Origin of the sequence: Candidatus Merdisoma sp. JLR.KK011 (assembly GCF_036941125.1) — a bacterium.
In the GTDB taxonomy this organism is placed as follows: domain Bacteria; phylum Bacillota; class Clostridia; order Lachnospirales; family Lachnospiraceae; genus Laedolimicola.
Genome location: NZ_JAYWSZ010000003.1, coordinates 1 through 461,373, shown reverse-complemented (window position 1 = coordinate 461,373; position 461,373 = coordinate 1). Strand labels below are relative to the sequence as shown.

450 protein-coding genes, 2 tRNA genes, 1 other RNA gene, 14 pseudogenes and 1 riboswitch (1 of these 468 only partly in view) are annotated in these 461,373 nt (G+C 45.9%); of the genes and pseudogenes, 76 read left to right on the top strand and 391 right to left on the bottom strand.

Annotated features, from left to right (window positions below; genetic code table 11):
• The 11 genes from leuB to VV089_RS03130 form a co-directional block, all read right to left on the bottom strand.
• Positions 1–439, bottom strand: the 5' portion of a protein-coding gene (gene leuB, locus VV089_RS03180; protein WP_172543436.1) for a 3-isopropylmalate dehydrogenase. It extends 644 nt beyond the left edge of the window; the window shows 439 of its 1,083 coding nt (coding positions 1–439); the start codon lies at positions 437–439; its stop codon lies off the left edge, out of view.
• A 74-nt stretch (positions 440–513) separates the two neighbouring features.
• Positions 514–1,689 carry a hypothetical protein gene (locus VV089_RS03175; RefSeq protein WP_334334912.1) on the bottom strand — a complete coding sequence of 392 codons (1,176 nt, stop codon included), beginning with the start codon at positions 1,687–1,689 and terminating at the stop codon, positions 514–516.
• A gap of 49 nt (positions 1,690–1,738) precedes the next feature.
• Complete coding sequence (locus tag VV089_RS03170; RefSeq protein WP_172543981.1) at positions 1,739–2,467, bottom strand: GntR family transcriptional regulator; 729 nt, start codon at positions 2,465–2,467, stop codon at positions 1,739–1,741.
• A gap of 214 nt (positions 2,468–2,681) precedes the next feature.
• Positions 2,682–3,494 (bottom strand): PTS system mannose/fructose/sorbose family transporter subunit IID, encoded by an 813-nt coding sequence (locus VV089_RS03165; RefSeq protein ID WP_334334911.1) that lies wholly within the window; start codon positions 3,492–3,494, stop codon positions 2,682–2,684.
• A 14-nt stretch (positions 3,495–3,508) separates the two neighbouring features.
• Positions 3,509–4,267, bottom strand: coding sequence for a PTS mannose/fructose/sorbose/N-acetylgalactosamine transporter subunit IIC (locus tag VV089_RS03160; protein ID WP_172541557.1), 759 nt, complete (start codon positions 4,265–4,267; stop codon positions 3,509–3,511).
• 12 nt (positions 4,268–4,279) lie between these two features.
• Positions 4,280–4,756 carry a PTS system mannose/fructose/N-acetylgalactosamine-transporter subunit IIB gene (locus VV089_RS03155; protein ID WP_172541556.1) on the bottom strand — a complete coding sequence of 159 codons (477 nt, stop codon included), beginning with the start codon at positions 4,754–4,756 and terminating at the stop codon, positions 4,280–4,282.
• A 13-nt stretch (positions 4,757–4,769) separates the two neighbouring features.
• The gene (locus tag VV089_RS03150) at positions 4,770–5,165 is read right to left on the bottom strand and encodes a PTS sugar transporter subunit IIA (RefSeq protein WP_172541555.1); all 396 of its coding nucleotides are present in this window, start codon (positions 5,163–5,165) and stop codon (positions 4,770–4,772) included.
• Between the two features lie 159 nt (positions 5,166–5,324).
• Complete coding sequence (locus VV089_RS03145; RefSeq protein WP_334334910.1) at positions 5,325–6,554, bottom strand: MalY/PatB family protein; 1,230 nt, start codon at positions 6,552–6,554, stop codon at positions 5,325–5,327.
• Complete coding sequence (locus tag VV089_RS03140; RefSeq protein ID WP_334334909.1) at positions 6,538–7,269, bottom strand: N-acetylmannosamine-6-phosphate 2-epimerase; 732 nt, start codon at positions 7,267–7,269, stop codon at positions 6,538–6,540. The genes VV089_RS03145 and VV089_RS03140 overlap by 17 nt, the downstream gene beginning before the upstream one ends.
• A 27-nt stretch (positions 7,270–7,296) precedes the next feature.
• Positions 7,297–8,028: an SIS domain-containing protein gene (locus VV089_RS03135; protein WP_334334908.1), complete on the bottom strand. Its 732-nt coding sequence runs from the start codon at positions 8,026–8,028 to the stop codon at positions 7,297–7,299.
• 174 nt (positions 8,029–8,202) lie between these two features.
• Positions 8,203–9,138 (bottom strand): ROK family glucokinase, encoded by a 936-nt coding sequence (locus tag VV089_RS03130; RefSeq protein WP_334334907.1) that lies wholly within the window; start codon positions 9,136–9,138, stop codon positions 8,203–8,205.
• Positions 9,139–9,435: 297 nt separating this feature from the next.
• On the opposite strand from VV089_RS03130, the gene VV089_RS03125 reads away from it, so the two are divergent.
• From VV089_RS03125 to VV089_RS03115, 3 genes are all read left to right on the top strand, one after another.
• Complete coding sequence (locus VV089_RS03125) at positions 9,436–10,302, top strand: tyrosine-type recombinase/integrase (RefSeq protein WP_334334502.1); 867 nt, start codon at positions 9,436–9,438, stop codon at positions 10,300–10,302.
• On the top strand, positions 10,295–11,452 hold the full coding sequence (locus tag VV089_RS03120; protein ID WP_334334503.1) for an IS91 family transposase: 1,158 nt from the start codon (positions 10,295–10,297) through the stop codon (positions 11,450–11,452). The genes VV089_RS03125 and VV089_RS03120 overlap by 8 nt, the downstream gene beginning before the upstream one ends.
• Before the next feature lie 476 nt (positions 11,453–11,928).
• Complete coding sequence (locus tag VV089_RS03115; RefSeq protein WP_334334906.1) at positions 11,929–12,804, top strand: delta-lactam-biosynthetic de-N-acetylase; 876 nt, start codon at positions 11,929–11,931, stop codon at positions 12,802–12,804.
• 141 nt (positions 12,805–12,945) lie between these two features.
• Here VV089_RS03115 and VV089_RS03110 read toward each other — a convergent pair whose 3' ends face one another.
• The 13 genes from VV089_RS03110 to VV089_RS03050 form a co-directional block, all read right to left on the bottom strand.
• Positions 12,946–13,314 (bottom strand): PIN domain-containing protein, encoded by a 369-nt coding sequence (locus tag VV089_RS03110; RefSeq protein WP_334334905.1) that lies wholly within the window; start codon positions 13,312–13,314, stop codon positions 12,946–12,948.
• Complete coding sequence (locus VV089_RS03105; RefSeq protein ID WP_172541549.1) at positions 13,301–13,540, bottom strand: hypothetical protein; 240 nt, start codon at positions 13,538–13,540, stop codon at positions 13,301–13,303. The genes VV089_RS03110 and VV089_RS03105 overlap by 14 nt, the downstream gene beginning before the upstream one ends.
• Before the next feature lie 130 nt (positions 13,541–13,670).
• On the bottom strand, positions 13,671–14,156 hold the full coding sequence (locus tag VV089_RS03100; protein ID WP_172541548.1) for a peptidylprolyl isomerase: 486 nt from the start codon (positions 14,154–14,156) through the stop codon (positions 13,671–13,673).
• A gap of 3 nt (positions 14,157–14,159) precedes the next feature.
• Entirely contained in the window at positions 14,160–15,872 is a 1,713-nt protein-coding gene (locus tag VV089_RS03095) for a peptide ABC transporter substrate-binding protein (protein WP_334334904.1), read from the bottom strand.
• Positions 15,873–16,012: 140 nt separating this feature from the next.
• Complete coding sequence (locus VV089_RS03090) at positions 16,013–16,978, bottom strand: ABC transporter ATP-binding protein (protein ID WP_172541546.1); 966 nt, start codon at positions 16,976–16,978, stop codon at positions 16,013–16,015.
• A 3-nt stretch (positions 16,979–16,981) separates the two neighbouring features.
• Positions 16,982–17,998, bottom strand: coding sequence for an ABC transporter ATP-binding protein (locus tag VV089_RS03085; RefSeq protein WP_334334903.1), 1,017 nt, complete (start codon positions 17,996–17,998; stop codon positions 16,982–16,984).
• A 181-nt stretch (positions 17,999–18,179) separates the two neighbouring features.
• A complete protein-coding gene (locus tag VV089_RS03080; RefSeq protein ID WP_334334902.1) occupies positions 18,180–19,331 on the bottom strand; it encodes an ABC transporter permease in 1,152 nt (383 codons plus the stop codon).
• A 14-nt stretch (positions 19,332–19,345) separates the two neighbouring features.
• Positions 19,346–20,263 (bottom strand): ABC transporter permease, encoded by a 918-nt coding sequence (locus VV089_RS03075; protein ID WP_334334901.1) that lies wholly within the window; start codon positions 20,261–20,263, stop codon positions 19,346–19,348.
• 228 nt (positions 20,264–20,491) lie between these two features.
• A complete protein-coding gene (locus VV089_RS03070; RefSeq protein ID WP_334334900.1) occupies positions 20,492–21,562 on the bottom strand; it encodes a M24 family metallopeptidase in 1,071 nt (356 codons plus the stop codon).
• 113 nt (positions 21,563–21,675) lie between these two features.
• On the bottom strand, positions 21,676–22,425 hold the full coding sequence (gene tpiA / locus VV089_RS03065; protein WP_334334899.1) for a triose-phosphate isomerase: 750 nt from the start codon (positions 22,423–22,425) through the stop codon (positions 21,676–21,678).
• A gap of 104 nt (positions 22,426–22,529) precedes the next feature.
• Positions 22,530–23,756: a phosphoglycerate kinase gene (locus VV089_RS03060; RefSeq protein ID WP_334334898.1), complete on the bottom strand. Its 1,227-nt coding sequence runs from the start codon at positions 23,754–23,756 to the stop codon at positions 22,530–22,532.
• 187 nt (positions 23,757–23,943) lie between these two features.
• Entirely contained in the window at positions 23,944–24,957 is a 1,014-nt protein-coding gene (gene gap / locus VV089_RS03055; RefSeq protein WP_172543228.1) for a type I glyceraldehyde-3-phosphate dehydrogenase, read from the bottom strand.
• A 268-nt stretch (positions 24,958–25,225) separates the two neighbouring features.
• Positions 25,226–26,335 carry a PDDEXK nuclease domain-containing protein gene (locus VV089_RS03050; protein ID WP_172543227.1) on the bottom strand — a complete coding sequence of 370 codons (1,110 nt, stop codon included), beginning with the start codon at positions 26,333–26,335 and terminating at the stop codon, positions 25,226–25,228.
• A gap of 464 nt (positions 26,336–26,799) precedes the next feature.
• Between VV089_RS03050 and VV089_RS03045 the strand changes: the two genes are divergently transcribed.
• Positions 26,800–27,603: a histidinol-phosphatase HisJ family protein gene (locus tag VV089_RS03045; protein WP_334334897.1), complete on the top strand. Its 804-nt coding sequence runs from the start codon at positions 26,800–26,802 to the stop codon at positions 27,601–27,603.
• Positions 27,604–27,844: 241 nt separating this feature from the next.
• Here VV089_RS03045 and VV089_RS03040 read toward each other — a convergent pair whose 3' ends face one another.
• From VV089_RS03040 to VV089_RS03020, 5 genes are all read right to left on the bottom strand, one after another.
• Positions 27,845–29,401, bottom strand: a complete 1,557-nt coding sequence (locus VV089_RS03040) for an AAA family ATPase (protein WP_334334896.1) — start codon at positions 29,399–29,401, stop codon at positions 27,845–27,847.
• 119 nt (positions 29,402–29,520) lie between these two features.
• On the bottom strand, positions 29,521–30,600 hold the full coding sequence (mnmA, locus tag VV089_RS03035) for a tRNA 2-thiouridine(34) synthase MnmA (protein ID WP_334334895.1): 1,080 nt from the start codon (positions 30,598–30,600) through the stop codon (positions 29,521–29,523).
• A 78-nt stretch (positions 30,601–30,678) separates the two neighbouring features.
• A complete protein-coding gene (nifU, locus tag VV089_RS03030) occupies positions 30,679–31,122 on the bottom strand; it encodes a Fe-S cluster assembly scaffold protein NifU (protein ID WP_334334894.1) in 444 nt (147 codons plus the stop codon).
• A 153-nt stretch (positions 31,123–31,275) separates the two neighbouring features.
• Positions 31,276–32,457, bottom strand: coding sequence for a cysteine desulfurase NifS (nifS, locus tag VV089_RS03025; RefSeq protein WP_334334893.1), 1,182 nt, complete (start codon positions 32,455–32,457; stop codon positions 31,276–31,278).
• 19 nt (positions 32,458–32,476) lie between these two features.
• Positions 32,477–32,938 (bottom strand): RrF2 family transcriptional regulator, encoded by a 462-nt coding sequence (locus tag VV089_RS03020; RefSeq protein ID WP_172544331.1) that lies wholly within the window; start codon positions 32,936–32,938, stop codon positions 32,477–32,479.
• Between the two features lie 471 nt (positions 32,939–33,409).
• Between VV089_RS03020 and VV089_RS03015 the strand changes: the two genes are divergently transcribed.
• Positions 33,410–34,735 carry a putative polysaccharide biosynthesis protein gene (locus VV089_RS03015; RefSeq protein ID WP_334334892.1) on the top strand — a complete coding sequence of 442 codons (1,326 nt, stop codon included), beginning with the start codon at positions 33,410–33,412 and terminating at the stop codon, positions 34,733–34,735.
• Positions 34,736–34,912: 177 nt separating this feature from the next.
• On the opposite strand, the gene VV089_RS03010 is transcribed toward VV089_RS03015, so the two are convergent.
• From VV089_RS03010 to rny, 5 genes are all read right to left on the bottom strand, one after another.
• The gene (locus VV089_RS03010; protein ID WP_334334891.1) at positions 34,913–35,941 is read right to left on the bottom strand and encodes a 3-deoxy-7-phosphoheptulonate synthase; all 1,029 of its coding nucleotides are present in this window, start codon (positions 35,939–35,941) and stop codon (positions 34,913–34,915) included.
• Positions 35,942–36,083: 142 nt separating this feature from the next.
• Complete coding sequence (xerD, locus tag VV089_RS03005; protein ID WP_172544334.1) at positions 36,084–36,956, bottom strand: site-specific tyrosine recombinase XerD; 873 nt, start codon at positions 36,954–36,956, stop codon at positions 36,084–36,086.
• Between the two features lie 193 nt (positions 36,957–37,149).
• Positions 37,150–37,908, bottom strand: coding sequence for a stage II sporulation protein M (locus VV089_RS03000; RefSeq protein WP_172544335.1), 759 nt, complete (start codon positions 37,906–37,908; stop codon positions 37,150–37,152).
• A gap of 145 nt (positions 37,909–38,053) precedes the next feature.
• The gene (gene proC, locus VV089_RS02995) at positions 38,054–38,851 is read right to left on the bottom strand and encodes a pyrroline-5-carboxylate reductase (protein WP_172544336.1); all 798 of its coding nucleotides are present in this window, start codon (positions 38,849–38,851) and stop codon (positions 38,054–38,056) included.
• Between the two features lie 124 nt (positions 38,852–38,975).
• Positions 38,976–40,478, bottom strand: a complete 1,503-nt coding sequence (rny, locus tag VV089_RS02990) for a ribonuclease Y (protein WP_442891535.1) — start codon at positions 40,476–40,478, stop codon at positions 38,976–38,978.
• 286 nt (positions 40,479–40,764) lie between these two features.
• Here rny and VV089_RS02985 point away from each other — a divergent pair, with 286 nt between their 5' ends.
• A complete protein-coding gene (locus tag VV089_RS02985; RefSeq protein WP_334334890.1) occupies positions 40,765–41,499 on the top strand; it encodes a hypothetical protein in 735 nt (244 codons plus the stop codon).
• Here VV089_RS02985 and VV089_RS02980 read toward each other — a convergent pair.
• The 6 genes from VV089_RS02980 to VV089_RS02955 all read right to left on the bottom strand — a co-directional run bounded on the left by VV089_RS02980 (position 41,423) and on the right by VV089_RS02955 (position 49,576).
• A complete protein-coding gene (locus VV089_RS02980; protein WP_334334889.1) occupies positions 41,423–42,643 on the bottom strand; it encodes a CapA family protein in 1,221 nt (406 codons plus the stop codon). The genes VV089_RS02985 and VV089_RS02980 overlap by 77 nt on opposite strands.
• Before the next feature lie 183 nt (positions 42,644–42,826).
• Positions 42,827–44,626, bottom strand: coding sequence for an AAA family ATPase (locus VV089_RS02975; protein ID WP_334334888.1), 1,800 nt, complete (start codon positions 44,624–44,626; stop codon positions 42,827–42,829).
• Positions 44,627–44,883: 257 nt separating this feature from the next.
• Positions 44,884–45,246, bottom strand: coding sequence for a PqqD family protein (locus tag VV089_RS02970; RefSeq protein WP_172540739.1), 363 nt, complete (start codon positions 45,244–45,246; stop codon positions 44,884–44,886).
• Positions 45,247–47,160 (bottom strand): OPT family oligopeptide transporter, encoded by a 1,914-nt coding sequence (locus tag VV089_RS02965; protein WP_334334887.1) that lies wholly within the window; start codon positions 47,158–47,160, stop codon positions 45,247–45,249. It abuts the gene before it with no gap.
• Positions 47,161–47,457: 297 nt separating this feature from the next.
• Positions 47,458–48,825 carry an NCS2 family permease gene (locus tag VV089_RS02960; RefSeq protein WP_334334886.1) on the bottom strand — a complete coding sequence of 456 codons (1,368 nt, stop codon included), beginning with the start codon at positions 48,823–48,825 and terminating at the stop codon, positions 47,458–47,460.
• Positions 48,826–49,042: 217 nt separating this feature from the next.
• Positions 49,043–49,576 carry a DUF4358 domain-containing protein gene (locus VV089_RS02955; protein WP_334334885.1) on the bottom strand — a complete coding sequence of 178 codons (534 nt, stop codon included), beginning with the start codon at positions 49,574–49,576 and terminating at the stop codon, positions 49,043–49,045.
• Between the two features lie 288 nt (positions 49,577–49,864).
• Here VV089_RS02955 and VV089_RS02950 point away from each other — a divergent pair, with 288 nt between their 5' ends.
• The gene (locus VV089_RS02950; RefSeq protein ID WP_172540735.1) at positions 49,865–51,505 is read left to right on the top strand and encodes an ABC-F family ATP-binding cassette domain-containing protein; all 1,641 of its coding nucleotides are present in this window, start codon (positions 49,865–49,867) and stop codon (positions 51,503–51,505) included.
• A 128-nt stretch (positions 51,506–51,633) separates the two neighbouring features.
• The gene (locus VV089_RS02945; protein WP_172540734.1) at positions 51,634–52,269 is read left to right on the top strand and encodes a PilZ domain-containing protein; all 636 of its coding nucleotides are present in this window, start codon (positions 51,634–51,636) and stop codon (positions 52,267–52,269) included.
• A 76-nt stretch (positions 52,270–52,345) separates the two neighbouring features.
• On the opposite strand, the gene VV089_RS02940 is transcribed toward VV089_RS02945, so the two are convergent.
• The 44 genes from VV089_RS02940 to VV089_RS02725 form a co-directional block, all read right to left on the bottom strand.
• Entirely contained in the window at positions 52,346–54,445 is a 2,100-nt protein-coding gene (locus VV089_RS02940) for a diguanylate cyclase (protein WP_172540733.1), read from the bottom strand.
• Positions 54,446–54,477: 32 nt separating this feature from the next.
• A complete protein-coding gene (locus VV089_RS02935) occupies positions 54,478–55,746 on the bottom strand; it encodes an EAL and HDOD domain-containing protein (protein WP_334334884.1) in 1,269 nt (422 codons plus the stop codon).
• A complete protein-coding gene (locus VV089_RS02930; RefSeq protein ID WP_172540731.1) occupies positions 55,739–56,659 on the bottom strand; it encodes a chemotaxis protein in 921 nt (306 codons plus the stop codon). The genes VV089_RS02935 and VV089_RS02930 overlap by 8 nt, the downstream gene beginning before the upstream one ends.
• Before the next feature lie 78 nt (positions 56,660–56,737).
• Positions 56,738–57,220 carry a chemotaxis protein CheD gene (locus VV089_RS02925; RefSeq protein WP_172540730.1) on the bottom strand — a complete coding sequence of 161 codons (483 nt, stop codon included), beginning with the start codon at positions 57,218–57,220 and terminating at the stop codon, positions 56,738–56,740.
• A complete protein-coding gene (locus tag VV089_RS02920) occupies positions 57,220–57,846 on the bottom strand; it encodes a chemotaxis protein CheC (RefSeq protein ID WP_172540729.1) in 627 nt (208 codons plus the stop codon). The genes VV089_RS02925 and VV089_RS02920 overlap by 1 nt, the downstream gene beginning before the upstream one ends.
• Before the next feature lie 84 nt (positions 57,847–57,930).
• Positions 57,931–58,653, bottom strand: a complete 723-nt coding sequence (locus tag VV089_RS02915) for a flagellar hook-basal body protein (protein WP_172540728.1) — start codon at positions 58,651–58,653, stop codon at positions 57,931–57,933.
• Between the two features lie 43 nt (positions 58,654–58,696).
• Positions 58,697–59,473, bottom strand: a complete 777-nt coding sequence (locus tag VV089_RS02910) for a flagellar hook-basal body protein (RefSeq protein WP_334334883.1) — start codon at positions 59,471–59,473, stop codon at positions 58,697–58,699.
• Positions 59,474–60,277, bottom strand: a complete 804-nt coding sequence (locus VV089_RS02905) for a sigma-70 family RNA polymerase sigma factor (protein ID WP_172540726.1) — start codon at positions 60,275–60,277, stop codon at positions 59,474–59,476.
• Between the two features lie 13 nt (positions 60,278–60,290).
• On the bottom strand, positions 60,291–62,357 hold the full coding sequence (flhA, locus tag VV089_RS02900; RefSeq protein WP_172540725.1) for a flagellar biosynthesis protein FlhA: 2,067 nt from the start codon (positions 62,355–62,357) through the stop codon (positions 60,291–60,293).
• Positions 62,358–62,365: 8 nt separating this feature from the next.
• Positions 62,366–63,427 carry a flagellar biosynthesis protein FlhB gene (gene flhB / locus VV089_RS02895; protein WP_172540724.1) on the bottom strand — a complete coding sequence of 354 codons (1,062 nt, stop codon included), beginning with the start codon at positions 63,425–63,427 and terminating at the stop codon, positions 62,366–62,368.
• Positions 63,428–63,524: 97 nt separating this feature from the next.
• Entirely contained in the window at positions 63,525–64,280 is a 756-nt protein-coding gene (gene fliR, locus VV089_RS02890; RefSeq protein WP_172540723.1) for a flagellar biosynthetic protein FliR, read from the bottom strand.
• A 3-nt stretch (positions 64,281–64,283) separates the two neighbouring features.
• Complete coding sequence (locus tag VV089_RS02885) at positions 64,284–64,550, bottom strand: flagellar biosynthetic protein FliQ (RefSeq protein ID WP_442891461.1); 267 nt, start codon at positions 64,548–64,550, stop codon at positions 64,284–64,286.
• Between the two features lie 21 nt (positions 64,551–64,571).
• On the bottom strand, positions 64,572–65,246 hold the full coding sequence (gene fliP / locus VV089_RS02880; protein WP_172540722.1) for a flagellar type III secretion system pore protein FliP: 675 nt from the start codon (positions 65,244–65,246) through the stop codon (positions 64,572–64,574).
• Between the two features lie 10 nt (positions 65,247–65,256).
• Entirely contained in the window at positions 65,257–65,598 is a 342-nt protein-coding gene (locus tag VV089_RS02875) for a flagellar biosynthetic protein FliO (protein ID WP_172540721.1), read from the bottom strand.
• Between the two features lie 17 nt (positions 65,599–65,615).
• Entirely contained in the window at positions 65,616–66,992 is a 1,377-nt protein-coding gene (fliN, locus tag VV089_RS02870; RefSeq protein ID WP_172540720.1) for a flagellar motor switch protein FliN, read from the bottom strand.
• A gap of 41 nt (positions 66,993–67,033) precedes the next feature.
• Complete coding sequence (gene flgC / locus VV089_RS02865) at positions 67,034–67,480, bottom strand: flagellar basal body rod protein FlgC (protein WP_160564384.1); 447 nt, start codon at positions 67,478–67,480, stop codon at positions 67,034–67,036.
• 9 nt (positions 67,481–67,489) lie between these two features.
• On the bottom strand, positions 67,490–67,849 hold the full coding sequence (locus VV089_RS02860) for a response regulator (protein ID WP_160564382.1): 360 nt from the start codon (positions 67,847–67,849) through the stop codon (positions 67,490–67,492).
• 44 nt (positions 67,850–67,893) lie between these two features.
• A complete protein-coding gene (locus VV089_RS02855; RefSeq protein ID WP_172540719.1) occupies positions 67,894–68,889 on the bottom strand; it encodes a flagellar motor switch protein FliM in 996 nt (331 codons plus the stop codon).
• 17 nt (positions 68,890–68,906) lie between these two features.
• Positions 68,907–69,683, bottom strand: coding sequence for an OmpA/MotB family protein (locus VV089_RS02850; protein WP_334334882.1), 777 nt, complete (start codon positions 69,681–69,683; stop codon positions 68,907–68,909).
• A 51-nt stretch (positions 69,684–69,734) separates the two neighbouring features.
• The gene (locus tag VV089_RS02845) at positions 69,735–70,574 is read right to left on the bottom strand and encodes a motility protein A (protein WP_172540717.1); all 840 of its coding nucleotides are present in this window, start codon (positions 70,572–70,574) and stop codon (positions 69,735–69,737) included.
• A gap of 15 nt (positions 70,575–70,589) precedes the next feature.
• Positions 70,590–70,802: a flagellar FlbD family protein gene (locus VV089_RS02840; protein ID WP_172540716.1), complete on the bottom strand. Its 213-nt coding sequence runs from the start codon at positions 70,800–70,802 to the stop codon at positions 70,590–70,592.
• Positions 70,803–70,995: 193 nt separating this feature from the next.
• Positions 70,996–72,336 carry a flagellar hook-basal body complex protein gene (locus tag VV089_RS02835; protein WP_334334881.1) on the bottom strand — a complete coding sequence of 447 codons (1,341 nt, stop codon included), beginning with the start codon at positions 72,334–72,336 and terminating at the stop codon, positions 70,996–70,998.
• A 91-nt stretch (positions 72,337–72,427) separates the two neighbouring features.
• Positions 72,428–72,811, bottom strand: coding sequence for a TIGR02530 family flagellar biosynthesis protein (locus VV089_RS02830; RefSeq protein WP_172540714.1), 384 nt, complete (start codon positions 72,809–72,811; stop codon positions 72,428–72,430).
• A gap of 47 nt (positions 72,812–72,858) precedes the next feature.
• The gene (locus tag VV089_RS02825; protein ID WP_172540713.1) at positions 72,859–73,410 is read right to left on the bottom strand and encodes a flagellar hook capping FlgD N-terminal domain-containing protein; all 552 of its coding nucleotides are present in this window, start codon (positions 73,408–73,410) and stop codon (positions 72,859–72,861) included.
• Positions 73,411–73,443: 33 nt separating this feature from the next.
• Positions 73,444–74,577 (bottom strand): hypothetical protein, encoded by a 1,134-nt coding sequence (locus VV089_RS02820; protein ID WP_334334880.1) that lies wholly within the window; start codon positions 74,575–74,577, stop codon positions 73,444–73,446.
• Positions 74,578–74,737: 160 nt separating this feature from the next.
• Entirely contained in the window at positions 74,738–75,184 is a 447-nt protein-coding gene (gene fliJ, locus VV089_RS02815) for a flagellar export protein FliJ (protein WP_334334879.1), read from the bottom strand.
• Positions 75,185–75,268: 84 nt separating this feature from the next.
• Complete coding sequence (gene fliI, locus VV089_RS02810; protein WP_334334878.1) at positions 75,269–76,570, bottom strand: flagellar protein export ATPase FliI; 1,302 nt, start codon at positions 76,568–76,570, stop codon at positions 75,269–75,271.
• 70 nt (positions 76,571–76,640) lie between these two features.
• Positions 76,641–77,459 (bottom strand): hypothetical protein, encoded by an 819-nt coding sequence (locus VV089_RS02805; protein ID WP_172540709.1) that lies wholly within the window; start codon positions 77,457–77,459, stop codon positions 76,641–76,643.
• Complete coding sequence (gene fliG, locus VV089_RS02800; protein ID WP_334334877.1) at positions 77,443–78,459, bottom strand: flagellar motor switch protein FliG; 1,017 nt, start codon at positions 78,457–78,459, stop codon at positions 77,443–77,445. The genes VV089_RS02805 and fliG overlap by 17 nt, the downstream gene beginning before the upstream one ends.
• Positions 78,460–78,461: 2 nt before the next feature.
• Positions 78,462–80,078, bottom strand: coding sequence for a flagellar basal-body MS-ring/collar protein FliF (gene fliF / locus VV089_RS02795; RefSeq protein ID WP_334334876.1), 1,617 nt, complete (start codon positions 80,076–80,078; stop codon positions 78,462–78,464).
• 189 nt (positions 80,079–80,267) lie between these two features.
• Positions 80,268–80,630: a flagellar hook-basal body complex protein FliE gene (locus tag VV089_RS02790; RefSeq protein WP_334334875.1), complete on the bottom strand. Its 363-nt coding sequence runs from the start codon at positions 80,628–80,630 to the stop codon at positions 80,268–80,270.
• Positions 80,631–80,694: 64 nt separating this feature from the next.
• The gene (gene flgB, locus VV089_RS02785) at positions 80,695–81,078 is read right to left on the bottom strand and encodes a flagellar basal body rod protein FlgB (protein WP_172540707.1); all 384 of its coding nucleotides are present in this window, start codon (positions 81,076–81,078) and stop codon (positions 80,695–80,697) included.
• A gap of 211 nt (positions 81,079–81,289) precedes the next feature.
• Positions 81,290–82,045, bottom strand: a complete 756-nt coding sequence (locus VV089_RS02780; RefSeq protein WP_334334874.1) for a lytic transglycosylase domain-containing protein — start codon at positions 82,043–82,045, stop codon at positions 81,290–81,292.
• Between the two features lie 452 nt (positions 82,046–82,497).
• On the bottom strand, positions 82,498–82,731 hold the full coding sequence (locus VV089_RS02775) for a carbon storage regulator (RefSeq protein ID WP_172540706.1): 234 nt from the start codon (positions 82,729–82,731) through the stop codon (positions 82,498–82,500).
• Between the two features lies 1 nt (position 82,732).
• Positions 82,733–83,176, bottom strand: a complete 444-nt coding sequence (gene fliW, locus VV089_RS02770) for a flagellar assembly protein FliW (protein ID WP_172540705.1) — start codon at positions 83,174–83,176, stop codon at positions 82,733–82,735.
• A gap of 92 nt (positions 83,177–83,268) precedes the next feature.
• Entirely contained in the window at positions 83,269–83,874 is a 606-nt protein-coding gene (locus tag VV089_RS02765) for a DUF6470 family protein (RefSeq protein ID WP_334334873.1), read from the bottom strand.
• 70 nt (positions 83,875–83,944) lie between these two features.
• Positions 83,945–84,961 carry a flagellin N-terminal helical domain-containing protein gene (locus VV089_RS02760; RefSeq protein ID WP_172540703.1) on the bottom strand — a complete coding sequence of 339 codons (1,017 nt, stop codon included), beginning with the start codon at positions 84,959–84,961 and terminating at the stop codon, positions 83,945–83,947.
• Positions 84,962–84,977: 16 nt separating this feature from the next.
• A complete protein-coding gene (gene flgK, locus VV089_RS02755; protein ID WP_334334872.1) occupies positions 84,978–86,597 on the bottom strand; it encodes a flagellar hook-associated protein FlgK in 1,620 nt (539 codons plus the stop codon).
• Positions 86,598–86,612: 15 nt separating this feature from the next.
• On the bottom strand, positions 86,613–87,077 hold the full coding sequence (flgN, locus tag VV089_RS02750; protein WP_172540701.1) for a flagellar export chaperone FlgN: 465 nt from the start codon (positions 87,075–87,077) through the stop codon (positions 86,613–86,615).
• Positions 87,070–87,384 carry a flagellar biosynthesis anti-sigma factor FlgM gene (locus VV089_RS02745; protein ID WP_172540700.1) on the bottom strand — a complete coding sequence of 105 codons (315 nt, stop codon included), beginning with the start codon at positions 87,382–87,384 and terminating at the stop codon, positions 87,070–87,072. Before VV089_RS02745 ends, flgN begins: the two co-directional genes overlap by 8 nt.
• A 188-nt stretch (positions 87,385–87,572) precedes the next feature.
• Positions 87,573–88,646 (bottom strand): protein-glutamate methylesterase/protein-glutamine glutaminase, encoded by a 1,074-nt coding sequence (locus VV089_RS02740; protein WP_334334871.1) that lies wholly within the window; start codon positions 88,644–88,646, stop codon positions 87,573–87,575.
• 67 nt (positions 88,647–88,713) lie between these two features.
• Positions 88,714–89,523 (bottom strand): CheR family methyltransferase, encoded by an 810-nt coding sequence (locus VV089_RS02735; RefSeq protein WP_172540698.1) that lies wholly within the window; start codon positions 89,521–89,523, stop codon positions 88,714–88,716.
• Between the two features lie 123 nt (positions 89,524–89,646).
• Positions 89,647–90,129, bottom strand: a complete 483-nt coding sequence (locus VV089_RS02730; protein ID WP_172540697.1) for a chemotaxis protein CheW — start codon at positions 90,127–90,129, stop codon at positions 89,647–89,649.
• Positions 90,130–90,154: 25 nt separating this feature from the next.
• A complete protein-coding gene (locus VV089_RS02725; RefSeq protein WP_172540696.1) occupies positions 90,155–92,251 on the bottom strand; it encodes a chemotaxis protein CheA in 2,097 nt (698 codons plus the stop codon).
• A gap of 92 nt (positions 92,252–92,343) precedes the next feature.
• Here VV089_RS02725 and VV089_RS02720 point away from each other — a divergent pair, with 92 nt between their 5' ends.
• Complete coding sequence (locus VV089_RS02720) at positions 92,344–93,762, top strand: hypothetical protein (RefSeq protein ID WP_172540695.1); 1,419 nt, start codon at positions 92,344–92,346, stop codon at positions 93,760–93,762.
• Complete coding sequence (locus VV089_RS02715; protein WP_334334870.1) at positions 93,749–94,114, top strand: EscU/YscU/HrcU family type III secretion system export apparatus switch protein; 366 nt, start codon at positions 93,749–93,751, stop codon at positions 94,112–94,114. The genes VV089_RS02720 and VV089_RS02715 overlap by 14 nt, the downstream gene beginning before the upstream one ends.
• A gap of 43 nt (positions 94,115–94,157) precedes the next feature.
• On the opposite strand, the gene VV089_RS02710 is transcribed toward VV089_RS02715, so the two are convergent.
• The 22 genes from VV089_RS02710 to VV089_RS02605 all read right to left on the bottom strand — a co-directional run bounded on the left by VV089_RS02710 (position 94,158) and on the right by VV089_RS02605 (position 127,986).
• Positions 94,158–95,210, bottom strand: a complete 1,053-nt coding sequence (locus VV089_RS02710) for an NAD-dependent epimerase/dehydratase family protein (RefSeq protein WP_334334869.1) — start codon at positions 95,208–95,210, stop codon at positions 94,158–94,160.
• A complete protein-coding gene (locus VV089_RS02705) occupies positions 95,207–96,886 on the bottom strand; it encodes an AAA family ATPase (protein ID WP_334334868.1) in 1,680 nt (559 codons plus the stop codon). The genes VV089_RS02710 and VV089_RS02705 overlap by 4 nt, the downstream gene beginning before the upstream one ends.
• 36 nt (positions 96,887–96,922) lie before the next feature.
• Complete coding sequence (locus VV089_RS02700; protein ID WP_334334867.1) at positions 96,923–98,023, bottom strand: DUF4422 domain-containing protein; 1,101 nt, start codon at positions 98,021–98,023, stop codon at positions 96,923–96,925.
• Between the two features lie 157 nt (positions 98,024–98,180).
• A complete protein-coding gene (locus tag VV089_RS02695; protein WP_172540690.1) occupies positions 98,181–100,265 on the bottom strand; it encodes a polyribonucleotide nucleotidyltransferase in 2,085 nt (694 codons plus the stop codon).
• 290 nt (positions 100,266–100,555) lie between these two features.
• Positions 100,556–100,822, bottom strand: a complete 267-nt coding sequence (gene rpsO / locus VV089_RS02690) for a 30S ribosomal protein S15 (protein ID WP_172540689.1) — start codon at positions 100,820–100,822, stop codon at positions 100,556–100,558.
• A gap of 238 nt (positions 100,823–101,060) precedes the next feature.
• Positions 101,061–102,368 (bottom strand): phosphopyruvate hydratase, encoded by a 1,308-nt coding sequence (gene eno / locus VV089_RS02685; RefSeq protein ID WP_172540688.1) that lies wholly within the window; start codon positions 102,366–102,368, stop codon positions 101,061–101,063.
• Between the two features lie 140 nt (positions 102,369–102,508).
• Positions 102,509–104,047 carry a 2,3-bisphosphoglycerate-independent phosphoglycerate mutase gene (gene gpmI / locus VV089_RS02680; RefSeq protein ID WP_334334866.1) on the bottom strand — a complete coding sequence of 513 codons (1,539 nt, stop codon included), beginning with the start codon at positions 104,045–104,047 and terminating at the stop codon, positions 102,509–102,511.
• Positions 104,040–104,342 (bottom strand): preprotein translocase subunit YajC, encoded by a 303-nt coding sequence (yajC, locus tag VV089_RS02675; RefSeq protein ID WP_172540686.1) that lies wholly within the window; start codon positions 104,340–104,342, stop codon positions 104,040–104,042. The genes gpmI and yajC overlap by 8 nt, the downstream gene beginning before the upstream one ends.
• A 202-nt stretch (positions 104,343–104,544) precedes the next feature.
• Positions 104,545–104,994 (bottom strand): regulatory protein RecX, encoded by a 450-nt coding sequence (locus tag VV089_RS02670; protein WP_334334865.1) that lies wholly within the window; start codon positions 104,992–104,994, stop codon positions 104,545–104,547.
• Complete coding sequence (gene recA / locus VV089_RS02665) at positions 104,994–106,061, bottom strand: recombinase RecA (protein ID WP_172540685.1); 1,068 nt, start codon at positions 106,059–106,061, stop codon at positions 104,994–104,996. The genes VV089_RS02670 and recA overlap by 1 nt, the downstream gene beginning before the upstream one ends.
• 336 nt (positions 106,062–106,397) lie before the next feature.
• A complete protein-coding gene (locus VV089_RS02660; RefSeq protein WP_334334864.1) occupies positions 106,398–107,396 on the bottom strand; it encodes a hypothetical protein in 999 nt (332 codons plus the stop codon).
• A 553-nt stretch (positions 107,397–107,949) separates the two neighbouring features.
• A complete protein-coding gene (locus tag VV089_RS02655) occupies positions 107,950–108,858 on the bottom strand; it encodes an SHOCT domain-containing protein (protein ID WP_334334863.1) in 909 nt (302 codons plus the stop codon).
• A gap of 93 nt (positions 108,859–108,951) precedes the next feature.
• The gene (locus VV089_RS02650; protein ID WP_334334862.1) at positions 108,952–109,974 is read right to left on the bottom strand and encodes a hypothetical protein; all 1,023 of its coding nucleotides are present in this window, start codon (positions 109,972–109,974) and stop codon (positions 108,952–108,954) included.
• 277 nt (positions 109,975–110,251) lie between these two features.
• A complete protein-coding gene (locus tag VV089_RS02645; RefSeq protein WP_334334861.1) occupies positions 110,252–111,214 on the bottom strand; it encodes a hypothetical protein in 963 nt (320 codons plus the stop codon).
• 277 nt (positions 111,215–111,491) lie between these two features.
• A complete protein-coding gene (locus VV089_RS02640; protein WP_334334860.1) occupies positions 111,492–112,430 on the bottom strand; it encodes a hypothetical protein in 939 nt (312 codons plus the stop codon).
• A 277-nt stretch (positions 112,431–112,707) separates the two neighbouring features.
• A complete protein-coding gene (locus VV089_RS02635) occupies positions 112,708–113,670 on the bottom strand; it encodes a hypothetical protein (RefSeq protein WP_334334859.1) in 963 nt (320 codons plus the stop codon).
• A 399-nt stretch (positions 113,671–114,069) separates the two neighbouring features.
• Entirely contained in the window at positions 114,070–118,575 is a 4,506-nt protein-coding gene (locus tag VV089_RS02630; RefSeq protein WP_334334858.1) for a hypothetical protein, read from the bottom strand.
• A gap of 419 nt (positions 118,576–118,994) precedes the next feature.
• Positions 118,995–119,582 carry a hypothetical protein gene (locus VV089_RS02625; protein ID WP_334334857.1) on the bottom strand — a complete coding sequence of 196 codons (588 nt, stop codon included), beginning with the start codon at positions 119,580–119,582 and terminating at the stop codon, positions 118,995–118,997.
• The gene (locus VV089_RS02620; protein WP_172542942.1) at positions 119,572–119,832 is read right to left on the bottom strand and encodes a hypothetical protein; all 261 of its coding nucleotides are present in this window, start codon (positions 119,830–119,832) and stop codon (positions 119,572–119,574) included. The genes VV089_RS02625 and VV089_RS02620 overlap by 11 nt, the downstream gene beginning before the upstream one ends.
• A 24-nt stretch (positions 119,833–119,856) precedes the next feature.
• Complete coding sequence (locus VV089_RS02615) at positions 119,857–120,174, bottom strand: hypothetical protein (protein ID WP_172542941.1); 318 nt, start codon at positions 120,172–120,174, stop codon at positions 119,857–119,859.
• 198 nt (positions 120,175–120,372) lie between these two features.
• A complete protein-coding gene (locus tag VV089_RS02610; RefSeq protein ID WP_334334856.1) occupies positions 120,373–126,783 on the bottom strand; it encodes a SpaA isopeptide-forming pilin-related protein in 6,411 nt (2,136 codons plus the stop codon).
• 51 nt (positions 126,784–126,834) lie between these two features.
• Positions 126,835–127,986, bottom strand: coding sequence for a hypothetical protein (locus tag VV089_RS02605; protein ID WP_334334855.1), 1,152 nt, complete (start codon positions 127,984–127,986; stop codon positions 126,835–126,837).
• A 627-nt stretch (positions 127,987–128,613) separates the two neighbouring features.
• Between VV089_RS02605 and VV089_RS02600 the strand changes: the two genes are divergently transcribed.
• A complete protein-coding gene (locus VV089_RS02600; protein WP_334334854.1) occupies positions 128,614–129,687 on the top strand; it encodes a PucR family transcriptional regulator in 1,074 nt (357 codons plus the stop codon).
• 145 nt (positions 129,688–129,832) lie between these two features.
• On the opposite strand, the gene VV089_RS02595 is transcribed toward VV089_RS02600, so the two are convergent.
• From VV089_RS02595 to VV089_RS02375, 45 genes are all read right to left on the bottom strand, one after another.
• On the bottom strand, positions 129,833–130,459 hold the full coding sequence (locus VV089_RS02595; RefSeq protein WP_172542936.1) for a DUF1836 domain-containing protein: 627 nt from the start codon (positions 130,457–130,459) through the stop codon (positions 129,833–129,835).
• 132 nt (positions 130,460–130,591) lie between these two features.
• Positions 130,592–131,722: a tRNA guanosine(34) transglycosylase Tgt gene (gene tgt / locus VV089_RS02590; protein WP_334334853.1), complete on the bottom strand. Its 1,131-nt coding sequence runs from the start codon at positions 131,720–131,722 to the stop codon at positions 130,592–130,594.
• A 36-nt stretch (positions 131,723–131,758) separates the two neighbouring features.
• A complete protein-coding gene (aroC, locus tag VV089_RS02585; RefSeq protein WP_334334852.1) occupies positions 131,759–132,880 on the bottom strand; it encodes a chorismate synthase in 1,122 nt (373 codons plus the stop codon).
• A gap of 213 nt (positions 132,881–133,093) precedes the next feature.
• Positions 133,094–133,777: a SpoIIIAH-like family protein gene (locus VV089_RS02580; RefSeq protein WP_172542933.1), complete on the bottom strand. Its 684-nt coding sequence runs from the start codon at positions 133,775–133,777 to the stop codon at positions 133,094–133,096.
• Positions 133,774–134,391, bottom strand: coding sequence for a stage III sporulation protein AG (spoIIIAG, locus tag VV089_RS02575; protein WP_172542932.1), 618 nt, complete (start codon positions 134,389–134,391; stop codon positions 133,774–133,776). The genes VV089_RS02580 and spoIIIAG overlap by 4 nt, the downstream gene beginning before the upstream one ends.
• Entirely contained in the window at positions 134,342–134,740 is a 399-nt protein-coding gene (locus tag VV089_RS02570) for a stage III sporulation protein AF (RefSeq protein ID WP_172542931.1), read from the bottom strand. Before VV089_RS02570 ends, spoIIIAG begins: the two co-directional genes overlap by 50 nt.
• A gap of 26 nt (positions 134,741–134,766) precedes the next feature.
• Entirely contained in the window at positions 134,767–135,882 is a 1,116-nt protein-coding gene (locus VV089_RS02565; protein WP_334334851.1) for a stage III sporulation protein AE, read from the bottom strand.
• A 2-nt stretch (positions 135,883–135,884) separates the two neighbouring features.
• Positions 135,885–136,268, bottom strand: coding sequence for a SpoIIIAC/SpoIIIAD family protein (locus VV089_RS02560; protein ID WP_172542929.1), 384 nt, complete (start codon positions 136,266–136,268; stop codon positions 135,885–135,887).
• A 143-nt stretch (positions 136,269–136,411) separates the two neighbouring features.
• Positions 136,412–136,606, bottom strand: a complete 195-nt coding sequence (spoIIIAC, locus tag VV089_RS02555) for a stage III sporulation protein AC (protein WP_160564500.1) — start codon at positions 136,604–136,606, stop codon at positions 136,412–136,414.
• 13 nt (positions 136,607–136,619) lie between these two features.
• A complete protein-coding gene (locus VV089_RS02550; RefSeq protein ID WP_172542928.1) occupies positions 136,620–137,138 on the bottom strand; it encodes a stage III sporulation protein AB in 519 nt (172 codons plus the stop codon).
• Positions 137,135–138,076 (bottom strand): stage III sporulation protein AA, encoded by a 942-nt coding sequence (gene spoIIIAA, locus VV089_RS02545; protein ID WP_334334850.1) that lies wholly within the window; start codon positions 138,074–138,076, stop codon positions 137,135–137,137. The genes VV089_RS02550 and spoIIIAA overlap by 4 nt, the downstream gene beginning before the upstream one ends.
• Positions 138,077–138,387: 311 nt before the next feature.
• Positions 138,388–139,221 (bottom strand): metallophosphoesterase, encoded by an 834-nt coding sequence (locus VV089_RS02540; protein ID WP_334334849.1) that lies wholly within the window; start codon positions 139,219–139,221, stop codon positions 138,388–138,390.
• Positions 139,222–139,330: 109 nt separating this feature from the next.
• Positions 139,331–140,170, bottom strand: a complete 840-nt coding sequence (locus VV089_RS02535; RefSeq protein ID WP_334334848.1) for a M15 family metallopeptidase — start codon at positions 140,168–140,170, stop codon at positions 139,331–139,333.
• Between the two features lie 5 nt (positions 140,171–140,175).
• Positions 140,176–141,264 carry an aspartate-semialdehyde dehydrogenase gene (gene asd / locus VV089_RS02530; RefSeq protein ID WP_334334847.1) on the bottom strand — a complete coding sequence of 363 codons (1,089 nt, stop codon included), beginning with the start codon at positions 141,262–141,264 and terminating at the stop codon, positions 140,176–140,178.
• Positions 141,265–141,429: 165 nt separating this feature from the next.
• Positions 141,430–141,726 carry a Txe/YoeB family addiction module toxin gene (locus tag VV089_RS02525; protein ID WP_172542924.1) on the bottom strand — a complete coding sequence of 99 codons (297 nt, stop codon included), beginning with the start codon at positions 141,724–141,726 and terminating at the stop codon, positions 141,430–141,432.
• Positions 141,727–141,981, bottom strand: coding sequence for a type II toxin-antitoxin system Phd/YefM family antitoxin (locus VV089_RS02520; RefSeq protein ID WP_172542923.1), 255 nt, complete (start codon positions 141,979–141,981; stop codon positions 141,727–141,729).
• Positions 141,982–142,040: 59 nt separating this feature from the next.
• The gene (locus tag VV089_RS02515) at positions 142,041–142,853 is read right to left on the bottom strand and encodes an RnfABCDGE type electron transport complex subunit B (protein WP_334334846.1); all 813 of its coding nucleotides are present in this window, start codon (positions 142,851–142,853) and stop codon (positions 142,041–142,043) included.
• A gap of 6 nt (positions 142,854–142,859) precedes the next feature.
• Positions 142,860–143,435 carry an electron transport complex protein RnfA gene (locus VV089_RS02510; protein ID WP_172542921.1) on the bottom strand — a complete coding sequence of 192 codons (576 nt, stop codon included), beginning with the start codon at positions 143,433–143,435 and terminating at the stop codon, positions 142,860–142,862.
• Positions 143,432–144,112, bottom strand: a complete 681-nt coding sequence (gene rsxE / locus VV089_RS02505; RefSeq protein WP_172542920.1) for an electron transport complex subunit RsxE — start codon at positions 144,110–144,112, stop codon at positions 143,432–143,434. Before rsxE ends, VV089_RS02510 begins: the two co-directional genes overlap by 4 nt.
• 12 nt (positions 144,113–144,124) lie before the next feature.
• Positions 144,125–145,663: an RnfABCDGE type electron transport complex subunit D gene (locus tag VV089_RS02500; protein WP_334334845.1), complete on the bottom strand. Its 1,539-nt coding sequence runs from the start codon at positions 145,661–145,663 to the stop codon at positions 144,125–144,127.
• 13 nt (positions 145,664–145,676) lie between these two features.
• Positions 145,677–147,011 carry an electron transport complex subunit RsxC gene (gene rsxC / locus VV089_RS02495; RefSeq protein WP_334334844.1) on the bottom strand — a complete coding sequence of 445 codons (1,335 nt, stop codon included), beginning with the start codon at positions 147,009–147,011 and terminating at the stop codon, positions 145,677–145,679.
• 165 nt (positions 147,012–147,176) lie between these two features.
• A complete protein-coding gene (gene radA / locus VV089_RS02490; protein ID WP_172542917.1) occupies positions 147,177–148,538 on the bottom strand; it encodes a DNA repair protein RadA in 1,362 nt (453 codons plus the stop codon).
• Between the two features lie 10 nt (positions 148,539–148,548).
• A complete protein-coding gene (locus VV089_RS02485) occupies positions 148,549–148,962 on the bottom strand; it encodes an endosialidase (RefSeq protein WP_334334843.1) in 414 nt (137 codons plus the stop codon).
• Between the two features lie 87 nt (positions 148,963–149,049).
• Positions 149,050–151,485: an ATP-dependent Clp protease ATP-binding subunit gene (locus tag VV089_RS02480; protein WP_334334842.1), complete on the bottom strand. Its 2,436-nt coding sequence runs from the start codon at positions 151,483–151,485 to the stop codon at positions 149,050–149,052.
• Between the two features lie 544 nt (positions 151,486–152,029).
• Entirely contained in the window at positions 152,030–153,325 is a 1,296-nt protein-coding gene (locus VV089_RS02475) for an SH3 domain-containing protein (protein WP_334334841.1), read from the bottom strand.
• 150 nt (positions 153,326–153,475) lie between these two features.
• The gene (locus VV089_RS02470) at positions 153,476–155,197 is read right to left on the bottom strand and encodes an AAA family ATPase (RefSeq protein WP_334334840.1); all 1,722 of its coding nucleotides are present in this window, start codon (positions 155,195–155,197) and stop codon (positions 153,476–153,478) included.
• A 317-nt stretch (positions 155,198–155,514) separates the two neighbouring features.
• Positions 155,515–156,267: a class I SAM-dependent methyltransferase gene (locus tag VV089_RS02465; RefSeq protein WP_334334839.1), complete on the bottom strand. Its 753-nt coding sequence runs from the start codon at positions 156,265–156,267 to the stop codon at positions 155,515–155,517.
• Between the two features lie 75 nt (positions 156,268–156,342).
• Positions 156,343–157,080 (bottom strand): class I SAM-dependent methyltransferase, encoded by a 738-nt coding sequence (locus VV089_RS02460; protein WP_334334838.1) that lies wholly within the window; start codon positions 157,078–157,080, stop codon positions 156,343–156,345.
• Positions 157,080–158,837 carry a DUF6044 family protein gene (locus VV089_RS02455; RefSeq protein WP_334334837.1) on the bottom strand — a complete coding sequence of 586 codons (1,758 nt, stop codon included), beginning with the start codon at positions 158,835–158,837 and terminating at the stop codon, positions 157,080–157,082. Before VV089_RS02455 ends, VV089_RS02460 begins: the two co-directional genes overlap by 1 nt.
• Positions 158,834–159,871: a UDP-2,4-diacetamido-2,4,6-trideoxy-beta-L-altropyranose hydrolase gene (gene pseG, locus VV089_RS02450; RefSeq protein ID WP_334334836.1), complete on the bottom strand. Its 1,038-nt coding sequence runs from the start codon at positions 159,869–159,871 to the stop codon at positions 158,834–158,836. Before pseG ends, VV089_RS02455 begins: the two co-directional genes overlap by 4 nt.
• Before the next feature lies 1 nt (position 159,872).
• Positions 159,873–160,457: a formyltransferase family protein gene (locus VV089_RS02445; RefSeq protein ID WP_334334835.1), complete on the bottom strand. Its 585-nt coding sequence runs from the start codon at positions 160,455–160,457 to the stop codon at positions 159,873–159,875.
• A 45-nt stretch (positions 160,458–160,502) separates the two neighbouring features.
• On the bottom strand, positions 160,503–161,000 hold the full coding sequence (locus VV089_RS02440) for a GNAT family N-acetyltransferase (RefSeq protein WP_334334834.1): 498 nt from the start codon (positions 160,998–161,000) through the stop codon (positions 160,503–160,505).
• Entirely contained in the window at positions 160,997–162,043 is a 1,047-nt protein-coding gene (gene pseI / locus VV089_RS02435) for a pseudaminic acid synthase (protein ID WP_334334833.1), read from the bottom strand. Before pseI ends, VV089_RS02440 begins: the two co-directional genes overlap by 4 nt.
• Before the next feature lies 1 nt (position 162,044).
• A complete protein-coding gene (gene pseF / locus VV089_RS02430; RefSeq protein ID WP_334334832.1) occupies positions 162,045–162,743 on the bottom strand; it encodes a pseudaminic acid cytidylyltransferase in 699 nt (232 codons plus the stop codon).
• A 9-nt stretch (positions 162,744–162,752) separates the two neighbouring features.
• Positions 162,753–163,949 carry a UDP-4-amino-4,6-dideoxy-N-acetyl-beta-L-altrosamine transaminase gene (gene pseC / locus VV089_RS02425; protein ID WP_334334831.1) on the bottom strand — a complete coding sequence of 399 codons (1,197 nt, stop codon included), beginning with the start codon at positions 163,947–163,949 and terminating at the stop codon, positions 162,753–162,755.
• Positions 163,950–163,998: 49 nt separating this feature from the next.
• Positions 163,999–164,994 (bottom strand): UDP-N-acetylglucosamine 4,6-dehydratase (inverting), encoded by a 996-nt coding sequence (gene pseB, locus VV089_RS02420; RefSeq protein WP_334334830.1) that lies wholly within the window; start codon positions 164,992–164,994, stop codon positions 163,999–164,001.
• Positions 164,995–165,071: 77 nt separating this feature from the next.
• Positions 165,072–166,619 carry a murein biosynthesis integral membrane protein MurJ gene (murJ, locus tag VV089_RS02415; protein ID WP_334334829.1) on the bottom strand — a complete coding sequence of 516 codons (1,548 nt, stop codon included), beginning with the start codon at positions 166,617–166,619 and terminating at the stop codon, positions 165,072–165,074.
• Complete coding sequence (locus VV089_RS02410; protein WP_334334828.1) at positions 166,609–167,775, bottom strand: O-antigen ligase family protein; 1,167 nt, start codon at positions 167,773–167,775, stop codon at positions 166,609–166,611. The genes murJ (VV089_RS02415) and VV089_RS02410 overlap by 11 nt, the downstream gene beginning before the upstream one ends.
• A 73-nt stretch (positions 167,776–167,848) precedes the next feature.
• The gene (locus VV089_RS02405; protein ID WP_334334827.1) at positions 167,849–169,033 is read right to left on the bottom strand and encodes a hypothetical protein; all 1,185 of its coding nucleotides are present in this window, start codon (positions 169,031–169,033) and stop codon (positions 167,849–167,851) included.
• Positions 169,034–169,276 carry an acyltransferase gene (locus VV089_RS02400; RefSeq protein WP_334334826.1) on the bottom strand — a complete coding sequence of 81 codons (243 nt, stop codon included), beginning with the start codon at positions 169,274–169,276 and terminating at the stop codon, positions 169,034–169,036.
• A 233-nt stretch (positions 169,277–169,509) separates the two neighbouring features.
• Positions 169,510–170,568, bottom strand: a complete 1,059-nt coding sequence (locus tag VV089_RS02395) for a glycosyltransferase (protein WP_334334825.1) — start codon at positions 170,566–170,568, stop codon at positions 169,510–169,512.
• A 15-nt stretch (positions 170,569–170,583) separates the two neighbouring features.
• Positions 170,584–172,029 carry a B12-binding domain-containing radical SAM protein gene (locus VV089_RS02390; protein ID WP_334334824.1) on the bottom strand — a complete coding sequence of 482 codons (1,446 nt, stop codon included), beginning with the start codon at positions 172,027–172,029 and terminating at the stop codon, positions 170,584–170,586.
• A gap of 33 nt (positions 172,030–172,062) precedes the next feature.
• Positions 172,063–173,451 (bottom strand): sugar transferase, encoded by a 1,389-nt coding sequence (locus VV089_RS02385; RefSeq protein ID WP_334334823.1) that lies wholly within the window; start codon positions 173,449–173,451, stop codon positions 172,063–172,065.
• A gap of 48 nt (positions 173,452–173,499) precedes the next feature.
• Positions 173,500–174,015: a transcription termination/antitermination NusG family protein gene (locus tag VV089_RS02380; protein ID WP_334334822.1), complete on the bottom strand. Its 516-nt coding sequence runs from the start codon at positions 174,013–174,015 to the stop codon at positions 173,500–173,502.
• 161 nt (positions 174,016–174,176) lie between these two features.
• Entirely contained in the window at positions 174,177–174,713 is a 537-nt protein-coding gene (locus VV089_RS02375; RefSeq protein WP_334334821.1) for a transcription termination/antitermination NusG family protein, read from the bottom strand.
• Between the two features lie 646 nt (positions 174,714–175,359).
• Between VV089_RS02375 and feoB the strand changes: the two genes are divergently transcribed.
• Entirely contained in the window at positions 175,360–177,678 is a 2,319-nt protein-coding gene (gene feoB, locus VV089_RS02370) for a ferrous iron transport protein B (protein WP_334334820.1), read from the top strand.
• A gap of 264 nt (positions 177,679–177,942) precedes the next feature.
• On the opposite strand, the gene purD is transcribed toward feoB, so the two are convergent.
• The 9 genes from purD to pyrE all read right to left on the bottom strand — a co-directional run bounded on the left by purD (position 177,943) and on the right by pyrE (position 185,663).
• Positions 177,943–179,214, bottom strand: coding sequence for a phosphoribosylamine--glycine ligase (gene purD / locus VV089_RS02365; protein WP_334334819.1), 1,272 nt, complete (start codon positions 179,212–179,214; stop codon positions 177,943–177,945).
• A gap of 78 nt (positions 179,215–179,292) precedes the next feature.
• Positions 179,293–179,886 (bottom strand): phosphoribosylglycinamide formyltransferase, encoded by a 594-nt coding sequence (gene purN, locus VV089_RS02360; protein WP_334334818.1) that lies wholly within the window; start codon positions 179,884–179,886, stop codon positions 179,293–179,295.
• Entirely contained in the window at positions 179,880–180,905 is a 1,026-nt protein-coding gene (gene purM / locus VV089_RS02355; protein WP_172544683.1) for a phosphoribosylformylglycinamidine cyclo-ligase, read from the bottom strand. The genes purN and purM overlap by 7 nt, the downstream gene beginning before the upstream one ends.
• Before the next feature lie 50 nt (positions 180,906–180,955).
• Complete coding sequence (purE, locus tag VV089_RS02350) at positions 180,956–181,456, bottom strand: 5-(carboxyamino)imidazole ribonucleotide mutase (RefSeq protein ID WP_172544682.1); 501 nt, start codon at positions 181,454–181,456, stop codon at positions 180,956–180,958.
• A gap of 185 nt (positions 181,457–181,641) precedes the next feature.
• On the bottom strand, positions 181,642–183,717 hold the full coding sequence (locus VV089_RS02345) for an aminopeptidase (RefSeq protein ID WP_334334817.1): 2,076 nt from the start codon (positions 183,715–183,717) through the stop codon (positions 181,642–181,644).
• Between the two features lie 185 nt (positions 183,718–183,902).
• On the bottom strand, positions 183,903–184,214 hold the full coding sequence (locus VV089_RS02340; protein WP_172542173.1) for a DUF6142 family protein: 312 nt from the start codon (positions 184,212–184,214) through the stop codon (positions 183,903–183,905).
• The gene (locus tag VV089_RS02335) at positions 184,195–184,674 is read right to left on the bottom strand and encodes a VanZ family protein (RefSeq protein WP_334334816.1); all 480 of its coding nucleotides are present in this window, start codon (positions 184,672–184,674) and stop codon (positions 184,195–184,197) included. Before VV089_RS02335 ends, VV089_RS02340 begins: the two co-directional genes overlap by 20 nt.
• Before the next feature lie 15 nt (positions 184,675–184,689).
• Positions 184,690–184,842: a hypothetical protein gene (locus tag VV089_RS02330; RefSeq protein WP_172542170.1), complete on the bottom strand. Its 153-nt coding sequence runs from the start codon at positions 184,840–184,842 to the stop codon at positions 184,690–184,692.
• Between the two features lie 143 nt (positions 184,843–184,985).
• Positions 184,986–185,663, bottom strand: coding sequence for an orotate phosphoribosyltransferase (pyrE, locus tag VV089_RS02325; RefSeq protein ID WP_172541534.1), 678 nt, complete (start codon positions 185,661–185,663; stop codon positions 184,986–184,988).
• Positions 185,664–185,935: 272 nt separating this feature from the next.
• Between pyrE and VV089_RS02320 the strand changes: the two genes are divergently transcribed.
• The 7 genes and pseudogenes from VV089_RS02320 to VV089_RS02290 all read left to right on the top strand — a co-directional run.
• Positions 185,936–186,008 (top strand) — tRNA-Val (locus tag VV089_RS02320).
• A 4-nt stretch (positions 186,009–186,012) separates the two neighbouring features.
• Positions 186,013–186,086 (top strand) — tRNA-Met (locus VV089_RS02315).
• Positions 186,087–186,211: 125 nt separating this feature from the next.
• A pseudogene (locus tag VV089_RS02310) lies at positions 186,212–186,538 on the top strand (transposase); the annotation flags it as partial.
• Between the two features lie 275 nt (positions 186,539–186,813).
• Positions 186,814–187,188: a BlaI/MecI/CopY family transcriptional regulator gene (locus tag VV089_RS02305; protein WP_172544398.1), complete on the top strand. Its 375-nt coding sequence runs from the start codon at positions 186,814–186,816 to the stop codon at positions 187,186–187,188.
• Complete coding sequence (locus VV089_RS02300; RefSeq protein ID WP_172544397.1) at positions 187,181–189,298, top strand: M56 family metallopeptidase; 2,118 nt, start codon at positions 187,181–187,183, stop codon at positions 189,296–189,298. The genes VV089_RS02305 and VV089_RS02300 overlap by 8 nt, the downstream gene beginning before the upstream one ends.
• Positions 189,299–189,531: 233 nt before the next feature.
• Positions 189,532–190,212, top strand: a complete 681-nt coding sequence (locus VV089_RS02295; protein ID WP_334334814.1) for a hypothetical protein — start codon at positions 189,532–189,534, stop codon at positions 190,210–190,212.
• Positions 190,213–190,253: 41 nt separating this feature from the next.
• Positions 190,254–190,502: pseudogene (locus tag VV089_RS02290) on the top strand (transposase); the annotation flags it as partial.
• Between the two features lie 240 nt (positions 190,503–190,742).
• Here VV089_RS02290 and VV089_RS02285 read toward each other — a convergent pair.
• Both VV089_RS02285 and VV089_RS02280 read right to left on the bottom strand, forming a co-directional pair.
• Positions 190,743–191,762: a DUF4062 domain-containing protein gene (locus VV089_RS02285; protein ID WP_334334813.1), complete on the bottom strand. Its 1,020-nt coding sequence runs from the start codon at positions 191,760–191,762 to the stop codon at positions 190,743–190,745.
• A gap of 145 nt (positions 191,763–191,907) precedes the next feature.
• Entirely contained in the window at positions 191,908–192,054 is a 147-nt protein-coding gene (locus VV089_RS02280; protein ID WP_172541714.1) for a hypothetical protein, read from the bottom strand.
• A gap of 148 nt (positions 192,055–192,202) precedes the next feature.
• On the opposite strand from VV089_RS02280, the gene VV089_RS02275 reads away from it, so the two are divergent.
• Positions 192,203–192,505, top strand: a complete 303-nt coding sequence (locus tag VV089_RS02275) for a type II toxin-antitoxin system RelB/DinJ family antitoxin (protein WP_172541715.1) — start codon at positions 192,203–192,205, stop codon at positions 192,503–192,505.
• Positions 192,505–192,684, top strand: coding sequence for a type II toxin-antitoxin system RelE/ParE family toxin (locus VV089_RS25175; RefSeq protein WP_442891454.1), 180 nt, complete (start codon positions 192,505–192,507; stop codon positions 192,682–192,684). Before VV089_RS02275 ends, VV089_RS25175 begins: the two co-directional genes overlap by 1 nt.
• Positions 192,685–192,888: 204 nt before the next feature.
• On the opposite strand, the pseudogene VV089_RS02270 reads toward VV089_RS25175, so the two are convergent.
• The 7 genes and pseudogenes from VV089_RS02270 to tnpA (VV089_RS02240) form a co-directional block, all read right to left on the bottom strand.
• Positions 192,889–194,265 (bottom strand): annotated as a pseudogene (locus tag VV089_RS02270) (IS1182 family transposase); the annotation flags it as partial.
• 69 nt (positions 194,266–194,334) lie between these two features.
• Positions 194,335–194,646 (bottom strand): type II toxin-antitoxin system RelE/ParE family toxin, encoded by a 312-nt coding sequence (locus VV089_RS02265; RefSeq protein ID WP_172541717.1) that lies wholly within the window; start codon positions 194,644–194,646, stop codon positions 194,335–194,337.
• Complete coding sequence (locus tag VV089_RS02260) at positions 194,636–194,917, bottom strand: type II toxin-antitoxin system Phd/YefM family antitoxin (protein ID WP_172541718.1); 282 nt, start codon at positions 194,915–194,917, stop codon at positions 194,636–194,638. The genes VV089_RS02265 and VV089_RS02260 overlap by 11 nt, the downstream gene beginning before the upstream one ends.
• A gap of 170 nt (positions 194,918–195,087) precedes the next feature.
• Positions 195,088–195,288: a hypothetical protein gene (locus VV089_RS02255; RefSeq protein WP_334334811.1), complete on the bottom strand. Its 201-nt coding sequence runs from the start codon at positions 195,286–195,288 to the stop codon at positions 195,088–195,090.
• Between the two features lie 813 nt (positions 195,289–196,101).
• Positions 196,102–197,313, bottom strand: coding sequence for an AbiH family protein (locus tag VV089_RS02250; protein WP_334334810.1), 1,212 nt, complete (start codon positions 197,311–197,313; stop codon positions 196,102–196,104).
• Positions 197,314–197,941: 628 nt separating this feature from the next.
• Positions 197,942–199,411 (bottom strand): hypothetical protein, encoded by a 1,470-nt coding sequence (locus VV089_RS02245; RefSeq protein ID WP_334334809.1) that lies wholly within the window; start codon positions 199,409–199,411, stop codon positions 197,942–197,944.
• Positions 199,412–199,887: 476 nt separating this feature from the next.
• Positions 199,888–200,310, bottom strand: a complete 423-nt coding sequence (gene tnpA / locus VV089_RS02240; protein WP_334334808.1) for an IS200/IS605 family transposase — start codon at positions 200,308–200,310, stop codon at positions 199,888–199,890.
• Positions 200,311–200,615: 305 nt separating this feature from the next.
• Here tnpA (VV089_RS02240) and VV089_RS02235 point away from each other — a divergent pair, with 305 nt between their 5' ends.
• Both VV089_RS02235 and VV089_RS02230 read left to right on the top strand, forming a co-directional pair.
• The gene (locus VV089_RS02235) at positions 200,616–201,482 is read left to right on the top strand and encodes a tyrosine-type recombinase/integrase (protein WP_334334807.1); all 867 of its coding nucleotides are present in this window, start codon (positions 200,616–200,618) and stop codon (positions 201,480–201,482) included.
• Positions 201,475–202,632 (top strand): IS91 family transposase, encoded by a 1,158-nt coding sequence (locus VV089_RS02230; RefSeq protein ID WP_334334806.1) that lies wholly within the window; start codon positions 201,475–201,477, stop codon positions 202,630–202,632. The genes VV089_RS02235 and VV089_RS02230 overlap by 8 nt, the downstream gene beginning before the upstream one ends.
• A gap of 313 nt (positions 202,633–202,945) precedes the next feature.
• Here VV089_RS02230 and VV089_RS02225 read toward each other — a convergent pair.
• A pseudogene (locus VV089_RS02225) lies at positions 202,946–203,344 on the bottom strand (recombinase family protein).
• Positions 203,345–203,593: 249 nt separating this feature from the next.
• Between VV089_RS02225 and VV089_RS02220 the strand changes: the two are divergent.
• A complete protein-coding gene (locus VV089_RS02220) occupies positions 203,594–203,875 on the top strand; it encodes a hypothetical protein (RefSeq protein ID WP_334334805.1) in 282 nt (93 codons plus the stop codon).
• A gap of 239 nt (positions 203,876–204,114) precedes the next feature.
• Here the strand turns inward: VV089_RS02220 and VV089_RS02215 are convergent, their stop codons facing one another.
• From VV089_RS02215 to VV089_RS02190, 6 genes are all read right to left on the bottom strand, one after another.
• Entirely contained in the window at positions 204,115–204,591 is a 477-nt protein-coding gene (locus VV089_RS02215) for a type II toxin-antitoxin system VapC family toxin (RefSeq protein ID WP_334334804.1), read from the bottom strand.
• Positions 204,592–204,636: 45 nt separating this feature from the next.
• Complete coding sequence (locus tag VV089_RS02210) at positions 204,637–204,879, bottom strand: hypothetical protein (RefSeq protein ID WP_334334803.1); 243 nt, start codon at positions 204,877–204,879, stop codon at positions 204,637–204,639.
• 306 nt (positions 204,880–205,185) lie between these two features.
• Positions 205,186–205,407: a hypothetical protein gene (locus VV089_RS02205; protein WP_334334802.1), complete on the bottom strand. Its 222-nt coding sequence runs from the start codon at positions 205,405–205,407 to the stop codon at positions 205,186–205,188.
• Positions 205,408–205,861: 454 nt separating this feature from the next.
• Positions 205,862–206,950, bottom strand: a complete 1,089-nt coding sequence (locus VV089_RS02200) for a DUF262 domain-containing protein (protein ID WP_334334801.1) — start codon at positions 206,948–206,950, stop codon at positions 205,862–205,864.
• A gap of 13 nt (positions 206,951–206,963) precedes the next feature.
• Positions 206,964–207,545: a sigma factor gene (locus tag VV089_RS02195; protein ID WP_334334800.1), complete on the bottom strand. Its 582-nt coding sequence runs from the start codon at positions 207,543–207,545 to the stop codon at positions 206,964–206,966.
• Positions 207,546–208,057: 512 nt separating this feature from the next.
• Positions 208,058–208,966, bottom strand: coding sequence for an IS110 family transposase (locus tag VV089_RS02190; RefSeq protein WP_334334799.1), 909 nt, complete (start codon positions 208,964–208,966; stop codon positions 208,058–208,060).
• A gap of 351 nt (positions 208,967–209,317) precedes the next feature.
• On the opposite strand from VV089_RS02190, the gene VV089_RS02185 reads away from it, so the two are divergent.
• Positions 209,318–209,611, top strand: a complete 294-nt coding sequence (locus VV089_RS02185; RefSeq protein ID WP_334334798.1) for a hypothetical protein — start codon at positions 209,318–209,320, stop codon at positions 209,609–209,611.
• 130 nt (positions 209,612–209,741) lie between these two features.
• On the opposite strand, the pseudogene VV089_RS25170 reads toward VV089_RS02185, so the two are convergent.
• The 10 genes and pseudogenes from VV089_RS25170 to VV089_RS02135 all read right to left on the bottom strand — a co-directional run.
• Positions 209,742–210,035, bottom strand: a pseudogene (locus tag VV089_RS25170) (transposase); the annotation flags it as partial.
• Positions 210,036–210,111: 76 nt separating this feature from the next.
• A pseudogene (locus VV089_RS25165) lies at positions 210,112–210,192 on the bottom strand (hypothetical protein); the annotation flags it as partial.
• 351 nt (positions 210,193–210,543) lie between these two features.
• Positions 210,544–211,938 (bottom strand): sensor histidine kinase, encoded by a 1,395-nt coding sequence (locus VV089_RS02170; protein ID WP_334334797.1) that lies wholly within the window; start codon positions 211,936–211,938, stop codon positions 210,544–210,546.
• 1 nt (position 211,939) lies between these two features.
• Positions 211,940–212,638, bottom strand: a complete 699-nt coding sequence (locus VV089_RS02165) for a response regulator transcription factor (RefSeq protein WP_172541721.1) — start codon at positions 212,636–212,638, stop codon at positions 211,940–211,942.
• A gap of 496 nt (positions 212,639–213,134) precedes the next feature.
• Complete coding sequence (locus tag VV089_RS02160; RefSeq protein WP_334334796.1) at positions 213,135–213,557, bottom strand: winged helix-turn-helix domain-containing protein; 423 nt, start codon at positions 213,555–213,557, stop codon at positions 213,135–213,137.
• A gap of 79 nt (positions 213,558–213,636) precedes the next feature.
• Complete coding sequence (locus VV089_RS02155; RefSeq protein WP_334334795.1) at positions 213,637–214,812, bottom strand: aspartate aminotransferase family protein; 1,176 nt, start codon at positions 214,810–214,812, stop codon at positions 213,637–213,639.
• Between the two features lies 1 nt (position 214,813).
• On the bottom strand, positions 214,814–215,083 hold the full coding sequence (locus VV089_RS02150) for a TIGR04076 family protein (protein ID WP_022068465.1): 270 nt from the start codon (positions 215,081–215,083) through the stop codon (positions 214,814–214,816).
• Positions 215,070–215,909 (bottom strand): pyridoxamine kinase, encoded by an 840-nt coding sequence (locus VV089_RS02145; RefSeq protein WP_172540515.1) that lies wholly within the window; start codon positions 215,907–215,909, stop codon positions 215,070–215,072. Before VV089_RS02145 ends, VV089_RS02150 begins: the two co-directional genes overlap by 14 nt.
• Positions 215,910–215,921: 12 nt before the next feature.
• Entirely contained in the window at positions 215,922–216,422 is a 501-nt protein-coding gene (locus VV089_RS02140; RefSeq protein ID WP_334334794.1) for an HD domain-containing protein, read from the bottom strand.
• A 9-nt stretch (positions 216,423–216,431) separates the two neighbouring features.
• Positions 216,432–216,935, bottom strand: coding sequence for an HD domain-containing protein (locus tag VV089_RS02135; RefSeq protein ID WP_168354857.1), 504 nt, complete (start codon positions 216,933–216,935; stop codon positions 216,432–216,434).
• Between the two features lie 134 nt (positions 216,936–217,069).
• On the opposite strand from VV089_RS02135, the gene VV089_RS02130 reads away from it, so the two are divergent.
• The 4 genes from VV089_RS02130 to asrC all read left to right on the top strand — a co-directional run bounded on the left by VV089_RS02130 (position 217,070) and on the right by asrC (position 220,656).
• Positions 217,070–217,729: a Crp/Fnr family transcriptional regulator gene (locus VV089_RS02130; RefSeq protein WP_334334793.1), complete on the top strand. Its 660-nt coding sequence runs from the start codon at positions 217,070–217,072 to the stop codon at positions 217,727–217,729.
• A gap of 145 nt (positions 217,730–217,874) precedes the next feature.
• Positions 217,875–218,891 carry an anaerobic sulfite reductase subunit AsrA gene (gene asrA / locus VV089_RS02125; protein ID WP_287623949.1) on the top strand — a complete coding sequence of 339 codons (1,017 nt, stop codon included), beginning with the start codon at positions 217,875–217,877 and terminating at the stop codon, positions 218,889–218,891.
• Positions 218,888–219,682, top strand: coding sequence for an anaerobic sulfite reductase subunit AsrB (asrB, locus tag VV089_RS02120; RefSeq protein WP_172540511.1), 795 nt, complete (start codon positions 218,888–218,890; stop codon positions 219,680–219,682). The genes asrA and asrB overlap by 4 nt, the downstream gene beginning before the upstream one ends.
• An 11-nt stretch (positions 219,683–219,693) precedes the next feature.
• A complete protein-coding gene (gene asrC / locus VV089_RS02115; RefSeq protein ID WP_172540510.1) occupies positions 219,694–220,656 on the top strand; it encodes a sulfite reductase subunit C in 963 nt (320 codons plus the stop codon).
• A 95-nt stretch (positions 220,657–220,751) separates the two neighbouring features.
• Here the strand turns inward: asrC and VV089_RS02110 are convergent, their stop codons facing one another.
• On the bottom strand, positions 220,752–221,414 hold the full coding sequence (locus VV089_RS02110; protein ID WP_334334792.1) for a Crp/Fnr family transcriptional regulator: 663 nt from the start codon (positions 221,412–221,414) through the stop codon (positions 220,752–220,754).
• A gap of 91 nt (positions 221,415–221,505) precedes the next feature.
• On the opposite strand from VV089_RS02110, the gene VV089_RS02105 reads away from it, so the two are divergent.
• From VV089_RS02105 to VV089_RS02085, 5 genes are all read left to right on the top strand, one after another.
• Positions 221,506–222,219, top strand: a complete 714-nt coding sequence (locus VV089_RS02105) for an ATP-binding protein (protein WP_135976953.1) — start codon at positions 221,506–221,508, stop codon at positions 222,217–222,219.
• A gap of 75 nt (positions 222,220–222,294) precedes the next feature.
• The gene (locus VV089_RS02100) at positions 222,295–222,627 is read left to right on the top strand and encodes a cupin domain-containing protein (RefSeq protein ID WP_156354597.1); all 333 of its coding nucleotides are present in this window, start codon (positions 222,295–222,297) and stop codon (positions 222,625–222,627) included.
• A 33-nt stretch (positions 222,628–222,660) separates the two neighbouring features.
• The gene (locus VV089_RS02095; RefSeq protein ID WP_135977052.1) at positions 222,661–222,849 is read left to right on the top strand and encodes a ferredoxin; all 189 of its coding nucleotides are present in this window, start codon (positions 222,661–222,663) and stop codon (positions 222,847–222,849) included.
• Between the two features lie 79 nt (positions 222,850–222,928).
• The gene (hcp, locus tag VV089_RS02090) at positions 222,929–224,557 is read left to right on the top strand and encodes a hydroxylamine reductase (RefSeq protein WP_334334791.1); all 1,629 of its coding nucleotides are present in this window, start codon (positions 222,929–222,931) and stop codon (positions 224,555–224,557) included.
• Positions 224,558–224,755: 198 nt separating this feature from the next.
• On the top strand, positions 224,756–225,091 hold the full coding sequence (locus VV089_RS02085) for a helix-turn-helix domain-containing protein (protein ID WP_334334790.1): 336 nt from the start codon (positions 224,756–224,758) through the stop codon (positions 225,089–225,091).
• A gap of 140 nt (positions 225,092–225,231) precedes the next feature.
• Here the strand turns inward: VV089_RS02085 and VV089_RS02080 are convergent.
• Together VV089_RS02080 and VV089_RS02075 are read right to left on the bottom strand one after the other, a co-directional pair.
• Positions 225,232–225,534, bottom strand: a pseudogene (locus VV089_RS02080) (helix-turn-helix domain-containing protein); the annotation flags it as partial.
• Positions 225,510–226,331, bottom strand: a pseudogene (locus VV089_RS02075) (type IV secretory system conjugative DNA transfer family protein); the annotation flags it as partial. The pseudogenes VV089_RS02080 and VV089_RS02075, both read right to left, overlap by 25 nt.
• Positions 226,332–226,559: 228 nt before the next feature.
• Here VV089_RS02075 and VV089_RS02070 point away from each other — a divergent pair.
• From VV089_RS02070 to VV089_RS02060, 3 genes are all read left to right on the top strand, one after another.
• A complete protein-coding gene (locus VV089_RS02070; RefSeq protein WP_334334789.1) occupies positions 226,560–226,805 on the top strand; it encodes a DUF6431 domain-containing protein in 246 nt (81 codons plus the stop codon).
• A gap of 86 nt (positions 226,806–226,891) precedes the next feature.
• Positions 226,892–227,629, top strand: coding sequence for an ExeA family protein (locus VV089_RS02065; RefSeq protein ID WP_334334788.1), 738 nt, complete (start codon positions 226,892–226,894; stop codon positions 227,627–227,629).
• Between the two features lie 10 nt (positions 227,630–227,639).
• On the top strand, positions 227,640–228,047 hold the full coding sequence (locus VV089_RS02060) for a hypothetical protein (RefSeq protein WP_334334787.1): 408 nt from the start codon (positions 227,640–227,642) through the stop codon (positions 228,045–228,047).
• Between the two features lie 153 nt (positions 228,048–228,200).
• Here VV089_RS02060 and VV089_RS02055 read toward each other — a convergent pair whose 3' ends face one another.
• From VV089_RS02055 to VV089_RS02020, 8 genes are all read right to left on the bottom strand, one after another.
• Positions 228,201–228,386: a hypothetical protein gene (locus tag VV089_RS02055; protein ID WP_334334786.1), complete on the bottom strand. Its 186-nt coding sequence runs from the start codon at positions 228,384–228,386 to the stop codon at positions 228,201–228,203.
• Positions 228,387–228,689 carry a plasmid mobilization protein gene (locus tag VV089_RS02050; protein WP_172540299.1) on the bottom strand — a complete coding sequence of 101 codons (303 nt, stop codon included), beginning with the start codon at positions 228,687–228,689 and terminating at the stop codon, positions 228,387–228,389.
• A 1,046-nt stretch (positions 228,690–229,735) separates the two neighbouring features.
• On the bottom strand, positions 229,736–230,911 hold the full coding sequence (locus VV089_RS02045) for an IS91 family transposase (RefSeq protein ID WP_334334785.1): 1,176 nt from the start codon (positions 230,909–230,911) through the stop codon (positions 229,736–229,738).
• Entirely contained in the window at positions 230,908–231,756 is an 849-nt protein-coding gene (locus tag VV089_RS02040) for a tyrosine-type recombinase/integrase (RefSeq protein WP_172544120.1), read from the bottom strand. Before VV089_RS02040 ends, VV089_RS02045 begins: the two co-directional genes overlap by 4 nt.
• Before the next feature lie 270 nt (positions 231,757–232,026).
• On the bottom strand, positions 232,027–232,698 hold the full coding sequence (locus tag VV089_RS02035; RefSeq protein ID WP_334334784.1) for a hypothetical protein: 672 nt from the start codon (positions 232,696–232,698) through the stop codon (positions 232,027–232,029).
• A gap of 81 nt (positions 232,699–232,779) precedes the next feature.
• Positions 232,780–233,856, bottom strand: coding sequence for an acyltransferase family protein (locus tag VV089_RS02030; RefSeq protein ID WP_172540297.1), 1,077 nt, complete (start codon positions 233,854–233,856; stop codon positions 232,780–232,782).
• A 99-nt stretch (positions 233,857–233,955) separates the two neighbouring features.
• Positions 233,956–234,234: a hypothetical protein gene (locus VV089_RS02025; RefSeq protein ID WP_016227339.1), complete on the bottom strand. Its 279-nt coding sequence runs from the start codon at positions 234,232–234,234 to the stop codon at positions 233,956–233,958.
• Between the two features lie 150 nt (positions 234,235–234,384).
• Complete coding sequence (locus VV089_RS02020; RefSeq protein ID WP_172540296.1) at positions 234,385–234,735, bottom strand: TnpV protein; 351 nt, start codon at positions 234,733–234,735, stop codon at positions 234,385–234,387.
• Between the two features lie 417 nt (positions 234,736–235,152).
• Here VV089_RS02020 and VV089_RS02015 point away from each other — a divergent pair, with 417 nt between their 5' ends.
• Complete coding sequence (locus tag VV089_RS02015; protein ID WP_334334783.1) at positions 235,153–235,341, top strand: hypothetical protein; 189 nt, start codon at positions 235,153–235,155, stop codon at positions 235,339–235,341.
• Between the two features lie 368 nt (positions 235,342–235,709).
• On the opposite strand, the gene VV089_RS02010 is transcribed toward VV089_RS02015, so the two are convergent.
• The 18 genes from VV089_RS02010 to VV089_RS01925 form a co-directional block, all read right to left on the bottom strand.
• The gene (locus VV089_RS02010) at positions 235,710–236,132 is read right to left on the bottom strand and encodes an HU family DNA-binding protein (protein WP_334334782.1); all 423 of its coding nucleotides are present in this window, start codon (positions 236,130–236,132) and stop codon (positions 235,710–235,712) included.
• Positions 236,125–236,466, bottom strand: coding sequence for an HU family DNA-binding protein (locus tag VV089_RS02005; RefSeq protein WP_334334781.1), 342 nt, complete (start codon positions 236,464–236,466; stop codon positions 236,125–236,127). Before VV089_RS02005 ends, VV089_RS02010 begins: the two co-directional genes overlap by 8 nt.
• 472 nt (positions 236,467–236,938) lie before the next feature.
• The gene (locus tag VV089_RS02000) at positions 236,939–237,544 is read right to left on the bottom strand and encodes a hypothetical protein (protein WP_172540293.1); all 606 of its coding nucleotides are present in this window, start codon (positions 237,542–237,544) and stop codon (positions 236,939–236,941) included.
• On the bottom strand, positions 237,541–238,602 hold the full coding sequence (gene hydE / locus VV089_RS01995; RefSeq protein ID WP_334334780.1) for a [FeFe] hydrogenase H-cluster radical SAM maturase HydE: 1,062 nt from the start codon (positions 238,600–238,602) through the stop codon (positions 237,541–237,543). Before hydE ends, VV089_RS02000 begins: the two co-directional genes overlap by 4 nt.
• 44 nt (positions 238,603–238,646) lie before the next feature.
• Entirely contained in the window at positions 238,647–240,587 is a 1,941-nt protein-coding gene (gene thrS, locus VV089_RS01990; RefSeq protein ID WP_172540291.1) for a threonine--tRNA ligase, read from the bottom strand.
• Between the two features lie 460 nt (positions 240,588–241,047).
• A complete protein-coding gene (locus tag VV089_RS01985) occupies positions 241,048–241,896 on the bottom strand; it encodes a DegV family protein (RefSeq protein ID WP_334334779.1) in 849 nt (282 codons plus the stop codon).
• 23 nt (positions 241,897–241,919) lie between these two features.
• Positions 241,920–242,471 (bottom strand): TetR/AcrR family transcriptional regulator, encoded by a 552-nt coding sequence (locus VV089_RS01980; RefSeq protein WP_172540289.1) that lies wholly within the window; start codon positions 242,469–242,471, stop codon positions 241,920–241,922.
• Positions 242,472–242,562: 91 nt separating this feature from the next.
• Positions 242,563–243,633: an NAD(P)H-dependent flavin oxidoreductase gene (locus VV089_RS01975; RefSeq protein ID WP_334334778.1), complete on the bottom strand. Its 1,071-nt coding sequence runs from the start codon at positions 243,631–243,633 to the stop codon at positions 242,563–242,565.
• 21 nt (positions 243,634–243,654) lie between these two features.
• Positions 243,655–245,346 carry an acetyl-CoA carboxylase carboxyltransferase subunit alpha gene (locus tag VV089_RS01970; RefSeq protein ID WP_334334777.1) on the bottom strand — a complete coding sequence of 564 codons (1,692 nt, stop codon included), beginning with the start codon at positions 245,344–245,346 and terminating at the stop codon, positions 243,655–243,657.
• Between the two features lie 44 nt (positions 245,347–245,390).
• On the bottom strand, positions 245,391–246,725 hold the full coding sequence (locus VV089_RS01965) for an acetyl-CoA carboxylase biotin carboxylase subunit (protein WP_172540286.1): 1,335 nt from the start codon (positions 246,723–246,725) through the stop codon (positions 245,391–245,393).
• A 75-nt stretch (positions 246,726–246,800) separates the two neighbouring features.
• The gene (gene fabZ, locus VV089_RS01960; RefSeq protein WP_334334776.1) at positions 246,801–247,229 is read right to left on the bottom strand and encodes a 3-hydroxyacyl-ACP dehydratase FabZ; all 429 of its coding nucleotides are present in this window, start codon (positions 247,227–247,229) and stop codon (positions 246,801–246,803) included.
• A gap of 9 nt (positions 247,230–247,238) precedes the next feature.
• Complete coding sequence (gene accB / locus VV089_RS01955) at positions 247,239–247,676, bottom strand: acetyl-CoA carboxylase biotin carboxyl carrier protein (RefSeq protein ID WP_172540284.1); 438 nt, start codon at positions 247,674–247,676, stop codon at positions 247,239–247,241.
• Positions 247,677–247,697: 21 nt separating this feature from the next.
• Positions 247,698–248,939: a beta-ketoacyl-ACP synthase II gene (gene fabF, locus VV089_RS01950; RefSeq protein ID WP_172540283.1), complete on the bottom strand. Its 1,242-nt coding sequence runs from the start codon at positions 248,937–248,939 to the stop codon at positions 247,698–247,700.
• A 35-nt stretch (positions 248,940–248,974) separates the two neighbouring features.
• Positions 248,975–249,715: a 3-oxoacyl-[acyl-carrier-protein] reductase gene (fabG, locus tag VV089_RS01945; RefSeq protein WP_334334775.1), complete on the bottom strand. Its 741-nt coding sequence runs from the start codon at positions 249,713–249,715 to the stop codon at positions 248,975–248,977.
• A complete protein-coding gene (gene fabD / locus VV089_RS01940; RefSeq protein WP_334334774.1) occupies positions 249,709–250,629 on the bottom strand; it encodes an ACP S-malonyltransferase in 921 nt (306 codons plus the stop codon). Before fabD ends, fabG (VV089_RS01945) begins: the two co-directional genes overlap by 7 nt.
• A complete protein-coding gene (gene fabK / locus VV089_RS01935; RefSeq protein WP_334334773.1) occupies positions 250,622–251,560 on the bottom strand; it encodes an enoyl-[acyl-carrier-protein] reductase FabK in 939 nt (312 codons plus the stop codon). The genes fabD and fabK overlap by 8 nt, the downstream gene beginning before the upstream one ends.
• Before the next feature lie 74 nt (positions 251,561–251,634).
• Positions 251,635–251,859, bottom strand: a complete 225-nt coding sequence (acpP, locus tag VV089_RS01930; protein ID WP_334334772.1) for an acyl carrier protein — start codon at positions 251,857–251,859, stop codon at positions 251,635–251,637.
• A gap of 148 nt (positions 251,860–252,007) precedes the next feature.
• Positions 252,008–252,988, bottom strand: coding sequence for a beta-ketoacyl-ACP synthase III (locus VV089_RS01925; RefSeq protein WP_334334771.1), 981 nt, complete (start codon positions 252,986–252,988; stop codon positions 252,008–252,010).
• Between the two features lie 155 nt (positions 252,989–253,143).
• On the opposite strand from VV089_RS01925, the gene ssrA reads away from it, so the two are divergent.
• Positions 253,144–253,483, top strand: a transfer-messenger RNA (tmRNA) gene (gene ssrA / locus VV089_RS01920).
• Positions 253,484–253,634: 151 nt separating this feature from the next.
• The gene (locus tag VV089_RS01915; RefSeq protein ID WP_334334770.1) at positions 253,635–254,324 is read left to right on the top strand and encodes a YjjG family noncanonical pyrimidine nucleotidase; all 690 of its coding nucleotides are present in this window, start codon (positions 253,635–253,637) and stop codon (positions 254,322–254,324) included.
• A 186-nt stretch (positions 254,325–254,510) separates the two neighbouring features.
• Here the strand turns inward: VV089_RS01915 and VV089_RS01910 are convergent, their stop codons facing one another.
• From VV089_RS01910 to VV089_RS01895, 4 genes are all read right to left on the bottom strand, one after another.
• Complete coding sequence (locus VV089_RS01910) at positions 254,511–255,227, bottom strand: hypothetical protein (RefSeq protein WP_334334769.1); 717 nt, start codon at positions 255,225–255,227, stop codon at positions 254,511–254,513.
• Positions 255,228–255,269: 42 nt separating this feature from the next.
• Positions 255,270–255,830 carry a Uma2 family endonuclease gene (locus VV089_RS01905; RefSeq protein WP_334334768.1) on the bottom strand — a complete coding sequence of 187 codons (561 nt, stop codon included), beginning with the start codon at positions 255,828–255,830 and terminating at the stop codon, positions 255,270–255,272.
• 313 nt (positions 255,831–256,143) lie between these two features.
• Positions 256,144–257,571, bottom strand: a complete 1,428-nt coding sequence (locus tag VV089_RS01900; RefSeq protein ID WP_334334767.1) for a glycoside hydrolase family 32 protein — start codon at positions 257,569–257,571, stop codon at positions 256,144–256,146.
• Between the two features lie 218 nt (positions 257,572–257,789).
• Positions 257,790–259,718, bottom strand: a complete 1,929-nt coding sequence (locus VV089_RS01895; protein WP_334334766.1) for a PTS beta-glucoside transporter subunit IIBCA — start codon at positions 259,716–259,718, stop codon at positions 257,790–257,792.
• 185 nt (positions 259,719–259,903) lie between these two features.
• Between VV089_RS01895 and VV089_RS01890 the strand changes: the two genes are divergently transcribed.
• Positions 259,904–260,731, top strand: a complete 828-nt coding sequence (locus tag VV089_RS01890; RefSeq protein WP_172540272.1) for an AraC family transcriptional regulator — start codon at positions 259,904–259,906, stop codon at positions 260,729–260,731.
• Between the two features lie 23 nt (positions 260,732–260,754).
• Here VV089_RS01890 and VV089_RS01885 read toward each other — a convergent pair whose 3' ends face one another.
• On the bottom strand, positions 260,755–261,477 hold the full coding sequence (locus VV089_RS01885) for a glycoside hydrolase family 1 protein (RefSeq protein WP_334334765.1): 723 nt from the start codon (positions 261,475–261,477) through the stop codon (positions 260,755–260,757).
• A gap of 52 nt (positions 261,478–261,529) precedes the next feature.
• Positions 261,530–262,747, bottom strand: coding sequence for a PTS transporter subunit EIIB (locus tag VV089_RS01880; protein WP_334334764.1), 1,218 nt, complete (start codon positions 262,745–262,747; stop codon positions 261,530–261,532).
• Positions 262,748–263,004: 257 nt separating this feature from the next.
• Between VV089_RS01880 and VV089_RS01875 the strand changes: the two genes are divergently transcribed.
• Positions 263,005–263,988 (top strand): AraC family transcriptional regulator, encoded by a 984-nt coding sequence (locus VV089_RS01875; RefSeq protein ID WP_172540270.1) that lies wholly within the window; start codon positions 263,005–263,007, stop codon positions 263,986–263,988.
• Between the two features lie 13 nt (positions 263,989–264,001).
• Here the strand turns inward: VV089_RS01875 and VV089_RS01870 are convergent, their stop codons facing one another.
• The 3 genes from VV089_RS01870 to VV089_RS01860 all read right to left on the bottom strand — a co-directional run bounded on the left by VV089_RS01870 (position 264,002) and on the right by VV089_RS01860 (position 265,163).
• Positions 264,002–264,355 (bottom strand): Smr/MutS family protein, encoded by a 354-nt coding sequence (locus VV089_RS01870; RefSeq protein ID WP_334334763.1) that lies wholly within the window; start codon positions 264,353–264,355, stop codon positions 264,002–264,004.
• Between the two features lies 1 nt (position 264,356).
• Positions 264,357–264,773, bottom strand: coding sequence for an SseB family protein (locus VV089_RS01865; RefSeq protein ID WP_172540269.1), 417 nt, complete (start codon positions 264,771–264,773; stop codon positions 264,357–264,359).
• A 177-nt stretch (positions 264,774–264,950) separates the two neighbouring features.
• Complete coding sequence (locus VV089_RS01860; RefSeq protein WP_172540268.1) at positions 264,951–265,163, bottom strand: hypothetical protein; 213 nt, start codon at positions 265,161–265,163, stop codon at positions 264,951–264,953.
• Positions 265,164–265,495: 332 nt separating this feature from the next.
• Between VV089_RS01860 and VV089_RS01855 the strand changes: the two genes are divergently transcribed.
• On the top strand, positions 265,496–266,011 hold the full coding sequence (locus VV089_RS01855; protein WP_334334762.1) for a helix-turn-helix domain-containing protein: 516 nt from the start codon (positions 265,496–265,498) through the stop codon (positions 266,009–266,011).
• A gap of 7 nt (positions 266,012–266,018) precedes the next feature.
• Here VV089_RS01855 and VV089_RS01850 read toward each other — a convergent pair whose 3' ends face one another.
• The 10 genes from VV089_RS01850 to pfkB form a co-directional block, all read right to left on the bottom strand.
• Positions 266,019–266,435 (bottom strand): hypothetical protein, encoded by a 417-nt coding sequence (locus VV089_RS01850; protein WP_172540266.1) that lies wholly within the window; start codon positions 266,433–266,435, stop codon positions 266,019–266,021.
• Between the two features lie 201 nt (positions 266,436–266,636).
• Positions 266,637–266,825 carry a hypothetical protein gene (locus VV089_RS01845; RefSeq protein WP_334334761.1) on the bottom strand — a complete coding sequence of 63 codons (189 nt, stop codon included), beginning with the start codon at positions 266,823–266,825 and terminating at the stop codon, positions 266,637–266,639.
• A 333-nt stretch (positions 266,826–267,158) separates the two neighbouring features.
• Positions 267,159–267,581, bottom strand: a complete 423-nt coding sequence (tnpA, locus tag VV089_RS01840; protein WP_334334760.1) for an IS200/IS605 family transposase — start codon at positions 267,579–267,581, stop codon at positions 267,159–267,161.
• Between the two features lie 135 nt (positions 267,582–267,716).
• Positions 267,717–267,899 carry a hypothetical protein gene (locus VV089_RS01835; protein WP_334334759.1) on the bottom strand — a complete coding sequence of 61 codons (183 nt, stop codon included), beginning with the start codon at positions 267,897–267,899 and terminating at the stop codon, positions 267,717–267,719.
• On the bottom strand, positions 267,892–269,565 hold the full coding sequence (locus VV089_RS01830) for an HsdM family class I SAM-dependent methyltransferase (protein WP_334334758.1): 1,674 nt from the start codon (positions 269,563–269,565) through the stop codon (positions 267,892–267,894). Before VV089_RS01830 ends, VV089_RS01835 begins: the two co-directional genes overlap by 8 nt.
• Positions 269,566–269,681: 116 nt before the next feature.
• Positions 269,682–270,092, bottom strand: a complete 411-nt coding sequence (locus VV089_RS01825; RefSeq protein WP_334334757.1) for a hypothetical protein — start codon at positions 270,090–270,092, stop codon at positions 269,682–269,684.
• A complete protein-coding gene (locus VV089_RS01820) occupies positions 270,058–271,920 on the bottom strand; it encodes a PTS mannitol transporter subunit IICBA (RefSeq protein WP_334334756.1) in 1,863 nt (620 codons plus the stop codon). Before VV089_RS01820 ends, VV089_RS01825 begins: the two co-directional genes overlap by 35 nt.
• A gap of 220 nt (positions 271,921–272,140) precedes the next feature.
• A complete protein-coding gene (locus VV089_RS01815) occupies positions 272,141–272,902 on the bottom strand; it encodes a DeoR/GlpR family DNA-binding transcription regulator (RefSeq protein WP_334334755.1) in 762 nt (253 codons plus the stop codon).
• 54 nt (positions 272,903–272,956) lie between these two features.
• Positions 272,957–274,225, bottom strand: a complete 1,269-nt coding sequence (locus VV089_RS01810; RefSeq protein ID WP_172541082.1) for a zinc-binding dehydrogenase — start codon at positions 274,223–274,225, stop codon at positions 272,957–272,959.
• A 132-nt stretch (positions 274,226–274,357) separates the two neighbouring features.
• Positions 274,358–275,290 carry a 1-phosphofructokinase gene (gene pfkB, locus VV089_RS01805; protein WP_334334754.1) on the bottom strand — a complete coding sequence of 311 codons (933 nt, stop codon included), beginning with the start codon at positions 275,288–275,290 and terminating at the stop codon, positions 274,358–274,360.
• A gap of 281 nt (positions 275,291–275,571) precedes the next feature.
• Between pfkB and VV089_RS01800 the strand changes: the two genes are divergently transcribed.
• Genes VV089_RS01800 through VV089_RS01790 form a run of 3 tightly spaced genes read left to right on the top strand, consistent with a single transcriptional unit; the run spans position 275,572 to position 278,441 of the window.
• Positions 275,572–276,699, top strand: coding sequence for an AAA family ATPase (locus VV089_RS01800; protein WP_334334753.1), 1,128 nt, complete (start codon positions 275,572–275,574; stop codon positions 276,697–276,699).
• Complete coding sequence (locus VV089_RS01795) at positions 276,663–277,415, top strand: DUF4276 family protein (RefSeq protein ID WP_334334752.1); 753 nt, start codon at positions 276,663–276,665, stop codon at positions 277,413–277,415. The genes VV089_RS01800 and VV089_RS01795 overlap by 37 nt, the downstream gene beginning before the upstream one ends.
• 45 nt (positions 277,416–277,460) lie before the next feature.
• Entirely contained in the window at positions 277,461–278,441 is a 981-nt protein-coding gene (locus VV089_RS01790) for a fructosamine kinase family protein (RefSeq protein ID WP_334334751.1), read from the top strand.
• Positions 278,442–278,499: 58 nt separating this feature from the next.
• Here the strand turns inward: VV089_RS01790 and VV089_RS01785 are convergent, their stop codons facing one another.
• From VV089_RS01785 to VV089_RS01670, 24 genes and pseudogenes are all read right to left on the bottom strand, one after another.
• On the bottom strand, positions 278,500–278,724 hold the full coding sequence (locus VV089_RS01785) for a permease of phosphate ABC transporter (RefSeq protein ID WP_172541077.1): 225 nt from the start codon (positions 278,722–278,724) through the stop codon (positions 278,500–278,502).
• Positions 278,725–279,026: 302 nt separating this feature from the next.
• Positions 279,027–280,019, bottom strand: coding sequence for a hypothetical protein (locus VV089_RS01780; protein WP_334334750.1), 993 nt, complete (start codon positions 280,017–280,019; stop codon positions 279,027–279,029).
• A gap of 239 nt (positions 280,020–280,258) precedes the next feature.
• A complete protein-coding gene (locus VV089_RS01775; protein ID WP_334334749.1) occupies positions 280,259–280,819 on the bottom strand; it encodes a hypothetical protein in 561 nt (186 codons plus the stop codon).
• Between the two features lie 279 nt (positions 280,820–281,098).
• Positions 281,099–281,740: an anti-sigma-I factor RsgI family protein gene (locus VV089_RS01770; RefSeq protein ID WP_442891534.1), complete on the bottom strand. Its 642-nt coding sequence runs from the start codon at positions 281,738–281,740 to the stop codon at positions 281,099–281,101.
• Between the two features lie 170 nt (positions 281,741–281,910).
• Positions 281,911–282,390, bottom strand: a complete 480-nt coding sequence (locus VV089_RS01765; RefSeq protein ID WP_172541074.1) for an RNA polymerase sigma factor — start codon at positions 282,388–282,390, stop codon at positions 281,911–281,913.
• A gap of 76 nt (positions 282,391–282,466) precedes the next feature.
• Positions 282,467–282,994, bottom strand: coding sequence for a hypothetical protein (locus VV089_RS01760; RefSeq protein ID WP_172541073.1), 528 nt, complete (start codon positions 282,992–282,994; stop codon positions 282,467–282,469).
• A gap of 325 nt (positions 282,995–283,319) precedes the next feature.
• Complete coding sequence (gene tnpA / locus VV089_RS01755; RefSeq protein WP_334334746.1) at positions 283,320–283,742, bottom strand: IS200/IS605 family transposase; 423 nt, start codon at positions 283,740–283,742, stop codon at positions 283,320–283,322.
• Positions 283,743–284,028: 286 nt separating this feature from the next.
• Positions 284,029–284,148: pseudogene (locus VV089_RS01750) on the bottom strand (ABC transporter ATP-binding protein); the annotation flags it as partial.
• A 141-nt stretch (positions 284,149–284,289) separates the two neighbouring features.
• Entirely contained in the window at positions 284,290–285,435 is a 1,146-nt protein-coding gene (locus VV089_RS01745; protein ID WP_334334745.1) for a D-alanyl-D-alanine carboxypeptidase family protein, read from the bottom strand.
• 259 nt (positions 285,436–285,694) lie between these two features.
• The gene (locus tag VV089_RS01740) at positions 285,695–285,871 is read right to left on the bottom strand and encodes a YjfB family protein (RefSeq protein ID WP_172541924.1); all 177 of its coding nucleotides are present in this window, start codon (positions 285,869–285,871) and stop codon (positions 285,695–285,697) included.
• 113 nt (positions 285,872–285,984) lie between these two features.
• Positions 285,985–286,911 carry a methylenetetrahydrofolate reductase gene (locus VV089_RS01735; RefSeq protein ID WP_172541925.1) on the bottom strand — a complete coding sequence of 309 codons (927 nt, stop codon included), beginning with the start codon at positions 286,909–286,911 and terminating at the stop codon, positions 285,985–285,987.
• Entirely contained in the window at positions 286,911–287,558 is a 648-nt protein-coding gene (locus VV089_RS01730; protein WP_172541926.1) for a methylenetetrahydrofolate reductase C-terminal domain-containing protein, read from the bottom strand. The genes VV089_RS01735 and VV089_RS01730 overlap by 1 nt, the downstream gene beginning before the upstream one ends.
• 508 nt (positions 287,559–288,066) lie before the next feature.
• Entirely contained in the window at positions 288,067–288,534 is a 468-nt protein-coding gene (smpB, locus tag VV089_RS01725) for an SsrA-binding protein SmpB (protein WP_172541927.1), read from the bottom strand.
• The gene (gene rnr / locus VV089_RS01720; RefSeq protein WP_334334744.1) at positions 288,527–290,698 is read right to left on the bottom strand and encodes a ribonuclease R; all 2,172 of its coding nucleotides are present in this window, start codon (positions 290,696–290,698) and stop codon (positions 288,527–288,529) included. Before rnr ends, smpB begins: the two co-directional genes overlap by 8 nt.
• Positions 290,699–290,807: 109 nt before the next feature.
• Positions 290,808–291,044: a preprotein translocase subunit SecG gene (gene secG / locus VV089_RS01715; protein ID WP_172541929.1), complete on the bottom strand. Its 237-nt coding sequence runs from the start codon at positions 291,042–291,044 to the stop codon at positions 290,808–290,810.
• A gap of 88 nt (positions 291,045–291,132) precedes the next feature.
• The gene (locus VV089_RS01710) at positions 291,133–294,699 is read right to left on the bottom strand and encodes a DUF4132 domain-containing protein (protein WP_334334743.1); all 3,567 of its coding nucleotides are present in this window, start codon (positions 294,697–294,699) and stop codon (positions 291,133–291,135) included.
• The gene (locus VV089_RS01705; protein ID WP_334334742.1) at positions 294,696–296,753 is read right to left on the bottom strand and encodes an SWIM zinc finger family protein; all 2,058 of its coding nucleotides are present in this window, start codon (positions 296,751–296,753) and stop codon (positions 294,696–294,698) included. The genes VV089_RS01710 and VV089_RS01705 overlap by 4 nt, the downstream gene beginning before the upstream one ends.
• Before the next feature lie 46 nt (positions 296,754–296,799).
• Positions 296,800–297,933, bottom strand: coding sequence for a VWA domain-containing protein (locus tag VV089_RS01700; protein WP_334334741.1), 1,134 nt, complete (start codon positions 297,931–297,933; stop codon positions 296,800–296,802).
• On the bottom strand, positions 297,930–300,419 hold the full coding sequence (locus VV089_RS01695; RefSeq protein ID WP_334334740.1) for a DUF5682 family protein: 2,490 nt from the start codon (positions 300,417–300,419) through the stop codon (positions 297,930–297,932). The genes VV089_RS01700 and VV089_RS01695 overlap by 4 nt, the downstream gene beginning before the upstream one ends.
• The gene (locus VV089_RS01690; protein WP_334334739.1) at positions 300,380–301,495 is read right to left on the bottom strand and encodes an ATP-binding protein; all 1,116 of its coding nucleotides are present in this window, start codon (positions 301,493–301,495) and stop codon (positions 300,380–300,382) included. Before VV089_RS01690 ends, VV089_RS01695 begins: the two co-directional genes overlap by 40 nt.
• Positions 301,496–301,665: 170 nt before the next feature.
• On the bottom strand, positions 301,666–302,415 hold the full coding sequence (locus VV089_RS01685) for an AAA family ATPase (RefSeq protein WP_334334738.1): 750 nt from the start codon (positions 302,413–302,415) through the stop codon (positions 301,666–301,668).
• A gap of 69 nt (positions 302,416–302,484) precedes the next feature.
• Positions 302,485–302,733 carry a kinase gene (locus tag VV089_RS01680; RefSeq protein WP_334334737.1) on the bottom strand — a complete coding sequence of 83 codons (249 nt, stop codon included), beginning with the start codon at positions 302,731–302,733 and terminating at the stop codon, positions 302,485–302,487.
• 300 nt (positions 302,734–303,033) lie between these two features.
• Positions 303,034–303,144 (bottom strand): annotated as a pseudogene (locus VV089_RS01675) (RNA polymerase sigma factor); the annotation flags it as partial.
• Between the two features lie 881 nt (positions 303,145–304,025).
• Complete coding sequence (locus VV089_RS01670; protein ID WP_334334736.1) at positions 304,026–305,261, bottom strand: IS110 family transposase; 1,236 nt, start codon at positions 305,259–305,261, stop codon at positions 304,026–304,028.
• 890 nt (positions 305,262–306,151) lie between these two features.
• Positions 306,152–306,258: riboswitch (TPP riboswitch) on the top strand.
• 55 nt (positions 306,259–306,313) lie between these two features.
• On the opposite strand from VV089_RS01670, the gene thiS reads away from it, so the two are divergent.
• The 9 genes from thiS (at position 306,314) to VV089_RS01625 (ending at position 313,364) form a co-directional block, all read left to right on the top strand.
• Positions 306,314–306,508 (top strand): sulfur carrier protein ThiS, encoded by a 195-nt coding sequence (gene thiS / locus VV089_RS01665; protein WP_016221019.1) that lies wholly within the window; start codon positions 306,314–306,316, stop codon positions 306,506–306,508.
• 3 nt (positions 306,509–306,511) lie between these two features.
• Entirely contained in the window at positions 306,512–307,153 is a 642-nt protein-coding gene (thiF, locus tag VV089_RS01660) for a thiamine biosynthesis protein ThiF (RefSeq protein ID WP_172543183.1), read from the top strand.
• A gap of 16 nt (positions 307,154–307,169) precedes the next feature.
• A complete protein-coding gene (locus tag VV089_RS01655) occupies positions 307,170–307,940 on the top strand; it encodes a thiazole synthase (protein ID WP_172543182.1) in 771 nt (256 codons plus the stop codon).
• Between the two features lie 13 nt (positions 307,941–307,953).
• Positions 307,954–309,207, top strand: coding sequence for a 2-iminoacetate synthase ThiH (gene thiH, locus VV089_RS01650; RefSeq protein ID WP_334334735.1), 1,254 nt, complete (start codon positions 307,954–307,956; stop codon positions 309,205–309,207).
• A gap of 14 nt (positions 309,208–309,221) precedes the next feature.
• On the top strand, positions 309,222–309,860 hold the full coding sequence (gene thiE / locus VV089_RS01645) for a thiamine phosphate synthase (RefSeq protein ID WP_016221023.1): 639 nt from the start codon (positions 309,222–309,224) through the stop codon (positions 309,858–309,860).
• Positions 309,853–310,350, top strand: a complete 498-nt coding sequence (locus VV089_RS01640; RefSeq protein WP_334334734.1) for an HAD family hydrolase — start codon at positions 309,853–309,855, stop codon at positions 310,348–310,350. The genes thiE and VV089_RS01640 overlap by 8 nt, the downstream gene beginning before the upstream one ends.
• A 93-nt stretch (positions 310,351–310,443) precedes the next feature.
• Positions 310,444–311,241, top strand: a complete 798-nt coding sequence (thiD, locus tag VV089_RS01635) for a bifunctional hydroxymethylpyrimidine kinase/phosphomethylpyrimidine kinase (RefSeq protein WP_172543179.1) — start codon at positions 310,444–310,446, stop codon at positions 311,239–311,241.
• A gap of 33 nt (positions 311,242–311,274) precedes the next feature.
• A complete protein-coding gene (gene thiC / locus VV089_RS01630; RefSeq protein WP_334334733.1) occupies positions 311,275–312,579 on the top strand; it encodes a phosphomethylpyrimidine synthase ThiC in 1,305 nt (434 codons plus the stop codon).
• Between the two features lie 116 nt (positions 312,580–312,695).
• Complete coding sequence (locus tag VV089_RS01625) at positions 312,696–313,364, top strand: manganese catalase family protein (RefSeq protein WP_172543177.1); 669 nt, start codon at positions 312,696–312,698, stop codon at positions 313,362–313,364.
• Between the two features lie 72 nt (positions 313,365–313,436).
• Here the strand turns inward: VV089_RS01625 and VV089_RS01620 are convergent, their stop codons facing one another.
• From VV089_RS01620 to VV089_RS01580, 9 genes and pseudogenes are all read right to left on the bottom strand, one after another.
• Positions 313,437–313,832, bottom strand: a complete 396-nt coding sequence (locus tag VV089_RS01620) for a TnpV protein (RefSeq protein ID WP_172543176.1) — start codon at positions 313,830–313,832, stop codon at positions 313,437–313,439.
• A 172-nt stretch (positions 313,833–314,004) separates the two neighbouring features.
• Positions 314,005–314,175: a cysteine-rich KTR domain-containing protein gene (locus VV089_RS01615; RefSeq protein ID WP_172543175.1), complete on the bottom strand. Its 171-nt coding sequence runs from the start codon at positions 314,173–314,175 to the stop codon at positions 314,005–314,007.
• Positions 314,172–314,801, bottom strand: a complete 630-nt coding sequence (locus tag VV089_RS01610) for an ATP-binding cassette domain-containing protein (RefSeq protein ID WP_334334732.1) — start codon at positions 314,799–314,801, stop codon at positions 314,172–314,174. The genes VV089_RS01615 and VV089_RS01610 overlap by 4 nt, the downstream gene beginning before the upstream one ends.
• An 18-nt stretch (positions 314,802–314,819) precedes the next feature.
• Entirely contained in the window at positions 314,820–316,280 is a 1,461-nt protein-coding gene (locus tag VV089_RS01605) for an ABC transporter permease (protein ID WP_334334731.1), read from the bottom strand.
• Between the two features lie 150 nt (positions 316,281–316,430).
• Positions 316,431–317,549, bottom strand: coding sequence for a sensor histidine kinase (locus VV089_RS01600; protein ID WP_172543172.1), 1,119 nt, complete (start codon positions 317,547–317,549; stop codon positions 316,431–316,433).
• On the bottom strand, positions 317,546–318,211 hold the full coding sequence (locus tag VV089_RS01595) for a response regulator transcription factor (protein ID WP_172543171.1): 666 nt from the start codon (positions 318,209–318,211) through the stop codon (positions 317,546–317,548). The genes VV089_RS01600 and VV089_RS01595 overlap by 4 nt, the downstream gene beginning before the upstream one ends.
• 412 nt (positions 318,212–318,623) lie before the next feature.
• A pseudogene (locus VV089_RS01590) lies at positions 318,624–318,782 on the bottom strand (ParB/RepB/Spo0J family partition protein); the annotation flags it as partial.
• A gap of 168 nt (positions 318,783–318,950) precedes the next feature.
• A complete protein-coding gene (gene tyrS, locus VV089_RS01585) occupies positions 318,951–320,186 on the bottom strand; it encodes a tyrosine--tRNA ligase (RefSeq protein ID WP_334334730.1) in 1,236 nt (411 codons plus the stop codon).
• Positions 320,187–320,255: 69 nt separating this feature from the next.
• Positions 320,256–321,176: a diguanylate cyclase gene (locus tag VV089_RS01580; protein WP_172543622.1), complete on the bottom strand. Its 921-nt coding sequence runs from the start codon at positions 321,174–321,176 to the stop codon at positions 320,256–320,258.
• Between the two features lie 316 nt (positions 321,177–321,492).
• Here VV089_RS01580 and VV089_RS01575 point away from each other — a divergent pair, with 316 nt between their 5' ends.
• The 3 genes and pseudogenes from VV089_RS01575 to VV089_RS01565 all read left to right on the top strand — a co-directional run.
• Complete coding sequence (locus VV089_RS01575; RefSeq protein ID WP_172543621.1) at positions 321,493–322,605, top strand: AAA family ATPase; 1,113 nt, start codon at positions 321,493–321,495, stop codon at positions 322,603–322,605.
• Between the two features lie 18 nt (positions 322,606–322,623).
• The gene (locus VV089_RS01570; RefSeq protein ID WP_334334729.1) at positions 322,624–323,136 is read left to right on the top strand and encodes a hypothetical protein; all 513 of its coding nucleotides are present in this window, start codon (positions 322,624–322,626) and stop codon (positions 323,134–323,136) included.
• A 348-nt stretch (positions 323,137–323,484) separates the two neighbouring features.
• Positions 323,485–323,940: pseudogene (locus VV089_RS01565) on the top strand (AAA family ATPase); the annotation flags it as partial.
• Between the two features lie 141 nt (positions 323,941–324,081).
• Here VV089_RS01565 and VV089_RS01560 read toward each other — a convergent pair.
• Entirely contained in the window at positions 324,082–324,306 is a 225-nt protein-coding gene (locus tag VV089_RS01560) for a Txe/YoeB family addiction module toxin (protein ID WP_442891449.1), read from the bottom strand.
• A 40-nt stretch (positions 324,307–324,346) separates the two neighbouring features.
• Positions 324,347–324,721 (bottom strand): annotated as a pseudogene (locus VV089_RS25160) (IS1634 family transposase); the annotation flags it as partial.
• Positions 324,722–324,763: 42 nt separating this feature from the next.
• Here VV089_RS25160 and VV089_RS01550 point away from each other — a divergent pair.
• Together VV089_RS01550 and VV089_RS01545 are read left to right on the top strand one after the other, a co-directional pair.
• The gene (locus VV089_RS01550; RefSeq protein WP_334334727.1) at positions 324,764–325,114 is read left to right on the top strand and encodes a hypothetical protein; all 351 of its coding nucleotides are present in this window, start codon (positions 324,764–324,766) and stop codon (positions 325,112–325,114) included.
• Positions 325,111–325,416: a hypothetical protein gene (locus VV089_RS01545; RefSeq protein WP_334334726.1), complete on the top strand. Its 306-nt coding sequence runs from the start codon at positions 325,111–325,113 to the stop codon at positions 325,414–325,416. Before VV089_RS01550 ends, VV089_RS01545 begins: the two co-directional genes overlap by 4 nt.
• A gap of 93 nt (positions 325,417–325,509) precedes the next feature.
• On the opposite strand, the gene VV089_RS01540 is transcribed toward VV089_RS01545, so the two are convergent.
• From VV089_RS01540 to VV089_RS01280, 53 genes are all read right to left on the bottom strand, one after another.
• Positions 325,510–326,478, bottom strand: coding sequence for a hypothetical protein (locus tag VV089_RS01540; RefSeq protein WP_334334725.1), 969 nt, complete (start codon positions 326,476–326,478; stop codon positions 325,510–325,512).
• Between the two features lie 47 nt (positions 326,479–326,525).
• The gene (locus VV089_RS01535; protein WP_334334724.1) at positions 326,526–326,948 is read right to left on the bottom strand and encodes a sugar 3,4-ketoisomerase; all 423 of its coding nucleotides are present in this window, start codon (positions 326,946–326,948) and stop codon (positions 326,526–326,528) included.
• Positions 326,941–327,903: a glycosyltransferase family 2 protein gene (locus tag VV089_RS01530; RefSeq protein ID WP_172541387.1), complete on the bottom strand. Its 963-nt coding sequence runs from the start codon at positions 327,901–327,903 to the stop codon at positions 326,941–326,943. Before VV089_RS01530 ends, VV089_RS01535 begins: the two co-directional genes overlap by 8 nt.
• 7 nt (positions 327,904–327,910) lie before the next feature.
• Positions 327,911–328,822, bottom strand: coding sequence for a hypothetical protein (locus tag VV089_RS01525; RefSeq protein WP_172541388.1), 912 nt, complete (start codon positions 328,820–328,822; stop codon positions 327,911–327,913).
• Entirely contained in the window at positions 328,819–329,526 is a 708-nt protein-coding gene (locus VV089_RS01520) for an acetyltransferase (RefSeq protein ID WP_334334723.1), read from the bottom strand. The genes VV089_RS01525 and VV089_RS01520 overlap by 4 nt, the downstream gene beginning before the upstream one ends.
• 4 nt (positions 329,527–329,530) lie before the next feature.
• Positions 329,531–330,463: a hypothetical protein gene (locus VV089_RS01515; protein ID WP_334334722.1), complete on the bottom strand. Its 933-nt coding sequence runs from the start codon at positions 330,461–330,463 to the stop codon at positions 329,531–329,533.
• Between the two features lie 3 nt (positions 330,464–330,466).
• Positions 330,467–332,581, bottom strand: coding sequence for a hypothetical protein (locus tag VV089_RS01510; protein WP_172541391.1), 2,115 nt, complete (start codon positions 332,579–332,581; stop codon positions 330,467–330,469).
• Positions 332,582–332,878: 297 nt separating this feature from the next.
• A complete protein-coding gene (locus tag VV089_RS01505) occupies positions 332,879–333,571 on the bottom strand; it encodes an acylneuraminate cytidylyltransferase family protein (protein WP_172541392.1) in 693 nt (230 codons plus the stop codon).
• Between the two features lie 96 nt (positions 333,572–333,667).
• Complete coding sequence (locus VV089_RS01500; protein WP_172541393.1) at positions 333,668–334,327, bottom strand: PIG-L deacetylase family protein; 660 nt, start codon at positions 334,325–334,327, stop codon at positions 333,668–333,670.
• Positions 334,324–335,211, bottom strand: coding sequence for a formyltransferase family protein (locus VV089_RS01495; protein WP_172541394.1), 888 nt, complete (start codon positions 335,209–335,211; stop codon positions 334,324–334,326). Before VV089_RS01495 ends, VV089_RS01500 begins: the two co-directional genes overlap by 4 nt.
• 21 nt (positions 335,212–335,232) lie before the next feature.
• A complete protein-coding gene (gene neuC / locus VV089_RS01490; protein ID WP_334334719.1) occupies positions 335,233–336,399 on the bottom strand; it encodes a UDP-N-acetylglucosamine 2-epimerase in 1,167 nt (388 codons plus the stop codon).
• Positions 336,400–336,460: 61 nt separating this feature from the next.
• Complete coding sequence (neuB, locus tag VV089_RS01485; protein WP_172541396.1) at positions 336,461–337,465, bottom strand: N-acetylneuraminate synthase; 1,005 nt, start codon at positions 337,463–337,465, stop codon at positions 336,461–336,463.
• Positions 337,458–338,363, bottom strand: coding sequence for a methionyl-tRNA formyltransferase (locus tag VV089_RS01480; protein WP_172541397.1), 906 nt, complete (start codon positions 338,361–338,363; stop codon positions 337,458–337,460). The genes neuB and VV089_RS01480 overlap by 8 nt, the downstream gene beginning before the upstream one ends.
• Positions 338,364–338,443: 80 nt before the next feature.
• Complete coding sequence (locus VV089_RS01475) at positions 338,444–339,106, bottom strand: acetyltransferase (RefSeq protein WP_334334716.1); 663 nt, start codon at positions 339,104–339,106, stop codon at positions 338,444–338,446.
• Positions 339,103–340,149: a sugar phosphate nucleotidyltransferase gene (locus tag VV089_RS01470; protein WP_172541399.1), complete on the bottom strand. Its 1,047-nt coding sequence runs from the start codon at positions 340,147–340,149 to the stop codon at positions 339,103–339,105. The genes VV089_RS01475 and VV089_RS01470 overlap by 4 nt, the downstream gene beginning before the upstream one ends.
• 2 nt (positions 340,150–340,151) lie before the next feature.
• A complete protein-coding gene (locus tag VV089_RS01465; RefSeq protein WP_334334714.1) occupies positions 340,152–341,300 on the bottom strand; it encodes a LegC family aminotransferase in 1,149 nt (382 codons plus the stop codon).
• A gap of 27 nt (positions 341,301–341,327) precedes the next feature.
• A complete protein-coding gene (locus tag VV089_RS01460) occupies positions 341,328–342,308 on the bottom strand; it encodes an NAD-dependent 4,6-dehydratase LegB (RefSeq protein ID WP_334334712.1) in 981 nt (326 codons plus the stop codon).
• Between the two features lie 30 nt (positions 342,309–342,338).
• Positions 342,339–343,886, bottom strand: a complete 1,548-nt coding sequence (gene murJ / locus VV089_RS01455; RefSeq protein ID WP_172541402.1) for a murein biosynthesis integral membrane protein MurJ — start codon at positions 343,884–343,886, stop codon at positions 342,339–342,341.
• Positions 343,861–345,129, bottom strand: coding sequence for an O-antigen ligase family protein (locus VV089_RS01450; RefSeq protein WP_172541403.1), 1,269 nt, complete (start codon positions 345,127–345,129; stop codon positions 343,861–343,863). The genes murJ (VV089_RS01455) and VV089_RS01450 overlap by 26 nt, the downstream gene beginning before the upstream one ends.
• Positions 345,130–345,176: 47 nt before the next feature.
• A complete protein-coding gene (locus tag VV089_RS01445; RefSeq protein ID WP_172541404.1) occupies positions 345,177–346,331 on the bottom strand; it encodes a hypothetical protein in 1,155 nt (384 codons plus the stop codon).
• A gap of 52 nt (positions 346,332–346,383) precedes the next feature.
• A complete protein-coding gene (locus VV089_RS01440) occupies positions 346,384–347,511 on the bottom strand; it encodes a DegT/DnrJ/EryC1/StrS family aminotransferase (protein ID WP_172541405.1) in 1,128 nt (375 codons plus the stop codon).
• 18 nt (positions 347,512–347,529) lie between these two features.
• On the bottom strand, positions 347,530–348,084 hold the full coding sequence (locus VV089_RS01435; RefSeq protein ID WP_172541488.1) for an N-acetyltransferase: 555 nt from the start codon (positions 348,082–348,084) through the stop codon (positions 347,530–347,532).
• A 37-nt stretch (positions 348,085–348,121) separates the two neighbouring features.
• Positions 348,122–348,838, bottom strand: coding sequence for a 3-oxoacyl-ACP reductase FabG (gene fabG, locus VV089_RS01430; protein ID WP_172541406.1), 717 nt, complete (start codon positions 348,836–348,838; stop codon positions 348,122–348,124).
• On the bottom strand, positions 348,831–350,048 hold the full coding sequence (locus VV089_RS01425) for a thiolase family protein (protein ID WP_172541407.1): 1,218 nt from the start codon (positions 350,046–350,048) through the stop codon (positions 348,831–348,833). The genes fabG (VV089_RS01430) and VV089_RS01425 overlap by 8 nt, the downstream gene beginning before the upstream one ends.
• Positions 350,049–350,086: 38 nt before the next feature.
• On the bottom strand, positions 350,087–351,163 hold the full coding sequence (locus VV089_RS01420; RefSeq protein WP_172541408.1) for a Gfo/Idh/MocA family protein: 1,077 nt from the start codon (positions 351,161–351,163) through the stop codon (positions 350,087–350,089).
• Between the two features lie 33 nt (positions 351,164–351,196).
• Positions 351,197–352,102: a UDP-3-O-(3-hydroxymyristoyl)glucosamine N-acyltransferase gene (locus VV089_RS01415; protein WP_172541409.1), complete on the bottom strand. Its 906-nt coding sequence runs from the start codon at positions 352,100–352,102 to the stop codon at positions 351,197–351,199.
• Positions 352,103–352,119: 17 nt separating this feature from the next.
• The gene (locus VV089_RS01410; RefSeq protein WP_172541410.1) at positions 352,120–352,833 is read right to left on the bottom strand and encodes a hypothetical protein; all 714 of its coding nucleotides are present in this window, start codon (positions 352,831–352,833) and stop codon (positions 352,120–352,122) included.
• 93 nt (positions 352,834–352,926) lie between these two features.
• Positions 352,927–354,243 carry a nucleotide sugar dehydrogenase gene (locus tag VV089_RS01405; protein WP_334334706.1) on the bottom strand — a complete coding sequence of 439 codons (1,317 nt, stop codon included), beginning with the start codon at positions 354,241–354,243 and terminating at the stop codon, positions 352,927–352,929.
• Between the two features lie 13 nt (positions 354,244–354,256).
• Entirely contained in the window at positions 354,257–355,483 is a 1,227-nt protein-coding gene (locus tag VV089_RS01400) for a glycosyltransferase family 4 protein (RefSeq protein WP_334334704.1), read from the bottom strand.
• A 127-nt stretch (positions 355,484–355,610) separates the two neighbouring features.
• Positions 355,611–356,300: a sugar transferase gene (locus tag VV089_RS01395; RefSeq protein ID WP_172541412.1), complete on the bottom strand. Its 690-nt coding sequence runs from the start codon at positions 356,298–356,300 to the stop codon at positions 355,611–355,613.
• Positions 356,301–356,344: 44 nt separating this feature from the next.
• Positions 356,345–357,631 (bottom strand): DegT/DnrJ/EryC1/StrS family aminotransferase, encoded by a 1,287-nt coding sequence (locus VV089_RS01390; RefSeq protein WP_442891448.1) that lies wholly within the window; start codon positions 357,629–357,631, stop codon positions 356,345–356,347.
• Between the two features lie 63 nt (positions 357,632–357,694).
• A complete protein-coding gene (locus VV089_RS01385; protein WP_334334700.1) occupies positions 357,695–358,210 on the bottom strand; it encodes a transcription termination/antitermination NusG family protein in 516 nt (171 codons plus the stop codon).
• Between the two features lie 16 nt (positions 358,211–358,226).
• Positions 358,227–358,358: a hypothetical protein gene (locus VV089_RS01380; protein ID WP_334334698.1), complete on the bottom strand. Its 132-nt coding sequence runs from the start codon at positions 358,356–358,358 to the stop codon at positions 358,227–358,229.
• Between the two features lie 83 nt (positions 358,359–358,441).
• Positions 358,442–358,948, bottom strand: coding sequence for an antiterminator LoaP (gene loaP, locus VV089_RS01375; protein ID WP_334336196.1), 507 nt, complete (start codon positions 358,946–358,948; stop codon positions 358,442–358,444).
• A gap of 397 nt (positions 358,949–359,345) precedes the next feature.
• On the bottom strand, positions 359,346–360,104 hold the full coding sequence (locus VV089_RS01370) for a tRNA threonylcarbamoyladenosine dehydratase (RefSeq protein ID WP_172541414.1): 759 nt from the start codon (positions 360,102–360,104) through the stop codon (positions 359,346–359,348).
• Positions 360,105–360,428: 324 nt separating this feature from the next.
• Entirely contained in the window at positions 360,429–361,667 is a 1,239-nt protein-coding gene (locus tag VV089_RS01365; protein WP_334334696.1) for a glycerate kinase type-2 family protein, read from the bottom strand.
• Positions 361,668–361,750: 83 nt separating this feature from the next.
• Positions 361,751–362,698: a 3-hydroxyacyl-CoA dehydrogenase family protein gene (locus VV089_RS01360; protein WP_334334694.1), complete on the bottom strand. Its 948-nt coding sequence runs from the start codon at positions 362,696–362,698 to the stop codon at positions 361,751–361,753.
• A gap of 38 nt (positions 362,699–362,736) precedes the next feature.
• The gene (locus VV089_RS01355) at positions 362,737–363,444 is read right to left on the bottom strand and encodes an ABC transporter ATP-binding protein (protein WP_172541417.1); all 708 of its coding nucleotides are present in this window, start codon (positions 363,442–363,444) and stop codon (positions 362,737–362,739) included.
• Positions 363,428–364,162, bottom strand: coding sequence for an ABC transporter ATP-binding protein (locus VV089_RS01350; RefSeq protein WP_172541418.1), 735 nt, complete (start codon positions 364,160–364,162; stop codon positions 363,428–363,430). The genes VV089_RS01355 and VV089_RS01350 overlap by 17 nt, the downstream gene beginning before the upstream one ends.
• Entirely contained in the window at positions 364,162–365,160 is a 999-nt protein-coding gene (locus VV089_RS01345) for a branched-chain amino acid ABC transporter permease (RefSeq protein WP_172541419.1), read from the bottom strand. Before VV089_RS01345 ends, VV089_RS01350 begins: the two co-directional genes overlap by 1 nt.
• On the bottom strand, positions 365,157–366,032 hold the full coding sequence (locus tag VV089_RS01340; RefSeq protein ID WP_172541420.1) for a branched-chain amino acid ABC transporter permease: 876 nt from the start codon (positions 366,030–366,032) through the stop codon (positions 365,157–365,159). The genes VV089_RS01345 and VV089_RS01340 overlap by 4 nt, the downstream gene beginning before the upstream one ends.
• A 224-nt stretch (positions 366,033–366,256) precedes the next feature.
• On the bottom strand, positions 366,257–367,597 hold the full coding sequence (locus VV089_RS01335; RefSeq protein ID WP_172541421.1) for an ABC transporter substrate-binding protein: 1,341 nt from the start codon (positions 367,595–367,597) through the stop codon (positions 366,257–366,259).
• 22 nt (positions 367,598–367,619) lie between these two features.
• Complete coding sequence (locus VV089_RS01330; RefSeq protein ID WP_172541422.1) at positions 367,620–368,468, bottom strand: 3-hydroxyacyl-CoA dehydrogenase family protein; 849 nt, start codon at positions 368,466–368,468, stop codon at positions 367,620–367,622.
• A 13-nt stretch (positions 368,469–368,481) separates the two neighbouring features.
• Positions 368,482–368,883 carry a VOC family protein gene (locus VV089_RS01325; RefSeq protein ID WP_172541423.1) on the bottom strand — a complete coding sequence of 134 codons (402 nt, stop codon included), beginning with the start codon at positions 368,881–368,883 and terminating at the stop codon, positions 368,482–368,484.
• The gene (locus tag VV089_RS01320; RefSeq protein ID WP_172541424.1) at positions 368,880–370,493 is read right to left on the bottom strand and encodes an acyl CoA:acetate/3-ketoacid CoA transferase; all 1,614 of its coding nucleotides are present in this window, start codon (positions 370,491–370,493) and stop codon (positions 368,880–368,882) included. Before VV089_RS01320 ends, VV089_RS01325 begins: the two co-directional genes overlap by 4 nt.
• Positions 370,490–372,004, bottom strand: coding sequence for a class I adenylate-forming enzyme family protein (locus VV089_RS01315; protein WP_334334688.1), 1,515 nt, complete (start codon positions 372,002–372,004; stop codon positions 370,490–370,492). The genes VV089_RS01320 and VV089_RS01315 overlap by 4 nt, the downstream gene beginning before the upstream one ends.
• 15 nt (positions 372,005–372,019) lie before the next feature.
• Positions 372,020–373,207: a thiolase family protein gene (locus tag VV089_RS01310; protein WP_172541426.1), complete on the bottom strand. Its 1,188-nt coding sequence runs from the start codon at positions 373,205–373,207 to the stop codon at positions 372,020–372,022.
• A 407-nt stretch (positions 373,208–373,614) separates the two neighbouring features.
• Positions 373,615–374,613, bottom strand: coding sequence for a LacI family DNA-binding transcriptional regulator (locus VV089_RS01305; RefSeq protein ID WP_334334686.1), 999 nt, complete (start codon positions 374,611–374,613; stop codon positions 373,615–373,617).
• Between the two features lie 146 nt (positions 374,614–374,759).
• Positions 374,760–375,983 (bottom strand): bifunctional glutamate N-acetyltransferase/amino-acid acetyltransferase ArgJ, encoded by a 1,224-nt coding sequence (argJ, locus tag VV089_RS01300; protein WP_334336195.1) that lies wholly within the window; start codon positions 375,981–375,983, stop codon positions 374,760–374,762.
• 110 nt (positions 375,984–376,093) lie between these two features.
• Positions 376,094–377,140, bottom strand: coding sequence for an asparaginase (locus VV089_RS01295; protein WP_334334684.1), 1,047 nt, complete (start codon positions 377,138–377,140; stop codon positions 376,094–376,096).
• Between the two features lie 11 nt (positions 377,141–377,151).
• Positions 377,152–377,598: a GNAT family N-acetyltransferase gene (locus VV089_RS01290; protein WP_172541429.1), complete on the bottom strand. Its 447-nt coding sequence runs from the start codon at positions 377,596–377,598 to the stop codon at positions 377,152–377,154.
• Between the two features lie 81 nt (positions 377,599–377,679).
• On the bottom strand, positions 377,680–378,720 hold the full coding sequence (gene argC, locus VV089_RS01285) for an N-acetyl-gamma-glutamyl-phosphate reductase (RefSeq protein ID WP_172541430.1): 1,041 nt from the start codon (positions 378,718–378,720) through the stop codon (positions 377,680–377,682).
• A gap of 168 nt (positions 378,721–378,888) precedes the next feature.
• A complete protein-coding gene (locus VV089_RS01280) occupies positions 378,889–380,211 on the bottom strand; it encodes a replication-associated recombination protein A (RefSeq protein WP_172541493.1) in 1,323 nt (440 codons plus the stop codon).
• A 177-nt stretch (positions 380,212–380,388) separates the two neighbouring features.
• On the opposite strand from VV089_RS01280, the gene VV089_RS01275 reads away from it, so the two are divergent.
• The 4 genes from VV089_RS01275 (at position 380,389) to VV089_RS01260 (ending at position 385,053) form a co-directional block, all read left to right on the top strand.
• A complete protein-coding gene (locus VV089_RS01275) occupies positions 380,389–380,940 on the top strand; it encodes an ECF-type riboflavin transporter substrate-binding protein (RefSeq protein ID WP_334334680.1) in 552 nt (183 codons plus the stop codon).
• Between the two features lie 129 nt (positions 380,941–381,069).
• Complete coding sequence (locus VV089_RS01270) at positions 381,070–382,779, top strand: ABC transporter ATP-binding protein (protein WP_334334679.1); 1,710 nt, start codon at positions 381,070–381,072, stop codon at positions 382,777–382,779.
• Positions 382,776–383,600, top strand: a complete 825-nt coding sequence (locus VV089_RS01265) for an energy-coupling factor transporter transmembrane component T family protein (RefSeq protein ID WP_334334677.1) — start codon at positions 382,776–382,778, stop codon at positions 383,598–383,600. Before VV089_RS01270 ends, VV089_RS01265 begins: the two co-directional genes overlap by 4 nt.
• A gap of 226 nt (positions 383,601–383,826) precedes the next feature.
• Entirely contained in the window at positions 383,827–385,053 is a 1,227-nt protein-coding gene (locus VV089_RS01260; protein WP_334334675.1) for an argininosuccinate synthase, read from the top strand.
• Positions 385,054–385,371: 318 nt separating this feature from the next.
• Here the strand turns inward: VV089_RS01260 and dagF are convergent, their stop codons facing one another.
• The 14 genes from dagF to ispF all read right to left on the bottom strand — a co-directional run bounded on the left by dagF (position 385,372) and on the right by ispF (position 396,893).
• Positions 385,372–386,103 carry a 2-dehydro-3-deoxy-phosphogluconate aldolase gene (gene dagF, locus VV089_RS01255; protein WP_334334673.1) on the bottom strand — a complete coding sequence of 244 codons (732 nt, stop codon included), beginning with the start codon at positions 386,101–386,103 and terminating at the stop codon, positions 385,372–385,374.
• Positions 386,104–386,105: 2 nt separating this feature from the next.
• Positions 386,106–387,212 carry a DgaE family pyridoxal phosphate-dependent ammonia lyase gene (locus tag VV089_RS01250; RefSeq protein ID WP_334334671.1) on the bottom strand — a complete coding sequence of 369 codons (1,107 nt, stop codon included), beginning with the start codon at positions 387,210–387,212 and terminating at the stop codon, positions 386,106–386,108.
• A 28-nt stretch (positions 387,213–387,240) separates the two neighbouring features.
• Positions 387,241–387,891: a DUF4310 family protein gene (locus tag VV089_RS01245; RefSeq protein ID WP_334334669.1), complete on the bottom strand. Its 651-nt coding sequence runs from the start codon at positions 387,889–387,891 to the stop codon at positions 387,241–387,243.
• A gap of 30 nt (positions 387,892–387,921) precedes the next feature.
• Positions 387,922–388,638 (bottom strand): DUF4311 domain-containing protein, encoded by a 717-nt coding sequence (locus VV089_RS01240; RefSeq protein ID WP_172541440.1) that lies wholly within the window; start codon positions 388,636–388,638, stop codon positions 387,922–387,924.
• A gap of 1 nt (position 388,639) precedes the next feature.
• On the bottom strand, positions 388,640–388,975 hold the full coding sequence (locus tag VV089_RS01235) for a DUF4312 family protein (protein ID WP_334334667.1): 336 nt from the start codon (positions 388,973–388,975) through the stop codon (positions 388,640–388,642).
• Position 388,976: 1 nt separating this feature from the next.
• A complete protein-coding gene (locus VV089_RS01230; RefSeq protein WP_172541442.1) occupies positions 388,977–389,342 on the bottom strand; it encodes an SFCGS family glycine-rich protein in 366 nt (121 codons plus the stop codon).
• Between the two features lie 27 nt (positions 389,343–389,369).
• On the bottom strand, positions 389,370–389,732 hold the full coding sequence (locus VV089_RS01225) for a hypothetical protein (protein WP_334334665.1): 363 nt from the start codon (positions 389,730–389,732) through the stop codon (positions 389,370–389,372).
• On the bottom strand, positions 389,707–390,834 hold the full coding sequence (locus VV089_RS01220; RefSeq protein WP_334334663.1) for an amidohydrolase/deacetylase family metallohydrolase: 1,128 nt from the start codon (positions 390,832–390,834) through the stop codon (positions 389,707–389,709). The genes VV089_RS01225 and VV089_RS01220 overlap by 26 nt, the downstream gene beginning before the upstream one ends.
• 2 nt (positions 390,835–390,836) lie before the next feature.
• Positions 390,837–392,744: a BglG family transcription antiterminator gene (locus tag VV089_RS01215; RefSeq protein WP_334334661.1), complete on the bottom strand. Its 1,908-nt coding sequence runs from the start codon at positions 392,742–392,744 to the stop codon at positions 390,837–390,839.
• 29 nt (positions 392,745–392,773) lie between these two features.
• A complete protein-coding gene (locus VV089_RS01210; protein ID WP_334334659.1) occupies positions 392,774–393,658 on the bottom strand; it encodes an HAD family hydrolase in 885 nt (294 codons plus the stop codon).
• A gap of 232 nt (positions 393,659–393,890) precedes the next feature.
• Positions 393,891–394,142, bottom strand: a complete 252-nt coding sequence (locus VV089_RS01205) for a hypothetical protein (protein ID WP_172541447.1) — start codon at positions 394,140–394,142, stop codon at positions 393,891–393,893.
• A 109-nt stretch (positions 394,143–394,251) separates the two neighbouring features.
• Positions 394,252–395,091: a DegV family protein gene (locus VV089_RS01200; RefSeq protein WP_172541448.1), complete on the bottom strand. Its 840-nt coding sequence runs from the start codon at positions 395,089–395,091 to the stop codon at positions 394,252–394,254.
• Positions 395,092–395,243: 152 nt separating this feature from the next.
• Positions 395,244–396,089: a GNAT family N-acetyltransferase gene (locus VV089_RS01195; protein WP_334334656.1), complete on the bottom strand. Its 846-nt coding sequence runs from the start codon at positions 396,087–396,089 to the stop codon at positions 395,244–395,246.
• Between the two features lie 267 nt (positions 396,090–396,356).
• Positions 396,357–396,893: a 2-C-methyl-D-erythritol 2,4-cyclodiphosphate synthase gene (ispF, locus tag VV089_RS01190; protein ID WP_334334654.1), complete on the bottom strand. Its 537-nt coding sequence runs from the start codon at positions 396,891–396,893 to the stop codon at positions 396,357–396,359.
• Positions 396,894–397,039: 146 nt separating this feature from the next.
• Here ispF and nudC point away from each other — a divergent pair, with 146 nt between their 5' ends.
• The 4 genes from nudC (at position 397,040) to VV089_RS01170 (ending at position 399,794) form a co-directional block, all read left to right on the top strand.
• Positions 397,040–397,885 carry an NAD(+) diphosphatase gene (nudC, locus tag VV089_RS01185; protein WP_334334653.1) on the top strand — a complete coding sequence of 282 codons (846 nt, stop codon included), beginning with the start codon at positions 397,040–397,042 and terminating at the stop codon, positions 397,883–397,885.
• Between the two features lie 51 nt (positions 397,886–397,936).
• Positions 397,937–398,671, top strand: a complete 735-nt coding sequence (ymfI, locus tag VV089_RS01180) for an elongation factor P 5-aminopentanone reductase (protein ID WP_334334651.1) — start codon at positions 397,937–397,939, stop codon at positions 398,669–398,671.
• Between the two features lie 72 nt (positions 398,672–398,743).
• Positions 398,744–399,118, top strand: coding sequence for a CidA/LrgA family protein (locus tag VV089_RS01175; RefSeq protein WP_172541453.1), 375 nt, complete (start codon positions 398,744–398,746; stop codon positions 399,116–399,118).
• Positions 399,111–399,794, top strand: a complete 684-nt coding sequence (locus VV089_RS01170; protein WP_172541454.1) for an LrgB family protein — start codon at positions 399,111–399,113, stop codon at positions 399,792–399,794. Before VV089_RS01175 ends, VV089_RS01170 begins: the two co-directional genes overlap by 8 nt.
• Positions 399,795–399,819: 25 nt before the next feature.
• Here the strand turns inward: VV089_RS01170 and VV089_RS01165 are convergent, their stop codons facing one another.
• Positions 399,820–400,668, bottom strand: coding sequence for a DNA adenine methylase (locus VV089_RS01165; RefSeq protein WP_334334648.1), 849 nt, complete (start codon positions 400,666–400,668; stop codon positions 399,820–399,822).
• 346 nt (positions 400,669–401,014) lie between these two features.
• Positions 401,015–402,424 carry an alanine/glycine:cation symporter family protein gene (locus VV089_RS01160; RefSeq protein WP_442891446.1) on the bottom strand — a complete coding sequence of 470 codons (1,410 nt, stop codon included), beginning with the start codon at positions 402,422–402,424 and terminating at the stop codon, positions 401,015–401,017.
• 258 nt (positions 402,425–402,682) lie between these two features.
• Between VV089_RS01160 and VV089_RS01155 the strand changes: the two genes are divergently transcribed.
• A complete protein-coding gene (locus VV089_RS01155; RefSeq protein WP_172541457.1) occupies positions 402,683–403,588 on the top strand; it encodes a LysR family transcriptional regulator in 906 nt (301 codons plus the stop codon).
• Between the two features lie 47 nt (positions 403,589–403,635).
• Here VV089_RS01155 and VV089_RS01150 read toward each other — a convergent pair whose 3' ends face one another.
• The 7 genes from VV089_RS01150 to VV089_RS01120 form a co-directional block, all read right to left on the bottom strand.
• Positions 403,636–404,727: a HigA family addiction module antitoxin gene (locus VV089_RS01150; protein ID WP_172541458.1), complete on the bottom strand. Its 1,092-nt coding sequence runs from the start codon at positions 404,725–404,727 to the stop codon at positions 403,636–403,638.
• Positions 404,696–405,034, bottom strand: a complete 339-nt coding sequence (locus VV089_RS01145) for a hypothetical protein (protein WP_334334646.1) — start codon at positions 405,032–405,034, stop codon at positions 404,696–404,698. The genes VV089_RS01150 and VV089_RS01145 overlap by 32 nt, the downstream gene beginning before the upstream one ends.
• Before the next feature lie 407 nt (positions 405,035–405,441).
• Positions 405,442–407,136, bottom strand: coding sequence for a tetratricopeptide repeat protein (locus tag VV089_RS01140; protein WP_334334644.1), 1,695 nt, complete (start codon positions 407,134–407,136; stop codon positions 405,442–405,444).
• A 2-nt stretch (positions 407,137–407,138) separates the two neighbouring features.
• Positions 407,139–408,434, bottom strand: a complete 1,296-nt coding sequence (locus VV089_RS01135) for a P-loop NTPase fold protein (RefSeq protein WP_334334642.1) — start codon at positions 408,432–408,434, stop codon at positions 407,139–407,141.
• Between the two features lie 167 nt (positions 408,435–408,601).
• A complete protein-coding gene (locus VV089_RS01130) occupies positions 408,602–409,417 on the bottom strand; it encodes a hypothetical protein (protein WP_334334640.1) in 816 nt (271 codons plus the stop codon).
• 81 nt (positions 409,418–409,498) lie between these two features.
• Complete coding sequence (locus VV089_RS01125) at positions 409,499–410,029, bottom strand: GNAT family N-acetyltransferase (RefSeq protein ID WP_334334638.1); 531 nt, start codon at positions 410,027–410,029, stop codon at positions 409,499–409,501.
• Positions 410,030–410,036: 7 nt separating this feature from the next.
• Positions 410,037–411,191 (bottom strand): U32 family peptidase, encoded by a 1,155-nt coding sequence (locus VV089_RS01120; RefSeq protein ID WP_334334636.1) that lies wholly within the window; start codon positions 411,189–411,191, stop codon positions 410,037–410,039.
• Between the two features lie 461 nt (positions 411,192–411,652).
• On the opposite strand from VV089_RS01120, the gene VV089_RS01115 reads away from it, so the two are divergent.
• On the top strand, positions 411,653–412,978 hold the full coding sequence (locus VV089_RS01115; RefSeq protein ID WP_334334634.1) for an IS1380 family transposase: 1,326 nt from the start codon (positions 411,653–411,655) through the stop codon (positions 412,976–412,978).
• A gap of 413 nt (positions 412,979–413,391) precedes the next feature.
• On the opposite strand, the gene VV089_RS01110 is transcribed toward VV089_RS01115, so the two are convergent.
• From VV089_RS01110 to VV089_RS01100, 3 genes are all read right to left on the bottom strand, one after another.
• Entirely contained in the window at positions 413,392–413,790 is a 399-nt protein-coding gene (locus VV089_RS01110; RefSeq protein WP_334334632.1) for an SH3 domain-containing protein, read from the bottom strand.
• Positions 413,791–414,466: 676 nt separating this feature from the next.
• Positions 414,467–415,753 carry an IS110 family transposase gene (locus tag VV089_RS01105; protein ID WP_172543655.1) on the bottom strand — a complete coding sequence of 429 codons (1,287 nt, stop codon included), beginning with the start codon at positions 415,751–415,753 and terminating at the stop codon, positions 414,467–414,469.
• 217 nt (positions 415,754–415,970) lie between these two features.
• On the bottom strand, positions 415,971–417,554 hold the full coding sequence (locus VV089_RS01100) for a D-alanyl-D-alanine carboxypeptidase family protein (RefSeq protein ID WP_334334630.1): 1,584 nt from the start codon (positions 417,552–417,554) through the stop codon (positions 415,971–415,973).
• 233 nt (positions 417,555–417,787) lie between these two features.
• Here VV089_RS01100 and VV089_RS01095 point away from each other — a divergent pair, with 233 nt between their 5' ends.
• Genes VV089_RS01095 through VV089_RS01085 form a run of 3 tightly spaced genes read left to right on the top strand, consistent with a single transcriptional unit; the run spans position 417,788 to position 419,570 of the window.
• Positions 417,788–418,225, top strand: coding sequence for a BlaI/MecI/CopY family transcriptional regulator (locus VV089_RS01095; protein ID WP_172541461.1), 438 nt, complete (start codon positions 417,788–417,790; stop codon positions 418,223–418,225).
• The gene (locus VV089_RS01090) at positions 418,222–419,340 is read left to right on the top strand and encodes a M56 family metallopeptidase (RefSeq protein WP_172541462.1); all 1,119 of its coding nucleotides are present in this window, start codon (positions 418,222–418,224) and stop codon (positions 419,338–419,340) included. Before VV089_RS01095 ends, VV089_RS01090 begins: the two co-directional genes overlap by 4 nt.
• Entirely contained in the window at positions 419,337–419,570 is a 234-nt protein-coding gene (locus VV089_RS01085; protein WP_172541463.1) for a hypothetical protein, read from the top strand. Before VV089_RS01090 ends, VV089_RS01085 begins: the two co-directional genes overlap by 4 nt.
• A gap of 180 nt (positions 419,571–419,750) precedes the next feature.
• Here the strand turns inward: VV089_RS01085 and VV089_RS01080 are convergent, their stop codons facing one another.
• The 4 genes from VV089_RS01080 to VV089_RS01065 all read right to left on the bottom strand — a co-directional run bounded on the left by VV089_RS01080 (position 419,751) and on the right by VV089_RS01065 (position 424,905).
• The gene (locus VV089_RS01080; RefSeq protein WP_334334627.1) at positions 419,751–420,368 is read right to left on the bottom strand and encodes a flavodoxin family protein; all 618 of its coding nucleotides are present in this window, start codon (positions 420,366–420,368) and stop codon (positions 419,751–419,753) included.
• Between the two features lie 50 nt (positions 420,369–420,418).
• Complete coding sequence (locus tag VV089_RS01075; protein WP_172541465.1) at positions 420,419–420,919, bottom strand: GreA/GreB family elongation factor; 501 nt, start codon at positions 420,917–420,919, stop codon at positions 420,419–420,421.
• The gene (locus tag VV089_RS01070; protein ID WP_172541466.1) at positions 420,894–422,060 is read right to left on the bottom strand and encodes a DUF4317 domain-containing protein; all 1,167 of its coding nucleotides are present in this window, start codon (positions 422,058–422,060) and stop codon (positions 420,894–420,896) included. Before VV089_RS01070 ends, VV089_RS01075 begins: the two co-directional genes overlap by 26 nt.
• A gap of 106 nt (positions 422,061–422,166) precedes the next feature.
• Positions 422,167–424,905 (bottom strand): translation factor GTPase family protein, encoded by a 2,739-nt coding sequence (locus VV089_RS01065; protein WP_334334624.1) that lies wholly within the window; start codon positions 424,903–424,905, stop codon positions 422,167–422,169.
• Between the two features lie 346 nt (positions 424,906–425,251).
• On the opposite strand from VV089_RS01065, the gene VV089_RS01060 reads away from it, so the two are divergent.
• Positions 425,252–426,025, top strand: a complete 774-nt coding sequence (locus tag VV089_RS01060) for a flagellin (protein WP_334334622.1) — start codon at positions 425,252–425,254, stop codon at positions 426,023–426,025.
• Positions 426,026–426,061: 36 nt separating this feature from the next.
• On the opposite strand, the gene VV089_RS01055 is transcribed toward VV089_RS01060, so the two are convergent.
• Entirely contained in the window at positions 426,062–426,322 is a 261-nt protein-coding gene (locus tag VV089_RS01055) for a hypothetical protein (RefSeq protein WP_334334620.1), read from the bottom strand.
• A 31-nt stretch (positions 426,323–426,353) separates the two neighbouring features.
• Here VV089_RS01055 and VV089_RS01050 point away from each other — a divergent pair, with 31 nt between their 5' ends.
• Together VV089_RS01050 and VV089_RS01045 are read left to right on the top strand one after the other, a co-directional pair.
• Complete coding sequence (locus tag VV089_RS01050) at positions 426,354–427,571, top strand: iron-containing alcohol dehydrogenase (RefSeq protein ID WP_334334618.1); 1,218 nt, start codon at positions 426,354–426,356, stop codon at positions 427,569–427,571.
• A 62-nt stretch (positions 427,572–427,633) separates the two neighbouring features.
• Entirely contained in the window at positions 427,634–429,013 is a 1,380-nt protein-coding gene (locus VV089_RS01045) for an aldehyde dehydrogenase (protein WP_334334616.1), read from the top strand.
• A 19-nt stretch (positions 429,014–429,032) separates the two neighbouring features.
• Here the strand turns inward: VV089_RS01045 and VV089_RS01040 are convergent, their stop codons facing one another.
• The 38 genes and pseudogenes from VV089_RS01040 to VV089_RS00850 all read right to left on the bottom strand — a co-directional run.
• Positions 429,033–429,827: a CPBP family intramembrane glutamic endopeptidase gene (locus VV089_RS01040; protein ID WP_334334615.1), complete on the bottom strand. Its 795-nt coding sequence runs from the start codon at positions 429,825–429,827 to the stop codon at positions 429,033–429,035.
• Positions 429,828–430,016: 189 nt separating this feature from the next.
• Positions 430,017–430,331 carry a winged helix-turn-helix transcriptional regulator gene (locus VV089_RS01035; RefSeq protein WP_172541472.1) on the bottom strand — a complete coding sequence of 105 codons (315 nt, stop codon included), beginning with the start codon at positions 430,329–430,331 and terminating at the stop codon, positions 430,017–430,019.
• 639 nt (positions 430,332–430,970) lie between these two features.
• Positions 430,971–431,480, bottom strand: a complete 510-nt coding sequence (locus tag VV089_RS01025) for a GNAT family N-acetyltransferase (protein WP_172541473.1) — start codon at positions 431,478–431,480, stop codon at positions 430,971–430,973.
• A 23-nt stretch (positions 431,481–431,503) separates the two neighbouring features.
• Entirely contained in the window at positions 431,504–432,559 is a 1,056-nt protein-coding gene (locus VV089_RS01020; protein ID WP_334334609.1) for a virulence RhuM family protein, read from the bottom strand.
• A gap of 531 nt (positions 432,560–433,090) precedes the next feature.
• The gene (locus tag VV089_RS01015; RefSeq protein WP_172541477.1) at positions 433,091–433,735 is read right to left on the bottom strand and encodes an ABC transporter ATP-binding protein; all 645 of its coding nucleotides are present in this window, start codon (positions 433,733–433,735) and stop codon (positions 433,091–433,093) included.
• A 4-nt stretch (positions 433,736–433,739) separates the two neighbouring features.
• Positions 433,740–434,588, bottom strand: coding sequence for a hypothetical protein (locus VV089_RS01010; protein WP_172541478.1), 849 nt, complete (start codon positions 434,586–434,588; stop codon positions 433,740–433,742).
• Positions 434,581–435,363 carry a hypothetical protein gene (locus tag VV089_RS01005; protein ID WP_172541479.1) on the bottom strand — a complete coding sequence of 261 codons (783 nt, stop codon included), beginning with the start codon at positions 435,361–435,363 and terminating at the stop codon, positions 434,581–434,583. The genes VV089_RS01010 and VV089_RS01005 overlap by 8 nt, the downstream gene beginning before the upstream one ends.
• Positions 435,360–436,526, bottom strand: a complete 1,167-nt coding sequence (locus tag VV089_RS01000; RefSeq protein ID WP_334334607.1) for a hypothetical protein — start codon at positions 436,524–436,526, stop codon at positions 435,360–435,362. The genes VV089_RS01005 and VV089_RS01000 overlap by 4 nt, the downstream gene beginning before the upstream one ends.
• A gap of 451 nt (positions 436,527–436,977) precedes the next feature.
• Positions 436,978–437,376 (bottom strand): hypothetical protein, encoded by a 399-nt coding sequence (locus tag VV089_RS00995; protein WP_334334606.1) that lies wholly within the window; start codon positions 437,374–437,376, stop codon positions 436,978–436,980.
• 74 nt (positions 437,377–437,450) lie between these two features.
• Positions 437,451–438,773, bottom strand: coding sequence for an ABC transporter permease (locus tag VV089_RS00990; RefSeq protein ID WP_334334604.1), 1,323 nt, complete (start codon positions 438,771–438,773; stop codon positions 437,451–437,453).
• Positions 438,745–439,842 (bottom strand): ATP-binding cassette domain-containing protein, encoded by a 1,098-nt coding sequence (locus VV089_RS00985; RefSeq protein ID WP_172541481.1) that lies wholly within the window; start codon positions 439,840–439,842, stop codon positions 438,745–438,747. The genes VV089_RS00990 and VV089_RS00985 overlap by 29 nt, the downstream gene beginning before the upstream one ends.
• A gap of 234 nt (positions 439,843–440,076) precedes the next feature.
• Complete coding sequence (locus VV089_RS00980; protein WP_172541384.1) at positions 440,077–440,247, bottom strand: hypothetical protein; 171 nt, start codon at positions 440,245–440,247, stop codon at positions 440,077–440,079.
• Positions 440,248–440,400: 153 nt separating this feature from the next.
• Positions 440,401–442,164 (bottom strand): recombinase family protein, encoded by a 1,764-nt coding sequence (locus VV089_RS00975; RefSeq protein ID WP_334334600.1) that lies wholly within the window; start codon positions 442,162–442,164, stop codon positions 440,401–440,403.
• A 47-nt stretch (positions 442,165–442,211) separates the two neighbouring features.
• Positions 442,212–443,264 carry a virulence RhuM family protein gene (locus VV089_RS00970; protein ID WP_172541483.1) on the bottom strand — a complete coding sequence of 351 codons (1,053 nt, stop codon included), beginning with the start codon at positions 443,262–443,264 and terminating at the stop codon, positions 442,212–442,214.
• 99 nt (positions 443,265–443,363) lie between these two features.
• A complete protein-coding gene (locus VV089_RS00965; RefSeq protein WP_172541484.1) occupies positions 443,364–443,549 on the bottom strand; it encodes a hypothetical protein in 186 nt (61 codons plus the stop codon).
• Positions 443,539–444,123 (bottom strand): plasmid recombination protein, encoded by a 585-nt coding sequence (locus tag VV089_RS00960; protein ID WP_334336193.1) that lies wholly within the window; start codon positions 444,121–444,123, stop codon positions 443,539–443,541. Before VV089_RS00960 ends, VV089_RS00965 begins: the two co-directional genes overlap by 11 nt.
• Before the next feature lie 269 nt (positions 444,124–444,392).
• Positions 444,393–444,974: an HD domain-containing protein gene (locus VV089_RS00955; RefSeq protein ID WP_442891533.1), complete on the bottom strand. Its 582-nt coding sequence runs from the start codon at positions 444,972–444,974 to the stop codon at positions 444,393–444,395.
• 9 nt (positions 444,975–444,983) lie between these two features.
• Positions 444,984–446,663 (bottom strand): sensor histidine kinase, encoded by a 1,680-nt coding sequence (locus tag VV089_RS00950; protein WP_150838719.1) that lies wholly within the window; start codon positions 446,661–446,663, stop codon positions 444,984–444,986.
• A complete protein-coding gene (locus VV089_RS00945; protein ID WP_016230362.1) occupies positions 446,660–447,337 on the bottom strand; it encodes a winged helix-turn-helix domain-containing protein in 678 nt (225 codons plus the stop codon). Before VV089_RS00945 ends, VV089_RS00950 begins: the two co-directional genes overlap by 4 nt.
• Before the next feature lie 2 nt (positions 447,338–447,339).
• Complete coding sequence (gene phoU / locus VV089_RS00940) at positions 447,340–447,984, bottom strand: phosphate signaling complex protein PhoU (RefSeq protein ID WP_334334596.1); 645 nt, start codon at positions 447,982–447,984, stop codon at positions 447,340–447,342.
• Positions 447,984–448,763 (bottom strand): phosphate ABC transporter ATP-binding protein PstB, encoded by a 780-nt coding sequence (gene pstB / locus VV089_RS00935; protein WP_004057100.1) that lies wholly within the window; start codon positions 448,761–448,763, stop codon positions 447,984–447,986. The genes phoU and pstB overlap by 1 nt, the downstream gene beginning before the upstream one ends.
• The gene (gene pstA / locus VV089_RS00930; RefSeq protein WP_334334595.1) at positions 448,760–449,623 is read right to left on the bottom strand and encodes a phosphate ABC transporter permease PstA; all 864 of its coding nucleotides are present in this window, start codon (positions 449,621–449,623) and stop codon (positions 448,760–448,762) included. The genes pstB and pstA overlap by 4 nt, the downstream gene beginning before the upstream one ends.
• Before the next feature lie 6 nt (positions 449,624–449,629).
• Complete coding sequence (pstC, locus tag VV089_RS00925) at positions 449,630–450,499, bottom strand: phosphate ABC transporter permease subunit PstC (RefSeq protein WP_004057104.1); 870 nt, start codon at positions 450,497–450,499, stop codon at positions 449,630–449,632.
• A gap of 38 nt (positions 450,500–450,537) precedes the next feature.
• The gene (locus tag VV089_RS00920) at positions 450,538–451,347 is read right to left on the bottom strand and encodes a phosphate ABC transporter substrate-binding protein (RefSeq protein ID WP_016230359.1); all 810 of its coding nucleotides are present in this window, start codon (positions 451,345–451,347) and stop codon (positions 450,538–450,540) included.
• 411 nt (positions 451,348–451,758) lie between these two features.
• Positions 451,759–452,127, bottom strand: coding sequence for a hypothetical protein (locus tag VV089_RS00915; protein ID WP_334334594.1), 369 nt, complete (start codon positions 452,125–452,127; stop codon positions 451,759–451,761).
• 37 nt (positions 452,128–452,164) lie between these two features.
• The gene (locus VV089_RS00910; protein ID WP_172543848.1) at positions 452,165–452,509 is read right to left on the bottom strand and encodes a response regulator; all 345 of its coding nucleotides are present in this window, start codon (positions 452,507–452,509) and stop codon (positions 452,165–452,167) included.
• Between the two features lie 48 nt (positions 452,510–452,557).
• Positions 452,558–454,876, bottom strand: a complete 2,319-nt coding sequence (locus VV089_RS00905) for an ABC transporter permease (protein WP_172543847.1) — start codon at positions 454,874–454,876, stop codon at positions 452,558–452,560.
• A pseudogene (locus tag VV089_RS00900) lies at positions 454,873–455,055 on the bottom strand (ABC transporter ATP-binding protein); the annotation flags it as partial. The gene VV089_RS00905 and the pseudogene VV089_RS00900, both read right to left, overlap by 4 nt.
• Positions 455,056–455,131: 76 nt before the next feature.
• Positions 455,132–455,920: a hypothetical protein gene (locus VV089_RS00895; protein WP_334334593.1), complete on the bottom strand. Its 789-nt coding sequence runs from the start codon at positions 455,918–455,920 to the stop codon at positions 455,132–455,134.
• 13 nt (positions 455,921–455,933) lie between these two features.
• On the bottom strand, positions 455,934–456,746 hold the full coding sequence (locus VV089_RS00890; RefSeq protein ID WP_334334592.1) for an SH3 domain-containing protein: 813 nt from the start codon (positions 456,744–456,746) through the stop codon (positions 455,934–455,936).
• Positions 456,743–457,132, bottom strand: coding sequence for a hypothetical protein (locus VV089_RS00885; RefSeq protein ID WP_334334591.1), 390 nt, complete (start codon positions 457,130–457,132; stop codon positions 456,743–456,745). Before VV089_RS00885 ends, VV089_RS00890 begins: the two co-directional genes overlap by 4 nt.
• 2 nt (positions 457,133–457,134) lie before the next feature.
• Positions 457,135–457,485, bottom strand: coding sequence for a hypothetical protein (locus tag VV089_RS00880; RefSeq protein WP_334334590.1), 351 nt, complete (start codon positions 457,483–457,485; stop codon positions 457,135–457,137).
• A 50-nt stretch (positions 457,486–457,535) separates the two neighbouring features.
• Positions 457,536–457,838: a hypothetical protein gene (locus tag VV089_RS00875; protein ID WP_334334589.1), complete on the bottom strand. Its 303-nt coding sequence runs from the start codon at positions 457,836–457,838 to the stop codon at positions 457,536–457,538.
• A gap of 3 nt (positions 457,839–457,841) precedes the next feature.
• Positions 457,842–458,066, bottom strand: a complete 225-nt coding sequence (locus VV089_RS00870; RefSeq protein ID WP_334334588.1) for a hypothetical protein — start codon at positions 458,064–458,066, stop codon at positions 457,842–457,844.
• Positions 458,063–458,215, bottom strand: coding sequence for an XkdX family protein (locus VV089_RS00865; RefSeq protein WP_334334587.1), 153 nt, complete (start codon positions 458,213–458,215; stop codon positions 458,063–458,065). Before VV089_RS00865 ends, VV089_RS00870 begins: the two co-directional genes overlap by 4 nt.
• Complete coding sequence (locus VV089_RS00860; RefSeq protein ID WP_334334586.1) at positions 458,215–458,394, bottom strand: hypothetical protein; 180 nt, start codon at positions 458,392–458,394, stop codon at positions 458,215–458,217. Before VV089_RS00860 ends, VV089_RS00865 begins: the two co-directional genes overlap by 1 nt.
• Positions 458,354–459,694, bottom strand: coding sequence for an RNA-directed DNA polymerase (locus VV089_RS00855; RefSeq protein ID WP_334334585.1), 1,341 nt, complete (start codon positions 459,692–459,694; stop codon positions 458,354–458,356). Before VV089_RS00855 ends, VV089_RS00860 begins: the two co-directional genes overlap by 41 nt.
• A 456-nt stretch (positions 459,695–460,150) precedes the next feature.
• Positions 460,151–461,373: hypothetical protein (locus VV089_RS00850; protein WP_334334584.1), on the bottom strand; the 1,223-nt coding region annotated here is incomplete at its 5' end.

Sequence of the window (461,373 nt, the reverse complement as noted above, 5' to 3'; positions counted from 1 at the left end):
AATAAAGGCCGCCGGTCAGCTCGCGCATTATCATCATATCGAAGCCGTCCCCGATAATCTCATCCCGCAAAGGACAGGCCTTCCTAAGCTCCTTATAGAGTACGGCCGGCCTTAAGTTGGCAAAAAGCCCCAGGGACTTGCGCAGCTTCAAAAGTCCTGCCTCCGGTCTCTTTTCGGGCGGAAGCTGATACCAGGGTGAGGTCGCCGCATCGCCGCCGATGGAGCCCATAAGGACTGCGGCCTTTGATTTTGCCGTCTCGATGGTTTCATCTGTCAGGGGCACTCCGTGGACATCAATGGAGGCTCCGCCCATCAAAAGCTCTGTGTACGCCAGCTCATGGCCGAAACGCTCCGCCACGGTATCCAGAACCTTCCTGGCCTCCCTCACAATCTCCGGCCCGATTCCGTCGCCGGGAATTACTGCAATATCTAATTTCATTCTTCATCATCCCTTCTAAAAATGCCTATTGCTAATAATATAGAACAAAAATCTGTTTTTTTCAACTGGAAATTTTATTTCTTTATTTCTTTGCAGTGGAAAAGTTCATTCCCGCTCATCTCATATTTCTGCCGGATGTCCCCAAAACCAAACTGCCTGCGTCCTCCCAGCAGCCTGTCAATCTGGATATTTTTAAACCGGTTCATGATTTCCAGACGCTCCTTTGTAAACTTTTGGTCTGTGGGGATTTCAAGCTCCAAATCCTTTAAATGTACCAGCTCGCTTCGTATCCCCGGCGTCATCATGCTTTTTGCCGCCTCATAGTAGCTTCCGCCAAACACAGGCCCTCTTTTCCTTATCCAGCCGTCCATGTCCAAAAATCCTTCCCGCCAGTCTGCATAAGGGGCCATAGCAAGGTTGTAGTCAAACACCGGCGCCATTTTTATCTTTTCAAAGGTATCATTACAGATAAGAAATCCAAAGTTTCCATAGTGGCGATCCGGATTGACGGTTACGGCATCTGCAGCAATCATCCTGCGAAACAAATCCTCATCCCCGTATTTCGCATATTCTTTTAACAGTAAAGGCAGCGGTGTTCCAGACATGCCGCAGACGGATGCCGGTTTAAACCCCCAGGCCTCATCCGTAAAGAGTTCACAGCGGGACACGGTTTTCCCCCTGTACCGTCCAAGGGTATATTTCACACCATTACAGAGACTTTCATAGACAGCGGATGCCAGTACTTCGCTATAGGGCTCCATTCCCGCATTGTCCGCACCGGCAGAACCAGCTTTCATTAATATAACCGTCTCTCCTTCTCTCACCCAGCATTTATCAAAGGAGCCTTCCGTCGTAAGCTCCGGCGATGTAGTGGACATCTGCTCCCCATACAAGCCGTTTCCGTCAAAGGATAATTTTGAGATGATCTCGTTAAACGGACGGGTATACAGTGATACATCGGCCCATTTCAAATGCTCCCTGTCATTCTTTACCCATAAGGTATCATTCAGGGACAGGCAGTGTGTAAGACGGATAAAACCAGAGGGCGTTTTTCCGCCGCATTTTTCCAGAATATCGTTGATGTGCTGCCGATGCTTTGCCGCTCCCCGGTTTGTCAGCCACTGATTGATATCATTTATCCAGAAGGGAAATGCTTCGTATTGCTTTACGGGATCACAGTACTCCATATTTCCTGTTCCCTGTATTTTAAAATCAAGGAGCTTGCGGTCTTTATTCATTAATGTATACATAAGAGACTCCCCCTTTTCATACCGGCCTTCACTGCACCCGCCCTCTTCCTTATTTATTCAAAACATACCGCAGCGTATATTTATTCCCATTGATATAGCAAATGGTAAATTCCACCGGCTCCGCCCGGTGATCAAAGGAGGTATTCTCCATCACCAGGGCCGTGGCGCTCTTTGCCTGAAAAAGCATTCTGGCGTACTCCCCGGTAACTGTTTTTGTATAGAGCTTCTGATACACATGGTTCAGCTTGATATCGAACCGTTCCCGGAATACGTCATAGAGGGATTCTTCCCGGAATTCATAATTCATAATCCCTTCCACCCGGGCTGCGTTCAAAAAGGCCTTTTCAATCAGCACCGGCTCATCGTCGGCGTAACGCAGGCGTTCCAAAAGGATCACGGGAGCTCCCGGCTGGATCTCCAGATTCTTCGCCACATACTCGCCGGCTTCCATCCTGGTATAATTCAAAACCTTTGTCTTGGTTCGGTGCCCCTGGGCCTGCATCGTTTTGGACCATCCTGTGGATATGTTCATGGTCTTTTCAAAATTGTAATTGCTGACAAAGGTTCCCTTCCCCTTGATGCGATACAGAATATTACCGGCAACCAGCTCGTCAATCGCTCTGCGGACGGTCATTCTGCTGGTGTGGAACATCACGCAGAAATCCTCCTCGCTTGGAATGATTCTGCCCTTTCTAAGCTTTCCGTCCCGGATTGCATCCAGTATATAATTCTCAATCTCCCTATAGATAGGAATCTCCCTGTCTGTCTGCCGTGCCATTACATCCTCCTTTGTACCCCGTTCCTTATGATACACCCATTACCAGATCAAACCTCTGGGTTTTTTACTTATTGTAATAATATAGCATATATTTTCTCAATACTAAAGCAAAATGTAGGCAGGCGGCATAAAAAAGCCTCCCGGTCTTTCCGATTCTTCTCTGTACGCAAAGCTTTCGTACAGGGATACGGAAACGCCGGAAGGCTTTTGATTTTTAAATAATCAGCAGTCCCGTCAGACTGGACACCACTGCAATGACAATGAAAACAACAAACACTTTTCCGATTTTCATTCCCTTCTTATCCAGCAGATACCAGGCCAGAAGGGTCAGAAGCAGCGGAAGCAGGCAGGGAAGAATACTGTCTAAGATTCCCTGAAGGGTAATCTCCATATCGCCGGACACATAGGCCCATCCCGTATTTGCCGTTACATACTGGGCGGAAATGGCTCCCACTACCATAAGGCCGATGAGATTGGCTCCCCTGGTGATGGCGTCCTTCCTTCCCCCGGCAAATACCATGTCTGTGGCATTGATGCCGAACTTGTAGCCTCTGCTGAACAAGATCCAGGTCAGCGGAAGGATGATTCCCAGCCATGCGATACAGTAAAAGGCCGGCCCGGCCAGACTGCCTCCAGCCGCAAGCCCCATGGCAATGGAGCAGAGAATCGGCCGCAGGGTTCCTCCGATAAGGGAATCTCCAATTCCGGCAAAGGGCCCCATCAAGGCCGTCTTGGTACTCTGAATCAGCTCGTCCGGAATATCCTCTCCTTCGGCCCGTTTTTCCTCCATGCCCAGGATCACGCCTGGGATGATTGCTCCCATGGCTTCCTCGGTATTAAAAAACTGGGTGTGCCTCTGCATACATTTGATTTTGTCCTCTTTTTTATCATACAGCTTATCCACCACCAGCCCCATCATCCGGGTAAAGGCAGGAGCCATCATCCGCTCCATGTTCTGGCATCCCAGGGCGAAGGTCATCCAGTTCACATAACATTTTCTGATATCTTTTTTCTCTAATTTTGCCATTCCAAACTCCCTCCTTAATCCGCATTTCTTCCGGATGTAATCTGATAGTCAATAAAAGCAATAAACAGGGCAGCAATCGTAACGGCAACAATAGGCATATGCAGTACTGCAATCATCAGAAAGCCCATGAGAAGATACAGAAGCTGACTGTTGGATTTTAATGTATACTTGATCAGAAGGCCGAATCCCACAGCCGGAAGAATGCCGCCTAAGACCTGGAAAATATCTGCAAGGGATTCCGGAATCAATGCAATCAGCTTCGGCACAAATTCCGCTCCGAAATAGCAGGCTGCAAAAATCGGGATAAAGCGCACAACAAACTGCGAAATATTGGAATAAATCGGAATCCGGGACGCCTGCTTCAATTTTCCCTCTGCGATCCAGCGCTCCTGGAGATGGACAAATACGGCGTTGAAGGTTGCAACACTGTAGATCGCCGCAACGCCCAGAAGGCTTAAGGGCACGGAGATTGCAACTGCATACTCCGCCGAAGCGCCCGACGCAAGGGCCAGGGGAATTCCGATGTAGGAAGCAAAATTCACATCCCCCGGCACGGACATTCCGGGCGTTACAAGTCCCACATAGAGAGCCTGTATGGCGGCCCCGATGATAATACCGTTCCTTACGTCTCCCATGATAAAACCAATCACAGCGCCGGCTACGATGGGCCGGCCAATCATATTCCATCCTCCTACGGTTCCGAAGAGAAAGGTTCCGTAAATGGATCCCAGGTACCCCAATAGTGCAATTAACAAGGCTTGAAAAATTGTCATAAGTATTCTCCTTTACATTTTAACTTCCGTCCATTCAATTTCCTTTTCATCCGGCACCTGCCGGAAAAATACGCGGATTCCCATCTCTGTCAGCTCACGGCAGGCCGCCGCCTCTTCCGGCAGCAGGTAGGAATAAAAGGTCGCTTTCTTTGTATTGTTCCGGTTGCTCATAGGCCCGATATTAAGCTCCCTTGGAAGCTTATCCGTTGCCTTAAGAAGCTTTAAGGCAACGCAGGGATCTTTTACCAGCACAAGGACGGATTCCTTCTGTTCCGCATACTGTTCAATCACCGCGGCCCCGTCGGCCGTGGATACAATGTCAATCTTTACCGTGGGCGGCACTGCCATTTTGTAGATGTTCACCATCACCGGCGTTCCTGCCGTAAAGTCGTCCACCAGAATAATCCGCCCGATGTTTCCGTCATTTATCACCCGTACAATGCATTGGCCGTGAATCAGCCTGTCGTCACAGCGCAGTAAATCAATCATATTTTTACACCTCCTACATCAATTCCTTCTCTCTTATAATGCGGAATCCTTCCTTTGCAGCCTGTGCAAGCTGCTCCAAAAGCGCTTCCGTGCCGAGCTCTTCTCTGCTCAGGGCAAAGGTTAAAAGCACTGGAAGGTTCACGCCTGCCGCAACCGGGCTGCCCAGCTCTGCGCATAACAGGCTTGCGGCGTTACAGGGTGTGGCGCCGAACATGTCGGTAAACAGAATCACGTCTCCGCCGCCCATTTGTGCTATCGCTTCTCTGATTTTTTCTGTCAGCTCCATCAGGCCTTCTCCCTCTCTTAAAGAGACGGCCGCAAGCTTTTCCTGCTTTCCTGCAATCATCTCCAGAGCCTGCACCATTCCTCTGCTGTAATCCCCATGGGATATTACAATCCCTCCCGTCATCGTGATCCTCCTATTCCAGTTCCGTAATATCCCTCCCAGTACACCGGTATGAAATCAATTTCCAGCCGCAAAAACTTGCGTCTGTAAATCGATTTGTGCACTGTGATGGATATTACTATTCCAGTTCCGTAATATCCCTCCCAGTACACCGGTATGAAATCAATTTCCAGCCGCAAAAACTTGCGTCTGTAAATCGATTTGTGCACTGTGATGGATATTACTGTTTTTATTCCAGTTTCGTATAACCATCTCCATCGTGTTTAATCCTTCTTCCAGCATGCCTGCTGGGCAGGCAAAATTCATCCGGTAGAATGACTGGCTGCTTTCTGCGAATTCCGCTCCCGGGGACAGGATCAGCCCCTGTTTCAAAAACCCTTCTCCCAGAGACGGGGCGTCCTTTATGCCGGAGCAGTCAAGCCAGTAAAAATAAGTCCCTTCCGGCTGGTAGAATGCAATTTCCGGAAGCCTCTCCCGTAAAAACACAGCTGCCGCCTGGCGGTTTCCGGCCAGATAGTCCATTGCCTCCTGCCTCCAGCCGCTGCTCTTGGTGTACGCCGCTTTTACCGCACACATAGCAAAAAGGTTGATGCTGCTGATGCCCACAGCCGCCGCTTCCTTTCGGAAGAGCTCGTTCATCTTCCTGTTTTTTATAAATACGGCCGAAATCTTAAGGCCTGCCAGGTTAAAGGTTTTTGTGGGCGACACGCAGGCGATGGTATTCTCTCTTGTCCATGGATTTACATTCATTATGGGCGTAAAATGAGCCCCTGGATATGTGATATCGCAATGGATTTCATCGGAGATAATCGTTACCCCGTATTTCTCGCACAATCCGGCAATTCTCTCCAGCTCCTCCTCCGTGAAAACCCGTCCCGTGGGATTGTGGGGATTGCACAGAAGAAACAGCCTTGCCTTTTTCAATTTTTCCTCCAAATCACAGAAGTCAATCTCAAACCTGCTTCCCGTATCCCGAAGCTCGCTTCGGTACAGCCGGCGCCTGCCGTGCCTGACCGCATGTATAAAAGGAGCATACGCCGGGGACAGAACCGTAACCCCGTCTCCCTCCCGGCTGAACAGACGGATGGCACAGGCCGCGGAATACATCACGCCTGTTGACAAAATCACATCCTCCTCGGTCACCTGGTAATTGTGCTGCTCATGAAACCATTCTGCAAAAAGACGGTAATAGGAAGCGTCCCGATCTGTGTAGCCGTAAATGGGATGTTCCGCCCTTCGGATTAAAGCTTCCCTGACGGCGCTGCTGCAGGGCAGCTCCATGTCTGCCAGCCACATGGGTATCAGACGGCTTCCTGCCTCTTTCCCGTATCTTTCCCATTTTGCCGCTTCTGTATTGCTTCTGTCTATTCTCTCATTAAAATTCTGCTTCATTTTTTTCTGCTTCCCGGCATTTTTCAAAGGTAGAAAGGAAACGGCGTGTAATGGCCATGGGATTGGTTACGGAGGTTCCTATGGTCACGCTGTCCGGCTTTTCTTCCATCATTCTTTCAAGCTGGGCCTGCTCCCAGATTCTTCCCTCTGCGTTCACAAAGCACCTGGTTTTTTGCTTCAGCTCTCCTGCCAGGCGGTAGTCCGGCTCCTTACTGTCGCTCATCGTCTCTCTTGTATAGCCGGACAAGGTGGTGGAAAGGATGTCAAAGCCTATGGCTTCGCACAAAAGGCCTTCCTCCATGGTAGCGATGTCTGCCATAAGAGGAATATGAGGGAAATCTGCCTTTAATCTGCGGATCATAGTTTCCAGTTCCTTTGCAGTCCTCTTTCTTAAGGTTCCGTCCAGAGCTACGATATCGCTTCCGGCCTCAATCATTTCCCTTGCCGTCTCGTAGGTAGGCGTGATAAATACGTCGTCGTAAAGGCACATGCCTTCCCGGAACTGCTTATAAATGCCGATTACGGGCAGATCCATGTGTTCCTTTATCTTTTTCACCTGATCCGGCCAGCAGATCCGAAGGGCCTTCGCACCGCCGGCCCGGGCACATTCAGCTATGGTCAGCATGTGATCGGCTCCATACAAGGGATTATCCTCAAAAGCCTGGCAGGATATAATCAATTGTCCCTTAATTTTTTCAAGAATCTCTGTCTTCATACTTTTTATTCCTGCTTTTTCGTTCTATTAATATAATCGCGTGTATTTCTCAAAATATGCTTCGTTTACATCCTCATTGCCGTCTATGTTGAGGCTGATGAATACCGGCGGTTCCTCTTTGCAGGCCAGCATCTCCTCCACACAGGCCGCCGTCACCGCCTGGACGATAAACGCATTGGCTATGGAAGAAGTCGGACAGATAGCCGCCTTCATTCCTTCCGGCTTCAATGCGCTGTCCCCTGCCGCTCCGCAGTTGTCAATCACCAGATCCGCAAGATCCATCAGCTTTTTCCCACTGGCATGGCGTGATTCCGTTTTGGAAGAGTGATCCACGCTGGTAATGGCAATCACCTTTGCCCCTCTCTCCCTGGCGCACAGAGCCAGTTCCACCGGGTAAGCATTCCTGCCGGAATTGGAGGCAATCAGTACCACATCCTCCTCTTGGATTCGGTATAGCTTTGCCAGAATCTCCGCATAGCCCGGCAGGCGCTCCATATAGGAGCTTTTTGTGGGATGCTCCTCCAGGGTCAGCTCGCAGGTCATAATCGGCACGGTGAAGGCAAGCCCTCCCGCTCTTCCGTAAAATTCCTCCGCCACCGTGTGGGAGTGTCCGCTGCCGCTGACGAAAAAGCGGTGTCCGTTCATATGGGCCCGGGCAATCAGCTTTCCAGCTTCCGTAAGCGCCTCCGACTGAGTCCTGCGTATGGCATCCACCACCTTAAGGCCGGTTTCAAATACATCCTCCGTCAATTTGCTCATGTAATCCCTCCTTTTCTTTACCTGTATATACAAGTTATTCGTATTATAGCACGCCTGTATATACATGTCAACAATAAGAATTAATTTGTGAAACTTTAAATAAACCAAAGCCGGGATCAGACACGCTTGTCCAATCCCGGCTCATTTGTTTCCGCATATTTTTATACGTCTTACCTACATTTTCACATAACTTGCTGCCCCATAAATCCCGGCATCATTGCCAAGCTTCGCAAGGACAAACTTTTTATCCCTGCATCCCGGCCATACATATTTCTTATAATATTTCTGCACATACTCAATGAGAATCTCCCCAGCCTTCGACACGCCTCCGCCGATGATAAATGCCTCCGGATCCACAACAGCCGCCGTGGCCGCCAGAGAATATCCCAGATAATGACCGAATTTCTCCGCCACTTCCTTTGCAATCTCATCCCCTGCCTTTACAGCGTCAAATACAGACTTTGCCGTAACCTCTCCCTCCCGGAGAAGCGAAGGCCTGTCACTCCGGGCAAGGAGCTCCTTTGCCATCCTTACGATTCCGGCAGCCGACGCAAACTGCTCCGCACAGCCTGCGCCGCCGCAGCCGCAGGCCTCCTCTATCTCTCCATCCACCTTGATATGCCCAACTTCCCCGGCCGCTCCCTTAGAGCCCAGAATCACCTTACCATCCACGATAATCGCAGCCGCCACTCCCGTTCCCAGCGTAATGAAAACAGCATCCTTGTAGCTCCCTGCGCCGCCCTTCCAAAGCTCTCCCAGTCCAGCCGTCTTTACATCATTGCCGCCCTTGCAGGGAAGCCCCGTAAGCTCCTCAAGCTCCTTTGCCACATGCTTATCTCTCCAGCCCAGGTTAGCATTCATCACAATGATACCTTCCGCCGTCACCGGCCCCGGAACCCCGAAGCCCACCCCCGTAACCTGCTCCTTCTCAATCCCCTTTTCTTTCATCTTTCCCAGCACAGCCCCAGCCACATCCGGCAGAACAGCCTCCGATTGATTCTCCGTCCGTGTAGGAATCTCCCACTTTTCCAAAAGCTCCCCCTCCACAGTAAAGAGCCCCAGCTTAATAGTCGTCCCTCCCACATCAACGCCAAAACAATACTTTTCCATACCAAATATACCCCCTTTTCTTTTTCCTATGTTTTCCATTGTACCAAGTCGCTAGCGCGACGGCTAGCTCCAGTTATAATTATTCTCGCTACATTATAGAAAAAAGTAGCAGTTTTTGTTTTTATGTTGTATTGTTGAATTACCCCTAATCCACAATCACATAACAACCAAAACTGCTATGCTTATTTTATCATGGATTTCTCATTTCAACAACTGTATATCTTATTTTCCTCGTCCGCCGCCTTTTCTGAAATGTAACCCGTTGTTTTCTTACATTTCATCAAAGGAGATTTTATTATGGACAATTATTTAAACACTTTCCGGGAGATGATCTCCCTGCGTGGCCTTACGGACCATACACTCAAAAATTACTGCACCTATATCCGTGCCTATCTGGATTACCTTTCCCGCTTTCTCCTTAAAGCTCCCGAAGATGTTTCCTGGAATGAATTGCGTGATTATATCCGCTGGATCCAGAAATCCAGAAACCTTTCTGACAGGACTATCAACTGTGCCATCTCACAGCTCCGCTTTTTTACCATCTATGTCCTCCACAAAACATGGGACGATACCCAGCTACCCTTCCGCAGGTTCGATGAATATCTTCCCTATGTCCCCTCCAGACAGGATACCTGGACTTTCATTTCCACTATGCCTGATTTGAAGCAGAAGACCATGACCGCTTTGATGTATTCCTCCGGCCTCCGCATCGGCGAGGTATGCTCCCTGCGTTATGAAGATGTTGACAGAAAGAATCTCAGGCTACATATCACTCATGGCAAGAACCGGCATGACCGCTATGCCATCCTTTCAACAGCCGCTCTTGACCTGCTTACCCAGTACTGGTTTCAATACGGAAAACCCCGGGGATATCTTTTCCCCAAGCAGAACGGACAGGACAGGCCCATTGACACCTTTTTCCTTTCCAGACATATCCATGCCCATGAGGACCGCCTCGGATGGGAACGCAGACTCACCTGTCATTCTTTCCGGCATGCCTTCGGCACCCATCTGTATGAGGATGGCGTTGACCTGCTTACCATTAAAGCTCTGCTGGGACATAAATCTTTAAGCTCCACCGCCATTTATGTCCATCTGGCCTCCAATGGCACCGGCTCCGCCGTCAGCCCTTTTGACCGCATGGCAGGTGTTTCTCATGGGTGAATTTAAGATCCGGCAGGTATTTGAAGCTTCTTATCAGGCTTATTCCGCAAAAGCGCCTTATCTGTCGGATGTACAGCGTAAAGCGGCACATTCCATCCTGAAATGTAAATCCCCTTCCCTCGGGTGTAACGTAAGCCGCTGTGACTGCTGCGGACATATGGTATTCCACAATAATTCCTGCCGTAACCGCAGCTGCCCTGACTGTCAGGCTGTCTTAAAAGAAATCTGGGTGGACAAGCGCAGGGCCGAGGTTATCGATTCCCCCTATTTCCATGTGGTATTTACTCTTCCACATGAACTGGGGCCGCTCTTTTACCACAACCAAAAGCTTCTTTACGGACTCTTCCACAGATGCTGCGCCCAGACCCTTCTCGAATTAGCTTCAAGCAGGAAATATCTCGGGGCTGTGCCCGGCATCATACAGGTCCTCCATACCTGGAACCAGGAGCTTTCCTACCATGTCCATATGCACTGTATTGTTTCCGGAGGCGGTCTTACAAAGGACCATAAGATACGCCTCTCTTCCAATAACTTTTTTATTCCGGTCAGGGTTCTGAGGGATAAATTCAAGGGAAAGTTTATGGCCTGCCTCAGCCTGCTTTACAAAGACGGCTCCCTTGTTTTTCCTTCCTCCTGCTCCGCTCTTAAAAATCCCTGCTCTTTCAGGGAGTGGAAGGATTCCCTTTATGCAAAGGACTGGTGCCCTTACATAAAAGAAACATTCAACGGATTCGGCAATGCAATTGAATATCTTGGGCGTTACACCCACAGAATTGCTGTTTCAAACAGCAGGCTCCTTTCCGTTTCACGGGATTCGGTCTCTTTTTCTGCCAGAGGTTTAAAACCCGGCGGCCCAAAACGCACCATTACACTGGACAACATTGAATTCATCCGCCGCTATCTGATGCACGTCCTGCCTTCCGGTTTTCAGAAAATCCGGTACTATGGTTTCCTGAACAACCGCATGAAGACACACAACCTGACGGTTATTTTTAAACTTCAGGGCGGACAGCGTTTCCGGCAGCGTTATGCCGGTATGACCATGACGGAACTGCTCAAAGCGGTCTGGAATTTTGATATCCGCATCTGCCCGGAGTGCGGCTGTGCATCCATGAAGCAGCTTGGAAGAATGCATGCGCCTTCCGGATAAAACAGCGTTTTTTCATACTGTTTTTCAAGACCTCCCGGCGGAAGGTCTGTGAAGCATGCCCTTAAATACGAATACCGCATAACAAAGACCTGTCTTCACAGCTTTTTTCATAGGATTCTCCTGTTTAAGGGAGCTGGAAAAGATACTATCCCCATATACATACCGGCTGCACGTCCGCGAATTGGTACAATTGGAAAGAATCACATTCCGAGCAGTTTTATCTTTTGTATAAAGCTGTTCTCTTTTTCTGCTCTGAATCTGATACTTTCCTTAAGAATTATACCATCTCCATCCCCTTATGCAAACAAAAACAACTCAAAACCATCCACCAAAAACCATCCACCAAACCATCCACCTCCCAGTAAGAGCTCAGACGGCCGTCTGAGCTCTTACGTCCCCCTCCAAACAAAACCGCCAAGATACGTCTGATTTTTCCGGCAGTCTCATATATTTGAAAAAAACGGATGTTTTGAAACATGAAACAAAATAAGAATCTCAAAAATATCATTGTTACGGCTCTGCTCCTTACCTTCTCCTACTTTGCCGGCCAGGGCATCGCCCACATTCAGAACGTTTATGCTTTCGGCGCTATCCTCCCTGCAGGCAGCAGCGCCTCCGCCAACTGGGGCTTAAGCTTCCAGGAGGAAGGAAAGGCTCCCTTAGGCAATGCCTCCGCCTCCTACCTAAAGGACTTTGACGCTTACTTTGTAGAAGAAACAGAAGAAAAAAAGATCTATCTCACCTTCGACTGCGGCTTTGAAAACGGCAATACACCAGCCATTTTAGATGCCTTAAAAAAACACAATGCCCCGGCCACATTTTTCATAGTAGGTAATTATATGGAGACCAGCCCGGATCTGGTAAAACGCATGGTTTCGGAAGGCCACACCGTCGGAAACCATACCTATCATCATCCGGACATGTCCAAGATTGGAGAAATGGAAGCATTTCGAAAAGAACTGGCTGATCTGGAAACGCTCTATGAGGAAGCCATCGGCCAGCCCATGACAAAGTATTACCGGCCTCCCCAGGGCGTCTACAGTGAAAGCAATCTAAAAATGGCCCAGGAGCTGGGGTATCAGACATTTTTCTGGAGCCTGGCTTATGTAGACTGGTACCAGGATCAGCAGCCCTCCCATGAGGAAGCCTTTGCCAAACTGATTCCCCGGATCCACCCCGGAGCGGTGGTGCTGTTACATAATACGTCTCAGACAAACGGGGAAATTCTGGATGAGCTGCTGACAAAGTGGGAGGAGCTGGGGTACAGCTTTCATCCCTTAAGCGAGCTGGCCGGGGAAGCGCTTCCTGAGCTTCCGCTGACGCCGGGAAAAACGCCGGAATCTTCCTCCTAGTCAAGTATCTGTCTGCCGGGCAGACTGTGCGCTGAAATTGCCGATACGGACTACCAGGGCACAAAAAGCTGTTACAAAATAAACCGCCAGACTTTTCCTTATTGTTTGGAAATGGAAAAGCCTGACGGTTTAGCAGCCAGATCAACTTGTCTGATTCAGAAATTTTAATAATTTTTTATCAAAGGTCTTTATTTCATACCCTTTTATTTTGTTATAAGCATACAAAATGCAATCCGGAAAGTCTAAATTATGTCTGGCATAAGTCTCTATACCAAGCTTTAATACTTCTTCCTCTACTGCCGTAACCTCTTTTAGAAAAATAAGCAGACACTCTTTTATCTTTTCCCTTTCAACAGAGTATACGCCTTTGAGAACATATACTACCTTGGCGATAATCTCAATTGTCACATATACCTGTCCCTTTTTTATGATGTCTTCTGCTTCAAGAGCCATATCTTCATTATCATTTAACAGATAACGAAGGATCATATTGGTATCAAGCATTACCATATCTTGTTACCACCGCCTTTTCCCATGCAGTTTTTTCCATCTTTTGTAATTCCGGTCTGGCATACTTTCCCAATATCCCTCTTGCCGTTTTTTCCGCTTCTTCTGCAGGTGTTTCCTCGATAAACTCATCCAATATAGTAATGATTAGCTTCTGGTTCTTTTGTGCCTGAATCTTTTCTAATGGCTGTATTACACTTCCATCATAATAAGCCTGTAGAGCAATCATATAAACACCTTCCTTCTATCTGCTCTATTCTTTTCTATGTGTCTATTATACTTTATCACACACCCAAGAGCAAATGAAATCTGCTATTTTTGTCTGCCTATTTTGACTATCATAATTAAAATTCTGTAAATTACTCTTCAATCCGAATCCTGCTAATCACCGGCATATCTACCGGCTTGTTCCAGGTCTCGGGCCCATAGGTGGGAAGCTCTGCAATAGCGTCCAGCACCTCAAAGCCGGAAACCATCTCCCCAAAAGCTGCATACCGTCCGTCCAGCTTATGGGCGTCCTGATGCACCACAAAAAACTGGGTTCCGGCCGTGTCATAGCCGTCATCCCTGGCCATGGACAGAGCGCCCCGTTTGTGCTCTAGCGGATTGGGAACGCCATTTTCCTCAAACTCCCCTTTGATGTGCCATTCACTGTCCGTCATAATGTCATTATCCGGGGAACCGGACTGGATCACATAATCCTTCACAATGCGGCACCAGGCCAGGCCGTTATAAAACCCGCTCCGGACCGTATCCACAAAATTCTTTACCGTAATCGGAGCAAGCTCCGGGAACAGGTCAAAGACCATATCCCCGAAGCCCTCCGTAGAAATAATACATCTCATAGCTTAATGTGCCAGAACTTTTGCATTCTGGAAGTAAATGTTGGAAGAGGAAACCATGTAAACGCCCTCAATGTAATCCTTAATCAGATACGTGTTGGACTTGTAGTACAGTCCAAGAACCGGATAATCAGCGGATACAAGCTCGTCTGCCTTCAGCACCAGCTCTGCGAACTTCGCCGGATCCTTCTCCACCTTGATCTGATCTACAATGGCGTCATAGTCCGGATTGCTGTAGAAGGAATTGTTGGTTACATCGTTGGTATAGAGAAGCGGCAGGAAGCTCATCGGATTTACATAATCCGCACTCCAGCCCATGGCCGCTACTTCATAGTTGCCGGACTGTACTGCATCATAAAATACTGCCCAGTCTGCGGAGCTAACCTCTACGGTAATTCCAAGATTCTGCTCCCACATCTCTGCAATGGCTTCTGCAATCTTCTTTACATTATCGTCAGAGTAGAAGGAAAGCTGCAGAGTCGGGAAGCCTTCTCCCTCCGGATAGCCTGCCTCTGCCAGAGCCGCCTTTGCGCCCTCTACATCAGCTGTGGAGGACAGTCCGAAGTCAGAACGTCCCTCTGTCACGTCTTTTCCGTCTACCACATAGCCGGGAGCCATAAAGCTGTATGCCGGCTGTCCGTCTACCTGGGCCACGTTGTTGATAAGAGCTTCACGGTCGATAGCCAGGTTGAGAGCCTTTCTCACCAGGGGATTGTCATAAGGCGCCTTGGAGCAGTTGATATCATAGTATACGGTTCCGTAGTTCGGCGTAGACACAAGGCCTGCGTTCTCCGCCTTCAGACGAGCCAGGTCGCTGGAAGGAACGGTTCTCACGCCGTCCACCTCGCCGCTCTCATAAGCCGTCAGCGCCGTGGAGGTATCCAGAACGTAGCGGAAGGTCAGCTTCTGAAGGGTTACGTTTTCTGCATTCCAGTAGTTCTCGTTTTTCTCCAGAATCATGCTCTCGCCCATATTCATCTCAGTAATCTTGAAGGGTCCGTTGCTTACGTAAGCTTCTGCAGTTGTCGTCCACTTGTCGCCGTTTGCCTCGATGGTTGCCTGCTGAACCGGGAAATATACCCACATGCTTACCAGGTCGATAAAGTAGGGGCAGGGAGCCTTCAGAGTGAACTCCAGGGTGTTGTCGTCTAAAGCCTTGATTCCTACATCCTCTGCGGAAGCAGTTCCGTCATAGAATTCCTGTCCGTTTACCACATAATCGGAGATCATGTTTACATACTGAGAGGTTGTCTCCGGAGTCAGAACGCGGAGTGCGGAATACACATAGTCATTTGCCGTCAGATCCGTTCCGTCGCTCCACTTCAGTCCCTCTCTCAGATGGAAGGTGAATACGGTCAAGTCATCGTTGCTCTCCCAGGACTCTGCATTTCCGGGAACCACCTCGCCATTCTCGTCGTAGGTTACAAGACCCTCAAAGCAGTTGCTTAAGAAAGGTGTTGCAAATGAATTGTTGGTTACGTTGGGGTCGATGCCGTCAGGCTCATTGTTGAGCACGAATACCATCTCCTGGGCATCTGCAAGCGCTCCCTCCTGCGCTCCTGCTGCATCTTCCGGAGCTTCTGCCTCCGGCGCTTGTGGGGCTGCCTCAATATCATCAATGGTCTGAGGCTCGTCTGCCGCCTTGTTTCCGCATCCGGCCATGAGCATGGTGCTCACCAGGCTTACGGCAAGAAGCATGCTTAATAACTTCTTTTTCATAACGCTTATCCTCCTTTGGAATTTCTGAGCACGCCTTTTTCAGGGCGCTCCTGCTTGACAGCCGCACAGCAGGGCTGTCTCTATGTTTCAGACGCGCCGTTATGCTGCGCGCCGGGAAACCGATTCTCGGTGCAAAGATTTTATGCTTTATGGAGATGACAGGCTACCTTATGCCCTCCGCCCACATCCACAAGCTCCGGCTTCACCTGGGAGCATTCCGGCGCAGCATAGGGACACCGCGTATGGAAACGGCAGCCGGACGGGGGATTGATGGGGCTTGGAATATCCCCCTCAATACTGCTCTTCTCCTTCTGTCTTGCCAGCTTCGGATTCGCAATGGGAACACTGCCCAAAAGTCCCTTGGTATAGGGATGCAGCGGATTTTTGTAAATCTCGTCCGCCTCGCTCATCTCCACCAGCTGTCCTAAGTACATCACGCCCACGTCATCGGAGACATAACGCACCATAGACAGGTCATGTGCAATAAAGAGGTAAGACAAGCCCTTCTCTTCCTGAAAATCCTTCAGAAGATTAATCACCTGTGCCTGGATAGACACGTCCAGGGCGGAAATAGGCTCGTCGCAGATCACCAGCTGGGGCTCCAGAATCAAGGCTCTGGCAATCCCCACTCTCTGACGCTGTCCGCCGGAAAATTCATGGGCGTAACGGTTGGCATGCTCCTTGGTCAGCCCCACGCGCTCCAGCATGGGATAGACGAGAGCGTTGGCCTCCTCCTTGCTTTTCACCAGATTGTGGGCCAGAAGGGGCTCGGCAATGATGTCGCGCACGGTCATTCTGGCATTTAAGGAAGCGTAAGGATCCTGGAAGATCATCTGCATTTTCTTCCGGTAAGGCTTTAACTCCTTCTGCTTCATATTCGTAATATCCGTGCCGTCCAGGATAATCTGCCCGGCAGTGGGATCGTACATGCGGATAATGGTTCTTGCACAGCTTGATTTGCCGCAGCCGGACTCGCCGACCAGCCCCAGGGTCTTGCCCCTCTCAAGCGTAAAGCTGATGCCGTCCACTGCGTGGACAAGCTGCTTTTTCCCTGCTTTAAAATGCTTTGTAAGGTCTTTTACCTCTAAAATATTCTGCTCACTCATAGCCTACACCTCACTGCGAAAGGGATTGTTATCATCCGCCGGCGCATCCGGGTACAACAGGAAGCACCGGGAATGGTGTCCCTCTCCCACCTGAGTAAATTCCGGAAGCTCCGCCCCGCAAATCTTTCTGGCATAGGGGCAGCGCGGTGCAAAGGGACATCCGGCCGGGGGATTCGTCATATCGGGAGGCGAACCGGGAATGGGCTTTAAACGCACAGCCTTATCCTGCTCCATGTCAGGGATGGAATTCAAAAGTCCCATAGTGTACGGATGGCTTGGGCGCTCAAAAATATCGTCAATGGAAGCTTCCTCCATAACAAGGCCGCCGTACATAACAATTACCCGGTCACAGAGCTCCGCCACCACACCCAGATCATGGGTAATGAAAATGATGCTTGCCCCGTATTCCTTCTCAAGCTCCCGGAGCTGGCGAAGAATCTGATCCTGGATGGTCACGTCAAGAGCCGTGGTAGGCTCGTCTGCTATCAGCAGCTTTGGCTTATTAGCCAGAGCCATGGCTATCATAACCCTCTGGCGCATACCGCCCGAAAACTCGTGGGGATAACATTTATACCGCTTCTGGGGCTCCGGAATCCGTACCTTTTCAAAAAGCTCCAGAACAGCCTTTTTCGCTTCCTCCCTGGAAAGATCCGAATGGTGCTCTAAAAGCATCTCCGCCACCTGTTTTCCAACAGGAATCAAGGGGTTCAGAGAGGACATGGGGTCCTGGAAAATCATGGAGATCTTTTCACCCCGGATCTCGCGCATCCGTTTTTTGGGGGCTCCTATGAACTCCTCTCCGTCAAAGCGGATGGAGGAGCCTTCCTTGATCCGGGCCGTGTCTGCAAGCAAATGCAGAATGGACATGGAGGTCACGCTCTTACCGCTGCCGGACTCGCCTACGATACCCAGGATCTCGCCCTTTCCCACGGAAAAGCCCACGCCCCGCACTGCCTGGACTTCGCCGTTGCTCGTCATAAAGGATACTTTTAGATTCTCTATATTTAAAATTGATTCCATCGTATTCTCCTATTCCAGTTCCGTAAGCTCTCTCCCAGTACACCTGGTATGAAATCAATTTCCAGCCGCAAAAACATGCGTCTGTAAATCGATTTGTGCACTGTGAGAGAGCTTACTGTTTCCAGTTCCGTAAGCTCTCTCCCAGTACACTGGTATGGGCTTACTATTTCCAGTCCTTTCACTATTTTTTCAGCTTGGGATCCAGGGCATCCCGCAGGCCGTCGCCTACGAAGTTGAAGGCGAACATAATGAGACAGATAACAAGGGCCGGGATGAACATCTGATGGGGACAGGAGCGAAGATTCTCCGCCGCATCGTTGCACATGGTTCCCAGACTGGCAAGAGGAGGCTTCAGGCCGATGCCCAGATAGCTTAAAAACGCTTCCATAAAAATTGCGGAAGGAATCAGCATGGTCACTGTCACCAGGATAGAGCCCATGGCATTGGGAATCAGATGCTGCAGTAAAATCGTCTTGGTGGAGGAACCGATGGTTTTGGCCGCCATCACAAACTCCTGCTGCTTAAGGCTTAAAACCTGTCCCCGGACTACGCGGGCCATATCCACCCAGTACACGGTGCCCAGAGCAATGATAATACTCTGCAGTCCAGATTCCAGATACACCATAATCAGAATCACATACAAGGTCAGCGGTATGGTGCTGATAATGTCTACAATACGCATCATAACCGTATCTACCATACCACCTGCATAACCGGAAACTCCGCCGAAGAGAATGCCGATGATCATATTCACGGCCGCCGCCACAAATGCCACCATAAGGGACACCCTTGTGCCGTACATCAGACGGGTAAGAATATCCCTGCCCAGGCTGTCTGTTCCCAGTACATAGGACTTATTCCAGACATGGGCAGAAGGGTAAATAACACGCGTCTGGGGATCTGCGATCACATAAGGCTTCGCACCGTAATAGAGCGCTACCTCCGTGCCATTGCAGTCAAAAATCGTCATGGAGGAATCCGCTTCCTCCCGGATCTTTTTCAACTGATTTCCCATGGTGCCGTCCTTGCTTACCTGCACCACTTTGAGGGCCTGGGTCACATAGAGATAACCGGATCCGTCCGGCGTCTCGTAGACCTTCATCCGGGGCGGAATGTTGACTACCTCCAGATTCTGCGTGGAATAGCTGTAATCCGTAAACATCGGCCCCAAAAGGGCAAAGAGCATCAAGATCACAATCATAATCAGCCCGCCGATGGCCGTGGGCTTATGCCGGAAGCGAAACCACACGTCTCCGGCAAAGGTTCTGTTTTTACTCCATATCTTTTCCCGGTCCTCATTGGAGGAACCGAGCATTTCCCATTTATTATCCATTCTTCTTCCCGTCCTTACTCATACTTAATCCTGGGGTCAATGAGGCAGTAGAACATATCTACCAGTAAGATCATTGCCATCAAAAAGCTTGCGTAAAAAATGGTTACGCCCATGATGGTGGTGTAATCTCTCTGGGATACGCTGGTTACAAAATATCCCCCAAGACCGGGAATCGCAAATATTTTCTCAATGACAAAGCTGCCGGTCAGCAGGCCTGCAATGGTGGGGCCGAGAACGGTGACCACAGGGATCAGCGCGTTCCGCATTCCGTGTTTTAAAACAACCTTAATCTCCGACAGTCCCTTTGCACGGGCCGTCCGTATGTAGTCCTGGCCCATAACCTCCAACAAGCTGGAACGCATCAGCCGGGCCATATAGCTGATGGAATATCCCCCAAGAGCCACAACCGGGAGAATATAGCCCTTCCAGGTATCCAGACCATAGGTGGGAAGCACATTCAGCTTAAAGGAAAATACGTATATCAGAACCGAAGCAATGACAAAGGAGGGGATGGTCACGCCGATGGTGGCCACGGCCATCAGCACCATATCCTGCCATTTTCCATTCTTCACAGCCGCCAGAATCCCCATAGGGATAGCAGCCAAAAGCACGAATACAATGGTAATGAAGCCCAGCCGGGCGGACACGGGGAAACCGTTCTCTACAAAGTCGTTGACGTCCTTTCCGGGGTACTTGTAGGAGGGGCCCAGATCGCCTCTTAATATTCCGGTCACGTATTCAAAAAACTGCTCCGGCAGCGGCCTGTCCAGATGGTACTTGGCATTCAGCGCAGCCTCCACTTCCTCACTCATATTCCGGTCGCTGGTAAAGGGGCCTCCCGGCACTGCGTGCATAATACTGAATGTCAGCAGCATAATCATAAAAAGTGCCACAAGCATCATTCCCAGCCGCTTTGCAAAATATCGAACCATCTCTTCTCACTCCATTTTTCCACATAAGGCGTTCATCTGTCCTTCCTATACGTACAAAGGACACAACTTTTATTATTATAACCCCTGTCTTTCCGTGTTGTCAATTACGAATCAGATCTGTTTGTGGAAAACTTTTTGGCGCAAAAGGGCTGTTGGAGCATTGATTTTTTAACTGTTTTACAAGATTTCTGCACCTTATGGAACGAAATCCGCCGGTTCTTTATTACTCTACTCTACTATCCTTAAGTCCTTAGATGCTTTGTTTAAGACTTCACATCCCGTTTCTGTCACCAGTACCAGATCCTCGATGCGAACGCCGAATTTTCCAGGGAGGTAGATGCCCGGCTCTACGGAAAAGACCATCCCTGGCTCCAGAGGGAACTTTGAGGCGCTTCCCACATCCGGGGGCTCATGGCACTCTAGTCCGGCCCCGTGGCCCAGGCGGTGGGTGAAATAAGGGCCGCAGCCGCCCTCGGTGATGATATCCCGGGCTGCCTTATCAATTTCCGACAGGAATACGCCGGGTTTGATCTTTTCGATGGCTGTCAGATTGGCCTTTTTCACCAGTTCATAGACCTTACGCTGTTCCTCACTTGCTTCCTTATAAAAAACAGTTCTCGTCATATCGCACCAATACCGGTCAAAGGGGATAAAAATATCAAAAATCACGCTGTCTCCCGGCTTCAGCACCGTGCCGTCACCGTTGTGATGGGGATCGGCTCCATTGGGCCCGAAGCACACCAGCTGGGTGCCCTCACAGTCTGCGCCGCGCTCCAGATAGAGGCGGTTCACCTGGGCGGCAAGCTGATTTTCCACCGCCCCCTCCTTCACCTGGGCAATCATAAGCTCCACGACCTCGTCATTGAAAGCAGAGCTTCGGCGAAGAGCTTCGATCTCTTGTGCGTCCTTTAACATTCTGGCTCTGTCTACGGGCGCAGAACCGTGAACCGGCTTCACGTCCGGTCGCAGCTCCATCAGCCCGATGAGAAATTTGCTGGACCAGAATTTGTCAATCCCTATTGAGCCTGCTTTTACGTGCTTTGCCAGCTCCTCCACAGGATTTTCCCCGTCCTTGTGGGTGTAGAGCGGCAGTCCCTTACAGGGAGCGATTCCGAAGATCTCATTTCCGAACAGCTCTGCCTTTCCTGTGTCGTCCAGGTAGAGGGCTATCATCCGCTCATGGGGTTCGATCCAGAGTCCCGTTAAATAATAGACGGATGCAGTAGAGGACACGATAATCTGGGTCAGGCCTTCCTGCTTCATATTGGCTGTGATACGTTTTATTCTCTCTTGATTCATATTTTGCCTCCTAATGTCTCAAGCGAAGGTGCCTGCATGTTTATTTCCGCGAACATTTGACTTCAGGCACAAATTGAAAGGGGCTGCTGCCGCAGCCCCCTATTTTCTATTCCTTATTTGTAGTTTACAATCTTTCCGAAATCGGGCTTGAGAGCTGCGCCGCCTACCAGGCCGCCGTCGATGTCTGCCTGTGCGAACAAATCTGCTGCAGTGCCTGCATTTACAGAGCCGCCGTACTGGATGCGGATAGCCTCTGCGGTTGCCTCGTCGTAGATCTCGGCGATGCACTTACGGATATCGGCACATACCTCCTGCGCCTGCTCGGTAGTTGCAGTCTTGCCGGTTCCGATGGCCCAGATGGGCTCGTATGCGATCACGGCTGTCTTAGCCTGCTCTGCGGTGATCCCTAAGAAGCCTACCTTTACCTGCTGGCGGATGAAATCCATGGTTACGCCCTGCTCTCTCTGGGTCAGAGTCTCGCCGCAGCACATAATGGGAGTGATGCCGTGCTCAAAAGCCTTGTGCATCTTCTTGTTGATGTCCTCGTTGGTCTCGCCGAAGTACTCTCTTCTCTCGGAGTGTCCAAGGATGACATACTTTACGCCTACGTCTGTGAGCATTGCCGGAGAAATCTCGCCTGTGTAAGCGCCTTTCTCCTCAAAGTACATATTCTCGGCGCCAACCTGGATGTTGGAGCCCTTTGCAGCTTCCATTACCGGGATAATGTCGATGGCCGGTACGCAGAATACGACGTCTACTTCGTCATTTGCTACCAGGGGTTTTAAGGTATTTACCAGTTCTACTGCCTCGCTGGGGGTCATGTTCATCTTCCAGTTGCCGGCGATGATTTTCTTTCTTGCCATTGTTTTATTCTCCTTTTTCTTTATATGATTTACTCCGCAGTGCCCGACAACCGGGTAAATCATAGATTTCCCCGGTTGTCGGGCTGTCCCGGCACTGCTCATAGCTATCGCATGTCGTCCGCTGCCGCCACGCCCGGAAGCTCTTTGCCCTCCAGGAATTCCAGAGAAGCGCCGCCGCCTGTGGAAATGTGGCTCATCTTATCAGCAAAGCCCAGCTGGTTCACAGCTGCTGCGGAATCGCCGCCGCCGATGATGGTGGTTGCATCTGTCTCAGCCAGGGATTTGGCTACTGCGATGGTTCCCTTTGCCAGGATGGGATTCTCGAATACGCCCATGGGGCCGTTCCATACAACAGTCTTAGCAGACTTCACTGCCTCTGCATAGAGCTCCGCAGTCTTGGTTCCGATATCCAGGCCCATCTTGTCAGCCGGAATTGCATTGGAATCCACAACGGAAACCTCAATCTCTGCGTCAATGGGATTCGGGAACTCGGCAGCAATGGTGGTATCCACCGGAAGGAGCAGCTTCTTGCCAAGTTTCTCAGCCTTTGCAATCATCTCCTTGCAGTAGTCAAGCTTCTCGTCATCCACAAGAGAGGTTCCGATCTCGCAGCCCTGTGCCTTTAAGAAGGTGTATGCCATTCCGCCGCCGATGATTAAGGTGTCGCACTTCTCAAGAAGGTTTGCGATTACATTCAGCTTGTCTGCTACCTTTGCGCCGCCTAAGATGGCTACGAAGGGTCTTACGGGATTCTCCACTGCATTTCCAAGGAAATCAATCTCCTTCTGCATCAGATAGCCAACGGCACACTCGCCGCCCTTTGCACGTACAACCTCTGTCACGCCTGCAACGGAAGCATGTGCTCTGTGGGAGGAACCGAATGCGTCGCACACGTATACGTCGCAGAGATCAGCAAGCTCTTTGGAGAAGTCCTCGCCGTTCTTGGTCTCCTCTTTGCCGCGGAAGCGTGTATTCTGAAGGAGTACCACGTCTCCCTCGTTCATGGCTGCTACGGCTGCTGTTGCGGCCTCGCCTGTTACGTTATAGTCGGATACGAAGTTTACGCTCTTGCCAAGCTTCTCAGAGAGACGCTCTGCAACAGGCGCTAAGGATTCGCCCTCGTTGGGGCCGTTCTTTACTTTTCCAAGGTGGGAGCAGAGAATTACCTTTCCGCCGTCGTCGATTAATTTCTGTATGGTGGGAAGGGCTGCCTTGATACGTGTGTCGTCTGTGATCTTGCCGTCCTTTAAGGGAACGTTGAAGTCACATCTTACCAGGACACGTTTTCCCTTTGCATTGATATCATTTACTGATTTTTTATTTAATCCCATGTTATCTGCCTCCTGTTTTCTTTTTAATTGAGTAAGGAAAAAAAGGATCCGGTCCAAAGACCGGACCCTTTAAGGTCTTAATTCCATATGCTGCAGTCCGCCGTGCCCTTCGATTCTGCTTTGCTCCATCACGCTTGGGGCTTTGCCCTATAGGAGTGTCTGCCAGCTTCTGCACGGCTCATTGCTATTATGCAAGCTCAGCGAAGTACTTGATTGTACGAACCATCTGAGAAACGTAGGAGTTCTCATTGTCATACCAGGAAACAACCTCTACCTGGGTCTTTCCATCGGGAAGCGGAGAAACCATGGTCTGAGTTGCATCGAACAGAGAACCGAATCTCATGCCAACGATATCGCTGGATACGATCTCATCCTCGGTGTAGCCGTAGGACTCGGTAGCTGCTGCCTTCATAGCTGCGTTGATCTCTTCCTTGGTTACGCTCTTGTTCACAACTGCGAACAGCAGAGTGGTGGAACCTGTGGGGGTCGGTACACGCTGTGCAGCGCCGATGAGCTTGCCGTTCAGCTCCGGAATAACCAGGCCGATTGCCTTTGCTGCGCCTGTGCTGTTGGGAACGATGTTGATAGCTGCTGCACGGCTTCTTCTCAGGTCGCCCTTTCTCTGGGGTCCGTCCAGAGGCATCTGATCGCCTGTGTAAGCATGGATGGTGCACATAATTCCGGACTCGATGGGAGCCAGCTCGTTAAGAGCCTTTGCCATAGGAGCCAGGCAGTTTGTTGTACAGGAAGCTGCAGAAATTACAGTATCCTCTTTCTTCAGTGTCTCATGGTTTACATTGTAAACGATGGTGGGCAGGTCGTTTCCAGCCGGAGCGGAGATAACAACCTTCTTAGCGCCTGCGGTGATGTGTGCAGAAGCCTTGTCCTTGGAGGTGTAGAAGCCTGTACACTCCAGAACTACGTCTACATCCAGCTCTCCCCAGGGAAGCTCTGCTGCGTTAGCCTTTGCGTAAATCTTAATCTCTTTTCCGTCAACAACGATGGAATCCTCTGTTGCGGATACGGTGTCTGCCAGAGCATACTTACCCTGTGAAGAATCATATTTCAATAAGTGTGCAAGCATCTTGGGGCTTGTTAAATCGTTAATTGCAACTACTTCGTAGCCTTCTGCACCAAACATCTGTCTGAATGCAAGTCTTCCGATACGTCCGAAACCATTGATTGCTACTTTTACTGCCATTTTTCAATTCCTCCTAAAAATAAATTTTATTTATTTTTTTCCTGCGGACCCTCTTTTTGGGAAAAGCCCACAATCTGGTATTCATTGTACCGAATCCAGGACAAAATTTCAAGACCTAATTAAAATTTTATCCGCTGCTTTTTCAAATTCTGCGCTTCGTAAAGAAATTTTACTTCTTTCCATACGATACATCTTCCGCCGCCATGCCCATTTCCGGTTCAAATGAATATACAACAGCGCTGTTTCTTTCCGTACGATAGTTTTTCAATTATGTTTCTTCACTGTGCCTCTGCTCGCTTTGCTTTTCTTTCTGCTGTAAATAAAACATAGTTTTTTGTATTTCAATTTCTTTTCGCAGTTCTTCTTCTGTTGGTAAATACAATTTATATTTTGAAGCAAATAACTGCTCATTACCGTGAAGAACCGAATACCTTGCGATATCTTCATCAGTTTCTGTACAGAGCACAATACCCAATGTCGGATTATCATCTGTACCTTTCTTCAATTCATCGTACATGCGGATATACATGTCCATCTGTCCTACATCCTGATGCGTAATTTTACCTGTTTTCAAGTCAATCAGGATAAAACACTTCAAAATGTAATTGTAAAATACAAGGTCAATAAAATAGTCCTCTTTCTCTGTCTTGATATGCTGCTGACGGGCTACAAAAGCATACCCTTTTCCCATTTCCATTAAAAATTTCTGAATATTAGAAATAATGCTGGTCTCCAAATCGGTTTCCGTAAAGTCTGTATTGGACGATAATCCAAGGAATTCTGCTATCACAGGATTTTTGACAAATTCCAGCTTATCATTCTGGAAACCGGACGTCTTTTCCAGCATCTCCCGTTCAACCAGCTCTTTATGTTGGGACTGCAATATACGATAGTAATATTGTGTATTGATATTTCGCTGTAAAGTGCGCACGCTCCATGTCTGCTCATACGCCTCTTTCTCATACCAACTGCGCGCAGCAGAATCTGTTACCTGCAGCAGTGCTCGATAATGAGACCAGGTCAGACGTATATGAGATTGTCGACACACTGTGTCGATAATCTGGGGAAACTCTTTATAAAAGCGCAGACAGTGATAAAGATTGCTTCGGTCATAACCTTTTCCATACTGTATAGTCAGCTCTTTGGATAATTTTTTAATTATTTTAGCGCCGTACTCAGCGCGATCTGAACCATCCATTTCTTCTTCAGATATTCGGTATCCAATCAGCCAGTTTCTTTGTGACAAGATTGTGTCCACTGCATGGTAGGCTTGCCGTTGGGAAGCCTCTATGATGTTTTGTATATCTGACAATATATTTTCTGATTTTTGATAGATACTCATAATATCAGTATTATTCGTTTTTATGGATTCATTCATAAAACACCTCGCAATTCAACCTGTAACTACTTCGTAAATCAATGACTTTTTAATTGCTCTCAATGTTTTCAATTTTGTGCCTATTAGCCCTATTATCTTAGTATATCGAACCACTTGAGCATTATCAAGCCAAACATTTTTACTTTTTAATCTTCCTATAGGCTTTTCTATCTTGCACGCTCCTCTAGTTCTTCTCCTGACCAAATGTCTCAATTCCCCTTCTTTGCACTACTCCCCCAAAAACTAGGACATCCTCTCCAATTCCGGAATTCCCATACGGAAAGATTCCCCCTCAACTACACACATTGATTTTAAGCGTATAATTGTGATATTATTATGGCATCGGAAAGGAACACCAGCCTGGCTCAATGCCGCATTGGAAATAAATCTGAACTTTTCCCAGGTATTGCAGAAGGCTCTGCCTGCCAAAAAGAAAACACAATAAAAACAAGGGGAAAATAAATATGATAAAGGCAGATTTTCATTTACATTCTTCTTTTTCCGGCGACAGTGACACTGCGCCGGAGGTGATTGCCGGGACTGCGCTTCAACGGGGGCTTTCCGCCATTTGCTTTACGGATCATTATGATGCGGATTACCCCTATGAGGATGTGTGCTTTGAACTGGATACGGAGGCTTATCAAAAACGGATCTCGGAACTTCGCTCTGCTTATGAGGGGCGGATGGGGCTTGGGTTCGGGGTGGAGCTTGGGCTGCAGCCGCACCTTGGGGAGCTTTACCGCTCTTATACCGCGCAGTATCCCTTTGATTTTGTGATTGGTTCTACCCATCTGATTGATGGGAAGGATCCTTATTATGCTTCTTTCTGGGAAGGGTATACGCTGGAGGATGGGATACGCCGTTTTTTGGAGATTACGCTGGAGAATATGAAGGCTTTTGATGATTTTGATGTTTATGGACATCTGGATTATATTGTGCGGTATGCGCCTTTGGAGCCAAAGCGGTTTTTTTATGGGGATTATGGGGATCTGATGGATGAGATTTTGAGGTTTCTCATTTGTCATGGGAAAGGGATTGAGGTGAATACGGGAGGCTATAAGGCTGGGCTGGGCTGCCCGAATCCTTGCGGGGAGGTTTTGCGGCGGTATCGGGAGCTTGGCGGGGAAATTGTGACTATGGGGTCAGATGCTCATATGGCGGAATATGTTGGAAGTTTTATGGATGAGGCCCGGGAGGTTCTGCGTGGCTGTGGGTTTCGGTATTTTGCTTTGTTTGAGGGACGGAAAGCGGAGTTTGTGAGGTTGTGAGGGGGGGGACGGTGATATCAGAACCCAGGGCGCCAGCCTTTTCCATATCTGTGTTCGGACGGTTCTCATACACGCTGTCTGCTCTGAACGTACATTATTTCTGCAGGGTTTGGCTTTGGCGGTGTTTTGAGATAATGTACGCTCATATCAGACAGCGTGTATGCGAACAGCCGGACACTTGATATTGGAAAAGGCTGGCGCCCTGGGTTCTGATATCACCTGGTTTTTGTATTGTTATTTGTTATTCTTTTCCGATTAGTACTTGTTTTTTGGAGAAGGCAAAGCCGTATTTTCGTATTCTTTTTTTGGGAATTCCTTTTTCTGTAAGGAGGGTTTCGTATTTTTTCTTTTCTATCTGTTGTAAGGCTGCTTTTACTGTATCGGACAGCTCTACCAGCAGTCCCAGTATAAAGCCGTGGTAGAAACGCTCTGGCTCGGCAGCTTCGGAGGGCTTGTTTCCGGTGTCGAAAGTGCTGAAGGTGGCAAGGGCTACTTTGTTCATGTAATAATTCATGGTTTTTAAGTCGTCTTCCAGCAGGGCTTTGATAAATCCGTTGTATTCCCTTCTGCTCTTTTGAAACCATCCTCTTACCATAGTGCAGAACATCCGCTTTACTTCACGGTTTGTAAGTGTTAATTCATAATTCGGGGCGTCTATGGAATCCCAGTCTTCTTCATAGTGAAGCACTTTTAGGTATCCGCTGGCTAACAGCAGGCTCCAGATTCCTTCTTCGTTTCCGTCTAGTTCGCCGTATACGGTCTGTTCGTCTATGGGGGTGACAATGGATTGTCCCAAAAGCAGCTCTTCAAACTCCTGTTTAATATCCGGGCTTGCTTCACGAATTAGTTTTCCTGCCAGACTGTTTGAACTGGAATTGGCCCAGTATATCCCGAGCTTTCCTGCATCCAGATAGTTCAGAATCGACCAGGGATTGTACATATCTGTTTTACTGCCAAATGTAAAGCCATCATACCATTTTTTTACTTCCTGCCTTCTGTCTGCCATTTCAAATTCATCTAAGGCCTGAAATACTTCTTCCTCTGTAAATCCAAAACAGTCTGCATATGCGTCGGATGTGGTAGTAACCACCTTCATATTATTCAAATCAGAAAAGACGGATTCCCGGCTTACTCGTGTGATTCCTGTCATTATGGCCCGTTCCAGATATGGATTTGTTTTAAAGGCTGCGTTAAACATACTTCTGGTAAAGGATACCAGTTCCGCCCAATAGCCATTTACATATGCTTCCTGCATAGGTGTATCGTATTCGTCCAGAAGAATAATTACCTTTTTCCCATAATAGCGTGAAAGATAGCCGGACAATTCGTGAAGCGCTAATGTAGCTGTCACATCATCCATATCTATAGATACAGAAGCAAAAAAGTCTTTTTCTTTCTCATCCAATACTTCCTCTTCCAGCAAAAATCGATGCTTGGAATATAAGCTTGTTAATATATGGCAGATTTTTCTGCGTGCGGTTTCGTAGCTGGTATCTTTAATACTGGCAAGGGAAAGACTGATTACCGGATAAGTGCCTTGAAGCTTCCGGTACTTTTCTTCTTTCCAGACGGCGAGCTTCTCAAAAAGATCTCCCCTTCCTGCATATTCCACAGAAAAGAACTGCTCTGTCATGCTCATATTCAAGGTTTTCCCAAACCGTCTGGGACGGGTTATAAGTGTTACGCTGTCGCCGCCTTCCCACCATTCTTTTATAAATAAAGTCTTGTCGATGTAAAAGTATCCTTCTCTTTGAAGAGTCTCAAAATCCTGGCACCCGATGCTTACTGTTCTTGCCATGCTTTACACCTCCCGTCTCTTTCCTTTATTTCCGCGAGTAATGAGCCAAGTGCTGTGCCTGCACGAGCATTTGGCGAATGCCGCAAGGGTCAAATACCCCACAGCTGTGGGGTATTTGACTACAAAATGGTTCCGCCCCCAAGTACATCTTCGCCGTCATAAAACACCACGGCCTGTCCCGGTGTGACAGCGCGCACCGGTTCATGGAACTGAACTTTTATCTGATCCGGCCCTGTTTTCCAAATGGTGCAGGGAGTTCCGGCATGATTGTAGCGGATTTTCGCCGCTGCCTTACGATCTTCTGTAAGATCCGGAACTGACATCCAGTTTAGACGGTCCGCAAGAAGCATGTCTGTCCATACGTCCTCCTGCTCCCCAATCACGACTTCGTTGGTTTCGGGGCGGATCTCGGTCACTGCCACACGGCGTCCCATGGGCAGTCCTAAGCCCCTGCGCTGGCCGATGGTGTAATGAATGATTCCCTTATGGCGGCCCAGCACTGTGCCGTCTGCCTTTACAAAGCTGCCTTCCTGGGAGGGTTTTCCTGTAACGCCCTCGATAAACCCTGCATAGTCTTGATCGGGTACAAAGCAGATCTCCTGGCTGTCCGGTTTGTCCGCAACACTTAAGCCAATCTTTTCCGCCATGCTGCGGATCTCTTCTTTCGAATAATCGCCCACCGGCATTAAGGTATGAGAGAGCTGTTCCTGGGTCAGATTATAAAGGGCATAGGTCTGATCCTTTTTCGCCGTCACAGAACGGGACAGGCAGAAACGTCCGTTTTCCAGCTGTTTTATCCTGGCATAATGGCCGGTGGCAATGTAATCCGCCCCGATTTCCAGACTCCTTTTTAAAAGCGCCTCCCATTTTACATAGCGGTTGCAGGCAATGCAGGGATTGGGGGTGCGGCCCGCCAGATACTCTGCTACAAAATAATCCATTACAGCTCTTTTAAAATCCGCCTTGAAGTTCATTACGTAATGGGGAATCTCCAATATCTGGGCCGTGCGCCTGGCATCCTCCACGGCGCTTAGACCACAGCAGCCTCCGTTTTCTTCCAGAACCTCTTCTTCCTCGTCCTGCCAGATCTGCATGGTAACGCCGATGACTTCGTAACCCTGTTCCTTTAAAAGCCAGGCGGCCACGGCAGAATCCACGCCGCCGGACATCCCCACAACTACTTTTTCTTTTCTGCTCACTGATTTTCTTTCCTCAACCTTTTTTGAACTGCCGGAACTTCCTCATTCCTGCAGATGCTGCCGAAACATTTTGTCTTTTTAATAAACCTCTTCTTCCTCTTCCTCGTCCTCATGGATATCAGACTTGGGCTTTGTGAGGCCCTCAATTTTGATGCCGTTCTTCTCTGCATAGTCCCAGAGGGCTGCATGGATGGCCTCCTCTGCCAGAAGGGAACAGTGAACCTTTACCGGCGGCAGGCCGTCCAGCGCTTCCATCACTGCTTTGTTAGTTACCTTTAAGGCTTCCTCTACGGTCTTTCCCTTTACAAGCTCCGTTGCCATGCTGCTGGTGGCTACGGCGGCGCCGCAGCCGAAGGTTTTAAACTTGCAGTCTTTTATCACTCTCTTATCGTCAATGTCCAGGTAAATCCGCATAATATCGCCGCATTTTGCATTTCCAACGGTTCCTACGCCGCTTGCGTTCTCGATCTCTCCCACATTCCGGGGATTCTGAAAATGATCCATTACTTTTTCGCTGTACATTCTTAGGTTCCTCCTATTCCAGTTCCGTAATATCCTTCACAATACACGGGTATGAAATCAATTTCCAGCCACAAAAACATGTGTCTGTAAATTGATTTGTGCATTGTGAAGGATATTACTGTTTTTATTCCAGTTCCGTAATATCCTATATTTCTATTCTGCCTTCCGCATAAAGTCCTCATAAAGAGGCGACATGCTTCTTAGACGGTCAATAATCTTCTTTAGCTGCTCCACCACAAAGTCCAGATCCGCCTCCGTAATCTCCTCATTCAAGGTGAGCCGCAGGGAACCGTGGGCAATCTCATGGGGCAGGCCGATGGCCAGGAGCACATGGGACGGATCCAGGGAGCCGGAAGTGCAGGCTGAGCCGGAGGAGCCGCAGATCCCCTCCATATCCAGCATAATCAGCAGCGATTCCCCCTCTATAAACTGAAAGCTGAAATTGGCATTGTTTGGCAGGCGGTCGGTTCTGTGGCCGTTGAGACGTGTATAGGGAATCTCCTTCAACACCCGGCCAATCAGATAGTCCCGGAGCCTCCGCTCCCGGTCAGTCCGCTCCTTGAGCGTTGCCATCGCCCGTTCCACAGCTTTTCCAAATCCTACAATTCCGGGAACGTTTTCCGTCCCTGCCCGGCGCTTGCGCTCCTGGGCGCCGCCATGGATAAAGGAACGCAGCTTCAAGCCTTTGCGGATATAAAGAAAGCCGATTCCCTTGGGGCCGTTCAGCTTGTGGCCGCTGGCGCTTAACATGTCAATATGGTACGCATCCACATCAATCGGTATATGCCCAAAAGCCTGCACCGCATCTGTATGGAATAAAATTCCCTGTTCATGGGCCAGCTCCCCGATCTCCCGGATGGGCTCCAACGTGCCGATCTCATTATTTGCAAACATAACCGAAATGATTATCGTATCCGGCCGGATGGCCTTCTTAAGTTCATCCAGCTTCACCACACCGTTCTCGTCCACATTCAGATAAGTAACCTCAAACCCATTCTTCTCCAGCCACTCACAGGTATGGAGAACCGCATGGTGCTCAATCTTCGTGGTAATAATATGCTTCCCCTTATTGCGGTAACTCTCCGCCGCTGCCTTCAGCGCCCAGTTATCTGCCTCACTGCCTCCGGCTGTAAAGTAAATCTCTTCTGCCTTCGCTCCCAAAGCCCCGGCGATGGTCTCCCTTGCCTCCGTCACAGCCTTCTTGCTCTCTGCCGCCAGACCGTATACACTGGATGGATTGCCAAAATGTTCGGTAAAATAGGGAAGCATGGCCTCCACTACCTCCGGCGCTGTCTTTGTTGTTGCCGCATTGTCCAGATAAATCAATTTTTCCAAAACGTAACACCTCTTCCTATTAATTTGTACAGCAGGAGCTCACGGCGCTCCCACCCTTATTTCCTACATTTCTGCTCTCCTCAACCAGCCTGTCAAGAGAAATCCTGTCCACCGTCTGATTGATGCTGTCATTGATCTGCTGCCACACATACTTTGTCACACAGAACTCCGACCCGTCACAGGAGCTTTCCTCCTTGAGCCCCGGACATTCCACCGGATCCAGATTCCCCTCCAGGGCCCTCAGAACATCTCCCACCGAGATCTCCTGAGCCGGCCTCGCCAGCTTGTAGCCTCCTCCCGCTCCCCGGACGCTGGTTACCAGACCTGCCTTCCGAAGCTTTGCTATCAGCTGCTCCAGATAGCTTTCTGAAATATTCTGCCTGGAGGCAATGCTGGCAATGGAAACCGTCTCATTCTCACTGTATACCGCCAGATCAATCAACGCCCGCAGCCCATACCGCCCCTTTGTCGACAGCTTCATAGAATCACCTCTTATTAATAGTTCCGTAATATTCCTTACAATACACCTCTATAAAATCAATTTCCAGTCACAAAAACGTGTGCCTGTAAATCGATTTGTGCATTGTAAGGAATATTACTGTTTTAATAGTTCCGTAATATTCCTTACAATACACCTCTATAAAATCAATTTCCAGTCACAAAAACGTGTGCCTGTAAATCGATTTGTGCATTGTAAGGAATATTACTGTTTTAATAGTTCCGTAATATTCCTTACAATACACCTCTATGAAATCAATTTCCAGTCACAAAAGCGTGTGCCTGTAAATCGATTTGTGCATTGTAAGGAATATTACTGTTTTTATCCCTGTTCTGCTGTATCAATTCCGAGTATTTTACTCGGATTTAGATAGATAATACCACCTGTCAAATGTTCTGTCAAGGACCTCCCCGGAATATATTAAAATAAACTCCCGAAAAACAGGAATCCCCCATGAAAAAGAAAAAGCATCCACTCATAGCCGGAACCCTCATCCTCACCCTCACCGGCCTTGCCAGCCGTTTTATCGGCTTCTTCTATAAAATATTCCTAAGCCGCACCATCGGTGCCGAAGGAATCGGCATTTACCAGATGATATTTCCCATCTATGGCGTCTGTTATGCATTTACCACCGCAGGCGCAGAGATAGCCATATCACGCTTCGTATCCGGCGAAATGGCCAGAGGGAAAAAAGAACAGGCCCGTTCCATCCTGTGGATAGGCCTTGCCATGTCTCTAAGCCTGTCCCTCCTCACCTCATTCCTGGTCTATAAAAACGCCGGCTTCCTTGCCGTACACCTGCTCCACGAAGCACGCTGCGCAGACCTGCTGCGCATCATGTCCGTCACCGTCCCCTTCGGAGCCTGCCACTCCTGCATCAGCGGCTATTACTACGGCCTTCAGAAAACAGCCGTCCCAGCCAGTGCCCAGCTCTTTGAACAGCTGGTACGGGTAGCCGCCGTGTACATCATCTACCAGGTTTCCCTAGAAGAAGGAAAAGCCCTCTCCCCGGCAGCCGCCGTCATCGGCCTGGTACTGGGAGAATTCGCCTCCATGCTCTTCACCCTCTTCGCCATATCCTCCGAAAGCCTGCATAACCGCACCGTAAAACCCACAGGCTTTCCGGCACGCCGCTATGCAAAACGCATGTTTCTGGAAGCCGCCCCCGTCTCTGCCAACCGCGTCTGCATGAACCTCTTAGGAAGCGCAGAAGCCATCCTTCTGCCCCTCACCCTTCAGCAGTACGGCCTCGCCCCGGAACGGGCCCTAAGCGTCTACGGAACCCTCACCGGCATGGCCATGGCCTTCATCCAGTTCCCCAGCGTCCTCACAAACGCCGTATCCGTCATGCTCCTCTCCGCCGTATCCGAATCCCAGGCCGCCGGAAACAAAAAACAGATAGCCCGCACCATCAAGAAAACCATCAACCTCTGCCTCCCCTTAGGCATCGCCTGCACCCTGTTTTTCCTCCTGACCGGAAAAACCCTGGGTACCTTCTTCTTCAAAAGCGAAATGGCCGGCGACTTCATCATCACCCTAGCCTGGATCTGCCCCTTTTTATACCTCAACAGCACCCTCCACAGCATCCTCAACGGCCTGGGAAGAACCGCCGCCGGCTTCATCAACAACCTCATCGGAGTCATGATCCGAATCTTCTTCATCCTAACCTTCGTCCCCAGATTCGGAATCCAAGGCTATCTCTGGGGCATCCTGGCCAACCAGCTCTTCGTATCCTTCCTAAACATAAACGCCCTAAAAGAAGAACGAAACCCCGCCTAACCCAAAAGAAAACCATCTACGCCCCTCAAGTTACCCCGCCAACAACATAAAAAGAGAATGCCGCAAAATGTCCCGAGAGCTTTTCCAATATCAAGGTGTCCGTGAAACGTCCGAACACCTGATATGGAAAAGCTCCCGGGACATTTTGCGGCATTCTCAGCACAACCTCCCGCTCATCTAACACCGCTCCGCAATCTCATAAAGCAGCCGCTTTGAATCCTCCCATCCAAGGCAGGGATCTGTAATCGACTTCCCATAAACATGATCATGAATCCCCTGACACCCCTCCTCAATGTAACTCTCAATCATAACCCCCTTCACCAGCCTCCGGATATCTCCCGAGCAAGCCCTGCTGTGCAGCACCTCCTTCACAATCCGGATCTGCTCCCGAAACTGCTTATTCGAATTACTATGATTCGCATCTACAATACAAGCCGGATTCCGAAGCTCCCTCTCGTGATAAAGCTCAAGCAAAAGCTGCAGATCCTCATAATGATAATTGGGCAGCGACACCCCTCTCTTATTCACGGCTCCCCGAAGCACCGCATGCGCCAGCTCATTTCCCTCCGTCTTCACTTCCCAGTCCCTGTAAATAAACGTATGCTTCTGCTGGGCCGCATACACCGAGTTCAGCATCACACTGAACCCGCCGCTGGTAGGATTCTTCATCCCCACCGGCACGTCAATCCCGCTGGAAACCAGCCTGTGCTGCTGATTCTCCACCGACCGCGCCCCAATGGCAATATAAGACAAAAAGTCCGTCACATACCTGAGATTTTCCGGATACAGCATCTCGTCCGCCGCCGTCAGCCCCGTCTCCTCAATAGCCCGGATATGCATTCTTCGAAGGGCCACAATTCCGGCCATGGGATCCGGCTTCTTCTCCGGATCCGGCTGGGTCATAATCCCCTTATACCCCTCCCCGGTAGTCCTGGGCTTATTCGTATAAATACGGGGAATAATAATCACCTTATCCCGAATCTTCTCCTGAACCGGCACAAGACGGCGCACATAATCACAGACCGCCTCCTCGTTATCTGCAGAGCAGGGCCCGATCATCACCAGAAACTTATCCGACTCTCCTGTAAATACCTTGCGTATCTCTTCATCCCGTTTCTTCTTTATCGCAGCCGCCCGCGGAGGCACCGGATGCAGCTCTCTTGTCTTTTCCGGACTTGGCAGCTCTTGTACAAACGTAATTCCCATAATCGTCAACTCCTCTTATCAGTACTCTCGGGTCTTATCATAATACAATCCCCCGAAAAAGTCACGAAAAAAAATCTGTGCAGATACCATTCCTATCCGCACAGACCATTTTCCTTATCAACAGACCTTCCTGCTGCCGGCCTTACCCTCTCGGATGCGCCTTGGCATAAACCTCCCGGGTGCGCACGGCATACATCATCGTGGTAGAAATATCCGAATGCCCCAGCATCTCCTGAACCACACGCAGATCTGCCCCATTATCCACCAGATGGGCCGCAAAGGAATGCCGCAGGGTGTGAGGCGTAATCTCCATCTGAATCCCCGCCTGCTTCGCATAATGCTTCAAAAGCTTCCAGAAGCCCTGACGGCTCATACTCTCCCCCGAACAGTTGGGAAAAAGCATCCCACACTCCTTATCGCCTATCAGCTCCGTCCTGGCAGACGCAATATACCGATCCAGAGCCTTTCTCGCCTTAGCCCCAAAGGGAATGATCCGCTCCCGGCTCCGATCCTGGCAGACAATATAATCAAGCTTCCAGTTCACATCCTCCAGCCGGAGAGAAATCAGCTCCGTAACCCGGATTCCCGTTGCATACAAAAGCTCCAGCATAGCCCTGTCCCGAAGCCCCTTGGCCGTCCGGTCTCCCGGCTGCGCCAGAAGCTTCTCCACCTCTTCCACAGACAGCACGTCCGGCGCCTTCTTCTCCACCTTCGGCGCTTTCAGATTCTCTGCCGGATCTGTCGTCACCTCGCCGTTTCTCATCATATAGAGGTAAAACGCCTTCATGGACGCAATGTTCCGGGACACCGTAGCCGCCGCCATCCCCTTTTTCTCCAAATCAAGAATATAAGAATTCAGATTCGTCTCCGTCACGTCCCTGAACTTCTCCACCTTCTGCGTCTTTAGAAAACGCATCATTTTCATCAAGTCTCTCTGATAAGAAAGCTCCGTATTCTGCGATGTCTTTTTTACCTCATGAAGATAAGACACAAAACTTTTAATCTCTTGTTCCATAAAACTTCCGCCCTCGAACTAATACAATCACAGTACTGAAACACCCGTCATGTTTACCATTATAGTAAGAAAAAAGCAGAAAAGCAATGGTCATTTTTTGCCTAAAACCCTTGGAAAATCAAGGTTTTAGGCATTTCTACAACATCTGGTTTTCCTGTTTTCAAAAGACCACCAAATCTTGTAAAAAATTTTTTCAGATTTTTTTCAAAAAGGGCTTCAGAAAGAAAGGATTCACATAGCTTTCCAGAAATGCTCCTGCAAAAAAGACCGCAATCCCCAGGACACCCACAAAAAGATAGGAAAAAAGCCGTTTTTTTCCATTGTTCCACTGGCGCAGCTTCCGCTCCTGGTTCCCCGACATTTCACAAACCCTTTTTAAAAGCCAGCAGCCGGCCGGGACATACAGAATAAAATGCGGCAGCCCCCCAGCGATGCAGAGCACAACCCCGGGAAAGCCCATTTTCATGGCTGCCGTTGTCATGGTAATTCCAAGAGCCGAGCCAATCCAGACCACATATCCCCAGGCCGCCAGAGCGCCGAACACCGTAAGGCCCGTGAGCCACAGAATGAAAAAGACGGAAAGCCTGGCCTTCAGCGTATAGAGAAACAGCTCCTCCGGGGCAAATTCCAGACGCTCGTATTTTGAAAAAAAGTACGGACTTAAGAGGGAAGTATTGTGCACCGCCTCTTTTCCAAACACGGTAATATAAAAGACTCCCAGAACAAATCCGGCCAAAAACAGCGTCAGAAAGAAATCCCTTTCGCGAATACGGATTCCCTTTATACTCTTTGCGCCTGTGCTCCTTAAGGTCCCCTGGCTCTGGGGCCAGGCAGGCTTCGCTGCCTTTTTAAGCCTCATGTATTTCACAGACTTTACAGACTTCATGCCGGGCAGCTGAAACGGCAGCGGCCGGATGGTGATATCTTTCAGATCCACACCTTTCACCTTCATACAAAAACCTCCCATACACTATTCAGTGTATGAGAGGTTATCCCGTTCCATGCCGTCAAATTCTGTTTTCCCTGCCTGGCCGCTCTGCCGCCGGCAGCATACTTTGAAATCCCGCTTATGCTGCCATCCGCTTTTCGGCTTCTTCTTACTTGATTGACTCAGATTTTTCGTAGCAGGCGTCGCATGCCTTGAGCACGGCATTACGGAAGCCGTATTCCTCCAGGGCGGCCACGCCGGCTATGGTAGTTCCTCCCGGGGAACATACTTTATCCTTAAGAACCGCCGGATGTTCCTCTGTCTCCAGAACCATTTTTGCAGCGCCTGCCACGGCCTGGGCCGCAAAAAGATACGCCTGCTCCCTGGGCATTCCGTATTTGACCGCCCCGTCTGCCAGGGACTCAATAAACTGGTACACGTAAGCCGGCGAACTGCCGCTTGCACAGACCACGGCGCTCATCTGGCGCTCTTCCACGCCGGCACAGATTCCCACTGCCTCAAAAAGCTTATGTACCAGATCCAGCTCTTCCTGGGAAAATTCCTCTCCCCGGAAGCTTAAGCCCGTCATGCCTTCCCCGATAAGAGCCGGCGTGTTGGGCATGGCCCGGATGATTCTCCGGTCAGAGCCCAGGATCTCTTTTAACGCACTGATGGTAATACCGGGCGCCAGAGAAATGACTACATGATCCGGGGTCACCGCATAGCGGATCTGCTTGAGCACTGACGGGTAATACTGAGGCTTCACTGCCAGCACCACGTATTTGGAAGAATTGGCGCACTCTGCGTTGGACAGCACATAGGGCACCCGTGTCTGCGCATATACCCTTTGCATGGTCTTCTCTGTTTTTGCCGTAAAGACAAAGCTGTCTGACGGAAATACCTTTAAGGCTCCTTTCAAAATCGCATAGCCCATATTCCCCATTCCAATAAATCCTATTTCTGCCATCTTCGTTCTCCTATTCTAAGTCGCTGCGCGACAGCACGAAAGGGTAAAACACTTAACATTTCCATTTCCGTTTCCGCCGCCAAAAAAGGCTGCCACACTTTCTGCGACAGCCTCTCTCATTTTCCTACTTTGCGTAGTCCGTCACCCTGCTTTCCCGGATGACATTTACCTTAATCTGGCCCGGATATTCCAGCTCGGCCTCAACCTGCTTGGAAATATCTCTTGCCAGCAATACCATAGCGGCATCATCTACCTGCTCTGGAACTACCATAATACGAATCTCTCTGCCTGCCTGAATCGCAAAAGACTTGTCTACGCCCTTAAATCCGTTGGCGATGTTCTCTAACTGTTTTAACCGATTGGTATACGTCTCCAGTGTCTCTCTTCTCGCCCCGGGCCTTGCCGCCGAAATGGTATCGGCTGCCTGTACCAGACAGGAAATCAGAGAAGTCGGCTCCGTATCCCCATGATGTGACTCTACTGCATTGATGACGATTGCTGACTCCTTGTACTTCTTGCACAAATCAGCGCCAATCTGAATATGTGAACCCTCTACTTCGTGGTCGATAGATTTTCCAATGTCATGTAAAAGTCCAGCTCTCTTGGCCATGCGCACATCCACGCCGATCTCCCCTGCCAGCAGTCCTGCCAGATGGGCGACCTCGATAGAATGCTTCAGAGCATTCTGGCCGTAACTGGTACGGAATTTCATTCTTCCAAGGAGCTTGATAAGCTCCGGATGAATGCCGTGAACCCCTACCTCAAGGGCGGCTGATTCACCTTCTTCACGAATCATCACTTCTACTTCTTTCTGCGCTTTTTCTACCATCTCCTCGATACGGGCCGGATGAATCCGGCCGTCCACAATCAGCTTTTCCAGCGCAATCCTCGCCACTTCACGGCGGATCGGATCAAAGCCTGACAGAATCACGGCTTCCGGCGTATCGTCAATAATCAGATCAATACCCGTCATGGTCTCCAGAGTCCGGATATTCCGGCCCTCCCGGCCAATGATTCTTCCTTTCATCTCGTCATTCGGAAGCTGGACAACGGATATGGTTGTCTCCGCCACATGGTCTGCGGCACACTTCTGAATCGCCGTTACGACATATTCCTTCGCCTTTTTATCGGCCTCTTCCTTTGCTCTGCTCTCAAGTTCCTTGACCAGCACAGCGGTTTCATGCTTTACTTCGTCTTCAACAGTCTTTAACAAATAATCTTTTGCTTGTTCGGAGGTCAGACCAGAGATTCTTTCCAGTTCCTGTACTCTTTTTGAATGAAGCTGATCGATCTCTGCTGCTTTCTTCGACAGCTTCTCTTCCTTTGCCGCATAGCTTTGTTCACGCCGCTCTAACGCTTCCGACTTCTTATCCAATGCTTCTTCCTTGGATAAAACCCGGCGTTCATACCGCTGAAGCTCCGCTCTGCGTTCCTTGGTTTCCTTTTCCAGCTCGTTCTTTGTCTTCAGCGACTCTTCCTTCGCCTCCAGCAAAGCCTCACGCTTGGAACGTTCTGCAACCTTTAGTGCGTCATCTATGATTTCCCTTGCTTTTTCCTCTGCGTTGCCCACTTTTTTCTCTATGGTGGTCTTACGCACGTACACCGTAACAAGGGCCGTCAGTACAATAGACACTAGCGCAACTATTATTGTAGTAATAAACGGCACAGGAGCACCTCCTTATTTAGTTTTCATTGTACAAATACAACATTTAAATTCTATACTTTTTTTGGCACTGTGTCAAGTAAACTTGCTTCTTTTCGCAAAATTTCTGTCACTTGACGGCAGCGCTTCACACAAACCGCTGTAAAATCCTTTTTATTTTAAGCTGTACAGTTGTTGAAAAGAACAAACCGTGGTAAGCTAAACATAAAGAATACCATTTGAACTCCCATCGATAAAAAGGAGCTGTTTTATGAAGCCTTCGAAAGTAAAAAGCCAGAAAGCAAAAGAACGGAAAATAAAAGCACTGGAACAAAACGAACGGGAAATCGATCTGTTATTAAAACAAAGGGACAAGCTCATCGAGAACTTAAAAGATACCTACGGCAACATGTTTAAAATTATCGTCGCAATTATACCCGTATTGATTTCGCTGCTGCTCACTTATACGGATATCGTTTCAAAGGAGCACGTCCCCTATGTGCGTTTTTTCCTGATTGAATTTATTATGATTTTTTCCATGACAATTGTCGCCTTTTTATTTAACGGAAATATAAAAAGGGATTATATTTCCGCCGTAGATCTATATCTATACGACAAATACAAAATTACATACCTGTTTTACGAAGGCGATTTAAGCAAAGAAGATATCACAGGCATAAAAGGAACCTTCCCCTTAACTACAACGCTGATCGGAATCAGCGCCGGAACCGCAGTTCTCTTCTTTGTCGCTTTTTCCATATACAGCGACCGGCATTTTTACACTGATTCCCTTCTGGGGCAGGCAATGGCTGTATTCATTCTCCTCCAGACCCTTTCGTTCCTTGCAATCGCATTGATGAACTGGGTGCGCAAGGTCACAAAAAAATCGTCGGTTACCGAATCCTGCTACCATTATCTAAACCGGGAGCCTAAGAGCCAGCCGGCGTCTGCTCCTCCAGAACCCTGCCGTCCTCCTCAATCCGAACGCCGAACGACAGCTCCTTAAGCCTCTGGAAGTAATCCTGCTTTTTGCTCAGCAGCCCCATCTGATTCCCCTCGCTTGCGCAGGGAATTACACGCACCCTTGTCTCCCCTTCCGTAACGGTCAGCTCCGCAACGATACTCTCATAAGCGCCGTTGCTGAAAATAAAGTTGCCAAGGCTGTAGAAAATAGGCTTTCCCTGATAGTACTCAATCCCCTGAAGCACATGGGGATGGCTGCCGATAACCGCATCAGCCCCGGCGTCAATGTACTGCCGGGCCAGGGTCTTCTGATACTCCTCCGGAAACGTATTGCGCTCAATTCCCCAGTGAACCAGCACCGCCACAAAGTCGCAGCTCTCCTTTGCCTTGCGGATCTCTTCGACTAGCTGCGCAGCGTCATAGGTGGTAAATACACCTGAGCTGTATCTGGATGCATTCCAGGAGGCTTCCGGAATCACGCGGCTGGCCCCCAAAAACCCAAAAGTCTTTCCCTGTATCTCAAAGACTGCCGGCGCCTTCGCCGCTTCCAGATCCTCCCCTGCTCCCACATGGGCGATTCCGGCCCCGTCAAGAGCGGCAAGCGTCTCCGTCAGAGGCCCTCTTCCAAAATCCAGCATATGGTTATTGGCCAGGGTCACCAGATCCACGCCAAGGTCAACCGGAACGCTGACCAGATCCGGCGGCACCCGGAAGGTATACTCCTTCTCCTCCATAGCTTCCCCTGTGGTTCCGAAAGGAAATTCCTGATTGAGAACAAACAGATCCCCCTCCTGCAAAAGCGTCAGAAGCTCCTGGCTGGCTGCAGCCTGGATTCCGTTCCTCCGGTATTTGTCCTGCAGAAGCTCCGTCAGATAGAGATCCCCGGCAAACAAAAGGCGGATCCCCTCTTCCCCGGATTCTTCCGGATAAAGAGACACTTCCCCTTCTCCATCCTCCGGAAAATCCGTCTTCTGTTCTTCCTGTTCCTCCCCTTCTTCCGCCCTCATCTGCCCTGCCTGTCCGGCTATGGCAGCAAAGCCTGCCGGCTGTACCGAAGAAGAAAAAGCCTCCCTCTTCCCTCCGGCAAAATCCAGCAGCCCACTGAAATAGCAGACGCCAAGAGCCAGGCCCAGCACGATAACAGAGCCGATGGTTCCCATGAGCAATCCCCTTAAAAATGCTTTCATTCCGGTTCTCCTATTCTAAGTCGCTGTGCAACAGCACTAAAGTGCAAAGTCCCTTCGACACACCTGTAATGAGAGAAACTTTTATTCGAAAGGACTCTCATAAAAGTTCCTCTCGTGCGCCTCCTCGACTTTGCCGTCCAGCAGATAATATTTTTCGAAAATACTTGACATTTCTTAGCTGGACTATTCCTGTCTGCAATACAGAGTATTTTCTAAACTATCTTTTTCTCCAATCAAGACCCTCTTCCCCTCAAAAGCAAATCCATATTTCCGAATCCGTGCCGGTTCAATTCCCTTCGCCTCCAAAGCAGCAGCATATTTCTTTTTCTCAATCTGAGCAAGGGCTGCTTTTACAGTGTCCTCCAGGGTCTGTTCCTTCCCCGGACGGAATACCTTAAACTCTATGATAATCGCGTCATCCATCTCATCCATAGGCTCCAGCATCACATCATACCGCCCAAAACCGCTCTCTCGATTGGAAGTCAGCGTGTAACGCCCCCGAAGCTCTGCCAACAGTCCCAGCACAAACCCATGATAAAACCGCTCCGGCTCCGCCGAAGGCTTTTTTCCTGTATCAAAGGAGCTGAAGGTTTCCTCTGTCACACGTGCCATATAGTCATTCATTTCCTCCAGATCCCCACGCAGCAATGCCTTCAAAAAGCCGCTGTAGTAAGATCCTTTATCCCGAAACCATCTCCTTATCAGACTGTTAAACATACTCCACACTTCCCGGTTCGTCAGAACCAGCTCATACTCCTCCCGGCCATATTCTACGCTAAAAGTATGATGTTCCGCCTTCAGATAGCCGCTGGCCAGAAAAAGGCTCCAGATCGCACTTTCATTTTCTCCCAGATCGCTATATACAATCTGTTCATCCAGTTCCATGCAGAGGGACTTTCCTTTCAGCAGATCCTCCATGGTTTCCTTTACCTCTTTGCTGCCCTCGCGTATTAATTTTCCCACCAGGCTGTTGCTGCTGGTGTTTTCGCAATGGCAACGAGCCAAGTGGCCACTTGTGGACATTTGGCGACTGCCTGCGACCCGAATACTATGGTATTCGGGGGCCCAATAAGTAGAAACTTTTCTTTTATCAAGATAATTTAAAATGGACCAGGGATTATAGATGTCCTTTCGATTCCCAAAAGTAAATCCGTCATACCATTTTTTTACCTCTTCCCTCTCTTCCAAAAGCCCGAACTTTTCCAGCGCATCCCATACTTCCTCCTGTGTAAAGCCAAAAGCTGATGCATATTTTTCAGAAGTTGCCGTTACTACTTCCAAGTTATTCAGATCAGAAAAGATGGACTCCTTGCTGACTCTCGTGATCCCTGTCATAATAGCCCGGCCCAGATACGGATTCGTTTTAAATGTTGCATTGAACAGATTCTGTGTAAAGGAAACCAGTTCCTCCCAATACCCGTATACATAAGCTTCCTGCATAGGAGTATCGTACTCATCCAGAAGAATAAGTACCTTCTTTTTATAAAAACGGGACAGATAAGAAGACAGCTCGTGAAGCGCATACGTTGCCGTTGCATCATCCATATCTACAGATACAGACTCAAAAAAGCTTTTCTCTTTCTCATCCAGCAGATCTCCCTCCATCAGAAAACGGTGCTCTGAATAAAGCCCCGTTAAAATCTGGCAGATCCGCTTACGTATCACCTGGTATTTTGCATTCTTGATATTGGCAAAGGAAAGGCTGATTACCGGATATGTTCCCTGAAGCAGACGATACTTCTCCTCCTGCCAGATTGCAAATCTTTCAAACAGTTCCCCCCGATCTGCATATTGTACGGAAAAAAACTGCTCTACCATACTTAGATTCAAGGTTTTTCCAAAACGGCGCGGCCGGGTAATCAGCGTCACCATATCCTGGTTCTCCCACCATTCTTTAATAAACATGGTCTTGTCGATATAAAAATTATCATTCGTAATCAATTCTTCAAAATCCTGATAACCGATTCCTACTGTCCGTTTCATAAGTCCCGACTCCCCACTTTCCTGTTTTCCAGTATAACGAACTCCTCCCGGCAGCGCCAGTCAAAACAAAACAGGGCTGACGCACCTAATCCATGCAACAGCCCTTCCTTATAATCACTTTATTCTCACAAACAGCTTAATATTTCTTTGCATCATTTCTTAATCCGGCATATACCCGCTGACTTTCACTGTCTTAATTATAATATAGCTGCTGGCTTCATTATAATAGATCGTCTTAAAGGTGTAAAGCTTTTCACTTACGCTTTTTTCTCAAGCGGCACACTATACCCGATAAAATGATTCTGATACAGAATCTGAAAATACTTCGTAAGCCTAGGCAGGAGAGGCTCCGCCTTCTCCCCATACTGCTCCTTTACCAGAAAGCTGATGTCATAAATCGTCCGCTTCCCGTCCATCTGACGCCACACAAAGCTTCCGTACTCGTCCAGGCTGATATGGCTCACCTTGGGCCTCTTAAAGACCTTCTGGGCCAGCCGGTTATAGAAGCCCTTGTTCTCCACATGGAGCACCACCAGATTCTTCTCATTCACATCCCAGCTATGTTCCGGCGCACACACCGGAACATAGTCGAGATAATTCTTTTTCTGCTTTCTGCTCATTTACTTCTCTTTTCTTTTCGTAACGACCCACATGGTAGACGTCAGAAGCGCAAAGAAGATCAAGCCGCCCAAATTGCTGTGAATCGGCGTTTCAGACACCAGTCCTCCAAGAAGATCCCCCAGGCTTCCGTCAGCCATAGGAATAATGGCAAATACGGCCAGAAGAATGCCGACCAGCCCCTCGCCCGCAATGAGGCCGGAGCAGTAGAGAACGCCGTTCTCAATCATATCCTTCTTCGCCTTCCCGCTCATATTTTCCTTCTTCTCAAAGAGCCACCGCACGGCGCCGCCAAGCATCATAGGCGTGCTCAGATGGATGGGCAGATAAAGTCCGACCGCAAAGGGAAGCACCGGAATCCCCAGAACCTCCACCACAATCCCGATAAAGGCTCCTGCAAATACGAGATTCCAGGGAAGATTGCCTCCCATAACACCTTCGACAATCATCTTCATCAGAGTCGCCTGGGGCGCGGGAAGCTCTGTACTTCCATAACTCCACGCAGCGTCCAGCAGATACAGAATCGCCCCGATAGCAACTGACGATGCCACGACGCCAATCAGCTCTCCGATCTGCTGCTTATAAGGCGTAGCCCCTACAATATAACCAGTCTTCAAATCCTGGGAGGTATCGCCTGCAATGGCTGCAATGATACAAATAACCGATCCAATGGCTATGGCCGCCGTCATACCGGCCTGTCCCACCTGTCCCGTCGCCTTCAGAATCATCGTAGTCACCAGAAGGGTGGCTATGGCCATACCGGACACCGGATTGTTGCTGCTGCCAATCAGTCCCACCATACGGGAGGAAACCGTAGCAAAGAAAAATCCGAAAATAACAATCAGAACCGCACAGAACAGATTCACCGGAACGACAGGAATCAGCCACAGCAGAACCGCCAGAACCGCAATGGCAATGAAAATCACCTTCATGGAAAGATCCTTATCCGTCCGCTCGCCCGTGCCCGCGCCGCCCTTGCCGTAGCCCTTCATGGCCTCCCGAAAGGTCTTGATGATCAGAGGCAGGGACTTAATCAGGCTGATCACACCGCCTGCTGCCACGGCTCCCGCGCCGATATACTTGATATAATTGCTCCAGATCCCAAAGGAACCGTCTCTGGCATACAGCTCCGCAACCGTTATATCCACCGGGAACAGCACGGAATCGCCGCCGAAAAGCACAATCAGAGGCATCAGCACAAACCAGCCCGTGATGCCGCCCGCAAACAGATAGGAGGAAATCTTCGTTCCGCAGATATACCCCACGCCCAGAAGGGCCGGAAGCACGTCCACACCGACGCCGGCGCCGGCATAGGCCGGAATCTCATAATGAACCTCGCTGGGAAACAGCTTAAAGCCGTCCGCAACAAACTTATAGAGAGCCGCAATGCCCAGGCCCTTAAATACAATACCGGCCTTTGCTCCGCCCTCTTCCCCTGCCAGAAGAACCTCTGCGCATGCCTGTCCCTCCGGATAAGGCAGCACGCCATGCTCCTGAACAATCAGGGCCTTCCGAAGAGGCACCATAAACAGTACGCCCAAGGCTCCGCCGATGCCTGCGATAATGGCAATCTCAACCAGGGAAGGCGCCTGGGTGCCCCACTCCGATGCCCATAAAAACAGCGCCGGCATGGTAAAGATAGCGCCTGCCGCCACAGACTCGCCTGCAGAACCGATGGTCTGCACCATATTATTCTCCAATACGGAATCTCTCCGCAGAATCACCCGGATCACACCCATGGAAATCACGGCCGCCGGAATGGAAGCCGATACGGTCATTCCCACCCGCAGCCCCAGATAGGCATTGGCTCCGCCAAAGAGCACCGCCAGCAGGATGCCCAGAATGATGGATGTCGCCGTAAACTCCGGCAGATTCTTCTCCGCCGGAATAAACGGTTTGAAATTGTTGTCACTCATACTCTCTCTCCTTCTCTATGGTTTTCCCGTTTTTTACTCTTAACGTACAAAAAGACTTCCAATAAAACAAAAAAACCAAGTAATAATAGGTTAAGTATACCATGTTCCGCCGGCATTTGACAACTGTTTCTCCTCCAAAAACAAGGTTCAAAAATCTACGCTGGATTTACAAAAAAATAAGGGAGCTCCGTCACTGGCGTGCCAGGACAGCCTCCCTTATCGTCTTTTACTCTATATCCAAGGTGCAAAACGGACACCTGTCCGCCTTTATATGGATCTTGGACATGCAGCACAGGCCTAAATAAAGAAATACTTAAGTAAAAACAGCGCTGCCAGAATATACATTACCACGCTGATCTTCTTATCCTTCGCCTTCTGGGAAACCATATTCAACAGCACATAAGAGATAACTCCCATGGAGATGCCTTCCGAAATACTATAGAAGAAAGGCATTGCCGCAATACAGATAAACGCCGGGATTCCCTCTCCATAATCAGAAAAATCAATGGTTCCCACCTGATTTACCATATAGAAGCCTACCACAATCAGCGCAGGAGCCGTGGCAAAGGACGGAATGGCAAGAAAAATAGGAGACAGAAGCAACGACAAGGCAAAGAGGACTGCCGTAGTCATAGCCGTAAGTCCGGTTCTTCCTCCCTCCGACACCCCGGAAGCGCTCTCTACAAAGGTGGTGGTCGTAGAAGTGCCAAGCACTGCGCCGGCCGTCGTTGCAACTGCGTCTGCCATCAGCGCGCCCTTGATATTCGGCAGCTTCCCGTCCTTATCAAGCATGTCCGCCTTGGACGCCACGCCGATGAGCGTTCCAAGCGTATCAAACATATCCACAAACAGGAATGCAAATATAATCACCAGAAATTCCCCCAGCGGAATGGATGCAAAATCAAGCTTTGCAAAAATCGGCGCAATACTGGGAATGGAAAGCCCGCCGGAGAAATCCGGAAGCAGTCCATAGAAGCCAATCTCTGGATTTGGGACATAGATTCCCGCAAACTGACAGAGAATTCCAAGAACCCAGGTAATCAGAATCCCCCAGAGAATGTTGCCTTTTACCTGCCTGATGACCAGAACAGAAGTGATGAGAACGCCCACAATCGCCAGGATCACCGTAATTCCCACATCCCGCATGGTGCCGCCCTCCACGGCATCCAGGGAAAACAGCTCTACCAGGGTTGCTCCCCCTACTACAATCTTTGCATTCTGCAGACCGATAAATGCAATAAAGAAACCGATGCCTACAGACACTGCCTTTTTCAGATTTGTCGGAATCGAATTAAAAATCGCTTCCCGGACATTAAACAAAGAAAGCAGAATAAAAATCACGCCCTCTACAAATACGGCTGCCAGAGCCGCCTGCCAGGGATAACCCATGCCCAGCACAACCGTGTAGGCAAAGTAAGCATTGAGCCCCATGCCGGGAGCCAATGCAAAGGGGTAGTTGGCAAAAAGCGCCATACATACCGTGCCTAAAAATGAAGCAAGAACCGTCGCTGTAAAAACCGCTCCCTGATCCATGCCTGTGGCGCTTAAGATACTGGGATTTACCGCCAGTATGTAAGCCATGGTCATAAATGTGGTAACACCGGCCAGTACCTCCGTCTTTACCGTTGTGTTGTTTTCCTTCAGCTTAAATAATTTTTCTACCATTAATAACTTCCCTCCGATTGTAGTTCCGCAGCAGTTCCGCAGCAGTTCACTTCGTGAACCCGGCTTGAGATCCGCCGCATTATAAAAAGTAAATTGCCACCCCAGCCTCTGTCTGCAGGGCTGTGAATGGCAACAAACAAAAACACAATACACAGTTTAACACATTTACAAAAAAAGGTAAACTTATTTTTTCATTTTCGACAAATTGTGCGGATTGTCAGAAGCAGCCCTCAAAAGCATCCACTGCCTTCTGAACTTCCTCCTTTGCAAAGGAAAGCTGCTCCTCCTCGGAAGCATCCTCCCTCATATCCACGGCTCCCACCAGAAATAGAGCTGCATAGTCTCCCTTCCTCACCACCTGGCACGCCTGTGTTTTGGCAATATTCATGGGGTAAATCATCTGATCCTCCACCAGAGCCGTCCGCACCCGTAAAAGCTCTTCCTCCAGGGCGTCCCCTTTGCCTTCTGCCGCCTTTGCAATCACCACCCGGTCCGGATGCGCGCCAATCATAGGCATCTGGGCCGCAACGGATTCCATCAGCGAAGTATCGATTCCAAGCACCTGGGACAGCATTTCCTTATCCAGATCCGAATCCGGAAGGTAATCCTCCCCGTAAGCCTCCTGAACTGCCTTTAAAATGTCCTCCACCGGCGGCTCCTTCTGGGCTGTGCTTCCTTTACAGCCTGCTAAAAGTCCTGCCGCAAGAAGCAGAACCACCGCCAAAATACGTGTCTTTTTTCCCGTCTTCATCTTATCTCTCCTTCCTATTTGAAGTTCCGTAATATCCTTCAAAGTGCACGAGTATGAAATCAATTTCCAGCCGCAAAAAACATGCGTCTGTAAATCGATTTGTACACTTTGAAGGATATTACTATCAATGATCATTTTCATTCACATTCTTTCCAAAAAATCATAACACAATCCCTCAAATTATACAATGCCGTAAATCCGGCATTATTTTCGTTGAAATTTCCCATATTTTATGTATAATAATAAAAGCAGCAGGAAATAAAAATCTAGGAAACAAGAGGATTAAACATGATACAGGCAGTAAATGTAACACTCAGAATCGGAAAGAAAGCGCTTTTCGAGGATGTAAACATCAAATTCACTGAGGGCAACTGCTACGGACTCATCGGGGCCAACGGCGCAGGCAAGTCCACCTTTTTGAAAATATTGACGGGGGAACTGGAATCTACAAGCGGTGAGATTGCCATCACCCCGGGGCAGCGGCTCTCCTTCTTAAAGCAGGATCACTTCCAGTATGACGATTTCCCTGTTATGGACACCGTCATCATGGGCAATGCCCGTCTGTACGAGATTGCCAAGGAGAAAGACGCCATCTATGCCAAGGAGGATTTCACAGACGAGGACGGCATCCGCGCCAGCGAGCTGGAAGCGGAATTTGCCGATATGAACGGCTGGGAGGCGGAAGCGGACGCAGCATCCCTGCTGAACGGCCTTGGCATTGATACGGAACATCATTATACCCTGATGAAGGATATGCCCGGAGCACAGAAGGTTAAGGTGCTTCTTGCGCAGGCTCTTTTCGGCAGCCCGGATATTCTGCTTCTGGACGAGCCTACCAACCATCTGGATCTGGATGCCATCGCATGGCTGGAGGAATTCCTAATCAACTTTAACAACACTGTAATCGTGGTTTCCCATGACCGCTATTTCCTCAATAAGGTCTGTACCCATACGGCGGACATCGACTACGGCAAGATTCAGCTCTACGCCGGCAACTACGACTTTTGGTACGAATCCAGCCAGCTTCTTATCCGCCAGATGAAGGAGGCCAACAAGAAAAAGGAAGAGAAGATCAAGGAGCTGCAGGAATTTATCTCCCGTTTCAGCGCAAACGCTTCCAAATCCAAGCAGGCAACCTCCAGAAAGCGGGCCCTGGAAAAGATCGAGCTGGATGAGATCAAGCCCTCCAGCCGGAAGTATCCCTACATCGACTTTCGGCCTAACCGTGAGATTGGAAACGAGGTTCTCACGGTAGAAGGCATTTCCAAGACAATCGACGGCGTGAAGGTTCTGGACAACATTTCCTTTATCCTGGGCCATGATGACAAGGTTGCCTTTGTGGGCAGCAACGAATTTGCAAAAACCACCCTGTTCCAGATTCTGGCCGGAGAGATGGAGCCGGATGAGGGAAGCTACAAGTGGGGCGTAACCACAAGCCAGGCTTATTTCCCCAAGGATAACACAAAGGAATTCGACAACGACGATATCATTGTAGACTGGCTGACCCAGTACTCCGAGATCAAGGACGTCACCTATGTCCGCGGCTTCCTGGGCCGGATGCTCTTTGCCGGCGAGGACGGCGTGAAAAAGGTCCGTGTGCTGTCCGGAGGCGAGAAAGTCCGCTGCATGCTGTCCAAGCTGATGATCTCCGGGGCCAATATTCTCATCCTTGACGAGCCTACAGACCATCTGGACATGGAGTCTATCACTGCCCTCAACAACGGACTGATCAAGTTCCCGGGCGTGCTTTTATTCTCCTCCCGTGACCACCAGATCGTCCAGACCACGGCAAACCGCATCATCGAGCTGCTGCCGGGCGGCACCATGATCGATAAGATCACCACCTACGATGAATACCTGGAGAGCGATGCCATGGCCAGAAAGCGCACTGTCTACAGCAAGGCTGCCGGTACGGAGGAGGACAATTAATTTGTCTCTCCTCTTCCGAAGCGCTGCTTGACAATCCTTGCTTTTTTTCATTGCCCCAGACGCAATTTTCTGTTATACTAAAAAGAAAGGCTGTGTAATCACAGCAGAAAGCGAGGAGGCCCCTCATTATGGATATTCTGAAAAAATGCAAAAAAGCAGAAATCTATACCCTTGCAGATGAGGCCATCTGTGAAGCCGAAGTGTTCCGGGATATGGCCGATGAGCTCTGGCTCTCCATTCCCGGCGACGTTGTTCTGGAAACAGCGGATTTTTACACCATTGTCTTTTTCGACTCCGTTTCCGGCCTGCTCCGCTGCCATTGCAGCGTAGGAGAAGCCCAGCCCATCTCAGATGAACGCAACTCTGTTCCCTGCAGAATTATGGAAGTGAAGGAGACCAGACAGCGCAGGCAGGATTTGAAAATCTATTTTGAAACAAGCCTGGATATGTTCTGCACCTATGTTCCAAGTATCGCAGTCGGCATTCCCGAGCGTTTCAAAGCCGTAACCCGTGATATCAGCGCCGGCGGCATCTATTTCATCTGCGAACACCGCCTGCCGGAAGGTACCGTGGTTCAGTTCCAGCTCCACGGCGCATCCAAACCTCTACTGTTAGCCGCAAGAGTACTGCGCTTTGAATCCGTTGACGAGAGGGACGGCAAGCCTCAGTTCGGACACGGCTGTCAGTTTATTGAGATGAGACCTCAGACCGAAGCAGTTCTAAGAAACTACATATTCCGTCAGGAACGCCAGAGCAGACGATAGTATCTGTTTTCAGCACAGGCAGGAACAAAACCAAGGGCTGTCGCAAAAGAAGCTTCATACTCCTTTTGCGGCAGCCCTAATTGTCAGCCTCCGGCTCCTTCACCCCCCCCCCCTCATCAATCGGGGAGATCACAGAAAGCATCTTGCTCATAGATTCATCATAAAAACGGTAATGACCGCGCCCGGCACGCTTCACCGTATAAAGAGCCTGATCTGCACAGTGGAACAGCGTCTCATAATCCATACCCACCAGATCCGCTCTGGCCACACCCATGCTGACAGAGATGTCAAACTCATCAAACCGGCCTGTCAAAGAACGGAAAATACGTTCGATAATCGGCTCCAAATCCTCCGTATACTCTAAGAACACCAGGAATTCATCACCGCCTACACGAGCCGCAATGTCCATGCCGCGGATACTCTGGCGAAGCTTCTCCGCCGTATGCTGCAGCACCTGATCACCGAAAATGTGTCCGTAAGTGTCATTGGCCATTTTAAAGTGATCCAGATCAAAAATCACCAATGCGTAAGCGCCATCCGGCTTCTGGGCCATCCGTCCTATAATCTGCTCCTTTGCGCTTGCATGGTTCAAAAGCCCTGTCATCCGATCGTGGGTCGCAAGCTGCTCCAGAACATCCAGCTTTAATCTGGTATCATGTATATCAATCACCTTACCGATGGCTCCCTGGTACTCATGCGGCTCCTCCGAGCTCCACATCGCATGAGCCACAATCCGGGACCAGCGGTGCTCACCCTGGAAATCAATCTTACAGTCATGGGTCACCACCGGATTCTCCCTGTTTGTTTTCCGAAGCTTATCAGACAGTGCATCCCAGTTCTCAATCCCCAGAATCTCCTTCACGCTGTCGCTCATCCTGGGATCTGCTATAATCTCATTGGCCGAAAGCTTCTTAGCGCTCCATGGCGTCAAGGTCAGAATACTGGGAGACACATTGTACTCAAACTGAATCTCCTTAGACATCATGGCAAAGAAACTGTATTTTTCCCGTTCCTTCTCAAGAAGCTGCAGCGTTCGCTCCGAAGCTGTCAGCTCCCCATGGTACAGCATCTCCTGGGCCACGTTCTGAAGGCTCTTTCTATTGTTCCCATCCAGAATCTCCTCCTGGGACAGTTCCAGGGGAAGCTGATCTGCAATATCCGTCAGGCACTCCAGTACCATGGGATTGAAGGAGCCGCACTTTCCGTCCAGAATCATCTGGACTGCCACGTCATGGGAAAAAGCCTTCTTATAGCACCGCTCGCTGGTAAGGGCGTCATACACATCTGCAAGAGCCACAATCTGAGCGGAAATGGGAATCTCATCCCCTTTAAGCCCATCCGGATATCCCCGTCCGTCGTACCGCTCATGGTGCCAGCGGCAGATCTCAAAGGCACACTTCACCAGAGGCTCATCCTGATAAAGAGGCAGATCCCGGAGAAGATCGCCGCCAATGGCCGAATGCGTCTTCATAATCTCAAATTCTTCATCCGTAAACCGTCCCGGCTTATTCAGAATCTTCTCGTCTATGGCAATCTTTCCAATGTCATGCAGCGCCGATGCCATACTGATCGTGGAAATATCCGCCTGAGACAGTCCGTATCGATCTGTCTTCTCAATAAGATGTTCAAGAAGAAGCTCCGTGAGCGTATGCACATGGCGCACATGCCAGCCGCTTTCTCCGTTCCGGAACTCCACAATATGACTTAAGATATCAATCATCATATTGCTGCTCTTCTCTTTTTCATAGATCTGATCCGCAACCATCCCCATCAGCTTCTTCTGCTTTGCATACAAAAGAATCGTGTTCACCACCCGGCGGCGGACTACCATCTCATTAAAGGGACGGACAATAAAATCCGTAGCTCCCATCTCATAAGCCCGGTCAATGTAAACAGGACTGTTCTCCGCAGAGATCATAATCACCGGAAGATCCTCTATCCACTTATGCTCATTCATCACCATAAGCACACCGAAACCGTCCATCTCCGGCATCACAATATCAAGGAGCAGCAAAGACAGATCCACGCCGTACTTCTCAATGGCAGCCACCGCCTGGACGCCGTTCTCCACCTCCATAATCTCATACTCATCCTCCAGCATATCTGCCAGAATTGAACGGTTCATCTCCGAATCATCCGCTATTAAAATCTTCTGCTTCCGTTTCGCTTCCACCATATTTTTACCTTTCTGATACCCATTGAAGGAAGTTACTCCTTTTCTGCCTCTTCTTCCTTTCCTTCCTCGTCCGTCAGGCTCTCCCAGATACTGTTGACCTCCTCCACACAGTCGATATACGCCTGCGCCAGGATATTCGTCTCCAGTCCCAGTTCGCCGGCCAGGGCCTTTGTACCCTTCCAGTCTGCCCGCTCGTAGGCCAGCACCAGATCGAAAAGCTGTCCGGCCTTGCCTTCATGCTTGATCATACCGTCCTTCACTACATCGGAAATCGGAATCTCCTGCAGAATCTCCTCCAGGGTAGCATCCACAATATACTCCAGAGCCGAGAACATACCCATCATATAAGCCTCTGACCGGTTGATGGGGAAGGGCCGCAGGTAATTCACCAGACGGGCCGCATAATTCGCACGCAGGAAGGAGAGCTTTAGTACCTCCTCTGCTCCCGGGGTCATATCCTGGGTACTCTCAAAGCTTAAGAGGTATACCCACTGCTTAAGCTGATTCAAGCCTACGGTAACCAACGCCTGATGAATGGAAGCCGTTCGGCGTCTGGTTGCAAAATAAGCAGAGTTGGCAAGCTTCAAAAGGGAGTAAGTCAGAGCCGCATCACGGCTCACAATGCTCTCCAGTTCATCCAGATTAGGCTCCTCCTTGGTCACCTCAATGATCAACTGATAGAGATTCCCCTGCAGGTACTCTACCTTGTTCATCTTGGTCACCATGCCCTCGGCCACATACTGGCCCTCCACATAGTCCGCATCCAGGGACAGAGCCATATCATAGTCTTCCTTGGAATCCACATTGTAGGCGATACAGCTCTTTCCGAAGCCATGGGCCATCTGAATCATATTTGCAAGAGAATCCTTGACCCTGCGCTCCTCGTAGCCCGTTATATCCAGGCGGATAAAGTCCATATACTCCAGCATGCTGAAATATTTGGGCGTAAATTGGAAGTTGTTGATGGCAAAGCGATAGCCTTCCTTTCGATGCTTCTCAATCATCACCGCCGCCAGAGGATGAATAATCAGATTCTCCTCAATCTGAATCACAATCTTTTCCTTGTCAAACATCTTGGCTGTATTTCGAAACAGCAGAGACGGGGTAAAGGTAATAAAGATTTGATTATCTTTAAAGATTTTTCCCGTGTTATCCATTAAAAAGGTAGCAATCGTATTGGCCGCATTGACCTCGGAGTTGTTGTAAAGGCTGTCGTCATCTTCCTGGAATAAAAGCTCGTAGCCTGCAATCTCATCCGCCTTTACATTTTTAATGGCCTTTCTAACCACACACTTATCCATGTGTCTGTGTCCTTTCCAGTAATCTGTCAATCACTTCCACCAGATGCTTAATCTCCGGCTTGGAGAGCTGCTCGTCAGCCCCAAGCTGTTTTCCCTTTAAATGCATCTCTTCATTAATCAGGGAGGAGAAGATAATCAGCGGAAGTTTCTTAAGCTTTTCATCGGATTTCACCAGCTTGGTCAGACGGTGTCCGTCCATCTCCGGCATCTCTATATCTGTGATAATCAGGCTGGCCTCTGTCTCCAGATTCTCCTGATCCCGGATGGCATGCAGGAACTCCCATGCCTCCTTACCGTTGTTAAAGCGCTTCACATTGGAAAATCCCGCTCTCTTCAAAGACTCGCAGATCATACTGGCCAAAAGCACGGAATCCTCCGCCAAAACGATAGGAACATCACAGCGTCTGCGCTCTCCCAGAAGCTCAATATCCGACATCTGGATACCCGTCTCCGGCGCAATCTCCGTCACAATCTTCTCAAAGTCCAGAATGGTCACCAGCTCTCCGCCGCACTGGGCGATACCAGTAGAAACGCCTTCCTTTCCGTTGCTGATCGTATCGTCAGGCTTCTGGATATCCTCCCAGGAAATCCGGCTGATGCCTACCACCGTATGTACCCGGAAAGCAATATTCAGCTTATTAAAATTCGTAATGATAAACAAATCCTTCGGATGCTTCTCACACTCATGCCCCATCAGGTATTTGGGAAGATCCACCACCGTAAGCAGAATCTCACGGGGCTTGAAAATTCCTTCCACCGCCTCATGGGCATGGGGCACGGGCTTTACCTTATCCGACATCATAATTTCCTTAACCTTTGCCACATTGATGCCGTACAGCTCATCGTTGATGGTAAACTGCATAACCTCAATCTCATTTGTACCCGATTCCAATAAAATTTCCGTTTCTGCCATGTCGCAGCTCCTCCTTCATATCCTCTTATTCACTCTTATGGGACTGGCGTTGTCCGATAAGATGTTTCCTCTTTCCTTTTACATGCGCAGCTCCGGCCGGCCGAAGGTCTTCACCAGCACCATGCCGCTTGCAAGATCAATGGACATGGTTCTCGCATAATTGGCTCCGGTGTCCTCCTTCACAATGCGGATTCCCTCCTGCATCAGCACACGCTTTACCATCTGGGCGTTCCGCTCGCCGATATTTCCCATGGCAGAGCTCTTCCCCTTCATGTCGAACATCTTGGCGCCTCCTGCGATCTTGGCCGTCAGCCGGTGCTTCACGGCCCCGTATGCGTAAAGCTTCCGCAAGGTCTCCCGGACCCCCGTGTCCGCATACTTAAAAATATTCGCGTCTGAATTGACCCGTTCCGGAAGCATAATATGTACCAGAGCTCCCAGCTTGATCATCGGATCGTACAAAGCAATTCCTATACAGGAGCCAAGAGCATAGGTTATAATGGTTCCCTCCTGGCGTCCAAGCTTCATATCACCAATTCCTACCACTAACTGCTTTTCCATTATACATTCGCAACTCCCAACTTTTTCAAAAGGAAATTTAATGATTTAATATCCGGAAGCAGAAGCAAATCTCCTTCCAACTGAGTATCTCCAATCAGGAACTCACCCTGAATCATCATCAACTTGTCGGAAATCTCTCCAAACATAGCCATAGGCACGCTTAGGATGCCCCCCAGCATATTGACCGAAATCGAAGGCACGGACAAAGGCACCTCCAGGCCGGCCAGCTTCGTAATAGCGTTGATATAGGAGGAAATAATAATGTTTCCCGTCTCTTCCAAAGCGGAAGCCGACAGCTCGTCAATCTGAGAGTAATCCTCCACATACTTTCCCACCAGACGGGCCAGGATCGCATTAATAAAATCCAGCTTCAGCATATAGAGCATAATTCCCTGAATATCGCCGCCCATCTCAACTAAAATAGCCGCCACCATATCCTCTGGGTGTCCCATACTTGCGATAGCTTCATCGTAGCCCTCAATGGAAACCTTGGGAAGCTTCATCTTCACCTTGACTCCCAGAACCTCAGAGAGGGCTGTAGCCGCATTCCCCACACCGATACTTCCGATCTCCCGGAACACATCCAGGGCCACGGCATTCATATCTTCAAATCGTTCTATTGCCATAATACGCCTGCCTTTCTTATATCTTTAGAAAATCCTTTCGGGATCTTCCGTTCTTTCACCTAAGGATCACCGAGACGCAAAGGCCTAATTCCGAAGGGTATTCACTGTCTGCACCACCTCGTCGGAGGTCTGAACCATCTTAAGGGCATAGGAATAAGCTCTCTGGCTCTCAATCATCCGCACCAGCTCTGTAGCAAGATCCGTACCGGGAGATTCCAAAGCCCCCTGCAGGGGAGTCTCCATCTGAAGAATGGGATCGCCGTTCTTCTCCACAGGAGCGTACTCATTGTCTCCCACATTCAGCATACCGTTCTTGATTTCAAAATCAAAGATGCCCGGCAGCGCCTCAAGCTCTCTTCCCGTTGTATCATCTCCCACCAGACGGATGGGGTTCTGATTCCGGTCAAGAACCAGGTTCTCTGCGTCATTGATGAGATAGAACTCATCCCCTCTCTGGGAAAGGCTGAACCGGCCGTTCCGGGTGTAGGTAATCTCATCTGTCACAGGATTGCGCATCATAAAGAAGCCGTTCTCTACAATGGCAAAGTCATAATCCCTCTCTGTGATATCGTAACCCGAGGGAGCGAAATTCGTATCCGCCTTCTCAAGTACAATGCCTGTTCCCGCCTGGATCTTCGTCTCGTCCCCCTCCCAGTTGTTGAGGTTGTAGTACATCAGATCCTGGAAGAATCCGTTCTTAGGCTTATAGCCGTAGTTGTTGATATTGGCCAGGTTGTTTGAAATCACATCCATACGTGACTGCTGTCCGATGGCCCCCTGCGCCGCTGCGTAAAATGATGAATACATATCTCCTACCTCCTATTTCAGTCCCGTATAATCCAATCCAGCACTATGACATGCCTCCCAGCGTCACGGTTCTGGCGTCGAGCTGATCGTACATCTTAATCAGCTGCGCCGCCGCCTGCAGAGACCGCTGGGCGCTCATCATGGAGGTCATCTCCTCCACCATAGAGGTATTGGACCGCTCCAGCATCCCCTGGACAATCTGGGCATTGGCTGCTGCCTGGGGCGCAGCCCCGTCCTGAACGGTAAAGGTGCCGTTGTCCCCCTTCACCAGATCCTCGTAGTAATCTTCAAAATCATCCAGACGGATGGTGCCGTACACCGTACCCGTCTCCTCTCCGCGGACTGTTCCGTCTATATCAATCACCAAGGCATCCGTGTCCACATGGATAGGCGCGTTATTGGTGCCCAGGATACGTCCGATATTGGGAACCGCCAGATATCTCTCGTCATCGATGATAAAGGAACCGCTCCGGGTGTACACCACGCCGGCGTCTGCCCCGGCCCCGGTCTGCACTGCGAAGAAGCCGTTTCCATTGATGGCACAGTCCAGAGGCATCTCTGTGGGCTCCATGCCACCCTGCTCATAATTGGTCACCCGGTCATTGGTGGCCTGAATCATGGCCGTAGTACCGATGGGCGTCCGCTTATTCGGGGTAATGTTGCCGCTCCGGTAGAGAACCTCCTCCCGGAAGGTACTGGCGATATATTTATCGCTCTTGTAACCTGTGGTGGCTGCATTGGCCATATTGTTGCTGATCACATTCAGGTTCCGGTTCTCGGAAATCATGGCGGAACCTAAGGTATAAAAGCCCTGAAACATCTATCTGTTCTCCTCTCCGTATTCCTTATTGAGATAGGTCTTTAACTTCTTAACTGCGTTGGCATGTATCTGGGAAACCCGGGGCTCGCTGATGGACATGACCTCCGCAATCTGCTTCATATTCAGCTCCTCCACATAGTAGAGGGAAATCACCATCTGCTCATTCTCCTTAAGGCTTCGGATGCCTTCTGCCAGAACCTCTCCGGCTTCCTTCTTAAGACAATTAAGCTCCGGCTGTTCGTTCTCATTCTTGGAAGGCAGGTACACCGTCTTCTTACTCTCGCCGCCGTCATCCAGAACCAGGTCTAAGGAGAGCACATTGAAAAGGGTTGTTTTTCTCTGAGCCTCCTGGTATTTCTCCAGGCTCATATTCAAATGGCCGGCAATCTCCTCCGGTGTTGGATACCTTCCCAGTTCATTATACAGCTTTGTGGTCACTTCATCAATATCTCTTGCGTTTTTTCTTACACTTCTTGGAATCCAATCCTGCTTTCTGGCCATATCAATGACCATTCCCTTGATGCGCTTGGAGATATAGGTCTCAAATTTTACATTTTTTTCCGGATCAAATTTGTCCAGGGCGCTCATGATCACAAGAACACCCTCGTTGACAATGTCCTCTATCTGGGCAAAGCTCACATACACATCTCTCATCTGGATGGCAATGCTCCGGACAATATACACATAACGCATTACCAGTTCCTGCTTCAGAGACAGCCCGCCGGTTTTCTGATATTCTGTTAAAAGCTCTTCGTTGGTCAAACCGTCGAAATCCTTTGAGGCTTCCACACCTGCACACTCCATTCCTGGTTTCCTTTTATGCACCAATATTTCCTACTGCCTGTATCTGAATATTGTTGCTGATCTCATTGAAGGACAGCACATACACATTCGGATAAAACTGCTCGATCAAGTGATAGAAATGCTGCCGCACCACCTGGCTTGTGAGAACGATTGGGTCCTGGGCAAGCTCCTGGAACTTCCGTATCTCGTCCCCAAGCTGCTGAATGATACTCTGCATCATATCTGGGCTCAATGCCAGATACATTCCCTGCTCTCCCTTGGTCAGACTGGTGATAATGCTCTTCTCCAGGTCGGCGCTTAAGGTAATCACACGCATCACGCCGCCATCGCAGAACTTCCGGGTAATCGTCCTCTTTAAAGAGGTCCGGATATTCTCGGTGATGGTATCCATATCCTTCACAGTCATAGCGGAATCCGCAATGGTTTCCATAATGGTCTCCATATCCTTGATGGGGATTCCCTCTCTTAACAGGTTCACCAGAATCTTCTGGAATACACCGTAAGAAATCACATTGGGGAATAATTCCTCCACAAGCTGGGGCGCATTCATCTTCACATTGTCCACAAGCTGCACCACCTCCTGGCGGCTTAAGAGCTCGTGAGCATGCTTGCGCACCGTCTCCGACAAGTGGGTTAACATAACGGACAGGGGATCGATAACCGTGTAGCCATAGATCTCCGCCATCTCCTTTTTATCAATGCTGATCCATTTGCCGGGAATTCCGTAGGCCGGCTCAATGGTATCGATACCGTCAATCTCCTTGGTGGGATTCACAGGCTCTAAAGCCAGGTAGTAATCCACCAGAATCTCTCCCCTTGCCACTTCTTCGCCCTTAATCTTCACCACATACTGGTTGGTGTTAAGGCTGGAGCTGTCTCTTAAACGGATGGAGGGAATCACAAGGCCCATTTCCTGGGCGTACTGCCGGCGGAAGATCACGATTCGGTTAATCATCTTACCGCCGCTTGACTCATCCACCAGAGGAATCAGGCTGTAGCCAAATTCCATCTCAATGGCCTCCACTCCAATAAGGGAGTAAACATTGTTGATATCCTTGAAGTACTCCTCCTCGCTGACCGGCTGTCCCTCTCCGGGAAGAAGCTGCTCCGCTTCCGCCTCAGCCGCCATGGTTCCAAGCTCATCCATCCGCTTGCTCAGCTGCCAGCCGCCTGCCAAAAGACCGCCGCCCAGCACAATCATCTGGAACTTAGGCATACCAGGTACTACAGCCAGCACCAGCATGGCAACGCCGCCTGCCATAATCGAAAAGGGCTGCGCCATAAACTGCTTGGAAACGTCGTCGTTCAAGCTTCCCTCCGACACGGATCTGGTTACAATCATACCCGTTGCCGTAGAAATCAGCAAGGCCGGAATCTGGGATACCAGGCCGTCGCCCACCGTAGCGATGGAGTAGACGGACAGCACCTCGCCAAAGCTCATGCCGCCCTGGACAAGACCGATAAGTATGCCTCCCACAAAGTTGACCAGCGTCATAATGAGAGACATAATGGAATCGCCCTTTACAATCTTCGTAGCACCGTCCATAGCGCCATAGAAGTCGGCTTCCTTCTGAATCTTGTTCCGGCGCATCTTAGCTTCCTGCTCATTGATAAGGCCGGAGCTTAAGTCTGCGTCAATGGCCATCTGCTTACCGGGCATAGCGTCCAAGGTGAATCGTGCAGCAACCTCGGCCACACGCTCGGCGCCCTTGGTGATAACGATAAACTGCACCAATACGATGATTATGTAGATGATAAATCCGATAACAACATTTCCCTGCAGTACAAAATCACCGAAGGACTGTATCACCTGTCCGGACTGTCCCTGATTGCTCAAAATATTTCTCGTGGAAGAAACATTGAGGGCCAGGCGGAACAGCGTTGTAATCAGCAGCAGGGACGGGAAAATGGAGAATTCCAGCGCCTCCTTGATATTCATGCTGATCAGCAGAATAATGATAGCCAGGGATATATTCAATATAATCATTACGTCCATTAAAAACGGACTTAATGGAACAATCAAAAGCAGTACGATGGCTACAACCGCCAGCGAAACTGCGCTATAGAGAAATTTTTTCATATCCTATCCTACACCAGTTTCTTGTTCTTGAGTTTGTATACCTGAACCAGAATCTCCGCTACCACTCCGTAGTATTCTCCTGGTATCTCGGCATTCAAGGGAGTGCTTGCATAGATTCCTCTTGCCAGAGGCTTATTCTCAATCACCGACACATCATGTTCCTCCCCCACCTTTACAATCCGCAGAGCCAGTTCATCCTGCCCCTTGGCAATCAGGTGAGGCGCGTTGTCTTTATTGGGATCATATTTTAAAGCCACCGCATAGTGGGTCGGGTTTCGGATAATTACGTCCGCCTGCGGAACCGCCTGCATCATACGGGAACGCGCTCTCTGACGCTGCATATCCCGAATCTTTCCTTTGATCTCGGGATTTCCTTCCATCTGCTTATACTCCTCTTTTACCTCGTCCTTAGACATTTTAAGCTTTTTTTCATAGGACCACCACTGGTAAAAATAGTCAAGCGCCGCAACCGCCGCAAAATACATACAGACCTGGAGCACCATGGAAATGATTTTTTTCAGCACATAGATGGTAGAAAGGCTTAGATCCATGTACATGGTATTGATGAGACGGAACAATTCCCCTTTCAGCATATTGTAGAGAATCACCCCTAAAAGGATAATCTTTACAATTCCCTTTAAAAGCTCCACCAGGCTTTTCATGGAAAACATATTCTTAATACCGTTTAAAGGGTTCAAATTGCTGAACTTCGGCTTAAATGACTTGGAAGCAAAGAGAAACCGCGTCTGAATGCCTGAGGAAAGAATCGCTAAGGCACAGGCAATCAGAAGAATCGGCAGTGCGCCTTTCAGCACCACCATCCCGGCCTCAAACCCAAGCTTCGGCACATCTCCCTGACCCAGCTCCGTGATCACGCCTGCGTAAGCGATAAACCGCACCAGGCAGTCCCGCAGCGTCCGGTAAATCATAGGAAATAAAAGCTGCAGACAGCAAAAGCTTCCAAGGAGAGAAACCACGGTAATGATATCCTTACTTTGAAATACATTACCTTCCTTCCGTTGGTCCCGTCGCTTTTTCGGTGTGGCTTTTTCTGTCTTTTCACCTGCCACGGATCAATCACATCCTTCTTGTCAAAGCATATCCGGCTTTCTGCCGAATGAGACGTAAGCGCTGTCCGCCGGACAGCTTCTGCAAAACCTCTCCTTATCAGAGGTAATTCAAAAACTCCTGCATGGTCATCAGCATCTGATGCATCAGATCCTCAAGCCAGGACTTCATGGGCGAAAGCAAAAACAAAAGCACCAGAAAGCCCACTGCAATCTTTATCTGAATATTGATTACAAACACATTCACCTGGGGGGCCATCTTCATCATAATGCCCACCGCCACCTCCACCAGAAACTCAATGGCAATGATAGGAAAGGCAAAGCGGACTGCCAGCACCACGCAGCCCCGGAAGAGATCCAGAACTGCCAGGGCCAGGCCCTGGGTAAAGACCACTTCCCCGTAGGGAACCAATTCTCCGGATCGAAGAAGCATCCGGATCAGCACCAGATGACCGTCCACTGCAAAAAAAATCAATGTATAGAATATCTGGTACAAGTTGCCGCTCATAGCAATCTGAGCGTTTGTCTGGGGATCGTACACCATAGACATGGACAATCCCATATGAAAGTCAATGATACTTCCCGCATGGGTAATGACGAAAAAAAACAGCTCCATCACGTACCCTAGCACATATCCCACCAAAAACTCTTTTAAGAGGAAAAAGCCATAAAGAAATGAGGAAGCAAACTCATAAGAAAGTTCCGGCTCTTCCATGGTAGAATAAACCAGAAAGGTAAAGACCAGAACCATGGCTGCCTTCGCATTGTTCGGCACATTTCTTCTGCCAAAGAGGGGATTCATAAAGATAAGGCCCGATATCCGCATGGCAATCATGGAAAACAGTACAATATCCATAGGCTATCCTACCTGTATCAGACGGAACAGCCGGATGGTAAAATCCTGCAAAGTAGCAAGCATACTGCTTCCCGTAAACACCAGCACCAGTCCAATCACCAGAAGCTTCGGCACGAAAGTCAGCGTCTGCTCGTGAATCTGGGTGGCCGCCTGGATAATGGCAATCAGGATTCCGATAAGCATACTTAAGAGCAGAGGCGGACCGGCAAGCTGAACTACCATCATAAAAAACTCATACATCAAATCGGACATTCCGCTGTTCGTTATCATAGTCTGCTTTTCTTCGCCTCCTTAATTAAACCCGGTTACAATGCTGGAGAACAGCAACTGCCAGCCATCCACCGTCACAAACAACAAAAGCTTAAACGGCAGAGAAATCATCGCCGGCGGAAGCATCATCATACCCATAGACATCAGGGTACTGGAAACAATAATATCTATCAGGAGAAACGGTATATACAGCAGAAAGCCTGCCGTAAAGGCCCGTTTTAATTCCTCTGTCATAAAGGAGGGAATCACAACGGTAAGGGGCAGATCTACTGCCTCCTCCACAATCTCCTCATTCGCCATATCCATAAACAGGTTCAGCGTATCCTCTCCTGTATTTCGAAGCATAAACTCTTTTAAGGGCACCTGAGCCCGGGTCCACGCCTCTCTCTGTGTTATCTCCTCCCGGATATAGGGCTGGTAGGCCGTCTCGTTGATCTCGTCAATCACGGGAGTCATAATATATAAGGTCAAAAACAGCGCAATCCCCACCAACACCATGTTTGGGGGGCTCTGCTGAATTCCCATAGCATTTCTTAAAAAAGAAAGCATGATAATCGTCCTAAGAAAGGACGTACACATGATGAGAAGAGAGGGAAGCAGGGAAATCAGCGTGAGCATCAGCAGAAGCTCCAGAGTTGGAATCTGTTCTCCGTTGATATTCACAAGCGCGTCATTGGCAAATGTCTCATTTTCCATAGCTGCATCCTTACTCCTCGTCCTTTTTCCGCCCGATCTTGGACAGAAGCCGGCCAAAATCCACCGTCTGTTCTCCGTCCTCTCCCCCAATGGGGATGAGCTCCTCCTCGGAAAGCTCCAGCAGCATGTCGATCCGCTCCGGGCCCACGCCCAGAAGCAGATAACGATCGCCTGCCTGAACCACCGCCAGGGTACGATTCTGTCCCACAATCATCTGATCCAGCATACGCATATACCGGGATCTGCTGGTACGCACCATTCCTTTTCCCATATACTTACTGCACAGATAACTGAGATAAATAATCACTGCTGCCATCAGAAAGGTTACGAATCCGGTAAAAACTCCTGGCATAACTGTTCTGTCCTTCCTTACTCGAGGCTCAAGATATTGGGCTTCATGATCTCCGTAATACGGATACCGAAATTATCCTCCACTACCACCACATCACCCTTGGCGATACAGCGGCCGTTTACAAACAGATCCACCTGCTCGCCTGCAAGCTTATCAAGCACAATGAGAGATCCCTTGGTAAACTCTAAAATGTCTCTTACACGCTTCTGGGTTCTTCCAATCTCCACGGAAATGTCAAGGGGCACACCCATGATCAGTTCCATGTTCTCCTCCTGCTCATCATCCAGTACCGTATCCTGGTGCAGATTCTTCTGTACCGTAGGCTGTACGTTGATGGTCTTGGGCGCAGGAGCCTCCTTCTTCTGGGGCTGCTGCATAGTCATCATCTGCTGCATCATCTGCTGCATCATCTGCATCTGCATCTGCATCATCTGAGCAACCTCAGGACTTGCCGCTGCCTGAACAGGCGCTGCTGCAGGTGCTGCCGGAACAGGTGCCGGCTGTACGGGCGCCGCTGCAGGCGCAGGGGCCGGGGCTGCCGGAGCCGGTGCAGGCGCTGGTTCTTCCGCAGCTCCGCCGCCGCTTAAGAGACGCTCAATCTCCTCCTGGGACAGTACTCCGCCGGAAGACGCAGGTGCAGGAGCCGGGGCTGCCGGAGTCGGTGCGGGCGCTGGTTCTTCCGCAGCTCCGCCGCCGTTTAAGAGACGCTCGATCTCCTCCTGGGACAGTACTCCGCCGGAGGACGCAGGTGCAGGAGCCGGAGCTGCCGGGGCTGGTTCCGGTGCTGGCGCAGCATCATAATCCTCAGGCAGAAAGCCCTTTACCAGACTTTTCGCCAGATTCATAGGCATCACGTTAAAGAATTCGCTCTCTAACTTATCTGCAATCTTCAAAATAAAGGATACCACAACCCAGGGGCTGTCATCCGTAAAGTATTTCTCAATAAATTCCTGTTCATTCTTCAGCTCAAAGGAAACAGGTGTGGAAATATTCACCATTTTCCCGAAAAACTCCGAAAGCGCCGTGGCGGAGGCTCCCATCATCTGATTCATAACCTCACAGACCGCGCTGATGTTGATCTCGTCTAAGACAAAATCCTCATCCGACACCTCAAAGCCCATCATCATCTCCACAATGACCTTCACATCGTGGCGCTTAAGAAGCATGACGTTGCTTCCCTCCAGACCGGCCACATAGGTAATCTCTACACCTACTGCGGGCTCGATCCGGCCCATCTCAAACTCTTCCTTGGTAACAACCTTTACCACAGGGGTTGTGATATCTACCCGGGTGCCCAAAAGATTTGAGATTGCGGTAGCGGATGATCCTAAGCTGATATTTAGTATTTCACCTATCGCATCGATTTCCAATGCGCTTAAAACCTCAGAACTCATAATTTCCCTTCGCTCCTTTTGTGAATATTAGCCTTCACATGTTATTTTCCAATCTCCAGTGCCTTCTGGGCCATCAGCTTAATTGCATTGAAGGCCGTAATATTCGCCTCGTAGGATCGGGTTGCGGACATGCCGTCGATGGTCTCCTTCACCCAGTCCACATTGGGCATCTGAACATAACCGTCCTCGTCCGCATCCGGATGCTCCGGATTGTAAACCGGGATCAAATCTCTCTGGTCCTCCACAATCTCAGCCACCCGCACGCCGCCCCGGTTTCCGTTCTGAAGCTGGGACGCCTTTGCCAGATGGGAACGGAAAGAAGAATTGTCCCCAATCTCCTGGAGCACTACCATCTTTCTCCGATACGGTTCTCCGGACTCTGTCCGTGTGGTCTCAATATTTGCGATATTCTCGGAAGCCACGTCAAGCCGCTTCCTCTGTGCCGTAAGACCGGAAGCACAGATGTTGAATGCACTCAAAAAAGACATGGCGTCCTCCTAGGAAAGAATTTTTTCAGCTGTTGCCAGAATACGATCCGGCTTAAAGGGCTTTACGATAAAGTCCTTGGCCCCTGACTTGATAGCCTCGATAACCATAGCCTCCTGGCCCATAGCGGAACACATTACAATGTTTGCATTGGGATGAGCCGCCTTAATCTCCTTGAGCGCCTCCAGGCCGTCCTTATTGGGCATGGTGATATCCATAAACACCAGATCCGGATTCTCTGCATTAAACTTTTCTACAGCCTCTGCGCCGTCCTGTGCCTCAATCAGATCCGTATAGCCTGCCTTCGTGAGCGCGTCCTTCACCATCATCCGCATAAACGCAGCGTCGTCAACTAACATAATCTTTGCCATTTCTCATACCTCTTTCTTTTTCATAATCTTGTTGCGTGAGAGCCTTATTCTTCCTCCACGCGATCTTGGATTTTTACCGCCATATTTTTATTATGAACACCCAACTGGCCCACAAACCACGGCTGGCCCGCTATATGGAGTGTAACATCGGAATCCTTGGGCTTATTCAGATTAATCACATCGCCCACCTGGAAGTTGTATACATCATCCAGGCTCAGTCTTGCAATTCCAAGCTGTGCCATGACATCCAGCTCAGAATTGCGGATGCTGTCCAGAATATCGTCTCTGTCGCTCTGACGGACGCCCGCATCATCCACATCTGCCAGATGCTTCGTCTTGTCAATAACTTCAAAGATATCTGACATCAAGGTTCCGGGAATACAGACATTTAAGACGCCGCTCAAGCCCTGCATCTTAATCTCAAGCATAATGATTACTACGGCCTCGTCCACGCTGACTCCCTGGTACATACTGGGGTTCTCCTCCAGACGATCGAACTCTACCTCCAGGCCCACGTTGCTGTTCCACACATCATGGTTGATATTCAGGAAATAGCGGATGATACGCTGATACAGCGCATACTCGATGTCCGTGTAGACATAGGACATAGGCACACTGTCTGTCCCCATTCCGCCGATCATCCGATCAATCATGGAAATCATAATCGTCGGTGTAATATGTAAAAGCATGGGAACCTTCTGCACCTCACCCTGGAGCTTTACCTTGGCAATGGTCAGCACGTCCGTATCGCTTAAAGCGTTGCCGAACTCGTAATATCTCTGTTCCTCCACGCCGATGACCTCTACCTCGCTGGCCACCTTAAAAAGGCCGTTGATCTGAGAAGAAGCGATTCTGGCATAGTTGTCATAGATGGTCCGAAGCATCTTAAGCCTGTCTTTGGTATACTTCTTTGGGCTGTAGAAATCATATTTTTTGTATTTTATTTCTGGCTTTTCTTCTTTTTTCTCCTCCGCACCGCCGCCGCTCTGCATAGAGTTCAGCAGTGCGTCAATCTGGCTTTGTGATAATACCTCTGCCATCTTTTCCCCACCTTTGCTTATTCTGTGTCTGTGGTATCATAGATCTCATTATAATACTCTTCGAGACTTTGCACAACTGCATCGTCCTTCGTTATTAAAATTTCCACACGACGGTTCTTGGCTCTCTCCTCGGAGGTGTCAAAGCCGGCAATCGGACGATGCTGTCCATAGCCGATAGCAATGATCTTCTTCGGATCCACCAGGCTGTTCTGATGGATATAAGCCGCCACACGGGCCGCACGCTCACTGGAGAGCACCCGGTCATTCACCGGATTGTTGGGCCGTTCCGGATCGGCCTGGGAGGTGTGTCCCAACACCTGGATCTCCCCGATGGTACTGCTTACGCTGTTGAGGGCATTGATAAAGGCATCCAGAATTCCTTTTCCCTGATCCTTTAAGACAGCGCTGTCTCCGTCAAAAAAGATATTATCACGAAAATTGATAAATGTATAGCCCTCACCCTTTTCCAATTCCACTTCGCCTTCCAGATTGTTCTCCGCAATGGCTTCCTGGAGCATATAATAGAGATCTTCAAAGTCCTCAATCTCATCCAAGGGTACATCCGTTCCGCCGGGAACCTCCATACCCTCTTCATTCATCTCCGTCTCCATAACAATCTGGGAGACCTCATCCGCCTTGGGATTAAAGCTCTTTACCACCAGCTCCCACTTCATGGCGTCTACGGTGGAAATGGAGTAGAGAAGTACGAAGAAACACAAAAGCAGCGTCACCATGTCGCCGTAAGTGTCCATCCAGCTTGCGCCTTCCTCCGGCGCTTTTTGCTTTCTTGCCATATCCTCACCTTATTTCCGGTCCGTGCCCAAAGGCCCGGCCTTTTTGAATCCTTATTTTTTGGACTTCTTTTCCTTCTTCTTCTTTCCGCCGCCTTCGTCGCCGCCGCCTTCTCCGGCGCCGTCACGAAGCTTAGCCTGGGTTTTCTGATCCAGATTGGAGAGAAGCTTCTCCCGAAGGAGTTTTGGATTGTCACCGGCCTGGATGGAGATGATACCTTCCATCATAATCATACGGTACTGCATCTCCTCGTCGTTGCGGATACGCAGCTTCTTGGCTATGGGAGACATCAAAAGGTTTGCTATAATACAGCCGTAGAAGGTAGTAACCAGAGCCACAGACATATCCGCACCCAGGGAACTTGCCCCTCCTTCATCCACATTCATGTTCTTCAACATGTTTACCAGACCTACCAAAGTACCGATCATACCGAAGGCCGGTGCATAGCCGGCGGCCTTCTCGTAGATAGCTACGCCTGCATCGTGACGATCTGCCATATTATCAAGCTCATTCTGGAGACGCGCCCGGAGCTCTTCCTCTTCTGTGGCGTCTACTACAAGCATCAAGCCCTCCTTGAAGAAGGGATCGTCGATCTCGTTGGCCTTTTCCTCCAGGGAAAGAAGACCGTTCTGTCTGGCGAGCTGTGCCATCTCTACCATCTGCTCAATCAAAGCGCCGTAGTTGTAACGGCCTCCCTGAACCAGAATCTTGAAATGACTTCCCATTCTTTTCAGCTGACTGAAGGGGAAGCTGGCCACAACTGCTGCAACAGTGCCGCCCAGGGTCAGAGCCAAACTCTGCGGATCCCAGAAATTGGGAAGCTGTGGGATCTTGATTCCCCATACAATCAAGGCAAAACCAAGCACAATTCCGATAATTGTTGACAAATCCATTTTTTATCTCTCCTCTTACGCTTCTATGCTGACTTTATTTGTACGGATGCCGCTGATAGCTCCCTTGTATTCGATGGTCTTTTGGATAATCTCCTCCGGTGTTTCCTTCACCACATGAAAGCGGCCGTTCATCATAATAACCTTGGACTCCGGAATTAAATCAATGCACTCTACTTGATCCTCGTTGATTACAATACGCTGATCATTCAGCTTTGTCAATATAACCATGGGTATTCTCCCTCTCCTTGTCGCGATTTCTTTTTCGGTTTGTTCTGCGACCGATACCGAATTGATAACTGTCCGTTCCTGGAACAGCGCCTGTGTAAGGGTTCTGTCTGCTTTGCCCCGGAGCCGGAAGGCTCCGGGGGAAAACAGTTTTTAAAGACTTGATTTACAGCAAAAATTATGTTTACAGTTTCAACTAACGCTTCATGTTTACAAGCTCCTGGAGCATCTCGTCGGTAACGGTGATGATCTTGGAGTTAGCCTGGAAGCCTCTCTGAGTGGTGATCATATTGGAGAACTCGTTGGCCAGGTCTACGTTTGGCATCTCTAAGTACTTGCTGCGGATAAAGCCTGCGGCTCCGGAGCCGGGTTTTACAACTTCTACGCCGCCGGCGTTGTCGCCTAACTGGAAGTAGTAGCCGTTGGTCTTCTCCATACCGTTGGGGTTCTCTACGGCTACGATGGCTAACTGTCCTAAAGTGATGGGACGGTTCTGGGTATCGATACCGGTAATAACTCCGTTGTCGCTGATGCTGTAGCTTTGGAGGTTGTACTGGGCGCCTGTGTAGGGATCATAAGGAATCTGGATTGGGGACAAATCCTCGTTGAATTCTGCTGGAATTCCGGCTACAAAATCTCGGCCTTCTGTTGGTACCCAAGTATCCATATCTGCTGTATCCCACTTACCAGCAACACCTGTGTCCGCATTATTATCATATTTTGCTAACGGATTGATTGCAGCTTTTGCACCCATTTCCTTTGTTGTAATAGTCAATTTTACGGTCTTAGCACCATTAACTTCGCTTACACCATTATTGGCAATTGTGCAATTTGATAAGGGTCCTCCCGTTGTATCATCAATTGTACCGTCTGCCTTCTTTTCTGGATTTTTTGTAACTTTATTAAGCCATGCCTGAACCTGACCGTTCAAATCTTTCGCAGTTGTTTTTACTGAATAGCCCAAAATTGTAACCGTATACTTCCCATCTGCTCCGGGAGGATCAACCTTAACATTAGCCGTTCCCGAAGTCGTATACGGAAGTGCGGTAATTTCCGGAACACCCGTGCCATCTTTCAAGGCATATCCATACACATAATTCTTCTGATCGTCCACCAGATAACCATTGTTATCCACGGAAAAGATACCCACACGGCTTAAATACAGACCAGAATTCTTAATACTGTCCGCCGTAAGCTGTCCATTCACCATTCCGCCTACCAGGAAGAGTCCTGTTCCGTCGATCATACAGTCCAGATCGTTATCCGTAGGCGACGGAGCTCCCGTGGTATACTGGAAGCTGATGGACGACATAGCGGAACCGTAACCAACCTGGGAGGGGTTCCGTCCGCCGTATGCGCCTGCGGTAGTTTCGCCGCCGGAGCTTCGTACCGAAGTGCTATAGATAGAGTCCTGGAAGTTAAAGCTGTATGCCTTGTAACCCCAGGTATTTACATTTGCAATGTTATTGCCGATTACATCCATTTTACGCTGATGTGCTTTCAGACCAGACACACCTGCAAACATTGATTTAACCATTTGATATCGTTCCTTCCTTACTTGCTATTCTTTCGCTATTCTCTCCGCCAGGGCTTCTGCCTGTGGAACAAACCTCCATAAATGGTCCGGCTTACAATAGAACAGCGCTGTCAATATTGGTAAAAATATTCTGCTTCATTTCCTGGCTCGTCATGGTTGTGACCACTACATTGTTCGGTATATTCACAATGAATGCACCCTGCTGGCCAATGACTACCACATCCTTTGCACCCTTTTCCCTGGCCTTGCCCACTGCCTGGTTCAGATCCTTAAGGAGACTGTCTGTCACCTCAATGCCTCTCTGCTCCACACGGGCCGCTGCGTGCTTGGAAAACCGTATATTCTGGCTGTCCTCCATCGCATTCTGGAGTAATGCCCCGAATCCGGCTCCCTGCTCCCTGCCAATGGAAGAATGCTGTTCATGCTCCAGCCGAAGCTGCTGGACGCTGACGGTCTGATTTAATTTCTGCAGCATGTTTTCCACCGCCTTTCCCCCTCATAGCTTAAGCTTATGAGCTTCGCCTAGACAGCCTCGGTACTGTTGTCCCCGCTGCCCTCTTCCTTGTCTGTATCCTCTGTCGCAGTATCGTCCTTGTCCCCGTCTTCCTCTTCCTTCTTGGGAACCGTACCCATCGATACAATATGGCTTAACGAATACTGCTTTCCATTCACAAAAATGTATGGATTCGTACCTGTAAGAGCGATACCTTCTACCTTGCCCGTAGTCTCGCCCACCAGCTTTCCGTCCTTATCCACGTCCGCCACCGTAATCTCTTTTCCCAAAAGCCCGGTTGCATAGGAGGATAACGAAATCTGGGACAGGCTGTTCATAGCATCTGTAATGGTCGTGGACATATTGTCCATTGCGCTCATCGTACCCATCTGCACAAGCTGGCCCATCATCTCACTGTTGCTCATGGGATTGCTGGAATCCTGGTAACGAAGCTGCGCCGCCAAAAGCTTCCAGAAGTCATCCATGGATAAGGCGCTGTTATTGGGCTGCACATCCTTTCTCACATAAGTATCCGCAAGATTCACTCTTGTTGTGCCGTCTACTCCTGTTGTCTCTGCCATTCTCTTTCACTCCTTTCATCTGCATATGCTTTTTTAAATCAATCCCAGCCGAAGCTGCTGAAGGAAATCCATTCCCTCTTTTTCCTGGTTCTTTTCGTCCTGTTTTCCGGACTTGCCCTCTTGATCCTGGTTACCGCCGCTGCCTTCCTGGTTCTGCTTCTGCTGCTCCAGATAGCTGGCTTCCTTATCCTCTACCATAATGGTCGTGGGCGTTCCCAGATTCTCCTCCATAATGGCCCCGAGCTCTCTGGCATTCTTTGCCATCAGCTCCATGGTCTTCTGCTCGGTACACAGAATGGATATACTGGTGTGCTCCTTCCCGAAAGCTGCCTTGATAATGATCTTCCCAAGGTCGTAGGGCTCAAGCTGAATCTCAAATTCCTTGATGCCTGCCGTGCTCTTCACCAGAAGCTGGTTCAAAACCTTCTCCGGAATCTCCTCCGGCTGTGCCACGCGTACATGCTCTGTGGGAACCTCCTTTGTAACCGGTGTCCGCTCCAGGGGCTGTGTCTCCTGGCGTGTGCTCTCTAAGGGCTGCTCCGGTTTTGCTTCTGCCTTCGGCTCCTCCTTCACTTCTGTCTTTGGGGCCTCCTTTGGCTTCGCCATGGTGATTTCTGCCTCCGGCTGTTCGGAAGTATCCTCTTTTTGCAGTACTGCCTGTTCCGGCTTCACATCGGCCGCAAGCGCTTCCTCGGGAATTCCCGGCTCCTCGGTAACGGTCTGCACCGGCTGCTTTGCTGTAGGCTCTGTCATCGGAACCGGAGCCGTCTCCTCCACCGGAACTGCTCCCGTCTCTACAACCAGCTCTGTTATCTCCTCCGGAACGGCTTCCTGTGTCACTGCCTCCGGCTGGATTCCGAATAACAATGCCGCCTGCACCTGCTCCAGAGCCGTGCTGTCTGCCAAAACTGTAGTTTCTTCCGTCTCTTCCTGGCCGTCCGGCTTCTTCGGAGCCTCATCCTTGGTGACTTCCTTGCCGTCTTCATCCTTCTTGCCGCTGTCTGTCTCCTTGGTTCCGGTCTCCTCCTTGGACTTGCTGTCCAGAAGCTTCTGGAAACCGTCGTCTGTCTGCTCTGCCTGCCGGGCTGCCTGGCTCTTTACGCCTGCATTCACCTTTCCTGTCATGGCTGACGCCATATCTGCACCCTTAATGGCTGCATTTCCCATGGTCTTCCCCTCCTTTCTTTATTTTTTATTGTGACACCGGGATTTTCGGAAGACACCTTTGTGTTCCCGGCCCTGTGTCTCTATCGTAAACTGCCTGCCGAAATAGGACGGCTTACAGTATTACGCACCTTCACGCCGCTGTCCTTAGACAATCGGCCGGCTACGCCCTTGCCACAGCACGCTTGTTGGATACGAATTCGTCGATAAACTGCTCGTCGGCCTTCTGCACCTCTTTGTCGTACTGTGCGCGCTTCTTATCCTTCAGCTTCGTGATAGAAGCTGTTTCCTTCCGGGCTTCCACTACCTGCCCGCGCTTGCGCTCCTCCCGCAGAAGAATCTCTGCCAGGCGCTCACGCTCACGCTCAATCTTTTTTCTAAGGCTGGTGAGGAAGCGATCATAGGTCTGCATATCCGTGATACTGATTCCGAAGGTTTTCTTTTCCTCCATCTGCACCATGCATTCCCTCTGCTCCTGTTCCAGAGCCTCTATTCCTCGTTCGCACTCCACACGCTCTGCAATAATCTGTGCGTGTTCCGCCTGTAGGTTCTCAAGAACCTGTTCTTTATAATTCAGCACCGTGTCCAGTGCAAAGTAAAATTTCTTCATAGCTTACATCCTGCACTCCTATTTCACCTTATGCCCTCCGGCAGATATGTGAAACCTGCAAAGCCTGTATACTTCAAAGCTTCTCTACGCCAGAATCTTCCGCATCTCTGCCAAATCTTCCTCAATGGAAAAATTATCCGCAATCCGCTGCATCAGATATTCATTGACTGCGTCGATCTTCCCCACCGCCGTATCAAGCCTCGGATTGGTTCCCGCCTTGTAGGCTCCGATGGAGATCAAGTCCTCATTCTTATTGTAGATACTCAGCAGATCCCGCATCTTAGCCGCCAGCCTCTGATGCTCCTCCGGAACAATATTCACCATCAGACGGGAGATGCTGGCTCCGATGTCGATGGCCGGAAAATGGTTCTCATTGGCAAGCTTCCTGGAAAGCACGATATGTCCGTCCAAAATACCCCGGACCGTATCGGCAATGGGCTCGTTGGTGTCGTCGCCCTCCACCAGCACTGTGTAGATTCCGGTAATGGAACCCTTCTCAAACTTTCCGCTCCGCTCCAGAAGCTTCGGAAACTCTGCATAGATGGACGGCGTATAGCCTCTTGCCACCGGCGGCTCTCCGGTAGCAAGCCCTATCTCTCTCTGGGCCATGGCAAACCGGGTCAGGGAATCCATCATCAGCAGGACGTCCTTCCCCTGGTCCTTGAAATACTCTGCAATGGTGGTTGCCACAAGGGGGCATTTCATCCGCAGCATGGCCGGCTGATCGGAGGTAGCTACAACGAGTATCGATCGCTTAAGCCCTTCGGGCCCCAGATCCTTCTCTATAAACTCCCGAACCTCGCGGCCCCGCTCTCCCACCAGGGCAATTACATTGATATCCGCCTTAACATTTCTCGCTATCATGCCCAGCAAGGTGCTCTTTCCCACACCGCTGCCGGCGAAGATCCCGATTCTCTGCCCCTTTCCCACCGTGTTCAGACCGTCTATGGCCTTAATGCCGAACTCCAGGGTATCCGTAATAGGCGGACGGGTCAGCGGATTGATATAGGGGTTCTCTACATAATAATGCTGCTGGGACTCAAAAGGTCCCAAATCATCCATGGGATTTCCCAGAGCGTCTATGATACGGCCCCGAAGGAACTCTCCCACCGGTATCTTGAGACGCTTTCTTGTGTTGCGCACAAAGCTGCCTGCAGATATACCGCTCATATTCTCGTAGGCCATCAGCTGGCTTCTGCCGTCCTTAAAGCCCACCACCTCAACAGGAATCTGCCTTTTCTTATCCTCGTTGTAAATCATGGCAATGTCCCCGATACTGGCCCGGTTTCCCGACGCTTCCATGGCCATTCCCACGATGTTTTCGATTTTTCCTATGTAGCTGACAGTCTCAGCATTGGCAATCAGATTGGGCAGCTCTGCAAACATGCACTCTTCCTCTCCTTTTCCCTAATCTGCGAAAGGGCCGTCCTACAGGGGACGGACACACTCTCACCCTCTACACACGGGCATTATTCAGAATATCCTTGATATTCTCAAGCTGTGTGCTGACGCTGGCGTCTATGATTTCATCGGGCAGCTCGATAATGCAGATGCCCTCCTCGTCGCTGTCCATGGCTACAATCTTAACATTGTCCGACAGATGGGACAGAGCGTTTAGGAATTCTACATCGGTGTTCATGGAAATCTCCGTACCGCATTTGGTAATATAGATCTTCGCCCATTCCGTCTTTTTCAGCTTATCGGTGGCCGCAAGGATCATGCGGTGAATCACATTCTCGCTGGACTTAAGGCTGATATGGATGACCTTTTCCGCTATGGTCAGGACGGTCCGTTTCAGATCGTCCAGGTATTTCTCCATGACCATGCTTTTTTCCCGGCGGATGGTATCCATAAAGTCGGAGGCTTCCTTTCGGAAGCTCTCAACCTCCTCCTCATACAAAGCCTTACATTTTAGCTGGGCTTCCTCCACGCCGGCTTTTACGCCTTCCTGGTGGCCCTCCTCGTAGGCCTGCTCCCGAAGAAGCTCCGCCTGGGTTCTGGCCTCCTCCAGGATCTGATCCGCTTCCCTGCGGGCCTCTGCCAGTATCTCGCTGGCCCGCTCCTTTTCAGCCGCCTCTTTCTCAGCCCGGATACGGGCTTCCTCTTCTTCCTCCGCCTTCCGGGCGCTCTCTTTTGCCTCCCGGAGGGCCGCTTCCTCTTCTGTCTCGGGCCCTTCCTCCTTCTCTTCCTCCAGTGCGAAGTCCGAGAAGAACTGATACATCTCCGTCACATTGATGGCTTTTTTGCCTTTGACTACCCTAGACAATGATCTCATCCTTTCCGCCCTTAACGATAATCAGCTCTCCGGCCGCCTCCAGTCGCCGGATAACGCCAACGATTCTCTGCTGGGCTTCCTCCACATCCTTCCGAAGCACGTTGACCGTAATCTCCAGGTCGGACTGGATACTTTCCGCCATACGTCCGGACATGTTGGCAAAGATAACCTGCCGGACATTCTCGTCGCTGCCCTTGAGGGCGTATACCAGATCCTTGACATCGCAGTCCCGGATAAATCTCTGAATGGAACGGTTGTCAAGACTGAGGATATCTTCGAATACGAACATCTTCTTGCGGATGGTCTCAGTAAGCTCTTCATCACGCTTAGCCAGTTCGTCAAAAATAAACTTCTCGTTGCTGCGGTCCATATTGTTCATAACGTCCGCAATGTAATCAATACCGCCGATAGCCGTGTAGTCGGTGGTCATAATGTTCTCGAACCGTCTCCGAAGCTGGCTTTCCACAATCTTAATGGCCTCCGGGGACACGCTTTCCAGCCGGGCGATACACTCTACAACCTGAATGGACACGTCCTTTGGCAGGTTGCTGATAACGCCGGCCGCCTGGTCTGCATCCGCATAGGACAGCACAAGCGCAATGGTCTGGGGCCGCTCATGGGCCAGAAAGGTATATAGGTTCTTGGGATCGGATTTCCTTATAAACTCAAAGGGCCGGACCTTCAAAAACTTGGTCACGCGCTCCAGAAGCTGCTGGGCCGTGGACTCGCCGAAGGCCTTCTCCAGCACGGAACGGGCGTACTCCATTCCGCCGTCCGTCACTACCTTCTGGGTCATACAGGACTTATAGAACTCATCCAGAATTTCGGCTGTCTGATCCGCCTCCAGATGCTTGAGCTTCGCTACCTCCAGGGTGAGCTTCTCAATGTCGTCCTCGCTCAAATGCTTATAGATCAAGGATGCTTTGTCTGCTCCCATGGAAACAACAACCGCCGCCGCTTTCTGTTCCGGGGTGATCTCTTCTATCATTTCACTGCTCATGGTTACTCGCCTCCCCCACCGTTCAGCCAGGTTTTCAGTAACTGGGCGGATATCTCAGGATTCTCCTCCGTAAAGTCACGGATATTCTGCTTTAACTCCATGCCTCTGTCGTTCTGGAAATCAAGAATCTCTTTATTAAAGTCAAAGCTCGGCATCTGTTCCAGTATTGCTGCCGCATCGCCTTCTGCCGCTGCCGCTTCCTCCGCTGCCTTTTTCTTCTTACGCTTGCTGTTCAGCACAAGCAGGACAATGGCTACAACCAGCAGTACCAGCACAACTACCAGCAGGATATAGAAGAGCGGGCTGGAAACCATCTGACTGAAGACGCCTCCCTCTTCCTCAGGCTCTTCCGGCTGGAAGGTATCCTGATAGAAGGGACCGCTTACAACGGAAATCTTACTGTTCCAGTCAATCTCTGCAATTCCTGCCGCATTTCCCACCAGAGACCGGAGGTCTCCTACTGTGAGACTGCCGTAGCTGTCGCCGTTCACCGCTACGGAAACGGTCAGATCCTCCAGAGCGCCCGGGGTTATCTGCCCCTGTTCCTTAATCTGATTTACCAGAAACTCTTTGTCCCAGCTTCGGGCTCCATAGCCCTCCACTCCGTCCTCCTCGGCTCCCGTATCGTACACCGGGGTGTCTGCATTGGTCTCGGCTCCGGCAACGCCGCCTTCTACCGCGTCCTTGGTGCCGGAGATCTCGATGGTTCCCTGGTCATGGGAAACGATTCCTGTCTTATCGTCCTGGTTGATCTTATCCGGCGTTGTGTATGTAATGGTCTCACGGAGCAGGGTCTGCATATTAATCTGGGCCTTGGCGGAAACGTAGATGTTTTCCTCCCCATAGAAAGGAATCAGTACATGGAGCACCTTCTCGCAAATCTGATCCTCCACCATTCTTGCAATCTCGTCCGTATCCTTGCTGGTCAGGCCGCTCTGTTCGTCCTCCGCAGTGTTGATCTCATTTCCTGTGGCGCTGTCAACGACTACCACATTCTCTGCTTCCAGCCCCGGTACGCCGGAGGCTACCAGAAGCTGAACTGCTTTGGCCTGCTCGATACTGGGAGAAGCGCCGTTCTCCATGGTCAGCATAACGTGGCCTGTGGTTTCGTTCAGCGCATCTTCTGTAAGCACGTATTTCCGCTGCTCACCCAGGGCAATGGTTACCTTGGCGTCCTGTACCCCGTCAATCACCCGTATGGTAGCTGCAATCCGTTCCTGCAGGTCATACAGGGCATAGCGGTCCTTGTCGGTGTCTGTGGTCATCAGACCTGCATTCTCGGTATATACCTGATAGCCGAAGCCGCTCTTTGGATAGCCCTCGAAAGCCAGGCTTGCCCTTGTCTGATCCAGTATCTTCTCCGGAACCCGGATGACCCCGTTCTCGGAATATTGGTAATCAATCTCCGATTCCTGGAGCTTGCCCATAATCTCCTGGGCCTCTTCTGCGTTCAGTCCGGAAAACAAGACCTCATAACCACTGTTTCTGTTCAGAAGCAGGGCTATCACAATGGAAAAAACGATCAGGCCTCCAACACCGGCCAGTATAATCTTTTTTGTCCTGCTCTCCAGTTTAGAAACAACCGCCTTTAACTGTTCTAACCGTTCTTTTACATTCATGGTCGTTTCTTTTCCCTTCTATGTTAATCTGTGGAATTCTCTAAACTTACAATATATTCTCTGACAATATGCGCTTCTCACAAGATGCCGTCCAAAGCATTCTTCTTACTACACGCAAAATACATCTGCCTGTACGTGTAAATCATTGCACCCAAGAAGATGTACTTAACGTTTCTATCCAGAAGAACCTTACATGGATATGGTAATCAGTGAATTGTAGGCCTCCAGAGCCTTATTGCGCATCTGCACCAGCAGATCCGTAGCAAGCTGAAGCTCTGATCCGGCAATCGGCACCGAATGGGGATCGTCCAGCTGTCCGGTGGAAAGGAGGTACTGCTGCTTCATATAATTGTCCTCCAGCTCCGCTACGCTGTTGATCATATCTCCGAAAATACTGCCGAACAGGGAGGTCTCTTCCTCATCAAGCTTTTCCACGCCTCCGAGTGTTCCAAAGGTACCGAAGGTTCCCAGCACATCGGATACGCCGGCTGTACCGTTCACTCCCTGCATAAAGTTGACGGGTGTCATTGGTGTTATAAACATATCACTCATATAAGCTTCTCATCCTTTTTTCTAATCTATGTTATGTCACAGCCCTCTTCGGGGTTCCTCCTGCTTACTGGCCTCTGATAACGCCCCTTAACCTGGTGAAATCGCTGTTCATGGCATTCAGCACATACTGATACTGAAGCTGGGCCCTTGCCATCTCCACTTCCTCGGAGTCGGCATTCACATTATTGTCATCCAGACGGGCGGAACTCTCTGTCTCGTTTATCGTATAAGAGGAGTTCTCTATGATGCTGCGTGTACGGGAGGCATTCCCCGCCGCTCTCGCAAGCTTCAGACGGTTTTGATATTCATCCTCGAAAGTTACATACTTGGACTTGTAACCGGGGGTGTCCACATTGGATAGATTGTGAGCAATGGTAAGCTGCTTTGCCCACAAGAAGTCTAAGGATTTTGAGGTCATGGAAATGGAATTTCCAAACATCAGATTCATAATTAATCTTCCCTTCCGCTGTACCGGTATCTGCCGGACGCATTTCTTCCCACTATAAAACTATCTCATTCAACATTTTACTGCTTTTTCCGCTATTTTTCAACAAAAAATTCTCGGAATTTTTTCACAATTACAGATTTTATTTGACGTTTTCGGTTCTATTAAACGTCGTTATGATTACTAGCTTCGGCCGTTTTAAAACCGCATTTTCTTATAAAAGAGAGTCTCCTGCACTGTCCTCCTCGTCGGAGAACACATTCGCATTAAACATGGTTTCCATCTTTAGACGCATCATCTCTACCATGTATTGGGCGTCCTCCTGACTGAAGGTAAGTCCCGTGCTGCCTGTCCCGGCCGCCAGCTGGGAGAGAAGCTCAATGGCTGACTGATAGGCGCTGCTTCCGGCGGCTCCTGTAGTGAGAACTCCGCTTAAGTCCATATCCTCCCCTGCATAAGAAAGCACCTTCTGCACATAATTCTGAGTCTCTTGAAAAGGCGGAATACCGCCGTACTTGTCAACGTTGCCGCTGCCGGCGTTGTAAGCGCTTAAAGCCAGAGCCTTATTGCCCTGGTAACGCTCCAGAAGACCGGCGATATACTTGGCGCCTCCCATGATATTGCTGCGGGCGTCAAAGCTGTCTTCCACGCCTAAGGAACGGGCTGTGGCAGGCATCAGCTGCATCACGCCCTGTGCGCCTGCAGAGGAGACTGCCTGAGGATTGAAGCCGGATTCTGCCTTCCCGATGGCCTTCAAAAAGTTGACATCCAGTCCATAGAGCTGTGCCGCCTCCTGGAAGATGTTCTCCATGCTCTCGGTAGTCTGCAGAGCGCTCTTCACGCTGTCCTGGAAGCTTGCGCCTTTTGTCCTGGATGATGCTGCATTGTTTTCATAAACCGTATGTATGCCCTGCTGTCCGCCTGCGCCCATAAGATACGGATTCAGCCGGGCGGTCTGATTAAACTCCATATATGCCTCTTTCCTTTGCTATAGTCTTGAATATCTTCATCTGAAAGGATGCCTCTTCATTCAAGGCTTTGACTTGATATTCTTTATTAAGCTATGTTTCTTTTCCTCTGTCTATGAGAGATTTTTTCGCCACAGATAAGGAATACCATTTGCCCAATTGCCCTTTAGAGACAAATTTCTCCATTTAAAGGACAAAAAGGCCCATACAGCTTCTATAATATATGAATCCATAAAAATTGTCAACCAATCCGGCGCGGCATGGGTCACAATTATTTCTGGAAATTTGCCGTGAGATTAAGAGATTTTTCCCAAGCATCTCAAGAAAACAGGCAAAAATGAGAGACCGCCGGTCATAATGGACTAAATTTTTCAAAAATATCATCCAATATCTCCTAACAGTCCCTAAATTTTTCCAAAATTCTCTCAGCAGGCTGACGAGAATTTTTAGTGTGTTACTTCTCTTCCTTTTTCATTATCTTCTTCACCGCGTCCAGTGCGCAAGGGCCGGTTTTTGCTGCCTCACGGTTCACGCTGGCTGCTTCTGCCAGCTCTTTGCGGAGGATGGACACATCCTTTGGGGCGTCAAAGGCCAGCTTGATCCAGTCCATGCCAATCTCCAGAACCGTAACCTCTATATTTTCTCCTATGATGACAGATTCATTCTTTTTTCGTTGTAAAATCAGCATCTTACTCCTCCCTCCCCTTCTGCTCACCTAAGGCATGGCGGAAAGTGTAGGCCGGATCATCCAGGATAATCTGCCGGGCATCCCGGGTTTTTGCATTTACGGCAATAGGCGCTTTCAAGTTTGCCGTACTGTCAGCAGCCTGCTCCCGGATCACGCCAATCACATAGTAGGAAATGTCCTCTTCCGCCGGGGAGCCAATCGCGCTCCTGTCTGCCTCTGAGATCTTTGGATCGTAATCGGTAAAAAAGTAAAAGGGGTTCAAAAGGATAAAGCTCAACGCCTCCTCATCCAGGGACTGCAGGCAGATCAAGGCGTCTGACCCCTCGTCAAAAGGAATGGGAAGAAAACTTTTCTGTTCCTCGAATCCAAACAGCCCTTCCGGAAAATGAATGGTTTCCCGGTCTGTGTACTCAATTTCTCCAAAATATTTGTTGTTAATCTTCATCTATGACCTCCGTAAAGACTTCGTCCAATCTTAAGGGATTCTTCTTTCCTGTCAAAAAAAGGAAATTTTTATAAAGGAAAAAGGGCTTATTGCTAAGCCCTTACATCTAACGGTTCAAAATTGGGATCAGAACTTGGCGGAACATAGATGGGGCCGCCAATATACTCAATCCTTACCTCCGGATGCTGTGTGATGGAAAGCTCGATGTCGCCGGGAACGAATTCAAAGTTTCCGTTGGCAACCTTCATGTCAAAATTCAGCTTATCCATCTGATAATTGATGATCAGATCTCCAGCCTGGTAGTCCAGCTCCACTGGTGCGGAAGGTGTAAAGCCAAGCTCAAATTCTCCCGTAGGCTGCGGATTCCTGCTGGCAAAAATCTGTCCCAGCACATCCTCCCCTATCTTTGCCTTCAGCATCAAATGCCCTTCCTGGGCCAGCTGGGCCGTTGCCTCATAAGCGGACTGCTGTCCCTTCTGCGCCGTCTGTTTTAAGCTGGTGGCAGGGGTGGGAACTACTGAGTTCCGCGCCTCAAAAGAATCAATATTCAATTTTACCGGCCGGCTTTTGATGGTCATGCCACCCTTATCCCGGCTAATCTCCACCTCAGCAGTTGCATTCTTATACTGCATACGTGCATTCTGTATCTTCAACTCATACTGAATCGGTACGGTTGTGATATTAATTAACTGCTTCATACCATGCTTCCCCTCCAAACCATGTAAAATTCATTCTATTGCTTATTATCCAGCCCTCCGCTGCCCTCTGTTAATTCATAAAGTCAATAAAGGACGGTGTAAGAATGTTCGTTCCTATCTTCAAGGCTGCATTGTATGCATATTGCGCCCAGGAGAATTCTGTGATTGCTTCCGCCATATCTACGTTGACTACATTGTCGAACTGCTCAGTCAGGTTGATCTGCTGATCCTCCAGTCTGCCCTTGGTGTTCTCAAGGAAATTGGTTCTTGTACCGATGGTAGTTAAATTATCGGCGAGAAGTCCTCTGGCGTCGTCGAAAGCATTCAGAAGCTCCTTATACTCCTCCGTATCAAAATCTTCCTTCTCTAGAACATCTGCTATCTTGCCGGCCAGCTCAATCAGGTTTTTGCTGTTGCCGTTGCCATCAGTTCCATAGCCCACTACGTTGATACCCGGAAGGGAAGTATTGAAGGCGCTGGAATTCACTACATCGTTTCCTTCCATAGTCAAGCCAAAGCCCAGATCTGTATATACCTGTTCGTTTGCCATCTTCTTTAACTTTTCCAATTCATCCGCATTAGTCGTGCTCACATCCACTCCACGATAGTAAAGCTTCTTCGAGCCATCCGCCTCTGTACGAAGCTCAAAGGGCGGCTTATCTCCCGCAGCTCCGCCGAAGGCAAACTTATCGCCATAGCTGGCATTCATACTCATGGTCATAGATTCCTGAGCTTGTCGAAATGCCTGGGCGTAAGACTTACGCACGTCATGAGTCCAGTTGGTGCCGTTCATGGCCTCCAGTCCGTACTTCTTGCTTAAGAACCGGGCCTGGGTGTTAATCTGTGTAATGGCATCCTCCTGGGCGTTCTGGAAGGACTGAGCGTCGTCAATAGCATCGATATAATCCTGATTCCTGGCATACTTCCAGTTAAGAGCAGACTCTCTCACTACTCCGGTGGGATCCTCATAACCCTTGTTAAACTTCCGATGTGTCATTACCCTTGTACGGGCCGTATTCAGATTCGTAATAGAATTATTTAAATTCGACTTATAATTCCGAATTAATGCGCTTGTCGTTATTCTCACTGTGATCTCCTCCTAACTATCGTCCTACTACTCCGGTTCCGTTGATCAGCTTATCCAGGGCCTCATCCAGGGTGGTCATCAGTCTGGCCGCCGCCGAGTAGGACTGCTGATAGTGGAGCAGGTTGATTCCTTCCTCATCCAGAGACACGCCGGATATGGAATCCTTCAAGTCCGCTGTCTGGTTGATAACGGTAATCTTATTTTTCAGGGTACTGTTGCCTGCTTTTAAATCAATGTTCAGCACATTCTCCATGTTGACAAAGCAGTTGTAGAAGTTTCCTTTAAAGAACGGATCTGTGGAACCCGGCTTACAGAACTCCTGATCCGCTGACATCGCTTTTACAAACTTCAAGACGTTCTCGTCGGCTGTAGCGCCCTCGCCGTCTGTCCCCGGCTTGCCATCTGCATTAGGCACCTCAACCTTTGAAGTAGTAATACCATATTTGCCGTTGGCCCAGCCGTCTGCAATCTTAATGTTGGAGGCTGATATGGGTTTTGTAGCATCTATCGCTTCAAACAGTACATTGCCATTCTTCTTTATCCCACTGTCTGGATCTCCCGGAGTATTGTATTCAGGATTCCCATCTTTATCCAACACTGTCGTATTCAAATCATTCAGCACTTCCGCAAACTTATTCACCAAAGCATCCAGAGATTTCTCATAATATCCAAGCCCCCGCACATCCGTAGGCGGATCGTCAAACCCGCCGGACTTGTTCAGAATATCCAGGGTTCCCTTCAGCACGCCGTCCCCGATGGTGTCGGTAATCTCCTCCGGCCCCTTGCCGTAAGCATCCGTAATAAACAGCCGCACCGGCTGGCCGTCCGCATTGGCGGAAAGCATTCCTGCTTTATTATCGGAAATCAGCTTATAGCTGGTGCCGTCCGCATCCGTATAGTAGATATCCAGCTCCTCCACCGTAAATCCCGCGCCCAGATCGTGATCGCGGTACTTCACAGTAATCGGAAGGTAGCTTGCCAGCTCGTCAATCAGCTCGTTCCGCTCATCCTTCAGCTCCAGTGCCGGATTGCCCAGAATCTCACTGTTCTTAATCGTCTCATTCAGCTCGGCAATATTCTGAATAATCTTATTGGCATCCGGAATGGTCGTATCACGGAACTCATTGGTCAGATCCGTGCGGACCTCCTGGAGATTCGTTGCATTCTGATGAAAAAGGTTCAGAAGCATCTGGGTGGAAGAACGCACCATGGAATCGTATTCCTTGCTGTTGGGATTCTGCGCCAGCTTCTGAAGCTGTGACGTCAGATCGCTCAAAGCATTCTTAATACCATTCTGGTTCGTCTCATCCAGAATATTCGCCAGCTTCTCATATCCGGCCACCTGGGAATCGGTAGTGCCCAGCTTCGCCATCTGGTTTCTGTACTGAATATCCAGGAAGGGATCCCGAAGCTGTGAAACTCCTGTAATCTCCACACCAAAACCGATTCTGGCATTGGGATTGGAATTGTAGAACTCTCCTCCCCGAAGATATAAGCTCTTGATATCCAGACGCTGTCTTGTATAGCCTGGCGTATTAATATTCGCAATATTCTGTCCGGTTACTTCCAGGGCCCGGTGGCTTGCGTTCAAAGCAAGCGTAGCCGTGGTAAAACCGGCAAAGGTTGAGCGCATCATACTTTGTATCCTCCTTTATATGCGGCGATCGGTAAAGTGGGCCGGTCCGGCCTCCACGGAACCGTCTTCCTTGTAGGTCTTTGTTCCGCCCCCCTGCCTGGCTGCCATCTGATTGATAGCATGCAGATTCACTTCCATGATGGTCTTGGAACTCTCCGTTACAGACTGAAACTGTGTAACCCGGGCAGCCAGCTCGTCAAATAGCTGCTTCATGTCCGGCCGTTCCTCCTCCGGAAGCCTGCGAAGAATCTCCTGGAAGGTCAGATCCTTCCATCCCAGCTCCTCCTGCATCCGCTCACGCCTCTGATCCAGTCCCCGAAGAGCCATAATCTCCGCCTGTTCCTTCTTAATAATATCCTCCAGCAGCGCAACCTGATTGCGGCTTACCACCTCGAGCTTTGACTGCTCCAAAGGAAGCATCCGGTCAAAAAGCTCAATAAACTGCCGGATCAATTCCCGAAAGGCCGATAAGTCATGCATGGGCAAAAGCCTCCCCGCTTACCAGCATACGGGACGCAATCGCATAGGGATCAATCTGATAGGTTCCTGATTCCACCTGCCGTCTTAAGTTCTCCACCTTATCCGCAGGCGCTCCCCCTCTTGCATCCGATACCACCTGTCTGGACAGAGCTTCGGAAAAGGTCTTTTCCTGAATCTGTCTGGAGCTGGACTGGATGGTCAGGGCATCATAGTTTCCCTTGACCCCAGTGGAAACCTTGCCGTCGGTCCTTGCGTGGCCGGTGGTTTCCATACGGTATGGATTTATATTATTTAATGTTATTTTCATACATGAAACTCCTTTCAGAGAAACTTACGTCCTGCTTCTTATTATATTTATCGGCCGGATCGGAAAAAAAATAACAAAAGAGTTCATAAAATTTCCCCAAATCCCCAAAACATCCGAAAATCCAAACAGGGCCGTACCGGAGACATCCTCTCATCGAAGAGCATTCCCTGTACAGGCCCTGTAAAATTCTACATCTTCCGAAGCTGATTTAACAAAACATTGGAAATATTGGTACAGGAAGCCTGAACACAGACGCCTCCGATATCATAAGCCACCATGGGCATGCCGTATACCACACAGGACTCCTTATCCTGGCCGATGGTAAAGGCTCCGGCCTGGCGCATCTCCAGAAGACCGCTGGCCCCGTCGCGTCCCATACCGGTCATAATGATTCCCACAGCGCTCTTCCCAGCCTTCTTGGCCACGGAGGAAAAGAGCACATCCACCGACGGACGGTGTCCGTTCACCTTCTCTCCCGGCTGGCAGGATACATAGAAGCCCTTCAAATCCTTTTCCACGCGCATCTGCAAAGGACCGCCCGGAGCAATCAGCACCAGCCCCCTGCGTACCCGGTCTCCGTTCTCGGCTTCCTTGACCTCCAGCTTGCAGATACGGTTGAGCCTCTCCGCATACATCTTGGTAAAGCCCTCCGGCATATGCTGCGTCACCACGATTCCGGGCATATCCGCCGGCAGTCTCTGCAGCACCTCCAGCGTAGCCTCGGTTCCGCCTGTGGAGGCGCCGATGGCAATCAGCATGGTATTCTGAACCAGCTGGGACAGGTTGGAGCTGAAAGCCGCCGTAGGCACTCCCGCCGGCACGGCAGCCCCTCCCTGGGGACGGCCTCCCGCCTGGGGCTTTACATTCACCCTGGCCCTGGATGCAATATAAATCTTGCTGTTCAGCACGTTAAAGAAGCTTTTGACATTGTAATCCCTGGACATATTGGGCTTCTGCACAAAGTCCACCGCTCCCGCGGCCAGTGCGTCAAACACACTTAAATTCAGAGAAGAAACCAAAATCACCGGAATGGGATGCTTGGGCAGCAGCTCCTTCAAAAAATCAATTCCGCTAAGACCAGGCATCTCAACGTCCATGGTGATCACATCCGGCTTTATGGTTGGAATCTTTGTCCGCGCCTCAAGAGCACTGGCCGCAAAGCCCACCACCTCCAGATTGCTGCGCTCCTTCAGATCGTTGATCAGCATCTGCCGGAAAAAGATAGAGTCATCCACCACGAACACTCTTATTTTTTTAATCATCGTTCATCAAAGCCTTTCTAAATATAGAATTACCGGTTACGGTTCCGTTTATGAACCATAGTTGATATTATTCTTTTCGATATGTGGCCGGCATCAGATACTTGTAAGGCGTATTTTCCTTATTCAAACTCTCTGAATGGCCAATCAGCAGATATCCTCCCGGATTGGTAGCCTGATAGAAACGCTTCACCAGAGCCTCCTTCGTCGCCTGGTCAAAGTAAATCATAACATTTCTGCAGAAAATCACGTCAAACTTCAGCTTGAAATGGATAGGCTCCATAAGATTAAAGGTCCGGAAAATAACATTGTTCTTAATCAGCGGCGCAACCTCATAGATTCCAGGCTCCGGCGTCTTGACAAAGTACTTGGTCTTCCAGGTGGGAGGCACTTCCTTTAAGGAGCTTTCATCGTACACTGCATGCTGGGCCGCCCCTAGGGCATTCCTGGAAATATCCGTGGCCAGCACCCGGGTGTCCCATCCCGGCTTAGAGCCGAAATACTCCTTCAGCAGCATGGAAATCGTGTAGGGTTCCTCTCCGGAGGAGCATCCAGCGCTCCAGATGCTTAAGACCTTATTCTTCTTGGTCTTTTCCAGATAAGGAAGTATGGTCTCCGTAAAGAATTTGAAATGAGCTTCCTCACGCATAAAATATGTGTAGTTTGTAGTAAGCTTATTCAGCATCAGCTCCAGATCTTCCGGCTTTTTGTTCTTCAGCAGATAATCCACGTAATCCTTAAAGGACTCAAAGCCCATAGACATAATGGTTCCTGAAAGCCGGCCCATAATAAGCTGCTTTTTCTTAGATAAATCAATTCCGTAATTGGCCTTCACAAAGTTAATCAGCCGCAGAAAATCGCCATCTGTGATTGTAAGCATAACATCCTCCTATTCCAGTTCCGTTTTAAAGCCGCTGTGTGACAGCACTTAAGGGTAAAGCCGCTTAACTCGATATACTCCCGGAAGGCTCTGCGTTTTTTGCAGGCCCCCGGGAGCTCATCCTTAATACGTGCGAATTAACTCCTGGCAGTTCAGGAACAACAGCACCTCCTGGCTGCTTAGGGAAATCATTCCGTCCACCAGTCCCTGCTGATCCTCCACAGGAATCGGCGAAATCTGAGTCTTATCAATATCCAATACCTGCTCTACTCCGTCCACCTGGATTCCCACACAGGTAGAATCAATCTCCAGGACAATGATGCAAGTGGTATCTGTGCTGTCGGCAAACTTGCCCATCTTAAGCCGCATGTCAATAATCGGCACAATCTGTCCGCGCATATTGATGATTCCCTTGATAAAATTGGGCACCATGGGAATCTCGGTAATCATCTGATCCGTAAGAATCTCAATAACATAATCGGTACTCACGCCCATTGTAGTGCCGTCTGAACGAAAGGTTAAGTAACGCTCCATGGACATGTCAGCCTCGGGTGCCGCATTCTCCTGACCGTCCATATTTGTATTCTGCATTTGTTCCGTAGACATGTATTTTCCTCCAACTCTCTATATATTATACATTTGCCGCATTATAAAGATTCATTACTTCCAGGATAATACTGATGTTTCCGTCACCCAGGATGGTACAACCGCTGATTCCGTAATCCTTGATATTGAAGCTATTTAAATAGGAAGGAAGCGGTTTTACCACTATCTGGCGTTCTCCCAGAAGCTCATCCACAAACATACAGTAGGAATGGTCGCCTGCCTCTACCCAGATCAGAATGCCGTCCTCAATGTTCGTTACCTCCGGCTCAATGTTATAGAACTCATGGAGACGGATAATGGGATAAAACTCATCCATAATTTTCACAATCTCGTTGCCCTTGGCGTCATGCAGCACATTCTCCTTGGCAATCTTGATGGACTGGCGGATATTGGAAATGGGAATGGTGAAAATGGACCGTCCCACGCGAATCTCCATACCGTCTACAATGGCCATAGTCAGCGGAATCTTCAAGGTAGTACAGCTTCCCTGTCCCAGCTCGCTTGTGATGCTGATGGTTCCGCCTACGCTCTCCACGTTCTTCTTCACAACGTCCATGCCAACGCCGCGGCCGGAGAACTCCGTCACCTCTTCGTTGGTAGAGAAGCCCGGCAGCATCAGTAATGCAAGAATCTCTTTCTTCGAATACTCGCTCTCAGGTTTTGTCAGAAGTCCGTTTCTCGCTGCCTTGGCCAGGATCTTCTCCGTATCCATGCCCTGCCCGTCGTCGGAAATGGAGATAATCACCTCGCTGCCCGTATGGGAAGCGGATAAAACAAGTTCTCCCTGCGGATCCTTGCCGGCTGCGATACGCTCCTCCTTGGTAACCTCAATGCCATGGTCCATGGAGTTACGCACAATATGCATAATGGGATCGCTGATGCTGTCGATAATGGTCTTATCAATCTCTGTATCCTCACCGATAATCGTCAGGCGCACATCCTTACCCAATGCCTTCTTCATATCCCGGACAATCCGGTTCATCTTCTGGAAAGTACCGGAGATGGACACCATTCTAAGGGACATGCTGATATCCTGAAGATCATCCGTCAGCTTCCGAAGCTGACGCGTGGACTTCAGGAAGCTGTCCAGCTTCAGGCCCTGAAGCTCCGGCGAAGACGCTACCATGGACTCTGTGATTACAATCTCTCCCACAATAGCCTGCAGCGCATCCAGCTTGGAAAGGTTCACGCTGATAAGGCTCTGCTTTGCATGCTGCTGGGGCTGGGCGCCGGCAGCCTCTTTCACGGCCGGATTCCCCTTGGCCGGTTCTGCCTGGGCCGGAGCTTCCTTCGGTACATCTGCCGCCTTGGGTTTCTCGTCCTCCGCCTTCTTCTCCTGGGCGTGAATCACCTCGTAGGTCTGGATGCTTCCCTGCTCCTCCACTACGGCGATGGCCTTATTCACATCCTCCTCGGAATGCAGGCCCACAAAGAAGCCATGGTCGATAATGGCCTCGCTGGCAGCTCCGTTGCTCTCCACGTCCTCGGGATAGAATTCAAATTCCATGGCCGTTCCGTGAAGGGCGTTCACCAGCATAAAAGCTCTGAGATTCTCCATGCCGCAGCCTTCGTCAAAAAAGATCTGAAGGAAAAACGGGCATTTGCTTCCGAAAGACTCCACAAGCTTCTGGCCTGCCTCGCTTCCGCCGGAGGCCTTAACTTCCGGTACATCCTCCTGAGCGGCCGGGGCTTCCTCCTCCGGTTCGCCTGTGCCGCTAATTTTATTCAGAAAACTATTAATTTCTGAAGTCATACTGTCGATATTAGTACTAAGAGGCTCGTTATTCTCCAGCTTCTCAACTTCGCCCCGGAGCACATCCGTGGACTTGAACGTTAGATTAAACAATTCGCTCTTATCCGTACTGTTGAGGGAATCGATACCGTTTTCCCGAACAAAGAAAAACAGGTCTTCAATCCGGTGGGCAATTGTCATCAGAGAGTTGAATTCCATCATGGCCGAGGAACCTTTGATCGTGTGCATGGCCCGGAAGATTTCGTTAACATCATCCGTAGTAAACTCCTCATTCTTCTCTGCCTCTATTAATAGCTCGTCTAACTGCTCAAGTAATGAATTTGTTTCAAAAAGATACATGTCCAGCATGTTGTCCATACCATTGTCCATAATATTAGCACCACCTTATTTTGAGATATATATTATATATCGGAAGATAATAATAAAAAAATAAGAGAAATTTATCATATCGGGAGAAAAAAATGGCAAATATTTTACGAGTGACCACTCCACCAACAGGCTATGAGAATAATGTAAGGAATAATACCCAGAACCAGCCGGACAAAATGCAGATTCAGAATCCGGTGGATCCAAACCGGGTAGTGCGGCCCGACAACCGTTCCGACGCCAATTCCCAAAGCGGCGCCCAGCTAAGCGCAAGCTATGATTCCAATTTCGGAGCCTTTGTACAGCTTCTTAGGGACACGCCGGAGCTCTCGGACACCATGTCCAAGCTGATGTTCGGCGGCATGGCGAATCTGGTGGAGGCCGGCATCGGCGCAGACACAGCGGAGGATATTTCCACCTTTTTCCAGCTTTTGAAGATGACCGACGCAGAGCTTGTGGAATTTCTGAAAAATCAGTTGTCCGGCTCCGTCCGCTTTCAAGGGCCTTTTTTTGCGCTTATGCGCGAAGCCCTGAACAACGCCCCCACGGTGGAGCAGAGGGCTGCTATCCTTGCCTTTTTAAAACGGTACTCCGATATGTCCTCGGGCAAGCATCTGATGGAGAATATGAAGGATCTCCTAAGCGATATTAAAAAATACATGTTCCATGAGCAGCGTGAGCTTCTGGATCAGCTCACCCAGGGCCTGGGCCACAAAGGCCCCCAGGATACGGCGCAGAATACGGCCCGCCTTCAGCAGGATATCATTCCCTTTCTTGCAAAGTACATAGCCCAGACCCGGAATATGGGTTCTCTCCGTGATCTGGTAGCGCAGCTTACTTACAATGCGGCCCGGTATGAGAACGGGGATTTGGATCAGCTCATCTCGGATTTTAAGAATCTGCTGAAGTTCCCCTCCTTCCAGAAGACCTTTGAGGGCATGGACGAGGAACAGCTCCGGGAGCTTCTGATGCGGATGAATTTTGACAAGGCCGCCGGAAAATGCGCCTGGGCTGATAAGTTCTTAAGCATTGTAGAAAGCGGAATACGGGGGGATGCCGGGCTTGAGAACCGCCAGGTATTTGAGAATGTGGTTAACGCCCTGCTCCTTAACGAGAGCGTGTATATGCCGGTTCTCCATCTGATGCTTCCCATTGAGCTGAACGGGCAGCTGATGTTCTCGGAGATGTGGATTGATCCCGATGAGGACGGAAGCGCTTCTGCGGACCCCAAGGAGCGGACATCCAAGCTTTTGATTAAGTTTGACATTAAGGATGTGGGGTTCTTCGATCTTCTGATGGTGTATGAGAAGGAAAATATAAGCATGCGGCTCTTCTATCCGGAACACTTGTCCACCTTTGAATCGGATATTAAGAAGGGAATGGGGGAGATTCTGGAACGGAACGGTTTGAACTGTGAGTACCTGGGAGTGGAGCAGGCCAAGGGGTCGATTCCGGTATCCGCGGTATTTCCAAAGATTTTTGAAAGGAAGAATTCGGTCAATGTCACAATTTAATGAGGTTTTGAACAAAAAAGCAGTTGCTTTAAAATATGATGAGAACCGGAATGCGGCTCCGGTGATTGTGGCCTCCGGGATGGGGTATCTGGCGGAGAAGATCGTGGAGGTGGCCAATGACAACGGAGTGCCGGTGTATGAGGACAATTCACTGGCCACGGTGCTGACGCAGCTGAATCTGGGATCGGAGATTCCGGAGGAGCTTTATCAGGCAGTGGTGGATATTTATGCTTATTTTCTAAAGTTTGTTCCAAAAGAACCCCGGGGGGAAGCGGCAGATGACGCTTCTGCTGACGGGGAGCAGAATGCAGAAACGGCAGACAGCAGCGCCGGGGCATCCCCAGAAGGATGAGCCCCGGCGCCGGTAAGCTTTCTGTTTTTTGTAATGTGACGGCTTACAATCTGCCTTCAGGATTTTTCTCTAAGAATTCTACCGTGTCAGTTAATCCCTCTTTGATGTGTACTCTGGGCTGCCAGCCTATCTTTTTTAAACGGGATGCGTCAAGCATTCCTTTTGTGGTAACGGAATAACCTCTGCGCTCGGTTTCTTCCGGAAGCTGAAAGATCACCCGGGAGCCAGCCAGCCGGGCCAGGTAGGCGGCCATGTCTTTCAGAGTGATATCGGACTGGTCGTCGGCTGCGTTGTAGGCTTCTCCGGTCTCACCCTTTAACAGGGTGTATAAGATGGCGGAGGCTGCGTCAGTGACATAGGTGTAGGAGTATTTTTGATTTCCCTCGCTTTTTAATATGATGTCTTCTCCTGCAGCGGCTTTTTTGATGAACTGGGCGATTGCTTTGGAGTCTGTCAGCAGCATGGTCGGACCGTAAACGCGGCTCAGCCGGGATATGACAAATTCCAGATTGTGGGTCTGGCGGTATGCGTTGCACAGGGCTTCTCCCAGGCGTTTGCTTTCGGGGTAGCCGGCCCGGACGGTGTTGCAGTCGATGTAGCCCAGGTAATTTTCTTCAAATTTTTCCGTGTCTCCGCGGTTTTCTCCGTATATCTCTACGGAGGACAGGAAGCAGCAGCGCTTCGTCTTGTGGGAGACGGCATACTCCAGGAGATTCTGTGTTCCTGTGATGTTGGTGGCTATGGTGCCGATGGCGTCCTGGGAATACTGCATGGGATGGGTGTTGCTGGCCGCATGAATGAGGTAGTCCGCCGGGCCGCACTGGGGTATGGGAATATTCACATCGCAGGACAGGTATTGGAATTCTTCCCGATCCCAATATTGGGCGAAACGCTCTCTGGCCTTTTCTTTGTTTCTGCTGAGGGCTGTGATGCGGATTTTTTGTTCTGCATGTTTGTTGTGCTCCATCAGAATGTCTATCAGACATTTTCCCACCATTCCGGCAGCGCCGGAAAGGAGGATGGTGTTTCCTTCCAGGGGGGATAAAAGGCTGTCTTGTGCTGCCCAGTAGCTTACTTCTTTTTTGTATTGATTCATCCGATTAATACCTTCTTTCCTTCAAAGACAAAGCCGTATTTGCGGATTCGATCCGGCGCGATGCCTTTGGCCTCCAGAGCGGCGGCGTAATGTTTTTCTTCTATCTGAGTGAGTGCGGCTTCCAAGGTGTCCTCCAGGCTTTTTTCCTTTTCCGGCCGAAATACTTTAAATTCTATGATAATCGCATCGTCCGCTTCTCCCGTGGGCTCAAGCATCACATCATATCGGCCGAGGCCGCTTTCACGATTGGAGGTCAGGATATACTGCTCTCTCAGATCTGCCAGCAGCCCCAGGACAAAGCCATGATAAAAGCGCTCCGGCTCTGCTGTCTTGGAGGCCTTTTTTCCTGTATCAAAGAAACTAAAGGTTTGTTCTGTCACACGACTCATATAATAGTTCATTTCTTCCAGATCGCCTCGAAGCAGAGCCTTTACAAATCCATTGTAAGCCGGCGTAAACTCTGCAAACCAGTCGTCTATCATTTCTTCAAACATTACACGGACTTCCTGGTTTGTCAAGAGAACTTCGCATTTTATTCTTCCCGCTTTGAGCGTATAGCTTTTCAGCTTTACATAGCCGCTTGCCAGCAAAAGGCTCCAGACGGCGCTTTCTCTGCTTTCCAGCTGGCTGAATACAATCTGTTCGTCCAGTCCGGTAGAAAAGGCTTTTCCATGCAGAAGATCTTCCATTGCCATCTTGATGCCGGGATCTCCCTCCCGTATCAATTTTCCTATCAATCCATTACTGCTGGTGTTTGCCCAATACGGACGGTATTCACGCTTATCCAGATAGTTGATAATCGACCATGGATTGTAAATATTGCTTACGTCTCCAAAGGTAAAACCGTCGTACCAGTACTTTACCTCCTCTTTCTCTTCCGTCAATCCATACTCTTCTAAGGCGGCGGATATCTCCTTCTGTGTGAATCCAAAAGCATCTCCATATTTGCCGGTAGTCGCCGTTATCACTTCCAGATTATTCAGATCCGAAAAGATGGATTCCTTGCTGACACGGGTGATTCCAGTCATAATGGCGCGCTCCAGGTAGGGATTGCTTTTAAAAGAAGTGTTAAACATACTTCTGACAAATGCTGCAAGCTCTTCCCAATAGCCGCCTGCATATGCTTCCTGCAGCGGCGTGTCATACTCATCCAGAAGAATCAACGTCCGCTTCCCGTGATGGCGAAAAAGAAATTCCGACAGCTTCTGAAGGGCCATAGCCGCTTCCACATCCCCCATATCCTCCCGGACGCTCTCAAAGAACCGCCTGTCTGCCGCTGTGAAAGCATCGCTGTTCATAAGGTAATAGTGCCTTGCATACAGCCCTGTCAGCATTTGATTCATCCTTCTGCGGACATCTCTATAGTTACACTCTTTTATTTCTGCAAAACTTAAGGCTATCACCGGGTAAGTGCCTTGGAGCTCCCGGTATTTTTCTTCCTTCCAAATGGACAGACCCTCAAACAGTTCTCCGTTCTCTTTGTACTTTATGGAGAAAAACTGTTCCAGAGTATCCATCATCAAGGTTTTTCCAAAACGCCTGGGACGGGTAATTAAGGTGACATCATCCTGGTTTTCCCACCATTCTTTGATAAATCCTGTCTTGTCCACATAAAAGCAGTTGTTTCTTCTTATTTTTTCAAAGCTTTGTATGCCGATCCCAACGGTTCTTGCCATCCCTGCACCATCCTTTCGAATTCCCTTGATTCCTTATCAGATTAACATAAGACAGCCTGTATGCGCAATCTTAAAATCCTTTTCATGGTATAAAAAGAACAGGGTGGTTAAGCTCTCTCCCAGATAGCCGATGTAGCGATCCTTCCGCTCACTGCCTTTGGGAACGCTCAGCTCCTCCGTCCTTGCCAGAATCGGAAACATCCAGTCGCAGTATTGCCGGTATATCTCTCTTTTTGCAATCAGCATATTGAAATTATAAAAATACTGCCCCTGAAACAGCTTCGGAAGAGCTTCCCCATAGGCCGGCTCCAATTCCTTCAGCGCAAGAAGCATAGCCTCCCAGTCTGCATCTTTCAGATAACGCTTGCGGTGCTCCCGGATATCCGGGCAGTGCATGGAGGGGTAGGGAAGAATCACGTCAATGTCATTGGCCCCGATACGACGCAAGTCTTCCCCCGTCACATCCAAAATCCGCCGGTAATGATACAGCCCCAGATAATCTGCCGTTCCGTGCTTTCCGGCCCAGTAGGAAGCCGTCAGCTCTGAATAATTGGGATTTTTCATGGAAATATGCTCCCCCTCATTATCCAGAATATCCGCAATCCGGCTTTCTGTAAGAGCCGCCCCGGCCTGAATGGGATGCACCCAGGCAGGCAGCTCATAGGCGCTTTTCAGCGGCCTGTCTTTGTAAAACTTTGACATATAGACCGCAATATTGAGCGGAACCCCTTTTGTATGCTCTATATTCTCTATATTCTCTGCATTCCCAGCCGTCTCTGCGGGCCCCAGACTATAAGAAGCCAGAGGGCAAAAACGCCCTTCTTCTCCATAGAAAGCTTTCAGAAGCTCTGCCTCTGCCTTGGAATCTATGCATTGATAATTCGTAAAATCTCTTTTTTCCAGGGCGGCAGCCACTTCACTATGGTGTACATCCGGAGCCGCAATCAGAATCCGCATGTCTCTTCGGTGAAACTCCTTAAATTCCATAACCGGAATTCCGTCAATGGAGGAGGGATTGCCTGCCTGGCTGCTGACAAGAAAAACCTCCGTCCGGACATCCGGATACAATTTCTTCAAAGCAAAGTATACTCTCACAGCCACCATCTGGGCGCCGTAAATTGCAACGGAACATTTCATAAGGGACATTCCTTTCCACCTTACAGGTACTTTCAAAGCGTTTATGTAAAAGAAGGTGTCAGAAAATTATTTTCCAACACCTCTTCTTATGGTTCGCTAAACAAGCATTCTGCCTGTTCTATGATTCTGCAGCGGTTCCGGCTGCAGAATAGTTACATTATTTTACATCCTTCATGCTGAAGCTCAGCCGGCCCATCTTGTCCTTGCCAAGGCATACAACCTTCACCACATCGCCCAGGGTCAGCACATCCTCCACATGGTTGATTCTCTGCTTTGCAATCTTGGAGATGTGAACCATTCCTTCCTTACCCGGAGCGAACTCCAGGAAGGCGCCGAACTCCTTGATGCTGACTACCTTGCCGGTGAGCACCATGCCCTCTTCAAAATCGGTCACAATGATCTTGATCAGCTCAACCGCCTTGTCCATGCCGGCCTGGTCTGTGCCGCATACGGATACGGCTCCGTCGTCGTCAATGTCAATCTTCACGCCGGTCTGCTCAATGATGGTATTGATGGTCTTTCCTCTCTGGCCCACCACATCGCCGATCTTCTGGGGATCGATCTGAATCTGGATAATCTTCGGCGCATAAGGCCCAACCTCTTTTCTGGGCTCTGCGATACAGGGCTTCATGCAGGTATCCATAATGAACATCCGCGCCTCACGGCATCTTGCAATGGCGCCCTCTACGATAGGACGTGTCAGACCGTGAATCTTAATATCCATCTGAATGGCCGTGATACCCTCGGTAGTTCCTGTTACCTTGAAGTCCATATCTCCAAAGAAGTCCTCCAGGCCCTGGATATCCGTCAGCAGAACATAATCATCATCGGTCTCCCCGGTCACCAGACCGCAGGAAATGCCGGCTACCATCTTCTTGATGGGCACGCCTGCCGCCATCAGAGACATGCAGGAAGCACAGGTGGAAGCCATGGAAGTAGAGCCGTTGGACTCAAAGGTCTCGGATACGGTACGGATAGCATAGGGGAAGTCCTCCTCAGAGGGAAGCACGGGCAGAAGCGCACGCTCTGCCAAAGCCCCGTGTCCAATCTCCCGGCGCCCCGGTCCTCTGCTCGGCTTTGTCTCTCCTACAGAGTAGCTGGGGAAATTGTAATGGTGCATATAACGCTTGCTTGTCTCATTTTCATCCAGGCCGTCCAGTCTCTGAGCCTCAGATAAGGGCGCAAGGGTACAGATGTTGCAGATCTGGGTCTGGCCTCTGGTAAACATGGCAGAGCCGTGTACCCGCGGAATCAGATCTACCTCCGCTGCCAGCGGACGGATCTGGGTAATCTCGCGGCCGTCGGGACGCTTGTGATCCTTCAAGATCATCTTGCGGACGGTCTTCTTCTGATACTGGTAAATAGCCTCTCCAAGAACCTCAAGCCACTCTTCCTTCTCCGCAAATGCTTCCTCCAGCTTTGCGGTAATCTGGCGGATGTTTTCCTCCCGCACCTGCTTCTCGTCTGTAAATACGGCTTTTTCCATTTCCTCAGGAGGAACCTGCTCTCTGATGGCTGCAAACAGCTCCTCGGGAACTGCGCAGCTTGTATAAGTATGCTTTTCCTTGCCGCACTCAGCAACAATCTTGTCAATAAAGGCAATGACCTGCTGATTGACCTCATGGGCCAGGTAAATGGCTTCGATCATCTTGGCCTCAGGAATCTCATTGGCCCCTGCTTCAATCATAATCACCTTTTCCCTGGTAGATGCCACCGTCAGCTTAAGGTCGGATACCTTATACTGATTCTGGCCCGGATTCACGATAAATTCTCCGTCGATCATTCCAATCTGGGTCATTGCACAGGGTCCTGCAAAAGGAATGTCGGAAACAGCCGTCGCAATGGCGGATCCCAGCATAGCAGTCAGCTCAGGGCTGCACCCGGGATCTACGGAAAGAACCAGATTGTTCAAGGTTACGTCGTTGCGGTAATCCTTGGGGAACAGGGGACGCATGGGACGATCGATAACACGGGAGGTAAGCACGGCGTTCTCGGATGCCTTGCCTTCCCTCTTATTGAATCCGCCGGGAATCTTGCCTACGGAATACAGCTTCTCCTCATACTCTACGCTTAAGGGGAAGAAATCAATGCCTTCTCTCGGTTTGTCTGATGCTGTCGCCGTGGACAGTACAGTAGTTTCGCCGTAGTGCATAAATGCGGCTCCGCTTGCCTGCTTTGCCACTCTTCCGATGTCTACGGTCAGTGTGCGGCCTGCAAGCTCCATGGAATAACTCTTGTACATGGGTAATCTCCTTTTCTTTTCCTCGCTGCTGTTCAACGCCGTGGCCAGCAGCCTTTTACTTACATTTTCTGGTTCAGGAGAATCTTGTCTGCCGCTCTCCGCTTTCCGGACTGCGGCCCCGAAACTACTGATCTATCTATGAACACTCTGCGTTACTGGGCACGGCGTGAGCAGTAACCACTCTGCCGCTCATACATACATCAGTGGTCTCGGTTCTGTTCTCCTGTTTGGTTGATAGGTTTACATAAACGTAAATGAGGGCGGAAGTATCCCTCCGCCCCTTTTTAAGCTTACTTTCTCAGTCCAAGTCTCTCAATCAGACTACGATAACGTGTGATATCGGTTCTCTTCAGATAAGCCAGCATATTACGTCTCTGGCCAACCATCTTTAAGAGTCCTCTTCTGGAATGATGATCCTTCGGATTCTCCTTCAGATGCTCGGTTAATTCCTGGATACGGGCGGTCAGGATAGCTACCTGCACCTCCGGTGAACCAGTGTCACCCGGCTTTAAGCCGTACTCGGCAATGATTGCCTGCTTTTTTTCTTTTGCGATCATAATGACTGCCTCCTTTTTTTCATAAGCCGCATATCAAGTAAGGGTCGGAGTGTCCGATTACTGAATACCGGCAATTTCCATACCTTTAGACTTTACCATAGGTTCCGGTTTGTGTCAAGAAATATATTGCGGCAATCATCTTGTTTGCAATCGTCTTGTTGCATCTTCTTGTATGCAGTCGTCTTATGTGCAGTCGTCTTGTGTGCAGTCATCCTTTGGTAAAACGATAAAAGACTTTCTATGACTTTCTGTAAAAAGGATTGTAATACATCCCCACTTCTCCCAGCTCCTCCTCAATCCGCAGAAGCTGGTTATACTTCGCAACCCGGTCCATACGGCAGGGTGCGCCTGTCTTAATCTGGCCTGCATTCACCGCAACAGCCAGATCTGCAATAAAATCCTCCTCTGTCTCACCGGAACGGTGGGAAATCACTGTGGTATAGCCGCTCACCTTTGCCAGCTCAATGGCATCCATGGCTTCGGAAACCGTTCCAATCTGGTTTACCTTCACCAGGATGGAATTGCCCGCATGCTTCTCTATGCCCATGCCGAGTCTTTTTACATTCGTTACAAAGAGATCGTCCCCGACTAACTGTACCCGGCGCCCCAGACGCTTTGTAAGCATCTGCCAGCCGTCCCAGTCCTCTTCCATCAGCCCGTCTTCAATGGATACAATAGGATAGCGCTCCAGAAGGTCTTCGTAATAGTCCACCATTTCCTCAGGAGAACGCAGAACCTTTTCCCCAGTCATACGGCTCTCTCCGGGGAATACATAAGCTCCCGTTTTCTCATCGTAAAGCTCGCTGGATGCCGCATCAATGGCAATCTGTACCTGCTCTCCCGGCTTATAATCTGCCATCTGAATGGCTTCTACAATACAGTCCAGCACCTCTCTGGAGTCCGCAAGGTCAGGCGCAAAGCCGCCCTCGTCGCCCACTGCCGTGGACAAGCCCCGTTTTTTGAGGAGCAGCTTCAGCTTGTAGTAGATCTCTGCTCCCATCCGGAGTCCTTCCTTAAAACAACACGCCCCCACTGGCATAATCATAAATTCCTGCAGGTCTACCGTATTGTCCGCATGCTTTCCGCCGTTCAAAATATTCATCATGGGAACAGGAAGCCGCTTAGCATGGGCGCCGCCCAGATACTGATACAAGGGCAGCTCCAAAAACCTTGCCGCTGCCTTTGCCACTGCCATAGAGACACTTAAAGTAGCATTGGCGCCTAAGTTAGACTTGTTGTCTGTGCCGTCAGCATCAACCAGCAGATGATCGATACGTGACTGGCGAAGAGCATTCTCCCCGATCAGTACATCCGTCAGCTTTACATTTACATTGTGAACCGCTTTCTCAACGCCAAGGCCCAGATAGCGGTACTGGCCGTCACGCAGCTCCACGGCCTCGAATTTGCCCGTGGACGCTCCCGACGGCACAGAAGCCCGGCCGGTGATGCCGCCCTCCACCGTAACCTCCGCCTCTACGGTAGGATTTCCCCTGGAATCTAGAATCTCCCTGGCCGTAATATCTGTAATCGGTAAAAATAAGTGCATAAAAAACCTCCTTTTTCTGCAAAATAGATAACGCTTTTGCGCTGTTCCTGCTTATCGTCTAATAAGGTATCTTTTGCAGAAAAAAGAGGTTCTATACTTCTTTCTATCTCTTATGCGAAACAATCAGAAAAACTATCATTTTATTTTACCAGCAGGGACTTTCCTGTCATCTCCTTTGGCTGTTCCATTCCCATCAGTTCAATCAGCGTAGGAATGATATCCGCCAGACAGCCGCCCTCACGCAGCTTATAGGCCGGATCTGCATTAACCAGAATAAAGGGCACAGGATTGGTGGTATGGGCTGTAAAGGGCGCACCTGTGCCGTAGTCTACCAGCTGCTCCGCATTGCCGTGATCGGCACAGATAAACATCTGGCCGCCCACCTCTTTGACAGCCTCAACAGCCTTGCCTACACATTCGTCCACTGCTTCCACAGCCTTAACGGCCGCAGCCTCGATTCCTGTATGGCCTACCATGTCCGGGTTGGCAAAATTAATAATAATCACATCATACTTCTGAGACCGCACCGCCTCTGTCAGCTTATCGCAGACACCGTAAGCGCTCATCTCCGGCTGCAGATCGTAGGTGGCAACCTTGGGAGACTTCACCAGGATACGATCCTCACCCTCGTTTGGCTCTTCCACGCCGCCGTTGAAGAAGAAGGTTACGTGTGCATACTTCTCCGTCTCGGCAATACGGGCCTGGGTCTTTCCATGAGCGGCCAGATACTCGCCGAAGGTATTGTGAAGCTCTACCTTGTGGAAAGCGACCAGCTTATTGGGGATGGTTACATCATATTCTGTAAAGCATACATAAGTGAGATCAAGCTTCTTCTCTCTCTCAAAGCCTGTAAACTCATCGTCACAGAAAGCCCTTGTAATCTCTCTTGCCCGGTCGGGACGGAAGTTAAAGAAGATAATGGAATCTCCATCCTGAACGGTTGCCAGAGGCTTCCCGTCCTTCATCACAACAGCCGGAACCACGAATTCATCATTGACACCCTTCTCATAAGAAGCTGCAATGGCGCTGACGCCATCGGCTGCTTCCACACCCTCGCCCTTTGTAAGAGCTTTGTATGCCAGCTCTACACGATCCCAGCGATTGTCACGATCCATAGCATAATAACGTCCCATGACGGAAGCTACCTGGCCTATGCCAATCTCCGCCATCTTGTCTGCCAGCTCCTGCACATAATCCTTGCCGGAGGCCGGAGGCGTATCTCTTCCGTCCAAAAAGCAGTGAACATAAACCTTCTTAAGCCCATGACGCTTTGCCAGCTCCAGAAGGCCGTAAATATGGGTATTATGGCTATGCACGCCGCCGTCGGATACAAGGCCGTACATATGGAGAGCGGAATCCTTTGCCTTTGCATTCTCCACAGCTTTTACCAAAGCTTCGTTTTCAAAAAACACGCCGTCCTCGATCTCTTTTGTGATACGTGTCAGCTCCTGGTATACGATACGGCCTGCTCCCATATTCAGGTGGCCTACCTCGGAATTGCCCATCTGCCCGTCCGGAAGTCCTACGGCCAGTCCGCTTGCATTGCCCTTCACAAAGGGATACTCTGCCATCAGCTTATCCATCACCGGCGTCTTTGCCTCGGCTACTGCATTGCCGTCTGTTCTCTCATTCAGGCCGTAGCCGTCCAAAATCATCAATACTGTCGGTTTCTTACTCATTGTTCTTCTCCACCTCTGCTATTGCTGCTTTTTTCATAGGAATTCTGCAGTTTCGGTTGCTTCCGAATTCCACAATCACATCGTCCTCAGTAATGTCAATCAGAACGCCGTAAAATCCGCTGGTTGTCACTACCACATCCCCCACCTCCATGGTGGAAAGCATAGCGTTCACACGCTTCTGCTCCTTCTTCTGGGGGCGGATTGCCATAAAGTACATCATGGCGCCGATCAATACCACATACATAATGATAACTTCAAATCCCATTGTTCCGCCGCCTGTTGCCAGTAAATTCATATAATTTCCTCCTAAAATCGAACCTGCCTGCCCGTCCGGGCGCTGCAGACGCTCTTCTTTCTGCCTTGAAGCTGCTTTTTTTCCTGCTCTAAGGCATCATTATCATACTAGCACAAATAGGAATTCTTGGTCAAGAGTGTATGGAAAAAACTCGGAATTTCCACACATAATATAGGGAAATTATCTGAGCTGTCTGAAGTTTTTATTCATCCCGGCAGCGGAGTTCTTTTAAAATATCTTCACTCCGAAATCCTCTGCGCATAAGAAACAGATACAACCTGCGCTGTTCCTCCTGGGTAGCTTCCTCCGGGGAATAATGCTTCTTCTCCATCCACCTTCGAATCAGAAGGCTTTCATCCTGAGGTTCCGTCTCCTGGCAGGCCTCCTCCAGTACATCACGGGAAATCCCTTTCTTATAGAGAAGCTCCTGCTCTACCTGCCGGCGGCTCTTTACCTGGCAGCGGCTTTTCAGATAATTGACGGCGTATCGTCTGTCATCTATATAACCATACTGCTTTACATAACGGACCGCTTCATCTACAATCTCCGGATCATAATTCCGGCTAAGCTTCGTTCGAAGCTCCTGTTCTGTCCGATCACACCGTTCCAGAAGATAGAGGGCACGGTGCTTTGCCCGTTTTAATTCATCCATTATTTTTCAGCAGCCGCCTTTGCCTTCTTTTCCTTTGGCTCGCCAGCCGGTTTCTCCTCCGGAATCACAGCGGAATCCAGGCCGAAGCCCTCGCGCACGCGCTCTTCGATCTCCTGACACACAGCTGCGTTCTGCCGCAGATAAGTCTTGGCATTCTCACGCCCCTGCCCAATCTTGTCGCCGTTGTAAGCATACCAGGCGCCGCTCTTATTCACCACACCTGTATTCACTGCCAGATCCAGGATATCCCCCTCACGGGAAATACCTTCACCGAACATAATGTCGAACTCTGCTTCCTTAAAGGGCGGGGCAATCTTATTCTTAACTACCTTGATCTTGGTGCGGTTGCCTACCATCTCTCCGCCCTGCTTCAAGGTCTCCACACGGCGCACATCCAGGCGGATGGAGGAATAAAACTTCAGGGCGCGGCCTCCTGTCGTAGTCTCCGGATTGCCGAACATCACGCCAATCTTCTCACGGAGCTGGTTGATAAAGATCACGGTACAGTTAGACTTGCTGGTCACGGCTGTCAGCTTCCTTAATGCCTGGGACATCAGTCTCGCCTGAAGACCTACATGGGAATCGCCCATGTCTCCCTCAATCTCTGCCTTCGGCACCAGGGCCGCCACAGAGTCTACGATGATGATATCCACTGCTCCGGAGCGCACCATGGTCTCCGTAATCTCCAGAGCCTGTTCGCCGTTGTCCGGCTGGGATATGTACAGATTGTCAATGTCCACTCCGATATTCTTAGCGTAGACAGGGTCCAGAGCGTGCTCCGCATCAATGAAGCCCGCGATTCCGCCGCGCTTCTGGACCTCCGCTACCATATGCAGGGCAACCGTAGTCTTACCGCTGGATTCCGGTCCGTAGACCTCGATAATCCTTCCCTTGGGAACGCCTCCCAGGCCTAGAGCCATATCAAGGCTTAGACATCCGGTGGGTGTCGTCTCTATCTGCATATGGGCTCCCTTATCTCCCAGCTTCATAACGGAGCCCTTGCCGAACTGCTTCTCAATCTGTCCCAGCGCTGCATCCAATGCTTTTAGCTTTTCTTCTTTTACCATCTTCATTCTCCTATTCTGATTCCGCAATATCCTTCTTGTATGCTCCTGTCTGTGTCCATGTTCAACTGCAAAGACCAGGCTCTGTAAACCGCTTTGTTTACGGACGGATACTGCTGGCTTCTTATGCAAACATTTGTTTTCGAATATTTGTTCGCTTTACTGGTTATTATACTATTACATTTCTTTTCTTCTGTCAAGTAAAAACAGAAAAAACGGTGAACAATTTAATCTATTAAAAACTTTTTTCAAAGATAAATCTGTACTTCGTGATGTGTTCTGACAGGATTTCATTTTCCGCAAATCCTTTGTAAACTTTGTCATATTCGTATAAAGTAGTTACTTTTTCTTCCGCTTCTGATACCACAGAATAAATTCTTCTTTTCTTTCCTTTACGCGCTTCTTTGCCTGATCCATGGAAATGATACCATCTTCCACAAGTCCTGCTAAGATTTCAAAGCTTCCAAGTGCTATTCCTTCCTCTCTTCCTTCTTTTCTTCCTTCCTCTCTCCCTTCTTTTCTCCCCTCTTCCCTTCCTTCTTTTCTTCCTTCCTCTCTCCCTTGTTTTATCCCTTCCTCCAGGCTCTCTTTCCGAAGATACTCCCTGTCTGCCTTCTCATTGTACTCTTCTAACAGCATATTCCGAACCTCCATCTGACCTTTTCTCAATATGTCCGCTAGTATCCCGTGTGCCAGGCAGTATTCTATGGCCCGCTCTACTGCTCCTTCCAGTCTCATTCCTTTTTGGAGATTATCGCGAATCCGCTGGATAAATTCGGCATATTCTTCCAATCTGCGGCACTTCTCCATCAGTTCCCGGTTATGGCCGCTGTTGATGTTCAGAATCGTGGCACGACACTCCAACGCTGGTTTCCGGTCTTCTCCTTGTTCCTCAAATGCTTCTGACAGAGTCAGCTCCGTCTGTTCTGCTTCCCATTCCATGCCATTATAAAACACAATATAATTCGGAAACGGCAGCGGAATCCGTGTGCTTCCTGTCAATCGGTAACCCTGGCTGTTTACATACCGCTCATACAGCTCTGCAAAATAGAACAGGCCGCGCAGAGGCATATTGGGATTCCAGGTGCTCTGGTGCTCATAGAGATTCATGGAAGCCCCTACCAGGAAAGATAAATCATTTTTCATCTTCATGTAAATGACATTTTCCAGAGTATTAATCTCCAGTTCTTCCGGATTTTGATAATCCGTACCGTTAATAGCATTGTACAGGGACAGCAGATCCTTCTTGTCGCGAAAGATAAACCGGAACAATACATCCTTGTATTTTCGATTCACCTTTCTGCGAAAACGGAATACTTTGCTTAAATTTAGTTTCAAATTTTTCTCCTTTCATTATACGGTCTTCTACATTATCCTGCAAGCCTGGAAATAAGCAGTCATAGGCATCACACTCACTTTATCGTTCTTTTATACTATCTTGGGAATCAGAAGACGGAAGCGTCTTCTTTTAGAATCTTTGAGATGAATCATCTATAGAGGTTGTCTCTCAACATTTAATTTATTTTAGCATGTTAAAATACATAGTGCAAGAAAAATTTACAGAAATTTCTAATTTCTAATTACGGAGGCCCCCATTGCTTATACCAAACAAAAAGCTGCCGAATATAATGTAAAAAAGAAAACTATCGTCTTTATCAGGACAACATGCAAAATAATAAATGCTGACCGTCTGGAAGACCTGAGGTTCTATGAAGAAAAATACGATGGTTACCATGCGATTGCTGCCAATCCGGATGATTCCGCCCGGATTCTTGAAACATCTTCAAAGCAGTATAAAATAAAAAATAAGTATACAGGCTCTTGAGATTATTCTCAAAAGCCTGTGTAAAATTAACCTTTTTTATATGAGTGTGCACGAATCGTCTGCATGTCACTTCTCCAACAACTGTCTCTTTTTCTCTTCAAACTCCGCCTCCGTCATAAGCCCGGAATTCACCAAAGACTGATAGGAACGCAAAGAAGCCTCCTTTGTATCATCCTCTCCAATAAAGGCTGAGCCGCTCACACAATGAGCATCCGTATAGATGTTGACTGGCACAGATGTCGAAATATGCTCCCTCTTCTTTGCCATAAACCAAAGTCCAATCATCAGATAACCTCCAGCCTGTACCAGATACATCAAAACCGCCTTCCAATTACCAAAAAAATCATATCCCCCCATGAACGCATATTTCAGAATATAACTAAAAAAATGCAGCGCTCCCGGCAGAAACCATAGGATTCTCGTAATTCCAGCCGCCTTTTCCTGCAGTGAAGGCAGAATATTTCCCACTGCCATCCCAAGCAGAAGAAGAATCCCAACAAGCTCCAAGGGACCGGAAAACTTCCCGGAAAAAATGACATAAACGCTATAGAGAACAAAAACAGCCAAAGTTGCCGTATTCTTCCTTCCTATCAACAGAAAAACAGATAAAACAATAAGAACAGCCACATATCCCACATCCTTTGGCAGAATCACAGATACATAATAATTCAGCAGAAAAATCCCATAACACCGATACAAAGTCACAATCAAAAAGAAAATGCCGGCCGCCGCCGCATACATCCTTCCTTGATCCCCAACACTTTCCTGCGTCGTTTTTTTTCCTGGATCCGTACTGTAATCAGCAATAAACATCACATGAATCATGGATATAAGAAACAGCATCCACCCGTAAAACCACCACAGAACAAAGCTATGTCCCTTTTTCTTAGCAATCGATGCCGGAATCAGACCGAGAAAAGCTCCGAACAAGGCTCCGAACAACATAGATATTATAGATACCCAATAATACTGCATAGGTCTCTCCTTTCATTTGTATGATTATTTGTATTTAATGATGGCTTATCAAAATTTCTTTAGCCATAGAACCGGCACACTATATCTATATCGTTATCTTTTCTTATGTTCCTGATACCACAGGATAAACTCTTCCTTTCTTTCCTTTACTCGCTCTTCTGCCTGATCCATGGAAATGATGCCATCTTCCACAAGTCCTGCTAAAATTTCAAAGCTTCCAAGTGCTATTCCTTCCTTTTTTCCTTCCTCCATTCCTTCCCCTTTTCCTTGCTTTATTCCTTCCTCCATTCCTTCTTTTCTTCCCTCTTCTCTTCCTTCTTTTCGTCCTTCCTCTCTCCCTTGTTTTATCCCTTCCTCCAGGCTCTCCTTCCGAAGATACTCCCTTTCTGCCTTCTCATTGTACTCTTCTAACAGCATATTCCGAACCTCCATCTGACCTTTTCTCAATATGTCCGCCAGTATCCCGTGTGCCAGGCAGTATTCTATCGCCCGCTCTACTGCTCCTTCCAGTCTCATTCCTTTTTGAAGATTATCTCGAATCCGCTGGATGAATTCGGCATATTCTTCCAATCTGCGGCACTTCTCCATCAGCTCCCGGTTATGGCCGCTGTTGATGTTCAGAATCGTGGCACGACACTCCAACGCTGGTTTCCGGTCTTCTCCTTGTTCCTCAAATGCTTCTGACAGAGTCAGCTCCGTCTGCTCTGCTTCCCATTCCATGCCATTATAAAACACAATATAATTCGGAAACGGCAGCGGAATCCGTGTGCTTCCTGTCAATCGGTAACCCTGGCTGTTTACATACCGTTCATACAACTCCGCAAAATAAAACAGGCCGCGCAGAGGCATATTGGGATTCCAGGTGCTCTGATGCTCATAGAGATTCATAGAGGCCCCTACCAGGAAAGATAAATCATTTTTCATCTTCATGTAGATGACATTTTCCAGAGTATTAATCTCCAGTTCTTCCGGATTTTGATAATCCGTACCGTTAATAGCATTGTACAGGGACAGCAGATCCTTCTTGTCGCGAAAGATAAACCGGAACAATACATCCTTGTATTTTCGATTCACCTTTCTGCGAAAACGGAATACTTTGCTTAAATTTAGTTTCAAATTTTTCTCCTTTCATTATACGGTCTTCTACATTATCCTGCAAGCCTGGAAATAGGCTGTCATAGAAAGTACCCTCACTTTATGTCCCTTTTTACTATCTTGGGAATCAGAAGACGGAACCGTCTTCTTTTAGAATCTTTAGGATGGAATGCTTATAACAATTATCTCTTAATAATCAATTTATTTTAATTAGGTTATGCCTCTCTGACGCCAGTTCTATGGCTATAGCTTATCAAAATTTCTTTAGCCATAGAACCGGCACACTATATCTATATCGTTATCTTTTCTTACGTTCCTGATACCACAGGATAAACTCTTCCTCTTTTTCCTTTATGCGCTCTTTTGCCTGTTCCATGGAAATGATGCCATCTTCCACAAGTCCTGCTAAGATTTCAAAGCCACCAAGCGCTATTCCTTCTTTTCGTCCTTCCTCTCTTCCCTCTTTTCGTCCTTCCTCTCTCCCTTGTTTTATCCCTTCCTCCAGGCTCTCTTTCCGAAGATACTCCCTGTCTGCCTTCTCATTGTACTCTTCTAACAGCATATTCCGAACCTCCATCTGACCTTTTCTCAATATGTCCGCCAGTATCCCGTGTGCCAGGCAGTATTCTATCGCCCGCTCTACTGCTCCTTCCAGTCTCATTCCTTTTTGGAGATTATCGCGAATCCGCTGGATAAATTCGGCATATTCTTCCAATCTGCGGCACTTCTCCATCAGCTCCCGGTTATGTCCGCTGTTGATGTTCAGAATCGTGGCACGACACTCCAACGCTGGTTTCCGGTCTTCTCCTTGTTCCTCAAATGCTTTTGACAGAGTCAGCTCCGTCTGCTCTGCTTCCCATTCCATGCCATTATAAAACACAATATAATTCGGAAACGGCAGCGGAATCCGTGTGCTTCCTGTCAATCGGTAGCCCTGGCTGTTTACATACCGTTCATACAACTCCGCAAAATAAAACAGGCCGCGCAGAGGCATATTGGGATTCCAGGTGCTCTGGTGCTCATAGAGATTCATAGAGGCCCCTACCAGGAAAGATAAATCATTTTTCATCTTCATGTAAATGACATTCTCCAGTGTATTAATCTCCAGTTCTTCCGGATTTTGATAATCCGTACCGTTAATAGCATTGTACAGGGACAGCAGATCCTTCTTGTCGCGAAAAATAAACCGGAACAATACATCCTTGTATTTTCGATTCACCTTTCTGCGAAAACGGAATACTTTGCTTAAATTTAGTTTCAAATTTTTCTCCTTTCATTATACGGTCTTCTACATTATCCTGCAAGCCTGGAAATAGGCTGTCATAGAAAGTACCCTCACTTTATGTTCCTTTTTACTATCTTGGGAATCAGAAGACGGAACCGTCTTCTTTTAGAATCTTTAGGATGGAATGCTTATAACAATTATCTCTTAATGATTAATTTATTTTAATTAGGTTATGCCTCTTTGACGCCAGTTCTATGGCTATAGCTTATCAAAATTTCTTTAGCCATAGAACCGGCACACTATATCTATATCGTTATCTTTTCTTACGTTCCTGATACCACAGGATAAACTCTTCCTCTTTTTCCTTTATGCGCTCTTTTGCCTGTTCCATGGAAATGATACCATCTTCCACAAGTCCTGCTAAGATTTCAAAGCCTCCAAGCGCTATTCCTTCTTTTCGTCCTTCCTCTCTCCCTTGTTTTATCCCTTCCTCCAGGCTCTCCTTCCGAAGATACTCCCTCTCTGCCTTCTCATCGTACTCTTCTAACAGCATATTCCGAACCTCCATCTGACCTTTTCTCAATATGTCCGCCAGTATCCCGTGTGCCAGGCAGTATTCTATCGCCCGCTCTACTGCTCCTTCCAGTCTCATTCCTTTTTGGAGATTATCGCGAATCCGCTGGATAAATTCGGCATATTCTTCCAATCTGCGGCACTTCTCCATCAGTTCCCGGTTATGGCCGCTGTTGATGTTCAGAATCGTGGCACGACACTCCAACGCTGGTTTCCGGTCTTCTCCTTGTTCCTCAAATGCTTCTGACAGAGTCAGCTCCGTCTGCTCTGCTTCCCATTCCATGCCATTATAAAACACAATATAATTCGGAAACGGCAGCGGAATCCGTGTGCTTCCTGTCAATCGGTAACCCTGGCTGTTTACATACCGCTCATACAGCTCTGCAAAATAGAACAGGCCGCGCAATGGCATATTGGGATTCCAGGTGCTCTGGTGCTCATAGAGATTCATAGAGGCCCCTACCAGGAAAGATAAATCATTTTTCATCTTCATGTAAATGACATTTTCCAGAGTATTAATCTCCAGTTCTTCCGGATTTTGATAATCTGTACCATTGATAGCATTGTACAGGGACAGCAGATCCTTCTTGTCGCGAAAGATAAACCGGAACAATACATCCTTGTATTTTCGATTCACCTTTCTGCGAAAACGGAATACTTTGCTTAAATTTAGTTTCAAATTTTTCTCCTTTCATTATACGGTTTTCTACATTATCCTGCAAGCCCGGAAATAAGCAGTCATAGAAAGTACCCTCACTTTATCGTTCTTTTTACTATCTTGGAAATCAGAAGACGGAAGCGTCTTCTTTTAGAATCCTTACGATGGAATGCTTATAACAATTATCTCTTAATGATTAATTTATTTTAATTAGGTTATGCCTCTCTGACGCCAGTTCTATGGCTATAGCTTATCAAAATTTCTTTAGCCATAGAACCGGCACACTATATCTATATCGTTATCTTTTCTTACGTTCCTGATACCACAGGATAAACTCTTCCTCTTTTTCCTTTATGCGCTCTTTTGCCTGTTCCATGGAAATGATGCCATCTTCCACAAGTCCTGCTAAGATTTCAAAGCCACCAAGCGCTATTCCTTCTTTTCGTCCTTCCTCTCTTCCCTCTTTTCGTCCTTCCTCTCTCCCTTGTTTTATCCCTTCCTCCAGGCTCTCTTTCCGAAGATACTCCCTGTCTGCCTTCTCATTGTACTCTTCTAACAGCATATTCCGAACCTCCATCTGACCTTTTCTCAATATGTCCGCTAGTATCCCGTGTGCCAGGCAGTATTCTATCGCCCGCTCTACTGCTCCTTCCAGTCTCATTCCTTTTTGGAGATTATCGCGAATCCGCTGGATAAATTCGGCATATTCTTCCAATCTGCGGCACTTCTCCATCAGCTCCCGGTTATGTCCGCTGTTGATGTTCAGAATCGTGGCACGACACTCCAACGCTGGTTTCCGGTCTTCTCCTTGTTCCTCAAATGCTTCTGACAGAGTCAGCTCCGTCTGCTCTGCTTCCCATTCCATGCCATTATAAAACACAATATAATTCGGAAACGGCAGCGGAATCCGTGTGCTTCCTGTCAATCGGTAACCCTGGCTGTTTACATACCGTTCATACAACTCTGCAAAATAGAACAGGCCGCGCAGAGGCATATTGGGATTCCAGGTGCTCTGGTGCTCATAGAGATTCATAGAGGCTCCTACCAGGAAAGATAAATCATTTTTCATCTTCATGTAAATGACATTTTCCAGAGTATTAATCTCCAGTTCTTCCGGATTTTGATAATCCGTACCGTTAATAGCATTGTACAGGGACAGCAGATCCTTCTTGTCGCGAAAGATAAACCGGAACAATACATCTTTGTATTTTCGATTGACCTTTCTGCGAAAACGGAATACTTTGCTTAAATTTAGTTTCAAATTTTTCTCCTTTCATTATACGGTCTTCTACATTATCCTGCAAGCCTGGAAATAAGCAGTCATAGAAAGTACCCTCACTTTATCGTTCTTTTTACTATCTTGGAAATCAGAAGACGGAACCGTCTTCTTTTAGAATCTTTGAGATGAATCATCTATAGAGGTTGTCTCTCAACATTTAATTTATTTTAGCATATTAAAATAAATAGCGCAAGAAAAATTTACAGAAATTCCTAATTTTATTTTCAAGTCTAGCGCAACTATTGGTACTGTAGATAGAGCACTTCTTGTTTGTGTAAAGTTTTTATAGGTATTTAATATTTATCGTTTATGAAGCATTCTTATTTTGATACAACAGAATAAAACCTGCCAGAGACTTGCTCTGGCAGGTTTTATTCTTTGTTATTCTTTTTTACGGAACTGTAATCTTATTAAGACAATAATTAGAATCAATAGCAGGCAGGCCACCAGTGTTGCTATCATATAGAAAGCAATCTGCGCTGTGTCGCCGGTTTTGGCGGATGTGGTCTTTGTGGTTGTCGTGCCCTTCGTTGTTGTGGTTGCTTTGTTGTTATTATCGTCTTTCTTGTCGTTATTGGTTCCGTTGTTGGTTCCATTATTTGTTCCGTTATTATTGGTCCCGTTATTCGTTCCGTTATTCGTTCCGTTATTGGTCCCGTTATTCGTTCCGTTATTGGTCCCATTGTTATTTCCATTGTTGTTCCCATTATTGTTGCTGCCATTGGGATCATCTGGGTTATTTGGGTTATTCGGATCATCCGGGTTATTCGGATCGTCCGGGTTATTCGGATTATCTGGATTATTTGGGTCATCCGGATTAATTGGATTTGTACTTGCCGGAGCCCATGCAATAGCTACTGGGGAAAGCCCTGTTACTTTAATTGTAATTCCTTCATCTGTCTGCATAATCTCATCCGACATAGCAAATTCTTCTATCGTTCCCGGAGAATCCGCTCCATCAATTTGTGACGAAATCATATGAACCGCAACAAACCGATTAGATTTTGATGTACCCTCAGGATAAGGAAGCGTAAGAATCAGCCCACCTTTCTGGAAGTCAGATACAATATCGTTGCTATTTTTATCCCTCAGTACTACATCATACACTTGATATTCGCCATCAGAGTTATAATTAAGCTGATTCTCGCGAAGTTTCTTAACACTTGAAACTACTGCATTTTGCAATCCCTGTTCATTTATTGTGCCTTCCAAGGCTTTTGGCACATGAACAATACTACCTTTTGTTACAGTCAAATAATACGCTGTATCTGAAAGCTCAACTGTATTCTTAGATGGTAAATCATAATTCCCTGCGTAATTCACACTTGCATTTTCGAGAACATTGATAAGTTTTGGGGATAATACCGTTAAGGTAGCTCCATCCTCACTCAATTTGATGTCCTCATATGTCACTACCACTTTACCTTCATCCTCAGGCAGCAGTCCATGTAACTTCAAACCACCATATACATGATACTCTCCATTATCATTTGCAACAATGATATTACTGGTATTCCAGCTCAAAGGCTTTTCTGTAATTGAGAATTTATAATCTGCATAGAGCGAAATATTATAATTAGGATTATTCTTTCCATCTATTGAACCAGCATTAATTGTATAGGTACCAACTTTATCAAACTTATCATCGCCAAAATCAGTGCCATTTCCATTATTTTTATCTCGCTCACGAGATGGCATACCCACCAGTTCATCATCCCCTACAAGGAAATAAGCCCCCTCCCCTCTCATACTATCATAATCAATTTCAATTGGTGCTTCTGCGTCTGCGTCTGACGTACCATATGTCTTATGAGGATCGCCTTTAATTTTTAATTGAATGTCTTTACGTGCGACATTAACCACCTTATAGCCAACGCCTGGGGTTGAATATGTGGTAGCTCCCACACTTACCTTGACCACATAGTTTCTAGCCATAGTATCATTCCCTGTGATACTTTCTACCCTCTCTTTTGTCGGGAATTCAGAACCCAAGGTCTGTGTAATAATACCATTTGCAACTTCCTCTATAGTATCACTGCTATACCAGTCATAAGTAATTGTATTATTTCCACCAACAACAGTAAGAGTTTTATCTGAAATTGAAGGATTCTTAATTTCATCTCCATATGTGTACAAAGCCGGATATTCCGATAAATCAACTGTTGTCATACGTTGTATCACAAGGACATCTTCTGAATCTATCAAATACTTTTTTTCTTCTTCTGTAGTAGGTTTAGAAGTATAACCATTACCATCTGGAGCTTCAACATATTCAGCCAAAACTTTATATTTTTTATAATTCATATCTTTGTCAAAGGCCAAGTCCCCAGTCCCACCTGTAGTCGGAATTGTAATTGTTATCTCAGCCAAACCCAAATTATTAAATTCAACCTCGTGGTTTTTATCCTTCATAACTTCAGTGGTTACAACATCAGCTCCATTTAATTTTGCATAAACAGCTGCCGTAGAGCCATCTTCTCCTACAAGGGAAACCTTCAGCCAATTACCCCTACCTGCCCAGGCATTGCCGTGTTGACCTCTGCTTTCTATGGCCATACGAATCTTAATCGCCATAGGATTATCATGCTCATATGCTCGTGCCTCGGCACGTTCTTCCTCCGGAAGTGTCTCTAAATAAGGATGATCTTCTGGTATTACAGGTGCCTGTGTATCAATTATCAGCGATGCAGGTACCATTTCAAAGGATTTACTCTGTGGTTCTCTGCCATTCTTTTTGTAAACAACATAATATGTGCCTGACCACTTCACTCGATCGCCCTGCAAAGGCGTTGTTCCCTTATCATCCTGATATATATCAAAACTCCAGCCATCAAGTTCTACTGTAAAATCTATTCCAGCTATCGCTTTTGTCTCTACATGACCACTCTCATTCAACACATCGCTATATTGATCATAACCATTATAAGCTAATGTATCTGGCACTACTATCATTTCTTCTATAATACTTGTAAGATAGAACTCTCCAGCCTCATCAGCACCTTTTTGTAAGGAAATGTTTTCTAATGATTCCTCATATGCTATTCGTAATACTCCTTCATTAACCAGAGTCTGAGAATTGCCACTTCCAACCAACTTGCCGGTATCTTCGATCTTAATCGTTCCAGTATTATTTGATTCAGCGCCGATACTTACAGTACTTCCGTTAACAATAACCAAATCCTGTTGAGAATTAAGAAGAGAATAGGTTATGTCCAAATTAACACCATCTGCCAACTTCAATGTTCCTTGATTTGTCAGATTACCTACTTTAGCTGTATTATTCTTTTTTAATGATAAAGTTCCTGTGTTATCGAATGTACCATCAACTGATAAATTCTTTCCACTTGTCAGTTTTGTTGTCTGCTCTTCTGTCTCCACAGTTCCTTCATTTACAAAGCTACTTGCAACTGCCAGTCTACATTCTGTTCCGATCTTTATATTAGCACTGTTCGTAAAAATACTTACCTCAGTTTCACCTGTAGGTGTAGTGGTAGTAGTTTCATTAACTGTTACAATCGCACCATTTGCCAACGTCAACTGTTTACGATTTGAAAATGTGCCATTTACTGTTAAAGAACTTTTCTCACTAACTATCAAGTCACCTTCATTAATAAAAGTACTAGTTTCAACTACACTAGGGTAATTCTGGTTACTTATGTCATGCGTAATTGTCATGGAACCTTTATTAACAAACGGCCCCTTACTATCAATTCTACTACCTTGCTGAACTATAAACGTACCACTATTTAATATCTCACCAGTAATATCCAAATTTGCACCTGTATTTATTTCAAATTGACAGCCACTGGGAATGTTTATAACAGGCTTAAAATGCCCAGCCTTAGTCCCTTCCTCAGATACTAAAACGCTTTTTGTACCAGCCGATGTAGTCAGCCTTATAGTTTTAACATCTCCATTTTTCTCATCAATGCGGAAAATTGCATTATAAGGTACCTTGCTAATATCAATTTCAACATCAGCGAATTCTATATTATACTCATCACCATCACCGTTTCCTGTCAAAGTAATAAAAGAAGTTCTCGCAGTAGTAGTCAGGTCCGTCGGTGCGCTCCAATGACCTGTAACATAATAGTCACCTGGCACTAATTCAATATGATTATTCTCCACTATATATGCAGAATGATCCTTTCCAACGAACGTTAACCCATGAAGCGTTACTGAACTGTTCGATGATTGCCAATCATTAGCTTGAACAGAGGGCGCATTTGCTTTATCTAGAGAGTCCATTTTTTCATCAGAACCTGTCTCTGTATTCACCGAGCTTTCGGGAGCACTCACTACCTGCACCTTAATAACTGGCACCTCTACATCTGCTGACTTCACCAAAGTATTCCCAACTCCATCTACCGACGGAGCAACTGCCTTAAAAACATACTTCGTATTACTTTCTGAGCTGAAAGTACTATGTGTACTCTCATTCGTATCTATCTCCCATGTCCAACCGCTGATTTCTACAGAAACCGGAGCCGAATTATTCGCTATCGATGCGGACAAAACCGCTTTTGCTCCAAAACTGCCTGGTACTTCATCTGAATTTATAGTAACAGCTTTTACTTTCAAAACAGTTGGCAGCTGTGGTTCCATTCCTTCAGCCAAAGTTTGGAAAGAAATATCTCCTAGAGACTCAAATCCTTTAATTGTTGTTGTCCCACTAACTGCTTTCTGCGTGTCGTCTTGCGAATCCGTATCCGATACATCAAGCGTATTTGATGTTTCTGGTGTCTCTGGCGTTTCTGGTACACTTAATGTATCAGACTGATCTGACATATCCGCCGCCATGACCGGAATCCCTGCCGAGCTTCCGATCAGAACTGCGCCAAGCATCACCAATGTGGATCTTTTTAACCAATTTCCCCATCTACTCATGATTACATTCTCTCCTTTTATGTATCTGCCGCTTATTTTAACATATTCCAGGCATGTACTGCTATATTCCTAACCGGCAGTCTCCATATTCTGATAGAAACCGTCGATAAACTGTTGCTATTGTTCTCATTTTACCAAAAAATTTGTCGAATGGGAAGCATAGAAATAGTTAATTTTTTGTTATAATTCGGAATATATCTGTCAGAAACTCCATAATTGGAATACATCTTAACGTCCCTTTTACAAAGTTACCCGTTTCTATAATGTATATCGGCAGATACCCTCACAATTATTATACTTGCGGAGAAAAAAATCTGCTACATTTTTCATGTACCCGCTCTAAGGCCCGGCAGGACAGGCAGAATTATAATATGGTAGGAAGTCAAGCAGAATCTGCTTAAAGAAAATTTTTATCTATTTTAATTATATCTGATATTCTTTGTACTTAATTCAGAAGCAATATGAAAGGTGTCTTCCAATTCCTGCAGATAGGCATCATTTATCTGCTCCTTCGGACAGCCCAGGAATATGGTTTCTCCTGTATCTATTGTTCGTATATGTATGTCCCAATCTTTTAGGATGTCCATTCCTATCAATATATTGCCTTTCCTGTTATAATTTACATAAATGTAACTATGTGATATAGGCAGCCCGTTTATTTCAAAATCGTATATGTCATGTCTGAACTTTAATGCCTCGCACACCATTTTTTCATCATATGTTTTAGGCACTTTATGATTTTTTCCGCCTGTTTCTACTCCATAACTTGTTATATAATCAATATTATTTGTTATATCGTCTCTCTTCAATGTGTCAAAATTTAATCCATGTGCTTTAAATTTAGCTAAGGGTATTGTACTGACTGAGCATCCTGTGTCTATCTTTACATCTACATTTTTAAATGGAGTATTGACATTATCCAATTTAAAAGATGCCGGCACTGAAAAAGCCCCTCCAATGCCTATGCCTGTGAGCCGCATCCGTATTTTTATATATTTACTCATCATAAACAATACCGTCCTCCCATTCTTCACTGTTAAAATATATCGGGGTAATCGGCTGGGTCTGGTGAAACCATTTTTCATATTCATCTTCCCTGCATATCGTGTCACAATATACAAGCTTTCCCTCTACATCTGTATCTCCTACTATTTCTGTATTAATTAAAATAATGTGTGTATCTAATATATTTGATAATTGACTCTTCTTTACTTTCATACCGACCTTTAAATCTGATAATGTTAATTGATCTGCCATACTTTCACGCCTCCCTTTCCAATATCATACCTGCTCCGCCGCACCGCAGTCCTCCCCCAGGCTCCTAAGAAGTGCAAAGATATAAGGAGCTCCAAAGACATTCAGCGACTTGGGGCCGGTGATCTTCTCCGGGTCTGCCTTAATTCTGTCCAGTGCTTTTAAAAAAGTTGCCTTTGTGATAGACTTGGATCTGCGATCCACAAACATCTCTCCGCCTCGGATGGCATAGGTGAAGGGGAGCTGTTTTGCCGTATAGAAGGTCTCTCCCTGACGCATCTTAAGTAATCTCCACAAATCATCTCCGCTTAAGTTCAAAATTGCTCTCTCTAACTGTCTTCCCATGCTGTTCCTCCAAAGCTGATGCCTCTTTTGTATGTTTTTTTTATTCTAACACATTACCTCCTCTATCGTACAGTATAAACCTTCCCTTTCTGACAGCTTTTCTATCTCTTCCCCCATTCTGCTTCCTATAACTGCCCTATCATATTCCCGGCCGTATCCTTATGATACGGCCGGAATAATCATTCTGCTGCCTGTTTCTTAAGAATCCTCTCTCTTATTCCTCTTTCTCCGGTTTCGAATGAGGCCGCCTGCAATCCCAGCCGCAGCACAGCTCATAAGCAGAACCCACAAAAGAATCTCTGCCCGATCCCCTGTCCTGGGGGCAAGCATCCGAAGCAGCGCGCTTCCGTCGTCTGCCTGGGGATTCTCCACTACCTTCACACGCTGTACGCTTTCAGGCTTAGGAGGATTGGCTTCCTGTTCCTTTACCTTCTTCACAATCTCTTCAATCCGCTTTCCTTCTTCCTCCGGCCCTACCGTGTCCACGATCTCGTATCCCGGTTCTTCCTCTGTCACCGCCGGATAGCTGTTCACGCTCTTAGAATAGAGCTTTGTGAGGACGGCCGCCTCATCCCGGTGCACCACGCCGGCCTGCATTCCCGTCACCTCTATCTCGTTGGGGATGCTTCCCTTGGCCCCTGCATGGCTTTTCACCATATAAGCCGGGGCCTCTTCTCTGCTGAAGCCTCCGTCCACTGTCCCGTAGCGCATCCGGAAAGCCTGGATATGCTCCCCCTCCCCGGCCAGCTCCTCCGGAACCGTAAGATGATGGTTGGTCTTTGTATCCAGATCCTCCGCCCAGAGAACCCAGTCCTCATCCTTGTTTGTCTGGTATTCCACGCTGTAGGTGAGTTCCTGGTTGTAGGTTCCCGTCCAGAGCTCTGTGGGCCATACCTGGTCTGACAGGCTGTCTGTAAGGGTGAAGTGCTCCAGAGGATATTCTGTATTGTTCTTCACCACATTTACCGTGCTCTTGTAGATATCTCCGGCCTGGGTCAGCGCTATGGTAGATTCATCCACGCTCACCATGGCGGCCAGTATCTGGGCCGGATCATTTTTTATTACTCCCGAAAAAGCGGCCAGGGCGCTCTGATCCCTTCTATTATAAGAAGCGTCTATCTCTATGGGTTCATCATTCAGCCTATAGCCCACAGGAGCGGACAGCTCCTTCACATAGTACCGGGCATGGGGCAGATCCGGTGCAAAAACAGCCTCCTTGATCTCCCCGTTCCCAGCAAGGGTGGTTTCTGCCGTGGCAATCAGCGTATCTGCCTTGAGGATCCGCTTCCCCTGGTATCCTTCGATATCCTCTGCCGCATACAGGCCGAACACGGCTCCTGCAAGAGCCTGCTCATTCTGCGCATCCTGCTTGGCTATGCTGATATGCACCTTCTGGCGGGGATTCGTATAGGCAGTATCCCGGTAAATCACCGGAATCTCCTGGCCTGCATAAGCGATCTCAATCTCCCGGGGCACAGCATTCTCTTCACTCAGTGCAAAGCCTTCTCCGGCTGCAGTCTGTGTTACTGTATACTTTCCTAAGGGAAGTCCCTCCGGGATATCTGTCCCTTCTTTGTCCTTCTGCCCCGTCCAGGTCTTTCCGGCCGTGTCTGTGGACAGCGTTGTTACCAGCTCACCTTTTTCGTACAGCTTCTCTGCGTTCGCTCCTCCTTCCGGCGAATAGATATCCTCCGCCGCCCGGATCTCAAACTCTGCGCCTTCTATGGGCTTCATTTCATATTGAAATACATAATCCCGGTAGGAAGTCAGCTCCTTCTCGCTTATGCCTTCCTCATCCTCCGTTTTCACAAAGATTCCTGCCAGATAGCCGAAGAAGCTCTCTATCACATCCCCCAGGCGGTTTAAAATGGTGCTGCCCTCCTGTTTTGCGGATGTGAGCTGTTCTCCCTCTGCATAAATGGAGATCTTGCCCACTGCCGGATCGTTGCTCTGTCTGGCCAGAACCACAAAGGCACCGACGCCTTCGTCATAATGGGCCTCACTGGAGGATACCACGAATCTTGCCCGTCCCTTGGGCGCCGCTGTCCACATGCCGTCCGCCTCTCGTTCGTAGAAGGTATGGTTCTCTGCACTGGTTTCTTTTGTATCCTTGGCGATAACTCCTTCTTTTCCCTGCAGGATATAGCCTTCCGGGGCTTTAAGCTCCTCCAGCTCGTAGATGCCGCTTGGCAGCTTGGCCGGAGTTTCGATATAGACATTGCAGGTCTCGTCTGTTTCCCCTTCCACATGCTTTGTGGTAAAAGGCCTGTCCTTTGTGCCCGTCCATGCGCCCTGGCTGTACTGAACCACCAGATCCCCGTATTTCAGCTTGTAGGCCGCCTTCTGGGCCGTCGTCATTTCCCTGGTGTAATAGTCAAACCAGGCGCCTTCCACATCGTGAATTACATAGGCTGCGCCCTCCTCAAGGACAGGCTTGTTACGGAAGGTATCGTATTTTACAATCCGTACCAGAGACATAATCGGCCGGTCCATAAGAATCTCCAAATCAGAACGTTCCTCTCCTTTCCCGTCTCCGTCTATCACCGCATCCTCATCGTCGCCTGTGATTGTGACGGCTATGGGCCGGGTGGCAACGGCATTCTTCGGCACTGTCGTTTCTATAATCAGATAGCGCCCGTAAGGAAGCCTGGGCGTAGTTACCACGCCCTTTTCATCCGCCTCGATTTCCGCCGCCAGGTAGGCGTTCTCATTCCCGCTGTCCGCCAGGTATTCTGTCCCGTCGGAATACTGCACCTTCTTCACAAGCCGTCCGCTGCTTACATCCGGGGAATCCTTCTCCTCGTAGATTACTGCCGGCCTTACGCTGCGAAATGCCTCATAGCCCAGGGTCTGTGTATTCCGGTAATCGTCAATCACGGCCTGGGGCAGCTCCTCATCCGTCAGATGCATATATTTTCCATCCGCCACATCAGAGAGCAGGTAGATGCTGAATTTCGCCCCCTTCATGGGCTCCAGCTTGTCGGCATTGTCCGCCCCTGTGACCTTATAGAAGGAAACCGCCTGCTTTTTCACCTGCTCATAGACAGAATAATCTGTAATCTCTACAACTGCCTTCTTTTCTCCCTGATACGCAATCTCAAAGGGATACGTCTTGGGATCCACAAGATAGCCCTCGCTGGCCGTCTCCTCCTTCAGATAGTAACGGCCGATTTCCAGGCCCTCCACCGCAAGCTCCGCCCCGGCAGCTGTCTTCATTACCGCCGTGCCGCCTGTATCATACCGGTAGGTGCGGATTCCGTCACCGCTGCTCACAAAGCGCACCTTCACCTCGGCATCCTTTGCATAAAGCACGCCGGTGGTTCCGTCCTGATGAAGGATATCCTCTGCCGCATACAGACGGTATGCGGCTCCTGCCAGGCTTGCGTCTCCCTGGGGAAGCGTCTCCCCTCTTTCCAGATCCTTCTTGGAAAATGCCAGCCGCCCCAGAACTCTTGTATCGCCGAAGGTTCCGTCCGCCTGGTTGGATACCTCCACAGTTGACTTATTCTCTGCCCCGTCTGGGGAAATCGCAAAATCATATACGTTTTTGTCTGCATCCGTGGAACTGTCCGTGACGCCGGACGCATCCTTCCAATCGCCGAAATACCCTTCCGGCGCCCTGGTTTCTATAATGCGGAACCTTCCCTGGTTGTCCCGGGAATAATAGAGCCAGGACGGGGTTGTATACGTCCCCCTGCTCCCTTGTGAAAGCGTCATTCCGGTTCCGGCTCCCTCCATGGTTCCCGTTTCATGGGGCTTTGCGCCTGCATCCGTCGTTCCCAGATACGGCACATAGTCTTTGCGCTTCTCACTCCAGGCATACACGGAAAAAACGGCTCCGCTTAAGGGATTTCCCGTCTCCCGATCCACCTTCCGGATCCGTGCCTTTACTTTAAAGGGCTCGTTGTACAGCTGGGTGTCTATTACCACGCCCCCGTCCGTTCCCGATGCTTTCTGGCTTACAACGCTGTCAAGCTGGCAGTAAAACTGCGGAACACTCTCGGTTACCTCATACCGGACGGCACGTCCGTTCTCGTCATACTTGATCAGCGGCTTCTTACTACCGTCGGGCATTAACCGGTATGTAAATTCATAACGCCAGTTTTTCGACCCATTGGTTACAGCATTGTTTACCTGGAGGGAGCGGCTCTGCCCCGGCAGGGTGCGCATCAGCCGGACGGTGATGCTGTCCGGTCTGGATCCGGATACCGTCCAGTGCTTTTCTCCTGTAAAATGAACGGTTCCGTATTTAAGCTTTGGCGTAATCACTCCCGTCTCCCGGCCTTCTTCATTATAAATGCCGCCTTTGATCCGGTAGGTTACAACAGCCCCTGCCTTCCCGGGCGTGTTCTGGATATCCCCGGGCGTCGCCCCCGGCGTGTCCCGGTTGGTGGGATACAAGGCATCGGAGAGCAGGAAACGGTAGGCATCCTTTAGCTTCAGCTTCACGGTGCAGCTATAAGTCTTTCCTGCGCCTTCCGGGATATTCCATACCAGCCGTCCGGTGTTCTTATTAAGGCTTACATTCTGGATTCCTCCGGCTGCACTTAAAACCTCAACAGGCTCCCAGTAATCTGTTTCAATCTGATCCGTAAGAACCTTGCTGACTGCTCTTACCTCGCCGCCCTTCTTGTCGATATTGAACAGGGTCTCAGCAAAAGCAGATCCGCCGCCGCCGGAAAAAGAAAGATTCTGCCAGAAGCTTGCCGTGTGGGCGCTGCTTGTGGCCAGCTCCCTCAAAAACCGCGTGCCTTCGGAATCGGGGGTCATGCCTACAGCCAGGGTGAAAAGCTCTGTATTGGGCAGGGATTTCACCTGGCCTGCAAGGGCTTTCACTTCATTCAGATTGTCGTCGCCGCACATACCATCGGATATAAATATCACCTTGGTGTAGACATCCTTGTGCCTGCTGTCCGAAGCGTTCCGCTGGCTGATGATGCGGTATGCTTCCTTCAAAGACTCCTTGTAATAGGTTCCGGAATAGGTCTGCACTGCATTGACCGCATTTTTCACCTGGTTATAGTTTTCCGTCAGCCCGACGTAATTATAAAGTCCCTGATCCCTTTTATCTCCCGATGCAATATATGGGCCTGCAAAAGACCAGAAGGCTACCCTTGATCTGTTTTTGGATGCCGGGATGTCTTTATTCTGCTGCTCAATCCTGGTCAGCAGCTCGCCAATTCCTTGTTTTGCCATTGTAAGCCTGTCCTGGCATCCGTTTCCATAGACAGGGGAAATGCTCTGCTCTGAGGAATTGTAATGATTATTCCAGAATTTCGGCGAGCTTGGCAGGTCGGAAAACCAGTGGCCGGAATGAAGGGCATACCCGGTACGGTGATCCACAAGCTTTAACCGCACATCTCCCCTCATATAAAAATGCTGAGGATTGATACATGGCGAATTCGAGTTCTGAAACTTTACCGACTGACCGCCGCCCTCCCAGGTAGATTCATTCAAAGACATGGTTCTTGTGCGATCCAGAATGATAATGTAATCCACCGGTGTATTGCTGTAATCCGAGGTGTCCTTTTCCGTGATAGTCAGCTCCGCATAGCCGTCCTCAATATCTGTCCACCTGGCGGACTTCCCAAGCTCCACATCCGGCTCATTGTCCTTTTTCGTGGAAGAGGTATTCCCCTGCCAGTCGCCGTTGATGCTCAGATCCTCGCCGGAAAGATTTCCATAATCAATGGCCTCCCGTTCATACAGCACAAGCTCCACATCCTCATCCGGCATGGAAAATGAAAGCGAATCCCCCTTTACCACAAACTCCACCTCTCCGGAAGCCGAAGCTATATCTGCCTCCCAGAGCTTATCGCCGGTATTCGTTACCGAAACCGTAACCTCCGCGCCCTCATAAAGGACTTCCGGGGAAACCTCTGCCGATAAACGGGCGCTGGGCTCCTTCAGCTCATCCAGGCAGGTAATCCGCACATTTCTTATGTGTCTTGCCGATGCCGCAAGCTCCATATCGCTCTCGGCAGCCTCAAAAGAGACTGCAACTGCACCTGCCTCATCCGGCCCCTGGATCTCCAGTTCAAGCTCCGTCCCTTCTGCGTCCCTTACAACAATGCTCTCTGCAAGAACCACGTACCCCTCCTCCGGTGTCAGCGTGGCAGTGATAACCTGTCCAGCAGTGAATTCCTCACAGTCAAAAGCAGCGCTTAGATTCTCCACAACCGCCGTCAGCTGAAGCTCCGCATCCAATTCTTTATCCGATCCCTCACCTGGCTCCTTATCCGTTTCTTTATCTGATTCCTCACCTGGCTCCCTATCTGTTTCCTTATCCGATTCTCCACCAGGTTCTTCATCTGTTTCTTTATTCAATTCTCCGCCAGGCTCCTTCTCTGTTTCTTCATCCAATTCCATACCCGGCTTCTTATCTGATTCCTTATCTGTCCCCTCCCCCAGCTCCCTGCCGGCATTCTCATTCGTATTCTCATCGGCCTTTAACTGCTCCACTGCTTCTTCTGTACTTACAATCTTCTTCGTATATCCTGCATTTACTGCCGCGGCAGATATATCCGCTCCAAAAGAGCCCGTCAGAATCGCCATCGCCAGGAAAAACGCCGCCGCCCTTTTTCCAATCCTATACTTCTTTCCTCTCATTCACCAAAATCCTTTCCAAAATCCCGTTCCCAAAGTACAACTCATCACATCTCATTCAATCACCGAAAACAGAACCACATCCTTCAGCTTCCGGGTAATCATCCGCCCATCCGGGCATTCAATATCCAGAATCCCGACCCTGCTGCGCTTCCGGAAATACTCGGACATCTTAATCTTATACTTTCCAATCTCCGCCCTCTCCGTCAGGAATTCCGACAAAACAGCCACATAGTGATCCTTCCGGTACTTCAGGCGGATTCGGCCAATCCTCTTATAACCGCCGCTGTACAAAGCCGTATAAATAGGAGCCGTATGAAAAAACACATACCACAATACCGCCGCCAGAAGTCCCGCAACAGCCACAACGGCCGCACCTGCGGCAAAAGCTCCTCCCGGCAGTCCCAGAGGCACAGCCTCATCCTCAATATCAAACAGCCCAAAGTCCTGCTCCCCTTCCGGTTCCTCTTCTGGTTCTCTTCCCGTCTCCTCCTCTGCCGCCATCGGCACAGTCTCATCCTCAACACGCTCCGTACCTTCCGTTCCTGCTTCTTCCATTTGGACGCCTTCCCCCTCTGCCAGAGCAGTCCCCTGCCCCGGGAAAACATTCCTTACCGCTTCGGCTCCGCTCGCTTCATTCACCACAGGCGGATTCCGATACTCATAGAGATACTCCACCACCGGAGACTGAATACTCGATTCAATCGGATGCCCCGTATAAGTCATCACAGCCTCCCAGGCCGCATCATAATCCACCTTATATTTACTCAGGCCCCCATACCAGCACAAAGCCTCATACTTCAGAGGCATCCCCTCCCCGCTCTCCTCCGTAACCTTATAACTCACATACAAAAGCTCACAAGAAACATCCCCCTCCATCTCCGTCATCGGAATACGCTCCAGATCATTATCCGGCAGTCCCCCAATCACCTTCGTAACCGTAACCAGCTCAGCCCCCTCCGCCGAATCCGTCCGGACCGTCCGCAGCGAAAGAGAATCCTCATCCAAAACATACAGCACATTCCCATCCACCTCATACCGCGGAATCGCCGTCACCCCTCCCGCCGGAAGAATCACCGTCTTCGTAAGCACATCCCCCTCAACCACCCTCTGCTCCCCTTCCTGCCAGGCATCCGCTCCATAAACATTCATCCCAAAGGCCAAAACCATAAACACCCCCGCCAAAAACCAACATCTCTTCATCAAACAACAACTACTCCTTTCCTTTAAACTAAAATCTCAAAAAACAAAGTGGAATAAAAAAAGAATCCGGACAGATCTCACAGGAAGCAGGGAGGAATTCCCCGAATCTCCGAATGATATGTTATGTCCTTGGCATATACCATAACCCATTTTCCAAAAATTGTCAACCATTTCCACCCAAAAAAAGTAAAAATTTGCTATTACCCACTCCATGACCAATACCAAATTTTTACCACTACCAAGACCTCAGCCATGCTGCACAGCTATCGCCCCTCTGCTGTTTCCAATATCCAGGTGTCCGGCTGTTCGCGCACAGACTGTCTGATATGTACGGACATTGACCCCACCACAAAAAACATCCCAGTCCCCAAAAAGGTCAATGTACGCACAGAGCAGACAGTCTGTACGCGAACCGTCCGAACACCGGATATGGAAACAGCAGAGGGGCGATAGCTGTGCAGCATGGCTGACCACCACCACCCCCCCCCCCAATTTGTGAAAAAAATCAAATCCCCCCAGATACTCTTTACATTTCCTCCAAAAAAACTTATAATATAACCCATAAAACACCAACTTTTTGTGCAACCTGGCAGAACCAGCACAAAAAAACAGATTTAGGGGGACTGACCTATGATTTCCAACCAGATAATACAGACATCCATAGACGACTTACGCGGAATAACACGAATCAACCTATGCGTACTAGACGTAAACGGCAGCCTGGCCGCATCCACATTCGAGCCCTCAGAGATATCCAAAGACATACTCAGCGCATTCGCCGGTTCCCCGGCTGAAAGCCAGAGTTTCCAGGGATGCCATTTTTTCAAAATATACGATGAAGGACAATTAAGCTACATTCTGCTGACAAAAGGCACCGGCGACGACGCTTACATGATCGGCAAGGTCGCCGTAAAACAGCTCGAAGGCCTTATCATCGCCTACAAGCAGCGTTTCGACCGCAATAACTTCATCCAGAACCTGCTCCTTGACAACCTTCTCCTGGTAGACATCAACAACCAGGCCAAAAAGCTGCACATCAACCAGGACACCCTGAGAGTGGTATACCTGGTAGAAACCCAGACGGCAGAGGACGTAATCGCCATGGAATCTGTACGAGGCGCATTTGCGCCGGATTCCCAGGATGTAATCACAGCCGTGGATGAAAAAAACGTGGTAGTGGTAAAAGAACTCACCGACCAGGACGACTACGAAACCCTGGACAAAACCGCCCGTCTTCTGGCCGGCATGCTGAGCACGGTGCGCGTATCCTACGGAACCATCGTAAGCCAGCTTAAGGACGTGTCCAAATCCTACAAGGAAGCCCGGCTGGCTCTGGAAGTGGGAGAAATCTTCTACCCGGAAAAAATCGTAGTCGCCTACCATACCCTGGGGCTCGGCCGTCTGATATACCAGCTTCCCCTGTCCCTGTGTAAGATGTTTATGGTAGAGGTTCTGGGGGAGAACCTGCCAAGTACCTTTGACGAAGAGACGCTCTCAACCATAGAAAAGTTCTTTGAAAATAATCTGAATGTTTCCGAGACGGCCCGGCAGCTCTTTGTCCACCGCAATACCCTGGTGTACCGCTTAGAGAAGCTGGAAAAGACCACCGGACTGGACATCCGCGTCTTTGAAAATGCCCTGGTATTCCAAATTGCCCTTATGGTGGCCCGTTATATGGAATATCTGGAAACAAAGGAGCTGTAAAAACAGCCTTTTGGGATTTTGCTTGTCCGGCAAGCACGACTGCGGACGAAAAAAGCAAAAAAGGGGACAGACAGGAGTAACATTTCCTGGCTGTCCCTGTTTTTTGTATTTGATTACTGTGGGGCTTTGACTTATGTCCAGCTGACTATGAAGCTTCGCTCCCTTTTTTCTTCCCTTTCTTTTCCGAACCCGGAAGCCGATCAATCAGCTTCTCTATCACATGCTTTTTCACATACACATCAAAGCTGAGCATGCAGATAAAGGAAAACATCTCCAAAAAATCCTTATCCTCCTCAGAGGCTTCGCTGAAGGTCTCCCCGGCTGTCTCATATTTGGAAACAAGATCTGCTTTCAATGCCTCGATCTGCTTTTTCTCCAGACTGAATACTTCCGTATAGATCCGCTCCAGCTGAATGGCATGATCCGTGTGGAAATACTTCTCCGTCAGCGGCGCAAACAGGCTTTGAATATCGCTGATAGATAAAATATTCTTAAAGTAATAGATAAATACAAGTAAAAGCAGATGCTCCTTGGAATACTTTTTCTTCTCCGGAGGGGGAAGCAGGTGATTCTTTGCATAATTATTGATCATGGTTTTTGTAAGGATCTTGTCCTCTTCATAGCGCTTGGAGGAACCAAGCTGCCGATCCATAAACGTCGTAACCTGATCCATATATAAATCAATCCCCGGCACATCCTCCGGACGGATATAGTCTATCTTATCCAGGCCTTCCAAAATGTTTTTCAAAATATTCTGTATATCCATTGTCATATAATCACCTCATAGCTCATTATATAGTATTTAAAACTATATGACAAGTAGCAAATATTCTAATTTTATATTACTGCTCACTTTGGGTTACTGTCACTTTGCGGCCAGTAACACGCTTCGCTGGATTTTTGTCTATATCTCTCCATTCATCCGCCCGAGCTTTTCTTTTTTGTAAGCGCCGTAGCGTCCTTCCTCAATGGCTGAGCGGATCTCGGTCATCATCGTATTGTAGAAATACAGGTTGTGGAGCACGCAGAGCCGCATGCCCAGCATTTCCTTTGCCTTCAGAAGATGCCGGATATAAGCCCGGCTGTACCGCCGGCAGGCCGGACACTGGCAGCCTTCCTCAATGGGCCTCTCGTCCAGCTCATACTTGGCGTTAAAGAGATTGATCTTCCCGTAGTTGGTATACAGGTGTCCGTGACGGCCGTTCCGGCTGGGATACACGCAGTCAAAAAAGTCCACGCCCCGCTCCACGGCCTCCAGGATATTGGCCGGCGTTCCCACTCCCATCAGATAGGTAGGCTTGTCCTTTGGCAGATAAGGCACTGTCTCTTCGATGATATGGTACATTTCCTCATGGCTCTCACCTACAGCCAGGCCGCCGATGGCATAGCCGTCCAAATCCATCTCCGCTATCTGCTTCGCATGCTCAATCCGGATATCGGCAAAAATCGCCCCCTGGTTGATGCCGAAAAGAAGCTGTTCCCGGTTGATGGTATCCGGCAGACTGTTAAGCCGCTTCATTTCCGCCTTGCAGCGTCCCAGCCACCGGGTTGTCCGGGCCACGGAACGCTCCACATAATCCCGTTCCGCCAGGGCCGGGGCGCACTCATCAAAGGCCATGGCAATAGTGGAGGCCAGGTTGGACTGAATCTGCATACTCTCCTCCGGACCCATAAAGATCTTCCGGCCGTCCACATGAGAGTGAAAGTATACGCCCTCCTCCTTGATTTTGCGCAGAGAAGCCAGAGAAAATACCTGGAATCCGCCTGAATCCGTGAGAATGGGCTTGCCCCAGGCCATAAATTTGTGCAGGCCGCCCAGCTTTTTTACTATCTCATCTCCCGGGCGCACATGGAGATGGTAGGTGTTGGACAGCTCAATCTGCGTGCCTATCCCCTCTAGATCCGATGTGGCAACCGCTCCTTTGATGGCTGCCGCTGTTCCCACATTCATAAAAACCGGCGTCTGAACCACGCCGTGTACTGTGGTCAGCTCCGCTCTCTTTGCATTTCCGTCTTCTTTTAAAATCCGATACATTAATTATAACCTCTTTTCTATTCCAGTTCCGTAATATTACTGTTCCGGTTCCGTAATATCCCGTCCCCAGATTTTTTGCAAATATTCCATCCGCGCGCCCATTCCCTCCAGGAGGGCATCTGCCAGGACAAGCGCTGCCATGGACTCTACCACTACCACGGCTCTCGGCACAATCACCGGGTCGTGGCGTCCCCGGATGCTGATCTCAATATTTTCTCCATTTTGATTGACTGTGCGCTGCTTCGACGAGATGGAAGGGGTGGGCTTGACTGCCGCCCGGAATACCAGCCCGCTTCCGTCGCTGATCCCCCCGAGAACGCCGCCTGCATGGTTTGTCTCCTTGGATATTCCCGTCTCCCGGCTAACAAAGGCATCGTTGTTGGCGCTGCCCTTTGCCCTGGCCGCTTCAAAGCCGTCTCCTATCTCAAATCCCTTGACGGCTCCGATGGACAGCACCGCCTTCGCCAGATTGGCGTCCAGCTTGTCAAAGCAGGGCTCTCCCAGACCGGCTGGAAGTCCGCGGACTACGCACTCAATTACGCCGCCGGAGGAATCCTCCTCCTCCATACAGGTCTTAAGATAAGCCGCCGCTTCCTCTGCAGCCCTGGCATCAGGCATAAAAAATGCATTTTCCCAGATGGCTTCCTCCGAAAAATGCGCCCGGTCTATCTTCACCGGGCCAATGGCACAGGCATAGGCAGTGAGACTGATGCCCAGCTCCTTTAAAAGCTTTGCGGCAATGGCTCCCGCCGCCACCCGTCCGATGGTCTCCCGGCCCGAGGAGCGTCCGCCGCCCCGGTAGTCGCGAAAGCCGTATTTCTGGTCAAAAGTATAATCCGCATGTCCGGGACGGTAGTAAGAGGCAATCTCACGGTAGTCTCCGGAACGCTGGGAGGTATTGGGCACCAACAGAGAAATCGGCGTTCCTGTTGTCTTTCCTTCAAAAACACCTGAGAGAATCTCCACCTGATCCGCCTCTGTCCGGCTGGTGGTATACCGGGACTGCCCCGGCTTTCTCCGGTTCAGATACTGCTGGATATCTGCTTCTGTAAGAGGAAGTCCTGCCGGACAGCCGTCCACTGCCACGCCGATGGCCTTTCCGTGGGACTCCCCCCAGGTTGAGATACGAAAATATTTTCCAAATATAGATCCTGCCATAGCTGCTCCTGTTCTGTCTTCTGTTCTAAAAAATCTTCTACTATCATAGCGGACTTTTTCCCATTCGTCAAATACTCTTCTGCAATTATTGCAGCATTAATATTCAATTCCCGGCCAGTGCTTAGACATGGTATAACAAAAGAGCCGGACTCCCTTAAGAATCCGGCCCTGTTACGATTCACTTTGCGGCCAGTACTGGCCCTCTTTTACGGCTTACTCCGCTTCCGCCATAGGCGTAATCACAATATTCTCCCCAGAGATTCCGGTCTTGCGCTTCACAATGTCTTCAATCTGTGCGCGGCCTGCATCGTCGATCTCCGTCATATTCACAACCACATCCGCCTGCCCGTCCGTGATGCTCACCACCACATCCTCAAAGCCCTTGGCCTGCAGCAGAATCTCTGCAGCGGATTCCCGCTCTGCAACGTCAGTCAGAGCAATCATGCTGTCAATGGCCTCCTGCTTCTGGGCGTCGGAAATATTCGTGTTGTTGATGACCTCCAGAAGAATTTCCTTATTCCTGGAGCGAAGCTGCTCTCTGGTCACCTTCGCCTCGGCGGAAAAGCCTACCCCGGAAGCGGAATTCGCCAGCACGGCTTCTCCCGGATTCTCGTCCTCTCCAAGCTCTGCTGTATCCAGATCCGCTGCATCCTGGTCAAGACTTGCAATGTCGCCCTCTGCGAACTGCAGCTCCTCCAGTCCTGTCTGGGCGTACAGATCCTCTGCGGAAATATCCGCCGCAATGTTGTCCTCATCTTCTTTTGCAGCTGCGTCTGAGCCTGCCGTAATGCTGGCAGAGTCAAGCTTTGTTCCGGAATAGTTTAAGTACCCTGCTACCGCGATCATAATAGCCAGCGCGGTAATGATCATCTGGTTTTTCTTGAATATGTTTTTCACTTTGAACCCTCCATCTTCATTATTTTTATTTTATGTGCCTCCACAGGAAATAATGCCTCAACTGCCTCCAGAATATTCTGTTTTACCTGGGCATTTCCTCCGCCCTCTGCAATCACAATCACGCCCTCCACCCTGGGCTCCAGCTCCTGCACAACATAGGGGGTCCTTTTCCCATCCCCGTTTTCCTCATAAACCGTCGTCTCCTCCCGTTCGTTTTCCTGTGTGATTCGATTTCCCCCCTGGGAATCCGCCTCCTCCACCCTCTGGCTCCGGGAAGGCGCATCCTTCTCCACCACCTTTTCCGAGGACGACTGTAAAGTAATCATCACTTCCACCCGGCCTACGCCCTCCACCTTCTGCAAAACCTCCTTTAAGCGTTCCTCCTGCTGCCGCTCATAGGAGCTTTCCGAAAATGCTTCCTCTGTCCCCTTTAGGGCTTCCCCGTTATGACCGTCCTCCTCCCCCTGGGGATTTTTTTCCTTCTTCGGCTCTGACGGTATGGCTATCACCAGCAGAAGGACACCGAAAAGCAGGAGAATCAACAGCTGATCCTTCTTGGGCTTTTTAATCTTCTTTTTGTTCTCCGATTTCAATATGGATTTCAGAAATTCCACTGTCCTCTCCTTCCTCCTTTTCTTCTTCCTGCTGTTCCTCCTTTAAGCCCTCTGCCTCGTCCCTTGCTTCATAGAGCTTTTCCTCCAGGCGCCTTTGATACTCCTCCTCCACAGCCTCCTGTTTCTTGAGGAATTCCTGGAGTTCCCGGTCATAGGTCTGTCTGGCGTAAATCTCATCCAACTGCCGATCCAGCCCAAGGGCTGACAAAAAAGGAGACATGACAAGTATCATCAGAACAATTCCCATAAAAAACTGTAAGTATTTCCTCTGATTTTTCTCCGGCAGCACATGGAGCACCACCACCATCAGCAGGGTGTAAAACGCAATGTCCTGTATCCATCCAAACAATAGCTCTTTTATCTTTCACTCCTCCTTTACCCCCTCACCGACACAGTAACCACCGCTATGGTGAGCATAAACAGCACCGCCGTTGTGAACACCACCCGGAACAGCAGGCGGATTCCCTCCCCCACCCCGGCCACGCAGCCTGTCATCCGCTTATCCGACACAGGCTGGAGAAGAGCCGCAGCCATCTCCAGAATCAGCATCAGCATTCCAAGCTTCGCCAGGGGCGTCAGGCAGATGAGTACAATCACCACTAAGGCCGCGACGCCGATGCCGTTTTTTATGAGAACGGAAGAGCCGAGAACCACATCTGTCACAGAGCCGGCGATGTTGCCGATGCCGGGAATCATTTCTGCCGCCCGGGTAAACAATGTTGTTTTCAAGGAATCCACAGCCGGATTCAGGATCCCCTGGATGGTGTTAAAGCCAATGACTACCGCAAGCATGGATTTTAGAAGCCAGATGGTTGTCTTGGAGGCCATTTCCTTCATCTGAGACAGATATTCCTCCTTGGTGAGGTGATTCACAAAGACAAGAATCACATGCACCTGTATCAGCGCCATGAGCCCGTTTTGTATCAGCCTTTGGATAAAATAAATCAGCCCCAGGAAAAACTCGTAGAACACCAGGGCCGTAGTGCTGCCCGAGGCCATGGTCACAGCCAGGCAGAAGGCCGGAACCAGCACATTCATAAAATCCTGAATTCCCATGAGCACCTCCCTGGTGATCTCCATGGCGCCGGAAAATATCTGTAAAAGAATCAGAAACAGCATCAGGTAGGTAATCTCAAAGCTCACCTCCGCAATCTGCTGATTATGGAAAATATTTGAAAAGTTGGACATCAGGGCCGCCGCTATGCCCAGCAGCAGAATGGAGAGTAAAACATGCCTCTCGGTGCGCCAGTTATTTCCCATCTGCTCTGCCGCCGCCGTCACAAAGCCCTCCAGGGTAAAGGGCTGCTCTCCCTTTAAAAGCTCCATCACCGTATTCTCAAACTGAAATTCCCCTCCCAGGATCTCGTCCACCGACTGCTCAATCTCGTCAAAATCAAGCTCCTCCACCATGGAGAGATCCTCTGCCTGTGCCTGTATGGGCGGACAGAAGCCCCAGAGCAGGATACCAAATATCAAACAGCAGATTTTCATAGTCATGTCCCCAGAAACCCACGGATGGTTTCCAAAAGAGCCGTGATAATCGGCATGCTGACAGCCAGAATGGAGAGCTTGCTGAACACCCCGATCTGTCCGGCGATGGCCCCATAGCCTGCGTCCCGGCAGATATCCGCGGCAAATTCCGCTATGTAGGTGATGCCGATAATTTTAAGCAGCGCCTGAATGTAGGTGCTCTGGATGGAAATAGAGCTCTGTATCAGCTTTACGCTCTCCACCACCACCTCGAGCTTCTCCGCTGCCAGAAGCAGCAGAAACACGCTGGTGGCAATGCTGAGATAGACGGAAAATTCCGGTTTTACTGCTTTTATCTGAAGCGCCAGTAGAACACCGGCAATTCCAACCATGGCTGCCTGCAGCATATGACATGACCTCCTATTCCAGTTTTATTCCAGTTCCGTAATATCCCTCACAGTGCACTGATATGAAATCAATTTCCAGCCGCAGAAAACCTGCGTCTGTAAATCGATTTGTGCACTGTGAAGGATATTACTGTTTTGTCTAATCACAATGCGAAAAGTCTCTGCATGGTATCGAATAAGTCAAAAATATAAGGCAGAATCCAGAACAGCACCAGCACCAGGCCCGCGAGGCTGGTGAGAAAGGCCTGCTCCTCCCGGCCGCTGTGCTTGAGAATCTGGCTCAGCACGGACACGAGGATTCCGACCGCCGCAATTTTAAATATGAGATTGACGCTCATAGCTTCCTCCCATTTACACCAGAAGGATGACCAGGAAGATACCTCCGGCCACTCCCAGGCTCTGGTACAATTTCTGCTTTGTTCTGGCCGCCTCCTGGGCCTCCCGGATGCCAAGCTCCAGCTGCTCCAGGTAAAGATCAATGGATGACAGCTGCATTTCCAGATCCAGGTATCCTAAAACCTCGCCTAATCCCCCAAGCTGCTCCTTGTCCTCTCTTTTCAGATGGGTGCCTGACAGCCTGGTCTTGATCCGCTCCTGCCACAGCTCCCCAAAGCTTCCCTTTCCCGGATTTCCCATCTGCTCTGCCAGTTCCTCCAGAAAGCTTCCGAAAGGCTCCCTCATACGGACGGCAATGCTTGCAAATGCCTCCGGCAGAGGGGTTTTCGTATATTTAATCTCTCCCCGCAGCATGTAAATCATCTGTTTTAACATCCGAAGCTCCATACACCGCCCCTTTAAGTCATTGCCGAAGCTGACGCCGATTCCTGCCGCCGAAGCCAGAATCAGCAAGGCGCCGATTCCCTTTATCATAGAACGCTCCCCCTTTCATCCAAGATCTTCCAAACCGTTCCCGGCCCCATGCCATAGCCCATAATCACATAGCGCTCAAAAATCTGCTCTTCAACCAGTCTTTTAAGAAGAGGCTTGGAACGGATATCCTCAAGAGAGCTTCCGTGAACCGTGGCAAGAAGACGGCAGCCGCAGAACAGCGCTGTCTCCATGGCCCGGATGTCTTCCTCCCGGCCTATCTCATCCACCGCCAGAACCTCCGGAGCCATAGAACGGATCAGCATCATCATTCCCTCCGCCTTGGGGCAGGCGTCCATTACATCTGTGCGGATTCCCACGTCATTGGCCGGAATCCCCTGGAAGCAGCCGCAGATCTCAGACCGCTCGTCCACCACTCCCACCGTGCTGCCCTTAAGACCCTTTGTCCCGTTGGAAATCTGCCGGACGAGATCTCGCAGAAGGGTGGTCTTTCCGCCCCGGGGAGGCGAGATAATCAAGGTATGCTTCAGCCCTGTCTCATCATAGAGAAAAGGCAGTACCTTGTCCCCGCAGCCGATGATCTGATGAGACAGGCGGAGGTTAAGGCAGGAAATATAACGGATGCTCTTCACCTTGTCCCCCTCCAGGACGGCTTTTCCCGACACCCCCAGACGGTGTCCCCCCTGCAGGGTGAGGTAGCCCTGTTTCAGTTCATCCTCATAGGCATAGAGGGAATATTTCCCCACAAGCTCCATGGTTTCCCGGAGCTCCTTTTGCGTCACGCTCCAGGCTCTCTCCGGCTCTTTTAAGACCTCCCCCTGCCCAGAGAGAAAATATTCCCCACCGCCCATACGGAGCAGAAAGGGCTTATGAGCCCTTAAGCGTATCTCCTGGAGCTGTTCAAAATCAATCTCTGCCTGCTCTAACATCTCCCGGATATGCCCGGGGAAAAAATGTATGATTTCATCCTTGTCCTTCATTTTTACCTAGTCTCCTCCCCGAAACACCTGTGCGGCAGTCCGGTTATCTGAACTGTTACAAGTATATGAGGGCAGGGGCAAAAAAAGACTAGCCTATGGAAATTTTCGGAATATAGGAGCGTCCTTGTTCCGGGTCATGCTCTCTTGAATTGTACAGGCGATGGATTGCAGATGGAAAAAATTTCTTTGAAAAAGCTCCTTAACCAGCGCAGAAAATGATAAAAAAAGAACAACAACGAAAAAAGCTGTGGGAACAGCCCCGATAAAAAGCGGCTATTATCCCACAGCTTATTCATAAGTAAAGAATTATTTTAAGGCTCCAAGTTCACCACAACCAGCTCCGGCCGGTTGAAAATCCTTGGGATCGGGGTGCTTTCCCTTGCCAGCCCACGGCTTACAATCATAGTCATATCGCCGCTCGCATACCTTCCTCCGGCATATTTAGGAAACATGCCCTGATCCGGTGCAAAAACTCCGTTGATAATCCCGGGAAGCCGCCACTGGCCTCCGTGCGCATGGCCGGACAGAACCAGATCAAAATTATATGCCCCATAGATGTCTATCCACTCCGGCCGGTGGGCCAGCAGAATCGTATAAAATCCATTGTCAGCCGTATGCTCCAATTCTTGAAGCTGCTCTTCTGTCCCTGCCGTTGAATCCGTATATCTTATAACATCCGGATCGGAAATTCCGCAGATATTGATGCACTGCCCCCGAATCCCTATGGTCTCACTCGTTCCACTCAAAACCGTCACACCATAAGCCCGGAACAAATCCAGAATATCGTCAATCCGGTTGCTCCAGTACTCATGGTTTCCTGTCACATAATAACAGGGATATCGCTCTGCAATCCCTTTTAGGAGAGCCTCTGTATTGTCATTCGGAATCTTATCATCACAGATATCGCCGCCCAGCAGAATCACATCCGGCTTTTGTCTGTCAATGGCCTCAATAAGCGTTTTCTGCCCCTCACCATAATTACAGGAATGCAGATCCGTTACCAGAACCACCCGGAGAGGAATGCTTATTTTATCTGAACAGACAGTATAAGTTCTAATCTTAAGCCTTGTGTCAAAGGCAGCCAGTAAAATCAGTAAAATCCCCAACAGCACTGCTGCAAAAACAACTTTTCTCCGCCGGTTCACCGACCTCCTCCTTCCCATCCAAATCCGCTGTACACAGTCCATGATATGCAGACCCGATATCCGTTTTCCAACTCAATAAACGCTGATATCGGGCAGGAACTACATTTCGTTACTCCGAAATCTGAAAATGCTGATAATCCTTCAAGCTCTTCCAGTCTCCTCCCCAGGTAAAACCATGCTGGGAAAAAAGCTGCCAGCACAGATCCCCGTCCTTTCCGATCTTGTGAGGGAAGTCCGCCTCTCGATCTGCATAAGGCTCGCTGCCTTCGGGAGAAATGTGCTCCACGCCCCCGGGATAAGTCACATAGGGATTGTAAAAAGGATTGATATCAATGGCAAGCCCGTATGCATGACGGGAAAGCTTTTTACTCCCTTCCACAACCCGGTAATTAAAGGCGGATGTGTTGTTGTCAAGAAGGGAGGCATGATCATCTCCGCCGTAATCATCAATCAACCGCATCTTTTCAATCTGATACCCGTTTTCGTAAAGGGTCTGGAAAATCTCCAGTATTGTATCTGCAATGGATGCGTGGACGATAAGCTCTCCCACATGGGTCTGCTCGTCAAAGCCCACGTACAAAAGCCGAAGGTAGCGCAGATCCGCAAGAGCAATGTCCTCATTTTCCACATAAGAGACACCATCCATCCTGGCAAATACCTCCTGTGGAATCTCCTGTGCGTAAAAAAGGGACGAAATCTCTTCCCCGGTCAGCTCCTGCTCCACCACCGTTCCGGACATGCAGGTGCGGTAATCCGGCTCTTCCTCTTCCGGCTCCTCAAGCCCGGCATCTTCCAAGCCCATATTTTCTGAGCCCGCATTTTCCAGGCCAGCCTCCTGCTCCTGCCTGCTCTCAGTTTTCGCTTCATTTTTATCCTGCCGGCAGCTGCACAGCAGGCAAATGGCCATTCCTATAACAGAAATGACCATTTTGATAGAATTTCCCTTCATCTTATTTAACCTTTCGCCCGAATATATCCTTGTGCCTTCAAAAACTCTGCGCAGAGAACAGATCCGCCGGCCGCACCCCGGACAGTGTTATGGGAAAGACCCACAAACTTCCAGTCATAGACATGATCCTCACGGATTCTTCCGATGGAAATCCCCATCCCCTTCTCAAAGTCCACATCCAGCTTCACCTGAGGACGGTTATCTTCCTCCATATACTGGATAAACTGCTTCGGCGCGCTGGGCAGTTCAAGCTCCTGGGGCAGTCCCCGGTAGCTGGTAAGCTTCTCTATCAGCTGTTCCTTTGTAGCTTTTTTGCGGAACTTCACAAACACGGCCGCCGTGTGGCCGTTAAGCACAGGAACACGGATGCACTGGCAGGTGATAACCGGCTCCTTGGCAAGCTTAATCTCACCGTCCTCACAGGTTCCCAGAACACGTAAGGGCTCCTTCTCGCTCTTCTCCTCCTCGCCGCCGATGTAAGGTATCACATTCTCCACCATCTCCGGCCAATCCTTAAAGGTCTTTCCGGCTCCGGAAATTGCCTGGTATGTAGTCGCCACTACCTCATAGGGCTCAAACTCCTCCCAAGCCTTCAGGGCCGGGGTGTAAGACTGAATGGAGCAATTGGGCTTCACGGCTATAAAGCCTCTCTTCGTTCCCAGACGCTTCTTCTGCTCCTCGATAATCTTCACATGCTCCGGATTGATCTCCGGAATGATCATAGGTACGTCCGGAGTCCAGCGGTGAGCGCTGTTGTTGGAAACTACCGGGGTCTCGGTCTTTGCGTAGGCTTCCTCGATGGCCTTGATCTCGTCCTTGGTCATATCAACAGCGCTGAATACAAAGTCCACCTCCGCGGCAACCTTCTCCACCTCGTTTACATTCATAACGATAAGCTTCTTCACGGCCTCCGGCATGGGGGTGTCCATCTTCCAGCGGCCGCCCACAGCCTCCTCGTAGGTCTTGCCGGCGCTTCTTCCGCTTGCCGCAATTACCGTAGTCTCGAACCAGGGATGGTTCTCCAGCAGGGAAATAAAACGCTGCCCAACCATTCCGGTGCCTCCTAAGATTCCAACTCTCAATCTGTCACTCATTTTTCATATTCTCCTCTTGATCCCTCTGATGTACGGTATCCCAAATCCGCCGCAGGCCGGAAAACACAGCCTGCTAAAGCTTCCCTGGATTACCGCTGTTTTTCTATGTATCCTATCGCATTTTTTGGGAAAATGCAAGTATTTATTTTCTCACATCTGCCCACCTTATCTAACCGCATCATAATGTGACCACATACGAATAACCTTTATTGTTCCTTCATATGCTGTCCCGTCAATAACCGCAGGCTCATTATATACTTGATAAACCAATCTATGCTGAATATTAATTCTTCTGGAATAATAACCATTTAAATTTCCCACCAGTCCCTCATATGGCGGCGGATTTTGAAAAGGATTCTCCGCTATCATATCCAGCAAGGTTTTTGCTTTTAAAACAAGCCCGGCTCCTTTTAGCAGCTTTTTATCCTTGTCTGCCCGTTTACTAAATCTAATGATATACATTTACCATTCCTCATCCGGATTATATACGGAACATTCTTCTAACGGCTCTTTTCCTGCCTCGATAATACTCTCTGCCATACCCGGTATAGAATTTAAATATAAGGTCTCCTGAATCGCATTCCAATCCTCTTCTGATATGAGAACAGCATTTTTCCCACGATTATTCGTAATTGTAATCGGCTGGCTGCTGCTGTTAACCTCAGATAGTATTTGATATATATTTTCCCTTGCCTTTGTCACACTAATTGCAGTCATGCTGTCATCTCCTTTTTATCGCATTATAACGTACGTATTTACGTACGTCAATAATACATTTAAACTTTCTGGCACATCACAGGCCGCACAATCGCTTTCGCCGGGCACTTCTCCATGCACTTCTCACAGCCCACGCATTTATCATAATCAATCTGGGCCAGATTATTCTCTACCTGGATGGCCTCTGTCTCACACTGCCTGGTACAGAGCTTACACCCAAGACAGCCTGCCGCGCATACCTTCTTAACCTCCGGCCCTCTCGCCTTGCTGGAGCAGGCAACGGCAGCCTTCGCATCGCTGCGGATCAGCTCAATGAGGTTCTTGGGACAGACAGCGACACAGCGGCCGCAGCCCGTGCATTTCTCCGGGTCAACCACTGCCGCGCCCTCCTTTACATGGATGGCGTCAAAGGCACAGGCTTCTACGCAGGAGCCAAAGCCGAGACAGCCGTAGTCGCATTCCCATACCGGCAGGCCGGACAGAACTGCAGATCGGCAGTCGCGGATTCCTACATAATTGCATTTCACGGAGGTTTTCCCACAGGTTCCGGCGCAGCGGACAAAGGCTCTTTTCTTCACGGTCTGAACGCTGTCTACTCCCATAATCGCACTGATTTCCCGGATGGCCTTCTCATTGCAGACCGGACAGACATTTACCTCCGCCTCTCCTCTTACAATGGCGGCCGCAGCCGCATCACAGCCGGCCTGGCCGCAGCCGCCGCAGTTATTTCCCGGCAGGCACTCCCGGACAAGGGCTTCTCTCTCGTCCACCTCCACATAGAACTTTTTCCCGGCCGCCACCAACGCAGCGCCAATCAAAAGCCCGATCACTCCCACAATAAGAGTCGCTATTACAATTCCCTGCATTTCCATTCCCCCTTATGATAAACCGCCGAATCCCATGAACGCAATCGCCATCAGCACCGCACACAGCAGTACAATCGGAGCTCCGCGCAAGGGCGCAGGAATCGCATCCTCGTCAATCCGCTCCCGGATACCGGCCAGAAGCACAATGGCAACCGTGTAGCCCACAGCCGTTCCAAAGCCTGCCAGAACGCTCTCCAGCAGGTTGTAGCCGTTCTGTACATTGGTCAGCGCCACGCCCAGTACCGCACAGTTCGTCGTAATCAGCGGCAGATAGATGCCGAGGGCCTGATAAACAGCCCGTGAGGTTTTCTTTAGGAACATCTCCACCAGCTGCACCAAGGCCGCAATCACCAGAATAAATACAATCGTCTTAAGATACGTAAGGTTCAAAGGAAGCAGAACAAAGTCATACAAAAGACTGGCTACCGCAGAGGAAATGGTAATAACGAAGATCACCGCTCCCCCCAGGCTTGCAGAGGTCTTAATCTGCCTGGACACGCCCAGGAAGGAACAGATGCCCAGAAACTGATTCAGCACCACATTGTTAATCAGCGCCGTTGAAATCACAATCATAATCAGGGAAGTCATTTTTCAGTTCCTCCTTCCTTTGTGCCGCAGGATTGCGCACATGAGGCACAGCAGCCGTCGCAGCCCTCCACTACCTTATTTGCCCGGGTATTGATATGTACTGCATTCATAATCATCACAATAATCATCAGCACCAGAAACGCTCCCGGCGCCTTGATGAAAATGGCAATGGGCGGAAAGGCATCCGGCATCACTTCAAAGCCAAAGGCCGTGCCCGCTCCCAAAAGCTCCCGGACAAGGCCAATCACCGTCAGCGCAATGGTAAAGCCAAGCCCCATTCCAATGCCGTCCATTGCAGAGAGCACAGGCGGATTCTTAGAGGCAAAAGCCTCCGCCCTTCCCAGGATAATACAATTCACCACAATCAGAGGAATGTAGATTCCAAGCGCGCTGTAAAGCGCCGGAAGGTAAGCCTCCGTCAAAAGCTCCACCACCGTAACCAGGGAAGCCACAATCACAATGTATGCCGGAAGCCGGACTTCATCGGGAATCACCTTTCTAAGAAGGGAAATCACCAGATTGGATACGACCAGCACCGCCAGGGTAGATACCCCCATGCCGAATCCGTTGACAGCCGAGGTGGTAACCGCCAGGGTGGGACACATGCCGAGCATCAGCACCAAAGCCGGATTTTCCTTTAAAATACCATTATAAATACGCTCCATACATGGTTTCATTTCGTTCCCCCCTTATTTGATGTGTGTACCAAAGAAATCCAGAGCCGCATTGACCGCATTCACCACCGCTCCTGAGGAGGTGGAGGCCCCGGACACTGTGTCAATCTCATTGTCTGCTGTGGAACCGCCCGCCTTGTTCAAGGTAAACCGCTCCACATTCACCCCGGCAAACTGACTCTTAAATGCCTCCTCTTTGCAGAGCATACCCATACCGGCCGTCTCATTGATCTCCGTAAAGGCAATGCCGTTGACCGTGCCGTCTGCCAGAATGCACACGGACATGGTAATATTGCCCTCGAAGCCGTCTCCGGTTGTGACGCTGATCACATACCCCACCGGAGAGCCGCCTGCGTCCACGCCCACGGCTGCCTCATTGATATAGGCTTTGCCAAAGTCTGTGCCGTAAACCCCGCCGTCCAAAGCTTCAATGGCACTGTTTATCTTCTCATCCGAGGTAAAGTCCGCAGCTTCGGGACATACTTCCCGGTAGGAGGCCGCCTTTGCCTCTGCCTTCTGCACTGCAATCTGATCCTCTGTCATCACGTACACGCTGCTTAAGGCCGCTCCTGCAATCAGCGTAATCACACAGAGAATCACGGCGGATTTCGGAATTCCCTTCTTTCCCTTTGAGGGCTTTCTCAGGCCGTAGGGCACGGGAACGGAGATTTCGTCAATCAGGGGAACTGCCATATTTGCAATGATAATGGCGTAGCTGGCGGAATCCGGCGCACTTCCGTACACCCGGAAAATTCCGCTTAAGATACCGATGAGGCTGCCGAAAATCAACTGTCCTTTCGGCGTTACCGGACTGGTCACCGGGTCTGTTGCCATAAACAGAGCCCCCATCACAATGCCGCCGGACACCAGGTGAAGCACGATAAATTCAAAATCCAGCCCATGTCCGCCGAACAATGCCAGGAACACAGAGAAGGATACCAGGACTGCCAGGGGAATTTCATAGGTAATAGCCCGGACTGCCAGAAGATAGATACCGCCGATACACAGGGCAAGTATAGAGCTTCCGATGACGCCGTTTCCAAAACCTAAGAAGGTTTCCGCCACATTTACCGTCTGCCCGGAGGCAAGAGCCTCCAGAGGAGTTGCCGAGCTCATTCCGTCCAGGGAAAAATCAGCTACCACGCCGCTGAAGGAAATCAGCAGAAAGCACCTTCCTGCCAGGGCCGGGTTCATAAAATTATGTCCGATGCCGCCGAAGAAGCATTTTACAAACAATATAGCAAAGATGCTTCCCAGACAAGGTACGTAAAGGGGCTCATAAGCCGGAAGGCAGAGTGCAAGAAGAAGCCCTGTGACGACTGCGCTCCCGTCCTTTACCGTATTGGGCCGGCCGGCAATGCGGTCAAACAGGTATTCTGTCAACACGGCAGACAGAACGGAAGCCGCAATCACAAGAAAGGCTCCTGTTCCGTACCGGAAGATGCCGAATACAGCAGCCGGCATCAAGGAGAGAATCACCTGATACATGGCTTTGCCTGTGGTCAGCTTGTTTCTTACATGCGGACTGGAAGAAACATAATATAATCCATTCATTGTAAAAGCCCCCCTATTTTCTCTTCGCTGCCATAATCTCGGCCTTCGCCTGTTTAAAGAGCTGCATCAAAGGCCGCTTTGCCGGGCAGATATAGGTGCAGGAGCCGCAGGCGATACACTCTAAGCCATACAGCTTCTTTTCATAACGCTCATAATTCTTCTTTTCTGCGGCAGCGGCCATCATCTGCGGCGTCAGTCCCAAGGGACAGACCTGATTGCAGCGTCCGCAGCGCAGGCAGGCGGTCTGAACCTTTTCCGCCTCCGCCACCGGATCCGTAGAAAGAACGGTCAGCGCATTGTTATTTTTGCAGACAGGAACTTCCAGGGAGGCAAGAGCTATCCCCATCATAGGGCCGCCGCAGAGCATCTTCCTGGCCTCTGCGCCCTCCCGGATGCCTCCGGCTTCCTCAAGAACCTCTGCAAAGCTGGTTCCAATCCGCACCATCAGGTTGCAGGGATTCTTAACCCCGTCCCCTGACACGGTAAAGCCCCGCTCCATCACCGGCTCTGATTTGCACACAGCCCGGTAAATGGCGTAAACCGTGGCCACATTATCCACCACGCAGCCTGCGTCTGCAGGAAGCATGCCAAGCTTCAGATGCTTTCCTGCCACCACGCTGATAATCGACCGCTCTCCGCCCTGGGGATATTTTGTATGTACTGCCTGGACACGCACCTTTCCCTGGCCTGCGCAGGCCTGTTCCATAGCCTTTATGGCCTCCGGTTTATTTTCCTCAATGAGTATCACGCCCTCTGCGTTGGGAAACAGCCGCAGCATAATCTTAAGCCCCTCCACAATCCCGCTGCCCTGGGTACGCATAAGCTGATCGTCGCAGGTGATATAAGGCTCGCACTCTGCTCCGTTGGCTATGACATATTCAATCTCCTGGGGATTTTTCGGCGCAAGCTTGACGTGGGTGGGAAAGCCCGCTCCTCCAAGCCCGATGATGCCTGCCGCTTTGATCTTTTCAAGAATCTCCTGACCTGTGAGAGATGCCGCATCTGTTTCCTTTCCAATGCCTTCGGCCAGGGTGTAGTTCCCGTCATTTTCCACCACGATGCAAGGAACGGCAGATCCTGCCACTGTCCTGCGGTTTTCCACTGCTTTCACTTTGCCGGAGCAGGAGCTGACGATATTGGCCGACACAAAGCCGTCTGCCTCTGCAAGAAGCTGGCCTGCAAGAACCAGATCACCTTTGTGCACCACCGGCCTGGCCGGCTTTCCGATATGCTGGTTCAGCGGAAAGACCAGATCGCCTTTGGGGAGATAAGGGCGGTAAGGCACATTCCTGGCAAACTCCTTTCCGTCCGCCGGGTGCACGCCTCCTTGAAATGTTTTTCTTAACATAAGCACTCTTCTTTCTATTACAGTTCCGTAATTTGACTCACAATGTTTCCAGTTCCCTCTAATATTTTATTTATTTAACACTTTACCACATTTAAGTCAAAAAATCCACTACTGAATTCCTGCCGCCAAACTGCTGCTTTTCAAATCCGGCATGCCAAGCCCCGCTTACTGAACCAGGCGCACGGCATCTGCCACTGTCCGCACGCCGCAGAGACGCACGCCTTCCACCTCTCCGATCTGCTCCCGGCAGACCTGGGGCAGGATAATCGTCGTGAAGCCCAGCTTCTTCGCCTCCTGTACGCGCTGGCCGGCCTGGCTCACTGCCCGGACTTCGCCGCTTAAGCCTACCTCACCGAAGGCAAGCACCTTCTCGTCTATGGCCCTGTCCTTATAGCTGGAGATCACCGCCAGCACCACGCCAAGATCAATGGCCGGTTCGCTGATCCGGATTCCTCCGGCAATATTCACATACACATCACTATTGGAAAGACGCAGATTCAGCCGCTTTTCCAGGACTGCCAGAAGAAGGTTCACCCGGTTATAGTCCATTCCGGCCGCTGTCCGCCTGGGAACCGCCAGGGTGCTGTGGCAGACCAATGCCTGGATCTCTAAGAGAATCGGCCTGGTTCCTTCCATGGAACAGGCCACCACCGAACCGGAAGCCTCCTCCGGCCGGCCGTTCAGCATATATTCCGAGGGATTTTCCACCTCTGTAAGACCGGCCTCGCGCATCTCGAACACGCCGATCTCATTGGTGGAGCCGAAACGGTTCTTTACCCCCCTTAGAATCCGGTAGGAGGCGTGGCGGTCTCCCTCAAAATAGAGTACCGTATCCACCATATGCTCCAGAACCCTGGGTCCGGCCACGGTTCCCTCCTTGGTCACATGTCCCACGATAAACACAGTCACTCCAAGACCCTTTGCAAGCTGCATCAGCACGGAGGTCGCCTCCCGTACCTGGGACACGCTGCCGGGAGCGGAGCTGATTTCCTCATGGTACATAGTCTGGATGGAGTCAATAATCACCACTTCCGGCTTCTGCTCACGGATGGTCTCACGGATCAGTTCCAGATTGGTCTCGCAGAGCAGCCGCAGGCCGTCGGAAAAGCTGCCAATCCGGGCAGCCCGAAGCTTGATCTGCTTTAAAGATTCCTCCCCGGAAATATAGAGCACCTGCCTGCCGTCCCCGGAAAGCTTCTGACAGACCTGGAGGAGCAGCGTAGACTTGCCGATACCCGGATCTCCGCCCACCAGAACAAGGGAGCCCGGCACAATGCCGCCTCCCAGAACACGGTTCAGCTCTTCCATATGGGTGCTCATCCGCTCCTCTTCTGCCGTATCAATAGAAGAAAGGCAGACCGGACCTGCGGCTGCCCTTTCTTTTTGTATCCTTCGGACACTTGTTTTTTCAATCGTTTCCTCCACAAAGGTATTCCACTGCCTGCATCCCGGGCACTGGCCCATCCACTTGGCCGACTCATGGCCGCAGTTCTGGCAGAAAAATACGGTGGTCTTTCCTTTTGCCATTCACTTTATCCTATGCTTTTACAACCTTCACGCTCACGTTCTCTTTTCCGCCGAGCTCCACGCTCAGCACCAGCTTTCCGCCTCTGCCTGTCTTGATTCTGCCAGACTCATGGCCGTCCACTTCTGTTAAGTACTCTGTATTCTCTTCCATTCCCAGGGTAATCTGGGCATCCTCCGGGCCGTCCACCTCAAATTCCACGCTGTCGGCCAAAACCCGGAAGTTCTGGACTGCTGTGCCTGGTACTGACTCATAGACAAACAGATCGTTGCGCTCCAGCTTGGTGATCTCCTTAAAGGTCTTTACTTTATACAAATCTCCCTGATGGTTAAAATCTCCAAGCTTCGTCTTGGATGCCAGCTCATAATCTCCAAAGCTGATGCTCCCGTCTGCTTCCACACGTATGAGTTCTTTAACTGCTGCCATTTCTTTTGTCCTCCCAATCGGAATTCATAATTAACTGGTTATTGATATTTTGATTATAAACGATTCCGTGTTTCATTTCCAGTTTTTTTATAAAAACTTTATCTTTCCCTTCTGCATGGTGACCGTTACCTCGCTGTCCCGTTTTATCCGTCCGGCCAGAATCTCGTCTGCCAGCGTATCCTCTATCTTTGTCTGAATGGCTCTCTTTAAAGGCCTGGCCCCGTATTTCACATCGTAAGCTTTTTCCACAATATGAACCTTCACGCTGTCCCTTACCTTAAGACGGATTCCAAGCTGCTGCTCACAGCGCATAGAAAGCTCCTTGAATAGAATGGATACAATCTTCTTCATCTGCTCTTTGTTAAGGGCATGGAATACAATGATTTCATCAATCCGGTTTAAAAACTCCGGCTTGAACATCCGTTTTACTTCCTCCATAACGCTGCCCTTCATGGCCTTGTAATTCTCTTTTTCATCTTCCACAGCTGCAAAGCCCAGGCGCTTGGGGGAAATGATAGACGCCGCCCCTGCATTGGAGGTCATAATAATCACGGTATTTTTAAAATCCACCGTCCGCCCCTGGGAATCTGTGATCCGCCCGTCGTCCAGAACCTGGAGCAGGATATTAAACACATCGGGATGGGCCTTTTCAATCTCATCAAAGAGAATCACCGCATATGGATTCCGGCGTACCTTTTCCGAGAGCTGTCCCCCGTCATCATGGCCCACATATCCGGGAGGCGCTCCTATGAGCTTAGACACGCTGTGCTTTTCCATATATTCTGACATATCTACCCGGATCATAGCCTGCTCACGGCCAAAGAGCACCTCTGCCAGAGCCTTGGACAGCTCGGTCTTTCCCACTCCGGTAGGCCCAAGGAACAGGAAGGAGCCGATGGGACGCCCTGGATCCTGAAGGCCTACGCGGCCCCGGCGCACTGCTTTCGCAACTGCCGTCACTGCTTCTTCCTGGGCAATGACACGTTTGTGAAGAATGGCTTCCAGCTTTTGAAGCCGCTGGGTCTCTGACTCCGCAAGCTTGCTCACAGGAATCTTCGTCCAGTCGGAAACAATCTGGGCTACCTCATTCTCTCCCACGGTCAGCGTCTTTTTCCTTGCATTCCTGTCCGCCTTTGCCCGTTCCTTATCCAGAAGCGCAAGCACCTTCGCGCGCTCCTTCTGAAGTTCAGCGGCCTGTTCAAATTCCCCGGCTTTCAGCGCAGACTCCACTTCTTCCAAAAGCTCCGCACCCTGCTGCTCAAGCTCTGACAGGGTATCCAGCCTTTTATAGCTGCCAAGACGCACCTTGGCCGCCGCCTCATCCATCAGATCGATGGCTTTATCCGGGAGAAAGCGGTCATTGATATAGCGCCTGGAAAGCTTGGCTGCCGCTTCAAGAGCCTCATCGGTAATCTCTACCTGGTGATGGCGCTCATAGCTTCTGCGGATTCCCTTTAAAATAGCAACCGTCTCCTCCTCACTGGGCTCTTCCACTGTAATAGGCTGGAAGCGCCGCTCCAGGGCTGCGTCTTTCTCAATGTATTTGCGGTATTCCTCCAGGGTTGTAGCTCCAATCATCTGAAGCTCCCCTCTGGAAAGAGCGGGTTTTAGGATGTTGGAAGCATCCATGGCCCCTTCCGCACCTCCGGCTCCAATCATGGTGTGAAGCTCATCTACAAACAAGAGAATATTTCCTGCCTGGCGCACCTCTTCCATTACCTTTTTGATGCGTTCCTCAAATTCTCCCCGGTATTTGGATCCGGCCACCATGCCGGATAAATCCAGGGTCAAAAGACGCCGGCCCTTCATGGAATCAGGCACGGTTCCCTCTGCAATCCGCTGTGCCAGACCTTCCACAATGGCTGTCTTTCCTACGCCGGGCTCTCCGATCAGGCAGGGATTATTCTTGGTTCTCCTGCTCAAGGTCTGAATCAGGCGGCGGATCTCATCCTCCCGGCCAATGCAGGGTTCCAGGCGCTTCTCACCGGCCATGGCTGTCAAATCACGGCTGTACTGATCAAGGGCCTGCGTTCCTCTTGCCTGGCCTTTTCCGTTACGGGCCAGCTCCTCCCGGTATTGCCGGCCGGTTCTTCCCATGGAATCCAAAAGGGCGGCGTAGAGCCCCTTTACATTGATATCCATGGTGTTGAGCAGACGGCTTCCCGTGCACTCCGCATCCTTTAGCATGGCAATCAGTATATGCTCGGTGCCGGTGCTCTGCTCTTTAAACTGTGCCGCTTCGCGGTCTGCTTCCTCCAGAACCTTTCTGGCTCTGGGGGTAAATCCGGGGCGTTCCTTCTGGCGGACGGTGTGCTCCGGGGAAATCAGCTCTTGAATCAGCTGAAGTATCTTTTCTTCCTCTGCTTTGCGCTCTGTGAGAAGCTGGGAGGCGGCACAGGTCTTTTCCCGAAGCAGACCCAGAAGAATGTGCTCGGTTCCTACATAATTCTGCTTTAGTTCACGGGAAATCTTTTCTGCTTCCTTAAGAACTTTTTTTGCTTTTTCTGTATATCTTTCAAACATTTGTTTTGACCTCCTATTTTAAGTCGCTGCGCGACGGCACTAAAGGGTAAAGTCGCTTCGACACACCGGTAAGGAGAGAAACTTTTATTCGAAAAGCACTCATAAAAGTTCCTCTCGTGCGCCTTTGCGACTTTACCGTTTAAATTTAAGTCGCTGCGCGACGGCACTAAAGGGTAAAGTCGCTTCGACACACCGGTAAGGAGAGAAACTTTTATTCGAAAAGCACTCATAAAAGTTCCTCTCGTGCGCCTTTGCGACTTTACCGTTTAAATTTAAGTCGCTGCGCGACGGCACTAAAGGGTAAAGTCGCTTCGACACACCGGTAAGGAGAGAAACTTTTATTCGAAAAGCACTCATAAAAGTTCCTCTCGTGCGCCTTTGCGACTTTACCGTTTAAATTTAAGTCGCTGCGCGACGGCACTAAAGGGTAAAGTCGCTTCGACACACCGGTTGATATTTCTTTGCTGGACTATTTTAAATTCCGGTTTCGCCGTTTAAACGGGCGAGGTAAGCACCTCGCCCGTATCCATTCCGGCTTTTTCCCTTATATACCCAAATCCTCAAAGTCCAGAATCTCAATATCCAGATCGTCGTCGTCCTCTTCCTCTATAACAGGCTGCGGGGCTTTTTTCCTGGGATTTTTCTTCTGCTTTTCTTTGGCTGCCTCTTCTTCTATCTCCATGACAGCGCTCATATCAATCTTGGGAAGCTCTTTGGTTGAGAACAGATCCGGCTCCGGCCCATCCTCCTCAAAGAGATCCTCCTCCTCGTAATCGTCTTCATCGTCGAACTTGTCTTCTTCATCGTCTGCGTAATTCACTCCACGGGCCTCCCGTTCCTCTTCCTCGGCCCATTTCTTCTTCACTGCTACCAGAAGATCATCGAAATCGCTTCCTTCTATCTCATCCTCTTCCTCGTCCTCTTCATCCCGGGAACGGCGGCGGAAAAGGCCGCCTCTCTTTTTCTTTGGCTCTTCCTCGTAATAGTCGTCATCCTCTTCCTCGTCTTCCTCATCCTCGTCATCGTCGTAATATTCGTATTCCGCATTCCGAAGCTTCACGGAAAGGACAATGACCAGTATCAGCAGGATAAGGCTCAGGGCAGCAAGGCCTATAATGATATAGAGACGCTGGCTTAAGCTTTTTTCATTGGCTTCCTTTGACTCTGCCAGTTCCTTCTGCAGAGACTCAATCATTCCTTCCGGCTCCCCGGAACCGCTGCCGGAAAACTGGCCCATCTCTCTTTGGAAGGTTGCCTCCTGGGGATCGTAGTAAAACCAGCCCGGATTTCCTCCGGCATCCACGGCCCAGACAAGATACAGCTCCCGTCCTCCTGTAAGGCCCGCATCCACAACCCATGCGGAAAAGCTCTGCTCCCCTACGGAAAGCGTCGTCTCAGATAAAGCGTTGGCAGCCGGATAAGGCTCTACGGGCTCCTGAATGGAATAAGCGCCTGCCGATACAGTACCGCCAGTACTGCCGTTATCTCCTCCTTCGCCGGTCTCTGCCGGATCCTCTGTCTCGGTAACATTCACCATATCAGAGCGGATCCATCCGGACTTCTCGGTTCCCTCATGGGTAAAGGTCACGCTGTACCAGACCTGGCCGTCGCTGCCTGTGGTCTGATCTACGATGGCAAGCTGGGTGTCCTTGGTCAGCTTACATACCCTGTCCGAATTCGCGCTGGCCTCTGTCCGTACATTTACATTATCACTGAGGACGGTTCCCACCTGGGCTGCACGTCCGGTTATTCCATACATCATCAGCATTACGCCGACTGCACATGCAGCCGCCCAGTGACGAAATCTGCGGCTTATTTGCTTGTGAGGCAGTTTTTTCATGTTCTTTTTCCTCCATATAGGTATCTTTCCGTTATGCTCTCGTTCATCATTACATTACTTTTAAAGTTAACAGGGATTCGTTTTTTATGCATTCTATTGTTTATTATAATCGCAAAAGAGTGCCTTGTCAAATAGCATATGCTGCCACGATTACCCTGCCTTTACCATGCATCTTTTTCTCTCACAGGCAATTCCGTATTTGAAAATTGTGGTCATTCCATCCTGATAAAGCCTCGTCTCATAACCCTTTTCCTCAATCTGCTTCAATGCCGACAGACAGCCTGACTCAAGGCTGCTGTTATCCGGATACTTCACCTCGATTACAATCCCGATTTCCTCCTCTTCAATCTCAATTAGGATATCGCTGAAGCCTTCTCCCGATTCTGCATTGGATCGGATAACCCACTCCTCACGATGGCTTAATAAGCCTAAAAGGACGCCATGGTAGAAGTTTTCCTTTTTCCCCTTGCGCACGCTTGTGTCACGGATACTGATGGTTTTTTTCAGAAAAGCGGTAAACAATGCTTCCACTACATCTGCGTCGCCTTTGGGAAATGCGTCACAGAACGCATCAAGACCCGGCGTGTCCTTCCTTGCTTCCTCCTGTATCCATTCCATTACCTGTTCCATAAAAATCTTGCGGATTTCCAGATTGGGGATGGTCAGGCGGTATACACCGTCCTCCTCTTCCTTAGCTGCTTCCTCCCCTCTGCATCTGGTGAGATAGCCCGTGGTGAAAAGTACGCTCCAGAGGTTGTCAATGTTACTATACATATCGCGGTAGGTTAATTCTTCCTTGAGCTTTTTTATTACGGTTCCCCCGTTAAGCAGCTCTTCAATTTCCCGTTTTACTCCACCCTTTGCCATCTCAAGAAATGTACGTAAGATATCGTTTCCGCTGGTATTGATCCAGAAATCCCTGGGAAATGCCGCCGGATCGAAACGCAGCAGTTCTACATAATTAACCACATCCCAGGGACAGTATACATCCGTATTGCCGAAATGATAACCGTCATACCATTCTTTTACCAGGCCATATTTACCTTCCAAACCATAAAATCCCAGCATTTCCTGGACTTCGCTGTCCAAAAGTCCAAAATATTTATCAAAACGGACATCCGTCACTGTCAAAACCTTGAGATTATTCAAGCCTGTAAAAATACTCTCCTTCGCAACCCTCAGACAGCCTGTGAGCACGGCAAGCTGCAGGCTGTCGTTCGTCTTCAGCGCCTGTCCCAGCATTCCGCGGAGCAGACTGACCATCTCATCATAGTAGCCGTAATGCTGTGCTTTATCCAACGGTACATCGTATTCGTCAATCAGAAGAATCACTTTCTGGTTATAATGCTTATGAAGAAGTCCGCTCAAAACCCGCAGACTGTCTTCAAGCACCTCATCCGGCATAACAAACGCCCTCTTGCCGCTTGTATCCACATTTACCAGTTGTTTATATTGCTCTTTCTCCATGCTGGAAAGCTTCGGGCTTTCTTCAAGAAAGGAAAAGCGTATGGCTTCATTTCCTATAATAGAACCAAGCATTCCCCTTGCTGTCGCAAATTCTCTTGAGCCCACCCCCTTCAATGTAATGGAAATTACCGGAAATTTCCCCATATACTCTTGGCAGAGCTGATTCTCTTTCGCTATGACGAGTCCTTCAAACAGCCTGCTGTCGCATCCATATTCAAAAAAGTATTTGAGCATGCTCATATTCAGAGATTTTCCAAACCTTCTGGGCCTGGTAAAGAGGCTCACCTTTGACTTACTGTCAATCAGTTCTTTTATCATCCCCGTTTTATCGATATAGTAAAAGCCTTCCCTGCGCATTTCTTCAAAAAATTCAATGCCGACAGGCAGCGGTTTTGCTGGTATCATACTTTGTCACTCCTTTGGAAAGCTTTCCATCTTAAGGCTTCTTGTTTTTTTCTATTCTAACAGATACTGGAGAAAGTTCAAAGAGATTGGCAATATTTTCTTTATATTCTTTATCTTATCATACACAAGCACAGCAAATAAGTCTGGACGGAATGCATTTTATAGAGTGCGGCATCAAATCACTAATAAGATGATCTGTATGGAGCTGCCAAGGCACTAAGGGTCAGTTAGCAAATGTTATCAAAAAAGTAGAGCCGCTGCAAAAAAATTTCTTTCTGCAGCGGCTCCTTTTATCTGTCCTATTTCATTCCATTCTTTCATCCTTTTATACGAAACCATGTTGCACCACACGGCGTTAGTTTTGTCAATACTTTTTTTCTGCATAGCCAGATATATTTGTCCATTTTTATTTCTTCATGCTCCATAATATCAAAACCCATTGTATTGATAAACTGCCATAATCTTTTTGAAGAAAATTGGTAAACCGTATCAAATTTAATCATCCGGAAAAACAACTGCATCAGTGGATAAAACCATCTTTCCAGATATTCAAACCATACTTTTACCGTAGATTCTACAATTAATAGTTGTCCGCCGGGTTTTAAAATACGCATACATTCTCTCAAACCCTTTTCAACATTTAATTCTGTCTGTCTCAATGTTTTCCCTGCCAGATGATGTATCACTGTTTGCACAATTATAACATCAAAGGTATTTTCCTGCCATTGACTCAAATCCAGCATGTTAGCTTCGCAAAAAGAAATATTGATACATTCTGCATATCGGTTTATCGCTTTTGTACTTATAGATAAATCTGCACACACAAGCTTCTTCAAATTACGATGATTATAATTAATTACCCCTCCATTTCCAATATCAAGGACTGTCTTCCCGTCAGAACCAGTTTGTTCCATTGCTTTATTGATAAATTTTGCTGCATTTTCATAAAACTCTGGTTGAATTGCAACAATTTCATCTGCATACTCATCTATAAAACTTTCAAAATAATTATTCATTTTACTTTCCTTTACGTGTTTGCCAAGAGGATAATAAAAAAACAGCTTATTCAAAAATAAACTGTTTTAGTCGCATTCCTTTTGCTTTAATCAAATCACTTTTTTTAAATATTAAGCAAATATTCTATTTTATCTTCTTATTACACATATTAAACTGACTCCAATAAAAAAATTCTTATGTGCACATATTCTGTATTTTTCAGAAACAAATATCCGGTACAATAAGTAATTCAGGAAGCTGTCGCTAAATCCATACTCTAAACGGCTGCCAGAATTATCAAGCTTTAATAAATTTTCAATTTTACGAACCAAGAAAACAATAGGAAAAAACCAAAAATTATAATAACTGCAATATTCCACTTTCAGTCCACTGGCTTTAATCAGATTTTCAAGCTGTGGTTTTGTATAGCGCCGTTTATGCATACAATTTTTATCATGTGCACTCCAAAGCATATTCAAAGCTGGTACTGTAATCACGCATACCGCTCCTTTATTCAGCATATTCTTTATGTTTATCAATGCTTTCCTATCATCTTCCACATGTTCCAAAACATCCAAGGCAATTCCATAATCATACATCTTATTTGAAACATATCTCTGCAAATCCGCCTGCTCTAATCTCCCACTAAAATTCATTCTGCAGTATTCCAATGCCTCTTCTGAAAAATCAATGCCTGTAACTGCCCCATACTTTGAAAGAACTTCAAGCATAACGCCGCAGCCACAGCCGATATCCACTATCTGATAATCACTTTTCTTTTTAAGCCCATATTTTTCCAATATCCCTAAAACAATTTCATACTTTGACTTAAAATACCAATGATACGTTTCTGTCTCATACATTGATTTATACATTTCTTTTTTCATTAATATTGAACCTCGTACAAATAAATTAACAAATCTGTCAGTTCACTACGGAACACATTTTTCAGGCACAGATGACTGCTGCCTGCGTTAAGAATTTCATACGCAGACATTACATACCTTCCGCCCATTTTTTTCAGCTGTAAGCCATTTATCTCCAGATCATTTAATGCCAATCCTGTATCTACAAATTTATCATTTTTCAAAACATCCGTTCCATCTTTCCCCAATTCCGCCACAAACATATAACATCTGCTTCCCCATAAATCAAAATATTCTTTACATACCTCATCTTTGTCTAACTCCTTCTCTATAATCTTTCTAAAAAATCTTTTATATTCCGCTGAATAGTTTACAGAATATCCGTCCAGACAATAAAAACCGTTATACAAAGCAACTCCCGGAGAAATGCCAATGTTCACCACTCTATAGGAGCTCTGCGATACTCCAATATAATTTCTAATCCTTGCATATAATTCCTCATCGTAATATTCCTTCCAAGAGCATTGATTTACTTCTTCCCCGATCAGGCTCCTGACATTTGCCTGATAGCAGCTATTATATTTATAGTTTATATCTGCTATACGCAAAACACATATACCAATTATGATATTTACCATTATTCGTTTCAGATGAAGCAAAGAAGCAAGGATCGAAAAAAGCAGCTGTAATGTAATTGCATAAATCGTAAACCAAATCGTTGGATATAACACATACAGTCTGCTTTGAAACGACTTCAAAATATTAAGATGATTCCTTAATTCAACACCCGCTTCTCCATTATAAATATTTTCAAATATGCCAATGCACATGCTTAGGACAATGCATGCGCACAAATATTTTACTAGCTTTTTTTGATATCTGTTAAGCCGGGTAAACAAAAGAATTCCAATCCCAGTTATGATTAACACCGGAACCACAAAGGATTCCTGATTGCTTGGAAAATGGTAGCTATTTTGCGATAAGATATCCTTTATTCCCCATCTGGCAGTTATTGGTTCCAATCTCCAATCCACACGATGGCTTGTTTGCTTAAACAAGCTGAAAAAAGTATAATAATGTGTTGTCAAATAGCAGATACACAATATTGTACCGGCCAAAAATATATTTCTGTTATAACGCTTTTTATAATTTAAATACAAAAAAACTATGCATAAATATATAATTATAATATATCCCGAATATACAAGTGACGATGATAATCCATAAAGAAAAATTGCTATCCAAGCCTTTCTATCCGCCTTTGCTTCACATAAAGAATGAATCGCCCATAATACAAATGGAATTCCCATTGCACTCAGCCCCTGATTTGGATAAAATGGCATTACTGCATATAAAAATGAAATTCCAAATGAAATCCAACGATTATTATTTTCAAAAAATAAATTCAGTAATAAAAATACACCGCAAAAGGCAAAAATAGAAATTAAAATTATCGAAGCAATATAAGCAGTAACGGGTTCCAATATTGCAAAAAGTACCACCGTCAAAAAAGAACTTGTCTGTATGGCTCCTCTTAAAGCCCCGTTAAATAACTCTGGTATCAATATATTTGTACTCGTAATTAATTGACTGTTAAGCTTAAAATATGGAATATCTACCTCCAGGGCATCATGTATTATAAATACTGCATTATCTTTCAAAATAATAATCGGAGAATAATACAGGAATATCAAAAGAATCCCGATTAAAAACCATAATTCCTGGTTTTTCCTTTTTTTCTGTAAAATTCTTGCAATGCGTTCTCTTAATCTAATCATCTCTTTTTTATTTGGCAGATACTCTTTGCAATACGCTCCGCACCCTTCCCATCTATCCTTTGTCTCATCGCTTCCGATACCCTGCTTCGATATGAAAAATCCCGATATTTCCCATCCAGCAGCCCTGTTATTCTCTCTATAACAGGCTCACGCCTCAAATCACCGGCATATTCCATTATCCCTTCCTGCTGAAATACCCTGGCATTCCCCTGCTGGTTATCCGCTATTGTATAAGTGACAGCCGGCACTCCTGCTGCACACAGTTCATAGGTTGTTACGCCTGCCGCCGTCACCGCAGCATCTGCCGAAAGCATATATTTCTCTATATCCTTTACCGCTTTATGGAAACGGAGCTTTGGGATTCCTGCAAACTTTTCTGTCAGTTCACCATACTTGTCATAATACCTTCCGCATATAATCCGAACCGTTTCCAATGTCTCAAAAAGGGCGCTTTCTGTCAGCTTTTGAGAAAAATTCCACAAAAAATCATACGGGTCGGCCCCGCCGGAAAGTACAAGCACTTCTTTTATCTCCGGTGATATGATTTTCTGCGGAAGATTTGAAAACTCCCTGCGCAGAGGCGCATACCTTGTCCCAAGAAGCAGCTTTACATTTGACGGATACCTCTCTTCCAATTCCAGCTCTCTATAATAGTCTGCATAGCAGATGGTACAATCCACATCATAAACCTCTTTCCCCAAATCATCGATGTACATTACCTTCATAAAACTATGGATTCTTTCAAAGTATGCCCTTGTTACATAATATGAATCTGCCAGCAGCAGTCCTATATGATACCTATCGATAACCGCTTGTAGCTGTTCTATCTCTTTCTCCATGTGCTTCCAATCCGTTTGCAGGGAAACAAATTCAAATCCCTTCTGCTCAATCAGAGGCCTTGGAAAATCATCCGCAGAAATAAACAACAGCTCCTGGCCTATCTTTCTCAATTCTTCCGCTATGGCAAGGCATCTCATAACATGCCCTGTAGCGACAATCTCATTCGCGTCTACCCGTATACCGATTTTCATCATTTTATATAATGCTTTTTACTACCCTTTCTTTAAATTCAGTTACTTTCAAATCATAGGTATCTATTACTCTTTTAATCCGTTCTCCATCCTTTAAAGAATGGTAGCTCCCTGTACCCAATGGAACCTTTTTCATCTCCGGCCAATGGTTATAAAAAGCAAAGGCTTCTTTAAATACTTCTTTTGCCGCTTTGTCCAGTTTTTCATAACTGCTCCGCAGGGTATCACCGGTATCTTCTCCAGCTAATTTCTGGGCAATGATATAGCCTTTGTCCAGCTCAGCATCCATATAATGCAGCGTTACCCCGCGCGGCGTGCCATCCACAATGCTCCAGATATTCGGATCTGCCCCACGGTTCCATGGCAGATAGGAATTATGGATATTCACTGCATTATCCTTTAACGCCTGCAAAATATCTTTTCTTAAAATATATCTATACGTATAACTAACCGTTAAATCAAATTTCTGCGCTCTGCACCACAAAACATTTAATTCTTCTGAGCTGCAGACAACTTCATGCCCTTGTTTCCTTAACCATTCAAAAAGTTCTATGGCACACTCATTATTATATAAGCAGAGAATTTTCATGCAGCCGCCTGATGCGCACCCACACCAAGGGTATGGCGCTTTACTTTATTTGACCAATACCCCCCCCCCCAATTTTTCCTTATACTCAGACATATCAAATTCATATAAGCTGTACTTTTCTATAAATCTGTTTCTTTTAAAACAGCAGACAGACGCAGTATTATCTGATTTCACTTTTGCAACAATTTTTTTAACACCGGCGAAGTTTTTATGCACCGCTTCTTTTGCAAGCTCCACAATCAAAGTGCCATATCCCAGGCCGCGCTCCTCTTTTGAAATACTGTATCCGATTTCCGCTCTGTCTTTAAAAATGGACAGCCTTATCTGACCGACAGGCTTTTCCCCCAGCATCATAATATATTGGAACTGGTTTCTGTCCTGCATCAGCTGTTCAAACCACTTCTGATGTTCTTCGTAAGAAATCGAATCCGAATGGAAAGAATTTTTTCTTACCTCTTCTTCGTTTGCCCAATAAAAAAGAAGCTCCATATCCCCCGGCTCTGCTTCTCTCAAATATGGCCCTGTCTGCTTCCTTTCACTCATTCTGCCGCCGCATCCTCCAAATCTTTCTTTGTAATTCTCTCTCCCCGAAGGATTTCCCTGCTGCTCTTCTTTCCCAGCAAATCCTTCAGATATTTGGGCGCTATCCCATATCCCGGCCGGATAATCCGAAGGTTCTCATCTGTAAATACTCCGCCTTCTTTAATATCCTCTACCGCAAATACGCTCCGCCGGAATACGGTTGAAGCCTTCTCCCCTGCCGTCAATGTATAATCAGGCCCTCCGGCAATTAACTTTGCATTCCTTACATCCGCTGCCATCCGGCTGAACTCCTCCAGAGTCATGCTGAATTTACTGTCTGCACTTTCTACATCATTCAGACGGACATGCTTTTCGACCACACAGGCGCCCAGAGCTGCGCCCACAACTGCGCCGAGGCTTCCGGCGCTATGATCTGACAAGCCCACCGGCACCTTAAATTTTTCTTTCATATGGGGGATATTTCCCAGGTGCATATCCGCCCAGGCTGCCGGATATTCGCTGCAGCATTTTAATAATACGATCTGCTCGTTGCCCATCCTGTAACATGCGTCAACAGCATCCTGAATCTCTTCCACGCTTCCCATCCCGCAGGAAATAATGACGGGCTTTCCCTTTGATGCCGTATACTCAATCAGCGGAATGTCTATCAGTTCAAAACTGGCTATTTTATAAGCTTCTATCTGGATACTTTCTAAAAAATCTACCGCGCTTCTGTCAAAAGGCGTTGACAAAAAATCAACGCCGCATCTTTCGCATTCTTCCTTAATGCGTTCCTGCCATTCCCAGGGCGTACCGGCATCTGTGTATAAATCATAGAGCTTGTACCCGTCCCAAAGGCCTCCCTGAATACGAAAATATTCATTGTCACAGTCAATTGTCAAGGTATCCGCCGTGTACGTCTGAATCTTCACACAGTCTGCGCCCGCTTTTGCTGACCGGCGGACAAGCTCTAATGCATTCTCAATGTTTCCGCCGTGGTTTGCACTCATTTCGGCAATGATATAAACTTCATTTTGGTGTATTCTTTCAAAGAGATGAAACATTCTAAGCCTCCGCTTTCTGGCTGAACAGCCTGTATTTGATCTCTGCCAATTTCCAGTCTGACCAGCTGTCAATATCCTGGACTTCCTCTTCCGGCATAATCATCGGTACTGTATCCGGCATAACCATGCTGTTGTACTTAAAAAAAGACTCTGTTCTGCAGAAATAAAACTGGCCGCAGTCATGATACACCGGCTCTAAGTCCTGGCTTCTTGAATTTTCAAATTCCGGATACTTATATGCCGCATACCCGTCTTTCATTACCAGGCCCCTTTGGGGCGGAAAGCTGAATCTCACAACAGGTATCAGGGAATCTGCCTTTCTGCACTCCAGCAGCTCTTCTGCCTGTTTCAGCTTTTCTGCATTTATAAACGGCGCTGTCGGATAAATACAGCAGAAGAATTCAAATTTTTTCCCTTGAGAGGCGTAATTTTCTATTACTTCTTTTAAAACATCTGCTGTAGCTGCCCAGTCGCTGCTTGCGGCTCCGCTTCGCATAAACGGCACACTTGCTCCGTATTGCTCTGCAATCTCTGCAATTTCTTCGCTGTCTGTAGATACCATTACTTCTTCAAAAATTCCGCTTTGCAAGGCTGCTTCTATGCTGTATGCTATAATCGGTTTTCCGCAAAAATCCTTTATATTCTTTTTCGGTATTCTCTTAGAGCCGCCCCTGGCTGTGATAATCGCTACTGATGACATATCTGCTCCTTATTTACGATAATGCTGGACAATTTTCTCCACTGCCCGAATAACATCCTCCACATCCTGCCCTGTCATCCTTGGATACAGGGGAATGCTTACAATTCCCTTATAGATCTCCTCTGCATTTGGACACAGCCCCTTCTTATATCCCAGATGCCGGTAGTAAGGAAACCAGTAAACAGGCACATAGTGAATCTGGCACTGCACATTTTCCGCCGCCATGGCATCATAAAACTGACGTCTTGTACATGCCAGCTTTTCAAGGTCTAACCGGATAATATACAGGTGCCGGCAGGTATCTGATTCCGGTATCTCCTCCTGCACAATGATTTCCGGAAGCATCTGGAAAGCCTCATTGTACCTTCTTACAATTTCTTTCCTTCTTTCCGCAAACCGGTCAAGCTTCTTTAACTGGCTCAGCAGCAGCGCTGCCTGGAAATCTGTCATCCGGTAATTATACCCCAATGAAATCTGCTCATAATACCAGGGGCCTTCATGGGGCCCTTCTTCCATCTGCTCCTCCTCATGGGTTATTCCATGGGTATGGGCCAGAACCAGCTTTTTATAAAGCTCTCTGTCATTGGCCGTGACAGCTCCGCCCTCTCCCGAAGTGATGGTCTTTACCGGATGGAAGGAAAAGCAGGTCATGTCCGCCAGACTGCCTGCAGGCTTCCCCTCATACTTTGTTCCGATGGAATGGGCGGCATCTTCAATGAAGATAAGCCCATGCTTATCACATATCTCTCTTATTTCCCTGATTTTTGCAGCCTGCCCGGTAAAATCCACAGCTACAACCGCTTTTGTCTTTTCCGTTATATGGGACTCTATACTGGCAGGATCGATATTATAAGTCTTCGGATCCACATCCGCAAATACCGGCTGTGCACCGCAGTACAGGGCGCAGTTTGCGCTTGCTGCAAAGGTCAGGGGCGTAGTGATGACCTCATCCCCCGGCCCGATGCCTGCCGCTATGCATGCACAGTGAAGCGCCGCTGTCCCGTTGGAAACTGCCACGGCGTACCCGGCTCCTGTATATTCTGCCAGCGCCCTTTCCAGTTCCGCCACCTTCGGACCGCAGGTGACAAAGTCACTTGTAAGGACTTCGCTCACTGCCTTTACATCCTCTTCATCAATCCATTGTCTGCCATAATATATTTTTTCTGTCCGGACCGGCATGCCGCCGTCAACTGCTAATCTATCCATGAACCGCTTCCTGCTCCTTACCTGTTTTTCTGCATAAAAAAAAGAGCCTTTAATGCTCATCCAGATCTGTCTTAAGCTTTTCTTTCAAATCTTCTATACTAAGCCATTCTGTATTTGTCCCGGAGCTGTATTCAAACTCAGGCTCCGCCAGTTTTCCTCCCGGGATCACGTCTTTTTTCCCCCACCAGTTATAATGGGGATAAACGATAAAGTGTTTTTCATACTCATAGGTGTGAAGGGAATCTTCTCTTGTAACCATAATCTCATGGAGCTTTTCTCCCTCGCGGATTCCAACCTCGGGCATCCCACAGCCGGGAAGCATGGCCTGGGCCAGATCCGTAATCTTAAAAGAAGGGATTTTTGATATAAAGGTTTCGCCGCCCCTGGCTTCCTCCAAGGCTTTTATGACCAGCTCTACCCCCTGTTCCAGGCTGATCCAGAAACGGGTCATGCGGTAGTCGGTAATGGGAAGTTCCTTTCCTCCATTGTTTATGATATTCTGGAAAAAGGGGATGACGCTTCCCCGGCTGCCTGCCACATTTCCATAACGGACTACGGCAAATCTCGTTCCATCTGCTCCGCCATATGCATTTGCCGCGCAGAAGAGCTTATCGGAAACGAGCTTTGTTCCGCCATAGAGGTTTACCGGGTTTACTGCTTTATCCGTAGATAATGCTACAACCTTTTTTACTCCGGCCTCTAAGGAAGCATTGATTACATTCATTGCACCGTTAATGTTTGTCTTAATTGCCTCGTTTGGGTTGTATTCGCAGGCAGGAACCTGCTTTAAGGCTGCGGCATGGATTGCATAGTCTGCGCCTTTCATTGCCATCTTAAGCCGGGCTTCGTCCCGGACATCGCCTATGAAATAACGAAGGACATCCCTGTATTCCTTATATTGGTTGTCCATTACAAACTGCTTGTACTCATCTCTGGAATAAATGATGATCTTTTTGGGGTTGTAGTGTTTTAATACATAGTCCACAAAATGATGGCCGAAAGAGCCTGTTCCACCTGTAATTAAAATTGTTTTCTTGTTCAACATAAAACGATTCTCCTTTGCTTTTAAAATTTCTTTTTCAATTACAAACCTTACATATTTTTTGTTAACGTTAACCACAATCATATTGATTTCCGACGTATATAAGCCATTATATTTTTTATCTCATCCGTCTTTAAAAGTATAAGTATCATAAAATATGCAGCTCCTCCTAAAAGAACTTTAAAAATAAATAATAAAAATGATAGTGTACTCGAAGCATCGCCAATAAAATTAATCTGTAATATATTGGCAAAAGAAAGAATGCAGTACATAATAATAGAGGCCAGAATTGATTTCAAAAAAATTACTGCCGTCCTATTGTATTTTATTTCTGACAATTTTCTTTTTGCTATAATTAACAAATATGCACTTGTTATCAATATACTAACTACACTTGCCAAAGCTACCCCGATTGCTGCAAATTGTTTTGACAATATAAGATTTAAAATCACATTTATCATTACCCCAATCATTGAATTAACCATAATCGTGTGAGTATCCCCACACACTGTTAATAATTTTACTGCAATATTTTGCAGTCCTGAAAACAAGGTGCAAATCATATAGCAGCTAAAAATGCCTCCTACAACAGGTATGGCCGCAGCATTAAAAGCGCCTCTTGCAAAAACAATGGTAATAATTTCATTGCGTAGAACAAAGCTTCCAAAAATCAAAGGCATACACATCAAAATCAGGAAGTTTATTGTCCGTATAAAAATCTTTGCAAGCTCCGCTCTCTTTCCTTTCGCTGCATATTCTGAAAATGCAGGAAACATAAGAATCACTACATTATTTATAAAAACAATTTGTACAATACTGGTCAGCTTAGACGCATAGCTTAAAGAGGCCAGGCTTCCGCTGTCTAAAAAAGAGCCGATAATTTTATCAACAAATTGATTTACTTCTCCTATACTGGATCCTATCAGAATCGGGACTATCAATCTGCAGGCTTTTTTAATATATGGCGCTTTTACATCTATATATGGAACAAACCTGCTGTATTTTTGAGCATAAAAAAAACAAACAAAGCACTCAACTGCTATTCCCAATACCAAACCGATAACGGCTGCAAATACTCCAATCTCTTTATAGAAAAAAATCAGAAAAAGAATAAGGCCTATATTCCGAAAAGTATTTATAATCTTAGGCAGACCGAATCTTTTATTTACATTCAGCACACCTGTATAAATACGTATGATCCCCTCAAAAAAGAGCATAGGCATAACACAGCGCATCAAAGCTGCCGCCAAATTGTGTGCATCCTCCGGCAAACCAGGAGATACTGCAAAAATAATTCCTCTCGCAAATATTTCTGCAAAAATGATAAACCCTAACAGTCCAATACACACAATGGATAAAATATTCGAAATAAATAGAGCTGCTTCTTTATCACCTTTTAAATAACGCTGTTCTGTGTAGAGTGGAATATTTATTGTATTTAACGCTTCCCATACAATTGCAACAAGTATTTCCGGGGTTTGTACTGCAACAATATATGCATCTGCTGTTGAAGTCACTCCCAGATAACCTGCAATAACTACCTCCCTCAAAAAAGAAAAAAGGGCTACAATCACAGATAAAACCGATAACAAAAATCCAGCCCTTACCATACTAGTTTTATGCTTCATCTGGTTTACCTTTATTTCCCATCGTATACTTGTATTGTGTTCCTTTTATATCATATATTTGAGGATAAAAAACAAAAAGCAGCCATACGATATCTCCCCAATTAAACCAAAAAACATAATCAGACATCCCTCGTAAGAAAAAAATAATTGCTAATCCTGCCAAATAATAGTACTTACTTTTTATATACCCCCAAAAAGCCCTTATACTTAGCAGCAAATTCATCATCACTCCCAAAATTCCAACTGTAGCATGACAATTCAATATAACATTATGAGCATTCCCCCTATATATGCGTAAAATCTCCTCCACTTCAAAGGAAACTCCAAATACAAAGGTTTCTATATGAAACAGATTTTGTATATACGCTTTCCAAATTCCTAGCCTTGAATCGGCTAAACCAGAAATCGAAACCCCATCCTTTGCAAATCGCTCAATAAAACGCTGTAAAAAGGAAGAGAATATAGTTGTTGCCAAAAAATAAGCAGCAAACATTACTATCACTATCAACGGAATTGCTTTTGCTATTTTAAACCTGGCTTTTTTCTCATCATAGAGCAACTGAAAAAACACTAAAAGCAGCCAAATAATAATTCCCATACGTTTCAAAGAAAGAAATACTGGTATTGCACCCAAAAGTACCGGAATGTATCCTACTTTTTCTTGCTTTCTGTAATAAGCCGCCGCCATAAGCAAATATAAAATTAATAGGACAATGTCTGTAGAAAGCGCTCCTCCTTTATTAAATATATATTGATTTTTTTCATCTGCCACAGCATATTGGTTTGCCAAGCCTAACAGGTGCCGCACTATATACCAAAAAACAGCTATATAGTATATTTTTTTATAAACATCAGGCTTTATATCTTCGTACAATAAAGCCATTGCAATACCTGAATATGACATAATAGTGACAATGAATTGAATGCTTTTATTATCAGAAACACTTTTACACAAAAACGAAAGACTAATCATTGCAATTGTATACAAAATCATATATCTGGTTGTATTATTCCTTCTATTGCCTGCTTCATATAAAAAACATGCTGCTCCTGACACCGCCATAACCAAATTACACAGAGTTGTGCTCATCATCGTAAAATTCTGTAAATAAAAAAACAAAATAAATAAAAATAAAAGTGCAATTGGTATCCGCACTTTTATTCTCCTTCGCATTTTGCTTATACTTTGAATTTTCATCATACTTTACATCATACCTTTATTATCGTCTTTATCTCTTTTGTTTTTCTGCATGCTGTTCTATAAAATGAGATAACATCATTACACCTTTATGAAGCAGAAAAAAATCTTCACCTTTTAATTCTTCCAAATACTTTTCGGAACTATAATCATCAATCAGAATTTTTTTCCCGTTAAACCAGGCCTCCAATAGTACCGTTGAACGAAAACTAACAACATACTCTGTCGTGTTAAGCGATTCGTACAAGCTTGTTGTACGGATGTCTTCTATCGCAATATCCGGCAGGCACTGCTGCAGTATACTCCATTCGCTTTCCCTTGGATGGGGCCTTACTTTACATCTATAGCCTTTCTGCTCCAAACGCTTTAACATGTCTCTTACATTCCTAAGCTCCTCTTTGCTCTGATTTTGTAGATAGTAAGTAATCTCATATTCGTAATTTCCTTCCTTATTCCTTTCGCATGCCTTTAATATGGAGTCTGGAAGTTCAATAACGTATGGTACTTTAAATCCCGAAAGTGTATACAATGCATCATAAAAATAACGCTCCCACACATACATCCTATGGAACCGCATCCCACATGCTCTTGTATTATAAGAATATTCTCCATGTTGAATATTAATATGTTCGACACCTAAATTCTCACAATATTTCGTCATCAAAGCACAGGTAAACGATCCTTCCGTATAGGAAATAACCGCTTTTGGACTATATCGTCTGATGGCGGATGAATAAATTGATAATTTAGCCAATATTTTTAATTGAAAATAAGGCTGCCTATATTTTTTATAAATCTGTCTTACAAAAACAAGATCTTCTCTTATTAATCCTAAGTTTGTCTCAAAATCAGTTTCTTCCATTTGGGGAAATTCTATCTTAAGGCTGTTTGGTATAATTTTATCTGAAATACCATTGCTAATAAATACCGCATCGGACTTGTTTAAAAGGACTTGTTTTTTCCCCCTCCTAAGCATAAGCATCTTATAAAAAGGAATCATAAAAAATGACGATATATTAAAAAAAATATCCTTCCATGCCGGCTCATTCTGCTTTTGGCATAGATACTGGTAATAGGCCCTTTCTACATCATCCTTTGGCTCTGGAAATGAATGCATAAAATCTAATTGCTGTTGTAAGGCCGGTTTTTTAAACCCTCTATTTCCCCTATGCTGTATCCACTTCAATATTCTATGCATAAATTCCTGTATGTTCATTCAAAAGAACCTCCGCTCTTGAACCATTTTCTCATAATGCTCTCTATTCCTTTCTGCAAATACCTTTGCCGGATGCCCGCCTGCAATTGAACAGGGCGGTATATGACCAGCTACAACACTTCCTGCCTGAATAATACATCCCTCTCCCAATACCGCACCTGGCAGAATAATGACTCTGCTTCCAATCCATACATTATTTCCTATCTGCACATTTTTACTTATGTTTGTTGCATCATAGGGCACACTTTCACCCTCGTAATTATGGTTAGATGTTAATATAAGACAGCCTTCACCCGAATGAAAATTATCGCCAATAAATACCCTGCCGAACCCTCGTATACGCATGCCGTTAAAATTACAGTTTTTACCTGTCTCACATCTTTTCCCAAGCCAGGTAAAACCATTTGCCGTAATGTTTTTACCCCCCCCCAGATGAAAAGCAGGCAATTTGGGTAAAAAATACCGTTTGCATTTTCTTAATGTTTTTTTTGATTATATTCATCGAATTTTTTCCTCTTGAAAAGCAGCTCTCCCAAACCAATTAGATAGGATAAATTTAGGGCCGCAAAATACTGCATCAAAGACAAAAGTTTACCAATACTTCCTTTTATCTCCTTTTTGCAGCTACGTGCTTTTGCATAAATACCAAGAATTATATAGCCGGCAAGCTGGCTTAAAAATAGTATATGTACCCATTTATACCTGCTTCCCAGCAACGCACTGCTAAAAAAGGCCGCAATCATATTAAAAGGGACGATCCACTTCATAACTCTATGGCTTATATACGTGAAGCTTCCCCTGGATGGTAAAAGCATCTTTCGAAATATCCATAGTGCCTGATAATAACCTGCTCCCTCCTCCACATGCTTGTTAAATATCTCAGCTGACGTATTGTCACTTTGTTCGTATGCAATTGCATTGCGTTCAAACACTGCATCCCAGCCGGATTTGATAACCGCCGTTGAAAGAAAGAAGTTCCTATTGATTGTATTTTGGGGTATCTTTGATACCGCTTCTTTCCGAATCGCAAATAAAAAGCTATTTGCTCCAGACACCCTTCCTATCTTTCCTTCTTGCTCTCTCACCCAATTCTCATATTTCCAGTAAGCGCTTTCTTGTCCGTTCTCTTTACGTATTTGGCCGCAGACACTTCCCACGCGAGAATCGGAAAAGTTAGCTGCCATTTTCTTTAAAGCTTCCTTATCCAATCTTGTTTTGTCATCTGTAAAAAGAATTATTTCCCCTTGTGCATCAGAAATCAAATTGTTTATTTTTTCTGCTTTACTTAAATCCGTACCATTTGCCGTTTTTTCTGTCTGCACTGAGATATTTTCCAGAAAATACTCTTGCTCATATAGATTCTTAATCTTTGCTTCCGGATGATGTCCTAGTATAATTACAGACACTTTAGGCATATATTCCGACTTTTTATAGTTCTTTCTTCGGAATCCAGCCAAAAGAAAAGGATACATCACATATGTGTAAACCGGCTCAAACAATGATACTGCGAGAACTATCCAAAGAAAAACTGTCATAAAAATTCATCCTGCTTATTTTTTAAACAAATACTTTCTAAATGTTCCAAAGGCCTTCCATGTCCGAATGAAATCCTCTTTGCTTGTCAGACACTCTCCTAGCTTCATTAACATGTAGCTTGGCCTTAAATAAAATTGTTTGCGGGCATAATTACAAAATTCAACCAATTCCTGACTGCTTAATTCAGGCCTTGAAAGTACACAGTTGTGCATTCCATCTGCGGTAAGCCATTCGTCATAGCTTTTTGCATTGATATAGTGATTCTCTTTTGCCCATGTCCAGGCTTCTGTCCCCGGATATACAATCAGTGGAAAGTATTGTACGGTATCCATACGAAGACTTTTGCTAAATTCCAAAGTTTCTTTCATGGTAGCTTTTGTCTCACCGGGATTGCCTACCATAAAGCAGCCATGAACCCGCATTTTGGCCTTTTTAGCCGCTGCATTAAATCTTCTGGACTGTTCCAAGGTAATTCCTTTATGCATTCCATCGAGTACCTTTTGACTGCCGCTCTCATATCCAACGACGACAAGCCGGCATCCTGCTTTTTTCATCAAAACCATAGTATTATATTTAAGTGTTACACGGCACTGCACCACCCATTTAAGCCCCAGCTTACTTTCGATCATCAGCTTACAAAATTCCTGGACATTTTCCTGATCAACAGAAAAATTATCGTCATCAATCAAAATCTCTTTTACATCCGGAAAGTTCCTTTTGATATACACACATTCGTCAAAAAGGTTTTTTGCACTTCTTTTCCTATACTGCTTACCAAACATAACTTGAGAATACATGCAGTAAAAACACTTTGAAGGACAGCCGCGGCTGGAAAAAATACTGATTGTGGGAAAGCTTACATGAGCGTAAAAATAATCTTCGATATCCAAATATTTTTTATAAACTGCAGAAACAAATGGCAGGTCGTCCAGATTTTCAATGTAAGGGCGATCCTTATTCTCTTTCAGCTCCCTATTCTCACAATAACTAATACCAGGCACATCTTTTAATTGCATTTTTCCTTCCAGCGCTTTTGCAATCTCTGGAAGAGTATAGTCATATTCATGCCGTGCGATAAAATCAACATATGCACTTTTCTCCGGTAAAATCTCTGATACCGCTGCCGAAACATGCGTACCTACAAGACAAATCTTTACTTCTGAAATACACTTCTTTATTGCCTGGGCAACAGCAAGATCATTGTTAATACTAGGGGTAGATGTGTCAATGACAACAAGGGAAGGGGAAAATTCTTTTACCATCTTCAGCGTTTCTTCCCTTGATAAGCACTTTGCCGGAGCGTCAATTAATTTTAATTCATGGCCCTCTTTATCTAAGACCCCTGCCGCATAAGAAAGCCAAAGAGGGAAATAAATTGTGCCGCTCTTTGTAACTGCCGGGCTGCGGGAGCTTTTTGAATATTTATTTATAAATGGGGGGTTTAAAAGCAAAATTTTCATGTGTTTTCTCCTTAAAACTTATTTTGTTTATGATTACAAATGCCTTTTAACAGCATTTAAAGCATAACGGGCAAAATAAAAACTGCTTTTTATAATAGAAAATCCATAATATTTTCTATAAGTTTTCCATTGCAATTTCGCTGAATGCTTTTTATTCTGGGTTAGAGAAGCTTCATTTCCTTCTCTATAATATGCAAGAATTTCGTCTATCCCATAAGCAGCATTTTCTTTCTGTAAAATTTTCTGCCAAGTTATATTGTCCTCCGTATGATCCAAAATCGGCATATGGAAATCTCCTGCCATATCTCTGTTTACCATAACGGTTAAACAGCCAATTGCTGTATTACTGTAAATATCCTTTGCTTTCATTTTGGGCGGAGCCTTCATAACTTTTCCTCTCCTGCCTGTATCGGAATTAAATTTCTGATAGTTTGTATAAGTCAATACATATCCATTTTTTTCCATAAAAGAAAGCTGCTTTAAAAGTTTATTCTTGTCCCAAAAATCATCGCTGTCCAAAAAAGCAATATATTTTCCTCTTGCAGCATCCAATCCTGCATTTCTGGCCGCCGCCGCTCCTAAGTTATAATTCTGCTTAAGAAGTCTGATTCGTTCATCCCTTTCTGCATATCTCTGTACTATCTCCGCCGTATTGTCAGCAGAACAATCGTCTATAATAAGCAGCTCCCAATTTGGATATGTCTGATTCTGGACACTCTCTATTGCTTTCAGTAAGTATTTGGCAGAATTGTAGGCCGGCATAATAACAGAAATCAATATGCCCGTATCCATATTATCTGTATCAAATTCCTGTTCTGGCTTTTTTCCGGTTCCCCCTTCCATTACCCCATCACTTCTCAGGACAGAAAAAATCGTCTCAAAAAAGCATCTCACATCAAACCAAAAACTCATCCTCTGTACATACTCTCCATCCATCCTGGCTTTCAGCGGAATCTCCAATTCATCCCTTCCGTTAATCTGTGCCCATCCTGTCAATCCGGGCAAAATATCATTGGCCCCATACTTATCACGCTCTGCAATCAAATCATACTGATTCCAAAGCGCCGGTCTGGGGCCAATAATACTCATATCTCCTTTTAAAATATTAAAAATCTGCGGCAATTCATCCAAAGATGTTTTTCGCAGAAACCTTCCCGTTTTTGTAATGTATTGTTCCGGATTTTCCAGCAGATGCGTAGGGGTATCCTTAGGCGTATCGATCCGCATGGTTCGAAATTTCAATATATAAAAATACTTTTTATGAATTCCGATCCGCTTCTGACGAAACAATACAGGCCCGGGGGAATCCGCTTTAATTGCCAAAACCAATATCAAAAATAGAGGAAATAACACTATCAAACCAGCAGCTGATAACATCACATCTAATATCCTCTTCCATTGTTGATAGCTCTTTTTTAACATTACGACTGCTCCCTTTCCCTATATGAAAATCCCATATCATCCTGCCATTCAGTCTCCTTCCAGCCGAAGCCCCAGCAGAATCTCCCGATCCCTTCCAAATAAATGCACGCGGATAATCACATACCGCATCCTGATCCGCTTCTTTATCACTCTATCCATATAGCCGTCTAATGGCTTTCTGCACTCCACAATATTTCCCTGCTCATCTACTTTCACAGGAGAAAGCCTCACCGTATACTCTTCATCCTCATTGATAAGCTCCTTCAAAAAGCTTTCCTCTTCCAGCGACACCGGATAAAACTCCTCTCCCTCTTTTCCCAGCATCTTTGTATAGAAAGAAACCCTCTTTAGCTGCTGATATAATTCCTCCGGATTCTTTGTGGAAACAAACACATATCCAGGAAACAGCAGTTCCACATAAACTCTGCATGCCCCCTGTATCCGCCAGACCGCTTCCCTCTTCAACAGAAAACACTCTTCATAAACCTCTTTGTCTACCAGCCTTCGAATACTCTCCATTGCCTCTTCTTCATTCCCTGTCATGGTTTGAATGGCATACCACATATCCGCTTCCCTTTCTCCTGCTCTTCCTATTTCCTTCCTTAGTCGAGGGTATTTTATCTTAAAAATGGGCATGCTTCGCCATTTTGCAGCCCATGCCCCAAACTTTAACCTCCCTATGTGGTACTCTCACCCACGCCGCAGTCTATACTGCAGTACAGCCGTCATACTTTTTCATAAATTTCCAGTCCCACATTTACATTCCGAAAACTTCCCGGCATCTCCAGCTTCGCAATCCGTTTATGCCTGTCAATTTTTCGAATCAGCCTTTCCTTTCCCCGAAGAGGCCCCTCTGTCACACAAGTACACCCACCCCGAATATAACCCTTAGATATACCCGAATGGCGGCTTTCCCCACACAGATCCCGAAGAAACTGCTCCTCCTCCTTACACACCGGAGCCAAGGCATCCCGTCCCCCCAGGACAGCAAAAATCTTCCCATATTGCTTAATCTCTCCAGCAAGCCGTTCCCCGTCCTCACTCTCCAAAAACACATAATGAGGAAACATCAGCCGTTGCTCCACATGCCAGCTGCCCTCATATCTCCGCATCCGATCATAAGTAAAACAGAACGCATCCTTTACAGCCGTCCCCGTCAAGTGCCGCATACAGGAACGCACAATATCCTCTTCCCTGCAATCCGGGCAATACAGTACATACCAGATACCAATGCCTCCTTCCATCCCAAGCAGAAAAACCACTTCCCCTGCTGAAAACCAAATTTTTCGTAGAGCATGTTACTCTACGAAAAAACAAAACAAATAAAGTACAAAAAAGGAAATAATAGTAAGATATCTTAGACTTGATTCAGAACATCTCATCCGCCAAACCAGGAAAAACAGAAAAAAAATGTTATAAATTTCCATTTATTACACAGTTACAAAAGAAAATCACGATTTATATTGAAATATTTTAAGAATTTGGTTATAATAAGAAACATTGAAATAAAGACAAACAATTCTAATTTACGTAGAGTAACATGCTCTACGATTTTTTTATCAAAAAATCCCCTCAAAAAACGCCCCATCCCCAGCAGTTCAGCCAGTCGTCAGCAGCCTGGGACGGCAGACTTTTCCAATATCAGGTGTCCGGCTGTTCGCGAACAGTCTGTCTGATTCCGGCGGACATTACCCAAAAACCAAACCCCTACTCCAAAACCCCAAAAGTAATGTCCACCAAAAGCAGACAGAATGTACGCGAACCGTCCGAACACTGATATGGAAAAGTCCGCCGTCCCAGGCTGCTGACGACTGGCTGAACTGCGTCCCCCCGTCCCCCCCTGTCACCTCTCCCCTCCTCCATCATACAATAATAACACCATAAACTTACCTCAAGGAGATAGCCCCCATGTCCAACCATCACTGTCTAAACGATATGAAGCCCGGTCAAACCGCCCGAATCCACTCCCTCACCGCCGCCGGAAGCACACGCCGCCGTCTCTCAGATCTCGGACTTGTAGACCAAACCCTCGTCCAATGCATAGGAAAAAGCCCTTCCGGCGACCCCTGTGCCTATCTCATCCGCGGCGCCGTCATCGCCATCCGCTCTGCAGAAGGGAAAAAAATCCTCATCGAAGAGCCTGCCTCCGGCCACAAAACCATTGCCCTGGCCGGCAATCCCAACGTAGGCAAAAGCACCCTTTTCAACAGCCTCACCGGAATGAAACAGCACACCGGCAACTGGCCGGGCAAAACCGTGGAAAACGCTCTGGGCCTCTGCCACAGCAGACGCCATGACTACATACTTGCCGATCTCCCCGGAACCTATTCCCTTATGCCTCATTCCCCCGAAGAAGAAGAGGCCCGGAACTTCCTCTGCTCCGGCAGGGCAGACGCAGCCATCGTCGTCTGCGACGCCTCCTGCCTGGAGCGGAATCTCAACCTGGTTCTCCAGACCATCGAGCTGATTCCCCGGGTACTTGTATGCGTCAACCTCATGGATGAAGCAGCCCGGCATCACATCCACATAGACCTTCCTGCCCTGTCAAAAGCTCTGGGCGTCCCCGTGGTCGGCACCACTGCCAGAGACAGGCACAGCCTTGACGCCCTGCTGGATGCTCTGGACGAACTGTTCGAAAGCCCTGCCGGTTCCAAAACCGGAACCTGCCCTGTCACCTATCCGCCTCTGCTGGAAGCAGCTCTGACCATTTTAGAGCCCACAGTCCGAAACCAGTCCGGGCTCACACTTCCTCCGCGCTGGACTGCCCTGCGCCTTTTAGAGCACCGCCTGAATCCCGAAGCTGCCCTTCCCGCCCTACTTCCCTCCCTCCTGCACACGGATCCGGCTGTAAAACAAGCTCTCACAGAAGCAGAACATATCCTAACAGCATCCGATATCCACAAAGAACAGCTCTCCGATCTCATTACATCCGCCCTTTTCCACCATGCGGAGGCCATCTGCCAGACTGTCATCCAAAAAGAAAAGCAAGATGCTCACCGCACCCTCCGGCGCCTGGACACCCTTCTCACCAGCCGCCGGACCGGCTATCCCCTTATGCTCCTTTTACTGGCCTTCGTATTCTGGCTGACCATTGCAGGGGCCAACTACCCCTCCCAGCTCCTTTCCGGCCTGTTCACCTCCCTGGAAACACCCCTGGCCGCATTTTTTGTCCGCCTCCACGCCCCGGTCTGGCTCCAGGATCTGGCCGTATCCGGCATATACCGTGTCCTGACCTGGGTTGTCTCCGTCATGCTTCCGCCCATGGCCATTTTCTTTCCTCTGTTTACCCTCCTGGAGGACGCCGGCCTCCTGCCCCGGATCGCCTACAACCTGGACCATGCCTTCCAATGCTGCCATTCCTGCGGAAAACAGGGACTTACCCTCTGCATGGGCTTTGGCTGCAACGCTGCCGGCGTGACAGGCTGCCGCATCATCGACTCCCCAAGAGAACGCCTCATCGCCATCCTGACCAACAGCTTTGTCCCCTGCAACGGCCGCTTCCCTGTAATCCTCACCCTCATCACCCTATTCTTCACAGGCGCCGCCGGGGCCTTTTCTTCCAATGCCCTGGCCGCCCTTCTGCTCACCGGTGTCATCCTCTTAGGTATAGCCGCAACCTTCCTGGCCTCCTGGCTGCTGTCACGGACCATATTAAAAGGAGTTCCCTCCTTCTTCACCCTGGAACTCCCTCCATACCGCCGCCCCCAGTTCGGCCCCGTCCTAATCCGCTCCCTCCTGGACCGGACACTCTTCGTACTGGGCCGGGCCGTCACCGCAGCCGCCCCGGCAGGCCTCATCATCTGGCTTATGGCCAGCCTCACCTGGCAGGGAAGCACCCTTTTATCCATCTGCGCCGCAGCCCTCGACCCCTTCGCCGCCCTCTTCGGCCTGGACGGCGTCATCCTCATGGCCTTCCTCCTTGGAATGCCAGCCAACGAAATCGTCCTCCCCATCATCCTCATGGCCTACCTAAACCAGCAGACCCTCACTGCCCCCGAAAACCTCCTGACCCTCAAATCCCTCCTAATCTCCCAAGGCTGGACACCCCTCACCGCCGCCTGCACCATCCTCTTCACCCTGTTCCACTGGCCCTGCGCCACCACCCTAATCACCATCCACAAAGAAACCAAAAGCCTCAAATGGACCCTCCTGGCCTTCCTCCTCCCCACCGCCTTCGGCCTAACCCTCTGCCTCCTCACCACCCAGACCGCCCGCCTTCTGTTCTAAACACACTATAAACAATCCCACCATCCTCTCCTACCGCCCCCAACCCCAGGGTTCGGATCAAACCGGGCGCTGCGTCTTTTCCAATATCAAGTGTCCGGCTGTTCACGCACACGCTGTCTGCTATGTACGGACACTGCCAAAGAGCCAAACAAAAAAATCCCCAGCAGTGTCCGTACATAGCAGACAGCGTGTACGTGAACCGTCCGAACACAGATATGGAAAAGACGCAGCGCCCGGTTTGCTCCGAACCCGTCCGTCCCTCATCTAAACCTCATCAATAGCCTTCCCAATATCCCCCCTGCAATAAGCCTTCTCAAACCCCACCAGCTTCACCGCTTCATAAGCATTCCTCCGAGCCGTCTTAAGGTCATCCCCTGTAGCCGTCACCCCAAGCACCCGGCCTCCATTCGTAACAAACTGCCCGTCCACCTTCTTCGTCCCGGCATGGAACACATAATACCCGTCCTTATCCTTAAAATGCTCAAGCCCCCAGATGGGAAACCCTTTCTCATAAGACACCGGATACCCGCCGGAAGCCAGCACAACACAAACCGCCGCGTTATCTTCAAACTGCAGGTCAACCTGATCCAGCGTCCCATCCACACAGGCCTCAAAAACCTCTACAATATCATTCTTCATCCTTGGCAGCACCACCTGGGCCTCCGGATCCCCGAACCGCGCATTATACTCCAGCACTCTCGGCCCCTTCTCCGTCAGCATCAGCCCAAAGAAAATAACTCCTTTAAACTCACGTCCCTCTGCCGCCATGGCGTCCACCGTAGCCTGGTAAATATGCTCCCTGCAGAAGGCGTCCACTTCCTCTGTATAGAATGGACTGGGAGAAAACGTCCCCATTCCCCCTGTATTCAGACCCTGATCCCCATCCAGGGCGCGCTTATGATCCTGGGCCGAAGTCATACATTTGATCGTCTTTCCGTCCACAAAGCTTAAGACAGAAACCTCCCGTCCCGTCATAAACTCCTCAATCACCATGCGGTTTCCGGCAGCGCCGAACTGCTTGTCCTGCATAATGGTTTTCACGCCCTCTTTTGCCTCTTCCAGCGTATTGCAGATTAAAACGCCCTTCCCAAGAGCCAGACCGTCAGCCTTCAGAACAATGGGAAACTTTGCATGCTCCAGATATTCAAGAGCATCCTCCGGATTATCAAAATTTTCGTAGGCTGCCGTAGGAATTCCGTACTTTTTCATCAAATCCTTCGAAAAAGCCTTTGAGCCCTCCAGGATCGCCGCATTTTTCCGGGGCCCGAAGATTCGAAGGCCCTTTTCTTCAAACACATCCACAATGCCGCCCACCAGAGGATCATCCATGCCGACTACCGTCAGATCAATCTCCTTCTCCTGGGCAAACGCCGCCAGCTTCTCAAATTCCATAGCGCCGATGGGAACACACTCTGCGTATTCCTCAATCCCGGCATTGCCCGGCGCACAGTATATCTTTTCCGCCTTCGGGCTCTGGGCCGTTTTCCATGCGATGGCATGCTCCCGTCCCCCCGAACCTACGATCAAAATCTTCATACTAATCTACCCCCTATTTCATATGATTCCAGTTCTGTAAGCTCCTTTGCATACACCATTGTAAAGCGCTTACTGTTTTTATTGTTCTTTCCGGGCTATCATGTCAATCGCCTTGGGCAGCAGCACCCACTCTGCCTCCTCCATCACCCGGCGCTGAAGAACCTCCGGCGTATCCCCTTTGCGGACCTCCACCGCCTTCTGCAGCAGAATCGGCCCCGTATCCGTGCCTTCGTCCACAAAATGAACCGTAGCCCCCGTTACCTTCACGCCCCGTTTCAGGGCTTCTTCGTGAACCTTCAGCCCATAATAGCCTGTTCCGCAGAAAGAAGGGATCAAGGATGGATGAATATTGATCATCCGCCCCTTATACTCCCGGATAATGCTTTCCGGAATCACCACCAGACACCCGGCCAGAACCACCAGATCTGCCCCGCTGTCCTTAAGAGCCTTCAGAAGGGCCTTGTGAAATTCCTCTCTCGTCTTGTATGCCTTAGGCGAAATACACAGAGCAGGAATTCCCTTAAGCCGGGCCCGTTCCAGTGCGTATGCATTGGGATTATTGCTGATCACTGCAGAAATCTCTGCATTTTGTATTTCCCTGCGGTCCATGGCGTCCAGAATCGCCTGCAGATTCGTTCCTCCGCCGGATACCAGCACCGTTACCTTTAACATAAGGTCACTCCCTTTTCACCGGAGCGTACCTCTCCCAAGAGATACGGCGTTTCTCCTGCTGCCCTGACAGCCTCCATGCACTTGTCTGCCTCCGCCGGATCCACTGCCATCACCATGCCGATTCCCATATTAAAGGTATTGTACATCATCTGCTCTTCAATTCTTCCGTCCTCAGCAAGCATCTTAAAGAGCACAGGAATGGGATAGCTGTCCTTCTTCACCACAGCAGCCGCCCCCTCCGGAAGCATCCGGGGAATATTCTCATAAAAACCGCCGCCTGTAATATGGCTGCATCCCTTAATATTCACACCCGCTTCCTTTACTGTCCGCAGAGCCTTCACATAAATCTTCGTCGGCTCAATGAGCGCCTCTCCAAGGGTTCTGCCAAGGCTTTCAAAATGGGTATTCATATATTTTTCTTTCATGGTAAAAACCTTGCGCACCAGAGAAAACCCATTGCTGTGCACACCGGAGGAAGCCATACCCACAAGCACGTCCCCCGGCTTTATCCCTGCGCCGGTAATCAGATTCTTCTCATCCACGATTCCAACGGCAAAGCCCGCCAGGTCATACTCGTCCACAGGATAGAAGCCCGGCATCTCCGCCGTCTCACCGCCGATAAGCGCTGCGCCCGCCTGGAGGCAGCCTTCTGCCACACCGCTTACAATCGTTGCAATCCGCTCCGGCACATTCTTGCCGCAGGCAATGTAATCCAGAAAGAACAGCGGCTCTCCTCCGGCACAGGCAATGTCATTCACACACATAGCCACGCAGTCAATTCCCACCGTATCATGCTTGTCCATGAGAAATGCCAGCTTCAGCTTCGTCCCCACGCCGTCCGTTCCGGAAACCAGCGTAGGCTTCTCCATGTTTTTAAAAGCCTCCATGGAAAATGCTCCCGAAAATCCTCCGATTCCCGTCAGCACCTCCGGGCGCATGGTTGCCGCCACATGCTTTTTCATCAGCTCCACCGACTTATAGCCGGCCTCAATGTCTACTCCTGCATTCTTATAATCCATTTTTTTCCTCCCGACACAATGAATGGCCCCTCTTTCCCGGACGCCGCTCTTTAATAGTTTTTATAGCCTACCTCTTTCAGTCTTTCGTCCTTCTTTACCACCTGGTTTTTCAGTTCCTCGGAATATGCCTTTAACCGGTTCAGCAAAGCCTCGTCCGAGACAGCCAGAATCTTCGCCGCCAAAAGGCCCGCATTCGCTCCCCCGTTAATGGCCACGGTTGCCACCGGAATCCCGGAAGGCATCTGTACAATCGAGTAAAGAGAGTCCCTTCCTCCCAAGGATGTGGTATGCATGGGAATTCCAATCACCGGCATGGGGAAAATCGCCGCACACATACCCGGAAGATGTGCCGCCATGCCCGCCCCTGCAATAATCACCTTGAAGCCTCTGCTCTCTGCTGATTTGGCATATTCAAAGAACACATCCGGCTCCCTGTGGGCAGAGATAATCGTCATCTCATAGTCCACACCCAGCTGTTCCAGAATATCCGCCGCCTTACTCATAACAGGCATGTCCGAATCACTGCCCATTACAATTCCTACCTTTGCCATAGAAAGTCCTCCCCTTTTCCTTAAAATCATGTTTTTTCAAGCTGTTTTAAATATGATAAATATTTATTAGCATTACTTATAAATACTTATTTTCTGTCAAGAAATATTAATAAAAAGTTTAACCCGTATCAGATTCCTTGTCAACCAAAATCAGGCAAAAAGCTGCTCCTTTCCTATCCGGACTGTTATGCCATAGCGTCAAAGGGCCTGTTCAATTCTTCCGTCCCCGGCAGGACAAAACGTCCCTGTTCAATAATCGAAACAGTCCTCCCGTCACGGCAGTTTACCCGGATACACCCCAGCTCATCATAAGGAATCGTAATGTCTGTATGGCAGTTAAAATAAGCCTTTGACAAATCCTCTTTCCGCAGAATAGAACACTCGTTGTCCTTCGCCCTCATACGCTTCCCGTCCGAATTGTAAGTGGGCGTATCCTCCGCCCAGGAAAAGCAGGTATCTCCCAGCGCAAAGTGCGGCCCCATTTTCTCCGCTATCAAAATAGGAAGCTTTGCCCCAATGTCATACTTTTTCGCCATCATATAGGCCGTTGTATTCGTTCCGATTGCAAATTCCCCCAGAGGAAGGGTTTCATGGTTAAACAGCACATTGGTGCGGATATAGCTCTCATTTTCCTCCTCGGAAGAAAAGTTCTTACAGGTGCAGCCCGTTACCATTCCATTTTCAAGCCTTATTTCCAGATCGAGATATTTCAGTTCATTTAAATAAACCTCGCTCACATGGAGGATTCCGCTGGTGCCCTTAAGCCGGGGCGAGGTAAACACCTCCCCCACCGGTATATTCACATCCGCCACACAATTTTCAAACAGTGTCTCCTTCTTTGGATCCTCAAGCTCCCAAAGCCCCACAGTGAGAGCTGTCCGGTTGCAGCCTGTACCCTGTATATACACGCCCTCTCCCTCATCCAGGGCATCAATCAGCTTCTGCTGAAGCTCCTCATACAAATGATAATCTAAGGTATTAATCTTTACCGTCTCTGCAAATATCTCCGGAAACTGCGGGCCAATCTCCGGAATGGGATATGCGATAATCGTGAAGCTGCGCTCATCCCCGGGAATATACTGATTGGCAAGCTGCCCGGCTCCGCTGTTGTAGCGGACATTCAGTTCCCGCTGCTTTTCACTGAGCCGCAGCGCAGCAGGACAATTCTTCGGCAGAAAAGGCTGCTCTCCGAAAATCTCCATCACCGCCGGCCCTGCATGAACGGCCGCCAGCTCCCGGCACTCCTCATAAGCCGCCCTCAGCACAGACAGCCTGCGTTCCACCAGCTTACTGTCCAGGTAAAGGGCCGCATCCTCCTTATGATCATACAAGTACTGTTTGGAAAACGCCGTGCTCTGATAGCCCGGATTTCCCTGGGGCCTGCGGTTGATGCTGTGTCTGGCCTCCCTGTAAATAATGCTCTTAAGGCCCATTTTCTCAAACTGCCCTACAGCCTCCCGGACAATCCGCTCAAAGCCCAGGCAGTAACGGATATTTACGGTTCTCTTCCGGCTCAAATCAATGCCGGCATTCTCAAAGCCCTTCCGGTATCCTTCGGTAAAGGTTGAAGCCATAGCCTCAATCTCCTCCTGGGGCAGCTTCGCCAGAAACCGGCTTATTTCCAGTTCATTTTCCGTAATATATTCCCCGAAACGATACAGGTAACGCACATCGTTCAAATCTGCCTGGCAGATAATGTCCTTTGCAAAGGAAAGCCTGGGGTCAAGCTGTTCCCGGATGCGGTTCGGAATCCACACGTCGCAGTAGTCGCTGATATGCCAGTAAAGGATCTCCTTAAGGCTCTGAAGCTTTGGCATTCCCCCCTCAAAAGCATTGTATATCTCGATAAAGAGTTCCGCCGCAACCGTCAGATCTGTAAACCGCTGTTCATAAGCCCAGACAATCATTCCACGAAGCTCCGTATAAAGGAAGCTTAAAAACTGGCCATAGCCTTCTCCCAGCCTTTCCACTGCCGTTTCCGGGCAGGCATAGCTCTCCTGGTAGGCTTCCTGGGCCACATCCTCATAGAGCTCCCTGTTCTGTCTCTGAAGCTCCTCCAAAGGAATATCGGCAAATCCCTCCCTGCCTGCCGCCTGGGCGAGCTCATCCATCTTTTCAATAAACGATGCCATTTTCTGAAAATAATCGTAAAAGGGAGCAGCCACAGACGCTTCTTTGTGCATCGTCCGTATCCGCTCCATACTCAGCTCATACCGTTCCAGAATCTCTTCCTTTTCCTGCTTCCACAGTTCTTTTTCCATCCTTGCCCTCCATCTGATTTCCTGTTCTGACTATACCTTAATGGACGAAGTCCATCCGCCCCACAGGGGCATGCATTAATGGGGTACCCGCAGGGTATACCTTAATGGACGAAGTCCATCCGCCCCGCAGGGGCATGCATTAACGGGGTACCCGCAGGGTATGATTTTCCGGCCGGGAACAGTCGCTACATGCCTGCAACAAAAATCAGCACCCATAGAACAAACAGAATTCCATTCATTCCTATCCCGATTTTTGAAAACAGATAATAGACATCCTCCTCCTGAAATCCCCTGGCTCCCAGCACAAAACCTATAATGGAAAACGCCATGGACAAAAAGCCCATAAGCGCCGCCAAAGAGCCTGCTCCGCCTGCCATGCCATAAGCTGTAACAAGCCCGGACACAAGAAGGACCAGCGATGCAGCTCCCAGAATACAAGAGATAATTCCCTGCTTTGTGTGCTTTTTATCTGTAAATTTATAGCTTCTCTTCGCCATAGCTTCCCCTTTTCCAGAAATAACGGCGCAGAATCCGGTATCCCAGATATCCGATGCAGCCGCCCACGGTATTCAAAAACAGATCATCCACATCAAAGCAGCCCACCCGGAGAACAAGCTGCATTGTTTCCGCCAAAAGACTGATGGCAAAAGATAAAATCAATACCTGGCCAAAGCTGTGAATGCGCTCGAATAAAACGGGCAGAGCAAAGCCCAGGGGAATAAAAACCGCCACATTTCCGGCCACGTTAATAAGAACTGCTGTGGTTCCCAAAACATGACGATACTGAACAAACCGCCGTATCTCCCGAAACAGCACCAGATTATAATGGTAGTCCCGATTAACTGCCGTCCGTCCATAGCTCTCTGAAAAAAACATAAAGTAGATCAGACACGCAAGATAAATTCCCAGCAGCAGCCGTCCGCCTAACCGAAGCTTCCTAATTGATTCTTTTTTCATTCACTCTGTCCTGCTCTAAAATATCAGATCTGATTTTGCTTTCAGAAGCCTGCCGCCGTTCACAATCGCCAGGATTCCCGTTGTAAGGCCTGTGACCAGAAGAATGATTCCAATTACCAGACTGCATGCGCCTGCGCCTGTCATGGTTTTATATGCTTTTTCGTTCATGTGAGCCCTCCTATTCCAGTTCCGTAATATCCCTCCAAGTACACGGATATGAAATCAATTTCCAGCCGCAAAAACATGCGTCTGTAAATCGATTTGTGCACTTTGAGGGATATTACTGTTTCCAGTTCCGTAATATCCCTATATCATTTATTTACCCCATACTTTAAGTAGTATGCATCAATTGCCTCTTTTAATGTATCGTCAATGATAACCTTTCCTTTATAAGGCCGGTTATAGAGATGCTCTACTACCTCTGCCATGGTGACGATCGCTGTTGTTTTGAGCCCGTATTTTTCCTGGATCTCCTGCAGGGCGCTCTTTTCTCCCTGGCCTCGCTCCATGCGGTCTACGGACACCACCAGTCCCACAGGGGTTACCTCTCCCTGGGCGCGGATAATGGGCAGCGTCTCTTCTATGGAGGTTCCGGCTGTGGTGACGTCCTCAATAATCACAACCCGGTCTCCGTCCTTAATGGGGCTTCCCAGAAGAATTCCTTTGTCGCCGTGATCCTTTACCTCCTTGCGGTTGGAGCAGTAACGGATATCTGTCTCATACAGCTCGCTGATGGCCATGGACGCAGCGACCGTCAGAGGGATTCCCTTATATGCCGGCCCGAACAGCACATCAAAGTCAAGGCCGAAGGCTTCCTTCACAGCTTTTGCGTAATACTGGCCCAGCCTGCGCAGCTGGGAGCCTGTGCGGTAAAAGCCCGTATTTACAAAAAAGGGCGTGTTCCTTCCGCTCTTTGTCACAAAATCGCCAAATTTCAGCACCTGGCAGTCTATCATAAATTCAATAAATTCCTGCTTGTAGCTCTCCATCTTCTTCCAGACACCTCCTATATTAAGTTCTGTATGTTTTGCGGCATCCAGTAACGGCGTATTTCTAAGCCCTGTACAAAGAAGCCGGACGCTCTGTTCTTATCTGCATTTTTGTTTCCAGATAGCTTCCTTATACTACCATAAAACAGGCAAATGTTCAATGAATTTTGCCAAATGAATGTAGATAAAAAAACTTTAAAAAAACTCTTGACTTTTATTGTCATATAATAGTATAATAGCAAAGCAGGTCAAACATGACGGCCTGTACGAATGGGATCTTAGCTCAGCTGGGAGAGCATCTGCCTTACAAGCAGAGGGTCATAGGTTCGAGCCCTATAGGTCCCATTATGGCGAGGTAGCTCAGCTGGCTAGAGCATGCGGTTCATACCCGCAGTGTCGGGGGTTCAAGTCCCTTCCTCGCTACTAGCCAAAAGCCTTGAAAGTACTGTATTTACGAGGGCACTGAAAAAGTCTGATTCTTTGAAAAAGAATTGGGCTTTTTTCAGTGTTGGTATTATAATAGAAGTATAGGGAAGGAGGACTCCGAAATGCTGAAAGATCATTCACAGTTGAAATTACCATTATCACCTTATCAGGGGATTTACAATGCGATCATTCCTGCAAATCATCTTTTGCGGAAGATAAAAGAGAACATCGATTTCAGTTTTGTAAATCCTATGCTGCGGAAACAGTATTGTGAAAATTTCGGACGCCCGGCAAAAGAACCAGAGATGATGTTCAAACTATTGTTCTTGAAAAAGCTCTACGACCTGTCTGATGAAACTCTGATCAGTAGCGCCCAGACAGATATGGCATATAAATTTTTTCTAGACCTGGAACCGGAAGCAAAAATGATTGACCCCAGCCTTCTCACAATGCTCATGTACGGTAAAGAAGCAAGTAACCGAAAACAAGAGATAGACTGCCAGTACCACACTATTCCGAACCAAAGAAGCTAAAGACCAAAAGACAAGCACCGTGGGAAAATCTAAACTTTTGGATTTTACCACAGTGCCGACTGCTACGGAATCCCCCTATCTTTCATATCTTTTTATAAATTCTTAAATTTCCTTTAGGGTATTGCATTATCACCTACAAAGCGTTAAGATGTTTATATACCCACAAAATGTTAAGATAAAAGGAGGACAAAATGACACAGCAAATTTCTGAATCCGAACTGGTACTAATGAAAATTATTTGGAAGAATGGAGGGGCAGCTTTATACTCCCTCATCATGGAGGAATTGGAAAAAGACAAGAATGAATGGAAGAATAATACTGTACTCACGTTGCTTTCCCGATTAGGAGAAAAAAAGTTTTTGAAAGTCAAAAAAATCGGCAGAAAGAATGAGTATGTAGCTATGGTAACAGAAGCAGAATACCAGACCATGCAGACCCACAGCTTTCTTGATAAAGTCTACGGCGGGAATGTGAAAAATTTAGTGTCAACCTTGTTGCGGCAGGATATTCTTTCAGCAGACGAGTTGAAAGAAATAGAAATCTTTTGGAGAAAAGAAAATGAATGAATTTATGAAAATATTATTGTCGCTGTCTGTTTCCGGCACACTGCTATTACTTCTCATTTTGGGATTGAAACAGATATATAAAAACACATTTAGCAGACGCTGGCAGTATTATATTTGGGTAATTGTTGTATTGCGCTTCGTGATTCCTTTTACTCCTGATACTATGAATGTTAGAAACCTGTTTGAATTGCTTAACACAACGGTTATAACAAATGATAGTCCTGTTCGCCCGAATATATCTGCGGCAGTAGATACAAATGACGATGTAGCGGAACAGTTGCAGATACCATCAAGTGAAAACGTAGTTGTGAACGACACTACTACACAGAAGTCGCCTAATGTATATTTTTATATATTTTTTGTATGGTTAGCATTGGCACTGGTTCTTTTTGTGCGTAAGGTAACGATTTATCAAGGATTTATCCAATACATCAAGGCTGGTAATACAGAAGTGCCGGATATTAAGACCTTAAATTTGCTATCTGATTGTGAGGAAAAACTGAATATCAAAACGAGAGTAGAATTACATCATAATGCAATGATTACATCACCTATTATGATTGGTTTCTTCCGTCCAAGTATTGTTTTGCCTGTTGGAGAATTGGAAGATAAAGAATTGTTTTACATTTTTATGCACGAATTACGACATTATAAACAACGGGATATGTTTTATAAATGGCTGGTACAGATTGTGGTTTGTATCCATTGGTTCAATCCTTTTGTTTATTTACTTGAAAAAGAGGTAAATAAAACGTGTGAATTGTCATGTGATGAAGCGGTTATATCCATACTTGACGATAAGGCAAGGCGTGAATATGGAGATACATTGATTTGCTTTTTGAAGTCGAATAATCTTTATAAAAATCCTTTAGCTTCCGTTACTTTGACCGAGAACGCAAAACAATTAAAAGAAAGGTTGGGTGTTATTATGAATTTTAAAGAAAAAAGCAAGATAATTCATTTTTTAATGGGTATATTGACATTGTGCATTATCTTTGGAGCAGCTTTTGTTGGTGTTTATCCTGTTGCCGCAGCAAACCATTCAGACCCGGTTGAAGCAGACAAACCGACCATATCGGAGAAGAATAGCCGTAAAACGGACACATATATTTATGACGAAAATTTAGATTCCGGCTGGTATTTGGATGATGAAGATTGGGATGATAAGGATTGGGATTTTGACTGGGATGATGAAGATTGGGATTGGGATGATAAAGCACTTATTGAATCGTATGCAGCCTTTGGCATTGAAAAAAGTGGGAAATCTTATTACTACCAAAATGAATTAGTAAATATTATTAAGGATCAGCGCCCCGATAGTTCGTTTTATATGCTTGACATAAATTCAAAAGGAACGGTGAGCATCAAAGTTATCCGGAATACAGAGGGAGAAATTACTGGTGTTTCTTATATGACCGAAGAAGAAATAGCGGAAATATTAGAACGGTCTACCGGGGATATAGAAGAAATACCTGTAATCAATACAAAGGAATGGGATAGCTCGTCAATTTTAGCGGTTGAAATATATTATGAAACAGATAATATTTATATCTTGCCGAGTACAACAAACAAAATTATTTTAAAAGAATATTTGACAGAAGATAAATCCAACTATTACGCCAGTACAGAGATTAAAAATGATGAACTTACTATTTACGCTGGTGATAGACCCACGAGTAATTACAAGTCATATATTGAAATTTACATTCCGAATGATGTTCTTGATAATGTCAAAGTCGAAACGGTTAGTGGTGCAATTACAGTAGATGATTGCGCAGGTGTGATTACACTGTCTACAACAAGCGGCGGGATAAATATTTTTGATTCAAATATAGCGGGAAATGTTAATACAGTTTCGGGTACTATTGGGCTATATCCTTCTGATATGTTGGGAAATTTGAATGTTAATTCACACAGCGGAAAAATATCAGCTATTTTGCCAACTTCTATCAGTTATAACATAAAGGCAGAAACAGCCACGGGAAAAATTAAAGGCAGTTATTTTGATACACAATCCGGGAATGAAAAAGAATTTTCGGGAATTGTTGGGGAGAATCCCAAGTGTACAATCACGCTGAAAACATTTTCTGCAAACATAGAGATGAATTAAGACAATCCAAAAGACGACAGCCTAAAGTGCAATCGTTCTCTGAATCATAATCATGCAACCGTAAACCATACACCGCCCTAAAGCCCGACCCGTCCGGCAGTCAGCCGGACAGGGAACGGCAAAATTTTTTACACTTCTTTTACTTCTTTATCTCACATGAGCAAAAATTCAGGAAAACCCGCATTACAGAAGATATTCTTGAAGAGCTGTTAAAGGAAACGATCCGGCAGGCTTTGGATAAAGGTCTGATAAAATCAGGAACCATTATTGTAGATTCCACCCATACAAACGCATCTGTCCGTGCGAAATCCCCTACACAGATTTTGCGGGATATGAGTAAACAGCTCCGGAAGGAAATCTATAAAAATGCTTTTGATTTATCAGAAAAATTCCCCGAAAAACCATCCCTGGAAGCCGGACTGGAGGAAGAGATTGCATATACAAAAAATCTGCTAAAGGCTCTGGAGGAAGGGATAGCAGCCTGTGGCAGCGGGAAGATACAGGAGCTTGCCAGGGAAATGAAGGAACTGCTTGAGGATGAAAAGATCAGGGATATACGTTCAAAGGATGACAAAGATGCACGGTTTGGGCACAAAATGCCAACGAGCACATTTTACGGATATAAAAACCACCTGGCAATGACAGAGGAACGTCTGATTGCGGGGATAAGCGTAACGCATGGAGGTGCGCCGGACGGCCAGGAGTTACCGGGACTGATAGAAAAGGTGCAGGAAACAGGGATAGAAGTGACAGAAGTAATAGGGGATATGGCATATGTCAGCGATGATAATCTGGAAGCCTGTGGCGAAGGGATTACATTAATTGCACGGACAAATACGGCGTTGGCAGCGGCAGCAAACGGAAAACTGGAAGAAGGATTCTGTTACAATAAGGATGCCGGAAATGCCCGTTAAGAGAAAGCTGCCGTGTAGGGAGAGGGAAATCAAAGGAACGGAGTTACAGCATTACCCAGGCAAGCGAAAAGAACCTGGAAAGACTAAAATTTGAGGAGAGTGAATATTTCAGGGAACGGATGAAGATTCGGCATCGGATTGAAGAAAAGAATGGTGAATTAAAAGAAGCCCACGGATTACGCAGAGCGGATTCGAGAGGGCTGTTTGCCATGGAACTGCAAATGTATATCACAGCATTTGTGGCAAATGTCAAGAGAATCACGAGGCTGACGGAGCCGGTTATGCAGTAAGGGAACGCTTTTCCTTGCATGCTTTAGAGCAAATTTGTACACAGATGCTGTTTATATAGAGATAAGAAAACTCCCAACAAAAAAGTGGGAGGTTTTCAGTGCCCTCTATTTTCAATGGTTTTGCCTTTTATTATTTCCTCAAAGTGTTTAAAACGGGATTATACCGAATATACGTTCGGTTGCCAAGGGTAAAAAAATACCAGCCGCCATTTTTTATTTTTGATGGCTGATATCATTGCTCTAACCCTTTTTAACTGATTTTAATTTGAGTAAATATGTTTTCCCTTTTTCTGTAAGTTTAATGAATTCGATAACTCCCATTCCTGTTGATTTCTTTGGAGACACCTCTATCAATCCAAGTGCATTTAGCTGAATCTTTATCGTTTGTATACAATCCTCATTGATACTTCCAAAAAATGATTCATTATCAATAACTGAATTAATACCTTTTTTTAATGCACTTGAAAAACTTTCATAATTCACATATGAAAACAAATATGGTGCAAAAGCTGAAAATATTGCATCCCAAGTCATTTCTTTTACTCTTTGTTCATCTTTATATTTTTTATGGCCATACCCATCAGTCCCGTTATATACCTCTTTCATTCCTACAATTTTATAGTAATTTCCTCCACATGCCAAATCATCCGGCATATCGGTATATTCTTTTAAAGCCTTTTGTAATGAATGTATCTGTTTTTCTTTTTCATCTAATTTAATTCTCAATTCGTTAATCTGCGTTAAAAGCTCAACACTATCCTCTATGCTCCCCCTTGTCCATCCTATTTGTGGATTATCAGCAACCTCTTCACCCAAACTGATAATGACTGATGATATTAATTCCACTGATGTATGCCACATTTTACACAATCTTCCATCAGATACTTTAGCTCTAAACTGCTCTAATAATTCACGTTTATCATCATCTCTTTTTTCTGCTGGCAAATTATAGGGATCATCATGAAAAAAAGCTAAAACAGGGATATTCTTTTCAACAGCATAATCATATTCCTGTTCTGTAAAACTTTTACCTGTACTTGGATTAACCGTTCCATATCTTGCTTCTACAATCAGCACATAATAATCACAAGTATCTATGATCTTTTTAATATATTTAAACTGTTCATCATTAGAAGCAGAAAACATCTCCATTCCTGCTGGTATATATTTAGCATTTAACAATCCTTCAATAATCGCTTTTCTTTCTTCCTTTAAATCTGTAAATGTAGAACTAACAAACACTTGATAACGCTTATCCATATAATATCCCCTAAATCCCCACACCCTACCAATTCACCTAACACCCCTAAAACCCAAAATCAGCCTTAAAATCCTTTACACACTATACAATCAGAACATAATAAACACGCAATTCTTTCGTAGAGTCTGTAAGATTACGTTCAATTCATAAGGCTCTTTGAAGATTACGCTTAGACATATTAAGATCTTTTGCAATTTCATCTAAAGTAGAAAGTCCATTATGGTCTTTCTTCTTTCTACCGTTGCCAATTTCTCCATGTTTATATCCTTTCAACTCAACATAAGCAGCCAACGCTTTTCTATCCTTAACAGGATCATTCTTTCGACGACCAAAATTATTTGATATTAAAGCACGAAGTTTAGAATTTTCATTTTTGTATTGCTAATCGTTATACAATAGCATATAATAATATAAAACCAAGAAGAAAGGCGGTATGACCATGGCTGCAAAAAGCGCAAATGTACTCGCACGTGTTGAACCGGAAGTAAAGGAACAAGCAGAATCTATCATGTCAAAGCTCGGATTACCTGCATCGGTTGTTATCAATGCATTATATAAACAAATCATTATGACCAAGAGCATCCCGTTTTCATTATCTCTGCCAAAAGAACCTATCACACTGGATTCTTTGACTACAGAAGAATTTAACTCCATAATAGAAAAAGGATTGTCACAAGCCAAAGCGGATCAGTCACGTCCTGTTGCTGATGTATTTGCAGATTTAAGACAGGGGTTACAATAATGGATAAAACTTACAATATTAAAATCACATCTCAGGCAGAAGAACAGATACAGGAAATCATACATTATATAACCTACGATTTAAAGACTCCCGATGCTGCCCTCCATCTGTTAGACACATTAGAAGATTCTTTTACATCACTCACACACTTTCCTCTGTCACAGATGGATATGGAATAGCAATTGGGGGCTGTCGCTTTAACGAATGAAAATTCGTGAAACGGCAGCTTCATTTTTGCTGTTTTTATATGTGATTTCAAGAAAAATCCCTTGAGCGCCCTGTTATTCTATAAAAAGAGTATACTTTAATAAGCCATTTCCCATGGCTTGAAAGTTTGTTTTGAGATGTTTAAAATTAAGCGCTTTTCACTGGAAACAAATGAGTTCCTGTCTGCATTTTAGAAATGTCTTGGCAGCTTGAAGTGTTTTCGTCCTTTCTTCCAGCGGCGTTTTACAATTGCTGCCCTTGATGCATTCAGCTTTATACGGACATCCGCTGCAGTCCTCACATTTGTAAATCGTCTTCTCGCTTCTATAACCTGTTTTGCTTTTGGAATGTCTCACATGGTCTGGCACCAGCCTTTTCGCATTCTGGCAGATATAGGCATCCGATTCCGCATCATACTCCATATTTTCCATTCTTCCTATGTCATTCCTGTACCTGCGTGTTTTTGAAATCTCATAGTTGGCAGGCTTTATATAGGAAAGCTGCCCGTTTTCTTCAAGAAACACATAGTTTTCTTCACTTTCATATCCGGCATCCGCAGTTATGTTTTTATATTTAAATTTCAGATGTTCTTCCGCATCTTTTAAAAAAGGAACCAATGTTGTTGTATCTGTGGGCTGCGGGCCTATGGTAAGCCATGTAATATATTCGGAATCCACTCCATGCTGGAGATTATATGCCGGTTTTAGCTGTCCATTTCCCATGGCGTCCTCTTTCATCCTCATAAAGGCGGCGTCGTGGTCCGTTTTGGAATAACTGTTCCGTCCGCCGCAGATATGTATTTGATGATTATATTTTTTGAGCCGGGACAGATAATCCTCGAGGGTTTCAATACTCTTTTGAAGCGGCGTTTTTCTTTTCCCAATGCCATGAACAAAGACTACATTATCACTCTGTTTGAGGGCATAAAGCTTCTTGCGGAGTTTCTTTACATGCTTCATCTTTACGGTGTCGCCATAAACAATCTTTAAATCGTAGAGCTGTTCGCACTCCGCCACAAAATCAGCAAGTTTTATCAAAAGCTTTGTCTGATTTTTGGTTACGGCTTTCTTCCAGACAAACGTGTATTTGTTTGCGGCCGCTTCGATTTTTGTGCCGTCAATGAAAATCGTTTCACCTGAAATTTCTCCCAAGTCAAAAAGCGCATTGGACATTTCTGCAAGGATCCGCTTAGAACAAGGTGCAAAATGAATGCTCCGGAACCGTGCAAATGTTGCATGGTCAGGAACAGGCGCGCCTTCTAAAAGAAACATGAAATTGATATCTCTTTTACAGTTAAGCTCCATGGAACGGGAAGAATAATCCCCATTCATGTAGGAGTAAAGCACAATCTTCAGAAGTGTTCTTGGGGATACGGAATTTATTCTTTCGTAAGTAGAATATAAGTCAGCCAAATCCATTGCCTCCACAAACTGACTGAGTAACCGCACAGAATCATCTTCCGGAATGATTGTTTCAATATTTAGCGGAAGTTTTAATTGATATCCGCTTTGATTTAGGCTATAATTTTTCTGTAAGTTAATGTGTTTGGCCATACATTAATTTTACACCATTCAAAAGGGCCAGCCCACTATCCGGACTGGCTTTCTTCATCTCCAAATCAATCAAATTAAATTCCTGTATTCTCGTCTTCCATCCACAATCGCATATATAATAACCTCTTTTTTATCCTCATTAATCTTATAAAATACCAGATGCCTTTCCACAATAAGAACTCTATATCCCTGTTTCCTCAAAATAGAATATCGTGGTATACTTCCAGACATGGGAAAGTCTTCTAATCGGCCTATTGCTTTCTCAATTTTATCAAGGTAATTTAATGCTATGTCTATGCTGCCGGAATCATCTGCAATATAAAAAATAATCTCCCTTAATTGTTCATCCGCCTTGTCTGTCCTGACTATATTATACTTCATCCTCTTTTCTCTCCAACAAGGATTTTCTGATATCATCAAATGTGCCTTGCATTGGTGCAACTCTTCCATTTACAACATCATTTTCAGCCTCTGCCAGTGTACGCAATAGTTCCAGTTCTGATTTCATCTGGTAATAATCTTGTAAGCCCAAAATCGCTGTATCACCACGGCCATTTACTGTAATAATGACAGGATTTCTTTCTTCGTGGCATTGTCTGGATATTTCACTATAATGGTTTCTTAAATCTGAAGATGGTCTGATTGCTTCCATAATGCGCCCTTTCTATAGATATTAGTCTATTTCATTCAAAATATAGTCATATTATATCATTTTATGTATATGTTTTTCAAGGATTTTTCTTTAAAACAAAACCAGTCTACTAAACAGTAACGAATAGACTGGCTGTTTCTATGCATCTAATTATTTTATTTCCCTTAATTTCAATCACAAAATTCTATTGTAACTTTCTTTGGAACAGTAGTAATTTTTATCCTTCCAGATTCTTGCAACTTATCTATTGCTTCTTTGACCTCATGCTCTGGAATATTAAGGTCATTAGCCATCTGTTTACTTGTTTGTGGATACCCCTTTTCTTCCATAAAAGATTTCAGATAGTTGTATATTTTCTCTTGATTGTCCATGATATATGTCCTCTCTTTTTAGGGATAGTATGTGATGGAAGACGGAAAAGTATACAAGGTGGTTTTGAAATGGTATAGAAATCTACGCAGAAACTTCTTTGCAAAAATATCCAATCCCGAATAAAAATCTTGTCGTTTTCTGTCATATATGGTAAGCTAATTCTAATCAGTGTAGCAGTATGGGGATAGTTCCTCGGTTGCCCTTTTCGGAAACGGAAAGGAGATTATTGTGAATACGTTAGAAATTTTGACGTTGCTTCTGGTGGTATTTGCCGCCTTAACTTACATAGATAATCACAGCAACCGTAAATAGACAGAAAAAAGCTATCCTCTACCGCAAATAGGGGATAGCTCGTGTAACTTGTAAATCATTTTGCATTAGTTTCCGTCTAGGGTAATGGGGACGTCCAATATCTCCGTTACCTTCTACATTGATTATAAATGATCTGTCTATGGTTTTCAAGTGAAATTTTTTCGCAACTCTACGGATTGCATTTCTTACAAGGAGCATATACCTATTCTCTAAGACATGCTTGTAGATATGGTAAGACTAAATCTATATTACCTTTAATTCTCTTACCACTAACATCATATGCAGATACCTTACACCTCTTTAAGTTTGCATACATGTTATCATACTATAATATTAACCGTTTCACTAATCATTGTATTTTCCCTTCCCTATTCCCCTATATGATAAAAGCAAAATAAATAATCCTTTATGAGCCATATGAAGAAATGCTATTTTTCAATGTTTTTAGCACATATGAGTGCGAAAAATGGCTTGTTTTCGTTGTAGTCGGTCACACTGAATTATGAATCTTTTATTTTCTCCATAGGTTTCTGCAACACAAATTGAATTGTTTTAGTATTCCCTCCTGTTCTTCTAATCAATTCATCCTGCCCAATAATCTTTACTAAATTTGCAATTTTTCTTCCTAACTCTTTTTTGTCAGGATAATAAATCGTTGTATATACATTATCATTTAAAATCATTTCTCTTAAAACATCTTTATCCGTAATATCCAAAGAATGACCAAAAATAAACAGTTGGTTCCTACATTTATTCGGTATCTTATTATATGGTATTTGCACTGGATATTGTTTCTTTATTTTATCATCAATTTCTTGCATATGGTTCTTTATTATTTCTACCCATCTTTTATATTCGTTTCCTGTTTGCTTATATATCCGTTGATAAAATTTCTTGAAAGCAATAAATTCTGTTTCTTCGTTCTTTCTTTTTTTAGGTAGGTATTCATCTATACCAAGTACCATATTATTTGTTTCTATCGTATTATTTATTTTAGCTTCACCATGCAAATAATCAAATGGATCAGCTATCTCTTTTTTAGATTGACTTGATACACTATACAATTTTGAAAATATATGGGTGTAATTGAACGAAAGAATAAAATCAACTTCTAAACCCTGTATATCTGGTGACTTCTTTTCTATTACTAATTTTTCAGCATAATCACACAAATATATTTCAAGCACCCTAATAAGTCTGTTTAAATCATCTAAAAATCTATTTCTTATTTCTTTAAAAGTTATTTCCTCTGGCAAATTTCTTATTATTGACTGTATTGCAATAATATCTTTTCTACCTCTTTTACAATAAAATTCCATATGATAATCATTTATAGCCTCTCGAAAGGTATCATTTTCACTGTGTTTATGCATTTCTTTATCAAATAACTGAATCACTTCAGAAATCTCACTCTCAAAATCAATCCAATTTTCTTTTTTATACATTTTACATTGCTGGAAATATTGTATCCAAATATTATCATATACTAAACGATAAATTTCATCACATATATCTTTATTCATATTATCATAAAAAAGTTTATTGAAATATTTTAAAATAGAATCATTTGTTTCTCTATATCCTGCTGCTCTTTTTCGTGTTGAATATGAATAAAATTGCTGATATTTTGTTATCCATTCCAGAAAATCTGTATATTTCGTTGGCAATCCATGAGCAAGGTCAAATCCATTTCCGATTACTAATATATTCATATGTACTTTTCCTTCCAAACAACTTTATTTAGCATGTTTCGTATCACATCATAATCATGCATCTGTATTTGATAATTATATTTATTATCTGTAATAAGTATTTAATCACATATTCTGCTTAAATCATTTCCATATATCGTATCACAAGTCATTTAAACGCATAAGATATTGTATTTATTTGTACCATATTTTTCTAAACATTATCGAACACAAAAACTCCCTTCCCCTCAATCATCAATAATCCCTTAAAATTTCTAGCATTTCAGCAATACCCATAATTCCAACACTTCTAAATGATAATCATTCTCTTTTAAAACAAAAATCCCCTGTTTTCCCAATATTCACCTCGAAAACCATACCGAACTACTCATATTTAATATAATTCCCACTATTTTACTAGGATTTATGATGTAATAAAATCCGCCATTTTCTTAATATTCCCATAAGAAAATGGCAGATTATTTATTAATGGAATGCTATTAAATTTGCTGCTCTATCGAACTCCGCTCAAAACTTATACATTTTGTATCATAAGAACCGAAAATGACTACTCTAAAATCATAAAATTCCTTGAAACATAAGCAAAAACATCCCTAAATTAATTCCTCCACCGAACACACAAAAATTATTAATATGGTATATATTCTTTTTGTTTTTGCATTCCTCTGGCATATTTTGCCGCTTCTTCATAATCATTCTTTTCTTTTTGTGTTAGCCAAACTTTCCCACTTTCCATTTGTTTTATAATGATATTAAAGTTCCTCTCTAAATAAGCTTCGTCATGTAATAAAAATAATGATAATGTTTTAAGGAGCAATGAAATATTAGACTTTTTATACATTGGCCCTGTAAAATATACACGGTCATTCCATCTACTTCTACATCCATATTGAGATAACTTTTTCCAATATGCTTGTGCTGTTTTATCTTCAACAATAAAGTCATATCCATTTTTGTTTAACAAATCTCTAATACTATTATAAACAGCTTGAAAATTTTTGTTTGTATCTTCTATTATAATATCCTGCAAATTTTCTTTTCCAAACTTATATTGTCCATCCGTAAGTGCATAACATCCTACATTTTCCATAAATTTTTTTAAATGCATCATAAAAGTAACTGGATAAACATACCGCTCATTCTTAATTGAAAAATGTATATATGACTTACTAATTTGCAAAATTTTTATATCCTTATCCTTTAAATGTGTTATAATTTTTCTAATTTTCTTATTCACATATCTTTCGTCATGCACCCTCTTCAATGTATCTACATCAAATACTCCATTATTTTTAGATACTTTCTCCCAAATAGATTTGTTATTTTTTACTAACCATTCAGCTGTTTCTTTATCACAGGACAATGGATTATTTTTTACATTTCTATAATGCTTTTCTGCCTGTTCATATAGGTTAATAAATTTTTCTTTTAATGCACAATAAATTGAAAACACCTCTTTTAAGTCTCCGCCACTCTTTATATAAGCACTTTTAGAAAGATTGAGTTGATAAATCACATCCACAATTCCATTATATAATTTATACGGTAACATAACCGGAAATTCTTTGAATCTATTTTCTGCACCTTCAATAAATCCTATTTCATCTCCTTCAAGTATCTCAAAGTCTATTTTTCTTTTCTGCTGTACCTGCTCCCTCTGCAATTGAGATAAATTCTTCTTCTGTTGCTTGATTCCAGTAATATCAGAATAATTTTTTACGCACTCCGAACCAATATGTAAATTGGTATCTGTAATTTTGTTATGGATATAAAATATATACTTATTAGGTCTTCCACATAATTGACATTTAATAAGGGTATCCACAACATCAAAATTCTTTACAGAATACCATTCTTCCATTATTTTATTCATCATTATTTTTTTGTTTTCCGGATTCAATAATACAGTCCTAGCTTTTTTGTCGAACACTCTATTATTATCCAGATCTGCTTTAGATAATTTTTTATATTCTTGAACACAATCATACAGATTTCCATATACCTCTATGTTTTTGGTTTCATTACTATTTTTAATTAATACCATTTCCTGTTGTGTAATCAACAATCTCTGGACTTTAGCAACCTTAGTCATTTTCATATAGCCCCTTTCAAAACGAATATACGTTCTTACAAAGTATATCATTGAATTCATTCATTTTCAACTGTATATTGTACTTTATTTTTGTAAATCACAACATATTGTATATCTATCTAAAAAACAGAAAAGCCATGCCATCATTGACACAGCTTTCTCTCTAAATAAAAAATAACATTACAACGGCCAATCATTAACCCGAAGCAACCCCAACCCAAGCAAAAAACAAATCCCATCCTTCATACCCTGTATATAGACCCCTTCCAACTCATAATTCTCCTTTTCAATCCCCTTATCATAATACCCCCGTATAACAGACTCTTCTTCTTGCTCCAACTTTTTAAGCAACACATCAAAGTTAGCAACCCCCATTTCAAATGGGGGTTTAGATTTTACCCCTCCGGGGATTATTACTGGTTCCGCCAGAGGCGGGATTTTGCAGTACCATTATTTCTGGTTGCCCTCCTATGTAGGGCTCACTACTTTCTTCCGTCCTCTAGTTTATCATTCTCTTCTTGTTCCTGAATGTATCTGCGTACTGTCTCTTCATTCACATTTCCCACTGTTGAAACGTAATATCCTCTTGCCCAGAAATGTCTATCCCCATATTTACTTCGATACTCTGGGTTTCTGTCAAACAACATCAGTGTACTTTTACCTTTTAGGTATGACATAAATTCCGAAACACACATTTTGGGCGGTATCGCCACATACATGTGAATATGATCCACACATACTTTCCCATCGATTAACTGTACCTGTTTCATCTCACATAGTTTCTTAATAATTTCCACTATGTCTCTTTTTGTTTCTCCATACATAATTTTTCTACGATATTTTGGAATAAACACTATATGATACGTGCAATTCCAACGAGTATGTTGTATACTTTGATTATCCATTTTGGATACCTCCTATGTTTTGATATGGCCTGCGAAACCAATATCATTGTACCAAGTCGCTAGCGCGACGGCTAGCCCTAAGTACATTTAGTTTCAATTTTCTGCCATAAAATATAGCAGTTTTTAAATTTATGATGTATTGTTAAGTTACCACACCAAACAACTTCATAACTTTAAAAACTGCTATGCTTAGTTTATCATGGTTTTTTAATCTCAACAACTACATATTCTTCTTTTTTATCCGTCCGCCTCCCCACTTTTGATATGTAACCGCTGTTTTATTACATTTCAAAGGAGATTTTATCATGGACAATTATTTAGATTCTTTCAGGGAAATGATTTCCCTCCGCGGTCTTGCTGAGCATACCCTTACTAACTACTGCACCTATATCCGTGCCTATCTGGATTACCTTTCCCGCTTTCTCCTTAAAGCTCCCGAAGATGTTTCCTGGAATGAATTGCGTGATTATATCCGCTGGCTCCAGAATTCCAGAAACCTTTCTGACAGGACTATCAACTGTGCCATCTCACAGCTCCGCTTTTTTACCATCTATGTCCTCCACAAAACATGGGACGATACCCAGCTCCCCTTCCGCAGGTTCGATGAATATCTTCCCTATGTCCCCTCCAGACAGGATACCTGGACTTTCATTTCCACTATGCCTGATTTGAAGCAGAAGACCATGACCGCTTTGATGTATTCCTCCGGCCTCCGCATCGGCGAGGTATGCTCCCTGCGTTATGAAGATGTTGAAAGAAAGAATCTCAGGCTCCACATCACTCATGGCAAGAACCGGCATGACCGCTATGCCATCCTTTCAACAGCCGCTCTTGACCTGCTTACCCAGTACTGGTTTCAATACGGAAAACCCCGGGGATATCTTTTCCCCAAGCAGAACGGACAGGACAGGCCCATTGACACCTTTTTCCTTTCCAGACATATCCATGCCCATGAGGACCGCCTTGGCTGGGAACGCAGGCTCACCTGCCATTCTTTCCGGCATGCTTTCGGCACCCATCTGTATGAGGATGGCGTTGACCTGCTTACCATTAAAGCTCTGCTGGGACATAAATCTTTAAGCTCCACCGCCATTTATGTCCATCTGGCCTCCAATGGCACCGGCTCCGCCGTCAGCCCTTTTGACCGCATGGCAGGTGTTTCTCATGGGTGAATTTAAGATCCGGCAGGTATTTGAAGCTTCTTATCAGGCTTATTCCGCAAAAGCGCCTTATCTGTCGGATGTACAGCGTAAAGCGGCACATTCCATCCTGAAATGTAAATCCCCTTCCCTCGGGTGTAACGTAAGCCGCTGTGACTGCTGCGGACATATGGTATTCCACAATAATTCCTGCCGTAACCGCAGCTGCCCTGACTGTCAGGCTGTCTTAAAAGAAATCTGGGCGGACAAGCGCAGGGCCGAGGTTATCGATTCCCCCTATTTCCATGTGGTATTTACTCTTCCACATGAACTGGGGCCGCTCTTTTACCACAACCAAAAGCTCCTTTACGGACTCTTCCACAGATGCTGCGCCCAGACCCTTCTCGAATTAGCTTCAAGCAGGAAATATCTCGGGGCTGTGCCCGGCATCATACAGATCCTCCATACCTGGAACCAGGAGCTTTCCTACCATGTCCATATGCACTGTATTGTTTCCGGAGGCGGCCTTACAAAGGACCATAAGATACGCCTCTCTTCCAATAACTTTTTTATTCCGGTCAGGGTTCTGAGGGATAAATTCAAGGGAAAGTTTATGGCCTGCCTCAGCCTGCTTTATAAGGACGGCTCCCTTGTTTTTCCTTCCTCCTGCTCCGCTCTTAAAAATCCCTGCTCTTTCAGGAAGTGGAAGGATTCCCTTTATGCAAAGGACTGGTGCCCTTACATAAAAGAAACATTCAACGGATTCGGCAATGCAATTGAATATCTTGGGCGTTACACCCACAGAATTGCTGTTTCAAACAGCAGGCTCCTTTCCGTTTCACGGGATTCGGTCTCTTTTTCTGCCAGAGGTTTAAAACCCGGCGGCCCAAAACGCACCATTACACTGGACAACATTGAATTCATCCGCCGCTATCTGATGCACGTCCTGCCTTCCGGTTTTCAGAAAATCCGGTACTATGGTTTCCTGAACAACCGCATGAAGACACACAACCTGACGGTTATTTTTAAACTTCAGGGCGGACAGCGTTTCCGGCAGCGTTATGCCGGTATGGCCATGGCAGAACTGCTCAAAGCGGTCTGGGGTTTTGATATCCGCATCTGCCCGGAGTGCGGCTGTGCTTCCATGAAGCAGCTTGGAAGAATGTATGCGGCTTCCGGATAAAACAGCGTTTTTTCATACTGTTTTTCAAGACCTCCCGGCGGAAGGTCTGTGAAGCATGCCCTTAAATACGAATACCGCATAACAAAGACCTGTCTTCACAGCTTTTTTCATAGGATTCTCCTGTTTAAGGGAGCTGGAAAAGATACTATCCCCATATACATACCGGCTGCACGTCCGCGAATTGGTACAATTGGAAAGAATCACATTCCGAGCAGTTTTATCTTTTGTATAAAGCTGTTCTCTTTTTCTGCTCTGAATCTGATACTTTCCTTAAGAATTGTAACATAGGAGGATTTTTTTACTCTAGGTAACGCTACGGCTTTGCCTCGGCCCCCATTTCAAATGGGGGATATAGATACGATTTCATTATCATCTTTGACAGACTATCATCATTCATCTTTTCCCAATCATTCAGGAATGGAACATCCAGGGCAACAACTCTAATCCCTTTTGATTGTAAGTCCTTAATTTCCATAATTACATCATCCGCATTTCTTCCCAAACGGTCTACATCAGATATAATCAGTGTGTCACCATTCCGAAACTATTTCTTCATATTATGATAATTTGGTCTGTTATCTGCTTTTGTTCCTCCAGTAATGACGTCCGAAATAAATTCATCAATATTGAATCCGTTATTCACAGAATATTCAATGATGGTTTGTTTCTGCCTATCCATCTTTTGGGTTTTATGGTTAGTTGATATTCTCATATAGGCAAATATCTTATTTTCCATCCTAATTCCTCCACAAAATCCATAACTATTTTCATGTAAGATTTTCTTCCCCATTTCTTTATAAAATGATGCAATAACTACCCTACACGAAATCAAATGTATTCATATAAGCTTCGTATAAGCTTCGTTTTATAAGTTCCATTGTCTTTTTCTCCATTTTGACCTATACTATTAATGAAATATGCTGCTTTCCCAAGATACACAATAAATTTTAGGGAGTTGATTGTGATAGACATAGAAATCAGAAAATCAAACAGAATAAAAGATTTTTTACACAAGATATATAACAAATTAGAAGAACTCATATTTTCCATCGTTCAGAAACTACCAGAACACCTTATTCCTCACTGGCTCATGGACTGGATGGAGCAATATCTAAACAAACGTATCACACAATTACAACAGGAAACTATCAAGCAGAATTGGAAAAATATATATCTCCAGAAAGCTGTTACTGAAATCCATAATAGGCAGCAGGACACAAAAGAAGCACCTTCAGATGATTGATTCATCCGTTGGTGCCTCTCACATTTTTAACATTCTGATTTTCCAAATGTTAAATTTTTAATGTTATGCCTTCTGTAGCTTCCTTTCCTGTATTTGTCTGTGTACTTCCATACCACGTTTATTATAATAATCTCGTCTTTCCTGCGGTTCCATATCCTTCGTAAGATAATAGTTATACTCTCTTAATTTATGGATATCCTCTATTGTAAAATTAGGACTTAAAATGGGCTTTTCCATATTCATTCCTCACTTTCTAATAATACAGAGGGATTCAGAATCTCAATAGGTTTATAACCTTTCAGATTTGTAATAGCTCTGACACCTCTGATTGTTTTAATATTGACAATATGCTTAAAGTTCCATGAAATGATACAATCACAAGCATTGACAACAGCAGCGGCAATATGCTGGCAATCATCAAAACTCTTCTTAGTTAATATTCCCATATCAATAATTTGTTGTGCAATATCTGACATATCATCTGTTATTTCAAGAGGTGTATAATCTATCTGCTCCAAATAATCATACATTTTATTTCTTTTCGGCTCTGAACAATCTGCCACTTCTTCCAATGTCACCGTAGACAAATACACCTCATACTTTCCAGCCTTAAACATTTCCCATAATTGCCTTGTATCTGCCATCTTTTCAGGCACATCTTCTTGTAATAAATAGCTGATAACCGATGTATCTAAGTATACTTTTAATTTCCGCATACAGCATCACTCCTATTCTTTCTTATTATGAGAAAATCATTGATACTATCCTCTCAATTCTCTTATATATTGATCTATCTCCTCTGCAGTTCTTCCGCTAGAAATAGCAAAAGAGTCCCATTCAATTAAACTTTTTCTTTTTTCTACTTTTATCTCATCCCTTTTCTTATCAGCTCTATTTAAAATAGTAATAATCACTTCATCTCCAGCACTAAGATTCTTACGCTCATCTTCATTCACAACTATTTGGTTTCCATCATAGTAACCCTTTATTGCTGCTGACATCATAACAACCTCCTGCCATTGCTAAGATTATTTTATACTATTTCACTTCTAAAAATGCTTTATGAGTAAATTTTCTTTTTGAATATTGGCAATTTTACACAGCAAACCGCCTTTCCGCTTGTTAAATATTGTATTTATTATAGCATCTTTTTAATAGATAAACAATCATAACATTTTAGTAATAGGCGCAGCGTTTCCGCTATTCTACATTGTACATATCATTAATCTTTCCATTTAATAAAGACTATCTGTATATAGGCAGCCCCTATTACAATCTCTTCTTTAATAAATTATTATTGTCTCGACTACTTAGTCATCAGCTTTATGGCCTGTTTCATATGCACCTTCCATATGTATTTTTATTTTCTTCCCAAGGTTCCAAAATTCTTCCGCTCTCGCTTTTAAAGATTCAGACATGCCTTTGGTCGGTGAATGTTTCTTTGATATATCCGACAATTCATTTCCATACATCATACAAGCCACATGAATTAACTGTAATTCTTCCTTCGTTAGATTAATTCTTTTATTCATAGTTTTCCCTTTACCCTTTCCGCTATCTGTTATTAAATTGACTATCCTACCGCATACCTGTTATATTTTCCGCTTCTGTTACTATCTCTACATTCTCCACTTATCTGCTTAAAGTACCCATCCAAGCTAAATGAATACGACCTGCTCTGCAAACAGACATATTTCCCATTCTTTAAAACTGTTGTTTCTGATATCACAACATTATTGGTCAAAGAAAGGTGTTTTCTGATAATGCTTTCTAAGGATTTCCGCAAGCCACTATAAACAGTATCCATATAATGCTTGGAACCTTTATTCCCTTCGTTTACAAAAAATATAATCCTATATGAAAACCTGTCCTCAACCATGTTGTAGCCACACAGCCTTGGTCTATATCTGCAAGAATATTTGATATTGTATACATGTTATTTTCTCCATTTTTATATAGAAGGGGAAGTCAAGCTCCCCCTTTCTGCTATGCCGCCTGTCTGACTTCCTTTAAGTACTGTTCCATCACTTTCACAAGATAATCAATTTTTCCATGTACCACGCTTGAATCTCTTGTTGCTTTATTCGCATCCCACATTTCCCAAGATTCCCCATCAATCTCTGTTTCCTTGCCTCCGTTTACAAACCACTCAAGAAATTTTCCAAAATCTTTGTCTTTCCATCCTGATTCAACAAATGTCTTGAATGCTGTCACAAATATATGGGCGTGTTTACTGTTGAATAATGCCCTAATATCCTTTGTTTTTTCCACAGATATGGTCAGCCTTGTCAGCAGATCATTCAGATTATTAAAGTCGGAAATGCTTGCATTCTCATTCAGTGCTTTAAAATTTGTTTTCGTGTCCTTTCGATACAAGTCAGGAAAGTTGCATAGCAAAGCCGTTTCACTGATTACACGTTCCAGTGTCCCGTTTTTCCTGTCATTGCGGCTACAGTTATACACATCAAGAAAAAAGCGGTTTTCTGCGATATTACGTATCTCCGATGCAAATTCATCCATATACGTAAATCCTTTTTGTGCCGTATTCATGGCCGTATGATTGTTATATTTGCGGACTAACTTTGAAATTTCCGTTGTATCACAATTTTGGTGTATGGCAACCTCAATCTGATAACCATTAAACCGATCCTTTAATTCCTCTGGAAGCTGATTATAGGTCTTGTTGCGGATGTCGTATTCTACAGATTCCCATATGATTTCCCCCTGTTCATCTCGCTTCGGGTTTCCGTTTTCATCTAAAATTTTCCGCTGATAGGTTACAATGGATTCATCCAGATTTTTTGTAATTCTGGTATTAGCATAGCGGAACATGGAAAGAGTGCTTGAACGTTGGAGGCCATCTATGATCCATTGTTTTGTGATTCCATTTACAATCTCTTCTCCAAGGATGATAGGCGGAATATAATTTTCCGTAAGCACCGTGAAAATCAACTCATTGACCATGTTAGAATTCCACTGACCGGATCTTCTCTGGCACTCCTGACCACTACGAATTGTCTCTGCCTTCATCAGTTTTAAGTACTGATCTAAACTGTAGGTCTGTTTTCTAATCATGATAATTTCCTCCCTAGAATAAAATTTTTACGTTCTCATAACTTCTCATAGTCTGCATGTTTTCTGCATATCTCTTTTCAGAAATTTCTAATATCCGGCATATCTCATTAACCTTATATCCATCAATCAGAAGGTTTAGTATGTTTACCTGCTCATTGGATAACCTTGAAATGTACTGTTGAACCTTATCTTGATACTGTCCGCCTTCCTGTCTCTTTGCCACTTCCTCAAACGTATCAAAATCAGATGATAAGAAATCTAACAAATTACATTCTTCATCATTTCTCATAATTCCATCTAAGGATATGGCAAACTGATTTAAAATCCTTTTCTGCCGGTGTCTGCGTGTCAGTTCCGTTTTAAACTTTTTCTGTAAACAAGAGTACTGGAACCCTTCGAAGCTGATACCCATATCAGAATTGTATGAGTTATAAGCCCGCCATAAGGTCAAATTTGCGATGGAATAGAAATCATCGTAGTCAGCTTTTGCCAGAGGTTCATTAAACCTTGAAAAGATTGACTTTGAAATCTTTTTCAACAGCCGCATTTCATTATCACAATAGAGCCACAATACTGCCAAGTCCACACCTGCCATAACTATTAGCTCCTTTCCTTTCAAATTGATTTTGTATGAATTGTTTATTGATTCAATGGCCTATTGAATTAGCAGGCGTGCAGGGAATCGAACCCTACAAAAACCATTCGCCCATCCTTTGATTACCTGCTTTCTTTCCTCGGCTTGTCCTGATGCCATTTAACAGAACCGCCGGAAAAATTTGTCTTCTCCTGATAAATACTTGATTTTCCTACTCTGTCAATAACATTGCCTTTCTTCGTGACCGCAATTCTAACTGTTTGTGTCTGCATTTTTGCTGTTCCTTCCTTATTAACTCAAACTTCGCACATAGATCTTAGCTATGCACCTTGCTACGAAAATAAAACTCGTAACCAAGAACTGAACCTTGACAACAAATGTTTTCAACAATCATAAAAGCAACACGATAAAGCAGTCATAAAAATGGCTGCTGTCAGTGAAATATTGGTATTACAGAAAAATCAGGCTTGCACTTCCACATGATAGCCATGTTTCTCTAATTCATGTATGTATCAGGAAAGCTGTTTTTGTTCGCAGCTTTTGCGTCTGGCTTCAAAACAGGATTCATCGAAAAGAGTTCCTTGCTTTAGCATGGTGTAAATAATTACAAGAAGTTTTCTTGCAAGGGCAATAATAGTAGCCTTTTTAGCTCCCTTCTTCTGTTTGAGCCTCCAGTACCAAGCAGACAGATAGGGATTTCGTTTTCCGGCAATCACCCAGGCAATTCCGCAAAGCATACTTTTTATGCAAGGGTTGCCTTTGGTGACGGATGTGCTTTTACGTTTCCCTGCGCTTTCATTATTGCCCGGGCACAGACCTGCCCATGAGCAGATATGCTCCGCAGTTTTGAACGGCTTCATGTCAATGCCGATCTCAGCAATGATTGCGCAGGAAGCCGTTGTGCTGATTCCATAAATGCTGCTCAGCTGCTCCACCTGCAAGGCAAATGGGGACATGTCCGCCTCAAGGCTCTTCTCGATTTCAGCAAGATGTCCTTTTAAGGAATCATAATGGTCCATAAGAATCTTCAAGAAGGCTTTTTGATGTTCTGACAGGGTTCCATTTACAGACATGAGGATTTCATCGATATGATTTCTCGTCTTTGTTTTTAAGCAGGAATCCAAAGAAGCCCTGTCAATCTGCCCATGTTCAATCAGGTGTCGTATGATGTTCCTGCCTAAAGCACCAAAAATATCTGAAATAAAAGAGGACAGACGGAAGCCGGAGCTTTGCAGAAACTTCTCAACCCTGTTTTTCTGGGATGTGATGTCACGGATGACGCTCTTACGGTAACGGTTTAAGTCACGGAACTCCCGGATTTCAGAGTTTGTCGGCTTGCCCAAAGGGCCAGTCAGGATACAGGCAACAATTTTATCTTTGTGGACATCCAGCCCACAGGAAATTTCCAGAAGGTCTTTCATACAGAGCATCTCCTTTGCAATTGAATGGGCAGGAGATTTGCCCGAGGTGATACGGACTTTGCTACTCGTGCTAACCATAAAAGGCGCGACAATATGCTGTGCTCAAGGGCAAAACATTTACGTTGAAAAACGGGGTGCAGATCCTCCAAGGTGCGTCCAAACTTAATCCTGCCTGAAACTATTATAAATCAAGACAGGAAGCTAAAACAGTAGTGGAGCCAGCCCCCTCCTATTTTCATTATAGGCTGTGATAACCCTTCATGATTCGTTGATAATTGAATAGACTTTATACTCTGGATGTGGTATATTTCTATTTAACAGATGGGACAACCAAAAAAGGAGTATGATAAAATGTCAGATAACGAATTGTTACTTGCAATATCTGAAATTATTGAAAAAAAGATAAAAGCAGAAGTCGAACCGCTAAAACTTGATATTCAACAAATAAAAGATGAACAAACAAGAATCAATTTAATAATTGAGAATGAAATTTGTACTGATATCAAATTATTATTACAAAATTATCTACCTGCTGCAAAACGCTACGAAAAAGCTACTGCAAAGATTGAATCAATGCAATCTGATATCAATGTTATGAAAAGCGGAATCCGGGAACACAGCGAAAAGTTGCAAAAAATTTCATAATCTAACTACTACATAACTATCACTAAAAAGAGTGTAAAGTCTATTGAATCAGCAAAGTGCTGTTATGTTTGTTGATGCTATTTTCTCATAAAAAGGAGACGATATCTAGGTACGTCCTATCTACCGCTTACAAAAGAAACATGAAATTGATATCTCTTTTACAGTTAAGCTCCATGGAACGGGAAGAATAATCCCCATTCATGTAAGAGTAAAGTACAATCTTCAGAAGAGTTTTCGGGGATACTGAATGTATTCTTTCGTAAGTAGAATATAAGTCAGTCAAATCCATCGCCTCCACAAACTGACTCAGTAACCGCACAGAATCATCCTCCGGAATGATCGTTTCAATATTTAGCGGAAGTTTTAATTGATATCCGCTTTGATTTAGGCTATAATTTTTCTGTAAGTTAATGTGTTTGGTCATACATTAATTTTACACTAACTGCCGGATTCTTTCGAGGTCTGGCAGTTATTTTTTTGCATAGAAAAGGAGCTGCGCACTAATTACTTAGTGCGACAGCCCCCTCTTTTGCATTACATAGTCCGTTTACAGTTGCTTCTATAACGGAAAGCTCTCTATCATCTAATCTGTTGAGCTGTGCGTCTAAGCGTCTGCGGACAGAACTTTTTTGACTTCCTTGTTAGGGAATATGTACTCGTCAACCGACACATCGAACATCGTAATAAGCTGGATAAACAGCTCGATACTTGGGTACTGCCCCTCGTTTTCAACCGCTTGCAGATGTCTTGGGTCATAATCGACAATACGGGCAAGCTACTCTCTGGTCATTCCTTTGGCTTTGCGGGCTTTTTTGATTGCCTGCCCTAACGGAGTAAAATCTCTTGATATAGGAGATTTAATATCTGCTTATGAGCGATAAAAATTCATATATAAAGCCGATGCACCTACAAAAAGCACATCGGCTCTGTTTTTATGCCAGTATTGGTAATGTGAGTTTCACTGAGAAGCCACCATAGGAGCTGTGTTCAATATCGGTTCTTCCACCGTGTGCGGATACAATCTGTTTTACGATAAGCAACCCTAAACCATGTCGTTGCTCGGTTGTGTTCTCATCGCAAAGCATATAATGAGGTGTTTTGTTGAGCTTTTCTATTAACTCATCTGTTGCTCCAACACCATCATCAGAAACTATTATGGTACAACAATTATCAACCGTAACGCCAATATAGATTTTGCAGCCTTGTTCGTTATGATTGATACTGTTTTGAATGAGATTACTGACCGCTCGTTTTAATAAATCCTTATCAGCGTTTACAGGACATACAGTTAGGGCTTCATCTGTTTGCCATTCAATCGGATATTTATCCTCAATATCCATATTGAAAAAATCAACAACGACTTGGCGAACAATAGCAATCAGATTTTGCTTTGCAGGATTTATCGGCTGCATATTGTACTCTAACTTAGAAGCGAGATTAAGGTCATTGATTAAATTCTGCATACGCTTACCTTGTTTTACAATAACTTCCGCCTTATGGCGTTCTTCGTCAGTCAAATTTGCATCGTCTTTTAGTTGACCTGCATAGCCCATAACCATAGACAGAGGAGTTCTAATGTCGTGCGAAACTCCTGCAATCCAGTTTGCTCTGGCAGTTTCCTTTTTCCTTAACTGTTGCCGCTGTTCTTGCAATATATTAGAAGTCCGATTGATATTGGCAGAAATATCAGAAAGCATACCTTTTTCTGGAATATGAACATGCTCTTCGATGGATAAATCTTGTATGCCTTTTGTAATCGGTTTTACAAGTTTTAAGAATTTCATATTTGCTATTACATAAATCAGCAGGATAACCGCAATATTGACAGCTAAAACAATAAAAACGATTTGTGGTAAGTGGGCAAAAAAGTTATAGTTCCAACTTGCCCTTGTATGTTTCCAAAAGCTGTCTTTAGGATAGCCAAGAACAACAATGCCATTTTTTGTTTCGCCTGTGTAAGCAGGATACCCATTGAGATACCCGACAGATAAATCAGCTATATCAGACAATGAGTAATTGGCAGGTATTGTATCGGGAACATTTTCTGTTCTCCACACGATTTGCAGGGTATCGTTATCAACAACAAATGCCCATATGTTTTGTTCTTTTAATTGCGTGGAAATATCTTCCTGCAATGTATATCCGCTTTCGGATATTTGAAACGCCTTGCCTGTCTGTATTGCCACATTATATGGCGAGTCAGTAACAGATGGCGATTGCCAAGCCATAAGGAACGCTAATATAACAAAATTAGCAAATACCAACAGCACGAAGCTCAACAAAAGAATACCCGTAAAACGCCGTATGAGTTTAGGTAAATTGTACATGTTATCTGCCCTCCACAATTAGTTTGTATCCCAATCCTTTTATTGTTACCAATGAAACAGGTTGTGAGGGATTTAACTCTATTTTCTCTCTGATACGGCGGATATGTGCCATTAGAGAATTTTCATATCCGAATGGATTATCTCCCCATGCAGCTTCGCATAAGGTATCAATCGTTACAATTCGTCCTGCATTGCGGTATAAGGCAGATAACAAATCATGCTCTTTTGCGGTCAATGGAATATGCTCTCCGTTTTTTATTACTTCGGCTCGTGAAAAGTCAATTTGGCTTCCATGAAGTTTAACAAGCGGATTTTCATCTTTGTAACTTCTTCTTAAAATTGCTCTAATGCGGAATAGCAGTTCCTTTGGTAAAAATGGTTTTACAATATAATCGTCTGCCCCAAGACCGAAACCCTTGAACTTATCATCATCTTCGCCGCAGGCAGTTAAAAATAGTACTGGATATTCACCTTTTAATTTTTCCATTAAAGAGAAGCCATCGCCGTCTGGAAGCATTACATCAAGAATAGCAAGCTCTGGTTGAAAACTATCTGCTAAATCAAGGGCTTCTTTTACTGTTTTGGCAGTTGCTATTTGGCAAAAGCCTGCTTCTCCTAAAATTGATACAACCATATCTAAAAGCTCCTGTTCATCGTCGACAAGCAGTATGCGTTTACTCAACAAATAATCGTTGTTCATAAGACAGCTCCTTTTCGAATTCATGCGAAAACGAAGGACAAGCGGCGGACTCCGGCAGCGGCATAAAGTTCTGCCGGAACGCAAAAAAGCGCCTGCATAGACATAAAAGTCTACACAGACGCTTAATTCGTATTTTTCATGTTCTAATTGTTCCTCTTGTTGTCCGGAATATCCCAATTGCAGGGAGTCGCTTTTTTTAAGCGATCACCACTACACAGATATCCGGTTTCAATAAATAGTGCTGCTTCGGATCAGCAGCATAGTTTCCCAACACATAAAAACACCCCTCCTTGCTCAAACGGAGCTTGAAGGGGAACAGGTATGGGCGTGTCTTTATAGCCCGTCAAGATACCGTTTTTTTTGACGGGCTTCGTTAGCTTTTCTTATCCATTATAACAGGTAGCTATCGAATTTCTCTGTAAAACTGCTGTAATGACATACTAATTTTCAGTTTTTTTGCAAAAAACAGTCATGTCAAGACACCATGACTGTTTTTCTATAATGGTTTGACAGCAAAGATATACCCTAAGCTGGAAACCGTTTGTATATAAATGGGATGTTCCTTATCCGGTTCAATTTTTTGCCGAATTCTACTAATCGTATTAGCGATTGCTACCAAAGAGCTTTCACTATCCTCATGCCATACATTTTCAAAAATTTGCTCTTTGCTACATAACCAACCAGGTCGTTGCGCCAGAAATACCAGAACTCCGTATTCATATCTTGATAGTTTCACATCCTTACCATTACGTAGTACCCGCCGCTGATGTAATCTAATTTCCAACCCTGGGTATGTCAGTGTAGAAGATAGGAACGGATAACCTTCATGGTCACCATCATCATGCCAAACCATCAACGGATTCTCAGTTGTTGCTCCGCTATCCTCGGTAATTCTGGCAATAATTTCAATTTTCTTCACAGCTATCCCTTTTGTGCCGAATTATCAAAATATCGCTCATTATTGGAATTCACGTTGATTCAGCATATATGTACTCTAGTTATAATATTTTCTTAAGCACATACAGTAACGCATCAATATGCTCTTTCTCTAAAATCAACGAAGGCAACAGGCGAATCACATGTGAACCTGAAGGAATTACGATAATTCCCGCTTCTTGTAAAGCATTTATATAGTATGCGGCAGGTACAGACAGTTCAATTCCTTTCATAAGCCCCAGTCCGCGCACCTCTTTGATCACAACTTTTTGAGCGGCCAATTCGGACAATGCCTTATCTAAATAGGTCGTCATAGCCCTGACATTCGCCAATATGTTATACTGTTGATAAAGCTGGAATACAGCAGTAACGGCTGCAGCGGCCAGAGGATTGGAGCCGTAAGTTGTGCCATGATCTCCTGCACACAATACACCGGTTGCTGCCCCTCTGGTTCCAATTGCACCTACCGGAATTCCGCATCCCAAAGCCTTTGCCGAAACCACAATGTCGGGAGCAACGTCGTACAGCTGATACGCAAACATATTTCCGCTTCTGCCCATACCACATTGAATCTCATCCAAAACCATCAAAATTTTGTTCTCATCGCAAAGCTTTCGGACTCCTTTGATAAAGTACTCAGTGGTAGGATAAATTCCGCTCTCACCTTGTACTGTTTCCATAAAAATTGCACAGGTATTTTTTGTAATCAAGCGTTTAACGCTGTCCAGATCATTGAAATCGGCAAATTTAACATGAGCAAGCATAGGAGCAAAAGGTTCCTGATAGGTTGCTTTCCCTGTTATGGATAACGCCCCCATAGATCTGCCGTGAAAGGATTTTTTCATGGCAATGATCTCTCCATTATGATTATTATGCTTCAAAAAATGATATTTCTTAGCAATTTTAACCGCACCTTCGATTGCTTCCGTTCCAGAATTGGTGAAAAACACCTGCTCCATGCCAGATGCCTGATTGAACAGCTTTGCAGCTTCAATCGCAGGAACATTATAAAAAAGATTAGAGGTGTGTAGCAGCTTCTCCATCTGTTCTTGCAGTGTACGTGTGTAATTCTGATCGTGATATCCCAAAGCACACACACCGATTCCAGACCCGAAATCCAAATACCGTTTTCCCTCTGTATCATAAAGGTACATACCTTCGCCATGATCCCATACAATGGGATAACGATTATATACAGGAACAAACTGCTGATTTGCTTGTTTGATATAAGGATTCATTTCAGTTCTTTTCCTCCTCTACTTCAATTTTAAATACATTGATTACATCCACATCTGGACAGCAGAATACAATGGAGCCATCTGGTTGGCTGGGGAGTTTTCCCCCATACCGCAGAATGTCAATGTAAGGGAAAGCCACGTGCATGGCCATTGGGCAGAGAGCGCCTCTTTCGGTATCAAAGTCAAAGGTATCTCCAATTCGATGACCACGATGGCACCCCATATGTCCCTTTTGATCTATTAAACTGATTTTAATTTTAGGCTTTTTCATCGTTAATTTCCTCCAAAAATTGTTCAATGGGAATTCCCTTGTATTTGTCAGTATCATGTAGATTAGCATAAATAATTTTTTCGAGTTGTCTCATTGCACTTTGTACGCTCTCTAAAATCTGGCCTGATTTTAAATAATGCCCTACTACAATCGCCATAAAAATATCCCCTGTACCTGGAAAACGCACCGGTATTTCTTCATAAGGAAGCAAGATACACGAATTTTTCGGAGAACTTTTTACAACAGTAAACATTCTTCCATTGATATTTGCGCTTGTAATCACAACGGATTTGGCACCAAGCGTATGTAGTCGATTTGCGATTACTTCAATTTCCGGTTCAGAGTAAGTGTGTTTAACTGTGTATTCGGATAAAAAGCACGCCTCCGTAATATTGGGGACAATCACATCTGCAATAGAACACAACCGTTTCATGTAAGCGACTACTTGATTTGTTACACCATTGTATCGTTTTCCGTCATCTCCCATAATTGGATCAACAAAAATCGAAGTACCTGATTTTTGTTGTTCCTTACAGTATTCATATACAAGAGATGACTGCCTTTCCGACACAATAAATCCGGTACAGATTGCGTCGAAAGAAAACATGAGTTTCTTCCATACCAGAAGCGTATTTTCCATATATTCTGTTGTATCCAGAATATCAAACTGACCATAATCCAGAGTGTTTGAAACAAGTGCAGTAGGCAAATTGAAAGTTTCAAATTTCAAGTGAGATAAAACAGGAATCATGACAGATAAGGCGACCTTGCCATAACCTGCCATATCATTGATCAATAAAATTTGAGTTTGCTTTTTATCTGCCATAGCCATATTTCCTCAGTGACCGAAATAACAAAGTCTGCACAGTGTTTTTCCTGACTCTGTTTGAAAAATCTTCTGTAATGTGGTTTCTATTATGTTTTTTCCCAGATTATCTTCATAAAAATTTACCAAAAAATCTGCTTCCACAAGAATCTGATAGTCAATACCATCTATATCTGCGTAGGTATGATGGTGTCCTAAATAGCAGATTCGATTGATGTCTGCTTCCTCAAATCCCAGCTCTCCCAACATTTTGCGGGCATAAAAAGGACCTTCTTGCTCCTGTAATCTCCCACTGGACATCCCATACTTTTCTTCTGCCGGCCGAATACCAATATCATGAACCAATGCGGCGCATTCGGTCAAAAACTGACTATGCCCATCCAACTGTTCCATACGACCAATCATCTGTGCAAAACTGTGAACTTTTATCAAATGATGAATGCGTTGTGGATCATTCTGGTTAAAATGAATCATCTTCCGCATTAACATATCAATTATATTTTCCTGATACATAATACCCTCCTATTCCATTTCTTTTTTCAAACAAAGTGCCATCAGTTCCTTTCCTCCATCTGTTTGAAAAATTTTCTTTATATACTCTGCTTTTTTATAATCTGGCCGGTTTTCATAGCAGTTTACAATTAGATCGGCTTCCATCAAAAGTTGCAATAGTTTATTTTTGGGCTTGTCATAATCATGATGGCAATTCACCAGTTCAATGATTTTCGGAACATACGACGGAAGATAATTGGCCGATTCTAAAAAGCGAGTCACAAGGATAGATACCACCTGTTTCTGATTGTTCTGACTGGCATCCCCGTTATAATGTTCTTTGCAATATTTAATTGCCACATCATGTAAAATGGCTGCTGCTTGCAAAATTTGCTGATCTTCAACAGAAATTTTTTCTTGCTCACCAAACAGCTTGGCTAATGCATAAACCTTAAGGATATGTTGCGTACGTCTACAATGTCCTTCTTCATAGCACAATACACTGTATAAAAGATGGGTTTCATTATTAATCACGTTGACAAGTATCCTTTCTTGAAAAATTTTTATATCTCTTTATAAGAATAAAGCATTTTTCATCAGTTCTGTGTTGCGCTTGCAACACCTACCACAAAATGCTATACTTTATCTCAGAAGAAAGGAGAGACAATATGCAACTTAATTTCAAACAACTTGCTTCGCTCCCAATCTTCAATGGTATTTGTGAAGAGGATCTTCCAGCCATGTTGAATTGTTTGGGAAGCTTCCAAAAAAATTATCAAAAAGATGAAATTATCCTTCTGGAAGGTAATGAGGTTCGAAGTGTTGGCATTATATTGTCTGGCATCGTCCATATGGCTAAGGAAGATTCAGAAGGCTACCAGACACTCCTTGTAGCAATGAAAGATGGTGAGCTTTTTGGGGAATCTTTTTCTTGTGGAAGCCATTTAGATGCACATGTTAGTTTTTTCGCAGCTGCACCCTGTACAGTTCTATTTTTACCTTTCCATAAAATTATTCACTCATGTAAAATGAGCTGTACCTTTCATCATCGGTTGATTGAAAATATGGTTCAACTGATAGGAGACAAAAATGTTCAGCTGATGCACAAAATTGAAGTAATCTCGAAAAAAACTCTACGAGAAAAAATTCTTACATATTTACAGCAACAAGCCCTTGATCAAGATAGCAGGCAATTTACCATCCCCTTAAGTCGACTTGAATTGGCTAAATATCTATGTGCCGACCGCAGCGCGTTAACTCGAGAACTATCTTATATGCAAAAGGATGGACTGATTTCTTATGAAAAAAACACATTCCAACTGTTATAATTGAATACTACAAGCTCCCCATTAAATAATCTACAGCATCAAACAAAGAAGAATCCACGTTGCACACGCAACATGGATTCTTCTTTGTTTGTGTTACACTCCTTATAGTCAACATGTAGTTATTTAAGTATAAGGAGGAAAATATATGGGCTTTCATATTACTGATATGCAACTGAATGTATTATTTCAGACATGGCAAACAAATTACCATATCTATGCTCCCCGCAACTTTTCTGGCGGCGGACGCTTTTCTGATACAGATTGTATCCGTTATGGAAAAATTGAACATGCTGACGAAATCGTGTTCGACAAAAAATCTGATTATTCCTTCAAGGAAGTGCTGACACCCGTTTCTCAAACCCTGTTCTTCTTTACGGAAGGGCAAACCAAAGAAGCCGATTTTCCCCAAAAAGGCGCAGTCATTTTCTTGCGTAGCTGCGACCTATATGCTCTTAAGCGGCTGGACGATATGTACCTACACAACAGTCCAGCAGATTATTACTATCAGCATCTGCGGGATAACATTAAGATTGTGCTGATGGGCTGTGAACATTCCTTTGAAAATTGCTTCTGCGTCAGTATGGGAACCAATGTAAGCACTAAATATGATATGAGCATCGACCGCCAGCCTGACGGCACCTATCTGGTGGACTGTAAGGATGAGGCATGGGTGAAACAGTTAGTACAAGCTGGATGTGAACAGCAGGAAGTCATCCCTGCTCATGTCACTGAAAACCAAGTTACAGTTCAAGTCCCTGAAAATCTGACCGCAGAGGTGGCCAAAAGTACTATGTGGGAGGAATACAATAGCCGCTGCATCAACTGTGGACGTTGCAATTTTGTCTGTCCTACCTGTACCTGCTTTACTATGCAGGATCTCTTTTATAGTGAGAATGGCAAGGTTGGAGAGCGCCGTCGTATCTGGGCCTCCTGTATGGTAGATGGCTTTACCGATGTGGCCGGTGGCGGCAGTTATCGGAAAAAAAACGGAGAACGGATGCGGTTCAAGGTACTGCACAAGGTACTGGACTACAAACAACGCAATGGCTATCACATGTGTGTGGGTTGCGGACGATGCGACGATATCTGTCCGGAGTATATCTCATTTTCAGGTTGCATCAACAAATTGCAGAGTGCTATGACGGAGGTGACTGAACAATGATGAAAAATGATTATATTCCTTTCCCATCCAAAATTTTGGAAGTAATTCGGCACACAAAAATTGAGTATACGTTCCGTATGGAGTTTCAAGGAGATGTTAAGCCGGGACAGTTTTTTGAAGTGTCGATTCCTAAATATGGAGAAGCTCCTATATCAGTCAGTGGTATTGGAGACAACTTCGTAGATCTAACCATTCGTCGAGTGGGCAAGGTTACCAATGAAGTTTTTGAACATTATGTGGGTGATACTCTTTTGCTGCGTGGTCCCTATGGGAATGGATTCGATGTATCAGACTATGCAGGTAAGGACATCATCGTCATGGCTGGCGGAACTGGTCTATCGCCTGTTCGAGGAGTGGTGGATTACTTTTTCAATCATCCAGAGCAGCGGGGGCATATGACTCTGATTGCAGGCTTCAAAACGTCGCATGACATTCTTTTCCGCAACGATCTGAAGCTCTGGAAAAAAAACATGGATATCATCCTTACGGTAGATTGTGCAGAAGAGGATGTTGCCTGTCATGTGGGCCTTGTTACTCAGTACATCCCTCAAATCAAACTGGATAATGTGCAGAACACAGTGGCTGTTGTAGTAGGGCCTCCTGCCATGATGCGCTTTTCCGTGCAGGGATTACTGGATATTGGACTTCCAGAAGAAAATGTCTGGATTTCTCAGGAACGGAAAATGTGCTGCGGTCTGGGCAAGTGCGGTCACTGTAAGATTGGGGACACCTATGTTTGCCTGGACGGTCCAGTATTTAACTATACCAAAGGGAAATTTTTAGTAGATTAAGGAGGGGTAACATGGATATCAACACAAAAATACTAAAAAAGAATGCGTTTCGTGTCACTAAAGAACGTGGTATGACTGCTTCCAGAATCCGTGTTCCCGGTGGTCATCTGGATGCCAAATATCTGAGCCAAATTCAGCATATTGCAGAAACTTTCGGAAATGGCACAGTTCATATTACCAGCCGACAGGGATTTGAGATTCCTGGTATTCCTTTTGAAAAGATGCCAGAGGTTAATGCTGCCCTTCAAAGCCTGATTGACGGTTTGGAGATCAATCAGGATGAAGTGGGCTGCGGCTATCCTGCTGCTGGAACCCGAAATATCACCGCTTGCGTGGGCAACCGTGTCTGTCCATTCGCCTGTTATGATACCACTGCGCTTGCCCAGCGTATTGAAAAAGCTGTTTTCCCCAACGATCTCCACTTTAAGATTGCTCTGACTGGTTGCCCCAATGATTGTGCCAAAGTACGTATGCATGACTTTGGCATCATGGGTATGACAGTACCTCATCTTGAGTCTGATCGTTGTGTTAGCTGCGGGGCCTGTGTAAAAGCCTGCAAAAAGAAATCTGTTGAGGCTCTGAAGCCAGTCAACTTCCGTCCTCAACGAGATGAGCGGCGATGCATTGGCTGTGGAGAATGTGTTTTGGCCTGTCCGAATGCTGCATGGACTCGTAGTGAAAAGAAATACTATAGACTTACTTTGCTGGGTAGAACTGGCAAAAAGAACCCGCGTCTGGGTGAAGATTTCATCAAGTGGGTGGACGAAGACAGTATTATCAAAATCATTCTCAATACCTACGACTATGTGAAGGAGTACATCGACCCCAATGCTCCCGGCGGAAAAGAGCATATTGGCTACATTGTAGACCGTACTGGTTTTGAGGAGTTCAAACGATGGGCCTTGCGGGATGTCACTCTGCCAGAGATTGCAGAAGTTATGACTCCCATGTATTGGAAAGGTATAACATATTGATATATAACAGCTTGAGAGATTTTTGAAGGACACTTAAAAGTATTTTTTTGATAAAATAGATCATCAGAAAACATACAATGAATCACTCATACTCTCTATTGAAACATCAAGCTATCTTTTAATAAAAATTGATTCTTGCTGTACTCAATAATTCCGTCTTTTTGCATTTTTGAAAGCTCGTTACACATGGCACTGCGGTCCACATTCAGATAATCAGCTAACTGTTGGCGGTTGTAGGGGATCAGGAAAGAATTGCTCCCGGCGCGTTTGGCGCATTCCGAAAAATAGGACATCAACCGCCCCCGAATGGATTTGGAGCTGGTATGCTGGATTCTTTGAGAAAGCTGAAGGTTTCTGTGAGCGCAGACAGTCAGCAGATTTCGGACAAGTCTTGTGTGGAATGGACAGGCATTGGTACAAGTAGCCAGGACACGCCCCACATTCATAAACAATATGGATGTATCCTCCGCAGCGGACACCGTAACCAACATCGGCTCCCCCGGAATGCAGGCATACACCTCGGCGAATACAGAGCCGGGCGCAACATGACCCAAAATACTGGTATTGCCCCAGATATCGTTGCAGGAGAGCACCGCCAGGCCGGACAGCAAGATCCCGATATTTTCCGTGATGTTTCCTTCTGAAAGGATTACCTCTCCTTTTTGAAAACTACGCGTTGTGGCATTCAGGCAACCCAAAAGAGATGTAATCTCTGCTTCTTCCAGTCCTCGAAACAGTTGTGTATTGGATAAATTCATATTTTTCACTCCTTGTTGTTATAACAACAGACTTTCATTTCATATTATAGTATACTAAATCCAGAAACGCAAGAGAAAGGATGAAGCAAACATGATTCGGAAAATTATTCAGATAGACGAAGAAAAGTGCAATGGATGTGGGGCCTGCGCCGAAGCCTGCCATGAAGGGGCTATCGGCATGGTAAACGGGAAGGCAAAACTCCTGCGGGACGATTATTGCGATGGTCTGGGCGATTGCCTGCCCACCTGCCCCACCGGTGCGATTTCCTTTGTGGAACGGGAAGCTGCTGCCTATGACGAAAAGGCTGTGCAGGAAAATATGAGAAAAAAGAACAGAATGAATTCTCCTTCCGTTGGTGTTCATGCGGGTTGCCCGGGCAGCCGAATGCAGCGAATCCAGCATTCGCAGGAATCTGCTCCTTCTGCCCCGATGCAGGCTGAGTCACAGCTGAGGCAGTGGCCCTGCCAAATTAAGCTGGTCCCAGTAGGTGCCCCCTATTTTGAAGGAGCCAAGTTGCTGATTGCGGCAGATTGCAGCGCATATGCCTATGCCAGAATGCACGAGGATTTTATGCGTGGGAAGGTTACGCTGATTGGCTGCCCCAAGCTGGACAACGTGGATTACAGCGAAAAGCTGACGCAGATTATCCAAAACAACAATATCCAGAGCGTGACCATTGTGCGGATGGAAGTTCCCTGCTGCGGCGGACTGGAGTTAGCTGCTAAAAAAGCATTGCAGGCAAGCGGAAAATTCATTCCCTGGCAGGTGGTCACTATCTCGATTGATGGAAAGATTCTGGAATAACCTCTGATTCGGTTCTTCAGTTTTTGGAATATATCCGACAGACAAAAACAAATTATATTGCAGGAGGTGACTGTTATGAGTAAAAAAATGAAAAACATTGCGCAAGCCGAGGTTCTGACGCTGAAGGAGCAGATCTCCTATCAGGAGGGGCAGGTAGTCAGCAAGACGCTGGCGCAAAATCCGGCAGTAAGTATTACCCTGTTCTCATTCGCAAAGGGCGAGGAAATCAGCACCCATGAATCGGGCGGCGACGCTTTCGTAACCTGTCTGGACGGCGTTGGAAAAATCACCATTGACGGCACAGAATATCTGTTGCATGAAGGAGAATCCATCGTCATGCCAGCTGGACACCCTCACGCGGTATATGGACAGGAAGCGTTCAAGATGCTTTTGGTCGTTGTATTTTAATCAAACGTAAAATTGACAGAGGGAGGTGATTTTATGAAAATAAAAGTAGATCAGAATCTCTGCATTGGCTGCGGGCTTTGCTGTGGGATCTGCGACGAAGTTTTTCGTATGAATGAGCACGAGAAGGCGGAAGCATACCAACCAGCAAACGATGACAATCAAAGCGCCGTGCAGGATGCAATTGATTCGTGTCCTGTGTCTGCAATCGCTTGGGAAGATTAATTCAAGCGCATCTATATACTTTTTTGATTGAAAAGTAACTACATCATTTCAAATTTTAAAAGTTTTTAGGAGGTCTATTATGGAACAAAAAATGTTTTGCTATCAGTGTCAGGAAACCGCCGGGTGCAAAGGTTGCACCATGTCCGGTGTATGCGGGAAGAAGCCTGATGTGGCAGCTATGCAGGATCTGCTGGTCTATGTCACAAAAGGGATTTCAGCTGTTACAACTGCACTGCGTCAGGAAGGGAAGCAGGTATCTGCGGAAATCAATCACTTGATTACCCTGAATCTGTTCACCACCATCACCAATGCAAATTTTGACAAAGAGAGCATTGAGGCAAGAATCCGTGCCACACTGACTGAAAAAGATGTGCTGTTGGCGCAGATTGCCGATCCTTCCGGTCTGCCCGAAGCGGCAAAATGGAATGGCTCTGGCAATTGGGAAGAAAAAGCCGCAACTGTCGGTGTTCTTTCTACTGAAAACGAGGATATCCGTTCTCTGCGAGAACTGATTACCTACGGTCTGAAGGGATTGTCCGCATACTCCAAACACGCAAACGTTCTACTGAAGGATGATGAGGAGGTCGATGCCTTCCTTCAGCGGGCGCTGGCAGCTACACTGGATGACAATCTCAGCGTAGAAGAATTGATTGCTCTGACAATGGAAACCGGAAAACACGGCGTATCCGGTATGGCTCTGCTGGACAAGGCCAACACGGAAGCCTATGGAAATCCCGAAATTACGAAGGTAAATATTGGCGTTGGGACAAATCCCGGTATTCTGGTTTCCGGTCACGACCTGCGGGATTTGGAAATGCTGCTGGAGCAGACACAGGGAACCGGCGTGGATGTTTATACCCATTCCGAGATGCTCCCTGCCCACTATTACCCGGCATTCAAAAAGTATCCCAACTTTATCGGCAACTACGGCAATGCGTGGTGGAAGCAGAAGGAGGAATTTGAATCCTTCAACGGTCCTATCCTGATGACGACCAACTGCATCGTGCCTCCTAAAGACAGCTACAAAGACAGACTCTACACTACTGGCGCAGCAGGATATCCGGGATGTACCCATATCCCAGGAGAAATCGGGGAGCAGAAGGATTTTTCCGTTATCATTGAACACGCAAAAAGATGCGCTGCACCTACTGAAATTGAAACAGGAGAGCTGATCGGCGGATTTGCACACGCGCAGGTTCTGGCTCTGGCGGATCAGGTGGTCGATGCGGTAAAAAGCGGCGCGATCAAAAAGTTCGTTGTGATGGCGGGCTGTGACGGCCGTGCCAAGAGCCGGGAATACTATACCAAATTTGCCAAGGCACTGCCGAAAGATGCTGTGATCTTGACAGCCGGATGCGCGAAATACAAGTACAACAAACTGCCTTTGGGCGACATCAACGGCATTCCTCGTGTTCTGGACGCCGGGCAGTGCAACGATTCGTATTCTCTGGCTGTCATTGCTTTGAAGCTCAAGGAAGTTTTCGGTCTGGACGATATCAACGACCTGCCCATCGCCTACAACATTGCGTGGTATGAGCAGAAGGCTGTCATCGTTCTGCTGGCGCTTCTGTATCTTGGCGTGAAGAATATCCATCTCGGTCCCACTCTCCCGGCATTCCTCAGCCCCAATGTGGCAAAAGTTTTGGTAGAGAACTTTGGTATTGCGGGAATTAGCACAGTAGAAGAAGATCTGAAATTCTTTTTTTAAACTCATGCATAAATAAAAAAGACAACTTTGCTTCTGTAAAATCAGAATAGCAAAGTTGTCTTTTTATTTTCTTACATTTGTTAAATATGGTGTTACTTTATATGGCACCTTTTTTCATATTTCGTGTTATTCACGAACTCGCAGAACGTTCACGCCTCGATACCTGAACTGTAAAATGGTATTGGAGGTGAACTGATAGTGGCTGAAACAGAAAAAATGGATATTTCCTACATGGGGCCTATCTTCAAAAAATACCGTGTAGATGCAAATCGAACACAGGAAGAGGCTGCGGAAAAAGTGGGAACTACCGCCCGCTTCCTTATGGCTTTAGAGAACGAGGAAAAGCGTCCAAGCATCGATATTCTTTTGCGTCTTGTTGACACCTTAAACATCCCTGGCGATGCTATCCTTCATCCACAGATTCAGCACATAGACAGCGAGGATCAACAGCTTTTGCGTCAGTATATGCGACTGAACGACCGTGATAAATCTGTTATCCGCGCAGCAATTCAGGAGATGCTGAACAACAGATAAGAGACTGCCACCTTTCACGGAAGGTGGTTCTTTTTCTCTGTCTATTAGGATTTCTTCAGGTGATCCCTTCTGGATACGCCGCAGTGACATAATCCATACGCCACCAAGAGGACAGATGCTTCCCTTGGTGGCGATACTTTTTAATTACAGTCTGTCAGAGTAAACAGCAGACTGCTCCTGCCGCCGTTCTCCCGCCAACGTTGTTCTTTCTTTAAGAGTCCGGCTGTAATCAAATCCTGAATCGCACGTTCCACCGTGCGCCGGGACAGATGTAGTTCCTTTGCGATGGTACCAATCGCTGGATAGCATTGTCCCTGTGCATTGCTCCGGTCTTTCAAATACATATACACGGTTTTGGCACGATGGGGCAGTTCTGCTTTGTAGATGTTAGAAAAATACCCCATACCTGGATCACCTCCTAATCGGTTCGCAGCGGAGGACGTCTTGGTATGCTGCTGTGTTCTTTCGTCGTCTGCGCTTGTGACTGTTGCTGACCGCCCTTGCGTGTTTCACCGGCATCAGACATTGGCGGTTCTTCCCATTCATCATCTTCTGCATCTCTGCGCCGCACAATCTCCTGTTCCAGTTCAAAGCGATCTGCATACTTCACACTTCTGGCAGCCTGCTCCGGCACCTCATACGCATCGCCAAACTGAATCCCCCATTTAAGAAACAGGGGAAGCCGGGTCTGCATAGGACAGTTTCCCGTTTTTGCAAAGATAAAATGTCCTTTTGGAAGTGTTTTCAATTCGTCCGGTGACATCAGAGGACGGCTCATCATCTGCAGGCTCTGGCTCGGATCGTTCTTTCCTCTGGAGATGGAACCGGACAGAACAGTCCGGTTTCCAAGTGCTTTCGATAAAATCTCCGCACTTTCCGAATTCGGTGCAAATCCGCCAAACAGAATGTCCTGACAGTTATCGATGATGATGCTGGAGCCTTCCTTTCCATAGTTCTTTTCCAGCTGTGCAAAGCCCTGGATAATGGGAATCATACTGATCTGTCTAGAACGTCCTGCAGAGAACATCATCTCCATTGATTCAATTTTAGGGATCGTACCAATCTCATCCGCAAACATCATTACACGGTTCGGCAGCTTCCCACCATGCTCGTCAGCGATGGTCAGCATTTCACGATACAGCTGCTGCAGAAACAGTGACACCATAAAATACTTTGTATTATCTTCCTCCGGAAGAACAATAAAAATTGCGGATTTTTCTTTACAGAATGTTTCCGTATTGTTATTCGTTAGTTTATCTGAACCAAAATCCTCAGTTTTTCTCCAAATTAAATAAGGTATGGGATATTTTAATCTGATATATTTTCCGTCAGATTATTTCATCTCCATACCTTTTGTGCTATCCTTTTATCTGATACGCAGAAAAAAGGACAGGAACCCTCACCGACCAAAGTTTGTGTCCCTGTCCTTACTCACACCATGGCGGACGGTTCCGCCACAGACAAGGATATGATAACAGTAATCACAGAAGAATGCAACGAAATTTCACAGGAATTTTATGATGATGCCATGGATTCCATCCAGATCTGCCAGCCGGAGTGTTCCTGCGGCCACTGCGGCTGCCTCGCAGGGCACGGGGCCTATACCCGCTCCATAAAAACAGCACTGGGAAAGATCCCCCTTGTCATACGCAGGGTGCAGTGCAGCCTCTGCAATGCCACCCATGCCCTCCTTCCCTCCGGCAGCGTCTCTTAAGCGAAAGTCTCCCGCTGTCCCCCGCCCATGCCCTCACTAAGCCCTGCATCCGACTTTTCGGACTGAAGAATTCCAAAGAGATCCTGGTGGAGACGGCCCAGTACCGGGAAGCCCTCTTCCGCCTTTCCTATCTGGCTAAGACAAAGGGCTTCGGCCTGCTCACGGGTGGGCCGGGGCGGGGCAAGACCACTGCCGTGAGAAACTGGGCGGCAGCACTGAACCCTTCCCTCTACAAGGTGGTCTATTCCTGCCTCTCCACGCTCACCGTTTCGGATTTCTACCGCAGCCTCGTGGAATCCCTGGGCGGGCAGCCCTCCTTCCGCAAGCCGGATAACTTCCGTTCCATACAGGAGGAAGTCAGCCGGCTGTGCCTGGAGAAGAAAAAGACCCCCGTCATCATTATTGATGAAGCGAATTATATAGGCAATGCCATCCTGAATGACTTAAAACTCCTGTTTAACTTCGAGATGGATTCCAGGGACCGGGCCGTGATCCTTTTGTGCGGCCTGGGGCAGCTGAACAATACCCTGCGCCTGTCCGTCCACGAGCCTCTGCGCCAGAGGCTCGTGATGAACTTCCACATGGAGGGCATGACGAAAGAGGAGGGGAGGACTTTCATCCGGGCAAAGCTTGACGGGGCGGGATGCAGCCACGCCGTCTTTGATGAAGGAGCCACCGAGGCCCTCCTGAACGCTTCGGACGGCACGCCCCGTGTGCTTAACCGCCTCTGCTGCCAGAGCCTGCTGTGTGCAGATGCAAAAAAGCTGGATCTGGTGGATGCCGACACAGTCATGCAGGCCATAAACGACTGTGAACTGGGATAGGAGGCCGCTTATGGATAAGATAAAAAGGAAAGCCCTGCAGCGGGAACTTAAGGCGGTAGAGGATGCCTATGCCGGGACACTTGGCTGGCTGGAACTTGGGGAACTGCGTTCCTGGGTGGAAGCTGGAAACAGCCCCTATGAGAATCCGGAACAGGCCATCCATGAAGATGGTACCTTTTTTGACTTCATCGAATGGCATCGGACGGCACGGTGGGTCACCGTCAGGGAACCTCTCGATTTACGGGAGCTTTCGGACAGGGAGCTGTTTAACTTTTATACGGACAGACGCTCTGGCCATGGCTCTTTTGAGGAGACAAAAAAGTACCTCCGGGATGCACAGACCTTTCTGGGCTGTGAGATCCTCACTCTCATAGATTTTCTGAAAGAGAGAGCTGCTGTATGCGTACCTGCGTTATAAATATCCTGAACCACTGACAGAGGAAGAGGAACTTCCATTCTGATCCTTTCAGGAAGAGATACCCCTGCGCAATTAATTTGCATAGGGGTATTTTCAGTTCCGAATAATGTGCGAAACCATGTTCCCACAATGTGACGGGAAATCTATCATAGATTACTTTCCTGCTAATATAATCTGCAAATCGAATGCTCTTTTAATCTGAAGAACAACAACATACCGCAGGGCGGCGTATAAATCGCTGTCCACATACTTTTTATCAATGGTTTTGTCGGGATTTTCCGCATAGTCAATTACTTCCTTCAGCCTGTCTTTGACAGGCCAGAAGCCGGTAGTCGCCATTTATAGTACCGCCTTTTCTTTTTGGGGGAGAATTAACTCGGCTGTGATTCCATCAATCAAGGCAATTATTTTTTCTTCCGTATCCGCTGTAATTTTGCCTTCAACAGCAATGCAGAGTTCATCCAGCTTATCATTAAAAGTGAAGAATATTTCGGGCAGGACGGTTCTCGGCATATATCCCAAAGCACGTTGGCGGAGATATTCCGATACGGAAAGCCCGCACTTTTTGGCGTTCTGCGCAATGATATTTTTTTCTTTTTCGCTCACACGGATAAATAAATTTTTGTTCTTGGCTTCATTCATAACATCAGTCCTTTCTTGGATTTTTGAGGGGATTGGGGGATTCTCCAAAGCGTAATCGGCTTGTGGAGCCGGTTGGGGTGGAAACTGTCAATACAGTTTCCCTGCTTGCTACGGTATGCGACACTCTTTCTGTCGCATACGGTCTGTTTTTTCCGCCGGTCTGTCTGAATGTCGTTTTTCTGTCCCTGCCCCATCTCAGGCGGCGTTGTTTCGCTCACTCTCCGAAAAAGAGGTCATCGCAAAATCATATCCCATTCAGCCGGTCATTCAGTTGTAACCGGCATTTGGGCAGCAAAAAAAGCCGGTACATCAATGTGTGCCGACCGTTCGCAAAAGGACAGTCTTATCCCTTTGTGGTGTTGGTTTCACATTCATGTAACCGGCTTTGAGATTCAAAGTCGAAACTGTCAGTTACGCTTTCTGATTGCCGACAGTTCAAAGCAATTCAGAAGCAGCGGTATTTCCTTTTCGCATACCGCAGGCGTGTACGGTGCAAAGCCGTACTCCCAAATTCTGTGAAGATATGTAATTGGTTGTGGTTCTCATAAAAGAGTATTTCATTATACTGAATGAAATAAGTGTTTGTCAATACTTTCCGAAAAGGTTTTGAATATTTTTTTCGGAAAGTGGGAGTACTATTTAATTACAAATAAAAATCATGTTCGTTTATCTTTGGATAAAAGAGCAGAGCCGACAGGCTGTGATTGCTCACAAGCCTGCCGACTCTGTGCATTATGTGTCTGGCTTTTTGGTGAAATGTTGTTTGCCCGATAAATCGTTAAGGAAAGAATCGAAGGTGGTGCAAACGAAAAAGCAGCTTTGATCTTTCGATAACTGCCCTTTCGTTTGCATCAGTTTCGATTTTTCCTGGTTGAACAAAGGCGCGTCTGGGTAGCCGCTGTATATGGGCTTTCAATTTTGACGCTCTTTGCAAAACAGTATGTTGGATACCTGTGCATATGGAGAGGAATTTTTAAAAATCATTTCCAGCGCACCACGAATAAGCCCCCATAGGAAGCTTTTTTTAAATATTCAGCTACTGGTATTCAACATAATAAGTGTGGCTCAAGTCTTATGCAATACCTGCCAGATGGCAGAGGAATGATGTTCCCTCCGCAGGATGAGCATTTGCAGACATCCTTGTTGTAGAGCAGCTTGATAATAGCGGGCACATCAAGAGCCTTAAGTCTGGAAATGTATCTCTTACAGCCAAGCAGGTTGCGGCATAGTGTAATCTTCCTGTTTTTATTCCGGGAAGAAAGCAGACCGTAATGCCGGATCCGCACAAAACGCTTGGGAGGAACATGCATCAGAAACCTCCTGATGAATTCCTCCCCGGAAAGTGTGAGTTCCTTCCACTGCCCATGGTTTTTGTAATCCTTCACAGTAAACGTAACCGTGGAATCCGTCATACCCTTTATGCGGTAGTTGCTTATGGCAATCCTGTGGGTATATTTGCCAAGATATTTGATAACAGACTCCGCACCATGAAATGGCCTCTTGCAATAAGGAATCCATTCTTTGGCATAGCACGCGTCCAAAAGCTGTTTGAAAGCATAATGATTTTTGTAAGGTTCCGCTGTTCCATAGAACTCCAGCTTTCCATCCACCCATAGCTGTTTTAGCCCGGCAAGATACTTGCCCCGAAAAACCTTGGAAAGGACCTTGACAGGGATAAAAAAATCCTCACCGTTATCCTTCCAGTGGTTCTTAGCATCCAGACCTCCGCCTAACACGATGGTGTGGATATGGGGATGGAAATTCATTGCACTTCCCCAGGTATGGAGAATGCAGATATAGCCTATGTCTGCCCCAAGATATTTTTTATCTCTGGCAAGTTCGCTTAAAGTATCGGAGGCAGCATGGTAAAGGGCATTGTACAAAAGCTTCTGGTTGCTGTAAATGACGGGATTAAGTTCTTCCGGTACAGTGAAAACCACATGAAAGTATGGGGCGTCCAGTATATCCTCCCTGCGGGCATCCACCCATTTTTCCCTCGGGAACTCCTGACACATAGGACAACACCTGTCCCGGCAGGAATTATAATGGACGGAAATACAGCCGCAGTCCATGCAGACGCTTACATTGACACCAAATGCGCCGGTTTTGCAGTTCATGATGTGATAAACTGCTTTCTGCTGTGCTGCAGACAGTCCATGGGTTTTCTCATAGTCAGGATAAAAGCGGTTAAACACATCCTGTATCGTGCAGTTTTCGCTCATGACTCACCGCCTTCCGAAACATCAAAAGGGCTGCGGATTCCAAGCAGCGTTTTGTTGCTTACATGCAGATATACATCTGTAGAGCGGGGATCGACATGGCCAAGAAGTGACTGGATATATTTGATATCCACCCCGCTTTCGAATAAGTGACTGGCAAAACTGTGACGGCAGGCGTGGGAAGACACGCGGCGTATTATGCCGGCCTTTTTAGCGCTTGCTTTGAAAAACTGGTTAACGCTTGAAATATCGAGGTAATCCCCAGTCCATGAACTCGGGAAGAGAATGCCCTTTGGTCTGCCACACTGAAACCAGTATTCGGTAAGCAGGTCGAGATTCCTCTGGGAAAGGATCGTATATCTGTCGATGCGGCCTTTTGTTTCCCGGACATGAATGGTCATGTTAGTACGGGAAATATCATCATAGTGCAAATGGAGAGCCTCAGATACACGCAGCCCGGAAGAATACATGGTAGCGATGATGGCCTTATGCTTAAGGTTATCAGTCGCTTCAATGACAGCATTGATCTCCTGTGGCGTAAGCACAGTTGGAAGATTCCGCTCACGCTTCATGGCAGGGACTTCCTCGTCATCCCAGGCAATCTTCAGGACTCTTTTGTAGAGAAACTTGATAGAGGAACGATAGTGATTATGAGTTTCAGGGGATCTGCCCTCCAGACGTTTCATGGTAAGAAAGGCCTCTGCATCCTCAAGCGTGAGGTCAGTAACAGGCTTATTGGTGCAGCGCAGGAAATAGCTGACATTACTGCAATACAGTTGAATTGTCCGTTCTCTAAGGTTGCGTTTTTCCGCAGCATGGCGGATGGATTCAAAAATATCTTCGTACATAAAAAACCTCCATGATAAGTAGTATTGAGTGTTTAAAGTGACGTCTACTTACCAGGGAGGTGCATTGGCATCATAATTCCGGTTGCGGAAGACACCAAAAAATGATATTGTATTCATAGGCAGTGGAGGTCTCCGTATTTGATTGTTTTGTGTGGTAACTTAACAATACCGTATTGCGGAAGATTTTTCCACTGCTTTTATTTAGAGGAACGTAAAAACTGCGCCACAGCCCTGGCAGGCCATCGCGCAGCGATTTTGTTCAATAGGAAATTATAGCAAATAACCTATAGCGATGAAAAGATAGCTATATAGGTATTTCCTGTTTAATCTTAGATACATTACACCGCTAAGAACAGAAAACATCATAGTAGAAATTCCGTTCCATATTTCAAGACCTACCCCTCTTGACACAAAATGAATCGCTCCCCATGTCATAGCCAATATAATACCGCCAAAAGGAATTGGGCTTTCTTTTTTCAACAGAGTTTCAATTGCTTTTTGCCCGTATATTATGATTAGAATAACAAGCAGCACTTCAAATATATAGTATAAATATTGCGCGCAAAATTGGAATACAGTTTTACCCTGTGCTTCTCCGACAATCTTTAATGTATGCCAATCAATGAAAGTCATAATTTTGCAACCAATGAAACAAGCAAGCGTTACGATCCAACTTTTCGAGGAAATCTTATCCCTTTTGCTTCCCCTTTCCGGAAAATGATAATGCTTCCTTGAAAAAAGCAGGAGAACACCAATGAAAAACGCCCACATAAAAACCATTATGATACAATGAATACTTCTTTGCTGCATTGTATAATTCTGTATGTCTACATGCAGAATTATAACTTCAATTGCAAATATTGACAGCAATTCAAGCATAAATGCTCCAAATGAAAGTAAACTCAGCCATAAATATTTTGTCCATTTTACTTCTTTAACCATTATCCTTATGAAATTCCGATTTCTTTTTATTCTTGACTTCCCGACAAAGGAATTTGTTTGTTCAAATAAACAGGAACATTTTCAAGATTCCTGCTTCTTCATTCCGAGAAAAAACCGTAAAACAGGTATTCTCTTTACGATTTCATATATTAAAAATGTTGCAATAAACGATATTAATACAATCAATAAAAATTGTCCTGCAACACCAATAGGTAATTTCAAGGAGAAAAAACCTACCACGACCAAAATTGGCATATGGAGAATGTAAACAGGGAAAGACGTTTGAGTTAAATAAATGCTGACCCGGTTATGAAAGTTCAGCCTTGACCTTCCTATTCCAAGCAGCATGATAATTGTCGTCCAGCCGTAAAAAACATATAGCCCGGTAATCCAGACGTTTCGGATATTTTCAAAACAGTACAAATAGGTGTATAAGCTGCCTGACAGGACGCTGATCACCAGACTCACAAACCGGCATTGCTGTAGTTTTTGCAGAATACTTTCTTCCGAAAGAATATAGTATCCGAACAAAAACAGTATCATAAATTGCCCTAAGCTTTTCCCGCCTATATTCAGGACATATATGCAAAACCACTCTGGTACAAATAGCAAAACAATAAAAAAATATGAAAGACTGCCAACTCTAAATTTCGGTAAACACTTCTTTTGCAAGCGAACAATTAGTAGCGTTGTCAAAGAAATGACAAACAAATAAAGTAAAAACCAAAGATGTGCAGGAGTAAAACCTCCTTGATATCCTGTTAAATCAGTTTTTTTTGTAAAAAACAGTCCGTACTGTTTCCAGTAAGTGTCTGTATATCCATTAAAGAACACTTCCGCAGTATAGGTCATTACAGGGACAAGTGCAAGCAGTCCAAAGAAAAACGGAATAACTAATTTTTTTATCCGCTCCGCAACAAATTGTTTGTTCGTCCTTTTCAGAAGAGCGTATTTGCAACTCATGCCTGCAATAGTAAACAAAAAGGTCATATACCATGGATACACAAAAGTCGAAAACACATAAAAAACGGTGTTTGTGTGCGACCATATGTAAAACCCGCTGTATTCGCCTCCACTCCAAATCTGTGCCGCATGGAATGGAAAAAGCAACAGAATTGCCAACCATCTTAAATTATCTATATAATATTTTCTCTCCATTCGCATACTCCTTGCTGTAATCCTGCATATGCCAATTTGCTCTTTTAAGCAATTCTCAGATAAACTTCGATTTTCCAGTATGCCAAACTGGAATTGCTTTTATTGTAAATCATCTTTAGAAATTGCTATTGAAGGATAATGAGAAAGTTCCGTCAAATCAACATTTAGTGGCACACTATAAATCATGTAATAATTATTAGGATTGACGGCAATCAATTCATTCATTTTTTGTTCTGCTAAGTCCTTATCATTTGTAGCATAAACAACTGATACAACACCTACTTTATCATTTTCCGTCCCCTGTATATTTCCGCATAATATTAATTTTAATGGGGCGTTCCCATTCAAGCCTTGCTTAATATAGTCCTTATATTCCATAGTTTGCCCTCCATCAATTCTGATTTTCCAGTTTAACTCTTTTTCCAATTATACATGAAAACATGGGATTTTTCAATTCTCAAACTGTCTTACTGTCTTTGCTTAGGTTTGGATGGGACTGTCGCTTATTACGGAAACGCTGTCATTCACCTATGAATAAATTGTACCATTTTCAACAACTTCCCTTACACACGCCAAAATGTTATTCATCTTTTGAATCCATAAGAATTGATTTTTTGATTTCAACTGTTCTGTCACGCCTTGCCTGTCGGAATATTTCGTTGCCAGCCGAAAAAACATATCTACTGCCAGTGCGTCTACACTTGCAAGATATTCATTCAGCCTGCCGCTGGTAAAGAGGATCATATATAAAACCTTATGGTTTTGTTTCAAATACTTTGCATGTCTCTGTCCCCATACGCCGATATGCTTTTCTTTTTCGGCAGGTAAGGCGAGCGCAGGCAAATAATAATCGCCAACCTTTGTATATGTCCCGCCCATCTATTCAAACAATGTCTTTTCCATAGTATTAATCCTCCATAATTTTATTTTTGGGTTAGTTGTTGACTGCTTTGATATGCACATTATCAACCGCTAAGTGCTGCTTTGAATTTTGCATTACTTTTCCGCATTGTGGCAAAAAAAATTACATTTTACGAATATGTGATTATATTTTCATATAAAGTAAGCCAGCGTGAAAAGCATTCCTACTTTTACGCTGGCTTTTGCCTTTGCTATCGCCCATAAGCTGTATTCCAATTATGTTTTCAAATTATCTCCTTATGTGGTGACAGCCTTTGCGGTTTTTCTTTTGTTGTTTTTTGCAAGAATATGGCACAAGCCTGTTTCTGGCGTTGGATGCCGTTCACCGCCTGCCAATCTGGATTTTTCAAAAAATTCAGATTGGAGGTAACAGGAATGTCATTCAACTATGGCAGAGAAGAAAAGAAATGGCGGCTCTGGAAAGAAGCCGAGGAAAAGCAGTTACGGAGCTTGGGTGTCAGCGAGGACACCATTGCAAAGCTCCATACCCACGATTGGGCGGTCTTTAATTCCGATAGGCGGTATTACCGCAGATTGCAGGATGCAGGTACATACCTTGAGTAATTTGCCGAGGAAACAGCACAGCCCGAAGTGAAAACCGTTGAGGATTTTTTAGACAGCATTGAAAATCAGCGGCTCTATCAAATTCTTATCATGGTGGACAGGCTCACCCTGCAAATTGTTCATAGAATCATAATCAATATATACACTTGCTTTTACACCGCCATTATATGGGTGTGCATCCACTTTTACAGCCGAAAACAGGAAATCTTTTGATCTTTGATAACTCGAAGGTTCATACCCCGAATAATAATACTGGCTGGATTGCTTTTTCCAGTTCTTCCATGTTATTTACATGTATTTCTATCTTCCCCATGAATAAAGCCATATCCTTTGTCCCGAAAATATCTTGTCACTTTGCCGTACAATAATTATTCCTCCCCACATTCTTTCTGTTCTGCATCATCCGGAATAACATCACCACACTTCTTCTCAGATAATCGCCTACAAGCTTCTTTTAGACGTTCACCCATAATAAACTTCATCTTATATCGTGCTGCTGGTACAATATTCTCTCTTATCCCATTAAAAGTTTTTGAATTTAATTTGATTGACTTAAAATATTTAGGCTCTATCTTGATATAGTTATACAGCTTAATAGAATCGCCATCCTCTATAACGTCAGCTATTACGTCCCAGAAAGCATCCAATACGTTTGCAATAATCTTCTGTGTATATTTCAGATGGTACTTCCTTTTATAGAAACTCTTATTACCGCCTATGACTATTTTTTCATCAATTAACTTCTCTGATATTTTGTTGACTACATCCATTTTATGTAATACGTTATTCATTTTTCGCTTGTCCTCCTAATTCTTTTGCTGTAAAATCTTTTGCTGCTTGATTCAGCTTTGAACCTGGCTTGAAATGTACCCTGTAATGTTCCGGCAGAATCATAGTTCGATTTTCAACCACATTCCTTGATTTACGTTCAGCCATATATTTTATCCCTATTGTGGCATAACCATTGAGCTTTACGAAATCGCCATTCGAAATCGCATCAATAACGACATCCCAAAATGCAGACAGAACCGTTTCAATATCTTCCTGCGTATAATTCTTATCTTTGTGTCTTAGTGAATCAGCAATCCGTTTCACTACTCCCGGCTTAATAAGCTTCTCATTCATTTTTGTTTTTACCTCCATATTTTGTCATGTAGTAATCAATTTTTTCCTTTTTTAATTTAAATCAGCTAATGTGATTCATCCTCCTTTCCTGCAATGAAACTACCCTTTCTGTGGATTGTGGTTAAAAAATACCCTTGTAAGGCTCTGTGCGGCTCATACAGGGGTTTTAAGATATAGGTATTGAGGAAATTTACACTGTAAATTAAGACACTAAATAAGCCCTCTATCAATCATATTCCTACAACTGATAAAGGACTTATGCTAATGTCCTAATATTATGTTTACACTTTTGTTTACACTTTACAGACGATGTGCTCAAACCTCCTTATTTTATGGGTTTTTTATGAGTTGTGTCGGGGGTTCAAGTCCCTTCCTCGCTACTAGCCAAAAGGCTCAAAGGTAGTTCATACCTTTGAGCCTTTTTCTTACGAACACCTAAGGAAAGACCATCCTTACGTAACAAGCCGTCCTCTTACCTTATCTCCCCCAAAAGAATCATCCCTCCCTTACGCTCAACCCCCGTATCCCACAACTCCTTCAGATTCAGCCACTCCATCTCCCCATAAGTCACAGCCTTCACGTAGAATTCATCCTCATACGCTTCGTACCCGACCAGATTAAACCAGTGCCAGACATATTCCTTCATCCGGGGATTTTTGTGGTGCAGCGTCAAAAAAGGAATGGGAAACTCCATATCAATCTGACCTTTTACCGCCTCCTTAGCCTTATCATAAGCCTCTGTCCCCTGAAATCCCTCCGCCAGAAGAACCTGGCACCCTGCATCCTTCCAGTAAGCGCGAATTCCTTCAAGGTAAATCTCCGTAGTATCAATTCCCTGCAATCTGGGACGCAGATAAGGCTTCATCTTCTTGGAAAACTGGATATAATCCTTTTTATCAGGATGCTTTGCATCATAAGGATACAATTCCTCCAATCCTCTGCGAGCCGCAAAATAAATACAGAGATCACAGGCCGTAACAGCCGCGCAGCCTCCGCCTTTCATAAAGGGATCCAAAAACCAGTCCTGATTCCCTCCCGGGGAGCCCTCCACAGAAATATAATCCAACTCCTTTTTCATAATTCCCTCCCGGGGAGCTGTACCCCATCCCCCCGTTCCATACTTAAACCATATCCAATAGCCTCCATCCTCCGCCCCAGCTCCAAAAGCCCTTCGGCCGCCTCCGCCCCCTCGCAGAGCTTATTATCATAGAGGCTGTACTGCTTCCTGTTCTTCCCCGGCGACAGGTTTGGCATCACTACATTAGCCCCCGCCAGAATTCCTCTTTCCCTCCCATCCAAAGCCAGGGTTCCAAGAGCCGTAGTTGCCGGAAGCAGCGCCGCCGGAAGAAGAATCCGAATCACAGATAAGAGCTTCACCGTCAGCTCCACACTGCCTGCCGGTTCTTTTGCAAAGCTCGTATCACAATGGGGGATAAACGGCCCAATCCCCACCATTTCCGGCTGCAATTCTTTCAAAAACACCAGATCCGAAGCAAGCTCCCGGTAAGTCTGCCCGGGACTTCCCACCATAAAGCCCGCCCCCGTCTGAAAGCCGAGCCTTTTCAGCTGATACAAGCACTGCTTTCTTGCGGCCAGGCTCATATCCGCCGGGTGAAGCCTGCCATAGTGAGCTTCCTCCGCCGTCTCGTGGCGGAGAAGATACCGGTCTGCTCCGGCCTTGCGAAGCCCCCTATAGCTTTCAAAGGAACGCTCCCCCACAGACAGCGTCAAGGCGCAGTCCGGATAAGCCTCTTTCACGGAACGGACAAGCCCCAAAAGACGTTCGTCCGTAAACCAGGGATCCTCGCCCCCTTGAAGGACAAAGGTGCGGAATCCAAGTTTCCATCCCCTTTCACAGCATTCCAGAATCTCCTCCGTAGAAAGGCGGTAACGGACTGCCCTTCGATTCTCCCGATTGATTCCGCAGTAAAAGCAGCCATTCCTGCAGTAATTGGTAAATTCCACAAGACCGCGGATATAAACCCTTTCTCCGTAATATTTCTTCCGGAGCCTCACAGCCTCATCCTGCACATACCGGGCCGCTGCCGGTTCCTCCATGCGCTTTAACAGTTCCTGGTACTCCTCCCTGCAGATAAGCCCGTGATCCTTCACAAAGCGTTCCACCAAATCCGCCATTTTATCCCTCCGGCCCCAAAACAGCCTTGGAAAAATCTATGTCTCTATTTCGTGTCTTTATCCTCCGTCTGCTTCTGGCGTACCTCTCTTGTACGGATCTCTTCCCCAATCTCCCGGATAAAATCCTCAAGCGGTTTCTGCCCCTCATCCCCGGCAAAACGGCTGCGGACAGACACCAGACCTTCTTCCGCCTCCTTCTGGCCTGCCACAAGCATGTAAGGAATCTTCTGCATCTGGGCCATGCGGATCTTATAGCCGATCTTTTCATCCTGGCTGTCAAGCTCTGCCCGGATCCCGGCCTCGTTAAGGCCGTCCATAACCTTCTTCGCATACTCCGTATGCTTCTCGGAAATAGGCAGCACCTTCACCTGCACCGGCGCCAGCCAGGTGGGGAATGCCCCTGCAAAATGCTCAATCAGAATCCCGATAAACCGCTCGATGGAGCCAAACGCAACCCGGTGAATCATAATGGGACGGTGCTTTTCTCCGTCCGCTCCGATATATTCCAGCTCAAACCGCTGGGGAAGCTGGAAGTCAAGCTGGATGGTTCCGCACTGCCAGGTTCTTCCGATAGCGTCCACCAGATGGAAGTCAATCTTCGGCCCGTAAAATGCGCCGTCTCCCTCATTTACCACATAGTCAAGCCCCAGTTCATCCAAAGCAGCCCGAAGCCCCTCGGTAGCCATCTCCCAGTCCTCGTCGCTTCCCATACTGTCCTCAGGCCTTGTGGACAGCTCCACATGGTACTCAAAGCCAAAGAGAGTGTACACTTCATTAATGAGCCTTGCAACTCCCATAATCTCGTCCTTAATCTGCTCCGGCATCATAAAGATATGAGCATCGTCCTGGGTAAAGCAGCGCACACGCATCAGTCCATGAAGCTGTCCGGACTTCTCGTGGCGGTGCACCAGTCCCAATTCGCCTACACGCATGGGGAGATCCCGGTAAGAACGGGGCTCAGAGGCATAAACCAGAATTCCGCCCGGGCAGTTCATAGGCTTCACCGCAAAGTCCTGGTCATCGATCAGAGTGGTGTACATGTTATTTTTATAATGATCCCAGTGGCCGGAGGTCTCCCAGAGGCTCCGGTTGAGGATGATCGGCGTTGCAACCTCCACATAACCGGCCTTTTTGTGAATCTCACGCCAGTAGTCCAGAAGGGTATTCTTAAGCGTCATGCCCTTGGGCAGGAAAAATGGAAATCCCGGCCCGGCCTCATGCATCATAAACAGACCCAGTTCCCGGCCCAGCTTCCGGTGGTCGCGCTTCTTTGCCTCCTCCAGCATAGTCAGATAAGCCTCCAGCTCATCCTTCTTGGCAAATGCCGTGGCGTAGATCCGGGTCAGCATCTTGTTATGCTCGTCCCCTCTCCAGTAAGCGCCCGCAATGCTTGTCAGCTTGTAGGCCTTTCCCACATCCTTCGTGCTTCTAAGATGAGGGCCTGCACACAGATCTGTGAATTCCCCCTGCTTATAGAAGCTGATTTCGGCATCCTCGGGCAGATCGGAGATCAGCTCCGCCTTGTAGGGCTCCTCCTTCTCCTTTGCCCAGGCAAGCGCCTCGCTTCTAGGCAGGGTAAAACGCTCAAGAGGAAGGGCTTCCTTGACAATCTTCTTCATCTCTCCTTCGATACGCTCCAGATCCTCTGCCGTAATCGGCGTCTCAAAATCGATGTCATAGTAAAATCCATCCGCCACAGAAGGGCCGATTGCCAGCTTAGCAGAAGGATACAGCCGCTTCACTGCCTGGGCCATAACATGGCTGGCCGTATGGCGCAGCGCAGACAGTCCTTTCTCGTCCTTTGCCGTGAGAATGTTAAGCTCGCAGTCCTTATCCACTACGGTTCTCAGATCCACCGTCTCACCGTCCATCTCGCCGGCACAGGCTGCCCTTGCCAGGCCCTCGCTGATGTCAAGGGCAATCTCATATACGGATTTGCTTTCTGCGTACTCCTTTACGGAGCCGTCCTTCAATGTTACCTTCATTACGCTTCTCTCCTCTTCTTCTCTTTTTCAATGGTATTGTTATTTCCGCAGGTTACGGAAATCCCCTTCTTAATCGGCGCGTTGTAAAATCCAATCACCATGCCTGCAAAGAAACAAAAATCCCTCCCTGCCGATTGCGACAGAAAGGGACGATAATTTTTATCGCGGTTCCACCCTGATTGTTTTAAATACTCTAAAACCACTCATTCGGCGATAACGGAGCCACCGGGCCGGATTGGGGCCGCTCAGAGGTAGTTTTCGGCACGGATCGGCGGATTCCTCTGATCCTCTGCTTCCCGATGAGGATGCTTCCAGCATATGCACCCCTCTCTGGCATCTTCCACAGCCTACTCGTCTCTTCAACGCATTTGCCTATTTGTATTGCTTTAGGCTTATTATAACATTCCGAACCGGTTTGTCAACCGAAAACTCTCTTTTTTCCAAGCCTTCTATTTCTATTCTATTTTGCAAAAAATGCCACTGCAATGGCGCCGGGGCCCACATGGGTTCCGATGGTGCTGCCGATACAGTAAGACGGGATATGCTCAAGCTTCCCCTCCCAGATAGAAACACTGTCATTTAAGTATTTCTTTAAAAGGCTGTCCTCCAGCCCGGAATATGCCGTGGCATAGGGCATCTCAAAATCAATGCCGCCGGATTTACCGATAAGCTGCATCAAAAGATTGTTCCCCTTCTTGGAGCCCATGGCCTTGCCCACCATCTTAACCTCTCCGTCCTCAACGGAGATAACGGGCTTTATATGTAAAACAGCGCCGGACACTGCAACGGCTGCGGAGATCCTTCCGCCCTTCTGGAGATATTCCAGCGTTCCAAGAAGCGCCATCAGTTTGATCCGGCTGCGTTCTTTCTCAAGGCGCTCTGCCAGCTCTTGTGCAGAAATCCCCTCTTTCAAAAGCTGTACCCCATACTGAATCAGAATCCTTTCTCCAATACAGACGTTCAGGCTGTCCACTACAAAGACCTTTCCCGGAAATGACCGGGCTGCGGACACGGCTCCGGCATAAGTTCCGGAAAGCTTGGAGGAAAGGGTAATCACCACCACCTCGCTTCCGTCTGCCGTGAGCTTGGAAAAGCATTCTTCAAATTGAAACATGGTAATCTGGCTTGTGGTAGGAAGCTCGCTGCTCTCAATCAGCTTCTCAAAAAATGCGGGCCCGGACAGATCAATCCCGTCCTCATACGTCTTATCTCCGAATTGTATCGACATGGGAATCATATGAATCCCCAAAGCCTGTGCCTCCTTCAGATCAATGTCCGATGCCGAATCCACCACCAATTTTACTGCCATAACCGTATCCCTCCTCATCTTGCTTACTCTCTGTCAGTGGTTCTGATGCTTCCTGCAACCATCCCGGCGATTTCCTCCGGCGATTCCTTCTTCCCGTTCAGTTCCCACATGACAAACACATTCAACAGCGCTCCGCCGTAAAAGTAGAGCTCATAAACCGGAATCTTATAACGGGGCATAATCCGGTTCTTCATATAAGCGTTCATAGCTTCTATCACAATATAGTAAAGCCTGGCGTCCACTAACTTTAAGATAAAACTGGCGTACCGGTCAAAATACCGGAGGGCATGGACGATACTGGACAGCTGGTGAAACTCTCCCACTTTTTCCTTCTCGGAAATACACTCCCGGATATACCCGGCCACAATCTCATGGAAAAAATCAGCCAGAGCCTCTTCCTTCGTCTCGTAATAATGATAAAAGGTCATCCTCGACACCCCAGCTCTCTTGACAATGTCCGAGATCTTGATATCCTTATAGTCCTTTTTATCCATGAGAGAAAAGATAGCCTCACCAATGCACACTCTGGTAAAACGGGTTCTTTTATTGTAATTCTTTGAAAATAAGTTTGCCACCGCACCGCCCCCCTTCCTGCCGTCCTATCTTGCCTGCAATTAGAGTAACATATTTTCCCTGAATAGGAAAGTCATTGCAGCGAATTTTCTGCTACTGCACTCTTCCTGCCAGCAGATCCTCCACAACCGACTTTACCGTTTCAATCTTATGGATCTTATAAGCGTCTGCGCCGCAAAAGAGAAGTGCTTCCTCCACCTGGCCCTTGGCTGCGTGAATCAGCGCCTCTGTTATGCAGTAAGGGATCTTTGCCGGATTACATTTGCGCAGGCAGCCCCGGCACCTTTTCGGGGCAATCCGCTCCCCACCCTCTACACGCTCCAGAAAAGCATTGTGAATGGCCCTCCCCGGCATTCCCACCGGACTCTTTACGAGAACAATGTCCTTCTCCCTGGCATTCAGGTACGCCTCTTTGTATGCCGGATCTGCATCGCATTCCTCCGTGGCCACAAATCTGCTTGCAGCCTGGATGGCATCCGCTCCCAGTCCGAAGGCCTGCTCCGCCTGATCCCTGCCGCTGATTCCTCCGCCCAGAACCACCGGGATCTTCTTCTCAAACCGTGCCTCATAAGCCCGTACCTGCCCGATGATTTTTTCCACCTCCTGCCCATAGGTATCCGGGCCAAACTCCTGCAGCTGCTCTTTGGTAAAGCCTAAGTGTCCGCCTGCCTTCGGCCCCTCAATCACAAGGAAATCAGGAATACGGTTAAACTTTTTTGCCCAGTACTGGAGGAGCACACGGGCCGATTTTTCTGTAGAAACGATAGGCGCTATCTTAATAGGAAATGCTTTCACCAGGGCCGGAAGGTCCGCCGGAAGCCCTGCGCCGGATACAATAAAGTCGGCGCCAAGTCTTGCCGCCTCCTTTACATACTCCCCGTAATGATTCATAGCCACCATAATATTGAAGCCCACTACGCCGCCTCGTGCAAGCTCCCTGGCTTTTTTCAGTTCCTTCCCCATAGCTCTGAGATTGGCTTTCAAGGGATTTTCGTCAAAATCCTCCTCCAAAAAGCCAATCTGGGCCGCCGAGATCGTCCCGGCGCCGCCCTCTGCCGCCACAGCCCCGGCCAGGCCGGAAAGGCTGATGCCGATTCCCATACCTCCCTGGAAAATGGGTTTTCTCAATGTCAAGTTTCCGATTTTTAAAGGCATTCCCTTCATTCTTCTGCTCCTTCCATTTCCCTACATCCTGCGGAAACGTTCATATCGGTGATTCTGCAAAGCCTCAGCCCCCATGCTCTCATAGGTATCAAGAAAGCTGCTTATCTTTGCCCTCATAGGCTCCGTTACCTCTGCAAGGGTCTCCTTGGAAAACTTCTTAGGCTCTCCAAACACATACTCCACAATGCCGGCCTTCTTCAGATCCCTTGCCGTCAGCTTCATCACCTCCGCCGCCTGCTTCGCCTTCTTGCTGTCCTTCCACAGAATACTGGCAAAGCCTTCCGGAGACAGGATAGAGTAAATGGAGTTTTCCAGCATCCACACCTCGTTGGATACGGCCAGGGCCAGGGCGCCGCCGCTTCCGCCCTCTCCGATAATCACCGTGAGAACAGGCACCTTTAAGCCCGACATTTCATAAATATTCCGGGCAATGGCCTCTCCCTGGCCCCGCTCCTCTGCCTCCAGACCGCAGAACGCTCCCGGCGTATCTACCAGGCAGATAACGGGGCGTCCGAATTTTTCCGCCTGCTTCATAAGCCTTAGGGACTTCCGGTAGCCCTCCGGGGAGCACATACCGAAGTGATGCAGAATATTTTCCTTTGTATTCTTTCCCTTTTCCTGGGCAATGACGGTGACAGGCCTTCCTTCAAACCAGGCAATTCCCCCCGTCACGGCCAGATCATCCCCAAAGTACCGGTCTCCGTGAAACTCATAGAAGCCCTCGAACAGCTCCTCCACATAATCGCTTCCTACAGGCCGCTCCTTATCCCTGGAACGCTGCACCCGGTCCCAGACTCCGATTCTTTGATAGCGCTGCTTTTTTTCTGCCAGGGACTGCAATGCGGCCGGGCCGGACTGCTGCCCGCCCTCCCGGGCATGAAGCTTGAGGATATCGCCCAGAACCTGTTTCATCTCATCCCGCTCCACAATCCGGTCTACAAAGCCGTGCTCCAGGAGAAATTCTGACTTCTGGAAGCCCTTGGGAAGCTTTTGCCGGATGGTCTGCTCAATGACTCTCGGCCCTGCAAAACCAATGAGCGCCCCCGGCTCTGCCAGAATGATATCCCCCTCCATGGCAAAGCTGGCCGTCACACCTCCGGTGGTGGGATCTGTGAGCACGCTCACGTATAACAGACCGGCGTCACTGTGGCGCTTGAGCGCCGCAGAGGTCTTGGCCATCTGCATAAGAGAGGTGATTCCCTCCTGCATACGCGCGCCGCCGGAGCAGGTAAACAGGATCACCGGAAGCCCTTCGCTGGTGGCCCGTTCTACGGCTCTTGTGATTTTTTCTCCTACGGCTCCTCCCATACTGGCCATGAGAAAGCGGCCGTCCATAACGCCAATCACAGTCTCACAGCCGTTGATCCGGCATTTTCCCGTGACTGCCGCCTCGTTCAACCGGGCTTTCAGCCTTGTCGCCGCAAGCTTTTCCTCGTAACCTTCAAATTCCATGGGATTGCTGCCGATAAGCTCTTTATCCCACTCCTGGAAGCTCTCCTCCTCTGCCAGACGGCGAATGCGCTCGTAAGCCTTAATCCGGAAATAGCCTCTGCATTTCGGACACACATAATAATTTTTCCGCACGTCCTCCACCAGAAGGGTTTTGCCGCATTTGCTGCATTTGCACAGCAGGCCCTCCGGAACCTGTGGTTTTTTATCTCCGTCCAAGGGAAATCTTTTGTTAGTCTTTTTAAATACGTGATCCAGATTCATATCTTCACCTCAAACATTGTCCTTGCGCCTAGTATGCCAAATAGTCAAATCCCATTGATAAATTCAATATCTACATTTCCCGCCAGAAAATCCGGGTGGTTTAAAATGTCGTACTGGTAATCCACATTGGTATCCACGCCCTCAATGATGACCTCGCCCAGGGCGCTCTGCATCTTCCGGATTGCCTCTCCCCGGTTCTTGGCCCACACGCTGATTTTGGCTATCATAGAATCGTAGAAGGGGGGAATGGCATAGCCGCTGTAGATGGCGGAATCTATACGCACGCCTTTTCCTCCGGGCAGATGAAGTCCCATAACCGTGCCTGGGCAGGGGCGGAAGCCTTCCTCCGGCTTTTCCGCATTGATGCGTACCTCGATGGAGTGGCCTGTGATCCTTACATCCTCCTGGGTATAAGAGAGCTTCTTCCCATCTGCAATGCGGATCTGCTCCTTAATGAGATCAATTCCGGTAATCCACTCGGTCACCGGATGCTCCACCTGGATGCGTGTATTCATCTCCATAAAATAGAAGCTTCCTGTCTTTTCCAGCAAAAACTCTATGGTTCCGGCCCCCGTATACCCTGCCGCCCTGGCAGCGCGCACCGCCGTCTCTCCCATTTTCGTCCGAAGCTCCTCTGTCAGAGCGGCGCTTGGGGCTTCCTCAATCATTTTCTGATGATTCCGCTGTATGGAACAGTCCCTCTCTCCCAGATGAATGACATTTCCGTGGCTGTCCGCCAGAATCTGCACCTCGATATGCCTCGGCCTTGTAATAAAATGCTCAACGTACATGGCATCATCCCCAAAGGCCTTTTTTGCCTCTGTCTGGGCCAGATAGAAGTTCTGCTCAAAGTCCTCTGGCCGCTCCACCATGCGCATTCCCTTACCGCCGCCTCCGAGAACTGCCTTGATCATAACTGGATAACCGGCTTTTTCAGCCTCCTTCATCCCTGCGTCCGCATCATAAACGGCGCTTTCGCTGCCGGGAATGATGGGAACCTCTGCCTGCTTCATGGTATTGCGGGCTTCCTGCTTATTGCCCATTTTCGCCATAACCTCGGCTGTGGGGCCGATAAAGCAGATATCGCACTTCTCACAAAGGGCGGCAAATTTGCTGTTTTCCGACAAAAGCCCGTAGCCTGGATGGATGGCGTCTGCGCCGGATACAATGGTTGCGCTGATGATTTTTTCCATGGCAAGATAGCTTTCTAAAAGAGCCGCCGGGCCGATGCAGATGGCCTCATCTGCCAGCTTTGCATGTATCGCCTCCCGGTCTGCCTCCGAATATACGGCAACCGTCTCAATTCCCATCTCCCGGCACGCCCGGATAATGCGCACCGCGATCTCTCCCCGGTTTGCAACCAGAACCTTTCTAATCATATCTATAAATCTCCTATTTAAAGTCGCTGTGCGGCAGCACTAAAGGGTAAAGCTGCTTCGACACACCGGTAACATCTACCCTACCATAAAGGTCAATTCCGCCTGGACTACGACCCTGCCGTCTACGCTGGCGACGGCCTCGCCTACTCCTACAGGGCCTTTTCTCTTGATGATCTTTGTCTCCAGGCGAAGCTTATCTCCCGGAATTACCTTGCCCTTAAACTTGCACTTGTTGATTGCCCCGAAATATGCGGTTTTTCCTTTGTTCTCCTCGCAGGAGAGGATGGCTACCGCCCCGGCCTGGGCCAGAGCCTCCACGGTCAGCACGCCGGGCATCACAGGTTCTCCCGGAAAGTGTCCGGCAAAAAAGTCCTCCCTGAAGGTCACGCATTTATACCCAACCGCATATTCCCCCGGCTCATAATCCTCAATATAATCCAAAAGCAGAAATGGATGGCGGTGAGGGATTATCTCCTGTATTTCGTTATTATTTAAATGCTTCATTTTAATCTCCTACTCGGCTGAAACTACAAACAAAGGCTGCCCGTACTCTACCGTATCTCCGTTTTGGACACAAATTTCCGTCACAACCCCGTCACAGTCACTCTCAATCTCATTCATCAGCTTCATCGCTTCCACAATCCCCAGAGTCTGGCCTTTCTTCACCCGGCTGCCTACGGATACAAAAGGCTCTGCATCCTCGCTGGGGGCCGCATAGAACACGCCCACCAGCGGAGACTTAACCGGCATGCCCTTTACAGAAGAAGCTATTGAAGCACTGCTTTTGGGAAGCTGCTCCGGCTCTGCGGCGATTGCAGCCGGCGCACCTTTCAAGGCTGTCCCCCGGCTCTTCTTCAATCTGATTTTTGTCCCGTTCTGCTCATAATAAAAGCTGTCCAGTCCCGAATTGGAGACACATTCCACCAATCTTAAAAGATTTTCAAATTCCATTGATTCTACCTTTCTTTCTGTCTACTGCCCTTCATACGCCCGGACCAGCACAGAAGCGTTATGGCCTCCAAAACCCAGGGAATTACTGAGAGCATAGGCGATCTTCTTTTCCACAGGAGCACCGATTGCATAATTGAGATCACAGCCTTCCCCGGGTGTAACCGTACCCATGGTCTGATGAATAAAGCTCTCCTCTATGGATTTCACACACACAATAAATTCCACGCCGCCTGCTGCTCCCAGTAAATGACCAATCATGGATTTTGTGGAGTTGACAACAACCTGATCTGCCGCCTCTTTGAAGGCTGCTCTGATTGCCTTTGTCTCAAAGAGATCGTTGTGATGGGTGCTCGTTCCGTGCGCATTGATGTAATCCACCTGTGACGGCGCAATCCCGGCCTCGTTCATGGCAAGCTCCATAGCCTTTGCCGCGCCGCTCCCATCCTCACAGGGAGAAGTAATGTGATAAGCATCCCCGGTAGCTCCGTAGCCCGCAAGCTCTGCATAAATCCGCGCTCCCCGCTTTCTGGCATGCTCAAGCTCCTCCAGAACCACAACGCCGGCTCCCTCTCCCAGTACAAAGCCCTGGCGCTCCTGGTCAAATGGGATCGATGCCCTTAAGGGGTCTGCAGCCGTGGAGAGGGCTGTCAAGGCATGAAAGCCGGCCACTCCTGTGGGACAGATACAGCTCTCCGCACCGCCGGCCAGCATAATATCCGCATCGTCATACTGGATGGCCCGGAAGGCGTCTCCGATACAGTGGGTGCCTGAAGCACATGCAGTCACAACGTTGGTGCATTTTCCCCGAAGGCCCAACTGGATGGAAATATTGCCTGCCGCCATATTGGAAATCATCCGGGGAACCATCAGGGGATTGACCCGGTTGACCTTGCCTGCCAGAATTTTTGAATACTCCGACTCCACGGTGCTTAAGCTTCCGATGCCGGAGCCTACGGTAACGCCTGCCCGGAAGGCATCTTCCTGTTCCATGTCAATTCCGGCATCCGCAAATGCCTCCTTTGCCGCAGCTACGGCATACTGGGAAAATGCCTCCATGCGCTTGGACGCCTTCACATCCATGCGCTCGCCGGCCTTAAAATCCTTGACCTCGGCAGCCAGCTTTACCTTGTATTCCGTGGTGTCAAATCTCGTAATTTCTCCGATGCCGACCCTGCCCTCCCGGATACTGCTCCAGAATTCCGGCACCGTATTTCCAATGGGAGTCACTGCCCCCAGACCGGTCACAACCACTCTTCTTTTCATCACTCTACTCCTCTATTCCAGTTCCGTAAGCTCACTCACATCACCATGCCGCCGTCTACGTGGAGCACCTGGCCGGTAATGTAGCCGGCGTCGTCGGATGCCAGGAAGCCCACGGCCTTCGCCACGTCCTCCGGCTTTCCAAAGCCCCCCATGGGAATCTGCGCAGCGGCCTGCTCACGCACCTTGCTGCCAAGCTTTCCTGTCATATCTGTTTCAATAAAGCCGGGCGCTACTGCATTCACCGTAATGCCCCGGCTTGCCAGCTCCTTTGCCGCTGATTTTGTCATGCCGATTACGCCTGCCTTGGATGCGGCATAGTTGGCCTGGCCCGCATTTCCTGCCACGCCTACCACAGAGGCCATATTGATGATCCGGCCGCTTCTCTGCTTGAGCATGTAACGGGACACAAGGCGCATGGTGTGGAAGGCGCCCTTTAAGTTGGTGCTGAGCACGGCGTCAAAGTCCTCCTCTGACATCCGCATCAGCAGGTTATCCCTTGTAATTCCGGCATTGTTCACCAGAATGTCGATTCTTCCCCGTCTGCCAATCACATCGTTTATCAGCTTTTCACATGCTTCGTAATCAGCCACGTTACACTGGTATGTTTCCGCCTGCCCTCCGGCTGCCTGGATGGCGTCTGCCGTCTCCTGGGCCGCCTCGCTGGAGCCGTTATAATTTACCACTACATAAGTGCCCTTTTTCCCAAGCTCCAGGGCAATTGCTCTTCCGATTCCCCGGGAAGCCCCTGTCACAATGGCTGTCTTTCCTTCTAGCATAATTCACCTGCCGCCCTTTCTACGTCCTCCCAGGAGGAGATATGATACACGGATACTTCCGTATTGATTTTCTTTAAAAAGCCCGAGAGGGTTCTGCCCGGCCCGATCTCCACAAAAGTGTTCACACCCTCAGCAATCATGTATTCCATGGTCTGCTGCCATTTTACAGGCGAGGATACGCCCTTTGACAAAAGATCGGCGATTTCTTCCCGGCGCTCCACCTTTTCTGCCGTGACGTTGGCCACATAGGGGATTCTTAAGGGATGAAGCTTTGTCTTTTCAATTTCCTTTCGAAGCTCCTCCCCTGCTGTCTGTAAGAAGGGGGAGTGGAAAGGCCCGCTGACGTTTAAGGGAATCGTCCGCTTAGCTCCCACTGCCTTTAAATGCTCTGCAGCAGCCCGGACTGCCTCTGTCTTTCCGGTAATGACCATCTGTCCGGGACAATTGTAATTGGCAATGGTTACGTCCGCCATGCCCTTGAGCTCCCTTTCCAGCGCTTCCCCTGTCATTCCCAGCACAGCGCACATGGCGCCTTCCCCGGCAGGCACGGCATGCTCCATAAGGAGCCCGCGCTTCCGCACCAGAAGAATGGCATCCAGCTCTTTTAGGCCGCCGGCTGCGGCGACTGCCGCATATTCGCCCAGGCTTAAGCCTGCCGTCATATCCGGACGGACGCCCCGTTCCGTCAGTACACGGGTCATGGCAAGACATGTGGTTACCATGGCCGGCTGGGTGTACTGGGTTTCATTGAGCTTTTCGTTTTCTTTAAAACAGATTTCTTTCAAATCAAAATCCAGAGCCTCGCAGGCCTCGTCAAAAAGCCTTCCTGCCGCAGGGCTGTTCTCATAAAAGTCAGCTCCCATACCGGCTTTCTGTGCTCCCTGGCCCGGATAGATAAATGCCAGCTTACGCATAATTCTTTGCTCCCGTCAGAATCTCGTCTGTCTCTTTTACCAGGCGCTCCATCAGCTCCTTACAGGTCAGCTCTTCCTTGACAAGACCGGCAATCTGGCCTGACATAACGCTTCCGTTTTTCATATCGCCTTCCTGAACGGCTTTTCGCAAAGCCCCCAGGGTAAGGTACTCAAGCTCCTCCAAAGTGGCCCCTTTGCTCTCAAGCTCCAGATATTTCTTCGTCATATCATTTCGAAGGGTGCGCACGGGATGGCCGGTGCTTCTTCCTGTCACTCTGGTGTCTATGTCCTTGGCCTTGATAATCTTTTCCTTGTAATTCTCATGTACCTGGCATTCTTTGGTTGCCACAAACCGGGTTCCCATCTGTACGCCGCTGGCCCCCAGCATAAATGCTGCCGCAATGCCTCTTCCGTCGGCAATTCCTCCCGCAGCTATGACAGGCACCCCTGCCGCGTCCACTACCTGAGGAACCAGGGTCATTGTGGTGCTCTCTCCGATATGGCCGCCGGATTCACATCCTTCAGCCACCAGTGCGTCGGCTCCGCAGCGCTCCATTCTCTTTGCCAGAGCTACGGAGGCCACCACGGGAATTACCTTGATGCTTTTGCTTTTCCAGAGCTCCATGTATTTTTCAGGGCTGCCTGCGCCGGTGGTTACAACCGGGACTTCTTCCTCGGCAACAACCTGCGCTACCTGCTCTGCGTAAGGGCTCATAAGCATTACGTTAACGCCGAAGGGCTTTTCTGTCAGCTCTCTTGTCTTGTGAATCTGCTCTCTGACCCATTCTGCCGGTGCATTGGCTGCTCCGATGATTCCCAGGCCGCCTGCCTCCGACACGGCCGCCGCCAGATGATATTCTGCTACCCAGGCCATTCCTCCCTGAATAACCGGATATTGAATACCAAGTAATTTTGCTAATTCTGTCCGCATTGTTTTACCTCTTTTTTTGTCACAATTTACTCTTTGACTCATTTCTTGCCGCTGCCCATAGGGCCCGTGTTTCCTTATTTGTGGCTTTCAATATAATTGATGACATCGGCTACTGTTAAAAGCTGCTCCAAATCCTCGGAGGGAATTTCCACGCCGTAATTTTCTTCCAACGCCATAACCATTTCAAACAGATCCAGGGAATCTGCATTCAAATCCTCCTTGAAGGAGGTCTCCATGGTGATGCTGTCCTCATCTACTCCCAGATTATCAGCTACGATTGTCTTAATTTCTTCAAACATGATTTTTTCTCCTTTTCCGTTTTGCAATACTTTTGCAGTACTGTTTTCTTTGTTATTATATTGAAGCCCTTATGCCTTAAGCTTAACGGCCCTCCCACTGCCGGGTTGACATGCAGGCAGGGTTCCGGGCTCTTGGGACATTTCAGGGTTACTTCCATGTAATAATTGCGGTTCCCCAGGTGAGGCCGCCGCCGAATCCGGCAAGCACCAGACGATCGCCGCTCTTGAGCATGTTCTTTTCCTTCATTTCGTGAAGGAGAAGGGGGATGCTTGCTGAGGAGGTATTGCCGTATTCCTTCATATTCATGGGAAATTTATAGGCCGGCTCTCCAAGCCGCTTTGCCACTGCCTCCACAATGCGCTCATTTGCCTGATGGAGCACGTAATACTGGATGTCTCCTTTGTGCAAATGATTCTTCTGAAGTACCTCCTCAATGGCCTGGGGGATGCTTCTGACTGCGAATTTAAAGATGGCCTGGCCGTCCATTTCAATATAATAGGACGTTCCCTGGCTCTCTCCGGGCGCTTCCTTTCCAAAGGGATTGTGGTTCTGCCGGCTTTTTAAGGTCAGCGCCTCTCCCTTGCTTCCGTCGGAATAAATGGACGGAAGGTATCCCGGCTCCTCTGCCGCCGTAAGGACTACGGCGCCGGCTCCGTCTCCGAAGAGGATGCAGGTTCCCCTGTCGCTCCAGTCGGTGACATCCGACAGGCACTCGCTTCCTATCACAAGGATGTTTTGAAAAATGCCGGCTTCTATGTAAGCGCATGCGGTGACATATGCCATGACAAATCCGCTGCAGGCGGCGCTTAGGTCAAAGCATACCGCCCGGGAAGCTTTGATTTCTCTTTGTACCTGGCAGGCCGTACATGGCATGATTTCTTCCGGGGACATGGTGGATACCAGGATCATGTCAATCTGCTCCGGCTGAAGCTCTGCCTCTTTCAATGCCTCTGCCGCAGCCTCCGCAGCCATGGAGACCGTTGTTTCCCTGACGGCGATGTGCCGCCTTTCAATGCCGGTTCTCTCCTGTATCCATGCGCCGCTTGTTTCCACCAGGTTTTCCAGCTCTTTGTTTTCCAGGATCCGGGAAGGCACACTTGCCCCCGTTCCTTTGATTACTCCAGTCATTTGATACCTCTGCTGTTGCTGTTTACTTTGTGAACTGATTTAAATTTTAGCAAATCCCCAGGCAAATACAATTTACAAAACAGGGGGAAATGTAAAAAAACAGTTGCAAAGGGGATGCATTTGGGATATACTATAAAAACAGACTTACCCTACAGGGGCTTGTACTGGTTTCGACGGGGGTCTCGCAGCTGGTGAAGCTATCCGCAGGCGATGCGTCAAATCGCAAATCTAAATATAAACGCTGAAGACAATTTAGCATACGCTGCCTAATGGCAGCTGTCGGCCTTAGAGCACCTGCACTTTAAGAACCCGGCATCGACTATGCAGGAAACGACTTGCGTTAAGCTTTGCGCGCATGGGCGTATTATGAAGCTACTGAAACCGTCAGGGTGTTAGTTCCCGGCCGGCGGAGGGAATGTCAAAGAACTGACTATGATAGTAGAAGAACAGGGAACAGGCTTTCGGACAGGGGTTCGATTCCCCTCAGGTCCACTTAAAAAACGGAAACTCTTTGTTATGGAGTTTCCGTTTTTTACGGTTTTTTCTGTCCTTGCGGCAGGACTCTATAAAGCAGGAGGCCCGCAGGGAGCAGCTTTACCCTTTAGTGCTGTTGCGCAGCGACTTAAAATAGTAGGAGAAAAAAGCTATGAAAAACTTTGATGTTATTTTATGGGATGTGGACGGAACGCTGCTTAACTTTTTGGAAGCGGAGAAGGCGGCTATCCGTTCTCTCTTTCTGGAATTCGGATTGGGAGAGTGTTCAGATGAGATGCTTCGGCGGTATTCGGTTATTAACCGGAAATATTGGAACCGGCTGGAACGCAGGGAAATGACAAAGCAGCAGATTCTGATTGGACGGTTTGAGGAATTTTTTTCCGCAGAAGGGATTGATCCGTCTTTAAGCGAACGGTTTAATGAAGCTTATCAGGTGCGCCTCGGGGATACGGTTGTGTTTTGTGATCACAGCAAGGAGCTGGCGGCTTCTCTGGCCGGGAAGCTTCGACAGTATGTGGTGTCCAACGGGACTGTGACGGCGCAGACAAAGAAGCTTCAAAATTCTGGGTTTGATATGCTGATGGATGGGGTGTTTTTGTCGGAGGAGATTGGGTTTGAGAAGCCGGCGAAGGAGTTTTTTGATTGTGTTTTTGCGAAGATTGGGGATGTGGATCGCAACCGGGTACTGATTGTAGGAGATTCGCTGACGAGTGATATCTTAGGGGGGACTTATGCCGGGATTCGGACTTGCTGGTATAATCCGGATGGGGTTGTGAATGATACGGAGGCACGGGTGGATTTTGAGATTCGGGATTTGAATGAGGTTTTGGGGATTCTTTAGGTTATGCCGGGTCCGGAGCAAGATAAGCCCGGAGACTTTTCCATATCCGTGTTCGGACGGTTCACGTACACTCTGTCTGCTCTGAACGGACATTACCTTTGTCCGCTCAGAGCAGACAGAGCGTTCGCGAACAGCCGGACACCTGATATCGGAAAAGCCTCCGGGCTTATCTTGCTCCAGACCCATTTACGTTGTTGGGTAAACAGTTTTTAAGTCTTCTTTGTTTTCTAAGAGCTGCTGCAGGAGCTCCTGCAAAATCTGGCTGTTCTGCATTCTTTCGAGTTCTGCTTCTTTTTCGGCGGCTTTCTGGCTTGTAACTCTGTATCCTGTCTGGGCGACTTCGGCCGGAACGTCACGCAGCAGGTATTTTTCGGCTTCTTCGCGGGAAAGAACCTGCATATCGACCAGCTCCATGAGAATTCCGCAGAAGTCTTCGTTTGATATGTCTGTTATATTGTAGTTTTCTTTTAAATAACGAAGCTGATCTTTTGTCAGCTTTTTGGACTGGGCGCTGTTCCAGGTGGCTTTTGGATTGTCGGTTGGGTTTACCATTTCTTCCAGGGTTTTGTCGCCGAAGACACCGTTGTCGGACTTGAAGAGCTGGTATTTTTTGTTCCGCTTCTTTTCTTCCTGGTATTGGGCGTTGGAGGTGCCGTAGAGGATCTCTTTTACCAAGACAGTCTGGTAGTTTTTTAGCAGCTTTTTTGCTTCTTCTACTTCGGCCTGGACTGTGGATTCTGCTTCTTCGCCTGCGAGGTCCTGCTTATCTTGGCCGCCTTGCCTGAGCAGGTTTTGAAAGCTCCTTTCCGTTGTGTCTGAACGGCTTTCATCCACGCTTTTTTTGAGATATGGGCCAAAGGTTAATCCGTTATAAATACTGGTCTGTGTTCCTGTGATGCTCATAGCTTGTTCTCCTGTCTTAAACTGAGTCTTAATACTGGGTGATTATGGTTCCATTCCTTCAAAGATATCTTCGAGCTTCATAGTAATCTGCGGAAATCCGGTCAGCGCAATCTCGGTCTTTGCATTATAGTGCTCTTCCGCCGGATCATCCTCAAGAATATAATGATAGGTCAGTATATATCTGCCTTCTGTCAGATAATAAATCTCAACAGATTTTCCCTGTGGGGATACGATCCAGTATTCCTTTACACCCGCTTTCTCGTATGCACGCATTTTGTCTGTTTTATCTCTAAGGGCTGTTGACGGGCTTAAGGTCTCCACGATAAATTTGGGGACTCCGCTGTAGGTTCCGCCTTTCAGATGCTTTCTGTCACAGATAATCATAACATCCGGAATCACATAGTCGTCGTTTTCTTCCGGATGATATTGGAAATCAAGATTTTCCATAAATACAAGACAAAGACTGTCTTTTAAGCCTGTCTTTATAATTGTATTGATGTTATTATTAATAATCCCATGCTTATAACCTGCAGACGGTGACATATCATAAATTACACCATTCATTTTTTCCTGTTTCCGATGGTCATCCTTCAACATTGGCATATTATCACATCCCTTCTTTGTCAGGATCATCTGTCCGGCATTTTGTTTACATAAGTATTTTTCGTCTCTGTTCAATTGACATACAAGGCTGCTGAATCGTTGTTACTATTATACTATAAGAAAAAAGGAAAGAAAAGATTTTCCGTGCAATATTTGATTCCATAAACAATATGCTTTTATTCTTCCCCTCTGCCTGCAATAGCAAAAGACTGTCCCGGATAACATTTTCCGAACAGTCTTTCGTCTTTCTCCTCTATAAATCGCGGACAACCGCAAATCATTTCTTAAACGCTATACGAAATTCATTTTCTAATCAAAGGGAATAGTACTCCCAGGTTCCCTGTATTTTCCCTTCCGCCATCCGAATCTGCAGGTTCTCCATCGAATCGTAGATACGGCTGGTAAATACGTCCGCTCCGTCATTGACAAAGATCTCCAGACTGGAAGTATCTGAAAAAATCTGAAGCTTCCAAAGTTTCTCTGTCTTTAATCTGCGCACCGTTCTTCCACTTCCACATCCCGTCATATCGAGCTTCAGCACCCTGTCTTTATAAGCCAGTACCACAGATTCCCGAAGATGCAGTTCAAAGTCTTCTGCTCCCTCTTCCATAAGAAACTTCAGCTCAAAGCAGGGTGATGTCCACCGCTTAAGACCCTCCGAAAGCTTTCCAGAAGCTTTCTCCTTTCTAAGTCTCTTAAGCTCCTTTAGGGGCCTCTGGCACAACAGGCCTGCATCATTCACATAAAGCTCCCGCGGAATCGTCAGCGCATGAATCCATCCTCTGGCAAGGGTCGGCTCCTCATACCCGGCGTCCGGCACAGCCATCCAGCCGAACAGAATCCACCGTCCGGCCTCATCCTGAAATACCTGAGGCGCATAGAAATCAAAGCCCCTGTCCAGAGAATGGAAAGCTCCAAGCACGTAATTTTCTCCCTTAAAATCATAATCCAGGGAAAACCAGCCGCACTGATACACATTGGCAAACTCAAAGCCGTCTCTGGGCACGCCCTGAGGACAGGTAAAGAGAAATCTGCGATCCCCGATTTTCAGATAATTGGGACACTCCCACATATACCCAAAGGGCTTCTCTGGCTGAAATCTCAGCTTATAAGACCAGTGTATCAAATCCTCACTCTCAAACAGAAGAATCGAACCCTCATCCTTCACACTGCGCGCCCCCTGAATCATAAAATACCGGTCATTTTCCCGGAACACCTGGGGATCGCGCACATGCCTGCTCATATCCGCCGGATAGTCCTCATTTTTCATCAAAAGCTGTTTTTCGGAAAATGTAAATCCATCCCTGGAGGTAACGAGAATTGTGTTCTGCTCTCTTCCGTCCGTCACATAATTATAGCTGCCCTCATAGCGGACATTTCCCGTATAAAAGAAATAGATGGTTTCGTTTTCCTGGTAAGCAGAGCCGCTGTAGGGTCCGTTACAATCCCACTGGGTATCCGGATACACTGCAGGCTCATGCTCGTCGTAATGTATAAAATCTTTTGTAGTCATATGCCCCCAGAAAATGCTTCCAAGCTCCGGGTAAAAGGGACAATATTGAAAATAAATATGATAGATGCCGTCCTTCTGGCACAGTCCGTTGGGATCGTTGAGCCATCCCATGGGCGGCTGAATATGATACTGAAGCCGCATGGGGTCTTTTTGCACCCGGTCATACCACTCTTTCCTTTCCTGAAAATGCTTTCGATAAGCTTCCTTTTTCATTGGACTTTTTACCATTGCTGTATTCTCCATTCCAGTTCTGCAATTTCTCTTAATGGGCCAGACGGACATTTTTATCTGTCCATCTGACCCCTTTCCAATCTGATAATCCACACCTTATCGGACGAAGTCCGCCAGCCCCGGAGGGGCATGCGTTAATGGGGTGCCCGAAGGGTGCACCTTACCGGACGAAGCCCGCCAGCCTCCTCGGGAACGCCGGACTTATAAAGCCGTACTTACAGGCGTTCTCCATGCCGGACCTTCCGAAGCTCCCATCCGCTCATATCCGGCTGATGTTCCGGGTCCGTAAAAATCATGGGGATAACCGTATCATAACCCTTTTCGGCTATCTTTTTCAAGTCAAACTTAATCAAAAGCTGTCCGGCCTTCACTTGATCTCCATCCTTTACACAGACGGTAAAATGCTCACCCTTAAGATTCACCGTATCCACACCAATGTGAATCAGAATCTCCTCTCCGGCATCCGACACCAGGCAGATAGCGTGCTTCGTCTCAAACACACTGGCTACCGCAGCATTCACCGGAGCATAAACCGCACCTTCCTCCGGCTGAATGGCAATGCCATCGCCAAGTACCTTATTGCGGAAGGTCTCATCCTTCACATCCTCCATGGCAATCATCTCTCCGGCCGTATAAGCAAGGAAGGTTCCCTCCTTATAATCCGCAGCCTCCGCCAGAACTACGGGAGCCGGTTCTTCCACATTCTTTACCTCCGACGTCTTTCCTTCCACAGCTGCAGCCTGCTTCTGAAAGCCGCTCAGAACCAGAGTCATCACAAAGCCCGCTGCCAGAGCAATCACATGGGCAATCACATAGTTTACATAACCATTACCTGCCGGGTCCGCCAGAGCGATTCCCGGAACCACCGTTGTTCCAAAACCAAGGGCTGCCAGATTCGTAAAGTAAACAACCGCACCGCCGATTGCGCCGCCGATGCAGCCGCCAATCAGAGGATACTTAAACCGCACATTCACGCCGAACAGAGCCGGCTCCGTAATTCCGAAAAGCACAGACACAAAGCTGGGAATACAAAGCTCCTGGGTCTTTGCATCTTTCCGGTTCCGAAGCAGATATCCGAGAACCGCACCGCCCTGGGCCGTCATAGCTACCGACATCAGAGGATTGAGAATATTTCTTCCCGTATCCGCTAGAAGCTGCGCTTCAATCGCTCCGAAGATGTGATGAAGTCCCGTAATCACCACAAGCTGCTGAACCCCGGAAAACAGGGCATAGCCAAACACACCCAGATTCTGCGTCATCCACACCAGAGCACCGGTAATACCGGAAGCAAGCCCTCTCCCGAGAGGTCCGATAATCGTAAAGAGCAAAAGCGCCCCGACCAGAGTCGTAAGCAGCGGCGATACCAGAAGCCGGATAACCTCAGGCACCTTTTTCTCAAAAAAGAGATCCAGCTTTGCCGTAACCACACCCATCAGAAGCGCCACGATAATACCGCCCTGAAAGCCGACCAGGTCTACCCCCAGTCCGAAAAGATGCAGCGTAGTAACCTCCACTGTCCCCTGTGCCGCCGCATAAGCATCCGCAAGGCTCGGTGACAGCATAATACATCCCATCACAATACCAAGAATCGGCCGTCCTCCAAACCGCTTACATGCGCTGTAGGCCACAGCCAGAGGAAGAAACCCGAAAATAGCGCCAGAAGAAATATTAATCAACCTTGTGATACCAAACAACGTCTCACTGTTCTGCACCAGATCCACATTCGCAAGCACACCGGAAAGTCCCGTCAGAAGAGCCGCCGCAAGAATACCCGGCATAATATCAATAAACACATCCGAAAGCGCCTTAATGATTCTCTGTAGAGGATTCATCTTCTTATTCGCCTCCGTCTTCAGATCACTCAGGCTCATATTCTGCTTTCCCGTGTACTCCGTAAACACCTCATACACATCGTTCACCAGTCCGGCTCCAAAAATAATCTGAAGCTGATCCCCGGCCACAAACACCCCCTTCGCCAGATCCAGGTTCTCAATCGCCTTCAGATCCGCCGTATCATTGTTCTCCAGAACAATCCGAAGCCGGGTGGCACAGTGGGCTACGCCCTGAATGTTGTCTTTTCCTCCTACCAGTTCCGTCAGTTTTTCCGATATCGCAAGATATCTCTGTCGCTTCTTTTCGTCCATTATATACTCCCCTTTCTCTGCAGATTATGATCTGCTCTTGTTATTTTAACTATACTATATTAAAATAAAGAAAACATGGACAAATGTTGCCTTCTCATGCACCCTTGTGACAAAACCGTTCTCTTTGATGCCAAGGCTTTCTTCCAGGGCTGCAGCGTCCCATTAAAAAAGAAAGGACCCCCGAAATGAAAGACTTCCTCTTCTCCAATGACTACTTCAAAAACCTCGACGCCTTCGTCTACACCTGCGGCTACGAAACCTGCATCCCAGGCCACAGCTACGGCCCCATCATCCGCAGCGGCTACCTCATCCACTATATTCTGGGAGGCCAGGGCTACTATAAAACAAAAGAAACCATGTACCATCTGAAAGAGGGCGACGCCTTCCTCATCTGCCCCGATGAGCTTATCTACTATGAAGCTGACCGCAAAGATCCCTGGATCTACACCTGGATAGGCTTCCAGGGTGTCAAGATCAAAGGTTACTTAGAGCGCACCTCTCTGCTGTCTTCCCCGGTCTTTCACTATGGCCACGATGACCGCATCCGCCTCTGTCACGAAAAAATGTTTGAAGCCAGCCACTTGAACGCCAACCGGGATCTTATGATGAACAGCATCCTCTACGAATACATGTTTCTTCTTGCAAGCAAATTCCCCCGAGAACAGTACACTCCTGGGGAAAAGCAAATCAGCTATGTGGAAGAAACGCTCACCTACCTGGAGACAAATTATTCCAACAAGATCTCTGTCCAAAGCCTGGCTGATTCCATGGGTTTAAACCGCTCTTATCTCCACCGCCTGTTCAAATCTGCTACCGGTTCCTCCCTTAAGGAATACCTCTTAGACCTGCGCATCCGGAAAGCCTGCTCCCTCCTGAAATCTACAGATCTGCCCGTAGCAATCATCTCCCACTCTGTAGGCTATGAGGACACTCTGTACTTCTCCAGGCTCTTTAAAAAGAAAAAAGGCTTAAGCCCCAGTCAGTACCGGGTGCAAAAGCCCAATAATAAGTAAATGGCCTGGAGGATCATCCGCAGTTATTCAAGATCCTCCCCATTACTTTCAATACATTTTTTGTACCAATAAAAGGAATCTTTTTTGTAACGTTTTTTACTCCCCTTTCCTTCATCATCCTGATCCACATATATCACTCCATATCGTTTGCTCATTTCCATAGAACCGCAGGATACAATATCAATAAATCCCCACATAGTGTATCCAATCAAATCTACGCCGTCAAGAATAGCTTCTTTCATTTGCTCAACATGTGTTTTGATATAGTCGATACGATAGGAGTCATGAACACTACCATCATTCTCCAGTACATCTTTTGCTCCCAACCCATTTTCGGCAATAAATATCGGCAATTGATAGCGATCATAGACTTGATTTAAAGTAATGCGAAGCCCTACAGGATCTTTCTGCCATCCCCACTCGCTTGATTCCAGATGTGGATTTTTATTAGCCATGATCAAATTTCCGCTTGTTTTTTCCCATCCCTGATTCACAGTAGAAACCTGTGAAAAATAATAGGAAAATGCTGTAAAATCAATGGTATTGTTATTTAAGATTTCATCATCCACCGCTTCCATTTTGATATGAATGTTTTCTTTTTCAAAATACCTTCTCATGTAAGCAGGATATGCTCCTCTGGCTAATACATCCAAATAAAACCAATTAGAATATTGATCGTCCAGAATCATCTGTAATACATCGTCCGGATGACATGTTGCCGGATATGTGGTAAATCGTGCAATCATACCTCCTGTTTTTTAAAATACTTTGATCTGTTTTTATTTTTTAATGTTTTACTCAGACTTCTTTTTTATTTAAAAGAAATGAAATGATAAATGAAGATAACCACGCAACTGCCATAACTACTAATAACCGCAAAAAGTTATTTCCCTCATCCATATAGGTCGCAATACTTGTTATTCCCGGAGCAGAAAATGCATATGTAACAACTCCCAAAATCATTGCTAATGCACCAGCTATTGCGCCTCCTGCCATAGCCGCATATAATGGCTTCTTTTCGGGTAAAGTAATACCGTATAAAGCTGGTTCTGCAATTGCAAGAACAGTTACCATCCCAGTAGAAATTGCAGCAGACCTTCTCTCACCAGGCTTCATCTTCAAAGCATATGCAATAACCGCCCCAGACACAGCTAAATTGGAGTAGAAGAAATTAGGCAGCATAAAATCATGTCCTAATGTTTCCAGATTCTGAAGTTCAATCGCAGACCATCCTTTTACACCAAAAATAATTGTCAACGGAATGATTCCGCAGAACAGGGCACCTGCCACAGGACCTGCGTTTGTAAACAGCCATACGGATAAAACAACCGGGAATATAGAACCTTTATAATTATAAGCCGGAATATTAAATAAACCGAAATTATAACCTTTAACACCTTCTGCCGGCGACAAGAAAGTTGAATACATCAAGATACCACCTGTCATAATACCAAATATTTCTTTAACCTTAAAACGTTTTGCTGCTGCGTATCCGATAATGAACGGCATAAAATAAAACGGAGCATCCCCTACAGCATTCAGAACCGTAATTATATCTGAGTCAGCCGCAATCAGACCAAGGGCGGTTACCAGTGAAACAATACCTTTGATCATTCCGCCTGCAACAATCGCATACAAACCCGGTGTCACACAGGAAGCCAGAGTATTAAGCCCCCGGGTAATAAGATTTGGCTTCTTTTCCTCAGCTACACTGTCACCGATTTCCGAAGCATTCTCCTCTCCTTCACGGATGTCCGCAATTTCCAAGAAGTCAGCATATACTTCAGGAACATCGGTTCCCACAACACACTGTATCTGTCCACTTGACTCAACAACTTTCAAAAGACCGCTCACACTATCTAATTTATCCATATTTACCAGTTCCGTACTGATCGGAACAATTCGTAACCGGGTTATGCAGTGAAAAACTGTCTTAATGTTCTGGCTTCCTCCAATTGCTTCCAAAATATCTGAGCACATTTTGCCATATTCATACTTTGAAATATCTTTCGCCATCTTTGTTACTCCTTCCTGCTTTCCTTTTTTTCCTTAGTTATCTTTTGTGAACCGGTTCTTACATTTACATCATATGAGAAATCGTCATAGCCCACAATTTCGGAACAAAATATAATCACTTACCAAACTTAATCCGTTCTTATTGCTTGCTTGACGCATAAAGTTTTTATTAATATAATACTTTTAATCTTTCTCTTTTGTCTGGTGTGAAAAAGCCTGCTATAGATATAATTTGTGAGTATTAAAGGAGAATGCATATGAATCTCTGCCAATTAGAAAATAAACTAAGAAAACTATCTTCAAGGGAATTGTATCATCGGGAATATCCGGAACGTTTAAGCAGCCGGTACAAACGTATTGAAAAAATAGTTTTGGATGGCCAAGAATTGTACGTCTTTAAGTTTGACTCTATTATGAATCAGCATAATATCTGTCTTAGTCAACAGTCGCGTTTTACTTCTACGCCGAAACATATTCACTCTGTCATAGAACTTATTTATATATATAATGGAAAAATGACGCAATTTATAAACGACGAAGAAATAACCTTGCATAAAGGAGATGTGTGCATCCTGGATAGGAACACGATTCATGAAATCCGGCCTCTTTCTGAGGAAGATATCGTTATTACAATTGATATGCGAAAAGATTTTTTTACATCAAACTTTCTATCCAGACTGTCTACGCAGGGGCTTGTTTCCCGTTTTCTCGTTGATGCCCTTCGTGAAAAGCAAGGCAAGTATCAATACCTGATTTTTCATAAACAGCCTGATATTCATATCCACTTCATTATCCAGCAGCTTCTCTGTGAATATTATGATTCTAAAATCTGTAGTGATGAGATTATGGATGCCTATATGATCATATTGTTTTCCCAGCTTCTGCGCATGTACCAAAAGCATCCTCTTGCAGAGCCAAATGACAGCAATAACAATGAGATGCTATTACTGATTCTCCGATATATAGAATCCAATTATCTGACGGCCACCTTGAATTCCGTCGCTGATATCTTTGGATTTCATCCTAACTATCTGAGTTCTTATGTAAAAAAACATACAGGGAAATCTTTTAAAGAACTTCTTATTACCCAGCGCATGATCCAAGCCGGATTTTTTCTTAAAAATACAAATATGCCGGTTTTAGAAATCATTCGAGAAATCGGCTATGAAAATCAAGGATTTTTCTACAAAAAATTTCAAGAGTATTACCACATGTCTCCAATAGAATACCGCAATTCTTAAAGTATCTTCTTCCTTACAACTCCCGCAATACCAACTCCGTAATCCCAGGGTTGTCCCCCATTGTAATGCGTTTTATTTTCGGCTCCCTTTCATATCCAAATTCTTCCCGAATGCCATCACGGATTCTGGTACCTCCGTGATATCCATGTATAACCCGAATCCGATATACACTTGCATTTGCCCTGTTCAACTGTTTTCTTATTTCCTTAAATGCTTCCTCAACATTTTTTCCATGAACATCAATTTCAATAATTCCTGATAGCATATGAACCATTCTCCTCTTAAAAAGCTTCGAAAACTTTTTTCGCAAACCCATGTTTACCCTAAACCATGCAGATAAATCTGCCATGCCATACGGTTCTTTCAAATCAGTTCTCTCCCAGAATAATCCCTATTAATTCCTTATCCAGCATAATAGTCCGATTAAAGGGATTGATGATGATACCATTGATTCCATCGGTCCTTAGGGCTATCTCAAACAGTTGTTTCATACTTCCCAAAAAAGTAGACATCACACGGCTGTTTCCTCTCATTTCTTCCTCAAAGCTGGTAAAGGCAGACCACCAGACGCCTCCATCCTCTGTTTTAATGGCCTGTGCATTCATCTGAGCATTCCCTTTTGACACATCCACCGCAACAACCAACTGGCCTCCATCATTCATCCGGCGGCGAATAACCGTCAGCACATGTGCCAGCATCTCCTGTGTTGGCTCCTGCTGCAAATCTGCGATTGCTCTTTCTATTTTCTCATTTTTCTGTAAATGTTCATCCAGTATCTGACTCATGTTTCCCCCTTATTCTGTCTTGTATTATCCGCCTTAAGCGGCGGCCTGACCCTGAATTGTCCGCTGCTCAATTTCCCACACAGCAGCAATTCCGGTTTTCTCGTTCCACCCAGAAGATATGAATGCCAGCCCGAACGTAACAAAATCACATCCCAGCTGGCTTCCCTGTAATATTCTCTAATTTTTACTGATGCCTGCTATAATACCGCCCACAATCAATATGAAAAAAGCTATGTAAAACATTCCGCTGACAGCCATTATAATTAAAACAAACGGCAGGAGCACAATTGTAAGCAAAAATTTTGTTATTCCCCAAGTCGCCTTAAGACCAAACAAAAATAATTTTCCAAAAAACCAAATCATACATACTGCAAATAACAGTGTTAACATTTTTAACCTCCATCTGCCAGCCCACACCGCTGGCTCACTAAAATGAAATAAGTCTTCCGGTCACGCTCTCAGCTCTTTTCCGGCTTGAAATCCGATTTATTTCTGATTCCTATTTTTTTGCTAAACTCCGGATTCTGCTCCATTTTTTCAAGCATCCGAATTAGCTGCATCCGTTTTTCCGTACCCATCCGCTCATCCCATTCTGTATTACTTATTCTTGCCGTTTCCACATGTTTTCAGTATAATAAATGACAGGAGAAAAATACACGCCGGATAAAGAGATATAACCTGGTGTATTTCTCAATCTTCGAGAAATGAGGAAGTGATTTATTATGGGCAAACAATCCGTACGGGAAAATAAAAACATTTATCAGCTCTGCCGGGAAGAACAGGGCCTGACACGTGAAAAGGCCAGCGAGAAGATGGCCGGCATCTCTGCCTCCAGAATTGAAAAAATCGAATACGAGCTGCAGGAGCCCACGCCTTATGATATTGTTCAAATGGCGGATTGCTACAAAAGACCGGACCTGTGCAATTACTACTGTTCCCACAAATGTACCATCGGAGCCCGCTATGTTCCGGAAATTGAGGTGTCGGAGTTATCCAATATCATTTTAGAAACCATCGCCAGCTTAAACGAAATCAATCCCTTAACCGGCCGCCTTATCCAGATTGCCCGGGATGGAAAGATAACGGATGACGAGATCAAGGACTTTGCATTTATCAGCAAAAAGCTGGATGAGGTATCCCTTGCCGTTGATTCGCTGAATCTGTGGGTGGATAAAACCGCCAGCGAGAATAATATTAATATTGAGCTATTGAATGCGGAAAAAGAACGATTAAAATAGCGGCCGCTTAAAAGCTTTGCAGCCGTCTCAGGATATTTTCAACCTGCCCAATGGCTTCCGCAACCTGGCTTCCTGCATTGTTGATCCTGTCCTGAACCATCCAGTCTACAATAAATCCGTCAAAGAACCAGTCCGCAAAGGAAAGAAAATCACCCGTTTCCATCTCCAGATTATAAGAGATGCTTACATCTCTCAATTCCCGGCTGAAATTCTGAAGTTCGTATTTTGCCTGATCCATATTTTGTTTTGCAGCATCCATTTTGGAACGCTTGATCATGGTAGAAAAAAATCCTCCGCCAAACATATCCCATAGGCCCCAACTTTTTGCACTGTTCAAATCACTCTGTGCAGCCCTTAAGCTGTTGAGAGCCCGATGTCCTGCGGCGATTGCTTCTCTTTTTTCTTTTTCCAAATCATATGCCATATGCATTTCCCCCTATTCCATTTAAAATGATTATATAATGTACTTGAGGGCTGGTAAACCACTACCTTGTGGAAATAGAAGATTCTATTTCTCGATTTTTTCTATCATAACCTTATTCATATTTAAACTTTGGCAGTTCCGACAGTGGACCAGACATGAAGGTCAAAATAAGTGGCTGGCAAAGATTCATTGAATCAAAAACTATTCAAAAACAATCTCCTCTTCTGCTTTATTATAAATATCAATCTGATTTTGAACATCAATTTCATTCACCAGCCATCCTCTTACCATGCAGAGCTTAATGAAATCGTCAATTCGGTTCACTCCATTCATTTCTTTCAGAGTGACAACAACACCAAAATGCAAGCCTCTTCCGGCCTTTGGCGCCAAACGCTCCTTTGTCTTGATACTTAATCCCCAGACACCTCCCGGATATGCTTTTCTGGCCCTTGCATTGTCTTTTAGTTCTTCGCTGATATGCTTAATATTATCCCATTTGCGGTACAGCTTTCTCGCATCTTCCTCATAGATATTTTGAATGCCCTCGTCTGCCTGTTTATTATAGTCGATAGCCTTAATTCTTCCTTTCCCATCCTTTTCAAGTTAGCAACCCCCATTTCAAATGGGGGTTTAGTTTTAACCCCTCCGGGGTATAGTACTGGTTCCGCCTAAGGCGGGGTTCCGCAATACCATCTTTACCAGTTGCCCCCTACAGGGGGCCTTTTACTTTCTTCCATCTTCTAACTTGTCATTCTCTTCTTGTTCTTGTATATATTTTCTAATTGTTTCTTCATTTACATTCCCTACTGTTGATACAAAATATCCTCTGGCCCAGAAATGTCTGTCTCCCCATTTCGTTCGGTACTCCGGATGTCTGTCAAACAGCATTAATGTACTCTTCCCTTTCAGATATGACATGAATTCCGATACACACATCTTTGGCGGTATCGCCACATACATATGCACATGATCTATACATACCTTCCCGTCCATTAGCTGCACCTGTTTCATCTCACATAATTTCTTTATAATTTCTACCAAATCTCTCTTCGTCTCTCCATACATGATTTTTCTTCGATATTTCGGTATGAAGATAATATGATATGTGCAATTCCATCTGGTGTGTGCTATACTTTGATTATCCATTTTGGATACCTCCTATGCTTTTGATATGGCCTGCGAAACCAATATCATTATAGCATAGGAGGTTTTAGTACTTTATGCAACGCTACGGCTTTGCCTCGGCCCCCATTTCAAATGGGGGATATAGATACGATTTCATTATATTATCCCTATTATTGCACATTCACCCTCAAAATTGTACGTATCTGTATATCCTCTTAACCCATTTCCACCAAAAACCGGATACATTCCCTCATCTTTTATTTTTGAAGAAATTATATTTTTTCCACTACTAAATCTGGAACAGACATTTCCAATTGTGTCTAATTTGTTATTATTCATATTTTAATTCCCCTAGCCTCTCCCTAATCTCCTCCTCCAAAGCCTTCCCCTCCGAAAACAGCTTTTCAAGATTCGAGGAATATGCTCGCATCCTTTTCTCAAACGCCTCCGGCGACAATTCTACAAACTCAATCCGCACTTCAAAATACTGCCCTGCCGACAAGGAGTAATTTTTATCTGCAATCTCCTCATAGGTCACCGAAACGCTAAAGTCCTCTACAACATCCTGATTGATAAACGTATCTTCAATCTTCTTTACTTCATCCGGACGTAAAACAGTTCTCTGGTTCTTCCCCTCTTTCCTCTTTTCCCCCAGCTTGGAGGCATCGATCAACATGATATTCCCCTCTTTATTGGATTTATCAATAAAGAGAACAGATACGTTAGTTCCCGTATTGGCAAAGATATTTGAGGGCATAGAAATAACGCCTTTCAGCCAGTGCTTATCAACGATTGTCTGGCGAACCATCCTTTCAATGCCTGACTGCGCCGTAATAAATCCTGTAGGCACAACAATCGCCGCTTTCCCGTCCTCTTTTAAGCTCCAAAGAATATGCTGAATAAAACACAAGTATACTCCCATGGATTCTTTCTTCTTATTTGGGATCTTGGGCACTCCTGCAAAGAATCTCTTGATTCCATCCCTTACCTCGGAATTCTCCCACTTTTGTTCAATAGAATTTCTAGTAGAAGAAAAATCCATCTTAAAGGGAGGATTTGATGTTATATAGTCAAACCGCTTTACCCCTGAGCCTGGATCGTGTGCCGCCTTATAATGTGCCGGTGTTTCAAGTGTATCACCCTCAATGATGTTATCCAAACTGTTTGTAAGTCCGTTAAGCAGCATATTTGTCCTTAAGAATCTGGATGATTTACCAGAAATATCCTGTGTATAAACCTGTGCCCTATCGCCGAAGCTTCCCTTTCCTAAAGCATTTGCAAGATGAAGCACCAGTGAGCCGGATCCGGCTGACGGATCATACACATCATAAATCTTATCCTCTATCGGCGACATTCCTACCAGAATCTTTGCAATAATAGCAGAGATAGCCTGTGGGGTAAAATACTCTGCATATACACCGCTGGCAACGTTGTAGTCCTTAATCAGATGCTCAAAGATAGCACTGTAAAAGTCAAAATTGTTTTTAAATGCTGCTCCGAAATCAAATTTGTCCTGACTGATAATTCCAAATATATTTTTGGCAAAATTATTTCTCTTGGATACTTCCACATTTTCCGTAACCCTGGTAAACAACGGCTTTCTTCCTCCATCTGCCGTATCAATACTGAATTCTTCATTTTCCGGATAATTGGATATTCTCTCCAACGCATCATCAAAAAGCTTGTAGAAATCATTATTTCCAACTTTGTTGATCAGGCATTCAATCGTGTCCTCATACTTAAAGGCAACATCCTGTGGGTATGTATCATAGAAACCTGCAAAGGTATCTTCATCCTGCAAAACCTCTTCGATACTTATACCCATTTCATCAGCAAAGACTTTCATATTTGCCATAAATTTGTCATTGAGAAATTTGTACAGAAATACGGAAGTAATCACTACTTCTTCACTTGCCTGATTGGATAAGCCATTTGTCTGGCAAAGCCCTTTCATTTCATCAATCATCTGTTTTATCTTGGTTTCTAATGTAAAAATGTCCGGCATGATAATATCTCCTATTCCAGTTCCGTAATCTCCCTTACAATACACCGGTATGAAATCAATCTACAGCCACAGATGCATGTGCCTGTAAATTGATTTGTGCATTGTAAAAGACATTACTATTTGAATATCTGTATATTCGTGTATAAATCGTTAAGCAGCTGCGCATAAAATCCTTTGATTTTACCGTACAGTTTTTCTTTCAAAAGAGTTTTTGTTGCCTTTGACTTTATGGAATCAGCAAAATTTTTCCTGCCCTGAACCATCACAATTTCCTTATCCAGGACATCCTCTATCTCGTGATAAATAATAACTAAAGTCTTTTCAATCTCTGTCCCAGATCCATGATGATAACTATTCCATAAAAATAAATGGCCCCGGATATTCTCCAAGAACCATTTATTTTCTACCTTAACGGGTGAAATGCAAAATCTGCCCGCCCTAAAGGAGCATGTATCAAGAGTGCCCACAGGGTATATCTGTATAAATTTACGCTTATGCCAGCTGCTCCAGCACCCAGTCCACATCATCTGTGGTCTTCAGCGTTTCCAGTCTGGCCTCATCTTCCAGAAGGGTGCAGAGCTTTCCCAAAAGATCCAGGTGCTCGTCTCCTACTCCTGCAATGCCGAATACAAGCTGCGCCTTTTCCTCCCCAAAATCCACGCCTTCGGGATACTGGAAGAATACAATTCCGCTCTTTTTCACCGTGCCCTTGGCCTGGGTGGTGCCGTGAGGTATCGCTACGCCCATACCCATGTAAGTCGTAACAAGCTTCTCCCTCTCCTGCATGGCCGCCACATAGGAACCGTCCACATAGCCCAGCTTTTCCAGAAGCTCCCCGGCTGCCTGGATAGCCTCTTCCTTGCTCACCGGCTTCTGCCCAAGCTGGATCCCCTCTTTTATAAGAATATTTTTCTTGATGGGCACATCGGGAATCACAATGTCGGTGTTCTCTCCTGCAGGAGCCGCAGGCTGATCCCCGGTGGTCAGCTGTACATACAGAGCGTCCAGAGCCGGATCTGCCAGAAAGTTTCCGATGGTGATAAGCTGTGCCTGGGGTGCGGATTTCTTTGCCCGGTCGGCCAGAGTGGTCTGTACTACTGCAATATCACAGTCCCCGGGAATATTGTCCACAGAGGTATTGATCACCGTGATATCCGGACGGTTTCCTTTGATACGGTTGCGGAACTTGGTTGCTCCCATGGCTGAGGAACCCATACCTGCATCACAGGCAAATACAATCTTTTTAACTTCGGAAGCTTTCTCAATAGTGCCCGGAACCGCTGCCTGCCCTTTGGCTTCCGCTTTTCTGGCCGCCATCTCGCTCTGGGCTTCCTCCAGGCTCTTGCTGCCGGCCATCTTTACGAGGGGAGAAGCAACTACAAAGGAAACTCCCGCTGCAATCACTACGCCTAAAATCACTTTCACCATATCCGATCCCGGCGTCATCATCAGGTATGCAATGATGGAACCTGGTGATGCCGGGCCGACCAGGCCGGCGCCTGTGATGGTGTACCAGAGAATCGCCGCCATATTTCCCAGAATCGGGGCAATGATAACAAAGGGATTCATCAGTATATATGGAAAATAAATCTCATGGATACCGCCAAGAAGGTGAATAATCACTGCGCCCGGAGCAGAATCCTTTGTGGTCTTATCCTTACAAAAAAACATGTAAGCCAGGAGAACACCAAGGCCGGGACCGGGATTGGCCTCCAGCATGTACATAATGGACTTTCCTGCATCTGCCGCCTGGATGGTGGCAATGGGGGTGAACACACCGTGGTTAATGGCATTGTTCAGAAACAGCACCTTCGCCGGTTCAATGAATACGGCTGCCAGAGGAAGCAGGCTGTGCTCCACCAGAAAGGTAACGCCTGCGGCAAGCACTGCCAGGATGCCGCTCATAATCGGGCCGATCAGTATGTAACCCAGCATGGCAAGAAGCATGCCCAGAATGCCTGCCGAAAAGTTATTAATCAGCATCTCAAAGCCGGCAGGCATACGGCCCTCCATCAGTTGGTCAAATTTCTTGACGCAAAGGCCGGAAAGGGGGCCCATGACCATGGCGGCCATAAGCATTGTGATCTCTGTGTTGCTGAGAATTGCACCGATAACGGCAATGGCTGCAACCACCCGTCCCCGGTCGCCGCCGATCATGCGTCCGCCGGTGGATGCAATCAAAATGGGGATCAGGTATGTCAGCATGGGGCCGACCATGCTGTTAAAGCCCTTGTTGGGGATCCAGCCGGTATCGATAAACAGTGCGGCAAGAAAACCAAAGGCGATAAGTGCGCCGATGTTCGGCATTACCATGGCCGACAAAAATTTTCCAAAACGCTGTACTTTATTTTTCAAAATCGTCCCTCCTATTAAAAGTCGCTGCGCGACAGCACTAAAGGGTAACGCTGCTTCGACACACCGGTAATGAGAGAAACTTTTATTCGAAAAAGCACTCATAAAAGTTCCTCTCGTGTGCCTTTGCAGCTTTACCGTCCAGCAGAAATTACTTTTAATAAATACTTGACATTTCTTAGCTGGACTATTTCTAAATAGTCAGGGATTCAAGAAAACAGATCTACAAAACCTCCACCTGGTGCCTCCTGCATTCTTCCAGAAAGTCCTCTGGAAGACTCCCGTCTGACACTACAACATCTATGGCATCCAGGCCGCAGATGTTGAAGCTGCATTTGAGCCCAAGCTTGCTGGAATCCATCAGTACAATCACCTGGTCGGACTGCCGTACCGCAGTCTGCTTGAGAATCGCCTCGTCCCGGATGCCGCAGCTAAAGCCTGCATCCCTGTGATAGCCGGTGATTCCTAAAAATGCCTGGTGAAAGTTCACGCCCTCCAGTTCTTTAATAGCGGAAAATCCAAACACACTCTGGCTGTACCGGTTCAGCTTGCCTCCCGGAAGTATCACAGCAGGCTTGGAAAGACCCGCCAGCTCCGTGGCGCAGCTTAGGCCTGTAGTGTAAATCAGATTGGACTGATCTGGAAACTGACGGGCAAACATGGTGGTGGTACTGCCGGAATCCAGATAGACCGTAGTATCCGGGCGCAGAAGCGTCAGCGCCTTTTCCGCTATTTTCTGCTTCTGGGGAATATTGCGGACGGACTTACGGCCCAGAAAATCATCGGTGCCGATAAGCACCTGGACGGATTTCGCTCCGCCGTGAATCCTTAAGATCCGCCTGGCCTCATCCAGAAGCTTTAAGTCTGTGCGCAGGGTCATTTCCGATACATTGGGAAAGGCATCCTTCAGCTGTGAAAAGCTGACGGTTCCGTTTTCATTAATCAGATCTACAATCGCATTTCTGCGTGTTTCCATTGAATCCATATACATTCCTCCGATCTGGGCCGAAAAGCTCCCCGAACCGGAGATTTCGGTCTCTTATTCTTTTATAAAGTTTGCCAGTAAGTATTCCTCTGCCTCCGGGCACCACAGGCCCTGATGTGCGTCTACGATATCTGCCAGCGCAATTAAGTCCTTGTTGTCCTCCTTCTCTCCCTTGGCGCGCAGATCGCTTAAGGCGGTCAGAGGCATGGTCAGATGGGTGTAAATAAGCTTTTTGCCGCCGGGAATCTTTGGCAGATTCAAGGTCGTGTCTACCACTGCATCCAGTCCTCCGATGTGTGTAACCATAACGGCCGGGTTGATGCGGCCGGCTGCCGTCAGCTTTAAGGACTCCAGCATATCGTCGGTGTTGCCCCCGGTGGTTCCCATTACGTGGGTGGAATTGTAGTGTACGTCGTAGAAATTCATGGCTGCGCTGAACTTGTTGTCAGTGGGGCCGGCAAAGAAGTTCAGACAACCGTCGCGGCCCAAAATCTCGCTGGACTGCTGAATGACGATAGCTACCGGAGCATAGCAGAATACGTCGTCAAAACCGGTTCCGCCGGAGATTTTGCGCAGTTCTGCTACCGGATCCTCATAATTGCTCATATTTACAAAATGAAGTTCAACGCCGTCTTTTTTTGCTTCCTCTACAGGGAACAATTCCTCTGCACGGGCCAGGCGCTCCGGGTTTACATCTGTTACTACAACCATGGAAGGACGTGCATCCCGGTGAAGGGCGTAGGTAAGCGCTCCAAGTCCCATGGGGCCTGCGCCTGCCATAATTGCCAGCTTGCCGCCCTCTTTGATTCCCATTTCGTGGGTGTAGACACCCATTTTGGTGTGGTAGGCCGCATTAAATGCGCCGATGCTGCAGGACATGGGCTCTGCCAGGGATGCTTCATAGTAGGCGCGTCCTGTGTACTCAAAGAGACAGTTCAGCTCCATGACTTCCGCCGGAAGGATGCAGTAGGTGCAGTCGCCGCCGAAGAATTCGTAGGAATAGCCGGGGCTCCACATGGTTCCCTTGTAGTTGAGGGCCGGCTGCAGGGTGAATTTCATGCCGGGCTTGAATTTGTCCTGGTGGTTTTTGCCTACTTTTACGATGTCGCCGGCAAATTCATGGCCCATGATGGCCGGATGCTCTGCCACATCATCGTGGACACGCTTATGGTCTGCACCCAGGATGGCGCATTTGTAGGTGGACATGCAGATGCTGTCGGACACGACTTTGACAAGGATTTCGTCGTCGGTGATCTCTGGAAGCTCAAATTCATCCAGTCTTAAATCGTTGGCTCCATGTAGTCTTACTGCTTTTGCTTTCATAATAACAGTTCCTTTCTTTATGATATTTGATTATGGTTGGTTTTGCAACAATCGAATTGGTTTTGCAGCAACAGTTTTTGAAAAACGGACGGCTCCAGGCAGAATTTGTGAGATGGCAGGATTTCTGACCGGTTACAGCTTATGGAATACGACTTTGGGTATCAGGTTTTTGATGGTGTCGTATTCGGCGGCCTGGGTTCCGCTGCACATGACGTTGGCGGCTCCGGCAGCGGTAGAGAGACGGACAGTGTCTTCCAGACTTTTTCCGGATTCCTCGGCTACGGCTAATGCAGCTACTACGCTGTCGCCGGCTCCTACAGTACTCTTTACTGGGACCTTTAATCCTTTGGCATAGATAGTTTCTTCCTCTGTTATGTACAGGGCTCCGGCGCCTCCCATGGATATTACGATTTTTGCTATGCTGTATTTTTCCATAAGATCACGGGCCGCTTTTTCGAGTTCCGTTGGTGTTTCCAGCTTTTCTCCCATAAGTGCCGAAAGCTCGTGATTGTTGGGTTTAATGAGGTAAGGAGACGCTTTCAGTCCCTCCGCCAGCAGTTCTCCGTCCGCATCCAGAATCACTTTTGCCCCGGCTTTTTTTAAGGCTCTTACCCAGGCGGCATAGGTATCTTTTGGCGAACCCTTGGGCAGACTTCCGGACAGTACTACGATATCTCCCTCATTTACTTCTAAAAGAAGCTCCTGCAAAAGACCCTCCAGTATTTCCCCAGATACGGTGATACCGGGCTCGTTAAGGTCAGTATTGGTGTGATTGACCGGATCGATAACTTTCAAGTTGGTCCGGGTCTCTCCCTCTACGAACCAGAAGCCAGTCTTAATCTCCATGGCCTCCAGTGCAAGGCTGATAGCCCGGCCGGTGTTTCCTCCCAGTATGCCCGCGGCTGTGCTTTCGCCGCCCAGCTTCTTTATTACCTTGGACACGTTGATGCCTTTTCCGCCCGGGTCGGTCCGCATGGTGGTGATGCGGTTTACGCTGTCTACGGTTAAGGATGGAATTTCAACCGTTTTGTCCAGAGCCGGATTCAGTGTAACTGTGTAAATCATGGTAAAACCTCCTTTCATTCTTTTGAAACAACAGTGCATTTTTTGTTGTTTTAACAACTTTAACTATATAATATCATAGTTTCAACAATTGTCAACTGTTATTTCAAAAATATTGTATATAAAATTCGTATACCCTCAGTGAACAAGGAGACACTCGGTCCACTGAGGGTAATATGACAAACAATAACAAAAAAGCAGTCTTGTAAAATAAGCAAATCATGGTACAATAAATGCAAGACAGCAACTCTCTTAATTCATATAAATAAAGGCGGACAAAGCTTATGATAGAAACCTACTTAAAATCTATTGCCGTGGCTGGTTATCGGTCTTATGGAACAAATTTGGAGCAAAATCGTATTGATTTAAAGGAAATCAATATGATTATCGGCGCTAATGGCGCAGGAAAGAGTAATTTGATTTCTTTTTTAGAAATGGTTTCTTTTATGATGACCAGAGGGTTAAGAAACTACGCTGCCAGACAGGGCGGCGCCCAATCTCTATTTTATTTCGGAACAAAAGAGACCGAGCGTATCGAGGGTGAACTGCGAATTCACGATGATAACGGAAAAAAAGAGGACATTTATTCCTTCGGCCTGGAACGCAGTGTAACGGATCAATTGTTTTTTTCCTGGGAATGTATTTCTTATCAAGATAAATGGCATTCGATACCTTACAAGCAAAATTACGGCATTGGGCATTTTGAGGCAGGACTATCAGATTCCCGGGATGCTACGGCACGTACATTGCGAAGTTACTTGGAACGGTTACGGGTTTTTCACTTTAACGATACTTCTATCAACGCACGAATTCGCAGCAATGCCAATGCTGCTGACAGTACTTATCTGCGTTCAGATGGAGGGAATATTGCCGCATTTTTGTATCGAATGAAAGAAAATCCGGATGAGCTTCCTTTTTATAACCGGATTGTACGGCATATACGGATGATTTTACCTCAGTTTTTTGACTTTGTTCTGGAGCCGGATTTCAATGGTATGATCCCCTTGAACTGGAGGCAGGAAGGAGCAGAGGAGGTATTTGGGCCGCACCAGTTTTCCGATGGGGCATTGCGGTTTGTGGCTCTGACCACACTGCTGCTGCAGCCACAGACAACCGCTCCTATGACTATTATTTTGGATGAGCCGGAAATCGGACTTCACCCATATGCCATTTCCCTGCTTGCAAAGGAGATCCGGATGGCCAGTAAAACCTCGCAGATTATCGTGTCAACCCAATCGCCTTTGCTGTTGAATGAATTTTCCTGCGAAGATGTTATTACAGCCGAATATGATAATATAAGCCAGCAGAGCACTCTCCGGCGCCATAAGGAGGCTGATTTGCGAGGCTGGCTTGAACAATACACGATGGGAGAGCTTTGGGTAAAAAATGTACTTGGAGGACTGCCTTTATGATACGCATTAATATTGTAGCAGAGGGCCAGAGTGAAATGCATTTTGTAAAAGAACCTCTGAACAAATATTTCGGAGGAAGCCTAATCCTGGATTCCCGCTGTGTATTAACCAGCCGGAAAGCAGGCTATGAATTCCGCTGCGGACTCAACTCTTATCAACAGGCTAAAAATGATATTGTAACATGGCTTAAACAGGATACCGAGGCTTATGTCACCACAATGTTTGATTTTTTCCGGCTGCCCACGGATTTTCCGGCATACGCCCCGGCAATGCAATGCCAAAATCATCAAGACAGCGTCCGTATTCTGGAGACCGCCATGAAAGAAGATATTATTTCTACTCCGGGAATCACGAATGTAAAACAGCGATTTATCCCCTACATACAACTGCATGAATTTGAAGCACTCCTGTTCACGGATATTCAAATACTAAAATACGACTATTTTGATCCTGAGAGCGAACGCCAGATTCAGCAGCTTTATAGAGAAACAAAGAATCTTCCACCGGAAGAGATCAATCATGGAACAGAAACGGCTCCGTCTAAGCGATTATTAAAAGCTGTCGATTATCGAAAAGGGGATATCGTCTCCGAATGGCTTCATGCTATTGGAATTGATGCCATTCGGCAAAAATGTCCTCATTTTTCTTCGTGGCTGAAAGAATTACAAGCTCTTCCGGAATTATCCGGATTTCAAAGCGTTTCTCAAATACAATAAAAAAATGACAGCTGAAAGCTCACGGCTAATGGATTTTATACTATTATGAAAAAAAATATCCCAATGGAATACCACTCTCTAAAAGAAGCCATTCACGCTGCTTTTGGAAACCATGCTGAAATATTCAAAACCGACCGCATTCATGGCGGCGACATCAATGATACCTATAGAATAAGCCTTTCTACTGGCAAAAAGGCTTTTGTAAAGACAAATTCCATAAGGAATACAAGATTTTTTCTGACAGAATCGCAAGGACTTCTGGCCTTAAGGCAGACAGGAGCAATCGGTGTGCCGAAAGTGTTGGGAACAGGGATGGATGAGCAGAAAGGATTCTCCTTTCTGTTATTAGAATGGATAGAAAGTGTGCCTTGTATTGGGGATTATTGGGAAATATTCGGCCATGAGCTTGCAACCCTGCACAAAACAGTTCTCTTCCATGCAGAGGAGCCACAGACAATAAGATATGATCAAAGAAAGCAAAATCATTCATATCCATTCGGGGCAGAGGGACAATCCCCCTCAAGATTCGGCTTTTGGGAGGATAATTTTATCGGATCTAATCCGCAGAAAAATCTCCCTAAGGCATCCTGGATTGACTTTTACCGGGAATGCCGCTTGATACCCCAGATAAAAATGGCGGAGCATTATCTGGATTCTAAGCTGCGAAAAAAGATAACGTATCTTCTCGATCATCTCGATTCTTACCTAAGGGAACCGGAATTTCCCTCCCTGCTTCACGGAGATCTGTGGAGCGGAAATGTGCTGTGCGGAAATGACGGAAAAGCCTGGATTCTGGACCCGGCTGCCTATGTGGGAGATTTTGAAACGGATCTGGCTATGACACAGCTTTTCGGCAGCTTTCCTTCTGCATTTTACTTTGCATATGGGGAAATCAATCCCATTGATAAGGGGTTTGAAGACCGGAAGGAGCTGTACCATTTATACCATCTCTTAAATCATCTGAATTTGTTCGGCCGGATGTATCTGGGAAGTGTTGTGAAAATTTTAAACAAGTATGTATCTTAAGGAGTACCTTTCATTTGCATATAGTTCCCAATTCTTATTCCGGGGATAAGCTTTTTTATCATTCATCCTTTTCCGTCACAATCCGGAGAAATTTTGACATCAGCGGAAGATAAGTCACCAGAAATACAAAATATGCGGCCCAGCCTGCGGCTCTTCTGTTCTTTTCCGGTATCCTTATGCCTGCCATAATTCCCATGGCAAAAAGGCAGAGCTTAATGAGCGCCAGATCCTTCCAGCTGCTTTTCTGCAGATATTTGTCAGCGTAAGAAAATAAGCATTTCATGGTATAATCCCTCCTGTTAAAATTCCTCTATCATAATCAACATGCATCTGCTAAATCTATGATAACAGAAAAGGAGAAGCTTCGCAATGAAAAACCGCAGGCAAACCATCCAATATCTTCTTCCGGTATCACATTTCTGCCGTATTTTTTGTTTTGGCATGCCGCAAGCTGCTAATATTCATGAAACCTCACCCTCTTTATAGGTGTATTGGAAGATATTCCCTGTTTGCTAATCTGTATTGGGGCATAATCACTGTTTATTTGCTAAAAAACCCCTAAAAAGTAAAACATTGTACTGGTTGTCAAAGAAATAAATCCTGTTTTAATCGCTGGCTCTGAAAATAGAGCAATGCTTCCTGCTCCTGTACTCTTCGCTTTTCGGCACTTTCTTCCATAATTTGTATATATTTCACCCGGAGCCTGCGCTTTCTGGCCTGCTCTGCTTCGATTTGCTCCAGTTCCTCCTTTGAAGGACCGGTGATTCTTCCGCTGCCAGTGACGGTACAGTTCCGTATATCTCCGTTTTCGTCCAGATGGAAGACATAGCTTTTTCCTGCCTGATATGCTGCAACATCATAGCCGTAGGATGCTGCAACTGTGTTATCCCAGAGGTCATAGTCCTCTTTCCATGCCTGCAGCTTCGCAACGATCTGCCGGGCGTAGTCCGGATCCGCATCCATTTTCTGCTGTAGTCTCTCCGGGATAAGGACTGCTATTTTCCCTGCACCGACGCTGCTGTAATTTCTCTGGAGATCGCTGCGTGTCTGAGGCGGATTCCCTCCTACGGGCCTCCAGTCATTTAAGGCATCGGCACTTGTGTCCGGCTGAAAATACTTCCAGAATGGAAAATCATTTCTCTGCCAGTTGGCGGAAGAAATGTCGGCGTTTCCCACATGGGTTATAACATTGTATTGTGAAAATGCATCTGCAAAGCTTGCGGCTCCTATGATTCCGGTGCTGTATGCCTTGCTGATGGCTGATATATAATCCATAGAGCCCGCCATTTTCTTTGCGTAGGCGATCCGAAAGGCGTTTGCTGCGTTTTTGTCGGTTATTTTACTTAGGCGTTCCTCATAGGTTTCTCCCATAAAGAGCTTTGTGTCGCTTCCGCTCTGCTCCGTGGCCTTTATTCTTCCCGATGTATCCGTTCCTATCGTTCCCATTGTTCTCTCTGCTGCTCTTGCCGCCGTAAGCTCTGCGAAGCTTGCACCTGTGAGATTTACGGATGTTTGATTCTGGCTCTGTTCTGCCAGATAGGGTTCTTTCCAAGTTCCAGTTGTCACTCCAATATCCATTTCGCTTCTCCTTATAACGTCTAAGATAAACAGGTTTCTATTTGTTATATCGGCAGAAATTACTTGTTTTTGGGATGTATGGAACGAAAGGACTGCTTTTCGGCTATAAAAGGATTCTATCTTAATTTCATAAAAGAAAAAATAGAACCAATGGCTTACAATGCAGTTCCATCCGTTCTATTTTTAACTTTATAAATTTTCATCCGGCTAAAAGAATCTTAAATATCTGTGATTTAAGATTAAGCTATATAATCAATTCCGCTCCCCTCTTTGCACTCTCTTTTCAAACGTGCCAGTTCGTTATTATAGATAGACGTAAACTGCCTGGCCCTTGCAAATTCTTCCTCGGTGCTTATGGCTTTCCAGTTTCTTGATTCGGGATTGTAAGACAAGGTTTTGTTTCCCTTGGAATCCCAGAACATACAAGCCCCATTCATCTTGCCGCCTGTCTTTTTCATGCTTGCCTCGTAAATAGCTTTTCGATCCGGAGATACGGTTTCTCCATGCTGCATGCACAATTTTCGATATGCTGCATCATCCCGTTTTCCCGTGGCAAATTCTTTTCTTGCAAGCTCCTTTATGGCTTCCTCAAATTCTTCTTCTGACATGGCCGGTTCGTCCCGCTTTGTCATAATATTATCCCAATTGGGTTTTGCAAATGCAATGTCAACAGGCTTGAAACGCAGTGCAAAATTCCCGTAATCACACTGGGCCAAGGGATTGGCAGAGCTTTTCTTACTGCCGAACATTTGCTGTATCATATTTGCATATTGTGAATAATTATCTCTTGTTATCTGCATACCTGATCCCCCTGTTTTATTTTACCTATTTGTGAAATATATCGGCAGACGTTTTCTTCCTCTTAACCCACATCCTGTCAAATCTTGATTTTCAAAAAAACATTCGCCTTATTACAAATCAGTTCACTTTTACTGCAGTGATGCCGGACTCAGTTCAGAAGCAATCAAAAGAATAAATCATGCCGTTTACCTTTCCGAAATCCTGGAAGATGATAACGGACTGTATTATAAAGATGAGCCATATACTCCTCATAAGCTCCACCAGCGTCTGCTCGTGACTTATTCGCCTCTATGATGGCCTCCGTGTCTATGATGGCCGGAATTGCCATTGTCAGGATTTTGGCAATTGTTATCCTGGGAATCCGTGTCCCAAGAACCCGTATCCGACGGCTCCTGGTTTTCATTTCCTCCATGTCCCCGGCATCCCTCAATGCGGTTCTGAATATCTCCCATTGTCATGCCGTGGCAATCCTCCACTGTAATGCTCCCGTCGTACCCGGACAGCTCCAGGTAGGCCCGGTATTTTCCAAAAGACATTGCATGCTGATGAGCTTCCTTCATACAGTCCCTGTCACTTACATAGGTCAGCACGGAAGCATTCCCCGGAGCGGAAATTCCTGCAAGCTTGCTAAGGATAGCCTCTGCATTTTCAGAAACTACGGTAAATACCAGCAGCGAATTTTCCGTAAGGAAGTTTTCGGCTGTCTCATAATCAAGCAGCAGACGCACGGCCTTGGGATAAGAGAGATTTTTCAGTTTTACCTGAGCCAGAATCTGCTGCCCGTCCTCATTATAGGCATTTGCCGAAACCACTCTGCCCAGACGGTTGATCCCCAGTTCAATGGAAGGATTCACATCTATGCTTACATAGGAAACAGGACTGCCGTAAAAGGTATAGCCGCCGGTTCCCAGCAGCAGCATCAGACAGACCAGCGCAAGGGCAAAGCGCCGAACGTAAGCTCTGTTCCCAGCCTTGTTCTCCGCTCTGCTCCCCTCTCCTTTCACCTCTCTTTGTTCCTCCAGATAACGCAGCGTATCTGCCTTCAGCTTTTCGGATGCTTTTATGCCGTTCATGCTTTTTTGAAGCTCATTCATGCCAGATCACCTCCAAGCTGCCTGCGCAGAATTTCTTTTGCCCTGGAAAGCCAAGTGTAGATGGTATTTTCCTTTCTTCCCAGTATCTTTGCAATCTCTACTGCAGTATAGCCTTCATAGTAAAACAAATAAATGACATTTCTGTATTTTTCTGGAAGCTGAAGGACAGCCTCCAGAATATCACCGGAAGAGCTGTCCTGCAATTCACTTTCTTCTGCAATTATCTCCAGAGGGAGGCATTTTCTGTGGGAAAGCTTTCTCAGCCAGTCCGTACAGGCGTTGATAGTAACACGGATAAACCACGCCTTTTCGTGCTCGCTGCTCTCAAAGGAGCCCTCGTAAAGCAGATATTTCAAATATACGTTTTGAAATACATCCTCCGTGTCGTGGCTGTTCTTCAAATGCACAAAGCAGATTCTCTGCACCATATCTGCATATTCTTCCACAACACGGTTCACGTCCTCCGTGCTCTTCAAAGGCTCCACTTCCTTTCGGGACAGACGGAAACTCTCCTGCCAGAGCTGTCCCTGTTAATTTCCTGCTTCGGAATACTTAACGGTGATGGCGGCCGCCGTGGTGTCCGCCGCCGTGATGACGGCCGCCGCTGGTATTCTGGTTCGCCAATCCATAACAGCCGCTTCCATACTGACAAGCGCCGTCCACGATACAGCCTCCGTCCCAGGGACAAGTCTCATTCTGGTAACAGGGAGCGCCGCTGCAGACACCTCCGTACTGACAAACACCGTTCACATCACAGCTATTGTTGCCGGTACAGTAACCATTTTCATAGCAAGAAGCATAGACCGGTTCTGCATCCGGTACCTGGGCCGGTGCATCCGGTTCTGCAGGCACAGCTGCTAAAGCACTGTCCGCTGCACCAGTATCTGCCGTTGTATTATCTGCTGCCCCATTATTCGTCGTTTCCGAAGCCTGATTCCTGTTGGTTGTGTAGGCTGTTGCACGAATACTCTTTGCCCGTCTGGTATGATGGCCCGGATGCGCCTCGGCCACGCTGGACAAAGAACCTGCCAGTATAAGCGCCAATGCAAGGGATAATACGATTTTCAAACATCTTTTCATAGTCTTCATAGCCTCCTATTCCAGTTCCGTAAGCTTCTTTCCAATACACCGGTATGAAATCAATTTCCATACACGAATTCTTGTGTCTGGAAACTGATTTGTGCATTGGAAAGAATCTTACTGTTTCCAGTTCCGCAATATCTGCTCCAATTTGCACTTCATATATAATACGCTCAAAGGAATCCGATTCCTTTCAAAAAAAAGTTAGCAACCCCCATTTCAAATGGGGGTTTAGATTTTACCCCTCCGGGGATTATTACTGGTTCCGCCAGAGGCGGGATTTTGCAGTACCATTATTTCTGGTTGCCCTCCTATGTAGGGCTCACTACTTTCTTCCGTCCTCTAGTTTATCATTCTCTTCTTGTTCCTGAATGTATCTGCGTACTGTCTCTTCATTCACATTTCCCACTGTTGAAACGTAATATCCTCTTGCCCAGAAATGTCTATCCCCATATTTACTTCGATACTCTGGGTGTCTGTCAAACAACATCAGTGTACTTTTACCTTTTAGGTATGACATAAATTCCGAAACACACATTTTGGGCGGTATCGCCACATACATGTGAATATGATCCACACATACTTTCCCATCGATTAACTGTACCTGTTTCATCTCACATAGTTTCTTAATAATTTCCACTATGTCTCTTTTTGTTTCTCCATACATAATTTTTCTACGATATTTTGGAATAAACACTATATGATACGTGCAATTCCAACGAGTATGTTGTATACTTTGATTATCCATTTTGGATACCTCCTATGTTTTGATATGGCCTGCGAAACCAATATCATTGTAACATAGGAGGATTTTTTTACTCTAGGTAACGCTACGGCTTTGCCTCGGCCCCCATTTCAAATGGGGGATATAGATACGATTTCATTATTTTTTTATTGATTCTATCTTCCCCACTGTCAATCCCCTTTTTTCAATGATTAACTCCATTGTACCACTTTATCCACACATAAACAATCACAACATTCCGGCAATCCATGTTGGTAAAATGAATTTGAATAATCCTTCCACATCCCCATCACCTCCACCGCTCGTCGTTGATAATGCGCCCGTCTTCCATGGTGAGAATCCGCTCCGCCTCCAGGGCCGCCTTTTCATCATGGGTAATCAGTATCACCGTCTGCTCCAGATTCCGGTTTCCTCTGCTGCCTGAGAGAACAGCCAGTCTCTTACAGCCAGATGCAAAAAGCAAAAAAGGACGGCATCCGGAAATAATTGCATCCCGATATCCCATCCTGTTCTGCTTTTTCTCTAAATATATTAAATACGCGAAATCCTTCTAAGACTCTTTTGTAAGCTCCTGGTACAGCTTTGCATGATCGTTGATGCACCACCACTTGCTGCCTGAATTGGCTGTCACACAGATGTAGGTTCTTCCGTTGGCATTGGTTCCAAAGCTCACTGCACAGCTTCCCGACTCATCCACATAGCCGGTCTTGCCATAGACCGGAATCCCGCCTGTCTCCTTGTCCTCTATGCGCCGCACAAACCAGTTGGACAGCTCAATCCCCTCCGGGTGCTGTTCCGTGGCGGAGGTCGTATAGATCCGGGTGGAAAATACCTCCCTGCACACCTCATTTTGAATGGCAGCCTCCATCATCACTGCCATATCATAAGCCGTCGTATAATGATCGGCTTCATAAATGCCCACACAATTAGTAAAATGAGAGGTCTCTGACAGCCCAAGCTCTTCAAGCTTCTCATTCATCAATTCCACAAAGGCCTCCTGGGAGCCTGCCACATAGATAGCAAGTCCCAGAGACGCATCGGCTCCGGAAGGCAGTATCGTCCCGTACATCAGATCCCGGATGGTAACCTTCTCATCTCTGTCAAAGCCTGCATTGCTGCAGTGATTCTTAAAGCTGTAGTCTGTAATGTCAATGGTAATGGTAAAGGTATCGTCCCAGTTGTCTATGTGCTCCGCCGCAACCAGGGCCGTCAGCACCTTGGTCATGGATGCAGGAACCATACGGGTGAAGGCATCCTTGGAAGCCAGGATAGTATCCTCTTCTGTATCCACGAAAAGGGCGTAGCTGCTGGTGATATCCTCCCCCAAAGCCAAGGTTTCTTCTGCGGCTTCGTAACGGTAGGTCTGCTGTTGACCCAAACCGCCCTCACCCTGCCCGTTTCCTTCCGGGTTTATTGCTCCTTCGTTTGAAAGGCTGGCCGCCAGAATGCTGTTCTGTGCCTCCGCCGCAAATTTTTGTCCCAGTCCGGAAACAGTTCCCCGATCCGGATTTATTTTTCCCCATATCATCTTTATCATCAACAGCACAATGCCGATAACGGCCGCCGCAATTCCCACCTTGATCATCCGGCGGATCAGCATCTGCCGTCTTCTTCTGCGCCGGATCTCCTGCCGCCTGCGCATGCGCCGCCTTCTCCGGCGCAGCTCGTCCTCATCTTCTTCGTATGGCTTTTCCAACTATTTCTCCTATCAAAAGTCGCTGCGCGACAGCACTAAAGGGTAAAGCTGCTTCGACACACCGGTAATGAGAGAAGCTTTTATTCGAAAAAGCACTCATAAAAGCTCCTCTCGTGCGCCTTTGCAGCTTTACCGTCCAGAACATGTGTCTGTAAATTGTAAACTTCTTAATTATTATGCTCAAAAAATCCAAAGATACTTTATAAAAATAGCATAAAAGAAGCCGAGGTACAGCCCTCAGCCTCTTCCTTTTTTAATCCTATGCAAGTACGTCAATAAACTGCCCCAAATCTGACGGGATGGCTCCTTCTATCATCTCCAGAAGCTCTGCGCTGGTCTCTTCCACCTGATCCATCACCTTCGCTGTCAGGGCATAGCCTACATTCATATGAAGCTGGCTGTATGACATAACAGATGATAATGCTGCAATATCCATAATAATCACCTCTGCCTATGAAATACATTGTGCTGTCTCCTTATAAAACAGACAAACGTATTCCAAATGTTTTCTATACCATCATAACAGACTTCCCTGAAAAATACAAGAGCTTAGTCGATGGAAATCCCGGCCTTCTCCAGAATCTTCGGAACATTCTTCTCCGCACCGATTGCCATAATATGTACGCCGTCACAGAGGCCTTCCTCCTTGATCTTGGCAATCATCTCAGCCGCCATCTCGATACCGAGCTGCGTAGGCAGACCCTTCACGCCCTTGGCCTTGCCCTCTGCAGCCGCAGCAGCCAGACGATCAATCATATCCTGAGGAACAGCGATTCCCGGTACATTCTCATTCATGTACTTGGCCATTCCGGCAGCCTTCAGCGGAATGATGCCTGCCATAATGTGGGTCTTGATATTCGCCTTATCCACCTCATCCATAAAACGCTTAAAGCTCTCCAGATCAAAGATCCCCTGGGTCTGAATATAGCGCGCGCCTGCCTCCACCTTCTGGCGGAGCTTATTGATCTGCAGAAACAGAGGCTCATAAACGGGAGTCACCGCCGCGCCCTTGTAGAACTCCGGCGCGCCGCCCTCCAGTTCATTTCCGCCGCAATCCGTTCCGGTAGCTTCCATCACAGACAGCATATGAAGAATCCCGACAGAATCCAGGTCATACACCGGCTTCGACTGGCTGCAGTCTCCAACCGTAGGATGATCCCCGGTCAGAGCCAGCATCGTATCAATCCCAAAAGCTGCCGCTGAGAGCATATCACCCATAATCCCCATGCGGCTGCGGTCACGGCCCGTCACCTGGATAATCGGCTCCAGGCCAGCCTCCTTCAGCTTGATGCAAAGGCCGAGAGAAGAAGCCTTCAGACATGCAGACTGCATATCCGTCACATTCACTCCATGCACCTTGCCCTTCAGAAGCTCAGCCGCCTCCATCTGTTCCTTAAAATCATATCCCTTGGGAGGAGCCATCTCAACGGTTACACCAAACTTTCCGCTTTCCAGCGCTTTCTCTAACATTCCCATTACTTGTTCCCCCTAATATTAATTGTTCTGGGATACGAAACCTTCTCATATCCTTTATCCGGCCGTCTCTGCGCCAGCTTATCCAGCATTCCCAGAGATTCCAGACGCTTGTAAATCAGAATCCATGCGCAGTCATTCTCCGGATTCACCTCACATTTGCCGTTCTTCTGTCCGCCGCAGGGCCCGTTCACCAGAGATTTGGCACATCTGGAAATAGGACAGATGCCCCCGGTCGTACCCAGCACACAGTCTCCGCAGAGATGACATGCCTCCTCAAACAGTCCGAACTTCACAGCCTCTCCCAAAAACATCGTATTATTCGACGGATAAACCGGCGCTGCGGCATGATTCGCCGCCACCTGCACACCGTCGCCGCAGGACATACAAACAACCGCATCCGGACCCGCCGCATTCAGCTTCTTCATGGCCGTCTTCACACCCATGTTCATACAGCAGTAATCCGCCATACCCGCAGCCACCACCGTCTTACCCTTAGACTCCAGATAAGCCTTCAGTTCCCCAATCTCCTTCTCGCCGCCCGTAGCACAGGCCGTAGCACAACTGCCGCAGCCAAGGATCGCAATCTTCTTCGCATCCCCGAGCATTGCCATCAATTCCTCAATGGGCTTTTTCTGTGTGATAATCATGGTATCCTCTCCTTATATCCCTTAAACGTTCCAGGCACCCCTCACCGACAAACAGGCCGTCCAAAAACCAGACCCTCCAAAAACCACACGCCCGCAAAGAGCTGTCCTCTCCCTTTCTATTGTAATACTTTCTGATAAGAAATCAAGTATAAATTCAAGGAAATTAACAATCTTCTAACAAATTATATCATTTTTAACACTTTTATAACATTTCATAACACAAAAATTCACCTCATCCTTCCACCACCCCCAAAAAGTCCCCCATTCATCTTTCCACTCCCACCCCCAGGGCCAGCCGCAAAATAATGCCGCCGGCTTTTCCAGTATCCCAGTGTCCGGCTATTCACGCACACTCTGTCTGCTATGGACGTACAGTGCCAAGAGAGCCAACCACACCCAAAAATCTCCCAAGGCAATGTACGTACAGAGCAGACAGAGTGTACGCGAATCGTCCGAACAAGGGATACGGAAAAGCCGGCGGCATTATTTTGCGGCTGACCCGTCCCTCCTAATACAAATTTTTCACCTTAAACTCCTTCTCCGCCTCCCTCCTCTGATCCTTCTTCGCAATATCCTGCCGCTTATCGTAAAGCTTCTTCCCCCGCGCCAGTCCAATCTCCACTTTCACCAAGCTGCCTTTCAAATACACTTTAAGAGGCACCAAGGTATACCCCTTCTCCGTCACCTTCCCCCCAATCTTATTAATCTCATACCGATGCATCAAAAGCTTCCGCACCCGGAGCGGATCCTTATTGAAAATATTTCCCTTCTCATAAGGACTAATATGCATCCCATAGATAAAGAGCTCCCCCTTCTCCATCTTAATAAAAGACTCCTTCACGCTGCACTTTCCCATCCGGATGGACTTCACCTCTGTCCCAGCCAGAGAAATCCCGGCCTCATAAGTCTCATCAATAAAATAATCATGGTAAGCCTTTTTATTATTCGCAATTAATTTTACCGCATCCTTACTCATACTCTCCCACTCTCCTTAAAGCTCTTTCCGAATCCTCACTGTTCATTGCCAACTGAAAGTCTATCGTCCTCAAAAACCTGTCTGTCCCTTTCACCCGGATCTTCACCCTCTGGCCCAGCCGGTAGACAAGGCCGGAACGCTGTCCCCTCAGCTCGTAAGCATGTTCCACGTATTCATAATAATCATCCTCCAAGGAATTCACATGAACCAGCCCCTCCACCGTATTGGCCAGCTCCACATACAGCCCATACTGGGTAATCCCGGAAATCACACCCTCAAAGATCTCCCCGATATGCTGCTCCATAAATTCCACCTTCTTAAGCTTCTCCGTCTCCCGTTCCGCCTCGTCGGCCCTCCGCTCCGTCTCGCTCGCATGCTTGGCAGCCTCCGGCAGAATCGCCTCATAATGCTCCACCCTGCCGCCCAGCAGCCGTCCCCGCAGATTTTCCTTGATAATCCTGTGAATCTGCAGATCCGGATAACGCCGGATAGGGGAAGTAAAATGGCAGTACTGCTCCGCCGCCAGTCCAAAATGCCCCGAACAATCCGTAGAATACTTTGCCTTCTGCATAGCCCTGAGCGTCAGCCGGCTCAGCATCGCCTCCTCCGGCGTCCCCTCCAGCCGGTCAAGAAGCTTCTGAATCTCCCCCGGATGAACCTCGTCCCCTCCTGTATGGAGAGAATATCCGAAGTTTTTCAAAAAAAGCGCCAGTTTGTGAAGCCGCTTGGCATCGGGCTTTTCATGGACCCGGTACACAAAGGGCTGGGCCTGCCAGTAATAGTCCGCCGCCACAGTCTCATTGGCCGCCAGCATAAAATCCTCAATGATCCTTGTAGCCGAATTCCGCTCATAGGGGCGGATCTCCACCGGTTTCCCGGCCTCATCGAGAAGAATCTTCGTCTCCGGAAAATCAAAGTCAATGGAACCCCGTTTTCTCCGCCGTCTGCGAAGAAGCTCTGCCAGCTCCTTCATTTCCTCAAACATCGGAACCAGAGCCGCATACTCCCTGCGATCCGCCGCGTCCCTATCCTCCAGAATCCGGTTCACGCTGGTATAGGTCATCCGCCTTGCAACCCGGATCACCGTCTCCGCTATGGTATGATCGATGATTTTTCCCCTGGAATCTATGGTCATAATGCAGCTTAGCGCCAGCCTGTCCTCCCCTGCATTCAGTGAGCAGATGCCGTTGGAAAGAGCATGGGGAAGCATGGGAATTACCCGGTCCACCAGATACACACTGGTTCCCCTCTCAAAAGCCTCCCAGTCAAGGGCGCTGTTCTCCTGCACATAATTGGCAACATCCGCAATGTGCACGCTTAAGACATAATTCTCCCCTTCCTTTCGTACAGAGACCGCATCATCCAGATCCTTGGCGTCCTCGCCGTCAATGGTCACGCAGACCTCCTGCCGCAGATCCAGCCTGCCCTGCCTGTCCGCCTCGGAAACAGGCTTTGCTATCCGTTCCGCCTGGTTCAGTACCTTCTCTGAAAACTCCATGGGGATTTGATAAGCCCTCACAATGGACAAAATATCTGTCCCGGGATCATTGCTGTGGCCCAATATCTCAATGATGCGTCCCTCAGGGCTTTTCCTGCCTGCGCCATAGTCTGTCAGTTCCACTACAACCTTATGCCCGGACACTGCTCCTCTGGTATGCTCCAGCGGAATAAAAATATCCCGTGTAATCCGCTGGTTGTCCGGAACCACGAAGCCGAAGCTTTTGCTCTTCTCAAAGGTTCCCACCACCTCGGTAACGCCATGGGACAGCACCTGAAGAATCACGCCTTCCTGCCGCTTTCCGTCCGGCTGCCCCTTTAAGCCTACCTGTACCGTATCTCCCAGAAAGGCATCCTTTGTATCGCTCTCCCCGATGTAGATATCCTCTTCCCGGTCCTCCACCGACACAAATCCAAACCCTTTTGGATGGCTGGTAAAGATCCCGGTAACCGTCTTTGCCTCTGCCTTATAGTAACGCCCCCTCTTGGAAAGCTGAAGCTTCCCTTCTGCCAGAAGCTCCTCCAGGGCCGCCGAAAGCTCCGGACGCCGCTCCTTTTCCACCTGCAGCAGAACGGCCAGTTCCTTCTGCTTCATGGGAACATAACGGGCATCGCAGATAAATTCATATATAATCTTCTTTTTTTCCTCTAAGCTTTTATTTTCCATATACACTCCGTCAAAAACACTTCTCCATACCTTTGCTGTTCTTATAATTCCTCAAATGACAAAAAAGCACTCTCGGCAATATCCGGAAGTGCTTTTTTATCTGTCTTCTTTAGATAAAACTCATATTCAGCAAAAGCGCCAGTACAATAAAGGCCACGGCCAGAATCTTTGTATACAATACGTACTGCCCTTCCTTGGAGCGGCCCTTATTCTGCTCCCAGAAGGAATTGCCTCCTGCAATAGCGCCCAGTCCTGCTGATTTTCCTTCCTGGGCTAACACAATCACGGTCAAAGCCAGACTTACCAGAACAAATATAATTGTCAAAACAATTCTCAAAATGCCCATCGTTACACCTCCTATAGCCAAACAAGGTATAGTTTACCATAGATTTGCAGAATGTTCAAGCCTCATTTTGGGCTTTTCTGGGTTTCACTCAGCTTTTACAGGCCGGATACGCCAGCTGTTCCTGGCTGGAGGCTGTGGCTTTGGCCAGCTGCAGTACAATCTCGCTGAAGTACCGCGGGCTTACTTCTTCAAGCTTGTATTGGTTCTCTTTCTTTATGGTGTCGTATATGTAGCTGCCCCGTTTGACAGTGCCTGCACGGTAAAAAGCAGCGCCGTATACGGTTACTTCGTCGTTTTCATCGCCTACATAGCTGCCGGAGAATTCCAGTTCTACGCCCATTTCGCCGTCCTCCCGGTAGAAGGTGCTGTAGACGCCGGCATCCTGGACGGATCCCCGGTACCAGCCCATGCCCTGGAGCTTGCCGGACAGAGACAGGCCGTTCAGAAGCTTTCCGCCGAAACGGGTCAGCTCGGCTGCTCCCGTCTCTTCCTCTGTGATCCGGTAAACAGGACGCTCTAACTGCTCGATAGGCTGGATGATCTCGTAGTCGGACAGCTGTTCCTTCCAGACTGCCAGATCCTCCTCTGAAAGCTCGATGGGATGTACCAGGCCTATCTGCACGTCTGCCAAAAGCTCAAACTCGTCTTCGTCCTTTGTATTGAAACTGCCGTCCTCCATATAACGGAAGGTATCTTTCAAAACGCCGTTTTCGTAAGTTCCCCAGATAAGGCCGATGGCAAACTGATGCATAACCGGGTTTTTCACGAACAGTTCCTCCCAGGCTTCGGATGTCCAGAGGCGTTCTGCGGTTAATGCCTGCTCCAGACGCATTTTCTGGTTGGTTATGACGGTTTTCATCTGCTTTTTCATCTGTTTGAATTCGGCATAGGCTGCAGGGGCCTTTTCCTCATCGTCGCGCTTTCCGGGGGCCGGAAGATTCTTTACTTTTTTCTTTGAATTGTCGAAAATCTCCAGCTCCAGGGCCGGGGTCAGATAGACGCTAAAGGAGCGTGTTCCGTAGTCAAAGATCCGCTTCAGATTCTCGTCAAAGCCTAAGTTAGGCACGATCCGGTCTTCCAGCTGGGCTCTTGTGATTCCAAGCTCTGAGGCTGCGTATTCCAGGGCCTCTCCCGCCGCTGCCTTTACCTGGCGGAATTTGAATTTCCGGGAGATCTGATCCACATACAGGAGGGCTTCAGAGCTTCCGTTCAGGGCCAGCGCCTTTACGGCTTCTGCGGCAAGGGCGCCTCTGGAATGCTGGGGCCACTCCTGGATCTGATGCCGGAAAATGTCAACGATCCCTGTTCCGCCGTGAAGGGAGGCTGCGTAAAGCACCCATTTTTTCTTAGCCTCAGCGCCGGACTCCAGCCATTTGTTGAAAAGCTCCGCCACATAAGTTCCAAGCTCGGAAGGATTAAGCTCTGATGCCAGGACTGCGGCCTCGGGGCTTAAGCCAGGCACAGAGCGGTCTGCGTAAGCGGTAAGTATGGCCTGAAGGTATTCCTCCTCTGCCTCGCTTCCGTCCTTTTTATGTACGGCCTGGAACGGGGTCTCATAGGCCCAGGCTGTCTTTCGCTTTTTTCCGCCCTTTAAGATCTCTTTTACCAGATCGGCGGAGGTTTTGGGGCCGGCCTTCTCTATAGCTTCCTCCGGTTTTATATCGAGGCATTCGGAGAGAAGCTCTTTGAGCTTCTTGCTCTTTTCCGTCTCCAAAGCCTTTGTGAAGATGTCGCGGAAGGTTTCTGCGCCCCAGAATTTCAACACCCGGATGGCAAGCTCTCTCTCCTGGGATTTTTTGGAGGTTATCATGATCCGCATCTCGGGCTCCCACTCCTTATGCCCCGTGCAGATGGCCACCAGCTGCTCACGAACCTGCTTGGAACTGTCAAGAGCGGAGGCCAGGATGGTCTCCTTTTCTTCCTGCCAGAAAGTATCCAGGGCCCGAATGCAGATACAGCGGCCAACGGAAGTGCTGTCCTTTGCCCCTTCGCGAAGCTCTTGAGCATGCTCTTTCCATCTGGCGGATAATATCTGAGCAGCCGTGTCCAGAACCAGATTTTTGTCCTTCTCCTGGTAACATGCGTTGTAAATGCCCTCGATGGCGTCGGCCTGGTAACGGATGGGAAGCCCCTCCTTCTCAAAAAGCCGGATCAGCTCCTCCATTTCTTGACAGAACTGCTTTGCATTGGTTTTATTTCCCCGGATGGAATGGAGATAATAGCCTGTAAAATATCCTCCCTGCATACGGAAGGCCTCCAATATCACGCCTCTGCAAAAGAGACGGCCCTTGTTTCTGTGCAGGCTCTGCAATTTCTGAAAACGCTGATAGTAGTAGCTCTGGTTTCCCCTCCAGCTGTTTACAAAGGGGTAGAGCGTATCAATGGTGGTTTCGCCCAGAAGATAAGCCTTGGCTTCCGCCTGGCCGGTGTTCATATTTGCTGTCAGTTCTGTGGCAAGCCGGTATTGATGCTTGTCTGTATTCTTGGCCTGTATCTCCTGATAAAGCCCCGGATTTGCCTTTTTAATGTAATCCAGGATGCGCTGATATTCGTCGGTCGTGGCGGCGTGCTCTGCTGCCTGGCGCACGGCCTCGGGATGGCGCAGGGCCATACGGGCCATTCCCTGTTCCTCGTCATTTGCCGCATACCAGCGGATCAGGGCGTCGGGCTTCACGGGAAGCAGGCCTTCCAGCTGCTCTAAGTGCTTATGGAACCAGGAATCTCTGTCATTTGCAATTCCCGTCATGCCTTTTCCTGCTTTAAGAACCGTATCCAGGGCCAGGCAGCCTGCTATCTGCAGGAAGGCTGCAAAGCATGGGGAATGCTCTATGGCGAGAAATGCCGCTCCTGACAGGAGCTGAACCATGTATTCTGTGTGGCTGCGGCCGTTTAAAAGCTTCTGCAGGGAGGCTGGAAAGGGCTGCTCTGCCGGGTGGCGGCGTACATAGCTCTGCAGCTCTGCAATCTGGCTTTTTCCGAGGTCATGCTGGATAAACATCTCAGGCAGGCTGTCGATAAGGTTTTTTTCCAGAAACGCTGCTGTCTGGGAAAGGTTTTCATCACCTTGGGATACATTTTTACTGAAAAGGCCCAGGATGCCTCCGGACTTCTTTGTCTCGGGCTTCCTGCTGTTCAGATAGATGCCTGCCAGCAGCACCTTTGCATTGTCATAACGGTGATAGCAGAGATCCATGGCTCTTCTCAAAAGCTCTGGATCCTTTCTGCCCTTTTCAAGCAGGGGCTTCATACGTATGTAATTTAGAGAGTATGTGCTCCAGACTATCCCCTCTGCGTACATGGCTGTTTCCTGCTCCGGAGTTAAATATTCCTTTACGGAATCCAGGTTCCAGCCGTAGCGGTTGAAGAGATAGTAGGCGGTAGAGCCTCCTACGGCAGACTGGAAATGGACGTAGCGCTTAAGCTCCTCTTGTCTGCCGCGCTTTCTCAGATGCTCTACGTAGTCGATACTTTTCTGGTGCTTGTCGTCGGTAAGATTGGAAAAGTCCTGGCGCTCGGTTTCTTTCAGAAGCTCCGGGTTTTCCGGTGCGGCGACGTCCAGATATTGTTCCGCAAGCTGGCGGTTTTTTTCGGACAGCTTCAGGGCGTCCAGGGTATCCATTTGTTTTTGGTAGTTTCTTTCTTCACTTAGATTCATTGGCGTTTCTCCTTTCCGTTATCTGCCTTTTCCATCTCCAATAACGCCCGATCCAGGGATGTTTTTTCCTGGCAGAGCTTTACATAGCTCAAAAGGTGTATCCAGGCCTTTAATACCGGCTCTGGGTCAAATTCCATCTGATGGCGCTTCTTTCCCAAAGTTTCTGCAAGAAATGCAAGGGCTTCCTCTGCGCCGTGAAGGCCGAAGGTTCCGCTTTCTTTTGCAAGACGGCTTAGATTTTCAAGAGTTTCCTCCTGGGTGGAATTCAGGCCGCATTGAAAGAGATCCCCAAGGGCCTGGCGGATCTCTCCCAGGAAGCTCTCCATCCCCTTTATGATCTCTCTGTTAAGACCGGGGACTGCCAAAGACGGGCCGCCCTGCTCTTCCAGATACTTCTCCAATTCCGCCTGTGTCTCGTAAAAACGCTCTCTTCCAAAGACCTCTACGGGATACAGGCACAGCTTTCCCTGTTCCAGATAGGGGATGCCGAAGAAAATCAAGGTCTGATCCTTCTCCTTTTTCAGCCGCTCGTTCAAACGCTCCAGTACCTGGATGGTCAGCTTTTCTTCCTTGGAATAAGTTACGGCCACAGAAAGCTTCCGCCCCTTTTTATCCAGAAGCTCCATGGAAAAACGCTGATGCACCGTATCGAAGCCAGCCTCACTGCAGCTAAGGGCTCCCGCCAGGGCCAGGCGTTCTCCCTCGTCTTTTTGTTCCTGTTCTCCAAAGCAGGCCGATAGAAGCTGCTCATAATCCCAGAAAACAGCTTTCCTTATATCCTCCCTCCGGAAATCCCGGGCGCCGGATACCTCGCTTTTTGTCTCCTGGCTCACTGACAGACGTCCGTCCCTGGCCGCCTTTGCGTGATCCAGATAAAATTCCAGATCCATCATCTGTTCCCTGCTGCAATTAAGACCCCAGGGCGCCTGCGCCTGTTCTGCCCTTCCGGGAGGACGTCTGCGCACCCCTTCGTAGAAAACCGGTCTGGCATCCGTCCATTGATAGAACATTCCCTTGTCCGGCTCCATAAAATAATATATCTCCCCTTCGTAGCCTGTTTTGCTGTGAAAGCTCCGGCTTCCCATGGCTATGAGATGAAGACGGGGCATGGGCCGGTAGGCCTCCCGAAAGCTTCCGGCCAGCGTCCGCAGACGCTCCGGCTCTCTGGTCTCCTTAAGCTCACCGGCCCTTTGATAGATGGATAAAAGCTGCTCAAGCAGCTCTTCTGTCTGAAATGAGGCTGCACGGTCAAAATACAGCCGGTACTCGGAGGCTGTCTTTCGCAGACTGGTTTCAAAGGCCGCCAGTCCGGCTCCGCGGCTGATGACTGCCAGACGTTCCATGCCCTCTGCAGCCTCCGGAGACAGACGGGACAGTCCGGTCATAAGCTGCAGGCGGATTTCCTCCTGAATGGAGGCAGATGCCCGGTCAAGCTCTTTGTGATCCCATTCCTCTTTGCTCTCACAGAGCTTCTCCAAATGTTCCAATGTGACTGCGTGCTTGTGAAGCTGATAGAGCAGTATTGCCTGGGCCTTATGGGGGCACAGCTCCTTGCTTTTGCAGGAGCAGGAGGAATATTCCAGGGGACTTAAGAGCTTTACCGTAAATGCTTCCCAGGGAACCTTGACCGTGATGACGGTTCCCTCCTGAAACTGCGGCTGTTCTCCCGCCTTTAGATGATAAAGCAGTTCCTGGTACCGCTTATTGCCGCAGGCGCGCCTAAGCTTTTGTAAAGGGAAGGAGAGAATCTCCTCTTCTGCTTTTGTGTTCTCCAAAACTTCTGTGTCCGCCTGACTGCTTTTCAGGTATAGTATTGCCGTGATCAGATGGCGGCAGACGCTTCGGGACGGACAGGTACAGGTACTCTCCCCAAGGGGCATGCGGATTGTGCATACCGCCTCCTTTAAGGTTACCTCCGCTTCCGTTTCGCCCCAGGTAACTGCGGGCGACTCCTGGTCAAGATCCTTATAAGCACGCTTTACCGTTCCTTTGTTGCTCAGTCCTATAAGATATTCGTCGTCTGTCTGCGTAAGCATTTGTTTAAAAGCTTCCATGTCTTCATCCTCTATCTCAGTTATATAACGTTCTTCCCTGACAAGATCACTGCATGATTTTCCCCATAAAGTCTCCCAGCATTTCCGGCGTCATTGCTCCCACATGAGCCCCCAGATCCGCCAGCCGCTGTGCCGTGCGGCGGTCGTAAACCGGGTTGGCATCCCGGTCAAGGGCAGTGAGGCAGATAAGCTTTGCGCCGCTCTCGATGATATCCCGGCTTACGCCCAGCAGGCCGCCGATGCTGCCGCCCTCGCAGAGATCCGATACCAGAATTACCATGGTTCGATTGGGGTTCTCGATCAGACCTTCACAGTACTGAAGAGCTCCCGCAATATACGTTCCGCCCCCAAGCTGGATGCTCATAAGCGTTTCCACCGGATCCTCCAGATGCGCACTTAAGTCCACCACCTGAGTATCAAATATCACAAGCCGGGTGTCCAGCATGGGCAGCCAGGCGAAGATTCCAGCCATCACGGCGCTATGAATCACCGAATCCAGCATAGAACCGCTCTCGTCCACGGCAATTACCACACGCCATTGGTTGTATTTCCGGGTACGGCTGCTGAAATAGACCTGCTCCAGTACCAGACGCTTTTCCTCCGGGTCGTAATGAGACAGATTCCTCCGGATGGTTTTACGGATGTCCAGATTGCGCATGGATTTTACATGACTTGGGGTATTCCGGTCCAGGCTCCCCAAAAGGGAACGGCGGATCTCCCGGTTCAGCTTTTCCGCAATCTCCTCTGCTACCTTTCTTACAATCCGCCTGGCCGTATCCAGAACCGGCCCTTTCATCAGATGCTTGAGCTGCAAAATGGTTTTTAAAAGCTCCTGGTTGGGCTCCAGCTTCTCCAGAACCTCCTTATCCGTTAAAAGCTCCTGCATCTCGTAACGCTCCAAGGCATGGCGCTCCAATACCTCCACCGTCTCCTTGGGAAACAGACGGCGGATCTTGGTGATCCAGCCGGCGGTAGTCAGCCGGCTGGCCCCTGTGCCTCCCTCACGGCGCACGTCCTCGCCGTACTCACGGGAATAGAGGAAATCAAGGGCTTCCTCCAGATCTTCGCAGCCGATACCGCTCTCCATGGCGCGAAATCCCTCTCCCCCGAAGGAAATCTGATCCTTCGACTGGCTTCCTAAGATCAGCCGCCAGCGGTTCAATTGTTTTTGGTCGTTCATATACCTTTCCCCATCCTCTCACCTGCATATGCATCCAGAGCTTCCCCATAGGCATATTCTCCGGGACTCACAGCTCCTCCTGTCAGAAGATCGCTCTTTTTCTTCCCGTGAAGGGCTGCAGCGCGGCCTGCAATCCGATCCGTCTCAAGAGGTGTAAAATAGCTGAAGGCCAGACGCAGCTCCGGCAGAAGCTTTAGGAATTCCTCCCCAGGCAGACGGTCCAGAAGCCCGTCGATCAAGGCCAGAAATTCGCTGCTGGCAAATACAAAATCTCTGGCTGTAAAGAACAGCCCCCGAAGAAAGGTTGCGCTTTTTGACAGCATCTCGCCGCTTCCCTGCATATATCCCTGGGCCGCTCTGGTAATCTGCTTCCCGTATCCGCCCTCATAGCCGTACAAAAGCCCAAGAACCGTCCCTTCCACACCGGGATTTAAGGAGCCCCGGCCAAGAAGGGTTTCCAGCGCTTCCATCAGCACCGGCCGACGCTCATGGGCATTGCTTTTTCCCGCTGCCTGATAGAGAAGACGCAGACTCTCCATGCATTCCTGCTGCCGCTCCTCCCCCACCTGCCCCATAGAAGGCAGAAGCTGGATAATCTTCTGAAAGCAGATGTCTGTCATCTGTTCCAGGTCAAGGGCATCCCGGATCTGGTAGAGATCCTGCAGATCCAGGAGCATCAAAAGCTGGGAAAAGCCTTGGGTCAGCGAAAAGAAATCGCCGTCCGCAGCCAGCACCTCCGCCAGATGAGTCCGCATTTCCCCCTGCTCCTCATAAAGGCCCATAAGAAAGCCCTTTACCAGAAGCTCCGCCGCTTCCTTGCAGCCGGCGCTCTCATCAAACCGGCTGTGGAGCAGGGATCGGGCCGCCTCTTCCATGGTCCCTCCGGAAATGGAGGCATCAATCAGGGCCGCCGTTACCTGTTCCGACCATTTATAGCTCCAGATTTCCCGAATCCGGTTCTGATCCCGGCGGTTTACCAGATCCGCTCCCTTTTTCCGTCTGGCAAAGCCGCAGGCCAGAAACTCAGTCCGGTAAAGAAAACGGCTCATCCGCAGGTGCTTTTCCTTTTTAAAGATCTCCAGAACGACCTCCTGTTCCAGACTGGAATGCAGCTTGACGCCAAATCCCCGGCATTGTTCCTCAAAGTCTGAAAGCAGCGGAGGCCGGGCGGCATCCTTGCAGAGCCGTCCCACCTGGGAGCCGGTCACAAGCTCTTTCAGAATGCGAATCGCGCCCTCAGTGGACAGATTGCGTTCGCCCTTTATAAAGGAAGAAACAGCGCTGTCTCGAAGCTCATACAGGCCAGGCTCCTGTTTTCCGCGAAGGGCCGCCAGTCCGCGGGCCATGGAAAAAGCGCAGATCTCGTCATAGGAGGATACATTTTCCTCCTTTCTTCTGGCCTGCCGGCCTGCCGCTGCCAGAAAATGAAGAACCGTCTGCTCGTATGCGCCGGAAAATCCCCTGTCTGGCGGATCTCCTTCCTCCTGTCCCTCATTCTCCTGCAGGTTTTTCCAGACCTGGTGGTAAAATCCCGGCGACTGCATTCCGCTGGCATAGCCGTTCAAGGCATCCGCAGCCTCCATGGAATAAGCCATGGGATATACCTCCTGCTGCTCTCTCACTTTTCCGTGAAGCTTCACCGGCTCGCCCCTATAGGCATAGCTCCCGTCCTTTTGCCGTGACAGAAGCTCAAACAGGCCGCAGCTGTGAAAGCCTCCCGTGACCACAAGAATTCTGTGATAATCCTGTGACGCTTTTGCTATCTGCTCCGCCATATAACGCTCCCGCAGAAGACAGCCGTCCTCCACAAGCTCCTCACCGGGCGTATTTTTCCGGGAAAGAATGCAGTAAGTGAGCATCTGGCGCACAAAGTCCTCTGTGCTCTCCCCAAGGCCCTGGATCTCAAAATACTTCTCCCACAGCTCCTCAAAATCCCTCAGCCCTGTTTTTTCACAAAGCAGGGTCAGATAACGGCTGCGGCTTAACAGGTAATCATCGTTGTAGGTCTGCTTTTCTCCCTCCCTGCGGATGCCTTTTCCGCCCACGGTTCCGATGAGAATCTCCCCATAGGACAGATCCGCAAACCGAGCCGGTATCCCCAGTCTCTCTGCTTCCCGGAGAGCTGTCAGTTCCGGGGAACAGTCCAAGAAGGGATAGTAGCATTTGTAGTCCCCTTTTTTCTCTGTCACAAGGCCTTCCTTGTCCCGGTAGGCGTAGTACAGGGCCAGGGGCGGCTTTGTGTCCTCATTTACCAGGACGGGAATCAGCGGATCTGCATTTTCCGGCCCTTCAATGAGAATCAGATCCGGCCGGTAATCCCTCACCGCTTTTTTCAAATGAAAGGAACAGGCCGGGCTGTGATGGCGGATGGGAAAATAGAGGACGGGATGCGCCCGGTTGTATAAGAGTTCAGGAGGAATCTTAAACGTATCCTCCGCCTCTCCTGTTACCGCAGGTATTTCCTGGCTTCGTAATAGCTGCTCCATAAGCCGCCCTCTTTTCCTCCCTTATCGCGAATCACCGTCTGGAAATAGCTTTTCAGCTTCTCCAGATCGTCTTTATTTTCCTTCTGCACGGCTCCTACCAGGTTTTGCACCAGGCAGCCCAGATCCATCCGGGAATCACCGTAGTAATAAGCTGTCATCATCGTCTGATAGTAGACGGAAACAGCCTCCGCCGTGCTCATCACCGCCGAGGGGCGGTCGATCCGGTGGCCTAAGGAGGAGACGCCCTCCCGAAGCTCATGGTAGGTGGAGGCAAGGAGCTCCGCCACATCCTCATCCGGCTCCATTTCAATCTGGTTTTCTTTGGAGAGCTCCGCTACTTCATTTAAAATAATCTGCTTCTCCAGGGCTGCGTCGCGGATGGGCATCACTGTCTCGAAGTTGAAACGCCGCTTTAAGGCGCTGCTCATCTCGTTGACGCCTTTGTCCCTTGTATTTGCCGTGCCGATTACGTTGAAGCCTGCCTTGGCAAACAGCAGGCCCTCCCCGCCCAGCTCCGGCACGTTCAATACCTTGTCGCTCAGGACGCTGATAAGGCTGTCCTGGATCTCGGCCGGGGTACGGGTGATTTCCTCAAAACGGGTGAGAATGCCCTGTTCCATGCCCACGTAGAGGGGGGAGGGAACTAAGGCTTCCCGGACGGGGCCTTTTGCAAGGAGAAGGGCGTAGTTCCAGCTGTATTTGATCATGTCTTCGGTAGTTCCGGCCGTGCCCTGGATGGTGTTGGTGCTGTTTCCACTGATGGCGGCGGACAAAAGCTCCGAAAGCATGGTTTTGGCCGTGCCGGGCTCTCCCACCAGCATCAGGCCCCGGTTGCCGGCCAGGGTGATGATACAGCGCTCTACCAAGGCGTCGTTTCCCAGGTATTTTTTGCGGATGACAAGCTCCCGATCCTGGTATCGCAGGGGCTCGCGGCTGCCCAGGATGAAGGTCCGCACGGCCTTGGGGGACAGCTTCCAGTTTAAGGGGCGCCTGCCTGTGTCCAGGATGGAGAGAAACTCCAGCTCCTCTTGGTAGCGTACCTCTACGGGTGGTTTGATTGCTGATTTTTGTTCCACTTTATGTAACCTCCTATTCTAAGTCGCTGCGCGACGGCACTAAAGGGTAAAGCTGCTTCGACACACCGGTAATGAGAGAAACTTTTATTCGAAAGGGCACTCATAAAAGTTCCTCTCGTGCGCCTTTGCAGCTTTACCAGCCCATGCGTCTGTCAGAAAGACTATTAAAGTTACGGTTCTGCCTCTTCCAGAAGCCTCCCTAAAAGATATTCCCTGTGATTGAGAAACATCTCCGTCACCTGGTAGCTGTCTGTATCTGTATATTCAACAGGGTGAACGGCTTCCCCGTCAAAGGACAGAATGTCTGCCTTAGGAAGTCCGAGAAGTATAGGGGAATGGGTGGCGATGAGGAATTGGCTTCCCTCCCGGGCCAGGCGGTGGATGCAGATAAGCAGGGTGAGCTGGCGCTGGGGCGAAAGGGCGGCCTCCGGCTCATCCAGAAGGTAAAAGCCCTGCCCCCGGAAGCGGTTCTGCATCAAAGCCAGAAAGCTCTCCCCGTGTGACTGTTCGTGGAGGGAGCGGCCGCCGTATTGGCGGTAATAGACAGCCGGATCATCTCCGTCCCGGTATTCCTCCACCTGGGTCGCCACATTGTAGAAGCTCTCTGCCCGAAGGAAAAAGTTGTCCCTGGGGCTTCGAAAACCCTTTTTCAAAATCATTCCTTCGTATAAGGAAGAGTGGGTGTCCCTGGTGGAAAAACGGAAGTTACGGCTTCCTCCCTCAGGGTTCAGGCCGTAGGCTGCGGCAACAGCCTCCAGAAGCGTTGATTTTCCGGTTCCGTTTTCTCCTACAAAAAAGGTTACCGGATTGTCGAAGCTTAGGGATTCCATTTTAGCCAGGGCCTTGATCCGGTGCAGATAGGAATCCGGCTCTACTTTATTCCAGTCAATGGTGAAACCATTTACAAAAAGACTTTTCATGGCAGGTCTCCATTTTAACTCTGCAGCTGCTTATCAAATGCAGCGCTGCTGTTTTCCAATTTCTTCTTTCTAATTCCAGTCTTTCATCAGTTCCAGAAGCGTCGTCTCGTAATCTCCCAGCAGCTCCTCCTGCCGTCCGCCGCTTCTCAGATTCGTCTCTACGCCCCTCTCTCCGTCTTCAAACTCCCAGATGTGGTAGGGAACGCCCCGGTAATCAAAGTCGATACTCCCCAAGCCGTCCTCCTCGTTATAAGTATAGCTCCATCCCCGTTCCTCTATCAATGCCAGTACCCGGCTTAAACGCGCTTTCTTTTCCATAGCCTCTCCTATTGTTGTTTCTTTTTTTCTATTATAATTCATTTTTTATGATTTGTCGTTTAAAATTCTCTTAACTTCTCATTTTTGTCTCCGTTGGTTTAAACGTGCCTGTCTGCATGTCCGTTGGCATATAAATTCACGGTTGACAACGCACTGCATTTTATGTATGATCCAAAAAACAAGATAACTAAAGAAAAACCAAATACGGATTTAATCAAATACCGATTCCATTCCTATCCTTTCCCTTAATCCCTTTCCAAAAGAAGCGGCAGAGCCGCCGGAAAGGAATGGACGCTTCTACTTCCGTCCAAAATCGCAGTATGCGCTGATTGCCGCGTTACGGAGAACAGTTCTGCCAAAGGCGGCAAAGGCATATTCGATATGCTCCATGAATTGTTCAGAATACCTCATTTTCTCATCACCCCCTTTCTTCCCAGTAGGGGGCTATTACAACAAACGCCATGCGACATAAAGCTACATGAGTGTTTGGGTAATACATGATTATCAGGTTCCTGAAGCCGTTCCAGTAATATGAATTATTAAGACATACTGAATGAATAGATAATTCATATTGACGGGCAGACGGATACAATGCCTTGTATTGGATTTTTTTAACAAATTGTACTTAAAAAATAAAAAGGACATGGCGACACCTCCTCGATACCGTCATATCCTTAGAAAAGTTATTGATAGATTAATTTCGTTGTTTTACATAGCCCGATAGCAAGTATAAGAGTCAAGATTTCTGCCACAAATGGCGCAATCCAAACAGCGTCGCTTCCAAAGAGTATAGGAATACAGAAAATGGCAAGTGCTTTCAGCACAATACCTCTGCTAATTGCTATGGCATTTGCCGATCTTGTTCTTTTAGTCGAAAACAGAAATGCTGTGTAAATAAGGTTCAGTGCCATAGGGATAAAGGACAGGCAAAATAATGGCAAAGCTGCCGAAGCTGTTTGTACAAGGTCGGGGTCCTGATTAAATATGCAAATTACGGGCTTATCAAAAATAAACTTAGATTATTCACGGCACAGCCGTGAAAGTGTTTGAAAGCCACATAGTTGCTGTATTTTAACTGAATATTGCTTTTCACCTGTCAAGTGAATGAAAAAAGAGCATCCACTTGTGATAAAATTAAGGTGTCTAATCTCAAATAATACCAACAAAAGGAGCCCTTTATGAGTATTGTAAACACCTTACCATTACTGTGAAACATAATCTTCCGGGTAGCCAAAAAAGCGCAGACTGCCCCTATCAAGCTTAAAAGAAGTTTTTGACCCTGTCTGGAAGACTCAGGCGGCAACTACCGGGGCTTCCCAACCAAGTGCTTTTAACTTTTTCAGATACGCATTGATTTTGCGTTCTTTGTTGAACTGGTTATAATAATCAGCTCCAAGATCCTTGAACACCACTCCGTCTTTGAGGATATGGTAAATGGCTATGAGCATGGAATGGGCAACTGCGACATAGGCCCTCTTCTTTCCCCTGTGGGAGCTGATCCTCATGAACTGCGCATGGAAATAGGACTTTTTATTCTTTACAGCTGAATGCGCGCAGGTAATCAGGGTTGTCCGCAAAAGGGAGTTCCCTTTTCTGGTCTTGCCGGACTTCCTCTTCCTGGCGCTTTCATTATCACCAGGGCATAATCCGGCCCATGACGAGATATGCCTGTCCGTAGGAAAACGTTCCATATCCGTGCCAATGACGGAAATGATGGCCTGCGCGCTGGTATTCCCTATACCAGTCACATCCTGGATGGCATGGGAAGCCTGTTTTTCCTCCGGCTTCATGAAGTTGTCAATCTCATCATTCAGATTTTTGATGTGGATATTAAGCTCGTCCAGGTGTGCCAGAAGCTCCTTCATCATCCGGCGCTGGAGAGGGCTCATCACACCATTGAGGTCGTCTATGATCTGCTCCTTGGTGGCCTTGAGATTATGGGCGATGATCTTCTGTTCATACATCTCATCATATTTCGGTCCATCCACGGACGCCCCGGTGAGAAGATACTCCAGGATGTTGCGCGCGCTCTTGCCGTTGATATCCGACACAGTACCGGACAGCTTGATGTTGGCGCCTTCCAGCATCTTCTGGAGGCGGTTGAGCTCCCTGGTGCGTTCACCAACAAGGCTCTTGCGGTAACGGACCAGCTCACGCAGTTCCCGCTGCTCTTTATCAGGGATGTAACTGGGCTGGAGCAGCCCATGCTGAAGAAGATCCGCAATCCATTCAGCATCCCTGACATCTGTCTTGCGTCCTGGGACAGCTTTCATATGGCGGGCATTGACCACCATAGCGTTCAGGCCGGACGATTCAAGGATGTTATACAGAGGCTTCCAATAAGATGCCGTGCTCTCCATTGCGGTCATTTCACAGCCGCCGTCTTTGAGCCAGTCAGCCATTTCGAGAAGTTCTCTGGTTGTTGCGCCAAACTCCCGTATCTCCTGCTTATTGCCTTTTCGAAAGCAGGCAACGATGAGTTTTTTGTGCACGTCAATACCACAACAATTGTCGTAAATTCTATCCATAAAGGCACCTCCTGGGTAAATTTACGGCATGGTACTCTGTCTGTTATCATTTTACTGTACGTCCTTTTGCCGTAAGAGGCTGGACAGGTGGTGGTGCAAATGAGAGTACCTGAAATCAGTTTAGAAAACGGGCTGCAGGCCCAAAATTAAAACGATCTTTGCCGTTGGTTATAGTATAGACAATGGCAAAAACAAATTCAATAACCTATCGCTTGCACAGTTTCATTTATGGTGGTGCCAAATGTGGGGCATGAGGGTTTAGAAAGCAATAGACAGATTAAAATAAATTTTGATGGAGGAGATTTATCGTTACTGTTCACTCCCTACATTTGACGATTGTGAAAAGTGACGAAATTTAAATTTTTTATATGTGGATAAATAAAGCGGACAGAAAAATGATGTTTATAGTTTTTCTGTCCGCTTTATTTATCAGAAAGTTATCCACATTTCTGTCTTCCGTTTCGTCCCAGGCATGCTTCCTTGCCCTCTTTTTCACCTGATATTTACTCGTTTTTTTAAAATTATCCACCGTCAAATTGACCATGCCCTCAAATACGGAAATTCGCATTTTGAGGGCATCTATAGTATAATTACCTTATGAAAACGGAGGATTGAGAGAATGAAAAATATGGAAGATGAAATCGTCCTGCTTAACGTGAATGCATGAGCATGCTTATTCAGATACGCCAAAACGAAGAATCAAATTTATATAACAGAGTATCCGAGATATTTGGATAAAGAAAACCGATGGTTTCGACTAAGATTAGTCTACACCATCGGTTTGTTTATCACAAGCTGACCTCTGAACAGTAACGATAAAATTTGAAATCAAGTATCAAATAATCAATTTACTTGCATTTTATTGAAAATGGTGTTATTATAAATTCAACAATTAAATATTCGGGAGCTTGTGTTACAGGCTGAGAGGAAAGTATAACTTTCGACCGATATACCTGATTTGGATAATGCCAACGTAGGGACAACTGATAGTATTGTATTATGGGAGTTACCTTAATTGGTAGCTCCCTATTTTTTATTTAGGAGGAAAAGCTATGGTGAAAATCAATGGAGTTGAGAAAGATGCTGTCGGAATGACAATTTCACAGTATCTGAAAACAACGGATTATGATTTGAAGTTTATTGCCGTTGAGCGTAATGAAGAAATTGTGCCGAAAAGTCAATTTGATGAAACAATCATTCAAAATGGTGATGTTATTGAAGTGGTCAGCTTTGTCGGAGGGGGTTAATATATGCACTTAATTCCCACAAAAGAAGAAATGCTTTTAGCACTTGAAGAACGACATGGTAAGGAATTACAAAGCAAATTCAGTAAAGCATCTGTTGCAATTTGTGGACTTGGCGGACTTGGTTCTAATATTGCAATAGCACTTGCTCGTGCAGGAATAGGAAAACTTATATTGATTGATTTTGACAAAGTTGATTTGTCAAATCTTAATCGTCAGCAATATTTTGTTTCACAAATCGGAATGTATAAAACAGATGCGTTAAAGGTTAATTTGCAACAAATCGCACCATATCTTGAGATTGATACTCACACTGTCCGTATAACCGAGAGCAATATCAAAGCGCTATTATGTAATGCTGATATAATTTGTGAAGCCTTTGACCAACCTGAAGAAAAGGCAATGCTTGTAAACGGCATAAGGGAAAATTTCCCGGATAAGTATTTAGCTGCAGGCTCGGGTATGTCAGGAATGGCATCGGCGAACAGTATAAAAACTCGCAGAGTAACGAAACGATTTTATCTTTGCGGTGATGAAACAAGTGATGTATCTGATGGTATTGGACTTGTATCGTCTCGTGTAATGGTGTGTGCAGCACATCAGGCACATGTGGTTTTAAGAATAATTGCAGAAGAATACGAAGTATAAGAAAGAAGGAATTATAATGGAAAATGATAAACTCATTATCGGCGGTCATGAATTTAATTCAAGATTCATTTTGGGTTCAGGCAAATACTCTTTGGAGCTTATTGAATCGGCAGTTAAGGATGCAGGGGCAGAAATTATTACCCTTGCTGTTCGCCGTGCAAACACAAAGGAGCAGGAAAATATTCTTGATTACATTCCAAAGGGGATAACACTTCTGCCAAATACATCTGGGGCAAGAAATGCACAGGAAGCAGTCCGTATTGCCCGTCTGGCACGAGAACTTGGCTGCGGCAATTTTGTAAAGGTTGAAATTATGAGAGATTCAAAATATCTTTTGCCTGATAATACAGAAACCATCAAAGCAACTGAAATCCTTGCAAATGATGGCTTTATTGTAATGCCGTATATGTATCCTGATTTGAATGCTGCCAGAGATATGGTCAATGCAGGTGCTGCAAGCATAATGCCTCTTGCATCACCTATTGGGTCAAATAAGGGACTTGCAACTCGTGAATTTATACAAATTTTGATTGATGAAATTGATTTGCCTATTATTATAGATGCAGGTATCGGCAGACCGTCGCAGGCTTGTGAGGCTATGGAAATGGGTGCAGCTGCTATTATGGCAAATACTGCACTTGCAACAGCAGGCAATCTGCCGCTTATGGCATCTGCTTTTCGTGCTGCAATAGAGGCAGGCAGAAAAGCTTATCATGCAAAGCCCGGCAGGGTTCTGTCAAGAGGTGCATCAGCATCTGATCCGCTTACCGGATTTTTAAGAGATTAAGCGGAGGCAATATATGGATAACGAATATTTTATTGATTCCGTGCATTTATCACCAAAGGCGCTTGAAAAGAAGCATAGGCTTGAAAATGATCCATCATCAAGAAAAAATCATATGGAATATCTGCCGGGAATGGAGCAGATTGAATCTGATATTTGTGAAAAAGTAATCGGACAAATGAATTCGTATGATTATTCAAAATATACAGTAAGTGATGTTAAAACAGCACTTGAACATGAAACCTGTACGATTGAGGATTTTAAGGCATTGCTCTCTCCTGCGGCAGAGCCTTTTTTGGAGTTAATGGCACAAAAAGCACGAACCGAAACAGGCAAGCATTTCGGTAATACCGTTTATATGTTCACGCCGCTTTATATTGCAAATTATTGCGAGAACTATTGTGTTTACTGCGGCTTTAACTGTTATAACCATATCAATCGTATGAAGCTGACTATGGAACAGATTGAGCATGAAATGAGAATTATAGCAGATTCTGGTATGGAAGAAATACTTATTCTTACAGGTGAAAGCCGAGCACAAAGTGATGTTAAATATATTGGTGAGGCGTGCAAGCTCGCACGAAAATATTTCAGAATGGTAGGTCTTGAAATATATCCTGTGAATACGGATGAATACCGCTATTTACATGAGTGCGGTGCTGATTATGTTACAGTTTTTCAGGAAACTTATGATACAGATAAATATGAAAAGCTGCATCTTCTCGGTCATAAGCGAGTGTGGCCTTATCGCTTTGATGCACAGGAAAGGGCATTGAGGGGCGGTATGCGTGGCGTTGCTTTTTCAGCACTTCTTGGTCTTTCGGATTTTCGTAAAGATGCACTTGCAAGTGCATTGCATGTTTATTATCTTCAAAGAAAATATCCACATGCTGAAATGTCACTTTCCTGTCCTCGTTTAAGACCTATTATAAACAATGATAAAATCAATCCGCTTGATGTCCACGAAAAACAGCTTTGTCAGGTGATTTGTGCATATCGCATTTTTCTTCCGTTTGTTGGTATTACTGTATCATCCCGTGAGAGTGCCTCTTTCAGAAACGGCATTGTAAAAATTGCTGCAACCAAAGTATCTGCGGGTGTTTCCACAGGTATAGGTGATCACGAAAGCAAATACACCGGAAAAGAGAGCGGCAGCACAGAGGGTGATGAGCAGTTTGAAATAAATGACAGCAGAAGTCTTGAAAAAATGTATCAGGATATTTCTGACGAGGGCTTGCAGCCTGTGCTCAACGATTACCTTTATGTATAAATCGGAGGAAAATGATGAAAAAATTTGATTCAACATTATACTTTATAACGGACAGTACTGATTTCTCCGATGAGGAATTTTTGTACAGAATTGAAGAGGCTTTAAAAGGTGGGGCAACATTAATTCAGCTTCGTGAAAAGGATAAAACGACAAGAGAATATATTGCTCTGGCTGAAAAGGTGCATACATTAACCCAAAAATATAATATACCGCTTATTATTGATGATCGTATTGATGTAGCTATGGCAATCGAAGCAGAAGGTGTGCATCTTGGTCAAAGTGATATGCCGATAAGTACTGCAAGAAAAATTCTTGGAAATAATGTAATTATCGGAGCTACTGCAAAAACTGTTCCACAGGCTTTGGAAGCATATGATCAAGGAGCAGACTATCTTGGAGTCGGAGCAATGTACCCAACTACAACTAAAGTGAAAACCGTACTTACTTCAACTGATACCTTAAAAGATATTTGCACGGCAGTTCCCATTCCCGTTAATGCTATTGGCGGTCTTAATAAAACAAATACGGATATTCTCAAGGGCATAGACATAGCAGGATTCTGTGTTGTGTCCGCTATAATGAAAGCAGATGCTCCAAAAGCTGAAACAGAAATACTTCTCAATATTGCAAAGGAGTTAGTCAAAAATGATTAAGAATGCCATTTTTGATGTTGATGGAACATTGCTTGATTCAATGTTTATATGGGATACACTTGGTGAAACATATTTGCGCTCTATTGGCTATACACCAAAAGAAAATTTGAATGAAACCTTTAAAAATATGAGCTTATATCAAGCGGCATGTTACTATATATCGGAATATGGTGTTACTCTTTCCGTTGAGGAAATAATGGATGGAGTAAATTTAATGATTAGAGACTTTTATCTTAATGATGTAAAATTGAAACCGTATGCTGCTGACTTTTTACAAAGACTTAACAGCAAAGGAATAAGAATGTGTATAGCCACTGCAACAGACAAAATAATTGTTGAGGCTGTACTTGAAAAATGTGATGGTTTTAATACAGTTGCTGTTTTTGATGAATTTGAAAAGCAACAAGACAAAGTGAAAAATTTTTCAGATTATTTCTTGAAAGACCATTCAAATTTTGAAACTTTTTGGAATTTTGTTTTAAACATTTAATCTATCAGCGGCAGATTGGGGGCACCACCTTTTGTCGCTCAATAAAATTAATGCTGATATAGGGTAACGATAATAATCTGAAGGAGAAAAACGATGAAAAAAGCATTAACAATCGCAGGAAGTGATTCCTGCGGAGGCGCCGGTATTCAAGCAGATATTAAAACCATGACTATGAATGGTGTGTATGCAATGAGCGCAATCACTGCACTTACTGCGCAAAACACAACCGGCGTAACAGGAATTATGGAGGTAACTCCTGAATTTCTTAAAGAACAAATTGACGATGTATTCAATGACATTCGTCCCAATGCAGTTAAAATCGGTATGGTTTCATCAAGAGAATTGATTGAAACTATCGTAGACAGGCTTAAAGCATTTGACGCTGAAAATATTGTTGTTGATCCTGTAATGGTAGCAACAAGCGGTTCAAGGCTTATAAATGAAGATGCAATAGCAACACTTAAAAGTGATTTGCTGCCAATTGCTGATGTGATTACGCCGAATATTCCTGAAGCAGAAGTGTTGTCAGGAATACCGATTCATAGCGAAGACGATATGATTAAAGCAGCAGGAATGATTAGTGAGGCATACAACTGTGCTGTTCTTTGCAAGGGCGGTCATAGCATAAATGATGCAAATGATTTGCTTTATGAAAACGGAAAATATCAATGGTTTAAAGGAAAACGAATAGATAATCCAAATACACATGGAACAGGCTGTACTTTGTCAAGTGCTATTGCATCAAATCTTGCAAAAGGCTTTGATATGCAATCATCCGTGCAAAGAGCAAAGGATTATATTTTAGGTGCACTGGCAGATATGCTTGATTTAGGCAAAGGCAGCGGACCAATGAATCATATGTTTAATCTTAACAGCAGCTTTGCTGACTGAATCATTTAATATTTACTTGAAAGGAATTTTAATATGAGAAATTACACAACACAAATGAACGCAGCAAAACAAGGCATCATAACTCCTGAAATGAAGGCAGTTGCTAAAAAGGAATATCGCACAGAAGAGGAAATAAGGGCTCTTGTTGCCGAAGGTAAAGTTGCGATATGTGCAAATAAACTACATAAGTGTATTGATCCTAATGGAGTAGGTTCAATGCTCAGAACAAAAATCAATGTTAATCTCGGTATTTCAAAGGACTGCAAGGATTATGATATCGAAATGCAAAAGGTAATGGCTGCTATTGATATGGGTGCAGAAGCCATTATGGACCTATCATCACATGGAAATACACAGCCTTTCAGGAAGAAACTCACAAGTGAATGTCCTGCAATGATTGGTACTGTTCCTGTTTACGATAGTGTTATTCATTATCAAAGAGATTTGGCTACACTTACTGCAAAAGATTTTATAGATGTTGTCCGTTTACACGCTGAAGATGGTGTTGATTTTGTAACACTTCATTGTGGAATTACAAGAAAAACAATTGAACAGATTAAAAAGCATAAAAGAAAAATGAATATTGTATCTCGTGGTGGTTCTCTTGTATTTGCTTGGATGAGTATGACAGGTGAGGAAAATCCTTTTTATGAGTATTACGACGAGATATTGGATATCTGCCGTGAGTACGATGTAACCATTTCTCTTGGCGATGCTTGCCGACCGGGTTGCCTTGCAGATGCAAGTGATGTTTGTCAGATTGAAGAGCTTGTTCGTCTTGGTGAACTTACAAAGCGTGCATGGGCAAAAAATGTTCAGGTTATGGTGGAAGGTCCCGGTCATATGCCACTTGATCAGATTGAGGCAAATATGAAAGTTCAGCAGACCATTTGTATGGGGGCGCCATTTTATGTGCTTGGTCCTTTAGTTACCGATATTGCACCGGGCTATGATCATATAACATCTGCTATTGGTGGTGCTGTAGCAGCAGCCACAGGTGCAGCGTTTCTCTGTTATGTTACCCCCGCCGAGCATCTTGCACTTCCAAATGTAGATGATGTTAAGCAAGGTATTATCGCATCAAAAATTGCAGCTCATGCTGCCGATATTGCCAAGCATATCCCCCACGCAAGAGATATTGATGATACTATGGCTGATGCAAGAAGAAATTTCGATTGGGACAAACAATGGGAATGCTCCATTGATCCTGAAACAGCAAAAAAAATTCGTGATGAAAGAAAACCTGAAATTGAAGATAGCTGTTCAATGTGCGGAAAATTCTGTGCTGTAAGAAGTATGAATAAGGCACTTAACGGTGAATATATTGATATATTATAATGATAATCGTTTGATGTAATATTTATTGGAAATTATTAAGGCCTCACTTATAAGTTTAATGCTATGTATATTGTTATGAAAAGTACAAACATTATATTTGAAAGTGAGGTTTTATTATGTTTAAGCACGAAAAACAATTATTCCATCCTGTTGAGGTTGAAAAGCCTAATCCGCAGTATGCAGCACTTCTTCAGGAACAGCTTGGCGGTGCAAACGGAGAATTGAAAGCTGCAATGCAGTATATGTCACAGAGCTTTCGTATTAAAGATCCTGAAATCAAGGACTTATTTTTAGATATTGCTGCTGAAGAACTTGGTCATATGGAAATGGTAGCACAGACCATCAATCTTCTTAACGGTCATGATGTTGAAGCGACAACCGTTCCGGCAGGCGAAATTGAATCCCATGTTCTTTTAGGATTAAATCCCGGTCTTATCAATGCATCAGGATATTCGTGGACAGCAGATTATGTAACCGTAACAGGTGATTTATGCGCCGATTTACTTTCTAATATTGCTTCCGAGCAGAGAGCAAAGGTTGTTTATGAATATCTCTACAGACAAATTGATGATAAAAAAGTTAAAGAAACAATTGATTTTCTTTTGAATCGTGAAGAAGCACATAATGCAATGTTCAGAGAAGCATTCAATAAGGTGCAAAACAGCGGTTCAAATCGAGATTTCGGAACAACAAAAGCAGCAAAAATGTATTTCAGTATGTCCGAGCCATCACCTGATAATAATCCATTTTCTAAAACAGATGTTGAACCTGTGTCTTTTAATTGATTTTTTATTATTTGAAATATGCACAAAAACGAACAGGATGTCTGTGTTTGACATCCTGTTTGTTTTTGTATTCTATTTGTGTTTTTGAATCATCTTTAATTTAGTAGCTATGATTTCTTTATAAATGATTTCTCTTGCTTGATTAGAAATATTATTCATTTTTTGTACCCATAACATTTGATTTTCAGCTTTGAGTTCTTCTGTAATACCTTGACTTTCAGAAAACAGTTTAACAATTAAATCATATTGTTCTTTTGCTCTATTATCAATCTTGTGCAAATATGAATTTAGTTTACCTTTTGTCAAAAGATTATAGTAAATAACTCTATGATTTTCTTTCAAATACGCCTTATGCCTTTGTCCCCAAAAGCCTATTTCATAATTTGTATCAACTGACATAAGGGCAGGAATTTTAACATCTCCTATCTCAATATAACTTCCATTTAATTCTTCATATAATGATTTCATTGCATTTTTCTCCAATACTCAATTTATTATATTGTTGTAAAATGCAAAATGCCGTAACGATTGTTTTTACTTAATTTCAAAACCTTCGTTACAGCACCTACGCATTAGTGCAACCCCTTGATTTTATTGGGTTCTTCTAACTTGTCCCTATTATAACACGGGCATCTGCATCTTATGCGTCTGGCTCTTTGATGACAGATATTTGTAAATTCTTGGCTTCAATCAAAACTTCCTGCTTGCATTTCGGACAGTAAAAAGGGTAGTTTTTCAAAATAGTATCCTCTCTTATTCTGTTACGGATTTTACCACCACAAATAGGGCAACATATCCATTCTGTTCTCATAACTGTTGTAACTTGCCTTTCTTCAAGCGAAAAACCATATCAGCTTGCTTTGCAAGGTCATTAGAATGAGTAACAATAATAACGCACTTATTCATCTGATGGGCACAATTTTTTAATACTTCTGTTATTTCGGCAGCAGTATCCTCGTCCAAATTTCCTGTCGGTTCATCAGCCAAAATAATAGGTGTGTCCGACGCCAATGTACGGGCGATTGCAACACGTTGCTGTTGTCCTCCAGATAATTTCATTATATTGCGTTTCACTTCGTCTTCAGTTAATCCAAGGTGTTTTAACACCAGAAGGGCATCCTGCTTTGCAGTCAGCTTTACATTTTCAACAGGTGTCATATAGTCAATGAGATTGTAACTTTGAAATATAAGTGAAACATGATTGCGTCTATGGTATTCAAGTCTATGCTCTGAAATATCCATACCATCAAATAAAATTTCACCTTTTTGCGGTACATCAAGCCCGCCAAGCAGTGATAACAAAGTAGTCTTTCCAGAGCCAGACACTCCAAGTATGGCATACATTTTTCCTGTTTCAAACACGGCATTTACCGCTGTCAATATTCTTTTGCTCTTGTCATAAGAGTAAGATACATCTTTCATTTCAAATACAGACATTTGTAAAAACTCCTTTCTTTAACTCATTTTTGATAAAATTTCTCTTGGCTTCAAACGCATTACCGTACCCGATGAGAGAATCACGGAAACCGTAATTATTGCAAAACCAATCAGATACAGCTTCAGCATATCGAGAATATCAACTGAAATGTGGATTTGCTCTGTTTTTGCAATATCAGCGGATACTTCTGCTTCGGGCGGCATTATGTCCTGTTCATCATTTTGCGGTGTAGAAATCTCGCTATCATCCTTCATTGTGACTTGAACATCATCCAGCGAAAGACTATAATCATCCTTAATGTCCCAAACTACATTTTTATCATTGCTTAAATTTTCTCCACTTGGCGGACTTTCAATAAGTTTGTCTGCCAGTTGATTTGCAGCCGCATTACCCGTAAAGAAAGATAAACCCAAAGCGATTACGGCAATCATAAAAACCTCTGCCAGATATTGACTAATGATTTTACATTTTCCAATGCCGAGAGATAGGAATACCCCTGTTTCATGGATGCGGCTTCTTCCCCACATGGTAAGTATTAAGGCAAGAATTATTCCGCTGACCAATGCAATAACCAAAATAATTGATGTAACCAAGGATTGTAGCTTTTCGAGTGGAGCAGCAGCTTCTTGATACTCTGTATTGTCGGTAGTAAGGGTAAACGCCTGCCAATCAATTTCAGAATTTTCCCTTATTTCTTTAACAATTCTTTCAAGGTTTGAGGGGTCATCGACCAAAAACTTTGCCGAAACATAGCCTACGGGTGTATCTCTGAAAAGTTCTTGCAACGTATAGTAATCGACAAAAATCTGATTTTCTATTTTTTCGTAGGTAGGTACATTTTCAAATGTAGAGTCGGGTTTAAGGATTTCATAAAATCCGATAATTTTTATTTCAACTTTACAATCCGCCGTTATCGAAAAGGTGTCTCCGATTTTCAAGCCGTTTTTATCTGCTAATTCTTTGCTTATTATGGCTGAATGCTTTTCGGCGTTCGTAATATGCTTTCCCTCAATTAGCTGTAATTTCTGTGATGTAAAAAAAGTATTGGTTTCACTTGAATAAACGGTTCTTGCGTATACGGAATTATTTAATTCGCCTTTTAACGGGACATTTCCCTTAAATATTTCAAGATTAGGCCAAACATTGCTTTGTGTGTCTGCATCACAACTTTTTATTCCGTCCATCTGCAAGATTAAATCAATCATTTCCTGTGTCAAAGGACGTTCCGTGTATAATGTTACACCGCCCTCATCATCATTGATTGTCTTAAAATATGGGTTATTTTCAGAAAATTCTGGCAACAGTTCAAATGTCCCTCCCATTGTTTGCCGCAGCTTTTTCTGCTCTAACCGTGCAGCCCTTTCAATCGAAATTCCTGACAGCACAAAGGTTGCCATAATAAGAAGGACGAAAAAAAGCAATATGCTTTTTCCTTTTTTTCTTGTGACGTATAAAAATGCTCTCTTAATTGTACCCATTCTATTACCTCCGTTTTCTGATATCAATTTTAGTGAACGGCTATATCATAAACTCCCAATATGGAACCAGTATGAAGTGTATGTGAAATTCAAGGATTTTTTAAACAAAAAAGCTCCCCGATTGTTGGAGAGCTTCTTTACTGTGGAAGATTATTTTAAATTGATAATAAATTTCATTCCTTGTGGATGTTTCATAGGAATAAATGAATATGAAATATCCATTGTATGAAACAAGGTTGCGACAATGTAAAGTCCAAGCCCATTTCCGCCATTATCACGGTTTCGGGAAAAATCTGGACGATAAAACGGCTCAAATAAATGTCGTAATATTTCATCAGAAATAGGCTGACATTCGTTTTCTATAATAAGATTTTTTTCATCAAAATATACATAAATTGTTTTGCCTGTTTCTGTATATGCTACCGCATTGGAAAGAATATTGGAAATAGCTTTTTCAAACAAATGTTGTGGCAGAACTGCCGAAAAATTATCAAACAATTCCAGTCTAAATATAATACCCTTCGCCTTTGCAATCAACATATATGGTTCGCATAAAGCAGAAATCACTTCTGATAAATTAGTTTGTACCGCTGTTTCCTTTTCGGATGATATGCTTAGCCTTGAGGTTTCAAGAATATCATGTATCATATCAGCAAGATATTCCGTCATTTCTTTACATTCTGGCAAGTAAATATCATAGTCTTTATATTTTCCAATACCGAGTATCATATTTTCTAAAGTAGCATTTAAAGCCGTAACAGGCGTTTTTAATTCGTGCGAAGCAATCCGCAAAAAATCAACTTTTGATTTTTCACTTTCGCTTACATATTGTTTTTCAACTTCAAGATTATGAATTGCTGACAGCAGGCTTTGATACAAATAGTTTATGTTATCTGCCAACGCACCGATTTCATCTTTTGAGCTAATCGTACAGACAGCATTTTTCTCCATTTGTGCCATTTGTTTTGCTGCCATATTGATGTGCTTAATTGGAACAGTTATTTTTCTGGAAAACCAAAATGAGCAACCTATGGAAATAATAATACAGCAAACAAGAGATACTGGCAGGGCATCTACGATTGTCTGCTTAACATAAGGTGCTACATTAACATCTGTGCTGAAAGATATTTGCTCACTTGCCTTAATCGTAACATCCATAATTTCGTGTGGAATAAATAAGTAAAGCAAAAGATGGGCAGCTCCAACAATAAAGAGCATCAATCCCAATGTATATATAAAAGTCTTTGGAAATATCTTTATTCTCTTCATGTATTCACCTCATACTTGTAACCTATACCTTTAACAGTAACTATACATTCAAGCCGTAGTTTCTTTCGCAAATTTTTAATATAAGTATCTATTGTCCTGTCGATAACAGGATAACTATCGCCCCATAAATCATCAAGTATCTGGGTACGGGTAAGAACCAATCCTTTATGTTCCACAAGCAACTTTAGCAAATCTATTTCTTTTGGAGTAATATCAATTTTTCCATTATTATCCTTTGCAGAATAACCAGAGAAATCCACAATTACATCGCCAAATGCTATTGTATTAGGCAATATCCCTTTTCCACTTCTTCTTAAAAGAGCTGTAATACGCCGCCCCAATAAAACCATAGAAAAGGGCTTTGTAATATAGTCATCTGCTTGTTCATCAAAACTTGTAACTTGTGTATATTCATCTTCAATCGCTGTTAGCATAAGTATAGGAACAGAGCTTTTTTGCCTTATTTCATGTAAAACGGAAAGCCCCGATATTTTAGGGAGCATAATATCAAGCACAATTAAGTCTATATTGTATTCATCAAAAGATTGTAATGCAGCAGCACCATCATACGCTGATATTAGCATATGTCCTGCTGATTTTAGATACTCGCATATTGCTTCGTTTGTTTTTCGGTCATCTTCAACAATGAGTAATGTCGCCATATAAATCACCTCTGTTTAAGCATATCATACCAATGTGGAATGGGTGTGAAATTGCCTTATTTCTTTTTGGCATATAGGAGTTCTTTCTACGAGCATCGGCAGGTTTATTCATTCCTCTTAGTATTAACTATACTCGATTTATGTTTAACATGCTCTCAATACGGTTTTCCTTGCATAGTCGCTACACCCAATGGAGTAAACATTCCATTTTTCTGCGGCTTCCTGTGCCTGCCTGTCGATGTCGGCAAGGTATGTATTATGGTATTAAGTAATCTCCTTGCCGCCCAGTTCCTCAAAAATCGTTTTTGCCATCGTCTGTTACCTCCACATTCTTTTTTATTTTGAATGTCCGCAAAATCCGTCCTACATCTCCGGGCCTTCAGGGGCAGTCCAGATCGTGAAGCGCCACCAGCAAATCCTGCACGTTCACCGGCATGGTTTCTTTCTCTGCCAGTTCGCTGGCCCGATGCCGGATGCTGTCGGTGGTTTCCATCATGGCATCATCATCTTTGACCTTGAAAGGATGGCCCTTGAACGAGTGCAGCTCGATTAAAGGGATTTCTACCACCTTCCCCCCGCGTCTTTACTGAATGACCTGCAAAATGGAGAAACGGCATAGTCCACAAGCTACGCCGTTCCCCGAAAACATTCCCAATACTGTCTTATGAGTGCCGCCCTAATGCCAGCCCTGCTGTTATAATTTGCGGACGAAGTCTGCCCGTCCGAAAGGAGCAGATTTTTACTCCTGTACAATCTTATGATATACTTTCTTTCCCTTCCGGATAATCAAAGCCCCGTCGCTGTCCAGATCTGCAGCCGTAAAGCTCTTGTACACATCCGTCACCTTCTCGTCGTTCACCGTCACGCCGCCCTGCTGCACCAGGCGCCGGGCCTCGGAACGGGTGGGCGCAAGCTTTGTCTCCACCAGAAGCGACAGAATATCCTTGCCGGCTTCCAGCTCTGCCTGGGGATAAACCGTGGTGGGCATATCGTCCGTCTTGCCGCCGTTTACAAAGAGGGCCTTCGCCGCATCCTGTGCTTTCCCGGCTTCCTCCTCGCCGTGAACAATCTTGGTGATCTCGTAGGCCAGAACCTCCTTGGCATGGTTAATCTCTGCGCCCTCCAGAGCTCCCAGGCGGCGCACCTCATCCATGGGCAGGAAGGTCAGAAGGCCTAAGCACTCCTCTACCTTCACATCCTCGATATTTCTCCAGTACTGGTAGAACTCATAGGGAGAGGTCTTTTCCGGGTTCAGCCACACGGCCCCTTTCATGGTCTTGCCCATCTTGATGCCCTCGCTGGTCGTCAGAAGCTTGAAGGTCAGGCCATAGGCCGGTTTATTTTCCTTTCTGCGTATCAGCTCCACGCCGCCGATGATGTTGGACCACTGATCGTTGCCGCCCATCTGCATCTGGCAGCCGTATAGCTGATTCAGCTTTAAGAAGTCGTAGGACTGCATGATCATATAATTGAACTCAAAGAAGGTGAGTCCCTTCTCCATCCGCTGCTTATAGCATTCTGCCGTCAGCATCCGGTTTACAGAGAAGTGAGCGCCTACCTCCCGTAAGAACTCCACATAATTCAGATCCAGCAGCCAGTCCGCATTGTTGGCAAGAATGGCCTTGTCGTTTTCAAAATCCAGAAACCCTGCAAGCTGCCTGTGGAAGCACTCTGCATTGTGATCAATGGTTTCTTTTGTCATCACCTTGCGCATATCGGATTTGCCGGAAGGATCTCCCACCATAGTCGTTCCGCCGCCTAAAAGGGCGATGGGCCTGTGGCCCGCTTTCTGCATATGCATCATGGCCATAATGGTGAGAAAATGCCCGGCCGTCAAGCTGTCCGCCGTTGCGTCGAAGCCGATGTAAAAGGTAACCGGTTCCTTTCCCCCCAGAAGCTCTCTTACCTCCTCCGGGTGCGTGCATTGTTCAATGAAGCCGCGCTCCATCAGAATATCGTATACATTTTGTGACATTGGTCTGTTCTCCTTTTTCCTTAATGTGCCCATTATTTTGAGCGTACAGGTACGCCCCAAGGCGTTTTCTTATTTCTTTTCCTTCCACTGCTTCCGGTCGTCACCGTACCATACCACCTGATTTCTTCCAAAATGCTTTGCATCGTACAGCATGGTATCCGCAATTTTCAGATATGTATTGTAATCATCGCTGAGCCTGGGAGTAACCGTGACTCCTCCGATACTCACCGTAACCCACTCGGACACGCTTGCGGCATGGGGGATCTGAAGCTTCTCAATATTTTTGCGGATCTTTTTCATATGTCCGAAGATGTTCTGGGGAGTTCCGCCCAGGATAATTGCAATGAACTCTTCCCCTCCGTAGCGGGCCACAAAGTCCATGGTACGCCGCAGATGATGGGAAATGGTCTTTGCCACCAGCTCTATCACCTTATCCCCGGCCGGATGCCCAAAGGTATCGTTGTAGGCTTTAAAATGGTCAATATCAAACATAAAGATGGAAAACGGAACCTGCAGCCGGGCCGCTTCCTTCCATTTTGCAACACTGTAAAGGTCGTACTGCCTTCTGTTTGCAATTCCTGTGAGCTGATCCGTCATGGACTGCTCTTCCACCTGCTTCCGGTATCCGTACAGCTTCACATGGGTATTCACTCTGGCCTTTACAATCACCGGATGGAAAGGCTTTGTGATATAATCAACGGCTCCCAGCATAAACCCGTGCTGCTCATTTTCGATATCGGAAAGGCTTGTAATCAATATGACCGGAACACTCTGGGTGATAATCTCCTCCTGCAGTTTTTTCAGCAGCATAAAGCCGTCCATCTCCGGCATTACCACATCCAGAAGAATCAAGGAAAACTTTCCGGTGCTGGCAAAGCTTAAGCCCTCAATTGCAGTCTGGGCAACTGTAACCTCGTATTCATCCTCCAGAATGGATTTTAATTTGGCTGCCTGTGTAACGCTGTCATCAACAATCAATATCTTTTCCATGTTCTTACCCCTCATTTTACCTGGTTCTTTACTGATCAACAACATTATTTTATCCTGCCTGACGTTTGCCGGCCGGCGTATAGGAGAATTATACCTAAGTAACGAGAAATTTACAATGGTTTTTTGTATTTCGGCAGGTGGTTATTTCCTATTTTATCGGAACTGCCTGTAGGAGCAGCCGCAATATCGTTACTATTTGAAAAAACCGGGCATACTTATTTTGTAAAGCACTTGCTTTTCACAGCAGACTGCGTTAGAATAAGAGAAAGGAGATTTCTTCGTGAAACACGAAAATATATCAGTTAGGAGGGGTACTTTGGTTATTTTAAATGTATATTTGGATAATTTTTATGCCTTTAAAGATTTTCAAATGAACTTAACCTATCCAAAAAAGATTGTGGACTCCTATATTCAGAACGAACATCTGAAGGAGCACCCGAACTTCCGTTACAAAAAGATCAACATCGTTATGGGCGCTAATGCCTCCGGTAAAACCACCCTGGGATATATATTTAGGGGAATCTTCAACTTTGTATCCAAAAAAAATCATTCCTTTATTACCAATGCCATCAATGACAGGAGTAAAAAAGCTTCCTTCTGCATCGATCTGGTATGTGACAGCAGCATTCTCTATCGCATTGCCTGTGACATTTCCCCCAGATCAGACGGCAGCTATCAAACCGGTGATGTGAAGCTTGAAATCCGCAGTGAGAACATATGGGCCAAAGACAGCTATGAATCCTGTATCAGACGCCTGGAAGCCGCCCCCTATTCTCCATGCGAGAGTTATCTGGAGGAACTGGATAAAGTAGATGCACTCTCCTGGATGTTTGAATACCCAAGGGACGCAAAACGTACCTTGAATTTTGACCCCTTAGATAAAAAATTCCTTTTCGTTCTGGAAAATATCCTGCGGGCCTTGGATCCTTCTATCCGAAAGGTTGAACGCTCCCGGGATACCGAGGATGCCCTTGTAGTCCGTTTTAAAGACCGCTCGATCATCCTTCAAAACGGGGGAGCCCTGGATACCGGCCTGCTTTCCAGCGGCACCAAGGCCGGCGTGGAGATTGCCCGGGTTGTCTCTGCACTTCTGCAGGGCTTCTATACCTTTTACTACTGTGATGAAAAGTTCTCTTACATCCACAGTGATATTGAAAAGGCCGTGCTTTCCCTTATGATTGACCATATCCGGCCTAATGAGCAGCTGTTTTTTACTACGCACAATACCGATATCCTGGACATGGATCTTCCCAAGCATGCTTTTACCTTCCTAAGGAAGGACTTTATGGACGCTGAGCATCCCATCTCCTGCATCAATGCCTCAAGCCTCCTCAAGCGCAGCTCCGACTCTTTAAAAAACGCAGTGGAAAATGATATATTCTCCACCTCCCCGGTGGTGGATCTTATCTATGACCTTGCCGGGCTTTAAGCAGGAAGGAGGACGGCGATGAGAAGTAAATTCATACAGTATTACGTAGAAGGCGAGACAGAAGAAAGGCTTATCCATGTACTTAAAGCCGATCTGAAGGTCATCCTGCCTGGAAAGGTTCAAAAATTAAATGTAGTGGAATGTGAGCTGACAAATGCCCGTCTTATGACGCTCCGGCCTGGAACTATGATTGTGCTGGTCTTCGACACCGATACCGGATACATAGATGTTTTGAATAAAAATCTGGCGAAGCTGAAAAAATGCTCCTCCGTATCCGAAATCGTCACCATTCCGCAGATTCCGAATCTGGAGGAAGAATTGGTGCGCAGCTGCTGCATAAAAAAGGCGGCAGAATTGACGGGAAGCAAATCCGGAAAGGATTTCAAGTCTGACTTTATTCAGACTAAAAATCTGACCGGTAAGCTTTTGGAACACCACTTTGATATCCGGCAGTTCTGGTGCGGACAGCCGGAAAAGCCTTATCATAATATCGCAAACCAGGCGGAGAGGATTAAATTGGTTGGGTCTTGAATTGCTGTTTGAATCTTATTACACAATCCAATCCCAAAGCTCCCACAGCAGGCCGGCAGGAGACGAGCTTGCTGTGGGAGTTTTTCATATTACTTATGTATTCTTTTATAGCTGATTTTTGTAAAGCCTTTATCAAAAATATAGCAGCAGTCTCACATGGAAGAACTTCATTGACCATTAGGCAAAATCGTTGTATATTGCAGGAAAAGGGAATCTAAAATATAAGAAGCCATTTTAGTTTTCAGCAGTACCTGAGATTTAGCAAAAGAGGTATGTGAATATGGGAAGATATTTGAACAGCATAGTTCCTTTTGAAGCACGGAAGCAGATTTCCGGAACTCGTTTTTTGTAGATAAAACATCGCTGTTGGAAGATGTTTTAAATGCAGCTGAAATAGACGGACAGAAATTCTTGTGTATAACAAGACCTCGCCGTTTTGGCAAAAGTGTGATAGCTCATATGGTAGGAGCCTTTTGGGGAAAGGCTTCAAACAGCAGCGCATTTTATAATCTCGCAATTGCAGAAAACGAAAACTGTAAAAAACATTTTAACCAGTATAATGTAATTTTCATTGATTTTAGCAGAGCTCCAAGAAATTGCAGCAGCTTTCATCAATATATCAACCGCATTCAAGACGGCATCAATCAAGACCTGGAAGATGCTTATCCGGAAGCCGGGATTGATGTATCCGGCACTGTCTGGGACAATCTTTTGACTGTATTTGAAAAAGCCAAAGAGACTTTTGTCTTCGTGATTGATGAGTGGGACGCTAGGATCAGGTTTATGCAAAACTCGCATACATGACAGGCGTACTTCCAATTGCAAAATATTCCAGTGGGTCGGAACTGAATATGTTTGCGGAATATGACATGACTGTGATGGAACGGTTCAGTAATTATTTTGGTTTTACAGAAAAAGAGGTTGACCGCCTCTTTGATATCTATCTCAAAACGACAAAAATCCAAAAATCACTCGGGAAGACTTAAAGATATGGTATGACGGCTGGGTTATGGTGATATTTTCATTGGTAACGATGTAAACAAGCCTGTCTTTATCGTTAATCCTTCTGCTCCATTCTGCTTCTAGGCTGCCCTTTAGTGGTTCGGGCTTTCCCTCACTGGTAAATGGTTCACGTTGGATCGATTTTAGAAGGCTATTTATTTTTTTCAAGGTCTTTTATCCTGTGACTGCCAGTAGAGGTATTCCTCCCATACAGCTGATAAGAAGGGTTTTCCAGAAATTCGGAAGCCGTCTTATAAAAAGAACGTTTGCTGGCCGGTTCAAGGATTCTGGCATAGATGAGATCGGAAAGGACGGCATTGATGTCACATTTGAATCTATGCTTGTCCCTGAGATTGTGGCATGTTTTATCAAGTTGAAGGCGATAGTAAAAAGCTTGAGGAAAAAGATATCCGCCACGGTAGAAGGCCTGGTGGTCATAATCCAGCTTTTGATCGGAATGAAACGTAATCTGAACGGCCTTTGCTTGTTGTTCCTTTTTATATTTAAGGGTTTCTATCCTGGCTTCTTCTCTGGCCCAATTCATGACATCATCCCGAACGGGGCCATGCTCAACTAGAAATTGAACCTATGCCGCGTCTTCCCTCAGACGGCCATGAAGCATATCATGGCTATCCTGATATCCGTCTTTTCTCTTGGATATCATGGAAAGACCATTGATTTTGAAAAATACAGCTCCTGCCACCGTACCACAGTCGCACATTTCCTCAATAAAGGGAAATGGGATGACACCATCTCCTCCAAGACAAAGCCTTCGTCACGGGCTCTGCACCCGATTGAAGATGCGTATTTCCACCAGTCCCATCTCAAGGGGAAACAGAACTATGGACATCAGGCCGTGGCTGTCATGCTCTCCTGTAACGGCATCGATGATGCAGTGGTACTGATCAGCTATCCAAAGGATGCGTTCCATGCCCCAAGGCCCTGTGAGCTTTTATCAGCACGGAGGTTTCCTTGAGCACCCGTGAGATTCTGGATCAATACGTGGAACGGTGGGCAATCAAGGTGTTCTTCCGCCAGTCCAAGGACAAACTGGCATTTGACAGGTATCAAGTCCGTTCCTCGAAAGGAATCCGGAGGTATTGGCTGCTGATGCCACTGGCTCATTTGGTTGCCTGCACTGGATGCGGTGAAGCCATGCCCTTTGAAGACGGCTATGCTTATATTTATAGTCATATCCAGGAAGAACGGCTCCGTTTCATTTACCAATGTGGGGCAAGGCACGTTCTTTTTGAGGAAGTCTTAGCTTTAGTTGTATAGGCGCATTGTGCAGTTTTTTACAGCTTCCAATCGGAGTTCTACAGGCACTCACAATATATATCTTCCTAATTATATCCTTTCTACCCTTCAACTTTATTTTATTTTCACATATAACTTACTCCAATTATAAACCATGTCCTTCACATATTTTAAACAGAGCGGCCCCAAGATCATTAAACCGCTAAGAAACAGCCGTCTTCCAAAAACATTCTGCCCTGGCCATAATTTCATTCCAATTTCTAAAAACAACAGATGATATAAAAAAATATAGGGTGTATTTTTCCCAATCAGACAAATCACTCTAACCACAATGTTCCATATACTGTTGTTCTTACTTTTTACACATTCTATCCCCGATTTTACTATTAACAGCACCAGTATCGCCTGCAATGCATGCATCCAATTTAATCCGCTTATCTGTGTATCCCCAAACATTGCCGGAAAATACATAATATAATCTTTAAAAATAAAAATATACTCCCATATACAAAGTAAAATAACATTTAAACAGAAAACAAACTTCGGATACTTAAATTCATAATCCAGGAATGCTTTCAACCTCATTCCCATATACCAGAAAAAAAGCCATATTCCTCCTCCCAGATGCCCTCCACTGCTTGAAAGTTTAAAAGCACTGGTATACGTAACATTAAAATAACATATAAACAAAACCGCCATCAGGACTGCTGTTCTTCTTAGATATTTCTTTTTCCCCTCTGTATCCGCCCAGTTTAAAGCTCCAAGCAGTATAGGTGATATAATGATTAGCTGGCAATATACCCATATATAATAAAATGGCCCACTCGCATCAAAATGAATAATATGAAAAAAGAGAGTTTCTACATCCAGAAACCGTTCTTGATAGAATACATATAAAACAGTTGCAATAGAATATGTTAAAAGCAAATCGCTAATTCTTTTCCTAATATGGATAGCTCCCTTTTTTTCATAAGAACAAGCTGTAAGGTAACCACTAATGATAATAAATAGCGCAACTGCATACCAGGTGCTTTTAAATATCCGCTGATCATAATAAAATAAATTGTTTACATGCTGCGTCATTACCCCCCCACGCCACAAATTTAGCTGCGTCTATCCACTTTATCCGTTCATGCATCCCACTCATTCTGCTGCCTCATGTAATCTCCATAATCTCTGATATAATCATCCTGGTTATAGTGTTCGCTGGACAAGCACAAAAGAACGGAATCCGCGCTGAAATCATACATTTCTTTCCATACCATAGCCGGAATATAGATCCCCGTATGCGGCCTGTTTAAAAGATAAATCATTTCATTGCCTTTTCCGTCTTTTATTTTAACTTTGCTGCTTCCTGATACATTGATTAGAACAAATTCACTCTTGCGGTTTGCGTGATTTCCACGGACAACACTATTAGAAGATCCATAAATATAAAAAACTCTCTTTAGCGCAAACGGTATGTCGCCTTCTCCCTCGCAAACAACCAGTTTCCCTCTTTCATCACCAATGCTGTTGAATTCAAGCATCCTTACATTAAAAAAATTATTCATTTGTTCCAGAATCCTTCCCACTGCTTTTCTGGTCAATATTCATAGTTTCACCGATTACTGCTATCGGACGCTTCCGTGTATTTTCCAGAGTACGCCAAATATATTCTCCAAGCAGGCCCAGAGTAAACATTATCATTCCTGATACAAACAGCAAAATTACAACAATTGTTGTATAACCAGGCACATCCGTCTTTCCCAATAATTTTGCTGCAACCAGATATACTGCATATAAAATAGAAAAAAACCAGAACAGTATTCCGGTCATTGTCATGCACCTTACCGGAACATAGGAAAAGCTTATAAGAGAATCAATTGCAAGCTTTAATTTTTTCTCAAAGGACCAGCTTGATTTTCCAATTTCTCTTTTCCTTCTGATATAACCTACCGTAACCGGTTCAAAACCAGTCCACAATATTTGAAGAGAGATTGGCGAGTTTCTTTCCTGCATTCTTAAAATCAAATCAGCTACCTGTCTGTCAATTAAATAGGTATCAAATCCTCCCGCCGGCATATTTTTCTGCGCCATTTTCTGAATAATCCGGTAATATAGATTTGAAGTAAGGTTGGCAAAGGCCGAATCATTCCTGTTTTCCCGTACTGCCAGTACCACCTTCGCACCCTTTTTCCATGCCTGATACATACTTACCGTCAATTCAGCCGGTTCCTGTAAATCAACAGCCTTTACGGTAATACAGTCGCCCGTGGCATACTCATATCCGATAAAGTTGGCCTCATAAGCACCAAAATTTCTTGACAGCTTTATGATTTTAATATTTGGATCCTTTGCCGCCAGCCCCTTCATAATCTCCCAGGAATTGTCCGGCGAACAGTCATTAACCATGACAATTTCATATTCATCCACAAAGGGAGCTATCTGTTCTATAAAATTTTCATAAAAGGGCAGGATATTTCCCTCATTTTTGTATATTGCAGTAACCAATGATAATTTACCCATTCTATAACTACTCCCCAACTATTTCCGCATACCCAAAACCCTCATGTCCAAAGCGGTTGCCATTATAAAACATATATTTTTTTCCATTACATGTAATCACGCTTGGATATGCAGCCATATCGGAATCCCACCCTCCAGGTGTTCTTGAAAAATTCAGCTTTTCATCCATCCGCTCCCAGTGATATCCGTCTTTAGACTCTGCATATTTCAAATCATAAACAACATCCTCAGTTCCTGTACAATAATACATTTTATAAATACCTTCTTCTTTTACTACCTGAGGCGCGCCAATCCGATATTCATCACCTTCAACAGGAAGAACCAATTCTCCATCAAAGTTCAGTTTTGTGAGATCCTTTGTCTCCAGACAATATAATTCATATACAGCAAGCGTTTTAGTTCTGCCTTGCAGAAATCTGTCACCGGCTACATAATATACTTTCCAGGTGTCTTTTTCTTTTACCACACACTGGACACTTCTGAATAAAACACCTTTTTCTGTTCTCTCCATTACAGGAATCGTAGAATACTTGCGGAAATGGATGCCGTCTTCGCTGATACCCAGACCACTGAAATAAGTCATACGGACTTTTACGCCAAGATTAAATCCGGTATAATACATATAGTAAATTCCGTTATCCTCAAAAACTGTACAGGGAACAACTCCATTGTCATCAAAATATCCTGCATCTCCCAGTTCCAAAAGAGGTTTCTGACAGACTGCCAGCACTTCGGAAGGATTTTCCGGATTTACATCAACATATCCAGGCCTTCCTGCCCCATCCTTTGTTCTGCATGTAAAATAGATTCTTAATACATCTCCCATCAATACGGGAATCGGCTTCATAGCCGAGTTGTCCATCCATTCCCCATATTCGCCCTTTGCACCATACACAATCCCACTCTTTTTTAATCTCATTTCCAAGTCTCCTCTCTTTCTGATTCTATGTTTACACCAAATTGTTCATAGGATGTTTTCCCTGTCTTCTTTGCCGGAGAACCGACATAAACACATCCTTTTTCATTTAAGCTCTTTACAGTAACAGAACCTGCTCCAAGAACAGTATCTTCTGCAATTGATACCCTGTCTCCGATGGAAGCATTCACTCCTATAAAAGAACTCTTCCCAATCCGGCAGAACCCCGAGACAACAACATGAGAGGTAAGCCAACAGTTGTCCTCAATTACGCTTCTGTGCCCTATGTGATTTCCGCTCCAGAGGATTACATTATTTCCGATTTCCGCATGAAACTGAATGGTATTATCCTCAAAAATAAATGTATTCTCTCCTACTTTCACATTGTGCCAGACAAATGCTCTGGAACTGATATAAGATGCGCATTCATATCCCAGTTCTTTGCATTTGAGATATACCTTTGTCCTTGCCCTGTTTAATTCCGGATATGTAATTGCCACAAACACTTCATATTCTTTTGGCGGATATTGCTCTGTAATCTCCTCCAGATCAATCACCGGCAGATGGCAAAACTCCCTTTCTTTTAAGTACTGTTTTTCCACTGCAAATGCTGTTACCTCATATTCCGAATCATATGTAAAATATTCATAGGCAATCTCACCAAATTCTCCTGCTCCCACGATTACAAGCTTTTTTGTCTTTCCCATATTATTACTTTATCTCCTTACAAAATATAAATTTATTGCTAGTCGTACATCCAATACTTTCTTTAAAGTCACACAGTCCATAATTGGGAATTCCATTCATGGTAGAAGGGCCAATATCCAGAAACCCCAAACCGAGATGCCAGTAATACTCATAAATTGTGTATGCCAGTAAATTCATCGGCCTCTTATCTGCAAAACCGGGCAGATCTCCCCAATATATTACTTGGTTTATATTGTCTGTCACTTTAAATACAATGGCTGAAGCAACCTCTTCCTCATCGATGTCAAGTATAAAAAGATCATGACTGATATAAGCTATGGTATCCTTCACCTGCTCCCAGGTCATACTCAGATAATAATTCTTGCTTTTTCTGCTTTTCTCAATAATTTTGTATGCTGCATATTTATCTTCTTCCTTCTCGCAATGTCTTAACCTATATTCATGTTTCAATGCATTTTTAAGACACTTTCTGGCATTTCTGTGTAAAGATAAATTATATTTTTCCATATCAGTGATTGGGAAATAATAATCCAGATCCATGGAATATATCTGATATCCGTCCCTTATAAGCGCATTCACCAGCTTACTTATATTAGGTTCGTCATAAAATACCGGGGGCAGCTTCAAATATATTTTTGATATTTTATGAGCCACAGCATATTCATTAAAACACTTTAGTATGTCATCTATCTGCTCCATGGTACAGGATTCAAAGAATTCAAATGTCCCGAAAGGTGCCGAATATGGAACCTTAATAATACCCTTATCAATTCCTATGATTAATCCTGCCTTGTATTTATTTGTTTTAAAAAGCAGATAGTCAACAGTATCCACTTTGCATTTATTTAATTCGTGAAACCACACTTCGTCAAAGGCAATGGATGCCTGTCTTTCCACATGTTTATACGTATCTTTATCTACAATTTCCAATTCCATTTATCATTCTCCACCTGTTGAATTCCTAATCTGATAGATATTCATTGTTTCCGTATTTTTAACCAGAATCAGCTCATCCACATCATAAATAAATCCTGGTGTAATATCATTTGTCTGTACAATATAGTCCACTCCCTCTTCCCTGACTTTTTCAATTCCGCCGTTGTTGTATATATCTGTTATTAAGTCCTTTCTCCGTTGTATTTCATTTTGTACCTCTTCGCCTGCGAGCACTAACATATCAGTACCTTCCAAATACTGCTGCCTTTCACAGAACATTCCATATAAGTAATAATGCGTGTTATCTGTAATCACTGCTTTATCGCTTAGAATTATGGAGTCTAAAGGTGTGTTGTCACGAATCCATCTTAAGGCATCTACATCAGAGCTTCTTATGCCATTTTTTCCTATATTTCGTATTTCTTCTTCACTGGAATTTTTTAATGCATTTATTCCATGCACTACAGAGGAAATAGCTCCCACCCCTTCATACGAATATTGTAAATAGGAATACATAGAAAACACCATGCATACTAACCCAATTGCTTTTATATCATCTCTTACTCTACTTTTTACAGGCATAAAGTTACTCTCTAATTTTTCCACTAATACAAAAAAATTAAAAATTAAGGCATATAAAGGAATCATCGCTCCCATAGCAAAATACATTTCACTATGTCCTCCTGTATTGGCAATTGCCCATAATAAATATCCGAAAATTCCTGTTGAAGCAAGCGCAAATACCAAATAAAAACTGTAAATATCCAATCGTCTTTTAAAAAACATCACACACATCAGCAAAAAGGAAAGAACTCCAAGCCACATAATAATTGGATTAACCAAAAAACATTTTATAACGATTGCAAATAAAGCATTTTTTTCTCCTAACCATATAAAGGGTTTTAAAAGCTGACTATTTGCGGAAGGAAATAACCGCCAGTCATCAAATGTATAAATTCCAGTCAATTGCCAGGAAGAGCTCCCATCCAAAACAGAGAACATTCCTATGCAATATTTGCATATAACCAAATAAATTGACAGAATAGACAAACCATAACCAAACGCCAGTAACCATTGTTTTCTGACAAGCCAAAACAAACAGAGCAACGCCGGAAACAAAAGCAACACGGTTCCAACGGGCCCTTTTGCACCTACACATACACACCAAAACAAAATTATTTGTAAAAATAAGTCTCTTTCAAACTTTTCTTTTTTCCATTGATGTATGATTAAAGAAATAAAATAAATACCGTATGCATAGCTTATATCAAATCCAAAAGGAGACAACAGTGTGTGATGCAAAAATGTAACAAATACAATATTTTCTGCGCCTGTTGTAAAAAGTATTATTAGATAACCAGCAATTTTTAATTTTTTTTCGGCCCCAATAGTGTTTAACAAAAAATGAACAGACCCAGTCATTAAAAATGCTTTAGTTAAAGAATATAAGGGAAATGACAGGGTAAAAATATCAATTCTGTACACAATACTCAAAAAGGCAATCGGTATATTGGAAAAATAATGATAATTTAAAGCATTCCCTTGCATATATAAATTAGAGGGCGGAAATGATATTTTCAGCGCTGCTGTATTATTAACCCAAAACTGCATATCTCGAGAAGTATGAAACGCTCCATATACATCCGGACTAAGATAATTAGCAGAATATGCAAATATGCTAAATATCAAAAAAAGAAAAAAGCAGGCTATATCACTCCTGCTATTATCATTATTTATGTTATTAAATTCGTTCCTTCGGTTTAAAACCAAATATATAACAGAACCTATTATTGTAATAAGATTAATAAACCAAAATGATAGTTTCCGATTAAAAATTTCTCCTAAAAAATATTCTAAAATAATAAATCCATATCCCACCGCATATGAATAAAATATAAGAGTAATTCTGGAACAGCATATTTTTAATTTATTTGCAATAGCTAATCCAGGTAAAAAAATAGAAAAAATATTTAACAATATAAAACGAAGTATTATATCTAACGATATATGAAAGAAAAAAAGCATACTTAAACAATAACCTGCTATTATCAGTGTTATATATATTAAGTCGTATTTAATACTTTTATTTTTAATAAATGCAGCAACTTTCTTAAACATATTACATAACACTCCAAAGTAAATATGAATCTAATTTTTACAAAAAATTTCGTAGAGGAACTTGCTCTACGAAGGAAAAAGAGTTATTAGCAAAGATTTTCAATAGAATATATTCATATAAATCTAAAATTTCTATATTTATTTCAATAGTAACAAAGATTTTTATCTCGAAAGTTCAAAATTATATTCCAAATAATTAAATAAAAATCCATATCTCCCCAGTTAATAATTATATTTTTCGTAGAGCAAGTTCCTCTACGAAAAATATAACCAATATATTAGTTATTCTAATTTATACTATAACTTCTTTCCATTCTCAGCAATCAATTCTGCATATAAAAAATCCAATTCCGTATCAATATCTACACTCTTTTCCCGTTCCATAATATATGCAAAACTGCCCTTCCTGTACAAATTAACATCTTTTTCCAGCTCTTTTACATACACTATATATATCGCGCCATTAAGGCTGTAATATTTCTGAGCTGCCTGTCTCTGGACATTCAATTCTGGACGGATAAACCCTTCCAGACTATGTTCTTTTGGTAAAATATTGCACCATAAGGGTGTATGGGACGTCTCACAGACAGATACAACCGCAACTGTCGCCTTGTCCCGAAATATCTGATAAGCAGACAATATATCTTCTTTTGTCCGCAAAGGAGATGTGGGCTGTAATAAACAGACAGAATCAAATATTTCTCCCATTTCTTCATACATAGAGAGAACTTCTTTTACCGTATCCCAAGACCCGGCTTTATCACTGGAATTCATCCTGCTTCTTAAAAACGGAACCTCTGCTCCGTACTCTTTTGCAATTCCGGCATAAACAGCAGAATCTGTAGACACCATAACATTATGAAATATTCCTGACTTTAGGGCTGTCTCTATTGTATGTGCCATCAATGGTTTTCCACAAAACGGCTTTATGTTTTTATCTGGAAGCCCTTTCGAACCGCTTCTCGCAGGAATCACTGCTAAATTTCTCATTTAAATCCCTCTCCATATTTTACCCTCAGCGGACAAGAAGACACTTCCCTGTTCACTGAGGGTAAATTTCTTTTTATAAAAAAGATACCACATCTGCTATTCTATCTGCTTTATAATACAGAAAGCTTCCGCATACCTGCTTGTACATGTTCCTCCCCGGACTGTAGCGAGAGCTCTTAAGTTTTCTAAGCTTCTGGGAAAGGGTACATCCTCAATTTCAGTATCATAAATTTTCATCGCTTCCAATTTCTCTTCCAATTCATTTGTTATATCTACAAACAGATTCGGGGCAAAACCCTTATTCTGAAATCCATAATCTGTTTCCGAAATAATTTCCATTGTTGTAATACGCTTGATATATGGTGCGCGGAAAGTTTTTGCGCATGCCATGCAGCAGTCATGCACCACACTGTGATCCGAATGAGCGTCATACCTTCCCGGTATTAATAACCACTCCGGCTTCACTTCATTAAACACTTTTCGTATTTTTTCTATAATTTGTCCTTCCTCTATACTTTTCAGTTTTGCCGGCTGAAATTCCAAATTATAAAATCCGTTAAATCCATAAAAAGCATCTACCCTTTTTAACTGCTCCTGGCGATGTTCCACAATCTCTTTATCCCATCCCCCGGACACTTTCATATCTGTAATATTCAGCCAGAAAATTTGATTTCCTAATTTCTTATATTTTAAAAGTGTTCCCCCTGCTCCAAGTGTTTCATCATCGGGATGCGGTGAGACGACAAGCATCCTCATAAAAGGTATCCTCCATTTTCTATATTTACAGCATCAAATTCTACAAGCCTTACTCCATTCTCCCCGGCTTTGACATCCACGGTACCGTCCCCGTTCACTGCCAGCACTTTACCGGGCTCAAAATTCTCAAAACCGGCCGTTTCAATTTCCTGTGTCTTCCACACCTTATATTCACTGCCGTTTAACATAAAGTGTGCGCCTGCATACGGTCTTGTGAGGCTGCGGACTAAATTATATATACTTCTGCTGGACATCCTCCAGTCTATTTCCCCATCTGTTCTGCTGCGCTTCCTCCACACATTTCCTTCCTCTGCAGATTGAGAAATATAACGGATTTTATCCTCTTTAAAAGCCCGTACTAATTCTATCTCTTGTTCTACAGCTGCTTCCATAATTTTATTATATAATGACCTGGCATCATCGCTGTAAGCAATCTGAATCTTCTGCTGCGAAACAATGCTTCCTTCATCTGCCCCCGGAGTAAGCATAAAAAATGTAGAGGCTGTCTCAGGCAGTCCCAAAGCCAATGCCCATATAATCGGATGCCGGCCTCGGTTATTCGGCAGCTCTGCAGGATGAAACCCTACTGCTCCTTTTGGAAACAGATTAATCACATCTTCTTTTAATAATTGCGACCATCCAAAACAAAAAGCTATATCGGCACTGCAATTTTCTATAAAATGAATGCTGGCTGCAGAATTCACATCTTCCACATAATGGTATGGGATTCCATATTCATCACAAACCGGTGCCAGATCATAAAAATCAGCATTAAACCGTGAAGATTTTTTTGTTAAAACCCCAGCTACATTAACTTCCTCTTCCAGCAGCCTTTTCAGTAACACATAAGAACTCTCTACACATCCAATAAACAGAATTTTCACGTCGGCCTCCCATTCCCTGTCTCAAAATTCTATATCATAAAATTTCTTTTTGATGTTGACTTTGTTATTTAAGATAAAGCTCCGGACAATTTCTATAATTTTGTCCGACGTATTGCCGTCCCCGTAAGGATTGGCAGCGTCTGCCGTCTTCTTTCTGAATTCTTCTGATAATGCCTTCTTCACTGCTTTGTCTACTGCATCTGTTTCCGGCGCACATTGAATAACGGTATCTCCTGCAATCCTCCCCTTCTGCCTGTCTCCGATATTAATTGTAGGAATATGAAAAGACGGGGCCTCAATCAAACCGCTGGACGAATTTCCAATAACAAATAGGGCGTATTTTAATGCGGTCAAATATCTCCTCATTCCGAGAGAATCGACTAAGACAAAATTATCATGCTTCTTTGCATAATCCTCTAAAAGCTCATTAATAACACGCCCATCCGCATCTGCGTTTGCCTTTGTAAACAGATAGGTTATATCGGAATTTCTATCCAAAGCTTTCAGAAGTTCCATCATCTGGCTTTCTGCAGTAGCATTCTCAAGGGTTACCGGATGAAAAGTACCCACGGCGTACCTGCTCCCCAGTCTGCATCCTATGCTTTTTTCCAGATCGGAAAGAGATAAAAACTCTGCATTATGCACATTCTCCACCCCGGCTGCGCCGACATTAAATACTCTGTCCGGCTCTTCTCCCATCTGTATTACCCGGCGTCGGTAGCTTTCTGTACTCGTGAAATGCAGATAACTCATTTTTGTAATGGAATGACGGACTGCCTCATCAATAAGTCCTTCTGTTGTCTCTCCTCCGTGCAGATGGATAATCGGAATCTGTTCATTCATAGCCGCACATGCAACCGCTAAGGTTTCATACCGATCCCCCAGCAGCATAACTGCATCCGGCTTTGCTTCTGCAAAATAATCTGCAAATCCGATCATAGCCAGCCCCATGCTTTTGGAAATTGCTGCCGGCGTATCTGCACTGAGTAAAATTTCTATCTTTTTTTCTATATGGATTCCATCTCTCTCAATTTCTTGATAAGTCAAGCCGAATTCTGGCGACAAATGCATGCCCGTTACTGCTACAGATAAACGAAAATCTTGATCTTTTTCTAATTTCTTTATAATCGGACTAAGCAGGCCGTATTCTGCTCTGGTTGCTGTCACAACACAAATATGTTTTCTCATAACACCTCTCTGTTTCTGAAAACAGTCATTCTGCATCTATCTCATTTTGAGCTTTACGACTTTATAGTTCAATCAGCTCATCCACTCTAAAATCTTTTACTGCTCTTGTGCCAAGCACTTCTTCCCATCTCATAGGCGATATCCCGTTTCCTGGTCTTTTCGTTGTAAGATTATGTTCCGTCAGAAGCTCTCCTTTTAAAATGTCTGTTTTAGCAACAATGCTCTTTCTCACAACCGCCAGATTTTTTCTTTCAGATTCTTGAACGTTTTTCTCTCCCTTTCCTAATGCAGCTTCAACATTCCGGATAGCTTTTACCATCTCGCGCAGTTCATTTGGCTCAAGGCTCGCTTTATGATCCGGTCCCTCCATTGTCCTGTCCATTGTAAAATGTTTTTCAATCACTTTGGCGCCAAGAGCCACAGCCGCAACCGGTATTTCAATTCCTGCCGTATGATCCGAATAACCTGTTTCACAGTTAAATCTCTGTGCAAGCTGTTTCATAGCTAAAAGATTCACATCCTCAAAAGGTGTCGGGTATTCCGTATTGCAATGAAGCAGTATAAGCGGTTTATCTGAATATTTTTGTATAACTTTAACTGCTGCCTCCACTTCCTTCAGTGTACTCATTCCCGTGGACATGATAATCGGCTCGCCGTATCTGGCAATTTGAATCAGATACGGCATATTTGTAATTTCCCCAGAGGGGATTTTCCAAAATTTACACTGCAGCTCATGGACAAAACGAATGCTGTCCTCATCAAAAGCTGTTGAACAGAAATCTATGCCTTTCTCCACAGCATAATTTGACAGTTCTCTATATTCATTTTCTGCTAAAGTAAGCTTTTTCAACATACCCAGCTGGCTTTCCGTGCTTCCTGTATTCTTTTTTTGATATTCTGCCTTTTCTGCATATTTAGAAACGAGATTTTCCGGAGTGAATGTCTGAAATTTCACACAGTCTGCCCCTGCTTCTGCGGCAGCGTCTACCATCTCTTTTGCAAGCGCAAAGCTTCCGTTGTGATTCACGCCTGCTTCTGCAATAATATAAGTTCCCTGTTTACCCATTCTTCTCCATCCCCATTCTATCCCCGGTTTTTATCCTGCCTTCGTAATCTGTAATTTTGATGTAACTGTCTTTTGTTTTTACCAAACAGAATTCTTTTGTCTTTATAAGAACCTGTCCTGGTATTCCCTTGTAGCTTGGAGCGCCGGGAACAAGTTCCGCTGATATCATTTTTATCCGCCTTCCCTCTATAAAAGAGCATGCACAGGGGCCCGGATAGGTTAAGGCCCGGATAAAATTAAAAACCGATCTGCTGTCCTGGTTCCAATCCAGAATTTCATCATTTTCTTTTCGTATTCCGCAATACAGCCCTGCCGCAGAAATATCATTTTGTTTTATTATTTTCACATTCCCGCTCTGAAGCAGTTTAACTGCCCGGTATAAAATGCCTGAACACCCGGTATAAGCTTTTTCCAGCAGCGTCTGATACGTGTCTTTATCCGTAATCGGATAGATATCCTGTAAAATAATATCGCCCGTATCAACGCCCTCATCTACATAATGCACTGTAATGCCGAATTCTTTTTCATCATTAATCAGCACCCAGTTTAATATATTTCTCCCTCTATAATAAGGCAGCTTTCCAGCATGACAGTTGATGGTTTTCATTGGGGGCAGATCTATAAGTTCTTTTTTAAATATCTGGTTAAAAGACATTGACACAAATAAATCCGCCTCATATTTTTTAACCTTCTCAATAAATTCTGCGCTATTAACATTGGGCGAATATAAAACATCAATATGATTCTTTTCCCCTAACTCCTGCAGAACTTTATCCCTTTTATCATATCTTACACAAATAAAAGAAATGTGAATTGTTTCATCCTGCATCAGCTTCTCAAATGCCTTGTGCGCCCATGGGCCGTCCGCAAAGTACCCGATAGTAATAAAATCTTTCATAAATTATGCACATCCTTCTTTCTTAATTAATCTTTAAATAATTAAGAAAGCTTTAGCCGGCACGTGCATCATATAAAAGCTCAATTACCCCCCCCCCCGATATTATGGATGATTTCAGAAGTAATCCGGTTCCTAAACCTTACACTGCTTCCTACATTTTTTGCCACAATGCTTCCCGCTCCTATCACGCTGTTTTCCCCAACCGTTATCCCTTGAATGATAACCGCACCTGCTCCTACAAAACTCCGGTCTTCCACAAAAACTCCGCCGCACAATGTACTGTTTACAGAAATATGGCAGAAATCCCCGATACGGCAGTCATGTTCCACCACGGCAGCCGTATTAATAACCGTCATTTTTCCTATAAATGCGCCGGAATTAATTACTGCCGTTTTCCCTATAAAAGTACCTTCACCCACGCGTGCATCCTTCGCCAGAACAGCAGTCGGATCCACCACGGCAGGCATTTCAAAGCCTATTTTTTTTAGCTTCCTATATAACCTGCTGCGTATCTCTCCCCGGCCCAGATACCCTATGCCTATAAATGCATGATGAATTCCCGAATCATACAGGCTTTGTAAATCCCTGTCATCACCAATTACTTTATATCCGCGGTATACTGCATTCTTTTTTTCTTCGCAGTCTATAAAGCCTGCTATCTCATAAATATCGGAAGCTTCTATTGCATCTATAGCTGACCTGGCATGTCCGCCGCTTCCTAATAAAACAATCTTTTTTTTCATAATTTCTTTTCCAGTACTGCCTGCATCCGCTTAAGCTCATCTATCTGCCCCATATCCAGCCAGTTTTCTTCCGAGATGGGATAAACCCCAACGTTTTCCCCTTTATCAATGCATTTTTGTATCACGTCTGTAATATGAATAAAGGTCTGCTCTGGTATTTCTTCTAAAAATCCGGGTTCCAGCACATACAAGCCCGTATTCGTGATGAAGGAAATCTCCGGCTTTTCCTTTAACCGCAACGCACGGCCCGTATCTCTGACCTCCACAGTCCCGTAGGGGATTTCGATCTGCTTTAACGCACAGACCATTGTGATCATGTTTTTCTGCTCCTTATGGAATTTTAGGATCTCCCCATAATCTTCTTCAATCAGAATGTCGCAGTTACTCACAAAAAAAGTGGAGGGGTATCTTCCCTCCAAAAGCTTCAGCCCTCCGCCGGTTCCTAAGAACTCTGTTTCTTCTATAAAATTGATATCGATCGGATTGTCATGATCCAGAAAATAAGATTTGATAAAGTTCTTCTTATAATTTACAATCATATCAAACCGGCTGCATCCGTATTCCATGAAGTGTTCTATGATATGCTCCGTGATGGTTTTATCACCTATGGGGATCAGCGGTTTGGGAAGTATCTGCGTATAAGGGTATAAACGCGTTCCCTTTCCTCCCGCCATGATCGCTACTGGAACATCCAGGACTTCTTTCTCCCGGCGGACGGATTCTTCCGCAAAGCATATCTCTTTTATCCTTCTGTCCCTGTCCAGAATAGGAATCGAAGAAATTTTATAACGCTTCATCTGTTCCCCTGCCCTGTTTTTCTCTTTTTCGGGCAGGGACTTTGTGCCTCTGTTGGCTGCCTTTATGACCGGATCTCCCAGCGCGCCGTTTTTTAAAATATAGCGCCGGATATCTCCGTCTGTCGCCGTCCCCATGAGCCTTCCCTGCTCGCAGACATAAACGATCCCTTTGGCATTTCGGTTAATCTGCCTCATAGCCTCAAGCACCGGACAGTCTGGAACAACCAGAAAATCCTTTATCTCCATATCTATGTCTGCTCCTTAAGAAATGAATGAATCCTTTCCGCCACCCGCTTTACGCTTTCCCCTTCCAGATTACTGCTGCAGGGGATATTTACGATTCTGTCGTAGTACCACAAAGCCTTTTCTATCTGGTAAGCCCGGCTTTCTGCATAAGGTTTTAATGTATGGATCAGCTTCCAGACAGGACGGCTCTGTATCTGGTGCTGCTCCAGATACCGTATCAGCCCGTCCCTGTTATCTGTAAGATAACTGTAGAACCAGTAGTTGCTCCGGATATCACTGCGGAAAGGAAGCAGCTTTATTCCTTCTTTCTGATAAAGCTCATAATTCTCCTTCTTAATCCTGATAAACTCCTCCAGCTGCTCCAGCTGTGCCAGTCCCAGCGCTGCCTGGAGATTCGTCATGCGGTAATTGTAGCCTATTTCCTCATGGACAAAGTAAACCGTATCCTTTTTTGCCTGTGTGGACAAGAACCGGCACCTTTCTGTCAGTTCCGGATTCTGTGAAACCACCATTCCGCCTCCGCCGGTGGTAATGATCTTGTTTCCGTTAAAAGAAAATACACCTATATCTCCAATGGTTCCGGCATAACGGCCCTCGTAAGCTCCCTCCCGGTAACAGCTTCCCAAAGCTTCCGTTGCATCCTCGATTACCTTTAGATGGTAGGTTCCGGCAAGGGACATAATCTCTTCCATATCTGCCAGGTTCCCGAATACATGCACGACTACCAGGGCAGTCACTTTCCGGCAGGACGTCTTATTTTTCAAGATATTCCCGTCAAACTCACACTCCTCTTCGCAGAACCTTTTAAGCTTCTTTGGATCCAGGGTTAAGGTATCATCACAGTCCATAAAAACCGGATCCGCCCCAATATAATGTACCGGATTCACTGCGGCAACAAAGGTAAGCGTCGGAACCAGAACCTCTTCCCCCGGCTGTATTCCCAATACCTTTAAGGCCAGATGCAGGCCGGCTGTCCCGCTCTGGCATGCGCAGGCCGCAGGCACATGGACATAATCCGCAGCCGCTTTTTCAAAATCCGCAATATAAGGCCCTGCGGTTGACACCCACTCTGTTTTTACGGCTTCCGTCACATATGCCAGTTCGTTTCCTTTTAAATTTGGTACTGATAATGGTATAAACTGCTTTTCCATAAACATCTGCTCCTGTTCAGGCTGAAATTATAAGTTATAAATATCTGTTTTATACCGATCCAGATTATTTCTCAAAAATTCAATTGTCTCCGCCAGTCCCTGGCGGAAGGTATAACGGGGTTTCCAGTCTGTCAGACGCAGTATTTTTTCATTGCATCCCAAAAGCCGGTTCACCTCGCTTTTTTCCGGACGCAGCCTCTGCTCGTCGCATACAATCTCTGCTTTTGGATTGATCTGGTTTATCAATTCCTCCGCCAGTTCTCCGATGGAAATCTCATGCTGTGTTGCAATATTGATTTCTTCCCCAATGGTTCGATCGCTTTTATAGATTTCAATAAATCCCTGGGCCGTGTCTTTTACATAATTAAAATCCCTGGTCGGCGTTAATGCTCCCAGTTTGATTTCCTCTTTTCCGCTTAGAAGCTGTGTAATAATTGTAGGAATCACGGCTCGCGCAGACTGCCTCGGGCCGTATGTGTTAAAAGGACGCACAATTGTAACGGGCATTTGAAAAGAGCGGTAAAAAGACTCTGCCAGCCTGTCCGCTCCTATCTTGGTTGCCGAATATGGGGATTGTCCCTGATACGGATGTTTTTCATCAATAGGAACATACAGTGCTGTCCCGTATACTTCCGATGTGGATGTGGCCAGAACCCTTCCGGTTCCCAGCTCCCTGGCTGCCTGCAGAACATTCAGGGTTCCTTTGATGTTGGTATCCACATACGTATCCGGGGAATGGTAGCTGAAAGGAATGGCTATCAGCGCTGCCAGATGAAATACTGCCTCACAGCCTTTCACTGCTTCTTTCACTCCGTTGGGATCACGGATATCTCCTTGGAAAATTTCTATGTGTTCCATGATATCTTTAGGCAGCGTATCCAGCCAGCCCCAGGTATTAAAGGAATTATAGTAAACAAATGCCTTTACTTTGTATCCCTGCTTTACCAGTTCTTCTGTCAGATGGCTTCCGATAAAGCCGTCTGCGCCGGTTACTAAAACTTTTTTCATTCTTTTAATCCTCCACCTAAATAATATTACTTACAATCTATTTTTTTGTACCACATTTTTAATTATAATTAACACTTGTTCTATCTCTGACACTCTAAGAAAACAAAGCAATAAAAGATATACCCCTGCTCCTATTAACACCGAAACAAACGTAAAACTAAAAGTTCCCAAGCCAAAAGAATACAATATTGGAGCTTTTACAGCATATATAACGGCAGCCATCACAAATGCCGCTAACAATGATTTCAACAATACTATTCCTGTTGTTCTATATTCAATTTTCATAATCTTTTTTTTAGCCTGTTTTAACAAAAGAATTCCAGCAATAGCCGTAGAAATCGTCGTGGCCAATGCTAATCCAATTGCTCCTAAATAATGTGACAATATAATATTAAGCACAATATTCAATAACGAACCTAACATAGAATTTTGCATTGGCGTTTTTGTATCATAAACCGAGGTAAATAACTTCACTCCAATAAGTCTTATTGTAGTAAACATGCTCCCAAATAAATAGCATGCAAAAAGCTGCCCTACAATAAGCGCTGATGTATCTCCAAATGCTCCTCTTTTAAATGCTAAAGTTACGATTTCATTACTTAAAATTAACCCTCCAAAAGCAATCGGCATACTAAGCAAAATTGTCGTTTTAATTGTTTGTGTATAAACCTTTTCTAATTCGTTGTAATTCCCCTGAGCACTTAAACGAGAATATGTTGGATACATAAGTGTAATAATATTGCTCAAAAGAATTGTTTCAATGATAGAACTTAATTTAGAAGCGTAATTTATGTTTGCAATACTACCGCTATCCAGAAATGATGCTATCATCTTATCTACAGTCTGATTGATCTCACTTGTACCTATGCCGAGAATTACCGGCACTATCATCTTCCCTGCCTTGCACAAAGCCGGATCTTTTATATTCAGCCGAATATTGTATTTTTCATATTTTGATGTGAATAATAAAAACAAAATGCATTCTGCAATAATGCCGGTCAAAATCCCATATGCAGCTGCAAAAACGCCATACTTTCCTGCAAAAATTACTAAAAATACGATAATACTGACATTTCTAACACTATTCAAAATTTTAGGAATAACAAATTCCTTATGAACGTTTAATAATCCATTACTAATACGTACAATACCTTCGAAAAACAACATTGGTAAAATACATTTCATCAAAGAAACTGCTAATTTATGGGAGTCCTCCATTAAACCTGGGGAAAAAAAGAAAACAATTTCATTTGCAAATAATTCTCCTAGAATCAAAAATGTTATGGTTCCCAAAGAAAAAAGTGTAATTAGATTAGAAACAAATTCGGATGCTGCCTGTTTACTTTCATTGCAATATTTTTCAGTATACAGTGGAATCACGATTACATTGATTGCATTCCAGACTACTGAAAATAATATTTCCGGAACTTGAATGGCAATTGTAAAAGCATCGGCTGCTTGTGAAGTACCGAAATAATTTGCAAATACTGCTTCCTTAATAAATGAAAAGAATGCCATTGATAATGATATTATTGTTAAAAACACTCCTTGTTTAATAAACCATTTTCCCTGATTCATTACAATTCAATCCCTTTTCTAAAAAGACAGGTTTCTCTTTGAACAGAAATATTTCATCTTCTTGATATTTATACTTATAAGTTTCAGCATAACAAATTCCTAACGACAATATCATCCATTGAATCATACCTAAAAAAAACTTATTTTGTAACAAGCAGCATTCCATACAATTATAGGCAACTACAGCAAAAAAAGCAGCCATTAATAATGCCCTTAAAGAGCGATCTGTGATTTGTACTATATGTTTCCATAGAATCCAAAATATAACTATGAGACATAATAATCCGACTACCCCGTTTTGCATCAAGGTCTGAATAAAGCTATTATGAAAGGATGAATTAGCATACCTTTTTATAAATGGTGTTATTCCTGTTCCCATCCCCAAAATCAAATTCAAGCCTTTAAGCTCTGCCAGTGATGTTCTCCATAAATAGGAACGAGAAGAATCTATATTTTTTCCAAAATACTTTAAAGAAATTGTATTTATAGAATCATACCAGCTATAATTTTTAGCATTTATATAAATCACTAAACCAGCTATTATGAAAAACAGCATAGGCCCAAACAATCTTTGATATGTTCTGGCGTTTAAATCAAATAAATAAAAAGCAAAGTATAATAAAATAATAAATATTCCTGTAAATAATGCTGTTCTGGAAGAATATACTAAAGAAAAAATGATTGCTGGAAGCATACCAATCATCACAATCAATTCCATTCTGCATCCTTTTTGTTTCGTCCGTTTTCTCTCTTCACTTTTATTCCATTCCATTAAAACAATTAAAAGCAAATATAAAAAGATTGCGCAACCAGCCAACGTGTTTTTACTATTAGTTTCTATCTTGGATAAAAAAAACAGTACTATACAAGCCATAAAATAATAAATTTTTATATATTCCTTTTGTATCTTGAATTTTCCAGACAGAATAGTGTAAATAATCAAAAAAACACTTCCACTAGTCAAAATATTTTTAACAGAATATACCGTCACATTTTTTAAGAGACCTGCAAACTGTATTGCTATAAAAATTCCAAATAAAATAAACATCTTTTTGCCTACGGAACCTTGTATTTTTCCTCTTTTAATAATCAAAAAATAATTAAGGGAACAAAATGGAATTAAATATTCCAAATACATTTTTTCTGTAACAAATGTGATAAGAATAATACCACATAATAACGTAATATAATTAGGCAAAACAGAACTTACTTTTATTCCCAAATTAACTTTTAACCTTTGCATATCTCACCTCTGTCTAACTTAAAAGCTTTGTATTAAACCGTCTCTATCTATTGAGCGATCAGCTTTGAGACCAATGAAACACGACTATCTACTACAAATCGATATTCTAATTCATATAAAAGTTTATATCTTCCCATATCAGATACATCATCGATAATTGCATTAATTTCACTATTTACAGCTTGATTGATTACAGTAGAATATAATGAAATAACATTTTGTGTCTGCAAAACAGACTCTTTTATCTGTGTTTCCTTTGGATTCTCTATCTCTATTTTCTGATTAAATATTTTATCTATTAATATCATTTTAGAGTATATGGGATGAGGTCTGACTGCAACTTTATATCCCATAGTCTTTAATTTCATTAATATCTGTAAAATTTTCACTAAATTTTCTTCTGTTTCTTCTCCTAAGTAATACGTATAATCATATTTTTTATTATAAGTTCCTTTTAAAATCAATGCCGGCGGTACTGCCACTACAAATTGATTCGGCTCTGCTTTTAATCGTTTAAATAAATTTATATAATACGGAGCCCATACATAGCATTTATCAAATTTAAAAAAGCTGTCACGTATATAAAAAAGTTTTTCTCCATGCATAATATTTATATGCTTAATATTATTTTTTCTGCAGTAATATGTTAAGAAAGAAGACGTATATGAATATTCACCCGATACAATAATTGCATCAGGTGAATACACATTAATGATCCAGCTATACATTCTTACTTTAATCAAGCACTTAAGGATAAATTCAAATGATAATGGATATCTTCGTAATAGCTCTTTTATTATTTTCTTATCATTTTTGCTCAAACACTCACCTGTCCTGGAAATATTTTTTATATTTGCATATATATCTCTCAATTCCTTTGGAATAAACTTACTTGTCACATCCATACCAAGATATATTCCATTAAAGTGCTCTGTATTTAAAATTTTCTCTTCTTTTTTTAAATAATAATAGTAAAATAACAGCAAAATACTCCCTATATCTGTTACAATATTAACACGCCAACTTTTCAGCCACCTTTGACATTTATATTGATTATAAGATCTTTCTATCAAATCCTTCGGTTCTTTTAAACTTTCTATAAATTCTTTTTGTTTTTTTACTGGTACTTTAAATAAGCTATCCTGGCTGGCGGCAATCATACTTGCAGCTTTGTATAAATACTTTTTTAATTCCATATCCATTCATTATTTCCTGCCTAGTTTAGCAACATTGGTTAATTTGCCTGGTAAAAATTCACATCAGAAATCCTTTTAAAGAATCTATCACCTTCCCCTGCTCCTCTGCCGTCATATATGGATGCAGCGGCAATGCCAAAATTCTTTTGCACAATTCCTCAGTCACCTTAAGTTCTGTCTTTACACAATCTATCCCCTTAAACGCCGTCTGCCGGCTCATAGGTTTTGGATAGTAAATCATTGATGGAATCCCATTTTCTTTCAAATGTATCTGCAGCCCATTACGCTCTTTCTCGTTCTTTAAGAGGATAGAATACTGAGCCCAGCTTGAATAGTATCCGTCTTTCACATGCGGAGTCTTTACTATATCCTTTAACTCCTTTGTATATTTCTCTGCCACATAATTTACAGCCTCAAGCTCATATTTGCGAAACGCTTCCAACTTTACATTTAAAACCGCAGCCTGTATGGTATCCAGCCGGGAATTCACTCCAATACAGACATTGTCATACTTGTCCTCTCCCTTGCCATGGATACGATAAGAACGCATCAACGCTGCCCATTCATCATTATCTGTAAACACTGCTCCGCCGTCGCCGTAACACCCCAGCGGTTTTGCCGGAAAAAAACTTGTGGTTGATATATCTCCAAAACTGCAGGCTTTTTTCTTCCCGATCTGTCCCCCAAATCCCTGCGCCCCGTCCTCAAGAATCAGAAGCTCATACTCCTTTGCTATACTGCGAAGCTGTGAATAATCCGCAGGCTGTCCAAAAAGATCCACAGCTAAAATTGCTCTTGGAACCAGTTTTCCCTCTTCTTTCACTTTCCGGACTGCTTTTTTCAGTGAATCCGGCGACATATTAAAGGTATCTTCCTCCACATCTACAAAAACAGGAACTGCCCCTTCATAAGCCACCGTCTCGCCAGAAGCAAAAAAAGTGAAATCCGGCACAAATACTGCGTCACCACGGCCAATGTTCCAGGCCATCAATGCCAGCGTCAAAGCATCTGTTCCATTTGCACAAGTAATACAGTGTTTTACCCCTGTATACTCTGCTAACATATACTCCAGCTCTTTTACCTCTGTTCCGGAGATAAAATCGGCAGTTTGGCAGACTCTTTTCATTGCTGCATCAATTTGAGGTTTTAACTCCTGGTACTGCTTTTTCAAATCACGAAATTCCATGGTTATTCTCCAATAATTCTATTTATGTTCTTCCACTCTCAGTTCAAGATTTCCTTCTGCATCCACCCAACCGATTATTCTGGCTGGTACTCCTGCCACTAAAGCATAATCCGGCACGTCTTTTGTGACAACAGCTCCGGCCGCAACCATAGCCCACCGCCCAATTGTATTCCCACAGACAATTGTTGCATTTGCACCAATGCTTGCACCTTCTTTTACCAAAGTCTTTTTATAATTTTCCCTACCCTTCGGATAGCCGGCCCGAGGTGTCAGATCGTTGGTAAAAACACAGGACGGCCCACAGAATACATCGTCTTCAATTTCTACTCCCTCATAAATGGACACATTATTCTGAATCTTCACACCGTTTCCAATATATACGTTATTTGAAATATTTACGTTTTGCCCTAAAGAACAATTCTTTCCGATTCTGGCTCCTTTTTGTATATGACAAAAATGCCAGATTTTCGTTCCCTCGCCAACCAAAACATCCTCGTCTATATAACTGCTTTCATGAATAAAACAGTTCTTTAATAATTGGTTATCCTTTTGGGGAAAACCGCTGCTTTTTATCCCTTCACTTAACAGCAATTGCTGTTCCTCCCTAATTTTACAATCTCATTCCGCCATTCACTTCGATAACAGTTCCCGTAATATAGGATGCATCGTCCGAAGCCAGAAAAGCGATTACCCCTGCTACTTCCTCCGGCTGTCCCAAACGTTTCAGCATAGTCTGTCCTGCAAAGGTTTCCAGCAGATGCTCCGGAACGGTTTTTACCATATCTGTAAGGATATAGCCTGGTGCTGCTACATTTACTCTGACCGGCACTCCTTTTCTGGCAAATTCCTTTGCCCAGGATTTACTCATACCTATAATTCCGGCTTTGGATGCTGCGTAATTTGCCTGGCCAATGTTCCCAAACTGTCCCACAACACTGCCTACTGTAATTATAGAACCTCCGCCCTGTATCTCCATCTGCGGACCGATATGCTTTACAATATTAAATGTTCCCTTAAGATTTGTGCGGATTACAGTATCAAATGCCTCTCCGTCCATCTTGACAGTGAGCCCGTCCTTTGTAATACCTGCATCTGCAACCAGAACATCTATTCTCCCGTGTTTATCCAAGATATCTTTTACAAGCCTTTGACAAGAGCTCTCGTCTGTTACATCCAAAAAGCGATATTCAATATTTTCTACAGGAAACTCCCTTTCATGTCTGGCACACGCATAAACATAAGCCCCTTCCTGCTGCATTCTGAGTGCACAGGCATAGCCAATTCCCGATGTACCTCCAGTTATTACAGCTATCTTACCCTTAAGCAACCTCTTTCACTCCCTTCAGCATTAATGCAGCCCCCATTCCACCGCCTATGCACAACGAAGCGATCCCGCATTTTTCTGGGCTTTTTTTGAGGATGTGTGCAAGTGTAGTAGTAATTCTGGCTCCGGTAGCACCCAGGGGATGTCCCAGGCCCAATCCAGAACCATAAATATTGCTCCGCTTTATGATATTCTCCATCGAATCTGAAAACTCTTCAGCCAACAGCTTATAACAGCCTAATACCTGTGCTGCAAATGCCTCATTGATCTCAAAATTAGCAATATCCTTAAAGTCCGTTCCTGTCTTTGCAAGCAGCGCCTTGATTGCATAATAGGGGCCAAGCCCCATCAATCGGGGCTCACACCCTGTTACAGCTCCGTCAATCACTTCCGCCAAAGGAAGAATTTTTTTCTCTTGACAGTATTCTTCTGATGCCAGCAGCATAAATGAAGCTCCATCATTAATTCCCGAAGTATTCCCGGCTGTAATAGTTCCTGTACCGTCTTTCAGAAATGTCGGCTTTAAAATCTCCAGTTTTTCCGGAGTACTCTGCCTGTTCGGAAATTCATCTGTCTCAAATACATACTCCCTGCCTCTATAGTCATGTAAGGTTACAGGTACAATCTCATCCTTAAATACACCTGAATCTACTGCTGAAATCGCTCTCTGCTGGGACAAATAAGCGTATTCATCCTGCTCTTTTCTGTTAATCTTACATTCCTTTGCAACATTTTCTGCTGTGATCCCCATATGCTCCCCGCTAAAAGCATCCAGTAAGCCGTCATGGGTCATCAAATCTATCATCGAAAAATCGCCGAACTTCTTTCCAAGCCTGATATAACTGTTTGTCGCATATGGGATATTAGACATAAATTCAAATCCCCCACAGAGTACCACCCGGGCTCCACATCGGATTTCCCTAACTCCATTTAAGACTGCCTGCATTCCGGAACCACAGACCATATTCAGTGAGTATGCCGGCGTAGTAATCGGAATTCCAGACAATACTGCTATTTTTCTTGCAATCCCTTGTCCTGCGCCTGCCGAGATCACATTTCCCACAATAACGCTTTCTACATCAGATAACTGTTCCTTTTCAAATCCGCTTTTGATAAGCTGGACACATACCTCTGCCGGATCTGCCTCATAAAGAGACCCTAAAAATTTTCCTATTGCTGTCCTTTTTGCCTCAATAATAAAAATTCTGCTCAAACATTTTCCTCCTTAATTGTCCCGTATGATCAAACTGCTTACGAAAACTCTCCTGCCATTTCAGCAGAAGAGAAATTTTCCATGGGAAGCAACACCGGCCTTCCCTCTTTCTGGCTTTTGTATACTGCCAGCACAAGTTCAAGCGCATTCCTTCCTGCTGCTGCATCCACATAGGGCTTTCTGTCTTGCTCTATAGCCTTTATCATGTCTGCATACAAACTGCTATGTCCATTCCCATACACATTACTAGTTGCCTCCTCCAGTCCTTTATTTCTGAGGTCAGCATTTGTTTCATCAGCAAACTGCCATACATCTATATTGTTGGTTGAAGTTCCGCCAAGCTTAACCGTCCCGTTTTCGCCAAATAGATACAGCGTTTCCTCCAGATTGCAGGGATACACATTCGTAGTTCCTTCAATGGTTGCAATTGCTCCGTTTTTAAATTTTACAACTGCCATCCCTATATCCTCTGCTTCTAGATAATTATGAAGCTGCTGTCTGGTCTGTCCGTATACCTCTTCCACCTCATCTCCCATCATCCACCGAAGCAGATCAATTCCATGGATACATTGATTCATTAACGCTCCGCCATCGGAAGCCCATTTTCCTCTCCATGAAGCCTGCGCATAATAATTTTCACTCCGATTCCAGCGTACATGAACAGAACCATGAGACAGTTTCCCAAATCTCCCTGTCTCCAGGGCCTTGCGCATTTCCTGCACCGCAACGTTAAAGCGGTTCTGATGGCAGGCACACACTTTTATTCCTTTTTCCTCTGACCGCCTGACAATCTCGTCCGCATCCTGTATACTCATAGCAATCGGTTTTTCAATGATGCAGTTAATGCCATGATCAATGCAATATAAAGCGATCTCTGCATGAACACCGCTTTCCGTTGCAATTGCTGCCAGTTCCAACTCATTTTCTTCAATCATTTTTTTATAATCCGTATACCGGTGGATTGTAAGGTTCTCTTCCAGTTCATGCTTTGCAAGCAGCTTTTCAATCTGTTCTTCCTGTACATCGCAGGCAGCTATAAACTCCAGCTTATTATTAAGTGCCGCTTTTACATGATTTGTTGCAATGCGGCCACATCCAATCAATGCATATTTCATACAATTTTACTCTCCTGGTATTATAATACTTCTTTAGAAATCCTCTTTTTTCCTGTCTCTTAGCACTTTGGCCGGGACACCGGCTGCCACCTTCCCGGAAGCTACCGGCTTCGTTACAACGGCTCCCATTCCAAGAAAAGCCCGATTTTCTACCTCAATCTGATTCTTGACAATTACTCCCGGCGCAAGATAAGCTCCCCTTCTGATTTTTGCACTTCCGGCTATCACGGAGCCTGCTGTAATAACACAGTTATCTTCAATGCAAACGTTATGGGCAATATGGCATAGGTTATCAATTTTTACGTGATTCCCAATCCTGGTATCCTCAAGGCACCCCCGATCAATGCAGGTATTTGCGCCGATTTCTACATATTCTCCAATCACTACTCCCTTAAAATGGGGAACCTTCTGTAATGTTCCCCGCTCTCTGTAATACCCGAATCCGTCTGTCCCTATCACAGTTCCCGAAAATATCTCGCTTCCTTTTCCGATACAGCACTTTCCCTCAATTACTACATTTGCATGAATATATACATCCTCTGCAATCTCAACCTCTTCTCCCACATAGCATAAGGGGCCAATGTTTACGTTTTTTCCGATTTTATCTGTACAAACGACTGCGCTCCTGTCTATTGTCCGCTTCTGCTCTTTTTGAAAAAAGTGTTTTAAAATACTGAAATAAACTTCTTTTGGATTCGGAGTTATAATGCAGTTTTCCATATCGTCTGTTTTCTCTGTGCAGACTACCAGAATATTTTGGTGTTTCTGCAGTCTTTTTTTTGCATCCTCTGTAAGATATTCCTTGTTTTTGATCCAGATAATGCTGTGATCATCCATTTTTTGTATATCAGAAAATGAATCTATTTCAACAGACCTCCCTTGATATACTGCCTCTTTTTTCTCTGCCTCTAAAAAATGTAATATTTCCTGTATTCCCATCTGTGTCCTTTCCCAGCCTATAAAATATCTGAAAGTCCTGTGAAATTTTCTTCAAGTATCTGATATCGATCCTTTTTGGCCTCTTCCAGAAAATCTTTCAATCGCTCTTTTATCCCACAGGCCTGTTCTTTGTACCAGAAGGCATGGGTTAATATCTGCATTCTGGGATATTGTTTCTCTTTCACATATTTCATTACATCTTCCCGCCATTTCATCCGGGAATCCGATACATATTTAAAATTCTGAAAAAACTCCTTTGAATAACTGTTTATCATCCCAGGAATCTTAAGCTCTTTCTCCAGAATCTCTTTTGACGGCCTATGCATCGATACGACAGAGATGCGTCTTTGACAGGTCTGCTCAAGCAGCTCCTTTTCTGCCAGAATATGCCCAATCATATCCTCCCATCCCTTACACTTCTCATACACAGTTTCATCAAAATGAAGGCCTATCTCGTGTCCGTACCCAATCAGTTCCTGTATCCTGTTCCTGACATTACGAGAAAAAATATTATAAAAATCACTGGATACTAACACAAAATATGTGGATGCTGCTCCCAGCTCTTTCTCCATTTTTGCAAACTTTACTGCCCTTTCTATGGAATAATCAATATCATGCCTTAATATGCAGGGATTCTCTGTATTCTGATAATTATGATAATCTGTAATTGTATACCCACTCTTCCCTATGACATGCAGTAAATCTGCGTATGCATCATAAGTAAAATTCATTCATCTTCTCCTCCGTATTCATAACCGTCCGGATTTTCCCTGTAAAACAGAATTGCCGGATGAAAGCTTAATTCCCTTCCCATCCTGCTTTCTCTACAAAACTTCTATATTTTCTCTGTTCTCAATCGCTTTCATTGCATTTTTTGTATCAAAAATTACTTTTGCATGTTTTTGCAGCATCACGTAATCCACATTGGAATGTGCTGATGTAATTATCAGCAGTTCATATTCCTCTACCTGCTCCGGAGAAATCTCAGTCATTCCTTCTACTGTCTTGCCATGATATCTATACTTAGGAATCCAGGGATCATAGTAGGAAACCTCTGCACCGGAAGCTTTCAGAAGCTCAATTACTTCCAGGGCCGGACTCTCTCGGTAATCGTCAATATCCTGTTTGTAAGCTACGCCAACAACCAATATCTTTGCACCCTTAAGGGATTTTTCAAAACGGTTCAGAAGCTTCGCCGCACGGTCCACGCAATATTCCGGCATTCTGTCATTGATCATCATAGAACTTTCAATCATAGATGTGTGGAAACCATATTCCCGGGCCTTCCAGGAAAGATAATATGGATCCAACGGAATACAATGTCCTCCCAGACCTGGCCCCGGATAGAACGCCTGGAATCCATAGGGTTTTGTTTTAGCCGCATCAATCACTTCCCAAATGCTTATCCCCATACGCTCACACAGCATGGCTAACTCATTCACAAGGCCAATATTAATATTCCGGTAAGTATTTTCGAGAATCTTTTCCATCTCTGCTACAGCCGGTGATGATACCTCTGCCACATCTCCGTCCAGCACTGCACGATACATGGCGGCTATAACTTCTGTCGCATCCTTTCCGACTCCTCCGACTACTTTTGGCGTATTCTTTGTTTTATAAATTAGATTTCCCGGATCTACCCGTTCTGGAGAAAATCCAAGATAAAAATCCTCCCCACATTTCAGTCCTGACCCCTGCTCCAGAATTGGTTTCACCAGTTCTTCTGTAGTTCCTGGATATGTGGTAGATTCCAGCACTATAATGGTTTCTTTTGTAAAATATTTCGAAATAGCTTCTGTGGAAGCTCTCACATAACTGATATCCGGCTGCTGATGTTTATCTAAAGGCGTCGGCACGCATATCGCTATAAAATCAACATCCTTTACAAAAGAAAAATCGGTTGTCGCAGTCAACATTCCTGCTCCAACCAATTTTTTTAAATCCTTGTCCACTACATCGCCGATGTAATTGTGTCCGTCGTTAACCATCTTTACTTTTTCTTCCTGTACATCAAAACCGATAGTTTTAAAACCTGCTTTTGCTTTTTCCACTGCTAACGGCAGTCCTACATAACCAAGTCCGACGACCCCTACCTTAATTTCTTTATTCTTTATTTTTTTCAATAACTTTTCTTTCACCATGGTTTCCCTGTCCTTATCCTGCAAACAATTTTTCAAACTGCTCTGCCAAAGTTGTATAATTATAGTATTTAAGAACTGCTTCCTTTCCCCTTCGTCCCATTTCGTTCCGCTCATCTTTTGATACACTATATAGCTGTTCGATAACCTTCTGTATTTCAGATGCCTTTCCGCTCCTTATCACAGTCCCACATTCAAATGTCTCTACCGGACATTTCGGGGCGTCAATCGCGCATATAACCGGTCTTCCCGCCATCATTGCATCATACATTTTATTCGGACTGATTCCAAAACGATACAAAGGCGATTTAAGTCCTCCTATATAACTGCAGTCAAAATGTCTTATTAAATCTCCTATGCTTGCTTTTCCTACCGGATCAAGAAAAATAACATTTTCTATTCTTTCATCCTGTACTCTTCTTATAAGCTGAGGCTTTTCAACACCATTTCCTACAAGGACAAATTTTATACCAGGAATTGAAATTCCTTTCGCTGTATCCAGTAAAAGATCCAATGCATTTGAGAGGGCATGTCCTCCAAAATATCCTACGATAAAATTCCCGTCTTCTTTAAGCCTGTTCAAGATCTTCTGATGTTTCTCCGGAATCTTTTCCTGTTTTTCCCATTCGTTTAATACAATTCCGTTCTGAATATTCACAAACTTCTCTGCCTTCATCCCATGCTTCACCATATATTCCTTTGCACAGGGCAGTATGGAAACAATATAATCTGATTTCCTGTAAGCGGAATTCTCTCCAAGCTGCATAAGTATTACAAATGGATTGTATTTTTTCATTCCTCCCAGCTCGATTAAGGTTGCCGGCCACATATCATGCACTTCATGTATCAGTCTTGCGCCGGTTAATTTCGCAATTCTTTGTCCCACAAAGGTATCCAGCGGATAGGTAGATGATGTAATGACCACATCCGGTTTTATGCTGTTTGCAATTCTCTCTGCATTCACCCAAAGCTTGTACACAAACCGGAACATAGTTCCTGCACGTTTTACACCATTTCCTTCATAACGCCCTGTCTTTACCCAGCAGTACTGTATTCCGTCAATAACTTCTTTCTGGAAGTCTTTCTTCACTTCTGGATTCTTTACACGCAGATGTGAATAGTCTCCGGATACAATCGTTACCCGGTGTCCCATCTTAATCCACTCTCTGGCAAAATAATAGGGACGGAACTCCATCCCCATCTCTGTAGAACCAGCGTAATGATTAATCAGTAATATATTCATCCTTCTTATTCCTCTGTCATCTTAAACACACTTATTCATTTTCCGTCTTAAAATTGACTGTATATATACATAGGTGCCTGTGATATATCTGCTTGTAATAAATACAACAATATCACTATACAGATAGTTATTCTCTCCACAAAGAAAAGACTGTCATAAACATAACCTCAATTTCTTTAAAAAACCCAACCCCCTCTATCCCCCTAAGATTCCACTCCATCTTCTTAGGCAGAATCTCTTCTATATAAATCCTCTCCGGATCTTCTGCGTTATCCAGCAGCTTCCCCTCATCCTTATAATATATAGAAGCAAGGCTTGTAATCCCCGCCGGCAGAAGCAGCGTCGCCCTCATCTCCGGCGTATACGCCTTCACATACTTAGGCACCTCCGGCCTCACCCCCACAAAAGTCATATTCCCCTGGAGCACATCGATAAGCTGTGGCAGTTCATCCAGCCTCTTATCCCGGATTAACCTGCCCGCTCTTGTGATCCTGCTGTCGTCTCCTGCCGTCACCAGACTTCCCTTCTCATCCGCCCTGTCTATCATGGAGCGGAACTTGTGAATCCGGAATTTCCTCCCATACTGGGTCACCCTGACCTGCCGGTAAAATACCGGGCCCTTTGAATCTGCTTTTATGACAATTGCAAGAATCAAAAATAACGGTGAAAGTAAAAAAAGCAGTATGGCTGATACCGCAATATCAAACATACGCTTTAATAGAAGGCTGTTCTTTTTTCTGTACAATATATCATAATACTTCCTTACCTCTTTCACCTGCATATACTGCGGCAGCTCTTCCCATTTTCTCAAAGTCATTCTCCCATTTTCACCTTTCCCGAAACCTTTTCCTGGGCTTAAGCCTATTTGGGGGATTTCAGATACCCAGCCAGGATACTGCTGTACTTCTCCAGCACATACTCCGCCTCTTCATCCGTCAGCTTCGTATGCAGCGGCAGTGTTATCTCATTCTCAAACAGCTTATAACTGTTGGGGTAATCCTCGATCAGAAAGCCCAGCCTCTTATATGCCGTATGCATAGGCAGCGGCTTGTAATGGACATTTGCCGCAACCCCCTCTTCTGCCAGCTTTTCTATGATTTCCTGCCGCTCCCTAAGGCCTATGTGCGGAATCCGGGTCATGTAGAGGTGGCCGGAGGATGTATGCTCTTCTGTAAAATGCGGTAACACCTCCACCCCAAGCGGCTTTAATACGGAATCATACCGGCAGATCAGTTCCCTGCGCCTCCTAAGCATATCCGGATACCTTTCAAACTGGGCTATCCCCATGGCGCCCATAATGTCCGTCATATTGCATTTATACCAGGGCCCCACAATGTCGTATTCCCATGACCCAAGCTTTGTCTTGGCAAGGGCGTCCTTGCTCTGTCCATGGAGGGAGAACAGCTGCAGCCGGTGATATATTTCTTCCGCATCTCTGTCTTTCAGCTTCCAGGCCAGAGCTCCCCCCTCAGCCGTGGTAAAATTCTTGACTGCATGGAAGCTGAAATTGGTGAAATCTGCAATGGATCCAATGGTTCTTCCTTTATAAGAGGCCCCCAGGGCATGGGCTGCATCCTCCACTACGGCCACGCGCCCGATTGCTTTCTGAAGCTTGTTGGACGGATGGAAAAGCCCTTTCTTTCTCTCCAGAATTTCAAATATCCTGTCATAGTCGCAGGGGATTCCGCCCAGATCCACGGGAATGACCGCCTTGGTATGCTCATTCACAGCCCTCTCCAGGGCATCATAATCCATTTCCACGCTTCCTTCCCGGCAGTCCACCAGCACAGGCTTTGCACCCACATGGCAGATTACCGAGGCGGATGCCGTGTAGGTGTAAGCACAGGTAATGACCTCATCCTCTTCGCTGCCGTATATCCCGTCTATGCCGCAGGAATCCTTTCCGATTCCAAGAAGCCGCAGGCTCATTTCCCCGGCTGCGGTCTGGCTGTTCAGACAGACGCAGCCGTCTGCCCCGGTATAGTCTGTCAGCCGTGTCTCCAAGGCTTTTACCTTCGGCCCGGTTGTAATCCAGCCGGAGCGGAGCGTGTCTGTAACCTCCCTGATTTCTTCTTCTGAAATGTCCGGAGGCGAAAATGAAATATTTATTTTTTTCTCTGCTGTTTCACTGTTCCTGTTAAGTTCCATTGCTTTCCCCTTAATCTATCCTAATAATGCTTCAGACAGCTCCTGCCCGTTTTCCATACTCCTCTAATCCCCTTTCAGCCGGATCCCCATCAGAATCTCCCGGCTCCTTCCAAACAGATGCACCCGGATAACCACATACCGCAGGCGGATCCGTTTTTTTACCACTTGATCCAGATATTTCTTCAGAGGCATTCCGCAGGCTGTGATATTCCCCTGCACGTCTGTTTCTACTGGTGAAAGGCGCACCGTATGCTCCTTATCCCCATTAAGCAGCTCCTTTAAGAATTCCTCTTCCTCCGGTGAAACGGGATAAAATTCTTCTTCCTCTTTTCCAAGTATCTTTGTATAGGAAGAAACCCGTTTCAGCTGCTGGTACAGTTCCTTTGGATGCTGTGTGCTTATAAATACATATCCAGGAAACAGCCGCTCCACATGAACCCGGCAGCTTCCCTGGATGCGCCAGACCGCTTCCCGTTTCAGCAGGAAACATTCTTCATAAATGTCTGCATCCACCGTCTTTCGTATTTCCTTTGCGGCCTCTTCTTCATTTCCGGTGATCGTCTGTACGGCGTACCACATACTTCTGCTCCTCCCGTTATCCCTTTCCCGTAAGCTCCAAAAGTCCCTGCGTATCTCCTGTCAGATAAACTCTGCGGCTGCCAAAAGATACTTCACGGTATACTGGCAGGATATGAAAATGGGTATGCTTCGCCATTTTGCGGCCCATACCCCAAATAAAATCTTCTTCCTTTATAACGCACTTCTGCCTGCTCCGCAGTCTGAAACTGTAGAACAGGTATGATGCTTTTTCTAGCTCTTCGCCACAATCTCCAATCCCACCTGCATCTCCCGCAACCGCCCCACAGAGGGCATCCCCACCCTGGCAATCCTTTTGTGGCGGTCAATCTTCCGGATGAGATTCTCCCGTCCTCTCAAAGGCCCTTCCGTCACAACAGTCTGTCCGTCCCGGATATATCCCCTGGACATCCGTGAATGATGGCCTGATCCGCAGAGCATCCGCAGAAGCTTCTCCTCCTCCGGCTCCACCTTCACCAGTTTCCCGTCATTTTCAAACACAGAAAGCACCTGGGAATACTGCCTCAGTTCTTCCCGAAGCTTGTCCTCATTCCTGCTTTCCAGAAACAAATAGTGGGGAAACAAAAGCTGGCGTTCCAGATGCCACATACCACCATAACGGCGCATGCGATCGTAGGTGAACACAAAAGCATCCTCCAGAGCCTCCCTGGTCAAACGCTGCTTACATACGCCCAGCAGTTCCTCTTCCTTTTGATTGGGACAGTAAAGTACATACCAGATAGCAAAGACCCCTTTCTGTGCTTCCCGGTTTCTTCTACAAAATATAGGAACCGTTCAGCGCCTGCATTTTTCGTAGAGTAACCTGCTCCACGAAATTTCCAGGTGATTCCTTTCTGTTTTTTACATATTTTGGAATCTATTAGGAATAATTAAAAGAAAGATCCTATTATTCTTCAAACATTTTTGTTAAATAATGGAAATCAAAGAATATCTGAACAAAGAATCTCACGAAAAAATATAATTTATATTGAAAATAATTTTAGATCTGGTTATAATAATAAACATTGAACACAAGAAACAATATTTTCGCTTCGTAGAGCAGGTTACTCTACGAAGTTTTTTGCTTTATTCTAAAACAAAGCCCGGAAATCTACATCGACATTTCCGGGCTCTCGAATCACATTCCCCCAGCCAGCTCTTTCACCACTTCCCCGGCTATAACCAGCCCGGCCGCCGAGGGAACAAAGGCCACGCTGCCCGGAATATCCCTGCGTCCTGCGCAAATCTCCCCCTCTTCCGGCAGGCTTCTGTCCTCCGCAGCTCCATCCTCTGCTTCCTTATAAACAGGCTTTCTCGGCTCCTCCTCTGAGTACACGACCTTAAGCTTCTTCACCCCTCGTTTTTTCAGCTCCCGTCTCATCACCTTTGCCAGAGGGCACATCTTTGTCTCATAGATATCGGCCGCCCGGAAGCCGCCTGCTTCCAGCTTATTCCCTGCACCCATAGAACTGATGACCGGAACGCCTGCTTTTTGCGCCTTAAGAATAATCTCAATCTTTGCCGTGACGGTATCTACGGCATCCACCACATAATCATACGCTTCAAAATGGAATTCCTGTGCATTTTCCGGCAGGAAAAAGCAGGAATGTATATAGATGTCTGCATCCGGATTGATATCCAGCATCCGCTCTTTCATAACCTCTGTCTTATATCTTCCCAGTGTTTTTCTGGTGGCAATAATCTGGCGGTTCAGATTCGTTAAAGATACCTTGTCATTGTCAATCAAATCAAAGGCTCCCACGCCGCTTCTTACAAGAGCTTCGCACACATATCCCCCAACGCCGCCGATTCCAAAGACGGCCACCCTTGCCCCCGCAAGGCGCTCCATGGCCTCCCGGCCTAATAACAGCTGTGTTCTTGAAAATTGGTTTTCCATCTTTGTTTCCCTTAACCTTTTCTCCATCTAATAAACAAAGTTAAGTCAAATACCTCGCAGCATTCGCCAAATGCTCGTGCAAGCACGGCACTTGGCTCATTGCCCACGGAAATAAAAGCAAAAAAGTGTAAAGCCTTTATATTAACTAGCAGCTTTACACTTATCATTTACTGACTACTCTTTCATTATGTCAATATCTTCCAAATTCACACCCAAAGTATTTAACAGTGCTTTTAAAGATAGATACTCTGCTTTTAGTTTTGCATATGTCTCTATTGCATTTTCATTATACCAACAATCAAAAAAGGTGTAAAGTTTTTATTCTCATCTTTTCACCAGCAGCACTGCCACATCATTCACATTTGTCCCCGTAGCTCCCGTAAAAATCAGCCCTCCGGACTTTTTTAATGCATCGTAGGCGTTATTGTCACAGAGTGACTGATAGATATCTACACCGGCTTTTTCAAGTACCTCTTTTGTCCTTTCGTCACAATATCCTCCTGCTGCGTCCGTAGGGCCGTCCGTTCCGTCACTGCCTACGCTGAATATAGCGGTATTCCTTAAACCGGCAATTCCGGCAGCGGCAGCAAGAGCCAGTTCCTGATTCCGCCCCCCTTTTCCTGTTCCCTTTACATGGACAACTGTTTCTCCGCCTGCAATAAAAGCAATGCTCTTTTTTGTATTCTGCCGGCTTCTTGCAATTGCGGCCAGAAAGCCTCCTGCCTCTTTTGCTTCACAAGTAAGCTGATCCGTCAGAATCATTGTCTCATACCCCAGCTCCTCGCAGGTACGGGATGCTGCGGCGCAGAGATTTTTGACGCTGCCTGTAATTACCGTTTCTACATTGGTAAGAAGCTTCGGCGGTTCTTTTTCTATCATCTCCAAAGCAAAAGTGCTTAATTTTAAACCATACTTCTCAATAATCCTCAGAGCCTGCTCACAAGTACTGGAATCCGGATAAGCCGGTCCCGACGCAATCATATCCAAAGGATCCCCCAGGATATCGCTCAATACAATACTGTAAACCTTTCCTGGCTCACATATTTTTGCAAACTTTCCTCCTTTTACTGCAGAAAGCCGCTTTCGTATCGTATTTATCTCAACAATATCTGCGCCGCAGGCAAGGAGCTGATTCGTAATATCCTGTAATTCTTCCGCAGAAATCAGCGGTTTCTCAAACAATGCAGAGCCTCCTCCTGATAGAAGAAACAGCACCGTGTCTTTTTCTGTCAGATTTGCCACAAGATCCAGAACCGCCTGTGTCCCTCTGAATGAATTTTCGTCTGAAACCGGATGTCCGGCTTCATAGCATACGATTCCGGGGATCTCACCTTTGGCATGCTGGTATTTCGTAATACATATACCTGCCTCCAGCTGTTCCCCCAGAAGCTCCGCCGCCGTTTTCGTCATCTGCCACGCCGCTTTCCCAGCCGCAGCCAGATAAAGCTTTCCATTTTTAAATTGTTTGCCTCTAAGCGCCTGCTTCACAGCCTCATCCGGCATTACTCTGCGGATGGCCTCTTTTATAATTATTTCCGCATCTTTTCGTAACTTCGAATTCATATAACTCCTCTTCTAAACAGGGCTGCCTGTTTATACTGCGGCAGCCCTGTGCAATTTCCAACGGTTTTTTCATTCCCTTCCTTTTAAAACCTCCCCGGATCTTTAGGCAGGTTCCAGCAAATATGTTCTAAATAGGGAGCTTCAACACGCTTTTCCAGCTCTTTGATACGCTCTTCATCCCAATTATAAATTCCTCTCCCGCACTTTACCCCATACTCCCCTTTATGGCATTTTTCCTTCAGAAGCTTCTGAACAGAACATGCATCAGATAAATGGGGATACAGATAATCACAGATACTGCCGGTCAGATCCAGTCCACAGTGATCAAAATGCTCAAAAATTCCGATGGACGTGTATCTTGGCATAAAGCTGTACCTTAAAACCCTGTCCACATCTTCAGGAGCCGCAATTCCCTCTTCTACAATATGCACTGCCTCTCTGAGCATGGCATACTGAATCCGGTTTGCCACAAATCCCGGCTTATCTCTGCGGATCATTACTACCTCCCGTTTTAAGTACCTAAGAAGCGCCGTCACTGCCTCAAGAGCCTCCTTAGAAGTGTTCTCATTCGGCACCACCTCCACACATGGAATCAAATGAGGAGGATAGAAGGGATGTGCCACAAGAATCTTGTCTTTCATTTTACTGCACCCGGCCAGTTCCAGAGAAGAAAAAGCCGAGGTGGTAGAGGCGGCTGCCTTAAGCTTGGGACAAAATTGGAAGAGCTTGTCATAAACCTCCCTTTTCGCCTCCAAATCCTCTGTGACGCTTTCAAACACAATTTCAGCATCCTTAAGCTCCTCATAGGAATCCACAATCCGCAAATAAGATTCACAATTGCTTCTCTCCTTCTCCGTCAGCAGTTTCTTCTCTGCAAGTCTGCGAAAGATTTCCTCATACTGCTCTCTCTTTTTCTTGAGCCGGCTTCTTGCATACAGCGTTGTGTGTATTCCGTTTCCTGTCAGAAGAACGCACAAGCTCAGCCCTATCATGCCTCCTCCGATCACGGCGGCCTGGGAAAGCTCTTTCATAAATACACCTCCGTCTTTTTTTCGAAATCTCTCTTTCTCTAAATACCAAGGTACGCCGCTTGGACTGCTTTGTCCTCAAGAAGCTCAGAGGCCTTCCCCTCCATTACAATTCTTCCTGTTTCAAGGACATATCCTCTGTCGGCTACGGAAAGCGCCTGTTTTAAATTCTGCTCTACGATGAGAATGCTCATTCCCTGTCCGGCAACCTCAGAAATGATCCGGAACATATCATTCACGACAATAGGCGCAAGACCAAGCGAGGGCTCGTCCAGCATCAGAAGCTTGGGGCGGATCATCAAGGCCCTTGCAATGGCCAGCATCTGCTGCTCTCCTCCGCTTAAGGAGCCTGCCATCTGATTCTCACGCTCCTTCAGAATCGGAAACATTTCAAAGGATTTCTCTATATTCTCTTCCATATGGGCACGGGCGCTCTTGGGATAAGCCCCCATAATCAGATTTTCTTTTACGCTTAGGCTTCCAAGAATTCCCCTTCCCTGGGGAATATGGGCAATTCCATAATCCGCTTTCTCATAAGCGCGCAGCTGTGTCAAATCCTTTCCCCCATAAGTAATGCTCCCTGACTTCACCGGCTCCAGCCCCGATATAATACGAAGCAGCGTTGTCTTTCCTGCACCGTTTGAACCTACAAGGGACACCACCTCTCCTTCCCCAATCTCCATGGAAATGTCAAATAATACCTGCAGATCTCCATAGCCTGCGCACAGATCCTTAATTTCCATCAGCATGGACTTCACCTCCTAAGTATGCGGCAACCACTTCCGGATTGTTCAGCACCTCCATGGGTTCTCCCTCACAGAGCAGCCTGCCCTGGTTCAGGACAATTGCCCTGGTACAGACCGAAACAACCGCCTTCATAACATGCTCTATGAACAGCACCGTAATTCCTTCTTTATTGATTGTGCGCACCAGCTCCAGGCTGTCTTCCATTTCTGACGGATTCAGTCCTGCCATAACTTCATCCATCATAATCAGCTTTGGTTTAACTGCCATGCAGCGGGCTAAATCCATCCACTTTCTTTTTTCAATAGAAAGTTTACCGCTTCTTGCATCCTTAAGATCATAAAGCTTTGTTAAATTCAGAATCTCATCTGTCAATTCCGCCGCCTGCGCTTTTGAATTCTTCTGAAGCGCAATGGTATAGATATTATCGTATACGCTTAAATGGGAGAAGGGCTTCGGAGTCTGAAATGTTCTCGCAATTCCGATCTTTGCCCGTTCTGCGATGCTCATTTTTTCCGGAATCCTTTTTCCCTCAAATACAATGCTTCCGGAATTCTGGATGTACACGCCAGATACCATGTTCACAGTGGTAGATTTTCCGGAGCCATTCGGGCCAATCAGTGCAAGCACCTCTCCCTCCTCAATATGAAAGGTAAGGTTCTGTACCGCTTTGATTCCTCCGAACGAAATAGAAAGGTCTGTAACCTCCAGTAGTTTTCCCATTATGCCCCCTCCTTCTTTCTCTTAATGCTAAAAAGCGGCTTTTTACCGGACATACTGTCCTTTCGGAAAAATCCAATGATCCCCTCTGGTTTGAAAATAATCACCAGCATCAGCAAGATACCGTATACCATCTGGCTCCCTCCGGCTGAGCCGAAGAAAACACTCGTTACTTCAATCAGAAGAATCACTACGAATCCTCCGATCACAGGGCCCCACAGGCTCGCCACACCGCCCACAATGGCAACTACACCGATTTTCATGGACAGATCAAAGCTCGCCGTACTGACCGGCGCAATATACGTAAGATAGGAAGCATAAAAACAGCCTGTCACAGCAGACATCATAGCACTTAGCTGAAATGCTTTCAGCTTCACCTGAAACGTCTCAATTCCCAGGGATTCTGCAGCTGTTTCATCTGCCTTAATGGCGCTGAGATAATAACCGGTTTTTGATCTTGTAAAAAAGTACGCCGTCAATACGATAAGGCATATAAGCGTCAGGGCAATATAGTAAAAGGGAATATCATTCGCAAAGGTCAGCGCCAGGAAATCCGGCTTGCGATAGGTCACATACATTCCGGCTGCCCCCTTTGTAAACCGGTCAAAATACTGAATCAGAACACGGATGGCCTCTCCGCAGGCAATCGTCGCTATGGAAAAGTAAGGCCCGTGGAGCCGAAAGGTAGAATATCCGATAACTGTGGCAATGAAAACAGAAACCGCCATACCTATGGGAATAGAAACAAAGGGAGAAACTCCAAGCTCTGCATTCATAATAAAATTGGCATAGGCTCCCACCGCTACAAAGGATGCATGACACCAGGATACCTGCCCTCCATAGCCTCCGATGATATTCCAGCAGCCTGCCATGCAGGCAAAAAACATACAGTTAACAAGATTGGAAATCATGTAGTTGCCCTTGATAAACACTGGCAGCAGCAAAGCTATAACCAGCAGTAAGCCTGCTGCTGCATATTTTCCTGTTAAAATCTTTTTCATGCCCGCCGTTCTCCTTTCCCAAAGAATCCTTGAGGCCGCAGGTATAATACAAGCAGAAGCGCCAGGCCGACGCCTACCGGACCCAAATCATTGGAAATCATTCCTGTCACCAGCGCTTCTATAACTCCCACTGTAATTCCTCCCACCAGGGCGCCCTTAATATCTCCAAGCCCTCCGATAATCACGGCAATATAGGCTGTGGTCCGGAACATACTTCCGGCCGTAGGGGTTACATAATACAGAGGTGTTATTAAAAGTCCCGACACTCCTGCAAAGATAACGCCTATCATAAATGCAATGGTAAACGTTTTACTCGTATTAATGCCAAGCATCTGGGCTACCTCCGGTTTTTCCGCCGTTGCACGCATCGCCCGTCCGAGAGTCGTCTTATTCAAAAGCATATATACGGCAAATACTAGCAATACCATTACAAAAAATGCAATAAGCCTGGGCAGGCCGATGCTGTATTCGCCAATAAAAAAGGAAGCTGTCTTGATCGACGATGGTACGGACTTTGGATCTGCACTGAAAACGAATTCCGCAAAATTCTGTAAAAAATAAGAAAGCCCTAATGTGACCAGGATAAAAGATGTATCATCTGAACCCAGAAGCGGCCGCACAATCAGTTTAAATACAACCCATGCCAGCATTCCCATACAGACAACAACAAAAGGAATCGCCAGGTAACAGTTGAGTCCTGTTACCGAATAGAATATCCAGGTAAAGTACATTCCCCATACCAGCTGCGTACACGCCGAAAAATCAACCATTTTCATAACGCCGAATATAATTGTAATGCCGACTCCAAAGAGCGCATACACGCCTCCTGCCAGAATGCCACTGATCAGGGATTGAAAAAACACCCATGTCATTTTATTCCTCCTATCTATAGCCGCTGCGCGACGGCTCCAAATGGTAAAGCTGCTTCGGCGCACCAGTAATGAGAAAAATTTTTATTCGAAAAAGCACTCATAAAATTTCCTCTCGTACGCCTTTGCAGCTTTACCGTCCAGCAGAAATTTTTTCTAATAAATACTTGACATTTTTTAGCTGGACTATTCTAAGTCGCTGCGCGACAGCTCTGCTATTAACCTTTCTAATTCATCATTGCTTTCAGATCATCTGTCATTTGAAATTCTGTTCCCGCCTCTGTATCAGGGAATACGCAGCGAGTTCTATATACGCCGTCGTCTCCTTTCTGCCACTGGACAATGACTGCATGGGCATTGTTGTTTGCCCCTGTCTCATCGAAGGAGACGGCTCCTCCCGGCGTGGCTGCCTCACAGGTCAGAGAGCGCAGAGCCTCGGCCACCGCCTGGTGCTCACTGGTTCCGGCCTTTTCCAGCGCCTGGGCAATCAGATAAATGGCGCTGAATGCGGATGCTCCCTGCTCCGGCATAAAGTATCCGTACTTTTCTTCAAAGGCTGCTCCGATATCTGCAATTTCCTCATTATTCATAATGGTCTGGATGTCATAATTGTGTCCTGTCACAGAGATAACGCCGTCAACAAGCTCACCAAGCTCCTTTCCAAAGGAAGGATACAAAAATCCTCCGCCTCCGCCGATGATCAAGGGGCTGTAATTCATGCTCTTCATTGTGTTGAACAAAAGCTTGGCATCCTGTGTATAGCAGGTGGGGAACACCACCTCGCATCCTGCATTTTTAAGTCCTACTACAATATTCGTAAGATCGGCGGAGCCTGCTGTAAAGGATTCATTATATGCAATCTCAAACCCCGAGCCTTCCGCCGCAGAATTCTCTATGGCCGTTACGGCACCGGAGGTATTGGAAAGCCCCCACTCCGTATCCTCGTATACAATTCCTATCTTTGTAATTCCCAGATTATATTCGCTGTTCAGCCACTCCAGAAACTTTACCTGGTATTCGGAAAAGCTTCCGCCTGTGGAACCAAACCGGAAGGAATACTGATATCCCTGGCTTGTAATCGCCTCGGATACCTGTGCGGTCAGGAAGGGCATTCCGCTTTTCTCATATACGGGCAGCATCGGGAGCACAAAGGAGCTGGAAGCTGCGCCAGTCACCGCTGCAATATCCGGATTTTCATTGATCAGCCGCTCAGCCACTGCTTTTGAAGCATCTGCATCCGACTGATTATCGTAAACCACAAGCTCCAGCTTTGCGCCGCCCATGGAAGCAATTCCGCCCTTTTCATTGATATAATCAATTGCAAACTGACATCCGTCTACATTAAATACACCTTGATCCGCATTGTTTCCGGAAATCGGAAATACACATCCGATTTTAATGGTGCTGCCAGACTCTGTTTGTTCCCCGGCCTCTTCCCCCGTTTCCTGCTGCCCGGGATTCTTCTGCTCTTCTGCTTCCTTTGCAGGTGTCTGTCCGCATCCGGACAAAATGGATGTGCACAGGAAAGCTGCTGTCAGTAAAATTGCCGTTATTTTTCTACATTTCATATTCGTTTCCTCCCGTCTTTTTCTATTCGTACTCATAAAAACCTCTGCCAGATTTCCTGCCGAGCATACCGGCATTTACCATTTTCTTGAGAAGCGGACAGGGCCTGTATTTGGGATCTCCCGTCTCCTCACAAATTCGTGTCATGCTTGCAAGGAGCGTGTCAAGCCCCGTATAATCCGCCAGTTCCAAAGGTCCCATAGGCCAGTTGCATCCCAGCTTCATGGCCGTATCTACATCCTCTGGGCTGTTGCCCTCCATAACCAGGTAGATTGCCTCATTACGCATAGGCTCAAAAATGCGGTTCACTAGGAAACCGGCCGTATCCGGAGCTTTCACTGTAACCTTTTCAATCATCTGCCCGAATTCCATAGCTTTTTCCACTGTTTTTTCCGATGTCAGAATTCCGGGAATGATTTCCAGCAGCCGCATAGCCGGAACCGGCATAAAGAAATGAGTTCCTACCACCCTCTCTGGATGCCTCGCTGCACCTGCAATCTGCGTAATTGACATACTGGAAGTATTCGTGCAGAGAATTGCATTTTCATTTACCGTCTCATCAAGCTGTGCGAAAAGCTTCTGCTTAATCTCCATATTCTCTGTGGCAGCTTCCACCACAATATCTGCGTCTTTGCCGTCCGCATAGTTTCCCGATGTCTTAAGAAGCTTAAGGGCAGCTTCCTTCTCCTCCGGCTTTATCCTTCCTTTTTCAATCTTTCTCTGTAAAAAGTGTTCAATATTGGCTGCGCCTTTATCAGCCCTCTCCTTGGAAATGTCTACAAGCAGTGTGCTTATGCCATGCTCGATGCAGACCTGGGCAATTCCGCTGCCCATGATCCCGGCGCCTGCCACCATTACTTTTCCGATACTCATAATCCTCTCCTTCCTATTTAATCTGCTGTACGAATTCAACAAGAACTCCCATCCCGTATCTTGGCCGCAGGAAATTAACAAGGATGCCTCCGGCGCCTTCTACTGCCTCCGTTTCCAGCATTTCCATTCCTGCCGCCTCGAATTCCCTTCTGGATGCTTCCACATCCTTCACCTCAAATGCAATGTGGTGAAGACCGCCTCTGCCTTTATTAAATTCCGTCAGCACGCCCTCGGTTGGAATAATCAGTTCCACCGGGCTTTCTTTTTCCGTATACTTTGTAAACAGGCAGTATGCGTGATATGCAGCTACATATTCCATGTAATCCTTTTCAAGCCCGAACTTTTCAAGAAAAGCTTCTGCTTTTTCCATTGTTGTCATAATGATTCCTACATGGTGAAGGCGCATTGGTTTCATATTTCCTCTCCTCCTTTCTTTTCTTTCGTTTTCAAAATATCCCTAAGCCCAAAGACACCGTCTCTGTAAACTGCAGTATCCGTAACCTTCAGTTCCTCTGCAAGCAAGGGTTTAAAATCCATCTGTTCCAAAATATCCTTCTTAAGATCCACCCCTTTTGCAATCTCTATCAGCATAGGCCCCTTACCGGTAAGCTCAAATACCGCCCGTTCCGTTACATAGAGCATTTTCTGCCCGCGTTCCCAGGCAATTCTGCCATTATAGGAGATCTGCTGTACTTCTTTTACCAGTTTTTTGATCTTTCCTTCCTTTTCGATTTTCAGGCCTTCCCCGGTGAAACTGGCTGTCAAGCCTCCTCCGGTAAATGTGGAACAGAAAATAACATGTTTTGCTGTGGCGGTAATATCAATAAATCCTCCTGCTCCCGGCGCCTTTGCCCCCATCTTGGTGGCATTCACGTTTCCGTACTGATCCATTTCGCCCGCTCCCATGAACGTAAAGTCCACGCCTGCCCCGTTATACAATTCAAACTGTCTGTCATGACCGATCAATGCCTGTGCATTCATGGAAATCCCGAAGTCAATCGTCTCCGCCGGAACTCCGCCGTAAATTCCAGATTCAACTGTAATCATTACATGGTCCGATACTCCTTCTTCTGCAATGATTGGGCCAATCACATCATTGGGTATGCCTGTCCCGATATTGATGATCTGATCCGGAAGCAGTTCTGTCAAAGCTCTGCGCCCAATTACCTTTCGTATATTCAAAGGGACAGGTTTTGCCGCTGCCTCAGGAGCCATCATCTGGCCGGAATATGCCGGATCGTAATACCAGGAATAAGTCTGTCTGTGATCCTCCATGGGATTCTCGCATACCACAATGGCGTCCACCAATACGCCTGGAACGGTCACATGCTTAGGGTTTAAGGAGCCTGCCTTCACAATCTTCTCCACCTGGCAGATCACTTTCCCGTTCCACCGCTTTGCAGCCATCACAGCCGGAAGTACTTCAAGGGCCATCCCCTCGTGAGAGGTATCTATATTGCCGTTCTCGTCCGCATATGTGCCGCGGATAAGAAGCGTATCAATCTTCACTGGCTTATACTGAAGGTATTCCTCCCCGTCAACCTCCACAAGCCCCACTGCATCAAATCCGCAGTTTTTTGTTCTTTCATTCATTTTTCCCCCTTCTACACGGGGATCAATGTAGGTACCCAGACCGATTCTGCTCAGCTTGCCCGGTTCTCTGAGAGCCATGCTGTGGAACATGTTGGCCATCTGACCCTGAGGCAGGTTGAATGCCTCAATCTTATTATTCATTATCAGCTCCATCATAAGAGGAGATTGTCCCCAATGACCTCCGAAAACACGCCGGAGCAGTCCCTCATGGGCCAGATGCTGCAGGCCGCCGGACTGCTTCATTGCCGCCTGGCCGCAGGTATGAAAATAAGTCAGATCCTTTGGATGTCCCTTCTCCAAGAATTGTTTCTCAATTTCCTTCAGAATACTCTCACTGGCCGAAATTAATGTCATGCCAATGGTACACAAAGCAGAACCGTCCTTAATATAATCTACGGCTTCCTTTGCAGTTATAACTACAGGTTTCTTCAATTTTGCTTTCTCCTCTCTTCCGTCTGTCTGCGAAGCTTGGCTTTCTGTACTTTTCCGTTTTGTGTTACCGGAAGCTCTTTTACTGTTTCCAGAAAAACAGGAAGTTCAAATGTTGCAATGCGCTCCTTTAAATATAGCTTCAGCCCCTCCAGATCTACCTCTGTTCCCGGCTTGGGCACAACTGCCGCCGCCGGAACTTCTCCGTATTTTTTATCGCTTACGGCATAAACGGCGGCCTCTTCTATTCCCGGGTACTGCAGTATCACTTCCTCAATTCCTTTTGGAAATATCTTCTCTCCTCCACGGTTAATCATATCTTTCAGCCGGTCTATGACATACACATGTCCCTCTTCATCCATATAACCTACGTCTCCACTGTACATTACATGGTCCGAAAGCCCTTCCGCCCTCCAGCGCCCTGTAGCAATACAGGGGCCGCAAAATACAATTTCTCCCATTTCTCCCGTCTCTGCCTCTTTGTGCTGGGAATCTGCAATCCATACGTGAACATTGGGAACTGCCTTAAGAGGTCCCTTATGAATAACAGACAGAGTTCCCGAACCTGCTGTCTCCGTCATTCCGTAAGCCAGATAAAAGGTAAGCTTTGGAAGGAGCCTGCAGAACTGCTCTACATTTTCCCTGCTTATAGGCGCTCCTCCGCAGACAGCCCTTCGAAGTGAACCAAGGTCTTTGTCTGAATTAAGTTTCTCCATAATCTGCAGATAAACAGCCGGAACAGAATGAAAATGTGTGGCTTTATACTTCTTAATCTTCCGGATCACATCTTCCACATGATAAAACTCCGACAACACTACTGTAGCGCCCATATAGATAAACAATGTCATAACGCAGCTTAAGCCTAATATGTGAAATAAAGGAACCGACAATACCGTAAGATCCGATTCATCCAGTTTCTGTACCTCTTGATAGCCGTATGCTGTCTCCAGAATATTGCGGTGGGTAATCATTACGCCCTTTGGTATACCGGTTGTCCCTGAGGTATGCATGATAACCGCCGTATTTTCCAGGTTCTGTGCAAGTGGAATGGGTATTTCCTCTATACAGGAATCGGGAATTTCCGTCAAAATCCCAGGGATTCCAAGCTTCTCTGCCGTCTTTTCAATTTTATCCAGCCATCGTTCATCGCTGACGATCAATTTGATGTCTAATGTTTTCAAAAGATCCGCAATTTCACTTTCTTTCAGCTTTGTATTAATCATAACGGCTATACATCCCAGCTTCACAGCCCCATAAAAAGCAGCCACTGTTTTGACGCTGTTTACCATGAGAAACCCTATCTGATCCTGTTCCTTCAATTGATATTTCATCTGGAACACCTTTGCCAGATTATCGGCTCTTTTTCGCAGCTCTTTGTAAGTAACTTCTTCTTTATCGTCAATCACAGCTATTTTGTCCGGATATTTCCCGGCTGAATCTGCTAAGGTCTCATATAAATTCCGATATGGTTTCTGATAATCTTTTATACAATCGTCTTTCATATCTGTGCTCACACCCACATCCCCAGGTTACTGCTTATTACATAATTCAAATAACACAGCCAGCCCTTGTCCGCCGCCGATGCAGAGGGTCGCAATACCGTACCTTTCGTTTCTCCTTACCATTTCATTCATCAGCTTTATGGTAATCACACACCCGGTTGCTCCAATGGGATGCCCCATAGAGATACCGCTTCCGTTTACGTTAACCTTCTCCATATCCAGTCCAAGCTCCCGTATACATGCCAGAGCCTGGGATGCAAAGGCCTCATTCAACTCAAACAGACCGATATCCTCTTTCTTTAATCCTGTCTTTTCAAGCAGCTTTCTCACCGCCGGAATCGGCCCAATCCCCATGTATGCCGGATCAACGCCTGCCACGGCGGCATCACACACTCTGACAATAGGGCGAATTCCCCTTTTTTTCGCTTCTTCTTCTTTCATTAGTACCACCGCTGCGCCGCAGTCGTTGATTCCGGAGGCATTTCCTGCCGTTACGGTGCCATCCTTCTTAAATGCAGGCCTTAGCTTTGCCAGCTTTTCTATGGTTGTATTTTCACGGATATATTCATCCTCTTGGAATATTTTCGTCTCTTTTTTGTTCACCTGCACTTCAACCGGAACTATCTCCTCTGCAAATTTTCCTCCTGCCTTTGCTTTTGACGCGCGCTCCTGGCTGAGAGCCGCATATGCATCCTGCTCTTCCCTGGTAATACCATACCTTGCCGCTATATTTTCAGCCGTAATCCCCATATGATCCCTCGTAATGGGGTCGGATAATGCCGTAATCAGACCATCCTCCAGTTCTCCATGTCCCATGCGGTATCCAAATCTTGCATTTCGTACATAGAAGGGAAAATTTGACATGCTCTCTCCTCCGCCTGCTGCCGCTATCTCGCAAAACCCACTGTCAATCTCCATAGCCGCCGTGTAGATCGCCTGCAGTCCGGAAGAGCAGAGCCTGTTCACTGTCAAGGCTCCCGCTTCATAGGGAATTCCTGCCTTGATTGATGACACTCTGGCCATAAAGGCGTTTTCGGCCGCCTGCCCGACGCAGCCCATTACCACCTCATCCACATCCTCCGGTCTGATTCCGCTTCGCTCCACAGCTGCCTTGATTGCAATTCCTGCCAGATCCGTTGCTTGGTACTGCTTTAATGAACCGCCAAAGCTTCCAATTCCTGTTCGTGCTCCCGACACAATGACAATACGTTCCATATTCCTTGAATCCTCCTTGCATTTCATGTATTGAATAACTTGATGAGCACATTTTACTTTTTTCAGAATTTTCTTTCCATTCGTAAAATAAACAAGATTTTACTAATTTTTTTACCAAACTCACCATATTGAGTTTTTATTTTGCAATTTAATTTCACTGTCTTGGGAATGAAACAGACTTGTTATCTTTTGAATTCTGAAATTTTATAGCATTTTATCTTGCTTTTTTATAGAATGTGTACAAAAGCTTCTTGCTTGTATTGTCTTTTATTCCTGCAGGCATATCCGCTTGGCCTGCTGCCTGCTGAAATAGAAAATAGGAATAAAAAAACAGAAAGAGACTGCCGGAAATATAACATCAGGCTTCTCTGATATCATATTTTCCGGCAGTCCCTTTCTATTTGCTGCTATACCAATTTTTTTACACTGTTTCGAGTCATTATCTGAGGCCTGTACACAATGGAGCTTCCCTCCTCATGCTTTCCCTCAATTATGGTCACAAGAAGCTCCACGGCCTTTTTTCCCATTCTGACTGGATCTGCACCTACCGTTGTCAGACCGGCTCTGGCCGTTACCGGGGTATCATCATAGCATACCACGCTGATATCTTCCGGTACTTTCACGCCATAATGTGCGAAAGCCTCCAAAAGACCGCCTGCCATCAAATCATTTCCGCAGAATACCGCCGTATAATCCAGCCCCTCCTTCACAATACGCTCCCCGTACTGATATCCGCTTTCCCAATTCAGTTCACCTACATGGATGCTCTTGCCTGTCACCGGAAGCTTTCCGGCGCACATGGCATCCTCATATCCCCGTCTCCTTTCCATGGCAGTGGAAGAGTACTGATTTCCTGCCAGATGGCCTATTTTTCTATGTCCCATTTCGATCAAATAGCTTGTAATCATATAACTTCCGTAATAATTGTCACTGCGGATGGTATCAAAATCCGAAAGCCGGATTCCCCGGTTTAAAAATACCACAGGCATCCCGCTTTGTTCCAGAAGCCTGCTGATGTTATCGCCGCCCCGGACATTTACAAATATAATCCCTGCATATTTTTCCTGTATGGCAATTTTTACATATTCTTCCTCTTGCTGTACCGAATTATCACTATAGCCTATGACAACAACATATCTGCCTTTTGCCGTTTCTCTTTTTATAGCGCGGATCATTTCCATATAGTACCAGCTGTCCAGGTCTCCAACAATAATCAGAATCATTTTCTGTCTCAATTCTGATGCCCTAAGCTCCATAATATTTGTCCGGTAATCATATTGTATAAGCAGCTCCTCAATTGCCCTGCGTGTTTCCTCTTTTACATTGTTCTGCTTTGTAATCACGCGTGATATGGTTGCACAGGAGTAACCGCTGATCTTTGACAGCTCTTTGATTGTAATTCCCATACTTGTCCTCCATGGGTTTTGCAGACATGCTCCTATGTCCCTTTTGAGCTCTTTGAACGGTATGGCATGCTGGCACATGTAGATAAATGATTGTTTTTTTCAACAGTATGCTTATTTTTGTAATTTTTTATCATCCACATTCTGCTTTACGACCGATAATCCGCATTGATCTTCACATAATCATAAGTCAGATCACACCCCCAAGCCGTAGCTTCCTCATCCCCCATCTTCACATCCGCCAGCGCCGTCACCTCCGGCTCTGACAGGATCCGGGTGGCTTCCTCCTCACTGTAATCCACCGCCACGCCATTTTCAATAATCTGAAGCTTCCCGGCTGCACTCGCAAAGAACAGATCCACCTTCTCCGGATCAAACTCCACGCCGGAATAGCCCATGGCGCAGAGAATCCGCCCCCAGTTGGCGTCATGTCCATAGACAGCCGCCTTCACCAGGCTTGAGGTCACAACAGATTTACTCAAGGTCACTGCGTCCTCTTTCGTCCTTGCACCCACAATCTTTACCTCAAAGAGAGCCGTCGCTCCCTCACCGTCCCCTGCCATCTTCTTTGCCAGGTAAGTGTTCACCGTATTCAAAGCCGCTGCGAACAGCCTGTAGTCCTCGTTTTCTTCCCGAATCTCCGGATTTTCCGCCGCATGGTTGGCAAGCACCAGCAAGGTATCGTTGGTAGAAGTATCCCCGTCCACGGAAATCATATTGAAGGTATCCTTCACATCCTCGCTGACGGCCTTTTGCAGCATCTCCTTGGAAATGCAGGCGTCCGTGGTCACAAAAGCAAGCATGGTGCACATATTGGGATGAATCATGCCGGAACCCTTGCACATACCGCCGACAGTCACGGTTCTGCCCCCCAGCTCCACCTGGACTGCAATCTCCTTGTGCACGGTATCCGTAGTCATAATAGCCTTAGCCGCAGCCGTTCCATGCTCCACAGTACTGCCTTTTGCTTCTTTTAATAAGGTAATTCCCTTTTTCAGCCGTTCCATGGGAAGCTGCATGCCGATAACGCCTGTAGACGCAACGAGTACGGCGTTTTCCGGGATTCCCAGCGCCTTCGCACATTCCTCCGCCGTTTCCTTACAGTAACCGTACCCTTCCTCTCCCGTACAAGCATTGGCAATCCCAGAGTTAACCACCACCGCCTGCACAAAGGGAGATTCCGCTGTTATCTTCTGATCCCATTTCACCGGAGCCGCCTTCACCACATTGGTGGTAAAGGTTCCTGCTGCCTGGCATGGCGTCTGACTGTAAATAAGCGCCATATCCGTCCGTCCCTTGTACTTAATCTCCGCCGCAGCCGCAGCCGCCTCAAAACCCTTGGCCGCTGTAACGCCGCCAGGGATTTCTTTTATCTTTTCCATACTTTTTTGTTCCATCCTCTTACACCCTCTCGACTGTATTTTTATTCCTGTAACCAACGATCCAGGCCGATCTGGATCATGCCGCTCTCCGCCTGAAAGAATCACCTTGTGCCGGCGGGTCCGCCTGACTTTTTCCCATAAGGCACACTCGTATCATAATTGATCTTCCGATAGAACAGCTCTTCAACCTCCTCAAAGCTCAGCCCCCCGATGCCAAGTATCCACATAATCTTTGTATATACTGCCTCCAGCGTCATATCATAGGCCTCCAGAAACCGGAACCGCTCCCGTATCCGCTTGCCTACCTCATACACATCCACATCACTCCCCTCGTATGTAACCTGGGTCGTCATAATCAGGATCTTTTCCTCCGGCTGATATCTGCTTAACTGGCAGAAGAATTCCTCCGCAATGCTGTCGGGAATTCCCCCCACTCCAAAGCTCTCCACAATCACGCAGTCAAATTCCTGAAAAATAGGCTTTAAAATCTGGGGCTGCATTCCAGGAACCAGCTTCAAAAGAAAAACCTTGGGATGCACCTTATGATAAAAAACGGGAAGCTCCTTCGAAATCTCCTCCTTCACATAGCGGATCACCCTTCCGTTCTGTACCACACCCAGAACCGGAAAATTAATACTGGTAAATGCGTCAAAGCTGAAGCTCTTCACCTTCTTGGCCCGTGTGCCCGCAATAATCTGCCCGTTAAATACAACCTGCACGCCGGGACAGTCTTTTTCCATGGCAACCGCAATGCTGTCCCTTAGATTCCGCTTTGCATCGGTAATTTCCTGGTTGATAGGCTTTTGTGAGCCGGTAATTACAATGGGCTTCCCCGGATTCTGAATCAGGTAAGAGAGCGCTCCTGCCGTATAAGCCATGGTGTCCGTACCATGGCAGATAACAAATCCGTCATACTGCTCATAATGAGTTTCCACAGCCTCCAAAAGCCTAAGCCAATGCTCCCAGGTCATATTGGTGCTGTCCAGGCTGCATACCTCCAGGGTATCGATCCGGCAGCTTTCACGCAGATCTTCTAAGCCCTTTAAAAGCTCGTCTGCATGAAGGGCCGGAGCAAGCCCCCGGTCTGTGGCTGCGGAAGCAATGGTGCCCCCTGTTGTCAGCATTAGAATCTTTTTCTTTTCCCACATCGTATTTCCTCTTATTTATTAAACGCTTCAATGTTTTTTTCATTGAGCACAAAATCATAATAATTCAAATCCTGCCGTTTTGTCCAGCCTATACGGTTCCAAAATGCATTACCGATGTCATTTTTCGTAAATGCAATGAGAGATACTTTACTAATCTCCTCTTTCTTCAAAGCGTTCATGGCATATACTACCATGGCCTTGCCAATGCCGCGCATCCGGCAGTCCCTGTGAACGCACACATGGTAGAAGCAGCCCCTGCGCCCGTCGTGGCCGCAGAGAATGCTTCCCACCACACGTCCGTCCTCCAGAGCTACCACGCTGGTATCCGGATTCCGGCGCAGAAAGCGCTCTACGCCTAATCTGGAATCATCGATACTCCGGATGGCGAAGCCCTTAATGGTCATCCAGAGCTCGTACACGCCTTCATAATCTTCGATTGTCATGGTTCGGATTGTCATAATCTTCGTCCATTCCCTTCTGATAAAATCATATTATAATACCTGAAAAGCATTTCTTAATCCGTCCAAAATCCTTCATCTCTATGGGAACATGGGTACCAGATCAAGGCCTTCGCTCTCCTTCAGCCCAAACATCAGATTCATATTCTGAACGGCCTGTCCGGCGGCGCCCTTTACCAGATTGTCCATGGCTCCCATCATAATCACGCGGCCTGTCCTGGAATCGATCTTAAAGTTCACATCCACATAATTGCTGCCCTCCACCCATTTTGTCTGAGGGCATACATCCTTCTCCAGCACACGCACAAACCGCTCTGAAGCGTAATACTTGTCATAAACCGCCTTTATCTCCTCATAGGATACCTCTTTTTTCAAGGAAGCATAAGCCGTGATTAGGATTCCCCGGTTCATAGGAACCAGATGAGGCGTAAAATTGATCAGCACCGGTTCCCCGGCCGCATACCCCAGCTGTTCCTCAATCTCCGGCGTATGGCGGTGGGAAGCAACGCCGTAAGCCTTGATATTTTCATTGACTTCACAGAAAAGATTGTCCACTTTGGCTCCCCGGCCGGCCCCGGAGGTTCCGGACTTGGCATCTGCAATGATCGTGTTGGGATCAATCAGCCCTTCCTTTAATAAAGGGTAAATGGAAAGCGTGGTACAAGTCGGATAACAGCCGGGATTGGCAATGAGCCTGGCTCCTTTCACGGCTTTCCGGTTAATCTCGCAGAGGCCGTAGACGGCTTCCGGGATGTATTGGGGCGCAGGATGGGTGATCCCGTACCACTGCTCGTATACCTTCACGTCCTTGATCCTAAAATCCGCACTGAGATCCACGATTTTTGTCCGGGAGAGAATCTCATCGTTCACCAGGGAAGCGCACAACCCCTGGGGAGTCGCCGTGAATATAACATCCACCTCTTTCGAAAGCTCCTCCATATTGTCATCCAGACACTTGTCTTCTACAATCTGAAACATATTCTGATAAACCTGGGCATACTTTTTGTCTATGTAGCTTCTGGAGCCGTACCATTTGATTTCGGCTTCCTTATGGCCTGTCAAGAGCCGCACCAGTTCTCCCCCGGCATAGCCGGTTGCTCCGATAATTCCTGCTTTAATCATAACCTGCCTCCTCATTCTCAAGTCTCAAAGAACCATGCTTACGCACGATTTGAGACGCATATTCAAAACAAAACTGCTGCAATATTTTCATTGCATATATTACCACCGGGAGCATATATATGCAAGTATTATTTATATTTATTCATTTCTTCTTACTTTACACAAAAATCAAGAGTCCGGCCTTTTCCACTCCAAAATCTCCCCGAGCTTTTCCCTTACATACCTCTCCTGCCCTTCATCCGTGGGATGATAATACCGCCTGCCGGCCAAAGCCTCCGGCAGGCACTCCATCCGGCTCAGCTTTTCCTCTGTATCATGGGCATAAATATACCCTTCCCCATAATGGAGATCCTTCATCAGCTTCGTAGGCGCATTGCAGATCTGTAAAGGCACCGGCTCTGCCGGCAGCTCCCGTACATCCTCCTTGCAGGCCTCGCAGGCCCGGTAGAGGGCATTGGACTTGGGCGCCATGGAGAGATACACTGCCGCATGAGTCAGATGTACATCACATTCCGGCATCCCCAGGAAATGACAGGCCTGATAAACGGACACCGCCAGCGGCAGAGCCTGGGAATCTGCCATCCCTACGTCCTCGCTGGCAAAGCGTATCAGCCTTCTTGCAATGTACAAGGGATCCTCTCCTCCATGCAGCATCCGGTGCATCCAGTAAAGAGCCGCATCGGGATCACTGTTGCGCATGGACTTGTGAAGGGCGGAAATAAGATTGTAATGCTCCTCCCCGTTTTTATCATACAACAGAGAGCGTCTGTTCATACACTGGGCCAGGAGCTCCTCGTCGATGCAGATCACGCCCCGCTCATTCATCTTTCCATTGAGAACCGCCATTTCCAGGGTATTGAGGGCCGTCCGGGCGTCTCCGTTGGCAAACCGTGCAATGGCCCGCAGATGAGTTTCTTCTATTAATAAGTCGAGATTGCCAAAACCCTTGGGGCTTTTCAGACCATGACGGAGCAGAGCCGTCAGATCCTCTTCCTCCAGCGCCTTCAGAATAAACACCTTGCACCGGGACAAAAGAGCGGAATTGATCTCAAAGGAGGGATTCTCCGTCGTGGCGCCTACCAGGACAATGCTCCCCTTTTCCACAAAGGGAAGAAAGGCGTCCTGCTGGGCCTTGTTAAAACGGTGGATCTCATCGGTAAACAAGAGCGTCCGGATTCCCATCTTCCGATTCTGCTCCGCCTGGTTCATAACCTCCTTTACCTCTTTGATCCCGCTGGTCACTGCGCTGAATTCCACGAACTCCGCCCGTGTCTGCCTGGCTATGATTCTTGCCAGCGTAGTCTTGCCCACGCCGGGCGGCCCCCAGAAAATCATGGAGGACACCTGGTCTGTCTCGATTAATCTGCGGAGGATCTTCCCCTCCCCGATCAGGTGGCTCTGTCCCACGTACTCATCCAGGCTCTCAGGCCGCAGCCTGCTGGCCAGAGGCGCACTCTGCGGCCGATCGTCAAATAAGCTCAACTGTTCCATCATAGATTCATCCCCCGTCTGCACTCTGACGTACCTTCCTGCATTTTTGCAAACATATGTTTCCTCTATCATACTACATTTCAAGAGCTGCCACAAGACATTTATTATGAACTTTTAATATAGAAAAGTACACGCATGTACTGCCAAACCAATCAAGAGGGAAAAGGAGAGTTACCAATGAAAAATTTCTCAGTAAAAACAATCGTAGCAATCGGTATCGGCGCGGCGCTGTTTTTCGTGCTCAGCAGCTATGTGGCAATTCCTACACCAGTGCCCAATCTGAAGATCAGCGTACACTATCCCGTTGTAGCCGTTATGAGCATGCTCTTCGGGCCTGTGGCAGGCTTTCTAATGAGCCTTATCGGCCATTTCTTAAGCGACCTGGCAAGCGGCTGGGGCGTATGGTGGAGCTGGATCGCAGGAAGCGCCTTCTTTGGCCTGGTGATGGGTCTCTTGGGCTATAAGCTGAAGCTGTCCAAGGGTGAATTCGGCGTAAAGGGCTCAGTGATTTTCAATGTGGTACAGATCATTGCACACCTGATCTCCTGGGGACTGACTGCTCCCGGCCTGGATATTCTTATTTATGACGAGCCTGCGGAGAAGATCTTCCTCCAGGGTGCCGTGGGAAGCGTTGGAAATATCCTTTCAACAGCCATTGTAGGCACTATTTTGTGCTTCGCCTACACAGCTGCCAGAGCGAAAAAGGGCTCTTTAAAAGCAGAAAAATAAGGAAGCGGAAGGGGCTGTCACAAAATAAGGCTTATGGATGGAAAAACCAGTTGTCTTATTCTGCGGCAGCCTTTTTTCCTGCTTCTGACGGCAAAACCAGAGACAAATCAGCAGCAAAAGGAGGTACATGTGAAAGAACCGATTATTAAATTTGAGGATTTCAGCTTTCAGTACGACGCCCAGGCGGAGCCCACGCTGAAACATATCAATCTTGAGATTTATCCAGGGGAAAAACTCCTCATCGCCGGGCCCTCCGGCTGCGGCAAATCCACCCTCACCCACTGTATGAACGGCCTGATTCCCTTTGCATACTCCGGAGAATCCACCGGAACCTTAACCATCCGGGGCAGGGAGACAAAGACTCAGAGCATCTTCGAGATCTCCAAGACCATCGGCACCGTGCTCCAGGATTTGGACGGCCAGTTCATCGGCCTTACCGTTGCGGAGGACATCGCCTTTGCCCTGGAAAATGCCTGCGTAAACCAGACAGACATGAAAAAGGAAGTTCTGGAAACAGCCCGGAAGGTGGGAATCGCCGATCACCTGGAGCACTCTCCCGACGCTCTGTCCGGCGGCCAGAAGCAGCGGGTCTCCATGGCCGGCGTTATGGTAAACCAAGTGGAAATCCTTCTCTTTGACGAGCCTCTGGCCAACCTGGATCCGGCCACCGGAAAACGCGCCATCGAGATCATTGACCAGATACAAAAAGAAACAGGCACCACTGTGATCATTGTGGAGCACCGCCTGGAGGATGTGCTGTGGCGGGACGTAGACCGGATTGTCCTGATGAAGGATGGGGAGATTGTGGCAGACCAGGCTCCGGACGAGCTTCTTTCCACCAATCTTCTTCCGGAAAACGGAATCCGGGAGCCCTTATACTTAACTGCGCTCAAATACGCCGGGCTCACCATAACCCCTGAATGCCGGCCCCACAGCATCCGCAGCCTTACCCTTACGGAGGAAGAAAAATCCTGTGTCCGCGACTGGTATCACAGCCGGAAGGCCCGTGAGAAAAAGGAAGAGCCGGAGATTCTTCTTCAGGCCGAGAACATTGATTTTACCTATGAAAACGGCTTCCACGCCCTAAAAGGCATCCATGCTTACGCCGCTAAAGGAGAGCTCCTTGCCATTGTGGGAACAAACGGAGCCGGAAAGTCCACCTTCTCAAAAGTCATCTGCGGCTTTGAAAAGCAGCAGAAGGGCAGCCTCACCTTCCAGGGAGTGGACATGAAGGATTACAGCATCAAGGAACGCGCCGACCGCATCGGTTATGTCATGCAGAACCCCAATCAGATGATCTGCAAGACTATGATCTTTGACGAGGTGGCCTTCGGCCTGAGGCAGCGCCATGTGCCGGAGGATACCATTGCCCAAAAGGTAGACGAGGTATTGAAGGTATGCGGCCTCTACCCCTTCCGGAAATGGCCCGTGTCCGCCCTAAGCTTTGGGCAGAAAAAGCGTGTCACCATCGCTTCCATCCTCGCCCTGGATCCCCAGATGCTCATTCTGGACGAGCCCACAGCCGGACAGGATTACCTGCACTACACGGAAATCATGGAATTTTTGAAGGATCTTCACAACCGGGGAATCACGGTGGTTATGATCACCCACGATATGCATCTGATGCTGGAATACGCCCAGAGAGCCATTGTATTTTCCGGGGGACAGGTGATTGCAGACGATACCTCCGCCAACATTCTCACCAACCCGGATATCATCAGCCGGGCAAACTTAAAGGAAACCTCCCTTTACGACCTGGCCCTTTTGTGCAAAATCAGCGATCCCAATGTATTTGTCCAGCATTTTATCGACTATGAAGAGGAGGAGGTACGGGGATGATTCAGTTATTTAACTATATAGAGCGTGTTTCTCCTATTCATAAATTAACGGGAGCCTCCAAGATGGCCTGTATGCTTTGCTGGGTTCTGGCGGCAATGATTACCTTTGATACCAGGTATCTCGTCCTGCTCACCGTATTTGCCTTGATCTTATTCCGGGTTTCCAGAATCAAAGTCAGCGACGTGAAGGTAATCCTCATCTTCTCCCTGGTGTTCCTGGCCATGAACAATCTTCTGATTTACCTGTTTTCCCCGGAGCATGGGGTGAGCATCTATGGAACCCGGACGGTGCTCTTCCACATCATCGGGCGTTACAGCATCACCGCACAGCAGCTGCTCTACCATGCAAATGTGATTTTAAAATACACAGCGACGATTCCCGTGGTGATCCTCTTTATCTCCACCACCCAGCCCAGCGAATTTGCCGCTTCTTTAAATAAGATCGGCGTAAGCTACAAGGTGTCCTACTCTGTCTCCCTGGCTTTGCGCTATATTCCGGACATCCTGGACGAATTTCACGCAATTTCCCTGGCACAGCAGGCAAGGGGCGTGGAGCTGTCCGGCAAGGAAAACCTGGTAAAACGTCTGAAAGGAGCCACCGCCATTCTGATGCCCCTCATCCTCTCCAGCATGGAGCGGATCGAAGTCGTATCCAACGCCATGGAGCTGCGCTGCTTCGGCAAAGAACCAAAACGTACCTGGTATCGGGAACGGCGCTTTACAAGCCTTGATTACACTACCATGGTTCTGGGATTCCTGCTGATCGCCATTTCCATTGCCCTGCAGTTTCTCAACAAAGGGCGCTACTGGAATCCCTTCTAAGCGGATGCCCACAGCATCCATTTATGCATGTTTTTTGAATATTATGTATAAAATATTATCTTTATACAATTTATTCCTAAAATATACGCATAAATATGTATAAAATTTCACTTGCATCTTTCCAAAGGATGTTGTATATTATTTGTCAGTGAGAAAAGCCAAAGACTGGGGCTGTCCTATTATGCGGCAGCCCCAAATCAATGCAAACCGAGGAGGATATAAAGACATGAAAGAAAAAGTTGTACTGGCCTATTCCGGCGGATTGGATACCACAGCTATCATTCCCTGGCTGAAAGAGCATTTTGACTACGAAGTGATCTGCTGCTGCATCGACTGCGGACAGGGAAACGAGCTTGACGGCCTGGAAGAGCGGGCAAAACTCTCCGGCGCTTCCAAATTATACATTGAAAACATCATCGACGAATTCTGTGACGACTACATCATGCCCTGTGTACAGGCAGGCGCCGTATACGAGAACAAATACCTCTTAGGCACCTCCATGGCACGTCCGGCCATCGCCAAGCGTCTCGTAGAGATCGCCCGGAAAGAAGGCGCAGCCGCCATCTGCCACGGCGCAACCGGCAAAGGCAACGACCAGATCCGCTTCGAGCTCGGCATCAAAGCCCTTGCCCCGGATCTGACCATCATCGCCCCCTGGCGCATGACCGACATATGGACCATGCAGTCCCGTGAGGACGAGATCGAATACTGCCGCAAGCACGGCATCAACCTGCCCTTCGACCACAGCCAGAGCTACAGCCGCGACCGGAACCTGTGGCACATCAGCCACGAAGGACTGGAGCTTGAGGATCCGGCCAGCGAGCCCAACTACGAACACATGCTGGTCTTAGGCGTCACACCTGAAAAAGCTCCCGACGAAGGCGAATACGTGACCATGACCTTTGAAAAAGGCATCCCCGTATCCCTGAACGGCAAGTCCATGAAAGTATCCGAGATCATCACCGAGCTGAACGCCCTGGGCGGAAAGCACGGCATCGGCATCGTAGACATCGTAGAAAACCGCGTAGTCGGCATGAAATCCAGGGGCGTATACGAGACCCCCGGCGGCACCATCCTCATGGAAGCCCACCAGCAGCTGGAAGAGCTCGTTCTGGACCGCGCCACCATGGAGGTCAAAAAAGACCTCGGCAGCAAATTCGCCCAGATCGTATACGAAGGAAAATGGTTCACCCCCCTGCGCGAGGCAGTACAGGCCTTCGTCACCAGCACCCAGGAGTACGTAACCGGAGAAGTCAAGTTCAAGCTTTACAAAGGCAACATCATCAAAGCAGGAACCACCTCCCCCTACTCCCTATACAATGAATCCCTGGCCTCCTTCACCACCGGCGATCTCTACGACCACCACGACGCCAGCGGCTTCATCACCCTCTTCGGCCTCCCCCTAAAAGTCCGCGCCCTAAAACTAGCCGAAGCCAAAGCCACCCAAAACTAAACCCCATCCCCAACAGCACCCCCCTGGCTGCCCCCCCCCAAAGCCAGGAGGTGTCAGCCGTAAAATAAGCCGCCAGGCTTTTCCGATATCCAGTGTCCGGCTGTTCACGTACACGCCGTATGATCGGAACGAACATTACCCCAACACCTGCAGCCATAAAAAACCTGCAAAAGTAATGTACGTTCAGAGCATACGGCGTGTACGCGAACCGTCCGAACCGTTGTGATAAGGAGGGACCCACAAAGTGGGAGGATTCCTTATCGCTGGGGATACGGAAAAGGCCTGGCGGCTTATTTTACGGCTGACACCTCCGTCCGTCTAAACCACTTCCCTCACAATCCCCAAAAGTCTCTTCACATCCCCCGTCCTAGTATCCCCACTCTCCTTATCAATAATCGAAGAATACACATGAGGAATCACCTTCTGCACCCCGGCGCCCAGAATAATCTCCATAATCTCCCGGAAATTATCAAGATCAATCCCCCCCGTAGGCTCCATCACGAACTCATTTTGCGCACAGGCCTCTGCCACAGCCTTGAGCTCCTCCTTACACTTCAAGCCCCCCATCGGGAAAAACTTCACCGAATTGCCCCCCATTTCCCGAATCATGGCAATGGCCGTATCCACCGGAACAAGAGCCGGCTCACAGTCCTTAGAAAGAGGGCCGGTAGAAATCTTCACAAATCCCGGCTTCCCACAGGGAGAAACAAGAGAATTGATATGGGCCTCCTCATTTCCTACATTGGCCCTGGTATATCCTACAGCCGAAAACACCTGGTTAAAATGATTCGCCTTAATCTCCTTGGCAATGTCCCCCACAGCCTTCCACTGGGCCGGATTTCCGCCCCCTAAGCCGACAGAAAGATTGCCCTCGAGAACTTCCATATACCGCTTCATATCCTCCACCGCGCTGGGTACATCGGGATAATTGGCAGAAAGCACGCCCACAACCACATACTTCTCTGCAGCCTCATAAATCTCCGCCGCATTTTTCAAGCTTCCGCCCAGCACATTCAGGCACACTCTGCCCTTATAATAATTGATTCCCATTTCTATGCCTCCATAATCTTTCTCAATTTTTCTACAATAAGCTCCTTATCGCCTTCCACCAAAGGTCTCGGATCCAGATCCAGCTTGCCAAGACTCATAAATTCCGTGCGGCAGCGGACCGTAGGATCTCCCTCCTTCAGCCTCTGCTCCAGCTCTATAGCTGTCATCCCGGCCTCCTTAGGCTCCACAAAAATCCTTGCCCGGTAGATTGCCCGGCCCGCCTCGTCCTGAATCATCTCGGAATGCAGTCCTGGAATCTGATTGATGGAATCCCTAAGCCAGACTGCTGTCTCTTTATTCTTCTCGGCCTCCGCAGCCCGATCCTTATGCTCGTACTGCTCCAAGGCTTCCAAAAGCCCCATAATTCCTTCCTTGCCAATCTTCATCGCCCGGCCGATTCCCTTGTACTGCTTCCTGGCATAGGCAATATACTCCTTCTTTCCCGTCACAAATCCAGAGGTTGTGGCCTCCAAAGCCTTTGCTCCGCTGTAGCAGACAAGATCCGCCCCCATGGCAATGTATTTGCGGAAATCCTCTTCCGCCGCCGCATCCACCAGAAGGGGAAGCCCGTTCCTGTGGGCAATCTCGATCATAGTGGGAAGATCCACCATTCCCTTTTGTACGCAGTGATGGCTCTTTACATACATAAGGGCCGCCGTTCTGTCTGTGATGGCCTCCTCAATGTCCTCCGGGGCTACCTCCGTGGCTGTTCCTGCCTCCACCGGCACGCCGCCTCCCAGACGGATGATCGTCTCAATGGGCACATTAAAATTGATGGCATGGCCCTTCTGGAGAATGATCTCATTGGCCAGTCCGGAGGAATCCGGCATCCGCTCCACCAGAGACTTTTTCCCCTTTGTGATAAGGCCTGCAACAGTGATGGCAATGGCCGCCGAGGCGCACACCGCCGGACAGCTGTCCTCCCCTCCCGTATACCGGGAAATAATCTCTCCGGCCTTAACCATCAGATCCTCAATCACCACATAGGACTGTCCTCCCGCCACAGCCGCCTTTGCCACCCGGTCGCTGATGGTGGATACCCCCAGCACAGTCACGCGGCCGCTGGCATTGACGACCCGGTTCAATCCGATATCCTGATAAATACTCATATAAAGTCCCCCTGTCCTATCCTGAATTTTAAAGGAAAATGCCGCCTAAAATCATGGCTCCCAGGATTGCGCCTCCTGTCATTTCCTTTCCCCACTTATAGAACACCGCAGCCCCAAGCACTGCACCGATTCCTGTATACACATTGTACTGTGCGGCCGCAACAATAATCAGAGGGGCCAGATAACGGCCGGTGGCATTTCCGGCGCCCATCATAACGGAGGTTCCGCCTACTGCCACGCCCTCCGGCATTACCTTACGGATAATCATGATCACAGCTCCCATAACGAGTCCAATCAAGGCTCCCGTAAGCAGGGCGGTGAAGAAATTAGAGAAAGGAAGCTCCCATCCCATAGATAAGAATAAAGCCGGTAATCCAATGCCCACGCCGGTCTGGAGAGAACCGCCGATATCCAGAAGTCCTACCAGGGGGCCTTCCAGAATACGGGCAATCAGGAAGCCCGCCGCAAAGCCTGCTGCCGCCGCATAGTCTCCGCCGTCCATTCCGTCCCTGAGCATAGCTACGATAGAAATCTCGTTAAATGCGCCTGTGCCAAAGCGGATATACATAAAGGTTCCGGCAAAAATCGCTGCTGCAGCCCCCATAATCAGAAGGATAAAGGTGCTGTCCTTCATTAAAAATGTATCCAGTTTCTGTCCAAATGTTCTTTTGTCATCCATTGTTTCATCCTCCTATTTATAATTCCATAATTATAACCCAAACTGGTTAAAGAATCCTCTGAAATATGCAATTACCAGGAACATAATCACTACGATGGCAATCAGGATCTGCACAATTCTGCTCTTGTAGCCATTCTCCTCCGCTGATTTTCCAATCAAGATACCGAGCACAATGCCAGGCACTGCATTTCCGGAAACCAGTGCGGAAACGCCGCCCAGAATGGTTCCCCACATCCCTGTCTGTTTTCCGGCATCCAGAGCCGCCAGCCAGAAAATCGCAGGCATGACCGGATTGATCAGCCAGCCCGTAGCGGGAGTCAGCACCTCAGAGGCAATCAGAGAAAGCTTTTCCGGAATAATGCGCGCCATGGTATTCAGGAATATCATCAGCACGCCGCCCACAGCCGCGCCGGCACACATCATCTTTTTGGGATTGTGCAGGGTCTCCTCCGGCTTGTTGTTCTTAACCAAAAGCGCAGCCGCACCCCAGTTGGGGATAATGCGGTGCATAACATCCTGGGTCAGCGCTCCTGCCGCCACTGCAGAGGCTGCCGAGGAAAAGAAGAAGCCCAGTCCAAAAGAAAAGTGAGCAATGGGGTCTCCGTTGCAGGCGTTCAGCTCTCCCAGGGTACGGAAAGCTCCCATGGCCTGAACCTCCGGCGCATGAAACATACGTGCCGCGCCGGCTGCAATACATCCGCCGCCGATGATACCAATAATGGCGGAATAAATAATAATCTCCAACATATCAAAAATCCTCCTTTGTTATATTTAAGTACTTTACCTTCACAATGATCCTTGCCGTAATCGTAAAATACACTCTTTCCCGGGGCATAAACAGAAACAGGAACCGCTCTGTCTCCTTCTTAAGCTTTACGTTCTCAAAATATACGGCCCTCGTCTCCATCTGAATAATGGGATGGCCGATCTCCTCAAAAATCTGCTTCCGCATCATCTGAAACAGATTCCCCACTGCGCTCTCCAGAGAATCCCCGGTCATGGTCAGTGTCATCTCATGTTCCTTTTCCTCAAGGAGCTGCCGGTCTTTCAGGGTATTGACCTCTTCCACCTTCTGCCCGAACATCCTACTCTTCTCCATGAACCTTACGGAAAGACTGCACCAAACGCTCTCCAAGCTCCTCTACATCCAGAAATCCCAGTCCAACAACGGTGCAGCCTTCTTCCACTGCCGTACAGGCTGCGTCCACGGAACGCAGAGAGGATTTTGCCTTGTAGCCGTACTTGTTGGAAGCCGTAAGCGCGCCCGCCCCGCCGCTTCCGCAGAAGCTGATTCCCAGATCTGCCTGGTTCTCATGCATGACATCCCCAAGCTTCATGTCTGCTGCCATTCCGGGAATCACAATTGCCTTTCCTCCTGCCTTTTCCACGCCTCTTGCGACTGCCTGGCCCTTTCCCATACGGTGTCCGATTACAACCAATACCTCTTTCATTTCTTCACTTCCTCCTTAAATTTTATATTAGCGGGCCGCCTCTGCGGCCATTGCCATCTCTGCATGTGTACCTACCAAAAATAATTCTGTCCGATCCTTCTCTATGCCTGCCTCCACAAATAAGGGGCCTGCAATGATATCCGCATATTCCCATGCCTTTTCGGAAATCTCGCTTAGCATTTCCTCTTCCATAGGATCTGTAAGCCTTCCCTCTAAAACCCGTTTAATCAGAGCCATTAAGTGATTGCTCAGCATCAGCTGCGCGTCCTCTCCAAAGGTAAGGGGCAGGTTCTCTGCCCGGCTCTTTGCTTCCAGGTACAATCTCTCTGCCTTTTCCCTCATATCCGGGGTAATCTCATTTGTCTCAAGGATTTTGTTCAAATATTTCACTTTGTTCACCTCTGCTGTAAATGGTTTTCTTTATTACCAGCTTTTCTGAAAGCTCAATGGTATCGCCTATGGAATCCTGAACCTGCTCCCTGCAGGGCGCCAGCTCCAACACATTCAAATCCGCCACATAGCCTGGCTTAATTTCGCCCAAATCCGCAAGCCCATAGTGCCGGGCCGGCGCGCAGGTGCATTTGTGGACAGCCTCCTCCAAAGGCTCGCCGCAGGCCGTCACCTTGCTCACCACTGCTGCAAGATTGTACACCGGCCCTTCATAATTCTCCACATGAAGATCCGTAGAAATCAAATCCGTGTCAAAGCCCTTCGCCAGCGCCTTTTCAAATACCCTCAGGCTAAAGCTTGCCACGCCATGGCCCACATCAAAGAGCACGCCACGCTCTCTGGCCTCCACAGCCTCCGGGATAATCTCTCCCGTATCCGTCAGAATTCCGCCCTTTTTCCCATGATAGACATGTGTCACAATGTCCTTCTTGTCAAGGAGCTTCAGCACCTCTGTCAGCGCCGGCGGATAGTTGCCCACATGAACCATCAGCGGCTTTCCTATCTCCTTAGCGATCCTTGCCGCCTCTTCAATGGGCTTTAACCCCATCTCTCCCACCACGCTTGCGCTGGCCCTGGCCTTTAAGCCCACAATCTCATCCGGGTACTTCTTTACCATGGCCTTTAAAGCCGCCTCGTCAAGCTTCTCCATGGAATCAAGCTCATGCCCTCTAAGCAGCCCTTCCTTCGATACATTCAGCAGGGTAAATACCTTTGTCCGGCTTTTCTTGATATAATTCTCCCGAAAATCCTCGTAGGTATCCGCCCCTGAGCTTCCTGCATCGAGAATTGCAGTGGCCCCTCTCTCAATCCCAAGCACATCCGGCGAAAGCCCCAGAAAGGCCTTGGGGTAGCAGTGTGTGTGGATGTCGATGAATCCCGGCGTCACCAGGCATCCGGCCGCATCCACAGCCTCGCCCTCCCAGACAATTTCATCCTCCACCGCTGCAATCCGGCCGTTTCTCACCAGAATATCCTTTCTGGTACGACGGTAGCCGTTTGCCGGAGACACCAGCAGCCCGTTTTTGATAACAAGTTCTTTCATCGCTATACCTCCTCTGTGATATATAAAAAGAACGCAACCCGTTCTGATATGGAAATACGAACGCGCAGGGTCTTTTCTACCAAATCAAAAAACTTCTCCATCAGCGCAAATATATCGGGATCTTTTTTTCGGATTCTCTGATACTCCCTCTCAAAATCCTCGCTGGCCTCCTCCTGGCTGCTCTCTTCAAACCACCGGGGAACGGCCATGCTCATGTGAATCACCATTCCCAGCATGGCGTCTCTGCTCATGCGGTATTTGGGCGGAAACTTGGAGGTGTATTCCAGCAGGGTTAAAATCAGCCTGCTTAAAATGGATGCCGCCTCCACCAGGCCGCCCTCTTCTGTAACGGGCTTTTCCCTTAAAAGGAAGGGATCCTCTTTTGCCCCGAAGGAAGCCTCGTTCCGCTGGCTCATGGGGATCTCATCCACCAGGTTGCCGTACTTGAGAAAATCCCGGATGCGCTTGATATCCTCCTCCGACAGAATCCGGGATATCTTAATTACGGGAACCAGCTTGTTCTCCAAGGGTATGGTAGAAATGACAAAGTCTACATCTTTCAAATCGCTTACCTTGGAAAGCTGCCAGGGTGAGATCTGTCCCGCCACATTCAGCATGGGAAATACATTCTTGATTCTCAGGGTGAGAAGGTGGGATAAGCCCTTTCCTGTGGCACAGACAACCAGCACATTTTTCCCTGTCCGCTCGGTCTGAAGGCTGTTCTTGTAGAGATACACAGCCAGATAGCAGATCTCAAGCTCTTGATACGGGAGGTTCATTTCTCTTTGAATGATCTCCCCGCAATCCCGGGCCAGCTGATAATAAGAGTAGTAATGCTCCCTTACCTCCTCCAGCACATAGGGGTTCTCCTCCTCCGCCCGTCCTTGGGCGCTCAAATTCAGAAAGTTCCGCAGATGCTCAAACAAATCCTGGTACAAAGCTTCCAGATGAAAGCTGTCCTTCCCTCTTTTTTCCTCAATATAGGAAAGAACCTTATGTATGGTTCCTGTCAGCCGCGCTTCCTCCACAAAGCCTTTCTGGATATAGATTCCATTTTCCTGCAGGATCTGCGTAAAGGCTTCCAGCTCTCCCTGGGAGGTTCCTTTTCCCGGATCGGACAGCTCTTCCAGAAGCATATCGGCATAACTGCCCCCGTTTTCTCCTGCCGCCGTCTCTCCCACTACGCAGCCCATTCTAAGGCGCAGGCGTCTGACCATGCAGTAACAGAGAAGATTCAGATAAGAAGCATTGGAGATCCACACATTGTATCTGCTGTTGAGCCTGCGGATGCTCTGGCTCAGCTCCTCAATATCCCGAAGCATAAGCTTGCCCTTAAGCTCCGGCGGAAGGAGCATAAACCAGTCCTCCGCCGTATAGCTTCCCTTAAACCGGGCCGCAAGAATCCGTACCGCCAGGCGGCGCAGCGCCATCTCGTCTCCCTCCAGACGGTATCCGGAGGCTTTTCGAACCTTTAAGGAAACGGTATGGCCAAACCATTCCTCCATTTTCCCCAATATGCGTGAAAGTGTAGAACGGGAAATATAGTAAGCCGCCGCCAGCTTTTCCGCAGTGATATAATCCTTTTGTACAAATAGATAGAGATACAGTCTCTCGAACCGCTCCTCCCCGCTGCTGTCTCCCAGCCCCATCCGGGATGTAATCTCACACTGCACCAAAAGCTTGGAGGCTTTCGTTTTCTGTGCAGCCGGGATATAATACCCCTGCTTTGTCAGATAGCAGATCTCAATTTTGTGGCGGACGCACACTTCCTTGAGTTCTCCCAGATCATAGCGTATGGTGCGATCCTGCTTTTCAAATTTGTCTTTAAAGAAATCCAGATCTAAGGGGACGCTGGCTGTAATCAGAGCTTTCAGCATTTCAGCCTGCCTTGCCTTTAGTACTTCCTTCATGGTCAGCCTCCTTACCTCATTTTCTCCTTTTATAGCAGCCTGTATCTTTTTAAAGCTTTTAAAAGACCCTCTTCCCCATTTCCTTCCGTTATCTCTGCCGCATGTTCCTTTACATAAGCGGCCGCATTTCCCATGGCGATGCTGTGTGTCACCTGGTGGAACATATCGATGTCATTCTCTCCGTCCCCAAACACCAGAACCTCGTCCCGTCCAATTCCTTCTTCCTCCATCAGCCTCTTAAGCGTCCGGCCCTTGGTGATTCCTCTCGGCGCAGTCTCTATCTGTCTGGGACAGGTACGCACAATCTCATAGTCTTTTGGAAAATGCTCTTTAAGTTTAGCGTAAATCTCCTCAATCCGCTCCGGCGTATCAGCGCAATTGATCTTATTTAACCGCCCTGGAAACTCGTCTACAGAGGACACCTCAATCAAATTCGGATAATTGTGGGAAAAATCATCTTTGGCAATCCAGGACCAGGCGTCTGCAGCAAGGGGATGGCTTTGGGGATATCCCCGTTCTTCTCTTTCCCGGATCTTATACTCCCTCTGCCACTCTGGAATCCAATAGTAAAGGGTATCATCCCGGTAGCCTTCTACTTCCGTATCCTGTTCCTTTAAGAAGGATGCTAGACGCCTCACATCCCTTTCCTCAAGCTGGGCGAAAACAGTCCGTTCCCCTGTTCCGAGACGGTTCACTGCCAGGCCGTTGACCTCTATCAAAATCCCCTGGTACTGCTCCATCTGAAGCTCTCTCACATAGGGCATTAAGCGCACAAAGCTCCGGCCGCTGGCCAAAACCAGGCGGATTCCTTTTTTCTGACAAGCAGTCAGATATTGAACCGTAGCTTCCGAAATCCGATCCTGCTCATTTAACAGGGTTCCATCCATGTCTGTTACTATCCACCTTATTGCCATTTTGGATATCCCCCTTTCTTGTTCTCGATCATAGCATACACATCCTTTCTTTTATGATTAACCTTTTGCAGCTTCATAAGGTTATTTTGCAATTTTGATACCTTCTCCTTCCGCCATGGAAGCAATCGAAAAAGGAGTTGCCGGAAAGCAAGGTATCAGAAAAATCTGATGCCTTATTTTCCGACAGCTCCCTGCCGCTTATGCCTTTATCTTAAATTTTTTCAGCCGAAGGCTACTCTGCCGCCTCTGTCTCTGTTCCCATGGAAGAGAGATACGAATCCAGCGCAGAAGCGTCCATCTCAATTGTGGAGGTATCCGGCCTTGTCGCCATATCATAGACGGAATATCCAATCCAGCATACCAGAGCCAGCGCAATCACCCCGGCGCAGACTTTCGTAACGGCCTGCTTCTTCTTCTCCTTTGCCAGCAGCTCCTTCCGATTCGCTTTCTCCTCTTTATAGCGGTTTACTTTTTCCTGACTCATCTTGTGAAATCCTCTCTTTACTTCTCTCTTTTCCTCTGCGGCGCACTCTGCCGCTCTGCCTTAGAGTATAACACATAATTATGAAAAAAGCATGAAAATTTTTTAAAAGCTAGACGACTACAATAATTCCCCCGTCGCTGGCATAGAGGCTGCTCACTCCGGCCGTATCCAGAATCAGCACCTCCTTCACCGGCACATGCTTCAAGAGCTCTTCTTTCACCAGCTTCGCCCTCTCCGGGCAGTTACAGTGGGAGATCGCCAGCAGCTTCTCCGCCGGATTCTTCAGATCCTTTGTAATATACTCCACCATCTTTTTAAGAGCCCGGTTGATTCCCCGTGCCTGGTCTAGCTGGCAGATGGTGCCTATAGGGGTGGCTCCCATGACAGGCTTAATGTTCAGCGCATTGGCCACAAAGGCCTTCAGGTTGCTGAGGCGCCCGTTTTTGCGCAGAGCCTCCAGGGATTCCAGAACAAAGTACGTATTCTGGCCTGCAATATAGCTGTCCACGGTCTCTATCACCTGCTCAAAGGCCATTCCGGCCTTCTCGCATTCTTCGATCTTCATGGCAATGAGCGTCTGCCCGATAGATGCAGAACAGGAATTGAACACATGAATGTTCTTCTGTCCCTTTTCCTCCAGGTAAAGCTTCTTCCCAAGCTCCGCACTGTTGTAGGAGCCGCTCAGCTCCGCAGAAAGAGTTACCGCATATACGTTGTCCGCCTCACAGGTATATGCCTCCAGGTAACGCTCCGGCGAAGGGCAGGAGGACTTGGGACAGTTGGGACTCTCTGAAACCCGGCGCAGAAAATCCTTCTGGTCAAAGGTCTCGTCGTCCACCACATGATGCCCGTCTATATCCAACACCAGCGGCACGCGCTCAAAGTGCTCATCCTTCTTATAGCTCTCCGGCAGTTCACCGCAGCTGTCAACAATGATTTTGTAACTCATAGCTTGCCTCCTACTTGCTCTTTCCACTATTAAATGTGGTTTTTAATACTACATATGATGGTAGCACACCCTCACATGTTTTTCAAGTAGTTTTTGATACTATGAGATACTTTATACCTATACTGTCTCGGCGCAGCCTGTCTGAACTGATTTTATACTGTTTCGTTGATATAAATTCCCTCCAGTACACGAATGGCAGACAGTTTCTTCTGTACCTCAGCCCTTTTTTCTTCCGGGCAGGCCTCTAAAAGCTCCTCCGGGCCTGTCATGCCGCAGAGAAAGCTTCCCAGATCCGCAATGGAAACCGTAAGCTCCGGCTCTTCTGTGACTGGAAGCAGCCGGCTGCCCTCTGTGGTGAATTGCCAGCGGAAGGTTCCTTGATTCTCCGCCAGGATGGGATCTGTAACGGCAAGCAGCAGATCCTGTTCGTTTTCTGCTCCAATCTGTGATACAAAGGAAGGCAGATGCACCAGGCGCATCATCATGGGGGTGGCTTCCCATTCCGGCCAGCTGATATGTCTTTTATGGTAGTCTTCATTTTTTTCTATATAAAGATCGTATGTTTCCGACAGCAGCTTTTCTTCCAGGGATGCCAGTCCCTCCTCATATTCATTTCCCATAAGGCGGAAATCAAAGGGCAGGTAAATGGCTTCGTCCGCAGGCATCAGAAATGCAAACGGCTGCTTTTCCCTCTCCATATCCTGGAGCGCCCTGGTGAGAAGGCGGCGCATCAGCCCTTGATGGCGGTAGGAGCGTCTTGTCGCCACTGCTACCAGATAATCGGCCCGGAGGCTCTTATCCCGGAAACGGAAGGTATAGGGATTCCGGTGCAGCATGGCAACAATGCTTTCCTCATCCATGACCGCAAGAATCTCGTTGTCCGCAGCCTTAATCTTGTAATAGGCGTCCACAAATGCCTTTTCGTCCTCTACAAATACTTCCTCATAAAGAACCCGGGAGTTTTCCTTTTCCTCCTGGGAAAGATAACGTATTTCCATGCTTTGTCCTTTCTATTCCAGTTCCGCAATATCCACAAAGTACACCTTTATCCAGAAGTATTTCCGGCCACAAAAACATGTGTCCGTAAATCCTTCTGTGCACTTTGTGGATATTGCTGTTTCCAGTTCCGCAATATCCACAAAGTACACCTTTATCCAGAAGTATTTCCGGCCACAAAAACATGTGTCCGTAAATCCTTCTGTGCACTTTGTGGATATTGCTGTTTCCAGTTCCGCAATATCCATAAAGTGCACCTTTACCCACCTCTATCTATTGCATCCCTGGCAGCCTTCGCAGCTGCTCTGCATTACATCTTCATATGCATAGTTGGCTATGGGAATCAGTGCGCAGACAGCCTGGGCGGAAATGCCTTCGCCGGTCCCCGTAAAGCCCAGTCCCTCCTCTGTGGTTGCCTTAATGTTGATCTGATCCACGGAAATCTTCAATGCCTCCGCCGCATTCTTCCGCATGGCCGGAATGTGGGGCGCCATCTTCGGACGCTGTGCAATAATGGTGGCATCAATATTGCCGATAACATAGTCGGCCTTCTCCAGAAGCGCGCCTACCTGCTCCAAAAGACGGATGCTGGAGATGCCCTTGTACGCCGGATCAGTGTCCGGAAAATGCTGTCCGATATCCCCAAGGGCCGCCGCCCCCAGAAGTGCATCCATAATGGCATGAAGCAGAACATCTGCATCTGAATGCCCCAAAAGCCCCTTCTCATAGGGTATCTCCACGCCTCCCAGTATGAGAGCGCGTCCCTCTGTCAGTTTGTGTACATCATAGCCCATTCCTACACGCATAGTATGTTTCTCCTTTTTTTCAGATAGGATCAGTATATCACAAAGTCCTCTATTCTACTATATTTGACTTTCCCATCTTTACCAAAAAAGAAAATTCGTGTATACTGTGCTTGGACGAATGTAATGCAGAAAGAAGGAATCTACGAATGATACAGGATATTGCACCCCACGTTTACCACAACGAATACCAGCCTGTGCCTCCCACGGAGGACAGCCTGCTCCTTTATTTTGAAGGGGATCAGGTTCTGGCCAGATGCGGGGAGGAAGCTTTAAGCTTTCCAAGGTTTTGGGAGCTTAAGGAAGGAAACCGGGAGCTTTCTCCCAATCTTCTTTACCTGTTCTCCATTGATAAATGCACCTTTTATCTGTCCAGGCTGCGGCCGGACTTTCCGCCTGGGCAGTTTGGAATGAAAAGCGTCCGTATCTTCCGGGACGCCTGTCCCGGATGGATGTCCTTTGCAGGTATTACCGCCCATCAGCTCTATCACTGGTATGAGGCCCACCGTTTCTGTGGTCACTGCGGCAGACCCCTCCTTCACTCGGAACAGGAACGGATGCTCCACTGTCCGGACTGCGGCATTATGGAATATCCGAAGATTTCTCCGGCTGTGATTGTGGGAATCGTTCACAATGACCGGATTCTTATGTCAAAGTATGCCGGCCGCGGCGCCACGCATTATGCCTTGATTGCAGGCTTTGCCGAGATTGGGGAGACGATTGAAGAGACCGTCCGCCGGGAGGTCTATGAGGAGGTAGGGCTTCGTGTAAAGAACCTGCGCTATTACAAAAGCCAGCCCTGGTCTTTCTCGGACTCTCTGCTGTTTGGATTTTTTGCAGAGCTTGAGGGGGAGGATGAGACGATCACCCTGGATACGCAGGAGCTTGCCGCTGCCGGATGGTTTACCCGTAAGGAGGCTCCTGCGCAGCCCTTGAATATCAGCCTTACCAGCGAAATGATCTGGAAATTTAAAAATGGAGAAGTTGTATTTTAACCATCCATAAGGAAAGAATCTTTTTCTTATTTCAACCGAAGGGAGATTCCAATGAAATGCCGTACCGCACTTATCACCGGAGCCGCCCGGGGAATCGGGGCCGCTATCGCTGAAAAATTTGCATCCGAAGGATGGAATCTGGCGCTCACCTGCATCCGCTCCCGGGAGCGCTTAGAAACGCTGGCCCAAAAGCTTCATACCTCCTACGGGGTTACCTGCCTCACCTTTTTGGGGGATATGGGAGATGAAACAGCTGTCAGGAACTGCTTTAAAGAGATCGAGGAACGCTTCGCCGGCGTCGATGTTCTGGTGAATAATGCCGGTATCTCCAAGACCGGGCTTTTTACCGAGCTTTCCCTGGAAGAATGGGAGCGTGTCATGCGTACCAACTCCACCTCTGCTTTTCTATGCACCCGGCAGGCCCTGCCCTATATGCTGAAACAGAAATCCGGCTCGGTTATCAATATTTCTTCCGTGTGGGGCTGCGTGGGCGCTTCCTGCGAGGCTGCCTATTCCGCTTCTAAGGGCGCTGTCAATGGGCTGACTATGGCCCTTGCCAAGGAGCTGGCTCCAAGCCGCATTGCTGTGAACGCCATCGCCTGCGGCGCTATCGACACAGATATGAACGCCTGCTTTTCAGAGGAGGAGCGCACCTGCATTGCAGAGGAAATTCCGGCCGGACGCTTTGGAAGACCTAAGGAGGCGGCGGAACTGGCATATGCGCTTGCCTGCCAGACACCTTACCTCACCGGACAGATTATACGGCTGGACGGCGGATGGATTTGAATTAGGAATATTAGGAAACTGTTTTAGATCGGGTGCCCTATATGAATATTACGGAACAGGAATGAAAACATTATGAAAATCATAAAACAATTTGGAATTATATTTACAATCTGCTGGCTTGGAACAGTGATGGAACACCTGCTTCCCTTTGCCTTTCCTGCCAGTGTCATCGCTATGCTTCTGCTGCTCCTCTGCCTGCTCAGCGGCGTGCTGAAAGCAGAGCATATTCAGGAAAAGTCTGATTTCCTGCTGGCAAATATGGCCTTTTTCTTTATTCCGGCAGGAGTAAATGTCATCAACTACCTGGATATTCTAAGAGCAAGCTGGCTGCCTCTCCTGGTTATCTGCCTGGTGACTATGGTAATCACCTTTGCCGCTACTGCGCTCAGTATCCGGCTCACGGTACAATTGCTCCATAAGAAGGAAGGAGGGCGTAAGCATGAATGAATTGTGGGCTTCTCCTTTCTTCGGAATCGCTGTGAGCATCCTGGCCTTCTGGATTGGCGTTAAGCTGCAGGAACGGCTGAAGTCCGTCCTCTGCAATCCCCTTTTGATTGCTATTGTGCTGATTGCAGGGCTTTTGTCTGTCTTTAAAATTCCTTATGAAAGCTACAATGCAGGCGGCGCCATTATCAATATGTTCCTTGCTCCGGCAACGGCCTGCCTGGCAGTTTCTATTTACAGCAAGATTCAGATTTTGAAGGAAAACTGGCTGCCGATTGTGGTTGGCTGTACGGTGGGATCTGTCACTTCCATGGGAAGCGTCTACCTGCTCTGCCGTCTGTTCCGCCTGGACAAGGCCATGACTGCCTCCTTAATTCCCAAGTCCATCACCACGCCCATTGCGGTAGAGGTAAGCGCCGCTCACGGAGGAATTGTTCCCGTGACAGTGATTGCCGTTATCTTTACCGGAATTCTGGGCAGCATCTTTGCGCCTCTTTTGATACGGATATTCCAGGTAAAAGATCCGGTGGCGGCAGGGCTGTCCATCGGGGCCTGCAGCCATGCGGTGGGCACCTCAAGGGCTGTCCAGCTTGGAGAGACTCAAGGCGCTATGAGCGGCCTGGCGATTGGAATCTGCGGAATTATTACAGTGATTGTTTCTATGGTTTTTATGTATTGATGGGATACCCACAGGGTATACCTTTCTATTCTTCCCCGGAAATAATTTCTCCGTAATTCCGGATAATCACTTCCTTCCCCACCCGTTTCCTGGGATCGGAATTGATCGCCCGGCGCACGTCCACCTCTTCCTGAAGATAATCCTGGTACAGCTCCTGAATCAACTCCGTATTGTGGTTGGTCAGCATACAGTAACAGCCCCTCTCGGACAGCTCCCGAAAGACCTTTGCCAGGCGTCTGTGCTCCTCCTCTGTAAAGCCTTCCTTTGTATAGGAATCAAAGGAAGCTGGATTCAAGGGCGCATAGGGACTGTCAAAATAGATAAAATCCCCTTTCTTGGCTGTCTCCAGAGACGCTTCAAAGTCTTGACAGGTGATAGTCACAGATTTCAGATAATAGGAAATGTTCTTAATATTCTCCACATCCACGGAACGTACCTGTTCCTTCTGATTCCAGGGCACATTGAACTGACCCTTCCGGTTCACCCGGTAGAGTCCGTTAAAGCAGTGCTTATTCAGATAAATAAATAAGGCCGCCATTTCCGTGTCGTAATCCTTTGTTTTCAGTTTATCGTTGTAGCGCCCGCGCATTTCATAATAGAATTCCTTGGTGCAGGTCACCTGATCCATAGAGCTTAAGAGCACGGACAAAGGGCCCACATGATCCCGAATCTCCGTGTATGTATGAATCAGTTCCCGGTTGATATCATTGATAAAGGCCCAGGAAGGCTTCTGGTGGAACAGCAGCGCTCCGCCTCCCACAAAAGGCTCATAATAATCTGTGTATTCCTTTGGCATCCGAACGCTTAGATGCTCCAAAAGCTGCCGTTTTCCACCGGCCCATTTTACAAAGGGCGCTGTGTTTGTATCACTCATTTTTATAATTCTCCTATTCCAGTCGCTGTGCGACAGCACTAAAGGGTAAAGCTGCTAAGTCCTGTGTCTGTAATTGGGCTCAACAATAGTATAAGCAAAAATGAATCATTTAGCAAGGTCTTCCCCTAACGTAAAAAAGCCCATGCCAACCGACATCAAGGCCCTGAATAAAAACAGAACCAGTGTGCCGGGCGTCAAAGGGGCAATGGTAATACTCAAAATCAGCACAATTGCCGTAATCTGTCACAAGCCAGTTCCATATCACGGTTGATAAGATACGGAGAACTTACCACTTCATTCCAAATCTGCTGCTTGGATGATCCTATATTTCTAATTTTCCAGATTCTCATACCTTCTGATTCGATTTTCGTCTTTCCTCGTAATCCTTCAAAGAATCCAGTGCATGGTGTGCCATAGGGAACAGGGCTATCATGTTAAACACGGTCATCAGCCCCACGCCCACATCGCCCAGATCCCACACAAAGGTGTAGGCTGCCAGTCCTCCGATGAAAAGCATAATCAAAGCGAGAACCTTGTACAAGGTCTGGGACAGCCAGTTATCGCCAAATAAGTACGACACGTTGGGCCTTGCATAAAATAGAATTCCGATAAAGGTGGAAAAGCTGAACAGCCACAAAATCACAGCTATAAAAATCACGCCGAATTCTCCCAGGTGATAGCCCATGGCCTTCTGCAGCAAATCCATGCCTCCAAGCCCCTCTGTCAGGCCCGTGGGAGTCAGCAGCATAATCATAGCGGAGCAGGTACAGATTACAAGGGTATCGATAAATACGCCCAGAGCCTGCAAAAGTCCTTCCTTAGCCGGATGGCTGATATCCGCCGCCGCTGCCGCGCAGGGCGCAGAACCGGAGCCTGCCTCGTTGGAGAAGAGCCCTCTCTTGGCGCCGTTCATCAGCACGGCCCCGAAGCCTCCCGCCACTGCCTGGCGCAGTCCAAAGGCTTCTTCAAAGATCTGACCGAAAACCGTGGGAAGCAGGGATGCATTTTTTATCATAATAAACAGGGTGAACAGAAAGTACAGGGCTGCCATTATCGGCACGACCACATCCAGTACCTTGACGGTCGCATATTTGCGCAGGACGATTACTGCCGACACTGCCACCAGCACAATGGTTGTGTAGAGGGGCGGTATCTGAAATGCATTGTAAAAGGCCGAGGACACGGAGTTGCCGATAACCTGGCTGATTCCGCACCAGCAGATTAGGCCGGAAAGGGCAAACAAAACGGCTGTGACGGATTTGCGGCGGGCACTTCCCGGCTTTACAAAGAGGTGATGGATATAATAAGCCGGGCCGCCCCGGTAACCGCCGTAGAGAGGATCTTTTTCCTTATAAAGCTGTGCCAGTGCAGCCTCGATAAAGGCTGTGGAGGCTCCCAGAAGGGCTGTCACCCACATCCAGAATACGGCGCCCGCTCCGCCTAAGGAGATAGCCGCCACAACACCTACCAGATTCCCCATACCGACACGGGTGGCTGTGGATACAATCAGGGCCTGGACGCCGGAGATGGCTCCTTCTTTGGATTTGCTGCGCTTTTCCGCCGTGATCCGCAGCATTTCCGGAAACAGGCGGAAGGGAAGGAACCGGGTTCGGATGGTGAAATAGATGCCGGATGGGATGAGGATGAGTACCAACAGGGAAATTCCCAGAGAGCTTCCGCCGGGCAGAGGGATGGTAAACAGGTCGCCCCAGAGACAATGGTAAACGGCTTGAAAAATGGTTTGAAAAATAGACATGATGTTCTTCCTTTTGTAAAATGTGCTTAAAAATAGTTTGATAGAAACTTGTAATTCTTTTATATTTAGTATATAGTATAAGGGAACATCTGTAAAATTGATAAATACGATATTTAGCATCTATATATTCGATTTCAATTTTGGGCAATGAGGGACAGAGACGGCCAGGTTTTGTGCACCGGCGAGGCTCTTTTGTTCTTTTGACATGCTTTCCTGGTTTGTGGAATTGATGTACTCTCTGCGAATGGAGGTTTGACTATGGATTTGAAAAATCTGACTACATTTATTCATGTGGCGGAATTGAATAGTTTTTCGAAGGCGGCGCTGGCCCTTGGGTATTCGCAGTCTACGGTTTCTTTTCAGATACGGCAGCTGGAAACAGAGCTGAATGCCCAGCTTTTTGAGCGGATTCATCATACGGTTGCTCTTACGGAAAAGGGACGGGAGGTTTTGAATTATGCCCATCGGATCCGCAGAATGACTATGGAGCTTACAGAGACTATGGAAGGTCAGCAGGATCTGAAAGGACATATTCGGCTGGCTATGGCGGATTCTCTCTGTGATTCCCTCTTTGACAGCAGTTTTCCTGATTTTTGCAGGCAGCACCCGGGGCTTACTCTGAAGATCATTGCAGCCGGAACAGGGGAAATGTTCCGGCTGATGAATCACAATGAAGCGGATGCTATTTTAACTCTGGATAGTCATATTTATGACAGGGAGTATGTGATTTTCCGGGAGGAAACGGTGAAAATGCATTTTATTGCCTCTGCCTTTTCACCTTTGGCCAAGCGTCCTTCTCTCTCTGTGGCGGAACTGCTTTCCTGGCCTTTTCTTCTGACGGAAAAGGGAATGAGCTATCGGAGGCTTCTGGATGAGGGCCTGGCGGAACGTTCTCTGGAGGTAACGCCTGTTCTGGAGATGGGGAGCGCAAGGCTTATCTGTTCTCTTATCGGCGAGGGGGCCGGTATTTCTTTTCTGCCGGATTATGTGACAGAGCAGGATGTGCAGGCCGGCGCAATTGTCCGGCTGAATGTGAGGGATTTTGAAGTGGAGATCTGGAAACAGCTTCTTTATCATCGGGATAAGTGGGTTTCGCCCCAATTGGAGGCGGTGCTTGAGTATTGTGCGAAGAGGGAGTTTCTCCTTAAAACATCACTCTCTTAACTCTATATCGTGTTCTATCTCTTATTATTACAATATATTGTGTTTTTCTAATCTGCCCATTTATATCGCAATTTATAATTAGAATATGCACTATAGTCCAAATACTTTTCTTTTTGCAACCTGCCAATTACAATATATGGCATCACATTCTGTGTTCTAGCATATTTGCAAATTGTTTCAATCGAAAAATCTCCCTTCTCAATAAACTTATCATAACTCGCAGGAGATAAAAGCATATTACTAGCAAAGAGATCTGCTGCCATTTCTTTAACATTATCACTACCATCATCTATAAATTTCAAAGTTTTTCCTATATCTCCATTAACAATATGTCCTATTTCGTGAAACAGAGAAAACCAAAAAATATCTGCAAAGGAACCTCTTATAGTTAAAACCATCTGATATATCCCATCGCTTTTTTGGGAAATATATCCTTGCACAGGCGCCCCTCTAAAATTCCTTGCAACTGAAAAATCTATTCCATATTTCCCCATAATACTTTTTATATCTTTCTGAATTTTTGCATCTTTCTGACACATAATGCATTTCATCTCATTTATTAGTTCAGTAGTATAGTTCTTATCAAATTTTGTTGATATAATTTTATTATTTTCAGCAATTTGGCACAAACGAATCCACGCCCCAAGCACATAGGGATTTACTGCTCTATTTGCAGCCATTCGAAAAACTCCACAAGGAATCATTTCCTTTAAATTTGCTATATTACTGATTTGTAAAGCTTTTCGTAAAGAAAGAATGGAATCGTCTTTCTTTTCTCGAATAGGCATCATTCCTTTTTGTCTTAAATATTTTACAACATCTTTCAGTTCCTCTCTTGCTATTCTCTCTTCCTCAGTTATTGTTTGTTCCTCATTCGCCTCCAAAAGTTCTGCTTCATAGTTTGCCTGAAGGTTTAACCAAAATGACTTTGGCACCCCTAGGGCATATTCTAATCCCATTGCAAAATTCGCAGATATCCCTTTTTTTCCCGCAATCACATTACATACATAAGCTTGGGAAACACCAGTTCTCGATGCCAATTCTGCCTGAGTGATCCCACGGTTCTCTAATACGTCAGCCACTGTTTCTCCTGGATGAATTATCAAATCACGGGATATACCAATTTTCTTTGCTTCCATGGTAGTCACTTACTCCTTCCACTTCAATTTCTGTACAAACCATAATTGTTTCTTGTGTTGCATTTGGCTCAATAATCAACCTAGCATTTGGTGCCACATGCAGTGAATATCGAATTTGTTCATAGCCCTCAAGTTGTTCTGGCCTTCCTAATCCCAACTTCAAAAAATCACCAAAGCAATCCGCTGCCTTTAGCCTATCCATATGCTTTTTTACTGTTTTCACCCACTCAAAAGGCAGCTTTTTTTGCATTCTATTATAATCCTCAAAGTATTTTTTTACTTTGTTATTAGTATATGTTATTTTCAATAATATATCACCTTCCAAATTAACCTTTTGGTTAATTTATTATGGCACTTTTTCCCCTTCTTGTCAAGAGAACATTCTTCAACACCTTTAGCATAACTTCACCCCCATACGCATCTCTGTTATCTGCACTATCACCTCCTGCTTTTCCCAAGATACTTCATGTCCTTTGCAAATCAGATAATTTTGCATAGCATCCGCTGTTCTGCTTTTATTAACTGCCTTGCCGACACAAAAAAGATCCTGCCAAATTGATATTCCTCAATTCAGTAAGACCTTTTACTGATTTTAGGCCTCTATCTACCTAATAACCATCGGCACACTTTGAATAATCGCTTTTTTTACCAGTGTTATCAAATAGAACCTTTAGCCCTTAAAAATCCCTTATTTCTGCTTGTTCCAGCATTTCTTTATTTATTCAAATTCATTAAAAAGCTACGCGTTTGAATTGTATTTGGATGATTTGTTCCCAATATTTTTTCCTGTATTGACAACGCCTTCCTGCCCAGTTCTTCTGCTTCTGTCAGTTTTCCCTGATTTTTATATAAAACAGCCAAATTACCATAATTAACAGCTATACTTGGATGTCGTTCGCCTAATGTCTCTTCCAGTATTGCCAAAGACTTCTTATAGAATTCTTCTGCCTCTTTTTCCATCCTCTGCTGCATATATAAACCAGCCAGATTATTATAGCTCCATGCCGTATCCGGATGATGCTCTCCTAATACCTTTTCTCTTATCAACAATGACTTTTTATATAATTCTTCCGATTTTTTTTTCTTTCCCAGTTTACTGTAAAGCAAAGCCAGATTATTATAACAGGTTGCAGTATAAGGATGATTTTCTCCCAAATTTTCTTCATTTATAGCTAAAGCCTTTTTATAGAATTCCTCTGCTTCTTTATATTTTCTTTGTATCTCATACAAATTGGCCAAATTGCTATAACTCACTGCTGTTTCCGAACAATTTTCACCCAATATTTTTTCATCTATCAGAAGCGATTTATTATACAGTTCCTCTGCTTCTTTGTATCTTCCCTGTTCCATATACAAACCGGCTAAATTATTGTATCTTACTGCAATTTCAGAATGATCTTCCCCCAATATTTTCTTATCGATGATAAGAGATTTTTTGTACAATTCCTCAGCCTCGTAATATCTTCCCTGCTTTTCATACAAACTAGCCAGATTATTATAGCTTGCTGAAGTATAAGGATGATTCTCGCCTAATATTTTTTCTTCTATTGCTAATGCCTTTTTATATAGCTGCTCGGAAGCTTTATATTTCCCCTGCTCCTTATATAAACCAGCCAAAATATCATAATTCATTGCAATTTTAGGGTGATTTTTTTCTAATATTTTTTCTGCTGCAGACAGAGCTTCTTCATAAAGCCCTGCTGCTTCTGCCCACTTTCCCTGCAAGTGATATATATGTGCTAATGCACTACAGACTTCTGCCGTTTCAATATGAGCAGCGCCTAACAATTTCTCCCGAACCTCCTTCGCCCTTAATAAAAGGCTTTCACTTATGTCATACCGCCCCCTGCTCATCTCTTCTTCTGCCCGTTCCATAAAGGAGTACGTCTCTTGAAGCTGCTGTTTTGCTTCCTTAGGCTCGCCTGTCTGTTCCAATAAGGGAATGTTTCCCTTAAAAGGCAGATCTACATCCTGAACTTTTCTTTCAAATTCATACTCATAGAATATAACACGAAGCTTTACAAAGGAATAGAAATCATAAGCACTCACTGCAAGCTGATCATCCCCATAAGGAGTTGTAACAAACACAAGGTTCTTCCCCAGACCTGCCAGCATATCTCTGCTGAAGTTCAAACGCTTGAAATCTTCCTCCTCCTGCAGAGCAAACTGAAAATTCATAATCAGAAATGTCGAGCTCTCTGGCACAGAGGCTATCCATTTACTCAAATTCTGAAAAGAATACGCTCCTGGGTGCTGTTTGTAATCATAGATTGCAACCGGCCCAGATTGATATATTCTAACTATTTCATCCTGAATACTCTTAGGCGCAGCAGCCAGATACAATCCCTGCTCTGACTTATTGATAATCCACCCTAAGGTCTGATACCCCTCTTGATTACTCTCTGACATCCTCACAACCCCTGTTCCTTTAAGAACCGTATTACCAGAGGATGAACATTATGCCACCGCTTGCCGTTGTACTCAAGTACGACCGAGGCCTGCAGCATCCGCAAAAGCATTTCCTTATCCTCTATCAATTCCTTATTTCCACTGTAAATGTTCCGCAGGAAATCATAATCCTTTTTCTCAATCCTCCTTGTGAGAGAGGTCTTAAGCTCCTCAAGGGCGCGCCGGGCATCTTCCATGGCTATCACTTCACTGCTTCTGCGCTCCGCTCTCTTAGCTGCTGCATTGATAGCATGAAACAGATCTCTTAAAGAGCCTCCTGTATATAGAATCAGCTCTTCCAGCACCTTGTCCTCAAACAGCTTTAGATCCGTACGCTTTTCTACAATCTCCCGTATCACTGCAATTCCATCCTCAAAGGGCTGTCCTTCAATGGTTTCTATCTTAATCATAGGCAGTGTCTTTGTTATAAAATAACTCTCCATAGCTGAAAATCTAGCGTCATAGGAAAGCCCAATGGGAAAGGTATAAATAACCGGAAACGACATTCCCGAAAGAACGGCCGCATAGTGATAAAAAACCTTCCAGGCATCCTCGGGATTTAACTTATCCAGATCCTCAAAAATAATAATAGGACGCTTCCCTCCAAGTTTCGCAGCTATCATCTCCGATACACGGCTCAGCATTTCAATCCATTCACTGGAACGGATACTGATTTTATTCCGGTATTCCTTCCGCGTCTCCTCATTAAACTTCAAATCCGTTTTCATCTTTGCAAACAGTTTTAAAACCTTTGCAAGAATTCCTGGTGTCTCTGCAGTTATACCTGTTTCCAGGGAAGCTGCCGTTATCTCCTGGGAGGTAGTAATCTCTTCACCTTCTATCCAGAAATGCTCAATCTCTTCCAGGAGTACCCTATCCATCCTGCAGCCGGATTCATCTGCCAGTTCTAACAGTGCCTCACCCATTAAAATAAAAAGATCGGAATACACGATGTTAAACAGATCCAAGTCCATACTGCAGGTAATGGTTTTCACCTGATACCCTTTCTTCTTTAGCTCCTCGGACATCCGATTCAGCTCTGTGCTTTTCCCACAACCCCTATGCCCAAGAAGCAGACAAGCATTCTGCTCTCTAGGATCCTGGCAGATATCAAAAATGTCCTCCATAGGTGAGCTATACTTATCACTCATACGGTATTCCATGGTATTCTTACAATAAAAATCCTCCATCTGCTCTATTTTTAAAGGTTCCGGAGAAAACGCATTTATTATTTCGGATACCCGATCGGCATACTTCATTTGGCTGCTCCTTTCATTATGATACGCTGCTCTCTAAAACAGCCCAGTATAATCTGCTTTGTCAACACACCTTTATTATATAGTATGTCATGTTTAATGGCAAAACAAATTTGCATACAAAAACCTCCAAATGCAGCCCATGCCAGTCTCTGCAGGAATTACAACTCCTAAATCAATTTAATACTCTCCAAAAAAGCCTCCTTAAGCTCTCCCTCCACCTCATTGTCATAATTCCCAAAATACATTTTCCCATTTTCTAAGAACAACACGCCCACATAAAAATGCGGATTCTGCTTTATATACTCCTCAGAGCTTCCGGGAACTCTGTACACACCCAGAAAATGCTCCCTTAGGAAATCCGACATATCAACAGTTCCGGCCAGCAGCAGATAAACAACATTGTCTCTCCGGAAATCTTCTTGGCGAAGCTCTGTATTCTCATAGGCTTCTAAAACCGTCTTCACATACTGCTTATCCAGGGAAGCTCGCTGAAGTTCAAATTCATCATCCACTCCTCTTTGCTTCAACTCTTTAAGGCTGTAATGCTTTTCCTTACATTCCCAAAGTATAAATTCATCATACTGCTCCACAATCTGGTTGATTGCTCCGCTTCTTTCAAGTTCCGATGCTTTTGCAACGTACTCATCTGTTTCCATCCGCACCTTTAAATAATTGTATTCCGGATCATTTTCATCGCCAATCAGTTCTGGCAATGCTTCCATTTCCTTGAGAAACCATCTTTTTGCAGCAAACAGATCGGAAAAATCCTTATGAATAAAATCTAATACATCCGTATCATTCTCCCTTGAAAAGGTGAATAAATCGGAGCGTACATAAACCTCATCTTGATAAACAAATGGTCCATAAAACGTTTCCGTCAGATATTCCGCACTATTCCTGGAAACACTATAATATACATCAATAAGAGGAATTGCAGCAAGGACTGCTAATACTGTAAGTAAAGACTTAAGACGCTTTTTCATATTCATCCCCCATATTATCCTGGCACTGATTGTTGTAACTGCTTAATCAGCGCCAATCGCTATTACTGATTTCATCATTGTTTAAAGCATTAAGTCAATCCAGTATCTATTTTTCATTTTGCCGTCATAAACTACCGCATTTTCATATTTCCCACCATTTTTTATAATAATTTTAATACTTGGTATATTATCACTACTGCATGTCAGCAATACTTTTTGGAATTTATTTTCTCGCTTACATATCTCTAATGCTTCCCACAAAATAGAACAGCCATATCCTTGATTTCTCTTAGACGGCCGGACACTGTATCCTATATGTCCGCCACAATATAACAATGCATCATTCAGATAATTCCTGATGTCTACAATACCCACTAACTCTTTAATTTGATTGTAAGCTAAATATACTGTCGATGGAACATAACCATCTATAAAAAAATCACTTTTTCTTCGTTTTTCAAGAGTATTTATCCATAAGGCAATTCCTTTTGCATCTTGCAATCCAGCCGATCCATCTATAACAAATTCTTTATTGTCAGAGAATTCTTTCATAAACTGTTTTATCTCATATTCTTGAGCGTAATCTGGCAAACAAAAATAAATCTTTCTCATTCAAAAATTACCTTTCAAAATTGATATCTAAACTATCATCTTCCCATTTTCTTAACATATTAAGATATTTATTTGTATTTTTTTCATCATACTGTATAACCTTATCTGACCAAAACTGACAGTAACTACACTTACTACATCCTTTTTCACAACTAACTTTTAGCGATTCAAATGCATTGATAAAGCCATCCAAAGCCTTATTATCAACATAAATGCCTAAACGCCAAAAATTACTATCATCTTTACCTAATAGTTGAAATTCTTTAATATTTTTAGGAAAGTAATTTTGCATTAAATACATTAAATTACCGTTAAATTTACCCCTCATATATGCTTCAGCTACTTCAAGATTATATTCTAAAGTTTTATCTCTTCCATCTAGCTTAAAAAAAGAAATCCCATTCTTTTCATACACTTGCAAATCTTCTGGACGAATCCAAGGCGATCTTATATATTCAACAGGATTTTCCAATCTTCTTCTCTGGCAGCGACTCGCTGTATGTGACAAAAATTTTCCGTGTATCGCAAATCCTTTTTCTAGATCATTATCCCTTACAGATGATAAATTCATATGATAAAATATATCACTACACTTATACAAACACGGAGTTGTTGCAAGTAATTTTATTTCTATTGGCAATTCTACCATCTGACGTAATAAACTAAAATTTCTATTAACGTCTTTTGCCGGAACTATACAATCTACCCCTAAATCAACAAAATCCTGTGCTTTTTGTACAGACTCTATTTCAGCACATATTGATGCTACTATTCGTAATTCTGGAAAATACTTCTTTACTAATCTTATTAAAAATGGGGTTGTTATAGTAATGCTACTAATTCCTGCATCTACCAATTTCTCTATAAATCGTATAATTTCAGTCTTTCCAACGATAGTGTACTCTTTGCCATCAGAAACTGTTGAATTCATAATATAAGCAAATCCAAGTCCTTTTTTCCTTGTATTTTTAATAAATTGAAATAATTCTTCCGTATCCAAATTTGGCAATGTTAATGCTGGTCTTATTGTTCCTACTGGAGCTTTTGGAATTGAACCATAAATTTCTGTTATGTAACGATTATTAGTGGAGTTCTTATTCAACTGTTCAATTTTTTCTAATTGGATTTCATTAAACATTGCCGGTATAGATAGTTTTATCATCTTTGATTCCCTTTCTTTTCATATTGAATATGCTTTTCGCCATTTACTAATTATGTACCAAAGAAGTATATACATCGGTATAACAGCAACAAAGAAAATTAATAAGTTTGAATCCTTTATTGTTTTTGAAATGATTCCTAAAATTATTATAGAAAATATACTAACTAATGAATTCGTAATAGATAAACTGCTAGATACTGTATTTTCATCAATTCTTTTAACAAACTGTGCCTCACATATACTTTCTACTAAAATAGATGCACTTTGCAAAATAGCAAATAAAATAATATATATAACTTAGATTATTCACGGCACAGCCGTGAAAGTGTCTGAAAGCCACATAGTTGCTGTATTTTAACTGAATATTGCTTTTCACCTGTCAAGTGAATGAAAAAAGAGCATCCACTTGTGATAAAATTAAGGTGTCTAATCTCAAATAATACCAACAAAAGGAGCCCTTTATGAGTATTGTAAACACCTTACCATTAGAAAGCAATAGACAGATTAAAATAAATTTTGATGGAGGAGATTTATCCTCCGATGCAGGCTTGCTTCTCATCAAAGAATTCGTAAGCAAACTTGGGATTGATAAGCTATTAGGCAAAGCTTTCAAGACCAATGATTCTGCATTATTCAGATATCATACGGATCAGGAAAACTTGCTCCTGATGATCTATATGATCATTGCCGGTTATTTTGAAGATGATAATTCCGATGAACTGACAAACGATCCCGTATTCAAATTCATACTTGAAAAAGATGCCCTTGCATCACAGCCTACTGTTTCCAGATTCTTTAACCGTATGGATGAAGATACCTTAAACCAGTTTCTTGCGATTGGCAGAATACTTCGGAATAAAATTTACAGTATTCAGATGCCGCAGGCTGTTATTCTGGATCTGGATTCCACTCTTCTTGATGCATACGGCAAACAGGAAGGCTGCGCCTTTAATTTTCATTATCAAAGCAATGGTTATCATCCACTTGTTTGTTATGATGGAATGACCGGAGATCTAATAAAAATCCAACTTCGTGACGGAACACAGTATTCCTGCACCGGAGTGGTTGACTTCCTGCAGCCGATACTTGATGAATACCTGGATGATTATCCGGAAATCCGTATTCTGCTTCGGGGTGACAGCGGTTTTGCTGCGCCTGACCTTTACAAGCAGTGTGAGGAAAATGGCACAAGCTATGTGATTCGGCTGAAAGAGAATGGCATTCTCCGTGAAAAAGCATCTCATTTTGTGGATGGGCTTGATGAGATCACCAGGAATAATAAAGTTGATTATGCGGTAGTTTATGGTGAATTCACGTACAAAGCAGGTTCATGGCCTTATGAAAGGCGCGTGGTATGCAAAGTTGAAAAACCGGAAAACCAGATGGTTTACATGTACACATTTATTGTCACAAACATGGATTCTTCCCCAGAGTATCTCATCAAATTTTACTGCAAGAGAGGGCTGATGGAAAACTTCATCAAAGAAAGCAAATCCGGTTTTGATTTCGCGTCCGTAAGCAGTCATACCAGAATGGTAAATGCCAACAGACTTCAGATACACGCTCTTGCGTATAACATATTTAATTGGTTTAGACGATTGGCGTTATCAGCAAATATGCGAAAGCAACGTATTGATACTGTCCGTTTAAAACTGCTGAAGATTTCTGTAAAAGTAATTCATTCAGCAAGATATATCATATTCAAGCTGTGTAGCAGCTGCCCTTATAAGAATGAATTCACTGAGACACTTTCAAATATCGGTAAGCTGAATGTACAGCTGGAATAGCAACTATTAACGAACCTTGACAGCTTAACAACTGCTCTGAACTCTGTCACGGGGATTTTATGCCCTTTTGACGGGTTAATTGAGTGATGTTATGGTTGCAAGGATCAATTTTCAGATTCATGGTACAGTTATCAGTTCAAATACTGTTCCGTGAATAATTCAGGCTAAACTATCATTTTCTCTGCATATTGAAATATTTATTCGTATATTTTTATCAGAATCTCTGCCAGAGGACATACAAAACAAAGTGATATGCTTAATGTCCTTAAATCTTTCTAAATAATTGCAATGTCTTCAAAAAGCAGCTGATATCCAGAACTTTAATACAAAAAAGGAGCTGCTCAACTATTACAACAGCCCCATCTTTCATATTTAGCTTCATCTAATTTTCTTTAAATACTATAATCAACACATTAATCAATATATTCTTCCCAAACATATTTGTCAGACACATAACCCCAACGCCCAGTCTTTACACGTTGAACTTTCATCCATCCAGGAGCCACATAAGCCTGGCTGACAATTAGTGGTTCGCCATAATACATCAGTTCCAGCACAGGAGCAGAAGTTGAAGGTTCTGAACGCAATCTTACTCCATCCCCTAGAACCATCCCATTTACATACCTGCCTGCTATATCAGGTTCAACTTCAATTTCGCTTTCTGGTATTAAAATAGACTCTTCAATCGTTGTAAATTCTTGTCTTTCTTCATCTACAGGTGCAGTATCTGGTTCTTTTGCAAAAATTGAACCTGTGAACAGAGTGCACAGTGCACTAATTAATAATACATTTTTAAATAATTTTTTTACCATTGTTTTTATCTCCTTGTAAATAAATTTTTAATTCTAAGCATGTATCCAATATTATATTTTTATCAAACACCTTATAATTTTCCACAGAATATCTACCTCGGCTTTATATAATATCCGATTATAGCTATTTGAAAATAATATTATAATCCTCTCCCTATTTAGTCAAGTCTTTTTCCTTATTTTTCAAGGATTTTTTAGTTATATATCTCAGATGAATGAGCCAAGATAATGGACATTTCTTTGTATCTGGTACGAAAATAGAGGTGTTGGGTATACAAAGTAGAACGTCTTCCGTTTCCGCTCTACATGGCCTTGTGTATGCCCCTCCTTCTACGGCAGCGTACCTCCCGTGTCTACCAGGATCACCAGCATCTCTGCCGGGTCCTAACTTCCTTCGTCCCGCCTGTCCATAACCAGGGTGTCAGCTTAGCTCCTTTACAGGGTCATGCCCTATGGATAATATTCCTGCCGACTACCGGCTCATTCTTTGTTATAAGTCTTACTGACCTGTCCCGTATGCTTCCCTCACCGGCACCTTTCGGTGGACGTTTTCCCGGATTGTTCCCCATACTTTCCAGCTTTCCTGTCACAGCTGGATTCAACCCTCAATCAAAATTTTTGAAAGTTCAACCCAACTATGACAGGGCATTGCCTGCTTGTGGTTTATGTTCGTTTATTACGCTGCCTGGATCTGTGGTCTCCTGATGTCGCCCATCAGTTTTCCGGCATCATAGTCTACACCTTTTGTCAGTATCGTGTAGAATACCCTCAGAACCTTACACGCTACCGCTACGACAGACTGCATCTTCTTTAATGGGTTTTCTTTACGTGTCCGGTAATACTCATGTATTGCCCTGAACTCTGCATTCTTCCCAATCAAGGATATCGCTGCTTCATACAGCACATACCTCAGGCGTTTCCTTCCCCTGTAACTGATCCGGCTTTCGCCGTTATGCTTCCCCGAATCATTCGCCACAATCGCATATCCCGCCAGCTTCTGTAACTGCTTTGGGTTGTCAAAACGTCCAATGTCTCCCACCTCCGCAATGAATCCGCTGACTGTTGCCAGGCCGATCCCCTTAATTCCCATCAGTTTATCAACATATGGGATTTCTTTCAGCTTTTCCTCTATTTTCACGAGAAGCTCCTCCAGCCTTGAGGTATATACATCCATGTCGTTGAGCAGGTTCTTCAGTTCCATCCTTGCCGCTCCCGGTGCTTCCTTACTTCCTACGCTGTGCCCCGCTGCCGATACCAGGGTCTTTGCCCTCTTCATTCCGGCGCCTCTGAGCTTTGCGTTCCTCCATATCCGGTTCACACCTTCCACCCCCAGTTTTCTGATGTCCTCCGGCAGCGGTGCCTCCTTCAGCACCATCCTCCCGCTCACCGCCTTCAAATCCCCATAAACGTCTTTATATTCAGGGAAGTAGATGGCGAACCATCTGGCCAGGCGGTTCTTGATCCTCGTGAGCTCCTCCTGCGTCTGGAAGCGCAGGTTTGACAGGCTCCTGATCTCTGCATAGATACCGGTTGGTATGTAAGGGTACGAGAACCGTCCCTCGTTGACAAGCGCAGCGATCGTCTTTGGGTCTTTACGGTCATTTTTGTTGGGGTTGTTGTCATCCAGTTCTTTTGATTTTTTCACGTGGTGGGGATTCACATGCACAGGCCTCATCCCGCTGTCCTGCAGGAATTTCCCCAGGGCAAACCAGTAATGTCCTGTCGGCTCCATACCCGGTATTACAGCAGTTTTACCGTGTTTCGCCGCTATATCCTCCATCCATGCTTTGAATGTCTGGAACCCTGTCTCTGTGTTACTGAATTCCAGTGGCTTTCTGGTATATTCATAGTTGCGCCAGTCGAATGCCCTGGCATAGTGGGTTTCACTTCCTACATCGATTCCAACAATCAAAGTTTTTTCAGTTATGGATGCAATTTTTGCGTTTTGTGTGTTACAATTCATTTTAGATACCTCTCTGTTCAATAAGATTTTCACTAACCTGCAAGTCAGTAATCTTATTTTACTCTGAGGTATTTTTTTCTCAACCTTCTTTCTTGGAATTCCCTATACTTGAATTATACAGGAAGCTCCTTCCTTTTTTAATTTAAAATATAAAGATTTGGAAAATCTTAGAATCATTTTACTTTATCCAAAATACGGCTTATATGGGACAGTTATTTTAAAGGTCTATATCATCAAAACTCTGTCTTTCACATTTTTTATAATAATGTTTTCGACCACTAATAAAATGCTTTCGTTTACGCCCCCGTTTATGTCTCTGCCTCCTATATAAATATTTAATGGAGCATTTATATTTATCTATTGCACAACGAATGAATTTATAAAATATAAAAATAACCACTATGATAATTATACTAAAATAAATGAATCGTATATTAACGATAATAAATTTTTTGGGGGTAATAGTTTGGTCTGATGCAGTTATATCACTCTCTTCTATTAAAATATCCTTATCATCAAAAGCAGAATCTTTTTTTACTCTTTCTTCTTGTTCAATAGCAGCAGAACCAACCGGATGATCCTTATAAGTATAAAATATGAATGCAGCCGTATCAGACCCCTGACTATCATCTGCAAAAACAAGTTCAAGAGAAGCATCCTTGAAATCCGCTTCATTAGGAAGAATAATACTATCATCTGCATTTATATGGAACGATGGCATACTTTGTTCAAATATAAAATCCCCCCCAGGAAAGCCATCCCCTTTTGATAATAAAAAATTTCTCTCATTTGCTGCCACATTCACTTTTTTAAAATTTTCAGATGCATAATCCAGAAGCAGCGCTGTATCCGTATATATGGGAATTCCGGTTTCTGCTGTTGGAATTGTATGCATAGTAACAACAATAAAAGTCATGCCTCCCCGTCTTGCAACGGTAACTAAGGTATTCTTCGCAGCAGAAGTATAACCTGTTTTTCCGGCAATTACCGTATCATCCAAAAAGCGTTCATCTCCATTGTATGAAGCGATCATTTTGTGATGATTTTTCATATAAGTAATTTCATTATCCTTGTTGGTTGCTGCTATCTGATATCGCTCCGTTCCGGAAATCCGAATAAAATCCTCATATTGAAGAGCCGCCTGTGTAATTAATGCCATATCATAAGCTGAAGTATAATGCTCCTCGTCCGGAAGTCCATGAGGATTAACAAAATGCGTATTTACGCAGCCAAGCTCTAAAGCTTTTTCATTCATCATTATGACAAAAGCGTCTATGGAACCGGCCGTATGTTCGGCCAATCCATTGCCGCATTCGTTAGCAGATTCCAAAAGAAGGGCATAAAGGGACTCTTCTACTGTAAGTTCTTCTCCCTCCGTAGTCCCTATGGTACTGCTTCCAGCCTCAATAGAATGTGTAGCATAATAGGAATAAGTTATTGTCTCATCCAAAGAACAATGTTCCAATGCAATAAGCGCTGTCATAATCTTGGTAATACTGGCTGGATAATTTACCATATCCATATCTTTATTATAAAGAATAGTTCCAGTAGATGCCTCCATAACAACTGCTGATTCAGCATAAATCTTCGGCCCTTGCGGCCAGTCTTCAGTAGAATTAGAATCAATTCGTTTATTGTAAACAGCCTGCCTCTCTTGTTCCAGAGCTTCCTCAGCGGTCTGTTCTGAAGATGTTGTTTTTGCATCAACTATAACCAGACAGGAAAAAAACATACCTATAACAAAAAATGGAAATAGGATTGACCCCAAAATATGCAATAACTTCATGTAGTTTTTAGCCATATAATTATCCTTTTACCGCTTCTTTTCATATCATACTTTACTCTGCCCGCACAAACATACCTTAACTTGTAAAATTTTTTAGTTATCCATTTTATTATTTATAATTTTTATTGTTTCTATATTTTTTTTACAGTATCACTTTAACATATTATTTCTTAGAACGCAACATTTTTATTGACACTGTTCAAAAAATATACTATCTTTAATTTTAGAAACGAGGTGATTTGACAGTTATGCAAAAAACAGGAAAAAAATATGCATTGACAAACAAGGAATACGAAATCTTGAAGGTTTTATGGGCTTCCGAAACTCCTTTAACTGCTTCCAATATTGTAGAACGCGGAGACGCACTGTCCATAAACACAGTACAGGCCACACTCAAAAAGTTGCTGAAACGGGAATTTATCCGGGTCGATCAGATTGTTTACAGCGGAACCGTCTTATCTAGGGCATATCTGCCGTCTATGTCGCAAGAAGAGTTTGAGACTCAGAAATATATGGACAGCATGAAGCAGCTCCATAACGACAATTTTACCTGCTCTCACTTTATGGCAGCTTTTCTTGGACAGGAGCATGATAGAGAGAAAGCGCTGCAGGAAATTGATGAGTTGGAATCGCTTTTGAAGAAAAAGAAACAGGAACTTATAAAAAAGGGGGCGGATAATCTGTGAATTTTTCTTTATCTACGTTAATCAATACCACAATTGCCAGCAGTATTTTCATATGTGCTGCTGTTCTTTTGATCCGCATCGGTATCTCTGATAAACGTATGAAACTGTACACTATATCCTTTTTATGTGTTATGACTGTGATACGTTTGTTTATGCCTCTTGAATTTTCCTTTACCCATTCCATATATATTGAAAACCTATGGCATGGCTTACATTCCAATCTAAACAATAACTATCTTCATTTTCTTCATTTTGATGTATCGTATAAATGTGTTTTGCTGCTATTATGGATGAGCGGATTTTTATGTAAACTATTCTATAGTCTCTGCAAGCGAAAAAAGAGCATGGATGCACTTCATCTGCTTCCAAAAACAACAGATTCCTATGCCGTTCACGCATTAGAAAACTGTAATGCCCGTTTCCGCCATTCCAAACCATGCCAGCTTCTTACGGCATCTCATATTTCCAGTCCATTTATAGCCGGTATCCTGTCTCCTGTGATTGTTATACCAGATATGCATCTGGATGAAAAGGAATGGGAATATGTTTTCATGCATGAACTCTACCACTACTATAAGGGTCATCTGCTGTTTCAGTTTCTGATGGAAATATTGGCCTCACTGTATTTTTGGAATCCATTGGTACCGCTTCTGAACAAGCAGCTGCCAAAGCTATACGAATTCAATGCGGATGAAATGGTGTGCTCTTCATTAAACAGCCTACAAAAAATTAACTACTCAAACTGCCTGCTGAAAATACTGCACCAACAGTCAGAACCGTCAAAAGCTAATTCTGTCGGTATCTCCTTTGCTTCTTCTGATTTGAGTGCACGAATCAAGAGAACCATAGACACCAGACAATCATCAAAAATCATCCATCTCAATCATATACTTTTGGCTGGAATGGTTTTACTGTTTGTTTTATCCTACTCTATTATTTTAGAGCCAATCTATACCCTTGATGATCCCAGCATAATGGATTCTTCCGATTTTTACTACCGTCCAAATGAAGATGGTACCTATGATCTTATCAATATCCATACGAACGAATATTGTTTCACAACAGATCACATATTCGATGAGCAAATACAACTTAAGGAAGATTTAGATTTATGAAACTCTTGAAGAAAATGATTTTAGCAGGTGTTTTTTCCTATGTTTTAGCTGGATCCACATTTCCCTGTGTTGCTAAAACCCCAAACCTTCACATCACAGAACCTACTAGCCAGCTCTCTCCCAAAGCCGATAAACTTGAATGGAAATTTAAAATGATAAACGGACAATGGTATCGCCGCCTCTACAACGCCACTCAAAATAAATGGATTGGCGATTGGGAACCTGTTTAATTAATTGTTATCTCGACATATCCACAAATCTAAAGGGCAATCGGGAAATAAGGCAAAAGACTTTTTCCATATCCTGTGTTCGGACAATTCACGTACACTGGATATTTTAAAAGTCTTTTGCCTTATTTCTCGACTGCCTCTAATCAATTTATGTTATATCTGTCCTGCCATTTCACCTCATCACCGGATAAAGCTCGTCATCTCTGACGCCTCTTTCTCCGGCAGCCCGTACGCTTCCTTCCCAAGTGCAATGCTCTTCATCAGAAAACTCATATTCCTTGCCAAAGTGCGCATCGTCTGCAGGCCCTCCCCATCCTGGGAGGCCTCTCCCTGGGTTCTTCCATGAACGCTGTTCCAATACTGGCTGGAAGCAACCGGCATCCCGGAAATAGTAAAATACTTGTTGAGCTCATCAAAGGTTGCCGATAAGCCGCCCCGTCTTGCCGCAACAACGCTGGCTCCAACCTTCATGGTCTTGTCAAAGCCCGTGCTGTAGAACAGCCGATCCAGGAATGCGATAAGCGTTGCATTTGCAGAAGCATAGTACACCGGGGTTCCCACCACCAGGCCGTCGCAGGCCTCGAACTTAGGTGCAGCCTCATTCACCAGATCCTTGAAAACACATACTCCCTTTTCCCGGCAGGATTTGCAGGCAATGCACCCCCGGATATCCTTGTTTCCCACATGAATCAGCTCTGTCTCCACTCCTTGCGCTGCAAATACCTGCTCCATCTCCCGAAGGGCAAGATAAGTATTGCCTTTTGCATGGGGACTTCCGTTAATCAATAAAACCTTCATTTTTTCATCCTCCTATTCCAGTTCCGTAATATCCTTCACTACAACCTTTTCTAAAACCCTCGAATCCCGTCCGCATCATCCCCGGACTTGTCGATGGACTTAATCACTACCTCGTACCCGTACCCTTCATTCACCTGCACATGAACCCGGTCACCGACCCTGCGCCCTTGGATAGCCTTTCCCAGAGGTGACTCGATACTGATACGCCCGTCCAGAGAATTGCCCCGGATAGACGTTACCAGCTTCACCTGCTCTGTCTCGTCATCCTCCTCAAAATACAGCTCCACCAGATTGTTAAGCCCTACCTCGTCGGCCCCCGATTCATCCGACACAATCTTAGCCGTCCGCAGCATCCGCTCCAGATAGCGGATCCGGCTCTCATTCCGGTTCTTGTCACGCTTGGCTGCGTAATACTCAAAATTCTCACTCAAGTCGCCGTGAGCACGCGCCTCCTTTACGGCTTCAATGGCCTCCTTTCGTACCACCAGCTTGCGGTGCTCAATTTCCGCCTCGATCTTTGCCACATCACTCTTCGTCAGCTGCTCCTGCATAATACCCTCTCTTTTCCGTGCTTGTTCTTACTACGATCCCATTTACTTCCACATGCTCATCCACCCCGATCACCAGGCACTGCCGCCCGTCAATCATCCGGGTCTCCACCAGATCCGCCCGTTCCGGGTTCACCTGAATCACAATATCCGGCGTCTTAATCTCAAACTTCCGGGCATTCATCACATTGGAGGCCAAAAACTCCGTCCGCTCCCCGGCCGTCACCTCATAGCGCTCCTCCAGCTCCTCCAGCTTCTCAGCCTCCACGCCGCTGGCCGCCAGAATCTGCTTCACTTCCCTCTTATCCAGCGTCACCGGCTCCGGCTCGTCCTTGCGCTCTTCCACCAGCTCGTGGAGCTTTTCGTGAATATTGCGCACCACCTCGTAGTCACAAGCCTCGCCTAAAGTTTCCTCAATGATCGCATTAAAAGTCTCCTTCTGCCCTCCGGCGGACATAGGTACCGGGCAGCCGAACATACTCTCTGCAAAGATCTCATTCAGCTCCTCCGGATTCTTGGAATAGTAAAGCATGCTGTGGAGATCCGTACTCCGATCCTGGAACGCAGGGAAAAGAAATCCGGCCATGGGAAGCTCCACCAGCCAGTCCCTGGTCCTGGCCCCGAAGCGGTTGCCGTCTGCGTCATAGCTTAAGCCTGCCTTGGACAGCTTTACCGGGCAAATGGTACAAAGCAGGTATTCATAAACCTCATCGGAGGCATCAAACATCTCCGCATTGTCCGAAGAACGCCCCGGAATATCGTAAGCCCCGTGAACCAGTAAAATCAGATAATTCTCCCCATAAGGAAAAGTCTCGATAATCCGGTCATAGAACGCCTCCACAAGAGCCTCCTCCGTCAGACGGCTGTTTTTCAGCTTCATCAAAAATTCCTGTGTTCCTCCGGACATCTCCGTATCCAGCGGAAATTCCAGATTGAGAAGATTTTTCCCAACCGTTCCCGACAGGGCCTTCCTGAAAATCTCAAAATACTTAAAAGCTTCTTCCTCCGGCAGTGACAAAAAAGCCTCCTGCATTTCCGTTTTCTTATTCTTCTCCCCGTCCACATAGCAGCCGCACATCCGCGTAAGGGCACAGTGCTCTGGGGTAAACTGCTTTTTGATCTCTGATATTTCTTTCTTGTTCATATTATGTAAACTCTCCTTGTTTTAATCCTTTCTTCATATCCGCCCATTCCTGTGGGCAGTTCAAAGCGCTCACTATAGACTGAAGGGCATCTATCCGCGCTCCATACTACCCCGGCGGCCCGTCCTCAAAATTTTTCTTCCCAAGCCGTATCTCCTCCATAAACTTTGCAAGCTCTTTTGGCAGATTTTCCAGCAAATACTGCTTATTCCCGGAATACTGGGAAAGAAAGCTGTCCCGGATCTCAGCATTTACATTCTGCACCTCCAAAAGAAGCCCCTGGGCTGACATCCGCTTCGCCCCCTGGCCCATGATAATCACCTGCTCCAGAGCATCCGAGGTAGCCACCGTCACCTCATACTGCCGCCCAAGCTCATGGACTGTCTTTTCAATATACTGATCCGCCGTCTCCGCTTCCTTGGTATAAACCACATGGATATTGTGATACCGGGAAATGGAGCCCTTGCTTCCCTCCACCCGGTAAGCGTCAAAGACCAGAATCACCGTATTTTTCCGGTAACCCTGGAGGTTGCAGAGAATGTCCATCAGCTTCCCCCTGGCCGCCTCCAGATTCACCGCCGCCAGCTCCTTCAGATCCTCCCAGGAAAAGATAATGTTGTATCCATCCACCAGAAGATATTCCTTTTCCGGCTTCTTCGGCACAGATTTTCCCACCGGCCGGGGCTCTGCCTCTTTGCAAAAGCTTCTCTCCACCCGGCCTACCCCCTGGCGGTCTCTGCGGATCGGCCCGTAGGTGCGCACAAAGATTTCCTCCAGCTCCTTCGGATCCGCAAAATCCCGGGAAGCCGCGCTCTGTCTGGCAAATGCCTGTCCGCCCCTGGGACGCTCCGCCGCCTTTCGCACGCTCTCCAGATGCATATAGTCCGGCACCTGGTTCCAGGGAACATAAAAGCCCGCTCCGTGGGTGCAGAAAACCGAACCGGTAGGATTTTCCACATCCTGCTCCGGATCGTAGCCCGAAGCAGCAATCACTTCCGAAGCATTGTGACAAGGGCCGTAGCCTCCCGGAGCGCAGAACAGGCGTCCCAGCCCTCTGGTATAGGCGTAAACCTCCCCTTGGTAGTCCCCCATAGCCGATACGGGAGCCCTGCCTGTGAGAACAGCCGTCTCTGCCATCTGTCCGTCTTTTGTTCTGCCCTCCTGCTCCGGCTCCGAAAAGGTTCCCGACATTTTCTGGATATCCGCCATAGCCCTTCCCACCTTATCTGGGGGAAGCTCCAGACGGAATTCATAGAAAGGCTCCAGAAGCACACTCTCTGCCTGGCATAGCCCCTGGCGGACTGCCCGGTAGGTTGCCTGGCGGAAGTCGCCGCCCTCTGTGTGCTTTAGATGGGCCTTTCCTGACGCCAGTGTGATTTTCACATCCGTAAGCTCTGATCCTGTCAGAACCCCCAGATGCTTCCGCTCCGCCAGGTGCGTCAGAATCAGACGCTGCCAGTTCCGATCCAGCACATCCTCACTGCAATTCGTATCCAGAACCACGCCGCTTCCCGGCTCACCCGGTTCCATAAGAAGGTGTACCTCCGCATAGTGGCGTAAGGGTTCAAAGTGGCCCACGCCCTCCACCGAAGAAGCAATAGTCTCCTTATATATAATGCTGCCTGGGCCGAATTCCACAGCCTCCCCAAAGCGCTCCCAAATCAGACTCTTTAAAATCTCAAGCTGAACTGCCCCCATCACCTGTACATGAATCTCTCCCAGGGCATCCTTCCATACCACATGAAGCTCTGGAAGCTCCTCCTCCAGCCTTCGGAGCTTTGCAAGCATCCCGTGAACGTCACAGTCGGGAGAAAGGAGAAGCTGATAGGTCAGAACCGGCTCTAAGAGAGGATCAGACGCCCGGCTCTCAAAGCCCAGGCCGTCCCCGGCCCTTGTCTGTGTGAGACCTGTCAGCGCACAGATCATTCCAGCCGAAGCTTCCGAAACTGCCTGGAAGCTCTCTCCGGAGTACAGCCGGATCTGATCTGCCTTTTCCTCCCAGCTCTCTCCCTCCCGTGTTCCCTTCAAAAGAGTCTTAACCTTCAGGCTTCCACCGGTAAGCTTCAAATGTGTCAGCCGGTTTCCCTGTGCATCACGGCTGATCTTATACACTCTGGCCCCAAATTCCGGCGGATATGCCGGCACCGGGCCAAAACATGCCAGACCTGCAAGCAGCTCGTCCACACCCTCCAGGCGAAGAGCCGAGCCGAAATAGCAGGGAAATACCGCTCTCTCCCCAATCTGCTCCCTAATCTGCCCGTCCGTAAGGCTTCCCTGTTCCAGATAAGCGTCCAGAAGGCTCTCTCTACACACAGCCAGATCCTCCCACAGCGCGTCCTCCTTCCTGTCTGAAGAAAAATCCACACACCTCTCGTCCAGCTTTTCCTTTAATTCCTGCAGCAGCTTCTCCCGGTCTGTCCCAGGCTGATCCATTTTATTGACAAAGAGAACTACTGGAACCTGGTAACGTTCAAGAAGCCTCCATAAGGTTCGGACATGCCCCTGTACCCCGTCGGCACCGCTGATAATCAGCACCGCACAGTCGAGAACCTGCAAAGTCCGCTCCATCTCCGCAGAAAAATCCACATGTCCCGGTGTATCAAGAAGTGTAACCTCCAAATCTTTCAAGGTCATCCGGGCCTGTTTGGAAAAAATGGTGATCCCCCTTGACCGTTCCAGCTCATGAGTATCCAGGGCAGCCGTCCCATGAGCTACACGGCCCAGACGCCGGATGCTGCCGCTTTGGTAGAGTATAGCTTCCGCAAGAGTCGTTTTGCCTGCATCTACGTGGGCCAGAAGGCCCACGTTCATATATTTTTTCACTTTTCCCGCTTCCTGTCCGCCCATGAAAATGTCTCCTTGTATTAGAGTTCCGTAATATCCCTCTCAGTACACCTCAGCTTAAATCAATTTCCAGCCGCAGATGCATGAAGGGCAAAGTCGCTTCGGCATGTCTTTCAAGTATACCACAAGAGAAGAAATTCGTCGAGACATTGCCCGCAAACCTTCCGGCAGTGTCATAAAAATAAAAAATCACTAAAAAACTGTGTATTTATCAAAATGTCAGTAATCTTTTTTTAAAATTTTACGATATAATATTATATAAAGAATTTTTGATTCTAGTAGTCCATACAGGAAATTCTTATGCATATTTCCGCTGCGGACTGCCAGCTCATCAAGGGAGGTATCAAATATGAACGGTATTTCTGGAATCAGCACTACATCCCCTTACTTATATGGCCAGATTGCAAGCGGAAACAGATTAACATCTGCAGCTAACGGCGCCGCTGAACTGGCGATTACCGAAAACGAAAAGGCCCAGATTACAGGTATTAACACAGGTACAAAAAATCTTGACGACGGAGTCAGTCTTCTGAAGACTTCGGATTCTGCGATGGGAAGTATAACAGATTCTCTGCAGAGAATGCGTGAACTGGCTCTTCGTGCTGCCAACAGTATTCTGAATCCCTCTAACCGCGCGTCGATTCAACAGGAAATCGAACAGGTCAAACAAGAGATAGACCGTGTGGCCAGCCAGACAAACTTCAATGGTATCCAGTTATTGGACGGCAGCCAGACAAACGGCATCAATCTGGTCGGCGATGCTTACGGGAGCGAGATCAGTATCAATGATTCCATCAATTCTACGATACAGGCACTTGGCCTTGCGGATTTTGATGTTACAAAAGGTTTTGATATCGGTGCGATTGATAAGGCACTGGAACAGGTTACCGGAGACCGCAGTACTTTAGGGGCGCAATATAATAAGCTGGAATATGCAATTGATTATAACGGATATGCCTCTGAGAATATGACAGCATCTATGAGCCGTATGGGAGATACTGATATTGCAAAGACACTGATGGAGCTAAAGCACCAGCAGACCTTACAGAGTATTACTATGATGCTGCAGAAGAAGAGCACGGCCCAGAAAGGGCAGCAGATCCTGGGAACGCTTCAATTATAAATAAAAGCTGCTGCATTTTTTCAGTGCAGCAGCTTTTTAAATGTATTTAAATTTTGAGGGGCTGTCGCAATAATGAGGCAGCTGTCTGCATTGCGCTCTTCGAAAGCTCCAGGATCTCAAACTCTTTTCCTTGGCAATATTCGTCATGCCATAAATCACACCTCCTGCCCCAAAAACCAGGACACACAATGCAATCACAGAGCCAAGGACCGTGGAGGAAACATACTCCGAAAGGCTGACTCTGTAGTAATTGAACAAAATTACCACAATGCCGATGCCGGCCAAGAAATCCGGCATCTCCCTATTTACCCTCAGAAAGGATGGAACTATGAATCAAGCCAGAAAAATCTACTGCCGGGCCTTCCAGACTGTTTTTAAAATCGCTCTGCCCGTTCTTCCCTACCGGAAGCCCAAGCTGGCAGGCAGCGTCAAGGCCCTTCCCGAAATCATAGAGAAACATAAATGCAGCCGCGTCCTCATCATCACCGACCCAGGCATCCAGAAGCTCAAGCTCACCGCCCGGCTGGAGCACGCCCTGAAAACAGCCGGCATGTTCTACTGTATCTACGCCAAAACCTGTGCCAATCCCACCACAGATAACGTGTACGAAGCCCTTGAGCTTTACCAGGAAAATGCCTGCGATGCCATCATCGGCTTCGGGGGCGGCTCCAGCATGGACTGCGCCAAAGCCGTAGGCGCCCGTGCCGTGAAGCCCAGGCAGTCCCTGGCAAAAATGAAAGGCATTTTAAAGGTACATAAGCGTCTTCCTCTACTCATCGCCGTTCCCACCACAGCCGGAACCGGAAGCGAAACCACCCTGGCCGCCGTGATTACGGACGCCCAGACCCGGCATAAATACGCCATCAATGATTTTCCGCTGATCCCCCGGTATGCTGTGCTTGACCCGAAGGTAACTTTAAGCCTGCCGCCCTTTATCACGGCCACTACGGGCCTGGATGCCCTTACTCACGCAGTGGAAGCTTACATCGGCCGCTCCACCCTGTCGGATACCCGGCGGGACGCCAAAAAAGCTGTCCGGTTGATTTTTGAAAATCTGGATACCGCCTATCGGGACGGCCAGAATATCGAGGCACGGAAAAATATGCTGAAGGCCTCCTTTTATGCCGGCTGCGCTTTTACCAAATCCTATGTAGGCTATGTCCATGCCGTAGCCCACTCTTTAGGCGGCGAATACAACGTCCCCCACGGCCTTGCCAATGCGGTACTCCTTCCCACGGTTCTAGAGCATTACGGCCCGGCTGTTTACAGGAAGCTTCATAAGCTTGCCATAGAAGCACAGCTTGCAGACGAAAATACACCTCACAAAGAGGCGGCAGAAGCCTTTATCCAGGCCATCCGGGATATGAAGCAGCGGTTTGGCATCGGAAACACCATTCCGGAGATCCGGGAGGAGGACATTCCCAAGCTCTCCCACTATGCAGACAAGGAAGCCAATCCTCTCTATCCGGTGCCTGTTCTGATGAACGCCGAGGAGCTGGAGGTATTCTACCGAAGCCTTATGGAGCCTGCCTGCAGGGATTCCTGAACCTGGAAGCATACCAAGATTTGAAAGCCTATTGGAGAAACCGCATAAAGGAGGATACCTCTATGAACGATACAGAAATCAGACAGCTTGTAAACCGTCAGCGCGAATACTTTTTATCCGGCGCCACTCTTCCTTTGACCGCCCGTCTGGAAGCTCTGAAAAAGCTGAAAAGCGCCGTCAAACGCCGGGAGGAACAGATTCACCAGGCTATCCAGGCGGATCTTGGAAAAAGCAGCTTCGAAAGCTACATGTGTGAAACCGGCCTGACCTTAAGCGAAATCACCTATATGGAGCGCCATCTCCGCTCCTTCGCCCGGGAAAAACGAGTTCACACACCCTTGGCCCAATTCCACTCCCGAAGCTTCAAAAAGCCCTCCCCCTATGGCGTAGTCCTTATTATGAGCCCTTGGAACTATCCCTTTCTACTGACCATGGAGCCCTTGACAGATGCCCTGGCTGCCGGAAATACTGTAATTTTAAAGCCCAGCGCCTACTCTCCTCACACCAGCGAGGTCATCCGCTCCCTTATAGAGGAATGCTTCGATCCCTCCCTTGCGGCGACAGTTACCGGAGGCCGGGCGGAAAACACCTGCCTGCTAAATGAGCATTTCGACTACATTTTCTTCACAGGAAGCCAGGCCGTCGGCCGCCAGGTAATGAGAAAAGCTTCCGAGCATCTCACCCCTGTCACCTTAGAGCTTGGAGGCAAAAGCCCCTGTATCGTAGAAAAAACCGCCAACCTCAAGCTGGCGGCAAAACGCATTGTTTTCGGAAAATTTTTAAACTGCGGACAGACCTGCGTGGCCCCCGACTACCTTTTATGCGATGCTGCTGTCCGCGAACCCCTTATCGCAGAGCTGAAAAAACAGATTCAAAAGCAGTACGGCCATGAGCCCCTTGCCAACGCACACTATGGAAAAATCATCAATGAGAAGCATTTTCAGCGTGTGTGCGGACTGATTGACCCCTCAAAAGTAATTCACGGCGGAAGCTTTGATCCGAAAACTCTCCGAATCGAGCCCACCATTTTAAATGATATTACCTGGGAGGACGCCTGTATGCAGGAGGAGATCTTCGGCCCGGTTCTGCCCGTTCTTACCTGCAATTCTTTGGAGGAAGCCATACAGACCGTCAATTCCAAAGCCAGCCCCCTGGCCCTGTACCTCTTTACCTCTGACAAAAGCGCGGCCAGAAAAGTCACCTCACGCTGCGGCTTCGGCGGCGGCTGCATCAACGACACCATCATCCATCTTGCCACCAGCGAGATGGGCTTTGGAGGCTTCGGCGAAAGCGGCATGGGATCCTACCACGGCAGGGACGGCTTTGACACCTTCTCCCACTATAAGAGCATTGTAGACAAAAAAACCTGGCTGGATCTTCCCATGCGATATCAGCCCTACCGGGGATTGTACGGGAAGCTGATTCGGAGCTTTCTGAAATAAATCCGTTTTCCCCACAGCCCTATTTCCGCGCAAAATATCTCCAGCAGAGCATTCCAGCCGCCAAAAATGCAGCCGTCACCAGATTGTAAGCCACCGGAAGCCTCCCCAGCCCCTGCATCCAGCCAGTCTGCGCTTCCAGCAAAGAAACAGCATTTACCGCCATATGGGCCAGCACCGGCAGGAAAAGCGTTTTGCCAGCCTCATAAACCTGGGCAAAAAACAGCCCCACAGCAAAGGCATAGATCCCCTGCACCACATTTCCGTGAAACATCCCGAAAATCAGTCCGCTGATCACCATCGCCTTCCGGGGCTCTCCCAGCGCTTCCTTCAGCCTGCCATAGACAAGGCCCCGCATCAGCACCTCCTCCAGAAGAGGCGCACTCACAACCACAGCCGCCATCCTAGATAAAAGACCACACTGGGGAATCCCCTCCGACACCGCCCGGTAGCCCGGAAAAACCTGCGGCAGAAACGTCAGAGCCAGAAAATAATTCACTCCCCTGGAAATGCAGACCGCCCCAACAGCCGCCAGGACAAGATCTTTCCAGCCCCGCAAGCTCCTGCCTCCTAAGTCATTCCCTTTTCCCTCGTCTCCCCGCTTATACGCATTCCGATCCCTCCGGTATAACAGCCAGAATACCGGCAGCATTAAAAAATTCTCCGCTGTCAGAAACCACATCTTCCTTCCCGGCTCCAAAAAACCCACGCCCGAAACAGCCGTAAGCAGCATTGGAAACGCCATGGAAAGAATCCAATATAAAAAAATCGGAAAAGCTGCTCTCCCTATTTTATCCCCCGGCCTCAGTACTTCCATTTTCCACTCCTGTCTCTGAACAATCTATGATCTGAATTGCCAACCAGTATAACACATTTACACCGCCGGAAAAAGCAAAGTTTCCAGAGGAGTTTCATAGTCTTCTTATTCCTTTAATTCCAGCGTCATCAGATAATCTTCATAGGCTTTCCATTTATTCAGGAAATCTCCTGATAAATACTTATTTTCTCATCTAGGTTCTACAGGTATTTTTCTCACTTTCTTTTCTCTTCTTATACAAATTTTCTGTGCTGTATCAATTGTTCCATGCTTGTACGCTTCATCAAGCACTTTCCAATAACCGGTCTTTTTAGAACCAATTTTTTCTACATATCCATTCTCTTTCAGGAATGTAAGATTATTTTCTACTGCCGTTTCACTAATCCCCAGTATTTGATGTAATTCGCTGGTAGCAATATTAGGATTATCTCTCATTTCAGTAATAATTCTTTGCCTTCTTGAATTTAATCCTTTTTTATTCCCAACTTTATCCCCAACTTTCATTTCTTAACCCAAGATTCTTCTCAAAAGTTTTTTCAATTATAACCTTTTCTAAACTATCTGTCACTACTTCCACACAGCAAAAAGGCTTCCTTGTCGGAAAGCCACTTCACACTCCTTTTTATTTCCAAGATTTTATAAGACAAACTGAATACAAAAGTTCAATAGGGAATATTTCAAAATATACCACTTGAAAATGTTCCCTATTTATATGAACAAAATCCCACGCTCATCAGAAACTGATACTACTGATAAATGCACACCTGCCTCCACAATTTTGCTAACCTCAGCAAAATCGTGGAAACTATCACTAATCTCTATACGTTAAAATCATTATAATAAATCTTTTGTCCCCCCACATCAACCACTACCGAAACCTCAAAATATTTCTTAATCCTCTTTTTCCGATTCCCCTCTTCATCTTCCACGAACACAAAATGCTTATAAAATTGCCTAAAATAAAGGATTTCTAGATATGTTTCCTCTGCATTGCCACCACACATTCTGTATGGCTCGTCTGGATATGCTGAATTTCTTTGACATTTTCCCGATTACGGTAATATGTCATCTGCCTATTTCACCGTTTTACCATTTGCGGGAATATGTCTGTAAAACTGAAATATACCTCGTTAAATCTCAGGTTTATCTATAAACCACATAACGATAATGCGGCATATCTATCCCTCTGTAATGTTTCATCCATGTATCTTTTATTACCATTCCATTTCTTATGGCTACATTTTGAGAGGCTACATTCGTATCTCTAATAATTGAACAGACTTCCGTTGCGTCTAATGTTTCAAATGCGTATTTTTTACAGGCTTTTGCCGACTCAATGGCATATCCATTATACCAGTATGACCGCTCAAAAAGATATCCTATTTCAAGAACCTCATTTTCTTTCCAGGGCTGCATAGTAAGCCCACATTGTCCAATCATTTCATCGGTTTCTTTCAAGACAACAGCCCATAATCCAAAGCCCCATTTTTGATAGCGTGCAATTTGTCTATCAAGCCATTCATGGACTTCATCGTTATTAAATGCACCCTCATATGCGTACATTGTGTCTTCGTCTTGCAAAATTCTACACAGAGCTTCAAAATCAGTTTGCTCCATCTCACGCAGATATAACCGTTCAGTTTCAAGTATCATAGTTATCTTTATCTCCTAAAATTCTAATTTTCCACTTGCTTCTTCGCTTTTTCTTCCAACTCAAGCAGATACTTATCAAAATCTGACATGAACAATCTATCTTGAATGATACGATATTTCTCAAACTCCGTTTCGGCATGAAGCTTGGCTATTTCAGCAGAAACCTTTCCGGCATCCTGCAAAATGCCATAATCAAACATTTCAATAAAGCTGTTGAGTCTCTTTTCCCAATCCTCCATCGTAAGGGGAATATGCCTTAACGTCATGTTTTCAGCAAAATCCAAATATGCCGTTACCATACGGTTAAGCTGATGTAACTCATTTTCGCTGAGATAATTCTTCGCAATCGTTACATCACTTTTCTTAATCTTGCCGTCCGGAGCATCTGCCCAGGTGGTAAGCCCCATATGCTCCTTTTGGTGGTCAGCTCGCTCTACAATCAATTCAGCAGCCGTGTGACCGTGTACTGCAAAGTGCATTTTGTTCTGGACTGTTGCATAGAACCTTTTCGTTGTGGCAGAGGTTTTGTCATAATCTATGGCAGTAGCATAAATATCTGTGATTTTCTGATAGAATTTTCTCTCGCTTGCACGGATTTCCCTAATGCGTTCTAACTGTTCATCAAAATACTTGTCGGTTAGATAAGTACCTCGCTTCAGACGCTCGTCATCCATAACCCAGCCTTTGATGGTGTAATCCTTTACGATACCGTTTGCCCACTTGCGAAACTGCACGGCACGTTCATTATTTACCTTGAAACCCACCGAAATAATCATCTGCAAGTTATAATGGTTCACTTCTCGTTGAACCTGGCGAGAACCCTCGGTTTGAACTATCCGAAATTTTCGGATAGTTGCCGATTCTTCCAACTCGCTATCTGAATACACCTTTTTGATGTGGTCACTAATTGTACGCACATCCACATCATAAAGCGTAGCCATCATTTTCTGTGTCAGCCATATATTTTCATCTTCATAGCGCATTTCAATGCTATCTTCCTGTTCTCCAACAGAAGCAACATAGGTAAGATACTCTGCTGCACTTGAACGAATGCTTATTTCATTTTTCTTCTTTGCCAACTAAGCCACCTCCGATTATTTAGATTGTGTCACCACCGGTGACACTTTTTCGTTATACTTATAAAGTTCGTAAAATTATTTCATTCGATAAAGACCACGGCAGTTAAATTCTTTCAGATCATGATAATTCTCAGCAAAGAAATCCGCAAGTTTCTGTACAACGTATCGCCGTAAGAGTAGATGAGAAACGCACTCCCAACTCTCGGAAACACCTTGTTTTCAAGCCTTTTTCGGTATTTACTTCTGTACTTTTGACATCAAGACTACGCACTCGACATGTGTCGGAGCTACTATGTAAACACAATTTTTCAGTCTCGTCACTCGTATAGGAACACAATTCTGCGTCATTATGTACAGCCGCAGCGTTTTTACGCTTTGGCTTAAAATCCTTTCCATTAATATTAGAGCGGATACCAGTTTTATACACAAAAGTTATCTTCAAAGGCTCCTCCACTCCCTCATCATTATAACCTCTGATGACTGTTTTTTCAAACACACTTTCAAAAGCACTCTTTGAAAAGAGCATAAATCTCAGCGTACAGCTTCTAAATTCCCTGACTCCATTCTATAAACATGATCACAAAGGATATTTATATCTTCTGAATTATGACTGGCAATTAAAATTATTTTTCCGCTTTTTTTCAGTTCAAGAAATAATTCTCTCATTTCATCTACGCCATGATTATCAAGTCCATTAAACGGCTCATCCAAAACTAAAAAATCAGGTTCTTCCATAATTGATTGTGCTATAGCCAACCTTTGGCGCATCCCCATAGAATATTTTCCCACATGTTTTTTTGATTTCGGATCAAGTCCTACTTTATCCATAATACCTTCTAAATAAGGCCTGCTATTTTTATTATTTATCATATATAAATATTCCAAATTCTTTATTCCAGAATAATTTTTTAAAAAAGCTGGTTCTTCAATAATAATTCCAACAGAAGGAAGAACATCTGCCTGTTTTTCCCGTTTTGTGCCGTTTATTACAATCTCACCTGAATCCAAAGACAGCAAACCACATATTATTTTAAATAAAACTGTTTTCCCTGCACCATTTCTTCCTATAATCCCTGTAATCTCTCCTTGATTGCATTCCATATTAACATGATTTAACACCTGTGTTTTACCAAAACATTTGCATACATCTTTTACTTTTATATTTTTATCCTGCATAAAATCACTCCTCATCTATCCAATTTAAATCTTTTAGATATATTCTTTTTAAAGAAATATAGCTTAAAACAAATGATAAAATTACTGTCATAATAATTACCATGAAAAAAGATGGTGCATTTTTACATACTTTTCCGTATAATAAGAGTAGATTTAACCATGAAAATGGGGAAATAAAACTAATCCATTGCTGGTATAAATGCAGATTAGCAAATACAACCGGCAAAATCGAAAAAAAAGTTCCTATAAGCACAGCGCCTGTTCTATTCATGCAAATACTCACAGCAAGCATAATCATCCCAATCAATCCAGTAGATATACAAAGGATTGTCCCAAATATTAACATTGTTATGAGAGGATTATGCTCGCTGATTAATTCATAGGAAAAAGATAATTTAACATTATATTCCAAGCCTGCATTTGTCATGGCGAGCGAATTGTATAATTTGCCCCATTCTGCAGACCATTCCAGACATGGAAACAATGGCAATATACTTAAAATCAATTCAATAACTGAAAGCAAAACAGCAGATAACCAAATTCTTAATATTTTAATATGTATCCATCTCTTTCTTCCCTGCCTTATCAGCACATACATTTCGTTCCGCTGCATAAACGGTATGTTAGAGTAAAAGTAAATGACAGAAATACCATATACAAATAAAAAATATACATTTTGTCCGGCAAAAGGCAGTATCCAAGGTGAAGCAGGGTAATCTGCCACAACAGAAAATTGTTTCACTGAATGGATATAATAGTGCAAAATATAAAATTGAAAAACGCAGAAAGCAAGCAGCCTCCTGCTCAAAAAATTATTTATAAAATCCTCCCATACATATTTTATTTTATTCACAGATTTTTCTCCTCAATTTCCTAATTAAAAGTTTTCTAAGCAAAATCAAATTCATAACTGCTATCATAACTACCAGTAATACAGACAAAAAATCATTTAAAAAAATATTATTCGAAGGTGAAAAAATCGCAGCCAAACTCAGCTTTCCAGAGGAAAGCGCTGACAGAATATAATCCATAAAATAATATTGAATCATTGGTGCCGATAACACAAGCATACGATTTGAGATGAACATGGAGAAATAGGCTGCCCATAAAGCTAAAATTCCCGCCAATATACTATGCTGAATTCCATAACAAAAATAATACAGGGAATACCATTTATGTATTAAAAAAAATCTTAATCCCCCGGCATGAATGATATGATCATACTGCAAACCGGATACATCCACCCATGCTAATTTAAAATGCAGTATACTTGCAAATAAAAACATACCAAATGTAACAGAAAGCATCGTCACGAAAAAAATGCTGAGTATCCGAGCAGAAACATACCGTTCAATATCCCCTCGAATCACCTGCTGAATAACGTATTTGTGTTCTATATCCTCACAAAAACTATCTGCAAATGCAATGGCTCCGCATACCAATATCATCATTGCCGGCATCCCGTACATAACAATAGAAAAAACATATAATACATTTGTGTCCAAAGCAATGCCTTCCAGTGTTGAAAACAGCAGTACGCATATCATTAATGCAATTGATATTAGAAACTTCATTGAGCATACAGACCTCTTTAAGTCTGTTTTTAAATAATTGCAAAACTTTCTCAAGGTATAATCTCCTTCGCTGTCTGCGCATCTATAATGACCTGAATATCCTCCTCATGCTGTTCACTTTTTTCGATCCCCTTCACGATCCAGACAGGCTTTACATCATATACGCCTGTTCCTGAAGATAAATCAACATAATAGCATAATTCTGCTTCTGTCATTTCATATGTTGAGCTTCCGAGTATTTGGTTATACTTATGAGCAACCGTTTCAGCAATCACATCCATAGGAGCTAAAGCGACTGCCATTCCTTCATCGGTAATTTCAAATACTTTTTCAATGTTCAAATACTCTATTCCATCTTTTGATATAAATGCCTGTACCGGAGCATTTACATCTGCTACATCTGAAAATATCTCACAATACACATGATAAAGCGGCAATTCTCTGTATATCTGATTGACACAAAAATAATAGCCTTCATCTGAGACAGACCACCCGTTTTTATAGTTTGCCTGGTCAAGATTTCCGTCCATATCTTCGTGATATTCCTGTGACTGCATACAATTGTAATCTAACGCATATCCCGTATAAACATGCTCAAATTTAATATTCACTTCTGTTAATGCGTTATCAATTATCTGAAAAGCCTCCTCACGCGTCATAAACGACAATTGTTCCTCTGTAGAATACAAACCTGCATTATATCGCTCATCTGCCGGATCAAGTACAAAAGAGCTGCGTATATATGACATTAAATCTCTTTGCATATATGACATCTGACTGGAAAGCGGACCATAAGATAACGTTATTTCCTCTGGAGTGACATAAGTTGCCGTATCTACCTTTTCCCCATATTCGTTTTTTTCTTCATAACTGTATACTTCGTAATCATCATTACCGCTGAATAATGATTGAAATGCCCGCTCCTCATTTACTTTCAACATTCTTGCTTTCGCGGTAATTGGAAATTTCTCTCCTAAATCAGCACCAACAATAACATCCATCTTAAAATCAACATTTTCCATGGTATTCTCGTAACTCGCTGGAAAAGTAATTTTCTCATCAGGTATATCGTTTTCTACATAAGGTTCTTCTGTTTCAGAACCCACTTCATTTTGAACATCTGATATTTTACTTCCAGAATCCTGTCCTGAATTTCCACACCCAAATATAGACATAGAAAAAATAACAATCAATATCAAACATAGCTGCCTTTTCATCCGATTTTCTCCTTTTCAAAAAACAGAAACATTGCCAAATGCTAAAGTTTTCCGTAAACATTAACCTGTACTTCACTCAACAGATGGATTACCTACACCTCATAGCCTTTTAAACCACCACATCCATATCTTCATTAAATTCCTCCATTCTGTATTAAGTAGTGAACTTTTGTGTAGCTGTTCTGTGAAATCAATGACACTTCTTATTATCTTTATTCCGGTCATAATTTCAACCCCATTTGCACCAAACGACATTTTTTTCATTCATTTGATCATTCTGGTAATTTTTTCATTATTTTTTTGTAAATGCAAGGAAACTGTTACCCTGCGGACAACACAATGCCGATTGAAATAATACATTACACCTCTTTTCCACGGAATATTAATTCCTCGAAAATCGGCGTAAAGTTGATATCTTTAATTGCGCCATAACGGTCTACAAAATAATTTTTCATATAATCCTCATTTTTACGGACACCACTTTTTCCGGCAGTACCAAAATCAGAAAGAGAATAATGGCTGCTGACATATTTTTGAATCCATTCATTAAGAACAATTCCTCATCATTCAGGTTACTCTTTGCAAGAGCTTTGGCTCCATCTTCGTTTTGTTCAAAAGCATTCACCATAAAGGCTTCTATCGATTGAAAGGAACCGAATTCCAATTCATTGCCACGCACAAATATCTTGCTTTCATTTACAGACAACGATTCTGATAAAATTCTTCTTTTATAGTCCACATCCAGAAATGTTCCAAGATCTGCCGAAAACGCATATTCAATTAAATTTTCATCTTCAATAAATTTACCACATGGAGCGGTGCATGGTTTACGGTTGCATTTATAATTCAAAGGGCAACAACACTTTAGGCTATCGCCCTTTGATTACCTACTGTTGTTAGTTGCTTCGATTGTTTTGACGGCTTTCAATTAGAGGAATATATATACCGTTTGCTCATAGCACTTACAATTCCAAAATAGCAAATATAAAAAACTGAAATACACGCCCCAAACTCACCAGTTAATTTGAGCAGAATATTATTCAAAGAAGCCGGCAATATTAAGTTCATTTTTCCATTCAGTAACAATATGCAGAATAAAATAATCAATAAAGCCATTATCATTGGAGAGGATAATTTAATTGCTATCTGCTGATTCACAAGTCTTACTATCTGCTTATCACTTTTCCCCATACAGCGCATTATCTGATTGCTTTTTGAATTTTGCCTAATTTCTATAATCTGCTGCAAAGATAGTATCGAAAAATAAATAACCAAAAAAACAATACAGATACTTATTTGTGAAGTTCCCATCCACTGGCGCATAGCCGTATCAAAAAGCTGAAATTCCGGCTGCAGTATCAGTATTCCAGTTACAAAAGAAGCCCCGGAAAACAAAAAGCATATGCAAAAAACAGCATTAACCATAGCAGCCGTTTTGAGATTTGATGTAACATTTGCCGTAATATATAGCCTGTCTTTTTGATATATCTTAACGGATTTCATTCGCCTATACGCATATAAATAGCCAAACACCCATTTGTAAAAAGCAAAAACAGATATTAGCAAAGGGATTGCTGTAACAGATACGGGATAAACAATATAAACTTCCGGCAAAAAAACAATGCTACAAACGCAACCAATGAAGCACACAAAACACAAAAAGAAAATAATGCCCCATTTTTTATAGTTCCCTATATTTTTTACGCCTTGATTGCGGTTTCTTTCATACATCAGCTCCCTTATTTGCAGCTTGTCTAAGCGTTGCTTCAATCGAAAAGAACACACGGTTTCAATAAAGCAAAAAAACAGAAACGTATATAACATACTTTTTCCATAAAGGAATCCGCAATGTTTCATTTCGTGCAATGGCTCACGGAAATACCAAAATCCATATATGGAAAAACCTATTGTTGTTCCTGCTATATAGCAGCAAAAGCCAATCAACAGGACTTCGCATAGGAACAGCCGGGTTAATCTCTTTTTTCCCATACCCAATAATAAATAACTTGCAAACTCTTTTGCCCGCTGCTTTAGCAGAAAAAAGTCTATATATCCAACTAAAACTATCTGAATGGCTGCTATCAGCAATGGCAGAGAAATCACTTGAAAACCAGCTGATTCTCCTATAATGGTTATACAATTAGATACTTCTATAATCGCCAAAAGCACGGTCACGGTAACAACATATAAAAGATAATTTATAAAAGACCGCTTGGCATTACGGATTGACAACTTCAAGTACATCATAGCTTTCTCCCTCTATCAATTCTATTTTCTTCAAAATGTCTGCGAAAAAGGTCTGTTTGTTTTCCTGTTCCCGGTTTAAGCCAGCTTTTATTTCGCCGTCTTTCATAAACAAAATCCTGTCACAATAGCTGGCTGCCATGACATCATGTGTCACCATCAATATGGTTGCGCCGTACTCTCTACAAAGCATAGCAAGAGTGTCTAAAAGCTGTCTGGCAGCATGGGAATCTAATGCCCCGGTAGGCTCGTCCGCAAGTATAATATCTGGATTTACCACAATAGCACGGGCGCAGGCGCAGCGTTGCCGCTGCCCTCCCGATACCTCATATGGAAATTTATCTAATATTGCTGATATATCCAGCTTTTCAGACAAACTTTGAATTGTTGGACGAATGCTTTCTTTGGAAACCTCTTTAATTGTCAATGCAAGTGCAATATTTTCATAGATAGTCAAAGTTTCAAGTAAATTGTATTCTTGGAAAACAAAGCCTAAATGTCTGCGGCGAAATTCTGCGGTGGCTTCGTCTGGTATATCCACTATATTCTGTCCGCTTATTCGTATCGTCCCATTTGTGGGCTTGTCTATTGTGGCTATTAAATTAAGCAATGTTGTTTTTCCAGAACCGGAAGCCCCCATAATTCCAACAAAACTTCCGTGCGGTATCTGAAAACTCACGTCATTTACAGCTAATACAGAATTATTTTCTGTTTCATAGAGTTTGGAAACATTTTCAACTTCCAAAACATTTTCGGGGGTTATATCACTTTCTTTTGATTCCCATTTATCATGTCCTAACCAATTTGTAATCACGTCCATAAGTACCTCATCTGCTTTTTCTTTCAATTTTTCTTCTGCAATGCACTCGCCCGCAAATAGTTCATTCAAAGTAACGTCTAAAAGAGTGCATAAAGGCATAAACAAAGACAAATCCGGCATAGACCGTCCTGTTTCCCATTTTGAAACAGCCTTATCGGTTATTTCCAGTTTTTCTGCTAACTGGCTTTGCGTCCAGCCTTTTGCTTTCCGGCGTTCGGAAATAAAAGCTCCAATCTTAATTTGATTCATCATTCAGCCCTCCTGCTTGCGGTAAATTATATAAATCCGGCATAAAAATGAACACCTACCAACGGTAGAGTGGGAGAAAATGGGGCTTTTTAACTCTATTGATAGTATAATTCTGAACGGAATTTGACGAAATATAAGGAAATATGTATATTCAGATTATATCATTCTGCTATCTCTAAATCTATCTTGTTTGTGATATTCAAAAAAGATATAGGTGTGAGAGGGATTCCGTAACAGTCAGCACTGTGCGTAATGTGCATAACTTGCTGTCTTATGAACTTTTCCATGACGGAGAAGCGCCACAGCCGCCGCAAGTTTCAGCCACATACCCTTCAGCATGATTGTGGGCGTTTCCTGATACTTGTAGCCGCTCTGACCATATACCTTGATACTTCTTTTCTTTGCCATTATGATTTCCTCCATTTTGCGATTGTCGTTGATTGTCTCTTGCCTTCCGTCATCACGTGAGTCAGATCATAGGCACCACCTCCCTTGATGCGAAAAGAGCCGCTAATGCTTGTTTGCATCAGCAGCTCTTCGCTTTAAGTTCGGTGTTTTATCTTATTCTGAGGCTTTATTTTTCTTCTGTTCGTCCTTGATACGGTAGAAATCTTCCAGATCCACATCGATCTTTACTCTCGCATCTGGTTTTCGGCTGCTTAGGAGGCACACAGTCTCGACTTGTTCTTCGTTGTCCAAACTGATACTCAAGTCTTCCTCGATGATCGGCAGCTTGAATTTGATGGATTTTAACCACTGTCCATTGGCTTGGCGTTCCGGGTAAACCTGAATTTCAGAGATCAACGCCTCGATCAACTGCCGCCGCTCCGCCTCATTCATCACGCCGTACAGTTTTTCAAAATAAATCAGCACTTTATAGATATTGTCGCCGGTCAGCTTTTCCGCTTCAATGGCCTGCTTTTTGGCTCTGGCTGCGATCAGCAGAGATTCCGTATCTTCAATCTTATCATACATCTTGTAGAGCCGATCACCAAGGTCTGCCTTGCGCCGGACATAGTGCCGGTCGTCCGGGTCGAGAGAATCAATCTCCTCCGCCAGCTTCGCCTTGACGGAATAATGCTGGCGCAGCTGCTTCTCGTAATTGGCAATCTCCTGGTCAATGGCGGCGGTATCCACTTTCATGTTGATCTTTTCCTGCATCATGGCAGCAAACTTCGGATTGCTCACCAGCTTTACAATGACTTCCGCCACGGCATCGTCCAGCAATTCTTCCCGGATCTGCTTTTTGTAATCGCACTTATGCCCACGAATCATGGAGCGATGCTTACAGCCGTAATAATAAAAGTCCTTGTACTTAGTGCCGTCCGCTTTGTGCTTGATGCTTTTATTCCCATACATTCCGGCTCCGCAGACAGGACACTTTACAATGCCGGAGAGCAGATGTACGTGTTCATCTTTCCCGCGGTTGACGTGTTCATATTTCTTGGCCTGTGCCAGCAGCTTCACCTGCGCCGCCTGCCAGACTTCTTCCGAAACAATGGGCTCATGCAATCCTTCTGCCAACAAGTAATTGTCCTGTTCCACCAGCTTATACTCGTTCCTTGTACCGCGCACTTTTTCCGTTTTACGGCGTCCATAGGCAATCTTGCCGCAGTACACCGGATTTTTCAGAATCAGTCGGATCAGGTGTGCGTCAAACAGGGGATTTTTCCCATTCTGCCGAGGAATCTTGCGGATACCATGGTTTTCCAGATACTTTGCGATGCCGTTTGCGCCAATGTCCGTGTGAACATACTGGTCATAGATGACACGGATCGCCTCTGCTTCTTCCTCGTTGATCATCAGTTTTCCATCCACCAGCCGATACCCATAGGGGGCAAAGCCGCCATTCCAGCGACCCTCTCTTGCCTTTTGGATGCGGCCCTCCATGGTTTGGACACGGATATTTTCGCGTTCAATCTCCGCCACGGCAGACAGGACGGAGATCATCAATTTACCCACGTCCTTGGAAGAATCAATGCCATCTTCCACACAAACCAGATTGACGCCAAAATCCTGCATAACCTGAAGGGAAGAGAGCACGTCCGCCGCGTTTCTGCCGAAGCGGGACAATTTGAACACCAGAACATAGGACATGCCATCCTTGCCGGATTTGATGTCCTCCATCATCTGGCTGAATTGCGCCCGGCCTTCGATAGACTTGCCGGACTTTCCCGCGTCCTCATATTCACCGACAATCTCATAATCATTGTAGTCGGCATATGCCTTCATTTTGGCCTTCTGCGCATCCAGCGAGTAGCCGTCCACCTGCATAGCGGTGGAGACCCTGGTGTAGGTGTAAACTTTTGTCTTTTCTTTCTGCATCGTAATCTTCCTCATGTGGTGCCAATCAAAAAATGGATTGGTCGTTCTTAACTTGGGTCAGAAGAATCATCCTGCTTTTCCGCCTCTGTCTTGGCCGTTTTTCCCAGCTGCTTAATGGTCTTCAGATATTCTTCCTCCACAGGGGAAAGAGTTTGTGCCTGATAGCGTTTATATTCCGCTTTTGCTTTTTCCATCGCCTGTGCATGACTGATTTTTCCTGCATGGGTCAACACTTCTTCGCCGGTTGCCCGAAGAATATTGTCCAGCTGCTCCACATAATCGCTCATATACATGGGCCGGTGACGGATAGCCTGCACCTCGGCAAAGTCAAAATAACCGGATACCATCTGATTCAGAACCCGCAGTTCTTCCTCTGTCAGATAATTCTTAGCGATTCCAATATCTTTTGCCGTGGGGAAATCCCCCGAAAAAGTAGTAAGCCCCATAAACGGCTTATCCGCATCGGCCCGCTCATAGATCACTTCCGCAGCCGTATGTCCGTGCGCTGCATAATGGAGCTTGTTCTGCACCATTTTGAAAAACGCAACAGATTCCGCGCTCCTGGGGTTATAGTCCACACTGGTGGCGTACAAGTCCAGCACCTGACGATACATCACTTTTTCCGAAGAACGAATGTCCCGAATCCGTTCCAGCAGTTCATGCCAGTAGTTGCCACCGCCCAAATTTTTCAGGCGCTCATCGTCCATCGTGAAGCCCTTGATCATATATTCTTTCAGGCGTTCCGTGGCCCACCGGCGAAACTGGGTGGCAATCAAGGATTTTACCCTGTACCCCAAAGAAATGATCATATCCAGATTATAGAAAGGCAGCTCTCTGGTTACTTGCCGGTTGCCCTCCATTCGAACCTGTCGGAATTTCCGACAGGTTGAAACCTCATCCAATTCGCCTTCTTCATAGATGTGGCCGATATGCTCCACAATGTTGCTTCTGGACGTGTGGAACAATTCCGCCATCTGCTGCTGCGTCAGCCAAACAGTCTCGTCTACAAACCGGCACTCTACCTTTGTGAGCCCATCTTCGGCCTGATAAATTACAATCTCGCCCTGGCTCTGATCCGGTCTGTTCTTATCTTCCGCCATTTGTTCACGCTCCTATCCGATTACATTTTCTATGTTTCAAGAGAGCGAAGAAAATGGCCGTCGCTCTCTTGTTTGGACTCTTATATCACGTCTATTGTATCATGCAGCGATTTTGCCTGCAACTGCTTCCGGCTTGAAAACAGATTCTTTTTTGCCCGTTGCCGCGCTGTCCTGATCCTCAAGCGGAACCGCCGGAGCAGGCAGGTTCTCAACATCCAACTCCGAAGCGTACTTCTCAATCAGGTTGGCCAGCAGGTCTGCAAAACCGCTCCATTCATCGATCATAGGCAGTTTCCCTTTCTTTTTTATGCGGGTGTTTATAAAGTTCCAATACTTCTGGCGGTATCTGCTCCAATATCGCCACGGCACTGTCATAGTCGCGCCGCAGCTTGAGGTCTACGATCTGCTTTAGGGCGCTAACCTTCTGCGCCGATGCAAGAGATTCTTCCAGTTCGGCATTTTTCGTTTTCAGCTTTTTGTTTTCAGATGCTGTTTTCGTAAAAGCCACACCATATTTCCGCAGCAGCGTGTCCATCTTTTCCACGCCGGGAAGATATGTGTCCAAAATTTTGCAGATTTCCTCCGCCCGGCTTTTTGCATTAAATGGAGTAATTCCAGTGAGCAGCTGCCCCAGTTTCTCCTTCTGTTTGGTCAGCCGGGTCATCTCCTTAAACACGCGGGGCGGAATGTGGTCGCGCCCGGTCAGGCTGGCGCTTTCGCCGCGCTCCAAATCCGGGAATTTCTTGACCATGTGTTTCCAAAACTCATCCTGCCACCATGTCAGCTTCTTTTTATTGCCTATAATATCTTTGGCACTGAGCCTGCCGTCCTCCGTCAGCGGGACAAAACAAAGGTGCATATGCAATGTCATAAATTTAAGGCTCTACAAAAAAGATACTTGCCAATTTCACTAAAAAGGCGAGTATCTTTTTTAAGTAGTTTACCAATATTCCGTTCTTTACTAATACAAGGTATATTCCTTGTATTTGATGAAATTCAAACTTAAAATGTAGAATTTATCTGTCATGTATTTATTTAGTCAACCTGCTTTTCTGTGATTCTACTCGCTCAAGATCTTCTTCTTTGTAGAGGCTTATTGATTTAAGTACATTTTCACTTATAGTTATTTCAATTTTGCAATAGCTCACGCAAAGCCACTTCTGGCTTTCCATATAATTTTGTTCCCATTAATAAATCAATGATTTGTTTCTTACTTAAAGAAAATTTTGTGTCATGGTAACGATATATAGGTTTTCCTGTAATAATATTTTTCTTAGCCTGAATTTTTCTTCTATCAACTTGTGGTGGTAATGGTATCTTATAAATTTCCATATCTATATCCATTCCATCATCCGATAGATTGGAAAGAATGACTGTTCCATTTCTTAATTCTTCATCAATTTGATTACAAAATGCAAGTATCGCTGCTTCAATTGCAGGATGCTCACATTGAGCTGAAAATATAAGTTTTTTTGACGATATTGTCCATGCATTTATACTCTGATGTTTCTTCCATTCCAATAATGAAACTGGATTTTTCACAGCCAAATGGGAAAATAAAACAAATGGTGTTCTTTTAGGGTCAAAATCTATTATATCAGCCAACCTTAAAATAGTTGCTACAAAAGGAATGCACAAATATGTGTCTTGACCACAAACTTTTATTGTTTCCATATTTAGCAAATAGGCATAATCCTCATTATGTAAAATACAGGTTTTTTAGGAAAACTGCACCACATCACTTTTATCTTGCTGAAAAATAATCTGTATAACCGTTCCTTGCCCCAGGCTGCTTTGCAGTTCAATCTTGCCATTCAAGTATTGTACAGCATGTTTTACAATAGATAGTCCTAATCCCGTTCCACCTGATTCCTTAGAGCGGCTCTTGTCTACACGGTAAAATCGTTCAAAGATTCTTGCCTGATGTTCCGGCGGTATGCCGATTCCCGAATCCTTCACCGTAATCGAGGCACTATTTTCCTGACTGCTTATAGCTACTTCTACCGTACCGCCATTCTTATTATACTTGATAGCATTATCACAGAGGTTAAAAATAATTTCTGTTAAGAGCCGCCGGACACTTTTAATATAAACCTTTTTTCCTGTTAAAGCCACTTCAATATCTTTTGCCGCTGCTATATCTGCCAGTCCTGCCATCACCTCAGATGCGATCTCACATAAATCAACATTTTCAAACGGCATATCGCATCCCTCGTCTAATTGGGATAAACGGATAATATCATCAATTAATGTTACAAGCCGCCCTGCCTCTGTGCGGATATGCCCTACAAAACGTGTCATATCCTCCGATTTTACAAGACCGTTCTCCATTAACTCCGCACTCCCCATTATGGATTGCAGCGGAGTTTTCAATTCATGTGATACGTTGGCAGTAAACTCCCGTCTGTTCCTTTCTGCGAAAGCTGCTTCTGTTATATCAAAGGCAAGAACAACCGCCCCAATTACAATACCGTTAGATTCAATGCGGTTGACATGGATCTGATACTCTTTTCCCTCACGTTCTATGCGGATTTCGCTGTGTCCACTTGAAAATGCGTCCTGTATGGCGTGGCTCACATTATGGCTTCTCTCTACTGTCAGAAAATCTTTACCTATGCTGGAACGTTTCGTATGAAACAGCTTCAGCGCGGCAGGATTAATGTTCAGAATTATATTTTTCTCATTCAAAAGGACAAGCCCTTCCGTCATGCCATATGTAATCTGTGCAAATTCATCATTTTTCCTTTGGAGTTCCGACAACTGCATATCAATCTGCTTATGCTGTTTATTGATACGGTTTAATAGGGGAGCCAGCTCCTCATAAGTATCGTTTTCCAGCGGTTTTTCTAAATCAAGTCTGTTTAACGGCTCCATGATATGTTTAGAAATACGGCTTGCTAATACTCCTGATAAAATGAGTGTTACAACAACTACAATTAAAATCGGCTGTATCATCCCCAAAACAAGCACCCATATCGTAACGCTGCTGACAGAAATCCTTAATACTGAACCATCATTAAGCCGCCTTGCACAGTAAAGTGTTTTTTCTAAAAGAGTCGTGGAATAACGTGAGCTTTTTCCCTCTTTATTCCGCAGGGCTTCTTGAATTTCTTCCCTGTCCGCATGGTTTTCCATACTTTCCCCGTCAGACTGTGTATCATATATAACATCTCCATTTTCAGCAACCCATGTCAGACGGTACTCCCTTGACTGTAATTCCTCCAGATAGTTCCGTCCATCCTTTTCAACGGCTATGGCAGCTAAAGACAGTTCATCCTCCAACTGTTTTCCCTGAACATTACTGAAATAACTGTAAAGACATCCCATGATGATAACAAGGCTTGCAATCAGGACAGCCCCCGCTACAACCATAATTGATTTAAAAATTTTCTTTGTCATGCCTGCACCTCTAACCTATAACCAACACCACGCACTGTTTCAATCATTTTCCCATAATCCCCCAGTTTTACACGCAGAGTACGGATATGCATATCAACCGTTCTCGTTTCACTGACATAATCAGCTCCCCATATGTCATTAAAAAGCTGGTCACGGGAAAATGCGATGCCCGGACGGGAAAGGAACAGCCGGAGAAGTTCAAATTCTTTTAAGGTAAGCTGTATTCTTTCATTATCAATGGAAACTGTATGTTCGTCCAGATTGACAACAAGCCCCCCGGCTTTCAAAAGATGTTCTACCTCTGTAGGATTGCACCGGCGGAGTACCGCTTTCACACGGGAAACCATCTCCATCATCCCAAAAGGCTTTACAAGATAATCATCCGCACCTAAATCAAGGCTCTGGATTTTATCATACTCCATGCCTTTTGCAGTTGCCATGATGACGGGAATCCTGCAAGTGTCAGGGCTGTCTTTTAAAAATTTCAGCAGTTCCACGCCATCCTCTCCGGGCAGCATAATATCAAGAATTATCAAATCCGGCTTTTCCATAGATAAAGCGTCACGAAAGGCTATTGCATCCAAAAATCCTTTTGCTTCAAAATCAGTGGAATTAAGCGTATATACCTCAATATCCCGGATACTGTCATCATCTTCCACACACCATACTTTCATAATCATGCTCCTTTATGTTCTCCTGTCGCGGAAAAAGCCACCCACTCTGCAATATTTACCGCATGATCCCCGATACGCTCAAAATATTTGGCAATCATCAGTAAATCCAGCGCATATCCTCCGTCTGTCGGTTTTTCTGCTATCAGCTTAATCAGAGATGACTTGGCCTGTAAAAACAAATCGTCAACCACATCATCACGGTCAATCGCCGCACCAGCCAATACTACATCCTGTTTTACAAAAGCGTCAATGCTTTCTGTAACCATCTGGCTCGCCGCATCTGCCATAAACCGGATCTGTTCACATTCCCCTCCAGTCCTTCCGTCAAGAAACGTGATAATTTCCGCAATATCCGCCGCCTGTGTTCCAATACGCTCCATATCAGTAATCATTTTAAGGGCTGCAGATATTTGCCGTAAATCCCTTGCTACCGGCTGTTGCTGTAACAGCAGTTTCAAACACAGTGTTTCGATTGTGCGCTCCATCCGGTTAATCTCTCCATCAAGGGATAAAACCTTGTCTGCCAGCTTTATGTCGCCCATAGTTAATGCTTTTGAAGCATCGGCAATCGCTTCCTCACACATTGCCCCCATTTGGGTAAGCTCTTTATTCAGCATAACAAGCTGTTCATCAAAACGACTTCTCATTATCCAAACCTCCCCGTAATATAATCCTCCGTCCGCTTGTCCTTTGGTTGCTCAAACATCTTTTCCGTATTTCCATACTCAATTAAATTGCCAAGGAGAAAGAAAGCCGTATTATCGGAAATCCGCACAGCCTGTTGCATATTGTGCGTTACGATGATAATAGTATACTTTTCTTTAAGTTCCATTGCAAGTTCCTCTATTTTAGATGTGGAAATAGGGTCAAGTGCGCTTGTAGGCTCATCCATCAGAAGCACATCCGGCTCTACCGCTAATGCACGGGCAATGCAGAGCCGCTGCTGCTGACCGCCTGACAGTCCTAATGCCGATTTTTTCAGCCTGTCCTTTACTTCATCCCAGATTGCCGCCCCACGCAGAGAGCGTTCTATTATATCGTCCAATTTTGCCTTATTTTTCACTCCGTGTGTCCTCGGCCCGTAAGCAATATTGTCGTAGATGCTCATAGGAAAAGGATTCGGCTTTTGAAAAACCATGCCAATACTGCGGCGAAGCTCATTGACATCGACATCTGCATCAAAAATATTATCGCCCCTATAATACACTTCTCCTGTAATCCGTACACCAGCGATAAGGTCATTCATTCGGTTTAACGATTTAAGGAAAGTAGACTTCCCACACCCGGAGGGGCCAATCAGTGCCGTAATGCTCTGTCCTTCAATCTCAATATTTACATCTTTCAAAGCCTGTGTACTGCTATACCACAGGCACAGGTCTTTTACCACCATGGCAGGATTTTTGTCATGATTCATTATATTATTCATACATTTCTCCTTTTTTGGAAATATCTGCTCGCCAGTGCAGCCGACAGATTGATGAACATGGTCAAAATCATCAGGATAGCGGCAATTGCAAAGGCTATACCAAATTCCCCGTTTTCTTTTGCATAGACATATAATGCGACCGTCAATGTTGCCCCTGCACTGCCAAGCCCTTCAAGAATCCCGTTCAGGGCATGGGCAAAACCAGCCGTAAAAAGAAGTGCCGCTGATTCTCCCAAAATTCGCCCCACTGACAATATACAGCCTGTTATGACTCCATCAATACAACCTGGAAGCACAACGGTATAAATCACACGCCACTTTCCAGCTCCCAGCCCAAAAGCACCTTCACGGTAACTTTGCGGTACTGTTTTCAGGCTTTCCTGCGTTGTGCGCATAATCGTAGGCAGATTCATGATTACCAAAGTAAATGCCCCCGCTAAGAGGGAAGTTTTCATACCAAAAAACTGACAGAAAAACAGCATACCTACAAGTCCATAAATAATAGACGGAATCCCTGATAAGGTTTCGGCTGCATACTCAATCATTTCTACCAGTTTCTTATTTTTGGCATATTCTGTAAGATAAATCGCCGCACCAACTCCAAGCGGGAGAACAAATACCAAAGTTGCCGCTACAATATAGACTGTGTTAAGAATATCCGGCAGTATCCCGATCCGGTCAGACAGATAACTCGGTTTCGTAGTAAGCAGCTCCCAGGATACATTCGGCAGCCCTTTCCACAATACATAACCAATCAAAAATAATACCAATGCACAAGTAATGCATACGGAAATCCCCATCAACACACGCATGGCTGTAATATATGTTTTCCTTCTAAGGGAAATTGATTGTTTTTCCATCTATATTTACTCCTTGCTTTGTTTCAAAAAGAAATTTAATACGGCATTTATCAGCATGATAAAGAGGAATAAAACCAACGCAATCGAAAATAATGCCTGTTTCTGTAAACTTCCGTCAGCCGCATAAGACATTTCACTTGCCACAGCGGTTGTAAGGAAACGGACGCTCTGAAAAATTTTCGGCATATTTGGGGCGTTCCCCGCCACCATCATAATAGCCATAGCCTCGCCGATAGCCCTGCCAACGCCTAACACAACAGCCGCCGCAATGCCGCTTTTTGCCGCCGGAACGGATACACGGAAGTATGTTTCAATCGGTGTCGAACCAAGCGCAAGGGAAGCATCCTCATATTCCTTTGGAACAGCTTCTAATGCCGTAAGCGACACTTTAATGATTGAGGGTAATATCATAATTGCAAGTACAATGATAGCAGCAAACAGGCTGGCTCCATCGGGGATATGGAAAACAATCCGTATCCCTGGCACAAGCACCATCATTCCCACAAGCCCATAAACTACCGACGGAATGCCAGCCAATAAACTTACCGCTGTTTCAATAACGGTTTTTATTTTTAACGGCGCAATCTTAGCAAGATAAACTGCTGTCATAAAGCCAATTGGCACTCCAAGTACGATTGCGCCAGCCGTACCATAAATACTGGTAAGGATAAACGGAAAAATCCCATATTGCGGCTGTGCTGCTGTAGAAGCCCATTTCTTCCCGAAAAGGAAATTCAAAACTCCTATTTTTCGGATAGCCGGAATCCCTGATATGACAAGGTAAACAGTAATCAGGAGTACACAGCCAACTGTAATCAGACCAAGTATCAGGAATATGCCATGTATGGCATTCTCCATGAACTGTTTTTTGTTCATTTGACTTCACCTTCCAAAACCTTTCATAATCCGCCGGATTATTTATTTACTGGTACTGCACCCGCAGATGAGATAATCTCACCTGCTTCAGATGAAGTAATATAATCAAAGAATTTCTGTGCAGTTGCCGAAAGCTCTGCGCCGCTCTTTGTCACTAACACAAACGGACGCTGCACCACATAGCTACCATCTTTTACCGTTTCCTCCGCAGGTACAATACCGCCGACAGAAAGGGTTTTTACCGTATCCTTTACAGATGCAAGGGAAGCATATCCGATTGCCGCCGGATTGCCTGCCACCGTTGTAATCACATCCCCGGTAGATGTAAGCTCCTGACGGTATTTGCAGGCATCCTCCGTGTCCGTAATGGATTCAAAGCCATCTCTTGTACCACTCCCGGCTTCACGTCCAATCAGGACAATTTCCAGATCATTGCCGCCTATATCCTGCCAGTTTGTTATTTCCCCTCTATAAATCCTGCTAATCGTTTCAAGGTCAAGGTCATTTACCGGATTATCCGGATTTACAATGACAGCAATCCCGTCAAGCGCAAGCACCGTTTCAGTCAATCCCTGCGCTTTTTCTTCTTCCTTTAAGTTACGGCTGGAAAGACCAATATCGCAGCGTCCTTCTGCCACAGCCGTAATTCCGGAGCCGGAACCGGTAGGGTTATATGTAAAGGTTACACCGGAATTGTTTTCCTCAAAAGCTTCGCCCAAAGCACCGATTACTTTTTCCATAGAGGTTGAGCCATCCGTAGATACTGTTTTGCTGTCCGCCTTCCCACATCCGGTCATAGCTACGAGTGCAAGTGATAAAGTGGCAACAAAAGTAACAATTTTTTTCATAATAATTTTCTCCTTTTTTCTTTGTGATATTTTCTTCTACGCTTTTTATCATAAATACTGCTTGTAAAATCAAAAACATAACTTATGTCAAATTTTTGTAAAATGAACAGACTTGCCATAAAAACTGCATCATGGAAATGTGCATAACTGACTATTCCGTCATGGATAACTCTATTCACAGGACATGGAAAAGCAAAGTGCAGCTTTCCCACATCCTGCAAACAGAGTTACCCACAACTCCATAAGATAGCCAGTTATACGACATTTCCACAATGCCGATTACGGCGAAATCCCACTCATTCATTCCATTTTTTCATAAAACACAAATAAGAAAAGCTCTGCATCTCACAGAGCCTTTCTAACCTTTGATTATTCGCCAACTACCGTTCCATTTTCCTCACAAAAACAACATTATAGATATATCTCTGCCGCTTTTGCAAAAGTAGCTTTCCTCATGATAAGTTCCGACTGTATTTCTTCCGGCAAACCCTCAAACACACCTTTATAGCCCTTCTCCAGCAACGGTGTGCCTTTTGCCAGTAAATACAGTTTTGTATTCAGCCATTCTTCCCACAAATCTTCAAATAGTTCCACACTGTCTGTAAAAGTTATGGCATCTTCAAAACCATGTGGCAGATTATAATATTTTAGCATTACAAAGCCATACCTGCCTACATCAAGCACTACGATATTCTCCATCTCATACAGCTCTGCAAACGCATCTGCCACCTTTTGACACTTTGTCCGTTCTTCCTCTGTGATATAAATTTTCTTTTCCATATAGCCTTACCTCGTTTCTTATAAAATTTTACCATATTCATTTTATAAGAACCACCTGCACACCAGCTTTTCTTCCACTTGTTTTTGGCAAAACCCACTTTACTAACAATTCACTTCCCATAACAATACGTTCTTCCCGCATAGCAGACATAAGGATAAACAGCATAGTAAACTTTTCCTGTCTGCAAAATTCTAACAGTTCAAGCCCGGTTCCGTCCGGCATAGCATAGTCAGAGCAAATCACATCAAATACAGTAGTTGACACTTCCTTTTTGGCTTCTGTCAAATTGCCAGCGGTTGTTACTTCATAATGGTCTTTCAGAACATAGCTTAATCCCTCTAAAATATCAGGGTAATCATCTACAATTAAGATTTTTTTCATAGTCAGTCACCCCGCATTTACTACAACCGAAATCGTATGTTAATTCATTTATTGTGCGCTGATTGTATCAATAACAGACATATTATGAATACGTCTGGCAGGTCCTCTCACAGCAATAAGCGCAGTTATAACTACTAATAAAACCATAATAGCTAAAACAGGAACCGGTATCCTCCACGGATCACCCCAACGTCCAGTCACCATATGCTCAAATAAATATTTGTGTACGGGCAATCCGACCAGACAGCCTGTTAAGCTCCCAACAAACGAGTATGTTGCTGCCTCTGTCATTATCATTTTTACAAGCTGTCGGCTGCTCATACCAATAGCACGCATAGCACCATATTGTTTTATACGGGCAGATACACTCATACTAATACTGTTTATAACATTAAATACCGTAATCAAAGCTATGACAACCAAAAAACCATAAATAAACAATGCATACGAATAATAGCTTCCAACTGCCTGTTGATTGCTCTGACGACGGTCTGAAAAAGTAAACTCTGTACCAGCCATCTCCCGGATAACATTTACATCTTCATTGGTCGCTCCCCGCCCAAGCTGCAAATCCATAATCGTATATTGTGCTTCTCCAAAAAGTTTCTGAAATGTGTCTTCTGTGCAAATGATATTGGCGGTTCCCGGAGTGTTTGAAAATGGACTTTTTGAAAGAATGCCAACAACCTCTAACTCCTGTGATATGCTATTTATATTCAAGCTAATTTTATCACCTGTATGTAATACATAGCCCGAATTATAAACGACTAACACTGCATTATTTGTGGAAACTGCTTTTTCAACAGAACCCTCTATCAGATTTTCCTCCGCCCACTTAAATTGTTGTTCTTCATAAGTAATCAAATTAATCTGCCGGTCTCCTTCAACCGGTATATCATAGGCAAACATTCTGCCATATGCCTGTTTCACATAATCCAGATTTTCAAATTGTTCCGCTAACTCCTTTGGCACAGAAAGCGAATTATCCTTACTGATAATAGAAATATCCGGCGTGTAAGGCTCCACGGCATTAATGGCATGGCTCATAAAATCAATCGCCGGAGAAAACGCCAAAAAAAGAATAATGCTTATTGCAAACGAACATGTCATTAAAATGAAATTCTTACGGTTTGATGTCGCATGGTGAATACCTAATGATGCCTCAATCTTGAATAAATGTGTATTAGCTGCCGCTCTGATAGGCTTCGTTTGATAAGCATTACCAGAAACCGCCATAAGAGGAGAAACACCAGCCGCTTTTCTGGCAGGCGATTGCGCTGCCAGCAATACAGTCAGAAAACCTACTGCAATTCCACAGACAACACTAATCCCGCTCACGCGAAATACAGGCATTTCTGAAAAGTATACCGGACTGATCCATTTAAGTGCAGCACATAAAATCCATACTGTCACAACACCTCCGGCTAATCCTACCGGAATTGCGTATTTGCACCAACGTAAGCCTTCCCTGCGTACAAAACGCATGATCTGTCTTTTCGTAGCACCAACACACCGAAGCATCCCAAAGAATTCTATCCGCCGCGCCACATTACTGTTGAGACTGCTTGTAATCATCAATACACTTGCAGTTAATACCAGAAAGAACAATACAACCGCACAGCCGTAAAGCTGGATAACAAAATCATCATCGCTCTGCCCCATTACGATAAGCAAATTTCCATTCTTTGCCACCTGTTTTTCACCCAGATGAAATGTTTGGGTAATGTCAGCAATTACTTTCTGCATATTACAGAAAGCAGATAATTGTACTACAAGCTGTTCCGTATAATCTTTAGCCGGAACATGCCGGCGGAAAGTTTCTATGGAGAGCAATGCTGAAAAGCGGTCATAACGCATCTGCTTTGACGAAGCGGCGGCAAAGCCTGAAATTGTAAAGGTTTCCCCCATACCATCAACAGTAATCGCATCTCCAAGCTCCACCTTTAAAATGGGCTTGGCAGATTCTGATAATACAATTTCATGATCTGATGTTGGAAAATTACCTTCTACCAGTTCATGCTCGAACATAGAAGCATATGCCTGTCCATCTATTCCTGCTATGCCAATCGGTTTTCCACCAACAGAAAAACCATGTGTTTCTTTTACATAACCATACCAGCTGGAGCATTTCACTTCCGGGCGGTTTTGTATTAATTCTCCTGTTTTTTGGTCAATATCAGAAAAAATGACATGCCAGTTCCCTCCGATTTTAATCTCCTGATATTGCTGGCTTCGCATTGCCATTTCTACCATACCAAATATAGCAGTCACTAAAAAAACGGACAGCACAATACAAATCAATGTCATCTTCCCTTGGTTTTTCTGCTGTTTTTCAGATATAGGAATTAACTCAAGATAACTTTTCATTCGCCGCACCTCCCGAAATCTGTTATGATACCGTCCGACACTTGCAGTATCCGGTCAGCAGTAGATGCAATGCTCCGGTTATGCGTAATCATAATAATTGTCTGCTCATACCGTTTAGACGCTTTTTTCAAAAGCGCAATGACTTCATTACTGTTCTGTGTATCAAGATTCCCTGTCGGTGGGTATCAATTAGTAGCATGAACATCCGGACAGTAAAAACGGCGGGAATATCCACACTCCCGCCGTTCTCTTTGTTTATAACTGCTCAAACTGCACATGTTCGGACTGTCCGGACAGATAAATGTCATCAATCGTCTGCACCATCTTTTTTCCCTGTACTGTGTGAATTGCTTTCACATAGTATGACTGCCCCCTCGCTGCACGACCGCAGATATTATCGTTCCCCCAGTCAGCAGAACGTCTCAAGTTGAGTGTGCCGTCACAAATGACCGTCACTCTCATTGTTCCCTGCGGGATGATTGTCTCACATTCCTCCGTCTTTGTATTCGCCCCATTTTCGCCCGTTCCGGTCTCCGGTGTACTCTTTTCCGGCTCTGACCCGTTCTGCCCCTCTGTGGCGGTCTCTGCGCCCTCTCCGGAGGGTTTCTGCGTGTCCTGCTGCCCGTCGCCGTTTCCAGAATCCACACCGCTCTCCTCCGGCTCTGTATTCGCCCCGTTTTCGGCGTTTCCGGTCTCCGGTGTACTCTTTTCCGGCTCTGACCCGTTCTGCCCCTCTGTGGCGGTCTCTGCGCCCTCCCCGGTGGGTTTCTGCGTGTCCTCTCCCGTCGCTGCTGCGACCGTGGCGGCGTCAACCGTTCCGACCGGATTTCCGTCTCCATCGAACGCCGGAACGCTGCCATCCGGATTTGTATTCAATGCCCCCTCCGGAACATTGTCAGTCAGTCCTCCAACGACCTTTCCGTTTTCATCCCATACGGTGAGGGTCTCGTCCTTTGCTGCTGCTTTCAACGCTCCCTCCATAGTCTTGTATTCCTTGCATTTTTCTTTCTTGAACTCCGTTCCTTTGCCTAAATAATATAACATGATTCCGTCCTCCTTATTTCTTTTTCAGATATGCACTTGAGCAAAATCCCGTGATTCCTTTATACACGACGTACAACCATTTCACGCCGGAAACGCTCGTATAATATCCATAGCACTGAACCGTCTCATTCGGCTGCATCCGTGCAAGTTCGGTCTTTCCCGTTCCTGCCCCTGCTCGCAGAGATAAAAAGTCCGATGCCGTGACCGCATATGTTCCGGTGAGGCTCTTGTCTTTGCTCTGTGCAGCGTCAACCTTTGTGACTACCGTTGCCCCGTTCGATGCCGTCTGCTCCGTTGTGGTAGCCTTTGCCCCCGTTGTCACGTTGGTTGCTGTGTGGCAGGAATCATTGAGCAGGATGTCACCCTCAAACAGATATGCATCGCCTGTCAGATATTTGCTGTCTGTCAATACCTCGAACCCTGCCGTCTTTAAAGCTAACCGCAGATTTCCGGTATAACAGTAAATGCTCACATCTTTCAGCTTTTGGATTCCCAACCGATACCCCGCAGCCTTTACGATTGCAGCCACGCCGGAACTGCAATCAGCCTCACAAGCGACCGTGATTTTTGCAGGGTCATAATTGCTCGCCTTTAAATGCTCCCAAAATGTATACCGTTCATTTTGGTCGTACCCGATTTTGTTGTTCTTTGCTGCTGCCGTCGCTATATCTGAAATCATTTTCCGGACTTTTGCATCCGGATGACGGAGAACGCATTTCCACGGGCGATTGTACCAGTTAATCAACGCCCATTCTCCTCCGGTCTGGTCTCCGGCTTTCCCGCCCTTGTATCTGTTATTTTCATCATGTCCGCAATTTGAAATCATTTCATCCCCTCCGTTTCTCCATTGTCAACATCATCCTGCTGCTTTCCGTTCACAAGTTCCTGCATCGCCTTGTTGCTCACAAGCATCCCTTTCATTTTTTCGAGAGCCTCGTCAACCATCATGCTGAACATTTCAAACGAAATGACCTGTGCAAGCCATCCGAACCTTGCCACAAACATGTCATATACATACCGCAGTTTGATTTGACCCGTACCACCTCCCAGTTCTTTCTCTGCTTTTGTGACTGCATAGAGCAGCCATTCTCTGACCTTTTTCAACTGTTTATCGGACGGCATTTTCACGAAAGTATATACCGCATATCCTCCCGCTGCTGCCACCGCTGCCAACGCTACAAGCGCAAACCAGTTCTCCGTGATGAATTTCATCGTCATTCCTCCTCACACTGCTCCGGTTCGTCCTCGTGCTGATTCTCTGATTCACTTTCTGACTTTCTTCTCGTCACCGTCTTAACGGATTTTATGAGTGCCATTGCCCCGCCCTCGACTGAAAGAAATCTGAATACATTTTCAATCAGTGTGGACGGCTCTGACCCTATTCTCACAAACACAAAAATCATCACGACTGTAAAGATAAAAGCTGCAAGAATCATCGCAATCACAACACGATTCATGAACTGACCGGAGACCTTTTCTTTCTTTTCCGCTGCCCGCAATGCCATCCGCTCCATCTTTTTCCGATGCCGGATGTATCTGCGACGCTCGCTCTTGGTCATCCTCATTTTTGTTCCTCCATTGTGCTGTTGATTCCTGCCTGTTTCCCGCCCTCCTGTTATTGGTCGGTTTTTGCCCCGTCCAGTCTCTTGTGATAGCTTTTCAATGACTGCTCAACTGCGACAACCCTGTCACGGAGGTTCTGCACCTCTGACCTTGTTTCCCGATTATCCCGTTTGATTTCCTTGACATCCTCTCCGATGTTCTCAAGTTTCGTCATCAAAAGCGTGTGTGTCGCTGCCCTGTCCTCCGTTTCCTGCTCCGTATCTTTCCGGTCATTCCTGCTTTTTGAGGAAATCCCGAAAAAGATTGCAAATGCAACGGAGATTCCGGACAACAAAAGTGAGATTTCAACCGTCAACGCCTACTCCTTTCCGAACGCCTCAACGTCGTCGGTGTCAACGATTCTCCTCAAATGATACTCCATGACATCCAGTTCCCTTTCTGCCCCGTCCACCATCTGACGGAGTTCCGCTTTGACCTCCTCCTCCACTTTTGAGCGTTCAATGTTTTCCTGCTGCGCCCTCACGATTTCAGACAGTTCGCTCGTGATACCGCATAACCGTGAGATTATTTCAAGCGTTGTCATGCGTCCTCACCCTCCGGATATTCCTCTCCGGTGATGCTGACATATTCCTCCGCTGAAATACTTCCTTTCTGCACACGTTCGGCGACCTGTGCCTTTGTCAGTTTTCCGCTGACATACAACCTTTTGATGCTTTCTGCAATCATTCTCATTAGATGATTCCCTCCTCAATCAACTGCATTGTGTACTCGTCAATGACCGCCCCTTTCTGAAACTCCGTGACGGATGCAACGATTCCCTGCGTATTCTCTGCGACAACCTGCTGCATGAGCATCATCTGATGATACTCCTCAACGGTCAACTCCCGCTCCTCCCGCTGCCATCCGGTCACTTTCGTTCCGTCCTCCTCGTCCTTGGTCGTCTTTTTTATGTTCCGTCTCTGATACACCGTTGTCGGCGACTGCTGTGTGTCGAACTCCTCCGGTCTCGCCGTCTCCGTTCCGAACACTTCTCTCCATTCTTTCACGTTTCTCTTTCTCCTCTCTTTTCGAGTGCTTACTGACTATTTTCTTTAACTTCTTTACATTCACATGAGGCTTGACCCTCTGCAAATACATTCCGTAGGTGTCCGTGTGCGTCAAGTAACCCATGTATGACAGGATAGCCGTTGCGTCATACCATGTGATGACATCTTTCTTTGATACCCTGTTGACTTTCCTCGTGCAGCTTAACATGATGGACTCTCTCAAGATTGTCCTGTCCTTGTGAAACTCAAACCCCATGAAATCAAGTGGTCTCCCTTTTACCTTTCCGGATTTCCGCTCGACATACTCAAACCGGAACACCTGCCAGTTTCCTTTCATTTCAAGGTTGAACCGTTCCCGCAGAAACAGGGCGATTGACTGCTGCATCCGGTGTAATTCCTTTTTATTCCTGCCAAATACGACCATGTCGTCCATATACCGGATATAATGCACCGCACGGAGTTCCTCTTTGATGTAATGGTCAAGTGGCTGCAACATGAAATTTGCAAGCCACTGTGATGTATAGAACCCCAACGGCAAACCTCTGTCATCTTTCCGGTCATCACCTGCCGGATTCCCTGCTCCGTCTATTATCAGATTGAGGATGTGCAGCATCCTCTTGTCTCTGATTTTCTTTGCAAGCCATTCTTTCAAAACGCTATGGTCAACGCTCTCGAAAAAGTGCCGAATATCCATCTTGAGGATATATTTGCAGTTCTTCCCGTCTGTCCTTATCCACTTTTCGATGTACTTCTTTCCGTAATGTGCGCCCCTGTGCGGAACGCTCCCGCAGGAAAACTCATACATCCCCTGCATGAATATTTCATAACAGGCAGAAACCACAATATGATGAACGACCTGCTCATAATTATATCTTGGTTTTTCGATGTCTCTCGTCTTTTTCGTCGTTCCCTCGTTGATTCTGACTTTCCCGTGGTTCGTCGGTTTCCATGCCCGTTCCGGAGAGGGTACGCCGTACCCCTCCGGTGCGGTATTGGATAACTGCTCGATGACCAGATTGACGTGTGATTGAATGTTGTTCGGGTTTAATATCGCAGCGACATCCGGACGGTTGCTCTTTCCCCGTGCTGCCGTGTGAAATTTCTTCTCAACATTGCCATGCTCTAACATGGGCTTATACAGGTTATTGACGGACTTTTTACCCATTCTTTCTTATCACCTCAAGGACTTTCTGTCTGAACTTACTCGCCCCTGCCTGCGTCGGTACAATTTCCACTGGTTAGGCGTATTTCAACGCCCTGCGGTGTAGGGAAACGGTGTGCTTTTGGTTATACGCTCCGTCATTGATAAGATTGGCTCGCCACGATGTTCGTGTTCACGTTCGTCGCAGGGTTGTTCACATTCCAGTACGACAAACCGCACTTCGACCCGTTGGTACGGTTGCCACCGAACAGGGCAAGGACGCACACCGAATCCCCTGTCACGTCGGGTCATCGGCTTTTGATTCATGACGGAGATTTTATCACAAAAATTTTCGTTTGTGCGTAAAATGCACCGTGTTTCCACTATCATGGAAATTCTGAAATTTCCGGAACACTCGGAGGGCAAGCCCTCCGAACCTCCCTTTGCGGGGGAGTATCTCCCCCGTTCCCCCTCGGCTGCTTACGCAGCTTGTGCAGGTGGTTTACAAGAAAGGCTCGCCACGATGCTCGTGCGCACGCTCGTCGCAGGGATGTTCACATGCCAGCACGACAAACCGCACCTCGACCCGTCGGTACGGTAGCCACCGAACAGGGCAACTGCGACAATCGCATTATTGAACCAACACCCGTCACATTCGTATGTGGTTTCACTGCCGGACACGACGGTCGGAATCCTGCCGATGTCTGATGCAAGTTCCATCTTTGAAATATATCCTCCGGACGTTCCGCTCACGGTCATCCCCGTGTTTATGTACCCCGTACCCTCTGAATTGTACGGAGGAACGGGCTTGATATAATACACGCCGTTAATCAGCAGCAGCCCCCGCAGACGTTTCCAGTAATTCCCGAAAAAGTTCTCGCAATAGAACATCTTGACTGCTGCCGTCGTGGATGTGCTGCCGAAAAACTGTCCTTTCCCGTTGAGTGTTCCTGTTTGGAGGAAATTGTCTGCTGTGCTGCATCCGTTCCCGAATTTCGTCTGTGAGTTCGTGTTGCACGAAATCATCGTACACATTTCATACATGAGAGTGATTTCCGAAAACGATAATTTATCCCACCTGTCGCCGTTCTGCTGCGCTGCCGTGGTCTCCTGTGCGTCTGTCTGTGACGCTGTCGGTGTCTGCCCGGAAAGAGACCGCATCCGGTTATTGATGACCGCTCCCTCATACATCGGGAAATAGGTCACGGGCAGGATGTTCCCGTCTGCGTCGGTGTGTGCATACGCCTTGTAGGTGTCATCGTACTGCGTTTCGCAGAAAATGACATAATCATAGTTCGCTATGGAATAACGCTTGACCCAAATCAGAGGAATTTCAGACATTGCGTTCCCGCCATATGATACATTGGCAACATCCGACGCACCGCCCGAAAGTTTCAAGGTATGGTTATCATGATTGAGTTCATAGTCCACCGTTCCATCTGTCCGCAGCATGACCGGACGGTTGTTCTTTACAAACCAAATGTCTCCCCAGTCTCCATAGTCGAACCCGCCTCCGGAGTAATTCATCCCCGCAGGTGTCATCCCGACTGCATCAAGGACGTATTTCACACGGGTCGCCGGATTGCTGTCAAGGCGGTTGATTCTCATGCCGTATCTTTTCGGCTTTTCCCTGCCCGCCTCGATGATTTGATTCGTCTTTGAAAGAATCTCCTGTGATGTGGATTCTTTCGCCATAAATACTC

Bases quoted from the DNA above. Each gene is read 5' to 3' on its own strand.
- VV089_RS01205 (WP_172541447.1), bottom strand. From the start codon at position 394,142: ATGAGTCAGGAAAAAGTAAACCGCTATAAAGAGGAGAAAGCGAATCGG.
- VV089_RS02060 (WP_334334787.1), top strand. From the start codon at position 227,640: ATGGATAAGATAAAAAGGAAAGCCCTGCAGCGGGAACTTAAGGCGGTA.
- purN (WP_334334818.1), bottom strand. From the start codon at position 179,886: ATGTTAAAGGTAACGGTGCTGGTATCCGGCGGAGGAACGAATCTGCAG.
- VV089_RS02460 (WP_334334838.1), bottom strand. From the start codon at position 157,080: ATGAAAAAAGAAATGTATAAATCAATGTATGAGACAGAAACGTATCAT.
- VV089_RS01035 (WP_172541472.1), bottom strand. From the start codon at position 430,331: ATGAAAGTTGGGGATAAAGTTGGGAATAAAAAAGGATTAAATTCAAGA.
- VV089_RS02095 (WP_135977052.1), top strand. From the start codon at position 222,661: ATGAAAATAAAAGTAGATCAGAATCTCTGCATTGGCTGCGGGCTTTGC.
- VV089_RS03160 (WP_172541557.1), bottom strand. From the start codon at position 4,267: ATGACAATTTTTCAAGCCTTGTTAATTGCACTATTGGGGTACCTGGGA.
- VV089_RS01400 (WP_334334704.1), bottom strand. From the start codon at position 355,483: ATGAATATATTACTGATTAATCATTACGCTGGTTCTACAGAGATGGGG.
- neuB (WP_172541396.1), bottom strand. From the start codon at position 337,465: ATGGGTAAACAGGGAACTTATATTATTGCAGAAGCAGGCGTGAATCAC.
- VV089_RS01985 (WP_334334779.1), bottom strand. From the start codon at position 241,896: ATGGCAGTAAAATTGGTGGTGGATTCGGCATCGGACATTGATCTGAAG.
- VV089_RS01120 (WP_334334636.1), bottom strand. From the start codon at position 411,191: ATGATAAAACTATCTATACCGGCAATGTTTAATGAAATCCAATTAGAA.
- VV089_RS01265 (WP_334334677.1), top strand. From the start codon at position 382,776: ATGATTCAGTTATTTAACTATATAGAGCGTGTTTCTCCTATTCATAAA.
- VV089_RS03095 (WP_334334904.1), bottom strand. From the start codon at position 15,872: ATGAAAAAGAAGTTATTAAGCATGCTTCTTGCCGTAAGCCTGGTGAGC.
- VV089_RS03170 (WP_172543981.1), bottom strand. From the start codon at position 2,467: ATGGCACGGCAGACAGACAGGGAGATTCCTATCTATAGGGAGATTGAG.
- VV089_RS02110 (WP_334334792.1), bottom strand. From the start codon at position 221,414: ATGAATTTATCCAATACACAACTGTTTCGAGGACTGGAAGAAGCAGAG.
- VV089_RS01165 (WP_334334648.1), bottom strand. From the start codon at position 400,668: ATGAGTGATACAAACACAGCGCCCTTTGTAAAATGGGCCGGTGGAAAA.
- VV089_RS01055 (WP_334334620.1), bottom strand. From the start codon at position 426,322: ATGCCGGATTTCTTGGCCGGCATCGGCATTGTGGTAATTTTGTTCAAT.
- VV089_RS01975 (WP_334334778.1), bottom strand. From the start codon at position 243,633: ATGAAGGGAATGCCTTTAAAAATCGGAAACTTGACATTGAGAAAACCC.
- VV089_RS02130 (WP_334334793.1), top strand. From the start codon at position 217,070: ATGCAACTTAATTTCAAACAACTTGCTTCGCTCCCAATCTTCAATGGT.
- VV089_RS02235 (WP_334334807.1), top strand. From the start codon at position 200,616: ATGGACAATTATTTAGATTCTTTCAGGGAAATGATTTCCCTCCGCGGT.
- VV089_RS01730 (WP_172541926.1), bottom strand. From the start codon at position 287,558: ATGATTATCACACAGAAAAAGCCCATTGAGGAATTGATGGCAATGCTC.
- VV089_RS01655 (WP_172543182.1), top strand. From the start codon at position 307,170: ATGGAAAATGATAAACTCATTATCGGCGGTCATGAATTTAATTCAAGA.
- VV089_RS02885 (WP_442891461.1), bottom strand. From the start codon at position 64,550: ATGATAACGAACAGCGGAATGTCCGATTTGATGTATGAGTTTTTTATG.
- fliN (WP_172540720.1), bottom strand. From the start codon at position 66,992: ATGAGTTCTGAGGTTTTAAGCGCATTGGAAATCGATGCGATAGGTGAA.
- VV089_RS01890 (WP_172540272.1), top strand. From the start codon at position 259,904: ATGAAAGACTTCCTCTTCTCCAATGACTACTTCAAAAACCTCGACGCC.
- VV089_RS02820 (WP_334334880.1), bottom strand. From the start codon at position 74,577: ATGGGAAATGCAGCCATTAAGGGTGCAGATATGGCGTCAGCCATGACA.
- argC (WP_172541430.1), bottom strand. From the start codon at position 378,720: ATGATTAAAGCAGGAATTATCGGAGCAACCGGCTATGCCGGGGGAGAA.
- VV089_RS01070 (WP_172541466.1), bottom strand. From the start codon at position 422,060: ATGAACAAGAAAGAAATATCAGAGATCAAAAAGCAGTTTACCCCAGAG.
- VV089_RS03075 (WP_334334901.1), bottom strand. From the start codon at position 20,263: ATGGTTCGATATTTTGCAAAGCGGCTGGGAATGATGCTTGTGGCACTT.
- pseG (WP_334334836.1), bottom strand. From the start codon at position 159,871: ATGATGAAAATCGGTATACGGGTAGACGCGAATGAGATTGTCGCTACA.
- VV089_RS00915 (WP_334334594.1), bottom strand. From the start codon at position 452,127: ATGGAAAAGAAAATTTATATCACAGAGGAAGAACGGACAAAGTGTCAA.
- VV089_RS01670 (WP_334334736.1), bottom strand. From the start codon at position 305,261: ATGGATAGAATTTACGACAATTGTTGTGGTATTGACGTGCACAAAAAA.
- VV089_RS02630 (WP_334334858.1), bottom strand. From the start codon at position 118,575: ATGAGTAGATGGGGAAATTGGTTAAAAAGATCCACATTGGTGATGCTT.
- VV089_RS01170 (WP_172541454.1), top strand. From the start codon at position 399,111: ATGAATGAATTGTGGGCTTCTCCTTTCTTCGGAATCGCTGTGAGCATC.
- thiH (WP_334334735.1), top strand. From the start codon at position 307,954: ATGGATAACGAATATTTTATTGATTCCGTGCATTTATCACCAAAGGCG.
- secG (WP_172541929.1), bottom strand. From the start codon at position 291,044: ATGGGCATTTTGAGAATTGTTTTGACAATTATATTTGTTCTGGTAAGT.
- VV089_RS01160 (WP_442891446.1), bottom strand. From the start codon at position 402,424: ATGTCTATTTTTCAAACCATTTTTCAAGCCGTTTACCATTGTCTCTGG.
- purD (WP_334334819.1), bottom strand. From the start codon at position 179,214: ATGAAGATTTTGATCGTAGGTTCGGGGGGACGGGAGCATGCCATCGCA.
- spoIIIAC (WP_160564500.1), bottom strand. From the start codon at position 136,606: ATGAGCGTCAATCTCATATTTAAAATTGCGGCGGTCGGAATCCTCGTG.
- VV089_RS01095 (WP_172541461.1), top strand. From the start codon at position 417,788: ATGCAAAAAACAGGAAAAAAATATGCATTGACAAACAAGGAATACGAA.
- VV089_RS03090 (WP_172541546.1), bottom strand. From the start codon at position 16,978: ATGAGTGAGCAGAATATTTTAGAGGTAAAAGACCTTACAAAGCATTTT.
- VV089_RS00905 (WP_172543847.1), bottom strand. From the start codon at position 454,876: ATGAAAAGTTATCTTGAGTTAATTCCTATATCTGAAAAACAGCAGAAA.
- VV089_RS01625 (WP_172543177.1), top strand. From the start codon at position 312,696: ATGTTTAAGCACGAAAAACAATTATTCCATCCTGTTGAGGTTGAAAAG.
- VV089_RS01045 (WP_334334616.1), top strand. From the start codon at position 427,634: ATGAACGATACAGAAATCAGACAGCTTGTAAACCGTCAGCGCGAATAC.
- VV089_RS02200 (WP_334334801.1), bottom strand. From the start codon at position 206,950: ATGATTAGAAAACAGACCTACAGTTTAGATCAGTACTTAAAACTGATG.
- VV089_RS00970 (WP_172541483.1), bottom strand. From the start codon at position 443,264: ATGGCGGAAGATAAGAACAGACCGGATCAGAGCCAGGGCGAGATTGTA.
- VV089_RS01395 (WP_172541412.1), bottom strand. From the start codon at position 356,300: ATGACTTTGAGAAAATGGGAAGAGCTGCCGCAGTATATGCAGGTGAAA.
- VV089_RS02905 (WP_172540726.1), bottom strand. From the start codon at position 60,277: ATGGAGTGTGCAGGTGTGGAAGCCTCAAAGGATTTCGACGGTTTGACC.
- VV089_RS03105 (WP_172541549.1), bottom strand. From the start codon at position 13,540: ATGATTGCTCTACAGGCTTATTATGATGGAAGTGTAATACAGCCATTA.
- VV089_RS02780 (WP_334334874.1), bottom strand. From the start codon at position 82,045: ATGGAGTTTAATCAGACCGCCCGGCTGAATCCGTATCTTATGGGCGCA.
- VV089_RS02215 (WP_334334804.1), bottom strand. From the start codon at position 204,591: ATGCGGAAATTAAAAGTATACTTAGATACATCGGTTATCAGCTATTTA.
- VV089_RS01895 (WP_334334766.1), bottom strand. From the start codon at position 259,718: ATGGACGAAAAGAAGCGACAGAGATATCTTGCGATATCGGAAAAACTG.
- VV089_RS01580 (WP_172543622.1), bottom strand. From the start codon at position 321,176: ATGGAAAAGATATTGATTGTTGATGACAGCGTTACACAGGCAGCCAAA.
- VV089_RS02170 (WP_334334797.1), bottom strand. From the start codon at position 211,938: ATGTACAATTTACCTAAACTCATACGGCGTTTTACGGGTATTCTTTTG.
- VV089_RS02625 (WP_334334857.1), bottom strand. From the start codon at position 119,582: ATGATGAGTAAATATATAAAAATACGGATGCGGCTCACAGGCATAGGC.
- tnpA (WP_334334760.1), bottom strand. From the start codon at position 267,581: ATGGATAATCAAAGTATAGCACACACCAGATGGAATTGCACATATCAT.
- VV089_RS02275 (WP_172541715.1), top strand. From the start codon at position 192,203: ATGGCTGCAAAAAGCGCAAATGTACTCGCACGTGTTGAACCGGAAGTA.
- radA (WP_172542917.1), bottom strand. From the start codon at position 148,538: ATGGCAAAAGGAAAGACCACCGTATTTTTCTGCCAGAACTGCGGCCAT.
- VV089_RS02385 (WP_334334823.1), bottom strand. From the start codon at position 173,451: ATGTTAAAAAAGAGCTATCAACAATGGAAGAGGATATTAGATGTGATG.
- VV089_RS01905 (WP_334334768.1), bottom strand. From the start codon at position 255,830: ATGCCAATGTTGAAGGATGACCATCGGAAACAGGAAAAAATGAATGGT.
- VV089_RS02835 (WP_334334881.1), bottom strand. From the start codon at position 72,336: ATGGTTAAATCAATGTTTGCAGGTGTGTCTGGTCTGAAAGCACATCAG.
- VV089_RS02565 (WP_334334851.1), bottom strand. From the start codon at position 135,882: ATGAAAATCTGCTGTTTGATATTTGGTATCCTGCTCTGGGGCTTCTGT.
- accB (WP_172540284.1), bottom strand. From the start codon at position 247,676: ATGGAATTTGAAAATCTTTTAAGATTGGTGGAATGTGTCTCCAATTCG.
- VV089_RS02945 (WP_172540734.1), top strand. From the start codon at position 51,634: ATGGATATTCTGAAAAAATGCAAAAAAGCAGAAATCTATACCCTTGCA.
- VV089_RS01875 (WP_172540270.1), top strand. From the start codon at position 263,005: ATGAATCTCTGCCAATTAGAAAATAAACTAAGAAAACTATCTTCAAGG.
- VV089_RS01710 (WP_334334743.1), bottom strand. From the start codon at position 294,699: ATGAATCTAAGTGAAGAAAGAAACTACCAAAAACAAATGGATACCCTG.
- VV089_RS01570 (WP_334334729.1), top strand. From the start codon at position 322,624: ATGAGAAGTAAATTCATACAGTATTACGTAGAAGGCGAGACAGAAGAA.
- fliJ (WP_334334879.1), bottom strand. From the start codon at position 75,184: ATGAAGAAATTTTACTTTGCACTGGACACGGTGCTGAATTATAAAGAA.
- pseF (WP_334334832.1), bottom strand. From the start codon at position 162,743: ATGTCATCAGTAGCGATTATCACAGCCAGGGGCGGCTCTAAGAGAATA.
- VV089_RS01405 (WP_334334706.1), bottom strand. From the start codon at position 354,243: ATGGTGAAAGAAAAGTTATTGAAAAAAATAAAGAATAAAGAAATTAAG.
- VV089_RS01970 (WP_334334777.1), bottom strand. From the start codon at position 245,346: ATGAATCTGGATCACGTATTTAAAAAGACTAACAAAAGATTTCCCTTG.
- VV089_RS00945 (WP_016230362.1), bottom strand. From the start codon at position 447,337: ATGAAAGTATGGTGTGTGGAAGATGATGACAGTATCCGGGATATTGAG.
- VV089_RS01705 (WP_334334742.1), bottom strand. From the start codon at position 296,753: ATGGAAGCTTTTAAACAAATGCTTACGCAGACAGACGACGAATATCTT.
- pfkB (WP_334334754.1), bottom strand. From the start codon at position 275,290: ATGATTTACACAGTTACACTGAATCCGGCTCTGGACAAAACGGTTGAA.
- VV089_RS01065 (WP_334334624.1), bottom strand. From the start codon at position 424,905: ATGGGCGGACAGGAAGCGGGAAAAGTGAAAAAATATATGAACGTGGGC.
- VV089_RS02875 (WP_172540721.1), bottom strand. From the start codon at position 65,598: ATGCCAGGAGTTTTTACCGGATTCGTAACCTTTCTGATGGCAGCAGTG.
- VV089_RS02330 (WP_172542170.1), bottom strand. From the start codon at position 184,842: ATGAACGAAAAAGCATATAAAACCATGACAGGCGCAGGCGCATGCAGT.
- VV089_RS02510 (WP_172542921.1), bottom strand. From the start codon at position 143,435: ATGACTTCCCTGATTATGATTGTGATTTCAACGGCGCTGATTAACAAT.
- flgC (WP_160564384.1), bottom strand. From the start codon at position 67,480: ATGTCTTTTTTGAGTGCATTCAACATCTGTGCTTCCGGTCTTACGGCA.
- thrS (WP_172540291.1), bottom strand. From the start codon at position 240,587: ATGAAGGTAACATTGAAGGACGGCTCCGTAAAGGAGTACGCAGAAAGC.
- VV089_RS01110 (WP_334334632.1), bottom strand. From the start codon at position 413,790: ATGGTAAAAAAATTATTTAAAAATGTATTATTAATTAGTGCACTGTGC.
- thiE (WP_016221023.1), top strand. From the start codon at position 309,222: ATGAAAAAATTTGATTCAACATTATACTTTATAACGGACAGTACTGAT.
- asrC (WP_172540510.1), top strand. From the start codon at position 219,694: ATGGATATCAACACAAAAATACTAAAAAAGAATGCGTTTCGTGTCACT.
- VV089_RS00870 (WP_334334588.1), bottom strand. From the start codon at position 458,066: ATGACAACGCTTGAAATAATCTCACGGTTATGCGGTATCACGAGCGAA.
- VV089_RS02525 (WP_172542924.1), bottom strand. From the start codon at position 141,726: ATGTATATCATTAGATTTAGTAAACGGGCAGACAAGGATAAAAAGCTG.
- fliP (WP_172540722.1), bottom strand. From the start codon at position 65,246: ATGGAAAATGAGACATTTGCCAATGACGCGCTTGTGAATATCAACGGA.
- VV089_RS02655 (WP_334334863.1), bottom strand. From the start codon at position 108,858: ATGCAGTATTATTGGGTATCTATAATATCTATGTTGTTCGGAGCCTTG.
- smpB (WP_172541927.1), bottom strand. From the start codon at position 288,534: ATGAGTAAGGATGCGGTAAAATTAATTGCGAATAATAAAAAGGCTTAC.
- VV089_RS02185 (WP_334334798.1), top strand. From the start codon at position 209,318: ATGTCAGATAACGAATTGTTACTTGCAATATCTGAAATTATTGAAAAA.
- dagF (WP_334334673.1), bottom strand. From the start codon at position 386,103: ATGGGAATCAATTATTATAAGGGCAGAGTGTGCCTGAATGTGCTGGGC.
- VV089_RS02735 (WP_172540698.1), bottom strand. From the start codon at position 89,523: ATGCTTACAATCACAGATGGCGATTTTCTGCGGCTGATTAACTTTGTG.
- VV089_RS01335 (WP_172541421.1), bottom strand. From the start codon at position 367,597: ATGAAATGTAGAAAAATAACGGCAATTTTACTGACAGCAGCTTTCCTG.
- VV089_RS01700 (WP_334334741.1), bottom strand. From the start codon at position 297,933: ATGAACGACCAAAAACAATTGAACCGCTGGCGGCTGATCTTAGGAAGC.
- acpP (WP_334334772.1), bottom strand. From the start codon at position 251,859: ATGTTTGAAGAAATTAAGACAATCGTAGCTGATAATCTGGGAGTAGAT.
- VV089_RS02610 (WP_334334856.1), bottom strand. From the start codon at position 126,783: ATGAGAGGAAAGAAGTATAGGATTGGAAAAAGGGCGGCGGCGTTTTTC.
- VV089_RS03070 (WP_334334900.1), bottom strand. From the start codon at position 21,562: ATGAATCAAGAGAGAATAAAACGTATCACAGCCAATATGAAGCAGGAA.
- VV089_RS01310 (WP_172541426.1), bottom strand. From the start codon at position 373,207: ATGGAACGTATTGTCATTGTGTCGGGAGCACGAACAGGAATTGGAAGC.
- VV089_RS01210 (WP_334334659.1), bottom strand. From the start codon at position 393,658: ATGGCAATAAGGTGGATAGTAACAGACATGGATGGAACCCTGTTAAAT.
- VV089_RS01410 (WP_172541410.1), bottom strand. From the start codon at position 352,833: ATGAATTTTACTTATGATGCATACGCAGATTTACTGCATGTCATAGGG.
- VV089_RS01520 (WP_334334723.1), bottom strand. From the start codon at position 329,526: ATGGGAAAGACAAAAAAGCTTGTAATCGTGGGAGCAGGAGAATTTGGT.
- VV089_RS03175 (WP_334334912.1), bottom strand. From the start codon at position 1,689: ATGTATACATTAATGAATAAAGACCGCAAGCTCCTTGATTTTAAAATA.
- VV089_RS01540 (WP_334334725.1), bottom strand. From the start codon at position 326,478: ATGACGCAGCATGTAAACAATTTATTTTATTATGATCAGCGGATATTT.
- VV089_RS02910 (WP_334334883.1), bottom strand. From the start codon at position 59,473: ATGTTTCAGGGCTTTTATACCTTAGGTTCCGCCATGATTTCCGAGAAC.
- VV089_RS01235 (WP_334334667.1), bottom strand. From the start codon at position 388,975: ATGTTCGGGCAGAAGGTGGAAGAGGTCAATACCCTGAAAGACCGGCAG.
- VV089_RS02010 (WP_334334782.1), bottom strand. From the start codon at position 236,132: ATGAATAACGTATTACATAAAATGGATGTAGTCAACAAAATATCAGAG.
- VV089_RS01385 (WP_334334700.1), bottom strand. From the start codon at position 358,210: ATGTGGTACGCCGTACAGACGATCACCGGAAATGAAGAAGAGGCCGCA.
- VV089_RS01830 (WP_334334758.1), bottom strand. From the start codon at position 269,565: ATGCCGGACATTTTTACATTAGAAACCAAGATAAAACAGATGATTGAT.
- VV089_RS02035 (WP_334334784.1), bottom strand. From the start codon at position 232,698: ATGGTTAAAGAAGTAAAATGGACAAAATATTTATGGCTGAGTTTACTT.
- VV089_RS01380 (WP_334334698.1), bottom strand. From the start codon at position 358,358: ATGGGCCGCAAAATGGCGAAGCATACCCATTTTCATATCCTGCCAGTA.
- VV089_RS02970 (WP_172540739.1), bottom strand. From the start codon at position 45,246: ATGAGCAGAAAGCAGAAAAAGAATTATCTCGACTATGTTCCGGTGTGT.
- VV089_RS02000 (WP_172540293.1), bottom strand. From the start codon at position 237,544: ATGAAAAAGGAGTTGGATTATATTTCTGTGGAGGGCTCCCCGGGAGGG.
- pyrE (WP_172541534.1), bottom strand. From the start codon at position 185,663: ATGGAGAGCTACAAGCAGGAATTTATTGAATTTATGATAGACTGCCAG.
- VV089_RS01680 (WP_334334737.1), bottom strand. From the start codon at position 302,733: ATGGAAAAGAAAGCGCGTTTAAGCCGGGTACTGGCATTGATAGAGGAA.
- VV089_RS01835 (WP_334334759.1), bottom strand. From the start codon at position 267,899: ATGAATAATAACAAATTAGACACAATTGGAAATGTCTGTTCCAGATTT.
- VV089_RS02805 (WP_172540709.1), bottom strand. From the start codon at position 77,459: ATGAGATCATTGTCTAGGGTAGTCAAAGGCAAAAAAGCCATCAATGTG.
- VV089_RS02140 (WP_334334794.1), bottom strand. From the start codon at position 216,422: ATGTATCAGGAAAATATAATTGATATGTTAATGCGGAAGATGATTCAT.
- VV089_RS01465 (WP_334334714.1), bottom strand. From the start codon at position 341,300: ATGGAAAAGCAGTTTATACCATTATCAGTACCAAATTTAAAAGGAAAC.
- VV089_RS01470 (WP_172541399.1), bottom strand. From the start codon at position 340,149: ATGGAGATAAAGGATTTTCTGGTTGTTCCAGACTGTCCGGTGCTTGAG.
- VV089_RS02255 (WP_334334811.1), bottom strand. From the start codon at position 195,288: ATGGACAATCAAGAGAAAATATACAACTATCTGAAATCTTTTATGGAA.
- VV089_RS02615 (WP_172542941.1), bottom strand. From the start codon at position 120,174: ATGGGAAGACAGTTAGAGAGAGCAATTTTGAACTTAAGCGGAGATGAT.
- VV089_RS01370 (WP_172541414.1), bottom strand. From the start codon at position 360,104: ATGGAAAACCAATTTTCAAGAACACAGCTGTTATTAGGCCGGGAGGCC.
- aroC (WP_334334852.1), bottom strand. From the start codon at position 132,880: ATGGCAGGATCTATATTTGGAAAATATTTTCGTATCTCAACCTGGGGG.
- VV089_RS01780 (WP_334334750.1), bottom strand. From the start codon at position 280,019: ATGGATATTGGAGTGACAACTGGAACTTGGAAAGAACCCTATCTGGCA.
- VV089_RS02710 (WP_334334869.1), bottom strand. From the start codon at position 95,210: ATGAATCAATACAAAAAAGAAGTAAGCTACTGGGCAGCACAAGACAGC.
- VV089_RS02925 (WP_172540730.1), bottom strand. From the start codon at position 57,220: ATGGAAAAGCAGTTAGTGGTAGGAATTGGTGATATGAAGCTTGGACGC.
- VV089_RS00920 (WP_016230359.1), bottom strand. From the start codon at position 451,347: ATGAAAAAAATTGTTACTTTTGTTGCCACTTTATCACTTGCACTCGTA.
- VV089_RS01825 (WP_334334757.1), bottom strand. From the start codon at position 270,092: ATGATGTGGACTGGGTGCTGGAGCAGCTGGCATAAGCGTAAATTTATA.
- VV089_RS02740 (WP_334334871.1), bottom strand. From the start codon at position 88,646: ATGATTAAAAAAATAAGAGTGTTCGTGGTGGATGACTCTATCTTTTTC.
- VV089_RS02045 (WP_334334785.1), bottom strand. From the start codon at position 230,911: ATGAGCGAAAACTGCACGATACAGGATGTGTTTAACCGCTTTTATCCT.
- VV089_RS02260 (WP_172541718.1), bottom strand. From the start codon at position 194,917: ATGGAAGCAATCAGACCATCTTCAGATTTAAGAAACCATTATAGTGAA.
- VV089_RS01815 (WP_334334755.1), bottom strand. From the start codon at position 272,902: ATGGATTCAATGGAAACACGCAGAAATGCGATTGTAGATCTGATTAAT.
- VV089_RS02730 (WP_172540697.1), bottom strand. From the start codon at position 90,129: ATGTCTACGGAACAAATGCAGAATACAAATATGGACGGTCAGGAGAAT.
- VV089_RS02720 (WP_172540695.1), top strand. From the start codon at position 92,344: ATGGCAAATATTTTACGAGTGACCACTCCACCAACAGGCTATGAGAAT.
- VV089_RS02305 (WP_172544398.1), top strand. From the start codon at position 186,814: ATGACACAGCAAATTTCTGAATCCGAACTGGTACTAATGAAAATTATT.
- VV089_RS00895 (WP_334334593.1), bottom strand. From the start codon at position 455,920: ATGTTATATTATTTAGGCAAAGGAACGGAGTTCAAGAAAGAAAAATGC.
- VV089_RS02335 (WP_334334816.1), bottom strand. From the start codon at position 184,674: ATGAAAAAAGAATCAATTAGGAAGCTTCGGTTAGGCGGACGGCTGCTG.
- VV089_RS01550 (WP_334334727.1), top strand. From the start codon at position 324,764: ATGGCTATCCTGATATCCGTCTTTTCTCTTGGATATCATGGAAAGACC.
- VV089_RS01770 (WP_442891534.1), bottom strand. From the start codon at position 281,740: ATGCTGCTGCTGGGAACCGGCGGCTATACCTTTTACGGCAGTCCTGTT.
- VV089_RS01740 (WP_172541924.1), bottom strand. From the start codon at position 285,871: ATGGATATTGCAGCATTATCATCTGTTATGTCATACAGCCAGCTTCAT.
- VV089_RS01015 (WP_172541477.1), bottom strand. From the start codon at position 433,735: ATGCAGGATAAAAATATAAAAGTAAAAGATGTATGCAAATGTTTTGGT.
- purM (WP_172544683.1), bottom strand. From the start codon at position 180,905: ATGGATTATAAGAATGCAGGAGTAGACATTGAGGCCGGCTATAAGTCG.
- VV089_RS03145 (WP_334334910.1), bottom strand. From the start codon at position 6,554: ATGAAGCAGAATTTTAATGAGAGAATAGACAGAAGCAATACAGAAGCG.
- VV089_RS01340 (WP_172541420.1), bottom strand. From the start codon at position 366,032: ATGACATGGGTGTTTTTTCAATCCCTGATCAGTGGCATTCTGGCAGGA.
- VV089_RS01000 (WP_334334607.1), bottom strand. From the start codon at position 436,526: ATGAAAAGGCAGCTATGTTTGATATTGATTGTTATTTTTTCTATGTCT.
- VV089_RS02670 (WP_334334865.1), bottom strand. From the start codon at position 104,994: ATGGATGAATTAAAACGGGCAAAGCACCGTGCCCTCTATCTTCTGGAA.
- VV089_RS01760 (WP_172541073.1), bottom strand. From the start codon at position 282,994: ATGAAAAGATGTTTGAAAATCGTATTATCCCTTGCATTGGCGCTTATA.
- VV089_RS01295 (WP_334334684.1), bottom strand. From the start codon at position 377,140: ATGTGGGAAAAGAAAAAGATTCTAATGCTGACAACAGGGGGCACCATT.
- VV089_RS01195 (WP_334334656.1), bottom strand. From the start codon at position 396,089: ATGGAAATACGTTATCTTTCCCAGGAGGAAAAGGAAAACTCCCGGGTT.
- VV089_RS01275 (WP_334334680.1), top strand. From the start codon at position 380,389: ATGAAAAATTTCTCAGTAAAAACAATCGTAGCAATCGGTATCGGCGCG.
- VV089_RS01530 (WP_172541387.1), bottom strand. From the start codon at position 327,903: ATGGGTAAATTATCATTGGTTACTGCAATATACAAAAATGAGGGAAAT.
- VV089_RS02765 (WP_334334873.1), bottom strand. From the start codon at position 83,874: ATGAAGCAGTTAATTAATATCACAACCGTACCGATTCAGTATGAGTTG.
- VV089_RS01885 (WP_334334765.1), bottom strand. From the start codon at position 261,477: ATGATTGCACGATTTACCACATATCCGGCAACATGTCATCCGGACGAT.
- spoIIIAA (WP_334334850.1), bottom strand. From the start codon at position 138,076: ATGAAGGACAAGGATGAAATCATACATTTTTTCCCCGGGCATATCCGG.
- VV089_RS02695 (WP_172540690.1), bottom strand. From the start codon at position 100,265: ATGTACAAGAGTTATTCCATGGAGCTTGCAGGCCGCACACTGACCGTA.
- VV089_RS01800 (WP_334334753.1), top strand. From the start codon at position 275,572: ATGATAGAAACCTACTTAAAATCTATTGCCGTGGCTGGTTATCGGTCT.
- VV089_RS02920 (WP_172540729.1), bottom strand. From the start codon at position 57,846: ATGGCAATAGAACGATTTGAAGATATGAATGCCGTGGCCCTGGATGTG.
- VV089_RS03130 (WP_334334907.1), bottom strand. From the start codon at position 9,138: ATGGAAAAGTATTGTTTTGGCGTTGATGTGGGAGGGACGACTATTAAG.
- VV089_RS03110 (WP_334334905.1), bottom strand. From the start codon at position 13,314: ATGGTAATGCTTGATACCAATATGATCCTTCGTTATCTGTTAAATGAT.
- VV089_RS00890 (WP_334334592.1), bottom strand. From the start codon at position 456,746: ATGATTTCAAATTGCGGACATGATGAAAATAACAGATACAAGGGCGGG.
- VV089_RS02980 (WP_334334889.1), bottom strand. From the start codon at position 42,643: ATGAAAGCATTTTTAAGGGGATTGCTCATGGGAACCATCGGCTCTGTT.
- VV089_RS01450 (WP_172541403.1), bottom strand. From the start codon at position 345,129: ATGCAAAGGTTAAAAGTTAATTTGGGAATAAAAGTAAGTTCTGTTTTG.
- pstC (WP_004057104.1), bottom strand. From the start codon at position 450,499: ATGAACAAAAAACAGTTCATGGAGAATGCCATACATGGCATATTCCTG.
- VV089_RS02190 (WP_334334799.1), bottom strand. From the start codon at position 208,966: ATGAAAGACCTTCTGGAAATTTCCTGTGGGCTGGATGTCCACAAAGAT.
- VV089_RS02845 (WP_172540717.1), bottom strand. From the start codon at position 70,574: ATGGATTTGTCAACAATTATCGGAATTGTGCTTGGTTTTGCCTTGATT.
- VV089_RS02985 (WP_334334890.1), top strand. From the start codon at position 40,765: ATGAAGCCTTCGAAAGTAAAAAGCCAGAAAGCAAAAGAACGGAAAATA.
- VV089_RS01150 (WP_172541458.1), bottom strand. From the start codon at position 404,727: ATGGAAGCAAAGAAAATTGGTATATCCCGTGATTTGATAATTCATCCA.
- ispF (WP_334334654.1), bottom strand. From the start codon at position 396,893: ATGCGTGTAGGAATGGGCTATGATGTACACAAACTGACAGAGGGACGC.
- VV089_RS01620 (WP_172543176.1), bottom strand. From the start codon at position 313,832: ATGAAATCATTATATGAAGAATTAAATGGAAGTTATATTGAGATAGGA.
- VV089_RS01615 (WP_172543175.1), bottom strand. From the start codon at position 314,175: ATGAGAACAGAATGGATATGTTGCCCTATTTGTGGTGGTAAAATCCGT.
- VV089_RS01505 (WP_172541392.1), bottom strand. From the start codon at position 333,571: ATGAGAAATTTAGCAGTGATTCCTGCGAGAAGCGGTTCGAAAGGGCTT.
- VV089_RS03155 (WP_172541556.1), bottom strand. From the start codon at position 4,756: ATGATTGATTTACTGCGCTGTGACGACAGGCTGATTCACGGCCAATGC.
- VV089_RS02775 (WP_172540706.1), bottom strand. From the start codon at position 82,731: ATGCTGATTTTACAACGAAAAAAGAATGAATCTGTCATCATAGGAGAA.
- VV089_RS01475 (WP_334334716.1), bottom strand. From the start codon at position 339,106: ATGAAAAAAAAGATTGTTTTATTAGGAAGCGGCGGACATGCCAGGTCA.
- VV089_RS02210 (WP_334334803.1), bottom strand. From the start codon at position 204,879: ATGATGTCAGCAGCAATAAAGGGTTACTATGATGGAAACCAAATAGTT.
- VV089_RS00985 (WP_172541481.1), bottom strand. From the start codon at position 439,842: ATGATGAATCAAATTAAGATTGGAGCTTTTATTTCCGAACGCCGGAAA.
- VV089_RS02250 (WP_334334810.1), bottom strand. From the start codon at position 197,313: ATGAATATATTAGTAATCGGAAATGGATTTGACCTTGCTCATGGATTG.
- VV089_RS01785 (WP_172541077.1), bottom strand. From the start codon at position 278,724: ATGAAATGCTTATTTTCTTACGCTGACAAATATCTGCAGAAAAGCAGC.
- VV089_RS01605 (WP_334334731.1), bottom strand. From the start codon at position 316,280: ATGGGTACAATTAAGAGAGCATTTTTATACGTCACAAGAAAAAAAGGA.
- VV089_RS02935 (WP_334334884.1), bottom strand. From the start codon at position 55,746: ATGGATAAGTGTGTGGTTAGAAAGGCCATTAAAAATGTAAAGGCGGAT.
- VV089_RS01965 (WP_172540286.1), bottom strand. From the start codon at position 246,725: ATGATTAGAAAGGTTCTGGTTGCAAACCGGGGAGAGATCGCGGTGCGC.
- pstB (WP_004057100.1), bottom strand. From the start codon at position 448,763: ATGAATAATATAATGAATCATGACAAAAATCCTGCCATGGTGGTAAAA.
- VV089_RS01445 (WP_172541404.1), bottom strand. From the start codon at position 346,331: ATGGATATGGAATTAAAAAAGTATTTATACAAAGCTGCAAGTATGATT.
- VV089_RS02825 (WP_172540713.1), bottom strand. From the start codon at position 73,410: ATGGCAGAGACAACAGGAGTAGACGGCACAACAAGAGTGAATCTTGCG.
- tnpA (WP_334334808.1), bottom strand. From the start codon at position 200,310: ATGGATAATCAAAGTATACAACATACTCGTTGGAATTGCACGTATCAT.
- VV089_RS00980 (WP_172541384.1), bottom strand. From the start codon at position 440,247: ATGGCAAAGAAAAGAAGTATCAAGGTATATGGTCAGAGCGGCTACAAG.
- VV089_RS01360 (WP_334334694.1), bottom strand. From the start codon at position 362,698: ATGAAAGAGCTTTCCCAGGCCGCCGTGATCGGAGGAGGCATGATAGGG.
- VV089_RS01245 (WP_334334669.1), bottom strand. From the start codon at position 387,891: ATGGATGACAAAAGAACATTTGGACAGAAACTGGATACATTTTTAATG.
- yajC (WP_172540686.1), bottom strand. From the start codon at position 104,342: ATGAATTTACTGGCAACAGGCGGCGGAACAATGGGATTTGAAGTTATC.
- VV089_RS25175 (WP_442891454.1), top strand. From the start codon at position 192,505: ATGGATAAAACTTACAATATTAAAATCACATCTCAGGCAGAAGAACAG.
- VV089_RS03010 (WP_334334891.1), bottom strand. From the start codon at position 35,941: ATGGGAATTACGTTTGTACAAGAGCTGCCAAGTCCGGAAAAGACAAGA.
- VV089_RS02015 (WP_334334783.1), top strand. From the start codon at position 235,153: ATGTCATTCAACTATGGCAGAGAAGAAAAGAAATGGCGGCTCTGGAAA.
- VV089_RS00975 (WP_334334600.1), bottom strand. From the start codon at position 442,164: ATGCAGAAAGAAAAGACAAAAGTTTACACCTACACCAGGGTCTCCACC.
- VV089_RS01155 (WP_172541457.1), top strand. From the start codon at position 402,683: ATGGATTTGAAAAATCTGACTACATTTATTCATGTGGCGGAATTGAAT.
- thiS (WP_016221019.1), top strand. From the start codon at position 306,314: ATGGTGAAAATCAATGGAGTTGAGAAAGATGCTGTCGGAATGACAATT.
- VV089_RS02205 (WP_334334802.1), bottom strand. From the start codon at position 205,407: ATGAATAAAAGAATTAATCTAACGAAGGAAGAATTACAGTTAATTCAT.
- VV089_RS03020 (WP_172544331.1), bottom strand. From the start codon at position 32,938: ATGAAGCTGTCGACAAAGGGGCGGTATGGGCTGCGGGCGTTGATTGAT.
- VV089_RS01050 (WP_334334618.1), top strand. From the start codon at position 426,354: ATGAATCAAGCCAGAAAAATCTACTGCCGGGCCTTCCAGACTGTTTTT.
- eno (WP_172540688.1), bottom strand. From the start codon at position 102,368: ATGCACTTATTTTTACCGATTACAGATATTACGGCCAGGGAGATTCTA.
- VV089_RS01200 (WP_172541448.1), bottom strand. From the start codon at position 395,091: ATGAGTTACAAAATCATTGTTGACAGCTGCGGTGAACTGCCGGAGAGC.
- VV089_RS01390 (WP_442891448.1), bottom strand. From the start codon at position 357,631: ATGGAACTTAACAGGAACAGTGAAACAGCAGAGAAAAAAATAAATATT.
- VV089_RS01060 (WP_334334622.1), top strand. From the start codon at position 425,252: ATGAACGGTATTTCTGGAATCAGCACTACATCCCCTTACTTATATGGC.
- xerD (WP_172544334.1), bottom strand. From the start codon at position 36,956: ATGGAACAAGAGATTAAAAGTTTTGTGTCTTATCTTCATGAGGTAAAA.
- VV089_RS02940 (WP_172540733.1), bottom strand. From the start codon at position 54,445: ATGGTGGAAGCGAAACGGAAGCAGAAGATTTTAATAGCGGATGATTCG.
- VV089_RS01215 (WP_334334661.1), bottom strand. From the start codon at position 392,744: ATGAAGGAAGTACTAAAGGCAAGGCAGGCTGAAATGCTGAAAGCTCTG.
- VV089_RS02105 (WP_135976953.1), top strand. From the start codon at position 221,506: ATGATTCGGAAAATTATTCAGATAGACGAAGAAAAGTGCAATGGATGT.
- VV089_RS02600 (WP_334334854.1), top strand. From the start codon at position 128,614: ATGATTTCCAACCAGATAATACAGACATCCATAGACGACTTACGCGGA.
- flhA (WP_172540725.1), bottom strand. From the start codon at position 62,357: ATGAAAAAATTTCTCTATAGCGCAGTTTCGCTGGCGGTTGTAGCCATC.
- VV089_RS02860 (WP_160564382.1), bottom strand. From the start codon at position 67,849: ATGGCAAAGATTATGTTAGTTGACGACGCTGCGTTTATGCGGATGATG.
- VV089_RS01175 (WP_172541453.1), top strand. From the start codon at position 398,744: ATGAAAATCATAAAACAATTTGGAATTATATTTACAATCTGCTGGCTT.
- VV089_RS02705 (WP_334334868.1), bottom strand. From the start codon at position 96,886: ATGGCAAGAACCGTTGGGATCGGCATACAAAGCTTTGAAAAAATAAGA.
- VV089_RS00855 (WP_334334585.1), bottom strand. From the start codon at position 459,694: ATGGGTAAAAAGTCCGTCAATAACCTGTATAAGCCCATGTTAGAGCAT.
- fabK (WP_334334773.1), bottom strand. From the start codon at position 251,560: ATGCGGACAGAATTAGCAAAATTACTTGGTATTCAATATCCGGTTATT.
- VV089_RS01135 (WP_334334642.1), bottom strand. From the start codon at position 408,434: ATGAAGTATGCCGATCGGGTATCCGAAATAATAAATGCGTTTTCTCCG.
- VV089_RS01915 (WP_334334770.1), top strand. From the start codon at position 253,635: ATGAAAAACTTTGATGTTATTTTATGGGATGTGGACGGAACGCTGCTT.
- tnpA (WP_334334746.1), bottom strand. From the start codon at position 283,742: ATGGATAATCAAAGTATACAACATACTCGTTGGAATTGCACGTATCAT.
- VV089_RS00965 (WP_172541484.1), bottom strand. From the start codon at position 443,549: ATGATCGATGAATGGAGCGGTTTTGCAGACCTGCTGGCCAACCTGATT.
- feoB (WP_334334820.1), top strand. From the start codon at position 175,360: ATGTCCAACCATCACTGTCTAAACGATATGAAGCCCGGTCAAACCGCC.
- VV089_RS02165 (WP_172541721.1), bottom strand. From the start codon at position 212,638: ATGAACAACGATTATTTGTTGAGTAAACGCATACTGCTTGTCGACGAT.
- pseI (WP_334334833.1), bottom strand. From the start codon at position 162,043: ATGTTTCATCTCTTTGAAAGAATACACCAAAATGAAGTTTATATCATT.
- VV089_RS01600 (WP_172543172.1), bottom strand. From the start codon at position 317,549: ATGAAGAGAATAAAGATATTTCCAAAGACTTTTATATATACATTGGGA.
- VV089_RS02395 (WP_334334825.1), bottom strand. From the start codon at position 170,568: ATGACAGTTTTTCTTTGGATAGTTCTCGCAGTATCATTGTTTGAGCCG.
- VV089_RS01685 (WP_334334738.1), bottom strand. From the start codon at position 302,415: ATGAAAAGTCTTTTTGTAAATGGTTTCACCATTGACTGGAATAAAGTA.
- VV089_RS00885 (WP_334334591.1), bottom strand. From the start codon at position 457,132: ATGAAATTCATCACGGAGAACTGGTTTGCGCTTGTAGCGTTGGCAGCG.
- VV089_RS02475 (WP_334334841.1), bottom strand. From the start codon at position 153,325: ATGAAAAAACTGCCTCACAAGCAAATAAGCCGCAGATTTCGTCACTGG.
- VV089_RS01080 (WP_334334627.1), bottom strand. From the start codon at position 420,368: ATGAAGGTTTTATTGATTAACGGAAGTCCCCATGCAAAAGGCAATACT.
- VV089_RS02515 (WP_334334846.1), bottom strand. From the start codon at position 142,853: ATGGAAATGCAGGGAATTGTAATAGCGACTCTTATTGTGGGAGTGATC.
- VV089_RS02930 (WP_172540731.1), bottom strand. From the start codon at position 56,659: ATGGCAGAAACGGAAATTTTATTGGAATCGGGTACAAATGAGATTGAG.
- VV089_RS01220 (WP_334334663.1), bottom strand. From the start codon at position 390,834: ATGAAAGAACTTGTTATCAAAAACGGGCTGCTGGTGTCTCCGGCAAAC.
- VV089_RS01305 (WP_334334686.1), bottom strand. From the start codon at position 374,613: ATGGGAATTACAATCAAAGAGCTGTCAAAGATCAGCGGTTACTCCTGT.
- pstA (WP_334334595.1), bottom strand. From the start codon at position 449,623: ATGGAAAAACAATCAATTTCCCTTAGAAGGAAAACATATATTACAGCC.
- VV089_RS02070 (WP_334334789.1), top strand. From the start codon at position 226,560: ATGATAACAGTAATCACAGAAGAATGCAACGAAATTTCACAGGAATTT.
- tpiA (WP_334334899.1), bottom strand. From the start codon at position 22,425: ATGGCAAGAAAGAAAATCATCGCCGGCAACTGGAAGATGAACATGACC.
- VV089_RS01610 (WP_334334732.1), bottom strand. From the start codon at position 314,801: ATGTCTGTATTTGAAATGAAAGATGTATCTTACTCTTATGACAAGAGC.
- VV089_RS01420 (WP_172541408.1), bottom strand. From the start codon at position 351,163: ATGAAATATGCATTGATTGGATGTGGCCGCATTGCAACAAATCATGTA.
- VV089_RS02560 (WP_172542929.1), bottom strand. From the start codon at position 136,268: ATGCTGCAGGCAGCCATGGTTGGAATTGCCGGTGTTCTACTGGCGCTT.
- VV089_RS02340 (WP_172542173.1), bottom strand. From the start codon at position 184,214: ATGGCGAAGAGAAGCTATAAATTTACAGATAAAAAGCACACAAAGCAG.
- VV089_RS01535 (WP_334334724.1), bottom strand. From the start codon at position 326,948: ATGAATAATTTTTTTAATGTAAGGATGCTTGAATTCAACAGCATTGGT.
- asd (WP_334334847.1), bottom strand. From the start codon at position 141,264: ATGAGTGACAGATTGAGAGTTGGAATCTTAGGAGGCACCGGAATGGTT.
- pseB (WP_334334830.1), bottom strand. From the start codon at position 164,994: ATGTTGAACAAGAAAACAATTTTAATTACAGGTGGAACAGGCTCTTTC.
- VV089_RS02030 (WP_172540297.1), bottom strand. From the start codon at position 233,856: ATGGAGAGAAAATATTATATAGATAATTTAAGATGGTTGGCAATTCTG.
- VV089_RS02620 (WP_172542942.1), bottom strand. From the start codon at position 119,832: ATGGCAGATCAATTAACATTATCAGATTTAAAGGTCGGTATGAAAGTA.
- VV089_RS02725 (WP_172540696.1), bottom strand. From the start codon at position 92,251: ATGGACAATGGTATGGACAACATGCTGGACATGTATCTTTTTGAAACA.
- VV089_RS01500 (WP_172541393.1), bottom strand. From the start codon at position 334,327: ATGAGGATGCTTGTCGTCTCACCGCATCCCGATGATGAAACACTTGGA.
- VV089_RS02520 (WP_172542923.1), bottom strand. From the start codon at position 141,981: ATGACTGCAATTAGTGTGACAAAGGCAAGGGAAAATATATATCAAATA.
- VV089_RS01125 (WP_334334638.1), bottom strand. From the start codon at position 410,029: ATGAGAAAGATTTATTTTTGTTTGCCAGATTACGCTCAAGAATATGAG.
- VV089_RS01595 (WP_172543171.1), bottom strand. From the start codon at position 318,211: ATGGCGACATTACTCATTGTTGAAGATGACCGAAAAACAAACGAAGCA.
- gpmI (WP_334334866.1), bottom strand. From the start codon at position 104,047: ATGAGTAAGAAACCGACAGTATTGATGATTTTGGACGGCTACGGCCTG.
- VV089_RS02380 (WP_334334822.1), bottom strand. From the start codon at position 174,015: ATGTGGTATGCCATTCAAACCATGACAGGGAATGAAGAAGAGGCAATG.
- VV089_RS01515 (WP_334334722.1), bottom strand. From the start codon at position 330,463: ATGGAATTGGAAATTGTAGATAAAGATACGTATAAACATGTGGAAAGA.
- VV089_RS01365 (WP_334334696.1), bottom strand. From the start codon at position 361,667: ATGAATTCGAAGTTACGAAAAGATGCGGAAATAATTATAAAAGAGGCC.
- phoU (WP_334334596.1), bottom strand. From the start codon at position 447,984: ATGAGAAGTCGTTTTGATGAACAGCTTGTTATGCTGAATAAAGAGCTT.
- VV089_RS02100 (WP_156354597.1), top strand. From the start codon at position 222,295: ATGAGTAAAAAAATGAAAAACATTGCGCAAGCCGAGGTTCTGACGCTG.
- neuC (WP_334334719.1), bottom strand. From the start codon at position 336,399: ATGAGAAAACATATTTGTGTTGTGACAGCAACCAGAGCAGAATACGGC.
- thiD (WP_172543179.1), top strand. From the start codon at position 310,444: ATGAAAAAAGCATTAACAATCGCAGGAAGTGATTCCTGCGGAGGCGCC.
- VV089_RS01810 (WP_172541082.1), bottom strand. From the start codon at position 274,225: ATGAAAGCAAAAGCAGTAAGACTACATGGAGCCAACGATTTAAGACTG.
- VV089_RS01880 (WP_334334764.1), bottom strand. From the start codon at position 262,747: ATGGCGAAAGATATTTCAAAGTATGAATATGGCAAAATGTGCTCAGAT.
- murJ (WP_172541402.1), bottom strand. From the start codon at position 343,886: ATGAATCAGGGAAAATGGTTTATTAAACAAGGAGTGTTTTTAACAATA.
- fabG (WP_334334775.1), bottom strand. From the start codon at position 249,715: ATGCTAGAAGGAAAGACAGCCATTGTGACAGGGGCTTCCCGGGGAATC.
- VV089_RS02595 (WP_172542936.1), bottom strand. From the start codon at position 130,459: ATGACAATGGATATACAGAATATTTTGAAAAACATTTTGGAAGGCCTG.
- VV089_RS01230 (WP_172541442.1), bottom strand. From the start codon at position 389,342: ATGAAAGAGGTATTGGTTGTAATCGGACACCGTATGGGAAAGGGCCAG.
- asrB (WP_172540511.1), top strand. From the start codon at position 218,888: ATGATGAAAAATGATTATATTCCTTTCCCATCCAAAATTTTGGAAGTA.
- VV089_RS01510 (WP_172541391.1), bottom strand. From the start codon at position 332,581: ATGTTTAAGAAAGTTGCTGCATTTATTAAAAATAAAAGTATTAAATAC.
- nifU (WP_334334894.1), bottom strand. From the start codon at position 31,122: ATGTACAGCGAAAAAGTAATGGATCATTTTCAGAATCCCCGGAATGTG.
- VV089_RS02455 (WP_334334837.1), bottom strand. From the start codon at position 158,837: ATGATTAGATTAAGAGAACGCATTGCAAGAATTTTACAGAAAAAAAGG.
- VV089_RS01025 (WP_172541473.1), bottom strand. From the start codon at position 431,480: ATGATACTTGAAACTGAACGGTTATATCTGCGTGAGATGGAGCAAACT.
- VV089_RS03140 (WP_334334909.1), bottom strand. From the start codon at position 7,269: ATGAAGACAGAGATTCTTGAAAAAATTAAGGGACAATTGATTATATCC.
- VV089_RS02055 (WP_334334786.1), bottom strand. From the start codon at position 228,386: ATGGCGACTACCGGCTTCTGGCCTGTCAAAGACAGGCTGAAGGAAGTA.
- VV089_RS01250 (WP_334334671.1), bottom strand. From the start codon at position 387,212: ATGAGTATTTATCAGGATATCGGATTGAACCGGGTCGTCAATGCCAGC.
- purE (WP_172544682.1), bottom strand. From the start codon at position 181,456: ATGGCAAAGGTAGGAATTGTAATGGGCAGTGATTCGGACATGCCTGTT.
- VV089_RS01100 (WP_334334630.1), bottom strand. From the start codon at position 417,554: ATGGCTAAAAACTACATGAAGTTATTGCATATTTTGGGGTCAATCCTA.
- VV089_RS02500 (WP_334334845.1), bottom strand. From the start codon at position 145,663: ATGAATGGATTATATTATGTTTCTTCCAGTCCGCATGTAAGAAACAAG.
- VV089_RS01850 (WP_172540266.1), bottom strand. From the start codon at position 266,435: ATGGCATATGATTTGGAAAAAGAAAAAAGAGAAGCAATCGCCGCAGGA.
- thiF (WP_172543183.1), top strand. From the start codon at position 306,512: ATGCACTTAATTCCCACAAAAGAAGAAATGCTTTTAGCACTTGAAGAA.
- VV089_RS02050 (WP_172540299.1), bottom strand. From the start codon at position 228,689: ATGAATGAAGCCAAGAACAAAAATTTATTTATCCGTGTGAGCGAAAAA.
- VV089_RS02550 (WP_172542928.1), bottom strand. From the start codon at position 137,138: ATGATAAAGGGAATCGGCGCCTTGCTGATTCTGGCTTCGGCGGCAGGA.
- VV089_RS02850 (WP_334334882.1), bottom strand. From the start codon at position 69,683: ATGGCAAGAAAGCAAAAAGCGCCGGAGGAAGGCGCAAGCTGGATGGAC.
- VV089_RS02265 (WP_172541717.1), bottom strand. From the start codon at position 194,646: ATGAAGTATAATATAGTCAGGACAGACAAGGCGGATGAACAATTAAGG.
- fabF (WP_172540283.1), bottom strand. From the start codon at position 248,939: ATGAAAAGAAGAGTGGTTGTGACCGGTCTGGGGGCAGTGACTCCCATT.
- VV089_RS03050 (WP_172543227.1), bottom strand. From the start codon at position 26,335: ATGAATGAATCCATAAAAACGAATAATACTGATATTATGAGTATCTAT.
- proC (WP_172544336.1), bottom strand. From the start codon at position 38,851: ATGGCAGAAATAGGATTTATTGGAATGGGGAATATGGGCTATGCGATT.
- tyrS (WP_334334730.1), bottom strand. From the start codon at position 320,186: ATGTCACAAAATGTATACGATATTCTGATGGAGCGCGGCTTCATTGAA.
- VV089_RS01345 (WP_172541419.1), bottom strand. From the start codon at position 365,160: ATGAAAAAGATTTTAACAGGAAAATATGCAGCAGCAGGCTTACTGCTG.
- VV089_RS02790 (WP_334334875.1), bottom strand. From the start codon at position 80,630: ATGAGTGATATGTTTATAACACCAATGACACCCGTCAACTTTATGCAG.
- VV089_RS00910 (WP_172543848.1), bottom strand. From the start codon at position 452,509: ATGAAAAAAATCTTAATTGTAGATGATTACCCTGATATTTTAGAGGGA.
- VV089_RS03045 (WP_334334897.1), top strand. From the start codon at position 26,800: ATGATAAAGGCAGATTTTCATTTACATTCTTCTTTTTCCGGCGACAGT.
- VV089_RS01925 (WP_334334771.1), bottom strand. From the start codon at position 252,988: ATGACTGGAGTAATCAAAGGAACGGGGGCAAGTGTGCCTTCCCGGATC.
- rsxE (WP_172542920.1), bottom strand. From the start codon at position 144,112: ATGAAACCATGTATGGAGCGTATTTATAATGGTATTTTAAAGGAAAAT.
- thiC (WP_334334733.1), top strand. From the start codon at position 311,275: ATGAGAAATTACACAACACAAATGAACGCAGCAAAACAAGGCATCATA.
- VV089_RS01350 (WP_172541418.1), bottom strand. From the start codon at position 364,162: ATGGGAAAACTACTGGAGGTTACAGACCTTTCTATTTCGTTCGGAGGA.
- VV089_RS03165 (WP_334334911.1), bottom strand. From the start codon at position 3,494: ATGGCAAAATTAGAGAAAAAAGATATCAGAAAATGTTATGTGAACTGG.
- fliR (WP_172540723.1), bottom strand. From the start codon at position 64,280: ATGGATATTGTACTGTTTTCCATGATTGCCATGCGGATATCGGGCCTT.
- rnr (WP_334334744.1), bottom strand. From the start codon at position 290,698: ATGGAAAATAAAAGCTTAGAGGAAAAAAAGAAGATTATATATGAATTT.
- VV089_RS01415 (WP_172541409.1), bottom strand. From the start codon at position 352,102: ATGGGAATACAGGAAATATTACATTTTTTAGAGGCAGAGAAAAAAGAG.
- VV089_RS00880 (WP_334334590.1), bottom strand. From the start codon at position 457,485: ATGAGGATGACCAAGAGCGAGCGTCGCAGATACATCCGGCATCGGAAA.
- VV089_RS01040 (WP_334334615.1), bottom strand. From the start codon at position 429,827: ATGGAAGTACTGAGGCCGGGGGATAAAATAGGGAGAGCAGCTTTTCCG.
- VV089_RS03115 (WP_334334906.1), top strand. From the start codon at position 11,929: ATGAAACAAAATAAGAATCTCAAAAATATCATTGTTACGGCTCTGCTC.
- fliF (WP_334334876.1), bottom strand. From the start codon at position 80,078: ATGAATGTAAAAGAACGGTTAGAACAGTTAAAGGCGGTTGTTTCTAAA.
- VV089_RS02965 (WP_334334887.1), bottom strand. From the start codon at position 47,160: ATGAGTGACAACAATTTCAAACCGTTTATTCCGGCGGAGAAGAATCTG.
- rsxC (WP_334334844.1), bottom strand. From the start codon at position 147,011: ATGTTAAGAAAAACATTTCAAGGAGGCGTGCACCCGGCGGACGGAAAG.
- VV089_RS02915 (WP_172540728.1), bottom strand. From the start codon at position 58,653: ATGTATTCATCATTTTACGCAGCGGCGCAGGGGGCCATCGGACAGCAG.
- VV089_RS02345 (WP_334334817.1), bottom strand. From the start codon at position 183,717: ATGGAAAAAGAACTGTGGAAGCAGGAAAAGGAAGAGATTCTGGAACGG.
- VV089_RS01115 (WP_334334634.1), top strand. From the start codon at position 411,653: ATGAGTATTGTAAACACCTTACCATTAGAAAGCAATAGACAGATTAAA.
- VV089_RS02300 (WP_172544397.1), top strand. From the start codon at position 187,181: ATGAATGAATTTATGAAAATATTATTGTCGCTGTCTGTTTCCGGCACA.
- VV089_RS01330 (WP_172541422.1), bottom strand. From the start codon at position 368,468: ATGAGTATCGGAAAAGTAATGGTGGCAGGCGCCGGGATCATGGGCAGC.
- VV089_RS02440 (WP_334334834.1), bottom strand. From the start codon at position 161,000: ATGAGTGAAAGGAAGCAGACAGGGCCATATTTGAGAGAAGCAGAGCCG.
- VV089_RS01075 (WP_172541465.1), bottom strand. From the start codon at position 420,919: ATGCAGGAGCAGCTGACGAAGAGTGATGTGGCAAAGATCGAGGCGGAA.
- VV089_RS02975 (WP_334334888.1), bottom strand. From the start codon at position 44,626: ATGAAACGGACAGTAGGAATCGGTTATCAGGATTTTGAAGAATTGATT.
- VV089_RS03100 (WP_172541548.1), bottom strand. From the start codon at position 14,156: ATGAGATGTATTATTTCTACGGAGGGCTTCGGGGATATGGTCTTTGAC.
- VV089_RS02470 (WP_334334840.1), bottom strand. From the start codon at position 155,197: ATGATACCAGCAAAACCGCTGCCTGTCGGCATTGAATTTTTTGAAGAA.
- VV089_RS01775 (WP_334334749.1), bottom strand. From the start codon at position 280,819: ATGCAGATAACAAGAGATAATTATTCACAATATGCAAATATGATACAG.
- VV089_RS01860 (WP_172540268.1), bottom strand. From the start codon at position 265,163: ATGTTAACACTGTTATTTGCAGTATGTATGATTTGGTTTTTTGGAAAA.
- VV089_RS01085 (WP_172541463.1), top strand. From the start codon at position 419,337: ATGAAACTCTTGAAGAAAATGATTTTAGCAGGTGTTTTTTCCTATGTT.
- flgN (WP_172540701.1), bottom strand. From the start codon at position 87,077: ATGCATGACTTATCGGCCTTTCGGGAATTGATCCGGCAGTTTATTGAG.
- VV089_RS03085 (WP_334334903.1), bottom strand. From the start codon at position 17,998: ATGGAATCAATTTTAAATATAGAGAATCTAAAAGTATCCTTTATGACG.
- fliI (WP_334334878.1), bottom strand. From the start codon at position 76,570: ATGTTTGCAGAGCTGCCCAATCTGATTGCCAATGCTGAGACTGTCAGC.
- VV089_RS00990 (WP_334334604.1), bottom strand. From the start codon at position 438,773: ATGATGTACTTGAAGTTGTCAATCCGTAATGCCAAGCGGTCTTTTATA.
- VV089_RS03120 (WP_334334503.1), top strand. From the start codon at position 10,295: ATGGGTGAATTTAAGATCCGGCAGGTATTTGAAGCTTCTTATCAGGCT.
- fabD (WP_334334774.1), bottom strand. From the start codon at position 250,629: ATGCGTAAGCTGGCATTTATCTATCCGGGCCAGGGAGCACAGAAAGCC.
- VV089_RS01240 (WP_172541440.1), bottom strand. From the start codon at position 388,638: ATGTTGGAGATTATTATTTATTCCGCCATTATTGGTATCATCGGCGGC.
- VV089_RS03015 (WP_334334892.1), top strand. From the start codon at position 33,410: ATGAAAAAGAAAAAGCATCCACTCATAGCCGGAACCCTCATCCTCACC.
- VV089_RS02950 (WP_172540735.1), top strand. From the start codon at position 49,865: ATGATACAGGCAGTAAATGTAACACTCAGAATCGGAAAGAAAGCGCTT.
- VV089_RS00865 (WP_334334587.1), bottom strand. From the start codon at position 458,215: ATGAGAATGATTGCAGAAAGCATCAAAAGGTTGTATGTCAGCGGAAAA.
- flgB (WP_172540707.1), bottom strand. From the start codon at position 81,078: ATGAATCTGATGTTTGGAAATTCCATTTCCATGACCTCAAAATCCTTA.
- fabZ (WP_334334776.1), bottom strand. From the start codon at position 247,229: ATGAAGCATTTAAATAATAACGAAATACAGGAGATAATCCCTCACCGC.
- VV089_RS01355 (WP_172541417.1), bottom strand. From the start codon at position 363,444: ATGCTGATGGAAATTAAGGATCTGTGCGCAGGCTATGGAGATCTGCAG.
- VV089_RS01640 (WP_334334734.1), top strand. From the start codon at position 309,853: ATGATTAAGAATGCCATTTTTGATGTTGATGGAACATTGCTTGATTCA.
- VV089_RS01865 (WP_172540269.1), bottom strand. From the start codon at position 264,773: ATGAGTCAGATACTGGATGAACATTTACAGAAAAATGAGAAAATAGAA.
- VV089_RS02535 (WP_334334848.1), bottom strand. From the start codon at position 140,170: ATGAAGGGAAATTCTATCAAAATGGTCATTTCTGTTATAGGAATGGCC.
- hcp (WP_334334791.1), top strand. From the start codon at position 222,929: ATGGAACAAAAAATGTTTTGCTATCAGTGTCAGGAAACCGCCGGGTGC.
- VV089_RS01790 (WP_334334751.1), top strand. From the start codon at position 277,461: ATGAAAAAAAATATCCCAATGGAATACCACTCTCTAAAAGAAGCCATT.
- VV089_RS01260 (WP_334334675.1), top strand. From the start codon at position 383,827: ATGAAAGAAAAAGTTGTACTGGCCTATTCCGGCGGATTGGATACCACA.
- VV089_RS03080 (WP_334334902.1), bottom strand. From the start codon at position 19,331: ATGGATAATAAATGGGAAATGCTCGGTTCCTCCAATGAGGACCGGGAA.
- VV089_RS03150 (WP_172541555.1), bottom strand. From the start codon at position 5,165: ATGACGGGAGGGATTGTAATATCCCATGGGGATTACAGCAGAGGAATG.
- VV089_RS02700 (WP_334334867.1), bottom strand. From the start codon at position 98,023: ATGAAATGTTCCGTTGCAATTTACGGCGCCCAGATGGTGGCTGTGAGA.
- VV089_RS02840 (WP_172540716.1), bottom strand. From the start codon at position 70,802: ATGGTTATATTGACAAAGCTGAATGATCAGCGTATTGTAATCAACGAG.
- VV089_RS03125 (WP_334334502.1), top strand. From the start codon at position 9,436: ATGGACAATTATTTAAACACTTTCCGGGAGATGATCTCCCTGCGTGGC.
- VV089_RS03000 (WP_172544335.1), bottom strand. From the start codon at position 37,908: ATGAAGGTGAAAGGTGTGGATCTGAAAGATATCACCATCCGGCCGCTG.
- VV089_RS02855 (WP_172540719.1), bottom strand. From the start codon at position 68,889: ATGGCAGAGGTATTATCACAAAGCCAGATTGACGCACTGCTGAACTCT.
- VV089_RS01440 (WP_172541405.1), bottom strand. From the start codon at position 347,511: ATGGAATTTCGTGATTTGAAAAAGCAGTACCAGGAGTTAAAACCTCAA.
- VV089_RS02485 (WP_334334843.1), bottom strand. From the start codon at position 148,962: ATGGCAGCAGTTAAAGAACTCATACGTGTGGAAGCAGACGGGAGCATC.
- VV089_RS02025 (WP_016227339.1), bottom strand. From the start codon at position 234,234: ATGGAATATAAGGACTATATTAAGCAAGGCTTGAATGGGAACGCCCCA.
- VV089_RS01910 (WP_334334769.1), bottom strand. From the start codon at position 255,227: ATGAGCATCACAGGAACACAGACCAGTATTTATAACGGATTAACCTTT.
- VV089_RS02195 (WP_334334800.1), bottom strand. From the start codon at position 207,545: ATGGCAGGTGTGGACTTGGCAGTATTGTGGCTCTATTGTGATAATGAA.
- VV089_RS01280 (WP_172541493.1), bottom strand. From the start codon at position 380,211: ATGGAACAGTTGAGCTTATTTGACGATCGGCCGCAGAGTGCGCCTCTG.
- VV089_RS02145 (WP_172540515.1), bottom strand. From the start codon at position 215,909: ATGGCAGATAAAAAGCAAACTCAAATTTTATTGATCAATGATATGGCA.
- VV089_RS02955 (WP_334334885.1), bottom strand. From the start codon at position 49,576: ATGAAGACGGGAAAAAAGACACGTATTTTGGCGGTGGTTCTGCTTCTT.
- VV089_RS02390 (WP_334334824.1), bottom strand. From the start codon at position 172,029: ATGAAAATTTTGCTTTTAAACCCCCCATTTATAAATAAATATTCAAAA.
- VV089_RS03040 (WP_334334896.1), bottom strand. From the start codon at position 29,401: ATGGCAAGAACAGTAAGCATCGGGTGCCAGGATTTTGAGACTCTTCAA.
- VV089_RS02745 (WP_172540700.1), bottom strand. From the start codon at position 87,384: ATGAAAATAACATTAAATAATATAAATCCATACCGTATGGAAACCACC.
- VV089_RS02005 (WP_334334781.1), bottom strand. From the start codon at position 236,466: ATGAATGAGAAGCTTATTAAGCCGGGAGTAGTGAAACGGATTGCTGAT.
- VV089_RS01105 (WP_172543655.1), bottom strand. From the start codon at position 415,753: ATGAATTGTAACACACAAAACGCAAAAATTGCATCCATAACTGAAAAA.
- VV089_RS01130 (WP_334334640.1), bottom strand. From the start codon at position 409,417: ATGAAAAAGCGTCTTAAGTCTTTACTTACAGTATTAGCAGTCCTTGCT.
- VV089_RS02960 (WP_334334886.1), bottom strand. From the start codon at position 48,825: ATGGTAGAAAAATTATTTAAGCTGAAGGAAAACAACACAACGGTAAAG.
- VV089_RS02405 (WP_334334827.1), bottom strand. From the start codon at position 169,033: ATGAACATACAGGAATTTATGCATAGAATATTGAAGTGGATACAGCAT.
- VV089_RS03060 (WP_334334898.1), bottom strand. From the start codon at position 23,756: ATGGGATTAAATAAAAAATCAGTAAATGATATCAATGCAAAGGGAAAA.
- fliG (WP_334334877.1), bottom strand. From the start codon at position 78,459: ATGAGCAGTGAAATGATAGAAGAGATCACCCCGGAACAGAAAGCGGCG.
- VV089_RS01140 (WP_334334644.1), bottom strand. From the start codon at position 407,136: ATGTCAGAGAGTAATCAAGAGGGGTATCAGACCTTAGGGTGGATTATC.
- VV089_RS01900 (WP_334334767.1), bottom strand. From the start codon at position 257,571: ATGGTAAAAAGTCCAATGAAAAAGGAAGCTTATCGAAAGCATTTTCAG.
- rpsO (WP_172540689.1), bottom strand. From the start codon at position 100,822: ATGATCGCAAAAGAAAAAAAGCAGGCAATCATTGCCGAGTACGGCTTA.
- pseC (WP_334334831.1), bottom strand. From the start codon at position 163,949: ATGGATAGATTAGCAGTTGACGGCGGCATGCCGGTCCGGACAGAAAAA.
- VV089_RS01325 (WP_172541423.1), bottom strand. From the start codon at position 368,883: ATGAAACCAATGCGCCTTCACCATGTAGGAATCATTATGACAACAATG.
- VV089_RS02155 (WP_334334795.1), bottom strand. From the start codon at position 214,812: ATGAATCCTTATATCAAACAAGCAAATCAGCAGTTTGTTCCTGTATAT.
- VV089_RS00960 (WP_334336193.1), bottom strand. From the start codon at position 444,123: ATGCACCTTTGTTTTGTCCCGCTGACGGAGGACGGCAGGCTCAGTGCC.
- flgK (WP_334334872.1), bottom strand. From the start codon at position 86,597: ATGATGCGCTCAACCTTTGCCGGTTTTACCACGGCTACGCTTGCTTTG.
- ymfI (WP_334334651.1), top strand. From the start codon at position 397,937: ATGAAATGCCGTACCGCACTTATCACCGGAGCCGCCCGGGGAATCGGG.
- tgt (WP_334334853.1), bottom strand. From the start codon at position 131,722: ATGTATCGGATTTTAAAAGAAGACGGAAATGCAAAGAGAGCGGAGCTG.
- VV089_RS02480 (WP_334334842.1), bottom strand. From the start codon at position 151,485: ATGTTTGAAAGATATACAGAAAAAGCAAAAAAAGTTCTTAAGGAAGCA.
- asrA (WP_287623949.1), top strand. From the start codon at position 217,875: ATGGGCTTTCATATTACTGATATGCAACTGAATGTATTATTTCAGACA.
- VV089_RS02040 (WP_172544120.1), bottom strand. From the start codon at position 231,756: ATGTACGAAGATATTTTTGAATCCATCCGCCATGCTGCGGAAAAACGC.
- recA (WP_172540685.1), bottom strand. From the start codon at position 106,061: ATGGTAAAAGAAGAAAAGCTAAAAGCATTGGATGCAGCGCTGGGACAG.
- VV089_RS01855 (WP_334334762.1), top strand. From the start codon at position 265,496: ATGGGCAAACAATCCGTACGGGAAAATAAAAACATTTATCAGCTCTGC.
- murJ (WP_334334829.1), bottom strand. From the start codon at position 166,619: ATGAAGCATAAAACTAGTATGGTAAGGGCTGGATTTTTGTTATCGGTT.
- VV089_RS01695 (WP_334334740.1), bottom strand. From the start codon at position 300,419: ATGGAGCAGCTATTACGAAGCCAGGAAATACCTGCGGTAACAGGAGAG.
- VV089_RS02020 (WP_172540296.1), bottom strand. From the start codon at position 234,735: ATGGGCGGGACATATACAAAGGTTGGCGATTATTATTTGCCTGCGCTC.
- VV089_RS02285 (WP_334334813.1), bottom strand. From the start codon at position 191,762: ATGGATAAGCGTTATCAAGTGTTTGTTAGTTCTACATTTACAGATTTA.
- nudC (WP_334334653.1), top strand. From the start codon at position 397,040: ATGATACAGGATATTGCACCCCACGTTTACCACAACGAATACCAGCCT.
- hydE (WP_334334780.1), bottom strand. From the start codon at position 238,602: ATGGCGGATTTGGTGGAACGCTTTGTGAAGGATCACGGGCTTATCTGC.
- VV089_RS02445 (WP_334334835.1), bottom strand. From the start codon at position 160,457: ATGAAAATTCTCTGCTTATATAATAATGAGTGTGCCATAGAACTTTTT.
- VV089_RS02715 (WP_334334870.1), top strand. From the start codon at position 93,749: ATGTCACAATTTAATGAGGTTTTGAACAAAAAAGCAGTTGCTTTAAAA.
- VV089_RS02230 (WP_334334806.1), top strand. From the start codon at position 201,475: ATGGGTGAATTTAAGATCCGGCAGGTATTTGAAGCTTCTTATCAGGCT.
- gap (WP_172543228.1), bottom strand. From the start codon at position 24,957: ATGGCAGTAAAAGTAGCAATCAATGGTTTCGGACGTATCGGAAGACTT.
- VV089_RS01290 (WP_172541429.1), bottom strand. From the start codon at position 377,598: ATGACAATCCGAACCATGACAATCGAAGATTATGAAGGCGTGTACGAG.
- VV089_RS01460 (WP_334334712.1), bottom strand. From the start codon at position 342,308: ATGAAAAAAGTTTTAGTAACCGGCGCAGACGGCTTTATCGGAAGCCAT.
- VV089_RS01735 (WP_172541925.1), bottom strand. From the start codon at position 286,911: ATGGGAATGTTAGAGAAAGCGCTGGAAAGCGGAAAGTTTGGTGTAACC.
- fliW (WP_172540705.1), bottom strand. From the start codon at position 83,176: ATGAAGATTAACAACAAATATTTTGGAGAAATTGAGTACACAGACCGG.
- VV089_RS02830 (WP_172540714.1), bottom strand. From the start codon at position 72,811: ATGCTGCAGAAATTAAATCAGACCGTCAGCGTCCAGCAGCTTCGGCTG.
- VV089_RS02245 (WP_334334809.1), bottom strand. From the start codon at position 199,411: ATGAAAATGACTAAGGTTGCTAAAGTCCAGAGATTGTTGATTACACAA.
- VV089_RS02150 (WP_022068465.1), bottom strand. From the start codon at position 215,083: ATGAAAAAGCCTAAAATTAAAATCAGTTTAATAGATCAAAAGGGACAT.
- VV089_RS03135 (WP_334334908.1), bottom strand. From the start codon at position 8,028: ATGAGCAAATTGACGGAGGATGTATTTGAAACCGGCCTTAAGGTGGTG.
- VV089_RS00950 (WP_150838719.1), bottom strand. From the start codon at position 446,663: ATGACAAAGAAAATTTTTAAATCAATTATGGTTGTAGCGGGGGCTGTC.
- VV089_RS01480 (WP_172541397.1), bottom strand. From the start codon at position 338,363: ATGAAAGATTTTATTACTATCGGGTACTTTGCGGACGGCCCATGGGCG.
- VV089_RS01525 (WP_172541388.1), bottom strand. From the start codon at position 328,822: ATGAGATTAAAAAAGAGTGGGATTGTGTATGGTGCAAAGGGCGAATAT.